The organism is Pseudomonas sp. CBS, assembly GCF_024734645.1.
Lineage (GTDB): Bacteria > Pseudomonadota > Gammaproteobacteria > Pseudomonadales > Pseudomonadaceae > Aquipseudomonas.
In genome coordinates, this window is the sequence record NZ_CP102929.1 from 6,393,427 (window position 1) to 6,844,183 (window position 450,757).

The 450,757-nt window shown below is 60.6% G+C and carries 416 protein-coding genes, 10 tRNA genes and 8 pseudogenes (2 of these 434 running past the window's edge); 239 read left to right on the forward strand and 195 right to left on the reverse strand.

Translation table 11 applies throughout. The features are described 5' to 3' along the window. Positions 1-1,863: the 3' portion of a nucleoside-diphosphate sugar epimerase/dehydratase gene (locus NVB75_RS29145; RefSeq protein WP_258344492.1), read on the forward strand. 132 nt of this gene lie to the left of the window's left edge; only the last 1,863 of its 1,995 coding nucleotides appear in the window; the start codon falls outside the window, past its left edge; it ends in the stop codon at positions 1,861-1,863. Positions 1,864-1,910: 47 nt separating this feature from the next. Here the strand turns inward: NVB75_RS29145 and NVB75_RS33175 are convergent, their stop codons facing one another. After that, the gene (locus NVB75_RS33175; protein ID WP_275709198.1) at positions 1,911-2,531 is read right to left on the reverse strand and encodes a DapH/DapD/GlmU-related protein; all 621 of its coding nucleotides are present in this window, start codon (positions 2,529-2,531) and stop codon (positions 1,911-1,913) included. 462 nt (positions 2,532-2,993) lie between these two features. On the opposite strand from NVB75_RS33175, the gene NVB75_RS29155 reads away from it, so the two are divergent. Further along, positions 2,994-3,326: a helix-hairpin-helix domain-containing protein gene (locus tag NVB75_RS29155; RefSeq protein WP_258344493.1), complete on the forward strand. Its 333-nt coding sequence runs from the start codon at positions 2,994-2,996 to the stop codon at positions 3,324-3,326. 27 nt (positions 3,327-3,353) lie between these two features. Here NVB75_RS29155 and NVB75_RS29160 read toward each other — a convergent pair whose 3' ends face one another. The 3 genes from NVB75_RS29160 to eat all read right to left on the reverse strand — a co-directional run bounded on the left by NVB75_RS29160 (position 3,354) and on the right by eat (position 5,673). Next, on the reverse strand, positions 3,354-3,932 hold the full coding sequence (locus NVB75_RS29160; protein ID WP_258344495.1) for a TetR/AcrR family transcriptional regulator: 579 nt from the start codon (positions 3,930-3,932) through the stop codon (positions 3,354-3,356). 99 nt (positions 3,933-4,031) lie between these two features. Then, positions 4,032-4,199, reverse strand: a complete 168-nt coding sequence (locus NVB75_RS29165; RefSeq protein WP_008437727.1) for a DUF2897 family protein — start codon at positions 4,197-4,199, stop codon at positions 4,032-4,034. Between the two features lie 109 nt (positions 4,200-4,308). After that, positions 4,309-5,673, reverse strand: coding sequence for an ethanolamine permease (eat, locus tag NVB75_RS29170; RefSeq protein WP_003218757.1), 1,365 nt, complete (start codon positions 5,671-5,673; stop codon positions 4,309-4,311). 311 nt (positions 5,674-5,984) lie between these two features. On the opposite strand from eat, the gene kdpF reads away from it, so the two are divergent. From kdpF to NVB75_RS29200, 6 genes are all read left to right on the forward strand, one after another. Further along, positions 5,985-6,074 carry a K(+)-transporting ATPase subunit F gene (kdpF, locus tag NVB75_RS29175; RefSeq protein ID WP_003218754.1) on the forward strand — a complete coding sequence of 30 codons (90 nt, stop codon included), beginning with the start codon at positions 5,985-5,987 and terminating at the stop codon, positions 6,072-6,074. 9 nt (positions 6,075-6,083) lie between these two features. Beyond that, positions 6,084-7,781: a potassium-transporting ATPase subunit KdpA gene (gene kdpA / locus NVB75_RS29180; RefSeq protein ID WP_258344497.1), complete on the forward strand. Its 1,698-nt coding sequence runs from the start codon at positions 6,084-6,086 to the stop codon at positions 7,779-7,781. A 24-nt stretch (positions 7,782-7,805) separates the two neighbouring features. Continuing rightward, positions 7,806-9,863, forward strand: a complete 2,058-nt coding sequence (kdpB, locus tag NVB75_RS29185) for a potassium-transporting ATPase subunit KdpB (protein ID WP_258344498.1) — start codon at positions 7,806-7,808, stop codon at positions 9,861-9,863. A gap of 67 nt (positions 9,864-9,930) precedes the next feature. Next, a complete protein-coding gene (gene kdpC / locus NVB75_RS29190; RefSeq protein ID WP_258344499.1) occupies positions 9,931-10,476 on the forward strand; it encodes a potassium-transporting ATPase subunit KdpC in 546 nt (181 codons plus the stop codon). A 143-nt stretch (positions 10,477-10,619) separates the two neighbouring features. After that, on the forward strand, positions 10,620-13,271 hold the full coding sequence (locus NVB75_RS29195; protein ID WP_258344500.1) for a sensor histidine kinase KdpD: 2,652 nt from the start codon (positions 10,620-10,622) through the stop codon (positions 13,269-13,271). Positions 13,272-13,415: 144 nt separating this feature from the next. Next, positions 13,416-14,111: a response regulator gene (locus NVB75_RS29200; RefSeq protein ID WP_003218747.1), complete on the forward strand. Its 696-nt coding sequence runs from the start codon at positions 13,416-13,418 to the stop codon at positions 14,109-14,111. Between the two features lie 129 nt (positions 14,112-14,240). Here NVB75_RS29200 and NVB75_RS29205 read toward each other — a convergent pair whose 3' ends face one another. Beyond that, entirely contained in the window at positions 14,241-15,278 is a 1,038-nt protein-coding gene (locus NVB75_RS29205) for a patatin-like phospholipase family protein (protein ID WP_258344502.1), read from the reverse strand. Between the two features lie 217 nt (positions 15,279-15,495). On the opposite strand from NVB75_RS29205, the gene NVB75_RS29210 reads away from it, so the two are divergent. The 3 genes from NVB75_RS29210 to NVB75_RS29220 all read left to right on the forward strand — a co-directional run bounded on the left by NVB75_RS29210 (position 15,496) and on the right by NVB75_RS29220 (position 17,518). Continuing rightward, a complete protein-coding gene (locus NVB75_RS29210; protein WP_003218744.1) occupies positions 15,496-15,774 on the forward strand; it encodes a hypothetical protein in 279 nt (92 codons plus the stop codon). Positions 15,775-15,854: 80 nt separating this feature from the next. Continuing rightward, complete coding sequence (locus NVB75_RS29215; protein WP_258344505.1) at positions 15,855-16,619, forward strand: CHAD domain-containing protein; 765 nt, start codon at positions 15,855-15,857, stop codon at positions 16,617-16,619. Between the two features lie 101 nt (positions 16,620-16,720). After that, positions 16,721-17,518, forward strand: a complete 798-nt coding sequence (locus NVB75_RS29220; protein WP_258344507.1) for an acyl-CoA thioesterase II — start codon at positions 16,721-16,723, stop codon at positions 17,516-17,518. Between the two features lie 19 nt (positions 17,519-17,537). Here NVB75_RS29220 and NVB75_RS29225 read toward each other — a convergent pair. From NVB75_RS29225 to NVB75_RS29235, 3 genes and pseudogenes are all read right to left on the reverse strand, one after another. Next, positions 17,538-17,795: pseudogene (locus tag NVB75_RS29225) on the reverse strand (terminase); the annotation flags it as partial. A 107-nt stretch (positions 17,796-17,902) separates the two neighbouring features. Beyond that, positions 17,903-19,384, reverse strand: coding sequence for a methyl-accepting chemotaxis protein (locus tag NVB75_RS29230; RefSeq protein WP_258344510.1), 1,482 nt, complete (start codon positions 19,382-19,384; stop codon positions 17,903-17,905). A gap of 96 nt (positions 19,385-19,480) precedes the next feature. After that, positions 19,481-20,287, reverse strand: a complete 807-nt coding sequence (locus NVB75_RS29235; protein WP_258344511.1) for a TatD family hydrolase — start codon at positions 20,285-20,287, stop codon at positions 19,481-19,483. 238 nt (positions 20,288-20,525) lie between these two features. On the opposite strand from NVB75_RS29235, the gene NVB75_RS29240 reads away from it, so the two are divergent. The 3 genes from NVB75_RS29240 to NVB75_RS29250 all read left to right on the forward strand — a co-directional run bounded on the left by NVB75_RS29240 (position 20,526) and on the right by NVB75_RS29250 (position 23,047). Continuing rightward, positions 20,526-21,947 (forward strand): transglycosylase SLT domain-containing protein, encoded by a 1,422-nt coding sequence (locus NVB75_RS29240; protein ID WP_258344512.1) that lies wholly within the window; start codon positions 20,526-20,528, stop codon positions 21,945-21,947. A gap of 103 nt (positions 21,948-22,050) precedes the next feature. Then, positions 22,051-22,485: a DoxX family protein gene (locus NVB75_RS29245; protein WP_258344513.1), complete on the forward strand. Its 435-nt coding sequence runs from the start codon at positions 22,051-22,053 to the stop codon at positions 22,483-22,485. A gap of 253 nt (positions 22,486-22,738) precedes the next feature. Beyond that, the gene (locus tag NVB75_RS29250; protein WP_003218736.1) at positions 22,739-23,047 is read left to right on the forward strand and encodes a hypothetical protein; all 309 of its coding nucleotides are present in this window, start codon (positions 22,739-22,741) and stop codon (positions 23,045-23,047) included. Positions 23,048-23,051: 4 nt separating this feature from the next. On the opposite strand, the gene NVB75_RS29255 is transcribed toward NVB75_RS29250, so the two are convergent. The 3 genes from NVB75_RS29255 to NVB75_RS29265 are packed head-to-tail and all read right to left on the reverse strand — an operon-like array spanning position 23,052 to position 26,521. Continuing rightward, the gene (locus NVB75_RS29255) at positions 23,052-24,857 is read right to left on the reverse strand and encodes a Gldg family protein (protein WP_258344514.1); all 1,806 of its coding nucleotides are present in this window, start codon (positions 24,855-24,857) and stop codon (positions 23,052-23,054) included. Between the two features lie 15 nt (positions 24,858-24,872). Then, a complete protein-coding gene (locus NVB75_RS29260) occupies positions 24,873-25,598 on the reverse strand; it encodes an ABC transporter permease (RefSeq protein ID WP_258344515.1) in 726 nt (241 codons plus the stop codon). Further along, entirely contained in the window at positions 25,595-26,521 is a 927-nt protein-coding gene (locus tag NVB75_RS29265) for an ABC transporter ATP-binding protein (protein WP_258344516.1), read from the reverse strand. Before NVB75_RS29265 ends, NVB75_RS29260 begins: the two co-directional genes overlap by 4 nt. A 317-nt stretch (positions 26,522-26,838) precedes the next feature. On the opposite strand from NVB75_RS29265, the gene NVB75_RS29270 reads away from it, so the two are divergent. Together NVB75_RS29270 and greB are read left to right on the forward strand one after the other, a co-directional pair. Then, positions 26,839-28,050 carry a hypothetical protein gene (locus NVB75_RS29270; RefSeq protein WP_258344517.1) on the forward strand — a complete coding sequence of 404 codons (1,212 nt, stop codon included), beginning with the start codon at positions 26,839-26,841 and terminating at the stop codon, positions 28,048-28,050. Positions 28,051-28,199: 149 nt separating this feature from the next. Further along, positions 28,200-28,673 carry a transcription elongation factor GreB gene (gene greB, locus NVB75_RS29275; protein WP_008437752.1) on the forward strand — a complete coding sequence of 158 codons (474 nt, stop codon included), beginning with the start codon at positions 28,200-28,202 and terminating at the stop codon, positions 28,671-28,673. A gap of 46 nt (positions 28,674-28,719) precedes the next feature. Here the strand turns inward: greB and NVB75_RS29280 are convergent, their stop codons facing one another. Both NVB75_RS29280 and NVB75_RS29285 read right to left on the reverse strand, forming a co-directional pair. After that, the gene (locus tag NVB75_RS29280; RefSeq protein WP_258344518.1) at positions 28,720-31,230 is read right to left on the reverse strand and encodes an ABC transporter permease; all 2,511 of its coding nucleotides are present in this window, start codon (positions 31,228-31,230) and stop codon (positions 28,720-28,722) included. Continuing rightward, positions 31,230-31,913, reverse strand: coding sequence for an ABC transporter ATP-binding protein (locus NVB75_RS29285; protein WP_010176179.1), 684 nt, complete (start codon positions 31,911-31,913; stop codon positions 31,230-31,232). Before NVB75_RS29285 ends, NVB75_RS29280 begins: the two co-directional genes overlap by 1 nt. Positions 31,914-31,923: 10 nt before the next feature. Between NVB75_RS29285 and NVB75_RS29290 the strand changes: the two genes are divergently transcribed. The 3 genes from NVB75_RS29290 to NVB75_RS29300 all read left to right on the forward strand — a co-directional run bounded on the left by NVB75_RS29290 (position 31,924) and on the right by NVB75_RS29300 (position 33,922). Beyond that, entirely contained in the window at positions 31,924-32,529 is a 606-nt protein-coding gene (locus NVB75_RS29290) for an arylesterase (protein WP_258344519.1), read from the forward strand. A gap of 58 nt (positions 32,530-32,587) precedes the next feature. Next, positions 32,588-32,881, forward strand: coding sequence for a hypothetical protein (locus tag NVB75_RS29295; RefSeq protein ID WP_003218723.1), 294 nt, complete (start codon positions 32,588-32,590; stop codon positions 32,879-32,881). A 72-nt stretch (positions 32,882-32,953) separates the two neighbouring features. Next, entirely contained in the window at positions 32,954-33,922 is a 969-nt protein-coding gene (locus NVB75_RS29300) for a L,D-transpeptidase family protein (protein ID WP_258344520.1), read from the forward strand. 132 nt (positions 33,923-34,054) lie between these two features. On the opposite strand, the gene oprI is transcribed toward NVB75_RS29300, so the two are convergent. Continuing rightward, positions 34,055-34,306, reverse strand: coding sequence for an outer membrane lipoprotei OprI (gene oprI, locus NVB75_RS29305; RefSeq protein WP_003172710.1), 252 nt, complete (start codon positions 34,304-34,306; stop codon positions 34,055-34,057). A 626-nt stretch (positions 34,307-34,932) separates the two neighbouring features. On the opposite strand from oprI, the gene NVB75_RS29310 reads away from it, so the two are divergent. Continuing rightward, complete coding sequence (locus NVB75_RS29310; protein WP_003189869.1) at positions 34,933-35,214, forward strand: GNAT family N-acetyltransferase; 282 nt, start codon at positions 34,933-34,935, stop codon at positions 35,212-35,214. Positions 35,215-35,328: 114 nt separating this feature from the next. On the opposite strand, the gene NVB75_RS29315 is transcribed toward NVB75_RS29310, so the two are convergent. Further along, entirely contained in the window at positions 35,329-36,405 is a 1,077-nt protein-coding gene (locus NVB75_RS29315) for a 3-deoxy-7-phosphoheptulonate synthase (RefSeq protein WP_017477367.1), read from the reverse strand. Positions 36,406-36,538: 133 nt separating this feature from the next. Beyond that, entirely contained in the window at positions 36,539-36,973 is a 435-nt protein-coding gene (locus tag NVB75_RS29320) for a PilZ domain-containing protein (RefSeq protein WP_063032096.1), read from the reverse strand. On the opposite strand from NVB75_RS29320, the gene NVB75_RS29325 reads away from it, so the two are divergent. The 5 genes from NVB75_RS29325 to cysB all read left to right on the forward strand — a co-directional run bounded on the left by NVB75_RS29325 (position 36,972) and on the right by cysB (position 40,902). Then, on the forward strand, positions 36,972-37,364 hold the full coding sequence (locus NVB75_RS29325; protein WP_167662558.1) for a thioredoxin: 393 nt from the start codon (positions 36,972-36,974) through the stop codon (positions 37,362-37,364). The genes NVB75_RS29320 and NVB75_RS29325 overlap by 2 nt on opposite strands. Beyond that, positions 37,361-38,326 (forward strand): putative 2-dehydropantoate 2-reductase, encoded by a 966-nt coding sequence (locus NVB75_RS29330; RefSeq protein WP_258344522.1) that lies wholly within the window; start codon positions 37,361-37,363, stop codon positions 38,324-38,326. Before NVB75_RS29325 ends, NVB75_RS29330 begins: the two co-directional genes overlap by 4 nt. A gap of 14 nt (positions 38,327-38,340) precedes the next feature. Further along, on the forward strand, positions 38,341-39,258 hold the full coding sequence (locus NVB75_RS29335) for a 5'-nucleotidase (RefSeq protein ID WP_063032090.1): 918 nt from the start codon (positions 38,341-38,343) through the stop codon (positions 39,256-39,258). A gap of 63 nt (positions 39,259-39,321) precedes the next feature. After that, entirely contained in the window at positions 39,322-39,822 is a 501-nt protein-coding gene (locus NVB75_RS29340; RefSeq protein ID WP_017477371.1) for a universal stress protein, read from the forward strand. Between the two features lie 105 nt (positions 39,823-39,927). Next, complete coding sequence (cysB, locus tag NVB75_RS29345; RefSeq protein WP_003218707.1) at positions 39,928-40,902, forward strand: HTH-type transcriptional regulator CysB; 975 nt, start codon at positions 39,928-39,930, stop codon at positions 40,900-40,902. A 5-nt stretch (positions 40,903-40,907) separates the two neighbouring features. Here the strand turns inward: cysB and NVB75_RS29350 are convergent, their stop codons facing one another. Beyond that, positions 40,908-41,390 carry a GreA/GreB family elongation factor gene (locus tag NVB75_RS29350; protein WP_177026766.1) on the reverse strand — a complete coding sequence of 161 codons (483 nt, stop codon included), beginning with the start codon at positions 41,388-41,390 and terminating at the stop codon, positions 40,908-40,910. Between the two features lie 15 nt (positions 41,391-41,405). Further along, positions 41,406-41,774 carry a hypothetical protein gene (locus tag NVB75_RS29355; protein ID WP_017477373.1) on the reverse strand — a complete coding sequence of 123 codons (369 nt, stop codon included), beginning with the start codon at positions 41,772-41,774 and terminating at the stop codon, positions 41,406-41,408. 131 nt (positions 41,775-41,905) lie between these two features. Between NVB75_RS29355 and earP the strand changes: the two genes are divergently transcribed. Together earP and NVB75_RS29365 are read left to right on the forward strand one after the other, a co-directional pair. Next, positions 41,906-43,039: an elongation factor P maturation arginine rhamnosyltransferase EarP gene (gene earP, locus NVB75_RS29360; protein WP_258344523.1), complete on the forward strand. Its 1,134-nt coding sequence runs from the start codon at positions 41,906-41,908 to the stop codon at positions 43,037-43,039. 49 nt (positions 43,040-43,088) lie between these two features. After that, entirely contained in the window at positions 43,089-43,661 is a 573-nt protein-coding gene (locus NVB75_RS29365; protein ID WP_003218698.1) for an elongation factor P, read from the forward strand. Between the two features lie 67 nt (positions 43,662-43,728). Here the strand turns inward: NVB75_RS29365 and NVB75_RS29370 are convergent, their stop codons facing one another. The 4 genes from NVB75_RS29370 to NVB75_RS29385 form a co-directional block, all read right to left on the reverse strand. Continuing rightward, a complete protein-coding gene (locus tag NVB75_RS29370) occupies positions 43,729-44,745 on the reverse strand; it encodes an alpha/beta hydrolase (RefSeq protein ID WP_258344524.1) in 1,017 nt (338 codons plus the stop codon). A 26-nt stretch (positions 44,746-44,771) separates the two neighbouring features. Then, positions 44,772-45,191 carry an organic hydroperoxide resistance protein gene (locus NVB75_RS29375; RefSeq protein ID WP_258344525.1) on the reverse strand — a complete coding sequence of 140 codons (420 nt, stop codon included), beginning with the start codon at positions 45,189-45,191 and terminating at the stop codon, positions 44,772-44,774. A 253-nt stretch (positions 45,192-45,444) separates the two neighbouring features. After that, on the reverse strand, positions 45,445-45,897 hold the full coding sequence (locus NVB75_RS29380) for a MarR family winged helix-turn-helix transcriptional regulator (RefSeq protein ID WP_258344526.1): 453 nt from the start codon (positions 45,895-45,897) through the stop codon (positions 45,445-45,447). A 77-nt stretch (positions 45,898-45,974) separates the two neighbouring features. Beyond that, positions 45,975-46,925: a LysR family transcriptional regulator gene (locus NVB75_RS29385; protein ID WP_076017344.1), complete on the reverse strand. Its 951-nt coding sequence runs from the start codon at positions 46,923-46,925 to the stop codon at positions 45,975-45,977. Positions 46,926-47,033: 108 nt separating this feature from the next. On the opposite strand from NVB75_RS29385, the gene NVB75_RS29390 reads away from it, so the two are divergent. Beyond that, the gene (locus NVB75_RS29390; protein WP_076017415.1) at positions 47,034-47,783 is read left to right on the forward strand and encodes a sulfite exporter TauE/SafE family protein; all 750 of its coding nucleotides are present in this window, start codon (positions 47,034-47,036) and stop codon (positions 47,781-47,783) included. Here NVB75_RS29390 and NVB75_RS29395 read toward each other — a convergent pair. Continuing rightward, entirely contained in the window at positions 47,773-48,654 is an 882-nt protein-coding gene (locus NVB75_RS29395) for a LysR family transcriptional regulator (protein WP_017477379.1), read from the reverse strand. The two genes, NVB75_RS29390 and NVB75_RS29395, sit on opposite strands and share 11 nt — an antisense overlap. Before the next feature lie 70 nt (positions 48,655-48,724). Between NVB75_RS29395 and NVB75_RS29400 the strand changes: the two genes are divergently transcribed. Both NVB75_RS29400 and NVB75_RS29405 read left to right on the forward strand, forming a co-directional pair. Then, positions 48,725-48,931 (forward strand): DUF1127 domain-containing protein, encoded by a 207-nt coding sequence (locus tag NVB75_RS29400; RefSeq protein WP_173860412.1) that lies wholly within the window; start codon positions 48,725-48,727, stop codon positions 48,929-48,931. A 45-nt stretch (positions 48,932-48,976) separates the two neighbouring features. Next, positions 48,977-50,206 (forward strand): winged helix-turn-helix domain-containing protein, encoded by a 1,230-nt coding sequence (locus NVB75_RS29405; RefSeq protein WP_258344527.1) that lies wholly within the window; start codon positions 48,977-48,979, stop codon positions 50,204-50,206. On the opposite strand, the gene NVB75_RS29410 is transcribed toward NVB75_RS29405, so the two are convergent. Next, positions 50,186-51,532, reverse strand: a complete 1,347-nt coding sequence (locus NVB75_RS29410) for a class II 3-deoxy-7-phosphoheptulonate synthase (protein WP_258344528.1) — start codon at positions 51,530-51,532, stop codon at positions 50,186-50,188. The two genes, NVB75_RS29405 and NVB75_RS29410, sit on opposite strands and share 21 nt — an antisense overlap. Positions 51,533-51,650: 118 nt before the next feature. Here NVB75_RS29410 and NVB75_RS29415 point away from each other — a divergent pair, with 118 nt between their 5' ends. Next, positions 51,651-52,406, forward strand: a complete 756-nt coding sequence (locus NVB75_RS29415; protein WP_063032076.1) for a spermidine synthase — start codon at positions 51,651-51,653, stop codon at positions 52,404-52,406. 841 nt (positions 52,407-53,247) lie between these two features. Here NVB75_RS29415 and NVB75_RS29420 read toward each other — a convergent pair. After that, on the reverse strand, positions 53,248-54,039 hold the full coding sequence (locus tag NVB75_RS29420; protein ID WP_017479951.1) for a crotonase/enoyl-CoA hydratase family protein: 792 nt from the start codon (positions 54,037-54,039) through the stop codon (positions 53,248-53,250). Positions 54,040-54,462: 423 nt separating this feature from the next. Here NVB75_RS29420 and NVB75_RS29425 point away from each other — a divergent pair, with 423 nt between their 5' ends. Beyond that, positions 54,463-56,136 carry a DEAD/DEAH box helicase gene (locus tag NVB75_RS29425; protein WP_003209050.1) on the forward strand — a complete coding sequence of 558 codons (1,674 nt, stop codon included), beginning with the start codon at positions 54,463-54,465 and terminating at the stop codon, positions 56,134-56,136. A 69-nt stretch (positions 56,137-56,205) separates the two neighbouring features. On the opposite strand, the gene NVB75_RS29430 is transcribed toward NVB75_RS29425, so the two are convergent. Then, the gene (locus NVB75_RS29430) at positions 56,206-56,973 is read right to left on the reverse strand and encodes a class III extradiol ring-cleavage dioxygenase (RefSeq protein WP_258344529.1); all 768 of its coding nucleotides are present in this window, start codon (positions 56,971-56,973) and stop codon (positions 56,206-56,208) included. A gap of 101 nt (positions 56,974-57,074) precedes the next feature. Between NVB75_RS29430 and NVB75_RS29435 the strand changes: the two genes are divergently transcribed. Beyond that, on the forward strand, positions 57,075-57,731 hold the full coding sequence (locus NVB75_RS29435) for a thiopurine S-methyltransferase (protein ID WP_258344530.1): 657 nt from the start codon (positions 57,075-57,077) through the stop codon (positions 57,729-57,731). 51 nt (positions 57,732-57,782) lie between these two features. Here the strand turns inward: NVB75_RS29435 and htpX are convergent, their stop codons facing one another. Then, complete coding sequence (htpX, locus tag NVB75_RS29440; RefSeq protein ID WP_076017354.1) at positions 57,783-58,670, reverse strand: protease HtpX; 888 nt, start codon at positions 58,668-58,670, stop codon at positions 57,783-57,785. Positions 58,671-58,983: 313 nt separating this feature from the next. Then, complete coding sequence (locus NVB75_RS29445) at positions 58,984-60,195, reverse strand: pyridoxal phosphate-dependent aminotransferase (protein ID WP_063032067.1); 1,212 nt, start codon at positions 60,193-60,195, stop codon at positions 58,984-58,986. Between the two features lie 202 nt (positions 60,196-60,397). On the opposite strand from NVB75_RS29445, the gene msrB reads away from it, so the two are divergent. The 3 genes from msrB (at position 60,398) to NVB75_RS29460 (ending at position 61,857) form a co-directional block, all read left to right on the forward strand. Beyond that, the gene (gene msrB / locus NVB75_RS29450; RefSeq protein ID WP_258344531.1) at positions 60,398-60,790 is read left to right on the forward strand and encodes a peptide-methionine (R)-S-oxide reductase MsrB; all 393 of its coding nucleotides are present in this window, start codon (positions 60,398-60,400) and stop codon (positions 60,788-60,790) included. Between the two features lie 132 nt (positions 60,791-60,922). Further along, positions 60,923-61,408, forward strand: a complete 486-nt coding sequence (locus tag NVB75_RS29455) for a glutathione peroxidase (RefSeq protein ID WP_258344532.1) — start codon at positions 60,923-60,925, stop codon at positions 61,406-61,408. Next, on the forward strand, positions 61,405-61,857 hold the full coding sequence (locus tag NVB75_RS29460) for a MarR family winged helix-turn-helix transcriptional regulator (protein WP_258344533.1): 453 nt from the start codon (positions 61,405-61,407) through the stop codon (positions 61,855-61,857). Before NVB75_RS29455 ends, NVB75_RS29460 begins: the two co-directional genes overlap by 4 nt. Here the strand turns inward: NVB75_RS29460 and NVB75_RS29465 are convergent. Further along, on the reverse strand, positions 61,841-64,150 hold the full coding sequence (locus tag NVB75_RS29465) for a response regulator (RefSeq protein ID WP_258344534.1): 2,310 nt from the start codon (positions 64,148-64,150) through the stop codon (positions 61,841-61,843). The genes NVB75_RS29460 and NVB75_RS29465 overlap by 17 nt on opposite strands. A gap of 167 nt (positions 64,151-64,317) precedes the next feature. Between NVB75_RS29465 and NVB75_RS29470 the strand changes: the two genes are divergently transcribed. After that, on the forward strand, positions 64,318-65,208 hold the full coding sequence (locus NVB75_RS29470; RefSeq protein WP_258344535.1) for an ATP-binding protein: 891 nt from the start codon (positions 64,318-64,320) through the stop codon (positions 65,206-65,208). Next, the gene (locus tag NVB75_RS29475) at positions 65,205-65,687 is read left to right on the forward strand and encodes a GAF domain-containing protein (RefSeq protein WP_258344537.1); all 483 of its coding nucleotides are present in this window, start codon (positions 65,205-65,207) and stop codon (positions 65,685-65,687) included. Before NVB75_RS29470 ends, NVB75_RS29475 begins: the two co-directional genes overlap by 4 nt. A 116-nt stretch (positions 65,688-65,803) precedes the next feature. Here the strand turns inward: NVB75_RS29475 and NVB75_RS29480 are convergent, their stop codons facing one another. The 8 genes from NVB75_RS29480 to NVB75_RS29515 form a co-directional block, all read right to left on the reverse strand. Next, on the reverse strand, positions 65,804-69,436 hold the full coding sequence (locus tag NVB75_RS29480) for a transporter substrate-binding domain-containing protein (protein ID WP_258344538.1): 3,633 nt from the start codon (positions 69,434-69,436) through the stop codon (positions 65,804-65,806). 8 nt (positions 69,437-69,444) lie between these two features. Beyond that, a complete protein-coding gene (locus tag NVB75_RS29485) occupies positions 69,445-70,071 on the reverse strand; it encodes a response regulator transcription factor (RefSeq protein ID WP_017479961.1) in 627 nt (208 codons plus the stop codon). 241 nt (positions 70,072-70,312) lie between these two features. Next, the gene (locus NVB75_RS29490; protein ID WP_258344539.1) at positions 70,313-70,729 is read right to left on the reverse strand and encodes a response regulator; all 417 of its coding nucleotides are present in this window, start codon (positions 70,727-70,729) and stop codon (positions 70,313-70,315) included. 225 nt (positions 70,730-70,954) lie between these two features. Continuing rightward, positions 70,955-72,286, reverse strand: a complete 1,332-nt coding sequence (locus tag NVB75_RS29495) for a deoxyguanosinetriphosphate triphosphohydrolase (protein ID WP_258344540.1) — start codon at positions 72,284-72,286, stop codon at positions 70,955-70,957. A gap of 72 nt (positions 72,287-72,358) precedes the next feature. Beyond that, positions 72,359-73,522, reverse strand: coding sequence for an EAL domain-containing protein (locus NVB75_RS29500; RefSeq protein WP_258344541.1), 1,164 nt, complete (start codon positions 73,520-73,522; stop codon positions 72,359-72,361). A gap of 92 nt (positions 73,523-73,614) precedes the next feature. Further along, positions 73,615-73,956: a hypothetical protein gene (locus NVB75_RS29505; RefSeq protein WP_258344542.1), complete on the reverse strand. Its 342-nt coding sequence runs from the start codon at positions 73,954-73,956 to the stop codon at positions 73,615-73,617. Further along, positions 73,953-74,339, reverse strand: a complete 387-nt coding sequence (locus NVB75_RS29510; protein WP_063032049.1) for a phage holin family protein — start codon at positions 74,337-74,339, stop codon at positions 73,953-73,955. The genes NVB75_RS29505 and NVB75_RS29510 overlap by 4 nt, the downstream gene beginning before the upstream one ends. A gap of 2 nt (positions 74,340-74,341) precedes the next feature. Next, on the reverse strand, positions 74,342-74,656 hold the full coding sequence (locus NVB75_RS29515; protein ID WP_026078283.1) for a YqjD family protein: 315 nt from the start codon (positions 74,654-74,656) through the stop codon (positions 74,342-74,344). A gap of 348 nt (positions 74,657-75,004) precedes the next feature. Here NVB75_RS29515 and NVB75_RS29520 point away from each other — a divergent pair, with 348 nt between their 5' ends. Next, entirely contained in the window at positions 75,005-76,213 is a 1,209-nt protein-coding gene (locus NVB75_RS29520; RefSeq protein ID WP_258344543.1) for an ammonium transporter, read from the forward strand. Here the strand turns inward: NVB75_RS29520 and NVB75_RS29525 are convergent. Further along, positions 76,200-77,921: a monovalent cation:proton antiporter-2 (CPA2) family protein gene (locus NVB75_RS29525; protein WP_258344544.1), complete on the reverse strand. Its 1,722-nt coding sequence runs from the start codon at positions 77,919-77,921 to the stop codon at positions 76,200-76,202. The two genes, NVB75_RS29520 and NVB75_RS29525, sit on opposite strands and share 14 nt — an antisense overlap. A gap of 141 nt (positions 77,922-78,062) precedes the next feature. Here NVB75_RS29525 and NVB75_RS29530 point away from each other — a divergent pair, with 141 nt between their 5' ends. The 3 genes from NVB75_RS29530 to NVB75_RS29540 all read left to right on the forward strand — a co-directional run bounded on the left by NVB75_RS29530 (position 78,063) and on the right by NVB75_RS29540 (position 79,665). Continuing rightward, the gene (locus tag NVB75_RS29530) at positions 78,063-78,299 is read left to right on the forward strand and encodes a glutaredoxin family protein (protein ID WP_258344545.1); all 237 of its coding nucleotides are present in this window, start codon (positions 78,063-78,065) and stop codon (positions 78,297-78,299) included. A 74-nt stretch (positions 78,300-78,373) separates the two neighbouring features. Next, the gene (locus NVB75_RS29535) at positions 78,374-78,709 is read left to right on the forward strand and encodes a hypothetical protein (protein ID WP_003209087.1); all 336 of its coding nucleotides are present in this window, start codon (positions 78,374-78,376) and stop codon (positions 78,707-78,709) included. 65 nt (positions 78,710-78,774) lie between these two features. After that, the gene (locus tag NVB75_RS29540) at positions 78,775-79,665 is read left to right on the forward strand and encodes a pseudouridine synthase (protein ID WP_258348776.1); all 891 of its coding nucleotides are present in this window, start codon (positions 78,775-78,777) and stop codon (positions 79,663-79,665) included. A gap of 57 nt (positions 79,666-79,722) precedes the next feature. On the opposite strand, the gene NVB75_RS29545 is transcribed toward NVB75_RS29540, so the two are convergent. Together NVB75_RS29545 and mobA are read right to left on the reverse strand one after the other, a co-directional pair. Next, positions 79,723-79,944 carry a YgdI/YgdR family lipoprotein gene (locus tag NVB75_RS29545; protein WP_258344546.1) on the reverse strand — a complete coding sequence of 74 codons (222 nt, stop codon included), beginning with the start codon at positions 79,942-79,944 and terminating at the stop codon, positions 79,723-79,725. 80 nt (positions 79,945-80,024) lie between these two features. Continuing rightward, complete coding sequence (gene mobA, locus NVB75_RS29550) at positions 80,025-80,627, reverse strand: molybdenum cofactor guanylyltransferase MobA (protein WP_258344547.1); 603 nt, start codon at positions 80,625-80,627, stop codon at positions 80,025-80,027. Between the two features lie 75 nt (positions 80,628-80,702). On the opposite strand from mobA, the gene moaB reads away from it, so the two are divergent. Together moaB and glp are read left to right on the forward strand one after the other, a co-directional pair. Then, positions 80,703-81,242 (forward strand): molybdenum cofactor biosynthesis protein B, encoded by a 540-nt coding sequence (moaB, locus tag NVB75_RS29555; RefSeq protein ID WP_076017373.1) that lies wholly within the window; start codon positions 80,703-80,705, stop codon positions 81,240-81,242. Next, positions 81,226-82,452, forward strand: a complete 1,227-nt coding sequence (gene glp, locus NVB75_RS29560; RefSeq protein WP_258344548.1) for a gephyrin-like molybdotransferase Glp — start codon at positions 81,226-81,228, stop codon at positions 82,450-82,452. Before moaB ends, glp begins: the two co-directional genes overlap by 17 nt. Before the next feature lie 143 nt (positions 82,453-82,595). Here glp and NVB75_RS29565 read toward each other — a convergent pair whose 3' ends face one another. The 5 genes from NVB75_RS29565 to minC form a co-directional block, all read right to left on the reverse strand. Further along, complete coding sequence (locus tag NVB75_RS29565; protein WP_087694780.1) at positions 82,596-83,885, reverse strand: M18 family aminopeptidase; 1,290 nt, start codon at positions 83,883-83,885, stop codon at positions 82,596-82,598. A 171-nt stretch (positions 83,886-84,056) separates the two neighbouring features. Further along, positions 84,057-84,692 carry an RluA family pseudouridine synthase gene (locus tag NVB75_RS29570; RefSeq protein WP_008432172.1) on the reverse strand — a complete coding sequence of 212 codons (636 nt, stop codon included), beginning with the start codon at positions 84,690-84,692 and terminating at the stop codon, positions 84,057-84,059. A gap of 191 nt (positions 84,693-84,883) precedes the next feature. Next, positions 84,884-85,138 (reverse strand): cell division topological specificity factor MinE, encoded by a 255-nt coding sequence (gene minE / locus NVB75_RS29575; RefSeq protein ID WP_003175252.1) that lies wholly within the window; start codon positions 85,136-85,138, stop codon positions 84,884-84,886. Positions 85,139-85,141: 3 nt separating this feature from the next. Next, complete coding sequence (gene minD / locus NVB75_RS29580) at positions 85,142-85,954, reverse strand: septum site-determining protein MinD (RefSeq protein ID WP_003209098.1); 813 nt, start codon at positions 85,952-85,954, stop codon at positions 85,142-85,144. A gap of 200 nt (positions 85,955-86,154) precedes the next feature. After that, positions 86,155-86,892 carry a septum site-determining protein MinC gene (minC, locus tag NVB75_RS29585; RefSeq protein ID WP_017479977.1) on the reverse strand — a complete coding sequence of 246 codons (738 nt, stop codon included), beginning with the start codon at positions 86,890-86,892 and terminating at the stop codon, positions 86,155-86,157. A 118-nt stretch (positions 86,893-87,010) separates the two neighbouring features. On the opposite strand from minC, the gene NVB75_RS29590 reads away from it, so the two are divergent. Both NVB75_RS29590 and NVB75_RS29595 read left to right on the forward strand, forming a co-directional pair. Next, positions 87,011-87,946: a lipid A biosynthesis lauroyl acyltransferase gene (locus NVB75_RS29590; protein WP_258344549.1), complete on the forward strand. Its 936-nt coding sequence runs from the start codon at positions 87,011-87,013 to the stop codon at positions 87,944-87,946. A 32-nt stretch (positions 87,947-87,978) separates the two neighbouring features. Then, positions 87,979-89,124 (forward strand): patatin-like phospholipase family protein, encoded by a 1,146-nt coding sequence (locus tag NVB75_RS29595; protein WP_258344550.1) that lies wholly within the window; start codon positions 87,979-87,981, stop codon positions 89,122-89,124. 113 nt (positions 89,125-89,237) lie between these two features. On the opposite strand, the gene NVB75_RS29600 is transcribed toward NVB75_RS29595, so the two are convergent. The 8 genes from NVB75_RS29600 to puuE form a co-directional block, all read right to left on the reverse strand. Then, the gene (locus NVB75_RS29600) at positions 89,238-90,023 is read right to left on the reverse strand and encodes an outer membrane protein OmpK (RefSeq protein ID WP_258344551.1); all 786 of its coding nucleotides are present in this window, start codon (positions 90,021-90,023) and stop codon (positions 89,238-89,240) included. After that, complete coding sequence (locus tag NVB75_RS29605) at positions 90,020-90,415, reverse strand: hypothetical protein (protein ID WP_258344552.1); 396 nt, start codon at positions 90,413-90,415, stop codon at positions 90,020-90,022. Before NVB75_RS29605 ends, NVB75_RS29600 begins: the two co-directional genes overlap by 4 nt. Positions 90,416-90,458: 43 nt before the next feature. Further along, positions 90,459-91,811: a nucleobase:cation symporter-2 family protein gene (locus NVB75_RS29610; RefSeq protein WP_258344553.1), complete on the reverse strand. Its 1,353-nt coding sequence runs from the start codon at positions 91,809-91,811 to the stop codon at positions 90,459-90,461. 191 nt (positions 91,812-92,002) lie between these two features. After that, the gene (locus NVB75_RS29615; protein WP_008432185.1) at positions 92,003-93,304 is read right to left on the reverse strand and encodes a urate hydroxylase PuuD; all 1,302 of its coding nucleotides are present in this window, start codon (positions 93,302-93,304) and stop codon (positions 92,003-92,005) included. Positions 93,305-93,354: 50 nt separating this feature from the next. After that, complete coding sequence (locus NVB75_RS29620) at positions 93,355-93,858, reverse strand: ureidoglycolate lyase (protein ID WP_017479983.1); 504 nt, start codon at positions 93,856-93,858, stop codon at positions 93,355-93,357. A gap of 137 nt (positions 93,859-93,995) precedes the next feature. Further along, positions 93,996-94,991: an allantoicase gene (gene alc, locus NVB75_RS29625; protein WP_063032007.1), complete on the reverse strand. Its 996-nt coding sequence runs from the start codon at positions 94,989-94,991 to the stop codon at positions 93,996-93,998. A gap of 80 nt (positions 94,992-95,071) precedes the next feature. Next, positions 95,072-95,587 (reverse strand): 2-oxo-4-hydroxy-4-carboxy-5-ureidoimidazoline decarboxylase, encoded by a 516-nt coding sequence (gene uraD / locus NVB75_RS29630; RefSeq protein WP_258344554.1) that lies wholly within the window; start codon positions 95,585-95,587, stop codon positions 95,072-95,074. Next, entirely contained in the window at positions 95,584-96,510 is a 927-nt protein-coding gene (gene puuE / locus NVB75_RS29635) for an allantoinase PuuE (protein WP_093200029.1), read from the reverse strand. Before puuE ends, uraD begins: the two co-directional genes overlap by 4 nt. 459 nt (positions 96,511-96,969) lie before the next feature. On the opposite strand from puuE, the gene uraH reads away from it, so the two are divergent. Beyond that, positions 96,970-97,323 carry a hydroxyisourate hydrolase gene (uraH, locus tag NVB75_RS29640; protein ID WP_010176091.1) on the forward strand — a complete coding sequence of 118 codons (354 nt, stop codon included), beginning with the start codon at positions 96,970-96,972 and terminating at the stop codon, positions 97,321-97,323. Positions 97,324-97,451: 128 nt separating this feature from the next. On the opposite strand, the gene NVB75_RS29645 is transcribed toward uraH, so the two are convergent. The 3 genes from NVB75_RS29645 to NVB75_RS29655 all read right to left on the reverse strand — a co-directional run bounded on the left by NVB75_RS29645 (position 97,452) and on the right by NVB75_RS29655 (position 100,128). Next, positions 97,452-98,078 carry a LysE family translocator gene (locus NVB75_RS29645; protein ID WP_258344555.1) on the reverse strand — a complete coding sequence of 209 codons (627 nt, stop codon included), beginning with the start codon at positions 98,076-98,078 and terminating at the stop codon, positions 97,452-97,454. A gap of 63 nt (positions 98,079-98,141) precedes the next feature. Further along, positions 98,142-99,428, reverse strand: a complete 1,287-nt coding sequence (locus tag NVB75_RS29650; RefSeq protein WP_258348777.1) for an NCS2 family permease — start codon at positions 99,426-99,428, stop codon at positions 98,142-98,144. Between the two features lie 265 nt (positions 99,429-99,693). Further along, positions 99,694-100,128, reverse strand: coding sequence for a MarR family winged helix-turn-helix transcriptional regulator (locus tag NVB75_RS29655; protein WP_258344556.1), 435 nt, complete (start codon positions 100,126-100,128; stop codon positions 99,694-99,696). A gap of 82 nt (positions 100,129-100,210) precedes the next feature. Between NVB75_RS29655 and NVB75_RS29660 the strand changes: the two genes are divergently transcribed. Both NVB75_RS29660 and NVB75_RS29665 read left to right on the forward strand, forming a co-directional pair. Further along, the gene (locus tag NVB75_RS29660) at positions 100,211-101,377 is read left to right on the forward strand and encodes a PLP-dependent aminotransferase family protein (RefSeq protein ID WP_258344557.1); all 1,167 of its coding nucleotides are present in this window, start codon (positions 100,211-100,213) and stop codon (positions 101,375-101,377) included. A gap of 10 nt (positions 101,378-101,387) precedes the next feature. After that, on the forward strand, positions 101,388-101,990 hold the full coding sequence (locus tag NVB75_RS29665) for a glutathione S-transferase family protein (RefSeq protein WP_258344558.1): 603 nt from the start codon (positions 101,388-101,390) through the stop codon (positions 101,988-101,990). 82 nt (positions 101,991-102,072) lie between these two features. Here NVB75_RS29665 and NVB75_RS29670 read toward each other — a convergent pair whose 3' ends face one another. Next, positions 102,073-102,966, reverse strand: coding sequence for a LysR family transcriptional regulator (locus NVB75_RS29670; protein ID WP_258344559.1), 894 nt, complete (start codon positions 102,964-102,966; stop codon positions 102,073-102,075). A 131-nt stretch (positions 102,967-103,097) separates the two neighbouring features. On the opposite strand from NVB75_RS29670, the gene NVB75_RS29675 reads away from it, so the two are divergent. The 3 genes from NVB75_RS29675 to NVB75_RS29685 are packed head-to-tail and all read left to right on the forward strand — an operon-like array spanning position 103,098 to position 106,037. Continuing rightward, positions 103,098-104,390 (forward strand): CitMHS family transporter, encoded by a 1,293-nt coding sequence (locus tag NVB75_RS29675; RefSeq protein WP_218264036.1) that lies wholly within the window; start codon positions 103,098-103,100, stop codon positions 104,388-104,390. A gap of 1 nt (position 104,391) precedes the next feature. Next, positions 104,392-105,723 carry an acyclic terpene utilization AtuA family protein gene (locus NVB75_RS29680; RefSeq protein WP_258344560.1) on the forward strand — a complete coding sequence of 444 codons (1,332 nt, stop codon included), beginning with the start codon at positions 104,392-104,394 and terminating at the stop codon, positions 105,721-105,723. Continuing rightward, positions 105,720-106,037, forward strand: coding sequence for a hypothetical protein (locus tag NVB75_RS29685; RefSeq protein ID WP_258344561.1), 318 nt, complete (start codon positions 105,720-105,722; stop codon positions 106,035-106,037). Before NVB75_RS29680 ends, NVB75_RS29685 begins: the two co-directional genes overlap by 4 nt. A gap of 114 nt (positions 106,038-106,151) precedes the next feature. Here the strand turns inward: NVB75_RS29685 and NVB75_RS29690 are convergent, their stop codons facing one another. From NVB75_RS29690 to NVB75_RS29710, 5 genes are all read right to left on the reverse strand, one after another. After that, positions 106,152-106,523, reverse strand: a complete 372-nt coding sequence (locus NVB75_RS29690) for a glutathione S-transferase N-terminal domain-containing protein (protein ID WP_063031984.1) — start codon at positions 106,521-106,523, stop codon at positions 106,152-106,154. 103 nt (positions 106,524-106,626) lie between these two features. After that, positions 106,627-107,172, reverse strand: a complete 546-nt coding sequence (gene folE / locus NVB75_RS29695; protein ID WP_003204506.1) for a GTP cyclohydrolase I FolE — start codon at positions 107,170-107,172, stop codon at positions 106,627-106,629. A gap of 79 nt (positions 107,173-107,251) precedes the next feature. Continuing rightward, a complete protein-coding gene (locus tag NVB75_RS29700; protein WP_226477215.1) occupies positions 107,252-107,809 on the reverse strand; it encodes a Smr/MutS family protein in 558 nt (185 codons plus the stop codon). Between the two features lie 75 nt (positions 107,810-107,884). Continuing rightward, a complete protein-coding gene (locus NVB75_RS29705) occupies positions 107,885-108,205 on the reverse strand; it encodes a hypothetical protein (protein WP_003213133.1) in 321 nt (106 codons plus the stop codon). Positions 108,206-108,335: 130 nt separating this feature from the next. After that, positions 108,336-108,926, reverse strand: coding sequence for a cysteine hydrolase family protein (locus tag NVB75_RS29710; protein WP_008433198.1), 591 nt, complete (start codon positions 108,924-108,926; stop codon positions 108,336-108,338). 240 nt (positions 108,927-109,166) lie between these two features. On the opposite strand from NVB75_RS29710, the gene prmB reads away from it, so the two are divergent. Further along, complete coding sequence (gene prmB / locus NVB75_RS29715; protein WP_258344562.1) at positions 109,167-110,075, forward strand: 50S ribosomal protein L3 N(5)-glutamine methyltransferase; 909 nt, start codon at positions 109,167-109,169, stop codon at positions 110,073-110,075. Positions 110,076-110,222: 147 nt separating this feature from the next. Here the strand turns inward: prmB and NVB75_RS29720 are convergent, their stop codons facing one another. Together NVB75_RS29720 and NVB75_RS29725 are read right to left on the reverse strand one after the other, a co-directional pair. After that, the gene (locus tag NVB75_RS29720) at positions 110,223-111,026 is read right to left on the reverse strand and encodes a hypothetical protein (RefSeq protein WP_258344563.1); all 804 of its coding nucleotides are present in this window, start codon (positions 111,024-111,026) and stop codon (positions 110,223-110,225) included. Positions 111,027-111,126: 100 nt separating this feature from the next. After that, the gene (locus NVB75_RS29725) at positions 111,127-112,089 is read right to left on the reverse strand and encodes an alpha/beta hydrolase (protein ID WP_017480001.1); all 963 of its coding nucleotides are present in this window, start codon (positions 112,087-112,089) and stop codon (positions 111,127-111,129) included. A 143-nt stretch (positions 112,090-112,232) separates the two neighbouring features. Between NVB75_RS29725 and aroC the strand changes: the two genes are divergently transcribed. From aroC to NVB75_RS29745, 4 genes are all read left to right on the forward strand, one after another. Beyond that, positions 112,233-113,324, forward strand: coding sequence for a chorismate synthase (gene aroC / locus NVB75_RS29730; protein WP_093200005.1), 1,092 nt, complete (start codon positions 112,233-112,235; stop codon positions 113,322-113,324). Positions 113,325-113,472: 148 nt separating this feature from the next. Then, complete coding sequence (locus NVB75_RS29735; RefSeq protein ID WP_258348779.1) at positions 113,473-114,624, forward strand: MFS transporter; 1,152 nt, start codon at positions 113,473-113,475, stop codon at positions 114,622-114,624. Between the two features lie 28 nt (positions 114,625-114,652). Next, the gene (locus NVB75_RS29740) at positions 114,653-115,198 is read left to right on the forward strand and encodes an acireductone dioxygenase (RefSeq protein WP_258344565.1); all 546 of its coding nucleotides are present in this window, start codon (positions 114,653-114,655) and stop codon (positions 115,196-115,198) included. Positions 115,199-115,432: 234 nt separating this feature from the next. Then, positions 115,433-115,717, forward strand: coding sequence for a response regulator transcription factor (locus tag NVB75_RS29745; RefSeq protein ID WP_258344566.1), 285 nt, complete (start codon positions 115,433-115,435; stop codon positions 115,715-115,717). Positions 115,718-115,771: 54 nt separating this feature from the next. Here the strand turns inward: NVB75_RS29745 and NVB75_RS29750 are convergent, their stop codons facing one another. After that, the gene (locus NVB75_RS29750) at positions 115,772-116,050 is read right to left on the reverse strand and encodes a DUF3509 domain-containing protein (RefSeq protein WP_003216777.1); all 279 of its coding nucleotides are present in this window, start codon (positions 116,048-116,050) and stop codon (positions 115,772-115,774) included. A 397-nt stretch (positions 116,051-116,447) separates the two neighbouring features. On the opposite strand from NVB75_RS29750, the pseudogene NVB75_RS29755 reads away from it, so the two are divergent. From NVB75_RS29755 to NVB75_RS29770, 4 genes and pseudogenes are all read left to right on the forward strand, one after another. Further along, positions 116,448-118,320 (forward strand): annotated as a pseudogene (locus NVB75_RS29755) (long-chain-acyl-CoA synthetase). A gap of 96 nt (positions 118,321-118,416) precedes the next feature. After that, positions 118,417-118,932 (forward strand): ankyrin repeat domain-containing protein, encoded by a 516-nt coding sequence (locus tag NVB75_RS29760; protein ID WP_010176046.1) that lies wholly within the window; start codon positions 118,417-118,419, stop codon positions 118,930-118,932. A 41-nt stretch (positions 118,933-118,973) separates the two neighbouring features. Next, the gene (locus NVB75_RS29765) at positions 118,974-119,504 is read left to right on the forward strand and encodes a hypothetical protein (RefSeq protein ID WP_258344567.1); all 531 of its coding nucleotides are present in this window, start codon (positions 118,974-118,976) and stop codon (positions 119,502-119,504) included. Between the two features lie 68 nt (positions 119,505-119,572). Then, positions 119,573-119,764: a PLDc N-terminal domain-containing protein gene (locus NVB75_RS29770; protein WP_003172956.1), complete on the forward strand. Its 192-nt coding sequence runs from the start codon at positions 119,573-119,575 to the stop codon at positions 119,762-119,764. A 117-nt stretch (positions 119,765-119,881) separates the two neighbouring features. On the opposite strand, the gene NVB75_RS29775 is transcribed toward NVB75_RS29770, so the two are convergent. Then, positions 119,882-120,352, reverse strand: a complete 471-nt coding sequence (locus NVB75_RS29775) for a methylated-DNA--[protein]-cysteine S-methyltransferase (RefSeq protein WP_275712523.1) — start codon at positions 120,350-120,352, stop codon at positions 119,882-119,884. A 322-nt stretch (positions 120,353-120,674) separates the two neighbouring features. Between NVB75_RS29775 and NVB75_RS29780 the strand changes: the two genes are divergently transcribed. Continuing rightward, positions 120,675-122,762, forward strand: a complete 2,088-nt coding sequence (locus tag NVB75_RS29780) for an LTA synthase family protein (protein WP_258344569.1) — start codon at positions 120,675-120,677, stop codon at positions 122,760-122,762. 60 nt (positions 122,763-122,822) lie between these two features. Here the strand turns inward: NVB75_RS29780 and NVB75_RS29785 are convergent, their stop codons facing one another. Further along, positions 122,823-122,975, reverse strand: a complete 153-nt coding sequence (locus NVB75_RS29785) for a DUF3309 family protein (protein ID WP_003216767.1) — start codon at positions 122,973-122,975, stop codon at positions 122,823-122,825. Positions 122,976-123,304: 329 nt separating this feature from the next. Here NVB75_RS29785 and NVB75_RS29790 point away from each other — a divergent pair, with 329 nt between their 5' ends. Next, positions 123,305-124,126 carry an SDR family oxidoreductase gene (locus NVB75_RS29790; RefSeq protein ID WP_258344570.1) on the forward strand — a complete coding sequence of 274 codons (822 nt, stop codon included), beginning with the start codon at positions 123,305-123,307 and terminating at the stop codon, positions 124,124-124,126. Positions 124,127-124,496: 370 nt separating this feature from the next. Next, complete coding sequence (gene csrA / locus NVB75_RS29795; RefSeq protein WP_258344571.1) at positions 124,497-124,706, forward strand: carbon storage regulator CsrA; 210 nt, start codon at positions 124,497-124,499, stop codon at positions 124,704-124,706. A 3-nt stretch (positions 124,707-124,709) separates the two neighbouring features. On the opposite strand, the gene NVB75_RS29800 is transcribed toward csrA (NVB75_RS29795), so the two are convergent. The 5 genes from NVB75_RS29800 to mnmC form a co-directional block, all read right to left on the reverse strand. After that, complete coding sequence (locus tag NVB75_RS29800) at positions 124,710-124,937, reverse strand: YheU family protein (protein ID WP_003192759.1); 228 nt, start codon at positions 124,935-124,937, stop codon at positions 124,710-124,712. A gap of 59 nt (positions 124,938-124,996) precedes the next feature. Continuing rightward, complete coding sequence (locus NVB75_RS29805; protein WP_003216760.1) at positions 124,997-126,181, reverse strand: osmoprotectant NAGGN system M42 family peptidase; 1,185 nt, start codon at positions 126,179-126,181, stop codon at positions 124,997-124,999. A 133-nt stretch (positions 126,182-126,314) separates the two neighbouring features. Then, positions 126,315-128,060, reverse strand: coding sequence for an N-acetylglutaminylglutamine synthetase (gene ngg / locus NVB75_RS29810; RefSeq protein ID WP_258344572.1), 1,746 nt, complete (start codon positions 128,058-128,060; stop codon positions 126,315-126,317). 3 nt (positions 128,061-128,063) lie between these two features. Beyond that, positions 128,064-129,836, reverse strand: coding sequence for an N-acetylglutaminylglutamine amidotransferase (locus NVB75_RS29815; protein ID WP_258344573.1), 1,773 nt, complete (start codon positions 129,834-129,836; stop codon positions 128,064-128,066). Between the two features lie 154 nt (positions 129,837-129,990). Further along, positions 129,991-131,979: a bifunctional tRNA (5-methylaminomethyl-2-thiouridine)(34)-methyltransferase MnmD/FAD-dependent 5-carboxymethylaminomethyl-2-thiouridine(34) oxidoreductase MnmC gene (gene mnmC / locus NVB75_RS29820; protein WP_258344574.1), complete on the reverse strand. Its 1,989-nt coding sequence runs from the start codon at positions 131,977-131,979 to the stop codon at positions 129,991-129,993. Between the two features lie 154 nt (positions 131,980-132,133). On the opposite strand from mnmC, the gene pap reads away from it, so the two are divergent. Then, positions 132,134-133,651: a polyphosphate:AMP phosphotransferase gene (gene pap, locus NVB75_RS29825; RefSeq protein WP_258344575.1), complete on the forward strand. Its 1,518-nt coding sequence runs from the start codon at positions 132,134-132,136 to the stop codon at positions 133,649-133,651. A 102-nt stretch (positions 133,652-133,753) separates the two neighbouring features. After that, positions 133,754-134,938 (forward strand): thiolase family protein, encoded by a 1,185-nt coding sequence (locus NVB75_RS29830; RefSeq protein WP_258344576.1) that lies wholly within the window; start codon positions 133,754-133,756, stop codon positions 134,936-134,938. A gap of 102 nt (positions 134,939-135,040) precedes the next feature. On the opposite strand, the gene NVB75_RS29835 is transcribed toward NVB75_RS29830, so the two are convergent. Next, on the reverse strand, positions 135,041-136,348 hold the full coding sequence (locus NVB75_RS29835) for an IS4 family transposase (RefSeq protein ID WP_258348781.1): 1,308 nt from the start codon (positions 136,346-136,348) through the stop codon (positions 135,041-135,043). Positions 136,349-137,292: 944 nt separating this feature from the next. Here NVB75_RS29835 and NVB75_RS29840 point away from each other — a divergent pair. Continuing rightward, positions 137,293-138,249 (forward strand): DMT family transporter, encoded by a 957-nt coding sequence (locus NVB75_RS29840; protein WP_258344577.1) that lies wholly within the window; start codon positions 137,293-137,295, stop codon positions 138,247-138,249. Here the strand turns inward: NVB75_RS29840 and NVB75_RS29845 are convergent. Then, positions 138,246-139,634, reverse strand: coding sequence for a class II fumarate hydratase (locus tag NVB75_RS29845; protein ID WP_258344578.1), 1,389 nt, complete (start codon positions 139,632-139,634; stop codon positions 138,246-138,248). The two genes, NVB75_RS29840 and NVB75_RS29845, sit on opposite strands and share 4 nt — an antisense overlap. A gap of 192 nt (positions 139,635-139,826) precedes the next feature. Here NVB75_RS29845 and NVB75_RS29850 point away from each other — a divergent pair, with 192 nt between their 5' ends. The 7 genes from NVB75_RS29850 (at position 139,827) to NVB75_RS29885 (ending at position 147,648) form a co-directional block, all read left to right on the forward strand. Beyond that, positions 139,827-140,345 (forward strand): DUF2059 domain-containing protein, encoded by a 519-nt coding sequence (locus tag NVB75_RS29850; protein ID WP_017476194.1) that lies wholly within the window; start codon positions 139,827-139,829, stop codon positions 140,343-140,345. A 6-nt stretch (positions 140,346-140,351) separates the two neighbouring features. Next, positions 140,352-140,645, forward strand: coding sequence for a BolA family transcriptional regulator (locus tag NVB75_RS29855; RefSeq protein WP_003216739.1), 294 nt, complete (start codon positions 140,352-140,354; stop codon positions 140,643-140,645). A gap of 227 nt (positions 140,646-140,872) precedes the next feature. Then, a complete protein-coding gene (locus NVB75_RS29865) occupies positions 140,873-141,817 on the forward strand; it encodes a rhodanese-related sulfurtransferase (protein ID WP_258344579.1) in 945 nt (314 codons plus the stop codon). Positions 141,818-141,820: 3 nt separating this feature from the next. Beyond that, entirely contained in the window at positions 141,821-142,456 is a 636-nt protein-coding gene (locus NVB75_RS29870; protein WP_076014457.1) for a DsbA family protein, read from the forward strand. Next, on the forward strand, positions 142,449-144,269 hold the full coding sequence (locus NVB75_RS29875; protein WP_017476197.1) for an ABC transporter ATP-binding protein: 1,821 nt from the start codon (positions 142,449-142,451) through the stop codon (positions 144,267-144,269). Before NVB75_RS29870 ends, NVB75_RS29875 begins: the two co-directional genes overlap by 8 nt. Before the next feature lie 75 nt (positions 144,270-144,344). Further along, on the forward strand, positions 144,345-146,807 hold the full coding sequence (locus NVB75_RS29880) for an EAL domain-containing protein (RefSeq protein ID WP_258344580.1): 2,463 nt from the start codon (positions 144,345-144,347) through the stop codon (positions 146,805-146,807). 79 nt (positions 146,808-146,886) lie between these two features. Beyond that, positions 146,887-147,648 carry a TenA family transcriptional regulator gene (locus tag NVB75_RS29885; RefSeq protein WP_371916619.1) on the forward strand — a complete coding sequence of 254 codons (762 nt, stop codon included), beginning with the start codon at positions 146,887-146,889 and terminating at the stop codon, positions 147,646-147,648. Positions 147,649-147,684: 36 nt separating this feature from the next. Here NVB75_RS29885 and NVB75_RS29890 read toward each other — a convergent pair whose 3' ends face one another. From NVB75_RS29890 to NVB75_RS29905, 4 genes are all read right to left on the reverse strand, one after another. Beyond that, positions 147,685-148,611, reverse strand: a complete 927-nt coding sequence (locus NVB75_RS29890) for a GGDEF domain-containing protein (RefSeq protein ID WP_258344582.1) — start codon at positions 148,609-148,611, stop codon at positions 147,685-147,687. Between the two features lie 169 nt (positions 148,612-148,780). Beyond that, positions 148,781-150,055 carry an MFS transporter gene (locus NVB75_RS29895; RefSeq protein WP_258344584.1) on the reverse strand — a complete coding sequence of 425 codons (1,275 nt, stop codon included), beginning with the start codon at positions 150,053-150,055 and terminating at the stop codon, positions 148,781-148,783. Positions 150,056-150,242: 187 nt separating this feature from the next. Further along, positions 150,243-151,397, reverse strand: coding sequence for an acyl-CoA dehydrogenase family protein (locus NVB75_RS29900; RefSeq protein ID WP_258344585.1), 1,155 nt, complete (start codon positions 151,395-151,397; stop codon positions 150,243-150,245). A 69-nt stretch (positions 151,398-151,466) separates the two neighbouring features. Beyond that, the gene (locus tag NVB75_RS29905; RefSeq protein ID WP_258344586.1) at positions 151,467-152,324 is read right to left on the reverse strand and encodes an IclR family transcriptional regulator; all 858 of its coding nucleotides are present in this window, start codon (positions 152,322-152,324) and stop codon (positions 151,467-151,469) included. Between the two features lie 263 nt (positions 152,325-152,587). Between NVB75_RS29905 and NVB75_RS29910 the strand changes: the two genes are divergently transcribed. Genes NVB75_RS29910 through NVB75_RS29920 form a run of 3 tightly spaced genes read left to right on the forward strand, consistent with a single transcriptional unit; the run spans position 152,588 to position 156,164 of the window. After that, positions 152,588-153,373 (forward strand): enoyl-CoA hydratase, encoded by a 786-nt coding sequence (locus NVB75_RS29910; protein WP_226477195.1) that lies wholly within the window; start codon positions 152,588-152,590, stop codon positions 153,371-153,373. Between the two features lie 2 nt (positions 153,374-153,375). Then, positions 153,376-154,905 carry a 3-hydroxyacyl-CoA dehydrogenase gene (locus tag NVB75_RS29915; protein ID WP_258344587.1) on the forward strand — a complete coding sequence of 510 codons (1,530 nt, stop codon included), beginning with the start codon at positions 153,376-153,378 and terminating at the stop codon, positions 154,903-154,905. A 26-nt stretch (positions 154,906-154,931) separates the two neighbouring features. Then, complete coding sequence (locus NVB75_RS29920) at positions 154,932-156,164, forward strand: CaiB/BaiF CoA-transferase family protein (RefSeq protein WP_258344588.1); 1,233 nt, start codon at positions 154,932-154,934, stop codon at positions 156,162-156,164. Between the two features lie 43 nt (positions 156,165-156,207). Here the strand turns inward: NVB75_RS29920 and NVB75_RS29925 are convergent, their stop codons facing one another. After that, entirely contained in the window at positions 156,208-156,603 is a 396-nt protein-coding gene (locus tag NVB75_RS29925) for an aldo/keto reductase (protein WP_258344589.1), read from the reverse strand. Positions 156,604-156,610: 7 nt separating this feature from the next. Beyond that, positions 156,611-157,558 (reverse strand): LysR substrate-binding domain-containing protein, encoded by a 948-nt coding sequence (locus NVB75_RS29930; protein ID WP_258344590.1) that lies wholly within the window; start codon positions 157,556-157,558, stop codon positions 156,611-156,613. Positions 157,559-157,722: 164 nt separating this feature from the next. On the opposite strand from NVB75_RS29930, the pseudogene NVB75_RS29935 reads away from it, so the two are divergent. From NVB75_RS29935 to NVB75_RS29945, 3 genes and pseudogenes are all read left to right on the forward strand, one after another. Beyond that, a pseudogene (locus NVB75_RS29935) lies at positions 157,723-158,411 on the forward strand (SDR family oxidoreductase). Positions 158,412-158,596: 185 nt separating this feature from the next. Beyond that, on the forward strand, positions 158,597-158,917 hold the full coding sequence (locus tag NVB75_RS29940; RefSeq protein ID WP_258344591.1) for an aldo/keto reductase: 321 nt from the start codon (positions 158,597-158,599) through the stop codon (positions 158,915-158,917). Positions 158,918-159,014: 97 nt separating this feature from the next. Further along, a tRNA-Asn gene (locus tag NVB75_RS29945) sits at positions 159,015-159,090 on the forward strand. A gap of 145 nt (positions 159,091-159,235) precedes the next feature. Here NVB75_RS29945 and NVB75_RS29950 read toward each other — a convergent pair. The 3 genes and pseudogenes from NVB75_RS29950 to NVB75_RS29960 all read right to left on the reverse strand — a co-directional run bounded on the left by NVB75_RS29950 (position 159,236) and on the right by NVB75_RS29960 (position 161,009). Then, positions 159,236-159,636: pseudogene (locus NVB75_RS29950) on the reverse strand (DoxX family protein). Between the two features lie 17 nt (positions 159,637-159,653). Continuing rightward, positions 159,654-160,103, reverse strand: a pseudogene (locus NVB75_RS29955) (alpha/beta hydrolase); the annotation flags it as partial. Between the two features lie 6 nt (positions 160,104-160,109). Beyond that, on the reverse strand, positions 160,110-161,009 hold the full coding sequence (locus NVB75_RS29960; RefSeq protein ID WP_258344592.1) for a LysR family transcriptional regulator: 900 nt from the start codon (positions 161,007-161,009) through the stop codon (positions 160,110-160,112). 140 nt (positions 161,010-161,149) lie between these two features. Here NVB75_RS29960 and salA point away from each other — a divergent pair, with 140 nt between their 5' ends. Next, a complete protein-coding gene (salA, locus tag NVB75_RS29965) occupies positions 161,150-162,433 on the forward strand; it encodes a salicylate 1-monooxygenase (RefSeq protein WP_258344593.1) in 1,284 nt (427 codons plus the stop codon). Positions 162,434-162,442: 9 nt separating this feature from the next. On the opposite strand, the gene NVB75_RS29970 is transcribed toward salA, so the two are convergent. After that, entirely contained in the window at positions 162,443-163,693 is a 1,251-nt protein-coding gene (locus NVB75_RS29970) for a benzoate/H(+) symporter BenE family transporter (protein WP_258344595.1), read from the reverse strand. A 153-nt stretch (positions 163,694-163,846) separates the two neighbouring features. Here NVB75_RS29970 and NVB75_RS29975 point away from each other — a divergent pair, with 153 nt between their 5' ends. From NVB75_RS29975 to NVB75_RS29985, 3 genes are all read left to right on the forward strand, one after another. After that, positions 163,847-165,343 (forward strand): PLP-dependent aminotransferase family protein, encoded by a 1,497-nt coding sequence (locus NVB75_RS29975; RefSeq protein ID WP_258344596.1) that lies wholly within the window; start codon positions 163,847-163,849, stop codon positions 165,341-165,343. A 208-nt stretch (positions 165,344-165,551) separates the two neighbouring features. Then, positions 165,552-167,603 carry a TonB-dependent siderophore receptor gene (locus NVB75_RS29980; protein WP_258344597.1) on the forward strand — a complete coding sequence of 684 codons (2,052 nt, stop codon included), beginning with the start codon at positions 165,552-165,554 and terminating at the stop codon, positions 167,601-167,603. A 327-nt stretch (positions 167,604-167,930) separates the two neighbouring features. After that, positions 167,931-169,976, forward strand: coding sequence for a prolyl oligopeptidase family protein (locus NVB75_RS29985; protein ID WP_258344598.1), 2,046 nt, complete (start codon positions 167,931-167,933; stop codon positions 169,974-169,976). Here the strand turns inward: NVB75_RS29985 and mug are convergent. Next, positions 169,963-170,478 carry a G/U mismatch-specific DNA glycosylase gene (gene mug / locus NVB75_RS29990; protein WP_258344599.1) on the reverse strand — a complete coding sequence of 172 codons (516 nt, stop codon included), beginning with the start codon at positions 170,476-170,478 and terminating at the stop codon, positions 169,963-169,965. The genes NVB75_RS29985 and mug overlap by 14 nt on opposite strands. Positions 170,479-170,790: 312 nt before the next feature. Beyond that, on the reverse strand, positions 170,791-171,177 hold the full coding sequence (locus tag NVB75_RS29995) for a MarR family winged helix-turn-helix transcriptional regulator (RefSeq protein ID WP_258344600.1): 387 nt from the start codon (positions 171,175-171,177) through the stop codon (positions 170,791-170,793). Between the two features lie 309 nt (positions 171,178-171,486). On the opposite strand from NVB75_RS29995, the gene NVB75_RS30000 reads away from it, so the two are divergent. From NVB75_RS30000 to yghU, 4 genes are all read left to right on the forward strand, one after another. After that, positions 171,487-174,675 carry an efflux RND transporter permease subunit gene (locus tag NVB75_RS30000; protein ID WP_258344601.1) on the forward strand — a complete coding sequence of 1,063 codons (3,189 nt, stop codon included), beginning with the start codon at positions 171,487-171,489 and terminating at the stop codon, positions 174,673-174,675. A 1-nt stretch (position 174,676) separates the two neighbouring features. After that, complete coding sequence (locus NVB75_RS30005) at positions 174,677-175,858, forward strand: efflux RND transporter periplasmic adaptor subunit (protein WP_258344602.1); 1,182 nt, start codon at positions 174,677-174,679, stop codon at positions 175,856-175,858. Then, positions 175,851-177,278, forward strand: coding sequence for an efflux transporter outer membrane subunit (locus tag NVB75_RS30010; RefSeq protein WP_258344603.1), 1,428 nt, complete (start codon positions 175,851-175,853; stop codon positions 177,276-177,278). The genes NVB75_RS30005 and NVB75_RS30010 overlap by 8 nt, the downstream gene beginning before the upstream one ends. Before the next feature lie 141 nt (positions 177,279-177,419). After that, positions 177,420-178,253 carry a glutathione-dependent disulfide-bond oxidoreductase gene (yghU, locus tag NVB75_RS30015; RefSeq protein ID WP_258344604.1) on the forward strand — a complete coding sequence of 278 codons (834 nt, stop codon included), beginning with the start codon at positions 177,420-177,422 and terminating at the stop codon, positions 178,251-178,253. A 96-nt stretch (positions 178,254-178,349) separates the two neighbouring features. On the opposite strand, the gene NVB75_RS30020 is transcribed toward yghU, so the two are convergent. From NVB75_RS30020 to NVB75_RS30030, 3 genes are all read right to left on the reverse strand, one after another. After that, the gene (locus NVB75_RS30020; protein ID WP_258344605.1) at positions 178,350-179,645 is read right to left on the reverse strand and encodes a cation:dicarboxylate symporter family transporter; all 1,296 of its coding nucleotides are present in this window, start codon (positions 179,643-179,645) and stop codon (positions 178,350-178,352) included. Between the two features lie 91 nt (positions 179,646-179,736). Then, a complete protein-coding gene (locus tag NVB75_RS30025; RefSeq protein ID WP_258344606.1) occupies positions 179,737-180,945 on the reverse strand; it encodes a pyridoxal phosphate-dependent aminotransferase in 1,209 nt (402 codons plus the stop codon). 11 nt (positions 180,946-180,956) lie between these two features. Further along, positions 180,957-181,622, reverse strand: a complete 666-nt coding sequence (locus tag NVB75_RS30030; RefSeq protein WP_258344607.1) for an RraA family protein — start codon at positions 181,620-181,622, stop codon at positions 180,957-180,959. Positions 181,623-181,739: 117 nt separating this feature from the next. On the opposite strand from NVB75_RS30030, the gene NVB75_RS30035 reads away from it, so the two are divergent. Further along, complete coding sequence (locus NVB75_RS30035) at positions 181,740-182,636, forward strand: LysR family transcriptional regulator (RefSeq protein WP_063031899.1); 897 nt, start codon at positions 181,740-181,742, stop codon at positions 182,634-182,636. A gap of 822 nt (positions 182,637-183,458) precedes the next feature. On the opposite strand, the gene NVB75_RS30040 is transcribed toward NVB75_RS30035, so the two are convergent. Then, positions 183,459-183,812 carry a hypothetical protein gene (locus tag NVB75_RS30040; RefSeq protein ID WP_375378892.1) on the reverse strand — a complete coding sequence of 118 codons (354 nt, stop codon included), beginning with the start codon at positions 183,810-183,812 and terminating at the stop codon, positions 183,459-183,461. Between the two features lie 143 nt (positions 183,813-183,955). Here NVB75_RS30040 and NVB75_RS30045 point away from each other — a divergent pair, with 143 nt between their 5' ends. Further along, positions 183,956-184,879: a LysR family transcriptional regulator gene (locus tag NVB75_RS30045; RefSeq protein WP_258344609.1), complete on the forward strand. Its 924-nt coding sequence runs from the start codon at positions 183,956-183,958 to the stop codon at positions 184,877-184,879. Here the strand turns inward: NVB75_RS30045 and NVB75_RS30050 are convergent. Beyond that, positions 184,782-185,486: a TetR/AcrR family transcriptional regulator gene (locus tag NVB75_RS30050; protein ID WP_258344610.1), complete on the reverse strand. Its 705-nt coding sequence runs from the start codon at positions 185,484-185,486 to the stop codon at positions 184,782-184,784. The two genes, NVB75_RS30045 and NVB75_RS30050, sit on opposite strands and share 98 nt — an antisense overlap. 124 nt (positions 185,487-185,610) lie before the next feature. On the opposite strand from NVB75_RS30050, the gene NVB75_RS30055 reads away from it, so the two are divergent. Together NVB75_RS30055 and NVB75_RS30060 are read left to right on the forward strand one after the other, a co-directional pair. Then, a complete protein-coding gene (locus NVB75_RS30055; protein ID WP_258344611.1) occupies positions 185,611-186,834 on the forward strand; it encodes an MFS transporter in 1,224 nt (407 codons plus the stop codon). A gap of 111 nt (positions 186,835-186,945) precedes the next feature. Beyond that, a complete protein-coding gene (locus tag NVB75_RS30060; protein ID WP_258344612.1) occupies positions 186,946-187,326 on the forward strand; it encodes a type 1 fimbrial protein in 381 nt (126 codons plus the stop codon). 16 nt (positions 187,327-187,342) lie between these two features. Here NVB75_RS30060 and NVB75_RS30065 read toward each other — a convergent pair whose 3' ends face one another. The 6 genes from NVB75_RS30065 to NVB75_RS30090 form a co-directional block, all read right to left on the reverse strand. After that, on the reverse strand, positions 187,343-187,642 hold the full coding sequence (locus NVB75_RS30065; RefSeq protein WP_258344613.1) for a DUF3144 domain-containing protein: 300 nt from the start codon (positions 187,640-187,642) through the stop codon (positions 187,343-187,345). A gap of 82 nt (positions 187,643-187,724) precedes the next feature. Continuing rightward, on the reverse strand, positions 187,725-189,017 hold the full coding sequence (locus tag NVB75_RS30070) for a sorbosone dehydrogenase family protein (protein ID WP_258344614.1): 1,293 nt from the start codon (positions 189,015-189,017) through the stop codon (positions 187,725-187,727). Continuing rightward, positions 189,014-189,442, reverse strand: a complete 429-nt coding sequence (locus NVB75_RS30075) for a DUF2231 domain-containing protein (RefSeq protein WP_258344615.1) — start codon at positions 189,440-189,442, stop codon at positions 189,014-189,016. Before NVB75_RS30075 ends, NVB75_RS30070 begins: the two co-directional genes overlap by 4 nt. Before the next feature lie 123 nt (positions 189,443-189,565). Beyond that, positions 189,566-191,068 carry a glycine betaine/L-proline transporter ProP gene (gene proP, locus NVB75_RS30080; RefSeq protein ID WP_258344616.1) on the reverse strand — a complete coding sequence of 501 codons (1,503 nt, stop codon included), beginning with the start codon at positions 191,066-191,068 and terminating at the stop codon, positions 189,566-189,568. Between the two features lie 127 nt (positions 191,069-191,195). Then, a complete protein-coding gene (locus NVB75_RS30085; protein ID WP_258344617.1) occupies positions 191,196-192,086 on the reverse strand; it encodes a bestrophin family protein in 891 nt (296 codons plus the stop codon). A gap of 86 nt (positions 192,087-192,172) precedes the next feature. Beyond that, positions 192,173-192,679: a GNAT family N-acetyltransferase gene (locus tag NVB75_RS30090; protein ID WP_258344618.1), complete on the reverse strand. Its 507-nt coding sequence runs from the start codon at positions 192,677-192,679 to the stop codon at positions 192,173-192,175. 93 nt (positions 192,680-192,772) lie between these two features. Here NVB75_RS30090 and NVB75_RS30095 point away from each other — a divergent pair, with 93 nt between their 5' ends. Together NVB75_RS30095 and NVB75_RS30100 are read left to right on the forward strand one after the other, a co-directional pair. Beyond that, positions 192,773-193,492: a tRNA (adenine(22)-N(1))-methyltransferase TrmK gene (locus NVB75_RS30095; protein WP_309149012.1), complete on the forward strand. Its 720-nt coding sequence runs from the start codon at positions 192,773-192,775 to the stop codon at positions 193,490-193,492. A gap of 155 nt (positions 193,493-193,647) precedes the next feature. Continuing rightward, the gene (locus NVB75_RS30100; protein ID WP_258344619.1) at positions 193,648-194,520 is read left to right on the forward strand and encodes a DNA/RNA non-specific endonuclease; all 873 of its coding nucleotides are present in this window, start codon (positions 193,648-193,650) and stop codon (positions 194,518-194,520) included. Positions 194,521-194,529: 9 nt separating this feature from the next. Here the strand turns inward: NVB75_RS30100 and NVB75_RS30105 are convergent, their stop codons facing one another. Together NVB75_RS30105 and NVB75_RS30110 are read right to left on the reverse strand one after the other, a co-directional pair. Next, on the reverse strand, positions 194,530-194,898 hold the full coding sequence (locus tag NVB75_RS30105; protein ID WP_258344621.1) for a hypothetical protein: 369 nt from the start codon (positions 194,896-194,898) through the stop codon (positions 194,530-194,532). A 1,577-nt stretch (positions 194,899-196,475) separates the two neighbouring features. Further along, complete coding sequence (locus NVB75_RS30110; protein ID WP_258344623.1) at positions 196,476-197,471, reverse strand: AraC family transcriptional regulator; 996 nt, start codon at positions 197,469-197,471, stop codon at positions 196,476-196,478. A gap of 64 nt (positions 197,472-197,535) precedes the next feature. On the opposite strand from NVB75_RS30110, the gene NVB75_RS30115 reads away from it, so the two are divergent. Further along, complete coding sequence (locus tag NVB75_RS30115; RefSeq protein ID WP_258344625.1) at positions 197,536-198,768, forward strand: MFS transporter; 1,233 nt, start codon at positions 197,536-197,538, stop codon at positions 198,766-198,768. A 77-nt stretch (positions 198,769-198,845) separates the two neighbouring features. On the opposite strand, the gene NVB75_RS30120 is transcribed toward NVB75_RS30115, so the two are convergent. Next, complete coding sequence (locus tag NVB75_RS30120; protein WP_258344627.1) at positions 198,846-200,516, reverse strand: M24 family metallopeptidase; 1,671 nt, start codon at positions 200,514-200,516, stop codon at positions 198,846-198,848. Positions 200,517-200,593: 77 nt separating this feature from the next. Between NVB75_RS30120 and NVB75_RS30125 the strand changes: the two genes are divergently transcribed. Then, the gene (locus NVB75_RS30125; RefSeq protein ID WP_258344628.1) at positions 200,594-202,093 is read left to right on the forward strand and encodes a PLP-dependent aminotransferase family protein; all 1,500 of its coding nucleotides are present in this window, start codon (positions 200,594-200,596) and stop codon (positions 202,091-202,093) included. A gap of 190 nt (positions 202,094-202,283) precedes the next feature. Continuing rightward, complete coding sequence (locus NVB75_RS30130; RefSeq protein WP_258348839.1) at positions 202,284-202,466, forward strand: hypothetical protein; 183 nt, start codon at positions 202,284-202,286, stop codon at positions 202,464-202,466. Here the strand turns inward: NVB75_RS30130 and NVB75_RS30135 are convergent. From NVB75_RS30135 to NVB75_RS30150, 4 genes are all read right to left on the reverse strand, one after another. Further along, positions 202,434-203,432 (reverse strand): NADP-dependent oxidoreductase, encoded by a 999-nt coding sequence (locus tag NVB75_RS30135; RefSeq protein WP_258344629.1) that lies wholly within the window; start codon positions 203,430-203,432, stop codon positions 202,434-202,436. The two genes, NVB75_RS30130 and NVB75_RS30135, sit on opposite strands and share 33 nt — an antisense overlap. A 41-nt stretch (positions 203,433-203,473) precedes the next feature. After that, positions 203,474-204,343, reverse strand: coding sequence for an alpha/beta fold hydrolase (locus NVB75_RS30140; protein WP_258344630.1), 870 nt, complete (start codon positions 204,341-204,343; stop codon positions 203,474-203,476). An 84-nt stretch (positions 204,344-204,427) separates the two neighbouring features. Next, positions 204,428-205,216, reverse strand: a complete 789-nt coding sequence (locus tag NVB75_RS30145) for an SDR family oxidoreductase (RefSeq protein ID WP_258344631.1) — start codon at positions 205,214-205,216, stop codon at positions 204,428-204,430. Positions 205,217-205,288: 72 nt separating this feature from the next. After that, positions 205,289-206,389, reverse strand: a complete 1,101-nt coding sequence (locus NVB75_RS30150; protein WP_258344632.1) for an alkene reductase — start codon at positions 206,387-206,389, stop codon at positions 205,289-205,291. 167 nt (positions 206,390-206,556) lie between these two features. Here NVB75_RS30150 and NVB75_RS30155 point away from each other — a divergent pair, with 167 nt between their 5' ends. Then, the gene (locus NVB75_RS30155; RefSeq protein WP_258344633.1) at positions 206,557-207,144 is read left to right on the forward strand and encodes a TetR/AcrR family transcriptional regulator; all 588 of its coding nucleotides are present in this window, start codon (positions 206,557-206,559) and stop codon (positions 207,142-207,144) included. On the opposite strand, the gene NVB75_RS30160 is transcribed toward NVB75_RS30155, so the two are convergent. Beyond that, a complete protein-coding gene (locus NVB75_RS30160) occupies positions 207,141-208,055 on the reverse strand; it encodes a LysR family transcriptional regulator (RefSeq protein WP_258344634.1) in 915 nt (304 codons plus the stop codon). The genes NVB75_RS30155 and NVB75_RS30160 overlap by 4 nt on opposite strands. Before the next feature lie 171 nt (positions 208,056-208,226). Between NVB75_RS30160 and NVB75_RS30165 the strand changes: the two genes are divergently transcribed. Next, positions 208,227-209,237 carry an NAD(P)-dependent alcohol dehydrogenase gene (locus NVB75_RS30165; RefSeq protein ID WP_258344635.1) on the forward strand — a complete coding sequence of 337 codons (1,011 nt, stop codon included), beginning with the start codon at positions 208,227-208,229 and terminating at the stop codon, positions 209,235-209,237. Positions 209,238-209,429: 192 nt separating this feature from the next. Further along, positions 209,430-210,230, forward strand: coding sequence for a GNAT family N-acetyltransferase (locus NVB75_RS30170; protein ID WP_258344636.1), 801 nt, complete (start codon positions 209,430-209,432; stop codon positions 210,228-210,230). Between the two features lie 47 nt (positions 210,231-210,277). On the opposite strand, the gene NVB75_RS30175 is transcribed toward NVB75_RS30170, so the two are convergent. Beyond that, positions 210,278-210,832, reverse strand: a complete 555-nt coding sequence (locus NVB75_RS30175; protein WP_375378893.1) for a GNAT family N-acetyltransferase — start codon at positions 210,830-210,832, stop codon at positions 210,278-210,280. A gap of 120 nt (positions 210,833-210,952) precedes the next feature. Between NVB75_RS30175 and NVB75_RS30180 the strand changes: the two genes are divergently transcribed. The 3 genes from NVB75_RS30180 to NVB75_RS30190 are packed head-to-tail and all read left to right on the forward strand — an operon-like array spanning position 210,953 to position 212,938. Beyond that, a complete protein-coding gene (locus NVB75_RS30180; RefSeq protein ID WP_258344637.1) occupies positions 210,953-212,080 on the forward strand; it encodes a saccharopine dehydrogenase family protein in 1,128 nt (375 codons plus the stop codon). A 3-nt stretch (positions 212,081-212,083) separates the two neighbouring features. Next, on the forward strand, positions 212,084-212,575 hold the full coding sequence (locus NVB75_RS30185; protein ID WP_258344638.1) for a DUF2269 domain-containing protein: 492 nt from the start codon (positions 212,084-212,086) through the stop codon (positions 212,573-212,575). 15 nt (positions 212,576-212,590) lie between these two features. Beyond that, a complete protein-coding gene (locus NVB75_RS30190; RefSeq protein ID WP_258344639.1) occupies positions 212,591-212,938 on the forward strand; it encodes a hypothetical protein in 348 nt (115 codons plus the stop codon). An 8-nt stretch (positions 212,939-212,946) separates the two neighbouring features. Here the strand turns inward: NVB75_RS30190 and NVB75_RS30195 are convergent, their stop codons facing one another. From NVB75_RS30195 to NVB75_RS30205, 3 genes are all read right to left on the reverse strand, one after another. Continuing rightward, the gene (locus tag NVB75_RS30195; protein WP_258344640.1) at positions 212,947-213,315 is read right to left on the reverse strand and encodes a DoxX-like family protein; all 369 of its coding nucleotides are present in this window, start codon (positions 213,313-213,315) and stop codon (positions 212,947-212,949) included. Further along, positions 213,312-213,764 (reverse strand): thiol-disulfide oxidoreductase DCC family protein, encoded by a 453-nt coding sequence (locus NVB75_RS30200; protein ID WP_258344642.1) that lies wholly within the window; start codon positions 213,762-213,764, stop codon positions 213,312-213,314. Before NVB75_RS30200 ends, NVB75_RS30195 begins: the two co-directional genes overlap by 4 nt. Positions 213,765-213,997: 233 nt before the next feature. Further along, the gene (locus NVB75_RS30205) at positions 213,998-215,335 is read right to left on the reverse strand and encodes an MFS transporter (RefSeq protein WP_258344643.1); all 1,338 of its coding nucleotides are present in this window, start codon (positions 215,333-215,335) and stop codon (positions 213,998-214,000) included. Between the two features lie 243 nt (positions 215,336-215,578). Between NVB75_RS30205 and msrA the strand changes: the two genes are divergently transcribed. Then, positions 215,579-216,085 (forward strand): peptide-methionine (S)-S-oxide reductase MsrA, encoded by a 507-nt coding sequence (msrA, locus tag NVB75_RS30210; protein WP_063031796.1) that lies wholly within the window; start codon positions 215,579-215,581, stop codon positions 216,083-216,085. 156 nt (positions 216,086-216,241) lie between these two features. Here the strand turns inward: msrA and NVB75_RS30215 are convergent, their stop codons facing one another. The 3 genes from NVB75_RS30215 to NVB75_RS30225 are packed head-to-tail and all read right to left on the reverse strand — an operon-like array spanning position 216,242 to position 220,307. Beyond that, positions 216,242-217,585, reverse strand: a complete 1,344-nt coding sequence (locus NVB75_RS30215; RefSeq protein ID WP_258344644.1) for a cytochrome c — start codon at positions 217,583-217,585, stop codon at positions 216,242-216,244. A 17-nt stretch (positions 217,586-217,602) separates the two neighbouring features. Then, entirely contained in the window at positions 217,603-219,855 is a 2,253-nt protein-coding gene (locus NVB75_RS30220) for a molybdopterin cofactor-binding domain-containing protein (RefSeq protein WP_258344645.1), read from the reverse strand. After that, complete coding sequence (locus tag NVB75_RS30225; protein WP_258344646.1) at positions 219,855-220,307, reverse strand: (2Fe-2S)-binding protein; 453 nt, start codon at positions 220,305-220,307, stop codon at positions 219,855-219,857. Before NVB75_RS30225 ends, NVB75_RS30220 begins: the two co-directional genes overlap by 1 nt. A gap of 420 nt (positions 220,308-220,727) precedes the next feature. On the opposite strand from NVB75_RS30225, the gene NVB75_RS30230 reads away from it, so the two are divergent. The 4 genes from NVB75_RS30230 to NVB75_RS30245 all read left to right on the forward strand — a co-directional run bounded on the left by NVB75_RS30230 (position 220,728) and on the right by NVB75_RS30245 (position 223,592). After that, positions 220,728-221,228, forward strand: a complete 501-nt coding sequence (locus NVB75_RS30230) for a hypothetical protein (RefSeq protein ID WP_258344647.1) — start codon at positions 220,728-220,730, stop codon at positions 221,226-221,228. Further along, positions 221,225-222,637 (forward strand): PAAR domain-containing protein, encoded by a 1,413-nt coding sequence (locus NVB75_RS30235; RefSeq protein ID WP_258344648.1) that lies wholly within the window; start codon positions 221,225-221,227, stop codon positions 222,635-222,637. Before NVB75_RS30230 ends, NVB75_RS30235 begins: the two co-directional genes overlap by 4 nt. Beyond that, positions 222,634-223,023 carry a hypothetical protein gene (locus tag NVB75_RS30240; RefSeq protein WP_258344649.1) on the forward strand — a complete coding sequence of 130 codons (390 nt, stop codon included), beginning with the start codon at positions 222,634-222,636 and terminating at the stop codon, positions 223,021-223,023. Before NVB75_RS30235 ends, NVB75_RS30240 begins: the two co-directional genes overlap by 4 nt. A gap of 122 nt (positions 223,024-223,145) precedes the next feature. After that, entirely contained in the window at positions 223,146-223,592 is a 447-nt protein-coding gene (locus tag NVB75_RS30245) for a hypothetical protein (protein ID WP_258344650.1), read from the forward strand. Positions 223,593-224,120: 528 nt separating this feature from the next. On the opposite strand, the gene NVB75_RS30250 is transcribed toward NVB75_RS30245, so the two are convergent. Continuing rightward, positions 224,121-224,753, reverse strand: coding sequence for a hypothetical protein (locus tag NVB75_RS30250; protein WP_258344651.1), 633 nt, complete (start codon positions 224,751-224,753; stop codon positions 224,121-224,123). A 242-nt stretch (positions 224,754-224,995) separates the two neighbouring features. On the opposite strand from NVB75_RS30250, the gene NVB75_RS30255 reads away from it, so the two are divergent. From NVB75_RS30255 to NVB75_RS30265, 3 genes are read left to right on the forward strand one after another with little or no spacing between them, the layout of a single operon-like run. Continuing rightward, positions 224,996-225,496, forward strand: a complete 501-nt coding sequence (locus NVB75_RS30255; protein WP_258344652.1) for a GNAT family N-acetyltransferase — start codon at positions 224,996-224,998, stop codon at positions 225,494-225,496. Positions 225,497-225,551: 55 nt separating this feature from the next. Continuing rightward, positions 225,552-226,031: a hypothetical protein gene (locus NVB75_RS30260; protein WP_258344654.1), complete on the forward strand. Its 480-nt coding sequence runs from the start codon at positions 225,552-225,554 to the stop codon at positions 226,029-226,031. 12 nt (positions 226,032-226,043) lie between these two features. Further along, positions 226,044-226,286 carry a hypothetical protein gene (locus NVB75_RS30265; protein ID WP_177027225.1) on the forward strand — a complete coding sequence of 81 codons (243 nt, stop codon included), beginning with the start codon at positions 226,044-226,046 and terminating at the stop codon, positions 226,284-226,286. A 103-nt stretch (positions 226,287-226,389) separates the two neighbouring features. Here the strand turns inward: NVB75_RS30265 and NVB75_RS30270 are convergent, their stop codons facing one another. Together NVB75_RS30270 and NVB75_RS30275 are read right to left on the reverse strand one after the other, a co-directional pair. Further along, positions 226,390-227,334 carry an EamA family transporter gene (locus NVB75_RS30270; protein WP_258344655.1) on the reverse strand — a complete coding sequence of 315 codons (945 nt, stop codon included), beginning with the start codon at positions 227,332-227,334 and terminating at the stop codon, positions 226,390-226,392. A gap of 607 nt (positions 227,335-227,941) precedes the next feature. Beyond that, positions 227,942-228,871, reverse strand: a complete 930-nt coding sequence (locus NVB75_RS30275; protein ID WP_258344656.1) for a hypothetical protein — start codon at positions 228,869-228,871, stop codon at positions 227,942-227,944. Positions 228,872-229,095: 224 nt separating this feature from the next. Here NVB75_RS30275 and NVB75_RS30280 point away from each other — a divergent pair, with 224 nt between their 5' ends. After that, positions 229,096-229,611, forward strand: coding sequence for a hypothetical protein (locus tag NVB75_RS30280; protein ID WP_093199476.1), 516 nt, complete (start codon positions 229,096-229,098; stop codon positions 229,609-229,611). Between the two features lie 589 nt (positions 229,612-230,200). On the opposite strand, the gene NVB75_RS30285 is transcribed toward NVB75_RS30280, so the two are convergent. Beyond that, the gene (locus NVB75_RS30285; protein WP_258344657.1) at positions 230,201-232,912 is read right to left on the reverse strand and encodes a tetratricopeptide repeat protein; all 2,712 of its coding nucleotides are present in this window, start codon (positions 232,910-232,912) and stop codon (positions 230,201-230,203) included. A 44-nt stretch (positions 232,913-232,956) separates the two neighbouring features. Further along, entirely contained in the window at positions 232,957-233,589 is a 633-nt protein-coding gene (gene tmk, locus NVB75_RS30290) for a dTMP kinase (protein WP_258344658.1), read from the reverse strand. A gap of 41 nt (positions 233,590-233,630) precedes the next feature. On the opposite strand from tmk, the gene NVB75_RS30295 reads away from it, so the two are divergent. Then, positions 233,631-235,007, forward strand: a complete 1,377-nt coding sequence (locus NVB75_RS30295) for a radical SAM protein (RefSeq protein WP_258344659.1) — start codon at positions 233,631-233,633, stop codon at positions 235,005-235,007. Between the two features lie 185 nt (positions 235,008-235,192). On the opposite strand, the gene NVB75_RS30300 is transcribed toward NVB75_RS30295, so the two are convergent. From NVB75_RS30300 to NVB75_RS30315, 4 genes are all read right to left on the reverse strand, one after another. Next, complete coding sequence (locus tag NVB75_RS30300; RefSeq protein ID WP_258344660.1) at positions 235,193-236,131, reverse strand: hypothetical protein; 939 nt, start codon at positions 236,129-236,131, stop codon at positions 235,193-235,195. A gap of 483 nt (positions 236,132-236,614) precedes the next feature. Further along, the gene (locus NVB75_RS30305; protein ID WP_258344661.1) at positions 236,615-237,478 is read right to left on the reverse strand and encodes a hypothetical protein; all 864 of its coding nucleotides are present in this window, start codon (positions 237,476-237,478) and stop codon (positions 236,615-236,617) included. A gap of 245 nt (positions 237,479-237,723) precedes the next feature. Next, positions 237,724-238,110 carry a hypothetical protein gene (locus NVB75_RS30310; protein ID WP_258344662.1) on the reverse strand — a complete coding sequence of 129 codons (387 nt, stop codon included), beginning with the start codon at positions 238,108-238,110 and terminating at the stop codon, positions 237,724-237,726. A gap of 786 nt (positions 238,111-238,896) precedes the next feature. Then, positions 238,897-240,279, reverse strand: a complete 1,383-nt coding sequence (locus NVB75_RS30315; protein WP_258344663.1) for an SIR2 family protein — start codon at positions 240,277-240,279, stop codon at positions 238,897-238,899. 291 nt (positions 240,280-240,570) lie between these two features. On the opposite strand from NVB75_RS30315, the gene NVB75_RS30320 reads away from it, so the two are divergent. After that, positions 240,571-240,804, forward strand: coding sequence for a hypothetical protein (locus NVB75_RS30320; protein WP_003214497.1), 234 nt, complete (start codon positions 240,571-240,573; stop codon positions 240,802-240,804). 22 nt (positions 240,805-240,826) lie between these two features. Here NVB75_RS30320 and NVB75_RS30325 read toward each other — a convergent pair whose 3' ends face one another. Further along, complete coding sequence (locus NVB75_RS30325) at positions 240,827-241,159, reverse strand: DUF6124 family protein (protein WP_258344666.1); 333 nt, start codon at positions 241,157-241,159, stop codon at positions 240,827-240,829. 325 nt (positions 241,160-241,484) lie between these two features. Next, the gene (locus tag NVB75_RS30330; RefSeq protein WP_258344667.1) at positions 241,485-241,757 is read right to left on the reverse strand and encodes a DUF3630 family protein; all 273 of its coding nucleotides are present in this window, start codon (positions 241,755-241,757) and stop codon (positions 241,485-241,487) included. A 150-nt stretch (positions 241,758-241,907) separates the two neighbouring features. On the opposite strand from NVB75_RS30330, the gene NVB75_RS30335 reads away from it, so the two are divergent. From NVB75_RS30335 to NVB75_RS30360, 6 genes are all read left to right on the forward strand, one after another. Then, the gene (locus NVB75_RS30335) at positions 241,908-242,375 is read left to right on the forward strand and encodes a hypothetical protein (RefSeq protein ID WP_258344668.1); all 468 of its coding nucleotides are present in this window, start codon (positions 241,908-241,910) and stop codon (positions 242,373-242,375) included. Beyond that, entirely contained in the window at positions 242,338-243,114 is a 777-nt protein-coding gene (locus tag NVB75_RS30340; RefSeq protein ID WP_258344669.1) for a hypothetical protein, read from the forward strand. The genes NVB75_RS30335 and NVB75_RS30340 overlap by 38 nt, the downstream gene beginning before the upstream one ends. Before the next feature lie 35 nt (positions 243,115-243,149). Continuing rightward, complete coding sequence (locus tag NVB75_RS30345) at positions 243,150-243,542, forward strand: hypothetical protein (RefSeq protein ID WP_258344670.1); 393 nt, start codon at positions 243,150-243,152, stop codon at positions 243,540-243,542. Positions 243,543-243,666: 124 nt separating this feature from the next. Further along, complete coding sequence (locus tag NVB75_RS30350) at positions 243,667-244,107, forward strand: TspO/MBR family protein (RefSeq protein ID WP_026078147.1); 441 nt, start codon at positions 243,667-243,669, stop codon at positions 244,105-244,107. 147 nt (positions 244,108-244,254) lie between these two features. Continuing rightward, positions 244,255-245,154, forward strand: coding sequence for an alpha/beta hydrolase (locus tag NVB75_RS30355; RefSeq protein ID WP_258348791.1), 900 nt, complete (start codon positions 244,255-244,257; stop codon positions 245,152-245,154). 33 nt (positions 245,155-245,187) lie between these two features. Continuing rightward, the gene (locus tag NVB75_RS30360) at positions 245,188-245,571 is read left to right on the forward strand and encodes a cytochrome c (RefSeq protein WP_258344671.1); all 384 of its coding nucleotides are present in this window, start codon (positions 245,188-245,190) and stop codon (positions 245,569-245,571) included. A gap of 302 nt (positions 245,572-245,873) precedes the next feature. Here the strand turns inward: NVB75_RS30360 and NVB75_RS30365 are convergent, their stop codons facing one another. Together NVB75_RS30365 and NVB75_RS30370 are read right to left on the reverse strand one after the other, a co-directional pair. Then, positions 245,874-247,085 carry a YeeE/YedE family protein gene (locus NVB75_RS30365; protein ID WP_258344672.1) on the reverse strand — a complete coding sequence of 404 codons (1,212 nt, stop codon included), beginning with the start codon at positions 247,083-247,085 and terminating at the stop codon, positions 245,874-245,876. 98 nt (positions 247,086-247,183) lie between these two features. Next, positions 247,184-247,840, reverse strand: coding sequence for an O-methyltransferase (locus NVB75_RS30370; protein ID WP_258344673.1), 657 nt, complete (start codon positions 247,838-247,840; stop codon positions 247,184-247,186). Positions 247,841-247,969: 129 nt separating this feature from the next. Here NVB75_RS30370 and NVB75_RS30375 point away from each other — a divergent pair, with 129 nt between their 5' ends. Further along, entirely contained in the window at positions 247,970-248,608 is a 639-nt protein-coding gene (locus NVB75_RS30375) for a TetR family transcriptional regulator (protein WP_258344674.1), read from the forward strand. Positions 248,609-248,642: 34 nt separating this feature from the next. Here the strand turns inward: NVB75_RS30375 and NVB75_RS30380 are convergent, their stop codons facing one another. Continuing rightward, the gene (locus tag NVB75_RS30380; protein ID WP_258344675.1) at positions 248,643-250,034 is read right to left on the reverse strand and encodes an aldehyde dehydrogenase family protein; all 1,392 of its coding nucleotides are present in this window, start codon (positions 250,032-250,034) and stop codon (positions 248,643-248,645) included. 104 nt (positions 250,035-250,138) lie between these two features. Here NVB75_RS30380 and NVB75_RS30385 point away from each other — a divergent pair, with 104 nt between their 5' ends. Next, the gene (locus tag NVB75_RS30385; RefSeq protein WP_063031754.1) at positions 250,139-251,014 is read left to right on the forward strand and encodes a LysR family transcriptional regulator; all 876 of its coding nucleotides are present in this window, start codon (positions 250,139-250,141) and stop codon (positions 251,012-251,014) included. 1,154 nt (positions 251,015-252,168) lie between these two features. Here NVB75_RS30385 and NVB75_RS30390 read toward each other — a convergent pair. Together NVB75_RS30390 and NVB75_RS30395 are read right to left on the reverse strand one after the other, a co-directional pair. After that, positions 252,169-252,378: a hypothetical protein gene (locus tag NVB75_RS30390; RefSeq protein WP_093199424.1), complete on the reverse strand. Its 210-nt coding sequence runs from the start codon at positions 252,376-252,378 to the stop codon at positions 252,169-252,171. 309 nt (positions 252,379-252,687) lie between these two features. Continuing rightward, positions 252,688-253,884 (reverse strand): amino acid aminotransferase, encoded by a 1,197-nt coding sequence (locus tag NVB75_RS30395; protein WP_003214471.1) that lies wholly within the window; start codon positions 253,882-253,884, stop codon positions 252,688-252,690. Between the two features lie 343 nt (positions 253,885-254,227). Here NVB75_RS30395 and uvrB point away from each other — a divergent pair, with 343 nt between their 5' ends. Then, complete coding sequence (uvrB, locus tag NVB75_RS30400; RefSeq protein WP_008438773.1) at positions 254,228-256,243, forward strand: excinuclease ABC subunit UvrB; 2,016 nt, start codon at positions 254,228-254,230, stop codon at positions 256,241-256,243. Between the two features lie 221 nt (positions 256,244-256,464). On the opposite strand, the gene NVB75_RS30405 is transcribed toward uvrB, so the two are convergent. Beyond that, on the reverse strand, positions 256,465-258,015 hold the full coding sequence (locus NVB75_RS30405; protein WP_218264093.1) for an MDR family MFS transporter: 1,551 nt from the start codon (positions 258,013-258,015) through the stop codon (positions 256,465-256,467). Then, entirely contained in the window at positions 258,005-259,051 is a 1,047-nt protein-coding gene (locus NVB75_RS30410) for an HlyD family secretion protein (RefSeq protein ID WP_093199419.1), read from the reverse strand. Before NVB75_RS30410 ends, NVB75_RS30405 begins: the two co-directional genes overlap by 11 nt. Before the next feature lie 195 nt (positions 259,052-259,246). Between NVB75_RS30410 and gltX the strand changes: the two genes are divergently transcribed. From gltX to NVB75_RS30470, 12 genes are all read left to right on the forward strand, one after another. Then, on the forward strand, positions 259,247-260,728 hold the full coding sequence (gene gltX, locus NVB75_RS30415) for a glutamate--tRNA ligase (RefSeq protein WP_093199413.1): 1,482 nt from the start codon (positions 259,247-259,249) through the stop codon (positions 260,726-260,728). 147 nt (positions 260,729-260,875) lie between these two features. Further along, positions 260,876-260,951: transfer RNA gene (locus NVB75_RS30420), tRNA-Ala, on the forward strand. 79 nt (positions 260,952-261,030) lie between these two features. Continuing rightward, positions 261,031-261,106: transfer RNA gene (locus tag NVB75_RS30425), tRNA-Glu, on the forward strand. A 50-nt stretch (positions 261,107-261,156) separates the two neighbouring features. Next, positions 261,157-261,232 (forward strand) — tRNA-Ala (locus NVB75_RS30430). Between the two features lie 80 nt (positions 261,233-261,312). Then, positions 261,313-261,388, forward strand: a tRNA-Glu gene (locus NVB75_RS30435). A gap of 183 nt (positions 261,389-261,571) precedes the next feature. Further along, complete coding sequence (locus NVB75_RS30440; RefSeq protein WP_017478788.1) at positions 261,572-262,111, forward strand: TetR/AcrR family transcriptional regulator; 540 nt, start codon at positions 261,572-261,574, stop codon at positions 262,109-262,111. Between the two features lie 28 nt (positions 262,112-262,139). Further along, a complete protein-coding gene (locus NVB75_RS30445; RefSeq protein WP_093199405.1) occupies positions 262,140-262,973 on the forward strand; it encodes an alpha/beta hydrolase in 834 nt (277 codons plus the stop codon). A 50-nt stretch (positions 262,974-263,023) separates the two neighbouring features. Then, on the forward strand, positions 263,024-263,473 hold the full coding sequence (locus NVB75_RS30450; protein ID WP_093199400.1) for a thioesterase family protein: 450 nt from the start codon (positions 263,024-263,026) through the stop codon (positions 263,471-263,473). Positions 263,474-263,513: 40 nt separating this feature from the next. Beyond that, positions 263,514-264,479 (forward strand): tRNA-dihydrouridine synthase, encoded by a 966-nt coding sequence (locus tag NVB75_RS30455; RefSeq protein WP_258344681.1) that lies wholly within the window; start codon positions 263,514-263,516, stop codon positions 264,477-264,479. Between the two features lie 542 nt (positions 264,480-265,021). After that, a complete protein-coding gene (locus tag NVB75_RS30460; RefSeq protein ID WP_258344682.1) occupies positions 265,022-266,467 on the forward strand; it encodes an adhesin in 1,446 nt (481 codons plus the stop codon). A gap of 81 nt (positions 266,468-266,548) precedes the next feature. After that, the gene (locus NVB75_RS30465; RefSeq protein WP_275713017.1) at positions 266,549-267,496 is read left to right on the forward strand and encodes a hypothetical protein; all 948 of its coding nucleotides are present in this window, start codon (positions 266,549-266,551) and stop codon (positions 267,494-267,496) included. A 53-nt stretch (positions 267,497-267,549) separates the two neighbouring features. Next, positions 267,550-269,454: a hypothetical protein gene (locus NVB75_RS30470; protein ID WP_375378894.1), complete on the forward strand. Its 1,905-nt coding sequence runs from the start codon at positions 267,550-267,552 to the stop codon at positions 269,452-269,454. On the opposite strand, the gene NVB75_RS30475 is transcribed toward NVB75_RS30470, so the two are convergent. Next, positions 269,440-272,748: a bifunctional diguanylate cyclase/phosphodiesterase gene (locus NVB75_RS30475; protein ID WP_258344685.1), complete on the reverse strand. Its 3,309-nt coding sequence runs from the start codon at positions 272,746-272,748 to the stop codon at positions 269,440-269,442. The genes NVB75_RS30470 and NVB75_RS30475 overlap by 15 nt on opposite strands. A 63-nt stretch (positions 272,749-272,811) precedes the next feature. Next, entirely contained in the window at positions 272,812-273,702 is an 891-nt protein-coding gene (locus tag NVB75_RS30480) for a LysR family transcriptional regulator (RefSeq protein WP_017478796.1), read from the reverse strand. Between the two features lie 145 nt (positions 273,703-273,847). On the opposite strand from NVB75_RS30480, the gene leuC reads away from it, so the two are divergent. Together leuC and leuD are read left to right on the forward strand one after the other, a co-directional pair. Beyond that, entirely contained in the window at positions 273,848-275,266 is a 1,419-nt protein-coding gene (gene leuC, locus NVB75_RS30485) for a 3-isopropylmalate dehydratase large subunit (RefSeq protein WP_003212658.1), read from the forward strand. A 10-nt stretch (positions 275,267-275,276) separates the two neighbouring features. Then, the gene (gene leuD, locus NVB75_RS30490) at positions 275,277-275,921 is read left to right on the forward strand and encodes a 3-isopropylmalate dehydratase small subunit (protein ID WP_003192559.1); all 645 of its coding nucleotides are present in this window, start codon (positions 275,277-275,279) and stop codon (positions 275,919-275,921) included. 5 nt (positions 275,922-275,926) lie between these two features. On the opposite strand, the pseudogene NVB75_RS30495 reads toward leuD, so the two are convergent. Continuing rightward, positions 275,927-276,034 (reverse strand): annotated as a pseudogene (locus NVB75_RS30495) (outer membrane lipoprotein carrier protein LolA); the annotation flags it as partial. An 18-nt stretch (positions 276,035-276,052) separates the two neighbouring features. Here NVB75_RS30495 and NVB75_RS30500 point away from each other — a divergent pair. The 17 genes from NVB75_RS30500 (at position 276,053) to NVB75_RS30580 (ending at position 292,977) form a co-directional block, all read left to right on the forward strand. Next, the gene (locus NVB75_RS30500) at positions 276,053-276,817 is read left to right on the forward strand and encodes a class I SAM-dependent methyltransferase (RefSeq protein WP_258344686.1); all 765 of its coding nucleotides are present in this window, start codon (positions 276,053-276,055) and stop codon (positions 276,815-276,817) included. A 53-nt stretch (positions 276,818-276,870) separates the two neighbouring features. Beyond that, a complete protein-coding gene (gene leuB / locus NVB75_RS30505; RefSeq protein ID WP_076014703.1) occupies positions 276,871-277,953 on the forward strand; it encodes a 3-isopropylmalate dehydrogenase in 1,083 nt (360 codons plus the stop codon). A 65-nt stretch (positions 277,954-278,018) separates the two neighbouring features. Next, a complete protein-coding gene (gene asd / locus NVB75_RS30510; protein WP_010175747.1) occupies positions 278,019-279,131 on the forward strand; it encodes an aspartate-semialdehyde dehydrogenase in 1,113 nt (370 codons plus the stop codon). Between the two features lie 248 nt (positions 279,132-279,379). Beyond that, entirely contained in the window at positions 279,380-280,390 is a 1,011-nt protein-coding gene (locus NVB75_RS30515; protein WP_258344687.1) for an aspartate-semialdehyde dehydrogenase, read from the forward strand. A 160-nt stretch (positions 280,391-280,550) separates the two neighbouring features. Then, entirely contained in the window at positions 280,551-283,094 is a 2,544-nt protein-coding gene (locus NVB75_RS30520; protein ID WP_258344688.1) for a FimV/HubP family polar landmark protein, read from the forward strand. Positions 283,095-283,303: 209 nt separating this feature from the next. Continuing rightward, on the forward strand, positions 283,304-284,128 hold the full coding sequence (gene truA, locus NVB75_RS30525) for a tRNA pseudouridine(38-40) synthase TruA (RefSeq protein ID WP_017478802.1): 825 nt from the start codon (positions 283,304-283,306) through the stop codon (positions 284,126-284,128). Between the two features lie 63 nt (positions 284,129-284,191). Continuing rightward, a complete protein-coding gene (locus NVB75_RS30530) occupies positions 284,192-284,824 on the forward strand; it encodes a phosphoribosylanthranilate isomerase (RefSeq protein ID WP_258344689.1) in 633 nt (210 codons plus the stop codon). Positions 284,825-285,067: 243 nt separating this feature from the next. Then, positions 285,068-285,988 carry an acetyl-CoA carboxylase, carboxyltransferase subunit beta gene (gene accD, locus NVB75_RS30535; RefSeq protein WP_003212675.1) on the forward strand — a complete coding sequence of 307 codons (921 nt, stop codon included), beginning with the start codon at positions 285,068-285,070 and terminating at the stop codon, positions 285,986-285,988. Further along, on the forward strand, positions 285,985-287,292 hold the full coding sequence (folC, locus tag NVB75_RS30540) for a bifunctional tetrahydrofolate synthase/dihydrofolate synthase (RefSeq protein WP_258344690.1): 1,308 nt from the start codon (positions 285,985-285,987) through the stop codon (positions 287,290-287,292). The genes accD and folC overlap by 4 nt, the downstream gene beginning before the upstream one ends. After that, positions 287,276-287,941, forward strand: a complete 666-nt coding sequence (locus NVB75_RS30545) for an SPOR domain-containing protein (RefSeq protein WP_258344691.1) — start codon at positions 287,276-287,278, stop codon at positions 287,939-287,941. The genes folC and NVB75_RS30545 overlap by 17 nt, the downstream gene beginning before the upstream one ends. 260 nt (positions 287,942-288,201) lie before the next feature. Further along, a complete protein-coding gene (locus tag NVB75_RS30550) occupies positions 288,202-288,759 on the forward strand; it encodes a CvpA family protein (protein ID WP_003212681.1) in 558 nt (185 codons plus the stop codon). Positions 288,760-288,800: 41 nt separating this feature from the next. Continuing rightward, the gene (gene purF / locus NVB75_RS30555) at positions 288,801-290,306 is read left to right on the forward strand and encodes an amidophosphoribosyltransferase (protein WP_017478807.1); all 1,506 of its coding nucleotides are present in this window, start codon (positions 288,801-288,803) and stop codon (positions 290,304-290,306) included. A 186-nt stretch (positions 290,307-290,492) separates the two neighbouring features. Then, positions 290,493-291,704, forward strand: a complete 1,212-nt coding sequence (locus tag NVB75_RS30560) for an O-succinylhomoserine sulfhydrylase (RefSeq protein WP_258344692.1) — start codon at positions 290,493-290,495, stop codon at positions 291,702-291,704. A gap of 11 nt (positions 291,705-291,715) precedes the next feature. Continuing rightward, positions 291,716-292,480, forward strand: a complete 765-nt coding sequence (locus NVB75_RS30565; RefSeq protein ID WP_083676665.1) for an SDR family oxidoreductase — start codon at positions 291,716-291,718, stop codon at positions 292,478-292,480. Positions 292,481-292,587: 107 nt separating this feature from the next. Continuing rightward, a tRNA-Val gene (locus tag NVB75_RS30570) sits at positions 292,588-292,663 on the forward strand. Positions 292,664-292,718: 55 nt separating this feature from the next. Continuing rightward, positions 292,719-292,795 (forward strand) — tRNA-Asp (locus tag NVB75_RS30575). A 105-nt stretch (positions 292,796-292,900) separates the two neighbouring features. Then, positions 292,901-292,977, forward strand: a tRNA-Asp gene (locus NVB75_RS30580). A gap of 162 nt (positions 292,978-293,139) precedes the next feature. Here NVB75_RS30580 and NVB75_RS30585 read toward each other — a convergent pair. Further along, positions 293,140-294,423 (reverse strand): FAD-binding oxidoreductase, encoded by a 1,284-nt coding sequence (locus NVB75_RS30585; RefSeq protein ID WP_017478810.1) that lies wholly within the window; start codon positions 294,421-294,423, stop codon positions 293,140-293,142. Positions 294,424-294,607: 184 nt separating this feature from the next. Between NVB75_RS30585 and NVB75_RS30590 the strand changes: the two genes are divergently transcribed. Beyond that, positions 294,608-294,684, forward strand: a tRNA-Val gene (locus tag NVB75_RS30590). Between the two features lie 106 nt (positions 294,685-294,790). On the opposite strand, the gene NVB75_RS30595 is transcribed toward NVB75_RS30590, so the two are convergent. From NVB75_RS30595 to NVB75_RS30605, 3 genes are all read right to left on the reverse strand, one after another. After that, a complete protein-coding gene (locus NVB75_RS30595) occupies positions 294,791-295,333 on the reverse strand; it encodes a GNAT family N-acetyltransferase (protein WP_258344693.1) in 543 nt (180 codons plus the stop codon). 199 nt (positions 295,334-295,532) lie between these two features. After that, a complete protein-coding gene (locus tag NVB75_RS30600) occupies positions 295,533-296,636 on the reverse strand; it encodes a carboxylesterase (RefSeq protein ID WP_258348792.1) in 1,104 nt (367 codons plus the stop codon). A 244-nt stretch (positions 296,637-296,880) separates the two neighbouring features. After that, positions 296,881-297,216: a helix-turn-helix transcriptional regulator gene (locus NVB75_RS30605; protein ID WP_258348794.1), complete on the reverse strand. Its 336-nt coding sequence runs from the start codon at positions 297,214-297,216 to the stop codon at positions 296,881-296,883. Positions 297,217-297,274: 58 nt separating this feature from the next. Between NVB75_RS30605 and NVB75_RS30610 the strand changes: the two genes are divergently transcribed. Further along, on the forward strand, positions 297,275-298,366 hold the full coding sequence (locus NVB75_RS30610) for an NADH:flavin oxidoreductase/NADH oxidase (RefSeq protein WP_258344694.1): 1,092 nt from the start codon (positions 297,275-297,277) through the stop codon (positions 298,364-298,366). Between the two features lie 45 nt (positions 298,367-298,411). On the opposite strand, the gene NVB75_RS30615 is transcribed toward NVB75_RS30610, so the two are convergent. The 5 genes from NVB75_RS30615 to NVB75_RS30635 form a co-directional block, all read right to left on the reverse strand. Next, on the reverse strand, positions 298,412-299,671 hold the full coding sequence (locus tag NVB75_RS30615; RefSeq protein WP_258344695.1) for an FAD-binding oxidoreductase: 1,260 nt from the start codon (positions 299,669-299,671) through the stop codon (positions 298,412-298,414). A 3-nt stretch (positions 299,672-299,674) separates the two neighbouring features. Further along, positions 299,675-301,246: an aldehyde dehydrogenase (NADP(+)) gene (locus tag NVB75_RS30620; protein ID WP_258344696.1), complete on the reverse strand. Its 1,572-nt coding sequence runs from the start codon at positions 301,244-301,246 to the stop codon at positions 299,675-299,677. Between the two features lie 178 nt (positions 301,247-301,424). Beyond that, complete coding sequence (locus NVB75_RS30625) at positions 301,425-302,372, reverse strand: dihydrodipicolinate synthase family protein (RefSeq protein WP_258344697.1); 948 nt, start codon at positions 302,370-302,372, stop codon at positions 301,425-301,427. A 38-nt stretch (positions 302,373-302,410) separates the two neighbouring features. Beyond that, positions 302,411-303,337, reverse strand: coding sequence for a 4-hydroxyproline epimerase (locus tag NVB75_RS30630; RefSeq protein ID WP_258344698.1), 927 nt, complete (start codon positions 303,335-303,337; stop codon positions 302,411-302,413). Positions 303,338-303,367: 30 nt separating this feature from the next. Next, positions 303,368-304,984: an APC family permease gene (locus tag NVB75_RS30635; RefSeq protein ID WP_258344699.1), complete on the reverse strand. Its 1,617-nt coding sequence runs from the start codon at positions 304,982-304,984 to the stop codon at positions 303,368-303,370. Positions 304,985-305,195: 211 nt separating this feature from the next. Between NVB75_RS30635 and NVB75_RS30640 the strand changes: the two genes are divergently transcribed. Together NVB75_RS30640 and NVB75_RS30645 are read left to right on the forward strand one after the other, a co-directional pair. Continuing rightward, on the forward strand, positions 305,196-305,972 hold the full coding sequence (locus NVB75_RS30640) for an AraC family transcriptional regulator (RefSeq protein ID WP_258344700.1): 777 nt from the start codon (positions 305,196-305,198) through the stop codon (positions 305,970-305,972). A gap of 184 nt (positions 305,973-306,156) precedes the next feature. Beyond that, positions 306,157-306,582: a GNAT family N-acetyltransferase gene (locus tag NVB75_RS30645; RefSeq protein WP_258344701.1), complete on the forward strand. Its 426-nt coding sequence runs from the start codon at positions 306,157-306,159 to the stop codon at positions 306,580-306,582. 3 nt (positions 306,583-306,585) lie between these two features. On the opposite strand, the gene NVB75_RS30650 is transcribed toward NVB75_RS30645, so the two are convergent. Then, complete coding sequence (locus NVB75_RS30650) at positions 306,586-306,813, reverse strand: SPOR domain-containing protein (RefSeq protein ID WP_258344702.1); 228 nt, start codon at positions 306,811-306,813, stop codon at positions 306,586-306,588. Positions 306,814-307,041: 228 nt separating this feature from the next. Between NVB75_RS30650 and NVB75_RS30655 the strand changes: the two genes are divergently transcribed. From NVB75_RS30655 to pcp, 3 genes are read left to right on the forward strand one after another with little or no spacing between them, the layout of a single operon-like run. Beyond that, positions 307,042-307,755, forward strand: a complete 714-nt coding sequence (locus NVB75_RS30655) for a DUF969 domain-containing protein (protein ID WP_177071439.1) — start codon at positions 307,042-307,044, stop codon at positions 307,753-307,755. Continuing rightward, complete coding sequence (locus NVB75_RS30660; protein ID WP_063031687.1) at positions 307,752-308,702, forward strand: DUF979 domain-containing protein; 951 nt, start codon at positions 307,752-307,754, stop codon at positions 308,700-308,702. Before NVB75_RS30655 ends, NVB75_RS30660 begins: the two co-directional genes overlap by 4 nt. 7 nt (positions 308,703-308,709) lie before the next feature. Further along, on the forward strand, positions 308,710-309,357 hold the full coding sequence (gene pcp, locus NVB75_RS30665) for a pyroglutamyl-peptidase I (protein ID WP_258344704.1): 648 nt from the start codon (positions 308,710-308,712) through the stop codon (positions 309,355-309,357). On the opposite strand, the gene NVB75_RS30670 is transcribed toward pcp, so the two are convergent. From NVB75_RS30670 to NVB75_RS30690, 5 genes are all read right to left on the reverse strand, one after another. Continuing rightward, positions 309,350-310,762 carry a heavy metal sensor histidine kinase gene (locus tag NVB75_RS30670; protein ID WP_258344705.1) on the reverse strand — a complete coding sequence of 471 codons (1,413 nt, stop codon included), beginning with the start codon at positions 310,760-310,762 and terminating at the stop codon, positions 309,350-309,352. The genes pcp and NVB75_RS30670 overlap by 8 nt on opposite strands. Next, positions 310,759-311,430: a heavy metal response regulator transcription factor gene (locus NVB75_RS30675; protein ID WP_063031680.1), complete on the reverse strand. Its 672-nt coding sequence runs from the start codon at positions 311,428-311,430 to the stop codon at positions 310,759-310,761. Before NVB75_RS30675 ends, NVB75_RS30670 begins: the two co-directional genes overlap by 4 nt. A gap of 51 nt (positions 311,431-311,481) precedes the next feature. Then, positions 311,482-311,730, reverse strand: a complete 249-nt coding sequence (locus NVB75_RS30680; RefSeq protein WP_258344706.1) for a DUF2790 domain-containing protein — start codon at positions 311,728-311,730, stop codon at positions 311,482-311,484. A gap of 111 nt (positions 311,731-311,841) precedes the next feature. Continuing rightward, positions 311,842-312,612 carry an alpha/beta fold hydrolase gene (locus tag NVB75_RS30685; RefSeq protein WP_258344707.1) on the reverse strand — a complete coding sequence of 257 codons (771 nt, stop codon included), beginning with the start codon at positions 312,610-312,612 and terminating at the stop codon, positions 311,842-311,844. Positions 312,613-312,773: 161 nt separating this feature from the next. Then, on the reverse strand, positions 312,774-312,986 hold the full coding sequence (locus NVB75_RS30690; RefSeq protein WP_258344708.1) for a phage infection protein: 213 nt from the start codon (positions 312,984-312,986) through the stop codon (positions 312,774-312,776). Positions 312,987-313,229: 243 nt separating this feature from the next. On the opposite strand from NVB75_RS30690, the gene NVB75_RS30695 reads away from it, so the two are divergent. After that, positions 313,230-313,904 (forward strand): HAD-IA family hydrolase, encoded by a 675-nt coding sequence (locus NVB75_RS30695; protein WP_258344709.1) that lies wholly within the window; start codon positions 313,230-313,232, stop codon positions 313,902-313,904. A 60-nt stretch (positions 313,905-313,964) separates the two neighbouring features. Here NVB75_RS30695 and NVB75_RS30700 read toward each other — a convergent pair whose 3' ends face one another. After that, the gene (locus NVB75_RS30700; RefSeq protein WP_258344710.1) at positions 313,965-314,225 is read right to left on the reverse strand and encodes a hypothetical protein; all 261 of its coding nucleotides are present in this window, start codon (positions 314,223-314,225) and stop codon (positions 313,965-313,967) included. Between the two features lie 169 nt (positions 314,226-314,394). On the opposite strand from NVB75_RS30700, the gene NVB75_RS30705 reads away from it, so the two are divergent. After that, entirely contained in the window at positions 314,395-314,853 is a 459-nt protein-coding gene (locus NVB75_RS30705; protein ID WP_258344711.1) for a DUF2214 family protein, read from the forward strand. A 120-nt stretch (positions 314,854-314,973) separates the two neighbouring features. Here the strand turns inward: NVB75_RS30705 and csrA (NVB75_RS30710) are convergent, their stop codons facing one another. Beyond that, the gene (gene csrA, locus NVB75_RS30710) at positions 314,974-315,168 is read right to left on the reverse strand and encodes a carbon storage regulator CsrA (RefSeq protein WP_003192511.1); all 195 of its coding nucleotides are present in this window, start codon (positions 315,166-315,168) and stop codon (positions 314,974-314,976) included. A 263-nt stretch (positions 315,169-315,431) separates the two neighbouring features. On the opposite strand from csrA (NVB75_RS30710), the gene NVB75_RS30715 reads away from it, so the two are divergent. Next, the gene (locus tag NVB75_RS30715) at positions 315,432-315,809 is read left to right on the forward strand and encodes an SPOR domain-containing protein (protein ID WP_226477700.1); all 378 of its coding nucleotides are present in this window, start codon (positions 315,432-315,434) and stop codon (positions 315,807-315,809) included. Between the two features lie 43 nt (positions 315,810-315,852). Here NVB75_RS30715 and NVB75_RS30720 read toward each other — a convergent pair whose 3' ends face one another. The 3 genes from NVB75_RS30720 to NVB75_RS30730 all read right to left on the reverse strand — a co-directional run bounded on the left by NVB75_RS30720 (position 315,853) and on the right by NVB75_RS30730 (position 318,116). Next, a complete protein-coding gene (locus tag NVB75_RS30720) occupies positions 315,853-316,542 on the reverse strand; it encodes an endonuclease I family protein (protein WP_258344712.1) in 690 nt (229 codons plus the stop codon). Between the two features lie 4 nt (positions 316,543-316,546). Further along, positions 316,547-316,798, reverse strand: a complete 252-nt coding sequence (locus NVB75_RS30725) for a DUF1654 domain-containing protein (protein ID WP_258344714.1) — start codon at positions 316,796-316,798, stop codon at positions 316,547-316,549. Positions 316,799-317,027: 229 nt separating this feature from the next. Next, the gene (locus NVB75_RS30730) at positions 317,028-318,116 is read right to left on the reverse strand and encodes an asparaginase (protein WP_076014615.1); all 1,089 of its coding nucleotides are present in this window, start codon (positions 318,114-318,116) and stop codon (positions 317,028-317,030) included. Positions 318,117-318,682: 566 nt separating this feature from the next. On the opposite strand from NVB75_RS30730, the gene NVB75_RS30735 reads away from it, so the two are divergent. From NVB75_RS30735 to NVB75_RS30765, 7 genes and pseudogenes are all read left to right on the forward strand, one after another. Then, on the forward strand, positions 318,683-319,642 hold the full coding sequence (locus NVB75_RS30735) for a sugar ABC transporter substrate-binding protein (RefSeq protein ID WP_258344716.1): 960 nt from the start codon (positions 318,683-318,685) through the stop codon (positions 319,640-319,642). A gap of 58 nt (positions 319,643-319,700) precedes the next feature. Further along, complete coding sequence (locus tag NVB75_RS30740; protein WP_258344717.1) at positions 319,701-321,254, forward strand: sugar ABC transporter ATP-binding protein; 1,554 nt, start codon at positions 319,701-319,703, stop codon at positions 321,252-321,254. Beyond that, a complete protein-coding gene (locus NVB75_RS30745; protein WP_063031658.1) occupies positions 321,251-322,228 on the forward strand; it encodes an ABC transporter permease in 978 nt (325 codons plus the stop codon). The genes NVB75_RS30740 and NVB75_RS30745 overlap by 4 nt, the downstream gene beginning before the upstream one ends. Before the next feature lie 3 nt (positions 322,229-322,231). Beyond that, positions 322,232-323,255 (forward strand): annotated as a pseudogene (locus NVB75_RS30750) (LacI family DNA-binding transcriptional regulator). Positions 323,256-323,278: 23 nt separating this feature from the next. Then, positions 323,279-324,196, forward strand: coding sequence for a ribokinase (gene rbsK, locus NVB75_RS30755; RefSeq protein WP_258344719.1), 918 nt, complete (start codon positions 323,279-323,281; stop codon positions 324,194-324,196). Continuing rightward, on the forward strand, positions 324,193-324,597 hold the full coding sequence (gene rbsD / locus NVB75_RS30760) for a D-ribose pyranase (protein WP_258344720.1): 405 nt from the start codon (positions 324,193-324,195) through the stop codon (positions 324,595-324,597). Before rbsK ends, rbsD begins: the two co-directional genes overlap by 4 nt. A gap of 25 nt (positions 324,598-324,622) precedes the next feature. Then, complete coding sequence (locus NVB75_RS30765; protein ID WP_258344721.1) at positions 324,623-325,651, forward strand: nucleoside hydrolase; 1,029 nt, start codon at positions 324,623-324,625, stop codon at positions 325,649-325,651. 33 nt (positions 325,652-325,684) lie between these two features. Here NVB75_RS30765 and NVB75_RS30770 read toward each other — a convergent pair whose 3' ends face one another. Continuing rightward, complete coding sequence (locus NVB75_RS30770) at positions 325,685-325,897, reverse strand: hypothetical protein (RefSeq protein ID WP_076014608.1); 213 nt, start codon at positions 325,895-325,897, stop codon at positions 325,685-325,687. Between the two features lie 143 nt (positions 325,898-326,040). Here NVB75_RS30770 and NVB75_RS30775 point away from each other — a divergent pair, with 143 nt between their 5' ends. Both NVB75_RS30775 and NVB75_RS30780 read left to right on the forward strand, forming a co-directional pair. Further along, on the forward strand, positions 326,041-326,346 hold the full coding sequence (locus tag NVB75_RS30775) for a hypothetical protein (RefSeq protein WP_258344722.1): 306 nt from the start codon (positions 326,041-326,043) through the stop codon (positions 326,344-326,346). Between the two features lie 147 nt (positions 326,347-326,493). Then, positions 326,494-326,814, forward strand: coding sequence for an I78 family peptidase inhibitor (locus NVB75_RS30780; RefSeq protein WP_017478844.1), 321 nt, complete (start codon positions 326,494-326,496; stop codon positions 326,812-326,814). A gap of 73 nt (positions 326,815-326,887) precedes the next feature. Here the strand turns inward: NVB75_RS30780 and NVB75_RS30785 are convergent, their stop codons facing one another. Both NVB75_RS30785 and NVB75_RS30790 read right to left on the reverse strand, forming a co-directional pair. Further along, on the reverse strand, positions 326,888-327,100 hold the full coding sequence (locus NVB75_RS30785) for a cold-shock protein (RefSeq protein WP_003179963.1): 213 nt from the start codon (positions 327,098-327,100) through the stop codon (positions 326,888-326,890). A gap of 289 nt (positions 327,101-327,389) precedes the next feature. After that, on the reverse strand, positions 327,390-327,704 hold the full coding sequence (locus NVB75_RS30790; protein WP_258348801.1) for a hypothetical protein: 315 nt from the start codon (positions 327,702-327,704) through the stop codon (positions 327,390-327,392). 364 nt (positions 327,705-328,068) lie between these two features. On the opposite strand from NVB75_RS30790, the gene thrS reads away from it, so the two are divergent. The 9 genes from thrS (at position 328,069) to NVB75_RS30835 (ending at position 335,522) form a co-directional block, all read left to right on the forward strand. Continuing rightward, positions 328,069-329,991 carry a threonine--tRNA ligase gene (thrS, locus tag NVB75_RS30795; RefSeq protein WP_048719014.1) on the forward strand — a complete coding sequence of 641 codons (1,923 nt, stop codon included), beginning with the start codon at positions 328,069-328,071 and terminating at the stop codon, positions 329,989-329,991. Continuing rightward, positions 329,991-330,542 (forward strand): translation initiation factor IF-3, encoded by a 552-nt coding sequence (gene infC, locus NVB75_RS30800; protein ID WP_169875357.1) that lies wholly within the window; start codon positions 329,991-329,993, stop codon positions 330,540-330,542. The genes thrS and infC overlap by 1 nt, the downstream gene beginning before the upstream one ends. A gap of 59 nt (positions 330,543-330,601) precedes the next feature. Beyond that, complete coding sequence (gene rpmI, locus NVB75_RS30805) at positions 330,602-330,796, forward strand: 50S ribosomal protein L35 (protein ID WP_002553160.1); 195 nt, start codon at positions 330,602-330,604, stop codon at positions 330,794-330,796. A 28-nt stretch (positions 330,797-330,824) separates the two neighbouring features. Beyond that, a complete protein-coding gene (rplT, locus tag NVB75_RS30810; RefSeq protein WP_003219940.1) occupies positions 330,825-331,181 on the forward strand; it encodes a 50S ribosomal protein L20 in 357 nt (118 codons plus the stop codon). A gap of 109 nt (positions 331,182-331,290) precedes the next feature. After that, positions 331,291-332,307 carry a phenylalanine--tRNA ligase subunit alpha gene (gene pheS / locus NVB75_RS30815; RefSeq protein ID WP_063031643.1) on the forward strand — a complete coding sequence of 339 codons (1,017 nt, stop codon included), beginning with the start codon at positions 331,291-331,293 and terminating at the stop codon, positions 332,305-332,307. A 26-nt stretch (positions 332,308-332,333) separates the two neighbouring features. After that, complete coding sequence (gene pheT, locus NVB75_RS30820) at positions 332,334-334,712, forward strand: phenylalanine--tRNA ligase subunit beta (protein WP_258344723.1); 2,379 nt, start codon at positions 332,334-332,336, stop codon at positions 334,710-334,712. Positions 334,713-334,715: 3 nt separating this feature from the next. After that, on the forward strand, positions 334,716-335,018 hold the full coding sequence (gene ihfA, locus NVB75_RS30825) for an integration host factor subunit alpha (protein WP_002553164.1): 303 nt from the start codon (positions 334,716-334,718) through the stop codon (positions 335,016-335,018). Further along, the gene (locus NVB75_RS30830) at positions 334,999-335,355 is read left to right on the forward strand and encodes a MerR family transcriptional regulator (RefSeq protein ID WP_003219935.1); all 357 of its coding nucleotides are present in this window, start codon (positions 334,999-335,001) and stop codon (positions 335,353-335,355) included. The genes ihfA and NVB75_RS30830 overlap by 20 nt, the downstream gene beginning before the upstream one ends. A gap of 90 nt (positions 335,356-335,445) precedes the next feature. Continuing rightward, positions 335,446-335,522, forward strand: a tRNA-Pro gene (locus NVB75_RS30835). An 83-nt stretch (positions 335,523-335,605) separates the two neighbouring features. Here NVB75_RS30835 and NVB75_RS30840 read toward each other — a convergent pair. The 4 genes from NVB75_RS30840 to NVB75_RS30855 all read right to left on the reverse strand — a co-directional run bounded on the left by NVB75_RS30840 (position 335,606) and on the right by NVB75_RS30855 (position 340,350). Then, the gene (locus tag NVB75_RS30840) at positions 335,606-337,051 is read right to left on the reverse strand and encodes an aldehyde dehydrogenase family protein (RefSeq protein WP_258344724.1); all 1,446 of its coding nucleotides are present in this window, start codon (positions 337,049-337,051) and stop codon (positions 335,606-335,608) included. A gap of 146 nt (positions 337,052-337,197) precedes the next feature. Continuing rightward, positions 337,198-338,043, reverse strand: coding sequence for a GNAT family N-acetyltransferase (locus tag NVB75_RS30845; RefSeq protein WP_258344725.1), 846 nt, complete (start codon positions 338,041-338,043; stop codon positions 337,198-337,200). Next, on the reverse strand, positions 338,040-339,224 hold the full coding sequence (locus NVB75_RS30850) for an FAD-binding oxidoreductase (RefSeq protein ID WP_258344727.1): 1,185 nt from the start codon (positions 339,222-339,224) through the stop codon (positions 338,040-338,042). The genes NVB75_RS30845 and NVB75_RS30850 overlap by 4 nt, the downstream gene beginning before the upstream one ends. Beyond that, the gene (locus NVB75_RS30855) at positions 339,214-340,350 is read right to left on the reverse strand and encodes a DSD1 family PLP-dependent enzyme (protein WP_258344729.1); all 1,137 of its coding nucleotides are present in this window, start codon (positions 340,348-340,350) and stop codon (positions 339,214-339,216) included. The genes NVB75_RS30850 and NVB75_RS30855 overlap by 11 nt, the downstream gene beginning before the upstream one ends. A 95-nt stretch (positions 340,351-340,445) precedes the next feature. Between NVB75_RS30855 and NVB75_RS30860 the strand changes: the two genes are divergently transcribed. Further along, positions 340,446-341,330, forward strand: coding sequence for a LysR family transcriptional regulator (locus NVB75_RS30860; RefSeq protein WP_017478853.1), 885 nt, complete (start codon positions 340,446-340,448; stop codon positions 341,328-341,330). 8 nt (positions 341,331-341,338) lie between these two features. On the opposite strand, the gene NVB75_RS30865 is transcribed toward NVB75_RS30860, so the two are convergent. Together NVB75_RS30865 and NVB75_RS30870 are read right to left on the reverse strand one after the other, a co-directional pair. Then, on the reverse strand, positions 341,339-342,052 hold the full coding sequence (locus NVB75_RS30865) for a cupin domain-containing protein (RefSeq protein ID WP_258344731.1): 714 nt from the start codon (positions 342,050-342,052) through the stop codon (positions 341,339-341,341). 21 nt (positions 342,053-342,073) lie between these two features. Continuing rightward, entirely contained in the window at positions 342,074-342,925 is an 852-nt protein-coding gene (locus NVB75_RS30870) for a GNAT family N-acetyltransferase (RefSeq protein ID WP_258344733.1), read from the reverse strand. Between the two features lie 499 nt (positions 342,926-343,424). On the opposite strand from NVB75_RS30870, the gene NVB75_RS30875 reads away from it, so the two are divergent. The 12 genes from NVB75_RS30875 (at position 343,425) to NVB75_RS30930 (ending at position 357,462) form a co-directional block, all read left to right on the forward strand. Further along, positions 343,425-344,093: a haloacid dehalogenase type II gene (locus NVB75_RS30875; RefSeq protein ID WP_258344735.1), complete on the forward strand. Its 669-nt coding sequence runs from the start codon at positions 343,425-343,427 to the stop codon at positions 344,091-344,093. 21 nt (positions 344,094-344,114) lie between these two features. After that, positions 344,115-345,389 carry an FAD-binding oxidoreductase gene (locus NVB75_RS30880; protein ID WP_258344736.1) on the forward strand — a complete coding sequence of 425 codons (1,275 nt, stop codon included), beginning with the start codon at positions 344,115-344,117 and terminating at the stop codon, positions 345,387-345,389. Positions 345,390-345,484: 95 nt separating this feature from the next. Next, a complete protein-coding gene (locus tag NVB75_RS30885) occupies positions 345,485-347,122 on the forward strand; it encodes an ABC transporter substrate-binding protein (protein WP_258344738.1) in 1,638 nt (545 codons plus the stop codon). Positions 347,123-347,135: 13 nt separating this feature from the next. Continuing rightward, a complete protein-coding gene (locus NVB75_RS30890; RefSeq protein WP_017478859.1) occupies positions 347,136-348,092 on the forward strand; it encodes an ABC transporter permease in 957 nt (318 codons plus the stop codon). Beyond that, positions 348,089-348,964, forward strand: coding sequence for an ABC transporter permease (locus tag NVB75_RS30895; protein WP_258344740.1), 876 nt, complete (start codon positions 348,089-348,091; stop codon positions 348,962-348,964). Before NVB75_RS30890 ends, NVB75_RS30895 begins: the two co-directional genes overlap by 4 nt. Position 348,965: 1 nt before the next feature. After that, positions 348,966-350,807 carry an ABC transporter ATP-binding protein gene (locus tag NVB75_RS30900; protein ID WP_258344741.1) on the forward strand — a complete coding sequence of 614 codons (1,842 nt, stop codon included), beginning with the start codon at positions 348,966-348,968 and terminating at the stop codon, positions 350,805-350,807. Continuing rightward, positions 350,804-351,112, forward strand: coding sequence for a (2Fe-2S)-binding protein (locus NVB75_RS30905; RefSeq protein WP_076014590.1), 309 nt, complete (start codon positions 350,804-350,806; stop codon positions 351,110-351,112). The genes NVB75_RS30900 and NVB75_RS30905 overlap by 4 nt, the downstream gene beginning before the upstream one ends. Continuing rightward, positions 351,094-352,473, forward strand: coding sequence for an NAD(P)/FAD-dependent oxidoreductase (locus NVB75_RS30910; RefSeq protein WP_258344743.1), 1,380 nt, complete (start codon positions 351,094-351,096; stop codon positions 352,471-352,473). Before NVB75_RS30905 ends, NVB75_RS30910 begins: the two co-directional genes overlap by 19 nt. Next, entirely contained in the window at positions 352,470-353,624 is a 1,155-nt protein-coding gene (locus NVB75_RS30915) for an FAD-binding oxidoreductase (RefSeq protein ID WP_258344744.1), read from the forward strand. The genes NVB75_RS30910 and NVB75_RS30915 overlap by 4 nt, the downstream gene beginning before the upstream one ends. Beyond that, positions 353,621-354,778, forward strand: a complete 1,158-nt coding sequence (gene argE, locus NVB75_RS30920) for an acetylornithine deacetylase (protein ID WP_258344745.1) — start codon at positions 353,621-353,623, stop codon at positions 354,776-354,778. Before NVB75_RS30915 ends, argE begins: the two co-directional genes overlap by 4 nt. A gap of 117 nt (positions 354,779-354,895) precedes the next feature. After that, positions 354,896-356,356 carry an NAD-dependent succinate-semialdehyde dehydrogenase gene (locus NVB75_RS30925; RefSeq protein WP_258344746.1) on the forward strand — a complete coding sequence of 487 codons (1,461 nt, stop codon included), beginning with the start codon at positions 354,896-354,898 and terminating at the stop codon, positions 356,354-356,356. 20 nt (positions 356,357-356,376) lie between these two features. Then, positions 356,377-357,462 (forward strand): tartrate dehydrogenase, encoded by a 1,086-nt coding sequence (locus NVB75_RS30930; RefSeq protein WP_258344747.1) that lies wholly within the window; start codon positions 356,377-356,379, stop codon positions 357,460-357,462. Between the two features lie 1,943 nt (positions 357,463-359,405). Here the strand turns inward: NVB75_RS30930 and NVB75_RS30935 are convergent. After that, positions 359,406-360,332: a glyoxylate/hydroxypyruvate reductase A gene (locus tag NVB75_RS30935; protein ID WP_258344748.1), complete on the reverse strand. Its 927-nt coding sequence runs from the start codon at positions 360,330-360,332 to the stop codon at positions 359,406-359,408. 193 nt (positions 360,333-360,525) lie between these two features. Between NVB75_RS30935 and gabT the strand changes: the two genes are divergently transcribed. From gabT to NVB75_RS30950, 3 genes are read left to right on the forward strand one after another with little or no spacing between them, the layout of a single operon-like run. Continuing rightward, entirely contained in the window at positions 360,526-361,818 is a 1,293-nt protein-coding gene (gabT, locus tag NVB75_RS30940; RefSeq protein ID WP_258344749.1) for a 4-aminobutyrate--2-oxoglutarate transaminase, read from the forward strand. Positions 361,819-361,866: 48 nt separating this feature from the next. Continuing rightward, complete coding sequence (locus NVB75_RS30945) at positions 361,867-362,511, forward strand: 2-haloalkanoic acid dehalogenase (RefSeq protein WP_258344750.1); 645 nt, start codon at positions 361,867-361,869, stop codon at positions 362,509-362,511. Positions 362,512-362,556: 45 nt separating this feature from the next. After that, positions 362,557-363,045 (forward strand): Lrp/AsnC family transcriptional regulator, encoded by a 489-nt coding sequence (locus NVB75_RS30950; RefSeq protein WP_010449292.1) that lies wholly within the window; start codon positions 362,557-362,559, stop codon positions 363,043-363,045. 43 nt (positions 363,046-363,088) lie between these two features. Here the strand turns inward: NVB75_RS30950 and NVB75_RS30955 are convergent, their stop codons facing one another. Both NVB75_RS30955 and NVB75_RS30960 read right to left on the reverse strand, forming a co-directional pair. Next, a complete protein-coding gene (locus NVB75_RS30955; protein ID WP_258344752.1) occupies positions 363,089-364,141 on the reverse strand; it encodes a hypothetical protein in 1,053 nt (350 codons plus the stop codon). Between the two features lie 166 nt (positions 364,142-364,307). Further along, on the reverse strand, positions 364,308-365,348 hold the full coding sequence (locus NVB75_RS30960) for a zinc-dependent alcohol dehydrogenase family protein (RefSeq protein WP_258344753.1): 1,041 nt from the start codon (positions 365,346-365,348) through the stop codon (positions 364,308-364,310). A 184-nt stretch (positions 365,349-365,532) separates the two neighbouring features. On the opposite strand from NVB75_RS30960, the gene NVB75_RS30965 reads away from it, so the two are divergent. Next, on the forward strand, positions 365,533-366,015 hold the full coding sequence (locus NVB75_RS30965) for an Lrp/AsnC family transcriptional regulator (protein WP_258344755.1): 483 nt from the start codon (positions 365,533-365,535) through the stop codon (positions 366,013-366,015). An 84-nt stretch (positions 366,016-366,099) separates the two neighbouring features. Here NVB75_RS30965 and NVB75_RS30970 read toward each other — a convergent pair whose 3' ends face one another. After that, entirely contained in the window at positions 366,100-368,250 is a 2,151-nt protein-coding gene (locus tag NVB75_RS30970) for a TonB-dependent receptor (protein ID WP_258344757.1), read from the reverse strand. A gap of 433 nt (positions 368,251-368,683) precedes the next feature. On the opposite strand from NVB75_RS30970, the gene NVB75_RS30975 reads away from it, so the two are divergent. From NVB75_RS30975 to NVB75_RS31045, 15 genes are all read left to right on the forward strand, one after another. Further along, positions 368,684-370,387 (forward strand): ABC transporter substrate-binding protein, encoded by a 1,704-nt coding sequence (locus NVB75_RS30975; protein ID WP_258344759.1) that lies wholly within the window; start codon positions 368,684-368,686, stop codon positions 370,385-370,387. Continuing rightward, a complete protein-coding gene (locus NVB75_RS30980) occupies positions 370,384-371,316 on the forward strand; it encodes an ABC transporter permease (RefSeq protein ID WP_258344761.1) in 933 nt (310 codons plus the stop codon). Before NVB75_RS30975 ends, NVB75_RS30980 begins: the two co-directional genes overlap by 4 nt. Positions 371,317-371,339: 23 nt before the next feature. Continuing rightward, positions 371,340-372,593, forward strand: a complete 1,254-nt coding sequence (locus NVB75_RS30985) for an acyl-CoA dehydrogenase family protein (protein WP_258344763.1) — start codon at positions 371,340-371,342, stop codon at positions 372,591-372,593. Between the two features lie 32 nt (positions 372,594-372,625). Then, positions 372,626-373,678 carry an NADP(H)-dependent aldo-keto reductase gene (locus tag NVB75_RS30990; protein WP_258344764.1) on the forward strand — a complete coding sequence of 351 codons (1,053 nt, stop codon included), beginning with the start codon at positions 372,626-372,628 and terminating at the stop codon, positions 373,676-373,678. 15 nt (positions 373,679-373,693) lie between these two features. Continuing rightward, positions 373,694-374,557, forward strand: a complete 864-nt coding sequence (locus tag NVB75_RS30995; RefSeq protein WP_258344765.1) for an ABC transporter permease — start codon at positions 373,694-373,696, stop codon at positions 374,555-374,557. After that, positions 374,554-376,212, forward strand: coding sequence for an ABC transporter ATP-binding protein (locus NVB75_RS31000; protein WP_258344766.1), 1,659 nt, complete (start codon positions 374,554-374,556; stop codon positions 376,210-376,212). Before NVB75_RS30995 ends, NVB75_RS31000 begins: the two co-directional genes overlap by 4 nt. Positions 376,213-376,249: 37 nt before the next feature. Next, positions 376,250-377,650 carry an LLM class flavin-dependent oxidoreductase gene (locus tag NVB75_RS31005; RefSeq protein WP_258344767.1) on the forward strand — a complete coding sequence of 467 codons (1,401 nt, stop codon included), beginning with the start codon at positions 376,250-376,252 and terminating at the stop codon, positions 377,648-377,650. 987 nt (positions 377,651-378,637) lie between these two features. After that, positions 378,638-380,299 (forward strand): ABC transporter substrate-binding protein, encoded by a 1,662-nt coding sequence (locus NVB75_RS31010; RefSeq protein WP_258344768.1) that lies wholly within the window; start codon positions 378,638-378,640, stop codon positions 380,297-380,299. Next, complete coding sequence (locus tag NVB75_RS31015; RefSeq protein WP_258344769.1) at positions 380,296-381,276, forward strand: ABC transporter permease; 981 nt, start codon at positions 380,296-380,298, stop codon at positions 381,274-381,276. The genes NVB75_RS31010 and NVB75_RS31015 overlap by 4 nt, the downstream gene beginning before the upstream one ends. Then, positions 381,273-382,136 carry an ABC transporter permease gene (locus NVB75_RS31020; protein ID WP_076016009.1) on the forward strand — a complete coding sequence of 288 codons (864 nt, stop codon included), beginning with the start codon at positions 381,273-381,275 and terminating at the stop codon, positions 382,134-382,136. Before NVB75_RS31015 ends, NVB75_RS31020 begins: the two co-directional genes overlap by 4 nt. Further along, a complete protein-coding gene (locus tag NVB75_RS31025; RefSeq protein WP_258344770.1) occupies positions 382,133-383,848 on the forward strand; it encodes an ABC transporter ATP-binding protein in 1,716 nt (571 codons plus the stop codon). Before NVB75_RS31020 ends, NVB75_RS31025 begins: the two co-directional genes overlap by 4 nt. A 20-nt stretch (positions 383,849-383,868) precedes the next feature. Continuing rightward, a complete protein-coding gene (locus NVB75_RS31030; RefSeq protein WP_258344771.1) occupies positions 383,869-385,077 on the forward strand; it encodes an acyl-CoA dehydrogenase family protein in 1,209 nt (402 codons plus the stop codon). Then, the gene (locus NVB75_RS31035) at positions 385,074-386,516 is read left to right on the forward strand and encodes an MFS transporter (protein WP_258344772.1); all 1,443 of its coding nucleotides are present in this window, start codon (positions 385,074-385,076) and stop codon (positions 386,514-386,516) included. The genes NVB75_RS31030 and NVB75_RS31035 overlap by 4 nt, the downstream gene beginning before the upstream one ends. After that, positions 386,513-387,025, forward strand: coding sequence for a GNAT family N-acetyltransferase (locus NVB75_RS31040; protein WP_258344773.1), 513 nt, complete (start codon positions 386,513-386,515; stop codon positions 387,023-387,025). Before NVB75_RS31035 ends, NVB75_RS31040 begins: the two co-directional genes overlap by 4 nt. A gap of 299 nt (positions 387,026-387,324) precedes the next feature. Beyond that, positions 387,325-389,130 carry an ABC transporter ATP-binding protein gene (locus tag NVB75_RS31045; RefSeq protein WP_258344775.1) on the forward strand — a complete coding sequence of 602 codons (1,806 nt, stop codon included), beginning with the start codon at positions 387,325-387,327 and terminating at the stop codon, positions 389,128-389,130. A gap of 35 nt (positions 389,131-389,165) precedes the next feature. Here NVB75_RS31045 and NVB75_RS31050 read toward each other — a convergent pair whose 3' ends face one another. Together NVB75_RS31050 and NVB75_RS31055 are read right to left on the reverse strand one after the other, a co-directional pair. Continuing rightward, positions 389,166-390,254, reverse strand: coding sequence for a sigma-54-dependent Fis family transcriptional regulator (locus NVB75_RS31050; RefSeq protein WP_258344777.1), 1,089 nt, complete (start codon positions 390,252-390,254; stop codon positions 389,166-389,168). Positions 390,255-390,262: 8 nt separating this feature from the next. Next, entirely contained in the window at positions 390,263-391,450 is a 1,188-nt protein-coding gene (locus tag NVB75_RS31055; protein ID WP_258344778.1) for an acyl-CoA dehydrogenase family protein, read from the reverse strand. Between the two features lie 433 nt (positions 391,451-391,883). Between NVB75_RS31055 and NVB75_RS31060 the strand changes: the two genes are divergently transcribed. Continuing rightward, positions 391,884-393,989: a TonB-dependent receptor domain-containing protein gene (locus NVB75_RS31060; RefSeq protein ID WP_258344780.1), complete on the forward strand. Its 2,106-nt coding sequence runs from the start codon at positions 391,884-391,886 to the stop codon at positions 393,987-393,989. Positions 393,990-394,148: 159 nt separating this feature from the next. Here NVB75_RS31060 and NVB75_RS31065 read toward each other — a convergent pair whose 3' ends face one another. Beyond that, the gene (locus NVB75_RS31065; protein WP_258344782.1) at positions 394,149-394,613 is read right to left on the reverse strand and encodes a hypothetical protein; all 465 of its coding nucleotides are present in this window, start codon (positions 394,611-394,613) and stop codon (positions 394,149-394,151) included. Positions 394,614-394,746: 133 nt separating this feature from the next. On the opposite strand from NVB75_RS31065, the gene NVB75_RS31070 reads away from it, so the two are divergent. Beyond that, a complete protein-coding gene (locus NVB75_RS31070) occupies positions 394,747-396,027 on the forward strand; it encodes an MFS transporter (RefSeq protein ID WP_258344784.1) in 1,281 nt (426 codons plus the stop codon). Here NVB75_RS31070 and NVB75_RS31075 read toward each other — a convergent pair. From NVB75_RS31075 to NVB75_RS31090, 4 genes are all read right to left on the reverse strand, one after another. Then, entirely contained in the window at positions 396,019-397,560 is a 1,542-nt protein-coding gene (locus NVB75_RS31075; RefSeq protein WP_258344786.1) for a cryptochrome/photolyase family protein, read from the reverse strand. The genes NVB75_RS31070 and NVB75_RS31075 overlap by 9 nt on opposite strands. Next, positions 397,557-397,862, reverse strand: coding sequence for a DUF6482 family protein (locus NVB75_RS31080; protein ID WP_258344787.1), 306 nt, complete (start codon positions 397,860-397,862; stop codon positions 397,557-397,559). Before NVB75_RS31080 ends, NVB75_RS31075 begins: the two co-directional genes overlap by 4 nt. Positions 397,863-397,879: 17 nt before the next feature. Continuing rightward, positions 397,880-398,416 carry a DUF3833 domain-containing protein gene (locus NVB75_RS31085; protein ID WP_258344789.1) on the reverse strand — a complete coding sequence of 179 codons (537 nt, stop codon included), beginning with the start codon at positions 398,414-398,416 and terminating at the stop codon, positions 397,880-397,882. Between the two features lie 812 nt (positions 398,417-399,228). Beyond that, the gene (locus NVB75_RS31090; RefSeq protein ID WP_258344790.1) at positions 399,229-400,716 is read right to left on the reverse strand and encodes an aldehyde dehydrogenase family protein; all 1,488 of its coding nucleotides are present in this window, start codon (positions 400,714-400,716) and stop codon (positions 399,229-399,231) included. A 228-nt stretch (positions 400,717-400,944) separates the two neighbouring features. Here NVB75_RS31090 and NVB75_RS31095 point away from each other — a divergent pair, with 228 nt between their 5' ends. Both NVB75_RS31095 and NVB75_RS31100 read left to right on the forward strand, forming a co-directional pair. Beyond that, positions 400,945-402,114, forward strand: a complete 1,170-nt coding sequence (locus NVB75_RS31095) for a p-hydroxyphenylacetate 3-hydroxylase oxygenase component (protein ID WP_258344791.1) — start codon at positions 400,945-400,947, stop codon at positions 402,112-402,114. Between the two features lie 156 nt (positions 402,115-402,270). Then, a pseudogene (locus tag NVB75_RS31100) lies at positions 402,271-402,756 on the forward strand (flavin reductase family protein); the annotation flags it as partial. Between the two features lie 173 nt (positions 402,757-402,929). On the opposite strand, the gene NVB75_RS31105 reads toward NVB75_RS31100, so the two are convergent. Then, positions 402,930-404,258, reverse strand: coding sequence for an alginate export family protein (locus NVB75_RS31105; RefSeq protein WP_258344792.1), 1,329 nt, complete (start codon positions 404,256-404,258; stop codon positions 402,930-402,932). Positions 404,259-404,475: 217 nt separating this feature from the next. Here NVB75_RS31105 and NVB75_RS31110 point away from each other — a divergent pair, with 217 nt between their 5' ends. The 3 genes from NVB75_RS31110 (at position 404,476) to feaR (ending at position 407,611) form a co-directional block, all read left to right on the forward strand. Next, positions 404,476-405,975: an APC family permease gene (locus tag NVB75_RS31110; RefSeq protein ID WP_258344793.1), complete on the forward strand. Its 1,500-nt coding sequence runs from the start codon at positions 404,476-404,478 to the stop codon at positions 405,973-405,975. Further along, positions 405,956-406,540, forward strand: a complete 585-nt coding sequence (locus tag NVB75_RS31115) for a DUF3156 family protein (protein WP_258348805.1) — start codon at positions 405,956-405,958, stop codon at positions 406,538-406,540. The genes NVB75_RS31110 and NVB75_RS31115 overlap by 20 nt, the downstream gene beginning before the upstream one ends. A 117-nt stretch (positions 406,541-406,657) precedes the next feature. Then, the gene (gene feaR / locus NVB75_RS31120) at positions 406,658-407,611 is read left to right on the forward strand and encodes a transcriptional regulator FeaR (protein WP_258344794.1); all 954 of its coding nucleotides are present in this window, start codon (positions 406,658-406,660) and stop codon (positions 407,609-407,611) included. Positions 407,612-407,705: 94 nt separating this feature from the next. On the opposite strand, the gene NVB75_RS31125 is transcribed toward feaR, so the two are convergent. The 8 genes from NVB75_RS31125 to NVB75_RS31160 form a co-directional block, all read right to left on the reverse strand. Next, positions 407,706-408,065, reverse strand: coding sequence for a hypothetical protein (locus NVB75_RS31125; protein WP_258344795.1), 360 nt, complete (start codon positions 408,063-408,065; stop codon positions 407,706-407,708). A gap of 2 nt (positions 408,066-408,067) precedes the next feature. Beyond that, positions 408,068-412,852 carry an RHS repeat-associated core domain-containing protein gene (locus NVB75_RS31130; RefSeq protein WP_258348806.1) on the reverse strand — a complete coding sequence of 1,595 codons (4,785 nt, stop codon included), beginning with the start codon at positions 412,850-412,852 and terminating at the stop codon, positions 408,068-408,070. A gap of 174 nt (positions 412,853-413,026) precedes the next feature. Continuing rightward, entirely contained in the window at positions 413,027-413,788 is a 762-nt protein-coding gene (locus NVB75_RS31135; RefSeq protein ID WP_258344796.1) for an SDR family oxidoreductase, read from the reverse strand. Continuing rightward, positions 413,781-414,581, reverse strand: coding sequence for an SDR family NAD(P)-dependent oxidoreductase (locus NVB75_RS31140; protein WP_258344797.1), 801 nt, complete (start codon positions 414,579-414,581; stop codon positions 413,781-413,783). Before NVB75_RS31140 ends, NVB75_RS31135 begins: the two co-directional genes overlap by 8 nt. Continuing rightward, entirely contained in the window at positions 414,574-415,395 is an 822-nt protein-coding gene (locus NVB75_RS31145) for a molybdenum cofactor biosynthesis F family protein (protein ID WP_258344798.1), read from the reverse strand. Before NVB75_RS31145 ends, NVB75_RS31140 begins: the two co-directional genes overlap by 8 nt. 86 nt (positions 415,396-415,481) lie before the next feature. Continuing rightward, positions 415,482-416,141, reverse strand: a complete 660-nt coding sequence (locus NVB75_RS31150; RefSeq protein WP_258344799.1) for a LuxR C-terminal-related transcriptional regulator — start codon at positions 416,139-416,141, stop codon at positions 415,482-415,484. Positions 416,142-416,192: 51 nt separating this feature from the next. Continuing rightward, on the reverse strand, positions 416,193-416,558 hold the full coding sequence (locus NVB75_RS31155; protein ID WP_076016036.1) for a cupin domain-containing protein: 366 nt from the start codon (positions 416,556-416,558) through the stop codon (positions 416,193-416,195). A 188-nt stretch (positions 416,559-416,746) separates the two neighbouring features. After that, positions 416,747-418,045, reverse strand: a complete 1,299-nt coding sequence (locus NVB75_RS31160) for an FAD-binding oxidoreductase (RefSeq protein ID WP_063031561.1) — start codon at positions 418,043-418,045, stop codon at positions 416,747-416,749. Between the two features lie 195 nt (positions 418,046-418,240). Here NVB75_RS31160 and hpaR (NVB75_RS31165) point away from each other — a divergent pair, with 195 nt between their 5' ends. Further along, entirely contained in the window at positions 418,241-418,663 is a 423-nt protein-coding gene (gene hpaR, locus NVB75_RS31165) for a homoprotocatechuate degradation operon regulator HpaR (RefSeq protein WP_003209875.1), read from the forward strand. A gap of 119 nt (positions 418,664-418,782) precedes the next feature. Here the strand turns inward: hpaR (NVB75_RS31165) and hpaI are convergent, their stop codons facing one another. The 8 genes from hpaI to NVB75_RS31205 form a co-directional block, all read right to left on the reverse strand. Beyond that, positions 418,783-419,583: a 4-hydroxy-2-oxoheptanedioate aldolase gene (hpaI, locus tag NVB75_RS31170; RefSeq protein ID WP_258344800.1), complete on the reverse strand. Its 801-nt coding sequence runs from the start codon at positions 419,581-419,583 to the stop codon at positions 418,783-418,785. Between the two features lie 18 nt (positions 419,584-419,601). Then, positions 419,602-420,405: a 2-oxo-hept-4-ene-1,7-dioate hydratase gene (hpaH, locus tag NVB75_RS31175; RefSeq protein WP_258344801.1), complete on the reverse strand. Its 804-nt coding sequence runs from the start codon at positions 420,403-420,405 to the stop codon at positions 419,602-419,604. Between the two features lie 10 nt (positions 420,406-420,415). Further along, positions 420,416-421,720, reverse strand: a complete 1,305-nt coding sequence (locus NVB75_RS31180; protein ID WP_063031555.1) for an MFS transporter — start codon at positions 421,718-421,720, stop codon at positions 420,416-420,418. 50 nt (positions 421,721-421,770) lie between these two features. Continuing rightward, complete coding sequence (locus NVB75_RS31185; protein WP_008437184.1) at positions 421,771-422,163, reverse strand: 5-carboxymethyl-2-hydroxymuconate Delta-isomerase; 393 nt, start codon at positions 422,161-422,163, stop codon at positions 421,771-421,773. Between the two features lie 14 nt (positions 422,164-422,177). Continuing rightward, on the reverse strand, positions 422,178-423,035 hold the full coding sequence (hpaD, locus tag NVB75_RS31190) for a 3,4-dihydroxyphenylacetate 2,3-dioxygenase (protein ID WP_003209884.1): 858 nt from the start codon (positions 423,033-423,035) through the stop codon (positions 422,178-422,180). 148 nt (positions 423,036-423,183) lie between these two features. Next, positions 423,184-424,644: a 5-carboxymethyl-2-hydroxymuconate semialdehyde dehydrogenase gene (hpaE, locus tag NVB75_RS31195; RefSeq protein WP_201139891.1), complete on the reverse strand. Its 1,461-nt coding sequence runs from the start codon at positions 424,642-424,644 to the stop codon at positions 423,184-423,186. 5 nt (positions 424,645-424,649) lie between these two features. Beyond that, positions 424,650-425,420, reverse strand: coding sequence for a fumarylacetoacetate hydrolase family protein (locus tag NVB75_RS31200; protein WP_258344803.1), 771 nt, complete (start codon positions 425,418-425,420; stop codon positions 424,650-424,652). Beyond that, positions 425,417-426,082 carry a fumarylacetoacetate hydrolase family protein gene (locus NVB75_RS31205; protein WP_063031552.1) on the reverse strand — a complete coding sequence of 222 codons (666 nt, stop codon included), beginning with the start codon at positions 426,080-426,082 and terminating at the stop codon, positions 425,417-425,419. Before NVB75_RS31205 ends, NVB75_RS31200 begins: the two co-directional genes overlap by 4 nt. 143 nt (positions 426,083-426,225) lie before the next feature. Here NVB75_RS31205 and hpaA point away from each other — a divergent pair, with 143 nt between their 5' ends. Then, on the forward strand, positions 426,226-427,128 hold the full coding sequence (gene hpaA, locus NVB75_RS31210; RefSeq protein WP_258344804.1) for a 4-hydroxyphenylacetate catabolism regulatory protein HpaA: 903 nt from the start codon (positions 426,226-426,228) through the stop codon (positions 427,126-427,128). Between the two features lie 11 nt (positions 427,129-427,139). Here hpaA and NVB75_RS31215 read toward each other — a convergent pair whose 3' ends face one another. After that, positions 427,140-428,396, reverse strand: a complete 1,257-nt coding sequence (locus NVB75_RS31215; RefSeq protein WP_258344805.1) for an OprD family porin — start codon at positions 428,394-428,396, stop codon at positions 427,140-427,142. A 212-nt stretch (positions 428,397-428,608) separates the two neighbouring features. On the opposite strand from NVB75_RS31215, the gene hpaR (NVB75_RS31220) reads away from it, so the two are divergent. Both hpaR (NVB75_RS31220) and NVB75_RS31225 read left to right on the forward strand, forming a co-directional pair. Next, entirely contained in the window at positions 428,609-429,031 is a 423-nt protein-coding gene (gene hpaR, locus NVB75_RS31220) for a homoprotocatechuate degradation operon regulator HpaR (RefSeq protein ID WP_010175430.1), read from the forward strand. An 87-nt stretch (positions 429,032-429,118) separates the two neighbouring features. Then, entirely contained in the window at positions 429,119-431,509 is a 2,391-nt protein-coding gene (locus tag NVB75_RS31225; protein WP_258344806.1) for a TonB-dependent receptor, read from the forward strand. On the opposite strand, the gene NVB75_RS31230 is transcribed toward NVB75_RS31225, so the two are convergent. The 3 genes from NVB75_RS31230 to NVB75_RS31240 are packed head-to-tail and all read right to left on the reverse strand — an operon-like array spanning position 431,479 to position 436,003. Beyond that, positions 431,479-432,432 (reverse strand): sulfonate ABC transporter substrate-binding protein, encoded by a 954-nt coding sequence (locus NVB75_RS31230; protein WP_258344807.1) that lies wholly within the window; start codon positions 432,430-432,432, stop codon positions 431,479-431,481. The genes NVB75_RS31225 and NVB75_RS31230 overlap by 31 nt on opposite strands. Further along, positions 432,429-433,760: an LLM class flavin-dependent oxidoreductase gene (locus tag NVB75_RS31235; protein ID WP_258344808.1), complete on the reverse strand. Its 1,332-nt coding sequence runs from the start codon at positions 433,758-433,760 to the stop codon at positions 432,429-432,431. Before NVB75_RS31235 ends, NVB75_RS31230 begins: the two co-directional genes overlap by 4 nt. Before the next feature lie 2 nt (positions 433,761-433,762). Further along, positions 433,763-436,003 (reverse strand): TonB-dependent receptor, encoded by a 2,241-nt coding sequence (locus NVB75_RS31240; RefSeq protein WP_258344809.1) that lies wholly within the window; start codon positions 436,001-436,003, stop codon positions 433,763-433,765. Positions 436,004-436,208: 205 nt separating this feature from the next. Here NVB75_RS31240 and NVB75_RS31245 point away from each other — a divergent pair, with 205 nt between their 5' ends. Together NVB75_RS31245 and NVB75_RS31250 are read left to right on the forward strand one after the other, a co-directional pair. Beyond that, a complete protein-coding gene (locus tag NVB75_RS31245; RefSeq protein WP_258344810.1) occupies positions 436,209-437,249 on the forward strand; it encodes a LacI family DNA-binding transcriptional regulator in 1,041 nt (346 codons plus the stop codon). Positions 437,250-437,310: 61 nt separating this feature from the next. Continuing rightward, the gene (locus NVB75_RS31250) at positions 437,311-437,937 is read left to right on the forward strand and encodes a TetR/AcrR family transcriptional regulator (RefSeq protein WP_017478961.1); all 627 of its coding nucleotides are present in this window, start codon (positions 437,311-437,313) and stop codon (positions 437,935-437,937) included. A gap of 109 nt (positions 437,938-438,046) precedes the next feature. Here the strand turns inward: NVB75_RS31250 and NVB75_RS31255 are convergent, their stop codons facing one another. Next, positions 438,047-440,800, reverse strand: coding sequence for a glycoside hydrolase family 3 protein (locus NVB75_RS31255; RefSeq protein ID WP_258344811.1), 2,754 nt, complete (start codon positions 440,798-440,800; stop codon positions 438,047-438,049). Positions 440,801-441,308: 508 nt separating this feature from the next. Here NVB75_RS31255 and NVB75_RS31260 point away from each other — a divergent pair. From NVB75_RS31260 to gspD, 12 genes are all read left to right on the forward strand, one after another. Then, the gene (locus tag NVB75_RS31260; RefSeq protein ID WP_017478963.1) at positions 441,309-441,536 is read left to right on the forward strand and encodes a hypothetical protein; all 228 of its coding nucleotides are present in this window, start codon (positions 441,309-441,311) and stop codon (positions 441,534-441,536) included. A gap of 95 nt (positions 441,537-441,631) precedes the next feature. Further along, entirely contained in the window at positions 441,632-443,356 is a 1,725-nt protein-coding gene (gene gspE, locus NVB75_RS31265; protein WP_258348808.1) for a type II secretion system ATPase GspE, read from the forward strand. Next, positions 443,353-444,555, forward strand: a complete 1,203-nt coding sequence (gene gspF / locus NVB75_RS31270) for a type II secretion system inner membrane protein GspF (protein WP_258344812.1) — start codon at positions 443,353-443,355, stop codon at positions 444,553-444,555. Before gspE ends, gspF begins: the two co-directional genes overlap by 4 nt. Before the next feature lie 20 nt (positions 444,556-444,575). Continuing rightward, the gene (gspG, locus tag NVB75_RS31275; RefSeq protein WP_017478966.1) at positions 444,576-445,001 is read left to right on the forward strand and encodes a type II secretion system major pseudopilin GspG; all 426 of its coding nucleotides are present in this window, start codon (positions 444,576-444,578) and stop codon (positions 444,999-445,001) included. Next, on the forward strand, positions 445,001-445,432 hold the full coding sequence (locus NVB75_RS31280; protein ID WP_258344813.1) for a GspH/FimT family pseudopilin: 432 nt from the start codon (positions 445,001-445,003) through the stop codon (positions 445,430-445,432). Before gspG ends, NVB75_RS31280 begins: the two co-directional genes overlap by 1 nt. After that, complete coding sequence (locus tag NVB75_RS31285) at positions 445,429-445,797, forward strand: prepilin-type N-terminal cleavage/methylation domain-containing protein (protein ID WP_258344814.1); 369 nt, start codon at positions 445,429-445,431, stop codon at positions 445,795-445,797. Before NVB75_RS31280 ends, NVB75_RS31285 begins: the two co-directional genes overlap by 4 nt. Then, positions 445,794-446,411: a prepilin-type N-terminal cleavage/methylation domain-containing protein gene (locus tag NVB75_RS31290; RefSeq protein ID WP_258344815.1), complete on the forward strand. Its 618-nt coding sequence runs from the start codon at positions 445,794-445,796 to the stop codon at positions 446,409-446,411. The genes NVB75_RS31285 and NVB75_RS31290 overlap by 4 nt, the downstream gene beginning before the upstream one ends. Continuing rightward, positions 446,408-447,130 (forward strand): general secretion pathway protein GspK, encoded by a 723-nt coding sequence (locus NVB75_RS31295; protein WP_214499039.1) that lies wholly within the window; start codon positions 446,408-446,410, stop codon positions 447,128-447,130. The genes NVB75_RS31290 and NVB75_RS31295 overlap by 4 nt, the downstream gene beginning before the upstream one ends. Continuing rightward, entirely contained in the window at positions 447,127-448,167 is a 1,041-nt protein-coding gene (locus NVB75_RS31300; RefSeq protein WP_177027103.1) for a PilN domain-containing protein, read from the forward strand. Before NVB75_RS31295 ends, NVB75_RS31300 begins: the two co-directional genes overlap by 4 nt. Beyond that, positions 448,142-448,753, forward strand: coding sequence for a type II secretion system protein GspM (gene gspM, locus NVB75_RS31305; RefSeq protein WP_258344817.1), 612 nt, complete (start codon positions 448,142-448,144; stop codon positions 448,751-448,753). The genes NVB75_RS31300 and gspM overlap by 26 nt, the downstream gene beginning before the upstream one ends. Next, entirely contained in the window at positions 448,750-449,274 is a 525-nt protein-coding gene (locus NVB75_RS31310) for a DUF2531 family protein (RefSeq protein ID WP_258344818.1), read from the forward strand. The genes gspM and NVB75_RS31310 overlap by 4 nt, the downstream gene beginning before the upstream one ends. Then, positions 449,271-450,757: the 5' portion of a type II secretion system secretin GspD gene (gspD, locus tag NVB75_RS31315; RefSeq protein WP_258344819.1), read on the forward strand. It continues 727 nt past the right edge of the window; only the first 1,487 of its 2,214 coding nucleotides appear in the window; the start codon lies at positions 449,271-449,273; the stop codon falls past the right edge of the window. The genes NVB75_RS31310 and gspD overlap by 4 nt, the downstream gene beginning before the upstream one ends.

Here is a 450,757-nt window from a genome sequence, read left to right on the forward strand (position 1 = left end):
ATGATCAACCCGGTCAAAATGCATTTCTGGCTATTCATTTGTGCGCCGGTTGTTGCTATTCCCTTGTTTATACGCTTTGGCATGTATCGTGCTGTAATGCGATATTTTGGTAACGATGCATTAATTGCTATCGTCAAAGCAGTCAGCCTTTCGTCATTGATTCTGGCGTTTGTCGTGTACTGGTACAGCAACCATGAGAATGTTGTACCCCGGTCGATCATCTTCAACTATTGGTGGTTGAGTTTGATAATGATTGGTGGGATGCGTCTCGGGATGCGTCAATATTTCCTAGGCGACTGGTTTGCCGCCGTACAGCATGTGCCTTTCACCAATAGGCATGATGGATTGTCTAAAGTTGCCATTTATGGCGCTGGGGCTGCTGGTAATCAATTGGTCGCTGCCTTGAGAATGGGTCGAGTAATGCGGCCTGTGGCTTTTATTGATGATGACAGCAGTATTGCTGACCGCGTCATTTCAGGTTTGCAGGTGTTTAAGCCCAAACACATTCAGCAGATGATTGATGTGACGGGGGCTCAAGAAGTTCTCCTCGCGATACCTTCGTCCTCCAGGGGCCGCCGCCGTGAAATCCTTGGTCTGCTCGAAGGCTTTCCTCTGCACGTTCGAAGCGTTCCAGGCTTCATGGATCTGGCAAGCGGTCGGGTTAAGGTTGATGATATCCAGGAAGTGGATATCGGTGATTTACTCGGCCGTGACACCGTACCGGCTCAAGCGGAACTGCTGGAGCGCTGTATCAAGGAACAGAGCGTGTTGGTCACCGGGGCGGGTGGGTCCATCGGCTCCGAATTGTGCCGGCAAATCCTTGAATTACGCCCCACGGTTCTTCTGCTGTTCGAGCATAGTGAATTTAATCTCTACAGCATTATGTCAGAACTCGAGCTTCGAATTAATCGTGAGTCGCTGCCGGTTCGTTTGCTTCCTATTCTGGGTTCGGTACGCAACCAGGATAAGTTGCTTGATATCATGAAAACCTGGCATGTCAATACCGTGTATCACGCGGCCGCCTACAAGCATGTGCCCATGGTGGAACACAATATTGCCGAGGGTGTATTAAATAACGTTATTGGTACCCTCAACACTGCCCAGGCAGCGTTGCAGGCGGGTGTTCAGAACTTCGTATTGATTTCCACGGATAAGGCGGTACGGCCTACCAATGTAATGGGTAGCACTAAGCGGTTGGCCGAGTTGACGTTGCAAGCACTAAGTCGCGAGTCGGCTCCTGTATTGTTCAACGATAAGTTTAATGTTTCTCATGTCAATAAAACACGCTTCACAATGGTTCGCTTCGGGAATGTGCTTGGCTCTTCAGGATCAGTCATTCCGCTGTTTCATAAACAGATCAAGTCAGGCGGGCCATTGACTGTTACCCATCCGAAGATCACTCGTTACTTTATGACTATTCCTGAAGCTGCTCAGTTGGTCATACAGGCGGGGTCAATGGGGTTGGGAGGAGATGTATTCGTATTGGATATGGGAGAACCTGTCAGAATCGTCGAGTTGGCCGAGAAAATGATTCACCTGTCCGGCTTGAGTGTTCGATCTGAAAAAAATCCCCATGGTGACATCGCTATAGAGTTTACCGGGCTCCGACCGGGTGAAAAGCTATACGAAGAATTGTTGATAGGCGACAATGTGGTTGCGACGCAGCACCCGATGATCATGAGTGCTAATGAAGACTTTATATCTTGGGATACGCTCAGGTTGAAGTTGACCGATCTCCTGTCTGCTGTTGATGAAGATGATTACGGTCGAGTTCGTCAACTGCTGCGAGATACGGTTAGCGGTTATGCACCGGATGGTGAGATTGTTGATTGGATTTATCAGCAACGTCGTCTTGAACCTTGATCTGATAATTCATACAAAGGCCACGTAGTGACTGGCCTTTGTATAATTTACGTAGTGTTAATACTACGTTGATCAAGCGTATGTGGTGTTGTCAGAACTATACTCTGATCAAAGAGTTTTAATAACTCTTGCAGGAATGCCAGCTGCGACAGAGTAGGGGGGATGTCTTTTGTTACGACAGCCCCGGCACCTATGACAGAGCCTTTCCCGATAGTTACGCCTTTCAGTATCGCCACTTTTTCCCCAATCCAGACATCATCTTCGATGACGACGGGTGCATATACAAGTTTTCTTTGGTTGGGGTGTTTAAGAAGTTCTTCTTTGGTTATTTCCCCATGGTCATGATCAGTTATATAGACTTGGCTGGCTATTAATACATTGTGACCAATGTTTATCGAGTAGAGTGCTGCAATATGGCAGGCGTCGTTGATTTCTACGTGATTGCCGATGGTCAGCGTTATTTTACCCTCATTATGATTGGCTGCTTCTATCCGGCAATACTGCCCGGTTGTAAATCCGACTCCAATTGACATGTTTCCCCAACCTCTTATTCGGGTGGGTTGCCTGATAATTCGTGCAGGGCGATAGAATATTTTTGTTGTTGTAAAAGACCAGGCTAGCCTGAAGAAATCAAGCATTGAATACTTTGATTTCATGCTGGGTTCCATGGAACTCTCCATTTCCAATTTTTTATGGGTTTTATGTCGTGTAGGTGGGCCGCGCGATTATACCTAAAGAAAGGCACGAGAGAAAGGGGGGAGGAACTGCTGGTTCTTCAATAAGATATTTGGGAGCGGTTAATAAGTTCTAAAATGGTGCTCTAACGTTTTTATTTGATATTTATTCGGTGTGCATGTTTTTGATAATAGCGGTAGCTGAAGAAAAGTAAAATTCGTAACTCGAATTGCCTGCATTTTTCATTTCTATAAATGATGTTTTTTATTGCTTCTAATGAGTGTTAGAAGGGTTTGGCACTCACGACTCCACCCGGATACTGGCGAAACAATGCCGCTTTCGTAGCTTACACTCTGTAACGTAGCCATTTTTGACTAACCCGAGATATTACCTAAGTTTGAGTTGCAGCTTCGGAAAAGCTGCTTTTCCCTTATCGATCTCATGGAGCGTCACCAATGCATAAAGCGTATTTCTCATCCCTCATCTTCGCCTTCCTCACCAGCCTCTCGCTAGCCACCACAGCCGCACCCGCCACCAAGCCCGAGACCCCAACCGCCATCGCGACCCAAATGACCAAGGTCGAGCAATCCACCAAAGTCAGCCTCAACTCCGCCGACGCTGAAACCCTGCGCCGCGACCTCTTCGGCATCGGCGCCGCCAAAGCGAAGGCCATCATCGCCTACCGTGAAACCAATGGCCCCTTCACGGCGATAGATGAGTTACTGGAAGTAAAGGGTATCGGCAAGGCGCTTCTGGAAAAGAACCGCGACAGGCTTGAGGTGAAATAAGAACCTGAAAACAGGCGAGGAGGCCGGTCATCGACCGGCTTTCTTTTGCTCAACAACTTCCGCCTTCAAGCTTCCCCGCACTCCATCAAGAATTCGCGTCGCCAACTCGGCGCTCTCCACACTTCTCGACAACACCAACGCCCCCACCAGCGTCGACATCAGCACCAGGCTCTGCTCCCTGGCATTCGGGCAGCCAAGAGCCGCTTCAACCTGCTTGAGCCGCGCATTAAGTACTTCATCCGTCGTGCGGCTGTGCTGCCCGCGCAACCCCATCTCCGAAGACATCGTTGTCAGCGGGCACCCTTCATGCGGCGAGGTCTGATGCCACTCCGAGAGATAGCTGTCGATAAACGCTTCCAGCGGCCGTTCCTGGCTGAATAGCATTGCGCAATGCGCATCCAGCTCTGCCGCCGCCGCCTGTAACGCCTTCTCCACCAACTCATCCTTGGACTTGAAGTGCGCATAAAACCCGCCATGCGTCAGGTTCAGCGCTTTCATCAGTGGCTGCAAACCGGTCGCACCAATGCCGTCACGGCGAAACCGTACCGAGGCTTCCTTGATGATGCGCCGGTGGGTTTGAGCTTTGTGGTCTTGTGAATAGCGCATGGGAAGGCCTCCGAAACATCAGGCCATATTAACCAAGCTTGGCGGGGCATAGGCGGGTGTTTACAAAATTGTGCGGCTCAACGGGGAGCCGCTTCAGCCTCAACGATCCTGCGCATCCTTGGCATCCGCTTGGGCATTTCGCTCTGCCACGCGCTTGCGTTGTTCATCGGTCAATTCAACCTTGTTGGCGCTGTCTCGCAGCATCAGCAAACCACCGACGATCGAACCGATCGCGACCACTAATATCAACCAGGCATACCACGGCATAGGGCTCTCCTTGAGGCAGCAAACCGTGGGGATTTCCCCACGGTAATAGCTGCTTTGAGTTACGGGCTTTCTTAGTAGTTCATTGTAGGCCCGTTCTGCCCCGGTAACCTTAAAGCCCGGTCAACATCGCATCTGCCGGCGCATCGGCGCGGTCTTGCGCGGTCAGTTGAAAGTACACGAACCCCACCACCATGAAGCCCAGGAAGATCAGGCCGATCAGCGCGTTGAACCACGCCATCGCCACCAGGCACACCACGGCCAGTACCAGCGCGATCCCCGGTACGATGGGATAACCCGGTGCGCGGAAGGTGCGTTCCAGCAGCGGTTCGGTCTTACGCAGTTTGAACAGGCTGAGCATGCTCATGATGTACATGACGATGGCGCCGAACACGGCCATGGTGATCATTGCTGCGGTCAGGGTCATGCCACCCAGGTTGATCAGTCCATCGCTGTAGATGGCGGCGATGCCGACGATGCCGCCAGCGATGATTGCTCGGTGCGGCGTCTGAAAGCGCGACAGTTTGGCCAGGAAAGAGGGCAGGTAGCCCGCGCGGGCCAGGGCGAAGAATTGGCGGGAGTAACCGAGGATGATCCCGTGGAAGCTGGCCACCAGGCCGAACAGGCCGATCCACACGAGCATGTGCAGCCAGCCCGAGCTGTCGCCGACTACGGTTTTCATCGCTTGAGGTAGCGGGTCGTTGATGTTGGACAGGGTGCGCCAGTCGCCGACGCCGCCGGCAAAGAACATCACGCCCATCGCCAGGATTACCAAGGTGAGGATGCCGCTGATGTAGGCCTTTGGAATGGTGCGCTTGGGATCTTTCGCTTCTTCGGCGGCCATGGCGGCGCCTTCGATGGCGAGGAAGAACCAGATGGCAAATGGAATCGCCGCAAACATTCCGGCAATCGCCGGCGCGCCGAAGGTGTCGGAGCCGGCCCAGCCATTCAGGGCGAAGTTGCTGAAGCTGAAAGCGGGAGCGACTACACCCATGAACACCAGCAACTCGGCGACGGCAAGCACGCATACCACCAGTTCAAAGGTCGCCGCCAGCTTCACGCCGAGGATGTTCAGGCCCATGAATACAATGTAGGCGCCGACGGCCGCGTGTTTCGGATCAAGGGCCGGGAACTGCACATTCAAGTAGGCGCCGATGGCCAGGGCGATAGCGGGCGGGGCGAACACGAATTCAATCAGCGTCGCCAACCCGGCAATTAATCCGCCTTTCTCACCAAATGCCCGGCGGCTGTAGGCAAACGGGCCGCCAGCGTGGGGAATTGCAGTGGTCAGTTCGGTGAAACTGAATATAAAGCAGGTGTACATGGCGGCGACCATCAATGAGGTCACCAGGAAGCCCAGTGTTCCTGCCACGCCCCAGCCGTAGCTCCAGCCGAAATATTCCCCGGAAATCACCAGCCCGACGGCGATGCCCCACAAATGCAGGGTGCCCAAGGTAGGTTTGAGTTGTGTGTTCATCGTGTAGCACTCCCTGAACGGTTTGGAATGTTTCAGGGCATTGCAGCGGACATGCCATTCATCAATGCCATGTCGTAAAGGCGCCGAACTGTCGCCGAGGGGACGGTTTGGCGTTTGAATGTTCCCTCGGCCTGCACCAGATAGGGGCGCGGCCTCCAGCAAACGCTCACAAATCCCCCCGTAAACCCCGCATAAACCCACTCTTTACGCCGTCTTTACGCCCCACCCATACCGTCGCTCTCGTTCCTTTACGCCACTCCTGCGGACAATCCTCCTACACGCGGCAGTCGCCGCACGACGGAGAAACTTCCATGAGCGTTCTGGACGGGGTGTCACTGCTGTTGGCTGTGGCGCTGTTCATTTATCTGCTGGTTGCGCTGTTACGCGCGGATCGGAACTAGGAGCAGGCTATGCACAGTTATGACTATTGGCTGATCATCGCCTTCTTTGCCTTGGTGCTGATTCCGGCACCGGCCCTGGGGCGGTTCTACTACAAGGTAATGGAAGGGCAGCGAACCTGGCTCACGCCGGTGTTCGGTCCGGTCGAGCGCGTTTGCTATCGCCTCTCGGGTGTCGATGCAGACCAGGAACAGAGCTGGCAGAAATACGCGCTGGCCTTGCTGGCGTTCAACCTTGCTGGCTTCGTGCTGCTGTTCGGCATCCTTGTGTTCCAGGACTATCTGCCGCTGAACCCGCAGAAATTGCCGGGTCAGGAATGGACCCTGGCGTTCAACACCGCCATCAGTTTCATGACCAACACCAACTGGCAGTCCTACAGCGGTGAAGCGTCCCTGAGCTACCTCAGTCAGATGGCCGGCCTCACCGTGCAGAACTTTGTCAGTGCGGCCACCGGTCTCGCCGTCCTGGTCGCGTTGTGCCGTGGGATCGGTCGCAAATCCACCAAGACCCTGGGCAACTTCTGGGTCGACATGACTCGCGCCACCCTCTACGGCCTGTTGCCGTTGTGCCTGGTGCTCGCGTTGTTCCTGGTGTGGCAGGGTGTGCCACAAACCTTCGCTCATTACGTGAACGCTGTGACCCTGCAGGGCGTTGACCAGGTGATCCCACTGGGCCCGGCCGCCAGCCAGATTGCGATCAAGCAATTGGGCACCAACGGCGGTGGTTTCTTCGGGGTCAACTCGGCGCATCCATTTGAAGACCCGACCGCCTGGGCCAACCTGTTCGAGCTCGGCGCAATCATCCTGATCCCGGTGGCGCTGGTGTTCACCTTCGGTCACTACGTGAAAGACCTGCGTCAGAGCCGGGCGATCCTCGGTTGCATGCTGGCCTTGTTCATCATCGGTGGCGCTACCGCGATGTGGGCTGAGTACCAGCCCAACCCGGCGCTGAACAACCCGGCGGTTGAACAGGCTGCGCCGCAGGAAGGTAAAGAAGCGCGCTTCGGCACCACCGGTACCGTGTTGTGGTCGGTGGCCACCACCGCCGCGTCTAACGGTTCGGTCAACGGCATGCAAGACAGCCTCAATCCTCTGAGCGGGATGATCTCGCTGGTCAACATGATGGTCGGCGAAGTGATCTTCGGCGGCGTCGGTGCCGGCATGTACGGCATGTTGCTTAACGTGTTAATCGCGGTTTTCCTCGCCGGCTTGATGATTGGTCGTACACCGGAATACCTCGGCAAAAAACTCCAGGCCAAGGAAGTGCAGTTGCTGGTCGTGACCTTGCTGGTGATGCCGGTCGGCACCCTGGTGCTGGGCGCCATCGCCGCCAGCCTGCCTGGCCCGGCCGGTGCCATCAGTAACCCTGGCCCCCACGGTTTCAGCCAGTTGCTGTACGCCTACACCTCGGCCAGTGCCAACAACGGTTCGGCGTTCGGCGGCTTCAGTGCCAACACCCCGTTCCACAACCTGATGTTGAGCCTGTCGATGTTGCTGGGTCGCTTCGGTTACATCCTCCCGGTACTGGCCCTGGCCGGCAGCCTGGCGATGAAGAAGACCGCACCGATTGGCCAGAACAGCTTCCCGACCCACGGCCCGCTGTTCGTAACCCTGTTGACCGTGACCATTTTGCTGGTGGGCGGCCTGACCTTCCTGCCGACGCTGGCACTTGGGCCTATCGCTGAACATTTGAGCATGGCTGCTTTTTAAATGAAGAGCCTAGGGGATATGAAAATGAACTTGCCTGCAAAAAACGCGGCTCCCGTGAAAACCCAGGAGCCGGCCAAAACCGCAATGTCGGCCCTGTGGCGCCCGGCGCTGGTTCAGGCCTTCGTCAAGCTCGACCCGCGCCAGCTGCAACGTTCGCCGGTGATGCTGGTGGTCGAACTGACCGCGATCCTCACCACCATCCTGTGCTTCGTGCCGGATGTTGCCGTACCGACCTACGTCGCCGTGCAAATCGCTGTATGGCTGTGGTTCACCGTGCTGTTCGCCAACTTCGCCGAAGCCTTGGCTGAAGGTCGCGGCAAGGCCCGTGCCGACAGCCTCAAGGCGGGCAGCGAGGGCCTCAGCGCCCGTCGCAAGGAAACCGACGGCAGCTTCAAAGTCGTGCCGGCCACCAGCCTGCGCAAAGGTGATGTGGTGCGTGTGGTCGCCGGGGAAATGATCCCGGGTGACGGCGAAGTCATCGAAGGGATTGCTGCGGTCAATGAAGCGGCGATCACCGGCGAGTCCGCTCCGGTTATCCGTGAGTCCGGCGGCGACCGCTCGGCCGTCACCGGCAACACCCGCCTGGTTTCGGACTGGTTGATGATCCGCATCACCGCCAACCCGGGCGAGTCGACCCTGGACCGCATGATCGCCCTGGTGGAAGGCGCCAAACGCCAGAAAACCCCCAACGAAGTCGCGCTGGATATCCTGCTGATCGGCCTGACGCTGATCTTCCTGCTGGTGGTGGTGACTCTGCAGCCGTTCGCCCACTTCGCCAATGGCAACCTGCCGCTGGTGTTCCTGGTGGCGCTGTTGGTCACGCTGATTCCGACCACCATCGGCGGCCTGTTGTCGGCCATCGGTATTGCCGGTATGGACCGCCTGGTGCGCCTCAACGTGATCGCCAAATCCGGTCGCGCAGTGGAAGCGGCGGGGGACGTGCATGTGCTGTTACTGGACAAGACCGGCACCATCACCTTCGGTAACCGCCGCTGCACCAACGTGATCGCCGCGCCCGGTGTCAGCGGCAAGGAGCTGGCCGAAGGCGCACTGCTGGCGTCCCTGGCGGACGATACGGCCGAAGGTAAATCCATCGTCGAGTACCTGCGTGGCCAGCACCCGCAAGCCGAGCCATCGACCGATGAGTTGACCTCCGTCCCGTTCAGCGCGGAAACCCGCCTGTCCGGCGTCGACTACCAAGGCCGTGTGTTCCGCAAAGGCGCCGTGGATTCGCTGCTGGCCTTTATCGGCCTGCAACGCCGCGACCTGCAACCGGCGCTCTCCCGGGAAATCGACAAGATCGCCCAGAGCGGCGGCACGCCTTTGCTGGTGTGTGCCGACGGCAAATTGCTCGGCGCCATTCACCTCAAGGACGTGGTCAAGCCTGGCATTCGTGAACGTTTCGCCGAGTTGCGCAAGCTGGGGATCCGCACCGTGATGGTGACTGGCGATAACCCGCTGACCGCCGCCGCGATTGCCGCTGAAGCCGGCGTGGATGACGTGCTCGCCGAAGCGACTCCAGAGAAAAAGCTGGCGCGCATTCGTCACGAACAGAACGACGGCCGCCTGGTTGCGATGTGCGGCGACGGCGCCAACGACGCCCCGGCGCTGGCCCAGGCTGACGTCGGCATGGCAATGAACGACGGCACCCAGGCCGCCCGTGAAGCGGCCAACATGGTCGACCTCGACAGCGACCCGACCAAGCTGCTGGACGTGGTGCAGATCGGCAAGGAATTGCTGGTGACCCGCGGTGCGCTGACGACGTTCTCTATCGCCAACGACGTGGCCAAGTACTTCGCGATCCTGCCGGCGCTGTTCGCCTCGATCTACCCGCAACTGGGCGTGCTCAACGTGATGCACCTGCAAAGCCCGCAGAGCGCGATCCTCTCGGCCATCGTGTTCAACGCCCTGATCATCGTGGTGTTGATCCCGTTGGCGCTGCGCGGTGTGCGCGTACAGGCGGCGAGTGCGGCGGCGTTGCTGCGTCGCAACCTGCTGATCTACGGCCTGGGCGGGATTCTGGTGCCGTTCGTGGGCATCAAGGCGATCGACATGCTGTTGACCGCGCTGCACCTGGTTTGACCCGATGCCTGCAGGCGCCGGCAAACCGGTGCCTGCAGGTTGCAATAACCGAATCGAGGAATTTGAAATGTCCAACATAATCCGCCCGGCCCTGAGCCTGCTGGTGTTGATGACCCTGATCACCGGCGTGGCCTATCCCCTGGTTGTCACTGGCGTGGCGCAAGTCGCGTTCCCTGACCAGGCCAACGGCAGCCTGGTACACGATGCCAGCGGCAAGGTTCGCGGTTCGAGCCTGATCGCCCAGGATTTCACCGGTGACGGCTGGTTCCACCCACGGCCATCTGCCGGTGCGTTTGCGACGGTTTCCAGCAGCGCCAGCAACCTCAGCCCAAGCAACCCGGCCTTGGCTACCCGCGTATTCGACGACGCCAACAAGCTGCTGGTACCCGGTCAGGGGCCGGTACCGATAGCAATGCTGACTACCTCCGGCAGCGGTCTTGATCCACACTTGCCACCACAGGCGATTGCCTATCAACTGGCCCGGGTGGCTGCCGCACGTAATCTGCCGGTGGCGACCCTGGAGCGTTTGATGGACGAGCACATCGAAAGCCCGTTGGTGGGGCCGCCGGTGGTGAACGTGCTGGCGTTGAATATGGCCCTGGAAAAACTGTAAACCGTGGCGCCGCTTTCGCGAGCAAGCCCGCTCCCACATTCGACTGAGTTTCACCTTTGGAATGCGGTCAAATGTGGGAGCGGGCTTGCTCGCGAAGGCGGACTCAAGAAACCCACATCAACACCTGAAGGAAGACCGCCCGCATGAGCGACTCCGGCCGCGCCGATGCCCTGTTAGCCGATCTACCCCGGGACGGCCGTGGCCGGCTCAAAGTCTTCCTCGGCGCCGCGCCCGGCGTGGGCAAGACCTACGCCATGCTCCAGGCCGCCCACACCCAGCTGCGCCAGGGCGTGCGGCTGATTGCCGGCGTGGTGGAAACCCACGGCCGCGCCGAGACCGAAGCCTTGCTCAGCGGCTTGCCACAACAGCCGCTGCTGCGTTCCGAATACCGCGGCGTGATGCTGGAGGAAATGGACCTCGACGGCCTGCTCGCCGCCAAGCCCAAACTGGTGCTGGTGGACGAACTCGCCCACAGCAACGCCCCCGGCAGCCGTCACGAAAAACGCTGGCAAGACATTCAGGAGTTGCTCGCCGCCGGCATCAACGTTTTTACCACGGTCAACGTCCAGCACCTGGAAAGCCTCAACGACCAGGTGCGCGGCATCACCGGCGTGCAAGTGCGCGAGACCTTGCCCGACTGGGTCTTGCAGGAAGCCGACGAACTGCTGCTGATCGACCTGCCATCCCGCGAGCTGCTGGAGCGCCTGCGGGACGGCAAAGTCTACGTGCCGGAACAGGCTCGCGCCGCCATCGATGCATTCTTCACCCAGACCAACCTCATGGCCCTGCGCGAGCTGGCGATGCAAACCGCTGCGGCCCATGTCGACGATGACTTGGCCCAGGGTTATCGCCAATTGGGCCAAGCCGCGCCCGCCGTGCGTGGCCGGTTGTTGGTGGGCGTGGATGGCGATGCCCAGGCCGAACGCCTGGTGCGTCATGCCAGCCGCGTAGCCCAGCGTCGGCATTTGCCGTGGAGTCTGGTGCATGTGGATAACGGCCGGGTACGGGATGAACAATCGCGCCTGCGCTTGCAAAACGCCCAGCAACTGGCCGAGCGTCTTGGCGGTGAAGTGGTGTTGCTGCGAGCGGGGGAGGTGGCCAAGACCCTGATCCAGCACGCCGCCGAGCGTCGCGCCAGCTTGATTCTGGTGGGGCAGTCCCGGCCGCGCTGGCGGCGCAATCTGTTTGGTGGCGGCTTGGCGGCACGCCTGCTGCGCAATGCCCGGGGCCTGGAAATCAACGTCCTCGACAGCGACGAAGTTCCGGCCCCTCCGCGCCTGCCGGATGTGCGTGGGCTGGTGTGGTTTGACTATGCCCTGGCGGTGGTGGCGACCGTGATCGCGGCCGCAGTCGCATGGGGTGTCGCCAGTGCTTTGCCGTTGCCGAATATCTCGCTGGTGTTCCTCGCCGCCGTATTGCTGGTAGCGGTACGTAGCAGCTTGGGCCCGGCGTTGGCGTGTGCGGCGCTGTCATTCCTGAGCTACGACTTTCTGTTTATCCCGCCGAATTTCTCCTTCGCTATCCAGCGTGAAGAGGACGTGCTGACGCTGTTGTTCTTCCTGCTGATGGCCGCGCTCACCGGCAACCTGGCCGCCCGCCAGCGTCGGCAGTTGCAGGCGTTGCGCGACACCCAGGAAGAAACCACCGAGCTGCTCGACTTGTCCCGCAAGCTCACCGCTGCCACCGATCGCCAGGCGGTGATCAGTGCAGCCGCGCATCACCTGGAAGGCTGGAGCGACCTGCAACTGTGCCTGCTCAACCGCGACGGCCAGGGCGACTGGAAGGTCGAGACCGGCGGCCCGATCACTTTCACCGAAGCCGAGCGCGCCGCCGCCGATTGGGCCTGGCAGCACGATCAGCCGGCCGGCATGGGCACCGGCACCTTGCCGTTCGGGCGCTGGTGGTGGTGGCCGTTGTCCAGCGAAGAAGGTCCGTTGGGCCTGCTCGGTGTCAGCCCTAAAGCCGGGCTTGAACTGAGTGGCCAACGCCGTCGCCTGCTCACGGCCTTGAGTCAGCCATTGGCTCAAGCCCTGGCCCGTGCGCAGCTCGGCCAGGAACTGGAAGCGGCACGCCTGCACGGTGAAACCGAGCAATTGCGCAGTGCCTTGCTGGCCTCCGTGTCTCACGATTTGCGCACACCGCTGACGTCCATGCGAGGCAGCATCGACAGCCTGCTGGCCCTCGGCGAGGCGATTCCCCTGGAAGATCGCCGGGAGTTGCTGGAAGGCACCCGCGATGAGGCTGAGCGCCTGGATCGCTACATCCAGAACCTGCTGGACATGACTCGCCTGGGCCACGGTGCGCTGAAGCTGGCGCGGGACTGGGTCTCACCCGGCGATATCGTCGGCAGTTCCCTTGGCCGTTTGCGTGCGGTGCTGGCGCCGCTGCAAGTGACCACCGACGTGCCGCCCGAACTGCCGTTGCTGTATGTGCATGCGGCCTTGATCGAGCAGGCGCTGGTCAACGTACTGGAAAACGCTGCACGCTTCTCACCGCCACAAGGCCGCCTGCAACTCAGTGCCGGCGTGCAGGATAATCAATTGTTCTTTGCGGTCGCCGATGAAGGCCCGGGTATTCCCGAGGAGGAGCGGGCGAAGATTTTCGACATGTTCTACACCGCCGCCAGAGGTGATCGTGGCGGGCAGGGCACCGGGCTCGGCCTGGCGATCTGTCAGGGCATGGTCGGTGCGCACGGCGGGCATATCAGCGTGGCCGACGGCATCGACGGTCGCGGTACCTGCATCACTTTATTCCTGCCATTGCAGACGCAGCCTGGGCTGGAAAGCGAACTGTAGGATCGATGGGCGCGTTTGGCTCTTGCTCGCGAAGATTGTTAACGATGATGATGGTGTTCTGAGTTAACGCGCAGCCCTTGGGTTTTTCGCGAGCAAGCTCGCTCCTACAATGAAATGTTTCTTCACGGATTTTGATTGGACACCATGAGCCAGACTGCGACGATTTTGGTCATTGACGACGAACCGCAGATCCGCAAGTTTTTGCGTATCAGCCTGGCCTCCCAGGGCTATAAAGTGATCGAGGCCGGTACCGGCAACGAAGGCCTGGCCCAGGCTGCCTTGAGTAAGCCGGACCTGCTGGTGCTCGACCTCGGCCTGCCGGACATGGACGGCCAGCAAGTGCTGCGCGAGTTTCGCGAGTGGTCCACGGTGCCGGTGCTGGTGCTGTCGGTGCGGGCCAGCGAAGTGCAAAAGGTCGAGGCGCTGGACAACGGCGCCAACGACTACGTGACCAAGCCGTTTGGCATCCAGGAGTTTCTCGCGCGGGTGCGGGCGTTGCTGCGCCAGGCGCCGGCGGGGGAGGCCCAGGAAGCGGCATTGCGGTTTGGCCCGCTGACGGTAGACCTGGCTTATCGGCGGGTGCTGCTGGACGGTGTCGAAGTGGCGCTGACCCGCAAGGAATACGCGGTGCTGGCGCAACTGGCGCGGCATCCCGGGCGGGTGATCACCCAGCAGCAACTTCTCAAGGATATTTGGGGCCCGACCCATACCGAAGACAGCCATTACCTGCGGATTGTGGTGGGGCATCTGCGCCAGAAACTGGCGGATGATCCGACTCAGCCACGGTTTATCGTGACTGAGGCTGGGGTGGGCTATCGGTTGTTGAACACCGAGGCCTGAAGCGTTAGCTCAACCTGTGGCGAGGGAGCTTGCTCCCGCTGGGCTGCGCAGCAGCCCCAAAATCCTGGGAGCGCTTCGCACTCCAACGGGAGCAAGCTCCCTCGCCACAAACGCTCGGTTCATAAATACTCAGTGTTGCTCGCTCTCGTAACGATCCAGCGTATCGCTGGCGATCTCCCTGCCCAGCGCGATCAACTCCGGCGCTTTGTAAAATTCGAAAAACCGGCACACCCGCTTCGGCACGTTGATCAGAATATCCGGCGGGTAACCGGCGATCTTGTACTGCGCCAATGACGTCTGCATCACCTCGAAGCTCTGGTTGATCAGATCCAGCAGCGACGCGGGCCCCACGTTATCGATGATGAACGAGCCGGTCGCCGACTTGGGCGCCCCGGCCTTTTCCGGTGCCGCCGCCGGTTGTTGCGCCTCGGGTTCGGCAGAGTCCAGCCACGGGTTGATATCGGCAGCCTGGGCCAGCAGCGCTTCCTGTTCCAGCATCAACAACTGCTCGGCCTGCTTGCGCCGAAACGGCAAGTGCGAACCCAGTGAACGCACCAGGTTATCGAAGCGGCTCCTGAACGCCGGCGGACGCTGGATCACCGGAAGCTTGTAGTGCTTCTGGTTGGTGGAGTTGAGGTTGACCGCAATGATCAGGTCGCAATGGCTCGACACCACCGGCACGATCGGCAACGGGTTGAGCAGGCCGCCGTCTACCAGCATGCGGTTGCCCTGCATCACCGGGGTGAACAGGCTGGGAATCGCCGCCGAAGCACGCATGGCCTGGTGCAGGCAGCCTTCCTGGAACCAGATTTCCTGCTGGTTGGTCAGGTCGGTGGCCACGGCGGTGTAGGGAATGCGCAGGTCTTCGATATTGATCTCGCCGACGATCTTGCGGATCTGCCCAAAGACCTTTTCGCCACGAATCGCCCCCAGGCGAAAGCTCACATCGACCAGGCGCAGCACGTCCAGGTAGTCGAGGCTTTCGATCCAGTTTCGATACGCTTCCAGCTTGCCCGCGGCATAGATCCCACCCACCACCGCACCCATGGAACAGCCGGCAATGCAGGCGATGTCATAGCCGCGTTTTTCGATTTCCTCGATCACGCCGATATGGGCGTAGCCCCGGGCGCCACCGGAGCCCAGCACCAATGCAACACGTTTGTTCATGACCTGATCCTTCGCAAAACAGGTGCCCACAATGCACCCATCGAGGGGCGCGCTTCAATCATCACCGCCACAACCGATTATTTTCGCGAGCGGGCGACCCTGCTCGGGTATGCTCTGGCAATCGGAGCTGCGGATTCAGGCAGTCGGATAAGGCACTTTTCTGTGTAGGCAACGTCTACAGCTGTGACTGTTTTTTCTTTTCTTGAGGTGTCATTTGATGAAAGCCTGGATGTGTGTGCCTGTGATCGTGTTGGCCCTGGCCGGTTGTGCCGGGAAAACCGCTTATCGCGACAGCTGCGGCACGCAACTGGACGCGGCGTGGCACGAGCTGGATCTGGCCAAGGCCGAAGGTTTTGCCGGCACCGTGAGTTACTCCAAGGCTCTGTCGTTGTTGACTGGCGCCAAGACCCAGCAGCAGTTCGAAGCCTTTGAAGGCTGCTCGACCAAGGCCGAGAAGGCCCGCTTCTACATTCGTGAGTCCCGTGCAGGGCGCTAACCCCGCGTAGCAGCTGTCGAGTGCAACGAGGCTGCGTCGGCGGCCTCAAGCCCGAAGGTTTAATCATTGAGGAGGAAAGGATGTCAGCCTTGGTCGATCAGCTAGTCGCTCAGGTCATTGGCCTGGAAGTAGGGTTACTGAACTGCCAGGCGCGCCTTGCCGCCGTCACGGACGACGAGGCCCTGCATGATCTGCGCACCACGGTGCGGCGCTTGCGCAGCCTGTTGCGACCATTGCGCGGGTTGCCCGGTGTCGAGCAACTCGAGGCGGCCGCCAGTGCCGTCGGCCAACTGACCACACCGTTTCGCGACCGTGAAGTGTTGGCGGCCTACCTCCACCAGCACGGCCATCACGAGGCCGCTGAGCGGCGTATGCGGCAGCAGCCGGTCACCTACCGCTCGGTTGCACAAGGGCCGGAGCTGGCGCAATTGTTGCTGATCCTCGATGCATTCCCGCGTTTTATCCGCGCTTCCCAACGGCAGAAATTGCTCAAGGGCCTGAGCACGCGCATTGAAAAACGCCTGGCCAAGCAATGGAAAAACCTCGGCGAGGCGCTGCGCGATCCCAACCATGACCGTCATCGCCTGCGCCTGTTGATCAAGCGTGTGCGTTATGCCGCCGAGGCTTATCCCGCGCTGAACAAGCTGCCGCCTAAAGCTGTGTCCCGTCTCAAGGCAGCCCAAGGCGCCCTTGGCGATTGGCACGACTGCTGGCAATGGCTGGCGCAAGCCGGGCACGAGCCTGATTTGCAGCCGTGCGTGACCGGCTGGCACCGCACCATGGCCGAGGCCGAAGGGCAAGCGGACCGAGTGCTGGACAAGTTGAGCGCTGACTGCTTCGCGTGATGGCGCGGCCTTTCTGTCCGGACTTTTGGCTGGAATAGGTGCTGTGCGGCGCAGGCCGGGTGGTTAAGATCCCTCAATCCTTCCTTCAAGTTGAGATCGCCATGCGCTTTAGTGATTTGCTCGACGCTGCCCGCAGCCACCCGCTGGACGTCTCGGTCCCGGCCGAATGGGCCCAGGGCCGCGCCACCTTTGGCGGGTTGGTCGTGGCGTTGGCGTACGAAGCCCTGCGTGCGCAGGTCCCGGCGGATCGCCCGCTGCGTTCGCTGGCGATTACCTTTGTCGGCCCGGTGGCGCCGGATGTGCCTGCCCGCTACGAAGTCGAAGTGCTGCGCGAAGGCAAGGCCGTAAGCCAACTGCTGGGCCGTGTGGTGCAGAACGGTGAGACGATGACCCTGGTGCAGGCCAGCTTCGGCGCGTCGCGGCCCTCGCAGATCGACGTCGCCGCTGAACCGGCGCCCACCTTCAAACACTGGGATGAGTGCCAGGAGCTGCCCTACGTCAAAGGGGTGACACCGGAATTCATGCGGCACCTGGCGATGCGCTGGAGCGTCGGCGGTCTACCATTCACCGGCAATAAATCCCGTGAGATGGGCGGCTGGGTGCGCTTGCGTGGCGATGTGAAAGAAGAACCGCTGACCGAGGCGCATATCCTCGCGCTGGTGGATGCGTGGCCACCTGCGGTGCTGCCGCACCTGACCCAACCCGCACCGGGCAGCACCCTGACCTGGACCATCGAATTCGTCCAGCCATTGCAAACCCTCAGCACCCTGGACTGGTGCCAATACCGGGTCCACATCGAGCATGCCCGCGACGGCTACGGCCATGCGGCTGCGCAGCTGTGGAGCCCAGACGGGCAGTTGATTGCTATCAGTCGTCAGTCGGTGGTGGTGTTCGCCTGAGCCCTCAGACCAACAGGTGTTGATCGTTGGAGGCATCGCTGGTGCGTGTCTCCAGGCTGCGACCGTGATGCTGCAATGCCAGCGCGGCCACAATACCGACAACCCCGATAGCGACGCTCGCCAGGTTCTCGCTGAACACCCCGGAGACCATCAACAGAAAGCCGATCACCAACAGTGGCAGCGCAAGCAGCTGCAGCACTTGATTGGTTGCATGCTGATTATTCTGCGGGTGGGTGCGCCATTGCCAGGCGGGGAGATTTGGATGACGTTTGCCCATGATCGTGATTCCTCTGTCCGTTGAAACATCTTGAACAGAGTGTAGGACGGGCAGGGCGGGGCGGCGAATCAAGGATGGCTATGGAGGCCATAGCCATTCCTTCGGGTTTACAGCTTCAATTGTCCGATGGCCTTGCTCAGTTCGCCGGCCAGGGTCGCCAGCTCATTGCTGGTGGTGGCCGAGTCCACGGTTTGTTGCACGGTGTTCTCGGTGACGTCACGAATGCTCACCACGGCCCGATTCATTTCCTCGGCCACATGGCTTTGCTGCTCGGCCGCCACGGCAATCTGCGTATTGCTCTCGCGCATCTGCGCCACGGCCCCGGTGATTTCAGCGAGGGCGATCCCGGCCTCTTGCGCCTGTTGCACGCAGTCGTCGGCCTTGAACGAGCTTTCCTGCATAAAGTCCACCGCGTCCCGGGTGCCGGCTTGCAGGGCGGACACCATACGGGTGATTTCATCAGTGGAACTCTGCACCCGCTTGGCCAGGTTGCGCACTTCGTCGGCGACCACGGCAAACCCTCGACCCATTTCACCGGCACGCGCCGCTTCGATGGCGGCGTTGAGAGCCAGCAGGTTGGTCTGTTCGGCGATGCTGTGAATCACCCCGACTACGCTGTTGATTTTCTGGCTGTCCTCGGCCAGCTTCTGGATCATTTCGGCGGTCTGCTGCACGCCGGTAGACAGCCCGGCAATCGAGCGTTGCACCCGGCTGACCACTTCCTGGCCGCTGCCGGCGAGGGTGTCGGCAGTCTGGGACAGGTCGCGGGTGGCGCCGGCGTGCTGGGCGATATGGTAGACGGTGGCGGTCATTTCGTTGATCGCGGTGGCGGCCTGGTCGGTTTCGCTTTGCTGGCCGAGCATGCCGTGTTGCACCTCGTTCATGCTGCTGGCCAGGCGTGCGGCACCGTCGTCCAGTTGCTTGGCGGTGCGCGCGACGGTGTTGACCACTCGCTGATAACCCGCCTGCATCGCGTTAAAGGCACTGGCCATCTGCCCGACCTCGTCCTTGCAGGCCAAGGGAACGCGGGCCGAAAGGTCGCCGGTTTTTTCGACGTGCAGCATCACGTCTTTCAAGGTGTTGAGCTGGCTGAGCAGAAAGCGGATCAGCAGCTGTGAGGCGCCGAGCATGGCCAGCATCAGAATCATCACCGCCACGGCGTAGTTGGCGAAACGGTCTTCGAACACTTGGCTCAAGCTGGGTCCGTAGGCCAGGACGGCGACCTCCTGGCCGTCGGCGCGGCTGATCACTTCGGCGCCTATCAGCGGGTTGTCGCCGAACAACGGCATGTGATTGAAGTCCACCCAGCCACTGGCGGTGGCCAGGGCTGACAGGTCCTCGTCGCCCAGTTGTGGGGCTTTGCCCTTGGCATAGGTCAGCCAGTGCTCGCCCTTGGGCAGCGGTTGGCCGGCGGGCCAGGCACTGAGCAAGCGCGCCTGGGCTTGCGCCGACGCCTGGGAGGCTTGGCTGCGGGCCTGTTGTTCGAGCTGCACGGCGTACAGCACCAGCAGCAGGGTGGTGATGAAGGCGACCGCGTTCACGGCCCAGAATTTGTACTTCAGTGAGATGTTGCTAAGCCAGGCACCCATGGAAGGTTTTCTCTGATAGCGGAAACAGCATTGGCAAGGTGCCATTATTGTGCCGCTATCGAGGCGCCGGGTTTTGATATGGGTCAATGAGCCGCGTCAATCCGGCACAGGCAATCCAAAAAAGGCCCGGGCGCAGGCGGTGCTGTGTTGCGCCAGGTCTTCCACGGATTCTTCGCGGTGCAAGGCGACTTCCCGCAGGACTTCCGGCAAATAGGCGGGTTCGTTGCGCCCGTTTTTCGGCTTGGGTCGCAAGGTGCGTGGCAGCAGGTAGGGCGCATCGCTTTCCAGCATCAGACGGCCCCGGGGAATTTCCCTGACCAGCGGATGCAGGTGCGTCCCACGGCGCTCGTCGCAGATCCAGCCGGTAATGCCGATGTGCAGGTCCAGGTCGAGGTAGCTGAACAACGCACGCTGCTCGCCGGTGAAGCAGTGCACCACGGCAGCCGACAGGTGATCGCGGTAGTCCCGCAGGATTTCCAGCAGGCGTTGATTGGCATCACGCTCATGAAGAAAAACCGGGAGTTTCAGTTCCACGGCCAGGGCCAGGTGTTCTTCGAGGACTTTTTCCTGCTGGGGGCGCGGGGAGAAATCCCGGTTGAAGTCGAGCCCGCATTCACCCACCGCACGCACACGGCTTTCCTTGAGCAGACCGCGCAGGCGCTTGGCGCTTTCGGCATTCCAGTCACTGGCCGAGTGGGGGTGGATACCGGCGGTGGCGAACAGGCGTTGGCCGCTTTCGTCCAGTTGCTCGCACAGTTCCAGGGCCTGTTCACTGCCGTCGACACTGGTGCCGGTGAGTACCAATTGGCTCACCCCGGCGGCGTAGGCGCGGTCGAGAACGGCCTGGTGCTTTTCGTCGAAACTTGGGTTGGTCAGGTTGACGCCGATATCAATGAGTTGCATGGTGCTACCTCCGCCTGCGGTCGGAAAGCATATCAGAGCTGTAGATTTATAAGAAAAACCAAGAACTACAACGAGTTAAAGCTGTCTTTGAAAGTCGCAAGTAACACCGTGTTTGGTTTGTCGCCATCTGCCGTGCCACCCTTGCGCCCAAAGCCTGCGCTCATGGCGCTCTGTTTCTGTCCCCCAACGCCTCGTTTTGCGCGAAGCAATGGGCAGTATTCTTTCTTCCGGAGAGCGGATGATCCGACCCTCGGCGTTGCTTGTGTTGTGCCTGACGTTACTGCTGCCCATGGCGGCGGTTGCGCGTCTGGACGGGCCGCTGGAAGTCACCAAGCCCGGCAAGGTCCGGGACCTCGCGCAGATCCGCAGCAGCCGCACCTTGCGGGTGTTGGTCAACCAGAGTCGCAACAGTTCCGGTGAAGTCCAGGGCCAGGCCATCGGTGTTGAATACCACCGCCTGCGCGCTTTCGAGCAATACCTCAACGGTCACGCTCGTGACGGTGAAGAGATCAACCTCAAGATTATTCCCAAAGCCAAGGATCAACTGATTGGCGCATTGGCCCGTGGCGAGGGCGACCTGGTGGCCCCCGGCGAATTGCTTGATGTGAAGGCTGCCCACAAGATTGCCGCCAGCGACCCGATTGCCAGCGATGTGCCGTTGTGGCTGGTAGGGCTCAAGGGTGAGCGGCGGTTTACCAAGCTTGAGCAATTGTCCGGGCGCACCCTCGCCTTGACCACCGGCAGTGCCGCGTCGGACGCGATCAATCAGGTCAACCAGAAGCTCGCCCTGCACAAGCTGCCGCCGGTGAAGGTGGAATGGGTCGACCCCAGCCTGGCGGTGGAAGACGTGCTGGAGATGGTCCAGGCCGGGATTTTCCACCTGACCATTGTCGAGCGACCGATTGCCGAGCGCTGGGCGAAGATCCTGCCCAAGCTGCGGTTTGACCGGCAAGTAGCCATCAGCGAGCCGGGCGAAGAGTATTGGTTTGTACGCCAGGATGCTTCGATGCTGCGGGCCAGCATTGATCGTTTCCTCAAGACCTACCACACCCCGTCCGATCAGGACGTAGCCTTTCAGCGTATCTACCGCCGCCTGTATCAAGTGCGTTATCCACTGGCCCGTGCCGACCGTCAGCGCCTGGAAAAACTGCGCCCGGTGCTGCAAAAGCATGCCCGTGAGCAGGGCATGGATTGGCTGAACCTGGCCGCGCTGGCGTTCAAGGAGTCTGCCCTCGACCCCGGCGCCAGAAGCAGCGGCGGGCCTACGGGGCTGATGCAGATCACGCCATCGGCGGCGCAGCGGGTTGGGGTCAATAACATCGAGAGCCTGGACAGCAATGTGCAGGCGGGCGCGCGGTACCTGGCGATGATCCGGCGCAAGTTTTTCTCAAGCCCCAAGCTCAACGAACGCGAGCGCATGGCGTTTGTGCTGGCGGCCTACAACATGGGCCCGGAGCGGGTGCAGGGCATGCGCGCCGAAGCGCGGCGGCGCGGGCTTAACCCAAACCAATGGTTTTTCCAAGTGGAGCGCATTGCCATGGAGCAGGTGGGAATGGGTGGCGTCAGCTATGTTAATAGCGTGAACAAGTATTACCTGGCGTTCGATCGGGAACGGGAGTCGTTGGAGCCGGCAGCGCCACGAGTTGCGTCACGGAAATAATCTATTAAGTCGATGGTTATTAGCCGTTTTATCGGCTTTTATCATTGCCTAAACTGATTAATATAGCGGCCAACCAACCCCTACATCGAAAAGGATTATCAGCATGAGCCCATTGATCACCCGCATCCTCTCCACCCGCGCCGGCTACGGCCTGACGATCCTGCGGATTTTTGTCGGGATCATCTTCGCCGCCCACGGTTCGCAGAAACTCTTTGGCTGGTTTGGCGGGGGTGGCCTGGCGGGCACTGCCCAGTGGATGGAAAGCATCGGCCTGGCACCGGGTACCTTGATGGCGCTGTTGTCGGGTGGTACCGAGTTCTTCGCCGGGCTGGCGCTGATCATTGGCCTGCTGGCGCGACCTGCGGCGTTGGGCTTGTCGATCATTTCCCTGGTGGCGATTTTCTCGGTGCATATCCATAACGGTTTGTTCATGGCTAACAACGGTTACGAGTTCGCCCTGGCGTTGCTGGGCGGTACGCTGGCGGTCTTGTCGGAAGGTGCTGGCAAATTGTCTGCCGACCGCGCCATCACTCACTGATACCGCGTAAACCCGTTTAAAGGCCCGCCCCGTGCGGGCCTTTTCATTGCTCGGGATTCTTGACACCGCCCTACAGGCTTCTCTAGGATGTTGCTTGCGCCGATTTAAACAGCTAATTGCGGGGCGCCACCGGTGACTGATCACAGTCCCGACAGAAGCCAGAGCCCTGGGCCAGCTTCGAAATTCCGCTAAAGCGCTGGTTCGGTGTTGCCTCTCACCTGCCCGCAGACTTTTGAGGCAGAGACACGACACGATGAATGCATTACGCCCCCTTATACGCCTGGCCCCGATCACCGCGGACCTTACCCAACGCAATCCGAAAATCCTCTTGGGCGGCAAGCACCAACCGACGCTACTGCGTTATCTGGATGGTTGGCCACGTCGCACGGGGCGGCCTTCGGCCTTTTTGATCCAGTTTGTCGAAGACGGCGATTCCCTTGCGCGCTTTGCGTCCAACAGCTTTGACCTGGCCGTTATTCAAGCCCCCAGTGCCAGCGACGCGGGCGAAGTGATACGCCAGTTGACCCGGATAGCCCGGCAAGGGCTGATAGCCCGGCGCTGAGCCCTCAGTGAAACGCCGTAGGAGACAGATGCAGGCGACGGCGGCGCAGCAGGAAAATACCCCACGCAATCAGGCACAGTATCAGCGGCACAGGCAGGATATTGAGCAGTTTCACTTTGCGCTCCAGGGCGTGAACCTCGGCGTATGACTGAACCTTCAGCGCTTGAATTTCCATGGGTAGTCGCAAGCGTTCCCTGTTGAGCGCTTGCAGCAATGCGTTGGAAGTTACGACTTGGGCGCCCGGCGAGGCCGTCCGGGGGTTCAGCAATTGCCATTCCTTTTCCGTTTGCTCCAGGCGTTGCGTTCGTTCGGCGGACTTTTCCTGGAAGGCCCGTGCCGCGTCTTCGCGCATTGCCTGTAACACCTGCAGCGATCGACCGCCACCTGTGCGGGGGCGAACATTCATCAGGGTGTCAGGCCCGGTCAGGTTATCCAGGGTGTTCAAGACAAACATCGCGTTATCTGACGAGGGGCCACTCGGCGCGTGGTTGTCGTGGAGCATTCCAGCCACACGATCGCTGAGCAGATCAGTGTCCGCGACTATCACGACATGGATGTGCACAGCCTTTTGCAAGCCGGCTTTACGCCCGCTGATCCCATCAGGAAAGACAGAGTAGGCAGGCCCCTCAATGCGGGCGGCGATGACCTGTTGCTGACCACGGGCGGCAGCCTCGGAAATCAGCGAATCGAACTGAGCCGGCAGGGCAAAGCGCTCAGCATCAAACAAGGCCGCTTGCCCGGAGCTTTGCAGCAGCGGGGTGAAGGTCATGCGGCTCTTCTTGGCGGGGGCCAGCGCTCCGCTGCTCAAGACATTGACGCTGTGGAGCTTCCAGCTGCTGATGTCATCCTGTGCCATCGCATAGCGCGGCAAGGTCAGCGCAGCGGGATGGCGCACCGCAGGCTGGCCTGTGGTCATGATCACTGAAGTGGCGTGGTCATGATCGGCGATTACCTTATTCGCGTGCATCTGGACGCCCCAGGCAGTCAGCAATGCGTCCAGTCTGGCGTTTTCCGGGGCTGCGACGCTGGTATCCAGCCCGGCAAGCGGGTCGATAAACATCATCAACTTGCCTGCACCCAATACGAACTGATCGATTGCGTACAGGGTAGGATCAGGCAGTTTGCCGGGATGGACCACCATCAAGGTTTTGATGTGTTCGGGAATTTTCTCGATGCCTGGCTCCAGGCTCACGAGGTTGAATTGGCGGCGCAGCGCCTGCAATGACTGCCAGGGAGGCGTATTCACGCCGCTCTGCTCATCCCGTTCGCCGTCCATTGGCAGCGTGGATATCAGGCCTATCACCGGTTGCTCCGGGTGGATCACTTTATGAAGCAGATGGCTGATCTCATATTCCAGCAGCGACTCCCGGTCCAGGCTGAATGCCTGGATGCTATGTGGCGCATGACCCGTGCTGGTACCGACAAGGCCGAAGAATCCTTGTTGGTCGTCAAGCCCCAGTAACCTGGCTTTGTAGTCGTCTTCCGAAAAAGGCTTGGGATCGATGAGGTGCAGGTTGATTTTGCCTTTTGCCGCTTTTTCATACTCCTTGAGCAACCACTCGACCCGCTTGGCGTAGCTTTTCACGGCATTGGATTTTTTTGGATGTTTGCTTGAGTTGAAAAAGTACAGGTCAACCGGTCGCTCCAGTGAGGCGAGCAGTGTCCGTACAGGTTCGGATAATGTATGGATTTTATGTTCTGAAAAATCCAGTCGTATAGTTGGGAGTTTCAGTGCCCACACCAGGTTAAAAGCAAGAAAGAGTAACAGTAGGGTGATGATTGTGATGCTGGCGCTTAACGGCGTTCTCATCGCGGCGTGTCCTTCTCAACGGTTTCTGACGTTCAGGGCAATAGTCGTCATGGCGAGAAAGGTGACGATGATGCTGATGAAGTACAAACTGTCTTGAAGCGCCAGTACCCCTTGGTCCATGGCGTCAAAGCGGGTTGAAGGACTGAGGGACGTAACGCGGTCGATGAGCCAGATCGGCGCTTGATGTTCAATGGCATCAAGAATGGAAGACAATCCGCTCGCGACCAGCAGTAAACACAGGGTGACCGTAAATATGATGAGGCGATGGTGTGTCAGTGTGCAAATAAAACTGCCCGCCGATAGATAACTTCCGGCGAGTAGCCAACTTCCAAAGTATTGGGAGGCAATGACGCTATTGTCAGGGTTTCCAAAGTAATTAACCGTGATAACAATGGGAAAGGTCAACATCAAGGCAATGCCAGAAACAATCCAGGCCGCCAAAAACTTCCCGACGACCCTTTCGAAACCCGTGACGGGCAGGGTGCTCAGGAAGTCCATGGAGCCCGCAGTGTGTTCATCCGCCCAAAGTTGTGTGGAAAGCACAGGGGTCAACAGCAAATAAAGCCATGGGTGCAGTTGGAAGAAGCCATGCAAGTCAACGCTGTTTTGTTCCAGTAGCTGACTTGTATGGAAGCCACATACAGCGGCGGCGATCAGGAAAACAGCAGTGCTCAGGTAAGTGATGGGCGCGGAAAAGTAACTGGCCAGTTGACGCTTGATGATGACCGGTAGAAGTTTCAAACCGAAGCCTCCTGGCTCATGTGATGGATAACGTCATCCAGGCGTCCGGGCTCCAGGGTCAGGGTATTGATTTTCCAGCGGCGCTGGGTGATCAGTGCGTTGATATGGGGGTAAATGGTTTGCCCCGGCATGGCGAGTACGGTCACTGTGCCGGGCGTCTCGCGGTCTTCCTCGATGCCGGCAACCCCGGGTAATACCGCCAGGGCCAACAGGTCCAGCGGCGTGTCGGCTGCAAGGGTGACTGCCTGGTAATGCCGGGAACCGCGCTGCAGTTCGGACAAGGAAGTGTCTGCCACTAATTGACCGTCGGCGATGATCAGTGCCCGATTACAAATGCCGGTCAACGCTTCGGGCGTGCGGGACGCGACAATGATCGTCATTTCGTCGGTCAGCGACTTGATGAGCATTCTGACTTTGTGTTTCTGGTCGGCATTCAGACCTTCCGTTGGCTCATCGAGCAACAGCAGGCTGGGCTCATGCAGGATTGCCTGAGCGATGGCTACTTTACGTTTCAACCCTGCCGGGAGGGTTTCGATGGGGTATTTGAGTATCCGGCAAAGTTCAAGCCGTGCGGCTGCGCGGTCAATCATCTTGCGTTTTTCCGCGCCGCGGAATCCGCGCATGTCGGCAATAAAGCTGAGGAAGCCCTTTACGCTCATTACGCTATGGCTCAGGCATCGTTCTGGCTGGTAGCCGGTGATTTTCTTCGCCTGGAGTGTATTGAGGACAATATCGTAACCGAATACTTTTACATGGCCTGAAGAGGGGGGAATCGAGCCTGCTATCATTTTGACGATAGTTGTTTTTCCCGCACCATCATTTCCAAACAATCCCAGGCATTCCTGAGGTTGGGCATTGAATGAAAAGTCGTGGATGATGTTTTTCCCGCCCATCCTTTTTGTCAGGCTCGTTATCTCGATCATTATGCTTTTCTACTGAATGTTTATGGCAAGGCTCGGTTAAGTCGAGACCTCGAATAACCTGCATGAGCGGCAGGTTGTGAATGTTCGAAAAGTCAAAAGTTGAAATATTTTGTTATGCGCGTGTCCAGGGTCGTATTGTTAAAAAATGGTACGTTCAATAGGCAGTCTTGGAAACGTTGAAGCGCCTGAATAAGATAAGTCCTACGTGTCAAGCGATGGCTCGCTGAAACAATTGTTAGGCTTTTGATGTTTTAATTACTGTCGTTGTTTATTTGGCGTGTATTTGTTCTGCCAATTTGAAATGGAGCCTGAACGTCATGCTGCTTCTACGTACCCTTGTTCTTGAACAATCCGGGCATGATGCACCGGTCAACGGCGCACTGCTGTGTGGTTTTGCAGTGGCTCAGATCGCTTCGAACTTTCTTGCCTATAGTCTGGATGAAGAGACAGAACCCGGTAGTTCACGGGTATACATCGCAGCGTTGCGAAAAAAGTCCGATCGGTACTTTCTGGGCGCGATAGATTCCAAGGAAGACCTGCAAACAGCGACCCATGTCTTCAAGCAAATACTGACGCTTGCCGCAGCATCCGGTACCAAGTCCGCAAACACCGGCGAAGCTCAGATTCCTTATCATTTTGTTGACCTGAAAGGCTGCAAGCTGCCTCCCGCCAGGCCTGAAGATCATCACTCGTTGACGATCAAGAAATCCCTGGTGATGAAGGTCATTACCCTGGGAACCTCGACGCCCGGTTTGCCCGCCATCGAAAGCAACTCGTTGATTGTCCCTTCGATTCGTTTCTCCTCAAGGATGATTTCTCCTACGAGGGCCGCGGACCCTTCCGAGCCCCCGCCGCCGTTGCCCGAACCGGTGTCACAGGCACCCGTGGATATGTTCGAGATAACCGAGCCACTGATCGAGCCGCCCATCGAGGCGCCGGTAGTCGTCGTGCCTCCGCAGGCACCGGTAGCGCCACAGCCTGAACCCACCCACCAGGCGCCGCTGGCTGCCCGGCAGGACACGGCCTCCCTGTTCGAGGTGGACGATACGCTGGCCAATCTTTCCCGAGTGGCGCAAGAGTTGACGCAGCAAAAGCTCAGCGTGCTCAAGCAGGAGGAAGCACTTGAGCAACGACGCCTCGAACTGCGCCAGGAAAAGCTCGAGCTTGAGCAGGAGATTCAACGGAGTGCCGAGAAAGTTGCCGAAAAAGAAACTTCCCTGGAACAGTTGGCCCGCACGCTGACTACCCGGGAGGAGCATCTGGCGGGGTGCTCGGTGTTAAACCAGGCAGAGCAGCGTCGAATGGACGAGCGTGCACGCTACCTGGAGAGCGAGGAAGCTCAGGTGCAGAACCGTGAACGGGTGGTCAGTCACAAGGAGGAACAACTGACGGCTGCACTGGTTCAGTTGCCTGTCCTGCGGGAAAACCTGAGGGTCGCGCTTCAAACCCTGGACGAGTCGCTTGCACGGCTGGCTGAGACCGGACGCAGCCAGCCTGAAAGCCGGCTGCTTGGGCAAGATGCAGATTGACGCTGAGGGGCAGAATCCATCGGTAGGTCTGGCTACTTTCCTCTGTTCATTTATCATCGACCTCCACCGCTGGCATCGGGCGTTAAATGCGTTGTGCCGGATGCAGCAGCGGGTCTGAACATTGGAAACTTCCAGGGGATGTAGAGCTTTTGAGCACCAAGCTGATTACCAAAGAAGGTCATGAAGCCCTGAAAAAGGAGCTTGATTACCTGTGGCGAGAAAAGCGTCCTGATACCACCCGTAAAGTCACGTGGGCCGCTTCCCTGGGAGATCGGAGCGAAAACGCCGACTACCAGTACAACAAGAAGCTGCTGCGGGAGATTGATCGCCGGGTGCGCTATTTGCGCAAGCGTCTGGAAGACATGCGCGTGGTGGAGTACATGCCGGAGCAGGAAGGCAAGGTGTTCTTCGGCGCCTGGGTGGAGATCGAAAACGAACAGGGCGAGACCAAGCGCTTTCGTATCGTAGGTTACGATGAGATCTATGAACGCATGGACTACATCTCCATCGATTCACCCATGGCGCGTGCGTTGCTGCGCAAAGAGGTGGATGACGAGGCGCTCGTGCAGACCCCGAGCGGCGAAGTGTGCTGGTGGATCACCGCCATCGAATATGTGAAGTAACAACGGATGGCCCGCCCTCTTGATAGAGTGCGGGCCATTTGCGTTTTCAGCCCTCGCGCAGCACCGTCAACGGGCTGGCATTCAGCGCGCGACGAGTGCCAAACACACCGGCACCGCCGATCAGTACCGCACCGATCACCGGCAGCAGCAATAGCCACGGATGGGGGTGCCAGACCAGGTCGAACGCGTAGCGATACAGCACCAGTGTCACCAGTTCCGTGCCCAACGCCGCCAGAAGGCCGCTGACCGCGCCCAACAGCCCGAACTCGATACGCCGCGCCTTGACCAGCAACTTGCGCTCTGCTCCCAGCGCCCGCAGCAGGGCACCTTGGCGAATCCGCTCATCGAGGGTTGCCTGGAGCCCGGAGAACAACACAGCCATCCCCGCAGCCAGGACAAACAACAGCACATACTCCACCGCCAGGGTGACCTGGGCGAGGATGCTGCGCAGCTGTTCAAGCAGCGCCTCCACTTGCAGGATGGTCACCGCCGGGAAGGCCCTGGACAGGTCGACGATCTGCTGGTCATGACCGGGTGCCAAGTAGAAGCTGGTCAGGTAGGTGGTAGGCAGGTCCTTCAAGGTGCCTGGCTGGAAGATCATGAAGAAGTTCGGCTGGAAGTTATCCCAGTTGATCTCCCGCAGGCTGGTAACCCGCGCTTCACGGTTTTCTCCGCCGACGGTGAAGACCAGGTGATCGTTGAGCTTGAGTTTCAGGCTGTCAGCGACCTTGGCCTCCACCGAGACGCCGGGAATCTCGTCGGTGGGTTGCGCCGTCCACCACGAACCCGCCGTCAGCGTGTTGCCTGGCGGCAGGTCGGCGGCCCAGGTCAGGCTCAGGTCGCGCTGTACCGCACGATCGCCGCTGGAGTCCTTGCTGACGATTTCCTGCACCGGGGCGCCATTGATGCTGATCAATCGGCCCGGCACTACCGGATACAGCGGTGCAGACTGTGCCTGCAATTCCAGCAGGCGTGCGCCGAAGGTGTCTTTGTCGGCGGGCAGAATGTTCAGCGCGAAATAGTTGGGGGCGTCCTTGGGCAACTGGTTTTGCCAGGTGTCGAGCAATTCGCCACGCAGCAGCGCGATCAAGCCCATGGACAACAGGATCAGCCCGAATGCCAGGGACTGGCCCGCCGCCGCCAAGGGATGACGCAGCAACTGGCCCAACCCCAGGCGCCAGGGCAGGGACGCACGGGCCAGCAGGCGTCGCAGGCTTTGCAACAGCAGCAGGAGCAGACCGCCGAGAACCAGTGCGGCAATCACACCACCGCCCAGCAGGGCGAAGGTCAGTACCAGGTCGAGGCTCAAGCGCCACATGATCAGGCCAAGTGCGAACAGCGCGGCACCGTAGACCATCCAGGTGCTGGAAGGGATCGGCAGCAGGTCGCGCCGCAATACCCGCAACGGTGGCACGCGCCCCAGCGCGGCCAATGGCGGCAGGGCGAAACCGGCGAGGGCGACCAGCCCGGTACCAATCCCGGCAATCGCCGGCAACAGCCCGCCGGGTGGAACGTCCGCCGGCAGCAAGTCATGCAACAGCGCAAACAACCCCAATTGTGCGAGCCAGCCGAGCAGGGCGCCGGTCAGGCTGGCCAGCAGGCCCAGCACGGTCAATTGCAGGCTGAACAGCAGCATGGTCTCGCGCCGGGACAGCCCGAGGCAGCGCAATAAGGCACTGGCATCAAAGCGTCGGCTGGCGAAGCGGTTCGCCGACAACGCCACCGCCACGCCCGAGAGCAGCACCGCCACCAGACTGGCCATGTTCAAGTAACGTTCGGCCTTGCCCAGGGCACCGCCGATCTGCTGGTTGCCGTCCCGCGCATCCTGCAGCCGCTGGTTGGCAGCCAGGCCGGGCTTGATCAGGTCGCGATAGGTTTGCAGTACGGTGCCGCCTTGGGGCGCGCGCCACAGGTCGCGATAGCTGACACGGCTCCCCGGTTGCACCACGCCGGTGGCGTCGAGGTCGGCCAGGTTGATCATCACCCTGGGCGTCAGGCTATAGAAGTTGCCGGCGCGGTCCGGCTCGTAGGTCAGCACGCGGGCCAGGCGCAGGGTCTTCATGCCGACGTCGATGCTGTCACCGATTTTCAGGTTCAGTGCCGTCAGCAATCGCGCTTCCACCCAGGCTTCACCGGGCTTGGGACCACCCCCGGCGGTTTCCTCGGCGAAGGGTTCTGCGGCGCTCTTCAGCTCGCCGCGCAACGGGTACTCGTCGTTGACCGCCTTGATGCTGGAGAGCTGGATGCCGTTGTCGGTGGCAATAACACTGGAGAACTCCACGACCCTGGCATGCTGCAATCCCAGCTCGGTGCCACTCTGGATTTGCTCGGTACGGGCGGGTGAGCTGCCTTCCAGCACCAGGTCGGCCGCGAGGAATTCCGTGGCACGCAACATCATGGCGCCGTTCAGGCGCGCACCGAAGTAGCCAATGGCGGTGCTGGCGGCGACGGCCACCAGCAGGGCGAAAAACAGCACACGCAGTTCGCCGGCGCGGGCATCGCGCAGCAACTGGCGAAGGGCAAGGCTGAACAGGCGCAACAAGGGCAAGCGTGCCATCAAGGCTCCAGGGGCGCGACCATCAGGCCGGCTTCAAGACGGATCAGGCGGCGGCAGCGGTGGGCCAGGCGCTCATCATGGGTCACCAGCACCAGGGTCGTGCCGCTCTCTTTGTTGAGTTCGAACAACAGGTCGCTGATACGCTCGCCAGTGTGGCTGTCGAGGTTGCCGGTGGGTTCGTCGGCAAACAGCACGTCCGGTTCGGCGGCAAACGCCCGGGCAATCGCTACCCGTTGCTGTTCGCCGCCCGAGAGTTGGCGCGGCGAGTGAGTAAGGCGCTGGCCCAGGCCGACGCGCTCCAGCAGGTGCCTGGCACGTTCGCGGGCGTCCTTGCGGCCGTCCAGTTCCAGGGGCAGCATCACGTTTTCCAGCGCATTGAGGCTGTCGAGCAACTGGAAGGACTGGAACACAAACCCCACGTGCTCGGCGCGGATGCGCGCACGCTGGTCTTCGTCGAGGGTACTCAGGGCTTGGCCGGCGAGGGTGACTTCGCCACTGCTCGGCAGGTCGAGGCCGGCCAGCAGGCCGAGGAGGGTGGATTTGCCGGAACCGGAGGCGCCGACGATAGCCAGGCTATCGCCCTTGTTCAGTTCCAGGCTCAGTTCGTGCAGGATAGTCAGTTCACCTTCCGCGCTGGGAACCACTTTGCTAAGGTTTCGCGCGGTGAGAATGCTTGCGCCCATGGAGAATCCAATGCGAATGTGGTTTTTGAGTGCTGGCCTGGCCTTGATGTGCATGGCCCAGAACGCAGCGGCGGGTACAGTCCTGATCGTTGGCGATAGTATCAGTGCCGGTTTCGGACTGGATACCAGCAAAGGGTGGGTAGCGTTGTTGGGACAACGGCTCAAGAGCGAAGGTTTCGACGATAAAGTGGTCAACGCCTCCATCAGCGGTGACACCAGTGCCGGAGGCCTGGCGCGGCTGCCGGTGGCGCTTGCAGAGCATAAGCCGGACCTGGTGATCATTGAGCTGGGCGGTAATGACGGCTTGCGTGGGCAGCCACCTGCGCAATTGAAACAAAATCTTGCATCGATGATTGACCAGTCCAAGGCCAGCGGTGCCAAGGTGCTGCTGTTAGGCATGCAGTTGCCGCCTAATTACGGACCGAAATACACCACCGCATTTGCGCAGGTCTACGGGGACCTGGCTCAGGAAAAAAGTGTCCCGCTGGTGCCGTTTTTCCTTGAAGGCGTCGGTGGTCATCCGGAGCTGATGCAGGCTGACCAATTGCACCCGGCGGTTGGCGCGCAGGGCAAGTTGCTGGAAAATGTCTGGCCAACGCTAAAACCACTGCTATGACGCTTTTCTAGCAGCGGTCTTTCGGCTAAGGTGGCGCCCCCCCGATTTGGAGCCCCCGATGTCGCGTCCTGCCTGGTCCCTGTTTGCCTACCAACTGATCGAGCCTGACGAACAGCTGGATCTGTTCGCCTGCCAGGAAGTCCGGGTGCATCTGGTGACGCGTCAATTGGAGTTGGGTGGGTCGATCGACCGCACCCTCTGCGGTACGTTATTGCCTGCCCAGCCGCGTTGGTCGTCGGTGGATCGCTCGATCTTCCAGGACCAGCGTTTGTGCCCCCTGTGCCGGGCGATCCTCGAGTCGCAAAAGCGCGGCACACCGCCGATCTGGCCAGAGCTGCGCTTCGAACTTTGAATATGGGTGCCCGCCGGGCAGCCGTGTACAATCCATTTTTTACTACCCGTCGATCTGCGAAGGAATTCCCGGATGTTGTCGCGCCTTTCCGCCGTCACCTGCTGCCTGTCTCTTGCTGCGCTCTGCGCGGCCGGTTCTGCTGCAGCGTTGCAGTTGCCTTTGCCGCCACCGGGTGAAGATATCGTTGGCCAGGTCCAGGTGATCAAGGCCAAGTACGAAGATACCTTCGCTGACCTGGGCACCACCTACGACCTGGGTTATTCGGAGATGGTCGCGGCCAACCCGGGCGTCGATGCCTGGTTGCCGGGGGCGGGTACCGAGATCGTGTTGCCGACGCGCTTCATCCTGCCACCCGGCCCCCGTGAAGGCATCGTGATCAACCTGGCGGAATACCGGCTCTATTACTACCCCAAGGGCCAGAACGTGGTGTACACGTTCCCGTTGGGGATTGGCCGTGAAGGCTGGGGTTCACCGGTGGCCCACACCACGATCACGGGCAAGATCCCGAACCCGACCTGGACCCCGCCAGCCTCGATCAAGGCCGAACACGCCGCCAATGGCGACCCGTTGCCCAACGTGGTGCCGGCTGGCCCGGACAACCCGTTGGGGCCGTTCAAGTTCACCCTGGGCACGCCCGGCTACCTGATCCACGGCTCCAACATGAAATTCGGCATCGGTACCCGTACCAGCCACGGTTGCTTCCGCATGTTCAACAACAACGTGCTGGAAATGGCCGACATGGTGCCGGTGGGTACCTCGGTGCGGATTATCAACGACGCCTACAAGTTCGGCGCAGCCGGTGGCAAGGTTTACCTGGAGGCGCATACGCCGTTGAACGACGATGGCACGCCATCGGTAGTCGACAAGCACACCGCGGTGATCAACGCTTTGCTCAAGCGTGAAGACCTGTCCAACAACCTGCGGGTCAACTGGGACCAGGTGCGTGATGTGGTTGCCGCCGAAGACGGTTTGCCGACGGAAATCGGTGTACCGGGCGGGGCGCCAATGGTGTCGAGTACGCCGGTCGATCTGCAGCAATAAGCCTGCACGATCCATAACCCGTTATCGCCTCGCGCGGTGACGGGTTTTTTATTGTCTGGAATCCTGTCAAATTGCGGGCAAAAAAAAGCCGATCCAAGAATGGACCGGCTTGATAACAATCCCGAAGGATTATTACTTGCGGCTTGCTTTTTCAAGCATGCGCAGAGCGCGCTCGTTAGCTTCGTCAGCAGTCTGTTGTGCTTTTTGAGCAGCAGCCAGAGCTTCATCAGCTTTACGATAGGCTTCGTCTGCACGAGCCTGGGAGCGAGCTGCTGCGTCTTCAGTTGCAGTCAGACGAGCTTCGGTTTCTTTGGAGACGCTGCTGCAACCGGTAGCCAGAACTGCGGCCAGAGCCAGAGCAGAGAATTTCAGAACGTTGTTCATCGTGTTCCCCTTCAAGGACTTTCTATTAAATGACTACTCTCTCAGAGTGAGCTAATAGCCGGCGTACATACTACCCATTACTTGTAGTAAGTAAACTGACGTAGCGCAAGAAGCAAAAAAAATTCTCGCGGCCAATCTATTTTGGCTAATCTTTTGAGAGTCTGTATAAAAAATATCCAGATTCTTGCACTCGGCCGAGGATTGGATCCAGCCTGAAAGGGCCGGCCGGCATGTGTTAAGCCATGTAAAGATAAGTCATTTTATATATCGTCCCTGACACTATTGTTCAGATTGTCTTTTCGGTCTTCGGTATCTTTTGTGCATGTTGAGGTGACTTTAAGAGCGCGTGTTCGTCTCAAGCTTCAACTGCCGGCAATGTTCAGGCCATCGACCTAAGGATGCTCGATTGGCCCTTTCTATGTCCGCCAGCGCAACGGAAGACGAGCGCGTCTTGAGCAATTGTGCGATTGGCGCCTACTATTTCCCTGTGTTGGTTGTGAGCGCTAGTGCGAGGCACTGGTGGCTTTTCTCGTTGTCGAAACCGGCACCGGGTGGCGTAGATGTTCCTTCGCCGGAAAAACATCGGTAAGGTAGGGGTCAGAAACCAAGACCCGCGAGGAGTAGTGATGAGCGAGGCGTTGTCCATCCACCATGACCAGGCTGGTCATCAGTTCGAGACCAATGTGGACGGTCATCGTGCCTATCTGACCTATATGGACCTTGGGAAGCAGACCCTGGATATCTATCGCACCTTCGTGCCCAACGCATTGCGAGGCCGTGGCATTGCTGCCGCGCTCACCGAGGAAGCGTTGAAGTTCGCCGAAGAGGCAGGTTATACGGTGATCCCGTCCTGCTCCTACGTGGAGCGCTATATGGAGCGCCACCAGCGCCATGCCGCAAAGCTTTGAGCATTGAGTAGGGCGGGACGCAGAGCATCCCAGGATGCATTCCCACGCAGAGCGGGGGAACGATCAAAAAAAACGCCGGGTTTAGCCCGGCGTTTTTGTGTCCGCAGTCTTTGCTCAGCCGCGTTGGCGCTTGGGCAAGACGTCCTTGAGCTTGGCATGCATGCTGCGCAAGGTGGTCTCGGTGGCAGCCCAGTCGATGCAGGCATCGGTGATCGACACGCCGTATTGCAGGTCGGCCAGATCCTTTGGAATCGCCTGGCAGCCCCAGTTCAGGTGGCTTTCGACCATCAGGCCGATGATCGACTGGTTGCCTTCCAGAATCTGGTTGGCCACGTTCTCCATCACCAGCGGTTGCAGGGCCGGGTCCTTGTTGGAGTTGGCGTGGCTGCAATCGACCATGATGTTCGGCTTGATCTTCGCCTTGTTCAGCGCCTGTTCGCACAGGGCCACGCTGACCGAATCATAGTTGGGCTTGCCGTTGCCGCCACGCAGTACCACGTGACCGTAGGCGTTGCCCTTGGTGGTGACGATGGACACGCCACCTTCCTGGTTGATACCCAGGAAACGGTGCGGGCTGGACACCGACTGCAGGGCGTTGATCGCCACCGTCAGGCCGCCGTCGGTGCCGTTCTTGAAGCCCACAGCCGAGGACAGGCCGGAAGCCATTTCCCGGTGAGTCTGGGATTCGGTGGTACGTGCACCAATCGCCGACCAGCTGATCAGGTCTTGCAGGTACTGCGGGGAAATCGGGTCCAGGGCTTCGGTTGCCGTCGGCAGGCCCATTTCCGCGAGGTCCAGCAGCAGTTGACGACCGATGTGCAGGCCATCCTGGATCTTGAAGGAGTCGTCCAGGTACGGGTCGTTGATCAAGCCTTTCCAGCCGACGGTGGTACGCGGCTTCTCGAAATAGACGCGCATCACCAGGTACAAGGTGTCGGACACTTCTGCCGCCAGCACCTTCAGGCGCTCGGCGTATTCGTGGGCAGCCTTGAGGTCATGGATCGAGCACGGCCCGATGACCACGAACAGGCGGTGGTCGGTGCCGTCGAGAATCTCACGGATGACTTCGCGGCCCTTGGTGACGGTCTGCAGGGCAGCGTCGCTCAGGGGGATTTCGCGCTTGAGCTGATCGGGCGTGATCAGGGTCTCGTTGGATTCGACGTTAAGGTCGTTGATCGGTAAATCAGCCATCGTGTTACTCGTCAGGGTCACGGGTGCCGGCCGCCAGCGAACCCCGTGCGGCGGAGCACAGCATGATTTAAGTGCAGCGGGGAGCCGAACCTTAGCGCGTTACAAGGCTGCGAGACAATGGGCAAAGGCCGCTTTAATCCAGCGCTGGCTGCACAAAAGCCTCATGGGAGAACTCGCCGGCATGGCGGGTGACCCATTCCCGGGCCAGGGCTTCGCTCTGCCGGGGGGTTGGCCTGGCGCCTTCGTGGAGTCGGCAGTAACGTTGGATCTGGCACACTTGCTCGCCCATCCGTGCCCCGAACAAGGCTTGCTCGTCGGTAAAGGTGATGCCGACGCGGTAGCCGTTTTCAGCCTTGCGGCACCACGCTACATAGCCCGGGTAGCGGGCCGTGAAGCCCAATGAAGGGATGCGCATCTCGATGGCGGTGCCCTGGCGCCAGGCGCGCGGGTAATTGCATGCGACGCCGCCCAGGCCGATAGTGTGCAGCCGTTGGCGGGAAATGCCGGAAATGGGACGTTGGGTTAATTCGACAGCGACATCATCAGGGTGAGGAAAGAAACGACCCATGCACACGGACTCCGAGCACCGTCCAGTTGACGGCGGTGGCAGCAGTATAGTGAAAGAACTGCACCTTACCGATCTGGATATCGACCAGCAATTATTGGGGCTTCCCGGCACCTCGCTGGTGGTGTTCACCGGTGACGGATGCTCGCGCTGCCGCTTCCTGCACCAGCAACTACCCGGTTGGGATTTGCCCGTGGACCGGGTCTGTTGGGTGGACGCAGGCCACAATGGCGGCGCGGTAGAGCGCTACGAAATCTTTCATCTGCCGGCGTTGTTTGTGGTGTGCGACGGGAAATTCCATGGAATATTAGCGTCACTGACGCGTCTGACCGCCGGCGACCTGACTCAGGGTGTGCAGCAGGCGCTCAAACGAATACCAGAGGAATTGCCATGACCGAAGTTGCAAGAACACATTCGCCCCGGATCGGGATTATCGGCACCGGGGCCATTGGTGGCTTCTACGGTGTGATGCTCGCGCGTGCCGGTTTCGATGTGCATTTCCTGCTGCGCAGCGAGTACGCGGCGGTCAGCGAGCGCGGCCTGCAACTCAACAGCACCCTCCACGGAACCCTGCACCTGCACCCGGTGCAGGCCTATGCCCGCGCCGCCGACATGCCGCCGTGCGACTGGCTGCTGGTGGGCACCAAGTCCACGGGGAATGTCGAACTGGCCCCGACCATCGCCCAGATTGCCGCCCCGGACGCCAAAGTCGTGCTGCTGCAAAACGGCCTCGATGTCGAAGACAGCCTGCGTGAACACCTGCCGCCGTCGCTGCACCTGCTGGGTGGCCTGTGTTACATCGGCGTGCACCGTTCCGGTCCCGGGATTGTCGAGCATCAGGCGCTGGGTCGGGTCAACCTGGGTTACCACAGTGGCCCCGCGGTCAACGATGACACTCATCGGCAGGCCATTGTCGAAGAAGGTGCCGCGCTGTTTCACCAGGCCGGTATCGACTCCCAGGCCATGGCCAATGTGCATCAGGCACGCTGGCATAAACTGGTGTGGAACGTACCTTACAACGGTCTCTCCGTCGTGTTCGGCACCGGCACCACGGCGATGATGGCGGATGAATCCAGCCGCGAACTGATCCAGGCGCTGATGGCCGAAGTGGTGCAGGGCGCCCACGCCTGCGGGCATGAAATCCCCGCCAGTTACGCCGGGCAGATGTTCACCATGACTGAAAGCATGGATGACTACCTGCCCAGCATGTATCACGATTACGTGCACAAGCGCCCGCTGGAACTGGCGGCGATTTACGCACGCCCCCTGGCGGCGGCGAAGGCGGCGGGTTGTGAATTGCCAAGAATGCAGGCGCTGTACCAGACCTTGAGTTTTATGGATCGGCATAACCGCTGATTGGGGGGAACACCATGGCAAAGGGATTGGGCGACAAACTGGTGCTGGCGATTTCCTCGCGGGCGCTGTTCGACCTGAGCGAAAGCCACAAGGTCTACCTGGCCCAAGGGGTCGAGACCTATCGCAAGTACCAGATCGACCACGAGGATGAAATCCTCGAGCCCGGCGACGCCTTCCCGCTGGTGAAGAAACTCCTGAGCCTCAACGCCAGCCTCGGCCGTGCCCGGGTCGAGGTGGTGCTGGTGTCGCGCAACAGTGCCGACACCGGCCTGCGGGTGTTCAATTCGATCCAGCATTACGGGCTGGATATCTCCCGCGCCGCGTTTGTCGGCGGGCGCAGTCCTTATCCTTATCTGGCGGCGTTTGGTTGCCACCTCTTTCTGTCCACCCATGCCGAGGATGTGCGCAGCGCCCTGGATGCCGGGTTTGCCGCAGCGACGATTCTGTCGGGCGGTGCACGTCGGGCCTCCAGCGCCGAGTTGCGGATTGCCTTTGATGGCGACGCGGTGCTGTTTTCCGACGAGTCCGAGCGCGTCTATCAGTCGGGAGGTCTTGAAGCCTTCCAGGCCAGCGAGCGGGAGTCGGCCCGCGAGCCGTTACGCGGCGGACCGTTCAAGGGCTTCCTGGCGGCGCTCAACTTGTTGCAGCGCGAGTTCCCGGACGAGTCCTGCCCGATCCGCACCGCGCTGGTCACCGCCCGTTCGGCGCCGTCCCACGAGCGGGTGATTCGCACGCTGCGGGAATGGGATATCCGTCTCGACGAGTCGCTGTTTCTCGGTGGCCTGGAGAAGTCGGCGTTCCTTGAGGCCTTTGCCGCCGATGTGTTTTTCGATGACCAGGAAGGGCATTGCGAGAAGGCCCGGGAGTTCGTGGCCACCGGGCACGTCCCCCACGGCATCAGTAACGAGTTGAAAATTCAGACCGAGGGCTGAGCACTGCCAAAGGCGCTGCTAAGCTGAATCAATCCCCGCCATCCTGGCTACCCAGGAGGTTCTATGATTCGTTCGATGCTGTACGCCACTGACCTCGGTCTATATGCACCTTATGTGATGCAACATGCCCTGGCGCTGGCGCGAACGTTCAAGGCCGATCTGTATGTGATTCACGTGGTCGAGCCCATCGGGCTGTTCGCCGAATCCGTGTTGCAGAGCTACCTTGATGAGAAGGCCTTGAGTGAATGGCAAAGCCAGGGTCTGACGACAGTGATGGCGACCATCGAGCAACGGGTGCTCGACAGTTTTCGCGAGGAACTGGGGGAAGGGGAGCAGGACCTCAAGTTGATCCGTTCAGTGCGGGTGATCCAGGGCGACCCCTGTGAAGTGATTCTCGACCAGTCGCAGAAACTCTCTGTGGATTTGTTGATCGTAGGTAGTCACAGCCAGGCGGTCGGTGTGGCGACCCCCCTGGGAAGAACCGCTGCACGGGTGCTGCAGCTGTCTCAGGTGCCGGTGTACCTGGTGCCACTTTTACAGCGCCGCCGCAGTGATGATGTGTGATGGGTAGAAAAACGATAAAAAGTTCTAGATTTATAAGTCTAACCTTTAATATAGTTATATACCGTCGCTGATACCCGTGGCGTCTATCCGCTTTGAGGGACACATATGAAGCTTCAACAACTGCGCTACATCTGGGAAGTGGCGCACCACGACCTCAACGTTTCCGCTACTGCTCAAAGCCTTTACACCTCGCAACCCGGTATCAGCAAGCAGATCCGCCTGCTCGAAGATGAGTTGGGCGTTGAAGTGTTCGCACGCAGCGGCAAGCACCTGACCCGCGTCACCCCGGCCGGTGAGCGCATCATCACCACCGCCGGCGAGATCCTGCGCAAGGTCGAAAGCATCAAGCAGATCGCCCAGGAATTCTCCAACGAGAAGAAAGGCACCCTGTCGATCGCCACCACCCACACCCAGGCACGTTATGCGCTGCCGCCGGTGATCAGCAGCTTTATCAAGCAGTACCCGGACGTGGCCTTGCACATGCACCAGGGTTCGCCGATGCAGATCGCCGAGATGGCCGCTGACGGCACCGTCGATTTCGCGATTGCCACCGAAGCCCTGGAGTTGTTCGGCGACCTGGTGATGATGCCGTGCTACCGCTGGAACCGCTGCGTGGTAGTGCCTCAAGGTCACCCATTGGCCAAGCTGCCTAAGCTGACCCTGGAAGCCCTGGCTGAGTACCCGATCGTGACTTACGTGTTCGGTTTTACCGGCCGTTCAAAACTCGACGAAGCCTTCAGCCATCGTGGCCTGACGCCGAAAGTGGTGTTCACCGCGGCCGACGCCGACGTCATCAAGACTTATGTGCGCCTGGGCCTGGGCGTCGGTATCGTCGCCAAGATGGCGGTCGACACCAAGCTCGACAACGACCTGGTGGTGCTCGATGCCAGCGAACTGTTCGAGTCCAGCGTGACCAAGATCGGTTTCCGTCGCGGCACCTTCCTGCGGGGTTTTATGTGCGACTTCATCGAGAAGTTCGCGCCGCACCTGACGCGCGAAGTGATGGCCAAGGCCATCCAGTGCCACAACAAGCAGGAACTGGAAGAGCTGTTCGACGGCGTTGAACTGCCGGTTCACTGATCGGCTTACTTGACCTCGGTAACAGCAAACTGTTGCCGAGCGCCCCCCACCAGGATCTCCACCTCATCCCCTTCGAACTTGCCCAGCAGGCTTTTGCCCAGGGGCGAGCGTGGGGTGATGACGGTCACCGGTTGCCCCACCACATCGACCTTCAACCCTGCGCCGTCCGGTGCCAGGAATAGCCACTGCTGGCGATCGTTTTCATCCACCAGGCCCAGCAATGCGCCCACCTCGATCCCGCGCTGATCATCGTAGGCACGCAGTTGCATGTTCTGGCAGAGCGTCAGCGCCTGCTTGATCTCCTCGACGCGCCGGGCCTGGCCGGCGGCCAGGTAGGACGCCTCCAGCCCCAGGGTGTCGTACTTGTTCTCGGCGATGTTTTCTTCGTGGGTCGCGGTTTCATACGCGGTTTGCGCGGCGCGCTGGGCGATATCGAGATCGACCGCGAGCTTGTCCAGGACCAGTTGGTGAACGGCGTGCTTATTCATGGGCGGCTTTCGTGATCAATCGCAAAATTGCAGGACGTTGGCCCGGCTCTTGTCGTTGGGCGCGTTCTGGTCCTGTTGCAGCCAGAACTGGCATTTGGGGTTGGACAGGTTGCGCGGGTTGTTGCGAGCCTGGTCCAGGGTCTGCTGTTGCTCCTGCTTGCGCAGGTTCTCCTGGTACTGCTCGAACATCCGGTTCGGCGGCTCCGGTGCAACCACTTCCGGCTTGCCCAGTTGCTGCACCACTCGGGCCACTGGGGCTACGGTTTGCTCAGGCAGGTAGCGGGACGCCAGCCACAGGCTCAGCACAATGGCGATAAACCCCAGCCACAGGCCGAAGGCCACAGCGATACTGAGTTTGAACAGCGAGAACGAACGATCAGACATGATGGCCTCCTGGCGGGCACGTGCGGCATGGCGCCGATTGTCCCACAGCCAAGCGCAGAATAATCGCGATCAACCCTTCGCAATCGAGGCATTTATACGGACAATCGAGCCTTTGAGCGTTGGAGCCCGGAATGAAAGCCCGCTGGGATATTTTTTGCAGCGTCGTCGATAACTACGGCGACATCGGCGTGACCTGGCGCCTGGCCCGGCAATTGGTGGAGGAACACGGTTGTGCGGTGCGCCTGTGGGTTGATGACCTGCGGGCGTTCGAACGCATGTGCCCCGAGATTGACGTGCAGGTGAACCAGCAGTGGCGAGAGGGCGTGGACGTGCGCTACTGGCCTTCCGACTGGCCGGCGACCGAGGCGGCAGACGTGGTGATCGCTGCATTCGCCTGTCAACTGCCGCCGGACTATATGGAAGCGATGGCCGCGCGCGAACGCACGCCGCTGTGGATGAACCTGGATTACCTGAGCGCCGAGGACTGGGTGGTCGGCTGTCACGGTCTGCCATCGGTGAAATTCAAAGGCGTGCAAAAGTACTTCTTCTTTCCGGGGTTCCGTCCCGGTACCGGCGGTTTGCTGCGCGAGGACGGGCTGCTGGAACAGCGCGATGCCTTCCAGCAAGATGCCATCGCCCGGCAACACTTTTTGCAGGCGCTCGGGGTTTTCCCGGCAGCCGGTGCGCGCCTGATGTCGTTGTTCGCCTATGAAAACGCCGGGCTGGCCAGTTGGCTCGACGTGCTGGCGGCCGATGGACGCACCACTCATCTGCTGGTGCCCGAAGGGCGAATTCTCGGTGACGTGCAGCGCTGGCTGGGTGTCGAGTCGTTGAGCGTCGGCGATGTGCTCCAGCGCGAAGCCCTGACGGTGCAAGTGCTGCCATTCGTGCGCCAGGAGCAATACGACCGCCTGTTGTGGTGTTGCGATTTCAATGCCGTACGCGGTGAAGACTCGTTTGTGCGGGCGCAATGGGCGGGTCGGCCGTTGTTGTGGCACATCTATCGCCAGGACGAAGACATTCACCTGGACAAACTCGATGCCTTCCTCGAGCTGTATACCAATGGCCTGTCACCCGCCGCGAAAACCGCGTTGGTCAGCCTTTGGCAAGCCTGGAACGCTGATGGCGATATGGCACATAGCTGGAAAATGCTGCTGGAACACTGGCCGGAAGTGACCGCGAATGCCGAGGAATGGGCTCTGGAACAAGGCTCGCGGACCGATCTTGCGACGGCGCTGGTACAGTTTTATGTAAATTGGATATGATACGCGACCTTGATTTTTGTAAATCCCATCCAAATTTCGGATATTCGCAATGAAAACTGGTAAAGAACTGAAACCCGGTACAGTGATCCGTCTCGAAAACGACCCTTGGCTGGTTCAGAAAGCTGAGTTCACCAAGTCTGGTCGTAACAGCGCAATCATGAAGACCAAGCTGAAGAACCTGCTGACCGGTTACAAGACCGAGATCGTCTACAGCGCCGATGACAAACTGGACGACGTGATCCTCGACCGCAAAGAAGCGACCCTGTCCTTCATCAGCGGCGACACCTACACGTTCATGGACACCACCGACTACACCATGTACGAGCTGAACGCTGAAGACATCGAAGCCGTTCTGCCGTTCGTGGAAGAAGGCATGGAAGACGTCTGCGAAGCTATATTCTTCGAAGACCGTCTGGTTTCCGTAGAGCTGCCGACCACTATCGTGCGTAAGGTTGCCTACACCGAAGGTTCCGCTCGCGGCGACACTTCGGGCAAGGTGATGAAGCCTGCCAAGCTGGCTAACGGTACCGAACTGCAAGTAGCCGATTTCATCGAAATCGACGACCTGATCGAGATCGACACCCGTGAAGGTGGTTCGTACAAAGGTCGCGCCAAGAAGTAATTCTTGCGCCACCGGTACGATAAAAAAAGCCCGACCATGCGTCGGGCTTTTTTGTGGGTGCCAGTTTTTACTTCAGGTGTTGCTTCAGTTCCTCGGACGCCTGCAGCAGCGCCGAACGAACCTCCGGTACTTGGCTGACGACGTTCAGCAAACCGTAGTCATGGATCATGCCGTTGTAGCGCACGGCGGTCACCGGTACACCGGCTTCATCCAGCTTGCGGGCATAGGCTTCGCCTTCGTCACGCAGCACGTCCGAGCCTGCGGTCTGAATCAACGCAGGTGGCAAACCCTTGAGCTGTGCAGTGGTGGCCCGCAGTGGCGACGCATAGATCTCGGCGCGCTGGCTGGCATCGGTGGTGTAGTTGTCCCAGAACCACTTCATCATGTTTCGGGTCAGGAAGTGGCCTTCGGCAAACTGGTTGTAGGAGCCTGTGTCGAAGTTTGCATCGGTCACCGGCCACAACAGCAGTTGGAACTTGATCTTCGGTGTGCCTTTGTCTTTGGACATCAGGCTGACGACTGCCGCCATGTTGCCGCCGACGCTGTTGCCGGCGACGGCCAGGCGATTGCCATCGACGTTGATCTCGCTGCCGTGTTCGGCCACCCACTTCGTTGCGCCGTACGCCTGGTTGATCGCCACCGGGTAGTGGGCTTCAGGGGATGGCGTGTAGTTGACGAATACCGCCGCCGCTCCCGACCCCACCACCAGGTCACGCACCAGCCGCTCGTGGGTCGGGAAATCCCCGAGCACCCAGCCACCGCCGTGGAAGAACATGAACACCGGCAATGTGCCCTCGACCCCGGCCGGACGCACGATGGTCAGGCTCAGCGGCTGGCCATCGACCTGAATGGTCTTCTGGCTGACGTCGGCCTTGGGCAGCGTCAGTTTTACTCCCGACTGGGCACCTGTCAGCACGGCGCGCGCTTCTTTGGGCGTCAGTTGCTCCATCGGTTTGCCGGTGCCGGCGTTCAGTGCATCCAGGAACGCCTGGGTGTTGTGCTCCACGTCACCGCCGGCCGCAAAGGCATTGGTGATCGAGAAAGCGAGCAGGGTGCCGGTGAGTACTTTGCCAAATGTGTTCATATTCTTCTCCAAAAAACCGCGTGGGGTTAGACGGTCACGTGCAGGCGCACATCGACGTTGTCACGGGTGGCGTTGGAGTACGGGCAGACCTGGTGGGCCGCGTCGACCAGGCTTTGTGCTTCGTCCTGGGCCAGGCCGGGCAGGCTGACGTGCAGGTCGATGTCCAGGCCGAAACCGCCGGGGATTTGGCCGATGCCGACGTGGGCAGTGATCGAAGCGTCATCCGGGATTTTGCGTTTGGTCTGGCTGGCGACGAATTTCAGTGCCCCGATAAAGCAGGCGGAGTAGCCGGCGGCGAACAGTTGTTCCGGGTTGGTGGCCTGGCCACCCGCGCCGCCCAGCTCTTTTGGCGTGGAGAGTTTTACATCGAGGATGTTGTCGCTGGAAACAGCGCGACCATCACGCCCGCCGGTGGCGGTGGCTACTGCGGTATAGAGAGTTTGCATGGTGATTTCCTCGTAAGTATTTGCGCTAATTATTTGCGCGCTAAGTAAGTGGCGAAGTGAATGTATCGCGCTAATAGTTAGTGCGCAATATAAATTTATAAAATATTTTGCCTGGCTCGATGGCGGGGCACAGCACAAGCAAATGTGGGAGCGGGCTTGCTCGCGAATGCAGTGGATCAGTCAATGCATCTAGTGACTGTCGCACCGCATTCGCGAGCAAGCCCGCTCCCACATTTTTTGATGCGTGGTGCCGTTAGAGGGAGACTTGCAGGTTTTTTCGCAGCACCAGCAAATCGCCCTGCAGCTTGCGCAGTTGTTCGATGTCCAGCCCGCTGGCGCCCAGAATGCACTGTGGTATATCCATCGCCTTGTCTCGCAGGGCACGCCCGGCATCGGTCAACTCAACCACCACCACACGCTCGTCTTCACGGCTGCGGGTGCGACTGAGCAGGCCTTCGGCTTCCAGGCGCTTGAGCAGCGGGGTCAGGGAGCCGGGATCCGTCAGCAGGCGATTGCTGATTTCGCCTACGGTCAATCCATCCTCTTCCCAGAGCACCATCATGGCCAGGTACTGCGGATAGGTCAGGCCGAGGGCTTGCAGCAGGGGTTTGTAGACCTTGGTCATCAACAACGAGGTGGAATGCAGGGCAAAACACAGTTGGTTGTCGAGCAGCAAGGATTCGCAGGTATCGAGGGGCTTGGTCATGGCAGTGCCTTAAAACGTGTCTGGTTTCGAATCTAGCGGGCAAATCTTTAACGCGCCAGACAATTCTGTCCGCTCGGTCAGCCGAAGGCGCTTTGCAGCGCAAGATCCCACGGCGGCACCGGGCTGAAGCGCGCCTTGAGGTACTCCAGCAATAACCGGCTGCGGGCGTTGGCGTGTTGCTCCAGGCGCAGGGCGTAGATTCCGGCGGTTTCAGGTGTCGGCAAGCCGTTCTCGCAGAACAGTGGCACCAGTTCGCCGCGCACCAGGTATTCGCTGGCGAGCCAGGTGGGCAGGTGCGCAATGCCCAACCCCGCCAGGGCGCCTGAAAGCAGGGCTTCGGCGTTGTTGGCGCTCATGCGAATGCGTTGCGGGCGGTAGGTGGCCTTGCGCCCGTCCAACTCAAAACGCCAGGCGAACATCGGTGCCAGGCCTTCCCAGTCCAGGCCGTCGTGTTCGTTCAATTGGCTGGGATGAGTCGGTGTGCCACGGCTTTTGAGGTAGGCCGGGCTGGCGCAGGCGATGCGCACGATGCTGGCCAGGGGCGTGGCGATCAGCCGGGTGTCGACGATATGCCCGGCCCGCAGCACCAGGTCGACCTTGCCCAAATGCTCGCCCTGCATGTCGACAAAGCTGTCGATCAAGTGCAGGTGCACGTCCAGGCCTGGATAAACGTTGAGAAAGTCGGCGATGGCAGGTGCCAGGTGCCGCCGACCGAAGGCGGCCGGCGCGTCCACGCGGATCAACCCTTCAGGCGCATGGCTCAGCGACACCGCTTCGGCCCGCGCCAGTTGCAGCTCGCTGACGATCCGGCGGGCGCGCTCGGCAAACGCCAGGCCGGCGGGTGTTGGCACCACCGCATGGGTGCTGCGTTGGAACAGCCGGCTGCCCACCGAGCTTTCCAGGCTGTCGATACGCCGCGCCACCGCCGAGGGCGTGAGCGGATGACGACGTGCGGCTGCGGAAAAGCTGCCCGCTTCCAGTACATCCAGAAACAGGCTCAGTTGGTCGGTCAGCGTATTAGGGTTCATCAGCGGCTGCTTATGCGAAGTTGGCACAGCCATTGTGCGTTGCTGTGCGTTTCCGCGCCAGGGCGGACTGCGTAGCATGCAAGGTTCGGGAATGGCGGGAGCGAAGTGGTGGCAGATTTAGCCTTGTATTTGGCACTGGGTGTCGCGTTGGGCACTGTCGGCGGCTTGTTTGGCATCGGCGGTGGGCTGATTGCGATTCCAGTGTTGGGCGTGTTCTTCGGCCTGGACCAACAGATCGCTCAAGGCACGGCCCTGGTGATGGTGGTGCCGAATGTGATGCTCGCGTTGTGGCGTTATCACCAGCGCAACCGGATCGAACTGCGCCATGCATTGCCGCTGGGCGTGATGGGATTTTCCTTCGCCTGGCTGGGTTCGATCTGGGCGGTGGGGATCGATGCTGACGTGATGCGTGTGGGGTTTATCGCCTTTCTGCTGGTATTGGCGTCCTACAACTTGCTGCGAATGTTTACCCACAACGCACCGCCTTCGGCGCAGATGCGCTATTCCTGGCCATGGCTGGGGGTATTGGGTGCAGCATCCGGGTCCATGGGCGGCTTATTCGGCGTGGGCGGCGCGGTGGTGGCCACGCCTGTGCTGACCAGCATTTTCGGCACCAGCCAGGTGGTCGCTCAAGGGCTGTCGCTGGCCCTGGCCTTGCCGAGTACCAGCGTGACCTTGGTGACCTACGCCTGGCACCATGAAGTGGACTGGGTCATCGGTGTACCACTGGCCGTCGGCGGCCTGCTCAGCATCAGTTGGGGCGTGAAAGTTGCCCACGCCATGCCGGAGCGTATGTTGCGCGGGCTGTTCTGCGGGTTCCTGGCCGTTTGCGCGGTGATGCTGACCTTTAAAGTTTGAAGCCTTCGAGGATGTATTCGGCGAGGCATTCGGTAATCGGCGACGTCATCCCGGGATTGCGCAACAGCCGCAGATTGACCGACGGCAGCGGTGGGAAACCTTCTTCACTGCCCAGCACCCGCAAGTCTTCGGTCACCAGGCTCTCCATGCTGACGGTGACCGCCAGGCCCGCGCCGACCACTGCCTGGATCGCCGCGCCGTTGGAGCTGTGGTACGCCAGGCGATAATCACGGCCAATGGCATCAAGTGCAGCGCGGGTCCATTGGGTGCAGAAGCTGTCCATGCCGGAAATCGCCAAGGGCAGGGCGCTGTGATCGTCCAGGCAGAAACACGGGGCGGCCACCCAGACCATCCGCTCATTACGCAGCAGCTCGCCCATCTCATTTCCGGGTTCGCGACTGATGACCGTCAGGGCCAGGTCCCGGCGCTGCATCAATATCGGCGACGACTCGCAGTGCATTTCAATCTGGATCAGCGGGTAAGCCTTGGAGAAGCGCTTGAGAATCCCCGGCAAGTAGCGCATCACGTAATCGTCGGGTGTGCCGATGCGCACCAGCCCGACCATGTGCGGCTCGCGCAGGGTGTTGAACACCTCGCTGTGCAACTTCAGGATCCTGCGGGCATAGCCCAATAGCACCTGGCCTTCCGGCGTCAGCCGTACCTGGCGGCCATCGCGCTCGAACAACTTGCGCTGCAACACATCTTCTTCCAGGCGTTTCATCTGCATGCTCACCGCCGACTGTGTGCGGTTGACCTGCTCGCCGGCGCGGGTGAAACCACCCTGATCGGCGATGGCGACGAAGGTGCGCAGCACTTCAGTGTCGATACTCGGGTAGCTGGACAATCGATCAATCTCCGAGATGTATTGCATAAGAAACATTCGTTGGATTGATCATAGCCCCAGGCACAGACTTCAGTCATCCCCACTGGAGGGCGAGATGATGAAAGGTCAAAGAGGCTTTGTTCTGATGGCGAAGCGGCCGTTTTCCGGGCTGCTTCAACTGGGTTCCCGGTGGCTGGCCGTGCACCGTGAGCGCCAACTGTTGATGGGCATGAGCGATGATGCGCTCAAGGATATCGGGCTCAACCGTGGCGATGTCGAGCAGGAAAGCCGCCGGCACTTTTGGGAAGATCCGCTGCGAAAATGACGCGTGATGCAGTAGGGTGGTTCGCGAGCACACAAGGAGAGTCACATGCCCGCAGAGTTATCCTTTTCCCTCAAGCAGGCGCGACGCCTGGCGCTGGCTGCCCAAGGTTTTTCCGGGCGCCAGCCGCCGGCATTGATCAAGGCCGCACAGGTCAATCGCCTGGTTGAGCGTTTGGGCGTGTTGCAGATTGATTCGGTGAATGCGGTGGTGCGCTCGCACTACCTGCCGCTGTTTTCCCGGCTGGGTAACTACGCTCCATTGATTCTTGAACAGGCCGCCTGGAGTTCGGGGCGGCGCCGTTCGCTGTTCGAGTATTGGGGGCATGAGGCTTCTTTGTTGCCGATGGCGCTGTACCCGCTGATGCGCTGGCGCATGGCGCGGGCGGCCCAGGGGCAGGGCATCTATCAGCAAATGGCGCGGTTTGGTCGCGAGCAGCAGGCCACCATCGCGCGGGTGCTGAGCATCGTTGAGCAGCAAGGCGCCTTGGGTGCGGGCAGTTTGTCGACCCGCGAGGAACGCGCCGGCCCCTGGTGGGACTGGAGCGATGAAAAGCATGCGCTGGAATGGCTGTTCGCCGCCGGCCAGGTGACCGTCGCCGGGCGGCGTGGTTTTGAGCGTTTGTATGACTTGCCGGAGCGTGTGATCCCGGCCGACATCCTCCAGCAAACCCCGTTGGACGAGGCTGAAGCGCAGCGCGGCTTGCTGCTGCACAGCGCCACGGCGTTGGGTGTGGGCACCGAAAAAGACCTGCGGGACTACTTCCGCCTCGACCCGGCCGACAGCCGTGGGCGTCTGGCGGAACTGGTCGAGGACGGGCAACTGATCGCGTGCGAGGTCCAGGGCTGGAAACAGCCGGCTTATTGCCTGCCCGAGCCAAAAGTCCCGCGTAAGGTGCCCGCCAGCGCATTGTTATCGCCGTTCGATTCACTGATCTGGGAGCGCAGCCGTACCGAGCGGTTGTTCGATTTTCGCTATCGGCTGGAGATCTACACGCCTCAGGACAAGCGGGTGTTTGGCTATTACGTGTTGCCGTTCCTGCACAACGAGCGGATCGCCGCGCGGGTGGATCTACGCGCGGAGCGGGCGGCCGGACGCCTGGCGGTGCATGCAGTTCACGAGGAAGAGCCGGGGCTGGACGAGGAGGGCATGCAGGCGCTGGCCCTGAATCTGCGGCAGATGGCCGACTGGCTCGGGCTTGAGCAGATCCAGCTCAATTGCCAGCGGGCCAGTGCGGCACGGTTGCGGGTGGCGCTCTTAGCGCTTGACCTGTTTTAGCGTCTCGGCGATCAGGAACGCCAATTCCAGCGACTGATCGGCATTCATCCGTGGGTCGCAGTGGGTGTGATAGCGGTCCGACAGCCCGTCTTCGGTAATCGGCCGCGCGCCGCCAATGCACTCGGTGACATTCTGCCCGGTCATCTCGATATGAATCCCGCCGGCATACGTGCCTTCGGCTTCATGCACCTGGAAAAACTCCTTCACTTCGCTGAGGATCTGCGCGAAGTCCCGGGTCTTGTAGCCGCTGCTGGCCTTGATGGTGTTGCCGTGCATCGGGTCGGAACTCCACAGCACCTGCTTGCCTTCGCGCTGCACGGCGCGGATCAGGTTCGGCAGATGGTCACCGACCTTGTTCGCACCCATGCGCACAATCAGGTTCAGGCGGCCCGGGTCATTGTCCGGGTTGAGGATGTCGATCAAGCGGATCAGGTCATCGGGATTCATGCTCGGGCCGACCTTGACCCCGATCGGGTTGTTCACCCCGCGCAGGAATTCGACGTGGGCACCGTCCAGCTGGCGGGTGCGATCACCGATCCACAGCATGTGGGCCGAGCAGTCGTAATAGTCGTTGGTCAGGCTGTCGCGGCGCACGAAGGCTTGTTCGTAGTTGAGCAGCAGCGCCTCGTGGGCGGTGAAGAAACTGGTCTCGCGCAGTTGCGGCGAGCTGTCCATGCCACAGGCACGCATGAACGCCAGGGTTTCATCGATGCGGTCGGCCAGTTGGCTGTACTTCTCGGCCAGGGCGGAGTTGGCAATGAAGTCCAGGTTCCACTTGTGCACCTGGTGCAGGTCGGCAAACCCGCCCTGGGCAAAGGCCCGCAGCAGGTTCAAGGTGGCGGTGGACTGGTGGTAGGACTGCAGCAGGCGGTCCGGGTCCGGCACGCGGCTTTTTTCGTCGAAACCGATGCCGTTGACGATATCGCCGCGGTAGGCGGGCAGGGTGATGCCGTCGATGGTTTCATCGTTGGAAGAGCGCGGCTTGGCGAACTGGCCAGCCATGCGTCCGACCTTGACCACCGGGCAACCGGCGGCGAAGGTCATCACAATCGCCATCTGCAGCAGCACCTTGAAGGTGTCGCGAATTTTTGCCGCCGAAAACTCGGCAAAACTCTCGGCGCAATCGCCGCCTTGCAACAGGAAGGCACGCCCCTGGGTTACCTCGGCAAACTGACGGCGCAATTCACGGGCCTCACCGGCAAACACCAGCGGCGGATAACTCGCCAGGTTCTGCTCGACCTGCGACAGGTGCGCAGCGTCAGGGTACTGGGGTTGTTGCTGGATCGGCAGGGCGCGCCAGCTGTCGGGGCTCCAGGGTTGGCTCATCATGAACTCGAGTGATTTGCGGTCGGGCCGTCATGTTATCAGCAATTAGTACGTGACCTGCTGCTGCCGGTTCGCCCACAATCCCGCCTTTCCTGTTGGCCCTGCGTTAGGAGTTGCAATGTCTGAGGAGCGCGTCGAGCGCCTGCTGGCCGAGGTCCATGATGACTTCGGCATGATCCGCGTGCTGGAAGTGGCCGATTACCGCTTTCTCGAATTCGGCGATGCCATCGAGCAGAGTTGCGTGTTTACCGCTGACCCGAGTTGGTTGGAATACGATTACACCCGGGCGATGCTGATTGGTGCGTTGTGTCATGAGCAGCCGGAGAGTGCGTTGTTCCTGGGCTTGGGCGCTGGGACGTTGACCCAGGCTTGTCTGAAGTTTTTGCCTTTGGAAGATGTTGAGGCCATCGAGTTGCGGCCTGATGTGCCGCGTCTGGCCATTGAGTACTTGGGGCTGGATGATGATCCTCGGCTGTATATCCGCGTTGGGGATGCTTTGGAATTGCTGCCTTCCGCTGAGTCGGCGGATCTGATTTTTGTCGACCTGTATACGGATGTTGGCCCGGGTGTTGGGCATCTGGCTTGGACGTTTTTGGAGAACTGCCAGAAGAAGCTGAATCCGGGTGGGTGGTTGGTGATTAATCAGTGGGCTACGGATGACGGCAAGCCGTTGGGGGCGGCGTTGTTGCGTGGGTTGTATCACCGGCATTATTGGGAGCTGCCGGTGAAGGAGGGGAATGTGATTCTTTTGGTGCCGGCGGACCTGGATCAGGAGCTTGATCTGGCTGCGGTGTCTGCGCGGGCTGAGGGGTTGGCGTCGCGGTTGGGGTATTCGTTGCAGTCGCTGATTAAGGCGATTCGGCCGGCTACGTAAGGGGGGTGTACATATCCGTTGCTGCGGTAACGGCTACTTATGGTTCCGCTCTTACAGCGGGTCACTTTTGGCAAACGCCCCAAAAGTAACCAAAAGGTCTTTGCCCCACCACTCGGTGCCTCGCCTAGGCTCGGCATGCCCGCACTCCGGCCCGGTTCCGCGGGCCGCCGCGACGGGCCATCCATGGCCCGGCGCGGCTAAATCGGCATCCCTGCCGATTTACCCGCTCCACCGTGCCTGCTTGCGGCCATCGTGGTTAACGGGGCCCGCAGATCAAGATCAAAAGCAGATCAAGATCAAAGGCACGCAGCCTCGCTGGCGCTCGACAGCTGCTACGGTCGGGGTGGCTCTGCTCTTCTGTGGGAGCGGGCTTGCTCGCGAAAAACCTGAGAGCGCCGCGTTCATCCAGAATGCCCGCGTCATCGTTAACGACCTTCGCGAGCAAGCCCGCTCCCACATTTTTTGGACCGTGTACGCTTTAGCTTTTGATTTTGCTTTTAACACTCAAGCCGGCCGGGAGGCCGCTGTGCTTTTGATCTGCTTTTGATCTTGATCTTAGGCGCCCCGTTAAACCACGCTGGCCGAACGCAGGCTTTGGAGCGTGGGTAACCCGGCAGGACGCCGGGTTAGCCGCGCTGGGCCAAGGATGGCCCATCGCGGCGGCCCACGGTCCAAAGCCGGAGTGAGGGCACACCGAGCCTAGGCGAGGTGCCGAGTGGTGGGGCAAGAGCGTTTTGCTTACTTTTGCGCTCTTCAAAAGTGAGCCGCTGTAAGAGCGGAACCCATAGTGGCCGTTACCTAAATAACGGATATGTACCCCGCCCCAAGCCCCCCCAAAAAATCAACAGCCTTTAAAAACCCCAGGCCGCTTCTCGACCATCGCCCGTACACCTTCCTTGGCATCCTCACTATTCAGCAATTTCTCCACCAAAACGGGCAACCCGGCCGCCGCCGCGGTCTCCCCCTCGATCCGTGCCTGGCGCGCTGACATCAGCGTGGCCTGCACCCCCAGCGGCGCCTGCTGGGCTATGCGGTTCGCCAGCACCACCGCCCGAGGCAACAAATCCTCGCTGGCCATCACCTCCTGCACCAACCCCAACCGCAGCGCTTCATGAGCATCAAACTCATCCCCGGTGAGCAACCAGCGCATAGCATTCCCCCACCCAGCGATCTGATGAAAACGTAACGTCGCCCCTCCAAAAGGAAAGATCCCACGCTGCACCTCCATCTGCGCAAAGCGGGTATTGCTGGCACACAGATTGATATCCGCCGCCAGCATCAACTCGATACCAATGGTCAGGCAGTACCCCTGAGCCGCAACAATCACCGGCTTACTCACCCGGGGCCCCGCGAAAACTCCCCAGGGATCACAACCACCCAGAGGCGGTTGCCAGCCTTGTGCCATCGTTGGACCGACATTGGCCAGGTCCAACCCGGCGGTAAAATGATCGCCATGCCCGAAGACAATGGCCACCCGCGCCTCCTCATTGCGATCAAATTCGCCATACGCCAGGCTCAGCTCATTGAGCAATTCCAGGTCGAACGCATTGCGCTTGGCCACGCGATCCAGACCCAACAACAGGATATGGCCCTGCTGTTCACGGCTGACGCGGCTGCTGCTGGCTTGGTTCATGGGGTGTGCCCTCGGGCGCAAAGGGAGGTTTCGGACCGAAGGGCCCGCTGTTAAAGGTGAACCGTTTAAGCGTCATGACCAACAGGGCCGGGCCTTTGAAAAATAGACCCGCTCACCGCAATGCGCAAAGCCTTTGATGCAGAGCCGTTCACCTGTGGTTTCCGATAAAAAAAGCTCCCTTTTTCAGCGATTTCCGGTATAGTGCGCGCCGGCCTTTAACCGGGCCGCGTTTAGGTAGCGCAATTCCCCGAAGTCAGCTTCGGCTGCACGTCCGCACAGCGGACTCTTCCTTGACGAATCTTTTTCATTCATTCGTTTTCGCAAATCCCCGCCGACAAAGCAGCCAGGGCGACTCTTGAGTCTCAACACGGCATGCGCAGCTTTGGAGCATGGGTCTTTGCGGATGCACTTAGAGGCAGACCCATGACCCAGGAAACCGGCGGCTTCGCCGCTTTTAATCTTAACCCGAATATTCTTGCTGCCGTCATCGCGACTGGCTACGAAGAACCTTCGGCTATTCAGCAGCAATCGATCCCGATCATCATGGCCGGCCAAGACATGATTGGCCAAGCGCAAACCGGTACCGGTAAAACCGCCGCGTTCGCCCTGCCAATCCTGCACTGCATCGATCCTGCCAAGCGCGAGCCGCAAGCCCTGATCCTGGCGCCAACCCGTGAGTTGGCGCTGCAAGTAGCAACCGCTTTCGAAACCTACGCCAAGCAAATGCCGGGCGTTACCGTTGTGGCCGTTTACGGCGGCGCGCCTATGGGCCCACAACTGAAAGCAATCCGTAACGGCGCACAGATCGTTGTCGCCACTCCGGGCCGTCTGTGCGACCACCTGCGTCGCGACGAAAAAGTACTGTCGACCGTGAACCACCTGGTTCTGGACGAAGCTGACGAAATGCTCAAGCTGGGCTTCATGGACGACCTGGAAGTCATCTTCAAGGCGCTGCCAGCCACCCGTCAGACCGTACTGTTCTCGGCCACCCTGCCACAGTCGATCCGTGCCATTGCCGAACGCCACCTGCGCGATCCGCAACACGTGAAGATCCAGACCAAGACTCAGACCGTTACCGCGATCGAACAGGCTCACCTGTTGGTTCACGCTGACCAGAAGACCTCGGCTGTATTGAGCCTGCTGGAAGTCGAAGACTTCGACGCTCTGATCATGTTCGTGCGCACCAAGCAAGCCACCCTGGACCTGGCCAGTGCCCTGGAAGCCAAAGGCTACAAAGCCGCTGCGCTGAACGGTGACATTGCCCAGAACCAACGTGAGCGCGTCATCGACTCCCTCAAGGATGGCCGTCTGGACATCGTTGTGGCGACCGACGTTGCCGCTCGTGGCCTCGACGTTCCACGTATCACTCACGTGTTCAACGTTGACATGCCTTACGATCCAGAGTCCTACGTTCACCGTATCGGCCGTACCGGCCGTGCCGGTCGCGAAGGTCGTGCATTGCTGCTGGTGACTCCACGTGAGCGCCGCATGCTGCAAGTGATCGAGCGTGTAACCGGTCAGAAAGTTGCCGAAGTCCGCCTGCCGGATGCCCAGGCCGTTCTCGATGCCCGCATCAAGAAACTGACCAACAGCCTGTCGCCGCTGGTGGCTGACGCTGAATCGACCCACGGCGACCTGCTGGACCGCCTGACTGCCGATATCGGTTGCACCCCGCGTGCCCTGGCTGCAGCCCTGCTGCGCAAGGCTACCAACGGTCAGGCCCTGACCCTGGCGGCCATCGAGAAAGAACGTCCACTGGTGCCGAACAACGCTCCGCGCGGTGATCGTCCAGAACGTACTGGCGACCGTCCAGACCGTGGTGATCGCGAGCGTCGTGCTCCGGTTCCATTGGCTGAAGGCCGTGCTCGCTGCCGTACCGCGCTGGGCGCGCGTGATGGCATCGCTGCCAAGAACCTGCTGGGCGCTATCCTCAACGAGGGTGGCCTGGCACGTGAAGCGATCGGTCGCATCCAGGTGCGTGACAGCTTCTCCCTGGTGGAGCTGCCGGAAGATGGTCTGGAGAAACTCCTGACCAAGCTGAAGGACACTCGCGTTGCCGGTAAGCAGTTGAAGCTGCGTCGCTACCGCGAAGATTGATCCGCCCTTGGGCTGATTGATCGAACATAAAAAATCCCCGACTGGTTCGGGGATTTTTTATGCCTGCGATTAAGCGAAACGATAAATATCCATGCCCAGCGCGCCCATGGTGAAGCCTTGGTGGGCTGCGCTGAATTCACCGCCGGCGCCCCGGGCGAAATACAGCGGCAGCAAATGCTCATCGCTGGGGTGGCTGCGCACGGCATGGGGTGCCTGACGGCGATAGTCGTGCAGGGCGGCTTCATCGTTGGCCGCCAGCTTGCTGACCACCCAATCGCGAAAATCCCGCGCCCAGGGCTCGATGCTCTCCGGCCCGGCATGCCAGTCCAGTTCACCGAGGTTATGGGTAATGCTGCCGGAGCCGATCAGCAGCACGCCTTGTTCCCGCAGGCTCGCCAGTGCATGACCGACACGGGTTTGCAGGGCAGGGCCCATGCGGCTTGGCAGCGATACCTGCACCACCGGAATATCGGCAGCCGGGTACATCAGCGACAGGGGTACCCAGGTGCCGTGGTCGAAGGGGCGCTGGTCATCAATGTGCGCCTCCAGGCCGTCAGCCTTGAGCAATTGGACAATCTCGGCGGCCAATGCCGGGTCGCCGGGCGCCGGGTACTGTACGGCGAACAATTCCCGCGGGAAGCCGCCGAAGTCGTGCCAGGTCTCGGGCGCGGCGCTGCCGGTCACCAGCAGGCCCTGGCTTTCCCAGTGTGCCGAGACCACCACAATGGCCTTGGGCCGTGGCAACTCGGCGGCCAGGCGCTTGAGTGCCGGGCCGCTGGCACCGGGTTGCAGGGCAAGCATCGGTGAACCGTGGGAGATAAACAGGCTGGGGAGCATGATCGGGTCCTGAGGGTTAAGATGGGACCATCTTCAATCAGATCATTGATCTAAATCTAATATAAGTTTTAGCGCTATTTGATCAAGTTTTAGGGTGAATTATGGAGCCTGGATTTTGGCATGAGCGTTGGGCACGCAATCAGACGGGCTTCCATCTGCCCGAGGTGAATCCTTACCTGCTGCGCCACTGGCCCGGCCTGGGTGTGGCGAGCGGGGCGCAGGTGCTGGTGCCGTTGTGTGGCAAGAGCCTGGACCTGGTGTGGCTGGCGAGCGTTGGGCATCGGGTGATGGGGGTCGAGCTGTCGGAAAAGGCCGTTGAGGAGTTTTTCAGCGAGCAGGAACTGACGCCGCAGATCAGTCAGCGCGGTGCCTTCAAGGTCTACCAGGCGGGTGCCATTGAGCTGTGGTGCGGGGATTTCTTCGCCCTGGATGCAGGCGCAGTGGCTGATTGCCGGGCGCTTTACGACCGGGCAGCGTTGATTGCCCTGCCTCCGTTGATGCGGGAGCAGTATGCCGCGCACTTGAACGGGCTCCTGGCGCAAGGCAGCCGCGGCCTGTTGATCACCCTCGACTATGAACAGGCGCAGAAGGCAGGCCCGCCGTTTGCGGTGAGCGATGAAGAAGTGCAACTGCTGCTTGGCGCGCAGTGGAGCCCCGAGGTACTGGAGCAGCAGGACATTCTGGGGCAGAGCTGGAAGTTTGTTCAGGACGGCGTCACACGCCTGGAAGAGCGGGCGTACCGGTTAGCCAGGCGCTGAATCGCGCCCACAAAAAAGGGGCGATCAAATCGCCCCTTCTTGTTTTTGCTGTCAGCCGCGACGACGCAGTGCGTCAATCCGCTCTTCCAGCGGCGGGTGGCTCATGAACATGCGAGCCATGCCTTGCTTGATGCCACCGTTGATGCCAAAGGCAGTCAGGGTGTTCGGCATATGCACCGGCAAGCCTTGTTCGGAGCGCAGGTGTTGCAGGGCGCTGATCATTGCGCCGGTACCGGCCAGGCGTGCGCCGGCTTCGTCTGCACGGAATTCCCGTTTGCGCGAGAACCACATCACGATCGAGCTGGCGAGGAAGCCCAGTACCAGTTCGGCGAAAATGGTCGCCACGTAGTAGGCCATGCCCTGGCCCTGTTCGTTCTTGAAGATCACCTTGTCGACGAAGTTGCCGATGATCCGCGCAAAGAACATGACAAAGGTGTTCACCACGCCCTGAACCAGCGCCAGGGTGACCATGTCACCGTTGGCCACGTGGCCGATCTCGTGGGCCAGCACCGCCTTGATTTCGTCGGGCGAGAAACGCTCCAGCAAACCCTGGCTGACGGCCACAAGAGCGTCGTTCTTGTTCCAGCCGGTGGCAAAGGCGTTGGCTTCATAGGCCGGGAAGATCCCGACTTCAGGCATCTTGATCCCGGCTTCGCGGGACAGTTGCTCGACGGTTTGCAGCAACCATTGCTCATGCCGGGTGCGTGGCTGAGTAATGATCTGGGTGCTGGTGCTCATCTTCGCCATCCACTTGGAGATGAACAGCGAGAATATCGAGCCGGCAAAACCAAAGACCGCACAGAAGATCAGCAGCTGATTGAGGTTCAGATCAACCCCGTTGGCCGCCATGATCCCATTGAAGCCAAAAAGGCTCAGCGTGATGCTGGCAATCAGCACGACCGCCAGGTTAGTGGCCAAGAACAGCAGAATGCGCATCATGGTTGTAGAATTCTCCTCATGCTAAATATGTCGCGTACTGCGGGGTATATAAGGTGCAGCATGGGGCTATTCAACCGAGGGACTATTTCAAACTGTGTCCTACAGCCTGAATGTAGAGCCTTGAAGGGAATTTCCGAGGTCCGGGGTAGCTCGGCAGTCTCGCTCCATTACCTTGCAGCCCTGTAATTATAGGGTGATGCTCGACCGAGGGGGTAACCGGTGCGTGTGAACGGCGAGGGGCCTGCACAAGGCAGAGAAGTGTTGCCAGATAATCGCTGTACGACCATGGGCGGGTCGTACAGCGCAATGTCCATTACTGGCGATAGGACTTCAGGAAGTTGCCGATACGACCGATGGCCATCTCCAGGTCATCCACCCGCGGCAAGGTGACCACCCGGAAGTGATCCGGCCACGGCCAGTTGAACGCTGTGCCCTGGACCACCAGCAGCTTTTCCGACAGCAGCAGGTCGAGCACGAACTTCTCGTCATTGAGGATCGGGCACACTTTCGGGTCGATCCGCGGGAAGGCATACAGCGCGCCCATGGGCTTGACGCAGCTGACACCCGGAATCGCGTTCAGCAGCTCCCAGGTGCGGTTGCGCTGCTCCAGCAGGCGGCCTTGTGGCAGCACCAGGTCGTTGATGCTCTGGTAGCCGCCCAATGCGGTCTGGATCGCGTGCTGGCTCGGCACGTTGGCACACAGGCGCATGTTGGCCAGCATGTCGATGCCTTCGATGTAGCTCTGGGCATTGTGCTTGGGACCGGAAATCGCGATCCAGCCGGAACGGAAACCCGCCACCCGGTAGGATTTCGACAGGCCATTGAAGGTCAGGCACAGCAGGTCCGGGGCCAGGGACGCGGTGCAGATGTGCACGGCGTCGTCGTACAGAATCTTGTCGTAGATCTCGTCGGAGAACACCACCAGGTTATGCTGGCGCGCCAGTTCGAGCATGCCCAGCAGCACTTCCTTGGAGTAGACGGCGCCGGTGGGGTTGTTCGGGTTGATGATCACCAGGGCCTTGGTATTCGGGGTGATCTTGGCCTTGATGTCAGCCAGGTCCGGGAACCAGTCCGCGCCCTCGTCACACAGGTAATGCACCGGATGGCCACCGGCCAGGGTGACGGCGGCGGTCCACAGCGGGTAGTCGGGAGCCGGCACCAGCACTTCGTCGCCATTGTTGAGCAGGGCCTGCATGGACATGACGATCAGCTCGGACACGCCGTTGCCCAGGTAGATGTCCTCGATGCCGACACCTTCAACCTGCTTCTGCTGGTAGTACTGCATGACGGCCTTGCGCGCGCTGAACAGGCCCTTGGAGTCGCTGTAGCCCTGGGCGGTGGGCAGGTTGCGGATCACGTCCTGGAGGATTTCGTCCGGCGCTTCGAAACCAAAGGGTGCCGGGTTGCCAATATTCAGCTTGAGGATGCGATGGCCTTCCTCTTCCAGGCGTTTGGCGTGCTTGAGCACTGGGCCGCGAATGTCGTAGCAGACGTTGGCGAGCTTGTTCGATTTGCTGACCTGCATGGCGATGTGATCCTGAAAATGAACGATCCAGACGGTGTGAGGACTACCGTGCTGAGAATCCTGCGTTGGCCTGACCCATAAATACGTTTGAATGCCGGTAACGCGGGTGCCAGACTGGCGCTTTGAAGAGGCGCAATCATACGTGCCGCCTGATCCATGGAAAAGACACAGATCAGGCTTTTTCAGTTGCCGAGGTGTACCGATGGAAAAGTTGCAGAAAACCGTTGAAGAATGGAAAGCCATGCTCGACCCGGAGCAGTACAACGTGTGCCGCCTCAAAGGCACCGAGCGACCGTTCAGCGGCAAGTACAACGGCACCAAGACCGACGGCGTTTACCACTGCATCTGCTGCAATGAACCGCTGTTCGATTCCAAGGCCAAGTTCGACTCCGGCTGCGGCTGGCCCAGCTTCTACGAGCCGATTGCAAAGCAGGCAATGGTCGAGATTCGCGATGTCAGCCACGGCATGATCCGTACCGAGGTCACCTGCGCCAAGTGCGATGCGCACCTGGGCCACGTGTTCCCGGATGGTCCGCCGCCGACCGGGTTGCGTTACTGCATCAATTCGGTGTGCCTGGACCTGGTGCCGCGCTAAACCGGCTATCTCCTGCGGGCCTTCGTGCCCGCAAGAGCCGTTATACCAAGGCATAAGCCCGGGCAATTAAATTGCACACAATTGAATTGCCTACTATCTTTCAGTTCTTCTTATTTCTTTCGAGGCACTGCCATGAGCGACAACCTGCTGAGCATCCCTTGCACCACCATCAAGGGTGAGCAAAAGACCTTGGCCGATTTCGCCGGCAAGGCGATTCTTGTGGTCAATACCGCCAGCAAGTGCGGCTTCACCCCGCAGTACAAGGGGCTTGAAGCACTCTGGCAGCAGTACAAGGACCAGGGCTTGGTGGTGCTGGGCTTTCCCTGCAACCAGTTCGGCAAGCAGGAGCCGGGCAACGAAGGTGCCATCTCCGAGTTTTGCGAGCTGAACTTCGGTGTCAGCTTCCCGCTGTTCAAGAAGATCGACGTCAATGGCAGCGACGCTCATCCCTTGTTCGTGCAGCTTAAAAAACAGGCTCCCGGTTTGCTGGGCTCCAAGGGCATCAAGTGGAACTTCACCAAGTTCCTGATCGGTCGCGACGGCCAGGTGGTCAAGCGTTTCGCCCCGACCACCAAGCCCCAGGACCTGACCCAAGAGATTGAAGCCCTGCTCAAATGACCGACCTGTCCCTGTCCCTTGACGACCAACTGTGCTTCAAGCTCTACGCCGCCTCCCGCGCGGTCACCCGGGCCTACAAGCCGATGCTCGATCAGTTGGGGCTGACCTACCCGCAATACCTGGTGATGCTGGTGTTGTGGGAATGGCAGGCTGCAGCCATGCCACAGCCGACGGTCAAGGCCTTGGGCGAGCGCTTGATGCTGGATTCCGGCACGTTGACGCCGTTGCTCAAGCGCCTGGAGCAGCTTGCTCTGGTACGGCGTCAGCGCAGTGCGCAGGATGAGCGTGAAGTGCACCTGAGCCTGACCGATGAAGGTCGACACTTGCGTGACCAGGTGCAGCCGCTGAAGGCCCGCCTGTTGTGTGACAGCGGGGTTGACCTGAACCAGGCCGATGCCTTGCGTGACGGTCTGGATGAGCTGTTGCGACAGATCAAAGACTTGTCGTAGTCGGTACCCACAGGTCGAGCAAGGCCTTGAGTTCTTCCCGGCGAAACGGCTTGGCCAGGTAGTCATTCATGCCTGCCGCCCGGCAGCGCTCGCGTTCCTCGGACATGGCGTTGGCCGTCAGCGCGACAATCGGCAAGTCCGGCCAGCGACCGCTGCGACGGATCTGCCGGCTGGCCTCATAGCCATCCATCACCGGCATATTGCAGTCCATCAGCACCATGTCGAAGCTTTGTTCTTCCAACAGCTTGAGGGCTTCGCCACCGTGGGCGGCGACGATCACCTCGCAGCCGAGCTTGGTGAGCATGCCCTTGGCCACCAGTTGATTCACCGGGTTGTCTTCCACCAGCAGGACGCGTGCCCGGTGAGCGAGGGGGCCGGTTTCCAGCTGGATCAGGTCAAGCACCACGTCCGGATCGATGCGCAAGTTGCGTTGCAGAATCTGGTACAGCGCCGTGCGGCTCAGGGGCCGGGCTTGTTGTTGCAGCGGCGCCAGGGCCGCGACTTCTTCGCTGGGCATGAAGTTGCCGTAGGCGGTCACCACCAGGATCGGGGCGGTGATCGACGGGCGCAGGCGAAACAGGCATTCGGGGCAGTCGGTGATCAGCAGGTCAGGATTCTGCCCGCTCAAGTCATCGTCAATGGAGTAGCAGCGCGGCGTCAGCCCCCAACTCGGCAGCAGGCTGTTGAGCAGTTCCGCCAGGCCGCTACTGCTGCTGGTGATCGCGATGACGTCGCCTGCCAGCGGCGCCAGGCGCATCGCCGGTAAATGCGTCGGCAGTGGCAGGTCGGCGCAGAACTGGCTGCCAAAGCCGGCCTCGGAGCTGATGCTCAGGCGGCCCTTCATGGCCTCGCACAGGTTGTGGGTCAGCGCCAGGCCCAGCCCGGTGCCGCCAAACTGGCGAGTGATGCCCGCACCGGCTTGGGTGAACGGCTGGAAGATCTTGACCTGAGCATCCTGCGCAATCCCGATGCCGGTGTCGCACACCTCGATTCTGACCCGGTCGGCCTGGGCACTGAGGCGCACGTCCACCCGGCCAAAACGCGTGAACTTCAGGGCGTTGGACAGCAAATTGCTGACAATCTGCCGTACCCGCGTCGGGTCGCCCAGCACCTGGGCGGGAAACTGCGGGTCGATCAGGCACGTCAACTCCACGCTGGGCGCGGCGTTTTGCGAGAGCAGGTTGGCGGTGTCCTCCACCAGTGCGCCCAGGTCGAACGGGATGCTTTCCAGCTCCAACTGGCCGGCGTCGAACTTGGACAGGTCGAGGATATCGTTGAGCAACTCCACCAGCACTTTGCCCGAGTCATGGGCGATCGACAGTTGCTGGCGTTGCTCGGCATTCAGCGGGCTGTCGAGGGAGAGGGCGATCATCCCGAGCAGACCGTTGAGCGGCGTACGGATTTCATGGCTCATGTTGGCCAGGAACGCCGCGCGTGCCTGGGCCATGGCCAGGGCCGTCATCTTCGCCGCTTCCAGTTCGTCGTTCGACAGCGTCAGTCGATGATTGATGGCCTTGAGCTCGGTGGTGCGCGCAGAAACGATGTCTTCTAGTTGGCCGAGGTATTCAGTCAGGCGGTTTTCGGCGTGGCGGCGTTGCTGGATTTCGGTCTCCATGTTTTCAAACTGCTGGTTGGCAACGTTGACCAGTACGCCGATCTCGTCGTGCTCGTGCCCCTGCGGGCAGTCCAGGCGCTCGTGCTTGCGTGAGCTCAGTTCGCGAATAATGCGCACCAGCGGCTTGGTCAGCATCACGTAGAACAGCGCCAGCAGAATGCCAGTTAGGATCAGGCTGCGGGCAAAGCCGTTGAACAGCGTGATCTCGGCGCGGCGCAGGAAGCGGCTGCCGAATGCGTAGGTGTCGACGTCCAGGCGCAATACGCCAAGGGCGTCATTGGGCATGTGGGTGAGGTACAGCCGGTCTTCGAATTGGCGGTTGGCGCCAAACAGGAAGTCGCTGATGGGACGGTAGCTGCTTTCCTTGCGCGGGCGCTGGACATCGGCCAGGACCAAACCGTTGTTGTCGACCAGTTGTGCCCGAGTGATGGCAGGGGAGTGCAGCAGGCCCAGGGTCAGTTCCTGGGCCAGTTCGGCGTCGATGTTGTAGGCGATGCGTGAAGCCGGGTTATGACTGATTTCAATCAGCGCGCGTATTTCCCGGTTGATGGACGCGTCTTCACTGGCATAATCAATCCCGATCTGTAGCAGGCTGAGCAGGGTTCCCAAGACGAATCCGACCAGCACTGTCAGTCTGGCTTGTTTATAAGACAAGCGGTGGGCGAACTTGATATCCATCGGGTGCTGTACCACTTTACGTTTCCTTTCGCCCGGCAAGCATAGCTGAACATCCACAGGCTCAAACTTGCCCGGCATGAATCGATTTTATTCGGTGCAGCCCTGCACGGTCTGCCTCAGGGTTGCCAATACGCCATCTTTTACAAGAACTTGCCAGAGGAATAGTCGTGGATTCTCGATTGAATGCCTTTCTTGAGCGTGCCGACGCGGTACTGGCTCGCCTGGAGCCCTTGTTGCCCGCCCCACGCGAGGCCATTGACTGGAACCATTGCCTGGCTGCCCGCTGGCAGCGCGAAGGTCGCAGCGGCTTTTTATTGCCGCTGGAAGTCAGCCTGGATATGCGCCTGTCCGACTTGATCGGCGTGGACAAACAACGCGAACAATTGGCCCGCAACACCCAGCAGTTTCTCGACGGCTTGCCGGCCAACCACGCGTTGCTCTGGGGCTCGCGCGGTACCGGGAAATCGTCCATGGTGCGTGCCTTGCTGGCCCAGCATGCCAAGGCCGGGTTGCGCCTGATCGAGATCGAGCGCGATCACCTGGCGGACCTGCCGCGGGTGGTCGAGCAACTGATCAAGTTGCCACAGCGCTTCGTGTTGTTCTGCGATGACCTGTCCTTCGAAGCCGGCGAGAGCGATTACCGAGTGCTCAAGAGTGTACTCGACGGTTCCCTGGAGCAGGCGCCGGAAAACGTCCTGTTGTATGCCACCTCCAACCGTCGTCACCTGGTGCCCGAGAACCAGAGCGATAACGAAAACTGGAAAACGATAGACGGTGAGCTGCATCCCAACGAAGCGGTGGAGGACAAGATTGCCCTGTCTGACCGTTTCGGTTTGTGGCTGTCGTTTTACCCGTTCAATCAAGAGCACTTCCTGGATGTGGTCGAGCACTGGATTGGTGAGCTGGCGAACAAGGCTGGTTTGCAGTGGCAGCGCGATGAGGAGCTGGACATCCTCGCCGTGCGTTGGGCAACCGGGCGCGGCAATCGCAACGGCCGTTGTGCCTATCAGTTCGCCCGCTATTGGGTGGGCCTCAAGTTGTTGGAGCGTCAACCATGATCGATTTGCAACAGTCCGGAGCCGGCCTTGATGGCTACGCCATGCTGCATGCGCAGCTGGAATCGCTGTTGGCGGATGAGCGGGATTTCATCGCCAATGCGGCGCAGTTTTCGGCGTTTCTGTTCAACCAGCTGGATGATTTGAACTGGGCGGGTTTCTACCTCAACCGTAATGAAGAGCTGGTGCTTGGGCCTTTCCAGGGGCAGATCGCCTGTGTGCGTATTCCGTTTGGTCGTGGGGTGTGCGGCGCGGCAGCGGCCTCGCGGCAAACCCAGCGGGTGGAAGACGTGCATGAGTTTCCGGGGCATATCGCCTGCGACAGCGCGTCCAACAGTGAGCTGGTGGTTCCGCTGGTCAAGGACGGGCGCCTGATTGGTGTGCTGGACCTGGACAGCCCATCGCTGTCGCGATTTACCCCGCAGGATCAGGCCGGCATCGAGCAGTTGGCGGCGATTTTCCTGCGGTTGACCGATTGCTGATGGACTGAGCCTCCTGTAGGAGCGAGCTTGCTTGCGAAAAACCAGATAACGCCGCGTGCATCCAGAATGACCGCGTTATCGCTGACGATTTTCGCGAGCAAGCTCGCTCCTGCAAATTATCGATGGTCCAGTACGTCCAGTTGCATTTGCAGCATCCTTTCCAGCTCAAGCATGGATTTCTCCATCGCCTTGATACCCACCTCGACAACGTGCTGATTCTCGCCCTGGCCACAGGCCTGCTCCAGCGCCTCGCATTGTCCAGCCAGGATGTCCGCCTGGATGATCCGTGCGGCGCCCTTGATCTTGTGAGCCTGCTCGATCAGGTCCTGGGGGGCGGCGTGTTGCGCCAGCAGGGCCATCAGCTCGGCTCGATCATGCCGGCTGCTGCTGAGTAACTCTTCAAGCAGGCGCCGGCTCAATTGAGGGTCGCCGCCTGTCATCGCGTCCAGGCTTTGAAGGGTGAACACGTTGCGCATGGGCAGCGGGCAGACTTGTGCCAGTTGCTGTTCCAGCGCGGTGAGGCTGATGGGTTTGAACAGGCAGTCATTCATGCCCGCGTCGAAGCAACGTTGTTTCTCCTCGGGTTGGGCGTTGGCGGTAAAACCGAGTATCACACAGGGCGTTTTTTGCTCACGCTGCTCATACTCGCGGATGGAATGGCTCAACTCGTAGCCGTTCATGATCGGCATATTGCAATCGGCGATGACCAGGTCGAAGTGTTCCTCGCGCCAGGCCTGGAACCCCGCAGCGCCATGATGGGCCGCGGTGAACTGATGCCCCAGGAAGCCCAGTTGCTGGCACATGAGCAAGCGGTTGGCCGGATGGTCATCCACCACCAGCACATTGAGTACCGGTGCCGGTGTGGTCGCGGCAGGCTCCAGTTTATCTACCGCCTTGACCGGCTGCAGGCTGGTCATCTTCAGGCTGACGTGCACCTGGGTGCCCACCATGGGCACGCTGCTCAGGCTCAATTGCCCGCCCATCATGGCGCACAGGCTGCGACAGATCACCAGGCCCAGGCCGGCGCCGCTCCTGGCCAGGTGCCCGGAGTTGTCGGCTTGGGCAAAAGGTTCGAACAGGCGTAACTGGTCTTCGCGATTGATCCCGATGCCGGTGTCCTCCACCACCAGTTTCATCTCGATCTGTTGAGGTTGCCCGGTCGCCTTCAGTTGCACCTTGATCTTCACCTGGCCGCGTTCAGTGAACTTGATCGCATTACTCACCAGGTTCGACAGCACCTGCTTGAACCGCAACGGATCGATCAGCACGTCGGTGTCGCCGGCATCGGGGGTGAATTCCAGCACCAGGCTCAGGGTTTTCTGGCGCGCCAGACCGTCGAATACACGGACCACCGACTCGATCACCTCGCGCAGGTTGACCCGCTCCGGCGCCAGGCTCAGGCGGCCGGATTCGATGCGTGCGATGTCCAGAATGTCGCCGATGAGCTCCAGCAGGTCCTTGGCCGAGTTGTAGGCGACCTCGATGGCGGGGCGATCCAGGTGCCCCTGGTCGGCGCGCTTGAGTGTCAACTCGAGCATGCCGATGACGGCGTTCATCGGTGTGCGGATTTCGTGGCTCATGGTGGCCAGGAACGTACTTTTCGCACGGTTGGCTTCGTCGGCACGCTCCTTGGCGGCGCGAAGTTCATCAAACAACTGGCGCCGTTCGCTGATATCGATCCAGCCGCCAATGATGCCCTGGACTTCGCCCATGGAGTCGCGGTACGGGAGAATCCAGTGGTAGATCGTGAGTTTTTTCCCATGCACATGCAGGGTGCGATCAAGGATCAGCGGTTTGCCTTCGGCCACTACCCGCTGATAGTCGGCATGGTATTGGGCCGACTCCGTTTCCAGCGCCATGCTCATCTGGGTGATGCTCTTGCCGATGACATCTTCACGCTTGACGTCGAACGTCTGCAGGTAGCTGTCGTTGCAGGTTTGCAGAAAACCGTTGTGGTCGCGTACGTAGATCGGATGGGGCGTTTCATTGACCAGTGCCCGCATGAACTCGAACTGGTCGTTCAGGGCACGCTCGGCCAGTTTTCGATGCTTGATCTGACGCTGCAGGTAGCCGTTCCAGGCCAGGGAAATCAACAGCAGCAGCCCGGTGCCGATGATGATCTGGGCGATCAGGCGGTGGTAATTGCGCCAGTAGCCATCGGACGCCGCGTTGTAGCCGCGCCAGCGGCTGTTGATCGCCGCCATCTCATCCGGGGCGATACTCAGCAGCGCCTTGTCCAGAATCGAACTCAGCTCCGTGGCATCACGGGACGTCGCCAGGGCAAAGGTCGCGGGCAACGTGCCGATGCTGGAGCTGATCTGCAATTTGTCCTGGAATGCCGGAGAAGAAAGCAGATAGTTGGCGATCACCAAGGGGTTCACCGCGCCGTCCACTTGCCCTTGTGCCAACAATTCCGATGCTTTGAAGGTATCCCCGGTTTCCACCAGGTTTATCTGTGCAAACGCCTGCTGCAGGAATTTTTCCAGCTGATTGCCCTGGGTAATCGCCAGGCGCTTGCCGGCCATTTGTTCAAGGCTCATGGGCGCGCCCGGCTCTTTGCGGGTCAGCAATACATAGGAGTTTTCCAGGTAGGGGCGGCTGAAGTTCAGCCGGGACTCGCGGCCGGTGCTGGGGGTAATTGCGCCGATGATGTCGGCAGCGCCGGTTTGCACCAGTTCGATCATGTTGGCGACGTTACGCTCGTGTTGAATCTTGAAGCGCAGGCCGGTTCGCAGGCGGATCAGCTCCAGCAGATCGGCGGTGACACCCCGAAAGTTGCCGTCAGTGTCAAAGAATGTCAGGGGCGCCAGGGTTTCATTGACCACCACCTTCACCACCGGGTGGTCCTTGAGCCAGCGCTGTTCACGCAGGGTCAGTTGCAGCTTGCGGTCGGTCAGGAGAATGTCGCTGCCCGCACTCCAGCGCTTGGCGATGCTGTCGCGTTCATAGGTGGATATGCCATCGAGCACTGAGTCGATGATGCTCAGGAGAATGGGTTGATCCTTGCGCAAGGCGAAGCTGAATCCGTGGGCCTCGTGCTTGCCGAAGTTGGCCATGCGGATATTTTTCAGGTAGCCCTTGTTGATCATGTAATGAGTGGAAATGGTATCGCCCAGGAATACATCAGCCTGGTCGAATGCCACCGCGTTCAAGGCATTTTGATAGGACGGGTAGGCGTGGATGGTCGCCTTCGGATACAGCGCCTGCACTTCATCCATGGGCAGGTAGTGGTAGACAAGGCTCAGGCGCAAGCCCGCCAGGCCGTCGCCAAGATTACGGTTTTCACCTTCACGGGTGACCAGTACCGGCTGATCCACCGCGTAGGGCAATGACAGGGCGATGTCGGGATTCGCCGCCTCAAAGCCATTGGCGGAGCCCAGAAAGTCGATATCACCGTTTTCCAGCGCCTGGATCGCGGCTTCCCGGGTGGAGTAGCGCAATACCTTCAGCGGTATTGCCAGCGTCCTGGCCACCAGGCCGGCGTAATCGGCGGTCAACCCTTCATAATCCCGCCCGCTGGAGGTGATGTCGAAGGGCGGGTAGTCTGGCGCAGACGTGCCCAGTATCAGTTCCCGTTTGTTCTGCAGCCACTGGCGTTGTGTCTTGTTCAGTGGTGTGTCCAGTTGAGCGGCACCGGCGCGCCCCAGCAGTGCGTATTGCTCGGGAGCCGTTTGTTCGGCAGGCACGGCAGTGCTGAGGCACACCCCGATACTCAATATGATTAGATAGTCCTTTAAACGCCTGGGCATCCGATTTCTCACACTAGCGCGTTACGTTTTGCCATCTCGATAAGTTCTACCAAGGATTTGGCTTTTAGTTTTTGCATGAGCCTTTTTTTGTAGGTGCTGACAGTCTTGTTGCTGAGGAACATGCCCTTGGCTATTTCCTTGTTTGTCCGGCCTTGTGCAAAAAGTTGCAATACCATGAGTTCGCGATCATTGACGACTTTGAAAAGTTCGAGTTCTTCATTGCAATCTGTTTCGTTAGTGCTGCCATTAAGGGCCTGGCTCGGAAAGTAGTTGTAACCTGACAAGACCGCCCTGATGGCACTCAGTAGCTCACTCAAGTCACCTTCCTTGCAGACATATCCGTCGGCACCGGAGCGCATGCACCGTGTGGCGAACAGCTTCGGGGTCTGGGCGGTGAGTATCAACGTCTTGGTCGGCGTGCTCATTGAGTTGAATCGACACAACACTTCCAGGCCGTCGAGTTTAGGAATCCCGATATCAAGGATGATCAGGTCCGGCTGGCACTCCTTGACCATCTGTATTGCGTCACAACCGTTGTCGGCTTCTCCAACTACTTTATAACCTTCATGTTCCAACAACATTCGAATGGCAAGTCGTATAACGGGGTGGTCGTCGATAATAAAAACTGAGTTCATGATCATATTCCATACAAGCGCAAATAAAGTCGGCACATTAGCTCACATGGCAATGCAGGAGGATGAGCCTGATGTGGAACAAACGTAAAACAAGAATATTCCTACATCAAAAAAAGCAAGGGATTACGCTCTGTCGGGTATTTGTTGTTCGGGTGTAAGAATTTTGCGTGAGTGGAATTTAAAAATAAGTACCCGTGGGGGAACAGCGTTATAACGAAGAATTTTCCAAGTGGGCGGGCGTTTAACTTCCTACTTTTTTGTTGAGCGGGGAGGGGCGCGATTGGCGTATGAGTTCGCTCAGCCCAAGGTGGTTCAGCGGCTTCGACAAGTAGCCAAGTAACGGAAAGTTGCGCTCGTGTGCCTGGGCCTCAAGGTTCTGCAGTTCGTTGACGGGCAGGCCGCTGAGCAATATCGCGGATTTTATAAAGCCTCTGCGGTTGGCGATTTCAATCAACTCCAGCCCGGGCAGGTCCGGCAAACATTGATCACACAGCAGAATATCGAATGGTGTGTCGGTTTCTGTCATCAGGCGCATTGCCTGCTCGGCGTTCTCAGCCAGGGCCAGGTTGTGGTAGCCGTAGTTTCGCAACAGGCACTGGGTGGCCAGCAATTGAAAGGGGTGATCCTCCACCAACAGGATACGAAGTTGTTCGAGCATGGGTTTTTCCATGAAATGGCCAAGTGCCCTGAAGACGCTCCGCCAGGGCGTGTAGTTAGAAGTTAATGGGCCCGCCAGCGATGGGGCGCAGAAATGTGTCGAAAGACTGCGGTCTGGGCGCGCGATTATTCATCGCGGCGGGGAAGAGCTTCGATCAGGCCGCTCTGTTCCGTGCGTAGGGCGATTCTTTGAAAAGCAGCCCTGGCCATAAGCCAGGGCGCTGCTTCATTGCGGGCTGGAGCGCCCGGTCATTTCTCGGGCCATCTCACTGGCGTAGCTGTCGGTCATGCCGGCGATGAAATCGATCATGCGCAGGAACGAGGCGTGCAATGACCACGACGGGTCCGGGGCGCTGTTGCCCAGCAGGTCGAGGATGCGCCGGTTCTTGAACGACGGGGTGCGACCGCCATGTTGTTCCAGGGCCGCGCCGCAGAAGGCATTCAAGAGGATTTCCAGGGTGGTGTAGGCGCCGATTTCATGCAGGGTCTTGCGCTTGTCCTGGAAGATCTTCTTGCGCGCCATGTCCTTGGCATCCAGTACGCAGCGTTTGGCGGGGCCGTGCATATGTTCAACCAGGTCCCCCGGCAGGGTACCGGCCAGCAACGCGTCCTGTTGTTCGACGAACGCCCGGGCGGCGGCGTTGGTCAGGTGCTCGATGGCCTTGCCCCGCAGGATCGCCAGCTTGCGTCGCCGGGAATCCTGCGGGCCGAGTTGCCGGTAGGTTTGCGGTAAATCGTCGCCCACCAGGTCCAGCAGCAGGGACTCGACCTCGGCATATTCCAGCAGCTCCATTTCCAGTCCGTCTTCGAGGTCGATCAACGCGTAGCAGATATCGTCGGCCGCCTCCATCAGGTACACCAACGGATGCCGGGCCCAGCGCTGTTCTTCCAGTTGCGGCAAGCCGAGCTTCTGGGCGATCTGCTCGAGAATCGGCAGCTCGCTCTGGTAGCAGCCGAACTTGTGTTTCTTGTAGCCCAGCGAGTCGGCGTGGCGCGCGGTCCAGGGGTATTTCAGGTAGGTGCCCAAGGTGGCGTAGGTCAGCCGGGTGCCGCCGTCGAACTGGTGATATTCCAGCTGCGTGAGTACCCGGAAGCCCTGGGCATTGCCTTCGAAATTCAGGAAGTCATTGCGCTCGGCGCTGGTCATGTCATCCAGCCAGCCACGTCCTGACGCCTGCTGGAACCAGTGCCGGATCGCGTCTTCACCGGAATGACCAAACGGCGGATTGCCGATGTCGTGGGCCAGGCAGGCCGATTGCACCACCATGCCCAGGTCGCTCGGGTCACACCAGTCAGGCAGGGCGCTGCGGAGGGTCTCGCCCACGCGCATGCCCAGGGACCGTCCCACGCAGCTGACTTCCAGGGAATGGGTCAGCCGCGTATGGATATGATCGTTGCTGGTCACCGGATGCACTTGAGTCTTGCGGCCCAGGCGGCGAAATGCGCCGGAAAAGATGATGCGATCATGGTCTTTGTGAAACGGGCTGCGCCCCAGTTCTTCCGGGCTGTGCAGCGGTTTTCCAAGACGTTCGCGGGTAAGCAGGGTGGGCCAATCCAAGGCGGTTACTCTCCGTGCGGTGAATGACGCCTCCCAGCTTCCCGGTTCAGCCGGGCCTTCGCAAGCGAAAAACTACAAGCCGACGGCGTCGATATCGATTAACAGCAGGCGCCGACCATTATCAAAGAATTGTCCGGCAGTGAGGCAGTACTGGTTGGTCGTGGCATCGCGGTAGGTCGAGGACAGGGTCAGCCGCCGCTCCTCCCAACCTTCGGCCAGCAGGTGATAAAAATACGGGCGCCAAGACCAGTTATGGCCGAGATAGCGCGCGTCGGCCTGCCACGCGCCCTGGTGCCATTCGAAATTGGGCGTCAGTTGCGTGCCATGCCGGTCGCACTGGTAGAAACGCAGCAGCCAGGGAAATGCCGGCAATTGCGGCAGTTGGCTCAGCGGTGCCTGGGCCTGCGCCCAGGTTTGCAGGATCTGCATCAGTTCCGCCAGTTGCTGGCGCAACTGCATGATCCGACCACGCTCGGCCAGCTTCTGTTGAACATAGCCGTTGCGCAGTTGGGCGAAGCGCGGCACGAACGCGTCCGTGGCGAACCAGTCCAGCTGGGCCTGGGCGAACAGGTAGCCCTGGACATAACGCGAACCACATTCCAGGGCGAAATAAAGCTGGGCTTCGGTCTCGACGCCTTCGGCAATGATCCAGCAGCCGGTTTTTTCCGCCATTTGTGCCAGCGCCCGCACCACGTCCCCGCTGGGGCCGCCCCGGGCAGCAGCCTGGAACAGACGCATGTCCAGCTTGAGAATGTCCGGTTGCAACGCCAGCACCCGGTCCAGTTGCGAATAGCCGGCGCCGAAATCATCAATGGCAATCCGCGCCCCGGCCTCGCGGTAGCGCTCGACCACGTCGGCCAGGCGCTGGATATCGCCGCCCAATTCCGTGATCTCGAATACGATGCGGCGCGGGTCGACGTTATGCACCTGCAATTGCCTAAGGCTCGGCAAGGCTTGCCCCGGGCGCAGCCGGGTAATCCAGCGTGGCGAGATGTTCAGACTGAGGAACCACTCTTGCGGGGCTTCATGCAGGCGGCTCAGGGCATTGTCGCGGATCTGTCGGTCCAGGCGGCGCAAGGCCACGGAGGGGGTGCGCGGGTCGGCAAACAACGGACCCACCGAGCGCAGTTCACCGTTCGCCTGGCGCAGTCGCCCCAAGGCTTCTACGCCGGCGATGCGGCCGGTAGCGGTGTCGATGAATGGCTGGAAGCAGGCGAGCGGTTGCCCGTCGATCACGGGGCCTCCTTAAAAGACCGGAATAAAAAAGGCCCGGCCCTCGAGGGTGAGGGCCGGGCCTGATCTGTTTGCAAGAATGCAGCCAGCGCGGCTTAACTTTTGCGCGAAGCACCTTGCATGGCCAATTTGATCAACGGGATCAGACCGGCGCCAAGCCGCACCAGGCGGGTCATGGTGCCGATTCCGCTGCCCTTGGCGCCTTTACCGGTAAGAAAGCCCAACAGTGTCACCACGCCCACGCCCCACAGCGGCGCGTGCTTGATGCCAAAACCGTCCTGCCAACTCTGGCCCATGTTGCGGACCTTTTGCAGCGGCAGCATCAGTTGCTGGGACTCGTGACGGATTTCCTGGCGGTGCATTTCCATGCGCAGGCGGATCAACGCCTTGCGCATTTCTCGCCGGGAAGTGTTGTGCGGCAATTCAGTCATGCTCATGGCAGCAGGCGCTCCCGGTCGTTGGCCAGCTCTTCGAGGGTGGCGTGGAACGGCGTGGACTCATCGAACACCGCCGCCTTCAGGCGCAACCCGCAGAATGCTGCGGCCAGTATGTAGAACACACACAGGCTGATGATCCCGGTCAGGCGGTAGGTATCCCACACCAGAATCATCACCAGCGCCGACAAGCCCACCAGCAACAGAAGGGCAAACACCAGCGCCAAGCCGGCGAACAGCAACAGGCTGACGGTGCGGGCTTTCTGCTCCTGCAACTCGATGCCAAACAGCTCGACGTGGCTGTGCAGCAAACCCAGGACAGCCGCGCCCAGGCGCCGCGATGTAGAACTTGGGCCCGTGGTCGAGCCGGATTCGCCGATAGACATGATTAGCGCCTTGTAGCCAGCAGGCCGATCAAAAAGCCTACGCCGGCTGCAATGCCGACGGACTGCCATGGGTTGGCCTGGACATAATCCTCAGTGGCCGTGACCGCCGCCTGGCCGCGTTCGCGCAGCGAGTCTTCGGTCAATTGCAGGGTTTCACGGGCCTTGAGCAGGCTGTCGTGAATCTTGCTGCGCAGCTCGTCTGCCTGGTCACCGGCGAGAATCGCCGTGTCGTCCAGCAGCTTCTCGGTATCGCTGACCAGGGTTTGAAAATCCGCCATCAGTATTTCTTGAGCAGTCTTTGCCGTTTTTCTGGCCATGGTTATCTCCGTGAGTAGCTGGTCTGTTTACTTTTGGTTTCGAGTCACCGGCATCGGTGAAGGTTCACTGCAATTGTCTGGTACAGCTTTTGCTTTGCCTTGGTGCGCAGGCCTGGGGCCTTGCGCTGAATCCGGGCGGTTGGGGCTCAAACCCTGAAAAACCTTACCCTAAATAACTAAAACTCGCGGAAAAACCCTGTCGGATTCTGCCTTTCTCAATGATCGCTGCGCTAAACCGGTTCACGGCCTCAAAAGAAGGTCGAGCCCTGGGTGCCAATTTAGTGCGCGTCATGAAGGTCATGAACTGCTTTGGTGCTTTTTCCTGCATGTGCAGGCCTGCCATCCTCCATGGAAAATTTGCAAAGCGCGGTGGACACCCTCGTCCACAGTTCCAACACGCTGTTCATTCTGATTGGTGCGGTCATGGTCCTGGCCATGCATGCCGGCTTTGCCTTCCTGGAAGTCGGCACCGTGCGCCAGAAGAACCAGGTCAATGCCCTGTCGAAAATCCTCAGTGACTTCGCCATCTCCACACTGGCCTATTTCTTTATAGGCTATTGGATCTCCTACGGCGTGACCTTCATGCAACCGGCGGCGGTGATCAGTGCCGACCACGGCTACGGCCTGGTGAAATTCTTCTTCCTGCTGACCTTCGCCGCAGCGATCCCGGCGATCATTTCCGGGGGGATTGCCGAGCGTGCACGTTTTGCGCCGCAACTGTGCGCCACCGCGTTGATCGTAGCCTTCATCTACCCGTTTTTCGAAGGCATGGTGTGGAATGGCAATTACGGGCTGCAAGCTTGGTTGCTGGCCAGCTTCGGCGCGAGCTTCCATGACTTTGCCGGCAGCGTGGTGGTGCACGCCATGGGCGGTTGGCTGGCACTGGCGGCGGTGTTGCTGCTCGGCCCACGCCAGGGACGTTATCGGGAAGGGCGCCTGGTGGCGTTCGCGCCGTCGAGCATTCCATTCCTCGCGTTGGGCTCGTGGATCTTGATTGTCGGCTGGTTCGGCTTCAACGTCATGAGTGCGCAAACCCTGTCGGGGGTCAGCGGGCTGGTGGCGGTCAACTCGTTGATGGCGATGGTCGGCGGCACCGTGGCGGCATTGGTCATCGGGCGTAACGACCCAGGCTTCTTGCACAACGGTCCGCTGGCCGGGTTGGTCGCGATCTGTGCCGGCTCCGACCTGATGCACCCGGTGGGCGCACTGGTGACTGGCGCGGTGGCGGGCGGCTTGTTCGTCTGGTTCTTTATCGCGGCCCAGGACCGCTGGAAGATCGATGATGTGCTGGGTGTATGGCCGCTGCACGGGCTGTGCGGCGTGTGGGGCGGGATTGCCTGCGGGATCTTCGGCCAGACCGCCCTGGGTGGTTTGGGCGGCGTGAGCCTGATCAGCCAGTTGATCGGCACCGCGCTGGGTGTGGTGGTAGCCCTGGCCGGCGGCTTCCTGGTGTATGGGGTGATCAAGCGCGTTTACGGCCTTCGCTTAAGCCAGGAAGAGGAGTATTACGGCGCGGACTTGTCGATCCACAAGATTGGGGCGGTCAGTCAGGATTGAGGGGCGTGTCACCTCCGCTATGGTTGAAGCCCTGTAGCAGCTGATAGCGGCTCTGGCGCACCTCATCCACGCGGTCCTTCACCTGCTGGTCCGACAACCCCAGCAGGATCAGCGCGTGGGAGGCGAGCATCAGGCTCGACTCCAGCAACTCGGGGACCACTTCCGTGGCGCCGGCGGCTTTCAGTTCGGCCAGTTGACTGTCGTCACGGGTGCGCACCAGGATCGGCACGTTCGGGTTGATCCGCCGTGCTTCGTTGAGCACGGTCAGGGCGACGTCGCTGTTGTCCACCGCGATCACCACCAGGCGCGCACGCTCCAGGCCGACGGCGCTGAGCAGGGCGCCACGGCGGCAGTCGCCGTAGTGCACGGCGCGGTCTTCGGTGGAGGCCTCCTGGACCCGCTCCGGGTCGTCATCCAGGGCGATGAAGGCTTGCTGTTCGCGGTGCAGGAAGCGTCCGATGGACTGGCCAACCCGGCCATAACCGCAGATCACCGCATGGCCTCGCAGCTCGGCGTTGAGGGCGGTGATCTCTTCAAGCTGCACTTGCTGATTGGGCTTGCGGTGCAAGCGCAGGGCAATCGCGGGTGCCGCCCTGAGCAGCAGTGGCGTCAGCAGCATCGAGCAGAACGTGGCGGCCAGCAGCAGGCTGCTGATGTCAGCTGGCATCAGGCGGCTTTGCTGCATTTGCGCCATCAAGGCGAAACAAAACTCACCGCCCTGGGCCAACGCCAAGCCACTGCGCCAGGCGGTTTCGCCGTCGCTGCCGCGCAGTTGCACCAGCAGCGCGACGACGCAGCCTTTGATCAGCATCAGGGTGAGGGTCAGGCCGAGAATCAACAGGCTGTGGCTGATAAACAATTGCAGGTCGATCAGCATGCCGATGCTGACAAAAAACAGTCCCAGCAGGATGTCGCGAAACGGTCGGATATCGGCTTCGATCTGATGGCGGTAATGGCTTTCTCCCAGCAGCATGCCAGCGAGAAAAGCGCCAAGGGCCGGGGACAGGCCCAGCAGGTGCGTCAGCCAGGCGGTGAGCAGCACAATCACCAGTGCCAGCAGCACGAACAACTCGGCCGAATGGGACGCTGCCACCTCACGGAACAAACGCGGCAGTAACCAGCGGCTGGCCAGCAGCAGGCCGAGGAACAGCACCACGGTTTTGCCCAGGGTCAGTGGCAATGCCCAGTACCAGGCTTGCTCGCTGTTACCGGCGAACACTGGCACCAGGGTCAGCAGCAATACGGCCACTACATCCTGGAACAGCAATACCCCAATCGCATTCTGGCCATGGCTGCTGAAGATTTCGCCAAGGCTGGTCAGCTCCTTGCTGACGATGGCGGTAGACGACAACGCCAGTCCAGCACCGAGCAACAGCGCGGTCGTCGGCGACAGGCCGAACAGTGCCAGCAAACCGCCCAGCAGCAACCCGCAGCACAGTACCTGCAGGCTGCCCAAGCCAAACACCACCCGGCGCAGGCTGAGCATTTTGCTCAGGGAAAACTCCAGGCCCAGGGAAAACAGTAGGAACACCACACCCAGTTCGGCAAGGTCTGGCAACTCTTCGCTGTCATTGACCCAATCGAGCGCGGTGGGGCCTACGGCCAGGCCCACACACAGATAGCCCAGTACCGGTGGCAGTTGCAGGCGACGAAACAACGCAATCACCACCAGGGAGGAGGCCAGGATAATCAGCAGGTTGGCAAACACGTGCAGCTCCATTGCAGGTATTACGGGAAAAAAGTCGCGAGAGTCGCTGAATCAGTTATACGCCATGCTGATCTGGGTCAGGCTTTTGCAGTGCCCCGACGCTGTTAGAATAGGCACCTGATTCTTCTCGGACCCTTTGCCATGCTTCCTGAATGTCAGTTGTTCGGCACCTTGGGCTGCCATCTTTGCGAGATTGCCGAAGCGGAAATCATGCCGTTGGTCGAACACGGCCTGCTGGTGGAGTTGGTGGATATCGCCGATTCCGAGTCCCTGTCTGAAGCCTACGGCCTGCGGATTCCGGTGCTGCGCCGGGTGGACACAGGCGCTGAGCTGAACTGGCCGTTCGATGAAGCGCAGGTGGTGAGCTTTCTCCTCTAGCACTCGGCGATGGCGAGTTCCCGATTATTCAGTTACTGTATGTTTGTACAGCGATTGAATAAGAGGGAACGCCCGTGGTGAATGTTGAACAACTGAAAAGCAGCGTCAATCGCATGTCTGCCGATGTCGTGCGCGACGCGGTGAACGAGCTGCGCCTCGATGGCCTGGTCACGGAAGGCAAGACGCCCTTTAACAAAGTGCACTTCAATACCTGCTTTGCCGAGATCGAGGCGCTGTTCCAGCGTGCCGGTTATCACAAGCAGTTGGATGTGGTGGGCTATCAGGGCTTGCTGTATGCGCTTTACGATCCGGGCCGCTGGGAAGCGGTGGATGTGCTGCGCTGGCTCAAGGAATTCACCGAGGCGGCCAGTGCGTCGCCAGTGCTGCGCGCGGAATTGGCCAAGGCTTGAATCTGTGCTGGGCCTGATCCGGCCGCATGCGGGATAATGCCCGCCTGTATGTCCATGCGTTGAGCCTGCCCATGTCCGTTTTTTCCGCTGCCCAGCATCAAGCCAGCACCTTGTACCTGCCGCCGGGCGCCTGGGCCACCGTGCTGGATTGCCTGTGTGAGCACTTTCCGGCCATCAGTCGCGAACAATGGCTGGATCGCGTCGCCAGGGGGCGGGTGCTGGACATCAATGGCGCTCCCATCAGTCTGGATCTCGCCTACCGCGAAGGCCTGTGCATCTACTACTTTCGCGAAGTGCCGAACGAGAAAGTGATCCCGGTGCAGGAGACCATCCTCTACGCCGATGAACACCTGGTGGTGGCCGACAAGCCGCACTTCCTGCCGGTCACGCCTGCCGGTGAATACGTCGAGCAGACCCTGTTGCGGCGTTTGATCCGTCGCCTGGACAACCCGGCCCTGGTGCCGCTGCATCGCATCGATCGGCATACCGCGGGGCTGGTGCTGTTTTCGGCAAACCCGCAGACGCGCTCGGCGTATCAACAGCTGTTTCCCACGCGCAAGATCGACAAGTTCTACGAAGCCATTGCTCCGGCATTACCTGGGTTGGTCTTTCCGCTGGTGCACAAAAGCCGGCTGGTGGATGGTGAGCCGTTCTTTCGCATGCAGGAAGGCGAAGGGGCGAGCAATACCGAGACAGCCGTAGAGGTGCGGGAAAAGAATGGCGACCTGTGGCGCTATGGGCTGTTTCCGGTGACCGGCAAGAAACATCAGTTGCGGGTGCACATGACGGCGTTGGGCGCGAGTATCTGCAACGATCCGTTCTACCCTGACGTCATCAAGGATGCGCAGGACGACTACGCCAACCCACTCAAGCTGCTGGCCCAAGGCGTGCGTTTCATCGACCCGGTCACCGGTCTGGAGCGAAACTTTCGCAGCGAGATCAGCCTGGACTGGTAAACCCCAGATACGAAAAAGCCCGCATTACGCGGGCTTTTTCGTATCTGGCGTTAAGACTTACAGGTCTTTAACAGTGCGAACCTGATCCTTGTTGATCCGGGTTTGCTTACCATCCAGCTGTTGAAATTCATAGAAGCCGGTGGCTTTGTCGAAACTTGGAGTGTCGACGGCCTGGATTTCGCGACCGTCATTCAGGGTGATCACTGTAGGCGAGGCGCAACCGGCAAGGGTAGCGAGGCCCAGTGCAAGCATGAGAGCGGCGATGGTCCGTTGAGTCATGAGTTTGTCTCCGAGAGAATGCTTTGTTGAGTACTGACCTTGTGACGTGTGCAACGTCGGCAAAGTTCCTTGTTCGACGTTCATTCTGACACGCTGGGCGGGCGGTGCAACAACTCCGGTGTATTGAGGTTGGCCAGGCGTGGGTCGTCGGCGGGGCAATCCAGGGCCAGGGCCCCCAGCGCCTGCATGATCCGGCGCGGGCTGCGCTCGCCGGCGGCCCAGGCCTCATCGAACCGCTCGCGCAGCCGCGTCGGTATGACGCAGAGCAATGGCTCCCAGAAATCGCCGTGGCGCACCATCACCGGCAACAACGGATGTTGCTGCGCCGTGCTGCGCAGGCCGGCGAGCAATCGCGCGTCGATCTGCGGCACATCGCACGGCAATACCAGCAGATGCCCATGCTGCGCCACCGCCAGTCCTGCGCGGATGCCGGCCAGTGGCCCGGGGAAATCCGGGCTGTCATCGCCAACCAATTGATCGGCGTAGGCCGTGTACTGCGGCTGGTTGCGATTGCAGGAGATGATCAGGTCGTCGGTCAAAGGCCGCACCAGATGGTGCAGGTGCGCAATCAACGGCTGGCCGTGCCAGTCGAGCAGGCCCTTGTCGAGGCCGCCCATGCGCTGGCCACGGCCGCCGGCCAGCAACAGCACGGAGCAGGGCAGAGGGGAAGAATGGCTTGGCATGACGGCTCCTGCGGGCAGTGAAACGGGGGGCTGTGATATAACATCGGGCTGTTCCTTCGACAACCGGACCGAGCCATGAAAGCCAAGGCTGATGCGCCCTTTGTACCCCTGAATATTGCTGTATTGACGGTCAGTGACACCCGCACCCTGGAAACCGACACCTCGGGCCAGGTCTTCGTCGACCGCCTGACCGCCGCCGGCCACCTGCTGGCCGAGCGGGTTCTGCTTAAAGATGATCTGTACAAAATCCGTGCGCAAGTGGCGCACTGGATTGCCGAAGACGTGGTGCAAGTGGTGTTGATCACCGGCGGCACTGGCTTCACCGGCCGCGACAGCACCCCGGAAGCGGTGAGCTGCCTGCTGGATAAACAGGTGGATGGTTTCGGCGAACTGTTCCGGCAAATCTCCGTGGCCGATATCGGCACTTCCACCGTGCAGTCCCGCGCCCTGGCCGGCCTGGCCAATGGCACCCTGGTGTGCTGCCTGCCGGGCTCCACCAACGCGGTGCGCACCGGTTGGGACGGGATTCTCGCCGAGCAACTGGATAACCGTCACCGCCCGTGCAACTTCGTCGCGCATTTGAAGCAGGCCGAGCCCTGTGAATCCCGTGGGTAAGCCGGGCAAGACCGGTGCGTTGATGCCGGTAGAAGACGCCCTCGAACAACTGCTGGCGATGGCCGAGGCTGCGCCGATTCGTGAGCAGGAAACGTTGCCGTTGGCGGAGTGTGACGGGCGGGTGTTGGCGCAGGCGTTGATCTCGACCCTGGACTTGCCGCCCTGGCCCAACAGCGCCATGGACGGTTACGCCCTGCGCCTGGCGGACTGGACCGGCGAGCCATTGGTGGTCAGCCAGCGCATTTTCGCAGGCACGGCACCGGAGCCTTTGGCCGCCGGCACCTGTGCGCGAATCTTCACCGGTGCCCCGGTACCGGAAGGCGCGGACTGCGTTGAGATGCAGGAAAACGCCGTGGTCCACCCCGATCAGCGGGTGAGCTTCACCGAAGCGTTGCAGGTGGATCAAAACATCCGTCCCCAAGGCCAGGAAACCACGGTCGGCGAACTGGTATTGCCCGCCGGCACACGTCTTGGCCCGATCGAGTTGGGCCTGGCGGCTTCGCTGGGTCGTGATCGGCTGGAGGTGGTGCGACGCGCCCGCGTGGCCGTGCTGTCCACCGGCGACGAGTTGATTGAACCGGGCCTGCCGCTGGGGCCCGGGCAGATCTACAACAGTAATCGCCGGGTGCTGTGCAGCTGGCTGGAGCGCCTGGGCTGCGAAGTGGTGGACGCCGGGATCCTGCCGGATGACCTGGAACAAACCCGCGAACGCCTGGGCGCGCTGGGCTCGGTGGACCTGATTCTGTCCACCGGCGGTGTGTCGGTGGGCGAGGCGGATTTTCTCGGGATTGCACTGCGGGAAGAGGGCGAGCTGGCGCTGTGGAAGCTGGCGATCAAGCCGGGCAAGCCGCTGACGTTCGGGCATTTCCGTGGTGTACCGGTGATCGGTTTGCCGGGCAATCCGGCATCGACCCTGGTGACCTTTGCCTTGCTGGCACGGCCTTACCTGTTGCGCCGCCAGGGCGTGGAAGACGTGCAGCCGTTGCGCATAGAGGTGCCGGTGGGGTTTGTCTGGGCCAAGCCGGGGAATCGCCGTGAGTATCTGCGCGGGCGGCTGGAGCAGGGCAAGGCGATCATCTACCGCAACCAGAGCTCGGGTGTGCTGCGCAGTGCGGCGTGGGCTGAAGGTTTGGTAGAGGTGCTGGAAGGGACGACGCTGGAGATCGGTGATCGGGTCAACTTCATTCCGTTGAGTGAAGTCTTGAACTGAGCCCGATCTATCAAACAATGAACATCAAAATGTGGGAGCGGGCTTGCTCGCGAATGCGGTGTGTCAGTCGCCGAATGAGCTAACTGATCCACTGCATTCGCGAGCAAGCCCGCTCCCACATTTGATTTGTGTTCATCCTGCAATCAAGGCAAATCACGACTCGCGTAAAACGCACTCAACACCTTCACCAGGTGCGCCAGGTCGTGGCTGCCGCACAGCTCGCGAATCGAGTGCATGGCAAACGTTGGCAAGCCGATATCCACGGTGCGCACGCCCAGGTGGCTGGCGGTGATCGGGCCGATGGTCGAGCCGCAACCCATGTCGCTGCGAACCACAAAGCTCTGCACCGGCACTTCTTCGGCCATGCACAGGTGGCGGAAGAACCCGGCGGTTTCGCTGTTGGTGGCGTAGCGCTGGTTGCTGTTGACCTTGATGACCGGGCCGGCATTGAGTTTCGGGCCGTGGTTGGCGTCGTGCTTCTCGGCGTAGTTGGGGTGCACGCCGTGGGCGTTGTCGGCAGACACCAGCAGCGACTTCTGGATAGTGCGTACGAATTCATCACCTTCTGGCAGCAGGCGGCGCAGGGTCTGCTCCAGCATCGGGCCGTCGGCACCGCAGGCGGAGCACGAGCCGACTTCTTCGTGGTCGTTGCACACCAGCACGCAGGTTTCGTCGGTTTCGGCGGTGAGCAGGGCTTGCAGGCCGGCGTAGCACGACAGCAGGTTGTCGAGGCGGGCGCCGGCGATAAAGTCGCCGTTGAGGCCAATCACCGCGGCGCTCTGGGTGTCGTAGAAGCTCAGCTCATAGTCGAGCACCACGTCGGCGTTCAAACCGTGTTCACGAGCCAGTTGCTCGGTCAGCACTGCGCGGAAGTCCACGCGCTCGTCACCGGCGAACTGCGCAAGGATCGGCGGCAGTTCGGTCTGGGCATTGATCGCCCAACCCTGGTTGGCTTCTCGGTTCAGGTGAATGGCCAGGTTGGGGATGATCGCGATGGGCAGCTTGAAGTCGATCAACTGGCTTTCTACCTTGCCGTCACGGCGGAAGGTCACGCGGCCGGCCAGGGACAGATCGCGGTCGAACCAAGGCGCCAGCAGCGCGCCGCCGTACACTTCCACACCCAGTTGCCAGAAGCCCTGGCGTTGCAGTTCAGGCTGTGGCTTGACCCGCAGGCACGGGCTGTCGGTGTGGGCACCGACCAGGCGAATACCGCCTTGCAGGGGCGAGTGGCGGCCGAGTTTGAAGGCGATGATCGAGGAGTCGTTGCGGGTGACGTAGTAGCGACCGTTGGCCTCGGTGGCCCAGGTCTCGCGCTCGTCGAGACGCTGGAAACCGGCTGCTTCCAGGCGCTGTGCAAGGGCGGCGGTGGCATGGAATGGGGTAGGGGAGGCCTTGAGGAAGTCGATCAGGCCTTGGTTCAACTCTTCGCGCATAAGTAGCTCCAGACAGCAATGGCGCGAGTTTACCGTCCGACGGGATAAGTGCACAGAACAAATGTGGGAGCGGGCTTGCTCGCGAATGCGGTGGACCAGTTAGCTCATTCAGCGACTGACACACCGCATTCGCGAGCAAGCCCGCTCCCACATTTTAATTGCGTTTACAGGTTAAAACGGCGCGGGGCACTCGAAGCGCAGGCGCTCGCCGCTCTGGGGATGGGTGAAGCTCAACATGCTGGCATGCAGGCACAGGCGCGGCCAGGCCGCCAAGGCCTGCTCATGGGCGTACAAACCATCGCCCAACAACGGATGCCCGATGGACAGCATGTGCACACGCAGTTGATGTGAACGGCCGGTGATCGGCGTCAGCTCAACCCGGCACCAGTCGCCGCATCGTTCCAGGACTTTCCAGAAGGTCAGCGCGTTCTTGCCGAACTCGTGATCCACCACATGCCGTGGCTTGGTCGGCGGGTCGTAGCGCAATGGCAAGTCGATGCTGCCGCTGTCCAGTTCCGGTTGGCCCCAGCAGAGTGCGGTGTAGGCTTTTTCGGTTTCCCGGTCATGAAACTGGCGCGACAGTTCACGGTGGGTGTCGGCGTCGCGGGCCAGCAGGATGATGCCCGACGTTTCCCAGTCCAGGCGATGGACGATGCGGGCTTCGGGGTAGCCGTTTTCCTGCAGGCGGGTGATCAGGCAGTCCTTGTTGTCGTCGGCGCGACCGGGCACCGAGAGCAGCAGGGTAGGCTTGTTCACCACCAGGACAGCAGCGTCCTGATGAAGGATGTGGACATTGGACAACGGCATTAAAACAGCCTCGTAACAAACGCCAACGGCGGCTGGGTTGCCGAAGTTCCTGTAGGAGCGAGCTTGCTCGCGAAAGACTCAAGAACAACACGCTCATTCAGGATGAGCGCGTTATCGTTAACGTCCTTCGCGAGCAAGCTCGCTGCTACAGAAGCCCAGTAACCGAGCCGCCGTGGAGACCGCCTTTTCGATCAACGATCAGGCAGGGTGATATTGAGTTCCAGAATCGAGCAGCTGCCGTCATTTTCCAGGGCGACATGCACGTCATCGTTACCGATATTGACGTACTTGCGGATCACCTCCACCAGTTCCTTCTGCAAGGCTGGCAGGTAATCCGGGGTGCTGCGTTGGCCGCGTTCGTGCGCCACGATGATCTGTAGACGCTCTTTCGCTACCGACGCGGTACTTGGCTTTTTGTTGGCGCGAAAGAAGTCGAGAAATTTCATTGTTTAGTTGCCTCCAAAGATACGCTCGAAGAATCCCTTCTTCTTAACATCGAGGAAGCGATGTTCCACGGTCTTGCCCAGCAAGCGATCAACTGCATCGCTGTACGCCTGGCCGGCGTCGCTCTGGTCGTCAAGAATCACCGGCACACCTTGGTTGGATGCCTTCAGGACGGCCTGGGATTCCGGGATCACACCCAGCAGGGTCACGGCGAGGATTTCCTTGACGTCTTCAACACCGAGCATTTCGCCGTTGCTGACGCGCTCAGGGTTGTAGCGGGTCAGCAGCAGGTGTTCCTTGATCGGGTCTTCACCTTTCTCGGCGCGCTGGGACTTGCTGGCCAGCAGGCCGAGCATGCGGTCCGAGTCACGTACCGACGACACTTCCGGGTTGGTCACGACGATGGCTTCGTCGGCGAAGTACATCGCCAGGTGAGCGCCGGTTTCGATACCCGCCGGGGAGTCGCACACTACGTATTCGAAGGTTTCCTTCAGTTCGGCGAGGACTTTGCCTACGCCTTCCTTGGTCAACGCATCTTTGTCGCGGGTCTGGCTGGCGGCCAGCACGTAAAGGTTCTCAAGGCGCTTGTCCTTGATCAGGGCCTGTTGCAGGTTGGCTTCGCCGTTGACCACGTTGACGAAGTCGTACACCACGCGGCGTTCGCATCCCATGATCAGGTCGAGGTTACGCAAGCCGACGTCGAAGTCGACGATGACTGTCTTGTGGCCGCGCAGAGCGAGGCCGGTACCGATAGCGGCGCTGGTGGTGGTCTTACCCACACCACCCTTGCCGGATGTAACCACGAGAATCTTGGCCAAGGTGTTTCACCCCTAAGGAAAAAGGACGTTCAGTCCCTGAAAAACATCTCTTGATACTCGCTGCAGGCGGACAGCCTTTGTAGGAAAAAGATGTGGTTTCCGTAGGGGAAACGCCAGCTTTCAATTATTCCTACACAAGTATTGCCGGTTTCGCTGTGCTATCAGAGTCTAGAGATGCTTGGAAAATGCGGCAGTATCCGTTAAAGACGGATGATGTTCAACACATCGCCCGACAGGCTGACTTGTACCCCGGCCCCCCACAGCGGATCGCGGCGCAAATCTTCCGAAACCTTGTACTGGCCTGCGATGGACACTAGCTCAGCGGTCAACTGCTGGCAAAAAATACGGGCCTTGGTGTCACCCTTTATGCCGGCCAGTGCACGACCGCGCATGGGGCCGTATACATGGATGTTTCCGTCGGCAAGAAGTTCCGCCCCCGGGCTTACCGGGGCGATGACCACAAGGTCGCCACCCTGGGCGTAAATCTGCTGCCCGCCCCGGACGGGAGAGGTGATGATCTTTGTCGGCTTGACCGTCGGCTCCGGCGGTTTCTCGGGTTTTTTCTTCTCTTCGCCGACCAACGGGTCGAGCGGACGCTCGCGAGCACCCGACGGCGGCAGTACTGGCAGTTCAATAGCGATCGCCGCGGCAATGTCTTCGATGCGGCTGGCACGAATCGCCAGGGTGCGCAGGCCATGCTGGCGGCACACACGCATCAACCCGGGCAGGTCGACAGCGCCCTGGCCGGCCGGGAGTTTGTCCAGGGCCAGTACCAGCGGCGCATTGTTGAAGAAGTTCGGCGCCAGGGCGACCTTGGCGGCGAGCTGGCGGTCCAGGGCGTCAAGGTCATTGCGGGCCAGTTCCAGCACGGTAATGGCGAGCATGCTGCCTTTCAACTGGAACACGGGATCTTGGTCTAGCGGTTCGGTTTGGCTCATGGTCGGCAAAGCGGCTTGTCACGAAAAGTGTCGAGACTTATAACGAGAACATCCGCTAGCCGCAAGCCGGGTCGAACCGTTGTAGAATGCGCGGCCGTTGTCTTTACCGGAATCTTTAATGGATCGCCCGCGTTTTCGAGCTGTATTTTTTCACCCGCGTTTCTGGCTGCTATGGCTGGGGCTCGGTTTGCTGTGGCTGGTTGTGCAGTTGCCGTACCGGGCTTTACTGGGGATTGGCCGTGTCTTGGGTGCGGGAATGTACCGGGTGGCCGGTGAACGTCGACGCATTGCCGCGCGAAACCTGGAACTGTGCTTCCCGGAAAAATCCGCCAAAGAACGTAAACATTTGCTCAAGGAAAACTTTGCCTCCACCGGCATCGCTTTTTTCGAGATGGCCATGAGCTGGTGGTGGACCCAGCCGCGCCTCGCGCGCCTGGCCCATGTCGAAGGGCTGGAGCACCTCAAGCAGGCGCAGTTGGAAGGCAAGGGCGTGATCCTCATGGCCCTGCATTTCACCACCCTGGAAATCGGCGCCGCCTTGCTCGGGCAGAAGCACACCATCGACGGCATGTACCGCGAACATGGCAACCCATTGTTCGATTTCGTCCAGCGCCGTGGCCGCGAGCGGCACAACCTTGATTCCCTGGCCGTAGAGCGTGAAGACGTGCGCGGCATGCTCAAGCTGCTGCGGGCCGGCCGTGCAATCTGGTACGCACCGGACCAGGACTACGGCGCCAAGCAAAGTATCTTTGTGCCGCTGTTCGGTATTCAGGCTGCTACCGTCACTGCCACCAGCAAGTTCGCACGCCTGGGCAAGGCGCTGGTAGTGCCGTTCACCCAGGAGCGCCTGGCCGACGGCAGCGGTTATCGCCTGGTGATCCATCCGCCGCTGACCGACTTCCCGGGTGAATCCGACGAGATCGATTGCCTGCGCATCAACCAGTGGGTCGAGGCTTCCGTGCGCGAATGCCCCGAGCAATACCTGTGGACCCACCGCCGCTTCAAGAGCCGGCCACCGGGTGAGCCTAAGCTGTACGAAAAACGCCGTCGTTGATCTGAAGTCCCCAAGCACCCTGGAGTGATGCAATGCGCCCAGCTGAACCGGTCACAGGCTTGATTCTTTCCGGCGGCGGGGCGCGGGCCGCCTATCAGGTGGGGGTATTGGCGGCGATTGCCGAGCTGTTGCCGCCGGGGGCCGCCAATCCGTTTCCGGTGATTGTCGGCACCTCGGCCGGGGCGATCAATGCGGTGAGCCTGGCCAGTGGCGCCATGGACTTTACCGCCGCCATCCAGCGCCTGACCGCCTTCTGGCAAGGCTTTCGCAGCCACCTGGTGCTGCGCAGTGACTGGCCCGGAGTGATCAGCCAGGCCAGTCGTTTCCTTATCCACAGCTTGCTGGGGGTTGGTGCGCAGGTGCCAGTGGCGCTGCTCAACAGTTCGCCGCTGCGGGATCTGTTGCGTGACAAGCTGCACCTGGAAGGTATCAACGAGGCGATCCGCCACAAACACCTGCATGCGGTGGCCGTCACCGCTTTCGGATACGAGTCCGGGCAAGCCGTGACCTTTTATCAGGGCGGCGGCACCATCGACGCCTGGCTGCGCCATCGGCGTATCGGCATTCCCACCCAACTGACCGTTGAACACCTGCTGGCCAGCTCGGCGATTCCGTTGCTGTTTGCGCCGGTCAAACTCGATCAGGAATATTTTGGCGACGGTGCAGTACGGCAATCGGCACCGATCAGTCCCGCGCTGCACCTGGGAGCCAGCCGGGTGCTGGTAGTGGGCGTCAGTGGCAACCCGCGCGGCAACGACCCTTCGAACCCGGCACGGACCTTCACCGGCCAGGAACCGACCTTGGCGCAGATCGGTGGGCACATGCTCAACAGCACGTTCATCGACAGCCTGGAAAGCGATATCGAATTGCTTGAGCGCCTGAACCAGTTCAGTCATGTATTGCCTGCCGATGCGGCGATACAGGGTTTGGCGCCGGTAGAGGTGCTGGTGATCGCACCCAGCCAGCCAATCGACGAAATCGCGGCGCGTCATCGTCAGGAATTGCCGGCGGCATTGCGCCTGTTTCTGCGTGGGCCGGGGGCGACCAAAACGAGCGGGGCGGGCGTGCTCAGTTACCTGCTGTTCGAGGCGGGGTATTGCAGCGAATTGATCGAACTGGGAAGGCGGGATGCGCTGGCCAAGCGCGAAGAGCTAAAGCGGTTTCTAGGCCTGACCTGATTCCCTGTAGGAGCGAGCTTGCTCGCGAAGAACCTGAGAGCGGCGCGTTTATTCAGAATAGGCGCGGTGTTCTTGCGGTCTTCGCGAGCAAGCTCGCTCCTACAGGAGAAACATCAGAAGTGGTACTTCACCAACAAACTCGCCGTGTCCTGATTGGTCTCGAACGCGCCGCTGTCCTGGATCCCGTACTTGTTCTTCCAGTAGTCGTATTCGATACCGACATACAGCTGCTTATCGCCCCAATGCAGCGCCTTGCCCAGGTCATATTTGATCTGTGGGTTGAAGTGCAGGTTGGCGTGGTAAGTGCCACGGGCGTTCTTGTCGTTATCCACGACCCAGTCCATAAAGCCGTCGATCAGCACATTGGAGTTGCCCACCGGGATTGTGTACGACCACACCGGTGTGATCTGCCACACACCATCACCCGGGCGATTGCCTTCGGTCTGGCGCTGGTAGAAGTTCAGCTGGAAGTAGTCGAAGCCAGGGATTGCCAGGTCGAAGCCCGGGCCGAGCAAGTACGACTCGTTGTCGCCTTCGCCGAACTCGTAAGTGAACGCCAGCAACACGTCCTTGATCGGGCCGAACGACAAGTCTTTGTCGAAGATCTTGCCGAACGACAAGCGTGGGCTGAACTCGCCGTAGTAAGTACTTGGGCCGACATTGCCGTCTTCCTTGCCGTTGTAAAAGATGCGGTCGAGGAAGAAGAAGTTGTCGCCGTACTTCCACGCATCGGCGTGTTCGAAGGTCACGGTTTGCTGGATCTGCGGGTTAACGGTGAAGTTCTTGCCCCACAGATAAGTCAGGCTGTTGTTCTGCCACTGCAGCAGATCACCGGCCATGGCCTGGCCCCCGGCCAGCAGGGATCCCGCCAGCATCAGGCTGTTCACAGTACGTTTCATTCGGTTGCTCCCGAGGTAAAGGTTTCTGGTTTTTTTTCTAAGCGGACGCTCTGGTGTGGCGTCTTTTTGCTTGCCGCAAAAATCGTCTGTTCGGTCAGCTTTAATGCTTTTAGCAAGAGCTGCGCCAAGGTGTTTAAAAAGCCAAAAAATCCCCGTCGGCTGTGATGAACACAGTCGAATTCGGAGAGTTTTTGCACACATTGGCTGCGGACTTGGGGCCCGGATAAGTTGGCCTTGCAGTCAGCTTTTACATTCGCTGTTTTTTTTTGAGTCGATTTGAGCGGGCGCCGAGAATACTGACTCCGAGGCCGGTGCTCAAGTGCGCCGTTACAGCGCGCGCGGGGCGAGAATGGGGCACGGCGCGTGGCCGGCCCCGGGTGAATGGCGTGCATGGTGTATTCCCTGATCGTTATTGTTTTTGTTGTGACGCAGGAATCAATGTGGGTGTGCGTGAGCGCTTGCGGCCGCGCGTTCGGCGCCGCCCAGAATGTTGAACAAGAGGTTCAGCGACAGCGCGCTGAGGGTGGCCATGGCGATACCGCTGTGAGTGATCGGGCTCATCCACAGCGGCAACTGTGCAAAGAACTCGGGACGTACGACCGGGATCAAACCCATGCCGATACTCACCGCCACCAGCAACTGGTTACGGCGGTCGGCGATGTCGGCTTCCTGGAGGATCTTGATCCCGGTGGCCGCCACCATGCCGAACATGGCAATCGCCGCGCCGCCCAGCACTGCGGGCGGAATCGACGCTACCAAGTACGCGGCCTTGGGCAGCAGGCTCAGCACAATCAGAAACGCCCCGGCCATGATCGTTACCGAACGGCAGCGCACACCGGTCATCTGCACCAGGCCGATGTTTTGCGCGAACGAGGAGTGGGTAAAAGTGTTGAAGAAGCCGGCAAAAAACGACGCGCCGGCATCACACAACAGGCCACGACGCAGCATCTTCGGCGTGACTTCCTGGCCGGTGATCTTGCCCAGGGCGAGGAACATCCCGGTGGACTCGACGAAGATAATCACCACCACCAGGCACATCGACAGAATCGGCGCCAACTCGAACTTCGGCATGCCGAAATGCAGCGGCGTCACCACTTGCACCCACGGTGCCTGGGCCAGGCCGCTGAGGTCGACCATGCCGATCATCCCGCACAACCCATAGCCGAGGGCCATGCCGATCAACACCGAGATATTCACCCAGAAGCCGCGCATGAAACGGTTGATCAGCAGGATGGTGGCCAGCACCAGCGCGGCAATCGCCAGGTAAATCGGTGAGCCGAACGTGGACGCCGCCGCACCACCGCCGGCCCAATTGACCGCGACGGGAAACAGCGAAAGACCAATGGCGGTGATCACGGTACCGGTCACCAGCGGTGGAAAGAAGCGCACGACCCTGGACATGAACGGCGCGATCAGCATGCCGAAAAAGCCGGCGGCGATGGTCGCGCCGAAGATCCCTTGCAGGCCGATGCCGGGCATGCCCGCCATGGCGACCATGCTGCCGACTGCGGCGAAACTGGCGCCCATCATCACCGGCATGCGAATGCCCACCGGGCCGATGCCGAATGACTGAACCATGGTTGCGATGCCCGCCACCAGCAGGTCGGCGTTGATCAGGAAGGCGATTTCTTCACGGCTCAAGCCTGCGGCCTGGCCGATGATCAAAGGCACGGCGACGGCGCCGCCGTACATCAGCAAGACGTGTTGCAGGCCTACCAGAATCAGTTGCAAGAGGGGCAGCCGCACCATGGCGGGCGCGGCAAGAGTCTGCGGTTCTAGCTGGGACATGCAACACCTCGGATCTTTTTTATTTTTGTTGTTTCAGCAATCTGTGTGGCAAAAGCGCTTGTTGTGGCGAGGGAGCTTGCTGTGGCGAGGGAGCTTGCTCCCGCTGGGCTGCGAAGCGGCCCCAAAAGAATGGGAGCGCTGCGCACTCCAGCGGGAGCAAGCTCCCTCGCCACATGGGATCTCATCCCGACTTAATTGGTACGCGCCCCCTGAGTGATCCAGGTGCCAATCAAGTCCCGTTCCTGCTGGGTCATCTGGGTGATATTGCCCAGGGGCATGATCTGGCTGGCCACGGCCTGTGCCTGGATGCGCGGGGCCATTTGCTGGATCTGCTGCGGCGTGTCAAACATCACCCCGGCCGGTGCGGTGCTGAAAAGCGGGCTTGTCGGCTTGGCCGAATGGCACACCGCGCAGCGCTCCTGGATCACCCCGTGGACCTTGTCAAAATCAATCGAGGCCTGGGCCGGTGCTGCTTCGGCAGGTGCCGGTGCAGGTGCCGCTGGAGCAGCCGGTTTAAGCCCGCCACCCAGCGCCGTTTCTGGCAGTGGCTGGTACTCGATGGCCGCTGGTGCCTTGGCCACTTCCGGTGCAGTCGCCACCGGTTTTGGGCCGGTCACGTAGGCCAGGCAAATCATCGCCAGTGCGCCCACCGGCAAGGTCCAGGCATATTTCTGGCTGTTGTGACGGGTGTTGAAGTAGTGACGCACCAACACCGCCGCCACCGCGATACCTGCGAGGATCAGCCAGTTGTATTGGCTGCCGTAGGTGCTCGGGAAGTGGTTGCTGATCATGATGAACAGCACCGGCAAGGTGAAGTAGTTGTTATGACGCGAACGCAGCAAACCCTTGGCCGGCAGTGCCGGGTCGGGTGTGCGGTTTTCGGCGATGGCCGCCACCAGCGCACGCTGGGCCGGCATGATGATGCGGAACACGTTGCCCACCATGATGGTGCCGATCACGGCGCCCACGTGCAGGTACGCACCACGGCCGCTGAACACTTTGCTGAAGCCGTACGCAGCGGCAATCAACAGTACGAACAGGATCAGGCCGAGCAGGGCAGGGCGCTTGCCCAGTGCCGAGTCGCAGAGAAAGGAGTAAATGAACCAGCCGGCCAGCAGCGAGCCGAGGCCCAGCAACACACCTTCCGGACCGCTGAGGCTGCTGCCCGGGGCCAGCAGGTACAAGGTCGGGTTGGCGTAGAACACCACGCACAGCAGCGCGATGCCGGACATCCAGGTGAAGTAGGCTTCCCATTTGAACCAGTGCAGGTTGTCCGGCATGGTCGGCGGGGCCAGTTTGTATTTTTCCAGGTGGTAGATACCGCCACCGTGGATCGCCCACAAGTCACCGGCGAGGCCGTCCTTGGGGTTGACGCGGTTGAGGTTGTTTTCCAGCCAGACGAAGTAGAACGAAGCGCCGATCCAGGCGACGCCAGTGATCATGTGAACCCAGCGCACGCTCAGGTTCAGCCATTCCATCAAATGTGCTTCCACAGTCTTTACCTCTCGCCTGTCACTCTGTCGTCGAGTGATCAGACCTTCTCTTATTGGTGGGGGGCGAGGATCAACCGCTCATCCTCTTTAAAAAAATGCTCATCGCAGTTATTGCCTGTGCCACTGCGATCAACCACCAGGAAGTCATCCCGCTTTTCGATCGTCAGCACCGGGTGGTGCCAGACGCCGCGATGGTAATTAATGCCCTGCCTGCCGTTGGTAACGAAGGCGCGGACCAAGCCCGATACAGGTTCATCGCCAAGTGGCGCGACCACGATCAGAAAGGGATTGCCGAGCAGCGGGATGAAAGCCTGGCTGCCCAGCGGGTGTCGTTCCAGCATGCACACGGTCAGCGGCATGTCCTGCGCGTCGGCGCGGAAGATGCTGATGATCGCGTTATCTTCTGGCGTGGCGGTTTGCACCGTCGCCAGTTTATGAAAGCGCATGGTCGACCCGTTGTTGATCATGAAGTGATCGCTGCCATCGGTTTCGATAACGTCTCCGAAAGGGGCGAAGGCTTCTTTGGTCAGGGGTTCGATCATCAGTGTGCGCATGGCTGTCTTCTTAATCTTGTGTATGGATCGTTCCCACGCTCTGCGTGGGAACGCCGCCCTGGACGCTCTGCGTCCGCTCTTGTGACGCAGAGCGTCACGGTATGCATTCCCACGCAGAGCGTGGGAACGATCGGGTGTTACTTCGAGACCTTACCGAGAACCCGCAGGCGGCTCACACCACCATCCGGGAATACATTCAGACGAATGTGGGTGATCGGGCCCAGTGCCTTGATCTGCTCGGCAAACGTGTGTTCAGCGTGCATTTCCAGTTTCTGCGCCGGCAGCAGTTCGCGCCAGAACAGCGACTGGGTTTCGATCTGGCTGTCGGTGCCGCCCTTCACGAATGCGCCCTGGATCGAGCAGGTGTCCGGGTAGTTGCCCTTGAAGTGCAGGGTGTCGACCACGATCTTCTCGATCTCGCCCGGGTGGCCCAGTGCGACGATGACCCAGTCATTGCCCGGCGTACGACGACGTGCGGTTTCCCAGCCGTCGCCCATGTTGATGCCACGGCCCGGGTTGAGGATGTTGCTCATGCGCCCGAAGTGTTCATCGGAGCAGGCCAGTGCGCGGCCGCCGTTCAATGCAGCAGCCAGGTCCACCTGTTCGTTGTCGCCCACCGCCGACCAGTCGCGGAACGGAATGCCGTACACACGCAGACGGGCCACGCCACCATCCGGGTAGATGTTGAAACGCAGGTGGCTGAAGGCCTGGTCGTTGTTGATCTCGTGGAAGTGATGGCTGTTGCCTTGCAGCTCCACCGCCGACAGCACTTCAACCCATTGGGTGTTGTCATCCGGCTCGCCGGACGCCAGGAAGCAGGCCTCCAGGGACGCCGATGGCGGGAAGTTGCCGGTGAAGAATGAAGTGTCGATGTCCACGCCTTTGATCGAACCCGGTACGCCCAGGCGGATCACCGCGCTGTCGTAGCCTTCGAAGCGCTTGCGGCGCGACTCCCAGCCGTCCATCCACTTGCCGTTGTCATCGAAAACGCCCTCCTTCCACACGGCCGGGGTCGGCTGGAACAGGCGGTTGGCGTCGGCGAACCAGTCATCGGTGACAGAGATGATCTTGGTGCCCAGGCGGGCGTCGGCCAGGTTGACGAACTTCTCGAAAGGTACGGCGTAAGCTTTCATTCTTCTTGTCTGCCTTAAAGTAAGTGGCTTGGGATGCTCGCCAGGCCCTGGGCGTTCATGAATCGCTCGGGCCAGGTCTGCTAAAGGGTCAGTAATCGGAACAACGCGATTTTATTGATCTCGGCCAGCGCGCATTTGAACTCGGCTTCCACCGAGTGGTGAATGCGCGTTTCAAACGCGGCGAGGATCTGATGCCGGTTGCTGCCTTTTACCGCCATGATGAAGGGAAACTTGAACTTGGCCTTGTAGGCGTCGTTCAGCTCGGTGAAGCGAGAAAACTCTTCGGCCGTGCATTGGTGAATACCGGCGCCAGCCTGTTCATTAGTGCTGGCTTCGGTCAACTGGCCCTGGACGGCCGCTTTGCCCGCCAGGTCCGGGTGAGCGTTGATCAGGGCCAGTTGGCTTGCGTGATCGGCGCTCAACAGGATGTCGCTCATGCGCTGGTGCAGGGTTTCGATCTCGTCGATCGATGGGTCCTGGCTCAGGTCGAAGGCCTTTTCGGCCACCCATGGCGAATGTTCGTAGATGTCGGCGAAGGCTGCGACGAATTCGTTGCGGCTCAGGGTCGAGGGTTTCAAGGTCTGGAACGCTGTCATTTGGCGGCTCCCTGGAAAGGGTGTACGTCATGCCAGTGACGGGCGATGTCGACGCGGCGGGTAAACCACACCTGATCATGGCCCTTGGCGTATTCGATAAAACGCTTGAGGGCGGCCAGGCGCGCCGGGCGGCCAATCAGGCGGCAGTGCAAGCCGATGGAGAGCATCTTCGGTGCTTCCGCGCCTTCGGCATACAGCACATCGAACGCGTCTTTCAGGTATTCGAAAAAGTCGTCGCCCTTGTTGAAACCCTGGACCTGGGTGAAGCGCATGTCGTTGGTGTCCAGGGTGTAGGGGATCACCAGGTGCGGCTTGCCGGTCGGGTTGTTGGGTTCCCAGTAGGGCAGGTCATCGTCGTAGGTGTCACAGTCGTAGAGGAAACCGCCTTCCTCCATCACCAGCCGCCGGGTGTTGGGACCGGTGCGCCCGGTGTACCAGCCCAGTGGGCGTTCACCGGTGAGTTCGGTGAGGATGCGGATCGCTTCGAGCATGTGCTCGCGCTCCTGGGCCTCGTCCATGTATTGGTAGTCGATCCAGCGGTAGCCGTGGCTGCAGATCTCGTGGCCGGCGGCGACCATCGCGCGGATCACGTCCGGGTGGCGCTGGGCGGCCATGGCCACGGCGAAGATAGTCAGCGGGATATCGAATTCTTTAAACAACTTGAGGATGCGCCACACGCCGGCCCGGCTGCCGTATTCGTACAGCGATTCCATGCTCATGTTGCGCTCGCCTTGCAGCGGTTGCGCCGAGACCATTTCGGACAGGAAGGCTTCCGACTCTTTGTCGCCGTGCAAGATGTTGCGCTCACCACCTTCTTCGTAGTTGAGTACGAACGACAGGGCGATACGGGCCTTGCCTGGCCAGTGTGGGTGAGGAGGGTTACTGCCGTAACCGATCAGGTCGCGTGGGTAGTCAGCGCTCACTGCAGTCTTCCTTCTTGTTCGTGGTAGCGGTGTGTGTGGCGGCCGGGCAGCGGAAAGACTGGGTGGCGTCACAACGATGACTGATTGTATACAACTTAGTGCGCACTTTGTAAGCCTGTATTTCTGCATTTTTTCCGCAGGGTCTTTGCAGAATAGCACTGCAAGAAACCTGCCTGAGTGGTCAGCTAAATTGAAAAAAACCTCCTTCACTGTAGGAGCGAGCTTGCTCGCGAAAAACCTGAGAACGCCTCGGTAACCCTGAAGCGCTGCGTTATCGTTGAAGATCTTCGCGAGCAAGCTCGCTCCTACAGTATCGGCGTCAGCAACGGAACGCGGGCTTGTTGAATTTATTGTGTACAATTTTTTTGAAAAGTGTCTTAATCAGCCATCGCCGGCTTTTTCAGTGACCTGAAAAGGTGCGGTCTTTCACTTACTGACTTCGGGAGGCGCGCAGACGCTATGGGACGTTTGACCACACACGTATTGGACGCCGCGCATGGCTGCCCCGGCAGCGCGATCAAGGTTGAGTTGTACCGTGTCGAGGGCACACAGCTTGAGCTGGTGGCCAGCACCCTGACCAACAACGACGGCCGCTGCGATGCACCTCTGCTGCAGGGCGATGACTACCGCAGCGGTGTCTATCAGTTGCAGTTCAGCGCCGGTGATTACTACCGCGCCCGCGGTGTGCAGCTGCCCGAACCCGCGTTTCTCGATGTGGTAGTGCTGCGCTTCGGCATCAGTGCCGAACAGGATCACTACCACGTGCCTTTGCTGATTTCGCCTTACAGCTACTCCACCTATCGCGGTAGCTGAGTCGTCACCGCGCTTCATACCCCCAAAGCTCTTCGTTGGTTTTCGCCCGCTCACACTGCGGGCTTTTTTTCGCCTGCTGATTGCACGATGAGGCAGCCCCGATTGCCAGTGCGATCGGGGCTGGATCTTCAGTGGCTCAGTAGCGATGCAGCGCCGGCGCCTGTGAACAAGCCCGCGCTGATCCGGTTGAACCAGCTCTGGCCCTTGCCGCTGCGCAGGTAGCGCGCAGCACCATGGGCGCCCAGGCCGTAGGCCAGTTTGCAGAGCAGGTCGAGCACGGTCCAGGTGGCGATCATGATCAGCAACTGCGGTAAAAAGGCCTGCTGGGCACTGAGAAACTGCGGCAGGAAGGCGGCGAAAAACAGGATGTCTTTCGGGTTGCTGGCGCCCAGCACAAAGGCCCGGCCAAACAGCGCACGAAAACGCGGGGTGGCGGCCACTTGCGGTACGTCGGCAGCGTGGGACGGTTGCCGCGATTGCTGCCAGCTCTGCCAGGCGAGGTAGAACAGGTACAGCGCGCCGACGATCTTCAGGGCGCTGAACAGCTGTTCCGAGGCCAACAACAACGCCCCCAAACCCAGCGCCGAGGCGCTCAGCAGGCAGATCGAAGCAATCACCCCGCCGAGAAACGCCGGGTACGAACGGCGCAGGCCGTAGTTCAGGCTGTTGCTGATCATCAGCAAGGACAGGGGGCCGGGGATCAGGATCACCACCAGCGCAGCGCCGCTGAACAGCAGCCAGGTTTCCAGACTCATTGCATTCCTCCATTCGTACAAAAGCCCCACCCGACGGGGTGAGGCAGGGTCAAGCAGGTTGGCCTACAGGAACGCGAACTTGGCGATGAAGATCGCGCAAAGCACCCACAGGCTGATGGAAATTTCCTTGTGCTTACCGGTGCCGGCCTTCAGCGCCACGTAGGTGATAAAACCCAATGCGATGCCATCGGCGACGGAAAAGGTCAGCGGCATCATGATCGCCGTGACGATCGCCGGAATGCTGTCAGTAGCGTCGTCCCAATTGATATGGGCCATGCCGCTCATCATCAGCATCGCCACATAAATCAACGCGCCTGCGGTGGCATAGGCCGGAATCATGCCAGCCAGCGGAGCAAAAAACATCGCGGCGATAAACAACACGCCAACCGTAACCGCCGTCAGCCCGGTGCGGCCACCAGCGGCAACCCCGGCGGCGCTTTCCACGTAACTGGTCACTGGCGGCACGCCGACCATGGCGCCGAACACGCTGGAAGCACTGTCGGCTTTCAGGGCGCGGGAGAGGTTTTCGATCTTGCCGTCGGCATTTACCAGGCCTGCACGCTGGGCCACGCCCATCAGGGTGCCGGCGGTGTCGAACATGTGCACAAACAGGAAGGCGAACACCACGCTGATCATGCTGACGTTGAACACGCCCATCACGTCCATGGCCATCCAGGTCGGCGCCAGGCTTGGCGGGGTGGCCAGGATGCCGTGGTACTCCACCAGGCCCAGGCCCCAACCGGCGAGGGTCACGGCGATGATGCTGATCAGGATCGCGCCGAATACCCGGTGGTAGCTGAGGACCGCAATCAACAGGAAGCAGATGGCCGCCAGCAATGGGGCGGGTTCATGCAGGGAGCCGAGCTTGATCAGGGTGGCCGGGCTTTGCACGATGATGCCGGCGGTTTTCAGGCCGATCACCCCGAGAAACAATCCGACGCCGGCGCCCATTGCATGGCGCAGGCTCACCGGAATGCTGTTGAGCAGCCACTCGCGAATGCGTGAGAGCGTCAGGATCATGAACAACACACCGGAGATAAATACCGCACCCAGTGCCGTTTCCCAGTTGTAGCCCATGGTCCCGACCACGGTGTAGGTGAAAAACGCGTTCAGGCCCATGCCCGGCGCCAGGCCTACTGGCCAGTTGGCGTACAGGCCCATCAACAGGCAACCCAGCGCGGCGGCGATGCAGGTGGCGACAAACGCCGCGCCGTGATCGATGCCGGCGTCGGCCATGATGTTGGGGTTGACGAAGATGATGTAGGCCATGGTGATAAAGGTCGTGAGGCCAGCGATCAGCTCGGTCTTCACTGTGGTGCCATGCAAGCGGAGTTTGAACAGGCGTTCCAGCCAACCATGCTTCGTGGGGGAGAGCGGGGTTGGCGAGAGGTCGAGCGTAGGGGCTTCGGATTTGCGGCTTTCCACAGCAAGTACTCCTCAAGAGTTTTATTGTTATTTCCAGCGCCGGACACATGAGTGGGCAGCAGCGCTTTGAGGTACCAGCGGGTTTTGTTGACCAGTAGGTCAGGAACTCGCACGAAGCGAATTATGCTTTTGTATACAAATAAAGCAAATAATGTTTTCTATTTTGTGTGCGAAAAGGATGAAAGGCAATTCAGGATTGGCCACCGAGTGCCTTGTTCACTGCCAGCCAGCCCTCGACTGCCGTCTCGCCAGCCTCGGCAAACGCCCGTTGCAGCAGCTTCACTTGCTCGCGTCGCAAGGATTGTTCGAAACGCTGACCTTCGTCGGTCAACTCCAGCAGGCGCTTACGCTTGTCGGTCTCGGACGCCACGCTGTTTACCAAGTGCATTTCCTGCAATTGGCGCAGCGGCATGTTCAACGCCTGTTTGCTCACCCCGAGCAATTCCAGCAATTCCTTGACGCTCAAGGCCGGGTAGCGCGCGATAAAAAACACGATGCGCTGATGCACTCGGCTCAGGCCGCGACGCTCGAGCATTTCATCGGCCTTGGCGGTGAACGCCTGGTAGCCGAAGAAGAAGGCTTCCATGGCGGTTTGTTGGCTGGTCTGGTTTTTAAGGTCAAGCATATTGACGTATCTGCCCAAGTCGTCGTAATTTCGGTCAATCAGTTTGACGTATTTCCCTCAGGCTTCGCTACCGGTGACCCTTATGGCCTTTTCAGAACGTGTTTCGCGCCTTAAAAGCTCCTTGATCCGTGAAATCCTCGCGGCGGCGCAAAAACCGCAGGTGATGTCCTTCGCCGGTGGCCTGCCGGCCGAAGTGATGCTGCCCAAGCTGGATTGGACCGACATGCCGCTGAACATCGGCCAGTACGGTATGAGCGACGGCGAGCCGCAGTTGCGTGAGTTGCTGGCGGCCGAGGCGCGGGGGCTGGGTATTCCGTGCCAGGCCAGCCAGGTCATGGTGGTCAGCGGCTCCCAGCAAACCCTGGATTTGGCGGCCAAGTTGTATATCGACAAGGGCACCAAAATCCTGCTGGAAGGCCCGACCTATCTCGCGGCGTTGCAGATATTCCAGCTGTTCGGCGCCGAGTGCCTGACCGTGCAGCTTGAAGCGGACGGTCCGGACCTGAAGGCGCTGCGCAGCAGCCTTGAGCAGCAGCGTCCGTCCTTCGTCTACTTGATCCCGACGTTCCAGAACCCGTCGGCGGTGCGCTACAGCGAGGCCAAACGCGAGGCCGTCGCCGCGCTGTTGGACGAGTTCGGCGTGACCCTGATCGAAGACGAGCCCTACCGCGAACTGACCTTCGACGGCGGCAGCGCGCAACCCATCGTCAGCCGGCTGAAAAAGGCCAGCTGGATCTACACCGGCACCGTATCCAAGACCCTGTTGCCCGGCCTGCGGGTCGGCTACCTGATCGCCAGTCCCGATCTGTTCCCGCACCTGCTCAAGCTCAAGCAGTCGGCGGACCTGCACACCAACCGCGTTGGCCAGTGGCAGGCGATGCAGTGGATCGGCACCGAGCAATACCAGCACCACCTGGTGGAGCTGCGCGGTTTCTATCGAGGCCGCCGCGACGCATTCCAGGCTGCACTGCAGCGGCATTTCAGCGACCTGGCCGACTGGCAAATACCCCAGGGCGGATTATTCTTCTGGCTGACCTTGAAACAGCCGCTCGATACCCGCACCTTGTTGGCACCTGCGCTCGACCAGGACATCGCGTTCATGCCCGGTGAGCCGTTCTTTTCCGAGCCGGATAACCATCACGGTCACCTGCGGCTCAATTTCAGCCATATCGACCCGGCGCGTTTGGACGAAGGTCTCAAGCGTCTCGCTGCGGTGGTCCGTCAAGCACAGCACGCGCAAGCGGCATAGGGGAGCCTCCATGTACAAGGTTTACGGCGATTACAAATCGGGCAACTGCTACAAGGTCAAACTCATGCTCAGCCTGTTGGGCATCGACTACGAGTGGATCGATGTCGACATCCTGAAGGGCGACACCCAGACCGCCGAGTTCCTGGCCAAGAACCCCAACGGCAAGATCCCGGTGCTGGAGCTCGAAGACGGCACCTGCCTGTGGGAATCCAATGCGATCCTCAACTTCCTCGCCGACGGCAGTGAGTTCTTGCCGACCGAACCGCGCCTGCGCACCCAAGTGCTGCAGTGGCAGTTTTTCGAGCAGTACAGCCACGAGCCGTACATCGCGGTGGCGCGGTTTATCCAGTTTTACCTCGGGCTGCCGGAAGATCGGCTGGAGGAATACAAGAAGCTGCACAAGGGCGGTTATAAAGCCCTGAAGGTGATGGAGCGCCAGTTGCAGTTGACGCCGTATCTGGTGGGCGACCAGTTCTCGATTGCCGATGTGGCGCTGTATGCCTACACCCATGTGGCGGATGAGGGTGGTTTTGACCTTGGCGCCTATCCAGGTGTGCAAGCCTGGTTGAAGCGCGTGGCCAGCCATCCAAAGCATGTGCCGATGCTGGGCTGATCACCGGTCTTCCACTGTAGGAGCGAGCTTGCTCGCGAAAAACGCAAGAATACCGCGGGGTATCAGGTGCCCCGCGTTATCGTTAACGTTCTTCGCGAGCAAGCTCGCTCCTACAGAGTTCGAAGCACCTTTCTGCCGCCGGGCTCAACGGCTGCCCACTGCGACTGATCAACCCGATCTCCCGGTTCACCCCCGGATGATCAATCGTAATCCGCTTCAACCCTTCCAGACTGTCCGCCGCCGATTCCGGCAACACACTGATCCCCAAGCCTTGCCTCACCAACGCCAGCACGGTCGACATGTAGTTGGCCTCCATCCCCGCGACCATCGTCAGGCGCGTCTCGTCGAACAACGCGTCCACCTGTTCCCGCACGCTGCTGTCGCGGCCGGTGAGGATGATCGGCTGCTCGGCCAGTTGCTCCAGGCTCAACTTTTCAAAACGAGTCAGCGGATGATCCAGCGGCACAAACGCACACAACCGATCATTCAGCACCGGCACAAACGCCAACCCATGGCTCAGTCTCGCCCGCACACCAATACCGAAATCCACTTCGCCGGAACGCACTTGTGCATGAATGCGGTGAGCAACCAAGTCATGCAAGCGCACCTCGATCCCGGCAAAACGTTCGCGAAACAGCCGCAGGGCAGGCGGCAATGCGCCGGCGCACACGGAGGGCAGGGCGGCGATGGTCACCACGCCTCGGCGCAAGGCTGCGAGGTCACGGGAGCCGGTGACGATGTTGTCCAGGTCCAACAACAGCTTCTCCATCGGCCCGCGTGCATCCAGGCCGGCGGCGGTGATGCTGACGTGGCGCGGGCTGCGGTCGAGCAGGGCAACCCCTAGCCACTCTTCCAGTTGCTGCACCTGCACGGTCAGCGCCGAGGGCGACAAGTGCAGCTCATTGGCCGCCTTGGTAAAGCTGCCCGTACGGGCAACGGCGAGAAACGCCTGGATATGCTGGATCGAATTTTTCATTTTTATTTTGCTCGAGCGTTTTGTTTTTTCGAATGTGCAGTGCCGAATATTCCAATTTACAAAGCCTAACGCGATTCCAATACTCCAGGGAAAACAATAACCGGCCGAAAACGCCGTTCTGGAGCTACCCCATGCTCGCTACCCTGGGTGTCATCACCATCCTTTGCCTGCTCACTGCCGTCATGAGCAAACGCCTGTCGCCACTGGTGGCCCTGATCGCCTTGCCGATCATCGCCGCGCTGCTCGGCGGTTTCGGCCTGCAAACCAGCGCCTTCATCATCACCGGCATCAAGAACGTCGCCCCCGTGGTGGGCATGTTTGTGTTCGCGATCCTGTTTTTCGGGATCATGACCGATGCCGGCATGCTGGATCCAATCATTGATCGCATCTTGCGCACGGTAGGGACGCGTCCTACAAGGATTGTCGTCGGTACCGCGACCCTGGCACTGCTGGTGCACCTGGACGGCTCCGGCGCGGTGACCTTTCTGGTGACGGTGCCGGCGATGCTGCCGCTGTACACGCGGCTGGGGATTGATAAACGCATCCTCGCGTGTGTGGCGGCGATGGCGGCCGGGGTCAACTTCCTGCCGTGGACCGGCCCGGTACTGCGCTCCTCGGCGGCGCTGCATGTGCCGGTGGCGGACTTGTTCCAGCCGCTGATCCCGGTGCAGATCGTCGGCCTGGTCTTTGTATTCGCCTGCGCCTGGTGGCTGGGCCACCGCGAAGAAAAACGCCTGGGCCTGGGCGCTGGTTCCAGCGTGGACGCCGTGCCGCAACGGGTGCTCAGCGAGGATGACATCGCCCTGCGTCGCCCGCGCTTGTTCTGGGTCAACCTGATCCTGACGGTACTGGTGATGGTGGTGATGATCGCCGGTTGGGTCGACCCGGTGGTGATGTTCATGCTCGGCACCGTGGTGGCGCTGTGCATCAACTACCCGAACGTCGACGCCCAGCGCGCGCGGATCGATGCCCACGCAAAAACCGCCCTGACCATGGCCAGCATCCTGCTCGCCGCCGGTGTGTTCACCGGCATCATGCAAGGCACCGGCATGCTCAAGGCCATCGCCGAAGTGGCGGTGGCACAGATTCCGGCGGGCCACGGCAAGTTGATCCCGGCGGTGGTGGGCTTCCTGTCGATGCCGTTAAGCATGCTGTTTGACCCTGATTCCTACTATTTCGGCGTGATGCCGGTGATCGCCGAAGTCGGCAAAGCCCTGGGCGTCGACCCGCTGCAAGTGGCCCAGGCCTCATTGCTGGGCGTGCACACCACCGGCTTCCCGGTCAGCCCGCTGACGCCCGCGACCTTCCTGTTGGTGGGCCTGTGCAAGATCGAACTGGCCGATCACCAGCGCTTCACCATCCCCTTTCTGTTTGCCGCGTCGGTGTTGATGACCCTGACGGCTTTGCTCCTGGGAGTGATTTGACATGAAAACCTTGCGCATCGGTTCCGGCGCCGGCTACTCCGGCGACCGTGTCGAACCTGCGGTGGAATTGGCCGAACAGGGTGACCTGGATTACCTGGTCTTCGAATGCCTGGCTGAACGCACCATCGCCCTGGCGCAACACGCGCGGATCAGCGATCCACAAGGCGGTTACGACCCGCTGTTGAGTGAGCGCATGCGCCGCGTGCTGCCCTTTGTCGGCCGGCCCGACGGGCGCCGGCGCTTGCGGGTGATCACCAATATGGGCGCGGCCAACCCGGTGGCGGCGGCGGTGGAAGTGCGCCGGATTGCCACTGAACTGGGGCTGAACCTCAAGGTGCTGGCGGTGATTGGCGATGACGTACTCGAGACGTTGCGGGGCCAGCCGGAGCAATTGCTCGACAACGGCCAGACCCTTGGCTCATTGGGCGACCGGCTGATTTCCGCGAACGCCTATTTGGGCACCGACGGCATTATCGACGCGTTGCGCGCCGATGCCGACGTGGTGATTACCGGCCGGGTGGCAGACCCTTCGTTGTTCCTGGCGCCGCAGATGTTCGAATTCGGCTGGGCTGCGGATGATTGGCAACGGCTTGGACGCGGCACGTTGGTGGGGCATTTGCTGGAATGTGCCGGGCAGGTCAGCGGTGGCTATTTTGCCGATCCGGGCTTCAAGGATGTGAACGATCTGGCACGCCTTGGCTTTCCGTTGGCCGAGATTGACGCAGACGGCGAGGCCTTGATCACCAAGGTCGCAGGTTCCGGTGGGCGGGTCAGCCGTGCCACGTGCACCGAACAATTGATCTACGAAGTGCACGACCCGGCGGCCTACCTCACACCAGACGTGTGCGCGGATTTTTCCCAAGTAGCGTTTACCGAAGAAGCCGTGGACCGAGTGCGTGCCCACGGCGCGAGCGGACGGCCTCGTCCCGAAGCGTTGAAAGTCAGCGTCGGTTATCTGGACGGCTGGATAGGTGAGGGGCAGATTTCCTACGGCGGCCCGGGCGCGGTCGCTCGTGCGCAACTGGCTCGCGATGTGGTCCTGAAACGCTTGGAATTGACCGGCGTGCGCATGCAGGACGTGCGTGCCGAACTGATCGGCATCGACTCGTTGCATGGCCCGCGCAGCACGGTTGAACCGTGGGAAGTGCGCCTGCGCATTGCCGCCCGCTGCGAAGAACGCGGCGAGGCGGTGCGCGTCGGCAATGAAGTGGAAACCCTCTACACCAATGGCCCGTCCGGCGGCGGTGGTGCCAGCAAGAGCCTGCGCCAGGTGGTGGCGGTGGCGTCGTTGCTGTTGCCCCGTAACGCGGTCAACCCGAGGATCGAGTCATGAAACTGCACACCCTGGCCCACTCCCGTACCGGCGATAAGGGCGACACCTCGAACATCTCGATCATTGCGTATCGGGCCGAGGATTATTCGCTGCTCTGCGAGCAATTGACGGCTGAGGTGGTGGCGGCATTTTTTGCGCCGTTACTGGAGGCGGGCGCTGCACCGGTGCGGCGTTATGAGTTGCCCAATGTGCAGGCACTGAACTTCGTGTTGCCGGGCATCTTGCGGGGCGGGGTGACGCGGTCGCTGGCGCTGGATGCCCATGGCAAGTGCCTGGGCTCAGCGTTACTGGATCTTGATTTACGCCCCCTGTAGGAGCGAGCTTGCTCGCGAAAAACCTGAGAACCCCGCTGGGTGCCAGGCTTCCCGCGTTATCGTTTGCGACCTTCGCGAGCAAGCTCGCTCCTACAGGGGAAGCGTGGCCGGGCTTCAGACCGCCGCAAACCGCTTGTCCAGGTAATCGATGATCACCTTGGAGTCGTACATCCAGGTGGTCTGGCCGTTCTCTTCAATGCGCAGGCATGGCACCTTGATCTTGCCGCCTTGCTCCAGCAAGGTCTGGCGATCCTGTTCGTTGTTCTTCGCGTCCTTCAAGGCCACCGGCACGTTCAGGCGGTGCAGGGTGCGGCGGGTCTTCACGCAGAACGGGCAGGCGTGGAATTGATACAGGGTCAGGTCCTTGGCCGCTGCGTTCACCTGCGCCTGTTGTTCGGCAGGGCGCTGCTTTTTGCGCGGACGGGTCAGGAAGTCGCCGGCGATGATGACGTGGCCGAGGCCCACTCGAAGTGCTTTGACGAACATGGCTGAAACCTCTTGCCCTAGACTTAAGGGGCCGCAGCTTACCTGATTTTTCACAGGCGAAAAAAAACCGGCGATGAACGCCGGTTTTTCCAGGTGCTGCGTATTACTTGATCAGGCTGAGAAACTCGCTGCGGGTCGCCGCGTTTTCGCGGAACTCACCCAGCATCACCGACGTGATCATCGACGAATTCTGCTTCTCCACACCGCGCATCATCATGCACATGTGCTTGGCCTCGATCACCACTGCAACGCCGAGGGCGCCGGTGACCTGCTGGACCGCATCGGCGATCTGGCGGCTGAGGTTTTCCTGGATCTGCAGGCGGCGGGCATACATATCGACGATACGCGCGACCTTCGACAGGCCCAGCACTTTGCCGCTCGGGATATACGCGACGTGAGCCTTGCCGATAAACGGCAGCAGGTGGTGTTCGCACAGCGAGTACAACTCGATGTCCTTGACCAGCACCATTTCGCTGTTGTCAGAGCTGAACAAGGCACCGTTGGTGACTTCTTCGAGGGTCTGTTCATAACCGCGGCAGAGATACTGCATGGCCTTGGCGGCACGTTTTGGCGTGTCGAGCAGGCCCTCGCGGGAAACGTCCTCGCCGAGTTGGCCGAGAATCGCGGTGTAATTCTGTTCCAGGGACATGAAACTACCTAGTGGGATTTTCGCAAAGGGCAAGGGTACGGCGGCCAACACATCGCTGCAAGCCTGACGATGGCACTTGTTACTCGTCGCGGCCTTCCATCATGGTGCGCTTGAGCATCACATACACCGCGCCAGCGCCGCCGTGACGTGGCTGGCATGAGGTAAAACCCAGCACCTGGGAGTGCTGGCGCAACCAGGTGTTGACGTGGCTTTTGATCATCGGCCGCTTGCCGTCCAGGCGCACGGCCTTGCCGTGGGTGACGCGCACGCAGCGGATTTCGAATTGGGTGGCTTCGGCGAGGAACGCCCAGAGGGTCTCGCGGGCTTTTTCGACAGTCATGCCGTGCAGGTCGAGGCTGCCTTCGAACGGGATCTGGCCGACCTTGAGCTTGCGCATCTGGCTTTCCTGCACGCCGTCGCGGGCCCACATCAGCTCGTCTTCGGGGCCTACGTCGATAACGAACTGATCCGACAGACCGTCCACCGTGGTGGCGTCCGTGCGCACGGTCGCCGCCTGGCGCAGCTTGGCGATCTGGGCGCGGTCGGTCTTGGGTTTGCCGGTGTCGGCGCGATCATGCTTGATCGGCTTGACGCCGCGCAGTTCGTTCTTGAATAGGGAAAAATCGTCGTCTTGCATGTCAGCCTCCGCGAAGGGCGGGCAGTTTACCTAATCGCGGCGGCTTGATGCGCAACAAACGCTATCGGCATGCCATCAGTCGTGCTTTTTCATCAGGTGCGAGGCGATGTTCAGTGACAGGGGCTGGCGCATGCGCCGACGGCAACGGCGCCACAGCCAGACGCCGAACCACAGCACCAACAGGCCGATGACCAACAGTATTGCAGAACCGCCAGGGCTGGCGTTCAGTTCGCCCAAGGCCGGTGAATGTCCAACCAAACCAGCGCCGCCGGCAATTGCCAGTAGTACGCCACCTATCGCCAGCAGCGCGGCAAAGCCGGCGCCGATGCGCAGACGCCAGTTGCTCGGGCCCTTGGGGCGCAAGCGACGTGCATCAAAACCATCGGATATCTTCATTCCGACCTTTCCTCCAGGGTATCGGCCCTTCGACCGGAAGATACACAGGTTGTTCCGGGTACAGAGGCAATTGCAGCAAATGACAGGTATTTGCGGATGAGCGGGCGGCTACCCGCTCATCTGAGGTCGATCAGATCAGATCTTTGGTCAAGGCGAGGGTGGCGAAGTTGTCGGCCATGATGGCCATTTCAGTCTGCTGCACATGGTCGGCGCTGAGGATGCCGCCCTTGTACGGCAGGTCGCGGGTGGCGCAGGCGTCTTCTACCAGGGTGCAGCGAAAGCCCAGGTTCTTGGCCGCGCGCACGGTGGTGCTGACGCTGGAGTGGCTCATGAAGCCGCAGACGATCAGGTCCAGGGAACCGAGGTCTTGCAGGTGCTTCTCCAGGCCAGTGCCGTGGAAGGCGCTGGGCAGCAGCTTGCCGATGATGGTCTCGTCGGCCTGGGGCTCGAGGCCTGGAATGAATTCACCGCGCTCGCCCTGGGGATCAAACAGCCCGCCGACTGTGCCCAGGTGGCGCACATGCACGATGGGGCGTCCGGCGTTGCGCGCGGCAGCGGCCAGTTGCTTGATATTTTCCACAGCCGCGTCCATGCCCGAGAGGGCGAGGGGACCGCTGAGGTATTCCTTCTGGGCGTCGATGATCACGAGGGTCGCATGGTTCAGGTTCGCCGCTGCGTAACCACGACCGCTGAGTTGAAACATCGTCTTTGGAACGGACATTCTGGGGCTCCTGTGAGTGGGGCTTTTGTGACATTGTCCTCTGGCTGAGCGCTTCTGTGAATCGCTACCATCGTAAGGTACGCCGTTGTTGGCGTGCAGCGATGTCAATAGGTCACTACGTTTAGGCAAAAACCGCGTTTAAGATGAAATCCGACGTGCGGCAAAGGGTTTTTTCGTACATCGTCGGTACAGCTTAAGGCTGTTAGAATCGCCGGTCGTTTTTTCCAGGAGCTTGCCCCCGTGATCACTTCTCGCCTGCGCACCTTGCGCGACCACATCCGATGGGCCGTCAGCCGTTTCCATGGAGAAGACCTGTTTTTTGGCCATGGCACCGACAACGCCTGGGACGAAGCCCGGCAACTGGTGCTCGGTGCCCTGCATCTGCCGTGGGAAATTGCCGACAGCTACCTGGATTGCAACCTGGAAGAAGAGGAAATCTCCCACGTGCAACGCCTGTTGCACCGCCGTATCCACGAGCGCGTGCCTACTGCGTACCTGTTGAAGGAAGCCTGGTTCTGCGGCATGTCGTTTATCGTTGATGAGCGTGTGCTGATTCCACGTTCACCGATTGGCGAACTGATCGAAAACCGCTTCGAACCGTGGCTTGGCGCGCCGCCAGCACGCATTCTGGACCTGTGCACCGGTTCCGGTTGCATCGGTATTGCCTGCGCCTACGAGTTTCAGGACGCCGAAGTAGTGCTGGGTGACCTGTCCTTTGAAGCCTTGGAAGTGGCCAACCAGAACATCGAGCGCCATGGCGTCGACGAGCGCGTCTACACCGTTCAGGGCGATGGCTTTGATGGTTTGCCGGGCCAGCGTTTTGACCTGATCGTGTCCAACCCGCCGTATGTCGATGCCGAAGACTTTGCCGACATGCCGGATGAATACCAGCATGAGCCGGAACTGGGCCTGGCTTGCGGGGATGACGGTTTGAACCTGGTTCGGCGGATGCTGGCCGAGGCGGCAGATCACTTGACCGAGAAAGGCTTGCTGATTGTCGAGGTAGGCAATAGCCAGGTTCACGTCGAGGCGCTGTACCCGGAAGTGGACTTTGCCTGGCTGGAGTTCCAGCGCGGTGGGCATGGCGTGTTCATGTTGACGGCTGAGCAGTGCCGGGCGCATCAGGCGGTGTTTGCCGCGAGGGTTTAACCGCTTCCAAGTGGGTAACGCGGTCAGTGTGGGAGCGGGCTTGCTCGCGAATGCGGTGGCTCAGTCAAGATATCCGGTGACTGACACACCGCATTCGCGAGCAAGCCCGCTCCCACATTTTGATCCGGTTTCAATTGATAAACCGGATTACCGATGTGTCGCAATCCAGATCAACAACCCCGCCTGAAACACGGTAAACGCCACCAAACACGTAATCGTAAAGCGCAACCCGCTGTCTTCGCGCTTGAACTTGGTGACCTTTTCCTCCTCCTTGCGCAACTTCACTTCCTGTTCCGCCAGGTTCTGCTCGGCCTGTTGCAGCATCTGCGCCGCTTCCAGAATCTCCACGAACTGCAGCTTCTCCGTGTTCCAGCTGTCCAGCACATTGCTGACCTTGCCCGGTTGCACGTTGCCCTTCAAATGCTGGACATCGGCATACGCCACATCAAAGCCCTGGATTCGCAGGAAGTGATCCCGGCGCAGGCGCGTGGCTTCGTTCAGTGCGTCCTTGTTGGCCAGGTCAACGCCGTCGACGCGGTAGTGCGACCACTTCTTTTTCGCCCAGGCTGCGCCCTGGGCCACCAGGAAGCGGCCGATGCCGCGGTTCGCCGGTTCGATCTCCAGGCTGTTGCCCGGGCCAAAATGCACGCGGTGGGTAGCGTGATCAACCCAGATATCCAGGTGATTCTGTTCCCGACGCACCCGCTGGCCAGGCAATTGGATGACCATGCGCAGCAGGCTGTGATCCTTGTTGTTGCGTTCGGCCCAGCCGAACTGCACAAAGCGCAGGGGCCGCACGCCGGTGGCGCGGTCGGTGGCCAAAGGGGCCAGGCGCAGCATCTTGAAATGTTCGGCCTGTACCTCCGCCCACGGTAACGCGGCCGATGCGGCGGCCTCGGTGTCAGCTGCGGCGTCGGCGGTAGGTTCGGGTGTTGCTTCGGTGTTCGTCATTCGGCGCGATCCTGTCCAAGCTCTGCGGGCCGACAGGCTTTTTGCTGTCGACCCAGGGCTTATCGGCCGTTTTACTCAGGACTGGAGGGGGAATACTCGCTTAACTGGCGCGAAGTCCGTCGATAAAGCGAACCAGGCGTGTGCCCAGTTCTGCAGCCAGCGGCAACTGTGGGTCGTTGTAGGACTCCAATTGCTGCTTAACGTCATTGGGCACGATCCGCATCACGTGGTTCATGCCCTCGATCACCGTCAGCTCGGCGTCGGGCTTGGCCTTCTGCAATTGTTGCGCATCGGCCACGCCGACCTGCAGGTCATTGGTGCCCTGGACGATCAGGGCCGGCATCTTCAGTTTGGCAAATGCTGCCGAAGGATCGGCGCGGAACAGGCTGATCAGATAAGGCTGCACGCTGGGTCGGAAGATGCCCTCAAGCGGTGTAGGCACATCGGCGTCCACCTGGCCGGCCTTGAGGTGATCGAGAATCTGGTTGCTGCGTAGTAATAGCGCGGGAGGCATGTGGTCGGCCAGTTGCTGGCGGATAACCTGGTCCACCGGGCGTGCACTGCCCGACAGGGAAATCACCCCGGCCGGATTCAACTGCGGGGCGGCGAGGGCGGCTACCAGCGCGCCTTCACTGTGGCCCAGCACAATCAACGGACCCATGCGCGGATCGGCCTTGAGCAACTTGCCCCAGGCCACGGCGTCGGACACGTAGGCGTCAAGAGTCAGGTTGCGTTCATCGGGGGTGGCGGCAAGGCTGGCGGCTACACCGCGCTTGTCGTAGCGCACGCTGGCGATGTTGTGCCTGGCCAGCACCCAGGCCAGGCGCTTGAGGCTGTCGTTGCGTGCGCCGTCGGCGCTGTTGCCGTTGCGGTCGGTGGGCCCGGAGCCGGCGATGATCAGCACCACCGGCACTGGCTTGTCGGATTTGGGTAACAACAACGAGCCAAACAACTCGCCACTGCCGGTGTCCAGGCTGATAGGCCGTTGCAGCACGACAGGGGAGGCGGCGAAGCCAAGGCTGGAAAACAGGGTGAGGGTCAAAAGCAGAACTCGCAGCATCATCGCGCCATCATGAGGAAGGTGCCGGTTGGACCAACGTCTACCGGTAAGGTTTCGAGGATGAACTAGTCGGTTAGCCTGCGTATACTGGCCGCCTTAAGTTATTACGGTTGACTTGATTCAACTGATTTCACGGAGCGCCCTGCATGTCCGGCAATACCTACGGCAAGCTGTTCACTGTTACCACCGCGGGCGAAAGCCATGGCCCGGCGTTGGTCGCCATTGTCGACGGCTGCCCACCGGGCCTCGAGTTGTCTCTGGAAGACCTGCAGCGTGACCTCGACCGCCGCAAGCCCGGTACCAGCCGCCATACCACCCAGCGCCAGGAAGCCGACGAAGTCGAAATCCTCTCCGGCGTGTTCGAAGGCCGCACCACCGGCTGTGCCATTGGCCTGCTGATCCGCAACACCGACCAGAAGTCCAAGGACTACTCGGCGATCAAAGACCTGTTCCGCCCGGCCCACGCCGACTACACCTACCACCACAAATACGGCGAGCGCGACTACCGTGGCGGTGGCCGCAGTTCGGCGCGGGAAACCGCGATGCGCGTGGCGGCCGGGGCGATCGCGAAGAAATTCCTGGCGACCCAGGGCATCGTGATCCGCGGCTACATGAGCCAGCTGGGCCCGATCGAAATCCCGTTCAAGACCTGGGACAGCGTCGAAGACAACGCTTTCTTCTGCCCAGACCCGGACAAAGTGCCGGAGCTGGAAGCCTATATGGACCAGTTGCGCCGTGACCAGGATTCCGTCGGCGCCAAGATCACCGTGGTCGCCGAAGGCGTGATGCCGGGCCTGGGCGAGCCGATTTTCGACCGCCTCGACGCCGAGCTGGCCCATGCGCTGATGAGCATCAACGCGGTCAAGGGCGTGGAAATCGGCGCCGGGTTCGATTGTGTGGCCCAGCGTGGCACCGAGCACCGTGACGAGATGACCCCGGAAGGTTTCCTCAGCAACAACGCCGGCGGCATTCTCGGCGGCATCTCCTCCGGCCAGCCGATTGTTGCGCACCTGGCCCTCAAGCCGACGTCCAGCATCACCACGCCGGGCCGCTCGATTGATGTGCACGGCAACCCGGTGGACGTGATCACCAAGGGTCGTCACGACCCGTGCGTCGGCATCCGTGCCACGCCGATTGCCGAAGCGATGATGGCGATTGTGTTGATGGACCACCTGCTGCGTCATCGTGGGCAAAACGCCGACGTAAAAGTCAGTACTCCGGTATTGGGCCAGCTGTGACCGTGTGTGGCGAGCGAGCTTGCTCGCGCTGGGCTGCGCAGCGGCCCCAAAGCCTGCAACCCGGTAGGACCTGGAGAACTGCGGCGCTTCTAGTGGGGGCGCTTCGCGCCCTAGCGCGAGCAGGCTCGCTCGCCACAAGTCACTTATGCTGACGCAAGGCCTTCCATACTGGCGACTCTCCAGCTTCTACCTGTTCTATTTCGCCCTGCTGGGGGCGACGGCGCCGTTCCTCGCGCTGTACTTCGATCACCTGGGGTTCTCCAGCGCACGCATTGGCGAGCTGGTGGCCATCCCCATGTTGATGCGCTGCGTGGCCCCCAACCTGTGGGGCTGGCTGGGGGATTACACCGGCCGGCGCCTGGCCATCGTGCGCTTTGGCGCGGTGTGCACCCTGGTGAGTTTCTCGCTGATCTTTGTCAGCAAGACCTACGCCTGGCTGGCGCTGGTCATGGCCTTGCACGCGTTCTTCTGGCATGCGGTGCTGCCGCAGTTTGAAGTCATCACCCTCGCGCACCTGCAAGGCCAGACCTCGCGCTACAGCCAGGTACGGTTGTGGGGCTCCATCGGTTTTATCCTCACCGTGGTGATCATGGGCCGCCTGTTCGACTGGCTGAGCCTGGACATCTACCCGGTGGTGATCGTGGTGATCATGGCCGGCATCATCGGCGCGAGTCTCTGGGTGCCGAATGCGCAGCCGCCGGCCCAGGGCAACCGCCTGGCCGGTGACGGCTTTTTGCGGCAACTGCGCAGCCCCGGCGTCCTCGCGTTTTATGCCTGCGTGGCGCTGATGCAAATGAGCCACGGCCCGTACTACACCTTCCTCACCCTGCACCTTGAACACCTCGGTTACAGCCGAGGCGTGATCGGCATGTTGTGGGCGCTGGGCGTGGTGGCGGAAGTCTTGATGTTCCTGGCCATGAGCCGGATTCTCTCGCGCTTTTCGGTACGCCGGGTGCTGATGGCGAGTTTCCTGCTGGCGGCGCTGCGCTGGTTGCTGCTGGGCTCGTTCGCCGAATTCTTCTGGGTGCTGTTGTTGGCGCAGGTGATGCACGCGGCGACCTTTGGCAGTTTTCACGCGGCGGCCATCCAGTTCGTGCAACGCAGCTTTGGTGCTCGCCAGCAAGGGCAGGGCCAGGCACTGTATGCGGCACTGGCCGGTACCGGCGGTGCGCTGGGCGCACTCTATTCAGGTTATAGCTGGAACCTGCTGGGGCCGACCCTGACCTTCAGCATTGCCAGCGTTGCGGCCCTGGCCGCCGCCCTAATCATTGGCATTCGATTGCAAGAGGAGCGGCCATGAGCGGCTCCCGTGACAGAGGAAGAGTTTGATGAGCTATCTCGCGGTTTACCACGTCTCCACCCCCGACACCCCGAACAAGGTCCTGACTCACCAGGACGATATTGCCTCGACCCTGGCCGAGCTGGGCGTGGGGTTTGACCGCTGGCAGGCCGCTACCCGGCTTGAGGCGGACGCCAGCGAGGTTGAGATCATCGCGGCCTATCAAGCGCCCATCGACACGCTGATGACCGAGCGCGGCTACACCACCGTTGATGTGATCCGCGTCAGCAACGATCACCCGCAAAAAGCCGAATTGCGCGCCGAGCGGCTGGACGAACACCGCATGGCCCAAGACCACGTACGCTTCTTCGTCGCGGGCCGTGGGCTGTTTACCTTGCACATCGAAGACTATGTGTACGCGGTGTTCTGCGAGAAAAACGACCTGATCTCGGTGCCTGCCGGCATCAAACACTGGTTTGACATGGGCGAGACCCCGCACTTTGTAGCGATACGCCTGTTCAGTGATCCTGAAGGGTTGGCGGTCAACCTGACCGGCGACGCGATCGCCGAGGGCTTTCCCCGGCTTGAGGACTAAGTGCGCCCGCCAATGCCTCCTGAATAGGGGGCATTTTTTTAGTTCAATTCCTGCAGATTGGAAATCACTGTAGGAACAAACTTTAAAGTTTGTGGGCAACAGCTGTTTATCCCTGGCCTTACTTAATATTTCCTCTCTTTGTGTAACTCTCTCTAGTCGAAATATTTACTCGCCTGTCAATAGGAGGAATCCGACTTCGGGCGTTACACGACCTATATGAAGAGAGAGGCCTGCATGAGCGGTACAGAGCCACAGGAGCAACCGTCCACGCACACTGATAACGCGCCGGTTGCCAGCCGCAAGACGCGTGCGATGTTGTCGGGTAAGCCCCTGACCCCAAAGGAACGGGAAATCCTGCATTGGGCGGTCGAGGGCAAGACGGTGTGGGAAATCAGCAGGATTCGCTCAATCTCACAGGCCACGGTGAAGTTTCACCTGCGCAACATCTACGGCAAGTTGCAGGTGACTAACCGCGTCCAGGCGGTCAATGAGGCGGTGAAGCAGGGATTGTGCAAATAAAAAAAGGCCGTGGTGCGCAACGGCACCACGACCTGTTCAAGTCCTGCATGTCAATCAAGCCGAATGGTAAGTCGGCAGGGCAAAGCGGTTCTGGCTCTGCAGCATCGAAATCTGTGGCAGGTCGCTGGCTTGTTCAGCCAGGTCGCGGCGAATGGCGCTGATGACCCACGTCAGTTGGTCGGCCGTGTGCAGTTGCTGATAAGAGATCGAACGTTTGATCTGCTTGCCTTCGCTGTTACGCAAGGTCAGCAGGATGCCGCCATCAGGACGGGCCTGGGTGGTGACGTCGAAATTGGAGAACACAGAAGAAAATTTATCTTGGATCAGGCTCATATCTATCAGCTCCGTTTGCTCATGTTTTGCAGCGTGGAGTGATAGGTGCAGTGATTGTGCCAGTATTGAGCGTCTTAAAAAAACGTTATAAATCAGCGACTTATAAATTTTTTAGATTTTCAGTTTCGTGCAATTTGCATGAATGGCCATCGTGCATCCTGCATTTTGCGGGGTTTTGCCAAGTGTTTCGCCGCGAGTGGGCGAGGCAGGTCTTCCATAGTGACCGCATTACCGGCCGGTAAATTCCTTTTCCTTTTGGGATACAAAACTTTTCAAATCCTGCGTGTACAGCCGAAGAATGGCTGGCGTATTTTCCTGCAAGGCATTCGGCGCCGGTCTTACGGTGCGAAGGGTGCCTGAAGGTCATACGAACAATAAGAAAAAGGACGTTCCCGCCATGAGCCACCCGCCGAGTGACATGATCACCTGGGGAAAGATGCTGCGTAAGGTGCCCACCATTGTGCGTGCCCTGCCGCGCCTGGTCCGCGGCATGCGCGCCGCCAACGTCACAGACCCTGCGCAACCGTGCGGCTGGGTGGGGCGCCGCCAACGTCACAGACCCTGCGCAACCGTGCGGCCTGGGTTGGACGTTCGAACAAGCCACTCAACGCAACCCCGATGGCGCCGCGCTGCTGTATGGCGACAGCGTGCTCAGTTACCGCCAGGCCAACCAGCAAGCCAACCGCATGGCCCATTACCTGCAACAGCAGGGCATCGGCAAGGGCGACGTGGTGGCCTTGTTTATCGAGAACCGCCCCGAGTTGTTGCTCAGCGTGCTGGCCGTGGCCAAGGTGGGCGGCATTTGCGCGATGCTCAATACCTCCCAAACCCAGTCCGCGCTGGTACACAGCCTGAACCTGGTGACGCCGGTGGCGATTGTCGTGGGGGCCGAGTTGGCAGGGGCCTACGAGGCCGTGCGCAGCCAGGTGACAATTGCGGCCGATAGAAGCTGGTTTATCGCCGATCAGCAGCACACCCACATGCCGCCGAATTACATAGACCTGATGGCGGCCAGCGCCGATTGCCCGGTGGAAAACCCCGCCAGCACCCAGCAGATCTACTTCAACGACCCTTGCTTCTATATCTACACCTCCGGCACCACCGGCTTACCCAAGGCCGGTATTTTCAAGCACGGCCGCTGGATGAGGACCTCGGCCAGTTTCGGCACCATCGCCCTGGATATGGGCCCTGAAGATGTCGTCTATTGCACCTTGCCGCTGTATCACGCCACCGGGTTGTGCGTGTGCTGGGGTTCGGCAATTGCCGGGGCGTCGGGGTTTGCGATTCGCCGCAAGTTCAGCGCCAGCCAGTTCTGGGACGATGCGCGCCGGTTCAACGCGACCACCCTCGGTTACGTCGGCGAACTGTGCCGCTACCTGATCGACCAGCCCGTCAGCGAGCAGGACCGGGAGCACCGGGTGACGAAGATGATCGGCAACGGCTTGCGCCCTGGCGTCTGGGCTGAATTCAAGCAGCGCTTTGGCGTCGATCACATCTGCGAGCTGTACGCCGCCAGTGACGGCAATATCGGCTTCACCAACGTGCTGAATTTCGACAACACCATCGGCTTTTCCCTGATGCACTGGGCACTGGTGGACTACGCCCATGACAGCTGTGAGCCGATTCGCGGCACTGATGGTTTCATGCGCGAAGTGCCCAAGGGCGGTCAGGGCCTGCTATTGGCCCGGATTGATGACAAGGCACCGTTCGACGGCTACACCGACCCCGAGAAAAATCGCAAGGTGGTGCTCAGCGATGTGTTCGAGAAGGGCGACCGCTATTTCAACACCGGCGACCTGTTGCGCAACATCGGCTTCGGTCATGCCCAATTCGTTGACCGGCTGGGAGACACCTATCGCTGGAAAGGTGAAAACGTCTCCACCACCGAAGTCGAAAACATCTTCCTGCAGCACCCGCAGATCTCCGAGGTGGTGGCCTACGGGGTTGAGATTGAAAACACCAATGGCCGCGCCGGCATGGCCGCCATCACACCCGCCGAATCCCTGGCCTCCCTGGACATGCGCGAGCTGCTGACGTTTGCCCATGGGCAACTGCCCACGTATGCGGTGCCGTTGTTCCTGCGGATCAAAGTGAAGATGGAAACCACCGGCACCTTCAAATACCAGAAGGTGAAACTCAAGGAGGAGGCGTTCGACCCGGAAAAGGCCGGCGATGATCCGATCTTCGCCTGGCTGCCGGGATCGGACAGCTACGTGCCGGTCACGGGCCAACTGCTGGCGGAAATCCGGGCGGGCAAGTTCCGTTATTGATTCTGCCTATCGCCGCTTTTGGGAAAAAAGGCATGACAGTGGGGAACTCCATCGCGAGACTGGGCGCCTTATGAAACACCAGACAAGGAGCCCCACATGTCAGACCAAGCCAAACAAATGACCGAAGACGAAGCCGCCGAATTTGCCGAGCAAGTGTTCGATGTAGCGCGCAAGGGCGATGCCGCGATGCTGGCTGCGCTGCTGGCCAAGGGCTTGCCGCCAAACCTGCGTAACCACAACGGCGATACGCTGTTGATGCTGTCTGCCTACCACGGCCATGTAGACGCGGTGAAAGTGCTGCTGGAATTCAAGGCCGATCCCCAGATTGCCAATGACAAGAACCAACTGCCGATTGCCGGCGCGGCGTTCAAGGGCAACCTGCCGGTGGTCAAGGCGTTGATCGAAGGCGGTGCGTTGGTGGAAGGCGCCTCTTCTGATGGTCGTACCGCGTTGATGATGGCGGCGATGTTCAACCGTACCGAGATGGTGGATTACCTGATCAGCCAGGGCGCCAACCCCAAGGCCACCGACGCCCAGGGCGTGACCGCGCTGGCCGCCGCGCAGACCATGGGCGCAGTGGATACGGCGGCGCAGTTGCAAAAACTGGTGTAGGCTTTGCGCCCTCAAAATCAGCCCCGCCACAGGACCACCCCATGAAAACCGCACTCGTCGAACTCATCAGTAAAATCAGCTCCGGCTGCATGAGCGAACCCGAGATTGCCAAGGTGGCGGACGAAGCGGCCCAGGCCTACGCCGATCCTGAAGCCTTCCTGGCCGCCAACCCCGACATCAACTACGACGACACTTTCCCGATTCCCCTGGGCGAGTGGATCGTTGTCGGCAGCCTGCCCGACACCGTGCTGTTCCAGGCCGACACCTACCTGGATCTGTTCGCCCAGATCGTCGCCTCGTTCGGCCCGGGCGTGGCGTTCAACCTCAAGCCCAAGCAACTGGCCAAAACCGAAGCCCTGACCGCGCTGAACCGCATCCAGATCCAGATGAGCGCGCTTAATCCGGAAAACGGCGGCTACGTGCTGGTCAACTTTAGCCAGTTGCTGGACGACGACATCCAGGCGGTGCTGGTCTACGGCAATGACGTGCCACGGGTGCTGGAGTTGTGTGCCGAAGTCGGGATCAAGGGCGAACCGTCCCTGGAAGCCCTGCGGGTTGCGGTACACGTCTGAAATAAAACGGAACCCCTGGCCACGGCTGACTATCCTAAGCAGGCAAGCCCTCACTTAGGAGCGACACCATGGGTTCCACTTTTAATGGTCTGATCGGGTTGATCATCCTCGCGCTGGATATCTGGGCGATCATCAACGTGTTCAAAAGCGGCGCGAGTACCGGCGCCAAAGTGCTGTGGATCCTGCTGATCCTGCTGCTGCCGGTGTTGGGTTTGATCATCTGGGCGATCGCCGGGCCGCGCGGTAACGTGCGCATCTGAAGATCTGCAACGTAGACGTAGACGTAGCAGCTGTCGAGCCCGAGCGAGGCTGCGTCTGCGGTGTGTCAGGCACACCGCGAACGCAGCCTCGCTCGGGCTCGACAGCTGCTACGGTTACTAGATCAACCAGCTGCCTTCCAGCTCCAGCAACTTCACCTTGTTTTCAATCCCGCCGCCAAACCCCACCAGTGTTCCATCGCTGCCCACCACACGGTGGCAGGGGATGATGATGGAAATCGGGTTGGCGCCATTGGCCGTGCCCACCGCGCGAATCGCCTTGGGATTTTTCAGGTACTGGGCCTGTTCGCCATAAGTCCAGGTGTGCCCATAGGGAATTCGCAACAACGCCTGCCACACTTGCTGCTGAAAGGGCGTGCCCACCGGCGCCAGTGTCAGATCAAACACTTCGCGCTTGCGTGCAAAATACTCATCCAGTTGCCGTCTTGCTTCATCCAACTCGTTAGTTGCCAGTGCCCAATCTGCCTGCACCGGGCATTGATGCACGTCCATATATAACAGGCGCAGACCGTGTTCATCGGCCGCGAGTAACAGCGGCCCGAGGGGGCTTGGGTGGTAGCAATAAAACATCATGGGCAATCCAAAAGGGCAGAGGGCCAAGATACGGCCCCAAGTTGCTCGCTACAATCCCGGCTGTTTTTTGTGTGTCAAGATATTCGCTGTACAAAATTTTCACATTCCATCCAAGACAATTCGCCGGCTATTTTCCCTGCCAGGATGCTCTAAGACGAGTCTCGAACCCTGGCCGGTATGAGTAATCAATGGCGTTGCCGGCGTTGATCGGGCACCATTTGCGCCATTGCGTTAACTGCCTGCCCCAGCTTGCCTGGGCGAGGGCGGGGCGCCGCTGTATTCATTCGCAACTTAAACTTCCAATGGGTCCTAAAACGACATGGCAAACCCGGACGCCCTGAATCAGCAGCGAGCTTCTAATCGCTTGCTGCAACCGACCGTCAAATCCCATCTGGCGTACACGCTGCTTTGTGCCTTGATCATGATGGTGATGTTCTCCCTGCTGCGCCTGGCGCTGCTGGTCTACAACCGCGAGATGATCCTCGACACGCCGGCCTCGACCTTCCTTGAAGCGTTCGGCAATGGCCTGCGCCTGGATATCCGCCTGGTGATGTACCTGCTGGTGCCGCTGCTGCTGGCCTTGTTCAGCGTGCGGGCCATGGCGGCGCGCGGGTTTTTCCGCTTGTGGCTGACGGTCGCGTCCAGCATCGCCCTGTTCCTGGGCCTGATGGAAATGGACTTCTACCGCGAATTCCACCAGCGCCTCAACGGCCTGGTCTTCCAGTATGTGAAAGAAGACCCGAAAACCGTGATGAGCATGCTCTGGTACGGTTTCCCGGTGGTGCGCTACCTGCTGGCCTGGGCCGTGGGTACGCTGATCCTGAGCATCGCCTTTAAAGGCGCCGACCGTGCAACGCGCCCACGTGGCCCGTTCAGCGGCGGCACCATTGGTACCCGCCAAGTGGCGCCGTGGTACACCCGCATCGCGGTGTTCGTGGTTTGCCTGCTGGTCGCCGTGGTCGCCATTCGTGGCACCCTGCGCCAGGGCCCGCCGCTGCGTTGGGGCGACGTGTACACCACCGACTCGAACTTCGCCAACCAGCTGGGCCTTAACGGTACCTTGTCGCTGATTGCGGCGGCGAAGTCGCGCTTCTCCGAAGAACGCTCGAACATCTGGAAAGCCACGCTGGAGCAGCCGTTGGCCACCCAGACCGTGCGCGACATGCTGGTGTTGCCAAGTGAAAAACTGGTAGACCCCGACACCGCTGCCGTGCGCCGTGACTTCACGCCGCCGGCCGAGAAGACCCTGCCGATCAAGAACGTCGTAGTGATCCTGATGGAAAGCTTCGCCGGTCACTCGGTGGGCGCCCTGGGCCGCCCGGGCAACATCACGCCGTACTTCGACAAACTGTCCAAGGAAGGCCTGCTGTTCGACCGCTTCTTCTCCAACGGCACCCACACCCACCAGGGTATGTTTGCCACCATGGCGTGCTTCCCGAACCTGCCGGGCTTCGAATACCTGATGCAGACCCCGGAAGGCAGCCACAAGTTGTCGGGCCTGCCGCAGTTGCTCAGCCATCGCGATTTCGATGACGTGTACGTCTACAACGGTGACTTCGCCTGGGATAACCAGTCGGGCTTCTTCAGCAACCAAGGCATGACCAACTTCATCGGCCGTAATGACTTCGTCAACCCGGTGTTCTCGGACCCGACCTGGGGCGTGTCCGACCAGGACATGTTCAACCGTGGCCTGGAAGAGTTGAAGGCCCGTGAAGGCGGCAAGCCGTTCTATGCGCTGCTGCAAACCCTGTCCAACCACACGCCGTACGCATTGCCGACGCCATTGCCGGTTGAGAAGGTCACCGACCGTGGCAGCCTCAACGAGCATCTGACGGCCATGCGCTACTCCGACTGGGCCCTGGGCCAGTTCTTTGAAAAGGCCCGCAAGGAGCCGTACTTCAAGGAAACCCTGTTCGTGATCGTGGGCGACCATGGCTTCGGCAACGAGCAGCAGATCACCGAAATGGACCTGGGCCGTTTCAACGTGCCGATGCTGATGATTGCGCCGGGCATGCAAGAGAAGTTCGGCGAGCGTGACCACACCGTGGGCACTCAGATCGACATCGTGCCGACCATCATGGGCCGCCTGGGCGGTGACACCCTGCACCAGTGCTGGGGCCGTGACCTGCTCAACCTGCCTGAAGGCGACAAGGGCTTTGGCGTGATCAAGCCGTCGGGCAGCGACCAGACCGTCGCCTTGCTCACCGGTGACCGCGTATTGGTACTGCCCAAGGAAATGCCACCTAAGTTGTGGGAATACGAACTGGGCGCCAACCCGACCGGGAAGGTGATTCCAGAATCGCCGGACGAGGCTGCGCTGAAGCAGAAGCTCGAGTCGTTCCTGCAGACGGCTACCAAGAGCCTGCTGGACAACACCGCCGGTGTAGTGGACGGTAAGCCGGACTAAACACCCGCGCATAAAAAAAGAGGCCTTTTAAGGCCTCTTTTTTTTGCACGCTGGAACGCGTTATATCTTGCCGAGCAACAACAGAATCAACAGCACTACCAACACAGTACCGAGAATACCCGATGGCCCGTAGCCCCAGTTACGTGAGTGAGGGAACACTGGAAGACCGCCGACCAGCAGGAGGATCAGAATAATGATAAGAATGAGGCTCATGTTTTGTTTTCCTTATTGTCTTCTGAAAAGACCTGTTATTTAACGGATAGGCCCGACAGCTGATACGGACGCCTTAATAACTCCGACCCCTGTGTTTGGCAGAAAATTCCGTGTTTTTTTAAAGCTTTTCGCTAACTAGCTTATTTCCTTTAACCGCATTGCAAATAACTGTCCTTAGTTCAAATAAATGGAACTTGGCGGGTTTCCCGCTATCCGACCCGGCCCACGGTTTGCCCGGGGCATTCAGCAATCTGATGGTGCGTGGGTGCGGGAAAAACCTTCGCTACACTGCGGCTCACTTCTTCCGTGAACCACAAGGCTACTTTCCTATGCAAAATCGCATGATGATCACCGGCGCCGGTTCTGGCCTGGGTCGCGAAATCGCTCTGCGCTGGGCCCGCGAGGGTTGGCAGTTGGCCTTGTCGGACGTCAGCGAAGCAGGCCTGCAAGAAACCCTAAAGCTTGTACGCCAGGCCGGCGGTGACGGTTTCACCCAGCGTTGCGACGTGCGCGATTACAGCCAGCTCACCGCCTTCGCACAGGCCTGTGAGGAAAAGCTCGGCGGCATCGACGTGATCGTCAATAACGCCGGTGTGGCGTCGGGCGGGTTCTTCAGCGAACTGTCCCTGGAAGACTGGGACTGGCAGATCGCAATCAACCTGATGGGCGTGGTCAAGGGCTGCAAGGCCTTCCTGCCACTGCTGGAACAGAGCAAGGGCCGCATCATCAACATCGCCTCGATGGCCGCCCTGATGCAGGGCCCGGCCATGAGCAACTACAACGTGGCCAAGGCCGGCGTCGTGGCGCTTTCGGAAAGCCTGCTGGTGGAGCTCAAGCAGCAGGAGGTCGGGGTGCATGTGGTGTGCCCATCCTTCTTCCAGACCAACCTGCTGGATTCGTTCCGCGGGCCGACGCCGGCGATGAAGGCCCAGGTGGGCAAGCTGCTGGAAAGCTCGCCGATCACCGCCGCACAGATCGCCGACTACATCTATCAGCAGGTGGCTGAAGGGCAATTCATGATCCTGCCCCACGAACAGGGGCGCATGGCCTGGGCACTGAAACAGAAGAATCCGCAGTTGCTGTATGACGAGATGACCGTGATGGCGGACAAGATGCGGGCCAAGGCTCAGTCGCAGGCGGTAAAAAGTTGAATTTCAGGTGAGTACCTGATGTGGCGAGGGAGCTTGCTCCCGCTGGGGGGCGAAGCAGCCCCAAAACCAGCCGCCCAAGTCTTCCTGAAAGAATGCATTGACCTTATTGGGGGCTGCTTCGCACCCCAGCGGGAGCAAGCTCCCTCGCCACAGCAAGCTCCTCGCCACAGCAAGCTCTCTAGCCACAGAGAGCGTCTGCAAATATGAACATATTGTTTGGTTCTTGGGTGTAATTCGAGATTATTCACTGCCTGTCTGTAGGGTAATTTACCCTGATGTGTAAGGCATGCCTGTTTAACCTGAAGGCCATTGATGGTGATGGGCGGGGGGCGCATGGTCGGGGTTCGGTAACTTAAAAAGGACGAACCCCATGCTGGTATTAAGCCGCGCGGTAGGTGAAATAATTTCGGTGGGTGACCAGATCACTTTGCGCATTCTGGAAGTGAATGGCACTCAGGTGAAGCTGGGTGTGGAAGCGCCGGTGGGGGTCAATGTGCACCGGGCGGAGGTCTACCAGAAGATCCTCCGTCGCCAGGGGCAACAGGCCAACACCCATCCGGTGCCGGTGCCCAATCCTTGAGTGTCAGTCGAACAGATGCTTGGGCACGTCGTGTTTGAGCATCAACTGGCACTGCTCGCTCTCGGGGTCGAAGACAATCAGCGCCTGGCCTTTGGTCAGTGCCTGGCGTACCCGCAGCACCCGGGTTTCCAGTGGCGTGTCGTCACCATTGTCGGTGCCGTCGCGGGTCACGAAGTCTTCGATGAGGCGGGTCAGGGTATCGACTTCAAGTGCATCGTAGGGAATCAGCATACAAGCCTCGGCTAAGGAATCCCGGCGATGCTACTGCGCCGGGATCCCAGTTGCCAGTCTCAGGTTTTTTGACCCACCAGGCTGTCCACCGACGGCACGCGGGTATCGCTCTCCATTTGCGTGTCGTGTTCGATCTGGTGACTGAACCGGTCGAGGGAGCCTTTGGCCGGTTGTGCATCGCTGGCGAACACTGGCGGGCTGAGGATGTACGCGCCCAGCAGGCGACTCAGTGCGGCGAGGCTGTCGATGTGCGTGCGCTCATAGCCGTGGGTGGCATCGCAACCAAACGCCAGCAGCGCGGTGCGAATGTCATGGCCAGCGGTTACCGCCGAATGCGCGTCACTGAAGTAGTAGCGAAACAGGTCGCGGCGCACCGGCAACTCATTCTCCGCCGCCAGGCGCAGCAGGTGGCGGGACAGGTGATAGTCATACGGCCCGCCGGAGTCCTGCATCGCCACACTCACCGCGTGTTCGCTGGAGTGCTGCTCGTGGGCTACCGGAGCGATATCGATCCCGACGAATTCACTCACATCCCACGGCAATGCCGCAGCTGCACCACTGCCGGTTTCTTCGGTGATGGTGAACAGCGGGTGGCAGTCGATCAGCAGCGGTTGACCGCTGTCGACAATCGCCTTGAGCGCCGCCAGCAGTGCGGCAACCCCGGCTTTATCGTCCAGGTGACGGGCGCTGATATGCCCGCTCTCGGTGAACTCCGGCAGCGGGTCGAAGGCGACGAAATCGCCGACGCTGATACCCAGGGAATCGCAATCGGCACGGGTGGCGCAGTAGGCGTCCAGGCGCAGCTCGATGTGGTCCCAACTGATGGGCATTTCATCCACGGCGGTATTGAACGCGTGACCGGAGGCCATCAACGGCAACACGCTGCCACGGATTACGCCGTTGTCGGTAAACAGGCTGACGCGGCTGCCCTCGGCAAAGCGGCTGGACCAGCAGCCCACTGGCGCCAGGGTCAGGCGGCCATTGTCCTTGATTGCCCGCACGGCGGCGCCGATGGTGTCCAAGTGCGCGGAGACAGCGCGGTCAGGGCTGTTTTTCTGGCCCTTGAGGGTGGCGCGGATGGTGCCGCGCCGGGTCATTTCAAACGGAATGCCCAGCTCTTCGAGGCGCTCGGCAACATAGCGCACGATGGTGTCGGTAAACCCGGTGGGGCTGGGAATGGCGAGCATTTCCAGCAGCACTTTTTGCAGGTAAGCGAGATCCGGTTCGGGGATGGTTCGGGTCATAAAGACTCCTGATGAGTTGAGGATGATCGTTCCCACGCTCTGCGTGGGAATGCCTCATGGGACGCTCTGCGTCCGCTCTTGTGACGCGGAGCGTCACGGGCTGCGTTCCCACGCAGAGCGTGGGAACGATCATTCACGCCGTCGGTTGGCTATGGGGAAACAGCAGGTCCACGAACTTTTCAGCCGTCGGCTGCGGTTCATGGTTGGCCAGCCCGGCCCGTTCGTTGGCTTCGATAAAGACGTAGTCCGGTTGGTCGGCGGCCGGCACCATCAGGTCCAGGCCCACCATGGGGATGTCCAGGGCCCGGGCGGCGCGCACGGCGGCTTCCACCAGGGTCGGGTGGAGGATGGCCGTCACGTCTTCCAGGCAGCCACCGGTGTGCAGGTTGGCGGTACGCCGCACGGCCAGGCGTTCGCCTCGCGGCAGGATGCTGCTGTAGTCGTAGCCGGCGGCCTTCAGGGTGCGCTGGGTTTCAGCGTCCAGGGGGATTTTGCTTTCGCCATCGGTGGCGGCCTGGCGCCGGCGGCTCTGGGCCTCGATCAACGCGCCAATGGAGTGCTGGCCATCGCCGGTGACTTCCGCCGGGCGGCGAATCGCGGCGGCGACCACTTCGAAACCGATCACCAGAATCCGCAGGTCGAGGCCTTCGTGGAAGCTTTCCAGCAGTACGCGCGAGTCGAACTGGCGGGCCGCTTCAATGGCTTTTTGCACGTCTTCAATGGTCTGCAAATCCACCGCCACGCCCTGGCCTTGTTCACCATCCAGCGGCTTGACCACGATGCGCTGGTGTTCGTCGAGAAACTCCAGATTGTCATCGGCACTGCCGGCCAACTGCTGCTCCGGCAGCCTCAAGCCTGCAGCCTTCAGCGCTTTATGGGTCAGGCTCTTGTCCTGGCACAACGTCATGCTGATGGCGCTGGTCAGGTCGCTGAGGGATTCACGGCAGCGCACCCGGCGGCCACCGTGGCTCAAGGTGAACAGCCCGGCTTCGGCGTCGTCCACCTGCACGTCGATCCCGCGCCGATGAGCTTCCTCGACGATGATCCGCGCATAGGGATTGAACTCCGCTTGCGGGCCGGGGCCGAGGAACAGCGGCTGGTTGATGCCGTTCTTGCGCTTGATGGCGAAGGTGGTCAGCGCGCGAAAGCCGAGCTTGGCGTAGAGACTTTTCGCCTGGCGGTTGTCGTGCAGCACCGACAGGTCGAGGTAGCTCAGGCCACGGCTCATGAAGTGTTCGATCAAGTGACGCACCAGCACTTCACCCACGCCGGGGCGGGTGCATTGCGGGTCCACCGCCAGGCACCAGAGGCTGCAGCCGTTCTCCGGGTCGTTGAAGGCTTTGTGGTGGTTAAGGCCCATCACGCTGCCGATCACCGCGCCGCTGTCTTCATCCTCGGCGAGCCAATACACCGGGCCGCCTTGATGACGTGGCGTCAGCAGTGCCGGGTCTACCGGCAACATGCCGCGCCCCTGGTACAGCTGGTTCACCGCTTGCCAGTCTGCCTCGCTCTGCACCCGGCGAATCCGAAACCCGCGAAACACCCGGGTTGCCGGGCGATAGTCGGTGAACCACAGGCGCAAGGTGTCGGACGGGTCGAGAAACAACTGCTGTGGATCAATCCCGAGGATCTGCTGTGGCGCTGCCACATACAACGCGATATCCCGTTCGCCGGGTTGCTCGTTGAGCAACTCCAGGGCCAGGCTCGCCGGGTCCGGGAACGTGTGGCCGATCAGCAGCCGGCCCCAACCGCAATGCACGGCAATCGGCGTGGGGTCCAGTGCGCTGCCGTCTTCGGCTAAGCGGGCTTGCAGACGCTCGTAGGAGGGCGCCTGGCCCCGCAGCAAGCGTTGGCTGTAAGCCGTGGCATGAGGTTTCATGAATCAGATTCCTTGTTCGCTGAGCCACAGGTTCAGCGCCGCCAGTTGCCACAGCTTGGAGCCGCGCAACGGGGTCAATTGGCCTTGGGGATCGGTGAGCAGGCGGTCGAGCATCGCCGGGTTGAACAGGCCGCGATCCTGGCTCGGGTCCAGCAACAGGTCGCGCACCCAGTTCAAGGTGTCACCCTGCAAATGCTTGAGGCCGGGCACCGGGAAATAGCCTTTCTTGCGGTCGATGACTTCGCTCGGGATCACCCGGCGCGCCGCTTCCTTGAGCACTTGCTTGCCGCCGTCCGGCAGTTTGAATTTGCCGGGCACGCGGGCCGACAGTTCCACCAGGCGATAGTCGAGAAACGGTGTGCGCGCTTCCAGGCCCCAGGCCATGGTCATGTTGTCGACGCGCTTGACCGGGTCATCAACCAGCATCACGGTGCTGTCCAGGCGCAAGGCTTTGTCCACTGCGGCATCGGCGCCGGGCTGGGCGAAATGCTCGCGCACGAAGTCACCGGCGGCGTCATTCGCAGTCAGCCATTTCGGCGCGACAGTGGCGGCGTAGTCGTCGTAGCTGCGGTCGAAGAACGCATCGCGGTAGGCGGCATACGGGTCGCTGGCGCCGTCCACTTGTGGGTACCAGTGGTAACCGGCGAACAGTTCATCGGCGCCCTGGCCGCTCTGCACCACTTTGCAGTGCTTGGCCACTTCCCGCGACAGCAGATAAAAGGCGATGCAGTCATGGCTGACCATCGGCTCGCTCATGGCGCGGAACGCCGCCGGCAATTGTTCGATGATTTCGCTTTCGGCGATGCGCAGTTGGTGGTGCCGGGTGCCGTAATGCTTGGCGATCAAGTCCGAATACTGGAACTCATCGCCGCGTTCGCCACCGGCGTCTTCAAAACCGATGGAGAAGGTCGACAGGTCCTGCACGCCGACTTCGCGCAACAGGCCCACCAGCATGCTGGAGTCGACACCGCCGGAAAGCAGCACGCCTACGTCCACTGCCGCCCGCTGACGAATCGCCACGGCTTCGCGGGTGCTGTCGAGCACGCGGTCGGTCCAGTCTTCGAGGGTCAGGTTGGCTTCATCGGCGTGAGGGCCGTAGGGCAGGGTCCACCAGGTTTTCTGTTCAGTCTTGCCATCGGCGTCGATGCGCATCCAAGACGCGGGCGGCAGTTTTTCAATGCCCGCCAGCAAGGTGCGCGGCGCAGGCACCACGGCGTGGAAATTCAGGTAGTGATTGAGGGCCACCGGATCGAGGATCGGGTTGATATCGCCGCCCTTGAGCAGCGCCGGCAAGGCCGAAGCAAAACGCAGGCGCTGGCCGGTGCGCGACAGGTACAGCGGCTTCACGCCGAGGCGGTCACGGGCGATAAACAAGCGCTTAGCATCGCGCTCCCAGATGGCGAAGGCGAACATCCCGTTGAGCTTGGGCAACAAGGCTTCGCCCCAGGCGTGGTAGCCCTTGAGCAACACTTCGGTGTCACCACCGGAATAGAAGGCGTAGCCCAGGGCTTCCAGCTCTTCACGCAATTCCGGGAAGTTATAGATCGCGCCATTGAACGCTAGGGACAGGCCCAGTTGGGCGTCGACCATCGGTTGGGCAGAGCCGTCCGACAGGTCCATGATTTTCAGGCGTCGATGGCCCAGGGCAATCGGCCCTTGGGCATGGAAGCCCCACGCGTCAGGACCGCGTGGCGCCAGGTGATGGGTGATTCGCTCCACCGCTGCCAGGTCGGCAGGTTGGTGATCGAAACGTAACTCTCCAGCTAATCCGCACATAAATTCCTTACCGGTTTTTCCGTTGGGGAGGGATAGAAATGCAGCCGCCAAAAATAGCGGGTACCCAGAGACTGACCCGGGTAAATTGTGGGAGTTTTAGAACAATACGTTATAAGGCAATGAGCCTTGACGGGCTGTGGGCCCGTCTTGGCCTTCAGGATTTGCCTGGGTTGCCGCGAATCAGGGCCCGCAGTGCGAAGCGATTTGGGTGGCAGGCTTCGCTGACACTGCGCGGCAGCGGCAGCGGCTCGTCGTCGAGCCAGGCGGCTAAAAGCTCGGCGCAGAGTGGCGCAGTGACCAGTCCGCGTGAGCCATGGCCACTGTTGATATAGAGGCCGTGCAGCCACGGGCAGGGCGCGTCGGGGATATGCCGGGCGTCTTTGCTGAGGGCGGCGTAGGTGTGATCAAACGTCTCGCGTTGCGCCAGCGGCCCGACGATCGGCAAGTAGTCCGGGCTGGTGCAGCGGAACGCGGCGCGGCCTTCGAGCTGTTCGGGTGCCAGGCTGTCGGCGCCCAGGCGTTGCAGCAGGTCGAGGGAGATTTCCCGCAGCATCTCGAGGTTGCCCACGTGCTCGGCCACCGTGGGCGTAAGGTCATCGCTCTTGAAGTCAAAGCTGGCGCCGAGGGTATGCTCGCCCAGACGTGGCGGGGCGACGTAACCCTCGGCGCACACCACCGTGGCCAACGCCTGGCTTTGCGCCGTTTGCGGCAGCCGGGTGATTTGCCCGCGGATGCGTTTGAGAGGGAGGTCAGCGCTGAAGGAAAACCGCTTGATCTCGCCGGCACCGGCCAGCACTACCACGCTGGCCTGCGCCAGAACCGTATCGCCCTGCAGCGCCTGCCACTCACCTTCGACCTGTTTGAGCTCAAGGGCGTCGTGGTGCTGGAGCACCTCGATCAGCGGATGCCTAGCTTGCCACTGGCACAGCGCGGGCGGGTGGACCCAGCCGCCCTCGGGGAAGAACAAGCCCCCTTGCTCCAGGGTTATCCCGGCTCGCGCCTGGGCCTGCTCGTTATCCAGCAGGTGCAACAGGTCTGGAGCAAAAGCGCTGGCCAGCTGTGCCTGGCGCTCGGCTTCCTTGGCATTGAAGGCCAGTTGCAGCACGCCGCAGCCATCCCAGTCCACGCCACGTTGCAGATGCTCCAGCAGGCGCCGCGTATGGCCGAACCCGCTGAGAATCAACTGCGACAGTGCCGTGCCATGGGCTGAAAGCTTGAGGTACAACACCCCTTGCGGGTTGCCGGAGGCTTCCTGGGCGAGCGCTGCGTGACGTTCCAGCAAGCTGACCCGCCAGCCCCGTGCCGCCAGGCTGGCCGCCGTGGCGCAACCGGCCAGGCCACCGCCGATGACGAGGGCATGGCGTTCACCGGAAACGGCAGGCGGGCGCGCAAACCAGGGTTTTACCGCGGCAGGCGCGGGCGTTTCAGCGGGCCAGCCGAGAAACTCACCCCGCAGGATTTCCCACTTGTGGCCGATGCCCGGGGTGCGCTTCATCTTGAATCCGGCTGCATTGATCAACCGGCGCACCCAGCCGGTGCTGGTAAAGGTGCTGATGGTCGAGCCCGGCGCCGCCAGCCGCGCCAGTTCGGCGAACAGCTCGGCGGTCCACATATCGGGGTTTTTGGCCGGGGCAAAACCGTCGAGTAACCAGGCGTCGACCTGGGCGTCCAGCTGGGGCAATTGCTCCAGGGCATCGCCGATCAACAGCGTCAGGCTGACGCGACCGTTATCCAGCACCAGCCGCTGGAAGCCCTGATGGATCGCGATGTATTGCGCCAATAGTTGCTCGGCGAACGCTGCAAGTTCCGGCCAGAGGGCGAGGGCGCGTCGCAGGTCGGCGTGGCTCAGCGGGTACTTTTCCACGCTGACAAAGTGCAGGCGCGCGCCCGGCACCGCATGTTGTTCGAACAGTTGCCAGGCGCACAAAAAATTCAACCCGGTGCCGAAGCCGGTCTCTCCAATCACCAACCGCCCGCCCACCGGCAGCGCAGCAAAACGTTCCTGCAAACGGTTCTGCTCGAGGAACACATAGCGGGTTTCTTCAAGGCCCGACTTGTCGGAGAAGTACACGTCGTCGAACACCCGCGAGTGCGGGCGACCTTGGTCATCCCAGTCGAGCTGGGCGTGGGATACGGGGTTCATGGGCGGCTCATAAAATACGGCAGGCAAAGGCAAGGCGGCCATTCTAGCTGATCAACAGGGGTGTCATTGATCCATGACAACCGGGTGTGGAATTTCCTCCGGCGCTGCACCGTCCAATCCGCTAGTCTTGCCTCATTCTGGAACGGAGCCGCCCATGTTCGAATCTGCCGAAATCGGTCACGCCATCGACAAAGACACCTACGACGCCGAAGTGCCGGCCTTGCGCGAAGCGCTGCTGGAAGTGCAGTACGAACTGCACCAGCAGAAGCGCTTCCCGGTGATCATCCTGATCAATGGCATCGAAGGCGCCGGCAAGGGCGAAACCGTCAAATTGCTGAATGAATGGATGGACCCGCGCCTGATCGAAGTACGCACCTTCGACCAGCAGACCGACGAAGAGCTGGCCCGCCCGCCGGCCTGGCGCTACTGGCGCCAGCTGCCGGCGAAAGGTCGCATGGGGGTCTTTTTTGGTAACTGGTACAGCCAGATGCTGCAGAGTCGCGTCCATGGCGAGATCAAGGATGCGCGGCTCGACCAGGCCATCGCCGGTGCCGAGCGCCTGGAAAAGATGCTGTGTGACGAAGGCGCGCTGATCTTCAAGTTCTGGTTTCACCTCTCCAAGAAGCAAATGAAATCCCGGCTCAAGGCCTTGCAGGACGACCCGCTGCACAGCTGGCGCATCAGCCCGCTGGACTGGCAGCAGTCAAAGACCTACGACAAGTTTGTGCATTTCGGTGAGCGGATCCTGCGCCGCACCAGCCGTGACTATGCGCCCTGGTACGTGATCGAAGGTGTCGATGCGCATTACCGTGGGCTGACCGTTGGCAAGATCCTGCTGGAAGGCCTGCAAAATGCGTTGAAAGTGTCCAAGGCTAAACCCAGCGGCATGAACCCGGCGCCGCTGCCGTCGGCGGTTGACCAGATGAGCTTGCTGAACAGCCTGGACATGAGCCTGAGCCTTGAAAAGGACGATTACGAAGAACAACTGATTACCGAGCAGGCGCGGTTCTCCGGGCTGATGCGTGACAAGCGCATGCGCAAGCACGCGTTGGTGACGGTATTCGAGGGCAACGACGCGGCGGGCAAGGGCGGCGCGATCCGCCGCGTGGCGGCCGCCCTCGACCCCCGGCAGTACCACATTGTGCCGATTGCCGCGCCCAGCGAAGACGAACGCGCCCAGCCTTACCTGTGGCGGTTCTGGCAGAAAATTCCGGCGCGGGGCATGTTCACCGTGTTCGACCGCTCCTGGTACGGCCGGGTGCTGGTGGAGCGCATCGAAGGCTTCTGCACGCCGACGGACTGGATGCGCGCCTATGGCGAGATCAACGACTTCGAAGAGCAACTGCGCGACGCCGGGGTGATCGTGGTCAAGTTCTGGCTGGCGATCGACAAGCAGACGCAGCTGGAGCGGTTCCAGGCCCGCGAGGAAATCCCGTTCAAACGCTTCAAGATCACCGAGGACGACTGGCGTAACCGCGAGAAGTGGGACGACTACCGGGCGGCGGTGGGTGACATGGTGGACCGCACCAGCACCGAGATTGCGCCGTGGACGCTGGTTGAAGCCAACGACAAGCGCTGGGCGCGGGTGAAGGTGTTGCGCACCATCAACCGGGCGCTAGAGGAGGCGTTCGACAAGACAGACAAGCATGACAAGAAGGGCAAGAAGAAGTAACGCCATGCTTTTGCATACGCGGGATGAATGATTGTCGCGGTTGAAGAGGGCGGGATCTATGCTCGATCCATCTCTCAACAACCCCAACAATAGAGGTAGCCCATGCGTGAAGTAGTGATCGTCGACAGCGTGCGAACCGGCCTGGCCAAGTCCTTTCGCGGCAAGTTCAACCAGACCCGCCCCGATGACATGGCTGCCCATTGCGTCAACGCGCTGCTGACCCGCAACGGCATCGACCCGGCCACAGTCGAGGATTGCATCGTCGGTGCCGGCTCCAACGAAGGTGCCCAGGGCTACAACATTGGCCGCAATGTGGCGGTGTTGTCGCAACTGGGCACCGGTACGGCGGGCATGACCCTTAACCGTTTCTGTTCCTCGGGCTTGCAGGCAATCGCCATTGCGGCCAACCAGATTGCTTCCGGTTGCAGCGACATCATCGTGGCCGGCGGGGTTGAATCCATCAGCTTGACCATGAAAAGTGTGAACACCGATAACCTGATCAATCCGTTGCTCAAGGAGCAGGTGCCGGGTATTTATTTCCCTATGGGGCAGACCGCGGAAATTGTTGCGCGGCGGTATCACGTGAGTCGTGAAGAGCAGGATCTGTATGCGCTGCAAAGCCAGCAGCGTACGGCTCAGGCCCAGGCTGACGGGTTGTTTGATGATGAAATCGTGCCGATGGCGGTGAAGTATAAGGTTGAGGACAAGAACACCGGCGCGGTGCAGGTGTTGGATGGGGTGGTGGACCGTGATGACTGCAATCGTCCGGATACGACCTTGGCCAGTCTTGCGGGGTTGAAGCCGGTGTTTGCCGAGGATGGGTCGGTGACGGCGGGGAATTCGTCGCAGTTGTCTGATGGGGCTTCCATGACACTGGTGATGAGCCTGGAGAAAGCGCTGGAACTGGGGCTGAAGCCTAAGGCGTTTTTTCGCGGGTTTACGGTGGCGGGGTGTGAGCCGGATGAGATGGGGATTGGGCCGGTGTTTTCGGTGCCCAAGTTGCTCAAGGCTCGCGGGCTGGCGGTAGCGGATATTGATTTGTGGGAACTGAATGAGGCGTTTGCTTCGCAGTGTCTGTATGCGCGTAATCGGCTGGAAATTGATAGCGCCAAGTACAACGTCAACGGTGGGTCGATTTCCATCGGGCACCCGTTTGGGATGACGGGGTCGCGGCAGGTGGGGCATCTGGTGCGTGAGTTGCAGCGGCGTCAGTTGCGTTACGGCATTGTCACTATGTGCGTTGGGGGGGGGATGGGGGCTACTGGGTTGTTTGAGGCGGTGCGGTAGGTTGGGGGGCATATCCGTTATTTAGGTAACGGCGGCTTATGGTTTCGCTCTTACAGCCATCCCTTTCAAGGTCTGCGTTTAAAAGCCCGTTTAAGGCCGTGTTTAAGTACGTTTATCCAACTTAGCCGCCTTAAGCACCCTAGCTGTTGAGACATGCGCCCGTGCCGCCTTACCTTCCAGCCACTCCTTGGGCTTGGCTACTTTGGGGCCACGAGGGCTTTTTGCTACGGACTTAGGTTTGATCATCCTTGCCAGGGCCAGCAATCGCTCTGCCAGCCCTTGCGGAGTCTTTTCAAGAGGGAAATTTTCCGCAGGCAATGCGATCTGCAAGCCTTGATAATCACTGCGAACATGCACCGCCAAATGGAAAATCGAAACCTCCCAACCCTCTGGCTGCGTTTCGCGGTGCGCCTGCTCAACGCTACGCTTGAGAACCGACAAAACGTTGTAAGCCAGGACCGCCGAGGCAAAGCCCAATAGCGCGGCTTTCGGGCTGCCAAGGCCTGTAATTTCACTGTCCAGTACCGACTCAAGGCGCTGAAACATTCCCTCGATACTCCAGCGATGACGGTATAAATCGGCTATCTGCCGGGCACCGATGGTGTCGGGCAAATTGCTCCAGAACCACATCACCAAATCACCTGAGTCATTCGCCGTTTGCAGGCTCAACTCAACACGTCGCCAGCGGCGGCCACCCTTCACTTCGATGATTTGTTCGCGAACGGTTCCGCTATCGACCGTCCCTGAGTCTTGCCACTCACTTTCCTGGACCAGGCGTGGATGCTTGCTGGGTTGGCGAACGATGAACGAAGCCCCCGTGTCCTCGCAGGCTTGCAGGACGGGCAGCGTGCAATAGAGCCGGTCAGCCATCCACAACTGGCCCGCGCATGCGCGGGCCAGCAGCGGTAAAACACTGACTCGCTCACTGGCGTAGGCATCTTCCCACGGCTGAAGATCAACGACTAAATCCAGGTCCGGATCGTAGGCAACTACTGAAAATCCTGGGCGCGCTGCGCCGCGCTCATTGCGCAGAGCGCCTAGACGTTTTTCAGTGGCCGGCAAGTGGTTGCCATCCACAATACGCAACTGCCAGCCAGGCAGGATCGATGAATGGCCGAGCGTTTCGACGGTCGGTATCAAACGCTCGGCACTGCCCGAAATGAGGGCGCGAAGCAGCTCGGGTTCGGTTCGCTTGATCTTGTCATAGAGTGCCGAAACACTGACCGAAAGGCCCTCCATCTTGCGCGCCGCCGCGTGTAACGACGGCCTCAAGCCCAATGAAACAAGGGACATCAGCTCAACAACGGTTGAAAACAAAAGCTCACGTGAGTACTGCCGTTGGCGGTGATCATCGAACACCTTGTCAACCCAAGCGGCATCTACTGCCTGCTCTAATATCAACTTGGTCATGACGCTGGCCGGCGCCTGTTTTTCAAACCGTTCTAAAACCTTTTCCCACATAGTTTCGTCGTCCTGACTGGATTGGTTAGGGGATTTTAAACCAAGACCTTGAAAGGGATGGCTCTTACAGCGGCTCACTTTGGAAAAGCCCCAAAGTAAGCAAAGGGCTCTGCCCCGCCTGTCGGCGCCTCGCTGTGGCTCGGCGTTCCCTCACTCCGGCGTTCCCTCACTCCGGCATTGCTCCGCGGGCCGCCGCGACGGGCCATCCATGGCCCGGCGCGGCTAAACCGGCGTCCTGCCGGTTTACCCGCTCCGCAATACCTGCGTTCGGCCTCGGGCTTATTGGGGCAGTCAGATCAAGATCAAAAGCACAGCGGCCTCCCGGCCGGCTTGAGTGTTAAAAGCCAGATCAAAAGCCAGAGCGAAAACAGATCTGCTTTTCTGTGGGAGCGGGCTTGCTCGCGAAAAACCTGAGACCGCCGCGTTCATCCAGAATGCCAGCGTCATCGTTAACGACCTTCGCGAGCAAGCCCGCTCCCACATTTGGACCGTGCCCGCTTTAGCTTTTGATTTGGTTTCTAAACACTCAAGCCGGCCGGTAGGCCGCTGTGCTTTTGCTTTTGATCTTGATCTTAGGCGCCCCGTTAAACCACGCTGGCCGAGCGCAGGCTTTGGAGCGTGGGTAACCCGGCAGGACGCCGGGTTAGCCGCGCTGGGCCAAGGATGGCCCATCGCGGCGGCCCACGGTCCAAAGCCGGAGTGAGGGCACACCGAGCCCAGGCGAGGTGCCGAGTGGTGGGGCAAGAGCCTTTTGGTTACTTTTGGGCTCCTTTCAAAAGTGACCCGCTGTAAGAGCGGAACCCATACAAGCCATCACCCAAAAAACGGATATACACCCACCCCCCGCGTCCCCCTAGAATGCACCTCCTCCACCTCAGGCATTCGGGGCATTCATGCACATCTCATCAGGCCGTTGGGTCTACGGTTTATCCCTGGCCCTGCTGACCGCGCTGCTCTGGGGCATTCTGCCGATCAAACTCAAACAGGTCTTGCAGGTGATGGACCCCGTCACCGTCACCTGGTTTCGCCTGGTGGTCTCCGGCAGTTGCCTGTTCGTCTACCTCGCGGCAGTCAGACGCCTGCCCAGTTGGCGCTCCCTTGGCTCCAAAGGCGGCTGGCTGGTAGCAATCGCCGTGTGCGGCCTGATGGGCAACTACGTGCTCTACCTCGTCGGCCTGAAACTGCTAAGCCCCGGCACCGCGCAACTGGTGGTGCAGGTGGGCCCGATCTTCCTGATGATCGCCAGCGTCTTCGTGTTCAAGGAACGTTTCAGCCTCGGCCAGGGCGTGGGCCTGCTGGTACTGATCATCGGCTTCGGCCTGTTCTTCAACCAGCGCCTGACCGAACTGCTGACCTCCCTGGGCAGCTACACCGCCGGCGTACTGACGATCCTCCTGGCCACCACCATCTGGACCTTCTACGCCCTGGGCCAGAAGCAGTTGTTGACCGTGTGGAATTCGTTGCAGGTGATGATGGTGATCTACCTGTGCTGTGCGCTCTTGCTGACGCCCTGGGCGCACCCGATGGAAGCGCTGCAACTGAGCCCGCTGCAAGGCTGGCTGCTGCTGGCCTGCTGTTTCAATACCCTGATTGCCTACGGCGCATTCGCCGAAGCCCTGGCCCACTGGGAAGCCTCGCGCGTCAGCGCCACCCTGGCGCTGACGCCATTGGTGACCTTCGTCGCGGTGGCCGTGGCGGCGTGGATGTGGCCCGACTACGTGCACGCCGAAGACATCAATGCCCTCGGCTACGGCGGGGCCGTGCTGGTGGTGCTGGGTTCCGCAACGGTGGCGCTGGCGCCATCGTTGTTCGCCGGGCTCAAGGCCCGGCGTACGCGGTTGGCGTCTTAATGACCGGCTTCCAGCATGTTTTCCGGGCGCACCCACTGGTCGAACTCTTCATCCGTGAGATAGCCCAGCTCGAGCGCCGCTTCCCGTAAGGTCAGCCCTTCGGCATAAGCCTTCTTGGCAATCTCGGCGGACTTGTCGTAGCCGATGTGCGGGTTCAGCGCAGTCACCAGCATCAGGCCACGCTCAAGGTGCGCGGCCATTTGTCCGGCGTCGGGTTCGAGGCCGGCGATGCAGTGCTCCTGGAAGTTGCTGCAACCGTCAGCCAGCAGGCGGATCGACTCCAGCAGGTTGTGGATGATCACCGGCTTGTACACGTTCAGCTGCAAATGGCCCTGGCTGGCGGCGAAACCGATGGTCACGTCGTTGCCCAGCACCTGGCAGGCCAGCATCGACAGGGCTTCGCACTGGGTCGGGTTGACCTTGCCGGGCATGATCGAACTGCCCGGTTCATTCGCCGGCAACTTGACTTCCGCCAGCCCGGCACGCGGGCCGGAGCCCAGCAGGCGCAGGTCGTTGGCGATTTTCATCAGGGCCACGGCCAGGGTTTTCAGGGCGCCGTGCAAGGTGGTCAACGGCTCATGGCCGGACAGCGCGGCGAATTTGTTCGGTGCGGTGACAAACGGCAGGCCCGACAGTGCGGCCAATTCCGCGGCAATCGCTTCGCCAAAACCGTGAGGCGAGTTGAGCCCGGTGCCGACGGCGGTGCCGCCCTGGGCCAGTTCGCAGACGGCGGGCAGGGCGCTGCGGATCGCGCGTTCGGCGTAATCCAGTTGCGCTATAAAGGCTGAAACTTCCTGGCCGAAGGTAATCGGCGTGGCGTCCATCATGTGGGTGCGGCCGGTTTTCACCAGCTTCATGTGGCGCGCCGACAACTCTGCCAGGCCGCCGGACAGTTCACGGATGGCCGGTAACAGCTTCTCGGTGACCGCCTGCACAGCAGCGATGCTCATGGCGGTGGGGAAGCAGTCGTTGGAGCTCTGGGAGCGGTTCACGTGATCATTGGGGTGAACCGGGCTCTTGCCGCCACGGGGCTTGCCCGCCAGCTCGTTGGCGCGACCGGCGATCACTTCGTTGGCGTTCATGTTGCTCTGGGTGCCGCTGCCGGTCTGCCACACCACCAGGGGGAACTGGTCATCGTGTTCGCCAGCGAGCACTTCGTCAGCGGCTTGTTCGATCAGCCGGGCGATGTCGGCGGGCAGGTCGCCATTGCGGTCGTTGACCCGGGCCGCAGCCTTCTTGATCAGGGCCAGGGCGTGCAGCACAGCCAGGGGCATGCGCTGGTCGCCGATGGCGAAGTTCACCAGCGAGCGTTGGGTCTGCGCACCCCAGTAAGCGTCATCCGGGACTTGCACTTCTCCCAGGCTGTCGGTTTCGATACGGCTCATCGGGCACACTCCTTCAGGTTCGTTTGCGCAGTTTAGGCCGTGATGGACCTTGAGGGTTCCATTAAAGACTTTTCATCGGATTATGTACCGCAAAACCAGGCCCCATAAGGCGTGGGGTTGAGCCGCGGCGTTTTTTAGGCGCAGAATGGGCGCCCTTGGGGTCTTACCTCGCCTGCTAGAAAAGGAAACTCGATGACTCGTCTTCGTGCCATCTGTACCGCGGTTGCTCTGGTATGTGCCAGCGGCCAGGTTTTTGCCGATACCGCCAGCCACAACGCCAGTGCCGAAGCCTTCCTTACCCTGGCCCATGCCGACAAGCTGGGTACCCCGGTGTACATGCAAGTGCAACAAATGTTCGCTCAGCGTTTCGAGCAGACCAAGGCGCCTGCTTCCAAGCAAACCGTTCTGGACACCTACCAGGCCAAGGCCAACACTGCCCTGGACCAGGCCATTGGTTGGAACAAGCTCAAGCCGGACATGATCAAGCTGTACACCAGTAACTTCAGCGAATCCGAGCTCAAGGACCTGGTTGCGTTCTACCAGTCGCCATTGGGTAAGAAAGTCCTGGAAAAAATGCCTCAGCTGACCCAGCAATCGGCCCAGATGACCCAGGCCAAGCTGGAAAGCGCGGTACCTGTGGTGAACAAGCTGCTGGAAGACATGACCAACGAGCTGACGCCAAAAGCCCCAGCCCCGGCCAAGAAGAAGTAAACAGGAATGACCATGCAACAGCGTATCGAATCGGCACTCGTCGCCCTGAGCCCGGAACACTTGAGCGTGCTGGATGAAAGCCATATGCACAGCCGTGGGTTGCAGACCCACTTCAAGGCCGTGCTGGTCAGCCAGCAGTTCGAGGGGCTCAACCGCGTCAAGCGCCACCAGAAGGTCTATGCCACCCTGGGTGACCTGATGAGCGAATTCCATGCGTTGGCGCTGCATACCTACACGCCTGAAGAATGGGCGAAAATCGACGCAGCCCCGGCCTCGCCGACCTGCGCCGGCGGACATTGATGGGTATCGACTGAACTCCCCTGTAGGAGCGAGCTCGCTCGCGAAAAACCTGAGAGCGCCGTTGGGTTTCAGGTGTTCCGCGTCACCGTTGACGTCCTTCGCGAGCAAGCTCGCTCCTACAGTTAACGGTTTATCCCTGATAGAATCCGCAACGCGCCGCTTAGTCGGCGCGTTTTTTTTGCATCCGGTTCACCCTTTACGAGGGTAGCCACCTGGAGAGAACACCCATGACTCAACCGATTGTCGTGGCGGCACTGTATAAGTTCGTCACCCTCGAAGATTACGTCGCCCTGCGCGAGCCACTGCTGCAGGCGATGGTCGACAACGGCATCAAAGGCACCCTGCTGATCGCCGAAGAAGGCATCAACGGCACCGTTTCCGGTAGCCGCGAAGGCATCGATGGCTTGATGGCCTGGCTCAAGAACGACCCACGCATGGACGACATCGACCACAAAGAGTCGTACTGCGACGAGCAGCCGTTCTACCGCACCAAGGTCAAGCTCAAGAAAGAGATCGTGACCCTGGGCGTCGAAGGCGTCGACCCGAACAAAAAAGTCGGCACCTACGTCAATCCGCAAGACTGGAATGCACTGATCAGCGACCCGGAAGTGCTGCTGATCGATACCCGCAACGACTACGAAGTGTCCATCGGCACCTTTGAAGGCGCGATCGACCCGAAAACCACCAGCTTTCGCGAATTTCCCGACTACATCAAAGCCAACTTCGACCCGGCCAAGCACAAGAAAGTCGCCATGTTCTGCACCGGCGGCATTCGTTGCGAAAAAGCCTCGAGCTATATGCTCAGCGAAGGGTTTGACGAGGTGTACCACCTCAAGGGCGGCATCCTGAAGTACCTTGAAGAGGTGCCGCAGGAAGAAACCAAATGGCAGGGCGACTGCTTTGTGTTCGACAATCGTGTGACCGTGCGCCACGACTTGAGCGAAGGCGACTACGATCAATGTCATGCCTGCCGCACACCCGTCAGCGTCGAAGACCGTGCATCCGAACACTATGTGGCCGGCATCAGTTGCCCGCATTGCTGGGATAAGCTTTCCGAGAAGACCCGTCGCAGCGCGATCGACCGGCAGAAGCAGATTGAACTGGCCAAGGCCCGCAACCTGCCGCACCCGATTGGCTACAACTACAAGCAATCCCCATCCTCCGAGGCCTGAGCCATGTCTGCACGCCTGCTCTATGTAATGGATCCGATGTGTTCATGGTGCTGGGGGTTCGCTCCAGTGGCCAAGGCGCTGGTTGAGCAGGCCCAGGCCGCAGGCGTGGAGCTGCACCTGGTGGTGGGCGGTCTGCGCACCGGCAGTGGCGCAGCGCTGGAGCCGACCACCCGGCGCTACATTCTTGAGCACTGGCAGGCGGTCACCGACGCCACCGGCCAGCCGTTCAAGCGGGAGGGCGCGTTGCCTGACGGATTTGTCTACGACACCGAGCCGGCTTGCCGCGCGGTGGTCACGGCCCGCAGCCTGGCGCCGGATTGCGCGTGGAAACTGCTGGGCCTGATCCAGCAGGCGTTTTACGTCGAAGGGCGCGACGTGACCCGCGCCGATGTGCTGGTGGAGTTGGCCGAGACGGCCGGCGTGCCGCGTATCGAATTCGCCGAAGCCTTCGACCGGGCCGATCAGCACGCGGCCACCGCGGCGGATTTCACCTGGGTTCAGGATTTGGGCATCGCCGGGTTCCCGACTTTGCTGGCGGAGCGTAATGGGCAGTTGGCGCTGCTGACCAACGGCTATCAGCCGCTGTCCGAGTTGTCGCCGCTGCTGAGTCGCTGGCTGGAGCGAGCTGCCTGTGCATGATCAGCCCGATCCCGTTGAACAACCCAAGCGCGTCGACCGGCTGACCTGGGCGGAAGTCCGCCGCCTGGCCCTGCATCACAAAAAATCCCTGTGGATCGCCAATGGCGTCGCCGTGCTGGCGACCCTGTGCAGCGTGCCGATCCCGTTGCTGTTGCCGTTGCTGGTGGACGAAGTACTGCTGGGCCACGGCGATGCGGCACTGAAAGTGATGAACCACGCGCTGCCCCTGGGTTGGCAGAAGGCCGCCGGCTATATCGGCCTGATGCTGCTGGTGACCTTGCTGTTGCGTTGCGGCGCCCTGGTGTTCAACGTGTTGCAGGCGCGGTTGTTTGCGCGGCTGGCCAAGGACATTGTCTATCGCATTCGCGTACGGCTGATCGAGCGCCTCAAGCGCATTTCCCTCAGCGAATACGAAAGCCTGGGTAGCGGCACGGTGACCACGCACCTGGTCACCGACCTGGACACGGTGGACAAATTCGTCGGCGAGACCCTCAGCCGATTCCTGGTGGCGATGCTCACGCTGGTGGGCACCTCCGGGATCCTGATGTGGATGCACTGGAAGCTGGCGCTGTTGATCCTGCTGTTCAACCCGCTGGTGATCTACGCCACGGTGCAGTTGGGCAAACGGGTCAAGCACCTGAAGAAGCTGGAAAACGACAGCACCTCGCGGTTCACCCAGGCCCTCACCGAAACCCTTGATGCGATCCAGGAAGTGCGCGCCGGCAACCGCCAGGGCTTTTTCCTTGGGCGCCTGGGCCAGCGCGCCCAGGAAGTGCGGGACTTTGCCGTCAATTCCCAGTGGAAAAGCGACGCCTCCAGCCGCGCCAGTGGCTTGCTGTTCCAGTTCGGTATCGACATCTTCCGCGCGGCGGCGATGCTGACGGTGCTGTTTTCCGACCTGTCCATCGGCCAGATGCTCGCGGTGTTCAGTTACCTGTGGTTCATGATCAGCCCGGTGGAGCAGCTGTTGAACCTGCAATACGCCTACTACGCGGCGGGCGGGGCGCTGACGCGGATCAACGAACTGCTGGCTCGCGCCGACGAACCGCAATACGCGGGCGGTGCCGATCCGTTTACCGGGCGTGAGACCGTCGGCATCGAGGTGCGTGGCCTGAATTTCGGCTACGGCGAAGAACTGGTGCTCGACCAGTTGAACCTGAACATTGCCCCGGGTGAAAAAGTCGCGATTGTCGGCGCCAGCGGCGGCGGCAAAAGTACCCTGGTGCAACTGTTGCTCGGGCTATATACGCCGCAGGCGGGCAGCATCCGTTTTGGTGGCTTGACCCAGCAGGAAATCGGCCTGGAGACGATTCGCGAGAATGTCTCCGTGGTGCTGCAACACCCGGCGCTGTTCAATGACACGGTGCGCGCCAACCTGACCATGGGCCGCGAACGCAGTGACCAGGCCTGCTGGCAGGCGCTGGAAATTGCCCAGCTGGATGCGACTGTCAGAGCGCTGCCGTTGGGCCTGGACAGCGTGGTCGGGCGCTCTGGCGTACGCTTCTCCGGCGGCCAGCGTCAGCGCCTGGCCATTGCACGCATGGTGCTGGCGGAGCCAAAAGTGGTAATACTCGACGAAGCCACCTCGGCCCTGGATGCGGCAACCGAATACAACCTGCACCAAGCGCTGGCGCGGTTTCTCAGTGGCCGTACCACCTTGATCATCGCCCACAGGCTGTCGGCGGTGAAACAGGCGGATCGGGTATTGGTGTTTGATGGCGGGCATATTGCCGAAGATGGCGACCATCAGCAGTTGATTGCTGACGGTGGCCTGTACGCCAAACTTTACGGACACTTGCAACAAGTGCGGTGATTTAGCCTACGCTGAGCTATCAGGAGCGGTTTTCACTCGCGTGCGTATTTTAGTTGTGCATGTGCAAGGGACCTCATGAAGCATAAGCAGACTCTCGGAACCCCTCGGTTATTGGGCATTGTGTGGCCTTTTATCGCTGTCGTGCTGTTCCAGGCATTGTTAGGCTGCGTCAGTCTCTACGTACTCTCGGCGGTGCGCGGCTATGTGGCAGGCGAAAGCCTGTGGTCCAAGGGCCAGAAAGACGCGATCTTCTACCTGACGCTGTACGCCGACAACCGCAACGAAGCCACCTTCCTCAAATACCAGAACGCGATTGCCGTGCCTCAGGGCGGGCATGAACTGCGGGTGGCCCTCGACCGCCCGACCCCGGACCTGAACGCTGCGCGCTCGGGCATCCTCAAGGGCGGCAACCACCGTGACGACGTTTCCAGCCTGATCTGGCTATACCTCAACTTTCGCCATTTCAGTTACCTGGAAAAGGCCATCGAGCTGTGGACGGTGGGTGATGGCTATCTGTTGCAACTGGACGACCTGGCGCAGGAGATGCATCGGGCGATCCTGGCCGATCAGGTCAGCAGCGCCGATGTGCACGCCTGGAAGGAACGGATTTTCGCCATCAACGACGGCGTGACCCCGGCCGCCAAAGCCTTCAGTGACGCCCTGGGCGAAGGCTCGCGGATGATTCTGCGCCTGCTGCTGGTGACCAACCTGGCCACGGCGCTGGGCTTGATCGTGCTGGCGCTGTTGCGCACCCACAAGCTGCTGGCCCAGCGGCACGCGTTTGCCGACGCGCTGCAGTTAGAGAAGGAGCGGGCGCAGATAACCCTGGAGTCGATTGGCGACGGGGTGATCACCACCGATGTCGACGGCGCCATTGCGTATATGAACCCGGCCGCCGAAGCCCTGACCCACTGGAAAGGCGCTCAGGCCCAGGGGTTGCCGCTGGCGGCGCTGTTCAACCTGCTGGATGAAAATGCCCAGGCCGACGGCTTTACCTTGATCGAACGCATTTTGGGCGGCCAGCTCGGCGGGGGCAGCGAGCACTCCAAGCTGATTCAGCGCGTGGACGGCAGCACCGTGTCCGTCACCCTGGTGGGGGCGCCGATCCGCAGTGCCGGTAAAGTCGTCGGCGCGGTGCTGGTGTTGCACGACATGACTCAGGAGCGGCAGTACATCGCCAACCTGTCCTGGCAGGCGACTCACGACGCCTTGACCGGCCTGGCCAATCGGCGCGAGTTTGAGTTCCGCCTGGAGCAGGTGCTGCACAACGTCGGGCGCCAGCAAAGCGGGCGCCATGCCTTGATGTTCCTTGACCTGGACCAGTTCAAGCTGGTCAACGACACCTGCGGGCATGCCGCAGGGGATGAGCTGTTGCGGCATATCTGCGCGCTGCTGCAGTCGGACCTGCGCGAAGGCGACACCCTGGCCCGGCTGGGGGGCGACGAGTTCGGCATCCTGTTGGAGAACTGCCCGGCGCAGGTGGCGGAAAAAATCGCCGAAAGCCTGCGTCATACCGTGCAGAGCCTGCATTTTGTATGGAAGGGCAGGCCGTTTCTCACCACCGTGAGTATCGGCCTGGTGCACATCACCCAAGCCCCGACCACCTTGGAAACGTCTCTGCGGGCCGCAGACATGGCGTGCTACATGGCCAAGGAAAAAGGCCGCAACCGGGTGCAGGTGTATCACGCCGATGACTCGGAATTGTCCCTGCGCTTTGGCGAAATGGCTTGGGTGCAGCGCCTGCATATGGCCCTGGAAGAGAACCGCTTTTGCCTGTACGCCCAGGAAATTGCGCCGCTGGGGCACACCGAGCACGGCAATGGGCATATCGAAATCCTGCTGCGGCTGCATGACGAGGCGGGGCGGATCATCCTGCCGAACAGTTTTATCCCGGCGGCCGAGCGTTACGGTTTGATGACCTCCCTGGACCGCTGGGTGGTGGAGAACGTGTTCAAGATCGTCGCAGGCTGCATGCGCGAGCGCCCGGGCCGGCCCATGGCCATGTGTGCGATCAATCTGTCAGGCATTACCATCGGCGATGAGGACTTTCTCGGGTTCCTGCGTGAGAAATTCAGCGCGTATGGCATTCCGCCAGAAATGATTTGTTTTGAAATTACAGAAACCAGCGCTATCGCGAATTTGGGTAGTGCAATTCGTTTTATCAACGAACTCAAAGAGTTAGGGTGCCATTTCTCCCTCGATGACTTCTGCGCCGGGATGTCCTCGTTCGCATATCTTAAACATTTACCTGTAGACTTCTTGAAGATCGATGGAAGTTTCGTAAAGGATATGCTGGACGACCCGATTAACCGCGCTATGGTCGAAGTGATCAATCACATCGGTCATGTCATGGGTAAGCGCACAATTGCCGAATTTGTCGAGACACCCCAGATCGAACAAGCCTTGCTTGAGATCGGGGTTGACTACGCTCAGGGATACCTGATCGAGCGACCGCAGTTGTTTACCTTTGATAGTTTGCAGTGTCGACCTGTGCGACCGCAGCCTCTGTTATTCAAGGCGCCTGGCACGTTCCGATGAAACATTTGCTGGTCTGTACATATCACAAATCAAAAGGAGCCCGACAGTGATCGACACATTCAACAGAACCGGCCCGCTTATGGAAGCCTCGAGTTACCCCGCCTGGGCACAGCAGTTGATCCAGGCCTGTAGCGAGAGCAAGCGCCGCGTTGTCGAACACGAACTGTACCAGCGCATGCGCGATAACAAGCTCAGCGCCAAAACCATGCGCCACTACCTCATTGGTGGCTGGCCAGTGGTTGAACAGTTTGCGTTGTACATGGCACAGAACCTCACCAAGACCAAATTTGCCCGCCATCCTGGGGAGGACATGGCGCGCCGCTGGCTGATGCGCAATATTCGCGTGGAACTCAACCATGCCGATTATTGGGTGCATTGGGCCCGCGCTCATGGCGTGAGCCTGGAAGAGTTGCAGGCACAGGAAGTGCCGCCGGAGCTGCACGCACTCAGCCATTGGTGCTGGCACACCAGCTCGGCCGATTCGCTGATTGTCGCGATTGCCGCCACCAATTACGCCATCGAGGGGGCCACTGGGGAGTGGTCCGCCGTGGTGTGTTCCACCGGCGTCTATGCTGCGGCTTTCCCTGAGGAAGACCGCAAACGCGCCATGAAGTGGCTGAAGATGCATGCCCAGTACGACGATGCTCACCCGTGGGAAGCGCTGGAAATCATCTGCACCCTGGCCGGCATGAACCCGACCCAGGAACTGCAGGTAGAGCTGCGTCAGGCGGTGTGCAAGAGCTACGACTACATGTACCTGTTCCTGGAACGCTGCATGCAGTTGGAAAAATCGGCGACTGCCACCCGTAAGCAACCGACTCTGGTTGCCAGCGAAGCATAAGTCGCGTGAGGGCGGGGTTACTCTGAAGTCAAGCGGTTACCCCGCCATTGCCAGGCGATTGCGGCCTTCGCGCTTGGCCACATACAAGGCGTTGTCCGCCCGGCGCAATACGCTCTCGGCGGACTCGCCTGCCAGCAAGGTCGAGCAACCCAGGCTCACGGTCAATTCGATACGTTCTTCATCCGCCCAGTAATCCTGGGCCTGTGCCGCGTGGCGCAGGCGCTCACCGACCATCGACGCCGCATCCCGGCCGGTGTTGGACAGCAGGATCAGAAACTCTTCCCCGCCAAACCGAAACACCATGTCCACATTGCGCAACTGGCTCTTGATCGAGGCGGCAACCGCCTTGAGCACTTTGTCACCCGTGGCATGGCCGTGGGTGTCATTGATGTGTTTGAAATGGTCGATGTCCAGCATCAGCAAGGACAGCGGCTGCAGGTGCCGGCGGGCCATGTCGATTTCCCGTTGCAGGGTCTGGTCCATGGCGATGCGGTTACCGGTTTCGGTCAGCGGGTCGCGCAGGGCGCTGCGGGTCGCGGCGCGGTAGAGCAGGGCGTTGCGCATCGGGTAGAGCAGGGTGGCCAGCAGTGATTCCAGGTTGGCCAACTCGTCTTCCATGAAGTGTTGGTTGCGCCGAAACACCAGTTCGCCGAGGTGCTCGCCTTCGTGGCTGAGGGCATAGCTCACCGAATGATGGCCGCGGTGGCCGTACTCCAGGCGCAGGTCGCTGGCTTCGTGACGGTATTGCAGGGCGTCCAGTGGCACCAGGCGTTGGATCTCGCGGAAGAACAGCGCAAGGATGTGCTCCGGCTCCAGGCTGGTTTGCAATTGCATGCCCAGTTGCTGGCGAAGTTGCGCAACGGTGGCGGGGCGGCGTGTAAGAAGAGAAGGCTGACCAAAGCCCAGGCGTTGCAATTTGGCGCTGTCGAAGTCAATTGCGTTGGTCTGGGTCGGTGTTTTCATAAGTGTATGAGCCCCTAAGCACAAAACTGTCTTACAGGCTGGGTGAGAGCGTCGTACTGTTCCTTCAGTTCCGTAGGACTGACGTATAGTCTAGCCCGGTTTGCCGAAGGGTATAACTGCCGCACGTCTTATAGCCGGGGCCGCGTTGCCGCTGGCCCCGGCGTGGGGCTTATTGTTTTTGCGGATCAAACTGCTTGTCGCGGATAAACAGCGCCGGGATCACGCCGCAGATAAAGTAGGCGCCGCCCATTACCAAAAATCCAACGCCGATCGAGCCATGGGACGCCAGGAACCCAATGGCGGCCGGTGCCACCGCTGCGCCAATTCGGCCAATGTTGTAGGCCCCGCCCACTGCCGAGCCGCGAAATTTCGCTTCGAAGCTTTCGGTCATGTAGGTCGCATTCACGCCGTAGGGAATGCCGTACAGGAAGCCGAACACAATCAGCATCCACAGGATGTTGTCCGGGCTCTGGAACAGCACGATCACCGGCAGGAAAATCGCCGTGCCCAACGCGCCGACGGCGAATACCAGGCGCCGGCCCAGGCGGTCTGCCGCGAGCCCGGCGAGGATCTTGCCGAAAATCATCGCCGCGTAGGTGCCGACCATGTAGCTGGTCATCGACTTGAAGTTCATCCCCAGTTCACCTTCCAGGTACGACGGCATCCAGTTATTGACGCCGTAGTAGCCGAACTGCAGGAAGCCTGCGGTCAGCGCCCAGAGGATAAACATGCGGCTGGCTTTCGGGTCGCTGAAGATCAGCTTGAACATGCCGTCGGGTTTCTTCGCCGACACGCGCTTGATGCCCTCGGCCTTTTCCCGGGCACGTTCGGCCTGGGCCTTGAGCCAGGCTTGCGGCTCCGGCACCAGGCGTTGCATCAGCACGGCGAGGATCACCGGGATGATCGCCACGTAGAACAGCCAGCGCCAGCCGTGGTTCGGCAGGATCCAGCCCGCGAGCAAGGTGGCGACGATGTAACCCACCGACCAGCCGGCCTGCAGGGTGCCGAGCACGGTGGTGCGATAACGGGTCGGCACGTACTCGGCCATCAGCGTATTGCACGCGACATACAGCGCGCCCAACCCAAGGGAGGCGAAGAAGCGCGTGCTCGCGAACTGCCAATAGCTGTGGGTCATGCCCAGGATCGCCGTGCCGGCGGAGAACAGCACGATGCTCCAGACCACGGTTTTCACCCGGCCAAAACGGTCACAGGCCCAGCCGCCGTAAATCCCGCCGATGGCCATCCCGGCCAGGGTGAAGCTGCCCAGGCTGCCGGCTTCGACGCTGGTCAGGCCGAACTCGGCCTTGAGGCTGCTGAGGCTGTAGGACAGCAGCATCAAGTCGGCACCGTCGATCAGCAGGCCGAGGAAGCAGAAGATGAATACGATGATCCACAGGTTGTTTTTCGCGGGCGACAACGCACCCGCCGAAGCGGCGACTTCCATAGCGATACCTTGTTGTAGTTGTTAGGGCACAAGTTATGGGTGTTGCGGTAATGCGGTTGGAACACGGTCAAAATGTGGGAGCGGGCTTGCTCGCGAATGCGGTGTGTCAGTTAATGCATTCGGTGGCTGATGTACCGCATTCGCGAGCAAGCCCGCTCCCACAGTGGTTCTGTGTTGTTCCGAGGGTTTAGTGTTTGGCCTCGCGAATCATGTTGCGGGCGATCACCAATTGCTGGATCTGCGTGGTGCCTTCATACAGCCGGAACAGACGCACATCGCGATAGAACCGCTCGATGGCGTACTCGCTCACATACCCGGCACCGCCATGAATCTGCACGCAACGGTCGGCCACCCGGCCACACATTTCCGTGGCGAACATCTTCGAGCAGGACGCTTCGGTGCCGATGTTCAGGCCTTCGTCACGCTTGCGCGCAGCGTCCACCACCATGCAGCGGGCGGCGTAGATCTCGGCCTTGCTGTCGGCGAGCATCGCCTGGATCAGTTGGAACTCGGCAATCGGCTGGCCGAACTGTTTGCGTTCCAGGGCGTAATGCAGGGCATCGTTGAGCATGCGTTCGGCAGCCCCGACGCTCACCGCGGCAATGTGCAGGCGGCCCTTGTCGAGCACCTTCATCGCGGTCTTGAACCCGACGCCCTCGACGCCGCCGATCAACTGGTCGGCCGGCACGCGCACGTTGTCGAAAATCACGTCGCAGGTGTGGGCGCCTTTCTGGCCCATCTTGTGGTCGCGCTTGCCCAGGGACAGGCCCGGTGTGTTGCGCTCGACGATAAACGCACTGATGCCGCCCGAGCCCTTGATGTCCGGGTTGGTGCGGGCCATCACGGTGTAGATCCCGGCGTGGGGGGCGTTGGTGATAAAGCGCTTGGTGCCGTTGATGAGGTAGTGATCACCGTCGCGCACTGCTGTGGTTTTCAGCGAGGCGGCGTCGGAGCCGGAGTCCGGTTCGGTCAGGCAGAACGAGCTGAGCAACTCGCCGCTGGCCAGTTTCGGCAAGTAGTGCTGTTTCTGCGCCTCGGTGCCGTCCAGCAGGATGCCGATGGAGCCGATGCCGTTGTTGGTACCGAAGTAGGAGCGGAATGCCGGCGAGGTGCGCCCCAGTTCAAAGGCCACGTTGACCTCTTCTTCCATGGTCAGCCCGAGGCCGCCGTAGGCTTCGGGCAGGGTCAGGCCGAACAGGCCCAACTCGCGGAACTGGCTGACGATATCCGCCGGGACGTCATCGGCCTCGGCCAGTTCGTTTTCCCGTGGGATCAGCGCTTCGTTGACGAACTGCTGGAGGGTTTCCAGCAACAGATGAAGCGTTTCGGGGTCTCGGATCATGTGCATTCCTCAGCGGCCCGTTCGGCGGGCCTGTTGTCGTCAATCTGCCGAGGCCTTGCACCGATCTGTCTAGCGGGCGGCGGCCTCGATGTTGTTCACCATGTGCTTGAGACGGGGCCCGATGTCGTCCTCGAGTTTCTCCCGGGAAAGGTGAAAACTCGGTCCGCCACAGTTGAACGTCAGCAGCCCATGTTGTGCATGCAGCAGCGGCACGGCGATGGCGTTTACATCGCGGTGCCACTCACCGATCGACATGCAGTAGCCGAAATCGGTGTAATCCCGGAAGGCCCGTTCCAGGCCCTTCCTGATGCCCGGCCAATCCTCCAGATGACGCTGGCGGATATGGTCGAGGATAAATTCCTGCTCGTTTTCCGGCATCGCGGCCAGGCAGGCGCGGCCTGCGGAACTCAAGTGCAACGGTAACCGTGTACCGACCTGGCGGCGCATGGTCATGTTGGCTTCGCCCTGGACCACGTCCAGGTACACCATGTCCAAACGGTCGCGGGTCGCCATGGCCACCGCGGCCTGGGCGTACTTGGCCATCGTCTCCATCAGCGGATGGGCCACGGCCCGCACCGACAGGTTTGAAAGCATTGCGTAACCGAACGCCATTACCCCTACATCCAGCTGATACCGGCCTGACTGCGGCAGGTGCTTGAGATACCCCAAGCGGGTCAGCGTGTGAGTCATCCGCGTAATCGTCGGCTTTGGCAGCCCGGTCTTGCGCGCCAGCTCCTGGTTACCCAGCACGCTTTCGCTGGGGGTAAAACAACGCAGCAATTCCAGGCCGCGTGCCAGGGCGGTAACGAACTGGCGGTCCTTGTCTTCTTCCTCGTCGGCATTCATCGGATCGATCAGCAAGTGCTCGAATGCGTGGTTGCCGGCAGGTGCTTCAGGTGTATTCGGGTCCAGGTTTCGACGGCGCATGTTAGTCCCCCTTTTTTTAGAAAATCAACAAAACAAAATTGTATTCCGCACAGCGAAACTAAGCAACTTCACGGTTGGTTGTTTTTTTGTTTAATAAAACCCGTCTAAACAAAGAGTTATAGCCCGATTTTCTGGCGGATCAGGTTTTTACGTTTACATCGCGACGAGTCGGTCCTTATGATTATCGCTAAATACGGAATATTGTTTCGCATAGCGAAACTTGCGGCATCCGAACTAACAAGAACATTGCAGCAGGAGAACTTGTGGCCAGTCTCGACCCACCCGTAGTGCACCTCGACGTCCAGGACAATGGCGTCGCCGTGGTACGCATCCACCGTCCCGACGTGAAAAACGCCTTGAACGCCCAGGTTCGCGAAGCGCTGGCCGAGCACTTTCGTGCCCTGGCCAAGCGCCGTGATGTGCGGGCCATCGTGCTCACCGGCGGCGACCAGTTCTTCGTGGCCGGTGCCGACATCAAGGAATTCGCCAGCGCCACGCCGATCGAGATGTACCGCCGGCACACCGAGTATTTGTGGGAAGCCATCAGCCGCTGCCCGAAGCCGGTGATCGCTGCGGTGAATGGTTTTGCCCTGGGCGGCGGTTGTGAGCTGGCCATGCATTGCGACCTGATCGTCGCCGGAGAGTCGGCGCGGTTTGCCCAGCCCGAGGTCAAGCTGGGCCTGATGCCAGGCGCCGGTGGCACCCAGCGCCTGGTGCGCGCCGTGGGTAAGTTCCAGGCCATGCGCATCGCCTTGACTGGCTGCATGGTCAAGGCGCCGGAAGCCCTGGCCATGGGCATGCTCAGCGAAGTGGTGGCGGATGACCAAACCATTCCCCGCGCCCTGGAATTGGCTGCGCAGATCGCCGCCTTGCCGCCACTGGCGGTGGAGCAGATCAAGGAAGTGATGCTCGCCGGCGCCGACCTGCCGCTGGAAAGCGCGCTGGTGCTGGAGCGCAAAGCCTTTCAACTGCTGTTCGATTCCGCAGACCAGAAGGAGGGCGCCGCGGCGTTCTTCGAAAAACGCACCGCGAACTACCTGGGGGAATGAACATGACCGATTCGATCAAGATCATGGGCCTGGCAGGCACCGGCGTGATGGGCGCCGGGATTGCACAGATTGCTGCCCAGGCCGGCGTGTTGGTGCGCTTGTTCGATGCCCGCGAAAGCGCCGCGCAAACCGCTCGGGATAATCTCGGCGCCACACTCTCGAAGCTGGCAGCCAAGGGCAAGATCACCCAGGCAGCGGTGGACGCAACGCTTGCGAACCTGCAAGTCGCCGCCACCATCGAGGCGTTGCACGATTGCGATCTGGTGGTGGAGGCCATCGTCGAAAACCTCGACGCCAAGCGCGGCCTGTTGCAGCAACTGGAAGGCGTGGTCAGCGCGGGCTGTATCCTTGCCACCAACACCTCGTCGCTGTCGGTCACGGCCATCGCCACCGGCTGCCAACACCCTGAGCGGGTCGCCGGTCTGCACTTCTTCAACCCGGTGCCGTTGATGCGCGTTGTCGAAGTGATCGACGGCCTGGCCACTGCGCCGAAGGTCGGCGACGACCTGCTGGCCTTCGTGGCCCGCACCGGCCATCGCGGCGTGCGCGCCAAGGACACCCCGGGCTTTATCGTCAACCACGCCGGCCGTGCCTACGGTACCGAAGCCTTGAAGATGCTCGATGAAGGCATTGCCGAGCGCGGCGATATCGACCGTATCCTGCGTGAGGGCGCAGGCTTTCGCATGGGCCCGCTGGAACTGCTGGACCTGACCGGGCTCGACGTTTCCCACCCGGTGATGGAGTCGATCTACAACCAGTTCTATCAAGAAGCGCGCTACAAACCGTCGCCCCTGACCCGCCAGATGCTGGTGGGCGGACGACTGGGACGCAAGAGCGGGCAGGGCTTCTACCGTTATGAAAATGGCCAGGTGGTGGACGGCCCGCAGCCGCAGCCGGTGCCTTCGGTGAAGCAGTTGCCGCCAGTGTGGATCGCCACCGAAAACGCTGACGACTACGAGCGCCTGAGCGCCTTGGTGATCGAGTTGGGCGCGCACCTTGAAAGCGCGGCGCAGCCTTCGCCTGAAGCGCTGTGCCTGCTGGCGCCTTACGGCCTTGATGCCACCTCGGCCAGCGAGCGCTTCCACACCGACCCGGCGCGCACCCTGTGCATCGACCTGCTCACGGACCTGTCACGCCATCGCACCCTGATGCAAAACCCGCTGACGTCCACCGCCACCCGCGACGCCGCCCACGCGCTGCTCGCCAGTGACGGGGTGGGCGTGACGGTGATCGGCGACAGCGTCGGCTTCGTCGCCCAGCGCACCTTGGCGATGGTGGTCAACCTGGCCTGCGATATCGCCCAGCAACGCATCGCCAGCGTCGACGACATCGACCAGGCCGTACACCTCGGCCTGGGTTACCCGCAGGGTCCGCTGGCCTGGGGCGATGCCCTTGGGCCACGGCGCATCCTCACGATTTTGCAGCGCATGAGCGAGCTCACCCACGACCCACGTTATCGCCCCAGCCCCTGGCTGCGGCGGCGTGCAGTGCTGGGGATTTCCCTGCGTCATGAAGAGCCGGCAGTCGGCTGATTTCGATTCATCACAGGACAAGAATAATGGGTGCATTGACTGGTTTGCGGGTATTGGATTTAAGCCGGGTATTGGCCGGGCCCTGGTGTGGCCAGGTGTTGGCGGACCTTGGCGCGGAAGTGATCAAGATCGAACGGCCACAAAGCGGTGACGACACCCGTGGTTGGGGCCCGCCGTGGATGAAGACCGACACCGGCGAGTCGTCCGGGCAAGCGTCTTATTACCAGTCCACCAACCGCGGCAAATTATCCGTGGCCATCGACCTCGCCACCCCTGAAGGCCAGGAACTGGTGCGAGCCCTGGCGGCCAGCTCCGACGTACTGATCGAAAACTACAAGGCCGGCTCCCTGACGCGTTATGGCCTGGATTACGCGACCCTGGCCGAGGTCAATCCACGGCTGGTGTACTGCTCCATCACCGGCTTCGGCCAGACCGGTCCGCGTGCCGAGGAACCCGGCTACGACTTCATCATCCAGGGCATCGGCGGCCTGATGAGCATCACCGGCGAACGCGACGACCTGCCCGGTGGCGGTCCGCAAAAAGTCGGCGTGGCGTTTTCCGACCTGATGACCGGCCTGTATTCCACCGTCGCCATCCAGGCCGCACTGCTCAGCCGCGAACGCACCGGCGTTGGCCAACACATCGACATGGCGCTGCTGGACGTACAAGTGGCAACCCTGGCCAACCAGAGCATGAACTACCTGGCCTCGGGCAAGGTGCCGGAACGGTACGGCAACGCCCACGCCAACATCGTGCCGTACCAGGTGTTCCGTGCGGCAGACCGCGACTTCATTATTGCCTGCGGCAACGACAGCCAGTTTGTTGCGCTGTGCCACAGCATTGGCTTGCCGCACCTGCCGGACGACCCGCGCTTTCGGCGCAATGCCGATCGGGTCGCGCATCGGGCGGAGATTGTCGAGCTGTTGTCGGCGCACTTTCTGGGGCGTACGGCGGACGAGTGGGTGGCGAGCATTCACGCGTCGAAGGTGCCGGTGGGGGCGATCAACAACATCGCGCAATCGCTGGAAGAACCGCAGGTGATTGCCCGGGGCTTGATGGTGAAGATCCCGCATCCCAAGAATCCGGAGTTCGCCATGGTCGGCAGCCCGATCAAGATGTCGGGCACGCCGGTGGAGTATGTGAGGCCGGCGCCGATGTTGGGGCAGCATACCGATGAGGTACTCGGCGAGCGCCTGGGGTTGTCGGCGGAGCAGTTGGGGCAGCTCAAGGCGGGCGGGGTGATCGAGCAGTTGAGTTGAGGGTCGCGGGCACCCAGCCAAAGGCTGGTGCCCGCTGAGGTCATCAATCGCGGGTGGGTAAACGCTCATCCGCCTGGCGCTCGAGCATCCAGCCAGGGTACTCGGGGTGTGGCTGGCTGACTTCGTCCAGCGTGGCGATATCCTTGTCTGTCAAACGCACTTGGCTGGCACGAAGGTTGTCGTCCAATTGCTCCAGCGTCTTGGCGCCGACGATGACGCTCATCACGCCTTTGCGGTGCAATAACCAGGCGAGCGCGATCGCTGAAATCGAAACGCCGTGTGCCTGGGCAATGGGGGTCATCACGTCAACGAGGTCATAAACCCGCTCCCGGTCTACGGGAGGAAAGTCGAATGCTGAGCGGCGTGCGCCCTCGGGGCTCTGCGTCGACCGGGTGAATTTCCCGGACAGCAGCCCGCCGGCCAGCGGGCTCCATACCATTACACCTTCAAACGCGTGATGGCTTGCTCTGCGCGGGAGTATCGAGACCGGCCCCCTCCGGGCGCTGGTGTTGCATGACAAAGTCGATGAATGCACGAAGCGCAGGCGCCATCTGACGTTGACTGGGGTAGTACAGGTAAAACCCGGGAAAGGTCGGTGTCCACTCTTTGAGAATGTGGATCAACTTGCCTGCCTCGATCAGTTCAGCCACCTGGTTTCTGAACAGGTACGCGATGCCGACACCATCGAGCGCGATGCGGGTCAGCATCTCGGGTTCAGTTACGACCAGTGGGCCCTTGACTTCGATTTCCAGCGACTCGCCATTGCGCTCGAATTCCCAGCGATACAAGCTGCCATCCGTAGGCCAGCGATAAGTCAGGCATTGATGATTGGCCAGCTCCTGCGGAGCTTTTGGGGTGCCGTTGCGCTTGAGGTAGTCTGCCGACGCAACCACCATCATCTCCAGGTGATCGCCCAGCTCTTGGGCCACCATGTCCTTGTCCAGTTTTTTGCCCAGCCTGACACCGGCATCGAACCCACCGGCAACGATATCCACCAAGCGTTCATCGGTAACGATGTCGAATTGAATGCCCGGATATGCTTTTAGAAACGGGCCTATCAACGGAGCGAGATAATGGATGGCGGCCAGTCGACTGGTATTGATGCGCAGGAGCCCGCACGGGCCATCATTGGACTCCCTCAATCTGGCTAATGCCGTGTCCAGTGACGTCAGGGCCGGCAGCAGGTCCGCGAGGAGCCTGGCGCCGATCTCTGTTGGAGAGACACTGCGGGTCGTGCGGTTGACCAGGCGAACGTCCAGGCGTTCTTCCATAGTGCGGATTGTCTGGCTCAGGGCGGAGGCGGACATTCCCAGGTGTGCGGCGGCGCGGACAAAACTTCCCTGTTGAATGACCGCAGCAAACGCTTGCAGTTGGGCGTATTCGTTGCCTCGCATTGTGTCCACTTCCTTAATGGGTCATGCGGATAATAACGCATTATCAAATGGATCCAATTACGCAATACTCAGCCCGGCTTCGAGCTTTTTACGTCAACAATGGAGGTAGACCTGTGGGCAGATTCTCTGGCAAACGCATTTTGATAACCGGGGGCACGAGCGGCATGGGGTTGGCAGGTGCCAAGCGTATTGCTGACGAAGGCGGCCGAGTGGCTGTTACGGGCTTCAGTCGTGAGCATCTCGAAGAAGCCGCAGCGACACTTCCTGCTGATGCGTTGGTGTTCAGAAATGACGTATCGGATCCTGACGCCGTAGCGCAATTGGTGGACGAGGTCAGGAAGTTGGGGGGCTCGATGGCTTATGGCTGAACGCGGGTTATGCTCAAGTGGGCTCAATCGAAGACACAGATGCGCAGTTTTTCGACCGGATGATGAGCGCCAACGCGCGAGCGCCGCTACTTCAACTTGCCCAACTGACCGACCTGCTTTCTCCCGGTGCCTCCATTGTGTTGACGTCTTCGACCTCAGCCTATGAGTCGGCCCCCATGGCCAGCGTCTACGCGGCAACCAAAGGCGCAATGATTTCTATGGCGCGTTGCTGTGCTGCGGCGTTAGGGCCGCGAGGCATCAGGGTTAACGTACTGGTGCCGGGCCCGATTGATACCAACTTTCGCAACTTCATGCCTGATGACGTCCGTCGACAGTTCGAAAATGGGTTGGTCAATCAATTGCCGTTGCGGCGCGTCGGTACGGCAGCCGAAGCGGCGGCTGTCGCCTTGTTTTTACTGTCGGATGATTCTTCCTACGTCACCGGCAGCCAATACGCAGTGGATGGCGGCTTGACGATGCGTTAATAGCGAACTCACCGGGTTCTTTACGCGATGTGTTGTGCCCAATAAGCAGTCAATGAGTCAGAAGTATAAAGTTTTAGTTGCGGTGTTTCGTCAAGTGCACATTTTTCAGGCAGTCAGCCGTAGCAGTATAGAGTTGAAACTCTTATATGAGTGGCTGCTTACTCGCTAAAAACTATGTGTAAGGGATGACTGATGGGCAACAGCAACAATCATTGCGGACGCAGACGGACAAGGTGCAATCCTGGCTCTATGAATCGGCGGTGGAAAGCGACACAAGGATCATCGAGGTGGTTACCTCAATTGCCAGGGAGCGAGGCGTCACCAATGCTCAGGTCGCACTGGCCTGGTTGCTTGGGCAGCCGGCTGTTGCATCGCCGATTATCGGCGTGACCCGTCTGGAGCAGCTTGATGAGCTGGTGGGTTCACTTAGCATTGAGCTTGAAACCGAGGAGCTCTCACGACTCTCTGCGCCTTACACGCCCCATGCCGCACCCGAATACGTTTAGTCTTGCGCCGGCTGGCCCATGAATTGATTCGGTCGGTGTTGGGCTGGAAGTATTCAGTGCTTGACTTCTCCTTTTCAATCAGTAACATACGGCGCATTCCGCGATAGCTCAGTTGGTAGAGCAAATGACTGTTAATCATTGGGTCCCTGGTTCGAGTCCAGGTCGTGGAGCCAGATAGTGAAAAAGCCTGCAGAGATGCAGGCTTTTTTTTGCCTGGGATTTGACCTGGCGAAACCTGGTGAGGGGTGATCTTGATCTGCACTCCGCCTGCATGGGGCCACGCTCGTCACTTTGCTCAAGCGCGGCCTGTCGCCTCGATCAGGCTTTGCCGGAAGACTTTGTCGCAAACGCACCATCGCTCAGCAGCGCAACGACCAGCGCGGTGACGCACAGGTAGATCGGATATTCCCAGCCGCCGTTGGCGTTGGTGAAGCTCCAGCCATTGCCGAAGTGCACAGTCGCCGCAACGAACAGTTGAACCACCGCCAGGGCAGCGATCCAGCGCGAGTAGACGCCCAACACCAACAGCAGGCCGCCGATCACTTCAAAGGCCATCACCGGATAAGCCAGAAAGCCCGGAAAGCCGATGGATTCGAAAAAGCCGGCGGTGACCGCAGGGGTGAACACCAGCACTTTGGTCAGGCCATGGGCAAGGAACATGATGCCCAGGGCAGGCGCAAAACGAAGGCGGCGTAGGGAGCGGTGCGTGTGTCGATCATGGTGAAGATCCTTTTGTTCAGTGAGAAAGCGGCAAGGTTTGAGTCAGCCATTGAGAAAAATCAGCCAGTTCCTGCGCGACGATCTCGTGGCCCATGGTGTAGAAATGCGTTTCATGGACGACGCCAAGACGGTCCAGCCAGGCATCCGCCTCTTGCGCCCAGGCGATAGGCAGAACGTTGTCCTGATGACCATGCGCGATAAACGCGCGTACGGATTTGAGTCGCCCTGCGGACGCTACATGTGGATCAAGCTCGCGCAACATGCGTCCGCTCAACAGGGCAAAACCGACCACCTGTTCAGGCTCGGTCAGCCCCACGCTGGCGCTCATGATGCCGCCCTGGCTGAAGCCTGCGATCACGGTCGGCATCGCTGGCAGCGCATCAATAAATCGGCTCGACAGTTGTCGGCTGGATTCAGCCTGCTCTTGGTTGAAGGAAGGGCCGTTGCTGGTGAAGTTCACCTGGTGATGAGGCTAATCGCTGAACAGTTCAAACATCAATTGTCGGAACCATTTATTGGCCGGGTCCCGATTGTATTTGCCGTGCCAGAACAGGTTGATTGCAATCTCGGGCAAGGGCATAGGCAACGGCAGGCTCGTCAGGCCAAAAGGGCCGGCGCAACTGTCGGCGAAACGCTCGGGGACGGTGGCGATCAGGTCAGTGTTCTGCAGGATATGGCCCACCGCAACAAAGTGCGGCACCTCTAACCGAATCTCACGTTGCAGGCCTGCGCGCTGCATGTGTGTGTCAATTTCCCCATGACCGGTGCTGGCGGCCACGATCCTCACATGCCCAAACTCACAGAATCGTTCCCGGGTCATCGGCAGTTCAGTCAGCGGGTGGTCTTTTCGGCACAGGCACACATAGCGGTGATGAAACAGGCGGCGCTGGTAGAAGCCTGCCTGCAGGTCCGGCAGGAGCCCGACCGCCAGATCCACCTCACCATTGGCCAGGCTTTCGGAGAGATCGGCATGGCTGCGCAGGGTGCTCACCGAAACGCCCGGCGCTTGCTTCAGCAGCGCCTCGATCAAGCGCGGCACAAAGTAAATTTCGCCGATGTCAGTCATCGCCACCACGAACCTTTTCTGGCTGGTGGCCGGGTCGAATTCATCGTGGCGGTTGATCGCGCCGTGCAACAGGCCGATTGCCTGGGAGACGGGTTCCGCCAGTTGCGCGGCATAGGGTGTGGGCTGCATGCCCTTGGGCGTCCGTACAAACAGTTCATCGTTGAACGTGGTCCGCAGCCGCTTCAGCGCGTTACTGACAGCGGGTTGAGTCAGCCCGAGGCTCTCGGCTGCTGCTGACACGCTTCGGTCCAGCAGTATCTGGTTGAAGATCACCAAAAGGTTCAGGTCCAGCTCGCGCAGGTTCATCTTGGCTTATCGCTCTGTGGACTTCAGAAAGGTTATGAATATTCAGGATGGTGATAGTTTGTATGGGGGCGAGGGCATTTATCAATGATTTGTGAATAGTCATGATCGGACTATTCCAAAAACAAACATAAGGTTTACCCATGACTAGCCCTCAATCTGTCTTGCAACTGGGCATTGTCGGCGGCGGCATCGCTGGCGTGGCCCTGGCACTCGATCTGTGCCGTCACAAGCACCTGGAAGTGACATTGTTCGAAGCAGCTCCCGCCTTTGGTGAGGTGGGCGCCGGTGTGTCGTTTGGTGCGAACGCTGTTCGCGCCATCGAAGGACTGGGCATTGGCAAACCCTACGAACGGATCGCTGACCGAACCCCGCAACCGTGGCAAGACATCTGGTTTGAATGGCGTCGCGGTGCAGACGCCGGCTATCTCGGTGCCAGCGTCGCCCATGGCGTGGGCCAGTCCTCCGTGCACCGTGCAGATTTTCTTGATGCCTTGGCCAAACAACTGCCGGACGGCATCGCGCGCTTCGATAAGCGTGCGGTCAGCGCGCAAGAGACGGGCGACAGGGTCAGCGTCCAGTTCACCGACGGCACAGACTATGAGTGCGACCTGCTGATCGTCGCAGACGGAATCAAGTCCAATCTTCGCGACTATGTACTCCAGGGGCTCGGCCAGCCTTTGGTCGCACCGCGTTTCAGCGGCACCTGCGCCTACCGCGGCATGATCGACAGCGAGCAACTGCGCACGGCCTATCGCGCTGCTGGTATCGACGAGCATTTGATTAACGTCCCGCAAATGTACCTGGGCCTCGACGCCCACATCCTCACATTCCCCGTCAAGCAAGGCCGGCTGATCAACGTGGTGGCGTTTGTTTCTGACCGCAGCGACCCGAACCCGGTATGGCCACCAGGCACACCCTGGGTGAAAAGCACCAGCCAGGCCCAGATGCTGGAGGCGTTCGCCGAATGGGGCGATGCCGTACGCGTTCTGCTCGAATGCATTCCCGACCCGACCCTGTGGGCCCTTCATGAACTCGGCGAACTTGCAGGCTATACCCATGGCCGGGTCGGACTGATCGGTGACGCTGCTCACGCCATGCTCCCACACCAAGGTGCCGGGGCAGGGCAAGGGCTGGAAGATGCCTGGCTGCTCGCCCGCCTGCTGGGAGACCCACGAGTGTTGGAGAGTAACGCCCAAGACGTACTTCAGGCGTATGACGCGATTCGGCGACCACGCGCCTGCCGCGTGCAGCGCACCTCTTGGGAGGCCGGCGAGCTCTATGAGTTTCGGGATCTCCAGGTCGAGGATCGAGAAGCCCTCCTGTCCACCACCCTGGCCAGTCGATTCGACTGGTTATGGAACCACGACATGCAGTCGGACCTTGCGGATGCACGCGCTCGGCTTGGGTGGGCTGAAGCCGTTTGATCGCGTATCTCAGTTGGCAGCGCCTTTACGGGTCACAGGCTCGGCAGCAGGATTGAGGGAAACCGGCTCGCGACGCGGCAAACGGCCGTTGAGGACGGCGTACGCCACCAGACCCATCAGCAGCCCCCAGAATGCTCCACCGATGCCGAACAAAGTGATGTTGGCGGCAGCAGCCAAAAAGGTAATCAGCGAGGCTTCGCGGGATTTGGCGTCGGCCATGGCACTGGCCAGGCTGCCGCCGATGGTGCCCAGCAGGGCGAGCCCGGCCAGCGTCGTGATGAAGGCTGCCGGGAAGGCCATGAACACCGCCGCGAGGGTCACACCGAAGATCCCTACGAGGATGTAGAAGACGCCAGCAGCCAGGCCGGCGATCCAGCGTTTGGAGGGTTCTTCATGGGCCTCCTTGCCGGTGCAGATGGCTGCTGTAATCGCCGCGATGTTGAACGCGTGAGAACCAAAGGGCGCCATGAGCAAAGAACCCAACCCGGTGAGGGTCACGATCGGATTGGCACTGGTGCTGAACCCATCGTTGCGCAGTACCAGCATGCCAGGCATGTACTGACCGGTCAGGGTGATCAGAAACAGCGGCAGCGCGACACTGAGCAAAGCATTGAGCGAGAACTCAGGCTGGGTGAACACGGGTGCCGCGAGTTGCAGCCCCAGCCCCGACAAATCCAGGCGTCCCTGAATCAGCAGGAAGGCCAACCCCACTGCCAGAATGCCCACCACCGCGTAGCGCGCGGTAAAACGTTTGAGCAGGATGTAGGCACCGATCAGCAACCCGACCAGCATCGGATCAATGCTCATGCCGCCAAAAGCCCCGATGCCAAACTGCAGCAGGATGCCGGCCAGCAGTCCTGCGGCCACACCCGGCGGGATCAGTCGGATGACTTTTTCGAAGTAGCCGGACAAGCCCAGTAGCACGAAGGCAGCGGCCGAGATCATGTACGCTCCCACCGCCTCGGCATAGGGCGTGGTGGCCAGGGCGACCACCAGAAATGCCGCTGCGGGTGTCGACCACGCAGTGATGATCGGCTCGCGAGAAACCCAACTGAGGACCAGCCCGGTAACGCCCACGCCAATCGACACGGACCACACCCACGAAGCTGTCAACTCAGGGCTCAGCCCAGCGACCTTGGCTGCCTGGAAGACCAGAATGAACGTACCGCCATAGTTGACGATGACCGAGATCAGGCCGGCGACAATCGGATGAATGAGATCGCCGAGGCGAATAGATGACTTGGTTGTTGAAGAAGGCATGGCTTTAATTTTGCTCCTTGCAAAGAGAGGTACTTGGCCTCGACTGGAAAGTGATTTATAACGCTGAACTGGCCTGTTTAGCCCGTACACTTTTGCGTATGCAACCAGACCACTTTTCTTTGCAGGCCAACTTATTTATCCAGGGCAGACCGCATGGCAAAAACCTTCGAGCTCGAAACGCTGAAGATGCGGCTCACCGACCCCGAGTTTCAGTTGCTGGATCTGCACCAGCGGATTCAGCGCGCCCTGCGTGCACTGATCCTCGACGGAGCCCTTGACGCAGGCCTGAAGCTGCCGGCAACCCGGGTTCTGGCCAAGACGCTCGGCGTTGCCCGCGACACGGTCGAGAACGCCTACGTGCAATTGCAGCGTGATGGCTTCATCGTGCGGCGCGAGGGTTCGGGCAGCTATGTATCCGAGACGGTTGGCACCGAATTACGCGGGGCGGCGCGTCGGCGCATGAAGCTGCAAGACACCCCACGCAGCGAGGTGGTGCCAGGACCGGGCTTGAGCCGACGCGGTCGGATGATTTTCGACAGTGGTGGAGTTAACGATCAACAGGTGATCAAGGCCTTTGCCACAGGTCTGCCGGAAACCCGCACCTTCCCCACCGATGTCTGGGAACGCCTGCAACGCCAGGTCATGAAGGACCACCGCGGCAATGTTCTGCTGCACGGAGACCCGCAAGGCGCGGAGCCTCTGCGCAAGGCCATAGCCACCTACTTGAACCTCGAGCGCGGGGCCACATGCTCCCCCGATCAGATTCTGGTGTTGAGCAGTACTCGCCAGGCGCTTTTTCTGTGTGCGCAGTTGTTGGTGGATGTCGGCAAACCGATCCTGCTGGAAAACCCGGGCTACTACGGCGCCAGGAAGGCCTTTGAAACCGCCGAGACCAAGGTCGTGCCCATTGACGTCGATGCCCAAGGCATACGCACAGACCTGCTGTACGCCGACCGTAGCGGCGCCAATTGCGTCTATGTCACGCCGTCTCATCAATACCCCACCGGCGCAACCTTGTCGCTGGAGCGTCGTCTTGAGCTGATCAACTGGGCAGCGGAGAAGGGCAAGTGGGTCATCGAAGATGACTACGACAGCGAGTTTCACTACGACGGACAGCCCACTGCCTGCGTTCAGGGCCTGGACAAGTACCAGCGTACGCTCTACATCGGCACCTTCAGCAAGACCCTCTACCCTGGGTTGCGAATGGGCTACATGGCACTGCCCCACGAGTTGATCAAAGCCTTCACCTACGCGCGCAGCATCATCGACGGTCACACGCCACAAATCCTGCAACTGACCCTGGCGCGCTTTATGGAGGACGGCCATTACAACGCCCATGTCCGGGCCATGCGCAAGCTATATGCCGGGCGCCGTTCCATCATGCTCGATGCGATCAGCAAGCACCTGGACGGCATCGTTACCGCTTTGCGTCCACCCGGCGGGCTACAAATTCCCTGCCTGCTGCACGATGGTTGGTCGGAGGAAAAGACCCTCCGCCAAGCTGCCAGCGCGGGCGTGCAACTGCCCGGCCTCAGTCGGCTGTACGCTGGCGAGGAGAAGAAACACGGTTGGCTATTGGGGTATTCGTCCTTGACCGCCTATGAAATCGAAGCAGCGATGCTGCGCCTGGCCAATGCGCTGAGTAAGTAATAGGCCTGCAAAGCCCCAGCTCTCTTGGCCCCCATAAGGGGGGAGCATTTCAAAACGGGTACAAAATATTTTGAAATAATTTCAGTTAATGAGTTAGATTCCTATTAGCGTTATCAGCAACGATCGTCCTTGATCATCTTGTCGTAGGAATTTTTCTTTGAAACATCGCTTTCCAGCCACTCTGTTGCTTGCCGGTGCATGCAGCGCCATGCCTCTTGCCCACGCTGTAGAAGATTTGACGCTGCCGGCGACCCAGATCGATGGAAGCAGTGAACGCGCTGACGGGCCGAGCGACGGCTACCAGGGCAGTCCGGCATCCAGCACGACCCGCCTGGGTCTGACGGACAAGGAGACACCGCAGGCCGTGACCACCATCACTCGGCAAGCACTCGACGACTTCAAGATTACGGGTATCAAGGACGCGCTGCGCTCCGCGCCCTCAGTGACCGTGGAGCAAACCGAAACCGATCGTACGGAGTTCACTTCCCGCGGTTTCGACATCAACAACTTTGAATACGACGGTGTGGGCATGCCGTTCGTGGGCACCACACTGATCGGTGAGCAGGACTTGGCCGAGTTCGAACAAATCGACATCTTGCATGGCGCCAACGGCTTGATGAGCGGTGCCGGTAACCCGTCGGCCACGGTCAATTTCGTGCGCAAACGCCCGACCGACACGTTCCAGGCGCAAGTCGATACCAGCGTCAGTTCCTGGGACGGCCGTCGCGTAGACGTGGACGTTGCCGGGCCATTGACGGACTCCGGCAACGTCCGTGGCCGCTTCATCTATTCCCACGACAAGGGCAATTCCTGGATGGATCGCTACAGCCACGAGCGTAATGTCGCCGCTGGCCTGCTGGCCTTCGATCTGTCTGATGCCGACACGGTGACGGTGGGTTTTTCCCAGCATGACAGCAACTCCAACGCCAGCACCTGGGGCAACCTGCCGCTGGTGGATAACAACGGCAACGCCATCCACTATGGCAGCCGCAGCTCCAGCATCGGCCAGCCCTGGACCTATTGGAACCTGCGTACCCAGCGCATGTTTACTGAGCTCAAGCATGACTTTGGCAATGGCTGGAACGCCACGGTCACGGCGACGGGGATCGTCGAGAAGCAAGACACCAACATGCTGTACGTCGCCGGGGTTTCAGGTGATGACGCCTCGGTGTTTGCCGCCAACACCACCAGCGAGGACCATCAGTTGCTGGGCGAGGCGCAGGTCTCTGGACCGTTCAGCCTGTTTGGTCGCGAGCATGAACTGACCGTCGGTGCCGCCTATGGCCGCACCCACCAGAAGGCTCGAGAGTACGATGCGGCCGAATCCGGTTATTACGATGCATCGTTCTCGCAGGTGTTGGCGGGGAACCTGGCGCATCCGTCGTTCGTATTTACCAGTGACGGCAACACTCAGAATTTCACCGACACCCAGAAAAGCGTTTACGCCGGTGCGCGGTTCAGCCTGGCGGATAACCTGCACTGGATCGCTGGCGCACGGATGATCAGCCTGGATGCTTCCGGCGACAGTTATGGCGCCGACTACTACACCCGCGCGCACGGCAAGGTCACGCCCTATACCGGCCTGGTCTACGACCTGAGCAATCAGTGGAGCGTGTATGGCAGCTGGACGAAAATCTACAGCGCGCAATACAACCTGGGTGTCGACGGGAAATTGCTTGCACCTCTGGAAGGCAAAAGCATGGAGGCGGGTGTGAAGGGCAGTCTGTTGGATAACCGCCTCAACGTGACCGCGGCTGCGTTCAAGACCCAGCAGCAGAATGTCGCGGAGTACGCCGGTTTGGTCGAGGGCCGGCAGGTCTACAACCCGATGGATTACAAGAGCCACGGCATCGAGCTGCAAGCCTCCGGCGAAGCGCTGCCTGGCCTGGATCTGCTCGCCGGTTATACGTACGTGCGCATCGACAATGACGACGGAGAGAAGGCGCGCAAATATGTGCCGACCCACAGCGTGCGGGGCATGCTCACTTATCGTCTGCCGGGTATGCCCAAGGCCAAAGTCGGCACGCGGGTCAGTTGGCAGGGCGCGGTGGAAAACGACACCAACAGTGCTATCCGTCAAAACGCCTATGCGTTGCTCGACTTCATGGCCAGCTATGACATTGACAGCAATTGGAGTACGTCCGTAAATCTGAACAACGTTACCGACCGCAAATATTTGTTATCGCTGTACAACAGTGCGTCTACAGCCAGCTACGGGGCACCGCGCAACGTCGTGGCCTCCGTGACCTGGAAATACTGATGCCGCCTGAAGGCTCAGAGTGATCGAGCCTTCGCACAATCCCCAGGCTCCCGCGACTGTATTTCAACTACGACTAGGTCATAGCCCGCACAGCCGGGTGATCGTGGTTCAGCCTGAGCGTTCCGCCAGGGCGGTTCAAGTCTTGATGGCGCTCCACCTTATGCCCCGGCTTCGCCCAACTGAAAAAGACGTTCAAACTTTTCCCCTCGTGCTTTGGCTGTTTGTCGAAGGGTGAGATGCCTGCCCCCCGGCTCGCCCAACTGAAAAAGACGTTCAAACTTTTCCCCCTACGTGCTATCCATGGCTGTTTGTCGACAGGAGTCGAGCATGACCACACTTCCCGCAATCACCCCTGATCTTTTCCAATGGCTTGAAGACGTCGACGGCGAGCAATCGATGCACTGGGTACAGGCCCAGAACCTCAAGACCGAAGACCGACTCGCCCGCTCCGATAGCTTTCGGCAAATCAAAGCCGATGTACTGGAGATGCTGGACTCGGACAGCAATATCCCCTACGTCGACAAGGTCGGCGCCTATTACTATAACTTCTGGATGGACGCCGCTCACCCGCGGGGCCTGTGGCGTCGCACCACGCTTGAGGAGTACCGCAAGCCTCAGCCCGCCTGGGAAACGCTGCTGGACCTTGATGCACTGAACGCCGCCGAAGGCGAAAACTGGGTATGGCACGGTGCTGACTATTTGCACCCGGACTACCAGCGCTGCCTGCTGGCGTTGTCCCGAGGCGGGGCGGATGCGAGTGTCACCCGGGAGTTTGATCTGGCCAGCAAGACCTGGGTCGAAGACGGTTTCCAGTTGCCTGAGTCCAAGGGTGGCCTGGGCTGGATCGACCGTGACAACGTCTATGTCTTCACCGATTTTGGTGAAGGGACGATGACCCGCTCCGGTTACCCGCGCATCGTCAAACAGTGGCAGCGTGGTACGCCGATGAGTGCCGCCCGTATTGTCTACGAAGGCACGCTGGATGATATGTACATCGCGGCGATGCACGATGATACGCCGGGCTATGAGCGTGACTTCGTCAGCCGCACGCTGGCGTTCTACAACAACGAGCTGTACCTGCGGGGCAACGGCGGCCAGTTAAGTAAAATCGACGCGCCAAACTCGGCGGAAAAGTCGGTGTACAAAGACTGGCTGCTGCTGGAACTGCGGGAGGACTGGGCGCTTGATGAGGTGTTTGTGGCCGGCTCGTTGCTGGCGATCCGGTTTGATCGCTTCATGGCAGGCCAGCGGGATTTCGACGTGCTGTTCGCTCCTACGGACAGCACCTCGCTGGCGGGGTTTTTCTGGACGCTGAATTATCTGGTGCTGAACGTCCTTGACCACGTCAAGAACCGCCTCAGCGTCCTCACCCCCGGCGCGAGCGGCTGGCAGCACCGCCCGTTCACCGGGGCGCCGAGCATGGGGACGGTGGATGCCAGCGCAGTGGACAGCGACGACAGTGATGCCGTCTGGCTGGTGACCACTGACTACCTGACGCCGACCACCTTATCGCTGGCCGAGATCGGTCATCCGCCCGAGGTGCTGAAAACCCTGCCGGCCTTTTTCGATTCCAGCCAGCACGTGATCGAACAGCACTTCGCGGTCTCCAGGGATGGCACTCGTGTGCCGTATTTCCTGGTGCTCGGCAAAGACCTGCCGCGCAACGGCACGGCGCCGACCTTGCTCTATGGCTACGGCGGCTTTGAATACTCCCTGACCCCGTATTACTCCGGTAAGGCAGGCCGCGCCTGGCTCTCGAAGGGCGGGGTGTACGTGGTTGCCAACATTCGCGGTGGCGGTGAATACGGCCCTCGCTGGCACCAGGCAGCACTCAAGCAGAACCGTCCGCGCGCCTATGAAGATTTTGCCGCAGTGGCCCAAGACTTGATCGATCGCGGGATTACTTCACCCCGACACCTGGGCGCGGAGGGTGGCAGCAACGGTGGTCTGTTGGTCGGCAATATGCTGACCCAATACCCTGAACTGTTCGGTGCAATCGTCTCCCAGGTGCCCCTGCTCGACATGCAGCGCTACCACCTCTTGTTGGCCGGAGCGTCGTGGATGGGGGAATACGGTAATCCGGACGAGCCTGAAGAGTGGGCGTATATCCAGACGTTTTCGCCGTACCACTTGTTCGATCCGGCGAAGGCCTACCCACCGGTGTTTTTCCTGACCTCTACCCGCGATGACCGGGTGCATCCAGCCCACGCCCGCAAGCTGGCGGCGAAGATGATCGACGCCGGCAAGGACGTGACGTACTACGAAAATATCGAGGGTGGGCACGGCGGAGCGGCGGACAATGCACAGGCTGCGCATATGAGTGCGCTGGTCTACAGCTTTTTGTGGGAGAAGCTGAGTCCTAATCGGGACTGAGTGTTGCCCGCCTTAATTGTTGGTATGCCTGCACCAACTGGTCGAGCGTAAACCCAAGGTTTCTGCCGCTGGGGTTGGGCAGAACCCACACAGCCGCATGCCCCAGGGTGTGCGGTTGAAGCCCCCAGGCAATCTGCTTCTGCCCGCTCAACGCGCTATAGGCTGCCTTTCCCAGAAACGCCACATACCGTGGCGCATAACGTGCGATCTTGCGTTCAAAACTCACCGCTGCTGCCCTGAATTCATCCGCTGACAACTGATCCGCCCGGGCCGTAGGCCGCTCCACCACCGTGGTCAGCCCGCATTGGTACTGCAGAATCGTGCGGTCGTTTTCCGGCTGCACTTCATGGGGCGTAAACCCGGCCAGGTGCAGCGTGCGCCAGAACCGGTTGCTCCTGCCCATGAAGTGATGCCCGGTGGCGGCGGCCTTCAGGCCAGGGTTTATGCCGCAGAAAATCACGGCCAGGTCTTTGGTCAGAATGTCTTCGAGTGTTTCGTTCATGCTGAGTCTCAGGCAAGTGTCTTTCATGACTTTTGGAAAAACACAGGGGGCGGTCAAGCGTATCAATCGTGGTTAACGGGGCCCGCAGATCAACAGCAGAGCTGCTTTATGTGGGAGCGGGCTTGCTCGCGAAAAACCTGAGAACGCCGCGTTGAATCAGGATGCCAGCGTCATCGTTGACGACCTTCGCGAGCAAGCCCGCTCCCACATTTGACTGTGCCCGCTCTTGATTTTGATCTTAGGCGGCCCGCGGAGTAATGCCGGCAAGAGCGGAACCCATATCAGCCATTACCTAAATAACCGATATGCCCCCTAACCCAACAACGCCCGAGCAAACTCATCCGACGCAATAAAGTCCATGGCCTTGCGCAACTCGCAAGCCGCCTCAGCCCCAAACACCTCATCAAACCGCACCGCCATCTGCCTGGACACCACCCGCGCGTCCTCGTACTTACGCTGCCCCGCGTCGGTCAACAGCACCCGCCGGCTGCGGCGGTCCAACTCATCCACCTGCAACACCACCAACCCATCCCGCACCAGCGGCTTGAGCGTGTGCCCGAGGGCCGACAAATCCATCACCAACGATTGCGCCAAATCACGCATTTTCGGCGCGTCCCCATTGGCAATGTGGTTCATCAACGAATACTGAGTGGCCTTCAGCCCAAACGGCAAAAACGCCTCATCATAGATTTGCGCCATCCGCCGGGACGCACGACGCACGGCGCCGTTAGAGCAGGTACTGGGACTATTCAGGCCGGGTGGTGCGCATTTCACAGGCTGATCACTCGCTACAGATCAAGGGTTAACCGAACGTTAATCCGGCAAGATGAATATTGACACATGTAGCAACAAATTAGTTGCGTATGCCTCTAAACGCTATATCGTGGCATATGCCTCTATTTTGACCGGATGTCAGCGCAGTTGGCCCGGATCACAGACGGGCGAGGCAGGAGGGAAGCACTGTTCAGTGCCTCCTTCAGTGTTCAACTTCCTGTCTGGATCACACCTATGCTCAGCCTTGTGCGCATCGCATTGCGGCGCCCCTATACCTTCCTGGTATTGGCTATTTTCATTCTGATTGTGGGCCCGCTCGCGGCCGGGCGTACCCCGACCGACATCTTCCCCGAAATTCGCATCCCCGTGATTGCCGTGATCTGGCAGTACACCGGCTTGCCTCCGGATCAGATGGCCGGCCGGATCACCTCGCCGTTCGAGCGGGTGCTGACCACCACGGTCAACGACATCCGCCATATCGAGGCGGAGTCGTTGAACGGCTTCGGCATCGTCAAGGTGTACTTCCAGCCAGGCGTCAATATCAGTACCGCCAACGCGCAAATGACTTCGGTGTCCCAGGCCATCCTGCGTCAATTGCCACCGGGCACCACGCCGCCGCTGATTCTCAACTACAGCGCCTCGACCGTGCCGATCGTGCAATTGGCGTTGTCCGGCAAAGGCCTCAGCGAACAGAAACTCGGTGACCTGGGCCTCAACACCGTGCGCTTGATGCTGACCACGGTGCCCGGTGCGGCACTCCCATACCCGTTTGGCGGCAAGACCCGCCAGGTGCAGATCGACCTCGACTCGGCGCAGATGCAGGCCCGCGGGCTGTCGGCGCAAGACGTGGCCACCGCCCTGGCCACGCAGAACCTGATCACCCCGATAGGCACACAAAAGATCGGCAGCTACGAGTTCAACCTGCAACTGAACAACTCGCCGACGGATTTCCACGACCTGGAAAACCTGCCGATCAAGACCGCCGACGGCACTACCGTGTTGATTCGTGACGTGGCCACCGTACGCGACGGCAACCCGCCGCAGACCAACATCGTGCACGTCAACGGCAACCGTTCCGTGTTGCTGCCGGTGCTCAAGACCGGTTCGGCCTCGACCCTCGGGGTGATCGCCGGCATCAAGGACAAACTGGCCGACAACAAAGGCGCGTTGCCGCCCAACCTGAACATCGACCTGATCGGCGACCAGTCGCTGTTCGTGCGTTCGGCCATCAGCGGTGTGGCCCGTGAAGGGGTGATTGCAGCGGCGCTGACCAGCCTGATGATCCTGTTGTTCCTCGGCAGTTGGCGCTCCACGGTGATCATTGCCACCTCGATTCCGCTGGCCATCCTGTCGTCGATTGCCACGCTGTCGGCGCTCGGTGAAACCCTCAACATCATGACCCTCGGCGGCCTGGCATTGGCCGTGGGGATTCTGGTGGACGACGCCACGGTGACCATCGAGAACATCAATTGGCACCTGGAGCAGGGCAAGCCGGTGGAGACGGCGATCCTCGACGGTGCGGCGCAGATCGTCACGCCGGCGTTCGTGTCGCTGCTGTGTATCTGCATCGTGTTCGTGCCGATGTTTTTCCTGGAAGGCGTGGCGCGCTTTCTGTTTGTGCCGATGGCGGAAGCGGTGATCTTCGCGATGATCGCTTCGTTCATCCTCTCGCGAACCCTGGTGCCGACCCTCGCCAATTACCTGCTCAAGCCTCACGAACATCATGCGGACGGCACGCCGGTGGTTGCGCCGTCGAGCAACCCGCTGGTGAAATTCCAGCGCGGGTTCGAGCGCCAGTTTGAAGCGTTTCGCGGGGTTTACCACGGGGCACTGGAGAGTGCCTTGCATCACCGCCGTATCGTGGTGATCGCGCTACTGGCGTTTGTTGCCGTGTCGTTTGCACTGGTGCCGTTTCTCGGCCGCAACTTCTTCCCCGAGGTCGACTCCGGGCAGATCCTGCTGCATGTGCGTGCACCGATCGGCACACGTGTCGAGAGCAATGCGCGGCTGGTGTCGCAGATCGAAAACACCATTCATAAAGTGATCGAGCCCCAGGAACTGGCGGCCATCGTCGACAACATCGGCCTGGCCATCAGCGGGATCAACGTGGCCTACAACAACACCGGCACCGTCGGCTCCCAGGACAGCGATATCCAGATCAGCCTGAAAGAGGGCCATCGCCCCACCGCCGAATACATGCGCGAACTGCGGGAACGACTGCCCCGTGAATTCCCGAATGCGGTGTTCTCGTTCCCGGCGTCGGATATCGTCGGGCAGATCCTCAACTTCGGGTCTTCCGCGCCGGTGGATGTGCAAGTCAGCGGCAATAACCTGCCAGCCAACTTCACCTATGCCAGCACGTTGCTGCGGGAAATCCGGCGGGTGCCGGGTGTGGTGGATGCGCGTATCCAGCAGTCGCGGCAACTGCCGACCTTCAATATCAATGTGGACCGTACCCAAGCCCAACTGGTGGGCCTGAACGAGCGCGACGTGACCAACAGCCTGGTGGTTAACCTCGCCGGTTCCAGCCAGGTGGCGCCGACGTTCTGGCTCAACCCGGCCAACGGCGTGTCCTACCCGATTGTGATGCAAACCCCGCAATACGGCCTCGACACCCTGGCCGCCTTGCATAACCTGCCGTTGAGCGGCAGTGCCGGTGTGGCAGCGGACCAGACCCTCGGCGGCCTGGCCTCCATCGACCGCAGCCACAGCAACTCGGTAGTGACCCAATCGGATATCCAGCCGGTGGTGGAGGTGTTGACCGCGGTCCAGGGCCGCGACCTCGGCGCCGTCGCCGCCGACATCCAGAAGATCATCGCCGCCCACGCCAGCGAGGTGCCCACCGGTTCCAAAGTGCTGTTGCAGGGCCAGGTGCAAACCATGAACGCGGCCTTCAGCGGCTTGCTGTTTGGCCTGCTCGGCGCGGTGGTGCTGATCTACCTGTTGATCGTGGTCAACTTCCAGTCCTGGGCTGACCCGTTCGTGATCATCACCGCCTTGCCGGCGGCGCTCGCGGGCATTGTGTGGATGCTGTTTATCACCCACACGCCGCTGTCGGTACCGGCCTTGACCGGGGCGATCATGTGCATGGGGGTGGCCACCGCCAACGCGATCCTCGTGGTGAGCTTCTGCCGTGAACGCCTGGCGGTGCACGGGGATGCGGTGCAGGCGGCGCTTGAAGCCGGCTTTACCCGTCTGCGTCCGGTATTGATGACCGCGATTTCGATGATCATCGGTATGGCGCCGATGGCCCTGAGCCTGGGGGAGGGCGGCGAACAGAACGCCCCGCTGGGCCGTGCGGTCATCGGCGGGTTGGCCTTCGCCACCATTGCCACGTTGTTCCTGGTTCCGCTGATTTTCAGTCTTGTGCACGGGCGGCGTCAGCACGCCACGCTTGCGACCACCGCCACTCAAGGGGTTTGACATGTCCACTTCCGTTTCCCATCCGGGTTCGCCCCGCCGTAAATCCCGTGGTCTGCTCTGGCTGATGCTGGGGCTGGTAGTGCTGGTCGCCGTGGTGGTGTTCGGCATCGGCGTGCGCGCCAGCGAATCCCGCGACCTGAAAACCTGGACCGATGCCCAGGCCTTGCCCAGCGTGATCCTGATCACCCCAAGCGTGCAGCCCCAAGGGCCGATCCTGAACCTGCCGGGGCGCCTTGAGGCGTATTCACGGGCGTCGATCTTTGCCCGGGTCAATGGCTACCTCAAGACCTGGAACGTCGACATCGGCGACCACGTAAAGGCCGGGCAACTGCTGGCCGAAATCGACACGCCGGAGCTCGATCAGCAACTGCTGCAAGCCAAGGCTGTACTGGCTTCCGCCCAGGCCGACGAGTCGCTGGCACAGACCACCGCCAAGCGCTGGCAGGCGATGCTGGCCTCGGATTCGGTGTCGCGCCAGGACGTGGATGAGCGCACCGGCGACCTCACCGCCAAGCAGGCCAAAGTGGTCGCGGCCAAGGCCAATGTGGACCAGTTGATTGCCACCAAGGGCTTCCAGCGGTTGACTGCGCCGTTCGCTGGCGTGGTCACCGCGCGCTCCACCGATGTGGGTGCGTTGATCAGTGCCGGTGGTGCCACTGGCAAAGAGCTGTTCGCGGTCTCCGATGTCAGCCGCCTGCGGGTGTATGTTCAGGTGCCGCAGTCGTCGGCGCCGCAGATCAAGGTCGGCACCGTGGCGCGTCTGAGCGTGCCGGAATATCGCGGTGAAACCTTCACCGCCAAGGTGATCGCCACTGCCGATGCGGTGAATGCCGCGTCCGGCAGCACCCTGGTGCAATTGCTGGTGGACAACCCCGGCAGCCGCCTATTGCCGGGCGGCTACACCAGCGTGCAGTTCACCTTGCCGGTGCAGACCGACGTGCTGCGCCTGCCTGCCAGCGCCCTGGTGTTCGATGACAAAGGCATGCGTGTGGCGACCCTCGATGCGAACAATCACGTGCACTTCAAGACCGTGACCATCGCTCGGGACTTTGGTGACAGCGTGGAAATCGGCAGTGGCCTCGTCGCCACCGACCGGGTGATCGACACCCCGCCCGACGGCCTGGCCGACGACGATTCGGTGCAGCTGGCCGCCAACACTTCAGAGGTCAAACCCCATGGCTAAGCGCATTTGCCTGGTATTGGTCGCGACCCTGGGTCTGGGCGCCTGCCACCTGGCGCCGCCGCTGGACGTGCCGGAGGTCCCCGTGGCCGCGCAGTTCCATACCCGGGGCCCGTGGACCGTCGGCACGCCGAACGACCAAGCGAGTCGCGACGGTTGGTGGCACATCTACAAGGACCCGCAACTGGATGGGATGGAGCAGCAGTTGCTGCAAAACAACCCGGACTTGAGCGCGGCACTGGCTCACTATTCCCAGGCCCAGGCGTTTTTGGCTCAGGCGCAATCCGGGCTGTTTCCGAAGCTGATCGGTTCCAGCAATGCTCAGCGCATTCGCCAGTCGGACACCCGTCCACTGCGCTCGGCCAGCCCGCCGAATGTCTATGACTCCGGCACCGTGGGCGTGGAACTGGACTATGAAGTCGACCTCTGGGGCCGCGTGCGTGACACCGTTGCCGCCGGCACCAGCGATGCCCAGGCCGCCAAGGCGGACCTGGCTTCGGTGCGCTTGAGTTTGCAGGCACAGTTGGCCGACAGCTATATCCGCCTGCGCGGCATCGACCGGCAAGACCAGTTGCTGCAGGAAACCAGCGATGCCTATGCCAAGGCCCTGAGCCTGACCGAAGGCTTGCACGGCGGCGGTATCGTTTCCGGCCTGGACGTGGCGCGGGCGCGTACCCAACTGTCGACGGTCAAATCGCAACTGAGCCAGAACCGGGTGCAGCGTGCAGTGCTCGAACACTCGATAGCGGCGATGCTGGGTGAGTCCGCATCGACCTACGCGATTGCCCCCAGCGTTGCGGACATCGCCTTGCCCGGCGTGCCCACCGGTGTGCCGTCTACGCTGTTGCAGCGCCGGCCGGATATCGCCGCTGCCGAGCGCCGGATTGCCTCGGCCAACGCACGCATAGGCGTCGCGAAAGCCGCGTGGTTCCCGGCCCTCACCCTGAGTGCCCAAGGCGGTTTCCAGAGTGATGAGTTCGCGCATTTGTTGAGTGCGCCCAACATCTTCTGGGCCATTGGCCCGTCGCTGGTGGGGACGATTTTTGATGGCGGCGCGCGCCAGGCCGGCGTCGACAGTGCCAAGGCGGCAACTGATGAAGCCGCGGCCAAGTATCGTGGTGTAGTGTTGACCGCGTTCGAGCAGGTGGAGAACAACCTGTCGATTATCTCCGGGCTCGACACCGCCCTGGTTGACCAGCGCGATGCCGCCGCTGCCGCGCAGTACGCCGAGGACTTGTCCCTGGCGCGCTATCGCCAGGGCGGCGCCGCCTACCTGGATGTGGTGACGGCGCAGGTAGCGTCGTTGCAGGCACAGCGAACTGTACTGGATCTACAGACTCAACAGTTAAGCGCCAACGTAGGGCTGATCAAGGCCTTGGGTGGCGGCTGGAATATGGCCCAACTGGCCCAAAAGAACCTGTAGGAGCGAGCTTGCTCGCGAAGGTCGTTAACGATTATGCGTATTTATAGGTTAAACGCGGCGCTCTCGAGTTTTTCGCGAGCAAGCTCGCTCCTACAGTCAGTTAGTTAGTTGTTGTGAACATTGAATCCAAGGAGTAGTGGCATGACTGATTACGTACCGCCAAAAGTCTGGACCTGGAAAACCCAAAACGGCGGCACCTTCGCCAGCATCAACCGGCCCATTGCCGGCGCGACCCACGACAAGGAATTGCCGGTAGGCCGTCATCCGTTGCAGCTGTATTCGTTGGCAACGCCCAATGGCCAGAAGGTCACGATCCTGCTGGAAGAGCTGCTGGCCCTGGGGCACAAGGGCGCGGAATACGATGCGTGGTTGATCAAGATCGGTGACGGCGACCAGTTCGGCAGCGGCTTCGTCGGCGTGAACCCGAACTCGAAGATTCCCGCGCTGCTGGACCGCAGCGGGCCCAAGCCGATTCGGGTGTTCGAGTCCGGAGCGATCCTGCAGTACCTGGCCGAGAAGTTCGGTGCGTTCCTGCCCACCGAACCGGCGGCCCGCGCCGAGTGCCTGTCGTGGTTGTTCTGGCAGATGGGCAGCGCGCCGTACCTGGGCGGTGGTTTCGGGCATTTCTATGCCTACGCGCCGACCAAGATCGAATACGCCATCGACCGTTTCGCCATGGAAACCAAACGCCAACTGGACGTGCTGGACAAGCAACTGGCCGAGCACGAATACATCGCCGGGGATGAGTACACCATCGCCGACATGGCGATCTGGCCGTGGTATGGCGGCCTGGTGAAAGGCCGCTTGTATGAGGCGGGGGAGTTTCTCTCGGTGCAGGATTACACGCACGTGCTGCGCTGGGCCGATGCCATCGAAGCGCGGCCGGCGGTGCAGCGTGGGCGCCGGGTCAACCGCGTGTCGGGCGAGCCGTCAGAGCAACTGCGCGAGCGGCATGAGGCGTCGGACCTAGACTGACCCATCCGCCCTTGTGGCGAGGGAGCTTGCTCCCGCTGGGCTGCGCAGCAGCCCCAAAACCTGCGCCCACGTTCTGCCTGAAAGAATGCGGGATGCTTATTGGGGCCGCTTCGCAGCCCAGCGGGAGCAAGCTCCCTCGCCACGGGTTTCTGCGGTGCCTTCACGGCGCTCCCACTTGGCGATCACCAGCGGTGCCAGGGCATTGCCCAGCACATTCAATGCGGTGGTCGGCATTTCCATCAGGCGATACACCCCGGCGATGAAGGCGATGCCCTCCAACGGCAAGCCCGCACTCGCCAGGGTCGCCGACAGGATCACGAACATGAACCCCGGCACCCCGGCGGCGCCCTTGGACGTCAGCACCATGGTCACCACCAGCAGGGCCTGGTCGCCCAGGCTCAGGTCGATGCCATACAACTGCGCTACGAACAGCGTGCCGATCCCAAGGAACAGCGACGCACCGTCCAGGTTGAACGAATACCCCACCGGCACCACAAAGCTCACCAGCGAAGGCGGTACGCCGTAGGTTTCGAGCTTCTTCATCAGTTGCGGCATTACCGCCGCCGAGCTGGCGGTGGAGAACGCCAGGATCAGCTCATCCTTGATATGCCGCATCAACGCAAACAGGTTGATCCCGCACAGCCGCGCCACCAGGTTGAGTACCACCAGCACGAAGAACGCAATCGACACGTAGCTGACCATGATCAACTTGGCCAACGGCAGCAGCGAACTGAACCCGAAGTTGGCCACGGTGACTGCGATCATCCCGAACACGCCGATAGGCGAGTAGGCCATGATCATCGACGTCACCTTGAACATCGCTTCCGACACCCCGCGCAGCAAGGCAATCACCGGGTCTTTGCGCTCGGCCGGCAAGCGCGAAACCCCGAGGCCAAACATCACCGCGAAGAACAGCACCGACAGCAAGCTGCCCTGGGCCATGGCGTTGATCACGTTGTCCGGAATGATCCCGACAATGATCTGCCCCAGGCTGTGGCCGCCACCGGTGCTGCTGGTGGGCAAGGTCACGGCGCTGGCTTTCAGGCTGGCCAGTTCGGTGCCGGCACCCGGCTGGAGCAGGTTGCCCATCACCAGCCCGACGATGATCGCCAACGTGGTGATGCAGAAGAAATAGCCCAGGGACTTGGCCCCGATGCGTCCCAGGGATTTACCGTCACCGTGCCCGGCAATGCCCACCACCATGCAGGCAAACACGATGGGCACGACGATCATCTTCATCAGCTTGATAAAGATATCGCCCGCCGGTTGCAGCAGGTTGTCCACCAGCCACGGCCGGGATTCGGGAAAACGGTGCAGCAGGGCACCGATGGCGATGCCGGCGAGCAGGCCGATCAGGATTTGCCAGACCAGCGCGATGCGGGGCTTGTGCATGGGAGTGCCTCATTTATATCAATGATTATGAGTGTTGTTCTAGGCAGTCAATGAGCGGCCGTCCGTGGCCGCCGGGTGGGGCGGGTATCCGTCAGCGCAATCGATGGCACGCTTCATTCAGGCGACGGCAACCTTCTTCAATCACTTCAAGCGAGCTGGCGAACGACAGCCGGATATACGGCGACATGCCGTACGCCGCACCACTCACGGTGGCCAGGCCGTGTTCCCGCAGCAGGTACTCGGCCAGTTGTGTGTCGCTGTCGATCCGCTCGCCGTGCGGGGTGGTCTTGCCGATCAATCCGGCGACGTTGGCGAACACGTAGAACGCGCCATCCGGCGGGGTGAAGCTCACGCCGGGGATGTCTTCGAGCAGGCCCAGCATGCGTTCACGGCGTTGCTGGTACACCTCGCGCATCCCGGCGATGGGCGCCTGGTCGCCGGCGAAGGCGGCAACCGCCGCGGCCTGGCTGAGAGAGCTGGGGCAGGTGGTGGTTTGCGAAAGCAGCTTGGCAATGGCCGCGATCAACCACGCCGGGCCAGCCCCGAAACCCAGGCGCCAACCGGTCATGGCATAGCCCTTGGAGGCGCCGTTGACGATCAGCGTGCGCGGTTTCAGGTCCGGTGCGAGTCGGGTCAGAGACACGTGGCGGGCAGCGTCGTAGACAAAGTGCTCGTAGATCTCGTCGGCCATGATCAGCACGTGGGGATGACGCCGCAGCACCTCGGCCAGGGCCAACAGCTCGGCTTCGTTATACACCGCGCCACTGGGGTTGTTCGGGCTGTTGAGGATCACCCATTTGCTGCGCGGGGTGATCGCCTGTTCCAGGGCTTGCGGCGACAGCTTGAACCCCAGTGACTCATCGCCGGGAATGATCACCGGCGTCGCGTCATTCAGCCGTGCGATGTCCGGGTACGACACCCAATACGGCGTGTGCACGATGACTTCGTCGCCGCGATTCAGGGTCGCCGCCAGGGCGTGATAGATGATGTGCTTGCCACCGCAGCCGGCAATCACTTCGTCCAGCCCATAGTCCAGCTGGTTATCACGCTTGAGCTTGAGGCAGATCGCCTGGCGCAGGGCGAGGGTGCCGCTGGTGGCGGTGTAGTGGGTGTCGCCACTGCGCATCGCGGCGCTGGCTGCTTCGAGGATATGCGCGGGCGTATCGAAATCCGGTTCGCCCACGGTGAAGTTGACGATGTCCCGGCCCTGGGCGCGCAGTTCGCTGACCAGTGCGTTGGCGGCGATGCTCGGGGAGGGCGCAATGCCCAGCACCCGATCGGAGAGAAATGCAGTGCTCATGATGTTCCCCTTCAACCTGCCAGGCCGGCCTGCTGCAGCACCTTGTCAATCCAGCTCTGGTGCACCGCACCGCTGGAGATTTCGGCTTTGACTTCCTCTTCGTGGGCCGCGTGTTGAGCCGCCTTGCGCAGTACTTCGGCGGCGTCGGCCTGGGAGAAGGCGACCAGGCCGTCTTCGTCACCCACCAGCACATCCCCCGGGTTGATCAGCATGCCGCCGATGGACACCGGCACATTCACTTCCCCCGGGCCGGTCTTGTAGGGCCCGCAATGCACCACGCTGCGGGCGTAGCAGGGCGTGTCCTCGAAGCTCGCGACATCCCGGATCGCCCCGTCAATCACAAACCCCACGCAGCCGCGTTGCTGGGCGTAGAGCTTGACCAACTCGCCGATCACCGCGTTGTTGGTGTCGCCCTGGGCGTCCACCACCAGCACGTGGCCGGGCTCCAGCATGCTCAATGCCTTGTAGATCAGCAGATTGTCGCCAGGGCGGGTTTTCACCGTGAGCGCGGTGCCCACCAGCTTGCCGGTTCGGTTGTAGCGGTTCAGCCCGCGGGCGCCGATGTGCCGGCCGAGGTTGTCGCTGATGTGCGGGGTGACCACGTGAGTGAAGGCTTCAAGCACTTCGGCAGAAGCCAGCGGTGGGTTGGGGAGGATGCGGAAACCGGGCAAGGACATGGCTGTAACTCCGATTGATCTTATGGGTCTGTGGCTAGATCTTAGGAGTGATGAACATACAGTTTTAGCGATATTTTATTATCTGATAGGATCGCTTTTTCTCATGGGAGGTGGCCGATGATCACGTTCAAGCAAATCGACGCGTTGTACTGGATTGCCGAGCTGGGCAGTTTCGAGGCCGCGGCGAACAAGCTGAACATGTCGCAGTCGGCGATTTCCAAGCGCATCCAGGAGTTGGAAGAAACCTTCGATGTCGAGATTTTCGACCGCAGCAAACGCAATGCCCGGCTGACCGAAAAAGGCGCCGAGTTGCTCGACTACGCCAAGGACCTGCTGGAGCGTCGCGACTACTTGCTGGAGCGGGTGAGTACCCGTGAAGTGCTGGTGCGCAGGTTTCGCCTGGGGGTGACGGAATTGACGGCTTTCACCTGGTTGCCGGCGCTGGTGGAAGCGTTGCGTGAGGCGTATCCCAAAGTGCAGATCGAGCCGTCGGTGGAGTTGAGCAGCGAGCTGTTTCGCAAGCTGGAGAGTGATGAACTGGACCTGGTGATCGTGCCCGATGCCTACAGTGATTCGCGGTTTCTGAGCACGCCGTTGGGCAGTGTGGAAAACGCCTGGATGTGCGCCCCGTGGTTGGTCAGTGAGCCTGATCCGGTAGGGCTTGAGGCGTTGGCGGGGTACACGGTGCTGACCCAGGGTTCGCACTCCGGGACGGGCCTGCTTTATGAGCGCTGGCTGGCGGCGCATGCTGTGCAGATGCCGCGTAAGCTGACCAGCCATAACTTGCTGGTGCAGGTCGGGCTCGCGCTGTCGGGGGTGGGGGTGAGTTACTTGCCCAAGGCGTGCTTGTCGCATTTGATCGAGCGCGGAGAATTACGCGCATTGGAGACGGAACCGGCGCTGCCCAAGGTTGGGTATGTGGCGTTGCATCGTGGAGATCGGCAGTTTGGCTTGAACCAGAATGTGGCGCAGTTGGCGGTGCAGTGTTGTGATTTTTCGCGGTTGTTGTTTTGAGTGTATATCCGTTATTTAGGTAACGGCTACTTAGGGTTCCGCTCTTACAGCGGGTCACTTTTGAAAAGCGCAAAAGTAACCAAAACGCTCTGCCCCGCCTGTCGGCACCTCGCCTAGGCTCGGTGTTCCCTCACTCCGGCACCACTCCGCGGGCCGCCGCGACGGGCCATCCATGGCCCGGCGCGGCTAAACCGGCGTCCTGCCGGTTTACCCGCTCCGCACTGCCTGCGTTCGGCCTCGGGCTGAATGGGGCAGTCAGATCAAAAGCAAAAGCACAGCGGCCTCCCGGCCGGCTTGAGTGTGGTGAAGCAGAGGCAAGATCCAGAGCGAAAGCAGGGCTGCTTTTCTGTGGGAGCGGGCTTGCTCGCGAAAAACCTGAGAACGCCGCGTTCATCCAGAATGCCCGCGTCATCGTTAACGACCTTCGCGAGCAAGCCCGCTCCCACATTTGGACCGTGCCCGCTTTAGCTTCTGATTTTGCTGTTGCCCTTTGCTTCACCACACTCAAGCCGGCCTGTAGGCCGCTGTGCCCTTGATCTGCTTTTGATCTTGATCTTAGGCGCCCCGTTAAACCACGCTGGCCGAACGTAGGCAGTACGGAGCGGGTAAACCGGCAGGACGCCGGTTTAGCCGCGACGGGGCAGGGACGCCCCGTCGCGGCGGCCCGCTTCGTGCTGCCGGAGCTGAGGGCACACCGAGCCCAAGCGAGGTGCCGAGTGGTGGGGCAAGAGCGTTTTGCTTACTTTTGCGCTTTTCAAAAGTGAGCCGCTGTAAGAGCGGAACCAATAGTAGCCGTAACAAAACCAACGGATATGCCCCCAATCACCGCCCCCAACGCCATATGCCTGACGCCCCGAACCGCTGAGTGAGCCGTTGTTGGCCTACCAGCGGTGAGTCACCGAACTCGTACTGTTTGCCTTCGGTGGGCACAAACACTTGCCCGGCCTTGCTCACACCCGCTACCGGGAAGAACGATTCGCTGTAGCTCAGGTACGGTGCCAGGCCGTTGTCAGCCTTGTACACCAACCCTGCGCGCGAGGTGGTGGCCTCGTCGAACTTGATCTGGTCCTGGAAATACACGCCTTTTTGCAGGGAGTCGATCTGCGAACCACGGTCGGTATTCGGTGATCGGTTGACCACGACCGGCTGGTTGTTGATGGAGTTCGCAAGGTGCAACGACGGAGCATTGCCACGGAAGTTGTGGGCGGTGTGCGTGGAGTGAAAGCAAGCACGGGCCAGGTAGGACCCCTATATTTATGCGGCCCTTGCTGATAAATAGAGCGGGTGAGCCCCCAAGCAGATACCCGGTGTAATCCATCATGAAGCGCCATTTCGAAGATTTGCAGCTGGGCAGCATCGAGCTGTTCTGCCTGGCTGCCGAGGCCAGCAGCTTTACTGCCGCCGCCCAGGTGGCGGGCGTGACGCCGGCGGCGGTGAGCCGCAGCATCTCGCGGCTGGAAGAGCGCCTGGGTTCCCGGTTGTTTGTACGCACCACCCGCAGCATCCGCCTGACCGATGGCGGCCGGACGTTTTTTGAGCAATGCCGCCAGGCCCTCACGCAACTGGTGGAAGCCCAGCAGGAAATGATGGGCGCCCAATCGGTGCCGTCCGGGCTGTTGCGCATCAGCATCCCGACCACCTACGGCCATCACCGGATCCTGCCGCTGCTGCCGAAATTCCGTGCGCTGTACCCGCAAGTCACCGTGGATATCCACATCAGCAACCGCAACATCGATTTCGTCGCCGAAGGCTATGACCTGGCCATCCGCGTGCGTGCCCAGCCGGACTCGACGCTGATTGCGCGGTTGCTGGAAGACGCCAAGCTGGTGGTGGTCGCGACGCCGGCGTACCTGAAGCGTGCCGGCACGCCCCAAACCCTGGAGGACTTGCCGGACCATGAGTGCATCCAGTACGAATTGCCGAGCAACGGGCGGCGCATTTCCTGGCTGTTCCAGGTCGATGGCAAGGAGCGGGAGTTTGCCGGGGAAGCAGGCTACAGCTGCTCTGACGACGTGCTGGGTGGCGTAACCCTGGCCAAGCACGGTGCAGGGTTGTTCCAGACCTACAAATTCATCGTCGAGGACGAGTTGGCCAACGGCAGCCTGGTGGAGGTATTACAGCCTTACGGCGGGCGTTCGCGGCCGTTTACCTTGCTGTATCCCCACGGCCGCTATGTGCCCCATCGGGTGCGGGCGTTTGTGGATTTTCTGCTGGAGCATCGCGCCGAATGGGCGGCGCTGTAGCGGCGGATAAATCCCAGGTCAGCATCAGTTGGCCGATGGCCGTATCGATGGCATCAGCGTCGACGCCATCCCGGGCCAGGATCGACACGCCTTGCAGGAAGCTGTCGTAGACCGTAGCCATCGCACGGGCGTTGGTCTCGGCGGGTAACTGGCCTGCGCGAATGCCACGCTCGACGCAATGCACGATGCCCGCCCTTGTACGCTCCCGCGACTGAGTCAGCGCATGGGTCACTCGCGCGTTTTCGGGGGAGGGCGCGCTCATCACGCCCAGGGCCACCATGCAGCCTTTGGGGTGCCCCTCTTCACACTGCATGCGCGCCGATTGGCGCAACGCGGTCTCGATGGCCTGGCGCGGTGGCAGGCTGTCATCCCACAGGCATTCGGTGACCTGGGCGAACGTCGCCAGATAACGCTGCACGCACTCCTGGAACAGCGCGTCCTTGGAGCTGAACGCCGCGTAGAAACTCGGCGCGGAGATGCCGCCACCCAGTCCGCTTTTCAACTGGCTCAGGGATGTCGCGTCGTAACCATGCTCCCAGAACAGGTGCATGGCCTGTTCCACGGCCTGGTCGCGGTCGAAAGTGCGGGGGCGGCCCATCTGCGCCATGGGGGAATCCTCTCGGGTGATGAGATAAATACTAGTCGATACATAAGTCGTTGACAACGCCGGGTGGTGCGCCCAACATTTATATCGATCGGTATTTAAGTCCTCTTGTTCAAGGAGTTTCCCTGTGACCCCCTCTACCACCTTATCGGCAGACGCCGTTCCCGACCGCTTGCCCATCGGCGCCTTGCTCGCCCTGGCCATGACCGGTTTTATCTGCATCGTCACTGAAACCCTGCCGGCAGGCCTGTTGCCGCTGATCAGTGACGGCCTCGCTATTTCACCGTCCATGGCCGGGCAGATGGTTACCGCCTATGCGTTGGGTTCAGTGCTGGCGGTGATCCCGTTGACCATCGCCACCCGCGGCTGGCGCAGACGCAATGTGCTGCTGCTGACCATCGTCGGTTTTCTGCTGTTCAATTCGATCACCGCGCTGTCGTCCCACTACGGGCTGACACTGCTGGCGCGGTTCCTTGCGGGGATGGCAGCGGGGCTGGCCTGGAGTTTGTTGGCCGGCTATGCGCGGCGCATGGTTGAACCGCATCAACAGGGCAAGGCGTTGGCGCTGGCCATGGTAGGAACGCCGATTGCCCTGTCACTCGGCGTGCCGCTGGGCACCTGGCTGGGTGGGCTGGTGGGCTGGCGCACCACGTTCGGGATCATGTCGGCGCTGACCCTGGTGTTGATTGTCTGGGTGCTGGTGAAAGTGCCGGACTATCCCGGCCAGGCGGCCCATCAGCGTATGCCGCTGCGTAAAGTGCTGACCACGCCGGGTGTGCGGCCAGTGCTGGCGGTGGTGATTGCGTGGATGCTCGCCCACAACATTCTCTACACGTACATCGCACCCTTCGTGGCCCCGGCGGGCTTGGTCGATCGGGTGGATCTGGTGCTGCTGGTGTTTGGTGTGGCGGCGCTGCTCGGGATTTGGGTAACCGCCCGGTTGGTGGATGTGGCGTTGCGCAAGACGGTGCTGGTCAGCCTGGCGGGCTTTGCGGCGACGTGCCTGGCGTTCGGTTTTCTCGCGCAAGTGCCGGGCGTTATTTACCTCGGCGTGGCGGTCTGGGGTTTGAGTTTTGGTGGCGCTGCAACGCTGTTGCAAACCGCGTTGGCGGACGCAGCCGGGGAGGGTGCGGACGTGGCGCTGTCGCTGAATGTGGTGGCCTGGAACAGCGCGATTGCCGGGAGTGGCGTGGTGGGTGGCGTGTTGCTGGATACCTGGGGCGTGGCTTCTTTCCCCTGGGCAATGTTGGTGTTGCTGGCGGTGGGGTTTGCGATTACGTGGGCTGCTCGCAACCATGGCTTCAAACCGGGGCGCCGGGTCCACGGCCAGCCTGCGGTTGGCGGGCACTGATATTTCCAAAGTCTTTGGAAAAACAGCTTCTAACATCAGACAAATCTTAAAATAACCTGCTGCTCGGCCGATATCCCGGGGCATAGGCTTTATCACCCCCGGAGTATCGGCATGCGCATCAAGAGAATGTCTGCAATCCATGTTGGCCTGTTGTTCAGCCTGTCCGGTGCCTGCATGGCCGCGAGCCCGGTGGGGCAGGGAGTCATTAACTTTCACGGCAGCATTGTCGAGGCGTCTTGCACGCCGCTGACCATGGCGGACGGATTAAAACTCAGCAATTGTCCGAGCCTGGCACGCGGCAGCGCCATCAGCGTCCGTAACGTGGAACCTGTGAGCTCGGTCACTGCCCTTGATCACAGCGCCGTCAGCGTGAAACTGGTCGCCGACAGCGGGCGGTCGGGGCCTTATTACCAGCAGCAATACACATTGGTGGATGGCCAAGGGAAGCCTGTGAATTCAGGAAAGTACCTGGTGACATTGACCTCTCCTTAAGCGGAAAAAAACCGGCTTATTCAGGTGCCTTGATCAGCATGTACTTGCTGAAATTGTTGATGTGATCATCAATATTATCTTCAAGCATCATCCGGTACTGATCACAGAAATACTTCAGCATCGCCTCACGGGCCTGGGCCATTTCTTCGCCGGATTTAAAACTGCGTGCGCTGACCCAGGCATTGAAGCGTGTGGTGCCGAACATCATCGAGGCGCTGACTTTGCCCAGGTCGGCGAACGCCCTGAACTGCTCGTTGGACAGCTCGATGTGCGCGTCCGCGCGATCGTAGAAGCCGTTGTCGGTGGTGTCTGGCATTGCGGTTACCTTCCTGTTCGTGAGTGCGGCGAAGGTACCGCCGCGCTCCCCGGGAAGGCAACCACGTTGGCCGCTTCAGGCCTTATTTATTGCGCGTCACCCGCCACACGGTGTTGGCCAGGTCATCGGCAATGATCAGCGCACCCTTCGGATCAACCGTGACCCCCACCGGCCGCCCGCGAGTCTTGCCATCGTCCCCACGGAAACCCGTGGCGAAGTCCAGGGGCTCACCGGCAGGCCGGCCATTGCTGAACGGCACGAAGATCACCTTGTAGCCCACCGGATTATCCCGGTTCCAGCTGCCGTGCTCGCCGACGAAGACGCCGTCGGCGTATTTCTCGCCCATGGCCGGGATGGAGAAGTCGACGCCCAGTGCGGCAACGTGGGAACCCAGGCTGTAATCCGGCTTGATCGCGGCGGCGACCTTGGCCGGGTTCTGCGGTTGGGCGCGGGTGTCGACGTTCTGGCCCCAATAGCTGTAGGGCCAGCCGTAGAACTCGCCTTCGCGCACCGAGGTCAGGTAATCCGGCACCAGGTCCGGGCCCAGTTCATCCCGTTCGTTGACCACCGCCCACACCTGCCCGGAGTCCGGTTGAATGGTCAATGCCGTCGGGTTGCGCAAGCCGGTTGCATAAGGCTTGTGGGCACCGGTGGCGGCGTCGATCTGCCAGACCATCGCCCGGTCGATCTCGACCTCCATGCCGCGTTCGGTGATGTTGCTGTTGGACCCAATGCCGACATACAGCGAGCGGCCATCGGGGCTGATCGCCAGGGATTTGGTCCAGTGATGATTGATCGCGGCGGGCAGCTCGGTGACGGTGGTGGGCGGGCCGCCGGCTTTGGTCTGGCCGTCTTCGTAGTCGAAGCGCACCAGCGCATCCTGATTGGCCACGTACAGCTTGCCGTCGGCAAAGGCCAGGCCGTAGGGCGCGTTGAGGTTTTCGGCGAACACGGTTTTCAACTCGTAGGTGCCGTCACCGTCGGCATCCCGCAGCAGGGTCAGGCGATTGCCGCCCTTGACCTTGGTGTTGCCCTCGGCCTTGATCACGCTGGCGATCACATCCTTGGGCTTGAGTTTCGCTGCGCTGCCGCCCCGGCCTTCGGCAACGAGGATGTCGCCGTTGGGCAGCACCAGGGTCTGGCGCGGGATCCGCAGGTCGGTGGCGATGGCCGTGATGCTGAAACCCTCGGGCACGGTGGGTTTCTGCTCACCCCAGGCCACCGGTTCGGCGATCTTCATGCTGGGCAACAGGCCGCGTTGGGGTTCCGGCAGTTTGGGGTCGGGGCCGCGAGCCTGAGTGCTGTCGGCTTCGCCCCCACATGCGCTCAACAACATCGCCATGCTTAAAACGGTCAGCGTGCTGGAAGGCTTCATTGGGCACCTCCGGAACGCAGGTTGGTCAGCCCGACCCACGTGGTCACGCAGGCCAGCAGGGTCACGACGGCAGACAGCACCAGGCCCGAAGGCATCACGGCCCAGGCATCTTTCGCATGTTCAAAGGCATTCACCAGGCCCAGTGCCCAGGTCACCAGCAACAGCAGGAAGTACACCGTGGGGCGACCGGCCTTGCGGTCGGCACGCAGCAGGTTGACCAGTGCAAACAACCCCGCCAGCCCACAGAACAGCAGGCCGCCGGCGATCAGCCAGGCGGCGAAGTTGCTCCATTGGATCTGGTAGGTCTGGTAGTAGGCAATGTCACTCAGCAGGGCGCCGAGAAACAGCGGAACGGTACCGGCAAGCAAGGTCGCGTGAAGCGGGCCAGGCGTGCAGCGGTAGGTGAGGGCGGTGGTGACGGTCACGGGCGGCTCCTTATCGTTGAGCGGCCCTGATGAGGCTCATCAGGGCCGCGCTGACTGCGCTTAAGGAAGGAGCCTGCTGCTTGCGCGTTAGTTCACCGTCTATTCGTTTCTAAATATGTTGCGTCAGTTGATGCGTGGATGCTGCTGCACCAGATTTTCGCGCTTGGCTTCCAGCTCGGCGATTTGCGCGTCGATGTCTTCGATCTTCTGCTCGATATTGTCTTCGTGCTCCTGCAGCAGCTCCTTGGCTTCCTCGATATCCGACGCCGCCGGCGCCGCGCCGCGCAGGGGTTTGTTGGCGGTTTCCTTCATGGTCAGGGCGGTGAAAAGCCCCAGTACGGCGAACACCATGAGGTAGTAGGCCGGCATGTACAGGTTGTTGGTGGTCTCCACCAGCCAGGCCATGGCGGTCGGCGTGAGGCCGGCAATCAGGATCGAGATGTTAAAGGCACTGGCCAACGCGCTGTAGCGGATGTGGGTAGGGAACATCGCCGGCAGGGTGGACGCCATCACCCCGATAAAGAAGTTGAGCACCACCGCAATGATCAGCAGCCCCGAGAAAATCAGCCCGAGCTTGCCGCTGTTGATCAGCATGAACGCCGGAATGGCGAGGAAGAACAGTGCAATGCTGCCGACGAGAATGAAGGGTTTGCGCCCGATCTTGTCGCTGACGAAACCAATCAGCGGTTGCACGAACAACATGCCGACCATGATCGCGATGATGATCAACACGCCGTGGTTTTCGCTGTAGTGCAGGTTGTGGGACAGGTAGCTCGGCATGTAGGTGAGCAGCATGTAGTACGTGACGTTGGTCACCACCACCACGCCGACGCAGGTCATCAGGCTGCGCCAGTGCTTGGTGGCGACTTCCTTGAACGACACTTTCGGGCCACCGGCCAGGCCTTCGCGATCGCCTTGTTCGAGTTGTTCCACATGCTGTTGGAAGGCGGGTGTCTCTTCCAGGGCGTGACGCAAGTAAAGCCCGATCATGCCCAGCGGCAGCGCGAGGAAGAACGGCAGGCGCCAGCCCCAGGACTGGAACGCCTCTTCGCCGATCACCGCCGAAATCAACACCACCACCCCGGCGCCGAGAACGAAACCGGCGATGGAGCCGAAGTCCAGCCAACTGCCGAGGAAGCCGCGCTTGCGGTCGGGTGCGTACTCGGCGACGAAGATCGACGCGCCGGTGTACTCACCGCCTACCGAGAAGCCCTGGGCCATCTTGGCCAGCAGCAACAGGATCGGCGCCCAGATGCCGATCGAGTCGTAGGAGGGAATCAGCCCGATGGCGAAGGTGCTCAGGGACATGATCACAATGGTCGCCGCCAGGACCTTTTGCCTGCCGTATTTGTCCCCCAGCCGGCCGAAGAACAGGCCGCCCAACGGGCGAATCAGGAACGGCACCGAGAACGTCGCCAGGGCGGCGATCATCTGGACGCTGGGGGATGCCTCGGGGAAGAACACCTTGCCGAGTACATAGGCGACAAAGCCGTATACGCCGAAGTCGAACCATTCCATGGCGTTGCCCAGCGCAGCGGCGGTGATCGCCTTGCGCATCTTGGCGTCGTCGACGATGGTGATGTCATCCAATCCAATGGGATTGACGGTTTTCTTGCGTGATTTCATGGGAATTACTCAGCCCTGGTCCATTTCATTGCCATTGTTTTAATGGCACGTGCTCTTTGGTCAGATACATGCGGACACTGAATAATTCACCGTTGGCTGGATTTTTTTGTTAATGGCCCGGCAAGGCTCAACGGATCCGCTCACCCCCCAGTGAGTCACGCTGCATCGACTGCAGGTTTTTCTCGATGGTTTCGCAGAGGGCTTCCATCTGGATCTGATGCTCGCTGTCGCGAAACGGGCTTTGCAGATCGGTGCCGATGCGCTCGATGGCCAGCAGCATAAAGCCCACCACCGTGGAGGCCAGCGGGGTGAACCAGCCCAGGGATTCCACCAGGCCCACCGGCACGATCAGGCAGAACAGCGAGATGAACAGCCGTGGGAAATACACATAAGGGTAGGGCAGCGGCGTATTGGCGATGCGCTCCATGCCGCCCTGGCTGTTGGACAAGTCCACCAGGGTCGATTCCAGTCGCGCCAGGCGAATGCTGTCCAGGCGCCCGGCCTTGTATTCCTGGGCCAGCAGGGCAGCGGAGCCGTTGAGGATGTCGTTGGAAAAGTTATTGGTACTGGTGCTGCGGGCGAATTCGTCGGCCGGCAGAAACGCGCGGATTTCCTCCGGGCAAGGCTGGCCTCGCAAGTGTGCCGCCAGGCAGTTCACATACGCCACGTGACGGCGCAGCAACGTCGACTTTATCGGGTTGACCTCATTGTTCGGGTCATCCAGCAGCGTCAGTACTTGCCGCGCAAAGCTGCGGGAATTGTTGACCATCGCGCCCCACAAGGTGCGTGCTTCCCACCAGCGGTTGTAGGCGCTGCTGTTGCGGAAACTGATCAATACCACCAGCGCCGAGCCGAGCAACGTCAGTGGCATCAGCGGCAGGTTGATCTTGCTGTTGAGGAACAGCATGAAGTCCACGGTGACGGCGATATCCCAGAGCAACAGCCAGAACAGTGCCCAGCCTACATAGCCCATGGTCTTGATGATCAGGCGGTATTTTTTGATGATGGCAGCTTTCAAACGGAAACCTCGCGGCGAGCGGTAAGCATCAATGCCCTAGCTCGGACGGTGTTTACCGGGTAAAGGTTCGCCGGGGGGCTGCGTGTTCAGGCTTGAAGCGACAGAACGAAGCGGTTTTCGCTGTGGGGCATGCCGTCCGGTGCGGACTGTTCAGGCACGAAACCGCAGCGGGTCAGGACTTTTTGTGAGCCCACATTCTCCGGGTACACGTAGGCCACCAGTTGCTTGAGTGCCCAACGCGCCTGTGCCTCGTGGATCAGATGCTTCAACGCCAGGGTTGCCAGCCCTTGCCCGCACGAACGCTCGCCGACGCGGTAACCGACTTCGGCAGAGCCCTTCGGTGAGTCGATGCTTTTCAGATTGGCGCGACCGACGATTTCGCCGCTGGCGTCTTCGATCACGAACGGGTGCCAGGCACCGGTGGCGAGGCCAGATAAATAGCCTTCAATATGCTCGGCGACGCCCTGCGTTGAGTAAAACGAAGGGTCGCGCGCCTCGATATGCGACTCGAACCACTCACGGTTACGAGTTTCGAAGGCCAGCAATGCTTCAGTGTCCGTACTGCTCAGCTCGCGAACGCGAAATGACGTCATTGCTCACCTCTTCCTGGCAATTGTGCGGTGAGCAAGCATACCCCATCAGTTATCCTGAACCGACCAGCTCATTCGTGGCAAAAGGAACGGCAGTTGAACGAACACACATTGTCCATGCGCCTGGAGCGCGTGGCAGCCCATATACCCGCCGGAGCGCGCCTGGCGGATATCGGCTCTGATCACGGCTACCTGCCGGTGGCGTTGATGCGTCGCGGCGCTATTGTGGCGGCGGTGGCGGGCGAAGTGGCCTTGACGCCGTTCCGCGCAGCCGAGCGTACGGTGCGCGAGAATGAGCTGGAGCAACACATCACCGTTCGCCTGGCCAGTGGCCTGGCGGCAATCGAGACGGCAGACGGGATCACCGCGATCAGCATCTGCGGCATGGGCGGCGAGACGATCCGCGACATCCTCGACAGTGACAAGGCACGCCTCAACGGCCAGGAGCGCTTGGTGCTGCAGCCCAACGGCGGCGAGCAACCGTTGCGCCAATGGCTGATGGAAAACGGCTACCGCATCGTGTGCGAAGAGCTGCTGCGGGAGAATCGCTTCTTCTACGAAATCATCGTTGCCGAGCGCGCGGAGCCGGTGAGCTACACCGCTGAAGAGCTGTTCTTCGGCCCGCTGCAAATGCAGGCGCGCCGCCCGGAATTCCTGCTCAAGTGGCAGCGCATCCTGCGGCACAAACAGCAGACCCTCAGCGACTTTGCCCAGGCACGGCAGGCGGTGTCCGAGGACAAGGTGCGAGAGGTCGCCCAGCAGGCGCGTTGGATTACCGAGCTGCTCAGCACTAATGTGAATAGTGATGGTCAATAAGCCCCGCACGGAGCCGGCCGGCTCCGCGTTAGTATTTTTGATCAAGGACAATGACAGAATGCTCGCCGCAAAGTGATCGCCACTGCCTCCATCTGATCCCCGTAAATCGGGCCTCGCCTTACGTTTTTCCTTCCTACCATTTGAAGATTTAACCCATGCACCTACGCAAAATTGCAGTTGGGCTGTCGGCCCTTGTTTTGCTCTCCACCGGGGCAGAAGCTCGTGGTCTGCTGGACCTCATCAAGCTGCCTGCCGAGCATCAGCAGCACACCTCCCGCTCGGGTTCCATCAGCCAGAGTGCCGCTCTAAATCTCTATTCAAACAAACAGCAGCGGGCTTCCTTCGACGGCTGCGCCGATCTGTTCCCGTCTGCGCAACCGATCAACACGGCCACGGTGCCGGCCACCCTGAAACCCCTGGCGCTGTGCTCGGATAATTTTGCGGTGCTGTACTCGCAAACCAGCAAGACCCCGTTGGTAGTGGTCGAACGCCTGAATGCCCGCCAGTTGCAGGACGCCAAAGGCGAAGAACGCACCAACCAGTTCTACCCCGACCCGCGCATTCCCAAGGGCGCGCGTGCCGAGTTGAGCGACTACCGTGGCCAACACCCGGCCGTGGACCGCGGCCATCAATCCCCTGCCGCCGATGCGCCGAGCACCAACGCTATGGCGCAATCCTTCGCACTGTCGAACATGGTGCCCCAGGACCCCACCAACAACCGCAAGATCTGGAGCAAGGTCGAGGCGGACGTGCGCAAGTTTGCCAAGCGCGCCGACGGCAATGTGTACGTGTTCACCGGTCCGTTGTTTGACCCGGGCTACAGCACCATTGGCGCCAACAAGGTCTGGGTGCCGACCCGCTTGTTCAAGCTGGTCTACGATGTGTCGTCCAAGCGTGCCTGGGCGTATGTACTGCCCAACGCTGAAACCCGTATCCAGAAACCGATGGACTACGAAACGTTTGTGAAGACTACCGGGCTCAAGCTGTTGGGGAATTTACCGGTTAGCGGTTCGGTGGGCCGTACTTGATGGCTTGAGCTATTGCACAGCGGCCAGTTTGGCCAGGCGCAGACGCCAATTGCCGCCATGCTGGAGGTGACATTCTTCCTCGGAGTCGAAGCGCACGTAGCGGTCCGAAGAGGGGCGATCCACGCCGGCATCTTCCAGCGCAATGGCCGTCAGCTCGCGCATGCGTTGGTCCTGTCCGCTTGAAAGAGCCAGTTCCTTGTTGGCACGTGTGTCGAATACCCAGATGACGACCAGACTTTGTGCGAAGGCCTGGTAGTCGACTTCGTGGGTCAGCCAATCGAAGCCGGTGATTTCGGCTTTGGCAATTTCACAGGCTTCGGTCAGGGTCGCAACGAGGCGGCGTTCGATGCGGGCGCTGTCGCGTTTGGTTGAAGACATGGGGAGTCCCTTATGAGCGAGGAGGGTGATGATACGCGAGAGATCAACTGTGGGAGCTGTCGAGCTTTAGCGAGGCTGCGATGGGGGGCTTGCAGGTGGCATCTTTATCGCCTGACAGGGCCTCTTCGCAGCCTCGCTGAAGCTCGACAGCTCCTACGCAGGATTTTGTCGGCTCGAGATGATCGTTCCCACGCTCTGCGTGGGAATGCCGCCTCGGACGCTCTGCGTCCAGCTGGCGATGCAAGGTTCAAGTCCTGCGCAGTGGTGACGCGGAGCGTCACAGGATGCATTCCCACGCAGAGCGTGGGAACGATCAGATGTGCAAGCCTGCGAAGATCAACTGTGGGAGCTGTCGAGCTTTAGCGAGGCTGCGATGGCGGACTGGCAGGCGACATATTTATTGCCTGACAGGACCTCTTCGCAGCCTCGCTGAAGCTCGACAGCGCCTACGCAGGATTTTGTCGGCTCGAGATGATCGTTCCCACGCTCTGCGTGGGAATGCCACCTCGGACGCTCTGCGTCCAGCTGACGATGCAAGGTTCAAGTCCTGCGCAGTGGTGACGCGGGAGCGTCACAGGATGTATTCCCACGCAGAGCGTAGGAACGATCAGATGTGCAAGCCTGCGAAGATCAACTGTGGGAGCTGTCGAGCTTCAGCGAGGCTGCGATGGCGGACTGGCAGGCGATATATTTATTACCTGACAGGGCCTCTTCGCAGCCTCGCTAAAGCTCGACAGCTCCTACGCAGGATTTTGTCGGATCGAGATGATCGTTCCCACGCTCTGCGTGGGAATGCCGCCTCGGACGCTCTGCGTCCAGCTGACGATGCAAGGTTCAAGTTCTGCGCAGTGGTGACGCGGAGCGTCACAGGATGTATTCCCACGCAGAGCGTGGGAACGATCAGAACACAATATTCAAGCCTGGGAAGATCAACTGTGGGAGCTGTCGAGCTTCAGCGAGGCTGCGATGGCGGACTGGCAGGCGACATATTCATTGCCTGACAGGGCCTCTTCGCAGCCTCGCTGAAGCTCGACAGCTCCTACGCAGGATTTTGTCGGATCGAGATGATCGTTCCCACGCTCTGCGTGGGAATGCCGCTTCGGACGCTCTGCGTCCAGCTGGCGATGCAAGGTTCAAGTCCTGCGCAGTGGTGACGCGGAGCGTCACAGGATGTATTCCCACGCAGAGCGTGGGAACGATCAGATGTGCAAGCCTGCGAAGAGCAACTGTGGGAGCTGTCGAGCTTCAGCGAGGCTGCGATGGCGGACTGGCAGGCGACATCTTTATTGCCTGAAAGGGCCTCTTCGCAGCCTCGCTGAAGCTCGACAGCTCCTACGCAGGATTTTGTCGGCTCGAGATGATCGTTCCCACGCTCTGCGTGGGAATGCCGCCTCGGACGCTCTGCGTCCAGCTGGCGATGCAAGGTTCAAGTCCTGCGCAGTGGTGACGCGGAGCGTCACAGGATGCATTCCCACGCAGAGCGTGGGAATGATCGAGAGGTGATGGCCCTGCTATGCCCTCGAACGGGTAGGGAGGGCCAAAAGTCGGCGAGGCGCTCCAGCCACTTCACCGCTCCCTTAAATCGCCTGTCGCCGGCTGGCCCCCGGCGGCTGTCCGGTAACGCGCTTGAACGCCCGGCTGAACGCCGCCTGGGAGTTATAGCCAAGGCGCTGCGCCACGGTTTCGATCGGCAGTCGCTCCAGCGTCAGCCACTGGCTGGCCAGGCGCATCCGCAGTTCGGTGGCGTAGCGCAGCGGTGGTGTGCCGATGGTGGTTTGAAAGTGCTGGGCAAACACCGAGCGTGAGGTATGACATTGCGCTGCCAACTCCTCCACCGTCCAATCGCGCCCGGGCTGCTGGTGCAACGCCAGCAGGGCCTTGGCCAGGCGTGGGTCACGCAGCGCCGCCACCAGGCCGGACGCGTTCCCGCACGCACATTCAACCCAACCCCGAACCACCATGGCCGCCACCACCTCTGCGAGGCGCGCCAGAATGCCGGCGAAGCCAATGCGGGCGCTGCTGACTTCACGCTCCATGGCCGCCAGGATCGGCATCAGCCCCGGATAACGCTGGCCCTTGGCGTCGATCAGCATCAGGTCCGGCATCAGGCGGCCAAGGCCGTGCAAGCTCCCCAGTTCAAACTCCATGCAGCCGCTGAAGAACAGGGCGCTTTGCGTCACGCCCACATCGGCCCGGGCATCCACGGCACACACCGCATCACCGAGGGCTGCCGTGTTGAAGCGGTCGATGTCCTGCACCGGCACGTCCGGGCTGGAGAGCAACTCATGGGCACCGCCATGGGAGATGAACACCGCATTGCCTGGCGTCAGTTCATACAGGGTGCCGTCCTCGGTGCGCAGGGTGACGCAGCCGGCAGCGATAAGGTGGAAATAGGCGTGCCCGGGCTTGGACGGGAAGCCCAGGCCAAACGCCGGCCCAGTCTGGATGCGCCGGTACTCGACACCCCGCAGGCGCATGCCGCGCAGCAGCTCGTTGATAAGGTCAGAGGACTGGTCGAACGGATCGATGGGCATCATTTCCGGGGTTTCGGTAAAGGATTCGAGATTTTGCATCATAGATCATCCCAATCGTCACACCTAGACTGCCGGTCGCAATAACTTTTGAAGGATGACCGTGATGAGCAGTTGTGTGTGTGACGCCGTAACCGGTGCAGATGTAGCGCCCGCGACGCCGGCCTGGATGGCGGTGTTTTCGTTGGCGATGGGGGTGTTCGGATTGCTGACGGCGGAGTATCTGCCGGCCAGCCTGCTGACGCCGATGGCAGCCGAGCTGGGGGTTTCGGAAGCCTTGGCAGGGCAGGCGGTGACGGTCACGGCGGTAGTCGCCTTGTTCGCCGGGCTGCTGGTGCCAGGCCTGACCCGAGGGATCGACCGCCGTGTGGTGTTGCTGTGCTTCAGCGTATTGATGATCTGCTCCAACCTGCTGGTGGCGGTCTCGTCGAGCCTCACGGTGTTGCTGCTGATGCGTATCCTGTTGGGCATCGCCCTGGGTGGCTTCTGGAGCATGGCGGCGGCGGTGGCGATGCGGCTCGTACCGGCGGCGTTGCTGCCGCGTGCCTTGTCGATCATCTTCAGCGGCATCGCAGTGGGCACTGTCGTGGCGGTACCGCTGGGGAGCTTTTTAGGTGGGCTGTACGGCTGGCGCAGCGCGTTTCTCGCAGCCGCCGCAGTGGGCGGCGTGACCCTGATTTTCCAGCTGTTCACCCTGCCGCCGCTTGCACCCCGCAGGACGGCACGCTTGAGAACCGTGCTGGAAGTACTGTTGCGTCCGGGCATTGCCGTGGGCATGTTGGGATGTGTGCTGGTGCATACCGGGCACTTTGCGTTGTTCACCTACATCCGGCCATTCCTGGAAAGCACCACTGGCGTCGGCGCCCAAGGGCTGGCGCTGATGTTGCTGGGCTTCGGCGTTGCAAACTTCACTGGCACGCTGCTGGCCGGTTGGCTGCTGGTGCGTCTGCCACGGGGCACCCTGGTGCTGATGCCGGCCCTGGTCGGCGTGGCAGCACTCGCCCTGGCGCTGTTGCCGGCGACCGTGACGGGCCAGGTGTGGTTGTTGATGCTCTGGGGCCTGGCGTTTGGCGGCGTACCGGTGGCCTGGTCAAACTGGGTAGCCCGGGCAGTGCCCGATCAGGCGGAAAGCGCCGGCGGCATGGTGGTGGCTTCGGTGCAGTCTGCGATTGCAGCGGGTGCGGCGGCGGGCGGTGCGATGTTCAGCTTCAGTGGTATCGACGGTGTGTTTGTCGCGGCAGGTATCTTGATGCTGCTGGCGGCAGTGTTGATTGCGCTGAAGGTGAAGGTAGAAGCGCCTCCACAAGGTGCAGAGGCGGGGCCAGCGTTTCATCTTTGAAAAGGCGTCGTACTGGCAAAGTTTGGTGTGAAGCGCATCGGTGGGTTCTCTGGCACCCGGCGCGTAGGGGGGGCCAGCTAGCCCCCCTTGGCCTCGCCAATCAGAATATCCTCGAAAAACGCCCCGATCGGTTGTGTGGGATGGCACAGCTGAATCTCCAAAACCCACACCATCTCGCTCGGTACGATCTCGACCTCAGCCAGCTTGTCTTGCCCGAACAAAGCATGTGGGAAGTCAGCGATGCGGTGCCCGGCCAGGTTGCGCTCAAGGCGCCAGCCTTTGGCGTGGGCACTTTGCTCGGCAAAGTCATACAGCTCGCGTCCGGTCAGCCCTTGGTGCCAGGCGTCGCGGGTTTCGTCGAACACTTCATGCAGTGCCTTCACACAGGCGTCGTGCAACCGGTGCTCGCCGAAGACGAAGGTGTCGCCATAATCGCCTTCATAGCCATCCCACACCGGGCCAAGGTCGACCACGGCGATGTCGGTGGCGCGCAGCTTGCGTTGCGGGTCGATGCCTTGGCGCGGTGTGCGGATGGTGTCGTCGCCAAAGCGGATATAGGTGGGGTGCCAGGTGTGGGACGCGCCCATGGCCTGCAAGGTTTGACTGGCCATGTCGAGGGCTTGCGCGGTGGTCATGCCGACTTTCAATTGGTCGGCGATGGCGGCCAGGGCCCTGACCGTCTGCTCGCGGGCAGCGAGCATGCCGTCCAGCGAGTAGCGCGGGCCGACTTTTTCCAGCACCGGGTGCCGCGTGTTGAGCGACTCCGCTGGCGTCCATGCACCGCTGGGGACGAAGGCTTCGGCGACAAAACGGTGAGCCTGGGCGCCCGCTGCCAGGCAGGTTTCGCGGACTTGGCTGATCATCTTGCTGTTGCCGCAGGCATAGATCTGGCTCTCGGCCCAGTGGTGGGGCTGTGTCAGCGCAACCTGTTGCACGCGGGCGTCTACCGACTGCACTCGATGCCAGTGAAAGCGTGGATGTGCCTGGCTGGCGCGCTCGAGAAACTCAGCGTCGTAGAAGTCCGCCGGCGACGAGTTCCCCCAATACAGGGTGACTTCGGCCTGGCGGGCCAGGGCCGTCAGCAACAAGGGCTTGATGCCGGCATAACCGGTCCCGGTGGCGAACAGCACCACAGGGCGCTCATCGTCGTGTTGCCAGGTGCAGGCGCCTACGGGACCTTCGAGCTTTACCGCATCGCCCACTTGCAGGGTCGGCAGGATGCGTTCGGAAAACAGGCCGCCGCTGACCTGGCGAATATGAAACACCAACCGGCCTTGATCCTGTGCGGGCAGATTGGCCACGGAGAAACAGCGGCTGTCGCCATCGTCGAGGCGAAACCTGAGGTATTGGCCGGCCCGGACGTCGAGTGGCTGGGCGGTCAGCAACACCAGCTCGACGATGTCGGCGCTCAACCCGCGCTTGCTGATCACCTGTGCGCTGACTTCCAGCGTTGGCGTGTCCAGCGACCAGCCGGGAATTTCCAGGCGCATATCGCTGCAGGCATGGCTCTGGCACAGCAACATCTCGTCAGCCGCGAGTGGGTAGGAGGGCGCCGGGGTGTCGGGTGTAAGCACCTTTTCGCGGAACTCGCCCGACACCACCTTGACCTTGCACGACCCGCAAGCGCCGCGCCGGCAGGAGAAGGGGACGGCAAGACCGCTGGCCAGCATGGCGTCGAGCAGCAATTGGTCGGCGGCTTCGAAGGATTTGCCCGAGGGCAACAATTCAACGACATGGCGGTTGTGCATAAACACCTCGGGGCAATTGAGGTTTGATTGTTGCGTTAGACTAGGACCAGAAGAACCTCCAGTTTTGGATAATTCACATGGTCCAGCTTCGCAAATGGCGCCCGCTGCTCAAACTCGATGGGGCGCAGCCTCAGGCGTCGTACAGAAAGATCATCGAAGGATTGGTAAGCGCGATTGCCGAGGGCCGCCTGCGCCCCGGAACGCTGTTGCCCGGCACGCGGGAAATGGCGCAGCTGCTGGACGTGAACCGCAAGACGGTAATCCTTGCCTACGAGGAGGCGGTGACCAAAGGCTGGCTGGTCAGCATTCAACGTCGCGGCACTTTCGTCAGTACGCAACTGGCGACAGGAGCGGCGACTGCCGCCAGTGCGCCGAAGTCGTTTGCCCCGGCGTTGCGGGACGTGCCTGCGGCTGCCTATTTCAACCCGGGCGAGCAGGTGACAAAACTGCAACACCGGCCGGGCGCGCTGTTTTTCGATAATGGCGCCTGTGACCATCGTTTGCTGCCCCGGGCCGTCCTGCACCGCTACTACCGCAACGCCTTGCGCAACAGCTTTACCACCAACACCGTGCGCCATGGCACCGAAGGCAGCGGCCAGTACCTGCGCGACGCCCTGGCCGAAATGTTGCGCCACAATCGCGGCCTGAATGTCGACGCGCAGCAGATTTGCCTGACCCAAGGCGTGCAGATGTCGCTGTACCTGACCGCCAGCGCGCTGCTCAAACTCGGTGATGTGGTGGTGGTCGAACGCCTGAGTTATCCACCGGCCTGGGAGATTTTTCGCCAGTTGGGCGCGCAATTGGTCACTGTCGACCTGGACGACGAAGGTTGCCGGGTCGACCAGCTCGATGAACTGTGCCGCCTGCACAACGTGCGGATGATGTATGTCACCCCCCATCACCAGTTTCCTACTACCGTCAGCCTGCGTGCCGGACGTCGTCAGCAACTCCTGGAATTGGCCCGGCTGCATGATTTCTGCATCATCGAGGAAGATTACGACCACGAGTACCACTTTGCCGGACGGCCCTATTTGCCCCTGGCCAGTGACAGCACGCAGCGTCACGTGATCTACATCGGCTCACTGTCCAAGTCCCTGGGCAGTACCTTCCGTTGCAGCTATATCGTTGCCCCGTCGAACCTCATCGAAGTGCTCGAGCGCACGGCGGCGGTGAGCCTGGGCCAGGGCGATGCCGTCATGCAGCGGATGCTGGCGGACCTGATCAACGATGGCGAGTTGAAGAAGCACCTGCGTCGGGTATCCAAGGAATACCGTCGGCGTCGGGAGACACTGCTCAGTTGTTTGCTGGAGGCGTTTGGCGAGCAGATAGCCGTGCAGGAACCGGAAGGCGGGCTGGCGTTGTGGGTCAGGTTCTGCGACTCAATCGACGTCAATCAACTGGCTGAAAAAGCCCTAGAGCTGGACCTGGTGGTGCGCAGCGGTCGCCTGTTTTCACCCTTTGATCATCCCGAGAATGCCTTGCGCCTGGGCTTCGCCTCGCTCAACCCGGAGGAAATCCGCGCCGCCACGCAGCGCCTGGCTCAGGCGGCGCGGGCGATTGGGGAAGCGGCTAAATAATGATGCTGGCTGAAAGGTGAATGTGTAAGGATATGTTGCTCAGCTTTTGATACTGCCCATTACAGGAACCGACTCTGATGCTCGCTGCCTTCAGACACTACCCGTTTTCGGTCAATCTGCTGCTGTCGTCTGCGTTGTTCCTGACACTGGGGCGCGCCATTACCCTGCCGTATATGGTGATTTCAGCTCGGTGGTGGCCGTTAATGCGACGGTGGTGATCTGCCTGCAGTACATCGTGGGCAAGCGCATTACCAATGAGTACTTCCCGGCCGAGTACATGTTCATCGACCGCATCGCGCCGGACCACTTGCGCGTCTACCTGCCCTCTAAAAAACGCGGGCTATTTGACCTTAATGATGACCTTGCCCTTTGATCTTCCTTGCGCGACATAGCTCAAGGCGTCGGCTGTCGACTCGAAAGAAAACGTTCGGTCGATCACCGGTTTTATAACGTTGGACTCAATCAGCGCAGTTACCTTGTCCAGTTGGGCGCCACTGGCACGCATAAATACAAACCCATAGCTGATGTTCTTTTTGCGCGCTCTCCTGCGGATACCGCTGCTCAACATACGCATAACAAGGCCGAGTACCCAGGGCAGCTTTTGCTCTTGAGCAAACTGTGGAGTCGGTGGCCCTGAGATGGATATCAGCTGCCCCCCGGGCTTCAGAATGGTGAGGGACTTTTTCAGCTCATCAGCGCCCAGGCTATTGAGTACGACGTCATAATCCTGCAGAACCTTTTCAAAGTTTTGTTTCTTGTAGTCGATGACGACGTCTGCTCCCAGTGCCTTGACCCAATCCACATTACTCGTGCTTGTGGTTGTCGCGACGAACGCACCCAGAAGCTTGGCAAGCTGGATGGCAAAGGTGCCTACGCCACCGGAACCTGCGTGGATAAACACCTTTTGGCCGCGTTTCAGCTTGGCGGTTTCAACCAGCACTTGCCAGGCCGTCAGTGCGACCAGCGGGAGGGAGGCAGCCTCTTCCATGCTGATGTTTTTCGGTTTCAACGCGAGCGCATTTTCATCTACCGCAATCAGTTCGGCGAATGTGCCTATGCGCTCCTGAGGAGGACGTGCGTAAACGTCATCACCCGGTTTGAAGCGTCGCACCGAGGACCCTACGCTAAGGACCACTCCCGCCAGATCATTCCCCAGTATCAACGGGAACGAATACGGCAGGATCAGTTTGAATTCGCCTGTACTGATCTTCGAGTCGAGTAGGTTGACGCTGGTGGCATGCACCTGAACAAGAACGTCATAGGCACCCACTTCTGGGGTGGGTACCTCGCCGATACGTCCATTCTCTTTACCGTAACGGTCGATTGAAAATGCTTTCATGGTGATTCAACTCTCATGGCGTTGAATGAAACTTGGCCGCTTCAGTTATTCAGGAATGCCGTTACTTTCACCACGAAATCCGCATGGTGTTGGAAGATGCTGCCGTGCCCTGCGTCTGCGTAAACAACCAGCTGTGAGTCTGGAATCCGGCGTGCCAAATCAATGGTGTTCACCGTTGGAACCATGATGTCGGTATCACCGTTGGCAACCAGAGTCGGTACGCGTATGCGGCTGAGGTTTTGCGCAGGCTGTCTGCCCCAGTCGTGGATGGCTTTCAACTGCCGCATGAACGCGGTGGGTGTAGGACTTTTAACTCGATCCTTACTGCGCTCTTTCAAACGCTTCAAATAGTCCTTGGCGGCTTGCCGTCCATTGGCTGTCGAGGTGAAGAACAGGTAGGTCTTGGGATCGCGCAACGTCAGCAAGCCTTTGAGCATCAACGGCCAGGACACTGACCAGACTTTATCAATGCGGTGACCACCGGCAGGCCCCGTGCCAGTCAATATCAGTCTGCGCACAACGTCAGGGGCGTTCAGCACGATTTCCTGGGCCACGAATCCACCAAGGGAAAAGCCCAGCAGGTCGACTTTTTCGAAGCCCAGCGCGCGTATCACGGCGACAGTATCGTTTGCCATTTCGCTGACCGTTGTCGGGGCAATACCGCCTGAAGCGCCGATTCCCCGATAGTCGATGGCGATGACGCGCCTGCTGCTTGCCAGCCCATCCACGAGCCTTGGATCGAAGTTGTCCAGCACGGCGCCCCAATGATTCAGCAGCACCAGCGGCAATCCGCCGTTGGGACCTATGTCGCGGTAAGCGAACGCCGTTCCGTTGACGTTGATCCATTGATTCGCTGCATTGACGAATCGCGAGGGCGAGCCGCTTTGAGGTGTCGTGTCTGAGAGGGTCATGTTCGCCCCAAGGTGCGGGTTGAAAAGCTGCACGTGAGCTGGGCCGGAGCAGGCGCTCCGGTGCCAGCGCTTCTTTGCGATGTTTTACGTTTTGGCTTTGTAGCGCTCGGCGACTTCGGATTGCCGAATCTGCGACAGTAAGCCTTGGCGCGCAGCCTGCAAGGCATCCCAGCGATCGGCGTCCTGTAAGGGCGGAATAGTCACGGGCTCGCGACGATCAAAACCAACCAGCGCCGCATCGACCAGATCTCCGACGTCCATGACATCAGTCAGGGTATTGATGTCGATACCTGCCCGCTCCCAGATTTCAGTACGCGTAGCGGCTGGCAAGACGGCTTGCACATAGACGCCTTTGGGCGTCAATTCCAGGCTCATACCTTGTGACAGAAACAGCACAAACGCCTTGGTAGCACCGTAGACCGTCATGCCGAACTCTGGTGCAAGGCCAACCACGGAACCTATGTTGATAATTGCGCCGTCCCCCGCGTGTGCCAGGCGTGGGGCGATGGCGCTGGCAAGCCGTACCAGTGCCGTCGTGTTGAGCGTCACCAACTGAGCAACGCTGTCGGTGGACTGTTCGATAAAGTTGCCGGATTGCGCGGCGCCAGCGTTGTTCACCAGGATGCCAATGCTGGCGTCATCGCGCAGGCGTGTCTCGACGGTCGCCAAGTCGCTGCTTTGGGTCAGGTCAGCCTGAAGGACATCAATCGCGACATTGTGTTTTTCACGCAGTTTCGCTGCGAGTGCGTCCAGTCGGTTCTTGTCGCGGGCCACCAGTACGAGGTCGTGGCCACGTTGTGCGAAGCGCTCGGCATAGGTGGCGCCAATGCCCGTGGAGGCGCCTGTGATCAGAACGGTATTAGGGATGCTCATGGCTTTCTCTCTGGTGTGTGGGTGTCGATTGGCGGTTCATGTGTATCGCTGGAAAGCACGCAACGGTGATCTTCAGTGGTGACGCTGGGCGCCTTCAGTAAGCGTCGGGTAGTCGGTGTAGCCAGCTGCGCCGCCGCCATACAAAGTGGTTGGGTCCAATGCAGATAAAGCGGCATCGGTCTTGAAGCGCTCTACCAAATCAGGGTTAGCAATGAACGGACGTCCGAAGGCGATGAGGTCGGCCTTGTCTTCGATCAGTGTCGTGGTAGCCAGATTCAGGTCGTAGCCGTTGTTGGCGATGTAGGTGTTATTGAAGCGTTGACGCAGGGCGCTGAAGTCGAAGGGCGCGACCTCGCGCGGCCCGCCAGTGGCGCCTTCGACCACATGCAGGTAAACCAGGCCCAGGGCGTTGAGTTGTTCGACGAGGTAGTCGAATTGCGCTTGCGGCGCGGTGCTGGAAACACCATTGGCGGGGGACACTGGAGAGAGACGGATACCGGTTCGCTCAGCACCGACTTCACTCACGACTGCCGATGTGACCTCCAGCAGAAGTCGGGCGCGGTTCTCAACCGAGCCACCGTAGGCATCCGTGCGCACGTTCGCACCGTCCTTGAGGAACTGGTCAAGCAGGTAGCCGTTCGCGCCATGGATTTCCACGCCATCAAAACCTGCAGCCATCGCGTTTGATGCCGCTTGGCGAAAGTCGTTGACGATTCCAGCTAGTTCGCCGATTTCGAGAGCTCGAGGTTCCGAAACATCTACGAAACTATTGTTGACGAAAACCTTTGTCGCCGGGCGAATCGCAGAGGGGGCCACCGGTGCTGCGCCATTGGCCTGAAGGTCGGTGTGGGACACGCGCCCGACATGCCACAGCTGCAAGAAAATATGTCCGCCCTTGGTGTGAACGGCTTCTGTGACCTTACGCCAGCCATCTATCTGCGCTTGGGTGTAAATCCCGGGCGTATCTTGATAGCCCTGTCCTTGTTGTGAGATCTGCGTGGCCTCTGAAATCAGCAGGCCTGCGGATGCTCTTTGGCTGTAATAGGTCGCCGCGAGCTCGCTCGGAACAAAGCCGGCCCCGGCACGGTTTCGCGTCAATGGCGCCATTACCATTCGGTTGGAAAGCGTCAGTGAGCCGAGCGTGTAGGTTTCAAACAAAGTCTTGTCGTTCATATCGGATTCCATACTCGTCGATCAATGACGGGAAATTGCGCCGTGGCGGCTAAGGCATGCGGCAGTGGTTTTATGATGTCGATCATAATCAAAGCTGTCAACAACTTTGATTATGATCGACATCAGAGTATAGTCAGGCCATTGTTCAAGAGGCCTGGAGGCGAGAAATGAAGATCACCAAGACACAGTCACTCGCCAACCGAGCGCACATTGTGGAAACGGCTTCGGAGCTTTTTCGCGAACGTGGTTACGATGGTGTGGGGGTGGCGGAGCTGATGGCCACTGCCGGTTTTACCCAGGGAGGGTTTTACAAACACTTCGGTTCCAAGGCGGATTTGATGGCCGAGGCAGCTGAAAAAAGCCTCGCGCAATCCGTAGCCAGCACCTGCGACCTTGATGTTGCCGGGTTCATAAATCTGTACGTGTCGCGAGATCACAGAGACGGCCGGGGCGCGGGATGCACGATGGCCGCGCTGTGTGGTGACGCTGCCCGCCAGTCCGATGAGTTAAAGGCGACCTTTGCCAGCGGGGTAGAAAGCACGCTGGCAGCACTCGAGGAAAAATACCAGCCGCGTGAGGGTGCGACGAAGCAAGACGTTCGAGCAAAAATGATCGACCTGCTGGCGCATGCAATCGGTGCCGTCATGTTGTCGCGGGCGTGCCCGGATGACTCTCCTCTCGCGGATGAAATACTCGATGTTTGCCGTGCTGAGTTGGTGGCGTCATTGCCGTTGGCGCCACAAAAGGATCGCTAGGGTTCCAACCAGTCAGAATAAAGCGGCGGAAAACGCGCTTGCAGCCACTCAATGAAAACTTGAACCTGTGGCGCCAGATGCGTCCGGCTTGGGTACAGCAACGACACAGGGCGCGGGGCTGGCCGATAGGGTTTCAGGATCTCCACCAACCCGCGACTGTCCAGATGCTCGGCCACGGTGATCCCGGGCGCCTGGATTATTCCGAAGCCCGACACGCCGCACTGAACGTAGGCATTCGACTCGGTGACTGTGATGCCGGCGTTGCTCACAAACGTTCGATCCTGACCTTTTACCGAGAAGTGCCAAGGCAATGTTCTGTTGCTCTGGCCGGACAAGAAGTTGACGCCTCGGTGGGAGGCCAGATTGTCGAGGGTCTCGGGTACGCCATGCTCATGCAGATACTCGGGCGCGGCACACGTCACCATCGTCGCCATCGCGATGGGGCGAGCGATCAAGGTCGAATCCGGTAGGTCGCCGATACGCAACGCACAGTCGATGCCTTCACCGATCAAGTCGACGGCCCGGTCAGTCACGCCCAGGACCATGTTGATACCCGGGTAGGCGTCGGTGAATCCCTTAAGGCCTTTGATGAATTCCATCTGCGCGAACGCGGTCGGGATATCCACGCGAAGTCGACCTGTGAGCGTTGCTCCGGAGCGGTCGAACATGGAAGTCGCAGCAGAAATACCCGCCAAAATTTCTTGCACCCGCTCGTAGAACCTCTCGCCCTCGGCGGTGAGGGCCACCTTTCTTGTGGTGCGCTGGAACAGGCGCACGCCCAATGACGTCTCCAGCTCCTGGATATACCGAGTGACCTGGGGGCGCCCTATGTCCAGCGATTCGGCGGCTTTGGTAAAGCTGCCGAGTTCGGCAAGCCTGGCGAACAGTCGCATCGATTGAAGCAGTTCCATAACGCTTTCCTATGAACCCCGCCTACACGAAGTTGAAACTGATTGTTGCCCAAGGATAGAACAATCATGTCTTTTTTCACGCATTTATTGCCCACCGTCAAAAGCGAAAAATATCCCCAAGGCCGAACCGGTTCTGGTTCGAGGCCATTGATATGAATATGGAGAGGCGCAATGAAAGCGTGGTTATTGAAAGATTTCGGACTCGACAACCTGCACTTGGGAGAGGTAGCGACCCCGCAACCAAAGGCTGGCGAGTTGCTGGTGAAGGTCGGTGCTGTCTCGCTCAACTTTCGCGACAAAGCGATCGTCGACGGCATTTATGAGCCGCACAGCGTGCCCAAGCTACTGATCCCGGTGAGCGATGCAGCCGGCACGGTGGTAGCGGTCGGAGACAACGTCTCGCGGTTTAAAGTCGGTGATCGCGTCAACTCGCATCTTTACTCACGTTGGCTGGATGGCGAGCCGGGGCCGAACGAACCCGATTACTGCTTCGGCTCGCCGTTGCCCGGCGGTTTGGCCGAATACATGATCATCCATGAGGACAGCGCCGTCGGTGCACCCGACAACATGAGCGATGCAGAGGCGGCAACACTGCCTATTGCTGCACTCACGGCCTGGTATTCGCTGGTGGACTACGGACAAATCCAGCCGGGCCAGACCGTATTGGTTCAAGGCACTGGAGGTGTGTCGATATTTGCCGTGCAGATCGCTACGGCCCTTGGCGCGAAGGTCATCGCAACGTCGAGTAGCGACCAGAATCTGCAAGCCGTGAAGGCGCTGGGGGCTGTGGCGGGCATCAACTACAGAACGACGCCGAAATGGGCAGATGAAGTGCTGAAGCTGACCGACGGCAAGGGCGTGGATCTGCTGCTCGATGTGGCCGGTGGCAGTGGCATCAATCAATCGGTCGCCGCCACCAAGGCGTCGGGGCGTATTGCGCAGATCGGCTTTCTGACAGGGCAAACCGTTGAACTCAATCTGATGCCCCTCATTTTCCGCCAGACGACCCTTCGTGGTATTGCCGTGGCGCCGCGTTCATCATTCGACCGGATGAATGCGTTTCTCAACGAACGCAAGATTCGTCCCGTGATCGATCAGGTATACCCGTTTGAGAAAGCACGAGAAGCTTACGAACATCTCGCGAAGGGCGCATTTGGAAAGGTTGTGATTAAAATCGCTTAACAACGAAAAGGCGCCCTTTGGCGTCTTTTTGCTGCTCGGCTGGGCCGGTAGGTCTGAAATGGCTAAGTCGATGTCTTGGCTTGATTGCCATCGTTAGCCATTTGCGCCGTACATTAGCAGGTGTCTTTGCAGGTGCGTTGTGATTGATTTACCGCTACCTTCCCTGGAAATCCCGCAATAAGGACGACGCACATGGATGTTGGAATGGCTCATGCGATCGAGACCGCAGAAAGCGAGTATTTGTGTTCCCGCGTTGAGAGTTTGTCTCGGATAAGTGGAAACCCCTTTGGTGCTCATGTGTTTTTCAACGAAGCGTTTCCATGCTTTCAAGTAAAGGCATCGCCCAGCCCAATGTTCAATCGTATCTACGGCGACAGCTCCAGCAAGCCCCAGGCACTGTTGAGCCTGCTCAAGGAATCAGCAGAGTACTCGACCGTCACGCCTCTTATCGGCAAGGCCTCGACGTTGGAACAGCACGCTTATGTGGGGGAGGGACGACTGGAGCGCTTGAGGGGTTGGACGCACCAGCAACTCGCGTGCTCCATCGAGGATGTGGCCTTGAATCACCACGCATTCGAAATCGAAGAAGCCACCTTACACACGCTGCCTGAGTTCGCTGCCATTCATGCGAGTGGCTTTCATACCAAGCCAGAGCATCGTCAGATGAGCCAGGCTTCGTTTGCAGGACTGATGGCAAATGACCGTCTGAAAATTTACGTCCTTAAGGCTGACGGACAGGTGGTTGCAGGCGCGTTGATGTACCTGGCCAGCAACGGAGTTGCCTACCTGGGGACCGCAGCCACCCGAAAAGATGCACGAGGCTTGGGTTATCACGCAGGCCTGATATCTCACCGGATAGCGCAAGCAAAGAAGCACGGCAGTCTTTTGATCGCTGCAACAGCGCTTCCCAGCTCGCAAAGTCGCCGTAATTTGCAGCGCGCAGGGCTTACGGCATCTCACGCTCAGGCGCTGTATCGTTTGGTGGGTAGTTGAGGTGTGTCAGCGTGGGAGCGCCTGCTTTTGGCCGATCGCTGCCTATCCTAAAGAATCGCCACCGCCTCATTACTCAGATCCCCAGCCATCCGATGCCGGTAGATCAGGTCATCAAAAAACTGCCCGTTAATTTGATAAGCATCGCCCTCACGTTGCTCAAACACGAAACCGCACTTCTCCAGCAGGCGGCAAGAAGCGGCATTACCCTCGGTCACAACAGCTTTCAGCACCTTCAACCCAAGTATGTCGTGGGCGTAATCCATAACCCGTTGCAGCGATTCAACACCGTAACCCTTCCCGTGTTGCCCGCTGAGGAACAAGTAGCCGACTTCTGCCGTCGCGTCTTCATCGGGCTCCAGCTTCAATCCCGTGACCCCAACGGCACAACCACTTTGCCGGTCGAACACGACCAGGCACAACCAATGCCTGGAGCCTGGCAACCAGTGCGGTAACCGGGATTCAAATCTCTCGCGGGTTTCGGTTTCGGACGGCGCGTCGCAAACGTACTGGATCACCGTCGGGTCGGTGTGCAACGCGAGGAATAAATCCCAGTCGCCGGCTTCCAGTTGCCGCAGGTAAAGCCGCTCGGTGTATAGCTCCATGATTTGACGCCCCCTGTTGATCCTGGCTCAAGCGGTTAAACAAATCGGGTATCTTTAGCCGCCTCAGCCGCCAGTCTGCCTCAGGCTCAGCGCATGATCGATAGTTCAGGGAAAAATGGAATGACACTCAGGGTGATGGTGGTCGGTGGCTACGGCAATTTCGGTAGCATCGTTTGCCGGCATTTGGCGGTAGCGCCTGGCATTGAACTGGTGATCTCGGGCCGCGACCCACACAAGTTGCAGCGCAAAGTGGATGAGCTGAAAAGCCCGTCGGGCGCCGGCTGCGAAGGCTGGTGCGGCGATGCCATGGGGGCGGGGTTCGCGTCCGTGTTGCGGTCGATGAACATCCAACTGGTGATCCATACCGGCGGGCCGTTCCAAGGGCAATCCTATGCGGTCGCCCAGAATTGCATCGACGCGGGCGTGAACTACTGCGACCTGTCCGACTGCCGCACCTTCGTCAACGGCGTGAGCGTGCTGGATGCACAAGCCCGGCAGGCAGGCGTGGCGATCCTCAGTGGTTGCAGCTCCGTGCCGACGCTCTCGTCCGCCATCATCGATCAGTACCGCTACCGCTTCACCCGCATCGACGCGATCGAACACGGTATTTCCTCTTCGGCCAAGATGCCGGGCCTGTCCACCGTCGAAGGCGTGCTGGCTTACGCAGGCAAACCGATCAAGCAGCTCCGGCATGGCCAGGTGCATGAAGTGCTGGGCTGGCAGGACCTGACGCTGCGCAAGATGCCCGGGCTTGGCACGCGGGTGTTGGCGAATGTGGACGTGCCCGACATGGACATCTTCGCCAGCCGTTACGGCGCCCACACCCTGAGCTTCAAGGCTGGCGCGGGGCTCAAGCTGGGTGGTGTCGCCAACTACCTGTTGGCCCAGGCGCTGCGCACCGGAATCGTGCGAGACCATGTCGCCTGGGCCGCACGCCTGCATCGGCTGGGCACCTGGTTCGAGCGCTTTGGCGATGGCAAAAGCGCGATGTACATCGACGTGCAAGGCCTCGGCACCGAAGGGCAACCGCTGTCCCTGGCGGTGCAACTGACGGCCCTGAATGACAAAGGCCCGGAAATTCCCAGCTGCGCCGCCGTTGCCCTGGCCCTCAAAATCGCCCAAGGCTACGTGCCTGAACCCGGTGCGCGGCCGTGCGTTGGCGAAATCACCGTCGACGAATACATGGATGCCATCAACGACCCGGCGAACCTCAGCCTGGCCGTGCAATTCTCTGACGGGCAGGGCTGACCCATGCTCTATCTGGGCCTGAAGTACCTTCACATCATCGCGGCGATTTTCCTGTTCGGCTTCGGCATGGGCTCCTACCTGTACCTGATCGCCGCTAGCCGTACGGCCAACCCGCAAGTGATCGCCCAGGTGGCGCGGATGGTGGTGCAGTTTGATACCTGGATTACCACGCCGGCTGGCTTTATCCAGATCAGCACCGGCTTCCTGCTGATCAAGCTGGCCGGGCTGCCGCTGACCACCGAATGGGTGCTGACGTCGCTGGTCATCTTCCTGTGCGTGGGCGCGCTTTGGCTACCGGTGCTGGTGCTGCAGAAGCGGTTGCAGCAGATGGCGCTCAGTGCGGTCGAGACGGGCAGCGCGCTGGATGAGGGATACCGTAGCGTTTACCGGAAATGGTTCTGGATGGGCGTTTTCGGGTTTTCGGGGATGTTTGTGATCGTGCTGATCATGGTGACGAAGATCACGCCGTGGCAGTTGATTGGGCTGTGTTGCTGATAAAAGGAACTGCCAATGAGTGAAACCGAAATCCAATCCACCTCACCGGATGATCACTACCGGGTCGAGGTGACGCCTTGGGAGGCGCGGAATACGCAGTGGGTGTGTTCACCGCGGATTGTGGATACGGGGCAGGGGAGCTGTGTTTTTCAGTTTGAGGACGTTCGTTGGTCGGCGGATCAGTCGGTGTGGCTAAACCCGACCACAGTGGAGCTCAAGTTGCGCAAGTTCCCGGGAGATAAAACAGGGCGGGGCGTGTCCGTGGTGATTGATTGTGCAGGGCTTGTTGCGCGCTTGGGCGATGGCAGCGTGGTTGAGTTATCAGTGCTGGAAGCTGCGCTTGATGCCATTGAGCTGAAATAAAGACCCGTTCAGGGCTTGGTATTCCAAGCCACTGCACACAACGCCAACCCCGCCACATTCAGCGACACCGGATTAAACGCCTCCCTGAGCATCGCCGGGCTGAACACCGCCACATCCACCAGCAGCCCCGCCAGCGCCGCCGCAGCCACTGCAATCGGCCAGGCGCTGCGTGGTGAAAGCAGTATCCATAGCGCCAGGACAATTTCCCCAACCCCCGCCAGCGTGGCGAACACCTGAACTTGCTCGATCCCGTGAGCCTGGATCATCGTCCGCTCGCCCTGGCTCAACCACAGCAGCTTCGGCACCAGCCCATGGTAGGCAAACATGAACGCCAGGCCGCCTCGGGCGATCCAGTTGATGCGCACCAAGGTATTCATGGCTGTTCCTTCAAAAAGCGCTGCTCATGATCCGGATCGGGCAACAGGCAGGTGTCGTATTTCCCGAAGAGCCGATAGCGATTGCGTGCGATGCGGTCGTAAGCCCAATCCCGAATGACGCGCGGGATGGCGCGCAGCACCAGCAATGGGCGCCAGCGGGCAGGCAGTTGCGCAATGATTTCGAACACCGCTTCCGAACGCTCCCAGTAGTGCCTGTCGCGGATCACTGCGATGGTGTCGAACTGATCCAGCGGCAACCCGGCCCAGGCCAATAGCGCCTGACCTTCGGGCGACTGAACGGCCGCCAACCGCACACGCCGGTCGCGGTCGTGGCGAATCAGGAACCTTGCCCAGCCGTTGCACAGCTTGCACACGCCGTCGAACAGCACCACGGTTTCGCCGGGCTTGAGGAGCGGTGCGGGAGTAGGGCGGGTGTGGGCGGCGGGCATGTGTGTGGGTCCAGTCGGGCCGGTTTAGCCTGGATCATACCCGCGTTCACCCACATTGTTCAGTTCGGAAGTGGAAATCTAACAAGCGAAGAAAGTCCAATGTGGGAGCGGGCTTGCTCGCGAATGCAGTGGGTCAGTCAGCACATTTTTCGCTGACAGACCGCATTCGCGAGCAAGCCCGCTCCCACAGTTGATCTTTGTTGGATTGGGCATTGTGTTCACAACAGTCGAACCTAGCGCGACAACACCGCCGCCGCGCCTTTTTCCTCCGCGCCCACCTCATGCAGCGAAATCCGCGAGGTCTCCGGCAACGCCAACCCACCCGCCAGCGCCAGCAACGCCACCGCAATCAGATAAAACGCCGGCGACAGATTGCTGCCCGTGGTGCTGATCAACCATGTCGCCATCAAGGGTGCCGTACCCCCAAAGATCGTATAAGCCATGTTGTAAGTAATCGCCGAAGCGGTATACCGCGTGCGGGTCGGAAAGGTCTCCGACAGCAGCGCCGCCGTCACCACCCCACACAACACCGCGCCCACCGCCAGCAGCATCACCCCGACGACCGACGCCGCGAACGAGCCGGAACTGGCCATCAGGAACGACGGGTACACCACCACCATCAACAACACACACGCCGTCATCACCGTGACCCGACGTCCCACCCGGTCCGAATACAACCCCGCCAGCGGGCAAATCGCCGCCGCGAAAATCAGAGCAATCAGCGACACCAGCAACGCCATCGCCCGGCTCAGCCCACCCGCCACCTGCAGATACGTCGCGAAGTAGGTGGTGAACATATAAAACGACAGCGCCGTGAGCGACACAAAAGCGCCCAGGCAGCAGATTGCCGCACCATGGTTGCGCAGGGTTTCCTTGAGCGGGGAGTGGGCGACCGCGTGTTCCTGCTTCACCGCCTGGAACGCCGGCGTCTCATCCAGCTTCCAGCGCAGGTAAAGCCCCACCAGACCCAGCGGCGCGGCGATCAGGAACGGCAGGCGCCAGCCCCAACTGCCCATCGCCTCGGCGGACAACGAGGCTTCAAGTGCATAAGCCACCACCGCTGCGGCGGCGAACGCGGAAAAGGTCGACACCGGCACAAAGCTGCCATACCAGGCGCGTTTGTCACGCGGCGCGTGCTCCATCAGATAGGCACAGGCGCCGGCGTATTCACCCCCGGCGGAGAAGCCCTGGGCGCAGCGGATCAGCGACAACAGAATCGGCGCCGCTACACCAATGGCGGCGTAGGTGGGCAGCAGGCCGATCAGCGTGGTGGCGCCGGCCATCAGCAAAATCGTCATGGCCAGCGTGCGTTTGCGGCCGATCCGGTCGCCGAGCATGCCGAAGAAAATCCCGCCCAGGGGCCGAAACGCGAACGCCACGGCAAATACCGCGAAGGTCTTGAGCAGCGCCGCGCTGGCGTCGCCGCTGGGGAAGAATTGTTGGGCGATGGTGGTGGCAAGGAAGCCGTAGACGGCGAAGTCGAACCACTCGACGAAGTTACCGATGCCGGCGGCGATGATCACTCTTCGCAGGGTTTGCGGGCTGACCTGTTCGGTGGAGGGGCTCGTCATGGGGGAAGGCCTCGGCGGTGGTAGGGGGATGCTTGATTATCGGGGGCGGCCGTTGGGCGGCGGGGCTCAAAAGAGTCGTCCGCGTAGTCAGTAGCGACTTGATGGGGCTGGAGCACGCAGGATTTGGGCCAGGTGAGACGAGGGTCTATCGACGGGCGGGGCTGGTAACGCGCTGTTCAACCTTGGTATTACTCAACCCGGCCCCATAACTAGGGCTGTATCCATCCAGGGGAAGAACACGCCATGAGCAACCAAACTGAAACCGCCATCCTCGCCGGCGGCTGCTTCTGGGGCATGCAAGACCTGTTGCGACGCTACCCCGGCGTGCTGCAAACGCGCGTCGGCTACACCGGCGGCGATGTGCCGAACGCCACCTACCGCAACCACGGTAACCATGCTGAAGCCATCGAGATTGTTTTCGACCCGAGCGTGATCACCTACCGGCAGATCCTCGAGTTCTTTTTCCAGATCCACGACCCGAGCACGCCCAACCGCCAGGGCAATGACCTTGGCCCCAGCTATCGTTCGGCGATTTACTACCTCAGCGAACAGCAACGCGACGAGGCTGAAGACACCGCCGCGGATGTGGATGCCTCGGGGTTATGGCCAGGCCGTGTCGTGACGGAAATCGAACCGGCGGGGCCGTTCTGGGAAGCGGAGCCGGAGCATCAGGATTACCTGGAGCGGATTCCGAACGGCTACACCTGCCACTTCATCCGCCCCAACTGGAAACTGCCGAAACGCGGTTAAAAATGTGGGAGCGGGCTTGCTCGCGAATGCGGTGGGTCAATGAAGAATTTGCTGACTGACACACCGCTTTCGCGAGCAAGCCCGCTCCCACATAAAGCAGCTCCCACATGAAGCAGCTCCTGCATAAAGCGCCTCGCTCGCAGGGCGCCTTTCCCCTCAGCGCATCTGCAGAATGATCGGGCTACTGCTCGCCGGGCCCGTGTGCTCACGCAACTTGCCCACCGCCTTCGCATCCACCGCACCGCCCTGATTGCCCCAAGTACCGCGCACAAACGTCAGCACTTCAGCAATCTCCTGGTCCGACAACTGCTCCCGAAACGCCGGCATGCGATAAGCATCCGCCACATTCGCTGCCACCACCCGCTGTGAGCCATTCAAGGTGATGTTGATCGCCGAAGCATTCTCCTTGGCCAACGCCGAAGTCGCACCCGCCAGCGGCGGCATCCAGTCCGGTTGCCCTTTGCCTTCCAACCCATGGCAAGAAGCACAACGGGTCACATAGGTATGGGCGCCCGGCGCATCCAGGCGTTCCGCAGCCGACACTGCCTGATACTGCCAGGCCTTACCATCACGCTGCTCGTCACCCGGCAACGACCTGAGATAGCGCGCAATCGCCGCCAGGTCATCGTCGGTCATGAACTGCGTGGAGTTGTTGAACGCCTCGGTCATCGACCCATAAACCACCGCATGCTTATTGCGACCGGTCTTCAGGAACTGCACCACCTCCGGCTCGCTCCAGCGACCCAGGCCCGTGTTGTGATCGTCCCGCAGGCTCGGTGCGTACCAGCCATCCAGCAAACCCCCGGCCAGATACGGCTTGCCGCTTTCATCCAGCGCCTTCTCGTTAAAGGCCAGGCCCCGTGGCGTGTGGCAACTGCCGCAATGCCCCGGCCCTTGCACGATGTAGGCGCCGCGGTTCCACAGTTCATCCTTCCCAGCCTTCGCTACGTACGGCTTGCTGTCGGTAAACACACCATTCCACAGCGCAATCGGCCAACGCATATTCAATGGCCACGGGATCGAGCTCTTGATATTCGCCTGCCGCACCGGCGCCACGCCCTTCATGAAGAACGCGTACAAGGCGCGCACATCATCGTCGCTGAGCTTGGCATAGGACGGATACGGCATCGCTGGATACAGGCGACGCCCACCCGGCGCGACACCCTGGCGCACCGCGCGGTCGAAGTCGGCGAGGCTGTAGTGGCCGATACCCGTTTCCGGGTCCGGCGTGACGTTAGTGGCATGGATCGCCCCCAGCGGCGTGGCCATTTCCAGCCCACCGGCAAAAGGCGCGCCGTTGGGCACGCTATGGCACGCCACACAATCGCTGAGCCGGGCGACGTACTCGCCTCGGGCGATCAGCGCGGGCTCTGCGGCGACAGGCTCGGCGCCCAGCGGCGAAACCGGCTCACGGGTGACATACCAAGCCAACAGGCCTGCCGCGACCAGGCACGGCAGCGCCAGCCAGCCAACGGTTCTTGCGAATCGACGGTTGTTCATAAGTGCTCAGGCCCCGGTCAGGTGAAGGAGTAGCGGCTTAACGGCATGCTGCGAATGCGCTGCCCCGTCAAGGTCGCCACGGCGTTGGCCACGGCGGGTGCCACGGCTGGCAGCGGCGGTTCGCCAATGCCACCCATTTTTTCCCCGCTCTCGATCACGCGCACATGCACCCGCGCCATCCGCGAAGGCGGCAGCACCGGATACAAATCGTAGTTACGCGCCCGAGGCAAGCCGTCCACATACACCGCCTCTTCCAACAACACCTGGGACAAGCCCAAGGACACCGCCCCATTCACCTGCGCCTCGACAATCGCCGGGTTGACGATGCTGCCCGGGTCGATTGCCTGCCAGATGTCATGCACCTTGACCTGCCCGTTCTCGATCGACACCTCGGCAATCACCGCCGTCTGCGTGCCGAACGGCGACGCCATCGCCACCCCACGGGCGCGCTTGCTGCCGTCTTCGGCGACAAACGGGCCACGTTTCCAGCCTCCCGACAACTCGCCCACGGCCTTCAGCAGCGTGGTCAGCCGCGGGTTGTCCCGCAACAGATGCAGGCGCAACTCGAACGGGTCTTTGCCGCCCTTGTCAGCCAGTTCATCCAGAAAGGCTTCATAGAAAAAGTCATTCAGCGAGTTACCCACCGAGCGCCAGTAACCCAGCATCACCGGGCCCTTCACATAAATCTGCGCGATGCGCTTGTTGGGAATCGCATACGACTTCCCGGACAACCCCTCCAGCGCCGTCGGGTCGAGCTTCTCGCCCTGTTTGCCGGCCAGAGCCTCGGTCGGCCCCTCCGTGGCACTCACGGCTTCAATCGCCACCGGCCAGCCATCGCTGTCCAGCGCCCCACGGAAATTCACCGCCGCGACAGGACGCAGTACATCCCGCAGAAACTCTTCTTCACGGCTCCAGATCAACTTCACCGGGCGCCCGACCGCCTTGGCCAACTCAATGGCCTGCGGGTAAGGGCTGGCCGAGTCATACAGAAAATGCCGGCCGAAAAACCCACCCAACAGCGGCGAATGCAGGGTAATCCGCTCCGGAGCCAGACCGGTGCGCTTGGCGATATCGGCCAGGAACATATCCTGCGCCTGATTCGGCAACCAGATCTCCAGCGAACCATCAGCATTGAAACGCGCCAGCGCCGAAGGCGGCTCCAGCTGCGCATGGTGCAGATACTGGTTGTGGTAAGTGGCCTCGATCTTGGTCTTGGCGTTGGCCAGCGTACCGGCCACATCACCCTCGTTCTCATCATCCCGGGCCGGGCCGGTTTCAGCGGCCAGGCGCTTGAAATGCTCGTCGCTGGAAAAGTCCTTCGGCATCCCGCGCACTTTCGAATCCGCCGTCGGCTCCAGCCAATCGACCTGAATCGACTCCACCGCACGCTTGGCATGCCACCACCGCTCAGCCACCACCGCCACCGCACCCGGCAGGCGATGCACCGAATGCACCCCCGGCATGGCCTTGACCTGGTCCTCATTGCGCAGGCTACCCACCGTCATGCCCAAGCGGGGCGCATGCTGCACCGCCGCGTGGAGCATGCCGTCCACCTTCATATCAATACTGTACAGCGCCTTGCCGGTGGACTTGTCATACGCATCCAGACGCTTCACCGGCTTGCCGATCCAACGGAACTGGCTCGGATCCCGCAGCTTCACACTGGCCACATCCGGCACCGGCAGGTCCATCGCCCGCCCGGCCAACTCGCCATAGGTAAGGGAACGCCCGGACGCCGCATGTACCACCTTGCCCGGCTCGGTCGACAACTCACCCACCGGCACCTTCAACGCCTGTGCCCCGGCCTCCAGCAACATCGCCCGGGCCAGCGCACCCAGCCGGCGCATCGTCGGGTAACTCATGCGCACCGACATACTGCCGCCGGTGATACGCATGCCATTTTCCATCACCACAAAGGCTTCGCCGGGCGGGGCGCACTCCACCAGGAACGTGGCCGGGTCGGCGTCCAACTCCTCGCCGACAATCTGCGCCATCGCCGTGAACGTGCCCTGGCCGCCTTCGATAAAGGGGCTGAGCAAGCGAATCGTGTTATCTGGACGAATCTCCAGGAACGCCGGCACCTGCGTACCGCGCTCACCAGCCGCCGCCGCAGTGGCCGCCTGCACCCGGCCAGAACCCAACGGCAGACCAAAACCAATCACCAACGCACCCACGGCCGTACTGGCCAGGAAACGACGGCGGGACAGATTCACCGGGTCATTCAACGCCGCGACCAAAGGCAGGGCAGCGGGATCAATGCGAACGTTCATCAGACCTCTCCCTTCGCAAGGTCATGCACCGCCGCATGAATCGCGTTATAGGTGCCACAGCGGCAGAGATTGACCATCGCGGCTTCGATCTGTGCATCGCTCGGCTTGGGCGTTTGCTTGAGCAGCGCCGTCGCCGCCATCACCTGGCCGGACTGGCAATAGCCGCACTGAGCGACCTGATACTCGACCCAGGTCGCGACCACGCGCTTGCCGACATCATCGGACTCGATCGCCTCGATGGTCGTGATCTCCCGACCGACCACACCGGAGACCGGCGTGACGCAGGAACGCACCACATTGCCGTCCACAAGCACAGAGCACGTACCACACTGCGCCAGACCGCAGCCATATTTGGTGCCGGTCATGCCCAGGTTGTCGCGGATGACCCAGAGCAGAGGCGTGTCGGGTTCTGCATCGACTTGGTGGGTCTGCTGGTTAATTCGTAATTCCATGGCTCACCCGCTGATCATCGGTTGGTTTTGCATTTTTTTAGTATTTTTGGGCGGTGAAGTGGGGCTTCGCCGCAGGGCATCGTTGGCCCGTTATGGTTCACGCGCGCGTGGTTTGAGTAGTTTAGCGGGCGTTTGGATTGACTCTAGACCGTAGGTCAGGGGGGCGCTATGGGGAGGGTGAAAGGTCGGAGGATTAGGCAAGTATTCGACAGGATTGCGATAGGGAAGAGGCCGCCGGGTGACTTTCCCACAGGCAATTCCGGGTGGCGCGTCTGACGATTCGTTTTTTGCAAGAACTAGCCGAACGGTTAGTTGTTTGGTTTTGGGCGGTCCAGCAGCATCTCAGGCGCAATTCCAACCCAATGAAGCAACACCCTTGCGGTGTTCGGACCCGCTTGGACGGCAGAAAAGGACAGCAAAATGGAACATGCAGCGCCTCAGTTATATACCAATGAAGTGTCCCCTGAATTTCTCCGGATCCTGGACAAATCGCCCTTCACGGAGCAGCAACTTGCCGATTTCGACGAAGCCGCCTTGGCGGTAGTGAATCAACGGCAGGCGTACGCCAAAGCTCACCCCCCTATTGGTATTTACCGAGTGGCAACCGAGGGCAGCCAAACCCGTAACGGTGGGGTGATTCAACACGCGACTACACATAGGGAATTCAAGTTGGATAACGGCCAGCACGTACGCGCCGCGCAGAAAGGCGATTACGCGGTGTATGCCGATGGCAGCAAGGCCCAAATCGTTACTGCAGCAGGAGAGGGCAATAGCCAGGTTGCGCTGGTCGGAAGCCGTCTGAGCAATGGCGACGAAATTATCAATACGCCCCAAGGCAGCTGCGTGTTCATAGCGCGTGAAGGTGTGCCGCTGGCCGAGGACTTTCTGCCCGCTATCGAGCACCTGGAGAAACATCAATGAACGAAGGATTTTTCATTGGCAAAGGTGACAAAACCACCTGCGGCGGGGAGGTTCTGGAGGGTGATCCCAGAATCAACATAATGGGCGTGCTTCATGCTTGTGCAGGTGATCGGGTTACGTGTGGGGTGGACGGGGAAACCTATCGGATTGTCGGTGGCATTTCGCATATGCACAGCCATGGCAGGCTGATGGCTGGCACGCTGGACAGCCGCAGTGATTGCCCCTGTAACGCACGGCTGATTCCCTCGGAGTTCACCACCAGATACCGGAACGAAAGCGCTGCACCGCAAGTGGCCAGGCGAGCGACAGAACCTGCCCATTCAACGGCAACCAGCCCCTCCGTAGCGCCGCGTGAATCTGCGTTCGCGCCTTCAGGCAATCCAGTCCCACCGGTATTCAACCGATTGGAGCCTCAGGAACCGGGTTTCTATGTGGCGCCCAAAAGCATGACTCGCGAAGCACTGGAGACTACGCTTTTTCCCACGGCCAACCCGGCCGTGATGAGCAAGTTCAGGGCGCTCAACCCTAACCTGGGCGAGGTCAAAGCAGGCTCTCTGATCGTATTGAGCGATCCGACAAACACTTCCTGTACCTACCAGGAGGCACAGCTGATGCAGGCGGCTCAGCAGGTCAAGGCGTCCCTGGATCCTCTAACGCCGGACGAGGCCGATTTCGCGTTTCTTCACGCTGCTGAAATTGCCGGTTATATGGGTACCACCTCAACCTGGCTTGGCGTCAGCGCGGTGGTAATGGAAACGCACCTGACCCGACTGCGGGACACGCTTCAGGCCATGGAGCGGCTGCATCAGGAAAGCTATCGTCAGCATGGGCATCTTAAATCGCTACAGTTTTTTGCTGAACGCAAGCGGCTGATGGCCCAGTTGGATGCGCATTTGCTTAACTCCACTCGACTACGTGGCCAAACAACCATGGGCGATCATCCGAAGCTGAAAACAGCTCTGGGTATTTCGAGCCGAAGCTTGGTGCATCACTGGGACAAGGCCGGTGGGCCGGGGCAGATTCCTGGGTATGCGACGCATGTGGAGACGACGAGTCGGGCAGCCAAGTATATGAAGGCGGGTGGGTATATCGGGATTGGTATTGGTGGGGTGTCCTCGCTTCTGGCTATTCAGGAGGTGTGTAGCGGGGATTCTGGATCCGCTTGCGAGAAGGTTAGGTTTACTGAGGGTGGGAAGTTTGGATTGTCCACCGCTGGTGGTGGCGTGCTAGGAGGAATAGCAGGTTCTGTCGGTGGTTCGGTCTGCACTGCACTTGGCTTTGCTACAGGTATCGGTGGTGTTGTCTGCGTTGCAGCCATAGTAGGGACCGGCGCATGGGTGGGTACGAAGTACGGAGGTATGGGGGGCGAATACATGGGGGAGAAAATTTACGAAGCTACACAACCATGACGAGTATCGACCATTGGAATCCATGGGTTGCGATATTTGCCATTGGCGGCCCATTTCTACTCGCGATTGTAAGTTTGACCTACAGCGTTTACCTGAGCCGTTGTCATCTGGACGCGATAAAAAATGCCTTGAAAAACAGCCGTTATATTTATCTTTGGGGGCCGAGTCTGGGGAGGAGAGGTTTGATTTGGTCCCACTATGAGATGTCAAAAATCTCAGGGATGGTGGCGTGGCCGAAGACGTATATCCGCATGGGCGATTTAAACCCTGTGGACGTTGAAAACTTCCCCCCTCACCTGAAGCGTCGTTTGCTCATCAATCTAACGATGATGGGTATTTCCTCCGCCGGGATATTAGCTGCAGGCCTGCTAGTACAGTTCAGATAGTGGGACGAAGTACTAACTCGGATAACGCGGGCGAATGCAGGTGGGAAAGAATTCACGAGGCTACGCAACCATGACCCTTATTGACTCCTGGTGTCCCTGGTTTACTAGGAATGTTTCAAGAAATGAAGTCTAAAGCTAAAGCATGCAAAAGTTGTCAAGTAATAAGTGGTGCGCCATTATTTAGAGTGAAAAATGGACGCTGCTATACGTGCAGAAAAAAATCTCATGAGAAAATCGCCGATAAGGAAATATCATTTTTAGCGCCCGTAATTCTCGGTACTATTTCTTTATATTTTTTGATGGTGTCCATCAGCTCGGTTTATTTCCAGTACACCACGGTTTCCTATAGGGGGCGGGGTTATAGCTCATCATATGAATTCACAGGCATGGCAATTATCGTTCCGACATTGTCATTTATAATGTTTTTTATTGGTTTTTTAACATTGGCCTTAGCTTGCTTTGATAAGCGTCATGGAAAAACAACATCCACTACAGTAATGGTGGGAAGTCTTTTTTCTGGTTTTGTTTTTCATGTTGCTGCTGTTTTTTTTGGCGAAAAAATACATTAATGATATGAAAAAACGTATCCCTGAATCTAGTTGTAGCGCCATAAGAATGGTTTAAAGCCAGGATTTTCGGAGGCTTTGGACTATGTGAGGGACTATAAGGAAGCTTTACTTGGAGGACTGATTTTTGATCGAGGGGCAGATGTATTGACGGCGGATGATGCGTGGCAGGGGTGGAAAAAAGTTGAGTGATGTTTTGTTTTATCTAGGATATGCGTTCTTTACTATGCTGGCTTATCTCCCTTCGCTTTATGCGAGATATTCATGGTCGGGAACTGGGTTTTTAAAGAGAAAATTTTTCGCTATGTTGATTTACAATATTTTATGCGTCTATGTGCACATGAAGTACGTTAAATATAGCTGTCTTCCTGTTGTTGGTGAAAAAGAGGATCCGATCTTAGGTTGGATTTCCTTTAGTATGATATTTGTCTATATGTTCTCGATGCCTGTAACTTGGAGTCGTAGGGTCTGACCCCAATTTTCTTTTCCCATTCACCTAGGCTTGCAGGTAGTTGATCTGTTCAGAACCGGCTAGCGGCTCACTTTGCCCGAGCGCACGTCGAGGTATAGTCGATTGGCTATGGTCATGCCGCCGCAGTACATGAAATACATACCTTGACCTCGGGCAGGGGATGCCATCCATCCGCCGATTTCTTCGAAGTCACTGGCGGTGCAGGTGCCGTTGTCTATGAGCTCACGCGCTGCTTTGGTGAACTGGGCGCGGTAGCGACGGTAATCGTCCGAGTCTTTGACCAGCATGTCGTCACCGGTCGCTCCCTCCCCGGGGTCGGCAGGCCTGTCTTTGGTAAGCGACTTTGTAGACAGCCACTCTGCGAACATCCCGTTATTAATGCCGTTGCTGGCGACGCACGCGGAGTTACCACTCTTCACGTACTCACTGATGCCACCTGAGCAAGAGGCTGAGTAGGGCTTGGTAATGCGGACCCAAGCGCCTTTCGTCTCCAAAACCTCGACGCCTTCGCGGAACATTAATTGGCCCGCAACCCCACATTTAACGGACGGACAGGTGTGGCGCGCCACTCGGTCGGCAGACACCCAGAGATTCGGTTCTGCAACAGCGACGTTAGTCGACATCAATAAGGTCAGGGCAGTGAGGAAGGCGGGAGGGGCCAGATAACGCTGCATTTTGGTTGCGATGTCCATGTAGTCATTCCTTTGTTTTCGCGGACGCGAAAATGGGCGTCCTCCTACTGCCCAAGCCCCGCTTTTGAGGGCAGGGCTTGGGGCATTCCTGGGCGGTAAAACTGGAACCTCGCTGACTGTCTGCTGCTGGCTGAGGCTGTGTAAGAAAAAAGGGTGTCAGACCACGATAGCAAATCGTGGAGTGTGATCTGATCCGATCTTCCTATACTGGCCATCCCAGCATGCCAGGCGAAGCGCAACCTATGCCTATCGAACCCAATCAAAACTCCCCAGTGATGTTAGTCCGCGTTCAACAAAGCGACCTGGACGATCTTGTCGCCATCCGAATCGAGGCCATGCGCGAAAGCCTGGAGCGCCTCGGGCGATTTGATCCAGTACGGGCGCGCGAGCGGTTTGTTAGCGGTTTTGAAGCCCACAACACACATCACATTGAGGTGTCTGGAGAGCGGGTTGGCTTCGTAGTGGTCAAGCATCAACCCAATGCACTCGTGCTCGACCACTTATACGTGAGGCCGAGCGCGCAAGGATCAGGGATCGGCTCTGCTGTGCTCACTCAGATTTTCAAAGTAGCGGATGCAGCTGCACTCCCGATTAAAGTAGGTGCCCTCAAAGACAGCGCCTCGAATCGTTTTTACACCCGCCACGGCTTCCAGTTCATCGAAAGCACCGAATTCGACAATTATTATGTCCGTCAGCACCTTACGGCGGGCAACACACCTTGCCAGCCAGGTGAAATGATTTGAATCCGGCGCGTTCCTTCTAGACAATCCCCGCCTTTGGCTCGAAAGGATGCGTGCGATGAAGTTCGAAGGGACTTTCCAATACATGGGCAATCACGGGATCGTGTTCAACGTCTCGCAGATCACCCTCACCGACAGCGAACGCGGACGTCTGAGCGAGCTGCATTTTGGCGAAGCGAAAAGCGCCCACTACGAGGTCAACCGCAAAGTCGTCGAGGTGTACGACAAGATGCTGGCCAAAAACCTGCCATGCCTGATGATGGTCGGCATCTCCAAACCGCTGACCCGGCAACAGGGCGACGTGCTCAACGCCCAACGCACCAAAATCGCCAACCTTGCGGCCTCGGCCTTCGCTGGCGCCACCTCATACATAGCGTCTCCTTACGTGGGCGCCCCTGTCGGCGCCGGAGTGCGCATGTATGTGAATGACACCCTGCCCACCTATCATGCAGGCGACATACTGGTCAGCATCGAAGCGCAGGTGAACGGCGGCATCGGCCCGCAACGCAGTGCCTCGACACTGATCATCAAGACCTGACGGGAGAAACACATGTCTGACATTACCCAACTGGTCGTTGCCCTGGTGCTGTTCTTTCTGCTTGATCGGTTTATCAAGTCGTACCCGCTTCGCAAATGGCTAGGGGTGCTGTTGGTTGCGATGGGGGCGGTCGGCTGCGTGGCTGTGAGCCAAATCCGCTTGTTTGGGTTTGACCTGGGGCTGCTGTCGATCTTTGCCGTTGCACTGGGGGTGGGGTTGTTCCTGAAGCGGCGGCGGTTCGAGCCGATGGGCTGAAGGAGGGCAGGAATTTCCGCTATAAGCGCCCCCACGCCCGGCAGTAAGAAGGGACGGACTCATTTGAAAATAGATCCGTCCCTTTTCCTTTTCGCCTCTCGACCTACGCAGCCTGAGCCTTGACGACCGGCTGGGGCGACTTGCTATACGTCAGCAGCACAATCCCCGTCACCACAATCACCCCGCCCACCACCTGCCCGGTGCTGAGCATCTGGTCGAGCACGATCCAGCCCATCAACAACGTCGCCAGCGGCTCAATGTTCATCACCGGCGCATTACGCGGCATATCCAGGCGCGGCACCGAAATGAACAGCACGATAAACCCCGTGCCATACAGCACCACCAACGTGGCCAGTGCGAGCCAACCGGTACTGGTGGCCGGCAGGTTCAGGCCATCGACAAGCGCACCGCTCAAGCCGGCGAGGTTGACGCTGCTGAACACAATGAAAATCGTCAGCAGACTGCGCACCGAACCGCGTACCTGAGACAACTTGTGGTCGGTGATCCACAGCGCGCAGGCGAATACGAACGCGGCGCAAAAGGCCAGGGAGACGCCGACCAGCCATTCCGGGCCGAGGGTGGTGTTGGCGGAGAGACGGCCGGGTACGTCCAGCACGAACACCAGGCCCACCAGAATCAGGCTCATCAGCAAGGCCGTGCGTGCAGTGGGGCGTGGGCCGCCGAGTGCCCAGGTGAGCAGGGCTAGCAGGATGGGGAAGACGTTAGCGACCAGTAAGGCCAGCGCTACCGGGACGCGGGCGACGGCGGAGTAGAGACAGAGGCTTTGGGTGGCGATGAGCAGGCCCAGGAGGACTTGCCAGCGCCATGCGCCGGGAGGGAGGCGGAGGTTTTGGCGTTGGTAAAGGACCAGTATTGCCAGAACCAACAGGGTGCCGCCGGAGCGCATGAGGATTGCGAGGAGGACTCCGGCGCCGTCGTCGAAGGCTACGCGCGCGGCGATGTGGTTGCCGGCGAAGGCGCAGCCCATGCAGAGGAGGATTAGGACGGCGATGTGGCGGGGGAATTGGGTGGGGGCAGGGGGAATCATGGTTGGGCTCGGGAATTGGGCGCCATCGTCGGGGATGGGATTTATTTTTAGGTTATCGTACAACTTGGTGGTGGGATTTGTAGCGTGTTTGGTACGAGGGGGCAAGGGGTTGTTTTAGTTTGGTTGGCTAAGAGTGCCTACTCAAGCAGCTTCCACCGAAATTCGTAGGGGGAGCCGGGCCTGGGACGGATAGCTCTAACTCAGCTGGTCGTTAGATAGAGATCGTATGAGTCGTTTGGCGGGAGCGTCCCAGCGTGTTTTCGGCAACTAGGTTGGAAAGGGGCGGATTTATTGATTTGGAATAGATCGCTTTTGTCCCAACAATATGGAGATAAGTTGAATAATTCGTGATGGTCGAGAACGGCTGTTCGCGAAAGACCGCTTTCGGCCAGAAGCGGTCACTACCCAAACCACAGTCTCAATGCTCCGCCAAATAGCGATTTGGCGCGTCGCATTTAAGGAGCAAGTCAAACACCCACTGCCCGCAAGAATTGCAGCGCCAATTGCTGCCTGAAAACGCCAGCCCCGCCTGTATTCGCGCCGCACATAGGTTCTGAGACCTTGGGTTGAATTTTGCGCACGAGGTAACCTCGTAACTGTGGTCTGGTTAACTAGCCCCAGTGGCAACCATCTGGTAGTAGCTAAGGTAAATTTGCCCGGTCTGCGCAGCATGTCTTTTTTTCCGGAGCAGCAACCTTACGAAGTCGATCCGCTCTTCCAAGATGGCCATCAAGTCCCCCCCATCAACCAGCAATATCGAGGCTCCTCCGGCCTGATGTGCGGCAACGCCTTCTGAAGAGAAGCCGTTGATGGAGAGGAAGATCCCCAAGGTGTTTTCCAGCTTGGTTCTCACCTTATCGGTGAAGATGGCCAGGTCAGCCTTGTTGACTGGTTCCTTTTGCCACTTGGCTTCGAACAGATACTCGGTTCCCTCCAAGGAAAAGGCCCCGTCGATCTGTTCACCGAGATTCTTAAACGAAGCTTTAGGGTCAAGGTCGAAAAGTTCGAACACCTCATACATGACGCGCTCCAGTTCGAAGCCACGGGCCTGTGCACTATCAGAGCCAATCAGAGCCAGATAACGGGTGTTGATCGCTTGGAGCTTCTGCCGTACGGCAGCGTTTTCGCGAAGCTTCTTCGCGGCGTCTTCCTGCCTGCGCCTGATTTCATCTTGCTCTTTTTTGACGTCTTGGTGCGGCTCAACTAACGATTTGAGCTGGTTGACGGCACTTTTGGCTTTCACCACCTTTTGGGCACCATCTTCCAAGCGCTGGAGGTGTGAAAAGTCAGTCAATTTGCAAAGCTCGTAACAAATTTTTGTCAAATCACCGAGATGGGTGTCGGGATTCGCACACAAAAAATCGACAACGTCGGAGGCGATTTGGCGTTTGTAATTTTCCCAGTTAAAACGGGGGAGGATGGCTGGAGTGGAGAGACAAAGCTGTAGAAAACCGCGCAGCTCAGATTTATACCAGTACACCGAGCACAGGGCTTCTTTGAGCGCCATGACTCCTGCGGGGGAAAGCTGCTTGGCCATGTAATTCACCAGATATGTGGGTCATATGCGCCTCCCACGGCGGCGGTAGCCCGTGTGATGCATCTACCATGCGTAGCTGAACGCGGTTCGTTATAGCAGTTAATGCAGATAACCGCCCTACCACTACCGCGCTCGGAACAAGCCTATGACATAGTATGCTCACAACGTCTGACTTAAGTGTGCTAGTTCGAATCCACGGCCCGCACACGACAGGAAATTGAACCATGGATGATTTTGAAAAAAGTGCAAGTGAACGGTGGCTATATGCGAATGCACCGGGGTTTAGGGAGCTACCTGATCAAGATCGCCGGGCCATTTTCGACTTCTCCTTTCTCTGGAGCCTTTTCGAAGCGCAGGTCATGGACAACTTTGCCCAGGCACGAACCATCTCAGATCGGGTCAACGGCTGGGTCGCTGAAAACAGGATTTACCCTGAGGTGTATGAAGAAGCACTAGCCTACTTCAGGAACCGTTACTCCCTGAATGGTGAAACAACTGATCACTATGATTACCTAAACCTTCGTAGAACGGACTACCCCGAGTTGGTAAGCCGCGTCATCAATGGCAAAAGTGACGACCCCGGCGAAAGCATGTTATGCATCCTGATGATCGTCTGGCGGCTTAGAAATAACCTTTTTCACGGATCAAAGTGGGCATACCAAATTCGTGGTCAGCTAGAAAACTTCACGCACGCCAATGCTGTACTGATGAAAATACTGGAGCGGTACGGAAGGGGCTGACAACACCAGCCCACAGGCTAGGTTCATGGCTTTGCCTCGGTCAAATAGTCCAAGGCATGTGAGAGTGCTCACTGTAGGTGTTGCATACTACAGGCCGCTTGGGTCGACTACTGAATCGCCCATGGTTTCGTGGATATTTCCTACTGGCTGCTTATGGCCGATTTCTGCCCATTGCGAGAGGCAGAAAACGGCCAAGAGCGGTCATCGAGTATTTTCCTATATAGGGCCAGTTCACATGTGTCTTCTGAGCCTCACAGTGATTACACTAGGCTTATCAGCCAGGAGCCGTTAACTATGAAAACATGTACCGTTTTTGGGAATATGCAATCTGACAGCACCTCCGAACAATATCCCACCGTCAACCTATGTAATGACTGCATCGAGCAGGATGCTCAGGCTGACGAAGACCAACAAATAGTGTGTCAAGGCGCCTATGATGAATACTTAGGTGACAGGTGTGAGTGGTGCGGAGCTTCAATTGAAGAGGAGGAGGGCAGGAGCAACTCTTAGTTTACTGAAGCTGAGTAGAGGAGACCGTCCTGTTCATACAGCCTCCACATCAACGGAGCTAAAATCGTCTTCTTGAATACTATGCGCTGCTAGTTTCGAATGAGGAAAACTGACTTAGAAGTCCTGTATTTGTTGTATGGCACCGACCCTCGGCTACGTCACAAGAGGGATCTTGACCAAGCGCGACCTTAACTTTAACGCGCTGCAGAAGGAAACTGCTACGGTACCTCTCGTTGGCGCCATTTGCCCCTTCAACAGACTCGTTGACGAGGTCAAGGGCCTCATCTAACTTGCCTAGCTCAAGTTTCACCTGCGAGAGGTTATGAGCCAGCCATATCCGACCGCTCCCAGCTTCGATGGACTCTAAAATAGCTTCTGCCTCTGTATGGCGGCCCAGTTTATAAAGCGACTCTCCCCACTTGCGCTTTTGATAGGGATCTGGCGATTTCAGCGTCTCGAAAGCATCTAGGACCAGGTTCAGGTCAGCAGCATTGACGTCCGATGCGAGCAGCATGATTTCTGCATAGCCACCGCGGCTTTGGTCATCGTCCAACATCAGAGGGGTTGGCTCGGGTAGTTGCTCCAATAGGATTTTAACCCGTTCTGGTGCATGCCAGGTCAAAGCGCGAACGAAGCTTGCGACGGAGTGATAGCCTTGCGGTATCCCGATGGCGGCACTGTATAATGCTTCCCCTAAAAATAGCTCCTCATGTTGCTTGAGGAGTTCGCCTGCCCATGTCTGCCTCGCCCCATTTAGGGCGTCGCCCAGTGCCATTAGCAGCGAAGGGGACACGCTGTCGTTATTCAGTTTTGCATCGATTATCTCTGAAGCATATCGCTGAGCAGTTTCATAGCCCTGAGGCTGGCGACCAAAAGATCTCAACAGTTGAAGTTTGGCTTCATTCAGCGGGTAACTGGCAACCACCTCCAAGAATAAGCGTTGCGCATCCCCATATCTCCTCAAACTATGGAGAGTTTTCGCATGGTGATACTTGATTTCAGCAGCTAGGCGAATACCAAGGCCGGCCATAGCGGCCAGATCGTCATATGCTTCCAGGTTTGTTTCAAGCCATGCTCTGGCCGTCGACTCTCCTTTTGTTTGACGTAAATAGCGTTCTTTTGCTTCGATGGTCTCGAGAACCACTAAAATCGCTACCTCGTTTTGGGATGCGTCTAGCTGTTTGAGTCGACTTGCATCCTCAAGCGGATCAGGCAGTAATTCATGTTGAATTTCAGTGCCCCTCCAGACCATAGCTAAGGTGTAAAGGAAGGCTGGGCGCCGATCACCATTTTTGACATTGCTAGCGATCTTGCCTTTAAGTTGAGATGCGATCAGCTGTAGCGCATGCCCATTCGCCCGAATTTGCCGGAGAATGAACGCTTCAAGTTTGTTATCAATTACTCTCGCTTTTTCCTCGGTTAGCCAATTTAACGAGTTCAAGGCGGTAAAAACTATATCGTGAACACGGATTGATGCTTTACTCTCAGGTGCAGTTAAACCATGGCGCTCGAACGGTTTCAAACGCAGTGATCCGATAACATACTTGAAAAATTCACGATCGCAGTGACTTTGACCTGCCCACTGGAACATGCACAACTCTTCTTCCAGAACTGGTTTCAGCCGCCCGACAATACAGTCGGCAAGCCTTGCACCGTCATGTTCCATATTAGCGACATTAGCGCAATCCTCGGCGAGCTCGTTCCACGGCACCTCTTCGTGGGCGGCGGCATTTAGCATAACTAGACTTAAAGGATGTCCGCCAACAGCGCTCCAGATCGTTTGAAACTCTTCCTCAGATGGGTGGGTCCTGAGGTCTTTGCCAAGCAATTCACGAGCTTGCATCTCCTCCATGGGTGGCATGGGGAATGCTCCTTTTGAGGGGTTCTGCCGAGTGATCAAAATCCGAGAGCCTGGCCCGCAGAGAGCGGCTAATTGCTCAACTTTCAGATTTGGGCGTGCATCATCTACGACTAAGAAGGTGCGATTCTTCTTCAATAATCCGCTAACATTTCGCTCAGCGCCGCCTCGCTTGACTGGGACTGAAGAGAGCCGCTCAATAGTGTCGATATCCCGGCCACTGACCCAGAATCGGTATTCAAAGCGGTGTGCACTCCGCAATAGGCATGCAGCAGCGGCTTGTGACTTACCAATACCCCCAATACCACTGATCTCAACACAGGCTGATGCTTTTAGCCGTTGATCGAGTTCTGCATCAACCGCTTCATTCCTAACATAAATCTCGCTCAGCAGAGGCACTTTCAATGACGCTGGGTGATCGTCTCGGATCTCGGCAAGGACGGGCAGATATTCCGCTAGGTCGTCGATCGCATCGTCACAGAGCATCAGTGTGTCAATGATAGCCTCCGCGATGGCGCGGCTGTCCATCAGATGGAGGTGCCGCCCAGCCATGCGACTCTGTTGCAAAGCTGAATTTACCATTGCTTCTATAGCGCCTGTTTCCGCGCGCTGCGAGCTCATCAAATAGATATTTTCGGCAAATGGCGCAAGCGAGAGAGTATGGTCGAGATCGTCCCGGGGCTTTTTCATCGCGCCTGAAAAGTATCCTTTCTGTATCGATGCCTCAACCACGATCCGACCATCTTCGGAGACAGCGTCCAAAGCGCCCCCAACTGGACTACCGTTGACTGAAGAGCCACGTTGAACCAGTGTGACACCACACATCCGCTGAATCAGGATGACTCCGAAACGCTCGAAAGTGGAACCGGGTGCCAGCATGCCCAGCGAATCAATCACACGCTGAATGAGTAGGTTACGAGTTTGCGGATTCATTGAATACTCTGGGTGTCAAATTGGGCGCGACGGGCTTTGGTTGCTCATTGGGTTGCCGGAGAGTCTCGCAGTACTCGCTCGACTATTCGCCAGATGTCGCGTGCAACCTCGCCAGGTTGCTGGTCCGCGTCGATGATATGACAACGCTCCGGATTCTTGATCGCCACCTCTAATAGCCCGTCCCGGATGGCCGCGAAATCCCGCGTCGCTTCCGCCGGGTCGTTGATGCCGTCATGGCGCTGGTCCCTCCGGGCTCTTGCGACCTCTAGCGGAAGGTCGAGGATGAATGTGAAGTTGGGGAGCGTAGTTCCCACGACAACGTCGGCGACTGAGCGGAACAGCTGATGCAGATCGACATCGGACACTGCGACTTGAAATGCATATGTCGAATCAACGAAGCGATCGGAGATGACCCACTCGCCGCTCGCTAATGCAGGCCGAATGACATTTTTCACGTGGTCATAACGTGCAGCGCTGACTAGCAACAATTGCTCTGCTGGGGCGAGGTCTCGATCGGAGTGCGTTAAGATCGCCCGAACCTCGCTACCCAAATGCCCTCCATCCGGTTCTTTTGTCTGTAGCACCAAGTGTCCAAGAGCTCTAAGATGTTCAACAAGTCGTTTAACTTGTTCGCTCTTCCCGCTACCGTCAATGCCCTCGATGCTTATAAATGGCATGCTCATCCTTTCGCTGTAAAGTCAAGAGAAGTTGGTGTTTAATGAAGCGCACTAATACAGTGATATTCGTATCCGCTGGTATGTTATCGCCCAAAAAACGCGACCATATGCTTGCTCGCCGGCAGCTCTATCTTAATTATGGTGCATTATCGCTGGCAACAACCCTAGATACCATGGGGACTTCGACCCTTTTAGTGCATGGCGAGCACCGCGAACCCGCCGAGGTTATAAGTGCGCTGCTGGAAGAAGGGGTATTTCCGTCCAATTTTCCGATAATGCTATCCATCCCAAGCTACTACGCCCTACCTTGGTCTCAGATTTTTTGTAGGCTGGTGCGTCGCTCAGACCCGGGGGCCAAGATTATTGTTGGTGGGCGTTGGGTAGTTGGACCTGATCCTGACTGGCTGCATGCGAAGCTGCCGGAAGCGGACCTGTTGGTCCCAGGCCTAGCAGAGCCGCGAATAGCTAGCCTTCTCACTGACGCGCCTGACTTGCGCATCCTTTCCGCTCCGAAACCAGATTTCGCCCTAAACCACACCTTGGTATCAGGCTTTGAGCGCTATCAACCGAGCATTGAAGCATCTCGTGGCTGTGGCATGGGGTGCGCCTTTTGCGAGGAACGAGATATTCCTCTGGAAAAATTAGGTGGTGTGGGGAACATGGCTAAAGCGTTAGTAGCTGTTTCTGGCCAATATGGGGGGGGTGAGATCCGCCCCTATTTTCAATCATCAATGTTCGTCCCCAATGTGAAATGGGGCACTGGCCTTGCGAAGGCTTTGAAGGCTAGCGGCCTCAACGTCTCGTGGCGGACAGAAAGCCGTGTTGATGTGCTAACGCCTGAAACGATTGCTTGTCTCGCCGAGGCAGGTATGAAAGTGCTCGATCTAGGACTCGAAACGGCCTCACCAACGCAGATCCTAAACATGCGTAAATCGAGGGATCCCGAGCGCTATATTCGTCGAGCATCTGTTTTACTTGAGGCCTGCAAGGATTACGGCATCTTCGCGAAGGTAAATGTCTTACTTTATGCCGGGGAAACGGCCAAAACGCTTGACGAAACGCGCTCGTTTCTTGACAACCATAAAGACTCGATTGCGGGGGTTTCAGTCGGTCCTGTTATAGCATATGGACCACCGATCGCTGCGAATGTCCTCTTGCGTGAATGGTCTGAGCTTGGTGCGAGAGTGGTTGACTCAACTAGTGCGCATGAAAGCGGTATATCGACGATCCATCTAAGTCATGATTTTGATGCAAGTTCAGCTGAGGCTGCAAGCCTAGAACTATCCCGGCGCTACATGGACATGGATGCATACTTTAGGCTAAAAAGTTTCTCCTATTACCCTCGTGATTACGCGCGCGCTGATTTTGATCGCGATGTTGCAGCGAGTGATGTATCTAAATTACCTTTTCGTGTCTGAAAAAATCAATGTTAGCCAGGAGGGAGCCAGCAAGGCATGCAATTGTTTTGTTGGTAGCAATATCTCAGGGGGGGCGTCTCAGTTATCCAATGACTGCTCCTGGCCGAAAGCAGCCTTTAGTAATGGGCAGCTTGGGGCCAGAAGCCGCCGTTCGCGATCAGGCAGCATTCCCCATCGAGACCTGTTCAACTTCGCCTGAAGAAAAGATTCTGCAGGGCCGTGTTTGATAAGGTGCATGATTCGATTTCCGATACCTTGATCATATGAGGGGCCGAAAGACTCAATGCCCCGAGGGAGAAGATGTAACACGCGAGCATGGAGAAATAGTAACTCTCATATCGCTCCAATGAAGACTTGCTCGTTTTAAATGGGCTCAATGCTGATCCATGGGCTCGCTCATTTCGCATGGTGAATAACCATATCGACAGCAAGAACTCTATCCTGCTGGCATCGGACGGAACATTATTGGGTTTTGTGAGATCAAGTGCTGGAGCAATATTTCGTCTTTTCTTCGTGCCGACTGCGCCCGAGAGATAAAGCCGCATGAAACTGGACGCCGACTGAAGGAGTTCGCCAGACGGGATTGGCGTAATATTTTTAGATTTATCAATACTAAATTTTTTAATGAACTCGTCGTAAAATTGTTTTCCAGTGCAGTCAACCACTCTCCCGTAAAACTGCTTCCCTGCATCGTTTTGCGGCACATACGATTCACACATGCGCTTAACAATGTACATCAATGTCGAGGCGGGCAAATTATGGCAAAGACTGTTCGTAATGACCTTCCAGTGCGCAGGAGCCGATTTAACTAATTCCTTGCCCAGACTTTGCGCTACGCCTTTCAAACCTTTTTTTGGATAGCGTATCTGTGAGGAGCTATCAATAACCCTAAAACAATGATCAAACATATAATCTGGACGGCGTGGGAGTGCCTCAAGACCGTCCAAATAGTGACCAATATAAATGCTTTGATTATTATCTGAAGGCCTGCCTAGTCTCGTAACTTCGAAAGGAACCTTGTTATCATTGCGCTCAAGACACGAATCAAATTTTTGTTCGGCTTTAAACTTTGTGCTTTGAGGCCATTGATGATAGGCATTTAATCGCGCATCCTTAAAATCCACTATGAACTCCCTTTCCACAAAAAATTTTGAATTGAAGGTTTGTAATACGATTTTGAAACTATCAGTGTGCAAGTTCACGCCCAAGACTGGCTTTATGATATCACACTACGCTGCTCACTGGTGAACGTCTACGGGGACTCGAAGTAGGTTCGATTTGGTGCCGGCTTTGGTAGTCGGCAGGCTTCATGTTTTTCCCCCAGCATTGCAGTGCGCAGCCCTGAATGTGTAGACACAGGATGAAGACCGCTTTGGCCAAAGGGGCCCGTCACAAACGGCCTCTCAGGAAGAGGTGCCAGCGACAGCCCGTGGCGACTGGCAGAAGTCGGCTAATAGCGGTCACTTGCAAATGGCCGTTATCGCCCATAAGCGACACTGGCGAGTGACCGAAAATAGGTGATGGCCTTTAGCATCGTAATGATGTTATCGGCGAACAATTACCAAGCTTCTGAGAATCTGATGACGAAACACTCTAGGTTTGACGCTTTAGATTTTTGCCATGCGGTATTCGACTTCAACAATAAATTTTGTGGCAGCAGCAATTATAATTGCATCTTTCATAGTGATGCTTGGTGCTCGAATGCTGCCATGGCCAGACAAGGGCATTGTATTTCTAAGTCCGTATATTTTACCCACAACACTCTTTATGTCTTCAGGTAGCGATGAATCCTTCTCGTATTTCTCGATGAAGCTCCCTAACGTTTGATTGTTTATGCTTTCGCTTTTTATGATGTCTTTTGCTGTTGTTTCGAGTATGTTAGCTGCGGCATGTAGAACCCCCGCAGGGTCATTTTTTTCAATACATTGCTCCATCCGCCCTATGAGAACTACAACATTGGAGTGGGCAAGTCTTTCAAAATTACCGACCCCTTTTAAGTTAAAGCTATCAACCTGATTATAGACGACGCATTCCAAATAGTGGCACTCCGATAGAAACCCCCATTCGTATCTCCAATCGCCAGGGATACTTTCCCTTTCTGCAACCCTATGCCCACAATCCTTATCAATTTCATCCACGTATCTGCCTAAATAGCTTGCATAGAGGCGGAAGTAAGTGAAAGCCACTTCAGGGCAAAAATTCGAAAGCGAGGTTATCCTTTCATCGGTTCCACTTATGCCAGTGTCTTCCTCCTCAATAACTGGCAACAATCCTGACTCATTCCAGAAGGTATCCAAAGCCTCTACTTTACTTGTACTCATAGAGGTGATCGCTCTAGCTTTACCAAGCATGTATATACTTGCATAATACCTTGGGCACTTGTGCACATTCGCATAGGGGCATGATGATGGGGCACCTCTTTCGGAGCTCTTACTTTGATACCAAGAAAAATCAGGGACGATGATAGGCATTATTAATACTCTTTAAACTTTTGATTGGTATTTATGGTCGCGTAATCTCGGGTAACATAGCATCTAATGCACCTGCTCATCCTGGTAATTGCTGTCTGGCTTTGTGGCGTTGCCGATGGAAGTGCTGTCATTATTGTGGTTAGCTTAATCTTTATGTATCTATGAACCTAAGTCAGGATGTTATGCATTTGCCAGCATTGCAACCGTTATTAAAGCGTCACTAACTGGAGTTGGGTCAACAAAAATTAAAAAGCACCTGGCCATTTCCGAGCTGAATCTTCCATAATTTCGCATGCATCAACATATTGTTTGGATTTTTCAAAGCGTCGTGTGAAAACCCACAACGACTCTGCTCCCCCTATAAATGACACTGGTGCAATTGAAAACAGGTCGTCACACTCCTCTGGGTATATGTGTGCAACGACGCCCTGCATGTAAAATCTGTAATAAAGCGCCTTCCTAATGCCGCCCTCAAAAGGGAAATCGATTTCTTGAACTGTAGGCGTGTGATTATGAGTTATCCCCCGACTATCCATCTGATTGAGAATAATAGGGTGGTAGCTGGCAGGGGTGCGCGCCTTAGTTGCGATAGCCTCACCAAGTGTACGTAAGTTAACGCCTATGTTTTCCAAGTGCGAAAACTCCTTGATCTTTGTAGATAGTGACCTCCACAGCAAGCTAAGGAAAAACAGTCTTAGCTTATGGCTATCGAGATTTTCAATTAGGCGAATACCGAGACCGGTTTCTATATCGGGCTGTACACTATAATCATCGGTATTCAGTTTTATATCCTTACCCCACCCGCTCCAAACCAATTTATGCTTTCTAAGTTCTGCTATGCCATGTGTATCGATTTCGCTAAGTATCTGTTCACCTTTTCGAGTTACAAGTTGGTGATCATACCAACTTGTAAATCTTCGAGTGGGCCTGAATCCTCTAGCGGTTTCAATGACCCGCTCTCCAGGTACTTCTGTTCCGGTTAGGGCCTAGGGGATTAAATGAGACTTTGCAAAAGGACCTTCCTCCCCCAAGAGGGCACATACTCCAACCTTAGGAGGTTTTACTTTTAGCTTATTCTTCTTGCGATCCTTGCCTGTCATGATTTCGCCTAAAGTCCAACTGATACGTTATTTCAGTTTATTATAAGTGGGTTTTGAGTTTTTACGACTCATCGAATCGATTTTGAAGCCCACTCCAGCTGTAAAAACCGCCAAGGCAGATCGTACCGTTTGACTGCTTTAGGGCGAAAGCAGTCGGTCGCGAGTGACGGTTTCTGGACAATTTTAGCCATCGTAAAAGACCGGAAGCGACCCATAGTGACCTTTCTTGGAGGGTTGTTGACTGCCAAAGGAGTTTATTAGGAACTGACCTAGTGAGTACCAGAACCTGCCCAATGACAGGTTCCTTGTTGAGGACGCTCAATTACGATGGCCCTTGGCCTCCGCCTCCTTCTCCACGTCTTGGATGTACTCTTCTCCCGATCGCACTTTTTCCAAGATATCTTTACAAGCTTCCGAATAACGGTGTGACTGAACTTCTGCCCCGTTCATGATCGCGCAGTGATACTTATTGTCGAATCTCTTGAGATCGATTCCAGTGGTTTCAGCAATCGTCCTCAGCAAGCGATCGCAAGCATGCCAGGCCTGGTATCCCATCGCCTGACCCAGAGTGGTTAATGTATATGGAAAATTAAGGTTGAATGCTAGGCCGTCGGCGCCGTCGGCAATTCCGTATAGTTTAGCCAGTTCCCCATCGGCCTCCGTCACGTTGGCCAGCACTTTGTAATCGACCTGAATAGGGTTTCTGGGAATGTCAGTCCGCACAAGCTGGTAGGTACGGGCGAGCAAAGCCCTTAGTAATCTAGGGTTCACATTCTTTAGCGCTTCATTTGCTCCGAAAGCTGAATAGACCCAACTGAAATCATTGGCGACGACACTTTTTATGATCACACTGCGATGATCAGAAACTGGAATAAGCCTCTCACGACGAGGGTACTCTTCAGAGAGGTCACGATTCTCCCACTCTAGAATATAAATATTTGGAATAAGCTTGCCGTCCTCCGAAAGAATTTCGTCAATATCCGCAAGAATTGCTTTAATGTTCGGGTCTTCAGCTCTGTAGCCAATGAACACTAACGGGTGTTCAGCAAAAAAAGCTAAAAGCTTGGCGGAGAGGTATTTCTTACGCTTGACGAACTCCTCATAGTCAGTTCGCGTTAGTACGATGCTTTCGGGTTGAGAGACGCATCCATGGATCTTGAAAATCTCCCCTATACTCGAATGGTTAGCGTAAAGGATCCTTTGCCCCACGATCGCTTCATAATCGGGGAAAATGCCCTCCAGTAGCTCATCGTAATTGGTGGTAATTACAGAGTGTGGCCGAATCTTCTTCAGCAGTTCGATCTCATCCGGTAGGCAAGGCTTTTCCGTTGCCAGAAGCTCTTTGAGAATTTTTGTCACCGTGTATTTGATGTAAACCTGCGGCGAGCTCGTTTCTTCATATAGCTCCTTTGGAAACTGCTCTTGGCCCGCCCCCCACGCCCAATCGTTGTATCTGTCGGAAAACTCAGAGCCAATGTCCACAAAGTCGGGGTAGCGTTGTTTGTAGTAGGCAAACGGTCGTGCGATCTCTGGACAGCGCGCCGCTATCTCTTTCAATAGTTCCTCCCAGTTAGGGCCCTTCAGGTAGCGCTTCGTGAAGCCTGACCCAACGAACAATATGGGCTGGCAGGCCATATCTCCTATGCAGATCTTGATGTCCTCTGTTACATCTTCAACGTATTTCGCGTAGTCCCTAGGCATTCCGCTTCCCTCTCTTGGCAGTAATGGCAAAACGTCATATCGCATTTCTTGGATTGTCTTTCAAGTGGTAAGGCTTGCGAGCTCATGTACAACTGGGACACGGAGCCGATAGCTATTGTTGCCATTCGTGGAAGACAGCTTCTGGCCGAAACCGGCCCTTTAATTCCCATACCGGTCTACCATGGCCCCCCCGGCAGTGGTTCCATGCGCTACCGACCTCAATCTCAAGGTATCGCCCATGACCTCTTCACCACGCACCATCCCATCCCGCACCTCATCCGAGGCATCCCAATGAGCATCGACCAAATCAGTCTCCCAAAAGGCGTAGGCCCTCAGGCCATCAAGCTCCTCGACGCCATCACCGGTGCTGACACCAAAGAAGACCTGAACCGCGCAGGCGGCAAGGCCGAAGGTTTTGTATTGGGTCTGGAAAGCGCCAAAGCCATCAAAAGCCAAATCGCCGAGTCGCTGTATGTGGCATACGACGACGCGGCGAGTAATCGGTTGGGTGAGTTGAAGGGCTAGTCCCGCAGGACCGCGTTGGGCTTCACGCCCGAGGTGTTTCGCGGTCCATCAGTTTGCCGATCAGCAGTACGCTCAATTCGCTCAGTTGGTGTATGGCCAATGCCACGTCGCGGTCTTTGCCGGTCAGTTCGTCGGACAGGTCGAGCAGCAGGGCGCTGACGGAGGAAACGGTTTCGTAGCTGTTGGCGATCAGGATTTCGCTGCTGACGCCGGAGGTGACGCTGAAGAGTGCGGTTGTCTCTGGGATTGTCTCGGCATCAGTGCCGGGATTAAGGTAGTGATCAATGGCGCGCTGGGCAGCCTGGTGGAGTTTTAGATCCGGTTTCTTCGGAGGATTCGGCGTTACTTTGAACATGGTGCAATTCCTGAATGGGGCCGACACCCTTTCGCTACTACACAAGAAGGGTGGCAGCTGTACGCAGGTTAGTAGACCGGGGAATTACACAAAGCCGGCGCACCCGAAGGCGCCCTACGCACAGCCACCATCAAGCACAGACAGGAACGTCTGATAGATGCAGCTCATGCACTATGTGTAATTGACCCTAGGGCTACTAAACCCGATCACTGAGTTTTCAGCGACCGAGCAACCTTAGAGATGGCCACCCAGGTGCACAAGCCGGCGGATTCTGACGCAAGCGTAGGCAAAGGAGCAAGGTGCTACGGCTTACGCAAAGTCTCCTTTATCCCGCAAATGGAAGCACCAGCCGGTACGCCCTCAACCCCAAATCACTCAACCCCTCCAGGCTCTCGCCTTGGCCAGGCATGAGCAGGCTGATCCCCAGATAATGCTCAAGGTGCAGGGTGAGGGTCTGGCCTTCGACGCACAAATCCCAATAGCGCTGATCCAGCCCGTCGGCCTTTACGGTCCATTCGCCGTTCAAACCGTGCTCCAGCGTTTCGGCGATGGCCGCGAACAATTGCCAGTCGGACGTTTCCGAAATCTGTATTTCCATAAGGGATCATCGATAGGGTGAAAGGGCGTGTTTCGCCGTGAGATGCTTGTCATAGAATGTGACAGAACCTGCGCAGCTTTCAAAGGAATGAGCCCGTGACAACGAGCACTACCATCACCCGTCCGCTCGGCATGAATGAAGGACTTCTTCATGTTTGATAAAAACAACTTTGACCAGATTCCCCGTGAGCAATTGCTTCACTACGGATCGGGTCGTCCCTACCCAGGTATCTATTTCGTCACCTATCGACAAGACGCCTTTAGAACTCCCGACGGGGAGGAGTGCATCAGGGTCACTCGCGCCCCCAACCCGAAAAACGACAACGGATTACGCTTCTGGCTATACGCAGAGCTCCAGAATGATTGGTGTAGAAGGTTGGAATACTTCGCGGGCTACGTCTCCGATTCCCAGTTCGAGAGCATCTCGGAAGCAGAATTCAACCAATTGGTTGCCGACCAGGCGAATGAATTGGTCGCGCCGCTCAAACTGCCACTGCATGAGCCAACGGGCTTTATCGGTGCGCTGATGATGTACTCCATGAAGACCGAGTTCATCGTTTCGTTGGTCGCGGAGTACGAAGATGAGTTCATCCATTTCTATTGGGATACCACCGCTTGAGCGGCATCTGAATCCTTTGTCGCACGGAAGCCTGTTTATGAATGTTCACCGCTTTATTAGCCTCTTCCTGGGCTGCCTATTGCCGCAACTGTGCACGGCCAACACCCCGCACATCGACCCGCACGCCGAGAGCCTCTATCAGCAGGCTGTGCCGTACCTAAAACAAGCAGATGCCAAGCTGGAAGCGGTGCCTGCGAACTTTCCCACCGCCAGCGCAGACGAGAAAAAGCGTACCCAAGTGCTGGTGGAGGAGGCAGGCGAGTTGCTCAAGCCGGCGATCAAGCTGCTTGAACAAGCTGCCGCGCTGGACCACCCGGTGGCCCAGCATCGCCTCGCGATGATCTACGTGATGTTCTACCCGGTCGACGAGATCAAGGAAAAGGCCTGCCCGTTGTTCCAAAGCAGCTTCCTACAAGGCTTTGCACCACCGGCGCTGCAGCTTTCATCCTTTTGCTTTGAATTTACGGACACGCCGGAATTCCAGACAACGCTGAAGGCCATTGCGACCGGCGCGCCCGCGTATGAGCAATATTTTCCGCAGCCTGCGGTGAAGCTTGAATGCAGGGCCGAGATGCCTCAGGGCATGGCGTTGCAGTGGGGTAGCAGTCGGGATTATCAGGCTGAAATGTATCGGCTGCTGGGGGACAGTAACCGTGCGCAGCGTACGGAGTATTACCAGCAGGCGATCGCGATCAATGATTGCTACAAGGCGAAAAAGCGCCTGGGGTTAAGTCAGTAACCGGGCGGGTATGAATAACAGTTAAGGAGAAGGGCATGGCGGGTGGCGAGATTGGGTGTGGTTCGTTTCAGGGCAGCGACAAGTCGGGATCGGCCTTTGAGGCGGTGTTGGACGCGCTTCCGTTGCAGGCGCGGGACTGGGTTGAGGCGGCCAGGCAGCAATTGGATTCGGCTGATTTTGTGCTGTTGGAGGTTGATCATGCGCAGGGCTTGCTTCCCTTTTTCAAGGACTACCAAACACGCCTGATCGCCGAGATCGGGCACGATGATTGGGAGCGGGCGGCGCGGGATGAAGCGGCGTCGCTTGATGATGTGGCTGCCAAGTGGGGCGCGGGCAAGGGCTGGCGGCTTTATTGCGTGGGGGATCTGGTGCGTGCTTGTGAGCAGTCGGCGGTGGAGCAGCAGCCTGTTTACATCGCGTTCAGCTAGGGCATCTGTGGCGGGGCACGGAGGAAAGAAAAATACACTTTTTGCTGCGCGGGGCGTCCAACCCTGAAACCGCCGTCAAGGCTTTCATCTCCAGGCAGCTGCTCTCAGCTAAGGACCGATTATGGTGACGTTGTTTATTTTTCTTCTGGCCTGCGGTGCTGCGGCGAGCACCGGCATTATCTTCAAACCGGGCGACTGGTACGCCTCCCTGGTCAAACCCAGCTTCACGCCACCCAACTGGCTGTTCCCGGTCGCCTGGACCATCATCTACCTGCTGCTGGCTTGGGCCGGCTACCGCCTGACCCTGATCCCCGGCAGCGAAATCGTGCTGGCTCTATGGGCTGCGCAGATCGCACTCAACACCCTGTGGACGCCGGTGTTCTTCGGCGCCCACCGCATTCTCGCCGGGATGGTGATCATCACGCTGCTGTGGCTGGTGGTCGCCGCCATGGTGTTGCTGACGGTGCGGCTGGATTTGATCACCGGGCTGATCCTGTTCCCGTACCTGGTGTGGCTAAGCGTTGCGGCAGCGTTGAATTTCTCCATCCTGCGCAATAACCGCTGAGCCTGGCGGCGTGGGCAGAGGGCGGAAACATCATTGCCATGATGCCCACGCACACTGGCCAAGGTGAACAGCTCTTTTAGAGATAGAGGGAATATCGAATTGGGAACTCACACGCTGTGGCCTGCTGAAGAACATGAACTGGCGCAAATGCAGCGCTTTAACCAGAAGCTCGCCTGGATGCCGCGTTTTCGCATCCGCAACCGCGTGACGCCCCGGGTGATCCAGGCGCTGTTGCGCTCCGGCCAGATGGTGGCCGGCAACAAGTTGCTCAAGCATGGCCTTCAGGCAGAAAGCCGGCGGGTGGGCTCGGTGCCGCTGCGCATCATCCGGCCGAAGGGCAAGGCCAAGGGCGTGGTGCTGGATATCCATGGCGGCGGCTGGGTGATCGGCAATGCGCAAATGAATGACGACCTCAACGTGGCCATGGTCAACGCGTGCGACGTGGCGGTGGTGTCGGTGGATTACCGGCTGGCGGTGAACACGCCGGTGGAAGGGATTCTGGAAGACTGCCTGGCTGCGGCGCGCTGGTTGCTCGCGGACTGTGAGGAGTTCGCCGACCTGCCGGTGATCGTTGTCGGCGAATCTGCCGGTGGGCATCTGGCGGCGGCGACGTTGCTGGCGCTGAAGCAATGGCCCGAGTTGCTGGCGCGGGTGAGGGGGGCGGTGCTGTATTACGGCGTCTACGATTTGACCGGCACACCGAGTGTGCGAATGGCGGGGCGGGAAACGCTGTTGCTGGACGGGCCGGGCATGGTGGAGGCGCTGCGCTTGCTGACGCCGGGCCTGAGTGATGAGCAGCGTCGGCAGCCGTCGTTGTCACCGTTGTATGGCGACCTTGCGGGGCTGCCGCCGGCGCTGATGTTTGTGGGGGATCTGGATCCGTTGTTGGACGACACGCTGCAGATGGCGGAGCGGTGGGCGGGGTCTGAGGTGTTTTTGTTACCGCAGGCGGCTCATGGGTTTATTCATTTTCCGACGGCGATGTCGGGCAGGGTGCTGGCTTACAGCCGCGAGTGGATCACGGGTCGTTTACGCTCGGTTAGTTGATATCGGATTTTTACAACAAGGCCACATGGAAAGATGAGCATAAGAAAAACATTCATCGCGTCGCTGGGGATTTTATCGCTGGTTCAAACGTCACTGTCCTTTGCGGACAACGCTAACGGGAAAAACATTTATCTGCAGCGATGCGCCATGTGCCACGGCGCGGATATCAAAGGCACGGGACCCTTGGCGAATAAAAGCAATCCGCCTACGCCTGACCTGACAACGGCTACTTTCAAAAAACGCTTGAGTGATTATCCGGGCGTTATCGTGTCGTCCGTCATTCTTCGTCCAAATGGCGACCTGATTCCCAGAACGTTGCGGGAGAACGGTGTGAAGCTGTCGCCGTTCACCTGGAAAGTTCAGGACTTCCGCGACTTGAATCAGTACATGAGTGGTGTGATTTCAAAAAGCCGATGATGCTGCTCGTTCCCACGCTCCGCGTGGGAATGCATCTCGTGACGCTCCGCGTCACCAACAGCGGGACGCAGAGCGTCCCCGGCGGCATTCCCACGCGGAGCGTGGGAACGATCAGTCAGCAACCGCTCAATGCCACTTGCGGGCGCTCACCTGCAAAGAAGAACGGCCGCAACCGCACGCCCACGATGTGTGATCGTTCCCACGCCCTGCGTGGGAATGCATACCGTGACGCTCCGCGTCACCAACAGCGGGACGCAGAGCGTCCCAGGCGGCATTCCCACGCGGAGCGTGGGAACGATCAGTCAGCAACCGCTCAATGCCACTTGCGGGCGCTCACCTGCAAAGAAGAACGGCCGCAACCGCACGCCCACGCTGTTGCCGATAAACGCCGCCACCAACCACACCCAGCCATGCAGGCTGCCCGACGCAATCCCGCTGAAGTACGCGCCGATATTGCAGCCGTACGCCAGTCGCGAGCCGTAACCCAGCAGCAACCCACCGATCACCGCGGCGAACAGCGAGCGTGCCGGAATCCTCAGGCTTGGAGCAAAACGCCCGGCCAATCCCGCAGCCAAAAGCGCACCAAGGATGATGCCGATGTCCATCACGCTGGTAATGTCTTCCCACACCGGCGCTGCCAGGGCCTTGGCGTTGCCCGGCATTTGCCAGAACACCCAGCTGCCCACGTCCACGCCCAACCCGCTGGCGACCTTGGCGCCCCACAGCGCGAACGCGGAAGTGATGCCCCACGGCCGCCCGGCCAGTGCCAGGGTGGCGTAGTTGAGCAGGGCCAAGCCAATTGCGCCCCACACCAATGGCCACGGCCCGCGCAGGAATCGGCGCAGGCCCTGGTGTTCGCTGGTGACGCCGGCTTCGAGCTGCCCGTGACGGCTTTTTTCCAGGCGCACGGTGACTGCCGCGATGATGCCGAATACGGCCAGGCTCAGCAGCAACGCCGGCACGACGCCGAAGCTTTTGACGATGGAAACCGCCGGGAACGAAGGCAGCGAGAACCACCAGTCGACGTGGTGAGTCGCGATCAACGAACCGCAGATAAAGAAGAACAAGGTCACCAGCATGCGCGCGTTACCGCCGCCCACGGTGAACAGGGTGCCGGACGCACAGCCGCCGCCCAGTTGCATGCCGATACCGAAGATAAATGCCCCGAACACCACCGACACCCCGGCCGGCGCCACCAGCCCGACCACGGGTTGGCCGAACAAGGTGCCGGCTCCCAGCGCGGGGAAGAACAGCACCACGGCAATCGCCAGCATCACCATCTGCGCACGCAAGCCCGCGCCGCGCCGGTCGGTGATGAACACCCGCCAGGCCGAGGTGAAGCCGAAAGCGGCGTGGTACAGCGTCAGGCCCAGTGCCGCGCCGACCACCAGCAACAGCACTTGGCGCGAGCCGACGCTGTGTTGCAGGAAGATGGCGCCGAACAGCAGGATGACAAACGCCAGCAGGGGCGCGAGCGGCTTGCGCGCAGGGGTTGTAGAGAGGGAAAGGCTCATCGGGTATCTCGGTTCGTAGGCCGTGGGTTAAAGGCGAGGGTGCCGAGTATAAACCGCGCACCCTTCCACTGGCGTCTCGAATCCCCCAATGAGGGTGATTAGCCGAGGCGAACTGACAGCTCGACGTCGTCACCGATCGGCACCGACAGGTAGCCATTTGCAGGCGAGCGCACCCGGGCCAGGTAGTCGGGGCAGTAGTTGGTGTTGTCGGCGATGATCAACGCGCCGGGCTTGAGGCGGCTTTCCACCAGGTTCAGTACATCGCCATACAAGGCTTTGGCGCCGTCGAGCAGCAGCAGGTCGACGCTGTCGGGCAGGCCGGTGGCCAGGGTGACCAGGGCATCACCTTGGCGGATCTCCACGAGGTCGCTCACGCCGCCTTGCTCCAGGTGTTGTCGCGCGAGGGCGATCTTCGAGGGCTCGAACTCGCTGCTGATCAGCGTGCCGCCGCCGTTGTCCCGCAGGGCGGCCGCCAGGTGCAGGGTGGACAGGCCGAACGAGGTGCCGAACTCGACAATGGCCCGGGCTTTGCTGCTGCGGGCCAGCATGTACAGCAGGGTGCCGGTGTCGCGGGAGACGGGCAGCCACAGGTCTTTCAGCATCCCGTAGAGTTCCAGGTAGTCGGTTTTGCTGCGCATCAGGCGATCACGTTCTTCAGGTGTCACGTTGTTGAGGACGGGGCTTGTGACGGCATCGGCCTGTGTGTACAGCCGTTCAATCAGAGCCGCCATCGGGGCTGAGGTAAGCGTATTCATGGGGAGGTCCTGTTGCAGGTTGAGCGCCGTGAGGCGCCGGGCTAGTATGCGAATGATTCGTCGCATTTAAAGTATGCGAACAATTCGTCACATTCGCTATTCGCATTCAAACCGCAGCAGGCACGCCCCATGACCGATCGCCAGACCTCGCAGATTTCCTCACGCAAAGAACCCAAGCAGGCGCGATCCACCGAGTTGGTGTCGGCCATTCTCGAAGCGGCTATTCAGGTTTTGGTCAAGGAAGGTGCCAGCCGTTTCACCACCGCCCGGGTTGCGGAGAAGGCGGGCGTGAGTGTGGGCTCGGTGTACCAATACTTCCCTAACAAGGCGGCGATCCTGTTCCGGTTGCAGACCGATGAATGGCAGCAAACCTCGCAAATGCTCAGCCGGATTCTGGAAGACGTCAGCCAGCCGCCCCTTGAGCGGCTGCGGGCGTTGGTGCATGCGTTTATTCGTTCGGAGTGTGAGGAGGCGCAGATGCGGGTCGCCTTGAGCGACGCGGCACCGCTTTATCGAGATGCGCCCGAAGCCCATGAGGTGCGGGCGGGAGGGCAACAGGTCTTCCAGACGTTCATGCTGGAACTGCTGCCGCAGGTGCCTGAGGCGACCCGCGACCTGGCGTGCGATTTGATCGTCACCACCTTCAGTTCGGTGGGCAAGGAATTCTCGGGAAGCCCGCGCACCGAAGCGCAAATTACTGCCTACGCGGATGCGATGGCGGATATGTTCGGTGCGTATGTGACGGTGCTTAACCAGGCAGCACGATGACCCGCAGGGCGGGCCATCGTTTGCAGCGCTTGCCTTAGCGGCGGTTCAGCCACACGGTTTGCGCATTGCAGAATTCCCGCACACCAAAGTGCGACAACTCCCGCCCGAAACCACTCTTCTTCACACCCCCAAACGAGACCCGAGGATCGGACACGCTGTAGGCGTTGATAAAGATCCCGCCGGTTTCCAACTGGTTGGCGATGTGGCGCGCCTTTTCCGGGTCGGTGGTGAACACGCTGGCGGTCAGGCCGAATTCACTGTCGTTGGCCAGGGCCACGGCGTGGTCGGCATCCCGGGCAGTGATGATGGAGGCGACCGGCCCGAACAGTTCCTGTTTGAACGAGGTCATCTGGTCGGTGACGTTGGCCAGCACGGTGGGTGCGTAGAAGTTGCCTGCGCCTTCGACTTTATGGCCGCCCAGCAGCAAGGTGGCGCCTTCGGCCAGGGTGGCCTGGACCTGGCCGTCGAGTTCGTCCCGCAGGTCGAAGCGGGCCATCGGGCCGATGTAGGTTTCGCTGGCGGTCGGGTCGCCCATCACCAGGTTGCGGCTGGCTTCGAGGAATTTGGCGGTGAAGGCTTCTACTACGCCTTCCTCGATGATCAGGCGCTTGGCGGCGGCGCACACCTGGCCGGAGTTCTGGAAGCGGCCGATCAGGGCGGCTTGCACGGCTTCGTCGAGGTTGGCGTCGTTGAGCACGATGAACGGGTCGGAGCCGCCCAGCTCCAGTACGCATTTCTTCAGCGCGGCACCGGCCTGGGAGCCGATGGCCATGCCGGCGCGCACGCTGCCGGTGAGGGTCACGGCGGCGATGCGCGGGTCGGCGATGGCTTTGGACACACCGTCCTGGGTGACGTTGATCACTTCGAACAGGCCATCGGCGAAGCCGGCGCGCTGGAAGGCTTGCTTCATCAGGTAGGCGCTGCCCATCACGTTAGGCGCGTGTTTGAGCACGTAGGTGTTGCCGCTGAGCATGGTCGGCACGGCGCCGCGCAGCACTTGCCACACCGGGAAGTTCCACGGCATCACGGCGAGGATCGGGCCCAGCGGGCGGTATTCGATCTGGGCGGTACCGTTGTCCACCAGGGTGGCTTCCGGGGCGAGCATGGCCGGGCCGTGGGCGGCGTACCACTCGGCCAACTGGGCGCATTTCTCGATTTCGCCACGGGCCTGGGCGATGGGTTTGCCCATTTCCAGGGTGATCATCTGGGCCATTTCTTCGGCTTGGTCCCGCAGGGTGCTGGCCAGGGCCAGCAGCAACTCGGCGCGCTGGGCGACGGGGGTAGTGCGGCCGCTGCGGAAGGCGTTGATCGAGCGGGTGAGGGCGGCATCCAGCTGCGCCTCGGTTTCGTATGGGTAGCTGGCGACCGTTTCACCGTTGGCGGGGTTGATCGACAAGGCGTTGGTCTGGGAAGAAATGGAGTTCATGGCACCGTCCTGCGCAGTGAATGGGATGGAGGCCAGCGTACGGGGCTGTATCTTTTTCGGAAACTGAATAATATTAAGCAATACGTTCACGTTTGGAGAATGACTTGGATCTGGTCCAGCTGGAAATTTTCAAAGCCGTTGCCGAGCAAGGCAGCATCAGCGCCGCCGCGCAGTTGATCCATCGCGTGCCGTCGAACCTGACCACGCGGATCAAGCAGTTGGAGCAGGACCTGGGCGTGGATTTGTTTATTCGCGAGAAGAGCCGATTGCGGTTGTCGCCGGCCGGGTGGAATTTCCTCGGGTATGCGCGGCGGATTCTTGACCTGGTGCAGGAAGCCCGGGCGACGGTGGCGGGGGAGGAGCCTCAGGGTGCGTTTGCCCTGGGTTCGCTGGAGAGCACGGCGGCGGTGCGCATCCCTGCGGTGCTGGCGGCGTATAACCAGAAGCACGCCAAGGTTGAGCTGGACCTGACCACCGGGCCGTCCGGGGCGATGATCGAGGGCGTGTTGTCGGGGCGGTTGGCGGCGGCGTTTGTCGATGGGCCGGTGTTGCACGCGACCCTGGAAGGCGTGGCGGTATTTGAGGAGGAAATGGTGGTGATTGCGCCGCTGCACCACGCGCCGATCACCCGGGGGCAGGATGTGAGCGGGGAGAGCATCTACACATTTCGCTCGAACTGTTCGTACCGGCACCACTTTGAGCGCTGGTTTTCCCAGGATGGCGCGGTGCCGGGGAAGATCTTTGAGATGGAGTCGTATCACGGGATGCTGGCGTGCGTGAGCGCCGGTGCGGGGTTGGCACTGATGCCGAGGAGCATGCTGGAGAGCATGCCGGGGTTCAGGACGGTGAGTGTGTGGCCGTTGACGGATACGTTCCGGATCCTGAATACCTGGCTGATCTGGCGCCGGGGTACGGTGTCACAGAGTTTGAACAGTTTTGTGCGGTTGCTGGAAGAGCGCGGCCTGGCCCTGGCATCGTAGCCGTAGCAGCTGTCGAGCCCCAGCGAGGCTGCGTTGGCCGCGCTGCCGCTATTGAGTCATACACTCAAACCGAGTCGCGCCTGACGCAGCCTCGCTGGGGCTCGACAGCTGCTACGGGAAGTTCAACTCAGGGAATTAATCGCCAAATTGCGGGGTGTCTGCTTGCACCGAGTTGCACCGGCCACAAGAGAGCGGCCTGAAGGCGCATTAGATCCCCTGTGGGAGCTGTCGAGCTTCAGCGAGGCTGCGATGGCGTCGGCACAGTCGACATTCATAGTGCCTGACCCACCGCTATCGCGGCCTCGCTGAAGCTCGACGGCTCCCACATTGGGTCTTGGTTAGCCGCCGAACTGCAGGGTGCCCATGGCCGATTTGGCGATCAGAGCGGCTGTACCCAGTTGCATCAGTCACACAGGTCCTCTGTGGGAGCTGTCGAGCTTTAGCGAGGCTGCGATGACGTCGGCACAGTCGACATTGATGGTGTCTGACCCACCGCTATCGCGGCCTCGCTGAAGCTCGACGGCTCCCACATTTGGTCTAGGTTAGCCGCCGAACTGCAGGGTGCCCATGGCCGATTAGGCGATCAGGGCGCCGGTACCCAGTTGCATCAGTCACACAGGTCCTCTGTGGGAGCTGTCGAGCTTTAGCGAGGCTGCGATGGCGTCGGCGCAGTCGACATTGATGGTGCCTGACCCACCGCAATCGCGGCCTCGCTGAAGCTCGACGGCTCCCGCATTGGGTCTTGGTCAGCCGCCGAACTGCAGGGTGCCCATGGCCGATTTGGCGATCAGGGCGCCGGTACCCAGTTGCATCAGTCACACAGGCCACCTGTGGGAGCTGTCGAGCTTTAGCGAGGCTGCGATGGCGTTGGCACAGTCGACATTGATAGTGCCTGACCCACCGCTATCGCGGCCTCGCTGAAGCTCGACGGCTCCCGCATTGGGTCTTGGTCAGCCGCCGAACTGCAGGGTGCCCATGGCCGATTTGGCGATCAGGGCGCCGGTATCCAGTTGCATCAGTCACACAGGCCACCCGTGGGAGCTGTCGAGCTTCAGCGAGGCTGCGATGGCGTCGGCACAGTCGACATTGATGGTGCCTGACCCACCGCTATCGCGGCCTCGCTGAAGCTCGACGGCTCCCACATTGGGTCTTGGTCAGCCGCCGAACTGGAAAGTGCCCATGGCCAGCTTGGCCATGAGGGCGCCGGCGCCCAGTTGCACCAGCCACAAGGCCAAACCGCCGAGGAATACGCCGAGGGCGATTTGCAGTACCAGGCTTTTCTGGCGCTTGACGGGGGGTGGGCGCGGGGTGAAGTGGTCCAGTTCGTCGCGGTCGGCACGCAGGTCCAGGTCGTCGTTTCTCATAGGCTACTCAAGGGAAGGGACTGTCTTGCTGTCAGTCTAGGGGTAGCGGACTGAAAGCAGCGAATTTTTAGGGGGGATGCACTCATCTATTGAAGCAATCTGCTCACCCTGTGGCGAGGGAGCTTGCTCCCGCTGGGGCGCGAAGCGGCCCCCATTCAGGCACCGCATTCATTCAGAAAGTTCACGGTGGCAGGTTTTTGGGGCCGCTGCGCAGCCCAGCGGGAGCAAGCTCCCTCGCCACGTTGGGCGCGTTCGCAGAATGAAAAAGGGGAAGCCATCGGCTTCCCCTTTTTTTGCATCACAACAGGCTTACAGCACCTGAACGATGGCCTTGGTTACAGCATCGATGTTCTTCTGGTTCAACGCCGCCACACAGATACGACCGGTATCCAGCGCGTAGATGCCAAACTCGCTGCGCAGGCGCGTCACTTGCTCAACGCTCAGGCCGGAGTAGGAGAACATCCCGCGTTGGCGACCGACGAAGCTGAAGTCGTGGCCCGGTGCAGCCTTGGCCAGGTCAGCCACCATCTGCTCGCGCATGCCGCGAATGCGCAGGCGCATTTCGGCCAGTTCGGCTTCCCACTGGGCGCGCAGTTCAGGGTTGTTCAGCACCGCCGCCACAATCGCCGCGCCGTGGGTCGGCGGGTTGGAGTAGTTGGTGCGGATCACACGCTTGACCTGGGACAGGATGCGCGCGCTTTCTTCCTTGGAATCGGTGACGATGGACAGGGCGCCCACGCGCTCGCCGTACAGCGAGAACGACTTGGAGAACGAGCTGGACACAAAGAAGGTCAGGCCCGACTCGGCAAACAGGCGCACCGCAGCGGCGTCTTCGTCGATGCCGTCGCCAAAGCCCTGGTAGGCCATGTCGAGGAACGGTACGAGGTTTTTCGCCTTGACCACGTCCAGCACTTGTTGCCAGTCGGCCGGGCTCAGGTCGACGCCGGTCGGGTTGTGGCAGCAGGCGTGCAGCACGACGATGGACTGGGGCGGCAGGGCGTTGAGGTCTTCCAGCAGGCCGGCGCGGTTGACGTCATGGGTGGCGGCGTCGTAGTAGCGATAGGTCTGGACCGGGAAGCCGGCTTTTTCGAACAGCGCCTGGTGGTTTTCCCAGCTCGGGTCGCTGATGGCGACGACGGCGTTGGGCAGCAGTTGCTTGAGGAAGTCTGCGCCGATTTTCAGGGCGCCAGTGCCGCCGACCGCTTGGGCGGTGATGACGCGGCCGGAGCTGATCAGTGGCGATTGGGCGCCGAACAGCAGCTTTTGCACGGCCTGGTCGTAGGCGACAATACCGTCGATCGGCAAGTAGCCCCGGGCGGCGTGTTGCGCCACGCGAATGGCTTCCGCTTCGGCAACGGCACGCAAGAGTGGAATCTTCCCCTCCTCGTTGCAGTAAACGCCCACGCCAAGGTTCACCTTGGTGGTTCGGGTATCGGCGTTGAATGCTTCGTTGAGGCCCAGGATTGGATCGCGTGGTGCCATTTCGACAGCGGAGAACAGGCTCATTTTTGCGGCAGCTCTATAGAGAGTGGAGGGACGTGTCGCGCTCCAGCCGAATGCACTAGAGCGGTGCACAAACGGGGAGCTAGTATAGAGGCCATCACGGCTCACGGCGACAGCCGAAACGGCTTTTCGGCCAAGTTTTTCGGTTTATTTACCGACCGTTAGTCTTATTGCAACATGGGTGGCCAACGGCATGTAGGACGATTGCCTTGAAACCCGTCACATTTGCCTCCACTTCTACAGCTATCATGGTTTTTTCCTGCAATCTGCGCCGAACAGTCGCGGGTCGCGGTCTTTTTCGTCCCCGTTGCTTTTTCCGGCCTCGGGGTGACTCAAGAGGTACGTTATGTCGGATTTCCAGCTAGTCACCCGCTTCGAGCCTGCCGGCGATCAACCGGAAGCCATCCGCCTGATGGTCGAAGGCATCGAAGCCGGCCTGGCACACCAGACCTTGCTCGGGGTGACCGGCTCCGGCAAGACCTTCAGCATCGCCAACGTGATCGCCCAGGTGAACCGCCCGACCCTGGTGCTGGCGCCGAACAAGACCCTGGCCGCTCAGTTGTATGGCGAGTTCAAGGCGTTCTTCCCGAACAACGCGGTGGAGTACTTCGTTTCCTACTACGACTACTACCAGCCCGAAGCCTATGTGCCGTCGTCCGACACCTTTATCGAGAAAGACGCCTCGATCAACGACCACATCGAGCAGATGCGACTCTCGGCGACCAAGGCGCTGCTGGAACGTAAAGACGCGATCATCGTCACCACGGTGTCGTGCATCTACGGCCTGGGTAGCCCGGAAACCTATTTGAAGATGGTGCTGCACGTCGACCGCGGCGACAAACTCGACCAGCGCGAACTGTTGCGTCGCCTGACGAGCCTGCAATACACCCGCAACGACATAGACTTCGCCCGGGCGAGCTTCCGCGTGCGCGGCGATGTGATCGACATCTACCCGGCGGAATCCGACCTGGAAGCGATCCGCATCGAGCTGTTCGACGATGAAGTCGAGAGCCTGTCGGCCTTCGACCCGTTGACCGGCGAGGTGATCCGCAAGCTGCCGCGCTTCACCTTCTACCCGAAAAGCCACTACGTGACCCCGCGCGAAACGCTGATGGGCGCCATCGAGGGCATCAAGGCTGAGCTGGTGGAGCGCCTGGAATACCTGCGTTCCAACAACAAGCTGGTGGAAGCCCAGCGCCTGGAACAGCGCACCCGCTTCGACCTGGAGATGATTCTCGAACTGGGCTACTGCAACGGCATCGAAAACTACTCGCGCTACCTCTCGGGGCGTGAATCCGGGCAGGCGCCACCAACCCTGTTTGACTACCTGCCGGACGACGCCTTGCTGGTGATCGACGAATCCCACGTCAGCGTGCCGCAGGTGGGCGCGATGTACAAAGGTGACCGTTCGCGTAAAGAGACCTTGGTGGAATACGGCTTCCGCCTGCCGTCCGCGCTGGATAACCGGCCGATGCGTTTTGACGAGTTCGAAGGCATCAGCCCGCAGACGATTTTTGTCTCGGCCACGCCGGGTAACTACGAGGCCGAACACGCCGGGCGCGTGATTGAGCAACTGGTGCGCCCGACGGGCCTGGTAGACCCGCAAATCGAAATCCGCCCGGCGCTGACCCAGGTGGATGACTTGCTCTCGGAAATCACCAAGCGCGTGGCCCTGGAAGAGCGGGTGCTGGTCACCACGCTGACCAAGCGCATGTCCGAAGACTTGACCGATTACCTGGCCGACCACGGCGTGCGCGTGCGCTATTTGCACTCGGACATCGACACCGTGGAGCGCGTGGAAATCATCCGCGACTTGCGCCTCGGGGCGTTCGATGTGCTGGTGGGGATCAACCTGCTGCGTGAAGGTCTGGACATGCCGGAAGTGTCCCTGGTGGCGATTCTCGATGCCGACAAGGAAGGTTTCCTGCGGTCCGAGCGCTCGTTGATCCAGACCATTGGCCGGGCGGCGCGGAACCTGAATGGCCGGGCGATTCTGTATGCGGACCGGATTACCGGTTCCATGGAGCGCGCGATTGGCGAGACCGAGCGGCGTCGCGACAAGCAGATTGCCTACAACCTGGAACATGGCATCACGCCGAAGGGCGTGTTCAAGGATGTGGCCGACATCATGGAAGGCGCCACCGTGCCGGGCTCGCGCAGCAAGAAGCGCAAGGGCATGGCCAAGGCGGCGGAGGAGAACGCGAAGTACGAAGCGGAATTGCGTTCGCCGAGCGAGATCACCAAGCGTATTCGTCAGTTGGAAGAGAAGATGTACCAGCTGGCGCGGGATCTGGAGTTTGAAGCAGCGGCGCAGATGCGCGATGAGATTGGTAAGTTGCGGGAGCGGTTGCTGGCTGTCTGATTTGTAGCGACTGCCAAGGCCTCTTCGCGAGCAAGCCCGCTCCCACATTTTGACCGCGTTGATCGTTCCCACGCAGAGCGTGGGAACGATCTTCAAGCTCTTTGTGGCGAGGGAGCTTGCTCCCGCTGGGCTGCGAAGCGGCCCCAAAATTCTGGGAGCGCTCCGCACTCCAGCGGGAGCAAGCTCCCTCGCCACAACAAGCTCCCTCGCCACAGGTTATTTCAGTGGGATTCCCCAGCCTTGAGCCCCGCCGGCAACGCCTTGGTCAACAAGATCGCCACCATACTGATCCCCAACGCCAACCCCACAAAGTGAAACGCATCGTTGTAGGCCATGATCTGCGCCTGCTGATGGGCAATTTCACTCAACTTGCCCAACGCCGCCGTCTCACTGCCAAACGTCTCCGTCAGCCTGGCCATGCGCTCCGCCACCTGCGGATTGGTCGGCACAATCGCCTCACGCAGGTAATCAAAGTAGGTCTTGGTGCGCGCATCCAGCAGCGTCGCCAGCAACGCAATCCCGATCGCCCCACCCAGGTTTCGCAAAATATTGAACAGGCTCGACGCCGACCCCGCGTCTTTTTGCATGATGTACGCCGTTGCAATCAACGAAATTGTCACCATGATCAGCGGCTGCCCCAGCGCGCGGATGATCTGGATCCGGTTGAACTGGTCGCCGGCGAAGTCCGGGTTCAGCACTCCCGATGAAAAGCTCGCCAACCCAAACAACCCGAACCCCAGCGTACACAGCCATTTGGGCGACACGTATTTCATCAGCTTGGGCACCAGCGGAATCAGGAACAGCTGCGGAACCCCCATCCACATGATCACTTCGCCGATTTGCAGGGCGTTGTAGTTCTGGATCTGCGCCAGGTACAGCGGCAACAGATAGATCGACCCATACAGCCCCACGCCCATCCCCAGGCTGGAGATGCTCGACAGCCCGAAATTGCGATTGCCGAGGATGCGCAGGTTGATCAGCGGGTTGGGCTTGGACATTTGCACGATCACGAAGGTGATCAGACTCAACAGGGCGACGGTGCCCAGGCTGACAATCAGGCTGGATTCCAGCCAGTCCTTGCGATGGCCTTCCTCAAGAAACACCTGCAAACACCCAAGGCCCACGGCCATGGTGACGATACCGAGGTAGTCGGTGCTTTTGAGCAGGTCCCAGTTGGAGTCCTTTTTCTCCAGGCCGTACAGCAGCCCGGCGATCATGATCAGGCCCGGCGGGATGTTGATGTAGAAGATGTATTCCCAGCCCCAGTTCTCCGTGAGCCAGCCGCCAATGGTCGGGCCGATGGAGGGGGCGAAGGTGGCGGTCATGGCGAACATGGCCATGCCTTTGGCGCGGTGGTGTTCGGGCAGCTTGATCAGGGTGAGGGTGAACGCCAGCGGGATCAGCGCGCCGCCGGTAAAGCCCTGCAAGGCGCGGAACACGATCATGCTTTCCAGGCTCCAGGCCATGGAGCACATCAACGAGGCGATCAGAAACCCGCCCGAGACCCACACCGCCAGGCGACGCGCCGACAACAGCTGCACCAGCCAGGCGGTGAGGGGGATCATGATGATTTCGGCTACAAGGTAGGAGGTGGAAATCCACGAGCCTTCTTCCAGGGTGGCCGACAGTGCACCTTGAATGTCCTTGAGGGACGAGTTGGTGATCTGGATGTCGAGCACTGCCATGAAGGCGCCGAGCATCACGCTCATGACCGCGATCCAGTCGCGCCGGGTCGGTTCGCCGACCGGCGGCAGCAGTTGATCACCGGCCATCGTGCGGGTCTTGGATATTCACTTTGACCGTCACCGACATGCCCGGGCGGATTTTGCCTTGCAGCGGGTTGTCGGCGGCGAAGGTCAGTTTGACCGGAATCCGTTGTACGACTTTGGTGAAGTTGCCCGTGGCATTGTCCGGTGGCAGCAGGCTGAACTGCGCGCCGGAAGCGCCGAACAGGTTGGCCACGCGGCCTTCGATTGGAGTATCGCTGTAGGCGTCGAACGTCAGCTCGGCTTTTTGCCCGGGCTGCATGTGGCCGATCTGGGTTTCCTTGAAGTTGGCCTGCACCCAGATGTCCTGGTCCGGGACGATCGACAGCAGGTAGGCACCGGCTTGCACATATTGACCGTTGCGCGCGGCACGCTGGCCGATCAGGCCGCTGATGGGCGCGTGGATTTCGCTGCGGGTCAGGTTCAGTTCGGCCTGGGCCAGGTCGGTCTTGGCGTTGGCGATCATCGCGTCGAGGCGTTTGATCTCGGCGTTCAGGGCGTTGACCTGTTGGCGCTGGCCCTGCAGGTCGGCCTGGGCCATGGTCACCTGGGAGCGGGCGATATGGTTGTCGGCGTCGAGGGTGGTGACGCGTTCTTCGGAGACATAACCGGGTTTGCGCAGGGTTTGTGCGCGGTTCAGGTCGATCTGCGAGCGGCCGAGGGTGGCCTGGCTGGAAGAAACCTTGGCTGCCCCGGCGGCGATCAGGCTGGCTTGCTGGGTGAGTTTGCTCTGGGCCTGCACGCGCTCGGCTTCGCGCATGGCCAGGGCGGCGTTGGCGCGGTCGACGGCGAGGTGGAAGTCGTCACCTTCGAGCTTGACCAGCAGTTGGCCTTTTTCCACGTGTTCATTATCGCCCACCAGCACCTCGACGATGCGCGCGCCAAGCTGGCTGGAGACGCGGGTGATCTCGCCCTGGACGTAGGCGTTATCGGTGCTTTCATAAAAGCGGCCCTTGAAGAACCACTGGGCGAAAAAGCCCGCGGCAATCAGGACCACGATCAACAGGAAGATAAACAGGCGGCGTTTGAGCGGGGCAGGCATGGCGATCATGTCGGTAACAAAAGGTAATGGAATATAGCCAGCGAACCGTCTGGCAAATAGCCATGTCGAGTCTTGAGACCGGAGCTTGTCTCATATGCCCTTTGTTCGCCTCCCCACGCTGGAGCCCAAGGGCTTGGGGCTGTTACCATTCGCCCTTGTTTCATTTTCAGTTTTATCGCCAATTCGAGACCCGCCATGACCACCGTCCGCACGCGCATCGCGCCATCGCCTACTGGGGATCCCCACGTAGGTACTGCTTACATCGCCTTGTTCAACTACTGCTTTGCCAAGCAGCATGGCGGTGAATTCATCCTGCGGATCGAAGACACCGATCAACTGCGCTCCACCCGTGAGTCGGAACAGCAGATTTTCGATGCCCTGCGCTGGTTGGGCATTACCTGGGCTGAAGGCCCGGATGTCGGCGGCCCACACGGCCCGTATCGCCAGAGCGAGCGCAGCGACATCTACAAAAAATACACCCAGCAGTTGGTCGACATGGGCCACGCCTTCCCGTGCTTCTGCACTGCCGAAGAGCTGGACCAGATGCGCGCCGAGCAACAGGCCCGTGGCGAAACCCCGCGCTATGACGGTCGCGCGCTGCTGCTGTCGAAGGAAGAAGTGGCCCAGCGCCTGGCCGCCGGCGAGCCGCACGTTATCCGCATGAAGGTGCCGAGCGAAGGCGTGTGCGTGGTGCCGGACATGCTGCGCGGCGACGTCGAGATCCCGTGGGACCGCATGGACATGCAAGTGCTGATGAAGACCGACGGCCTGCCGACGTACTTCCTGGCCAACGTGGTCGATGACCACCTGATGGGCATCACCCACGTACTGCGTGGTGAGGAGTGGCTGCCATCGGCGCCGAAACTGATCCTGCTCTACGAGTACTTCGGCTGGGAACAACCGCAGCTGTGCTACATGCCGCTGCTGCGTAACCCGGACAAGAGCAAGCTGTCCAAGCGCAAGAACCCGACTTCGGTGACCTTCTACGAGCGCATGGGCTTTATGCCTGAAGCGATGCTCAACTACCTGGGCCGCATGGGCTGGTCGATGCCGGACGAGCGCGAGAAGTTCTCATTGCAGGAAATGGTCGATAACTTCGACCTGTCCCGCGTGTCCCTGGGCGGGCCGATCTTCGACATCGAGAAGCTGTCGTGGCTCAACGGCCAGTGGCTGCGTGACCTGCCGGTGGAAGAGTTCGCCAGCCGCGTGCAGCAGTGGGCGTTGAACCCCGAGTACATGATGAAGATCGCGCCGCTGGTGCAGGGCAGGGTGGAGACGTTCAGCCAGGTCGCACCGTTGGCGAGCTTCTTCTTTGCCGGTGGCGTGAACCCGGACGTGAAGCTGTTTGAGTCGAAGAAGCTCTCGGCTGATCAGGTTCGCCAGTTGATGCAGTTGATCCTGTGGAAGCTCGAAAGCCTGCGCCAGTGGGAGAAGGATGCAATCACCGCGACTATCCAGGCGGTGGTTGAATCCCTGGAATTGAAACTGCGCGATGCGATGCCGTTGATGTTTGCTGCGATCACCGGGCAGGCGAGTTCGGTGTCGGTACTCGATGCGATGGAAATTCTGGGCCCGGACCTGACCCGTTTCCGTCTGCGCCAAGCCCTTGATTTGCTTGGTGGTGTGTCGAAGAAAGAAAACAAGGAATGGGAAAAGCTGCTGGGCGCTATCGCTTAAGCCCGCTGTTGTAATGGCCAAACCCCGGTTTTCCGGGGTTTGCTCGGTAAGTGATTGTTATCTCGGCAAAAAATTTTGAAAATTGTTGAAAATAAATTTGACACGTTTCGAATACGCCATTAAGATTCGCCCCGTCCTCACCGACGAGGGGCTATAGCTCAGCTGGGAGAGCGCTTGCATGGCATGCAAGAGGTCAACGGTTCGATCCCGTTTAGCTCCACCAATTTACAGGTTCAAGGTCTGGCCACACCGTCCTTGAATTCGATCAGACTCAGCCTGATCACGTTGTATAGAAGGTTTGTGTCCCCTTCGTCTAGTGGCCTAGGACACCGCCCTTTCACGGCGGTAACAGGGGTTCGAGTCCCCTAGGGGACGCCAGTTTCAACAAGCAGTTCGAAAGGTCTGCTGCGCCGCGAGGCGAAAAATCCGGGGCTATAGCTCAGCTGGGAGAGCGCTTGCATGGCATGCAAGAGGTCAACGGTTCGATCCCGTTTAGCTCCACCAATTTACAGGTTCAAGGTCTGGCCACACCGTCCTTGAATTCGATCAGGTCTCAGCGCTGATCAGTTGTACAGAAGGTTTGTGTCCCCTTCGTCTAGTGGCCTAGGACACCGCCCTTTCACGGCGGTAACAGGGGTTCGAGTCCCCTAGGGGACGCCACGATTACCCGCTCTGCGGGATTTTTAAGGGTCATTCAATTATTGAATGGCCCTTTTGTTTGTCTGGCGTTTGGCCAATCTTCCTTCCTCTTCCTTGAATGTTCTTCTGACCAATGGTCATGCCGGTGGCTTGCGAAATATTATTATGGTAATAATATTCGAAGCATGAGATTCGGAGGCAACGATGAACGATAAAAAAGCGCAAACCCGCGAACGTATTCTGCAAGCTGCCAGCGCCGCCCTGGTGCAGCGTGGCCCGGCCGAGCCGAGTGTGGGCGAAGTGATGGGCGCGGCGGGGCTCACCGTCGGTGGTTTTTACGCGCATTTTGAAAGCAAGGATGCGCTGATGCTGGAGGCCTTCACCGCATTGTTGGCCCGGCGTCGCGCGTCCATCGACGACATGGACTCGACCTTGACCGGTGAAGAGCGCCGCGCCCTGGTGGCAGCGTTCTACCTGTCGCGCAAGCACCGTGACTCTACCGCCCAGGCGTGCCCGATCCCGGCCACCGTGGGCGAGATGAGCCGCCTGCCGGACGAATTTCGCCAGGCCTTGAACGAACACTGCGAGCTGATGGCCGCACAGCTGGCCGCCAGCCCGGAAGACACCGACAAGGCCCTGGCCGACATGGCGTTGATGATCGGCGGCTTGTCGCTGGCTCGCGCCCTGGGCCCAGGTGAGTTGTCGGACCGTGTGTTGCGTGCGGCCAAGTCCGCAGTGCGTTAAAAACGGCTTCTGGCCTGAGGAATAAGCGATGGGCACGTTGAAATGGATTCGTGGCGTCAATGGCACCTTGGGCCGGCTGGCGCCGCACACCGTTGCCAGCAAGATGCGTCGAGTGTTCATGACGCCTCGCGATTTGCCACCCCGTGACTGGGAGCTGCCGCTGCTGGCGCAATCCGAGCGCATCACTTTGCGTTTCGGCCTGTCGGCGCTGAAGTGGGGCCAAGGCCCTGCAGTGTTGTTGATGCATGGCTGGGAAGGGCGCCCGACGCAGTTCGCCAGCCTGATCACGGCACTGGTGGAGGCGGGCTATTCGGTGGTTGCGCTGGATGGTCCGGCCCACGGGCGTTCGCCGGGGCGCGAAGCCCATGTGCTGCTGTTCGCCCGCGCCATGCTGGAAGCCGCGGCCGAGCTGCCACCGCTGCATGCGGTCGTCGGTCACTCCATGGGCGGCGCCAGTGCGATGCTGGCGGTGCAGTTGGGCTTGCGCACCGAGGCGTTGGTCAGCATCGCGGCACCCTCGCGGTTTCTCGACGTATTGCGCGGCTTTGCCGGCATGGTCGGTCTGCCAGCGCGAGCGCGGTCGGCGTTTATCCAGGAGGTGGAACTGACGATGGGCATGCCCCTCAAGCACCTCGACGTGGCCCACTATCAAATGAATATCCCGGGGCTGATCGTGCATGCCGAAGACGATACCTTCGTCTCGGTCAAAGCCTGCCAGGTGATCCACGACGCCTGGTTCGACAGCCGCCTGCTGCGCCTTGAGCAAGGCGGGCACCAGAAGGTGCTGGCAGATCCGCGCGTGATCGAAGGCGTCCTGGCGCTGCTCGCCGGCCGCCACGTGCCGGAGCGCCAAACCGCCTGAACCATGGGTTACACTGCTCGCCGCCGACACTAATCGACCGGGAGCACTGCATGGGCTGGGATTTGGCAACGCCGTTTATCATCGATCTTCAGGTCGGTGCCGAAGACATCGACGGCCTGGGGCACGCCAACAACGCGGTCTATGTGTCCTGGCTGGAACGCTGCGCCTGGCGCCATTCCCAGCGCCTGGGGCTGGACCTTACCGAGTACCGCCGACTGGACCGCGCCATGGCCGTGGTGCGCCATGAGATCGATTACCTCGCCGCCGGCTACGAAGGCGACGAGTTGCAGTTGGCGACGTGGATCGTCGACTGGGACCAGCGCCTGAAAATGACCCGACGCTTCCAACTGGTACGTCCCCGTGACGGCGCCACCTTGCTGCGGGCGCAAACCACCTTTGTCTGCATCGAGTTGTCCAGCGGCAAGCCCAAGCGCATGCCGTCGGAATTTATTGAAGGTTACGGCCCGGCGCTGCAAGGCGAGTTACCCTCCGGCGCCTGAAACCCGTAAACTGCGCCACGTTTTTCGTTGAGTGTTTTCCATGCAAATTGCTTTGGCGCCCATGGAGGGGTTGGTCGACAACATCCTGCGGGACGTGCTGACCCGGGTCGGCGGTATTGATTGGTGCGTGACCGAGTTCATCCGGGTCAACGACCGCCTGCTGACGCCTGCCTATTTCCACAAACTCGCCCCTGAGTTGCTGCACGGTGCCAAGACCGCTGCCGGCGTGCCTCTGCGTGTGCAGTTACTCGGTTCAGACCCGGTGTGCCTGGCGGAAAACGCGGCCCTGGCGTGTGAGCTGGGCTCGCAGGTGGTTGACCTGAACTTCGGTTGCCCGGCCAAGACCGTCAACAAGTCCCGTGGCGGAGCGGTATTGCTCAAGGAGCCGGAACTGCTCAACCAGATCGTCGAGCACGTAAGGCGTGCGGTGCCGGCGCATATTCCGGTCACCGCCAAGATGCGCCTGGGCTTCGACAGCCCGGACGGTGCCCTGGTGTGCGCCACGGCACTGGCCGAAGGCGGCGCGGCGCATATCGTCGTGCACGCACGCACCAAAGTTGACGGCTACAAACCTCCGGCGCACTGGGAGTGGATCCCGCGCGTGCAGGAGGTGGTGAAGGTGCCGGTGTTCGCCAACGGTGATATCTGGAGCGTTGAAGACTGGCGACGTTGCCGGGAAATCAGCGGTGTGGAAGACATCATGCTCGGCCGCGGCCTGGTGGCCCGCCCCGACCTGGCTCGGCAGATTGCTGCCGCGCGGGCAGGGGAAGAGGTGGTGGAGATGACTTGGGCCCAGATGCAGCCCATGCTTCATGAGTTCTGGCGGCAATCCGTCGAGCAATTGACCGAGCGCCAGGCGCCGGGACGCTTGAAGCAATGGCTGGCCATGTTGACCCGTAACTATCCCGAAGCGGTCGAACTATTTACGCAGATGCGTCGGGAAACCGACCTGGAGCAGGTAGGACGATTGTTGGGGGTACCGGATTCGGTGGCGCTGCAAAATTAAGTTCATATATATAAACGTTTCAATCCAGTCATCGAGGGCGCCATGGGCGCCCTTTTTTTGCGTGTAATAAAGCGTTGTGCGGTGAGGAGAAAGGTCGCTGTTGGGTCGCCGTGTCGATTTTTAGTTGCTTTATATATGTGTGCAGGCTTCTTGTTTGCTACAGAGTCTTGCTTGGTTGAATGGCGATATTTTGAATTTTTATTAGTTTGGGTATTAGAGCGCGCGCAATAACACAGGCTAGATCGGTTTGTGTGAGCGAGTAATTTCAGCAATTTGCCTTAATCCCTGACTGTTGCCTGATATATCTGTTTTGCCCACTGCGAAGACCGGTAAAGCACGATGTATTCCGGAAAGTCCATAGGATAACGTCTCGATTTTCATTTGATTTCCTTATGTGAAGGCTGAATTTCGGAACCCGATGCCCGCAACACCCACGAAAGTAGCGAGTGTGCAGCACTTGGTTTTGTTTCCAGTCCAGAACCCGGACGGTTTGTTCCAGGCCGCTGACGGCGTTTTGGCAATCACTGAATAAGGAATTATTTATGTCTCATTTTTCGGTCAATAACTTCTCTCGCTTGAATAATGACTTCAATCAGCAGAGTACGGAGTTGCCAGGGTCAGTCGATAAGAGCTCGGGTGAAAAGCCGGCACCTGCAGCCGGTACATTATTGAAAAACAATCCCGCCGTTGGGTCGGACGGAACAGTTACCTTAAATAAAGATGCACTCGAGAAGTTGTTCGAGATGTTTGAGTATGCCTTTAAGGCTATACGGAACATGCTGTCCGGTCAGGGTGGGATGCCCAGGTTGATACCCGATGCAGGTCCACAGCCTAAACCTGAGAGAGAGGGCGATGCCCAGCTCAAGGATAAGGCTGGCAGTCATGCCTCTGTGCTGAATACGGTACTCAAGGACAAGGCAGGAACTCAACCGGAAGTGCTGAACACGGCACTCAAGGACAAGGCCGGGACTCAACCGGAAGTACTGAACACGACGCTCAAGGACAAGGCCGGGACTCAACCAGAAGTGCTGAAGACGGTACTCAAGGACAAGACCGAGACTCAATCGGAAGTGTTGAAGACGGTACTCAAGGACAACACCGAGACTCAATCGGAAGTGCTGAAGACGGCACTCAAGGACAAGGCCGGGACTCAATCGGAAGTGCTGAAGACGGTACTCAAGGACAAGGCCGGGACTAATCCTGAGGTGTCTACGCAGAAAGACACACCTGCAAACGATCCAGCGGCCCCTAATTCCACGCTCACCGTAACGCCAAAGCCCCAGACGTTGACGGAATTCCGCTTGCGGGAACCCACGTTGCCCAAAGACGTGCAAGTGAACAACAGGAGCAATTCCGATGTAAACGTCACGGTCCAAGTGATGAACTGCCATTGCCCTCACCCGGATGTACCGAATCCACGCGCCCCCGTCCCGCCGAAGCCCAATGCACCGACGGTACTCGTCTCGCCGAATCCAGACGCGCCGGTCCCACCGAAGCCAGGCACGCCGGTCTCACCGAATCCAGAAGCGCCGGTCTCACCGAAGCCAGGCGCGCCGGTCTCGCCGAATCCAGAAGCGCCGGTCTCACCGAATCCAGAAGCGCCGGTCCCACCGAAGCCAGGCGCGCCGGTCTCGCCGAATCCAGAAGCGCCGGTCTCACCGAATCCAGAAGCGCCGGTCCCACCGAAGCCAGGCGCGCCGGTCTCGCCGAATCCAGAAGCGCCGGTCCCACCGAAGCCAGGCGCGCCGGTCTCGCCGAATCCAGACGCGCCGGTCTCACCGAATCCAGAAGCGCCGGTCTCGCCGAAGCCAGGCGCGCCCGTCCCACCGAACCCGGGCGCGCCAATCCTGCCGAAGCCAGGCACACCGACGCCGGACATTACCGCACCCGGGCCGGCCGAGGATGACTTTGTGTTGGAAACCACAGGCCGGCGCTGGGCTTATGACAACGACTGGCGTTCCAATCCTGATCGCCGAGTGAACAGGTAAGTCAGCAACTTCCTCTGGTCTTTTCAATAGAGCGCTTCCCGGTCAATAACCGCCGGGAAGCCCTTGGTGAAGGATGGTTATATGTCGTGTTCAGAAATTAATAATGCGGGAAAGCTCGGCAACTATTATCAACACTTGGAAACTTGCACACCACGGCGATCGGTTCCGGTTGAGCAAGTAAGCGTCGATTGGCAACTCCCCTCATCACTCGGTAATACAGGCCAAGGTAGCGTTGGTAATACAGTCAGCGACGCCCCGGTATTAGCGAAGCTCCTTGAACTGTTCACCCAGTTTTTCATGCAGTTGCAAAATCTGCTCACAGGCAAGGAGCAGACAAACATCGTTCCGACTCAGGTAACGCCTGCGCCCCAAACCACTGTGGTACCCAAGCCGCACGTCCCACTACCGGATCCAACGCCACAGCGACTTCCGGCGCTTTCCAATAAGCGCAATGGCGCCAAGCCCGACAATATATGGAATGGCTTTCGCCAAGGCCCCGACGGCAATTGCGTGACCGTTTCGGCGATCAAGGCGGCGATGATGAGGTTCGGGCAGAGCCCGACCGATATTTTCAAGTCTGTTCAAGCCACAGGTAATGGCTATCACGTAGTCATGCGGGACGGATACACGCTGGACCTGAGCAAGGATGAACTGGACAGGGCAATCAGGGGCTCAAGGTTTGTCCCGATGCGTGATCCCGGCATGCTCAAGGACGCGTACTTTCTGTTTGCCGTCAGTGCCAAGCGGGCGATGTTGGAAAACAATGATGGCACCGCCAAGTGGGGATTTGAAGCCGCCATACACAGCCTCAACAATGGTGAAGATGAGGACTGGTCGGGGGAAGGCCTCCTGCGACTGGGCTTGCGCAACCACATGAAGAGAGTATCGGTAAGCGCCTTTCAGGATAAGTCGTTGATAGGCATGGTCAACAGGGATGCTCACTCGGTGGCTGTGGTCGATGGATGCGAGGAGTACTACGGCAGGAAAGGAGGACCGCCGCGTTTCGGGGATGCCATCGCATTGGTCTGACGTTCTCCCGGGGCTAACAACAGGCCCGGCGTGTGGTGGTTTTTTAGAGGGTCATGACCATGACTGTTTTGAACGCTGGTTTTGCGATGAATGTCGGGTTCAACGTGTTCCCGGGTGAGCAGGAAGCTGAAAAAAGGCCCGCCGATAGTGTCAGTGCCTTCAGTTCTACCGAGGGAAGGTTCGCTGAGCACTTTGATACCAGCAGCCATTCGGCGGTCATCAAGATGATGATGGTCACGTTCGGCCCACGCCCCGTGGATATGTTCAGCGAGGTCAGGCGCGTCGGCGATGGTTACGTTGTCACTCTGAAAGATGGCTACACGTTGCATCTTTCCGGGCATGAGTTACGCCGTACAACAGCGGCGTCGAGATTTGTCGGCAGTGATTCAGGCACGATGGAGAATGCGAATTTTGCGTTGGCGGTCTTTATCAAACGCAAACAATTGTCCAGCGCGGACAGCAGTATCAACAGCCACTTTGATGCGGCGTTGTCGGCGTCTCTCCAGGGCGAGACTGCTTTTAATCTGCTCAAAGGCATGGGGATGAAGCGGTTTATGCGGCGGCTCCCTTCGCACCAGCTTGTCGGCAAGGACGCCGTTGGCGTGATGGAAGCTCACGACTTTGGCGCCTCGTTGATCTGTAATGGGGTCGCGCATCGGTTTGACCGTCAATACCGCCCCGACCGGCCTTACGTCTACGTGCTGGACAGCGCCGGGCAGACGAGGCACCAGGCCGAGAAACCCGCGGGGATCCTGAATGGTTTTAATGCGGTTGAACCCAGGTTTGGCGAGTCGTTTGATGTCAGCAGCCATGCCGCCGTGATCAAGATGATCATGCTGAGGTTTGGCCAAAGCCTCACGGACATGCTTGAGAGCGTCACCCCGGCAGGCGGTGGCTATGACATCACGATGAAGGATGGTTTCGCGATTCACCTTTCTCAGCAGGAATTGGCGCAGGCGAGCGAAGCGTCCCGGTTCGCCGGGCCTGACCGGGAGGCAGTGAGCCAGGCCAACTTCATGTGGGCGGCCTATGTAAAACGCAGGCAACTGACGCGCTTTGATCCTGCCCCGGATAACTCCTTTGAACGGTCTTTATCAAGCGCGCTAAAAGGCGATACGCCCTACAGGGTCTTGAAGGATCTTGGGATGATCGGCTTTTTGCGCTTGGTTCCCGCCGATAAGATGCAGGCGCGGGGTGCTGCCGGGGTGATCAATACCTTTGGCTATTCGAGCGCCTTTGTCCTGGAGGGCGTACAGCACAGCGCTGGAAGTAAAGCCCCTGTCGCCAGGTCGTATGGCTACATGCTCGCCGGTGAGATACCTGCCGGATTACCGATTGATTCAAGCGCCGTCGTTTCGCCAACCTCCGATGTGCCGGCGGGCATCAAGCCTGCCGATATCTGGGGCGGATTTTATCAAGGGGTCGAGGGGAATTGCGTCACGGTGTCCGCGATCAAGGCGGCGATGATGAAGTACGGTCAAAATCCCCGAGGCATCTATAAAAGCATCACCCCGACACGGGACGGTTTTACCGTGACCCTGCGCGACGGCTGTACGCTGCACCTGACCCATGACGAGCTGAACAAGGCCCGGGAAGGCTCACATTTCAAGGGCCCAGACAGCGGACTGCTCAAGGATGCGAATTTCCTGTACGCCGTCAGTGCCAAGCGGGCGCAAATAGAGAATCACGAGTTTCGCGCCGCTGCGAGTTTTGAGGCGGCCATGGGCACGCTCAATGATGGCGAGAGCCCGGGTGATGCGCTGCGGCGTCTGGGGTTGTACGCCTTTACGCGTCAGAGCAGCGTGCAGGAGTTGGCCGGTGGTGTGATCGGGACGCTGGCGAACTTTCGGCACTCCGTGGTCGTGGTTGATGGCGCGTTAGATGATTACGGGTCCCCAACCCGACTGCGGACATCGGGCTGGATGCGTGAAGATGGCACCGCGCTAAAGTTGGTTTAGAGACCGCGGCCCGGCCTGGACCAGCAACTGCTGAAACCCCTCCACCGGCAACGGTCGGCTATGCAAATACCCCTGGTACAAATGACACCCCAGCCCCTGCAGGAACGCCAGTTGTTCGGTGGTTTCCACACCCTCGGCAATCACCTCCAGATTCAAACTGCGGGCCATGGCCACAATCGCGCGGATGATTTCCGCGTCGTTGGGGTCATGGGTCGCATCGCGCACAAACGACTGGTCGATTTTCAACGCATCCACGGGCAAGCGCTTGAGGTAGGTCAGTGACGAATAGCCAGTGCCGAAATCATCCATCGCAAAACTCACGCCGAGCTTTTTCAGGCGGCGCATTTTGCTGATAGTGTCGTCCAGGTTTTGAATCACGATGCCTTCGGTGATTTCCAGTTTCAACAGCGTAAAAGGCAGTTGGTGGGTGCGCAGGCTGCGCTCCACCCGCTCGACGAAATCGTTCTGGCGAAATTGCCGGGGGCTGATGTTCACGCACAGGCTGAAATTCAGCGGGTCCACCAAGCCCTCGGCGATCAGTTGCGCGAAGGTCCCGCAGGCTTCATCGAGGATCCAGGTGCCGACTTCCAGAATCAGCCCGCTGTCTTCCAGCACCTTGATGAATTCCGCCGGCGATTGCGCGCCCAACTGCGGGTGCTGCCAGCGCACCAGGGCTTCGGCGCCGACGATCCGGTTGCCCCGGGCATCCACTTGCGGTTGGTAGTGCACGCTGAATTCACCGCGGGACAGGGCCAGGCGCAGGTCGGTTTCCATACGCAGCCGCTCGCTGGCGGTCTTCTGCATGCTGTTGTGGAACATCTGGATCGTGTTGCGTCCCGAGTCCTTGGCCCGGTACAGCGCGATATCGGCGCGCTTGAGCAAGTCTGCCGGGGTCGAGCCGTGATCAGGGATCAGCGCCACGCCGATGCTCGGCGTGACTTGCAGGCGCTGGCCATCCAGGAACATCGGTTCGGACAACAGTTCGCGCAGGGTATCGGCCAACTCCGAAACCTGGGCGCTGACTTGCGAGCGCGAGCCTTCCAGGCCACTGAGCAGCACCACAAATTCATCGCCCCCCAGGCGCGCCACGGTGTCTTCCATGCGCACGCTGGCTTCGAGGCGTGCGGTGACGATTTTCAGCACGGTGTCGCCCACCGGGTGACCGAGGGAATCGTTGATGTGCTTGAAGTGGTCCAGGTCGAGGAACAGCAGGGCACCCCGCAGGTTATGGCGCTTGAGCAAGGCGATCTGCTGGCTCAGGCGGTCCATCAGCAGGGCGCGGTTGGGCAGGTTGGTCAGCGGGTCGTGATAGGCCAGGTGGCGAATCTGCGCCTGGGCGTTTTTCAGCAGGCTCACGTCCCGGGCGGTCAGCAGCAGGCACGGGGTTTCATTGAGGGTGATGGGTTCCACCGACACTTCAACCGCCAGCACTTCGCCGCGCTTGTTGTGCCAGAGCATTTCCAGGTGATGAATGCGGCCCTTGATCTGCAGCTCGGCCAATAACGCAGAGCGCTGGTTTTCGTCGGCCCAGATGCCGATCTGGTACAGCGTCAGGCCGATCGCCTCTTCGGCGCGGTAGCCGGTCAAGCGGCAGAAACCGTCGTTGACCTCGACATAGCGCCCGGTATCGCGTTCGGTGATCGACACCGCGTCGGGGCTGGAATGAAAAGCTTTGGCGAACTTCTCTTCGCTGGCCTTGAGCGCCGCTTCCGAGCGTTGCTGCTGGGTGATGTCCCGCAAGGTGGTGACGATGCAGGGTTGGTCACTGACCTGGATCAGGCGGCTGGAGATCACGCAGTTAAGGGCTTGGCCGTTCTTGTGATGAACGGTGATTGCCACGTTGCTCAGGGATTGTTCGCGAATCACCTGCTCGATGCGTTGCAGGCGCTTGCTGGGCTCATCCCACAAGCCGATCTGTTCGGCGTTGTTGTTGAGCACCTCGGCGGCGGTCCAGCCGAAGGTCTGAGTGAACGCCGGGTTGATCTCGATAAACTGGCCGGTCTCCAGGCGTGTCACGCAGATCGGGTCGGGGCTGGCGAGAAACAGGCTGGCGAACTTTTCTTCCGACGCGGTCAGGCGTTGTTCACGCTCGACCTGGTCGGTGATGTCGAGCAGCGTGCCGGCCATGCGCAGGGGCACGCCCAGTTCATCGCGATACAGGCGGGCGCGGCTTTCCAGGTAGCGCGAACTGCCATCTTCCATTTGCACGCGATAGGTCAGTTGGTAGTTGCCCGCCGGGCCTTCGCGCAGGGTCCGGTAGGCATTGCGCATGCTCTCACGCTCTTCCCGGGGCATGCCTTCAAAAAAAGCGTCGAAGGATTCGTGGAACGGCTGGGGTTCCAGCCCGTGCAGCTGGGCGGCGCGGGCCGAGCCGTAGAGCATGCCGCTGGGGATGTGCCAGTCCCAGGTGCCCAGTTGTGCGGAGTCCAGGGCCAAGTCCAGGCGTTCCTGGCTGTCCTTGAGGGCTTGCTCGGCGTTCTTGCGGTCGGTGGTGTCGAGGAAGGTGCTGATCAGGTAGTCCTCGCCGTCCAGCTCGACTTTCTGGGCGCTGAGGGTGCCATCGTGGATCTGCCCGTTGCTGGCGCGAAACTGCACTTCCATGGTGATGGGGGCGCCTTTGCGCTGGGTGGCCTTGACCAGGTGCGCGCGTTGTTCGGGGTGTACCCAGAGGCCCAGCTCCAATGTGCTGCGGCCAATGGCATCGGCCAACGGCCAGCCGAACAGGCTCTCGAAATACTGGTTGGCTTCGCTGATCAGGCCGTCCGTCTGGCGGGTCAGCAGGACCATCAGCGGGCACAAGTGAAACAGGGTGGCGAAACGCTTTTCCGAATGGCTGAGGGCGTGTTCGCGCTCGCGCTGGTGGGTGATTTCGCGGATCACCCCGATCATTCGCCGACGCCCGGCCTTGTCCGGTAGCAGGCTGCCGTTGATTTCCAGCCAGTGCAGGCTGCCATCGGGCCATTGGATACGGTGGTGCATGGCCTGGACAGCGGGTTCGCCGGCCAGCACCGCATGAAAGGCCCGGACCACCTTGGCGCGGTCCTCGGGGGCCAGCAGGTCCAGGTACTCCAGGTCTTCAGGCAGCGGCTGGCGCGGGTCGAAGCCGAACAGGGCCTGAGTGCCTCGGGACCAGCTGATCCGGCCGGTATCGATTTCCCAGCTCCAGGCGCCCAGCCGGGCTGCATTGAGGGCCGCCAGCAGTTGCGGCGCGCTGTCCCAGCTCTGTTCCGCTTCCTGTGGGTCCAGGGCGTAGATGCGGGGCAGGGGTGGCACGGTATCGACGGGGTTGCGCATTATCAAAGGGCCTTGGCTCAATGGGCGTTCGGCGCGGTTTCACGGTCTACGGGCCACAGCGATTCATGCCTGATTCCCTGGCAGATCGACCTGTGCATCCAATAGGCTCATGAAAGCCCGCGCAGCGTTCGACAGCGTCCTTTCGGTGTGCACGATATAGCCTAGCTGGCGACTGAGCTGTATGCCCGGCAAAGCGATGCGTGCCACCTGATCATCGAGCATCGTGCGCGGCAATACGCTCCAGGCCAGGCCAATGGAGACCATCATCTTGATGGTTTCCAGGTAGTTGGTGCTCATGGCGATGTTCGGCGTGAGGCCCTGGGCCTCGAACAGTCGCTGCACGATATGGTGGGTAAAGGTGTTGCCGCCGGGAAACACCGCCGGGTGCCGGGCGATGTCCGCCAGGTTGACGCTGCCGTTGCTGATCAGGCTGTGTTCGGGCGCCACCACGAAATCCAGCGGGTCGTCCCACACCGGGGTGGCGCGCACCAGTGTGTGGGGCTCCGGCGCGAGGGTGATCACGGCCACTTCGGCGCGGCCATGGAGGATTTCTTCGTAGGCCACTTCCGAATCGAGAAACTGAATATCCAGGGCGACGTTCGGGTATTCCCGGGTAAACGTGCGCAGTACGGGCGGCAGGCGATGCAGGCCAATGTGATGGCTGGTGGCCAGCGTCAGGCGCCCGCTGACTTCGCCGGTGAGGTTGGTCAGGGCGCGGCGGGTGTCGTCCAGCACGTTGAGAATCTGATAAGCCCGAGGCAATAACGCGCGGCCGGCTTCGGTGAGGCCGACTTCACGCCCCAGCCGGTCGAACAGTCGCACCTTTAATTGCTGCTCCAGGCCAGCGATGCGCTTGCTGATGGCGGGTTGGGTCAGGTGCAGGCGTTCGCCGGCACCGGAGAAGCTGCCCGTCTCGGCGATGGCAATAAAGGCATTGAGGTTGGCCAGGTCCATTGTGCTATTCCAGTTGGTAATCCAAAGCATAAAAAATATGAATTTGAGTTATTTAATGTAGCGCCATACCATCAGCCTCACAAGCCAAAGGGTTATTGAATCGTTCAAGGCCCGGGGCATAGAAACACCTGATGAGGACCGCGTGATGGCCGGCAAAACGCTTTACGACAAACTTTGGGATTCCCATGAAGTGAAACGGCGCGATGATGGGTCGTCGCTGATCTACATCGACCGTCACATCATCCATGAAGTGACCTCGCCTCAAGCGTTCGAAGGCCTGCGACTGGCCGGGCGCAAGCCTTGGCGCGTCGATTCGATCATCGCCACCCCGGACCACAACGTGCCGACCACCCCGGAGCGTAAAGGCGGGATCGACGCCATCGTCGACACCGTGTCGCGCCTCCAGGTGCAGACCCTCGATGATTACTGCGACGAATATGGCATCACCGAATTCAAGATGAATGACGTGCGTCAAGGCATCGTTCACGTGATCGGCCCGGAGCAGGGCGCCACCTTGCCCGGCATGACCGTGGTCTGCGGCGACTCCCACACCTCCACCCACGGGGCGTTTGGCGCGTTGGCGCACGGCATCGGCACTTCCGAGGTGGAGCATGTATTCGCCACCCAGTGCCTCGTTGCCAAGAAAATGAAGAACATGCTGGTGTCGGTGGAAGGTGAGTTGCCTTTCGGCGTCACCGCCAAAGACATCGTCCTGGCGGTGATCGGCAAGATCGGCACCGCCGGCGGTAACGGCCATGCCATCGAATTTGCCGGTAGCGCGATTCGCGACCTGTCCATCGAAGGCCGCATGACCATCTGCAACATGTCCATCGAAGCCGGTGCCCGTGTGGGCATGGTAGCGGCGGACGAAAAGACCATTGCCTACGTCAAGGGTCGCCCATTCGCACCGAGCGGCGCCGATTGGGACGCGGCTGTCGAAGCCTGGAAAGACCTGGTGTCCGACGCCGACGCGGTGTTCGACACCGTGGTCACCCTCGACGCCGCCCAGATCAAGCCGCAAGTCAGCTGGGGCACTTCGCCGGAAATGGTGTTGGCCGTTGATCAGAACGTGCCGGACCCGGCCAAGGAAACCGACCTGGTCAAGCGCGGCTCCATCGAGCGCGCCTTGAAGTACATGGGCCTGAAAGCCAACCAGGCGATCACCGACATTCAGTTGGATCGCGTGTTTATCGGCTCTTGCACCAACTCGCGGATTGAAGACTTGCGCGCTGCGGCGGTGATCGCCAAGGGCCGCAAAGTTGCCTCGACTATCAAGCAGGCGATCGTGGTGCCAGGTTCGGGTCTGGTTAAAGCCCAGGCTGAAGCCGAAGGCCTCGACAAGATCTTCCTCGAAGCCGGTTTTGAATGGCGCGAGCCGGGCTGCTCGATGTGCCTGGCAATGAACCCGGACCGTTTGGAGTCGGGCGAGCATTGCGCGTCCACCTCCAACCGTAACTTCGAAGGGCGTCAGGGCGCCGGTGGCCGTACCCACCTCGTCAGCCCGGCCATGGCTGCTGCGGCTGCCGTCAACGGTCGTTTCATCGACGTTCGCGAATTGATCTGAGGAATACCCGATGAGAGCTTTTACCCAACACACCGGTTTAGTCGCGCCGTTGGACCGTGCCAACGTGGACACTGACCAGATCATTCCCAAGCAGTTCTTGAAGTCGATCAAGCGCACCGGTTTTGGCCCGAATCTGTTCGACGAGTGGCGCTACCTGGACGTGGGCTACGCCTACCAGGACAACTCCAAGCGTCCGTTGAACAAGGATTTCGTGCTCAACGCCGAACGTTACCAAGGCGCCAGTGTGTTGCTGGCGCGGGAAAACTTCGGTTGCGGCTCCAGCCGCGAACACGCGCCGTGGGCCCTGGAAGAGTATGGCTTTCGCAGCATCATCGCGCCGAGCTACGCCGACATCTTCTTCAACAACAGCTTCAAGAACGGCTTGCTGCCGATCATCTTGAGCGATGCCGAAGTGGATGAGTTGTTCCAGCAAGTGGAAGCCAATGTGGGCTACCAGTTGACCGTCGACCTGGCGGCGCAGACCGTGACCCGTCCGGACGGCAAGGTGTATCACTTTGAAGTGGACGCCTTCCGCAAACACTGCCTGATCAATGGCCTGGACGACATCGGCCTGACCTTGCAGGACGGTGATGCGATTGCCGCGTTTGAGGCCAAGCACCGGGCGAGTCAGCCTTGGTTGTTTCGCGACGCGTAACCCGCTGTAGGAGCGAGCTTGCTCGCGAAAAACCTGAGATCGCCACGGGGTGTCAGATGCCCAGCGTCATCGTTGGCGACCTTCGCGAGCAAGCTCGCTCCTACAAAAAGCACAACAACGAGGAGCTTCCCATGACCAGCACCGCCCACACCCAAGTCGTGCAAAAACAATTCGGCGAACAGGCCTCGGCCTACCTGAGCAGCGCAGTACATGCTCAAGGCACCGAATTCGCGCTACTCCAGGCCGAACTGGCCGGGCAGGGCGCTGCACGACTGCTGGACCTGGGTTGCGGCGCCGGTCACGTGAGTTTCAACGTTGCACCGCTGGTTAAAGAAGTGGTGGCATACGACCTGTCCCAGCCAATGCTCGACGTGGTCGCCGCCGCTGCCGTGGACCGTGGCCTGGGCAACATCCGCACTGTGCACGGCGCCGCCGAGCGCCTGCCGTTTGCCGATGGCGAGTTCGACTTCGTGTTCAGCCGCTACTCGGCCCACCACTGGAGCGACCTCGGCCTGGCCCTGCGTGAAGTACGCCGGGTGCTCAAGCCGGGCGGCGTGGCCGCGTTTGTGGACGTCTTGTCACCGGGCAGCCCGCTGTTGGACACTTACCTGCAAACCGTCGAAGTGCTGCGCGACACCAGCCACGTGCGCGACTATTCCGCCGGCGAGTGGATGCACCAGCTCAGCGAAGCCGGTATGCATGTACGCAACAGCAGCCGCCAGCGCCTGCGCCTGGAATACGCCTCGTGGGTGGAGCGCATGCGCACCCCAGAGGTATTGCGTGCCGCGATCCTGGAGTTGCAAAAGGCGATGGGCCAGGAAGTGCGCGATTATTTCGAGATTCAAGCCGATGGCACCTTCAGCACCGACGTGCTGGTGGTCTGGGCCGAACGCTGATTAATTTTTCCCGACCTGCCCGCGGGCGGGTCGCTTGATGAAATGAGGAACCCATGAGCAAGCAGATTCTGATTCTTCCTGGCGACGGCATTGGTCCGGAAATCATGGCCGAAGCGGTCAAAGTCCTGGAAGTGGCCAACACCAAGTACAGCCTGGGCTTCGAACTGAGCCACGACGTGATCGGCGGCGCGGCCATCGACAAACACGGCGTGCCCCTGGCCGACGAGACCCTGGACCGTGCGCGTGCAGCCGACGCCGTGTTGCTGGGCGCCGTGGGTGGCCCGAAATGGGACAAGATCGAACGTGACATCCGCCCTGAGCGCGGCCTGCTGAAAATCCGTGCGCAACTGGGCCTGTTCGGCAACCTGCGCCCGGCGATCCTTTACCCGCAGCTGGCGGACGCTTCCAGCCTGAAGCCGGAAATCGTCGCGGGCCTGGACATCCTGATCGTCCGCGAACTGACCGGCGGTATCTACTTTGGCTCGCCACGGGGCGTGCGCGAGTTGGAGAATGGCGAGCGTCAGGCCTACGACACCCTGCCGTACAGTGAGAGTGAAATCCGCCGTATCGCCCGTGTCGGCTTCGACATGGCCCGCGTACGTGGCAAGAAGGTCTGCTCGGTGGACAAGGCCAACGTATTGGCGTCCAGCCAGCTGTGGCGTGAAATCGTCGAGGAAGTCGCCAAGGACTACCCGGACGTCGAGCTGAGCCACATGTACGTCGACAACGCCGCCATGCAACTGGTGCGTGCACCCAAGCAATTCGACGTGATCGTCACCGACAACCTGTTTGGCGACATCCTGTCCGACCAGGCCTCGATGCTCACAGGTTCCATTGGCATGCTGCCGTCGGCGTCCCTGGATGCCAACAATAAGGGCATGTACGAGCCGTGCCACGGTTCGGCGCCGGACATCGCCGGGCAGGGCATTGCCAACCCGTTGGCGACCATTTTGTCGGTGTCGATGATGCTGCGTTACAGCTTCAACCTGACTGACGCGGCGGATGCCATCGAGAAGGCTGTGAGCCTGGTGCTGGACCAAGGCCTGCGCACCGGCGACATCTGGTCCCAGGGTTGCACCAAGGTCGGTACGCAAGAAATGGGCGACGCAGTAGTCGCCGCGCTGCGGAATCTGTAATCTCTCGGGCCCGCTTGCAGATGTTGCTGCAAGGCGGCCCCACTTTTGAACAAGGTGTAGTTGCGATGAAACGTGTAGGTCTGATCGGTTGGCGCGGTATGGTCGGTTCCGTGCTCATGCAGCGGATGCTGGAAGAGCAGGATTTTGATCTTATTGAGCCGGTGTTTTTCACCACCTCCAATGTAGGTGGTCAAGGGCCGTCCGTGGGCAAGGACATTGCTCCGCTCAAGGACGCCTACAACATTGAAGAACTGAAGACCCTCGACGTCATTCTGACCTGCCAGGGCGGCGACTACACCAGCGAAGTCTTCCCCAAGCTGCGTGAAGCCGGCTGGCAGGGCTACTGGATCGACGCCGCTTCCAGCCTGCGCATGCAGGATGACGCGGTCATCGTCCTGGACCCGGTCAACCGCAAGGTGATCGACCAGCAACTGGACGCGGGCACCAAGAATTACATCGGTGGCAACTGCACCGTCAGCCTGATGCTGATGGGCCTGGGCGGCTTGTTCGAAGCCGGCCTGGTGGAGTGGATGAGCGCCATGACCTATCAGGCGGCCTCCGGTGCCGGCGCGCAGAACATGCGTGAACTGATCAAGCAAATGGGCGCGACCCACGCGGCAGTCGCCGATCAACTGGCTGACCCGGCCAGCGCGATCCTCGACATCGACCGCCGTGTGGCCGAAGCCATGCGCAGCGAAGCCTACCCGACCGAGAACTTCGGCGTGCCACTGGCCGGTAGCCTGATCCCGTGGATCGACAAGGAACTGCCTAACGGCCAGAGCCGTGAAGAGTGGAAGGCCCAGGCCGAGACCAACAAGATCCTTGGTCGCTTCAAGAGCCCGATCCCGGTGGACGGCATCTGCGTGCGCATCGGCGCCATGCGTTGCCACAGCCAGGCGCTGACCATCAAGCTGAACAAAGACGTACCGATCGCCGATATCGAAGGGCTGATCAGCCAGCACAACCCTTGGGTCAAGCTGGTGCCGAACAACCGCGATATCAGCATCCAGGAACTGAGCCCGAACAAGGTGACCGGTACCCTGAATGTGCCGGTTGGCCGTCTGCGCAAGCTGAACATGGGGACGCAGTACCTGGGCGCGTTCACCGTCGGCGACCAATTGCTGTGGGGCGCGGCTGAGCCGTTGCGTCGCATGCTGCGGATCTTGCTGGAGCGGTAATCGCTGCTTGTAATAAGAAACCCGCGTTCTGGTGACAGGCGCGGGTTTTTTATTGCTCTCTCGGGCCCTTTCGCGAGCAAGCCCGCTCCCACATTTGATCGCATTTCAACTGAAGAAACTCGGTCGAATGTGGGAGCGGGCTTGCTCGCGAAGAGGCCATCAGCCACACCACAACCCCCAGGTTAATTGCCTCACCCCCAACCACCCGGTAAAGTGCCGCTCCCCCCGCAATGCCCGAGGCAGCCCCCATGACCCAGACCTTTGATATTGCCGTGATCGGCGCTACCGGCACCGTTGGCGAAACCCTGGTGCAGATCCTCGAAGAGCAGGACTTCCCGGTAGGCAACCTGCACCTGCTGGCCAGCAGCGAGTCGGCCGGGCATTCGGTGCCGTTTCGTGGCAAGAACGTGCGGGTACGGGAAGTCGACGAATTTGATTTCAGCAAAGTCCAGCTGGTGTTCTTCGCCGCCGGCCCTGCGGTCACCTTGAGTTTCGCTCCACGCGCCACCGCCGCCGGCTGCACGCTGATCGACCTGTCCGGCGCCTTGCCGGCCGATCAAGCACCGCAAGTGGTGCCGGAAGCCAATGCCCACGTCCTGGATGGCCTGAAAAAGCCGTATCAGGTCAGCAGCCCAAGCCCATCGGCCACCGCCCTGGCCGTGGTGCTGGCGCCACTGCGTGGCGTGCTGGATATCCAGCGTGTCAGCGTCACGGCCAATCTCGCCGTTTCCGCCCAAGGCCGTGAAGCGGTCAGCGAACTCGCCCGGCAGACCGCCGAGTTGCTGAACGTGCGCCCGTTGGAGCCAAAATTCTTCGATCGGCAGATGGCCTTCAACCTGCTGGCCCAGGTCGGCACGCCTGACGCCCAAGGCCACACCGCGCTGGAAAAGCGCCTGGTGCAAGAATTGCGCGCCGTACTGGAAATGCCTTTGCTAAAGATTTCCGCAACCTGCGTTCAAGCCCCGGTGTTTTTTGGCGATAGCCTGACTGTGTCACTGCAATTGGGGGCAGCGGTCGATCTTGCCGCCGTTAACCTTGCCCTGGACTCGGCGCCGGGTGTCGAGCGGGTGGAAGAGGGCGATTACCCCACAGCGGTTGGCGATGCGGTCGGTCAGGACGTGGTTTACGTGGGTCGGGTGCGTGCCGGTGTTGATGACCCGGCGGAACTAAATATGTGGCTGACGTCAGATAACGTACGCAAAGGTGCCGCACTGAACGCCGTACAGCTGGCGCAGTTGTTGATAAAAGGCCTTGTGTAAAAGATACTTGGCGGCAATTTGTAGATTGATTCTAGCAAAGCGCTATGCTTGGCCCCAAGCTGGAAAGATTGCGCGTCGGTGACCTATCGGCTCGCCATGCCTTATGGCAGCGGTTACCACCCTTCTCGCAGGCCGGGGAGTGTTCAAAAAGGATGAGGCTATGGTTCAAGTTCGCAAACTGGTGTTAGCAATAGCGGCCGCCTCGGCGCTGTCCTCCGGTATGGCGCAAGCACTGCAACTTGGGGAGATGACTCTCAAGTCGAAGCTGAACCAGCCGCTGTCGGTGGAGATCGAGTTGCTCGACGTCGGCGGCCTGACCGCCTCCGAGATCACCCCCAGCCTTGCTTCGTCCCAGGCCTTTGTGGATGCGGGCGTTGATCGCCAGGCCTTCCTGAATGACCTGACGTTTACCCCGGTGGTCAACCCGAACGGCCGCAGTGTGGTGCGTGTCACCTCCAGCCAGCCGTTGCCTGATTCCTATGTGCGCTTCCTGCTGCAGGTGCAATGGCCCAACGGTCGCCTGATGCGCGACTACAGCGTATTGTTGGACCCGGCCAAGTTCGACCAGTCGACCCCGGCCGCCAGTGCACCCGCGCCCGCGCCACGTCTGAACGCGCCTGCGACGGCTCCGGCTATCAGCAAGCCCAAGGAACACATCACAACTCCCCATGACACCTTGTGGGAAATCGCCGCGAAGAACCGTAATGGCGCCTCGGTGCAGCAAACCATGCTGGCCATTCAGGCACTGAACCCTGACGCGTTTGTCGGCGGCAACATCAACCGCATGAAAACCGGCCACGTCCTGCGTCTGCCGGATACGGGGCAGAGCACCAGCCTGCCGCAGCCTCAGGCGGTTGCTGAAGTGACTGCGCAAAACGCGGCGTGGCGTGAGGGGCGTCGCGGCGCCAATCAGCCCGCCGGCAAGGCGCAACTCGACGCCACCAAGCGTACCCAGGCCGGTAATGCGCCTGCGCAGACCAATGCCAAGGACAACTTGAGCCTGGTCTCGGCCGAAGCCGCCAAGAAAGGCGTGAAGGGCGGGGCTGGCGACAGTCAGGCCTTGAACAACAAGCTGGCGGTGACCCAGGAAAGCCTGGATTCGACCCGTCGCGAGAATGAAGAACTGAAAAGCCGCATGGCTGACCTGCAAAGTCAGCTGGACAAGCTGCAGCGGCTGATCGAGCTCAAGAACAATCAATTGGCCAAGTTGCAGACCCCAGGTGGTGCTGCGGCGCAGCCTGCTGCCACGGCCGCGATGCCGGCTGAAGTGGTTGCACAACCGGCGGCGCCGGCTGCGCAAACCCCGGCGGCAACTCCCGTGGCGGTGCCGGTCGAGACGCCGGTCAAGGCTGACGCGGTGCCTGCTACCACCGAGGGTAAATTCAACGACCTGCTGACCAACCCGATCGTGCTCGGCGTGATCGGCGGCGCGGCGGGGTTGCTGGTGCTGTTGCTTCTGCTGCTGTGGGCGCGTCATCGCAATGCGCGCCTTGAAGAAGAAAAGCACCTGCGCATGGCGCGGGCTCTGGCTGAAGAGCCGGAATTTGCGCCGAACATTGATCACGATCTGCCATCCGACAGTTTCGAAGGCCTTGATGTACCGCCGCCGAACGTCAAGCTGGCTCCAGCTCCAGCAGCAGTTGCTCCGGTGATCGCGCCGGTTGTCGCGCCTGTTGCTGCAGAGCGCCCGGCCAACGCCTTGGCTCAAGCCCAGTCGCACATCGACCGAGGCCACCTGAACCAGGCCGCTGAAGTACTGGAAGATGCGATCAAGCAAGAGCCAGCCCGCAGCGACCTGCGCCTCAAGCTGATGGAAGTCCACGGTCTGCAGGGCAACAAAGAGGGGTTTGTCACCCAGGAGCGCCAACTGGTCGCCAATGGCGACAACCATGCCCAGGTTGAACAGCTGAAAAGTCGCTTCCCGGCCATGGCCGTGCTCGCGGCTGGCGTCAGCGCTGCCGTTGCTGCCGCCGCCCTCGACGCCCAATACGTCAAGGATCTGCTCAAGGACGAACCTGCGCCGCCTGCTCCTGCTCCTGCGCCGGAACCTGACGCGTTTGACACCGACTTCGACCTGAGCCTGGATGATCTGGAAGCCGCTTCGCCCGCAGTGGTCAAGCCTGCGTCGGACGACCTGAGCTTTGAATCGGTGCTGCAACAGCAGACCGAGGCCAAGGCCAGTGAGGACGATCTCTCGGATTTCGACCTGGACCTGCAGCTCGACCCGCCATTGTCGACCCAGTCCGACGACGAGTTCCTCTCCGGTCTCGAAGACCAAATGAAGGACCTGCCGCCGGTAGAGCCACCGACCCTGACGCCCGCCGACCTGGACGACCTCGACCTGCCGGAAGATTTCGACCTGTCCCTGGCCGACGAGCCCGAGGCGCCTGCATCGACCAAGCCCGATGCATTCGCTTCGGAGCTTGACGACGTCAATGCCGAGCTGGATCGCCTGTCGCAAAGCCTGGAGCATCCGCCGATCGAGCCGTCCTTCACCGCTGAAGACGCGGCATTGGGTGGCGATGAGCCAGAGTTCGACTTCCTCTCCGGCACTGATGAAGTGGCAACCAAGCTCGACCTGGCCCAGGCCTACATCGACATGGGCGATGCCGACGGCGCGCGCGATATCCTCGCCGAAGTGCTCAAGGAGGGCGATGACGGTCAAAAAGGCGAAGCCAAGGAAATGCTCAGCCGGCTGGCTTGATCCCTCCCCCTTGTAGGAGCGAGCTTGCTCGCGAAGAACTCCCAGGCACCGCGTTCATCCAGGATGGGCGCGTTATCGTTAACGGCCTTCGCGAGCAAGCTCGCTCCTACAAAAAGCCCCAAGCTCGGCGCACGGCCTTATAATGGCCGCCTTTGCGCAACTCATCAGGCTCTCAGTTCTTGGCAAATATAGATAACGCGGCCGCCGAAATGGCGGCCGCAGGCTTTTTCAGAATCGCCCTGGGCGTGGAATACAAAGGCTCACGCTATCGCGGCTGGCAGCGCCAGGCCTCCGGCGTGCCGACGGTGCAGGAAACCCTGGAGAAGGCCCTGTCGAAAGTCGCCGACTCACCGGTGTCGCTGATGTGCGCCGGGCGGACCGACGCCGGCGTGCATGCCTGCGGGCAAGTGGTGCACTTCGATACCCAGGCCGAGCGCTCGATGAAGGCGTGGGTGATGGGCGCCAATATCAACTTGCCCCACGACGTCAGCGTCAGTTGGGCCAAGGTGATGCCGGCGGATTTTCATGCGCGCTTCAAGGCCATTGCCCGGCGTTACCGCTATGTGATCTACAACGATCAGATCCGCCCGGCCCATCTCAACGAAGAAATCACCTGGAACCACCGCCCGCTGGATGCCGAGCGCATGGCGGAGGCCGCCCAGCATCTGGTGGGTATCCATGATTTCAGCGCGTTTCGTGCCGGCCAGTGCCAGGCCAAGTCGCCGATCAAGGAAGTCCATCACCTGCGGGTGACGCGCCACGGCAAGATGATCGTGCTGGATATTCGCGCCGGCGCCTTCCTGCACCATATGGTGCGCAATATCGCCGGGGTGCTGATGACCATCGGGACCGGCGAGCGTCCGGTGGAGTGGGCCAAGGAAGTCCTGGAAAGCCGGATTCGTCGCACCGGCGGCGTCACGGCGCATCCGTTCGGCCTGTACCTGGTGGATGTGGAGTACCGCGACGAGTTCGAATTGCCGCAGCGCTTCATCGGGCCACACTTCCTCACAGGTTTTAGCGAACTTGGCGGCTGACGCCCTCAAAAGCATTTGTTACCATCCGGGACTTTCTCGGACACGCCCTGAGGTTTCATCGACATGTCTGCCGTTCGCAGCAAGATTTGCGGGATTACCCGCATAGAAGACGCGTTGGCGGCGGTCGAGGCGGGCGCTGATGCCATCGGTTTCGTGTTTTACGCCAAAAGCCCGCGGGCGGTGAATGTGTTGCAGGCGCGGGCGATCATTGCCGCGCTACCGCCGTTCGTGACCACCGTCGGGTTATTCGTCAACGCCAGCCGTTGCGAACTCAATGAAACCCTCGATGCCGTGCAACTGGACATGCTGCAGTTTCACGGCGATGAAAGCCCTGATGAGTGCGAAAGCTACCAGCGTCCGTATATCAAGGCGCTGCGGGTCAAGGCCGGCGACGATATCGCGGTGGCATGCGCGGCTTATACCGGCGCCCGGGGGATTCTTCTCGACACTTACGTCGAAGGCGTTCCCGGTGGCACCGGCGAAGCGTTTGACTGGTCGTTGATTCCTGACGGCCTGAGCAAACCGATCATCCTGGCGGGCGGCCTGAATCCGGGCAACGTGGCCGGCGCCATCCAGCAGGTGCGGCCGTACGCCGTGGACGTCAGCGGTGGGGTAGAGCAGGCCAAGGGCATCAAGGATCACGCAAAGATTCGCGCATTCATGCAGGCCGTGCGCGACAGCAGTGGGACGATGTGACGGCTGGCAGTCTGCCGCCGTCCATAACTACCACTGTGTAAAACAGCCCGGTGCCGCCTGCGGGAGGCCCGGAAATGAAGTGGCAACCCTGCACGGCAGGTTGTCTGGAAGGCTGAGGGCACAGGCAGGAAATGGCAGGTCGAACGTCTGACCCCGTCCAGTGTGTGTCATCGCCACATATGAATTTAGCTCAAGGGCATACGCGGGGCTGTGTTCAAGCCACCGGTACTGGAGAAAGAAAGCATGAGCAACTGGTTAGTAGACAAACTGATCCCCTCGATCATGCGTTCCGAGGTGAAGAAAAGCTCGGTTCCTGAAGGTCTTTGGCACAAGTGCCCATCCTGCGACGCGGTGTTGTACCGCCCGGAGCTGGAAAAGACCCTGGACGTTTGCCCCAAGTGCAACCACCACATGCGTATCGGCGCCCGCGCCCGCATTGATATCTTCCTCGACGCTGATGGTCGCTCCGAACTGGGCGCTGACCTGGAGCCGGTTGACCGTCTGAAGTTCCGCGACGGCAAGAAGTACAAGGACCGCCTGACCGCTGCGCAGAAGCAGACCGGTGAGAAGGACGCGCTGATTTCCGTCAGCGGCAAGCTGCTGGGCATGCCAGTAGTGGTTTCCGCCTTCGAATTCTCCTTCATGGGTGGTTCCATGGGCGCCATCGTCGGTGAGCGTTTTGTACGTGCCGCCAACTACGCCCTGGAAAACCGCTGCCCGATGATCTGCTTCGCAGCCTCCGGCGGCGCGCGCATGCAGGAAGCGCTGATCTCCCTGATGCAAATGGCCAAGACCTCCGCGGTATTGGCGCGTCTGCGCGAAGAGGGTATTCCGTTCATCTCCGTGTTGACCGACCCGGTCTACGGCGGCGTTTCCGCCAGCCTGGCGATGTTGGGTGACGTGATCGTCGGTGAGCCTAAGGCGCTGATCGGTTTCGCCGGCCCGCGTGTTATCGAGCAAACCGTTCGCGAAAAGCTGCCGGAAGGTTTCCAGCGCAGCGAGTTCCTGCTGGAACACGGCGCGATCGACCTGATCATTCCCCGTGGCGAACTGCGCCCACGCCTGGGTAGCCTGCTGGCCCAGATGATGGGCCTGCCGACACCTGTGTACGTCGCCCCTAAAATTGAGCCGATCGTCGTGCCGCCGGTGCCTGCAAACATATGACCCAACGTACCCTGGGCGAATGGCTCGCCTACCTTGAGCAGTTGCATCCGTCAGCCATCGACATGGGCCTGGAGCGCTCGCAACAGGTAGCGGCCCGCCTCGGGTTGGGTCGGCCGGCGCCGCGCGTGATCACGGTGACCGGTACCAACGGCAAGGGTTCTACCTGCGCTTTTGTCGCGGCCTTGCTGCAAGCCCAGGGCCTGAAGGTCGGCGTGTACAGCTCGCCGCACCTGCTGCGCTACAACGAGCGGGTGCAACTCAATGGCGTCGAAGCCACTGATGAGCAGCTCTGCGAAGCCTTCGCCGCACTCGATACCGGGCGTGGCGAGATTTCCCTGACTTATTTCGAGATGGGCACCCTGGCGGCGTTCTGGCTGTTCGAGCGTGCGCAACTCGATGTGGTGGTGCTGGAAGTCGGCCTGGGCGGGCGCCTGGACACGGTCAACGTGGTAGATGCCGACCTGGCGCTGATCACCAGTATTGGTGTCGACCATGTGGACTATCTGGGTAGCACCCGTGAGTCCGTGGCCTATGAAAAGGCCGGGATTTTCCGCCAGGGCAAGCCTGCACTGTGCGGCGACCTGGATCCGCCGCATACCTTGCTGGACAAGGTGCGCGAGCTGGATTGCCCATTCTTCCTGCGTGGGCGTGATTTCAATCTCGAGATTGGCGACCTGCATTGGCAATGGCGCGGGCTCGATGCGCGCGGGCAAACTGTTGAATTGCACGACCTGCCGCTGCTGAACCTGCCGATGGAAAACGCCGCGCTCGCACTGCAAGCCTATTTGTTGCTGGATCTGCCCTGGCATGCCGAGCAGATTGCCGCTACGTTGCAGGCGACTCGCGTGGTGGGGCGCCTTGATCGACGCAGCTTCAATTGGAAGGGCAAACGCCTGAACCTGCTGCTGGATGTGGGGCATAACCCTCACGCCGCCGAGTATCTGGCCAAGCGCCTGGCACGCACGCCGCCCGTCGGTCGCCGCCTCGCGGTGTTCGGGTTGCTGTCCGACAAGGACCTGGACGGTGTGGTTGCGCCATTGCTGGGCGACGTCCAGGCTTGGGCGGTTGCACCGCTGGATACGTCCCGCAGTCGTCCCGCTGTCGAGTTGCAGGTTGCGTTGCAGAACCTTGGCGCGTCGGTGACGTCCCATGCAAGCGTGACGGCCGCCCTGGAAGCCCAGTGCGCGGTTGCGACGCCTGAGGATGAGATTCTGTTGTTCGGATCATTTTATTGTGTTGCCGAGGCACTCGAGTGGTTGGCCCGGCGCTCCACGGAGGAAGCTGCACATGGCATTACTGGATAGCGCATACAAGCAGCGAATGGTTGGGGCCCTGGTTCTGGTGGCGTTGGCGGTGATTTTTCTGCCGATGCTGTTTTCCCGTCAGGACGAGCAACGCCAGGTGACCGTCGAGGCCCCGGCTGCGCCCCAGGCGCCCGCGGTGCCTCAGGTTCAGGTTGAGCCGGTGGTGGTTCCCGAGCCGCAGGCGCTGCCGGAAGAAGAGCCGGTGCCGACCGATGACGAAGTGGCTGCACAGCAGCAAGCGCCGTCGATGCCGATTCAGCCGAGCGTGCCGGTGGTGAAGCCTGCACCTGCTGCTCCGGCAGTCGCGGCCAAGCCTGCTGCGCCAGCGCCGGCGCCAAAACCTGTGGTGCCGCAACCGGCTGCACCGGGCAAACCGGACGTGGGTCAAAGCCGCATTGATCCGAATGGCTTGCCGATCAGCTGGTCGATCCAGCTGGCCAGCCTGGCCAATCGCGAAAGCGCCGAAGCCTTGCAGAAAACCCTGCGCAGCCAGGGTTACAACGCCTACATCCGCAGTGCCGACGGCAAGAACCGGGTATTTGTCGGACCGCTGATCGAGCGCGCCGAGGCGGATCGCCTGCGTGACTCGCTGGATCGCCAGCAAAAACTCAAGGGTTTTGTGGTTCGCTTCCAGCCCGAAAAAGGCTAAGGCTGCAAGCATTCAAGCTGGAATGCGGTCAATGTGGGAGCGGGCTTGCTCGCGAAGGCGGTGTATCAGTCAGCAGATTTATTGGCTGGCCCACCGCCTTCGCGAGCAAGCCCGCTCCCACAGGTGTTTTGGGTGTGCCGCGACAGGCCGGTTTCCATTCCCCTATAACTCATTGATTTCAAATGCACAGCCAATCACAGCTTACCGATAGCCCGACGCTCTGCTAAAATGCGCCGCCTCATATGTCTGTAGGCTGAACTGTGCCATTTACCTGGGTTGATTGGGCGATCGTTGCAATCGTCGCCATCTCCGCTTTGATCAGTCTGAGCCGCGGCTTCGTTAAAGAAGCATTGTCGCTGCTGACATGGATCATCGCAGGGGTTGTAGCCTGGATGTTCGGCGGTTCATTGTCCGTCTACCTGGCCGGATACATCGAAACACCTTCGGCTCGCGTCATCGCGGGCTGCGCCATCATGTTCATCGCCACATTGTTGGTGGGGGCAATGGTCAATTATCTTATCGGCGAATTGATACGCGTCACCGGCCTCTCCGGGACCGATCGATTTCTCGGCATGGCCTTCGGCGCCGCGCGTGGCGGCTTGCTGGTGGTCGTGGCGGTCGGGCTGTTGAGCCTGGGGCCGGTACAGCAGGATTCGTGGTGGCAGGAGTCTGTACTCGTGCCAAAATTTCTATTGGTTGCAGATTGGTCCAAAAACCTGATTTTGGGGTGGAGCAGTCAGTGGCTGGCCAGCGGGATCAGCGTACCCGCTGATCTTCCGTTCAAGGAACACCTCTTGCCGGCCAAAACGCCTCAGTAAGTTGTGTTCAGTCAAGATTCATTAAGTAGGGGTTGCGTCGCATGTGTGGCATCGTCGGTATCGTCGGTAAGTCGAACGTGAATCAGGCGCTGTATGACGCGCTAACCGTCCTCCAGCACCGCGGCCAGGATGCTGCCGGTATTGTGACCAGCCACGACGGCCGGTTATTTCTGCGCAAGGACAATGGTCTGGTGCGCGACGTGTTCCATCAGCGCCACATGCAGCGCCTGGTCGGGCACATGGGCATTGGCCACGTGCGCTACCCGACAGCGGGCAGCTCGACCTCGGCCGAAGCCCAGCCGTTCTACGTCAACTCGCCGTATGGCATCACCCTGGCGCACAACGGCAACCTGACCAACGTTGAACAACTGGCCAAGGAGATTTACGAATCTGACCTGCGCCACGTCAACACCAACTCGGACTCCGAAGTCCTGCTGAACGTGTTCGCCCACGAGCTGGCCCAGCGCGGCAAGCTGCAGCCGACCGAAGAGGACGTGTTCGCTGCCGTGACTGACGTGCACAACCGTTGCGTCGGTGGTTATGCCGTCGTAGCGATGGTGACCGGCTACGGCATCGTCGGTTTCCGCGACCCCCACGGCATCCGTCCGATCGTGTTCGGCCAGCGTCACACCGACGAAGGCGTCGAGTACATGATCGCTTCCGAAAGCGTGTCCCTGGACGTGCTGGGCTTCACCCTGATCCGCGACCTGGCGCCAGGCGAAGCGGTCTACATCACTGAAGACGGCAAGCTGCACACCCGTCAGTGCGCACTGAACCCGAAACTCACCCCGTGCATCTTCGAACACGTCTACCTGGCGCGTCCGGATTCGATCATCGACGGTGTTTCGGTGTACAAGGCGCGTCTGCGCATGGGTGAGAAGCTGGCAGACAAGATCCTGCGCGAGCGTCCTGACCATGACATCGACGTGGTTATCCCGATTCCGGACACCAGCCGCACCGCAGCGCTGGAGCTGGCGAATCACCTGGGCGTGAAATTCCGCGAAGGCTTCGTCAAGAACCGTTACATCGGTCGTACCTTCATCATGCCCGGCCAGGCCGCTCGCAAGAAGTCGGTGCGTCAGAAGCTCAACGCGATCGAGCTGGAATTCCGCGGCAAGAACGTAATGCTGGTGGATGACTCCATCGTACGCGGCACCACCTGCAAGCAGATCATCCAGATGGCTCGCGAAGCCGGGGCGAAGAACGTTTACTTCTGTTCCGCCGCGCCTGCCGTGCGTTACCCGAACGTGTACGGCATCGACATGCCTAGCGCCCACGAACTGATCGCCCACAACCGTTCGACCCAGGACGTTGCGGACCTGATCGGCGCCGACTGGCTGATCTACCAGGACCTGCCGGACCTGATCGAAGCTGTTGGTGGTGGCAAGATCAAGATCGATGAGTTCGATTGCGCAGTGTTCGACGGCAAGTACGTCACCGGCGATGTCGACGAGGCCTACCTGAACAAGATCGAGCAGGCGCGCAATGACTCCTCGAAGATCAAGACCCAGGCGGTCAGCGCGATCATCGACCTGTACAACAACTGAGTAGACACCGGCCCTGATAAGGGTGGCTGACAATGTAGGAGCGAGCTTGCTCACGAAGGTCGTCAACGATAACGCGGGCATGCTGAATGAGCGCGTTATCCTTGATCTCTTCGCGAGCAAGCTCGCTCCTACGGGTTATCCCTGGGGCGTTTGAATCGTTAAAGCATTCGAGTTGAGGAGTAGAGCATGAGTCAGGAATGGGATGCCGGTCGCTTGGACAGCGACCTCGATGGCGTAGCTTTCGATACCCTGGCTGTGCGCGCCGGCCAGCACCGCACCCCGGAAGGTGAGCACGGTGACCCGATGTTCTTTACCTCCAGCTACGTGTTCCGCACCGCCGCCGACGCCGCTGCGCGTTTTGCCGGCGAAGTGCCGGGCAACGTGTATTCGCGCTACACCAACCCGACCGTGCGTGCGTTCGAAGAGCGTATCGCCGCGCTGGAAGGTGCCGAACAAGCCGTTGCCACCGCCACTGGCATGGCCGCGATTCTCGCGGTGGTCATGAGCCTGTGCAGCGCCGGCGACCACGTCCTGGTGTCGCGCAGCGTATTTGGTTCGACCATTAGTCTGTTCGAGAAGTACTTCAAGCGCTTTGGCATTGAAGTCGACTACGTGCCGCTGGCGGACTTGTCCGGCTGGGACGCGGCCATCAAGGCCAACACCAAATTGCTGTTTGTCGAGTCGCCGTCCAATCCGTTGGCCGAGCTGGTAGACATCGCCGCATTGTCCGAAGTGGCCCACGCCAAGGGCGCGATGCTGATCGTCGACAACTGCTTCTGCACCCCGGCGCTGCAACAGCCGCTGAAGCTGGGCGCGGACATTGTCGTGCATTCGGCTACCAAGTTCATCGACGGCCAGGGTCGTTGCATGGGCGGTGTGGTTGCCGGCCGTAGCGAGCAGATGAAGGAAGTGGTGGGCTTCTTGCGCACCGCCGGGCCGACCCTGAGTCCGTTCAATGCCTGGATCTTCCTCAAAGGCCTGGAAACCCTCAGCCTGCGGATGAAGGCCCATTGCGCCAACGCTCAGGCCCTGGCCGAGTGGCTGGAGCAGCAGGACGGCATCGAGAAAGTCCACTACACCGGCCTCAAGAGCCACCCGCAACACGCGTTGGCCCAGCGCCAGCAGCGAGGTTTTGGCGCGGTGGTGAGTTTCGAAGTCAAGGGCGGCAAAGAGGGCGCGTGGCGCTTTATCGATGCAACCCGCCTGATTTCCATCACCGCCAACCTCGGTGACAGCAAGACCACCATCACGCACCCAAGCACCACCTCCCACGGGCGTCTGGCGCCGCAGGAGCGAGAAGCGGCCGGGATCCGCGACAGCCTGATCCGCATTGCCGTGGGCCTGGAAGACGTTGCTGACTTGCAGGCCGACCTGGCCCGTGGGTTGGCTGCCCTGTGATCGAGTGGTCCATGGAAGCGGCGGGCGCCAGTAACGGGCGCGTCGCATTGGTGACCGGCGCGGCGCGGGGCATCGGCCTGGGCATTGCCGCCTGGCTGATCAGTGAAGGCTGGCAGGTGGTGCTCACGGATCTTGATCGTGAGCGCGGTTCCAAGGTGTCCAAGGTGCTGGGCGACAACGCCTGGTTCATCACCATGGACGTGGCGGATGAGCGACAGGTCGCCCTGGGCGTGGCCGAGGTGCTTGGCCAGTTCGGGCGCCTGGATGCGCTGGTGTGCAATGCGGCGGTGGCAGATCCACGCAACATCACCCTGGAAAGTCTCGACCTGGCTTACTGGAACCGCGTAATGGCGGTGAACCTCAGTGGGCCGATGCTGTTGGCCAAGCACTGTGCGCCGTACCTGCGAGCCCACGGTGGTGCCATCGTTAACCTGGCGTCGACCCGGGCCCGTCAGTCGGAGCCGGATACTGAGGCTTACGCGGCGAGCAAGGGCGGTTTGCTGGCCCTGACCCATGCGCTGGCCATGAGCCTTGGGCCGGAAGTGCGGGTCAATGCCGTCAGCCCGGGCTGGATCGATGCCCGGGACCCGGCTGCACGCCGTGCCGAGCCGCTGACGGATGCCGATCACGCCCAGCACCCGGCGGGCAGGGTGGGTACGGTGGAAGACGTGGCGGCCATGGTGGCGTGGTTGCTGTCGCGCAATGCCGGGTTTGTGACCGGGCAAGAGTTCGTGGTCGACGGTGGCATGAGCAAGAAGATGATTTACAGCGAGTAGGGCGGGTCGCGGTCCTGAAGCAATTTTGTCTTTTTCAGAAAAACTTCAAGCAGGCTATTGACTTAGGTCCGCTACCTGCGTAAATTTCGCGGCCTCAACGAAGCAAAGGGTGATTAGCTCAGCTGGGAGAGCATCTGCCTTACAAGCAGAGGGTCGGCGGTTCGATCCCGTCATCACCCACCACTTCTTGAGAGTTTTGCCTTCGGGCAAGACGCAACGTTAAAGGTTGCACCGACGCGCAGCGGTAGTTCAGTCGGTTAGAATACCGGCCTGTCACGCCGGGGGTCGCGGGTTCGAGTCCCGTCCGCTGCGCCATATTTTCCAGGTCTGATGTTTCAGATTTGAGATTGAACAGCCAAGGCTGATCAGTCAGATGTTTGAAGACGGTTGAAGGTGACACTTCAGCAGTCTGAGCGATACGCAGCGGTAGTTCAGTCGGTTAGAATACCGGCCTGTCACGCCGGGGGTCGCGGGTTCGAGTCCCGTCCGCTGCGCCATATCTGTTCCAGGGCCCACTGAACGCCCTGAGACGCCAAAGCAAGCCGCTGGCTTGGTTGGATCGATAGCAAAGCCCCTGGTCGAAAGACCGGGGTTTTTTGTGTCTGCGATTTGGCTCGGTGCTTGATGCGGGGCCGGCAAGCCAGCCCCGTGATCCGGGATCAGAACCCCAGCTTGTCCCGCAGCCCGTAGTACCAGGCCCCCAGCGCCGCAAACGGCGTGCGCAACAGTTGCCCGCCTGGGAACGGGTAGTGCGGCAAGTCGGCAAACGCATCAAAACGCTCAGCCTGGCCTCTCAGTGCTTCCGCCAGCACCTTGCCCGCCAAGTGGGTGTACGTCACGCCATGTCCGCTGCAGCCCTGGGAATAGTAGATGTTGTCCCCCAGACGGCCGACCTGCGGCAGGCGCGACAGGGTCAGCAGGAAATTGCCGGTCCAGGCGTAGTCGATCTTCACGTCCTTGAGCTGCGGGAACGCCTTGAGCATCTTCGGCCGGATGATCGCTTCGATATTCGCCGGGTCTCGCGCGCCATATACCACGCCGCCGCCGAAGATCAGGCGCTTGTCGCTGGTCAGCCGGTAGTAATCCAGCAAATAGTTGCAGTCCTCGACGCAGTAATCCTGTGGCAACAGCGTTTTCGCCAGCTCGTCGCCCAGTGGCGCGGTCGTGATGACTTGCGTACCACACGGCATCGACTTGGCTGCCAGCTCCGGCACCAGGTTTCCGAGATACGCATTGCCCGCGACAATAATGAACTTGGCCCTGACCTTGCCGTGGGCCGTATGCACCACCGGATTGGCACCGCGCTCAATGCGGATCGCCGCCGACTGCTCGTAGATTGTGCCGCCGAGGGACTCCACCGCCGCCGCTTCGCCCAGCGCCAGGTTCAGCGGGTGAATGTGCCCGCCGCTCATGTCCAGCAGGCCGCCTACATAGTTGTCACAGGCGACCACTTCGCGAATGCGCCGCTCATCCAGCAACTCCAGCTGAGTGTGCCCGTAGCGCTCCCACAGGCGCTTCTGCGACTCTAGGTGGCCCATGTGCTTGCTGTTCAGGGCGGCGAACACGCCGCCATCCTTCAAGTCGCACTGGATCTGATACTTGGCCACACGCTCCCGAATGATCTTGCCGCCTTCAAACGCCATCGCGCCCAGCAACTGCGCCTGCTTGGGGCCGACGCTGCGCTCGATCACATCGATATCACGGCTATAACTGTTGACGATCTGCCCACCGTTGCGGCCCGACGCGCCAAACCCCACCTTGGCGGCTTCCAGCACCGTTACGCGAAAACCGTTCTCCAGCAGGAACAACGCGCTGGAAAGCCCGGTATAGCCGGCACCAATCACGCACACATCGGTTTCGACTTCACCTTGCAACTCAGGGCGAGGAGGTACCGCATTCGCAGACGCGGCGTAATACGACTGGGGGTAGGGGGTGTTCGCCATCCTGGAACCTCTGTTTTATATTTTTTACGAGTGCGCCGATCCTACCTGAGTTGAAAATCCGCTGCCAGCCACCGGAAAAATACCGTCGTGCCGCGCACAAATAAAAAATTCGCATATTCATAGGCTTAGCTGCAAAAAAGGTGTTGACACCCCTCGGGAATTCCGTAGAATGCCGCCTCACAGCAGGCACGTAGCTCAGTTGGTTAGAGCACCACCTTGACATGGTGGGGGTCGTTGGTTCGAGTCCAATCGCGCCTACCAAACAAAATCCGCTCTGCTGGGCGGTCTAGAAGGGCTCACCGAAAGGTGGGCCCTTTTTTGTTGTCTGGTGTTTGGGTGTGTCTCTAGGAAAAGCCAGGCAAACCTCTCAGGTTCGGTCGGTATCCAGCAGGGCGTACATCTCAAAGTCCCCGGGGCTGCCACGCACCATACGGAATGACCTCAGCGTTCCTTCGTATTGATATCCGCTTTTTTTCAGGACGTTGGCCGAGCGAGGGTTCGTCACGAGAACGGTGCCTTGTACCCGGACAAAACCATATTCCAGGAATGCCCACTGAGTTATCGCAGCGCACACTGCGCTCGCAATGCCTTTGTCCCAGTAAGCAGGTGAGAGGTCATAGGCTATCTCCGCGCTTCGGTTTTTGTCGGAGATCGTGTGGAAACCGATTGTGCCGATGAGTTCGCGGTTTGCCCCATGAATGATAGCCAGGCGCCTGTTTGAAGAAAGGCGGGTCGAGTCCAGCTCGTCAAATAACGGCAAAAGGTCATTCTCGTTTTTCAGGTCCCAGCTTGTATGTTGAATGACTTCTCTTTGTGAAAGGTAGGCATACCACGCAGGTATATCTGATCGCTCCAGTTGTCGCAGGGAGATATCCAGATGGTCCACGGCAGGAGGTTTTTGAATTCGCATGTTGGCGCTGATCCTTAGCCTGAGCGGAAAGCAGTCAGGGTAACGCCGTTGCATGCCATTTATGAAGACGTACCGCCTCGGCGCTGCCTGGCTGGAATCACAGGCAAAGAAAAGCCCGCGATGGGGGCGCGGGCTTTAGAGTTTCACCAGGAGCAGGCAAACCATAGGTGTTCATCTGTGAAAGAAATGTGAAAGGGTTTCAGCGCCCAACGCTCTCACTCGCCAGAGCCAGGTTACCCAGCACCTCATCAATCAGCCCAAGCTGCCAGTTGAAGTACGGATTGAATGTCAACCGCGCGTGCATCTTGCCCGGCTCGCGATAACCCCAGTCCGAATACCACACCTCTGACCCTTGCTCGCAGGCTCGAGTGGCGTCTTCCGTCTGGCCGTTCCAGCAAAACCGCAGGCTGCCCTGTTCGCCGTAGAGCGCGTTGTCGGGTGAGAACAGCAACCCCATGTGCGAGAACTGGCTGATCCGCAGCTCCGGCAGGTAGTCGGTGCGCGCTTTTATCCGCTGTGTGTCCCAGGCGCTCTCCGGCAGTGTTCCGTACCAGGCCAAGCGGCTGTGGGGATTACTGAAGCGTTGCTGGAAGGTCTCCAGCACATAGTTCGTATCGAGCACTGAGTCGTGGGCTGCGACGGCAATGAACACCGGTTTGTCGTAGGGACGACGCTCCAGGTCCTGGCGGGCCACTCGGCTGCTGCGGTAGAACTGGGCGAAGCCATTGGTGGGGACGGTCATGTAGCGCACCAGGCTTTGTTGTGGCCGGCTTGCGTCTGGCGCCAGCAGCCACGGGCGTGCCCAGCTGATCAGCGGCGTCAGCCAGTCGTAGGTCATGCTGGACTGGAAAGCGGGGGAGAACAGCAGTAGCCCGGCGACGTCGTCGTGTTTGTAGGCGTAGTCGAGGACCAGGTTGGCACCGGTGGAGAAGCCACCGAGGTAAATCTCGCCCACTTCTGCGCGAAGTATCGCGGACTGTTCGTCCACCACCCGGCGCCAGTCTTCCATACGTACTTGCAGCATGTCGGCCGGTTGTGTGCCGTGGCCGGGAAGCAACACAGTCCTCACCAGGAAGCCGCGGGCAGCCAGTGCGCTGCCGATATCGTGGAACGACCACGGAGAGTCGCCCAGGCCGTGCACCAGAATGATCCCGCGTTTGGCTGTTCCAGCCGGGCGCCATTCCTGTGGCGCGTTCCAGTTGAGTTCGGCTTCCCTGTCGGTGCCCTGGAAGTCGCGATGCTCCCGCAGCCATTGCAAGGTATCGAGGCGATACGACTCGAACGATTTCTGGCCCAAAGGCATGGCCGATTCGGCGATGGCGCTATTGGCAAATAGAAGGGCAATGATCGCAAACGCGGCGCTTCGCAGCACCGTGTGTATGGAAAAGAAGTGGGTGTTGTTCAAGGCGGGTTCCCGGCGTCGCGTAACCGTAAAGTCATGCACGATAATCACCGGTCTGCCGCTGCTGGTAGTGCAAAACCGTCGCAAGACATTTCGCCTGAAGCGCTGGCCGGCGCAGGAAAAGGCGCCACCGCAGCGGGCCTGCTCACTGCTGGGAAAGGATCGCCTGGACCAGCCCTGGAAACCGGCTGTCCATTACATCAGTGCGCAACGAGTTCATATGGGTCGTGCCAACACTGCGGGTGTGTACAAGCCCCGCATCCCTTAACACCCGGAAGTGATGGGAGACGCTGGATTTCGGCCGTCCGCCGTCCAGCTCGCCGCAAGTGGCCTCGGTAACTCCCGCCAGGCAGCGAACGATTTCCAGTCGAACAGGGTCACTTAACGCGTAGAGCACGCGTTCGAGAATCAGGTCTTCGGCATTGGGGTGTTTGAAGGCTCGCATGGGGCGAATGATAACAGGGCTATCGCTTAACACCATAGTTCGATTAACATCGAACAATCGAAAGCTAACCTACCTTCGCTTCAGGAGACTTTTCATGGCTGCATTGTTCGAACCCTACAAGCTGAAAGACGTGACGTTGCGCAACCGGATCGCTATCCCGCCGATGTGCCAGTACATGGCTGACGACGGCATGGTCAACGACTGGCACCACGTGCACCTCGCCAGTATGGCCCGTGGCGGTGCGGGTCTGCTGGTGGTCGAGGCGACCGCTGTAGCGCCTGAAGGGCGCATCACACCTGGCTGCGCGGGGATCTGGAGCGACGCGCATGCGCAAGCCTTCGTGCCCATGGTCAACGCCATCAAGGCCGCAGGTTCGGTCCCTGGCATCCAGATTGGTCACGCCGGTCGTAAGGCCAGTTCCAATCGTCCGTGGGAAGGGGATGACCATATCCCGGCTTCCGATGCCCGGTCCTGGCAGACCATTGCACCCTCGGCCATCCCTTTTGGCGCACACCTGCCGAATGTCCCCCGCGCCATGACCCTGGAAGACATCGCACGGGTTCGCCAGGACTTCGTCGACGCTGCTCGCCGTGCCCGTGACGCCGGTTTTGAATGGATCGAACTGCATTTCGCCCACGGTTACCTGGGCCAGAGCTTTTTCTCCGAGCATTCCAACCAACGCACCGATGCCTACGGTGGCAGCTTCGATAACCGCAGCCGCTTCCTGTTGGAAACCCTTGCCGCAGTACGTGAGGTCTGGCCAGAAAACCTGCCACTGACCGCACGTTTTGGCGTGATCGAATATGACGGTCGCGACGAGCAGACCCTGACGGAATCCATCGAGCTTGCCCGGCGTTTCAAGGCCGGTGGCCTGGACTTGCTGAGCGTCAGCGTCGGTTTCTCCACGCCCGATGCCAACATTCCGTGGGGCCCGGCATTTATGGGGCCGATCGCCGAGCGTGTGCGTCGCGAGGCCGGTTTGCCGGTGACTTCTGCCTGGGGCTTTGGTACGCCGCAACTGGCTGAAGGCGCATTGCAGGCCGGGCAACTCGACCTGGTGTCGGTAGGGCGCGCCCATTTGGCCGACCCACATTGGGCCTACTTTGCGGCCAAGGAACTGGGGGTCGATAAGTCATCCTGGACCTTGCCTGCGCCTTACGCGCACTGGCTGGAACGTTATCGCTAAGTAGCGGCAACAGACGAGCGGCACCGAATTTGGGTGCCGCTCCTTTCAAAAACGACTCAGCCGATAGGGTTCCAGCGCCGGCAAGCCGTGGCTGAAAAAAACCGGCGACACCAGTTGGCCAATCAACTCCGCCGTCACCGCCGCCTGCGTCAGCCCCAGATGCTGATGCCCAAACGCAAGCAAGACTTTGCCATCGCACACCTTGTCGATAATCGGCAGCGAGTCCGGCAGGGAAGGGCGAAACCCCATCCACGGCGTCGCATCTTCAGCACTCAAATCACGACGAAACAGCCCCTGACTCAGCCGGTGCAACTGCCACGCGCGCTCCATGTTCGGCGGGCGATCGAGGCCTGCAAACTCCACGGTGCCTGCCAGGCGCAATCCTCCATCCATGGGCGTCATGATGAACTTGCGCTCCAGTGACGTGACGGCGAACGGTAGCCGCCCATGCTCATTGGGCAGCATCAAGTGATAACCGCGCTCTGTATCCAGCGGGACCTTTTTGCCGGTCAGTTCGGCGGTCAATTTGGCCGAATGCGCACCGCAGGCGATCAACACCTGACGCGCCGCGACCACGCCTTGGTCAGTCCTCAATGAAACACCGTGCTCGCCCAGCTTCCCACCCAAAATCGGTTGCTTGAGAAATTGCACCCCACAGGCTTTGGCCGCTTCCACCAGTTCGCAAACCACCCGGTAAGGATCGAGAAAATGCCCGGTGCGGGGAAAGAACAACCCGCCCTGAATCCCTTCGCTGAGTTGCGGCGCCACCTCCTGTACCGCACTGGCCTGCCAGTAATCCACCGGGACTGCTTGCTGGCGCATGCGTGCCTGCAAGGCGTCGATGGCCTGACGGGAGTCGGGGCGCTCGAAGATCAGCAATGAGCCGTCTTCGCGCATCAGTGCGGTACGGTCGATACTCTCCAGCAGACGGTGCCACGCCCCCAGGCTGCTTTCATTCAGCGCACGGATCCCGGCGACGGTGCGCTGGAATGGCGCCGGGCGCAGATTCAACAGCAGCCGGGTAAACCAGGGCAGGGCGCGCGGCAGGTATTTCCAGTCCAGGCGCAGCGGGCCCATCGGGTCCAGAAGCATGGCCGGCAAGCGGCTGAGGATCGACGCATCCGCGATGGGAAACACTTGCTCGGTCGCCAGGTGACCGGCGTTGCCGAACGAGGCCCCGTGGCCAGGTTGCTGTGGGTCGATGACCACCACTCGCCGCCCCTGGCGTGCCAGTTGCAGCGCGCAGGCGACGCCGATGATTCCGGCCCCGACCACGGCGATATCTGGAATGACGTTCTCGCTCATGGCCTAGGCTTCTCTCTGACCGTCGAGCAGGCGCCGCAGCAGCAATGGATTGCCGTGTTGCAGCGCCGTCGGCAGCAGGCCATCCGGGAAGTCCTGGTAGCACACCGGCCGCAGGAATCGCAGGATCGCGGCCGTGCCCACCGAGGTGGTGCGCGAGTCTGACGTTGCCGGGAAAGGCCCGCCATGCACCATCGCATCACAGACTTCCACGCCGGTCGGCCAGCCGTTGACGAGCAGGCGACCGGCCTTGCGTTCCAAAGTCGGCAGCAGCGCGCGGGCGGTTTCCAGATCGTCGCCATCCAGATGCAAGGTGGCGGTCAACTGGCCTTCCAGGTGTTCACTGACTTGGCGGACTTCATCGGCATTGGCACATTGCACGATCAAGGAGGCGGCGCCGAATATCTCGGCCTGCAAGCTGTGGTTGGCGAGAAAATCTTGTGCGTGGGTCGCGAACAGGTGGGCCTGGCCCTGGTTCGGGCCTTGCGCCGCCAACCCTTTACCCGCGACATGAGCATGCTTGGCCAGGGCGCTGACGCCGTCGTCATAAGCCTTGAAGATTCCCGGTGTAAGCATGACCTGGGCCGCGCTGCGCTGAAGCAGATTGGCAGCGTTGTCGATGAAGTGGTCCAGCGCCTGCCCTGCAACGGCAATCACCAGCCCGGGATTGGTGCAGAACTGGCCGGCGCCTTGGGTCAGGGACGCGACAAACCCCTGGGCCAAAGCTTCACCGCGCGCTTTCAATGCGGCGGGAAACAGGTAGACCGGATTGATCGAACTCATCTCCGCATACACCGGAATTGGCTCGGGACGTGCCTGGGCCGCCTGGCACAAGGCGATGCCGCCGCTGCGCGAACCGGTGAAACCCACGGCCTTGATGCGTGGATCGCGCACCAGGGCGATGCCCACTTCGCGGCCCGAGCCGTACAACAGCGAAAACACACCGTCAGGCAGCCCACATTGCTGAACGGCCTTGGCCACCGCTCGGCCCACCAGTTCGCTGGTACCAGGATGCGCACTGTGTGCCTTCACGATCACCGGGCAACCGGCCGCCAGTGCCGAAGCGGTATCACCGCCGGCCACTGAGAATGCCAGGGGAAAATTACTCGCTCCAAAAACCGCCACTGGCCCCAGCGGCACCTGGCGTTGACGCAGGTCCGAGCGGGGCAGGGGCTGGCGATCCGGCTGAGCGGAATCAACCCGCACATCCAGCCATTCACCCGCGCGCACCGTGCGGGCAAAGGTGCGCAGTTGGTGACAGGTGCGGCCGCGCTCGCCCTGGATACGTGGGCGGGGCAGGCCGGTTTCGGCCATCGCCCGTTCAATCAACTCATCGCCCAGGGCTTCGATTTCGTTGGCGATGCTTTCAAGGAATTCGGCGCGAGCGGCCAATGGCGTTTCGCGGTAGGAATCGAAGGCGCTCCATGCCAGCGCACAGGCGTGTTCGACATGCTCGGCGGTGCCGCCGGCATAGGCAGGTTCCAGCGCAATATCGGTGGCAGGATTGATCGCCCGGATTGCCTCGCGGCTGCCTGGAATGGAGTGCTGACCAATCAGCATGGTGCCCGTCAGAGTCATGGCGTAATCCTGAGAAAGTAAAGAGAGGCAGACAAACAGAATCTCTGTAGGAGCTGTCGAGCCAGAGCGAGGCTGCGATGCAGGCACTGCGCTCTGGCAGGTACACCGCGGTGATCCCATCGCAGCCTCGCCGGGGCTCGACAGCTCCTACATTTTATTTTTGTGGCATTGAATAGTGTTAAGCGACGTTCTGCTCCGCCGACCAGTTGGCGTACCACTGGCGGAACAGCGCGTACTGGTGCTCGGCATACCGACGCTGGGCATCGCTGAGAGCATCGGTCTCGTTGAAGTGCAGGGTGTATTCCTTGTCGCCGTTGAGCACCATCAGATGCTTGTAGAACAGCACCAGGTCGCAGCCTTCGTCAAAGGACGACAACACCGCCAGTGCCGACTCCAATTCCCGCGCCTGGCGGCGTGCGGTGGCATCGCCCTTGGCGGCTTTCTTGCTCAGGGCCACCAGTTGCAAAACTTCCCGTGGCAGCGCGTTGCCGATGCCGGTGATCGCGCCGGTGGCGTTGCAGTTGACGAAACCGTGGACCACCTGGGTATCCACGCCCACCATCAGGGTCACGTCATCGTCCTTGGACGTGATGTGTTCGGCCGCGTAGCGCAGGTCTGCCGCGCCGCCGAATTCCTTGAAGCCGATCAGGTTCGGGTACTCGCGACGCAGCTCAAAGAACAGGTCGGCGCGGGTGGCGAAGCCGTAGTAAGGGCTGTTGTAGATCACCGCCGGCAGGTTCGGCGCGGCCTTGAGGATGGCCGCAAAGTGATCCTTCTGCGCCGTCGCCGAGGCGCCACGGGACAGCACACGCGGGATGACCATCAAGCCATGGGCGCCTACTTTCGCCGCATGCGCCGCGTGGGCCACCGCTTCACGGCTGTTGACCGCGCCGGTGCCGACGATGGTCGGTACGCCGGCAGCCACCAGGCGCGCCACGCCTTCCTGGCGCTCGGCTTCCGTCAGCAACGGCCAGTCGCCCATGGAGCCGCAGTACACCACCGCGCTCATGCCGATATCGATCAGCTCGCGGCCCTTGGCGACCAGGGCGTCGAAGTCCGGTTTGCGCTCGGCGGTGCACGGGGTCATCAGGGCGGGGATGCAGCCGGTGAAGATGTTGGTATTCATGGTTTCAGCTCCAGTTTGATTGAAGGGGCGGGGGCGTTTCAAATGCCCCACGCGAAGGGATCCTGTTCGTCGATCAGCAAGGTGCTGTCGGCGGTCATGTAGGCGCGGCCGGTGATGGAAGGGCGTACACGCTCGCCTTCCCATTCGTAGCTGCCTTCGAATTGGCTGCCGGTGATGCTGGCCTGCACCCACGGCTCACCGGCGGCGAGTTTGCCGTCGGCCGCCAGGCACGCCAGCTTGGCGCTGGTGCCGGTGCCGCAGGGCGAGCGGTCGTAGGCTTTGCCCGGGCACATGACGAAGTTGCGGCTGTCGGCCTGGTCGTCGTCGGCGAACAGTTCGATATGGTCGATCAGCGCGCCGTCTTCACCGTGGATGCCCTGGGCCTCCAAGGCCTTGAGCATCGCCCAGGTGTAATCGGTCAGGGCTTCGACGTTGTCCATTTGCAGCGCTTGCCCGTGCTCGGAAACCAGGAAGAACCAGTTGCCGCCCCAGGCGATATCGCCGTAGACCCGGCCATGTCCAGGCACCTCCACCGGTACCTGTTGGCGATAGCGGTAGGCGGGCACATTGCGCAATGTCACCGCGCCGTCAGCATGCAATGTGGCGCTGACCGGGCCGACCGGCGTGTCGATCTTGTGCACCCCCGGTGCGATCCGCCCCAGGTGATGCAGCGAGGCAACCAGGCCGATGGTGCCGTGGCCGCACATGCCGAGGTAGCCGGCGTTGTTGAAGAAAATCACGCCGCAGGTGGCATCGGCCGAGACCGGCGCGCAATACAGCGCGCCCACCAGTACATCGTTGCCACGGGGCTCCAGCAGGCACGCCCTGCGCCATTGGTCATGCTGAGTGCGCAGGTCGTCGAGCTTGTCGGCAATGGTCTCGCCGGCCAACTCGGGAAAACCTGTCATCACCAGGCGCGTGGGTTCGCCGCCGGTGTGGGAATCGATGATGTGAACTCGTTTCATAACAGTGTCCATTCAGGGGTTGGCTGAGGCTCAGGAAGCCAGCTGCACGCGGCCGATGTCGGGCTCAGGGGCTTCACTTTCGTCATCTTCGGTTTCCAGGCGAACCAGATGCGCCGGCACGCCAGTGGCCGCGCCCCAGTAATAAATACCCAGCGCGCAAGCGGCCACGACCACGGTGTCGAACGGATGGCTGAGGATGCCCAGGCCACCAAAGCTGCCGAGTTTCGACAGGATGATGGTCACGGCGTAGAAGCCGATCAGCCACGCAGAGGAGCGAACCTGGCGACCGAGGCTCAGGTGCAGGGTCGGCACAAAACGCCCGCACAGCAGGTACACCACGAACATCAGGATTTGCAGGCCGAGCAGCCACGACACGGTGCTCCAGCCCGACCAGTAGACGATCAACGCGGCGATGATGAACGACAGTGGGCCGAGCACACCCATCCACTTGACCCGGAACGGGCGCGGCAGGTCAGGCGCATTGCGGCGCAGTGCGGCAACCGACACCGGCGCCACGGCGTAGCTCAACACCAGTGCGGCGGACACCACGTTGATCAGCGCTTCCCACGACGGGAAGGGCAGGGTCCAGAACACCGACAAGCCAAAGGTCAGCCACAGCGCCGGGCGCGGGATACCGGACTTTTCGTCGATGCGCGTGAAGATTTTGAAGAAGGTCCCGGTTTGCGCCCAGCCGTAAATCACCCGCGGCGTGGCGTTCATGTAGATGTTGCCGCAACCGCTGGGGGAGATCACCGCGTCGGCCACCACCAGGTAAGCCAGCCAGCCCACACCCAGGGCGAGGGCGATATCGCGGTACGGCAGGGCCAGTTCCTTGGCGACGCCAGCCCAGCCGTTGGCGAGCATTTCGGTGGGAATGCCGCCGAGGAATGCGGTCTGCAACAGCACGTAGATCGCGGTGGAAAGCAGCACCGACAGGATCAGTGCAATGGGAATGGTGCGTTGCGGGTTTTTCACTTCGCTGGCCACCGAGATGATCGGCGTCAGGCCCAGGTACGCGAAAATCACCCCGCCGGCGGACACTGCCATTTCAATGCCCGACAGGCCGAACGGCGCGAAGCCCTGGGCGTGGAAATTTTCCGGTTTGAAGAAGGTGAACAGCACGCCGATCACCAGCAACGGCACGATGAACTTGAACACGCTGACCAGGTTATTGGCCATGGCGAAGGTCTTCACGCTGCGGTAATTGAGGGCGAAAAACAGCGAGAGCAGCGCAAACTGCACGAACCAGCCGAGGACGGTGGGGTTGCTGGAACCCGCCTGCGTCAACTCGGGAAACCAGGCCGCTGCGTATTGGCGCGAGGCGACCACTTCGATTGCCACCAGGCTTGAAAACGCGATCAGCGTGATAAAGCCCATCAGGTAGCCCAGCAGCGGGCCGTGGGAGTAAACCGGGTAGCGCACCACGCCACCGGCGCGGGGCAATGCCGCCCCCAGTTCGCAGTACACAATGCCCAGCAGCAACACGGCGAACCCGCCCAGCAACCAGGAAAAAATCCCCGCCGGCCCGGCGATGGCAGAGACGTGACTGGCCGCGAACAGCCAGCCCGAACCGAAGATCGCTCCCAGTCCGATAAAGGTGAGGTCGATCAATGAAAGCTGTTTCTTGAACTTGCCTTGGGCTGACATGGCGGCGCCTTCTTGTGGGTTATTGGATAGGCATGCAGTGGCCATACAGTGAACCCATCACCGGCGCCGCGATTGATGTTTTGCGCAGGCTGATATGACGAAATCAGCACAGTTTCGAGCGCTCGACATGCTGGCGCCCATGGGGCAATCTGCTCGCCAGGCACCGCCCGCCGGGCGCCTGGCCTGTCCGCTGAATGCAGGAGAAAGCGTCATGATGCAGAGCGCGTTCGCGACCCTTTGCCAAGGGAGCGAGACCAGCCGCCCGCACACCATCGAAGAATTACTGGCCGGCGTGGGGCTGTTGTTGCCGATGCTGGACGTGATTCCCAATGCTGCGATCTTTATCAAGGACGTGCAGGCGCGCTACGTATTGGCCAACCGCACCCTGGTGCAACGGTGCGGGTTGAAGCACTTGCAACCGCTGCTGGGGAAAACCAGCGCCGAGGTCTTTCCCGCGCAGTTGGGGCCCGGCTATACCGAACAGGATCGACGGGTGCTGGAGCAGGGATTTGTCCTGGAAGACCAGTTGGAGTTGCACCTCTACGGCACCCGCGAGCCGGGTTGGTGCCTGACCCACAAATGGCCGCTGTACAGCCGCGACGGTGCGATCATCGGCCTGGCGGGCATCTCGGTCGACCTGCAAACCGCCAGTGAAACCCACCCGGCCTATCAACGGCTGGCGGCGGTGGACGAGCACATCCGGGCGCATTTCAATCGGCGTGTCACCCTGGGTGAATTGACGCGGATTGCCGGGATTTCAGTGGCGCAACTGGAGCGCTACTGCAAGCGCGTGTTCCACCTCACGCCGCGTCAGATGATCCAGAAGGTGCGCCTTGAGCATGCGCACCGACTGCTGCATACCGAGCTGCCGATCACTGAGGTCGCGTTGCAGTGTGGGTATACCGACCACAGCGCGTTTACCCGGCAGTTCAAGGCGTTGACCGGGTTTACGCCGCGCCAGTATCGTCAGGCGACCAGTGTGCGGTGATGTCTAATTGGATCTACGTGAATGTCATGAGCAGCGGTGGTGCCAACAAGGAGGGCGCCAACGCTCTTCGCAGTTGCGCAAACCTGGTCAGTTTCATCGCTGCCGTTGGTGTGACTTATCAAGTCATCCAGTCCGTGCCCGTCTTCAACCATAGCCGTCTTCAAACTGTCAGGAGTTCAACGAGATGGAATCGAGGATAGAGTTATCTTTCGAGGTTACCGAGCAAGAGCGCCAGGCCATTCTCCAGCCGCTGCGGGAATACAACATCAGCCAATGCGGCGAGAACCCGTTCGAAACCTTCGGGTTGTTGTTGTGCGATCCCGCCAGCCAGGAAGTGGTAGGCGGCCTCTACGGGAAAATCTCCTATGGCTGGATGTTCGTTGAGCTGTTGAGCGTGCCTGAGTCAATGCGCACTCAAGGCATGGGCTCGCGGCTGATGCACGCGGCTGAGGAGCTGGCACGGGAGAAAGGCTGTGCGGGGATCTGGCTGGACACCTTCAGCTTCCAGGCGCCCGGATTCTATCGGAAGCTGGGTTTCAGCGAGTTCGGGCAGATTGCCGACTACCCGCCAGGACACACGCGGCACTTTTTCCAGAAGCATCTGGGCTGAGGGCTAGCGGGTCACCGACCGCCACGTGACCAAGCCGTCCAGGCCATGATCGGACTTCAAGTACCTGAGCACGTTCTGCGCCTGGGCCTTCTCTTCAAACGGGCCGACAAAGGCGTGAGGCGGCTCATCGAGCACGGTGGGCACATCGAGCGCACGCAGTTGCGCAACCCGTTTGCCAAACGCTATGTCGGTATCGGCGGTAAGGCGCGCCACCCAGCCGCTGCGATACAAATGCCCTCTGACGCTTCAAACACCCACAAACTTTATTGGATTGCAGCAACAATTTTTCTTGTTGGACACCTCCCTCCCCAAGCAGCAAAGATGCCGCCACTGACGCTCGACCTTCCAGGTCAACAATAAAAAATCGAGCCGGGCTGCACGCCGTTTTCTTGCAGTGAACCCCTTTGTTCACTACCTGCTTTACTGGCGCCGCAGCGCGCACTTAAGGACCTCACCACCATGCAAACTGTTGTGAACCTATGGCCGCTGATTGGCGTACTCGTCATCGTGGTCGGCTTTGTGTTGCGCTTCAATCCGCTGCTGGTCGTCACGGCGGCAGCGATTGCCACCGGGTTTGCCGCCCACTTCCCGCTGGAAAAGATCCTCGCCACCATGGGCGACGGCTTCCTCCAGACCCGCGCCTTGCAATTGATCCTGTTGTTGCCCCTGGCCGTCATCGGTTTGCTGGAGCGCCATGGCTTGCGCCTGCATGCGCAAAACTGGATCGCGCGTTTTGAGCGGGCCACGGTCGGGCGCTTGCTGATCATCTACCTGTTTGTGCGTGAATCCACAGCGGCCATGGGCCTGACCAGCCTGGGCGGGCACCCGCAGATGGTGCGCCCGTTGCTGGCGCCGATGGCGGAAGGCGCGGCGGAAAAACGCTATGGCAAACTTCCCGACAAGCTTCGCCACAAGGTCCTGGCCATGTGTGCCGCGACCGACAACGTCGGGCTGTTTTTTGGCGAGGATATCTTCGTCGCCTTTGGTGCGATTGCGTTGATGCACACCTTCCTGCTGGGTTCGGGGATTGATGTCGAGCCTCTGCACATTGCGGTCTGGGGCATCCCGACGGCGATCTGCGCCTTCATTATTCACGCCATCCGCTTGCACCGCTTTGACCGAATGCTGACCCGAGAGCTGTTACCGGCCAAGCAAGCGGAGGCGGCGCAATGATCATTTCCATTGAATACCTGTACTGGCTGGCCGGCATTCTGCTGGTGATCACCTCCGGGATGATCCTGATGGATCGCACCCACCCCAAGCGCTGGTCGAGTTCGTTGTTCTGGCTGCTGTTTGCCATTCCGTTCCTGGTGGGGGAGCGTCTGCCTTCGGTGGTGGTCGGCGTGGGCGTGGTGGTGATGGCGCTCATTGCGGGCCTGGGCGGCGTAGGCCGCGGCGCGCACGCTCAGTTGCATGACAAGGCCGCACGGGCCAGCGCTGGTCGCCTGGGGCATAAATTGTTTATCCCGGCATTGGCCATTCCGTTGACCACGGTGATCGGCTCGGTGCTGCTCAAGCACACCGAGATCGGCGGCGTGCCGCTGCTGGACCCGAAGAACACCACCTTTGTTTCCCTGGGCATCGGCTGTCTGATTGCACTGGCGCTGGCCTGCTGGCTGACGCGGGACACCCCGGTGCAAGCCCTTCGCGAATCCCGGCGCCTCACCGAAGCGCTGGGCTGGGCGATGGTGCTGCCGCAGATGCTGGCGATGCTCGGGCTTTTGTTCAACGAAGCGGGCGTGGGCACGGCGGTTGCGCACATCACCACCACCTACATCAACCTGGATTACAAGCTGGTAGCGGTGATGGTGTATGTGTTGGGCATGGCGCTGTTTACCGTGATCATGGGCAATGGCTTTGCGGCCTTCCCGGTGATGACCGGCGGCGTGGGTGTGCCGGTGCTGGTGGGTATCTACGGCGGTAACCCGGCGGTGATGGCCGCCATTGGCATGTTCTCCGGTTACTGCGGTACGTTGATGACACCCATGGCAGCCAACTTCAATATTGTCCCGGCGGCGTTGCTGGAGCTGCCGGATAAAAACGCGGTGATCAAGGCGCAGATGCCGACGGCGTTGATGATGCTGGTGGTCAATATTGTCCTGCTCTACCTGCTGATGTGAGGCTGTAATGCGCACTGTATTGCTGACGGGTTTCGAACCGTTTGACCAAGACCTTATCAACCCGTCCTGGGAGGCGGTACGCCTGTTGGAGGGTGTGCCGTTGGGCGCTGATGTGCGGATTGTCGCGCGGCAGTTACCCTGCGCCTTTGCCACGGCGGGCGAGCGCCTGGCTCAGCTGTTGGCCGAACATCGTCCGCAGATGGTCATTGCGGTCGGGCTGGGCCCCGGGCGCAGTGATATTTCCATCGAGCGGGTCGCGATCAACCTCAACGACGCGCGGATCCCGGACAACCTGGGTGAGCAGCCTATCGACACGGAAGTGGTGCCCGGCGGCCCTGCGGCCTACTTCGGTACCTTGCCGAGCAAAGCCATGGTGAGGGCCGTGCGCGAGGCCGGCATTGGGGCCAGCGTGTCGCAAACCGCCGGCACTTTCGTGTGCAATCAGGTGTTCTACCTCTTGCAGCACGCGCTCGCCGGGTCTGGGGTGCGCAGCGGTTTCATCCATGTGCCGTGGCTGCCCGAACAGGTGGCGGGCCGCGTACCCGAGCCGCCCTCGATGGCGTTGCCGATGCAGGTTGAAGGGTTGCGGATTGCACTGCTGACGGCCTGGAATACCCAGGTGGATATCACTGAAGCGGGTGGGCAAGTCAGCTGAGGTTTTCGGCTTCGCGTCCCGGGAAAAACAACGCGAAGCACGTCACGCCGTCCTCGCTGCTGACGCTGTAGCGGCCGTTGTGCAACTGCATGATGGTCGCGACGATGGACAGCCCCAGCCCATTGGAATGCGCCGAGCGTTCCCGGGATTCATCCACCCGATAAAACCGCTCGAACAACCTCGGCAAGTGCTCCGCCGGGATGGTCGCCCCATGGTTGGTCACCGTCAGGCTGATGCCTTCGGCGCCGGGTGTGGCCTGGATCAGCAGTTCAGAACCTGGCGCACCATATTTGATGGCGTTGGCGCACAGGTTGGCCAGGGCACGGCGCAACAGCATCGGTTCGGCCCAGATCACACCGGTGCCTCGGGCGAGGATACTGATGTCGACATCGCCCGCCGGCCCTTCGAAATAGTCGGCCATGCGTTCCACTTCATCGGCCGCATCCAGTTCCTGGCGTTGGCGCAAGGCGCTGGCGGGGTCGGTGCGAGCCAGGAACAGCATGTTGTCGAGCATGCGCGCCAGGCGTTCAAGTTCTTCGACGTTGGAGGCCAGCAGTTGTTGGTAGGCCTCGACGCTGCGGTGTTGTTGCAACGCCACCTGGGTTTCCCCCAGCAAGTTGTTGATGGGCGTGCGCAGTTCGTGGGCCATGTCGGTGGAGACCTGCCCCAATTGCACAAAGCCCTTGGCCAGGCGTTCGAGCATGGTGTTGAACGAATCAATCATCGGCAGCAATTCTTTGGGGGCGCCCTGGCTGTCGAGGCGCGCGGCAAGGTTGCCGACGCCGATGCCCTGGGCATGCACCGCCAGACGCCGCAACGGCAGCAAGCCACGATGCACCATCAGGTAACCGACCACCGCCAGTACCAACGCAGCGATGCTGGCGAGGATATAGACACTCAGCCGGTAGCTGGCGAGCACAGCGGTGCGCTCGGTCATCAGGCGCCCGGTGGTGACTTGCAGGCTGCCCTGGTCGCCGGAATCGATGGTGGCGGCCAGCATGGAGAAGGGCACTCCGTTGACGCCAGGCAAATGCTGCACATCGGCGAAGTCCAGGGCATGGTTTCTGGGCACCGGTGTCACGGCGGGCATATCGATGTTGCCGGGGTTCACCTCCAGCAACGGCTTCTGCCCCGGTGCGGTGATGCTCAGCACCGATTCGCGGTTGCCCAGCATGTTTTGGAACAGCTCCGGCTTGGTCTTGATCAGGTCCAGAGTGTTGCTGTCGTTCAGCAGGTTGCGCAGTTGGTCGACGCGGTAAATCAGCGCGGCATCGTCCCGGTGGATCAACTCGCGCTCAAGGTCGCGGTACAGCGCCACGCCGAGGGTCGCCAGCAGGGCGAACGCCAGTAAGGCAAAGATCAGTGCCAGGCGCAGTGTCAGGGAATAATGCCGAGGCTTGCTCATGGCTGCGTATCGAAGCGGTAGCCGATGCCGCGCACGCTGTGGATCAGCTTGAGCTGGAACGGGTCGTCGATTTTCAGGCGCAAGCGGCGCACGGCCACGTCGACCACATTGGTGTCGCTGTCGAAATTCATGTCCCACACCCGCGAGGCGATCAACGAGCGCGACAGCACCTGGTCCTGGTGGGTGGCGAACAAGTGCAACAAGGCGAACTCCTTGTTGGTCAGGGTGATGCGCACACCGCCGCGGGTAACGCGGCGCTTGAGCACGTCGATCTGCAGGTCGGCGATCTGCAGTTGTTCTTCTTCACGGCTTGGCCCGCGCCGGGTCAGGGTGCGCAGGCGCGCCACCAGTTCGGCGAAGGAAAACGGCTTGATCAGGTAATCGTCGGCGCCCAGTTCCAGGCCCTTGATGCGGTCGGCAATGTCGTCCCGGGCGGTGAGGAACAGCACCGGCGTATCGGCTTCCTTGCGCAGGCGACGCAGCACTTCCCAACCGTCCATCTTCGGCATCATCACGTCCAGCACGATCACGTCGAACGGGGTTTCCAGGGCCTGGTGCAAACCGTCCACACCGTCGCGGGCGAGGCTCACGGAGTAACCCAGTTCCTGCAGGCCGTTAAGCAGGTAGTTACCCGCCTTGGGCTCGTCTTCGACTACGAGGATATTCATGGGAGTTGCCCTGGTGATGTGCCGGTGTTTCGTGGCGCAAGTGTAGCCCGATCAATTGTCATTGGGGCAGCCGATGCCCTGTACTTGATAGTCCAGCACGTGTTCGCGGCCCTGGCTGTCGAGGTAGTCGAGGCGGGCGGGGACAATGCCGCACTGGCCGTAGGTGTCGGTGCTCGACAGCACTTTGGCCACGTCCATGTGCATGAAGAAGCCGGGCGTGTCATGGATGACCGAAGTGGTATCGGCAAGCGCCGAGCCGGTGGCGAGGAGGGCAGCAAAGCCGAGGATAAACAGTTTCATGGCGGTATCTCTCTTTAAGGGTTGGCTGCCGGTATCCGGCAGTGAGTTCACAGTAACCAGGCGACACAAACAGCCAACCAACAGGATGATGACAAGATCGTAATGAAGGGATCAGGGCTGGCGGCCGGAGGCTTCGAGGATCAGGTCGGTGATTTCCTTGGTGTGGGAAACCAGCGACAAGTGGCTCGACGGCACTTCGATGGTGGTGGCGTTCATGCGCTTGGCGAGGAAGCGTTCCAAGTCCGGGTTGATGGTCTGGTCGTTGCTGGACACCGCATACCAGGAGGGTTTGGTGTGCCAGGCGGCGTTGACGGTGCGGCCGCTGAACAGGGTTTTGGCGATCGGTTGTTGTACGGCGTACAGCTCCATGGCCTTGGCGTGGGGCACGTCGGCGGCGAAGTACTTGAGGAAGGCGTCCTGGTTCAGGGTCAGGTAGCCGTCATGCTCCACCACACCGGCACGTACGGGTGTGCTCGGGTACTTGGCGGACAGGGCGACGAAGTCTTCGTTGGCGTCCGGGGCGCGAGCGGCGACGTATACCAGAGAGCTGACCTTCGGATTGACCCCGGCATCGCTGACCACGGTACCGGCGTAGGAATGGCCGACCAGCACGGTAGGACCGTCCTGCTGATCGAGTACGCGATTGGTGGCGGCAACGTCATCCGCCACCGAGGTCAGCGGGTTTTGCACGGCGGTCACATGCAAGCCGGCGGCCTGCAGGCGGGTGATCACTTCGGACCAACTGGAACCGTCAGCCCATGAGCCGTGTACCAGTACCACGTTGTTGGCTTTCACCGGTGCAATCGGGCCGGCCATGGCGGTGCCGGTGCCCAGCATCAACAGGCTGGCGGCGATCAGGCAGAGTTTGCTTGCAGGTTTCATCGGGCGGGCTCGCTTCTTTATCAGTGGGAAGTGGGGTCACCGGCTGTGGGTGACTGACGACTTCACTGTATGAAGTGAGGGTGCTGGCAACACTGACAGCTTGATGACAAGTTTGTAATGCAATGGGCAGCCTGGAGCTGCCCTTGTTGGGCGCAGATTCATCAGACAGTACGGGCTGCCTGCAGGCGTTCAGCGCCACCTTCCGCCAGGCCGCGTTCGTGCAGGCGATCGGCGCCGCCCTCGGCGAGCAGATGGGATGGCTGGGCTTTGGCTGCGGCGGCGTGGGTGCTGGCCGACGCCATGGATGACAGCCCGAGGCCTGCGACGACAGCCAGGCCGAATACCAGGGACGAAGCTTTCGAGAGATTGAACATGATGAGGCTCCTACGCGTGAGTCAGCCGGATTGGCTGGTGGTCGTAGTTAATCCCCGGGGTGTATCCGCCATGTGTGCCCGGGCGTGGCGAAATGCAGGTTCGCGTATCCAGGCAGGCTTTCCATACAGTCCGATACAAACTACGGGAAGGTTTACAGCGTTTGGGGCGATCCGTAGATTGCATCGGGCAAGTGGTTCGTCAGTACCCAAGACCGGGTGACGAAAACATGAGGAAGCCGAGCAGTGTCCACCCGCGATTCAGCTGTATTCGCCAACCGTTACCGCGCCTTCCTGTTCGATATGGATGGCACCCTCCTGAATTCCATTGCCGCCGCCGAACGGGTATGGGCGACCTGGGCTGGGCGCCATGGGTTGGATGTTGCGGCCTTTCTGAAGACCATTCATGGCGCCCGCGCCATCGATACCATCACCCGTCAGGCATTGCCCGGGGTTGACGCGCAGGCGGAGGCGCAATGGATCACCGAGGCTGAACTGGAGGATGTAGAAGGGGTGGTGGCGATTGCCGGCGCGGTGGAATTTCTCAACACGCTGCCCGGCGATCAATGGGCGCTGGTCACGTCCGCACCCAAGGCATTGGCTCTGCGCCGTATGCGGGCGGCCGGGATCAATCCACCGGCGGTGTTGGTCACCGCGGAGGATGTCGCCAGTGGCAAGCCGGATCCGGCCTGTTATGTGCTCGGTGCGCAACGGCTGGGAGTGCCGGTGCAGGACTGCCTGGTGTTTGAAGATGCCAGCGTCGGGATTCGTGCCGGCGAGGCGGCGGGGGCCGATGTGATGGTGGTGACGGCAACGCACCACACACCTATGGTCACGGAACACTCCTCGATTGCCGGGTACGAGCATTTACAGGTTTTGCGGGACGATGCCGGGCTGTTGCACCTGCAGCGCTTGACATAAAGAAGGCCGATCCGGTTAACCGGATCGGCCTTCTTTGTAAACGGACGGTTTTACAGACGCTCAGGACGAGGCTTTCCGGCGATCACTGCGAGGGGCTCGTCGACACAATTTTCGATGAATGGCAGCCTGGAGAGGCTGGAGACAGAAGACAAACAAGTACGCCCCCAGGAACAGCGCCAGGTCCAGCCAGGAGTAGGCATTATCGGAGATGCCCTCCATTTCGTACCGCACTGCATACTCCAGCCCGAAAAAGACCACGGCGATCAACCCGGCGATCGTCCAGGACTTGGATAAAGAAGGCTGTTTATCAGGACGCCTCATCAACGTGCTCCTTGGCGCGCTGCAGACTGTAAAAGATTTGTCACGAGATTCGGCTCTGGAAAACTCAACAAGTTCCATTTGTATGCAAGCTGTTTCATGCGTAAAGGGCACCCAGCGGCTATTACTGTGAAGGGTTCCTGCCTTCCGTCATGCAAAGGGAGTACGCCTTATGTTCGTTCAGTGGTTTCTTGCAGCCGTCCATTTACTGGCATTCGCTATGGCGCTATCGGCCGTGCTAGCTCGAGGCAAGGCTTTGCGCAACCTGGTAGAGAGTGAACCATCCACCGTGCGCCGTGTATTGATCACGGACAATATCTGGGGAGTCAGTGCCCTGATATTGTTGGTAACCGGTGGCATGCGGGCCTTTGGCGGCTATGAAAAAGGCGGTGATTATTACCTGCACCAGCCGTTGTTTCACGTGAAGATGTCGCTGCTGGTATTAATTTTGTTACTGGAGCTCGCGCCGATGATCCGCTTTATCAAGTGGCGCATCGCTTTGGCGCGCGGCGCGCATCTCGATTTGCATCAGGCAGGTCTTTTTGCGCGCATCAGCCACCTGCAGGCGTTGCTGGTGGTGCTGATGATGATTGCAGCGACGGGAATGGCACGTGGCGTAGGCCTGGGGTAACAGTGGGCTGGCGCTGGAATAAGGGAATAGGGCGCGCTGGCCACGGGAAGCCGCGAGCAGGCTAAAGGAGGTTTTCGCCAGCCGTTACAGTGAACGAAAGGGCTGGCTACTGGAGGCGCTTCAAGGTGTCTGGTTTTTATCCGGAGCCGTCAGGCCCGCCTGGATACGTTGGTAGATCTCCTCGCGATGCACGGCAACGTCCTTTGGAGCATTGATGCCGATTCTTACTTGCTGGCCGCTAACGCCCAGGATGGTGATAGTAATGTCATCACCGATGTTTATGCTTTCACCGACTTTGCGGGTGAGTATCAGCATGGACTTCTCCTTGATTGCTTTGAAGGACACATGTTTCAGACAGGGCAGATGTCGGATGTGTGTAGCTTACTGCGAAGCGCTTCCCTGTGGCTGCCTCTTTTAGGACGCATAGAGGCGGCATTAATTCCCATGCCGCCATCATACAGGTCTGCGATACATGATTCGCATTGTTTAAGCCAACGTTTATGACGGCCAGAATAGACAGTGAATGATAAAGTCGCCTCTTTGATCCTCTAAGGAGCAGGGTAGTGCGTAAAGTAGCGATGGCAATTGCGGTGTTGGCATTGGCCGGTTGCGGTGAAGGTAAAAGTGTCGATGCCCCCAAGGCCAGGCCCGCCGTTGCCGAGGCGCCCGCTCAGGCCCAACCAGCGGTCGGTGCGATCGCCGCTCAAGAATGGGATGTATGGGTGGGGCCGCCGGATCACAAGCTGCAAGCGATAACTGACCTGACCGCGTGGCTGCTGGAACACGGTTTCAGTTTCTATCTGACGAAGGAAGACGGTAAGGATCAGGTACTGCTGGGTCCGTTCAGCACCAAGGCCGAGGCCGAGGCCAAGCAGGTGCAGTTGACCGAGAAACTGGCCACTGCGAAGAAAAATGACACCGTGTCCGAGGTCATCGAACACAAGGTTGCACAGTAAAGGACCGACAAGCGGGAGCTCATGGCGCTCCCGCTTTTTACGTTCAGCCGCAGGCTTTCAAGTTCACCGGGCCGACAAATTCATTGCCGCGCCCCATCACGCACGCCACGGTTTGATTGCGCTGGCGCTCCCAGGCTTGTACCGGGTAGGTCTTGTTCCAGGCTTCGTAGAGTTGGCGGTCCTGCTTCGACAGGCGCAGGCCATACTGCTTGCTCATATAGAAGTACGTACGGGCAATCATCCCGCGAATGGACGGGCGGGGCATGACCTTCTTGGCCTTGAAATCCACCTGGGTCAGGCATGATCCATATTGCCCGCTTTGTACCGGCAGCCAGCCAAAACTGAAGTTGTTCCGGTCGCCATTGACCTCGCCGATACTCGGCACCAGGTTGTGCAGGTCGGCCTCAGCGCGCTTGTACACCGCATCCTTGCGGGTGCAGTTCTTGCGTCCGCCGTCTTGCCAGCACTGGCGCTGATGGCCGATTTGCCAGGCCGGAACGATGTGTTCCCATTCAATACGCGCCGCCCGGTTGGCGTTCTTGCGCGGGACATAGCCGCAGGCTTTCAGGTCCACCCGGTTACCGTTGTATTTGCAGCCGCAATAGAACTCCGTGGATTGCGGTTCATACAGTTTCCAGGCGATTTTCTTGGCTTCGCTGAACGTCTTGGGGGCTTGGGCGTGAGCGGTGACAGCAAAAAACACACACAACAGACTGATAAAACGGACACTCATTGACTCAATCTTCCTTCGGTACAACCCAGAAAATCTGCACGCCACCGTCATCGCGATAGGCGAGGGTGACGTTGTCGTTTTCTGCGATTTCCTCCAGTAGTCGTGCCCACTCGTCTTCCGGTTCCTCGGGCAAACGGAAGATCAACGCCGCCTTGTTCTTTTGGGCGTTGGTGGAATTGATGATTTTTTGCACGCGAATGGCCAGGCGTTGATAGGCGTCAGGCGCTGCTGCTGCTGCGGAAGAGGGCTTTGCCACGGAGTATTCCTTATTAGGCTGTACGTGCATACAGTATTTAACTGTAAGCAATTTCGCAACTGCTTAAAATCCAGGAAGTTCTTCTGACAGTGGTTTTGCCGATTTGGTGTAGGAGGGCTTTGTTTTTCAAGGGTTTATTGCGCGGGGGGTAAAGCGGGGGTATTTGGACCCGCTCGCGGTGCGCCACGAGCGGGATGGCCCAACCGTTACCGGCCAGGCCTGGGAGCGATCAATATTCCCAGAACATCCGTTGCAGTTCCTTGCTGTCCTGAGTCTTGGTCAGGGCGACCATGGCCAGGATGCGGGCTTTCTGCGGGTTCAGGTCATGGGCAACCACCCAGTCGTATTTGTCGTCAGGCTGTTCGGCGTTACGCAGAACGAAACCGCCGGCATTCACGTGGGAAGAACGAATGATCTGCACGCCTTGCTTGCGCAGTTCCTGCAGGGCCGGTACTACCTTGGAAGACACCGATCCATTGCCGGTACCGGCGTGGATGATGGCTTTCGCACCGGCCTGGGCCAGGGCCTTGTAGGCGGTGTCGCTTACGTTGCCGTAGGAGTAGGCGATTTCGACGTCCGGCAGACTTTTGATGGTCTTGATGTCGAATTCCGAGTTCATGGTGTGGCGCTTGGCTGGCAGGCGGAACCAGTAGGATTTGCCTTCAACCACCATGCCCAGCGGGCCCCACGCGCTCTTGAACGCTTCAGTCTTGATGTTGATCATCTTGCTGACGTCGCGACCCGATTGGATCTCGTCGTTCATGGTCACCAGCACGCCTTTGCCGCGGGCGTCTTTACTGCCGGCGACGGCAACGGCGTTGTACAGGTTGAGCATGCCGTCAGCCGACATGGCGGTGCCTGGGCGCATCGAGCCGACCACGACAATTGGCTTGTCGGTCTTTTCCACCAGGTTGAGGAAGTAGGCAGTCTCTTCCAGGGTGTCGGTACCGTGGGTGATTACAATGCCATCGACGTCCTTGCTGTCGGCCAGCTCGGCGACGCGGCGACCCAGTTGCAGGAGGTTTTCGTTGGTGATGCTTTCGGAGGCAATTTGCAACACTTGCTCGCCGCGTACATTGGCGATCTGACTAAGCTCAGGAACGCCGGCGATCAATTGTTCGATGCCGACTTTGGCGGCCTGGTAGGTCGCGCTGTTGGCCGCGCTGGCGCCAGCGCCGGCGATGGTGCCGCCGGTGGCAAGGATCACCACGTTGGACAGTTTTTGCTGGGTTTCAGCTTCTTTTGCCTGAGCGGCAACAGGGAACAGCAGCAGGAGGGCTAACGCGCCCGGAACGAAGGTTTTCAACGCAGATTTCATTATTCTTCTCTCTAGTTTTTGATGAGTGCTGGTGCAAGTTCATCTAGAAACACCCGGGCGGTTCTGAACGCCGCGAGGTGCTGAGTAAGAGCAGGATTTGTACCAGCGGTATTTTGTTTGGGAATAGAATTTAACCTATTGATTTATATCTATATTTATTTGATTTTTAAGCAAAGGGCTTCGTCTTTTGTCCGGCTTTCCGAACAAAACGGCGTGCGAATGTTCGGTTGTCCGAAAAGGATGACGGAAAAGTTTGGGTTTAAACGCAGAAGGCACATCGCGACCAGTCGTTTCAGAGAACGATCAAGCCGCATCGATGTTTAGGGAGGACAGCCAATGGGGAAGGGGCGGGGCTTAGAGCGGATTCATCAAAAGGCTGTTTTCTTCCGTTGACAAATCTCGACAAGCTTCTCATAGTTTGACCTAACGCAAACGTTTGCGAGATGTTTCACGGGGTGCTCCCTGAGTGTCGTGAAAGCTCGTATCAGCCGCCCGGGTGGGATGGCTGCCGAAGCGTTCTTCGGTGCAAGCGTTGCTCACAATAATCATAAGATCGGAGTGAACCCATGAAGCTGCCATTCGCTGGACGTCTTCTTGCTGTCGCTGTGCTTGCTGCCGCATCCGCTGCCCTGCCTCTTTCCTCTGCATTTGCTGACGAGACCGCCGCCAAACCCAAGGTCGGCCTGGTCATGAAATCCCTCGCCAACGAATTCTTCGTCACCATGCAGGACGGCGCCAAGTCCTACCAGAAAGAACACGCCGCCGATTTCGACATGATCACCAACGGGATCAAGAACGAAACCGATACCAGTGCCCAGATCGATATCGTCAACCAGATGATCCTCGCCAAAGTAAACGCCATCGTGATCGCGCCTGCGGACTCCAAGGCGTTGGTCACTGTGCTGAAGAAAGCCTCCGATGCAGGCATCAAGGTCGTCAACATCGACAACCGCCTTGATCCGCAAGTGCTGAAAAGCAAAAACCTCGATATCCCGTTTGTAGGCCCGGATAACCGCAAAGGGTCCAAGCTGGTGGGCGACTATCTGGCCAAGCAACTGGCTGCGGGTGACAAGGTCGGCATCATTGAAGGTGTGCCGACCACCACCAACGCCCAACAGCGTACCGCAGGCTACAAAGATGCGATGGACGCTGCCGGCATGAAGATCGTCTCCACCCAGTCGGGTAACTGGGAAATCGACCAGGGTCAGAAAGTCGCTTCCGCCATGCTGAGCGAATACCCGGACCTCAAGGCATTGTTGGCCGGTAACGACAACATGGCCCTGGGCGCTGTCTCTGCCGTACGTGCGGCAGGCAAGGCCGGCAAGGTTCTGGTCGTGGGCTACGACAACATCGAAGCCATTAAACCCATGCTGCAGGACGGCCGCGTATTGGCGACCGCCGACCAGGCGGCTGCCCAGCAAGCGGTGTTCGGTATCCAGAACGCGCTCAAGCTGGTCAAGGGTGAAAAAGTCGATGCCAAAGACGGCGTAATCGAAACCCCGGTCGAACTCGTCCTCAAGAAGTAATTCCCCGGCAGCACCAAACAGCGTCCGCTCACTCGAGCGGACGCCTGGAGACGTTTCTATGTCATCTTCCGCACCGAACGCTGTCCTCTCGGTCAGCGGTATCGGCAAGACCTATGCCCAACCGGTTCTGTCCGACATCACCCTGACGCTCAATCGTGGGGAAGTGTTGGCGCTTACCGGTGAAAATGGCGCGGGGAAAAGTACCCTGTCGAAAATCATCGGCGGGCTGGTCACGCCGACCGACGGCCAGATGCAGTTCAATGGCCAGGCCTACACGCCGGGCAGCCGGACCCAGGCTGAAGAGCAGGGCATCCGCATGGTCATGCAGGAACTCAACCTGCTGCCGACCCTGACGGTCGCCGAAAACCTGTTCCTCGATAACCTGCCCAGCCACGGCGGCTGGATCAGCCGCAAGCAACTGCGCAAGGCCGCGATTGAAGCCATGGCCCAGGTTGGCCTGGACGCCATCGACCCGGACACCCTGGTCGGCAGCCTCGGCATCGGCCACCAACAGATGGTCGAAATTGCCCGCAACCTGATCGGCGATTGCCACGTATTGATCCTCGACGAACCCACGGCGATGTTGACCGCCCGTGAAGTCGAGATGCTGTTCGAACAAATCACCCGCCTGCAGGCCCGGGGCGTGGCGATTATCTATATTTCCCACCGGCTCGAAGAACTCGCCCGTGTCGCCCAGCGCATTGCGGTACTGCGTGACGGCAAGCTGGTGTGTGTCGAGCCGATGGCCAACTACAACAGTGAGCAACTGGTCACGCTGATGGTGGGCCGCGAACTGGGCGAGAAAATCGACCTGGGCCCGCGCACCATCGGCGCGCCGCTGTTGACGGTAAAAGGCCTGACCCGCTCGGACAAGGTCCGCGATGTGTCGTTTGAAGTGCGTGCCGGTGAAATCTATGGCATCTCCGGCCTGATCGGTGCTGGCCGTACAGAGTTGCTGCGCCTGATCTTCGGTGCCGATATCGCCGACAGCGGCACCGTGGCCCTGGGCACCCCCGCGCAAGTCGTCAGCATTCGTTCGCCTGCCGACGCGGTGGGTCATGGCATCGCCCTGATCACCGAGGACCGTAAGGGCGAGGGCCTGCTGCTGACTCAATCCATCGGCGCCAATATTGCCTTGGGCAACATGCCGAAGGTCTCCAGCGGTGGCCTGGTGAATAGTCGTGACGAAACCGCCTTGGCCAAGCGCCAGGTTGACGCCATGCGCATCCGCAGTTCCAGCCCGGCGCAATTGGTGTCGGAGCTGTCGGGCGGTAACCAGCAGAAGGTGGTGATTGGCCGCTGGCTGGAGCGCGACTGCGAAGTGATGTTGTTCGATGAGCCGACCCGGGGCATCGACGTTGGCGCCAAATTCGATATTTATGCGCTGCTCGGCGACCTGACCCGCCAGGGCAAGGCGCTGGTGGTGGTGTCCAGCGACCTGCGTGAGTTGATGCTGATCTGCGACCGCATCGGCGTGCTTTCCGCCGGGCGCCTGATCGAGACTTTCGAGCGCGACAGCTGGACCCAGGACGAATTGCTTGCCGCTGCTTTTGCCGGCTATCAGAAACGTGATGCGCTGCTCAATGACGCAGCGCCTAGGAATACCCCATGAAAACCATTTCCTCCCCTGCAAAACGTGGCGGCAACTTTTACGGCCTGGGCACTTACCTGGGTCTGGCCGGTGCTTTGCTGGCGATGATCGCGTTGTTCTCGTTCCTGAGTGACCACTTCCTCTCGTACGACACCTTCAGCACTCTGGCCAACCAGATTCCCGACCTGATGGTATTGGCGGTGGGCATGACCTTCGTGCTGATCATCGGCGGCATCGACCTGTCGGTGGGTTCTGTGTTGGCCCTGGCCGCATCGGCTGTCAGCGTGGCAATTCTCGGCTGGGGCTGGAGTGTGTTGCCGGCAGCCATACTGGGCATGGGCTGCGCCGCGTTGGCCGGTACCATTACCGGTTCCATCACCGTGGCCTGGCGCATCCCGTCGTTCATCGTGTCCCTCGGCGTGCTGGAAATGGCCCGCGGCGTGGCGTACCAGATGACCGGCTCGCGCACCGCATACATCGGTGATTCGTTTGCCTGGTTGTCCAACCCGGTGGCCTTCGGGATTTCGCCTTCGTTCATTATCGCGTTGCTGGTGATCATCGCCGCGCAGCTTGTGCTGACGCGTACCGTGTTCGGTCGCTACCTGATCGGCATCGGCACCAACGAAGAGGCTGTGCGCCTGGCCGGTATCAATCCAAAACCCTACAAGATCCTGGTGTTCAGCCTGATGGGCCTGCTGGCCGGCGTGGCGGCACTGTTCCAGATTTCGCGCCTGGAGGCGGCGGATCCAAACGCCGGTTCTGGCCTGGAGCTGCAAGTGATTGCTGCCGTGGTCATCGGCGGCACCAGCCTGATGGGCGGGCGTGGCTCGGTGATCAGTACCTTCTTCGGCGTGCTGATTATCTCGGTCCTCGCGGCAGGGCTGGCGCAGATTGGCGCCACTGAGCCGACCAAACGTATCATCACCGGTGCCGTGATCGTGATCGCGGTGGTGCTGGATACTTACCGCAGCCAGCGCGCCAGTCGGCGAGCCTGAGCCATGGCAACGATCAAGGATGTGGCGGCGCTTGCGGGAATTTCCTACACCACGGTGTCCCATGTGGTGAACAAGACGCGCCCGGTCAGCGAGCCGGTACGGATCAAGGTCGAAGCGGCCATCAAGCAGCTCGACTATGTGCCCAGTGCTGTCGCGCGGTCGCTGAAAGCCAAGACCACCGCGACCATCGGCCTGTTGGTGCCCAACAGCCTCAACCCGTATTTTGCGGAGCTGGCCCGGGGCATCGAGGATTACTGCGAGCGGAATGGCTATTGCGTGATCCTCTGCAACTCCGACGATAATGCTGAAAAGCAGCGCAGCTACTTGAGGGTGCTGTTGGAGAAACGCATCGACGGCTTGATCGTGACCTCGGTAGGCGGTGATGACAGCGGCCTGGCGACGGGCCTGAAAGCGGTGCGTACGCCGATGGTCATCGTCGACCGTGCACTCGACGGGATCGATGTTGACCTGGTGCGCATCGACCACGAACAGGGCGCCTACCTGGCGACCCGTCATCTGTTGGATTTGGGGCACCGCGACATTGCCTGTATTGGTGGCCCGAGCCATACCCGCGTGGCGCAGATGCGTATGGCGGGCTACTACCGCGCCCTGGCCGAGGCCGGGCTTGAAGTGCCGGCCGGCCGTGTGCTGGAGAGTGATTTCACCAGCACCGGTGGTTACGCGGCGGCGGCGCAATTGCTGGCGGATAATCCCCCCAGTGCGATTTTTGCCGGCAACGACATGATCGGCTTCGGCGTATTGCGCGCGGCGGCCGAGCGTAATATCCGCGTGCCCGGTGAGCTGTCGGTGATCGGGTTCGATGATATTCAAATGAGCCAGTACGTGTACCCGGCGCTGACCACGGTTGGCCAGTCCATCCTGCAACTGGGAGAGATGGCCGCCGAGTATTTTACTGCGACGAATTGCTACACCCCAATTGCCGATCGATCAACGCATCGTGACGCCGAGTATTGTTCTGCGCGAGTCAACGGCGCCGTTGGCCGGTGTGTTTGCCCAATACCGCTGAACCGAATTGATGAGTACTGATGTATGCCAGCAAAAGTAGTGGTAATAGGCAGCCTGAACATGGACCTGGTCACCCGGGCCAGCCGGCTGCCCCGCGCCGGTGAAACCCTGATCGGCCAATCGTTTTCCACCGTTCCCGGCGGCAAGGGCGCAAACCAGGCGGTCGCTTCGGCGCGTCTTGGGGCCGAAGTCGCGATGGTCGGTTGCGTGGGCACCGATGCCTATGGCGCGCAATTGCGCGACGCACTGTTGGTGGAAGGTATCGATTGCCAGGCCGTCAGCACCGTCGACGGGTCCAGCGGTGTGGCGCTGATCGTGGTGGATGACAGCAGTCAGAATGCGATCGTTATCGTCGCCGGTAGCAATGGCGAGCTGACCCCGGCCAAATTACAGACCTTCGACAGCGTGCTGCAGGCTGCCGACGTGATTGTTTGCCAGCTTGAGACGCCGATGGACACTGTCGGCCATGCCCTCAAGCGCGGCCGCGAACTGGGCAAAACGGTGATCCTCAATCCGGCGCCGGCCAGTGGTCCGCTGCCTGAGGATTGGTACGCCGCCATCGATTACCTGATTCCCAACGAAAGCGAAGCCTCGGCATTGAGTGGCGTGGTGGTGGATTCGCTGGACAGCGCCAAGGTCGCCGCCACGCACCTGATCAAGGCCGGCGCCGGCAAAGTCATCATTACCCTTGGCGCCGAGGGCGCATTGTTTGCCGATGGCCAGGGCTTTGAGCACTTGGTGGCGCCCAAGGTCAAGGCGGTCGATACCACCGCTGCCGGTGACACCTTCGTCGGTGGTTTTGCGGCGGCACTGGCTAACGGTAAAAGCGAGGCCGAGGCCATTCGTTTTGGCCAGGCGGCGGCTGCGCTGTCGGTCACCCGTGCCGGTGCGCAACCGTCCATTCCTACATTGCATGACGTCCAAGGTTTAGTGTCCTCATGAAAAAGACTCCCTTGCTTAATATCGCGCTGTCGCGGGTGATCGCATCCCTTGGCCACGGCGACATTCTGGTGATCGGTGATGCCGGCCTGCCGGTGCCGCCTGGCGTTGAGCTGATCGACCTGGCGCTGACCAAAGGCATCCCGGATTTCGTCAGCACCTTGCGCATTGTTCTCAGCGAAATGCAGGTGGAAAGCCACGTGCTGGCGGAAGAAATCCTGCTCAAGCAACCGCCGGCCCTGACGGATCTCAATACCCTGACCGAACAGGCCGCCCTCGGCGAGCGCCGCCTGCTCAGCCATGAAGAGTTCAAGCAGCTCAGCCGCAAGGCGAGGGCGGTGGTGCGCACCGGTGAGTGCCAGCCTTACTGCAATATCGCGCTGGTCTCCGGCGTAACGTTCTAGAATTCCCAACGACAAGGAGTGCGTCATGCAACGTGGTACCCAAACCCTGCGACACCTTTTCCGGAGTGTGCTGCTTTTGTCCTTCCTAACTGCTGCAAGCGCCCACGGGGCGGAAAAAATCGACCTGATCATCGATACCGACCCCGGTGCGGACGACGTGGTGGCCTTGTTATTCGCCATGGCTTCGCCCGATGAGCTGAACATCCGCGCGCTGACCACCGTTGCCGGTAACGTGCGCCTGGACAAGACCTCCCGCAATGCGCGCCTGGCTCGCGAGTGGGCAGGGCGCGAGGAAATCCCGGTATACGCCGGTGCACCAAAACCGATGCTGCGCACGCCGATCTATGCCGAAAACATCCACGGCAAGGAAGGCATCTCCGGCGTCACCGTGCATGAGCCGAAGAAAGGCCTGGCCGAAGGCAACGCCGTTGATTACCTGATCAAGACCCTGAGCACCGCCAAGCCCCACAGCATCACCATCGCCATGCTTGGCCCGCAGACCAACCTGGCGCTGGCATTGACCCAGGCGCCGGAGATCACTCAAGGCATCAAGGAAGTGGTCGTGATGGGTGGCGCGCACTTCAACGGTGGCAATATCACGCCGGTGGCCGAGTTCAACCTGTTCGCGGATCCGATCGCGGCCGAAATCGTGCTCAAAAGCGGCGTCAAGCTGACTTACCTGCCGTTGGACGTGACCCACAAAGTCCTGACCAGTGACGCACGCCTGAAGCAAATCGCTGCGTTGAACAACAACGCGAGCAAGGTGGTGGGCGATATTCTCAATGAATACGTCAAAGGCGACATGGAGCACTACGGCATCCCGGGTGGCCCGGTGCATGACGCTACCGTCATTGCCTACCTGCTCAAGCCTTCGCTGTTCAGCGGCCGTGAAGTCAATGTGGTGGTGGATAGCCGTGAAGGCCCGACCTTCGGCCAGACCATCGTCGATTGGTACGACGGCCTGAAACAACCGAAGAACGCGTTCTGGGTTGAAAACGGCGATGCCCAAGGCTTCTTCGATCTGCTGACCGAGCGTCTTGGTCGCCTGAAGTAAGCGGTTTACCGGTCGGCGTTCGTCGGCCGGGTCTTATTCGCGCTCGGGGTCTGGTGCTCCCATGTGATCGGCCGGGTATTTCTCGAATACCTGGCCGATAAATGCCTGCGCGGCCTGAGTCCCCAGTTCCTTGACCAGCAGGTCGATACCGATGATTGCCAACTCCTCGGGGCTGCCCGGGCTATAGGAGCTTTGCCCTTGGGGCCACTTGGCTTTGATGTCGGCGTGGATCGTGACGATGGTCATGGGTGTCTCGCGAGGCTGGAAGGCGGTTGGTGCTGTCTTGCGAGTGGAGTTAACCATTTTGCGCAGCGTTTGGCACTGCTACTTAGGCATGAGGGGAGGGCTGTGCGACACTGTTCGCCTGTTTAATTGCCAGGGCAAACCGCGTGCAGATCGATTTGAACAACCCCGAGAGCCTGACGCTGGAGGCTGTGAAACAGTTGCTGGCCTCCGCCAGTGACAACGTCCACACCCAATTGCGCGTCACCAAAGCCGGCATTGCCTACATCTCTTCGGGTGTGGTGGGCGGTGTTGATATCGACGGCCTGCTGTTTCGTCTCGAAACCTGGGCGGCGGGTTCCGGTTATGTCGGCAACGTCGCAGCCAGTGACGAGGTGTGGGTGATGCAGATTTTCAACGCGCTCAAGCAGAACTGGCCGACGCCGCCGTTTGATTACATCGACATCTACTGAGCGCGTTCATATCTGGTGACGATTGATTCGCAGGCCCCCAGCGTCGACTCAGGCAGACTGGCCCATGGCCAATTGTGACAATTCGGAAACCAATCGGCCAAACCGCGGTCGCACGGTCTCTGCCCATTTTTTCTTAAAGGAGGCTTCATGCCTTGGAAGCTCGCATCATTCGGTACTTTGTTGGCTGCGCTTGTCTTGACGGGTTGCAGCACCCCGGGTACCTCTGAGCCAGCCAAAGACACTGCCGTGACCGATGCTGGTCATAGCCGCTGTGAGGCGAAGGCTGCCGAGTTCGCAATCGGCCAGAAGGCTTCGCCGCAATTGCTGGAACAGGCCCGTAGCCGCGCAGGTGCGCAGAACGCACGCATTCTCAAGCCAGACGACATGGTCACCCTGGAATACCGCTCCGATCGCCTGAACCTCAATACCGATGACAACCTGGTGATTAATCGCGTCAATTGCGGCTGATTGCTTCGGCGCTTTTCTCCAGGCCATAAAAAACCCCGTCACATGGACGGGGTTTTTTTAGTTCGGCGCAGAATTACTCTGGGCGAACCTGTGCAGCTTGCATACCCTTTTGGCCTTTCTCAGCCACGAAGGAAACGGTTTGGCCTTCTTTCAGGCTTTTGAAACCGTCGCTTTCGATAGCTTTGAAGTGTACGAACAGGTCGTCACCGCCACCTTGAGGAGTGATGAAGCCGAAGCCTTTTTCATCGTTGAACCATTTAACGGTGCCGGTTTGGCGATTAGACATGGTGTATCTCCAAGAAACATATATTTTCAGTAGTGCTGTGCTGCTCAGGCCAACTGGGCACACCGAGCTATCATAGTCGAAATGTTCGACTTGGGAGCCCCCCCAAGGCATTGTTTGCTAATCAATCGTGTTGTGTTTCATGCCTTGGTTGGCTAAAAGCCCCGAACTACGGGGCTTTTAGGCGAAATATCAGTTGTTAAAAAAAGCCGTAAAAGCTGCGTAATTTGTGAGAAATGGCAGTTTTCAGGGCGATTTTTGGTCCTTTAGCCGGTCTGCCGGGGTGTGAAAATTACTTTTTCTTCACGACTTTGCAGGACGAAATCGCCGCGACAGCTTTGTTTTTCAGCTCGGGGCTCGCGTTCTGGTTGGTCATGAGTTCTTTGATCTCGGCAGTGCTCAATTCGGCATTGATCTTGTCCGCGCCACATTCGCAATGGTCTTTGGCGGTTTTGGCATCAACGCTTTGCTGGGCGGCTGTACTGCAATCCTTGATGAAGCCTTCCCGTGCACCGGCGGGCCAGTTCGACGGGGCTGCGGCGTGCGCACCCAGGGACATGAGGGTCAGGGATGCGGCAAGGGCGAAAGTCGAGGTAAAACGCATAATGAAATGCTCCTGGAGTCATGGACGAACAGTGATTCTCGGTGTGTTTGAGGGCCGCCGTACAGTTCAAGTTCACTTTTGCCCCTAAAAGCCGGGAATTTGCGTTTCGTTAATCGGCGCCGGCACCATGACCGTTCATCTGTGCTAGCATCTTCCGCTTGGCTATTTTCCGGCGCGCCCTATGCCGCCTCGCCAAGGTCTTTTTTGTTTAACTCCAGTCACTCTGGTTCGATTACCGGTTGGCCGAAAGGCTCCTGCCGCTGTAAGGCAGGCGTTCATCATTGAACGGCCTGGTGTTGGATCTTGTACTGGCTCATCCCAACCCACGTGACCTTTGGTAGGGGTCACCACTAGGAGAGGAGGCGCCATGCCAACTATTACTCTTCCCGACGGCAGTCAACGTTCATTCGATCATTCGGTTTCCGTAGCCGAGGTCGCCGCATCCATTGGTGCTGGCCTGGCCAAGGCCACCGTGGCCGGCAAGGTCGACGGCAAGCTGGTTGACGCCAGCGACCTGATCACCAGCGATGCCAGCCTGCAAATCATTACGCCCAAGGATCAAGAGGGGCTGGAGATCATTCGCCACTCTTGCGCGCATCTGATTGGCCACGCGGTCAAACAGCTGTACCCAACCGCGAAGATGGTCATCGGCCCGGTCATCGACGAAGGCTTCTATTACGACATCGCCTACGAGCGTCCTTTCACTCCGGACGACCTGGCGGCCATCGAGCAGCGCATGCACGCGCTGATCGAAAAAGATTACGACGTCATCAAGAAAGTCACTCCGCGCGCCGAAGTGATCGACGTGTTCACTGCCCGCGGCGAAGACTACAAGCTGCGCCTGGTGGAAGACATGCCGGACGAGCAGGCCATGGGCCTGTATTACCACGAAGAATACGTCGACATGTGCCGTGGCCCGCACGTGCCGAACACGCGCTTCCTCAAGTCGTTCAAGCTGACCAAGCTGTCCGGTGCCTACTGGCGCGGTGACGCTAAGAATGAACAACTGCAGCGGATCTACGGCACTGCCTGGGCTGACAAGAAGCAGCTGGCGGCCTACATCCAGCGCATCGAAGAAGCCGAAAAACGCGACCACCGCAAGATCGGCAAGCGCCTGAACCTGTTCCACCTCCAGGAAGAAGCGCCGGGCATGGTGTTCTGGCATCCGAACGGCTGGACCCTGTACCAGGTGCTTGAGCAGTACATGCGCAAGGTTCAGCGCGACAACGGCTACCTTGAGATCAAGACGCCGCAAGTCGTTGACCGCAGCCTGTGGGAGAAATCCGGGCACTGGGCCAACTACGCCGACAACATGTTCACCACCCAGTCGGAAAACCGCGACTACGCCATCAAGCCGATGAACTGCCCGTGCCACGTACAGGTGTTCAACCAAGGCCTGAAGAGCTACCGCGAGTTGCCGATGCGCCTGGCCGAGTTCGGTGCCTGCCACCGTAACGAGCCATCGGGTGCACTGCACGGCATTATGCGTGTACGTGGCTTCACTCAGGATGACGCCCACATCTTCTGCACTGAAGAGCAGATGCAGGCCGAGTCCGCTGCGTTCATCAAACTGACCATGGACGTTTATCGCGATTTTGGCTTCACCGAAGTCGAAATGAAGCTGTCCACTCGTCCGGAAAAACGCGTGGGTTCCGACGAACTGTGGGATCGCGCAGAAGCTGCACTGGCCGCAGCGCTCGACAGTGCGGGGCTTGCATACGACCTGCAGCCGGGTGAGGGCGCGTTTTACGGTCCGAAGATCGAGTTCTCGCTGAAAGATTGCCTTGGTCGCGTCTGGCAGTGTGGTACCCTGCAGCTCGATTTTAACCTGCCGATCCGTCTGGGAGCCGAATACGTCTCCGAAGACAACAGCCGTAAACACCCGGTTATGCTGCACCGGGCGATCCTCGGCTCGTTCGAACGGTTCGTCGGGATCCTGATCGAGCACTACGAGGGTGCATTCCCTGCGTGGCTGGCTCCGACCCAGGCAGTGATCATGAATATCACTGATAAACAGGCAGATTTTGCCGCTGAAGTTGAAAAAACTCTCAATGAAAGCGGATTTCGTGCCAAGTCCGACTTGAGAAATGAAAAGATCGGCTTTAAAATCCGCGAGCATACTTTGCTCAAGGTTCCCTATCTTTTGGTTATCGGAGATCGGGAAGTCGAGATGCAGACTGTCGCTGTGCGTACTCGTGAAGGTGCTGACCTGGGCTCGATGCCCGTCGCCCAGTTCGCTGAGTTCCTCGCGCAAGCGGTTTCCCGGCGTGGTCGCCCAGATTCGGAGTAATTATTATTAAGCGTGAAATGAGACAAGATAAACGAGCTGCACCGAAAGCCCCGATCAACGAGAATATCTCGGCACGCGAGGTTCGGTTAATTGGCGCTGACGGCGAGCAGATTGGCATCGTCTCGATTGATGAAGCGCTTCGTATTGCTGAAGAGTCCAAATTGGACCTGGTGGAAATCTCCGCCGATGCAATCCCACCCGTTTGCCGGGTGATGGACTACGGCAAGTCGATCTTCGAGAAGAAGAAGCAGATTGCCGCGGCGAAGAAGAACCAGAAGCAGATTCAAGTAAAAGAAATCAAGTTTCGTCCAGGGACGGAGGAAGGGGATTACCAGGTAAAACTGCGCAACCTGGTACGTTTCCTGAGTGATGGGGACAGGGCCAAGGTATCCTTGCGATTCCGCGGCCGTGAGATGGCCCACCAGGAGCTGGGGATGGAACTCCTCAAGCGGGTTGAAGCTGACCTGCTCGAGTACGGTTCGGTCGAACAGCATCCTAAGATGGAAGGACGCCAGCTTATTATGGTCATCGCCCCGAAAAAGAAGAAGTAATCAATAGGGCACGGCAGGCCTTCTGATTATGTTTATCAACTGAATGCGGAGTACCGAACATGCCAAAGATGAAAACTAAAAGTGGTGCTGCTAAGCGGTTTCTGAAAACTGCTAACGGTATCAAGCACAAGCACGCTTTCAAGAGCCACATCCTGACTAAAATGTCGACCAAGCGTAAGCGTCAACTGCGCGGTAGCAGCTTGCTGCATCCGTCTGACGTCGCAAAAGTCGAGCGCATGCTGCGCCTTCGTTAATTTTAGTCAAGAATAGAGGAAGTAACTCATGGCTCGTGTAAAGCGTGGCGTCATGGCGCGTAAGCGCCACAAGAAAATTCTGAAACTTGCTAAAGGCTACTACGGCGCGCGTTCACGCGTATTCCGTGTTGCCAAGCAAGCGGTTATCAAGGCTGGCCAATACGCCTACCGTGACCGTCGTCAGAAAAAACGTCAGTTCCGCGCTCTGTGGATCGCTCGTATCAATGCTGGTGCACGTGTTAACGGTCTGTCCTACAGCCGTTTCATCGCTGGCCTGAAAAAAGCGTCCATCGAGATCGACCGTAAGGTTCTGGCTGATCTGGCAGTGAACGAAAAAGCGGCGTTTGCTGCGATTGTCGAGAAAGCTAAAGCCACCTTGGCTTAAGTACCCCCGACAGTCACCCTGGGTCGCTTCCGCGGCCCAAGGTGTTAAACGTCTTAAATAGGGGAAGAGCCTTCAAGCTCTTCCCCTATTTTGTATCTGGAGTCTGTACATGGAAAACCTGGATGCGCTGGTCTCTCAAGCACTAGAGGCTGTGCAACGCGCAGAAGATATCAATGCCCTGGAGCAAATCCGGGTTCACTACCTTGGCAAAAAGGGTGAATTGACTCAGGTGATGAAGACCCTGGGGAATTTGCCGGCTGAAGAGCGTCCGCAAGTCGGTGCGCTGATCAACGTGGCCAAGGAGCGTGTTACAGAGGTTCTCAATGCGCGCAAGGCGTCGCTCGAGGAGGCCGATCTTGCGGCCAAGCTCGCCGCCGAGTCCATTGACGTAACCCTGCCTGGCCGTGGCCAGACCTCGGGCGGCCTGCATCCGATTACCCGGACTCTGGAACGTATCGAGCAGTTCTTCACCCACATCGGCTACGGCATTGCCGAAGGCCCTGAGGTCGAAGACGACTATCACAACTTCGAGGCGCTCAACATCCCAGGCCACCACCCGGCCCGGTCGATGCATGACACCTTCTATTTCAACGCGAACATGCTGCTGCGCACCCATACCTCGCCGGTACAGGTCCGCACCATGGAATCGCAGAAGCCGCCGATCCGCATCGTCTGCCCAGGCCGTGTGTACCGCAGCGACTCCGATATCACCCATTCGCCGATGTTCCACCAGGTCGAAGGCCTGCTGGTTGATCGCGACATCAACTTCGCCGACCTCAAAGGCACCATCGAAGAGTTCCTGCGGGTGTTCTTCGAGAAGGAGCTGGCGGTGCGTTTCCGTCCCTCATTCTTCCCGTTCACCGAGCCATCCGCTGAAGTCGATATGGAATGCGTGATGTGCAGCGGTAAAGGCTGCCGCGTCTGCAAACAGACCGGCTGGCTGGAAGTGATGGGTTGCGGCATGGTTCACCCCAACGTGCTGCGCATGTCCGGGATCGACCCGGAAGAGTTCTCGGGCTTTGCCTTCGGCATGGGCGTTGAGCGTCTGGCCATGCTGCGTTACGGCGTGAACGACTTGCGTCTGTTCTTCGACAACGACTTGCGGTTCCTCGCGCAATTTCGCTAGTCGTAACGGATCTTTAGGAGAGCAGGATGAAATTCAGTGAACAATGGCTGCGTGGCTGGGTAAGCCCGCAGGTAAGTCGCGACGAGCTGGTTGCTCGTCTGTCGATGGCCGGCCTTGAGGTCGATAGTGTGACGCCGGCTGCCGGTGTTTTCAGTGGCGTGGTAGTGGGCGAGGTGCTGAGCACCGAGCAACACCCGGACGCTGACAAATTGCGTGTGTGCCAGGTCAGCAACGGCGCGGAAACCTTCCAGGTCGTGTGCGGAGCGCCAAACGTGCGTCCGGGCCTGAAAATCCCGTTCGCCATGATCGGGGCCGAACTGCCAGGCGACTTCAAGATCAAGAAGGCCAAGCTGCGTGGCGTTGAGTCCAACGGCATGCTGTGCTCCCAGGCGGAGCTGCAGGTCGGTGAAGGCAATGATGGCCTGATGGAGCTGCCGGCCGATGCGCCAGTGGGTCAGGACATCCGTGTTTACCTGGAACTGGAAGACGCCAGCATCGAGGTCGACCTGACCCCGAACCGCGGCGACTGCCTGTCCCTGGCGGGCCTGGCGCGTGAAGTCGGTGCGCTGTACGCCGCGACCGTGACCCGTCCTGTGGTTGCAGCGGTACCTGCAGTGCACGACGAAGTGCGTTCGGTCGAAGTGCTGGCTCCCAACGCGTGCCCGCGTTACCTGGGTCGTGTGATCCGTAACGTCGACCTGTCCAAGCCAACCCCGCTGTGGATGGTTGAGCGCCTGCGTCGTTCCGAAGTACGCAGCATCGATGCTGCCGTCGACATCACCAACTACGTGATGCTGGAACTGGGGCAACCGCTGCACGCTTTCGATCTCGCTGAAATCAATGGCGGCATCCGCGTGCGCATGGCCGAGGAAGGCGAGAAGCTGGTACTGCTCGACGGCCAGGAAGTCAGCCTGCGTGCCGACACCCTGGTGATTGCTGACCATTCCCGCGCTCTGGCGATTGCCGGCGTGATGGGTGGCGAGCACAGCGGTGTGTCCGCAACCACTCGCGACATCTTTCTCGAAAGCGCCTTCTTTGATCAGATCGCCATCGCTGGCAAGGCCCGTTCCTACGGCCTGCACACCGACGCCTCGCACCGCTACGAGCGTGGCGTGGACTGGCAACTGGCCCGTGAAGCCATGGAGCGCGCCACTGGCCTGCTGCTGGAAATCACTGGTGGCGAAGCGGGCCCGATCATCGAAACCGTCAGCGAGCAGCACCTGCCGTCGGTTGCACCGATCGTCCTGCGTGCCAAGGCCGTTGAGCAAATGCTCGGCCTGGTGATCGACCCGGTTGAAATCGAGCGCCTGCTGTCGGCACTCGGCCTCGGCATCTCTGCAGGTGAAGCAGGGCAGTGGCACGTAGAAGTGCCAAGCCATCGCTTCGATATCAGCCTGGAAGTCGACCTGATCGAAGAGCTGGCCCGCCTGTACGGCTACAACCGCCTGCCGGTTCGTTACCCGCAAGCGCGCCTGGCGCCGCAGCCGAAAGCTGAAGCCCGAGCACACCTGCCGGAACTGCGTCGCCTGCTGGTTGCCCGTGGTTATCAGGAAGCGGTGACCTACAGCTTCATCGATCCGAAGCAATTCGAACTGTTCAACCCGGGTGTCGAGCCGCTGTTGCTGGCTAACCCGATCTCCAACGACATGGCTGCCATGCGCTCGTCGCTGTGGCCTGGCTTGGTGAAAGCGCTTTCCCACAACCTGAACCGTCAACAAGACCGTGTGCGCCTGTTCGAAAGCGGCCTGCGTTTTGTCGGTCAGTTGGACGGTCTGAAGCAAGAGCCGATGCTGGCTGGCGTCGTCTGCGGCAGCCGCCTGCCGGAAGGCTGGGCACAAGGTCGCGAGACCGTCGACTTCTTCGACGTCAAGGCGGATGTGGAAGCGGTGCTGGGCTTTGCCGGTGCGCTGGATGCCTTCACTTTCACCCCTGGCAAACACCCGGCGTTGCACCCGGGCCAGACCGCGCGTATCGAACGTGAAGGTCGCCTGGTGGGCTTCGTTGGCGCGATTCACCCCGAACTGTCGAAAACCTTGGGGCTGGACCGTCCAGTCTTCGTTTTTGAGCTAGTCTTGGCTGAAGTGGCCTCGGGCAAAATGCCTGAATTCAGCGAGTTGTCGCGTTTCCCTGAAGTACGACGTGATCTGGCGCTGATTGCCGATCAAGGTGTTGCGGCCAGTGCTGTTCTGGACGTAATCCGTGAAAATGCAGGGGAATGGCTGACAGACCTCAGGCTATTTGACGTCTATCAGGGTAAAGGCATTGATCCGCATAGAAAAAGCCTTGCAGTTGGCTTGACCTGGCAGCATCCATCGCGCACTCTTAATGACGATGAGGTGAATACGACGACACAAAATATCCTCACCTCGCTCGAACAAAGGTTAAACGCCACGTTAAGGAAGTGACGTATGGGGGCTTTGACGAAAGCTGAGATGGCGGAACGTCTGTATGAAGAGCTGGGCCTGAACAAGCGCGAGGCCAAGGAATTGGTCGAGCTGTTCTTTGAAGAAATCAGGCACGCTCTTGAAGACAACGAACAGGTCAAATTGTCCGGTTTTGGCAATTTTGACCTGCGGGACAAACGCCAGCGGCCTGGCCGCAATCCAAAAACGGGAGAAGAAATCCCGATCACGGCTCGCCGTGTGGTCACCTTTCGTCCAGGGCAGAAGTTGAAGGCCCGAGTTGAGGCTTATGCTGGAACCAAGTCATAACGACGAACTGCCCGTCATCCCAGGCAAACGCTACTTCACCATCGGTGAAGTCAGCGAGCTCTGTGCGGTAAAACCGCACGTGCTGCGCTATTGGGAGCAGGAGTTTCCTCAACTCAACCCCGTCAAACGCACCGGGAACCGTCGGTATTATCAGCGCCAGGATGTGCTGATGATCCGACAGATCCGCGCGTTGCTGTACGACCAGGGGTTCACCATCAGCGGCGCGCGCCAGCGTATGTCCGGTGATGAAGCCAAAGACGACACCACCCAATACAAGCAAATGATCCGCCAGATGATCTCCGAACTGGAAGATGTGCTGGTGGTTTTGAAGAAATAATTCCGGCTTTTAAAATACTTCCACATTTCAAAAGCTTGCGGTATATTCCTGATCGCTTCGTTGCGAAGCGAACCCAGTAACACGCCTAGTCGGGGCGTAGCGCAGTCCGGTAGCGCACTAGCATGGGGTGCTAGGGGTCGAGTGTTCGAATCACTCCGTCCCGACCATATAATTCAATGACTTAGCCCAAGCGGTAACGCTTGGGCTTTTTCATGCCTGCAAAATTAAGCCCTTGCCACAGGCCCATGCCTCACTCACCAAATCCAATAATAGCCTTGGTTTCCAGATACTCCTCAAACCCCTGCACGCCATACTCCCGACCATTCCCTGAGCGCTTGTAGCCACCAAACGGCGCCATCGGATTCCACGCCGGGTAGTTCAGGTGCACTTGCCCTGCACGAATACGCGACGCCACGGCACGTGCCTGCGTCAAGTCGTGGCCCTGAACGTGGGCGCCCAGGCCGTATACCGTGTCGTTGGCGATGGCGACGGCTTCATCCACCGTCTCATACGCAATGATGCACAGCACCGGGCCGAAGATTTCTTCCTGGGCAATGCGCATGGCGCTGTTCACTTCGGAGAAAACCGTGGGGCGGGTATAGAACCCCTTGTCAAAACCCAGCACACGCCCAGGCCCACCGCACACCAGTTTCGCACCCTCGTCGAGGCCTGCCTGGATCATCGCCTGGACGCGGTTGAACTGGGCTTCGTTGGCGATGGGCCCCAACTGCGTGTCTTCCGATTGCGGGTCGCCAACGATGAGTGCATTTGCGGTCGCCGCCGCCAGGGCTTCGACCTCGGCCAAGCGGTTTATTGGCACGATCATGCGGGTCGGCGCGCTGCACGATTGCCCGACGTTGCGAAACGCGGACATCACCCCCAGCGGGACGGCCTTGGCGAAGTCGGCATCGGGCAGCAGCACATTCGGCGACTTGCCCCCCAGTTCCTGGGTGACACGTTTCACCGTCGGGGCTGCCGCTTGGGCAACCAGCGCGCCTGCGCGGTTGGAGCCGGTGATCGAGATCATGTCGATATCCGGATGTGCCGCCATGGCTGCGCCAACCTGGGCACCGCTTCCATTGACCAGGTTGAACACCCCAGGCGGCAGGCCTGCGTCATGCACCAGTTGTGCAAACAGCAGGGCGCTCAGCGGCGACAGTTCGCTGGGTTTCAAGACCACGGTGCAACCGGCAGCGATGGCCGGGGCGACTTTGGCGGTGATCTGATACAACGGCCAGTTCCACGGCGTGATAAGACCGCAGACGCCTATGGGTTCGCGCTGGATGGCGGTACCGCCTTCCACCGTCTGGAAGCAATAGCTGGACAGCAAGTCACGAGCGACCCGAACGTGTTCGGCCGCCAACGGCACTTGCATCGCCCGAGCGAAGCCGATGGCGGCGCCCATTTCCAGGGAGAGCGCCTGTGCAAGCTGCTCTTTGCGCTCAAGGATAAGCGCGTGGATTTTCCCAAGCACCAACGCCCTGGACGCCGCGGGCGTTGCAGACCAACCGGCAAACGCCGCACGTGCTGCCGCAACGGCACGATCCACATCCTCGGCAGACCCGCTTGCGACCTGTGCAACCACCTCCTCACTGGCCGGGTTGACCACCGGCAAACTGGCGGCAATGGTCGGGGAAACCCAGCTGCCGTCGATGTAAAGCTGCTGAGACGTTTGGTTCGAAACGTGTATGGTCATCCAACTGGCTCCCTGGAGCGGCAATAGGCGCTGCGAACAGCAAGGCCCGGTGTCTCGCTAAGCTAGCAAAAGGTCCCAGCCCGAAGATGCCGTTATTCAACGTTGCAAGGGATAATCTGCTGAATCTGGCAGGCTGACGTTGCGACCTAGCCGATTGCTTGCGTCACCAGCGCAAACTGGTTGATGCCGCCGCTTGATTGCGGGGGCACACCCAAGACCATTCGCGGCGCTTTGTCGACGCATGGCAGCCCCAGGCTTTCCAGCCAGTCGGCCAACCCGCAGGCGGTGGGAATGTCGAAGCGCACGAACTGACCCGGAATCAACCGCAGCAGGTGAGTGATCAACTGTCGGGCCTGTTCCTGATTGTGTGCAACGACGGGACCAATGATATGGCCCCGACCAAATCGGCGGAGCAGGGCGCAACCGTTGAGTTGCCCTTCGACCTCGATGCCAACCACATGCTCGGCAGTGGGCAGCAGGTCGTTGAGTACCTCGGTGCGGTCCAGGCCGCTGCCGGCATTGGCCAGTTCGATCACCGTGGGGTAATCAGCCAGGCTCAATACGCGACAGTGGGCATGCCGGGTCAACGGCATGGGTGCCGGAGCTTGCGGTACGCCCTGATGTTGCTGAATGTGCGCAAAGTCGACGAAGCCCAGGCTGGTGTACAACGGCGCCCCTGACTCGGTTGCGTTGAGGATCGGCGTACGTGGGGCCGTAGCGTCCAGGCACAGGTTCATCAGCTGGCGCCCGATGCCTTTGCCCTGGTGTTGCTCGCTCACAATCACCAGGCCGATGGAGGAATAAGCCCCCTGATGGCAGGCGAATGCCACGCCCACTAATTTGCCGTCATGTTCAGCGATAAAGCCTTCGGACGTGCGTTGCACCATCGCCCAATCTTCCTCGCGGTGAGGCCATTTCAGGTGCACGGACAGCGCGTGGGCGGCGGGCATGTCGGCGGCGGTGACTGTGCGATAAACGTAGGCGTGGCTCATATCAGTTTTCCTGTAGTGGGGGCGTTTGCAGGCACCGCAGAGGGTTGGGTAAACCGTCGGATATCGAAGGGGCTGATCAAGGTGCTGGTGCTGCCGGTGCTGATCAGCTCGGCCATGACATCCCCCACGCCGGGGCCAAGCTGGAAGCCGTGGCCACAGAAACCGAAGGCATAAAACAACCCGTCCACGCTGCCGCTCGGGCCCATCACCGGTAGGGAGTCCGGGGTGTAGCTCTCGATACCGCTCCACACGCGGATGATGTTCAGCTTCTCGGCCCCCGGTAACAGTCGCCGCATTTGGCGCATCTGGTTGAGCAGGCTTTCGGGTTTGAAAAACGCCCGTCGGTTGATCATGTCCGGCGTACAGCGGTTGCCGCCGCCGATGATGATGTTGCCGCGCGGGATCTGGCGGAAGTAGATCACCTCTTCCTTGATTTTGGTGAACACACCGATCACGGTCGGCAAGGCGTAGGGCACCGGTTCCGTGACCGACATCTGCGGGCCGTTGGGCTCCAGCGGCACCGGCTCACTAAAGCGCTCGGACAAGCGGGCAGCCCAGGCGCCGGCGGTAATCAACAGCTGCTCGGCGACGAACAACTGCCCATCGGTGGTGGTGACCTGGAACAAACCGTTGACCTTTTCCACGTCGGCGACTTCGGTCTTTTCTTCGATTCGTGCCCCGAGACGCCGGGCTGCACGGGCAAACGCCGGCGCGGCGAGGCGCGGGTTGGCGTGACCATCGTGAGGCGCATAGGAGCCGCCTTTCACCTCCGGGCCGAGGAAACCAAAGCGCCGGTGCAGCTCGGCGCCGCGATAGATTTTCAAGTCCAGTTGCGCGGCTTCCGGCGCGGCGGCGTAGGCCTCAAGTTCAGCGATTTCATCTTCGCGATAGCACACGCGCATGTGGCCACTGGGGATGAACTCCAGGTCGTCATCGATCAGCTCGGGCAGGCGTTTCCACAGCGCCCAAGAACGATTGGCCAGCTCCAGTTGACCCAGGTAGCGGCCCTGGCGGCGCACGTTGCCGAAGTTCACACCGCTGGCGTACTGACCGATCTGGTCGCGTTCCAGCAGCGTGACCGAGCAGCCGCGCCGGCGCAGGAAAAACGCCGACGAGGCGCCCATGATGCCGCCCCCGATAATCAGCACCTGGCTTTTCGAACCTGGTTGATTACCAGCCATGGAGGCGGCTCCAGGTGTGCACGTCGCCTTTGGCGTCCACGGCGTGATAGTCCGGGAATTGCGCGCCGGTGGCGCAGGCATGGTTAGGGATAATGCGCAGCCGGCTACCGATGGGGAAGCGTGTAACAACGTCGCCACTGGCGGCGGTGCCCAGGGTGACGATGCCATGTTCCTGATTGGCGCCCGTGACCAGCCCACCGTCGATCCAGTCGCCGGCTTCGGTACACACTTGGCCATAACCGAAGTCCTGGCGCTGGCGCTGTGTGCCACGGTCACGGCTCATGGCCATCCAGCCGGCATCGGTGATGATCCAGCCTTTGTCCGGCTGATGGCCTATCACCGTGGTCAGTACGCTGAGTGCCAGCTCGTCGGCCTGACACACGCCAATGTTGCGCATCACCAGGTCAAAGAACACATACACGCCCGCCCGCACTTCGGTGACGCCGTCCAGGTTCAGGGCCGAGAGGGCGGTGGGGGTTGAGCCGATACTGACCTCGGCGCACGCCAGCCCGGTTTCGCGGAGGGTGTGGGCGGCGCGTACACAGAGGGCACGTTCCTGTTCGGCCAGTGCTTGCAGGGCTTCAAGGGTTTCCAGCTCGTAACTGGAGCCCGCGTGGGTCATCACCCCCCGCAGGCGCATACCGCCGTCGTTGAGGAGGTGCGCCACCTCAATCAGCACAGGGTCTTGCGGGGCCAGGCCTGAGCGATGGCCGTCGCAATCGATCTCGATCCAGACGTCGAAGCGCTCGTCATGTTGCTGCGCGAACGCGACGATGGCGCGGGCGCCTGAGACGCTGTCGGTGAGCAGGCTCAAGTTGCAGCCTTTGCGCCGCAGGGCCAGGGCCTGAGGCAGCTTGCCCGGTGCGATGGCAACGGCGTAGAACACGTCGCTGATGCCTGCGGCGAAACAATGCTCGGCCTCTTTGAGGGTGGAAACCGTGACGCCGCTGGCGCCTGCGTCAATTTGTGCCTGGATCACCGGCAAGCACTTGCTGGTTTTGATGTGCGGGCGCAAACGTACGCCAAGGGTGCCCATGCGCTGTTGCATACGCTGGATGTTGTGCTGCATTCGCGTAAGGTCGATGAGTGCGACAGGCGTGTCTAGGGAGGCAATCTGCAGGGACATGGCGGGACTCAAGTGGCTGGGTACACCCTGAACTCTACTCAGCTTTCCTTAAGTTGTGGTTCAATCATGGCTAATCAATCATTAAGTAAAATTGAATGATTTCCATCGAAGACCTGCGGCTGGCCGTCACCCTTGCGCGCTCTGAATCACTGAGCGCTGCGGCCAGAGCCCTGAACGTCACCCCGCCGGCGCTCTCCATGCGCCTGCGTAAACTGGAGACCTTCCTGGGGCTGACCCTGGCCAATCGTGATGCCCGACGCCTCAGCCTTACGGCAGATGGCGAGCGGTTCTCGCGAGAAAGTGCGCTGCTGCTGGAGCAGCTCGAAGCGCTGCCGGAATCGTTCAGGCAAAAGGATGAAACGCTGGTGGGCACCTTGAGGTTGGCGGCGCCATTTGGCTATGGTCGGCAGCGAATCGCACCGCTGTTGGCGCGTTTTGCCAGGATGCACCCCCAGCTGTGCCTGCACCTGGATTTGCGCGAGACCCCCTGGCCTGATCGTCATGACAGCGATGCGGTGATTCACATCGGCCATCTCAATGACAGCCTGTGGACGGCGCGGTCGCTCACGCCCAACGAGCGCTGGTTATGCGCGAGCCCAGCCTACCTGCAAGCCCACGGTGTGCCGTCATCACCGGATGAACTGGCGTCCCATCGCTGCATTTGCATTCGTGAAAATGATGAGGACGTCACGCTGTGGCACCTGCGCAAGGGGCAGGGCCGCAAGACGCTGCGCGTGGAGCCGGCGTTGCTGAGCAACGATGGCAGCGTTGCCCGGCGATGGGCCGAGCAAGGCTTGGGGTTGGTGCTGCGTTCGCAGTGGGATGTCAGCGACGCCGTTGCCAGCGGCAGCCTGGTGCGCGTGTTGGCAGACTGGAGTTTTGACAGTGCGCCGATCATCCTCCTGGTGCCGTCGCGCAAGCTTCGCAGCCCGCGCGTCCAGGCATTGGTGGCGTTTATGGAAGAGGCGCTGAAAGCCTGATCTGCGCCTTATTTCACGGCGTAGACCTTGCGTACATACACCGTGCTGTTCCAGGCACACGGCGCACCTTTGGCCACGAATACCGTGTCGCCACGGTTGACCGTCACCGCAACCCCCTCGTCGTCTTGCAGCGTGACGCTGCCTTCGAGCAGGTGCATCAATTCATGCAGTTTGTGCGGGCGGCCGTGGCGGGCGTAGGGCGTCGAGTCCCAGATGCCGATGCGCAACTCAGTGACCTCATCATCGAACAGGTTGCACGCGCGACACTGCGGGGTAGGGCCGATCAGGATCTGTGGCTCGGGCGCGGCGGAGGGATTGAGCAGGGTATGCCGGGCGAGCAAGGTCAGGCCCGGGCGCGCCGGAGCATCGGCTTGGTCGACCGCGCAGAACGCCCATTGGCTGCCTGCGCTCGCCTGCACCGTGAGGCGTGTACCACGACCGATCACGGCGCTGCTGCCGATCCCCAGTTCCAATGTCTGTTCTGCACTGCCGAGCACCACATGGCCTGCGTGCACCACCAGTGTTTCGCTGTGGGGGAAGTCTTCGATCACGGCTTCGCCGCTAAAGGTCACCAGCCCTGCGGACACGCCATCGTCGCCCAGCCAGGCGAGTTGGCGGGTGTCGCCGAAGGGGTCCAGCGTGCTCAAGGCGCCGGTATTGAAAGACGTGGCAACTCGGCTGCCGTCGGCGCGAGCCAACAGCAGGATACGGGGAGAGGACATGGGAATGCTCCGGGAGGAAAGTCAGCCGATCGCCTGGGTGATCAGGGCAAAAGGGAGTACGCCGTGGCTGGCCCGGGGCGGCGTGCCCAGTGCCATCTGCGCGACGGTGTCGATGTTCTTCAGGCCGGCGCTTTCGAGCCAGTCGCTGAGGCCGCAGGCGACGGGAATGTCGATGCGGACAAAGGCATCCGGCACCTGGGCCAGCAGTACCGCGATCAAGTGCTTGGCCTGATCGATGTTTTCGGCAACCACCGGGCCAATGCAGCGCCCACGACCAAACGGCCGCAGCAGGGCGAAGCCGCGTAGCTGGCCATCGCGCTCGATGCCCACCGCGTGTTCCACCTGCAGGTCACGCAGTACTTCGCGGCGGTCCAGGCCACTGGCGGCTTTGGCCAGCGCGAGCAGGCTGGTGTGGTCGTCGGCGTGCAGGGCGCGGCAGGTTTCGCCATCGGCCAGTCCCGGCAGGGCGGGCACCAACGCCTGGCCCTGATGTTGCTGCACTCGCCCAAACTCGACAAACCCCTGGCTGGTATACAGCGGGGCGCCGGCGAGGGTGGCGTTGAGGACCGGCGTGCGTGCATCGCACGCGGCGAGGGCTTTTTCCATCAAGCGACGGCCGATGCCCTGGCCCTGGTAGTCATTGCTGACGATCACCAGGCCGATGGTGGCGTAGTCGCCCTGGGGGCAGGTGAAGGCGCTGCCGATCAGACGCTCGCCATCCATCACCACGAAACCATCGCTGACACGTTGCAACATGGCCCAGTCTTCCAGGCGGTGAGGCCATTTGAGTTGCACCGACAAGGCATGGGCGGCCGGCAAATCGGCCGTGGTCATCGGGCGGTATACATAAGCAGGGTGTGGCAGGGCGGACATGGCGAGCCTCCATAGAGCGTTTTGTGCAGCACGAGGCTGCTTGTATCCCACCTGTTTTAGAGGCTGGCAAGTGGGTCGGGAATATTCGGCAGATTCCTTGGGCTGTGTGTTGCGCGGCCACAGTTACTACTTAATTGGGGTAGGGGGGCAGCAGCAAATGCCAAGGGTGTTTTCCGAGTACATCTCCATCGCGCGGTCACGGCCATGCAAGCAATCCCGGCCAGCCACACTTTCTGCCGCCTGCACCCCCGTCCTTAAGCCTTTCTGCCCCCAAAAGCCCCCTAAAAGCGCACAAACACAGGCCCTGCCCAAGCCTGGCGCGCACCGCAAAGTCTGCTGAGCCCGGCCACCAAAACGGTGGTTTGTATTGAGCGAAGGTCTTTTTAGACGGCATATGCTGATTTCACAGTGGTGTAATGAACCTGTGCTGCAACGAGGCGGAGCCGCCGCCAGGGCAGTGAACGCTTGTCACACTCAACGAACTTCAGGACCGCACTCCATGAGCTTTCTTCGTCCCAAATTCATTACGTTCGACTGCTACGGTACGCTGACCAACTTTCATATGGGCACCATGACCCGCGAGCTCTTCGCCGATCGCATCACCTCTGAGCAGATGGACCAATTCGTCAAGGACTTCTCCGCCTACCGCCTCGACCAGGTCATGGGCGACTGGCGCCCTTACGACGAAATTCTCAAGACCGCTCTGGCCCGTACCTGCAAGCGCTGGGGTATCGAGTATCGCGAGGAAGGCCAGCTGTATTACGACGCTGTGCCGACCTGGGGCCCCCACGCGGACGTGCCGGCCGGCCTGTCGAAGATTGCCGACAAGATTCCCCTGGTGATCTTCTCCAACGCCAGCGACAGTCAGATCATGTCCAACGTCGACAAGCTCGGCGCGCCGTTCCACAAAGTATTCACTGCCGAACAGGCCCAGGCCTACAAGCCGCGCCTGGCCGCCTTCGAATTCATGCTCGATAACCTGGGTTGCGGTCCGGACGACATCTTGCATGTGTCTTCCAGCTTCCGTTATGACCTGATGCCGGCCCATGACATGAAGATCAAAAACAAGGCGTTCGTTGCCCGTGGCCACGAAGTGCCAGGCAACGCGTTTTACGGTTACCAGCAGATCACCGATATCGGTGGGCTGCCAGCGTTGGTCGGTCTGTAACAGCACACCAAGGGGTAAAGCATGGGCAGTGAATCCTATTGGCTCGACACCGCACCGGCGTTCACCGGTGCCCAACTGGGCAGCTTGCCCGGGCAGGTCGATGTGGCGGTGGTCGGTGGTGGCTTCACTGGCCTGGCGGCGGCGCGTGCGTTGGCGAGCAAAGGGGCGAGTGTGGTGGTGCTCGACGCCGGCCGCGTGATCGGTGAGGCCTCGGGGCGCAACGGTGGCCAATGCAACACCGGCGTGGCCCAGGATTATGCCGGGCTGCACGCCAGCCTCGGTGCCGCCAAGGCGCGCGCCTATTACCAGGCCTATGAAAGCGCGGTGCAGACCGTCGTTTCGTTGGTCGAGCAGGAAGGGATTGCCTGCGACCTGGTGCGCAACGGCAAGCTCAAGCTGGCGGCCAAGCCCCTGCATTACGAAGGCCTGGCCCGCACCTGTGAGCTGATCCGCCAGGAGGTGGATGCCGATGTCGCGTTGCTCAGCGCCGAACAGACCCGTGCCGAAGTCAACTCGACCCAGTTCCACGGCGGCTTGCTGCAGCGCAATGGTGTGCAGATGCATGTCGGTCGCTTCGGAATTGGCCTGGCCGAGGCGGCCGCGCGGCGTGGCGCGATGATCTACGAGCACACTCCCGTCAAGGATTGGAAGGCCCAGGCCGGCGGTTATCAGGTCAACACCGCCAAAGGCTCGCTGCACGCCGGGCAAGTGCTGCTGGCCACCGGCGCCTGCCAGCATGGCGACCTCGGCTGGTACCGCCGGCGCATTGTGCCGGTGGGCAGTTTTGTCATCGCCACCGAAGTCTTGCCCCAAGCGTTGATCGATCAGTTGCTGCCGCTGCGTCGCGCCTATGTGACCAGCCGCATGATCGGCAACTATTTTCGCCTGACCCCGGACAACCGCCTGCTGTTTGGCGGGCGTGCCCGGTTTGCCATGTCTGACAGCGTCTCCGACGCCAAGAGCGGCAAGGTGCTGCAAGCGGCGATGCTGAACATGTTCCCGCAGTTGGCGCACGTGAAGATCGACTACTGCTGGGGCGGCCTGGTGGACATGACGTCCGACCGCCTGCCCCGCGCCGGCCAGCATGGCGGCGTGTTCCATTCCATGGGCTACAGCGGCCATGGCGTGCAGATGTCGGTGCACATGGGCCAGGTCATGGCCGACGTCATGGCGGGCAACACGGCAGCCAACCCGTGGGGTGAACTGGAATGGCCGGCGATCCCCGGGCATTTCGGCAAACCCTGGTTCCTGCCGTTCGTGGGCGCCTATTACCGTTTCCAGGACTATTTGCACTGAGTTGCCGTTGTTGCGTGACCGTCGTTTGCGTTTCCAGGACGCTCCGGACATCCGTGAGCACTCGATTCTTCCGATTATCGACAGGTAGCCTTGCTATGACTGACAACAAAAACACACCCGAGCTCATCTCCGGCCAGGAAAGCCTGCGGGTGTTCGAAAGTCTCAACCGTGGCATGTCGCGCCGCAATGCCCTGCAAATGCTAGGCGTTGCGGGGGTCGCCGCCGCTGGCGCGGGCAGCCTGTTCGGCGCCGCCGGCAAATTGTTCGCCGATGAAGCGGCCACCGAGGGCAAAGGCAAGCCGGGCGGCAAGATCCGCGTGGCCGGCATGTCCAGCTCCACCGCCGACACCCTCGACCCGGCCAAGGGCGCGCTGTCCACCGACTATGCACGCCACTACATGTTCTACAACGGCCTGACCCGTTTCGATAAGCACCTGGTGCCGCAACTGGAACTGGCTGAGCGCATCGACAATACCGACGCCACGGTGTGGACCATCACCCTGCGCAAAGACGTGACCTTTCACAATGGCAAGGCCCTGACGGCCGCCGACGTGGTGTTCTCCCTGAACCGCCACAAAGACCCGCTGACCGGCTCCAAAGTCATGCCGCTGATGGAGCAGTTCGCCGAGATCAAGGCCAGCGGGCCGAACGAGGTGCAAATTCGCCTTAGCGCGCCCAACGCCGAGTTGCCGTCGATCCTCGCCGTGTCGCATTTGTTGATCGTTCCCGAGGGCACCACCGACTTCAACAAAGGCATTGGCACCGGCCCGTTCACTGTCGGTGAGTTCAAGCCGGGTGTGCGCTCGATTGCCGTGCGCAACAAGAACTACTGGAAACCGGGTTTGCCGTACCTCGACGAGATCGAGTTCATTGCCATCGCCGACGAGCCATCGCGGGTCAACGCGTTGCTGTCGGGCGACGTGCACATGATCAACGAGGTCAACCCGCGTTCCACCACGCGCATTGCCGCGAGTACCAAGCACCGGGTCGTGGATGCGCCGTCGGGCAACTACACTGACTTGATCATTCGCCAGGACCAGTTACCCGGCAAAAGCCCGGAATTCACCCAGGCCATGAAGCTGCTGCTCGACCGTGAGCAGGTCAAGTCTGCGGTGTTCCGTGGGTTTGCCGTGGTGGGCAACGACCACCCGATCGCGCCGGGTTCACGTTACTTCAACGCCGACTTGCCGCAGACGGTCTACGACCCGGAAAAAGCCAGGTTCCTGCTGAAGAAAGCCGGCATGGAAAGCATCACTATGCCGGTCATGGCATCGCCAGCCGCCACCGGTTCGGTGGACATCGCCGTGCTGTTGCAGCAATCGGCGAAACAGGCCGGGCTCAAGCTGGACGTGAACCGCCTGCCGAGCGACGGCTACTGGTCCAACCACTGGATGAAGCACCCGTTGAGCTTCGGCAACATCAACCCTCGGCCGAATGCCGACGTGATGTTCTCGCAGTTCTTCCAGTCGAAGGCGCCGTGGAACGAATCCGGCTGGCAGAACGATCAGTTCGACCAGCTGTTGATGCTGGCCCGTGGCGAAACCGATGACGCCAAGCGCGCCAAAATGTATGGCGACATGCAGACCCTGGTGCACGACCACTGCGGTATCGGTGTACCGGTATTTATCAGCAACATCGACGGTGTCGACCAGCGCATCAAAGGCTACGGCACCAACCCGCTGGGCGGTTTCATGGGCTACATGTTTGCCGAGCAGGTGTGGTTGGACGCGTGAGGAGGGCAGTGCGATGAATGGCAATACACTGTGGTTGATCGCCCGGCGTTTCGGCGCCGGGGCCGTGACCTTGTTGATCGTGTCCATGGTCGTGTTCGCGATCACGGCGGTGCTGCCGGGGGACGCGGCGCAGCAATCCCTCGGCCAGTTCGCGACCCCTGAGCAGGTGGCGGCACTGCGCCTGAAGCTGGGGCTGGACCAGCCCGGTGTGTTGCGTTACCTGCACTGGTTGATGAGCCTGCTCACCGGCGATCTGGGTGTGTCGGTGTCCAACGCCATGCCGGTGGGTGAACTGATGGCGGGCCGGGTGCCCAACACCCTGATGCTGGCGGGCGCCACGGCGCTGGTCTCGGTGCCGGTGGCACTGGTACTGGGTATTGGCTCGGCGATGGGCCGGGGCGGGCGCATCGACAGCTGCCTGAGCTTTATTACCCTGGCGATGGTCGCGGTGCCGGAATTTCTGGTGGCAACCCTGGCGGTGCTGATTTTCGCGGTCAACCTCGGCTGGTTGTCGGCGCTGTCTTACGCCAGCGACATCACCTCACCGCTGCAATTCATGCGTACCTATGCCTTGCCGGTGATGACGCTGTGCTGCGTGATCGTCGCGCAAATGGCACGCATGACCCGCGCCGCCGTGATCGACCAGCTCGACAGCCCCTACGTGGAAATGGCCCGACTCAAAGGCGTCAGCCCCATTCGCATTGTGCTGCGCCATGCCCTGCCCAATGCCATCGGGCCGATTGCCAATGCTATCGCCCTGAGCCTGTCCTACCTGTTGGGCGGGGTGGTGATCGTCGAAACCATCTTCAATTATCCCGGCATTGCCAGCTTGATGGTCGATGCCGTGACCAACCGTGACATGGCGCTGGTGCAGGCGTGCACCATGTTGTTCTGCGCGGCCTACCTGGGGTTGGTGCTGATCGCCGACCTGTGCGCAATCCTGTCCAACCCGAGGCTGAGAAACCAATGAACCCGCTCATTGCGAAATCCAAGCCTGTGTCCTCCGCGCTGGCCCTCGCCAAGGTTTCCAGCGGCCCGTCCTGGCTGGGGCTGGTGGGCGCCGTAGTGTGCGTCGCCTGGTTGCTGGTGGCGCTGTTCGGCCCCTGGCTGGCGCCACACCCGGTGGGTGAAGTGGTGTCCGATAACATCTTCGAAGGCTTCAGCCTCACTCATCCGTTCGGCACCGACTACCTGGGGCGCGACATGCTCAGCCGGGTATTGGTGGGCGCGCGATTCACCGTCGGGCTGGCGCTGGTGGCGGCGTTGTTGGCCAGCACCTTTGGCACCGGGTGTGCGCTGCTCTCCGTGGTCTCGCCCAAGTGGCTGGACGAGATCATCAGCCGCATCATGGATGCCTTTATCTCGATCCCAAGCAAAATGCTTGCGCTGATCATGGTCTCGGCGTTTGGCTCGTCAGTGACGCTGCTGATCTGCACGGCGGTAATCAGTTACATCCCGGGCTCGTTCCGCGTTGCCCGCAGCATGGCGGTCAATATCGAGGCCCTGGAGTACGTGCAGGTTGCGCGCACTCGCGGCGAAGGCCGGTTGTACGTGGCGTGCATGGAAATCCTGCCGAATATGCTCAACCCGGTATTGACCGACCTGGGCCTGCGTTTCGGCTACATCGTGCTGTTGCTCAGCGGCATGAGTTTTCTCGGCCTCGGCGTGCAACCGCCAGACGCCGACCTCGGCTCGCTGGTGCGCGAAAACATCGGCGGCCTCAATCAGGGCGCGCTGGCCATCATCATTCCGGCGCTGGCCATTGGCACACTGACCATTGGTGTGAATCTGCTGATCGACTACCTGTCATCACGCCGTAGTCGACGCACGGGAGGCCATTGAAATGACCCAATTGATTCGCGTCGAAGACCTGCGTGTCGTTGCTGGAGACGAGCGCGGCGAAGTGGAAATCGTCAAAGGCGTGAGCTTTTCCCTTGAAAAAGGTGAAGTGCTGGCACTGATTGGCGAGTCCGGCTCGGGCAAGACCACCATTGCCCTGGCGTTGCTCGGCTATGCACGGCGTGGCTGTCGCCTGTCCGGCGGGGTGGTACAGGTCGGTGAACACGACATGCTCGCCTTGAGCGAAAAACAGCTGCAGGGCCTGCGCGGCAATCGCGTGTCCTATATCGCCCAAAGCGCCGCAGCGGCTTTCAACCCGGCCAAGAAACTCATTGACCAAGTGGTGGAAGGCGCGTTGATTCATGGCCTGGGCACCCGGGTCGAGCTCGAAGCCAAGGCCATCGGCTTGTTTCGCGACCTGGCCTTGCCCAATCCCGAGCGCATTGGCCGGCGCTACCCGCACCAGGTCTCCGGCGGGCAACTGCAACGGGTGATGGCGGCGATGGCGCTGATCAGCGACCCGGTGCTGGTCGTGCTCGACGAGCCGACCACGGCGCTGGACGTGACCACCCAGATCGACGTGCTGCGCGCCTTCAAACGGGTGGTGCGTGAGCGCGGCGCCACGGCCGTTTACGTGTCCCATGACTTGGCGGTGGTCGCGCAAATGGCCGACCAGATCGTGGTGCTCAATGGCGGGCAGATTCTCGAGCAAAGCGCCACGGCGCCGCTGCTCAAGGCGCCGGCCCACGAGTACACCCGCAGCCTGCTGGCTGCTGCGCGGCCAGACACCACCATTCGCCCGCCCAGCGGAATTGCCGAAGACGTGCCACTGCTGACCATCAGCGGCCTCACCGCCGGTTACGGCAACAAAAACATGCACGGCATGCCGTCAATTCGGGTGCTCGAAGACATCGATCTCACGGTGCGCCGTGGCCAGGCCATCGGCGTGATCGGCGAGTCGGGCTCCGGGAAGTCCACGTTGGCGCGGGTGGTGGCCGGGCTGTTGACCCCGGCCCTCGGCGGCCTGACCTTCGACGGACAACCCTTGGGCGGCAGCCTCGCCGAGCGTAGCCCGGAGCAGTTTCGCCGTATCCAGATGGTGTTCCAGAACGCCGACACCGCGCTCAACCCGATGCACAGCGTGGCGGCCATCCTCAGCCGCCCGCTGAAGATGTATTTCGGCCTCAAGGGCGCTGCCTTGAAGGCGCGCGTCGGTGAGTTGCTGGACCTGGTGCGCCTGCCGCGCACCTTGGCTGAACGTCGTCCCAACGAGCTGTCCGGCGGGCAAAAGCAGCGGGTCAACCTGGCCCGTGCGCTGGCGGCCAAGCCCGACCTGATCCTGTGTGATGAAGTGACCTCGGCCCTCGACACGGTGGTGGGCGCGGCGATCCTCGAACTGCTGCGCGACCTGCGCCAGCAACTGGGGGTGTCGTACCTGTTTATCAGCCATGACATCTCCACCGTGCGTGCGTTGTGCGATGACATTGTGGTGATGTACAGCGGCCACAAGGTGCAGGCCGGCAACCGCCAGTCGTTTGCCGAGCCACCGTTCCACCCCTACACCGACCTGCTGATTCACTCGGTGCCCGAGTTGCGCCAGGGCTGGCTGGAAACCTGCGGCACCACGTGCGAAACGCTGCCAGCGATTGGCGAGCGGGCCAACGTGCCGGAACTGTGCACCTTCCTCAATCGCTGCCCGGTACGCGTCGACGGCCTGTGCAACCGCACTGCGCCAAGTCGCCGCGCCCTCGACAACGGCGGTGAAATCCTTTGCCACCACGACAGCGCCCAGTTGCTGAATACCCAGCGGGGCGTCACCACCACCAGCTTGGGAGCCTATGCATGAAGGGGCGTTTTGTGAGGTTGGCCGAACAGGGCCGGCCGACGGTCAGCCTGACCGTGGATGGTGCAGCCATCGAGGCCTTGCAGGGCGACACCCTGATGGTGGCGCTGCTGACCCAGGGCAATGCGTTGCGCCAGTCGGAATTCGACAGCGGGCGCCGCGCCGGTTTCTGCCTGATGGGCGCGTGCCAGGACTGCTGGGTATGGACCCGCAGCGGTGAACGCCTGCGTGCCTGCTCCAATGAAGTTCGTGACGGGCTGGACATCGTTACCACACAACCGGAGGCGACATGGCCACTGCACGGGTAGTTATTGTGGGCGCCGGACCTGCCGGGGTGCGCTGCGCCGAAACCCTGTTGGCGGCGGGTATCAAGCCGATCCTGATTGATGAAAATCGCCGTGACGGTGGCCAGATCTACCGCCGCCAGCCCGACGGGTTCACCCGCGACTACACCACCCTGTACGGCAGCGAGGCCGCCAAGGCCCAGGACCTGCACCAGAGTTTCGATCGCCTGCGCGGTGCCATTGATTACCGCCCCGACACCCTGGTGTGGAACCTGACGCCGGGGCAACTGTGCTGCGTGAGCCAGGGCCGCCATACCACCGTGGAGTATGACGCGCTGATCCTGTGCACCGGCGCCACTGACCGCTTGATGCCCGTCGAGGGTTGGCAATTGGCGGGCACCTATAGCTTGGGCGGGGCGCAGATCGCCTTGAAAAACCAGGCCGTGTCCATCGGCCATCGCGTGGTGTTCATGGGCAGCGGGCCGTTGCTGTACCTGGTTGCCAGCCAGTACGTGAAGGCGGGCGCCGAGGTGGCGGCCGTGCTCGATACCTCGCCACTGAGCCTGCGCCTGAAGGCCATGCCCAAACTATTGGCGCGGCCTGGCCTGCTGTTCACCGGGATCAAGCTGCTGGCGCAACTGTACCGCGCCAAGGTGGCGGTGCACCTGGGGATCAAGCCGCTGCAAGTCATGGGCGACGCCGCCAAGGGTGTGATGGGCGTGCGGTTCGCCACGGGCAGTGGGCGGGAGGTCACGGTGCAGGCCGATGCCGTTGCGCTGGGTTATCACCTGCGCCCCGAGACGCAATTGGGCGATCTGGCCGGGTGCGCCATGGCGTTTGATCAGGCCTCCAGCCAATGGTGGCTGGCCACCGACGACGCCGGACGCACCTCGGTGAAGGGCGTGTACGCGGCCGGTGACGGTTCGAAGATTCGCGGCGCGGATGCCGCCGAACACGCCGGGCGCCTGGTGGCGTTGGCGCTGCTGGAAGACCTGCAGCAACCGGTGGACACCGGCTTGCGTGATGAACAACAACAGGCCTTGGCGGTGATGGACCAGTTCCGCCTCGGCCTGGCCCAGGCGTTTCCTTGGCCCAGTGAACAGGCCGGGGCCTTGCCAGACAGCGCCATCGTGTGCCGCTGCGAGATGATCAGCGCCGGCGAGTTGCGCCGCACGGTGAAGGAGAAGGGCGCCTGCGAGGTCAATCGCGCCAAGGCGTTCAGCCGCGTGGGCATGGGCCGTTGCCAGGGGCGTTATTGCTCCCAGGCAGGGGCTGAAGTGATCGCCGCCGCTGCCGGCGTGCAGGTCCAGGAGGTGGGTCGCCAGCGCGGCCAGGCGCCGGTCAAACCCTTGTCGATGCTGATCACCGAGGAGGTGCCTTCATGAGTGTACAAAAAGCCGATGTAGTGATTGTCGGTGGCGGCGTGATGGGCTCGGCGACCGCGTTTTTTCTACGGCGTCGCGGGCTGTCGGTGATCCTGCTGGAGCGCGACCAGATCGGCCAGTACGCCAGTGGCGTCAACTTCGGCAACGTGCGCCGGCAAGGACGCTTCCTTGGTCAACTGGCCCTGGCCAACCGCTCCTGGGCGTTGTGGAAGCGCCTGCCGGAACTGATCGATGATGACCTGGAGTTCATTCCCAGTGGCCACATGCGCGTGTGTTACCGCGAAGACGAAATCGCCGAGCTGGAAGCTTATGCAGCCGCGCCGGAAGCTGAACAGCTGGACCTGAAAATTTATCGCGGTGCCGAGCTGCATCGACGTTTCGGCTTCCTCGGTCCCGACGTCAAGGGCGGCTCCTATGCGCCTCACGATGGCCACGCCAACCCGCGCCTGGCTGCGCCGGCGTTTGCTCGCGCCGCACGACGCCTGGGGGCGCAGATTGAAGAACGCACTGAAGTCGCCGAGGTGCAGAAGGTCGGCGCCGACTTTCATATCACCACCACCGACGGCCGCCAGTTCCACGCCGCGCAACTGTTGATCACCGCCGGCGCCTGGGGCCAGAAACTCTCGGCGCAGTTTGGCGAACCGGTACCGCTGGACACCCACGGCCCGCAAATGGCGGTGACCGAGCCGGTGCCCTATGCATTGCCGACGGTGATCGGCGTCTACACCAAGATCCCGGAAGAAGTGATCTACTTCCGCCAGATTCCCCGGGGCAATATCGTCATCGGCGGCGGTTACCGCAGCAAGCCCGACATGCTCAACCGCCGCGCCTATGTGGAACCGCGCAGCATCCTCAACCAGGTCAGCCAGATGCGCCGCCTGCTGCCGGGCGTGGGTAACCTGAATATCATCCGCGTGTGGAGCGGCATCGAAGGCTACCTGCCGGACTCGCTGCCGGTGATGGGCGCCAGCGGCACCGTCGACGGCCTGTTTTATGCGTTCGGTTTTTGCGGCCACGGCTTCCAGCTCGGCCCGGGCGTCGGTGATGTCATGGCCGAACTGCTTGGCACCGGAAGCACCAGTACCCCGATCGAACCGTTCTCCATCACCCGGTTCGCCCCACCTGCCGAGCAACGGAGCCAAGCCTCATGAAACCCCGGGTTCTCGAGATTCTCAAACAGTTGATGGCTTTCGACACCGTGTCGTCGGAGTCGAACATGGCCTTGATTGAATATGTGCGCGACCTGCTGCTGAGCAAGGGCATCGAGTCGCTGATCGTCAAAGACCAGAGCGGCAAGAAGGCCAACCTGTTCGCCAGCACCGGGCCCAAGGAGCAGCCAGGGGTGTTGCTCTCCGGGCACACCGACGTGGTGCCGGCGGCGGGGCAGGCCTGGACTTTTCCCGCCTTCGCCGCCACCGTGCAGGACGGGCGTATCTATGGACGCGGCAGTTGCGACATGAAGGGCTTTATCGCCCTGGCCATCGACACGATGCTGGATGCCGCCGACCACCGCCTGAACCGCCCGCTGCAACTGGCGCTGTCCCATGACGAAGAGATCGGTTGCGTCGGTGTGCGACGTTTGCTCGACGTGCTGCACCTGGCGCCGGTGCGGCCGTTTCTGTGCGTGATCGGAGAGCCGACCAATATGCAGTTCGTGCTGGGCCACAAGGGCAAGGGCTCTTACCGCACGTATTGCCGGGGCCAGGAGGCCCATTCGTCCCTGGCGCCACGTTCGGTCAATGCGATTCATGTGGCGTGCGACTTTATCGCTGCCCTGCGCGATAGCCAGCAGCAACTGCAACACCACGGCGCACAGGACAGTGACTACGACGTGCCCTACAGCACCGTGCATGTGGGGCAGATCGTCGGCGGCAAGGCGCTGAATATCGTGCCTAACCTGTGCACCCTGGATTTTGAAGTACGCAACCTGCCTGCCGACGATCTGGACCCATTCCTGGAGCAGATGCGCGAGCGCGCTGAAGTGATCGTGCGCGAGGCACAGAAGTTGTCCAGCGTGGCGGCCATCGAAATCGAAACCGTCAATGTGTATCCCGGTCTCGACACCCACCCCAGCGTCGAAGCCGTGCGTTTTCTCAAGCAATTCGCCGCGCCAGGCACCGGCACTTCCAAGGTCTCGTTCGGTACCGAGGGCGGTCTGTTCAAGCAGCGCCTGGATGTGCCGGTGGTGGTGTGCGGGCCGGGTTCGATCGAGCAGGCGCACAAGCCCGACGAGTTTATCGAGATCAGTCAGATGGACGCCGGCGAGCGCTTTTTGCAAGGTTTGCTGGGTTCGCTTACGGCCTAGCAGAGCCTGCCGTCCTGGGGGCAATTTCAGCACGGGACGCTGCTTAAGCTGCGCTTTCGGCATCCTGATCCGCGGCACCTCCCTAGACTGGAGCGTGTCTCGGATCAGGACTCGACCATGCTCAAGAATCGCTTGCAAGACCCCAGCCTCCTGGCTGAACTCGCCTATGTGGATGGCCAGTGGATCGCTGCCGACAGCGGCGCCACCCTGGACATCCGCGACCCCGCCACCGGCCATTTGCTCGCTCAAGTTCCGGCCATGGACGGGGTGGATACCCGTCGTGCCATTGAAGCCGCCGAACGTGCCTGGCCCGCCTGGCGTGCACGCCCGGCCGCCGAGCGTGCGGCGCTGCTGGAGCGCTGGTACCAGGCGATGATCGACAACCTTGATGACCTGGCGCTGATCATGACTTGCGAGCAGGGCAAGCCGCTGAGCGAAGCCCGCGGCGAAGTGCGCTACGGGGCCGGTTTCGTCAAATGGTTCGCCGAGGAAGCGCGCCGGGTCTACGGCGAAACCATGCCCGCGCCCAGTGGCGACCGCCGCCTGCTGACCCTCAAGCAACCCGTGGGCGTGTGCGCCGCCATTACCCCGTGGAATTTCCCCAACGCGATGATCACCCGCAAATGTGCGCCTGCGCTGGCCGCCGGGTGCCCGATCATCGTCAAACCGTCGGACCTCACGCCAATGTCGGCCCTGGCCCTGGCGGTGCTGGCCGAGCGCGTCGGCATTCCGGCCGGGGTGTTCAATGTGATCACCGGCTTGCCCGCCGGTATTGGTGAGGAGCTGACCGGCAATCCGGCGGTGCGCAAGATTTCCTTCACCGGCTCCACGGCTGTCGGGCGCCTGTTGATGCGCCAGAGCGCCGAGCACATCAAACGCCTGAGCCTGGAGCTGGGGGGCAATGCGCCCTTTATCGTGTTCGACGACGCCGACCTGGAACAGGCCGTGGCCGGGGTGATGCTCAGCAAGTTCCGCAATGCCGGGCAAACCTGCGTATGCGCCAACCGCATCCTGGTACAGGCCGGTATCTACGCGCGTTTCGCCGCACGGCTGGTGGAAGAGGTAGGCAAGCTCAAGGTCGGTAACGGTCTGGAGGAGGGCGTGACCATCGGCCCGCTGATCAACCCGGCGGCGGTGAACAAGGTCGCACGGCATATCGACGATGCTTTGAGCCAGGGCGCGAACCTGTTGTGTGGCGCGATCCCCTCGGGTGACAGCCAGTTCGTGCAACCCACGGTGCTGGGCGACACCCACGCCGGCATGTTGCTGGCCAATGAAGAAACCTTCGGCCCGGTGGCACCGCTGATGCGCTTTACGGATGAAGCCGAGGCGCTGGCCCTGGCCAATGCCACGCCGTATGGCCTGGGCGCCTACTATTTCACCCAGGACCTGCAGCGCTCGTGGCGTTTTGGCGAAGCGTTGGAGTTCGGCATGGTCGGGCTCAACACCGGGATCATCTCCATGGAAGTGGCGCCGTTTGGCGGTATCAAACAATCGGGCCTGGGGCGCGAGGGCAGCAAGTACGGCCTGGACGAATACCTTGAAGTCAAAGCCTTCCATATCGGCGGCTTGAACTGAATTTTTGCGAGGCACGCACCATGAGCAAGGCATTCAGAATCGCCGCGATTGCCGGCGATGGTATCGGCAAGGAAGTGTTGCCCGAAGGGCTGCGGGTACTGCAACAGGCCGCCAGGATCTGGGACCTGAACCTGAGCATCGAAGTGCTCGACTGGGCCCACTGCGATTACTACCTGGAACACGGGCAGATGATGCCCGAGGACTGGTTTGAGCAGCTCAAGGGGTTTGATGCGATCTACTTTGGCGCCGTGGGGTGGCCGGACAAAGTCCCGGACCATGTTTCCCTGTGGGGTTCGTTGCTCAAGTTCCGCCGCGACTTCGACCAGTACGTGAACATCCGCCCGGTGCGGCTGTTTCCCGGGGTGCCGTGCCCCTTGGCCGGGCGCGAGCCGGGGGACATCGATTTTGTGGTGATCCGCGAAAACACCGAGGGCGAATATTCCTCGGTGGGCGGCAAGATGTTCGAGGGCACCGAGCATGAATTCGTGCTGCAGGAGTCGGTATTCACCCGGCGAGGTGTCGACCGCATCCTCAAGTTCGCCTTCGACCTGGCCCAGTCCCGCCCGCGCAAGAAGCTCACGGCGGCGACCAAATCCAACGGCATTTCCATCAGCATGCCTTACTGGGATGAGCGCACCGCATTGATGGCCGCCAACTACCCCGAAGTGAGTTGGGACAAGCAGCACATCGACATATTGTGCGCGCGGTTTGTGCTGCAACCGGACCGGTTTGATGTGGTGGTGGCGTCGAACCTGTTCGGCGACATCCTCTCCGACCTCGGGCCGGCGTGTGCCGGGACGATCGGTATTGCGCCGTCGGCCAACCTCGACCCCGAGCGGCGCTTTCCGTCGTTGTTCGAGCCGGTGCACGGCTCGGCGCCGGATATTTACGGGCAGAACATTGCGAATCCGATAGCGATGATCTGGTCGGGGGCGTTGATGCTGGATTTCCTTGGCAATGGGGATGAGCGGTATCGGGCGGCCCATGACGGAATCTTGCAGGCGATTGAGTCGGTGATTGCCGAGGGCGTGGTGACGCCGGATCTGGGCGGGAAGGGCTCTACTCAGGATGTCGGGCTGGCGATTGCCCAAAGGCTCCCGATCTAAAGCGCGCATGGTCAAAAAAAGTGGGGGCGGGCTTGCTCGCGAATGCAGGGGTTCAGTTGAAATATCTTTGTCTGACACCCCGCACTCGGCTGATCTGACACGGGGCACGGTGTCGCAGAGTTTGAACAGTTTTGTGCGGTGGCTGGAGGAGCACGGCCTTGCACTAACACCGTAGCAGCTGCCGAGCCCCAGCGAGGCTGCGATGACGTCGGCACAGTCGACATTGATGGTGCCTGACCCACCGCCATCGCGGCCTAGCTAAGGCTCGACGGCTCCCACATTGGGTCTTTGTCAGCCGCCAAATTGCGGGGGCCAGCTTGGCCATCAGCGCGTCGGAGGCTAATTGCATCAGTTACGCAGATTTTCTGTGGGAGCTGTCGAGCTTTAGCGAGGCTGCGATGGCGTCGGCACAGTCGACATTGATGGTGCCTGACCCACCGCCATCGCGGCCTCGCTAAGGCTCGACGGCTCCCACATTGGGTCTTGGTCAGTCGCCAAATTGCGGGGTGCCAGCTTGGCCATCTGCGCGCCGGAGGCTAATTGCATCAGTTACGCAGGTTTTTTGTGGGAGCTGTCGAGCTTTAGCGAGGCTGCGATGACGTCGGTACAGTTGACATTGATGGTGCCTGACCCACCGCTATCGCGGCCTCGCTAAGGCTCGACGGCTCCCACATTGGGTCTTGGTCAGTCGCCAAATTGCGGGGTGCCAGCTTGGCCATCTGCGCGCCGGCGCCTAATTGCATCAGTTACACAGGTTTTCTGTGGGAGCTGTCGAGCTTTAGCGAGGCTGCGATGACGTCGGTACAGTTGACATTGATGGTGCCTGACCCACCGCTATCGCGGCCTCGCTAAAGCTCGACGGCTCCCACATGGGGTCTTGGTCAGCCGCCAAATTGCAGGGTGTCAGCTTGGCCATCTGCGCGTCGGCGCCTAATTGCATCGGTTACACAGGTTTTCTGTGGGAGCTGTCGAGCTTTAGCGAGGCTGCGATGACGTCGGCACAGGCGGCATTGATGGTGCCTGACCCACCGCCATCGCGGCCTCGCTAAGGCTCGACGGCTCCCACATTGGGTCTTTGTCAGCCGCCAAATTGCAGGGTGCCAGCTTGGTCATCTGCACGCCGGCGCCTAATTCCATCAGTTACACAGGTTTTCTGTGGGAGCTGTCGAGCTTTAGCGAGGCTGCGATGACGCCGGCACAGTCGACATTGATGGTGCCTGACCCACCGCCATCGCGGCCTCGCTAAGGCTCGACGGCTCCCACATTGGGTCTTTGTCAGCCGCCAAACTGCAGGGTGCCAGCTTGGCCATCTGCGCGTCGGCGCCTCATTGCATCAGTTACACAGGTTTTTTGTGGGAGCTGTCGAGCTTTAGCGAGGCTGCGATGTGGTCGGCACAGTCGACATTGATGGTGCCTGACCCACCGCCATCGCGGCCTCGCTAAGGCTCGACGGCTCCCACATTGGGTCTTGGTCAGTCGCCAAATTGCGGGGTGCCAGCTTGGCCATCTGTGCGCCGGCACCTAATTGCATCAGTTACATAGGTTTTCTGTGGGAGCTGTCGAGCTTTAGCGAGGCTGCGATGTGGTCGGCACAGTCGACATTGATGGTGCCTGACCCACCGCCATCGCGGCCTCGCTGAAGCTCGACAGCTCCCACATTGGGTCTTGGTCAGCCTCCAAACTGCAGGGTGTCAGCTTGGCCATCTGTGCGCCGGCACCTAATTGCATCAGTTACGCAGGTTTTTTGTGGGAGCTGTCGAGCTTTCAGCGATCGTTCCCACGTTCAACGTGGGAATGCATCCTGTGACGCTCCGCGTCACCACTGCGCAAGACTTGAACCGTGTGCTGCTCGTTGGACGCAGAGCGTCCGGGGCTGCATTCCCACGCAGAGCGTGGGAACGATCACGTCAAGACAGGTGCTCCCGCATTTGGATCTCCACGCGTCAATAACCCTTGCGCCGATCCACTTCACCCACCATCTGTTCCCCACGTTCATACCGCCGGATATTCTCCAGCAACACCCCAAACGCACTCGTCGGTTGGGTCATCGCTGCGATATGGGGCGTCAGCACAATCTGCGGGTGATCCCAGAATGGATGATTCGCCGGCGCAGGTTCCTCTTGCAGCACATCCAGCACTGCGCCGCTCAGTTGCCCACTGCCCAATGCCTCCAGCAAGTCTTCCTCCACCAGGTGCCCGCCACGCCCCATGTTGATCAGCGCCGCTCCACGCGGTAACTGCGCAAACAGCTGGCGGTCGAGAATGCCTTGGGTCTGCTCGGTCAACGGCAGCACACACAACAGAATGTCGCACTGGCTGAGAAACGTCGGCAGTTGGTGTTCACCGGCGTAGCAGTCCACACCTGGCAACTGATGAGCACTGCGCGCCCAGCCCGACAGCGCAAACCCCAACGGCGCCAACGTTGCCAGAATCTGCTGGGCCTGGGTGCCCAGGCCCATCACGCCGACCCTGCGATTCACGGCCGGCTGCAACAGGTGTGCCTGCCAGCAACGCGCTGCTTGCTGCTGGCGATAGCGCAACATATCGCGGTGCAGGCTGAGCACCGCCCAACTGGCGTACTCGCACATGCCGCGGGTGATGCCGGGGTCGAGCAGGCGCACCACGGGCAGGTCGGGCGGCAGGCGGGAGAGGTCCAGTTGGTCGACCCCAGCCGACAAGGCAAACAGCACTTTCAGGTTGGGCAGTACTTGCTTGAGGTTGTCGGGCGCCTGCCAGGCGGCCAGGTAGTCCACCTCTTCGGCATTACCGATGTCGGGCCAGGCGCGCCATTCGATCTGCGGCGCGTGTTCGGCGAACAGTGCCTGCCAATGTTGGCCGCGCACCGGGTCAGCTTTGTATAGCAAGGCCATGGGCATTTCCTGCAGGGTTCGGGTAGCCCTCATCATCCCCCAAGCCCGGCGCAGGATCTGTTGAAAGGTGGGGGCAAAACAGTCGATCCGAATTTCTCACGGGCCAAGTTCGGCGTAGTTGGTTGCCCGCAAGCCTTACTCTGAACCGCATCGCAACCACTTTCCGGTTGCTGCATTCACGATGGGAACTGCCATGAATAGCAAGGTCGACGAAACCCCTCATTTGCTGCGTCAGCGCGATCAATTCGTTCCCCGTGGCCTGGTGACCGCTCACCCGTTGGTGATCGACCGTGCCCAGGGCGCCGAGTTGTGGGACGTGGATGGCAAGCGTTACCTGGACTTCGTCGGCGGGATCGGCGTGCTGAACATCGGGCATAACCATCCCAAGGTGGTGGCTGCGGTGCAGGCCCAGTTGCAGAAGGTCTCCCACGCCTGCTTCCAGGTGGTGGCCTACCAGCCTTACCTCGACCTGGCACAGCGGCTGTGCGAAATGGTCGGCGGGCAGGAAGCCTATAAGGCCGCGTTTTTCACCTCCGGCGCCGAAGCCGTGGAAAATGCGGTGAAGATTGCCCGCGCCCACACCAATCGTTCGGCGGTGATCGCCTTTCGGGGCGGCTTCCATGGTCGAACCTTGCTTGGCACCACGCTCACCGGTATGAGCCAACCCTACAAACAGAACTTCGGGCCGTTTGCACCGGAGGTGTTCCACACGCCGTATCCGAATGCGTATCGCGGGGTGACCAGCGAGCTGGCACTCAAAGCCCTGGATGAACTGCTGGCGACCCAAGTGGCGCCGGAGAGGATCGCGGCAATCATCATCGAGCCGGTGCAGGGCGACGGCGGTTTCCTTGCCGCGCCTGCGGAGTTTCTCCAGGCACTGCGTGCGTTGGCGGACAAGCATGGCATCGTGTTGATCCTGGATGAGATCCAGACCGGTTTCGGCCGTACCGGGACCTGGTTCGGGTACCAGCATGCGGGCATCCAGCCTGACCTGGTCACCGTGGCCAAGAGCCTGGCCGGCGGCTTGCCATTGTCCGGTGTGGTCGGCAAGGCGCACATCATGGATGCGCCGTTGCCCGGCGGCCTGGGCGGCACCTACGGCGGCAATGCGTTGGCGTGCGCGGCGGCGCTGGCGGTGATCAGCGCGTTCGAGCAGGAGCAATTGCTCGAACGCGGCCAACGGCTGGGCGAACGCCTGCGCCAGGGCCTGCTCGGTTTGCAGGCGCGCTACCCGCGTATCGGCGATGTGCGCGGCACCGGCTTCATGTTGGCGATCGAACTGATTCAGGATGACCCGGCGCGCACGCCGGACGCCGACCTCAACCAACGGCTGATCGATGAAGCCCGCGCCCGCGGGTTGCTGGTGATCAAATGCGGCGTGCATCGCAACGTGCTGCGCTTTCTCGCGCCGCTGGTGGCGACCGAGGCCCAGGTCGACGAAGCCTTGCAGATACTCGACGGCGCCTTGGCACGGGTCTTGAACTGAGCCTGTGCTTGTTCAGGGTGGACTGCATCATTGGAGACTTGACCCCACATGGGACTGACAGATTATCGAGCGTTGCTGATCGATTGCGATGAAGTGCTGGTGGACCGCGACTCGGGTGTGTTGGCCGCCTTGCAGCCGCTGCTCGACAGTCGTGGCGGGCAACCGCCCAGGGAGCAGGTACTGGCCGAGTACAACACGGTGGTCGCGAATCTCTACCCGCGCTTCGCCGAGTTGGGCTTCAGTGGCCTGCTGTGTTTCGCCCACCGCCAACTCGCCGAACGCTGGGGGCTCCACGCCAGTTGGGAGGAGGGCATGAGCTTTGCCCGCAGCGCCGGCAGTTGGGCGCTGTTCGAGGATGCGCCGGGGGCTATGCTGTATTTGCGCAAGTTCTATCGGCTACTGGTGCGTGGCGACCGTGACGCAGAGGATCGTGGCGTGTTGTGTGAGCGACTGGGTATTGCACCGGAAGATTTCATTTCCCTGGCCGATGACCTGCAATGGCTCAGCGCGCAAGCGGAGGATGTGCAACCGGTGCTGCATGTGACACGACCGTCGGTCGCGGCGCACGGGGTGCTGGACCGCTGTTTGATCGGCCGCCAGCGGCCCCGGCAGCCTTCGCCGTGCGCAGCGGAGTACTGCATCAGCAGCATGGCGGATCTGGTGGCTCAGCATCAGCTGTCTTTACGGCGCTGATTTTGCTAGAAGATTGTCTTACAAACGGCAGTCAAGAGGTACGTAATGGAAGGGCAAGTGAAGCTGGACCGGATCGATATCAGTATTCTGGTTGAACTGCAAAAGGACGGCCGGATGACCAATGTCAGTCTCGCCGACGCCGTGGGCTTGTCTGCCAGCCCGTGTTTGCAACGGGTCAAGCGGTTGGAGTCAGCGGGGTATATCTCCAGCTACAAGGCGCACTTGAACCTGGCCAAGATTACCGATTCGGTCACGGTGTTCACCGAGATCACCCTCAGCGACCATAAGCGCGAAGACTTCGCCAAGTTCGAATCCAATATCCGCCTGGTAGACGAAGTGCTCGAATGCCACCTGATCAGTGGTGGTTACGACTACCTGGTGCGCTTCATGACCCGCAGCATCCAGCATTACCAGGAAGTGGTGGAGAGCCTGCTGGACAAGAACATTGGTATCTCCAAGTACTTCAGCTATATCGTCATCAAGTCGCCGGTGCTCAAGGACGGCGTGCCCCTGCGTAAACTGCTGCGCCATTGAAGTCGCCTGCCGCGTGCAGGTCGACTACAGAGACCTGTCGGTATTAGCTCGGCAACTGAGTTCCGAACAGCCATACGGATCCTGCACATAGCAGCGTCATGAGGCAGAAACCTGCGATCAACCAGCGTCGCTCAATAATAAAGGCACGCTGGTCCGATAGAAGCTCGTCGCGCGCCTTCGTCATTGTCTTTAGCTCATTGGCAGCATTGTTAAGCGCGACGGCGTGCGCATCGCGTTGCCTGGTCACTTCGAGCAATTTCGTTGCTGTATCTGCAGTGCTTTGCTGGGCTTGACCCAGGGCAGCTTCAGCGGTGCTCACCTTCTGATCGAGGTGGATATTTTGCTGTTTGAGTGCTTCCATTCTTTTGAACTGTTCCTGGATCATCGACTCCAGAAATGCCTTCGAACTCGGGTTGCTCAGCACGACGCCCTGCAAGTAGCCGTTCGGACTTTCCAGTATCTTCTTGATGCGTTGACGGTGTGCATCTTCGCGTTCATCGGTCGTGTCCTCTTCCGGGGTCATGTACTCGAAAAGCTTGGGAATACTGACCTCCACTAGCGGAATATCCAGCGCTCTCAGCTCGCTCTGCTTGATGGCGTCCACCGCGTGAGTGTTATGGATCTCCAGGTACAGTTTGCCGTCCCACTTGGTGCCCAGCCAATGCTCTGCCTGGAACTCCAGATAGATATCCACATAGCGATTTCCATTGGCGGTAACCACTAACTTTTCCGGCTCGATATGGCTGATGGTGATCGGGATTTGATGGACTTTCTTTGCCTTGCCGCTTGTGGGGAAAGCGAGGTTCAAGGTCATTGTGGTGACGGTGAGTAGTGCCTCTTTGAACAAGAGGTGATTCAGCGACTCCCCCTCGCCATGGCCGCCGGTACCGTCGCCGATATAGGAGAAGTAGCAGTTGTTTCCCTTCATGACGTGTTTGACCGGAACGCGCTTCCCGGGCCGATGATTGCTGAAGTAACGATCAGGTGTAGGTTGTCCATTGAACCGTGTCAGGCGCTGATGGGCGACTTGTCTTGCGGTGACCATGTGCTCGAGGCCGGCTTCATGGGGTGAGGTGAACGCGCGAGTTTTTGCCATAAATTGTCAGTCCTTCCATGGGTGCTCGTACTGCCGCATGATTCACAATATTTTACTGTTGAACACTTCGAGAGGTTCATCAATAAAATAAGGTCTTTGGATGTACGGATTTTGCAGCACGCTCCAGTCTGCCGCCACCGGTATCTGGATTAAATCAGTCCATTCTCTAGTCCAGTGTCACGACGGTTACGCCGGCTGTCTCGAAGCGATCCATGTTCATCAACGCATCGATGGACTGCTCCAGGCTGATGGTTTTACCCACGAGTTTTTCCGGGGCCAGTTTTCCGCTGGTGATCATCTGGATCATCGCGTCATAACGATGGGCTTGCATGCCGTGGCTACCGTAGATCTCAAGCTCGTGCGCGATGACCTTGCTCATGGGGATTGCCGGCGTGGCGTGGTCGGCGAGCATCAGCCCCACCTGGACGTGTTTGCCTCGACGGCGCAGGTTGTTGATGGAGTTGAAGCACGTGGTGGGATGGCCCAATGCATCCAGCGATACGTGGGCGCCACCCTGGGTGATTTCCAGCACGGCTTCGGTGACGTCCGCAACGTCTTGTGCGTTCACGGTTGCAACGGCACCGAGCGCGCGCGCCAGCTCGAGCTTTTCCTGCGAGATATCAATGGCGATGACGTTCGCGCCGAGGGCCTGGGCGATCATCACGGCGGACAGGCCCACGCCTCCGCAGCCATGCACCGCGACCCACTGTCCGGCGCTGACTTTGCCTTGGTCAACAACCGCGCGGAATGACGTGGCGAAGCGGCAGCCCAGGCTCGCAGCGGTAGCGAAGTCCATGCTCTGCGGGAGTTCGACGAGGTTCAGGTCGGCCTGGTGGATACCGACGTACTCGGCAAACGAACCCCAATGAGTGAAGCCCGGTTGAAACTGGGTGGTGCAGACTTGCTGGTTACCGCTGTTGCACTCGGGACACGCGCCACACCCGCCCACAAAAGGCACCGTCACACGGTCGCCGACCTTCCACCGGGTGACGTCCCTGCCAACCTCCGCCACGATGCCGGCAAGCTCATGCCCGGGAACATGGGGCAGCTGGATGTCCGGATCATGCCCCTTCCAACCGTGCCAGTCGCTGCGGCAAACGCCCGTGCCGCGCACCTGTATGACCACGCCGTGACGCTCCGGCGTCGGGTCTTCGATGTTCATCAGGCGCGGCGGTTGGGAAAAGGCTTCGTAGACAACTGCTTTCATGAAAGTCACCTCTACTTGGATAGACACTGCGCTGTATTCGATTGATCTCGTGGGCGGGGCGGCTCGAATCAGTGCTGATCCATTATGTGCAAATGCGTTGAAATTGCTTTTCATATTGCGGTTGATAGTGTGCGGGCAATGAAATTAATCTCCATGAGACGGCCCATAATTGAAAGGATCAACCATGCTCGAGCGTTTGGATAAGGTGGACATTGCAATATCAGAGCGGCTGCAGCGAGATGGGCGACTGTCGAATGTCAAATTGGCGGAGCAACTTTCCCTCAGCGAAGCGTCCTGTTGGCGCAAGCAAAAGCGCCTTGAGGAGTGCGGGGTGATTGAGGGGTATCAAGCCATTCTGAATCGTAGAAAGCTGGGCCTGGGGGTGATGGCTTTTGTTCAGATTTCCTGTAGTGACCACAGTGAAGAAGCCACGGAAAGGTTTGAAAAAATCATCGCGTCAGCGCCTCAGGTACTCAGTTGTCACAATACAACGGGCGAGGCGGATTTTTTACTTCAGGTCGTCGCCAGAGACCTGGACAGCTACAGCAGATTCGTTGAAAAGGTGCTGAGAAAGCTTCCGGGTGTATTGAGCATCCGCTCGAACCTGTCGCTTCGGGAAATGAAGACCACGCATCGTTTTCCGGTGGCCGAGCTGCTGAGTATCTGAGGGCCTGCAACGCGCGCTTCGGTGATGGGCTCGGCGGCCGAGGTTACGACTAACCCCAGCCGCCGATGCTTGGTCAGTGCGGACCTAGTAGCGCATTTCAACCGCCACATAAGCCCCAATCCCATCCCCCGGATACAACGACGCCGTATCCTGCCCCTTCGCGTCATACAACGGCTGCACCGCCGTCACGTACTTCTGATTGGTCAGGTTCTTCACATCCAGCGACACCTTCCAGTCCTTGCTCGGCGTTTCATACCCCACGTTCGCCCCGAAGATTGTGTAGGAGGGCGCATAGAAGCTGTTGGCATAGTCCACCGCCGTACGCGAAGCCGATTGCACGTTCACCCCGGTATAGAAGCCCGCCGGGTGCTGATACTGCACCTCGCCCTGATAGATATGCTTCGGAATTCCCGGCAATTGGTTGTCGCCGAAGGTCGGGTCGTGCCGGTAGTAGAAGTCGTTATAGGTATACACCTGGCGCAGGGTGATTTTTTCACCCGAGGTGTTTTCCCACAGGCGCGTATTCAAGCCGGCCTCGATCCCTTGGTGGATCGTCGGTGTGGCGTTGAATGCGCCGGTGATCGCCGCTGCGGTGGAGGTGGCCGGAATGATCTGCACGTTGAGCAATTCATTTTTCACCCACGAGCGGTAGAGCGCCAGGCTGCCGTCGAAGATGCCCGATGAACCCTTGATCCCGACTTCCACGGTATTGGCTTTCTGTTCCACCAGCGGCCGTACGTACGGCGAGGTCGGCCCGGAGCCGGAGTATTCCCACGACGCCGGTGGGTCGACGGAGCGGCTGACGTTGGCGAAGACTTGCAGTTGCGGGGTGAACTCGTAACGCACGCCGATTCGCGGTGCCAGGCTCCAGTTGTCGTAGGTCACATCGCTCGGGTACGTGGTGGTGTTGGCCACCAGGGCTTCCTTGACGTCGGCATGGCGCCGTACGTTGATCGCCGAGACGCCGCTGGTCAGCCACAGGCCGTCCACCAGTTCCAGGTCGTTGCCCACGGAGAACACGTGATCGAACGATGAGCTGTAGTCGACGAACTTGCGGGTCTGTTTGTTGGCGAAGGTGGAGTCGACCTGACCCTTGAGGTGTTCGGTGGAAGTGAAGGCCAGGCTGGAGCGGCTTTCGTGGCCGAACAGGGTGTCGCGGCGGTCGTAGTTGATCACCGCGCTCAGGTCATGCCAGTCCCAGTAGCTGGGGTTGCTCGGGCTGTTCGGGCTGTTGTTGTGGGCGTACTGGTAGTAGACGAAACCCACCGACAGGGTGGCGTCGTCCTCAAAGGTGTAGGTGGTCTTGCTGCCCAGCCATACGCTGCCGGGGCGACGGCTACCGGCGCCGCTGCTTTCGGCGGTGGCACTGGCGCGGTCGGAGTGGTGCTTCACCGCATCCAGGGTGGTGGCGCTCGGGTCGTTGTGGAACTCGTCGCGGTAACGCAGCATCACCCGGGTTTCGAGTTGCGGGCTGAAGCGGTAGCCAACGTTCGCCACCACGCCCTGGCTTTTCGACAGGCTGTAATCGCGGTAGCCATCGCTGCGGTAGTTGTCGGCATTCAGGTAGTAATCGAACGCGCCCTCGACGCCGCCGACGCTCAGGCTTTGCTTGTTATAACCGTAGCTCCCGGTTTCCGCGCGCACCCGCAGCCCGGGCGCGGTGTAGCCGGTCTGGTTGACGAAGTTGATGGCGCCGCCAAGGCTCAGTGCGCCGTATTGGAAGGCGTTGGCTCCCCGCAGGATTTCGGTGTAGTTCACCCCCGAGCCGTTGAGGAATTCGTAGGGTGTGCCGCCCGGGCCGGTGATCGGCAGGCCGTCGAACAGGAACTTGATGCCCTCGCGGAAATACCCCGGCGAGGTGTTGGCCCCCGAGCCCCGAATCGAGATCTTGGCCGCGTCGTTACCACCGGTGGACTGCACGAACACACCCGGCTGGTAGGCGAGGGTGTCCTGCAAGGTGGCGGTGCGCCCCTTGGCCACCTGTTCGCTGTCCACCACGCTGGTGCCGCCGGGTACCTCGGACAACTGACTCTTTGCCGCCTCAACGGGCGTGATTTTTTGTGCCTCCACCGTCACGGTCTTTAGCCGTGTACCGGTTGTCGGTGTGACCTCATCCTCTGCCTGTGCGCTGGCTGAAAACATCAGGGCCGAGCCCAGTCCCAGCATCGCCAGCCAAGTGGCTTGCCGCACGGCAAGTGTCAACTTTTGCAACTCTCCCCGAAAGATCGGATCCATTAAGCGTGTTCCTTGTGAATAGATAAAGATAGCCCCAGCTTTCTATTCGAATAGTCATGCCTGTTTCGCTCTGAGCAGTTTTTATGCCAACGCTATTTGCCAAGGATTACGGGCGCTTAGTGGGAGGTAAGTGTTCTGCGGGATACTTTGTTTTGAATCAGTGTTTAATTTTCAACAGTCAACTTATTGGCCGGATTTACTTCAACTGTCGCAAACGCAACAGTTGATAAGCAGTGTGTAAGGCTGCCAACAACTCAAGGTCGTATAACGGGTATAACCATATAAGTGTTTGGCAGGATTACGCTCGTTTTGTAAGGGGTTCGCGCTTGTTTTGTGGACGGGATGGCGTTTCTGAAAGACTGGCATGCTCACTGCATTACCGACTGTAGTTGCAAACTTTCAGTGTTTATCGAGTTCCTCTAAGGAAGCGTCATTGACAACCATTTTGAAACTGTCGGCAGTTATATCACTGTCCCTGGCGATCAATGCCTGTTCACCGCCTGCGGCACCACAACATGAAACTTCGGCGGCCGATGGCGTCGTCACTAACGGTGTGGTGACTTATTCGGCGGCGGACTTTTATGAGCCGTCACCGGGTCGCAGCGGTGGAACTTTGCGAGTGTCCGCCGCCTCCGACGCCGGCAGTTTCGATGTTCACGCCTTATCCAACGGCAACATCCAATGGATGGGCCGAATTCTCTACGATTGCCTGGTGTATCAGGACGAGCAGGGCAATATCAGCCCATGGCTGGCCCGCTCCTGGGACATCTCCGAGGACGGCAAGACCTACACCTTTCACCTGCGCGATGACGTGACCTTCAGCGACGGCGAGAAATTCAACGCCCAGGCGCTGCAAACCAACCTGGAGCACATGCGCGATCCGGCGACCAAGTCCCCGCTGGCTGCGGCCTATATCGCGCCGTACCTGGGCGGCAAGGTCATCGATGACTACACCTTCGAAGCCCACTTGCGCGAACCCTACACCCCCTTCCTCGACGTGCTGGCGCAGTCCTGGCTGAGCATGATCTCGCCAAAACAGATCCGCGAAGCGCCCAAGACCATCGCTGAACATCCCATCGGCAGCGGCCCGTTCCTGTTGCAGAGCTACACCCGTGACCAGGGTGCGGTGTTCATCAAGCGGCCCGGCTACAACTGGGCGCCACCGGTGACGCGGCACAAGGGTGAGGCCTACCTGGACCGCATCGAGTTGAGCTACGTCCCCGAAGCCATGATCCGCTTCACGGCGCTGGAGTCCGGCCAGTCGGATTTCGCCCTCGACGCGCCGGCCCAGAACGCCGCCGCCATTCGTGCCAACCCGAACCTGGTGATGCGCAGCCGGATCCGCAAAGGCAACCCGAGCCGCAGCATGACCTTCAACGTTGAACAGCCACCGTTTGACGACGTACGTGTGCGCCGCGCAGTCGCCAAGGCCATTGACCGCGAAGGGCTGGCATGGATTTCAGGCTTCGGCGAATACATCGCCAAGGCGGATTTCCTGGCGGCCAACACCCGGTTTTATCAACCCAACAACGACGCCCTGGCCTACGACGTCAAAGCCGCCAATGCGCTGCTGGACGACGCCGGCTGGACCGGGCGCGATGCCCAGGGCTATCGAACCAAGGACGGTCAGCGCCTCAAGGCAACGATGCTGTCCTATGACAACCCGGCGTTTCCCGCCAGCGTTTCGGTGGCCATCCAGGCCGACCTGAAAAAAGTCGGCTTCGAAATGCCCATCGAAATGCTGCCGCTGACCCGGGTGACCGAGAAACGCTACGCCGGGAAATTCCAGGCGCTGGCCGGCGGTTACTGGCACACCAACACGCCCGATGGCCTGTTCGTGCTCTATCACAGCCAGGCCATCAGCACCGACAAGATCATCGGCCAGAACGTCGGACGCTTCCGCGATGCCGAGCTGGATCGGGTCCTCAGCGCCGCTCGCCAATCCCGCGACCCGGTTGAATTGCAGGCGCTCTACGGCGAAGCGCAAAAGCGCTTGACCGAAACCGTCCCGGCGGTGCCTTCGGTGGAAAGCCAGGTGCTCACCGCGTATGGCCGGCAAGTCCAGGGCGTGATTTTTGATACCTCCCACAACGTACCGTTCTTCACCAGCATCTGGCTGGACCGGGGGCAACCATGAGCCTGTTCAAATCCATCGCCTGGCGCCTGCTGGCGGGCATCGGTGTGCTGTGGGGCGCGGCGACGCTGACCTTTCTCGCGGTTAATTTCAGCGGCGGAGATACGGCGCTGGCGATCCTCGGCGGCCCGGATTCGATGCCCACGCCGGAGCTGCTGGCCCGGGTGCGTGCCGAATACGGCCTGGACCAGCCCCTGATCGTGCAATACGGCCAATACCTGGTACGCCTGGCCCATGGCGACCTGGGCGAATCCTACCGCTTGCGTATCCCGGTGCAGCAGGCGATTGCCGAGCAGATCGGCGCAACCATTCAACTGTCCCTGAGCGCGGCGCTGCTGGCGGTGGTGTTGGCCCTGGTGTGCGCGATCCTCACCGCCAACCGTTCGCGCTGGGTGCGCTCAGTCGTCTCCGGCAGTGAACTGGTGCTGTCGTCGGCGCCTTCGTTTGTGATCGGCATGCTGCTGTTGCTGGTGTTTTCGTTTCATTGGCACTGGTTGCCGCCGTCCGGTTCCGTGGGCTGGCGTTCGTTGATCCTGCCCTCGGTCGCGCTGGCCTTGCCGGTAGCCGCGGTGCTGACCCAACTGCTGCGTCAGTCCCTGGAAGACACCCTCGAACAACCCTTTATCGCCATGGCCCGCGCACGCGGCCTGTCCGAAACCGCTGTGCGCCTGCGCCATGCGTTGCGTCACGCGCTGGTGCCGTTGGTGACCCTGGCCGGGTTCGTGTTCGCGAGCCTGCTGGGGGGCGCGGTGGTGGTGGAATTGCTGTTTGCACGCCAGGGCATCGGGCGCTTGATGCTCGATGCCACCAGCAACAACGACGTGCCGATGGTGCTGGGGGTGACCCTGCTCGCGGCCACGGTGTACGTGCTGGTGAACCTGGCCGTCGATTTGATCAACCGCTGGATTGACCCCCGGGCCCATCAAGCGTGAGTGTCTTTGAAGAAGGAAAAACCATGAGTGCTTCGATCCCCGCTGCGGTGAGTTATGCCGACTTGCACCAGCGTTTCGCCGACGTATTTGCACGGATAGCCGACACCGCCGTCGCCCGCGAGCAGCGACGCGAGCTGGCCCATGATGCGGTGGCGTGGCTGCGGGAGGCCGGCTTTGGCGCCCTGCGTGTGCCGCAGGCATTGGGCGGCCTGGGTGCGAGCCTGCCGCAGTTGTTTCGCCTGTTGATTGAACTGGGGGAGGCGGATTCAAACCTGCCGCAGATTGTGCGCGCGCATTTCGGGTTTGTTGAAGGCCGGATTTCCAGCCGTGACAGCGAGTCCCAAAATTACTGGTTCGCCAAAGTCGTCGACGGCGAGCTGTGGGGCGCGGCCATGGCCGAACGCACCGACACCACCCGCAACTCGGTGACCCTCAGCGCCGTCGATTCCGGCTGGCAGCTGGACGGCGAGAAGTACTACTGCACCGGCACGCTGTACGCCAATTGGATCGCCGCCGTTGCCCTGGATGGTGAGGATTTTGTCAGCCTCGCGGTGCGTACCGACGCGCCGGGTGTCACCGTCGAGGATGACTGGGACGGCTTTGGCCAGCGCCTCACCGGCAGCGGCACCACGCGCTTCAAGGCGGTCGACGTACCGGCGCAGCACATCGTGCGGCGCTTCAAGAAAGACGAACTGCGCGCCGAGTCCTACCTGAGCGCGTTCTACCAGCTGTTCCACCTGGCGACCCTGGCCGGCATCGCCAACGCCGTGCTGCGCGACGCCACCGAATTCGTCAAAGGCCGCACCCGCGCGTTTGGCGTGCCGGGGCAATCGAGCCCCAAGGACGATCCGCTGGTGCAGCGGGTGATCGGTCGCCTGTCGAGCCTGGCCTATGCCGCCCGCACCCAGGTGCTGGCCGTTGCCGAGGTCCTTCAGGAGGTGCACGAAGCAGAGCAGGGCGGCTACGCCAACGAAGAGCATTACACCGAGGCGGAGATCCGCGCCTTTCAGGCGCAACAGATCGTGCTGGAACAAGTACTGGAAGCCACCACGCTGCTGTTCGAAGTCGGCGGCGCCTCCGCCACCAGCGAGTCGCGTCGCTTCGACCGGCATTGGCGCAACGCGCGCACCCTGGCCTCCCATAACCCGGCGATCTTTCGCGAACGGGCTCTGGGCAATTACTACCTCAACGATGTCACCCCCAACGCCGCCTGGCGCAGCTTGCAAGCCGCCGACGCCGAGCAGCAGGCCGCCCGCGACGAAGCGAGTGCGGTATGAGCCTTCAACCCTTGAATAAAAAAGGATCACCCATGCGTTACCGCCAACTGGGCAACAGCGATATCCAAGTCAGCGTGCTGGGCCTGGGCACCATGACCTGGGGCCACCAGAACACCGAAACCGATGCCCATCAGCAGATTGATTTGGCGCTGGCCGAAGGCATCAACTTCATCGACACCGCCGAGATGTACCCCACGCCCACCAAGGCTGAAACCTGGCGCACCACCGAGCGCTACATCGGCAGTTGGCTGGCGGCCAGTGGTCGCCGGGACGAGGTGATCCTGGCGAGCAAAATCGCCGGCCCGGCCCGTGATCCCAGCAGCCAGCAACACATCCGCGACGGCCTCAGCCACCACGACCGGCGCAACATCGTCGAAGCCCTGGACGGCAGCCTCAAACGCCTGAACACCGACTACCTCGACCTCTACCAACTGCACTGGCCGGACCGCACCACCAACATCTTCGGCCAGCGCGAATACCCGTATCGGGAAGACACCCAAAGCGTCGCCATCGAGGAAACCCTGGCGGTGCTGGCCGATCAGGTAAAGGCCGGCAAGGTGCGCCACATCGGCGTTTCCAACGAAACCCCGTGGGGCGTCGCCGAGTTTCTCAAGCAAAGCGAACGCCTCGGCCTGCCGCGGATTGCCAGCGTGCAAAACCCCTACAGCCTGCTGAATCGCCTGTACGAGGGCGGCCTCTCGGAGTTCACCCACCGCGAAGGCGTCGGCCTGCTGGCGTACTCGCCGCTGGCCTTCGGTGCGCTCACCGGCAAATACCTGGGCGGCGCACGTCCCGAGGGTTCGCGGCTGTCGGCGGTGTACCGCACCTTCAACCGCTATGACAGTGCCTCGGCCCTGGAGGCCATCACCGGCTACGTGGAAATTGCCCGGCAGCACGGCCTGACGCCGGCCCAGTTGGCCCTGGCCTTCATCATCGACAAACCCTTCGTCACCAGCGCGCTCACCGGGCAAACCAGCCTGGCGCAATTGCGCGACAACCTCGGCGCGCTGGACGTGAGCCTCAGCGACGAGATCAAGGCGCAGGTCCAGGCCATCCACCAGCGCATTCCCAACCCTGCGCCCTAGAACGAGGAGCCTGGCATGACGCAGACCATTGATACGTTGAGCGGCATTCGCCCGTTGCGTCTTGTCGGGCTGACCCGGCTGCGGCCGGGCCTATTGCTCGCCGGGGTGTTTGTTGCCCTGCTGCTGTTGGCCGCCGTTGTTCCGCAATGGCTGGCGCCCTATGACCCGCTGGAGGCGTCGGCGCGCCTGGCGTTCCAGGCGCCGAGCAACCTGTATTGGCTGGGCACCGATGAGAACGGCCGCGACGTGCTCAGCCGGTTGATTTATGGCGTGCGCTCGTCGCTGTTCATGGGCCTCGCTGCCACCGCGCTGGGACTGGCCTGGGGCACCGTGCTCGGGTTGATCGCCGGCCTTGGTCCGCGTTGGCTGGATGGCGCCCTGATGCGCGGGATCGACGTGCTGCTGTCGTTTCCCGACCTGTTGCTGGCGCTGGTGATCATCACGTTTTTCGGCCAGGGCACGGCCAACCTGATACTCGCGATTGGCATCGCCGGCGTGCCGCGTTATGCGCGGCTGGTGCGGGCGCAAACCCTGAATGTGCGCAACGCCGGCTACGTTGAATCCGCTGTCACCCTCGGCCAATCCCATCTGGCGGTGGTGCTGCGGCACATCCTGCCGAATGCCTTCAAGCCGGTGCTAATCCTCGCCACCATCGGCGTCGGCGGCGCGATCACCGCCGGCGCCGCCTTGAGCTTCCTCGGCTTCGGCGCACCGCCGCCCGCGCCGGAGTGGGGCGGGATGATGTCCATCGGGCGCAGCTTCCTGGCCAATGCGCCGTGGCTGGTGGCCTGGCCCGCCCTGATCATCACCCTGACCGTTGTCTCCATCAGTGCCATCGGCCGCGAACTGTTGCGCCGCAGCGAAGGAAAGCCCCTATGACGATGAACATCCATACCCTCGGCCCGCTGGTCGATATCCGCGACCTGACGGTCTGTTTCGGCCAGGCCGAGCCGGTGTTGCACGGCGTCAGCCTGCAGTTGCATCGCGGTGAATGCCTGGCGCTGGTGGGGGAGTCGGGCTCCGGCAAAAGCGTCACCGCCCGCACCCTGGCCGGCCTCACCGGCAAGGACGCCCACGTCCAGGCCGCCAAGCTGGCCTTCCAGGGCGTCGACCTGCGCCAGCTCAATGAGCGGGCCTGGCAGCAACTGCGCGGCGCGAGCATCGGCTTTGTGATGCAGGACGCCCTCGGCGCGCTGGACCCGCTGCGCCGCGTCGGTGCCGAGATCGAAGAACCGTTGCACCTGCACACCGCATTGGGCCTGGAAGCGCGCCGCCTGCGGGTGCTGGAACTGCTGCGGGATGTCGGCGTGCCGGAACCAGAGCTGCGCGCCAGCCAATACCCCTGGCAACTTTCCGGCGGTTTGCGCCAGCGTGCGTTGATCGCCTCGGCCATCGCCTGCAACCCACGGCTGATCATTGCCGATGAACCCACCACGGCACTGGACGCCACGGTGCAGGCCCAAGTTATCGCGCTGCTGGAAAGCCTGCGGGGTGAAGACAACGCGCTGCTGATGGTCAGCCATGACCTGTCGGTGGTCTCGCGCCTGGCCGATCGCGTGGCCGTGATGCGCCACGGCGTGATCGTGGAGGAGGGCAGCACCGAGCAGGTCCTGCAAGACCCGCGTCATCCGTATACGCAACTGCTGCTGCGGGCGGCCAAGGCCGTGCACTTCCAGCCCACACGCCGGTTGCTTACGGCAGTTGAACCGGAGCCTGCTCCCGAAGGCGAGGTGCTGCTCGAAGCGCGTGATCTCTCCAAAACCTTTGTTGGTCCCGACGGCAAAACCCGCACGGTGTTGAACCAGGTGTCGTTGCAGCTGCGTCGCGGCGAAACCCTGGGGGTAGTGGGCGAATCGGGCTGCGGCAAGACCACCTTGACCCGCCTGATACTCGGCCTGGAAACCGCCGATGCCGGCGAGGTATGGATCAAGGGCCAGCGCTGGTCCGACCTCGACACCCGGCAAAAACGCGAAGCCCGGCGTGCGGTGCAAGTGGTGTTCCAGGACCCCCTCAGCTCCTTCGACCCGCGCTACACGGTGCAGCGTGTGCTGTTCGAAGCGCTGGTGGTGGCCGGCGTACCGCGTCACGCACGGCGCGACCGCGCACTGGAACTGCTGGAACTGGTGCGCCTCGATGCCAGCGCCTTGTCCCGCCGACCCATCGAACTCTCCGGCGGCCAACGCCAGCGCATCGCGATTGCCCGAGCGTTGGCTTCCGAGCCCCAAATCCTTATCTGCGATGAACCGGTCTCGGCGCTGGACGTGTCGGTACAGGCACAGATTCTGGAGCTGCTCGACGACCTCAAGCGCCGCCTCGGCCTGGCCTGTCTGTTCATCTCCCACGACCTGGGGGTGATCAACCACGTCAGTGAACGCGTGCTGGTGATGAAGGCCGGCGAAGTGGTGGAGTCCGGCTCGGTACGCGCCGTGTTCGACCGTCCGGCCCACGCCTATACCCGCGCGCTGATCGACGCGATCCCGAACCTTGAAACCGAACACACGCCAGTCCCGTTCTACCTGAACGTCGCGATCTGACGTATTGGAAAACGTATCTACGAAAGGAGTGCTCCAGGTGCCCAAGCAACTGCACGTGAATTTGTTTGAGATGAACTGCGTCAGTCACATCGTCCATGGTTTGTGGGTGCACCCGGACAACAACCGACACCGCTTCAACGACCTCGACTACTGGACCGAGCTGGCGCAATTGCTGGAATACGGCACCTTTGACGGTGTGTTCCTGGCCGACGTGATTGGCACCTACGACCGTTTTCGTGATGGCCCTGAAACCTCGTTGCGTGAAGGCATGCAGATCCCCAGCAACGACCCGCTGCTGGTGATTCCGGCGATGGCCGGGGTGACTAAAAACCTTGGCTTCGGCGCGACCTTTTCCACCACCTACGAACCGCCGTTCGCGTTTGCGCGGCGCATGAGTACCCTCGATCACCTGACCAAGGGGCGGGTGGGTTGGAACATCGTCACCTCATATTTGCCGAATGCGGCGCGCAACTTCGGGCACGACACTGAGGTGGTCCATGATCACCGCTACGAGATCGCCGATGAATATCTGGACGTGTTGTACAAACTTTGGGAAGGCTCGTGGGACGACGACGCGGTAATCGTCGACCGCGAGCGCCGGATCTATACCGATCCGGACAAGGTGCGCTATATCAACCATGTGGGGGAGCACTTCAAGGTTGCCGGTCCGCACTTGTGCCAGCCTTCGCGGCAACGTACGCCGGTGTTATTTCAGGCCACCGGGTCACCGGCGGGCATCGAGTTTGCCGGGCGGCATGCTGAAGTGGTGTTTACCGGGGGTAATGATGCGCCGGCGGTGCGGGCGAATATCCAGGCGATGCGGCAGAAGGCTGTTGAGCATGATCGTGATCCGGCGGGGTTGAAGTTTATTGTGATGGCGGGGGTGATCGTCGGGCGTACCGATGAGGAGGTGAGTGCCAAGCTCGACAGTTATCGCAAGCTGGTGAGTGTTGAGGCGTCGTTGGCTCATGGGCAGTCGGCGATTGATTTGACGGCGTATCCGCGGGATACCTTGATCAGTGATCTGGTGGGTCGGCAGGTCAAGGGGTGGGAGAGTTTGAGCCGGTATAAACCGGATTCCACGGTGGGCGCGGTTCTGGCCCAGCTTGGTGGCTTCAATCGTGAGCGTTTTTTTGTTGCCGGTACACCTACGGTGGTGGCGGATGCGATTGAGAAATGGCTGGATGAGGATGGGATCGACGGGATTAACCTGAGGCAGTATCTGTCGTTCGAAACGGCGCGGGATTTTATTGAATTGGTGGTGCCGGAGTTGCGTCGTCGTGGGCGGTTTCGTGAGCGGTACAACGAGGGGGAGACGTTGCGGGAGCGGTTGTTTGGGGCTGGGCGGGCGCGGTTGCCGGGGGACCATTTTGGCGCGCGTTATCGGGATCCGGAGGCGTTGCTGAAGCCGGCGTTGCCGTTGCGGTTTCCCGCGTGAGTTGAGAGTACATATCCGTTTCTTCGGTAACGGCCACTTAGGGTTCCGCTCTTACAGCGGGTCACTTTTGAAAAGCGCAAAAGTAACCAAAACGCTCTGCCCCGCCTGTCGGCGCCTCGCTGTGGCTCGGCGTTCCCTCACTCCGGCATTGCTCCGCGGGCCGCCGCGACGGGCCATCCATGGCCCGGCGCGGCTAAACCGGCGTCCTGCCGGTTTACCCGCTCCTCAATACCTGCGTTCGGCCTCGGGCTGAATGGGGCAGTCAGATCAAGATCAACAGCAGATCAACAGCAAGAGCACAGCGGCCTACCGGCCGGCTTGAGTGTTGAAGAGCAAAAGCAAAAACCAGAGCGAAAACAGAGCTGCTTTTCTGTGGGAGCGGGCTTGCTCGCGAAAAACCTGAGAGCGCCGCGTTCATCCAGAATGCCCGCGTCATCGTTAACGACCTTCGCGAGCAAGCCCGCTCCCACATTTTTTGGACCGTGCCCGCTTTAGCTTTTGATTTTGCTCTTCAACACTCAAGCCGGCCGGGAGGCCGCTGTGCTTTTGATCTGCTTTTGATCTTGATCTTAGGCGCCCCGTTAAACCACGCTGGCCGAACGCAGGCTTTGGAGCGTGGGTAACCTGGCAGGACGCCAGGTTAGCCGTCCTGGGCCAGGGATGGCCCATGACGGCGGCCCACGGTCCAAAGCCGGAGTGAGGGCACACCGAGCCTAGGCGAGGTGCCGAGTGGTGGGGCAAGAGCGTTTTGCTTACTTTTGCGCTCTTCAAAAGTGAGCCGCTGTAAGAGCGGAACCAATAGCGGCCGTTACCGCAGCAACGGATATGTACTCCCCCCCAAGGCCAGCTGTTGCCTGACCAACACCTCCCACACACATTGTCGTTTTCACCAATCCCCCCAACCCCCAACACCCCCTGTTTACAGGCCCAAAAACCCGGCATGCCTTGTGCAATAACCCAGTTCCCGGACTTTAGGCCTCAGTCATCATGCAAGAACCCGCCCCTTACCCGCGACGATCCACCTCGTTGCTGCTCATCGGCACCGCCACACTCTGCAGCCTGCTGCTCGGCTGCGGCCAAAGCAGCTCCACCGTCACCCGCAGTGACCAACCAGTAAAGGGCGGCACCCTGATCTACGCCACCGACCGCGAACCCACCTGCCTCGACCCCCACGTGGCCGGCGACATGCCCCAGGTGTTCGTCGCCCAGCAATACCTCGACTCCCTGGTCTCAATGGACTCCGACGGCCGCATCGGCCCTTGGCTCGCCAAGACCTGGGAAGTCTCCCCCGACGGCCTGACCTACACCTTCCACCTGCGCAACGACGTGCACTTCACCGACGGCACCCCGTTCAACGCCGCCGCCGTCAAGGCCAACCTCGACCACATGGCCAACCCCAAGACCCAATCCAGCACCGCAGGCGGCTACATCCGCCAATACCGCAGCACCGACGTGCTCGACGAATACACCGCAGTGGTGCACCTCGCCACGCCTTACGCCGCGTTCCTGGAAGTGTTGGCCCAAGGCTTCCTCGGCATCGAGTCCCCCACCGCACTGCTGCGCTCCCGCGACGAGAACTGCGAAAGCCCGGTCGGCAGCGGACCGTTCAAGGTCGTGCGCTGGGACCGCCAAAGCCAGGTCGAACTGGTGCGCAACCCCGACTACAACTGGGCCCCACCCACCGCCAAACACCAAGGCCCGGCCTGGCTCGACCGGATCGTCTGGAAGTTCATCCAGGAACCGTCCGTACGCTTCGCCTCGTTGCAGGCCGGCGAGGTCGACGTGATCGAAGCCTTGCCTCCCGAATCCCACGAGGCCGCGCGACGCAATCCGGACCTGACCCTGGTAATCGCCCAACGCCCCGGCAACCCCACCAACGGCACGCTGAACATCACCCGTGCGCCGTTCGATGACCTGCGGGTGCGCGAAGCCTTCGTGCGCAGTTCCGACATCGAGGGCGCGTTGAAGAGCGTGTACTTCAACGAATTCCCCCGCGCCGGTGGGCCGTTGAGCCCGGCCACGCGCTTCTACAGCCCGGAATTCCAGCACGCCCAGGATTACGACCCGGCCCGTGCCGCGCAGTTGCTCGACCAGGCCGGCTGGACCCAGCGCGACAGCGAGGGCTACCGCACCAAGGACGGTAAGCGTCTGCAAGTTCACGTGGTGATGGGCAACCGCACGCCACCGTCGGAATACACCTTGTGGGAACAGGTGCAGGCCACCACCCGGCAGGTCGGCTTCGAGCTGATCGTCGACCAGATGAGTGATGTGCAGGCCACCAAACGCCAGGCCGACTGGGACTACGACATTCGCCTCGGCTACTGGAACACCAACACCGCCGACGTGCTGCGGATCATCTTTGGCAGCGAGTTCATCCGTCCGGCAGGCGTCGGGGGTTACCACCAGAACACCGCCGGCTTCAGTGATCCAGCCTTCGACACGTTGATCCAGCAGGCCCTCACCACCCAGGACAGCGAGCAGCGCCGGGCCTTGTATTACCAGGCGCAGAAAATCGCTTCCAGCCAGTACCTGCAACTGACCACCTACCCGCAAAGCACGCGGCTGGGTATCTACAAGACCACCCAGGGCGTGCGGCTGGAGCCGTCGCTGGCGGTGACGTATCTCTATGACGCATGGGTGAACAAATGAGCAGTCCATCACTTGCCAACCCTCGCCACGAGCGCCTGGCCCGGCTCGGCAAACGTGCGCTGTGGCGCCTTGCCGGCGGCGTGCTGGTGCTCTGGGCGGTGGCCACGCTGACTTTCTTTGCCTTGCGCCTGATGCCCGGCGATCCGGTGCTGGCGATCCTCGGCGGCCCGAGTGGCAACCCCACCGCTGAGACCATCGCTGAATCCACCCGCGAATACGGCCTCGACAAGCCTCTGGCGGTGCAATACGCGCTGTACCTCGGGCGCCTGGTGCAGGGTGACCTGGGGGTTTCCTATTCCCAGCACCTGCCAGTGACCCGCGTCCTCGCGGAGCAATCCTGGCCGACCCTGGAACTGACCCTGACGTCCCTCGCACTCGCCTGGGTCTTGGTGCTGGCGCTGACGGTGCTGACGGCGGGGCGCCGGCGCTGGGTTGCCAGCCTGGCCTCGTTGGCCGAAACCCTGGCCGCCGCGTTGCCGCATTTCTGGCTGGGGATTCTATTGCTGGCGGTGTTTGCGTTCGGCCTGCGGCTGTTCCCGCCGGCGGGCAGCGATGGCTGGCGCACCCTGGTGTTGCCGTCGTTCGCCCTGGCGATTCCGCTGGCCGGGTTTATTGCCCAGGTCACCCGCGAATCCCTGGACCTGACCCTCGACCAACCCTTCATCCTGACCGCCCGCACCCGTGGCCTGAGTGACTTCAACGTGCGCTTCAAGCACGCGTTGCGCCACGCCGTGTTGCCGGGCATCTCGCTGTCGGGTTGGGCCATCGGCGCGCTGATCAGCGGCGCCGTGGTGATCGAAGTGATCTTTTCCCGCAAGGGCCTCGGCCGCCAGCTGTACCAGGCGGTGCAGGCACAGGACCTGCCGCTGACCATCGGCATCAGCCTGGTGGTCGCCGCCGGTTACGTGCTCGCCAATATTCTGGTCGGCCTGCTGTACCTGTGGGTCGACCCTCGCCAACAGGAGCTTCCAGCATGAGCGGCCTGACCCTGGAAACACCGCTGCCCGCGCTGCGGATTCAGCGCACCACTCGCACCCTGCGCCTCGGCCCGCTGTTGGCGATTACCTTTTTGCTGCTGGTGATTGTCGCGGCGCTGGTGCCGCAGTTGTTCGCCTACAGCGACCCGCTGGCTATCGTGCCCCGCGATGCGTTTCATTCGCCGAGCCTGGCCCACTGGTTCGGCACCGATCAGTCGGGGCGGGATATTTTTTCACGGGTGATCTACGGCACCCGCCAGTCGTTGTTTATCGGCCTGGCGGCCACGGCGATTGCCATGAGCATCGCCATCGTTCTCGGCCTGCTGGGCGGCCTTGGCGGTGCGCGGGTGGACCGTGGCGTGGGTTGGTTGCTGGAAGTGCTGTTTGCGTTTCCGAGCCTGATCCTGGCGCTGCTGTTCGTGGCGATCTTTGGCAGCGGCATCGGCCCTCTGATTGTCGCCACCGGGCTGGGCAGTGCGCCGGGTTACGCAAGGATGGTTCGTGGCCAGGTGCTGGCGGTGCGTAACGCGGGCTATATCGAAGCTGCCAGGGCCCTCGGGCATCCGCCATTGCGCATCATCCTGCGCCAGTTGCTGCCGAACGCCATGCGCCCGTTGATCGTGACCCTGACCATGGGCGTGGGCCAGGCGATTGTCTGGGCCTCGGCTCTGAGCTTTCTCGGCCTGGGCGCCCGCCCGCCGGCGCCGGAGTGGGGGACCATGTTGTCCATGGGCCGCGACTTTATCGCCAACGCCTGGTGGCTGACGTTCTTCCCCGGCCTGTTCATCGTCCTCACCACCCTGTCGACCACGGTCACTGGCCGTTACCTGCAACAACGCCTGGAGGGCCGTCTTTCATGAGCGACCAGAAACGCTTGATCGTTGAAGGGCTGTCCATCGAGTTTGCCGGGCAGTCTGTCGTACGCAATTTGTCTTTCACCCTGGAGCCGGGCAAGACCCTGGCGCTGGTGGGGGAGTCCGGTTCCGGCAAAAGCGTCACCGCCCGCAGCCTGATCGGCCTCGCAGGTGCCGGTGCCAAGGTTACCGCACGTACCTTGAGCTATGACGGGGTGGATTTGCTCAGCCTGTCGGAGCGGGGCTGGCGCCGCTTGCGGGGCAATGGCATCGGCTTTGTATTGCAGGACGCACTGGTGTCCCTCGACCCGTTGCGGCCGGTGGGCAAGGAGATTCTCGAGGTGCTGGAGACCCATCGCTGGGGCGACCGTCGCAGCCGTGGCGAACGCGTCATCGAACTGCTGGACCTGGTGGGCGTACCCGAACCGCAACTGCGTGCCCGCCAGCGTCCCGATCAACTCTCCGGCGGCCTGCGCCAGCGTGCGCTGATAGCCAGTGCACTCGCATTGAACCCCGGCCTGGTGATCGCCGATGAACCGACCACCGCGCTGGATGCCACGGTGCAGGCGCAGATTCTGCAGGTGTTGCAGCAGATCAAGGCCCGTGGCGATTCGCTGCTGATCATCAGCCATGACCTGGCGGTGGTTGCGCAATTGGCGGATGAGGTGCTGGTGCTGCGCCACGGCGAAGTGGTGGAGCAGGGGCCGATGGATCAGGTGCTGCTCAATCCTCGCCATGCCTACACACGCTCGCTGCTGGATGCGGTGCCCGCCGAACATGCCCGTGGCACACGCTTGTCGCCGGAGCGCAGCAACGCGGTCGCGCAACCACGGCCGGGCGCGGATTCGCTGGTGTTGCTCAAGGCCTCCGGGCTGGGCAAACGGTATGTCGGCCCCGATCAACAATCGCGCCAGGTGGTGGATGACGTCAGCTTCGAGCTGCGCGCCGGTCGTACCCTGGGCATCGTCGGTGAATCCGGCTCGGGCAAAACCACGGTGGCGCGTATCGCCCTCGGGCTGCTGCAACCGGATGCCGGCGAGGTGCGTTTTCTCGGCCAGCCATGGGCAGCAGCGGGCGCGGAAAGGGTCGAGGAAAAGACCCGACGTTTGCATCGCCGGGATATCAGCGTGATCTATCAGGACCCGCTGAGTTCGTTCGACCCGCGCTGGACAGTCGGGCAGATTCTCAGTGATGCGCTGGACGTTGCCGGTATCGCCTTCGAGCAACAGGCGGCGCGAGTGGCGCAGTTGCTCGACCAGGTACGCCTGGCGCCGCAGCTGGCCGAGCGCCGGCCGCTGCAGCTGTCGGGCGGGCAACGCCAGCGCGTGGCGATTGCCCGGGCGATTGCCAGCAATCCCAAGGTGATTATCTGTGACGAGCCGGTGTCGGCGCTGGACGTGTCGGTGCAGGCCCAGGTCCTGGATTTGCTGGCTGACCTGCAAGCCTCGCTGGGCCTGGCCTACCTGTTTATTTCCCACGACCTCGGGGTGATCCGCCACGTCAGCGACGAGGTGCTGGTGATGCGCCACGGCCAGGTAGTGGAAAGCGCCAGCGTCGAGACGTTGTTTGAATCCCCTCAACACGAATACACCCAACGCTTGTTGGGCGCAGTGCCGCGCCTGCCCGGCAGCGGTACGCAGCTGGTGGTGCCGGCCCTGGAGCCGGAAAACCCCGGCTGGCTGTTTGATGAATCGCGCCTGTGGAAAATCGCCATCTAGACCTGAATCAAGGAAGTGCCATGAGCAAGTTGTCTGCTGTACCCACGCCGCCGGTTGTGACGGTGGCCGAACTGAACGCTCGAGCCGACCGCATCCTGCCGCAGATTGCCGCCGGCGCTGCGCAGCGTGAGCGTGACCGCCAACTGCCGTATGAGGCCGTGGCGCAGATCGCCAAGGCCGGGTTGTTTACCGTGCGGATTCCCAAGCGGTTTGGCGGTGCCGGTGGTTCGGTCAAGGACGTGATCGCCTTGCTGATTCGCATCGCTTCGGCCGACTCCAACGTGGCCCAGGCCCTGCGCCCCGGTTTCGGGTTTGTCGAAGGCCTGCTGGCGTCCCGCGCTGAGGGGGCAGAGGAGGAGCGCGAGCGTTGGTTCGGGCGCTACCTGCAAGGCGCCGTGATTGGCAATGCCGGCTGGGAAGTCGGCGGTGCCAACGGTTCGATCAGTGCGCGCATCGTGGGTGACGGCGAGCACTTTCGCGCTTCCGGCAGCAAGTACTACAGCACCGGTTCGTTGTATGCCGATTGGGTCAGCGCCGTGGCCCTGGACGAGAATGACCAGCCCGTATCGTTCATCCTGCCCCGCGACCGCCAGGGCCTGGAGTTGCTGGATGATTTCGACGCCATGGGCCAGCGCCTGACCGCCAGTGGCACCACCCACCTGCATGATGTGCAGGTGTTGGCCAGTGAGATACGCACCCGCACCGTCGAGGAGGGCAAGCGCACGATTGTCACGCCGTTCCTGCAAGTGTTCCTCGCGGCGGTGCAGGCCGGTATTGCGCGCAATGCGCTGAACGATGCGGTGAGCTTTGCCAAGGAACATGCACGGCCGATCAAGCACAGCAGCGCCACGCGCTCGGTGGATGATCCATATGTAGAACTGAGCGTGGGCGACGTTTCGGCCCGGGCCTTTACCGCCGAAGCGGTGGTGCTGCACGCGGCGGATTCCATCGACCGCGCCTGGGCTGCCGATCTTGATGCGGTGGCCGTCGACCAGGCGGCAGTGGATGTGGCCCAGGCGCAATACATCGCAGCGGAATCGGCACTCAAGGCCGCCGAGCTGGTGTTCGACGTCGGTGGCGCCTCCACCACTGGCCGCGCGCATAACCTGGATCGGCACTGGCGCAACGCGCGCACCGTGGCCAACCACAATCCCCGGCACTGGAAAGCCGCGGCCGTGGGCGCCTGGCAACTCAAGGGCACGCCGCCACCGACCTCGGGGCTGTTTTGAACAAAGCCCTCGACCTTTCACACCCCTTGGGCGAGGTGGGCACCGGGCACGCGCGCCGGGTGCCGATGATCATCGGCTGTGCGCTGTTCATGGAACTGATCGACGCGACGGCGGTGCTCACGGCGCTGCCGCAGATGGCCCAGGATTTCGGCGAGCCCAGTGTGCGCATGAACCTGGTGGTGTCGCTGTACCTGCTGGCGGTGGCGCTGTTCGTGCCGGTGAGCGGTTGGACAGCCGACCGGTTCGGGCCGCGCCGGGTGTTTATCAGCGCCATCGTGCTGTTCACCCTGGCGTCGGTGGCCTGTGCCAGCTCGGGCTCGTTGCTGCAGTTGTCCCTGGCGCGTTTGGCCCAGGGGGCTTCGGGCGCGATGATGGTGCCGGTGGGGCAGGTGATCCTGCTGCGCTGGTCGGCGCGGGAAAACCTGCTGCGTGCCATGTCGTACCTGACAGTCGCGGCGCTGGTGGGGCCGTTGCTGGGGCCGCCGTTGGGCGGGCTGCTGGTGACGGTGCTGTCGTGGCACTGGATCTTCCTGATCAACCTGCCGATCGGCGTGCTCGGGGTGATCCTGGTGCTGCGCTACATCCCGGACTATTCCGGGACGCCCGGCCAGCCATTGGACGTTCCCGGCCTGTTGCTCAGCGGTGTGGCATTGGGCGGGTTGGTGTTCGGCTTCGAGGTACTGGGCCACGGCCTGTTGCCGCGCCAGTGGGCGTTGCTGCTGATTGGCGGCGGGTTGTTGAGCGCCTGGTTGTATGTCCGGCATGCGCGGCGGACGGCGCACCCGCTGATCGATTTTTCATTGTTGAAAATACCGACCTTCGCCGTGAGCTTCTGGGGCGGCAACCTGATGCGCATCGGCAGCGCGTCACAGCCGTTTTTGCTGGTGCTGCTGTTTCAGCTGTGTTTCGGGCTTAACCCGTTGCAGGCCGGGCTGCTGAGCGTGGCCGGTGGTGTGGGCGCGTTCCTGATGAAAATGCTGGCGGTGCGGATTGTCAGCCGCTTCGGCTTCCGCCGCACCTTGATCAGCAATGCCGTGCTCACCGGTGCAACCCTCCTGGCGTGCAGCCTGTTCGAGGTATCAACGCCTTACTGGCTTGTAATACTGGTGTTATTTGGCAGCGGGATCATTCGCTCGCTGCAATTCAGCACCCTCGGGGCGTTGACCTATGCCGACGTGCCGCCGGAGCAATCCAGCCGTGCCAGCAGCCTGTCGGCGATGACCATTCAACTGACCTTGAGTTTGTCGGTGGGCATCGCGGCGGGACTGCTCGGCTTGATCATGGCCATGCGCGGGCATGCCACGGTCGAGCAGAGTGATATCGCCTGGATCATGGTGGGGGCCGGATTGCTGTGTGCCTTATCGGGGCTGGTTTATCGCAGGCTGTCGCCGCAGGCGGGCTCGGCGATTTATGCAAAACGCGCAGAGGGAATTGGATGATTCGGGCAGCACGTATCGAGGACGCAGGTGACATTGCCTGGGTGCATATTCGCAGTTGGCAGCAGGCTTATCGTGAACTGATGCCGGCGGATTACCTGACTTCGCTGGAGGCGACGCAGCCCAGGCGCGAAGCCTTTTGGCGGCAGTCGATTGAGCAGGGGAGCGAAGCTGTGTTTGTCGCGCAGGTCGAGGGGCGTGTGGTGGGCTGGATTGTTGTCAGCTCGAGCCGTGATGAGGATGCTGATCCAGGCGTAACCGGTGAAGTGCAGGCGGTGTATGTGCTGGCCGAGCACTGGGGAACCGGAGTGGGCAGGGCGCTGTGGCTCAGGGGGCTGGAACATCTCGCGAGCCTGGGTCTGGAGACGGCGACGTTGTGGGTGCTGGCTGAAAACCGGCGGGCAGTGTGCTTTTACCAAAATGCAGGATGGATAGCGCAGCCCGAATCAAGCCGCATCCTTACCCGGGGCGGTCGTGAGCTGGAGGAAATCCGCTACCAATCCCAAAAGTGACGCTGAACCTGTGGCGAGGGAGCTTGCTCCCGCTGGGCTGCGCAGCGGCCCCAAAATCCTGGGAGCGCTTCGCACTCCAGCGGGAGCAAGCTCCCTCGCCACAGGGGAATGTTTGTCTGTTGAGATCGTTCCCACGCTCTGCGTGGGAATGCCGCTCTGGACGCTCTGCGTCCGCTCTTGAAATCGTGACGCAGAGCGTCACCGGATGCATTCCCACGCAGAGCGTGGGAACGATCACACTCACTATTTTTGCCTGAAAGCTGCGCGGCCACAGGCGTCATTCAGGAATGTCATTGGCCATGAGCTCGTCTTTTTCATTGTTTCGCACCTGGAATGTCCAACACTTGCCGTCGACCCCGGCGGCGTTTGTGCGGCATTTCATCGGTCATTTCAAAGGGTGGTACCTGGCGATCCTGCTGCTGCAGATTGCCGCCGTGGTGTGTTCGATTCTGACGCCCTGGGGGCTGGGGCAGATCACCCGCACCGTCAGCAACGGCTTAGAGGCTGAGCGTGCCTTTGAAGTGCTGCAATGGCCACTCACACTGCTAAGCGCGCTACTGGTGTGCCAGGTACTGTTTACCCGTGCATCCGCAGGCTGCCATATCCACGTCTTGCCGTTGCAGCGGCGCACGGTGACGCATGTGGTGTTCGCTTATCTGCAACAGCATTCCCATCGTTTCATCAGCAATGAGTTCGCCGGGGCGCTGGCGCATCGGGTGGCGGAAATTACCCTGGGGGTGAATCAGACCCTGAGCATCTTGCTGTTCGACCTGATCCCGCTGCTGGTGACGCTGAGCCTGGCCACGGCCTTGCTATGGACCGCATCGCCGTTGTTGGCGTTGTTCATGGCGGGTTGGTCGGTGGCGTTCATCGCCATCTGTTACGTGCTCGCGCGCCGCAGCCATCCGCTGGCCCAACAATATTCGGCAGCGCGCAGCACCAGCACCGGCAAGGTGGTGGATGCGGTCTCCAACCTGGCCAATATCCGCCTGTTTGCGCGCCATGCGTTCGAGCACAGTTACCTCGGCACTTTCCTCGACAAGGAGGTGGCGGCTGCCTACCGATCCCTGGGGTATATGGAAAAAATTCGCTGGTTCCAGGCTTCCTGTGGCGTAGTGCTTAAGCTCGGCTTGTTATTGCTGGCGCTCTACCTGTGGCGCAGCCACCGTATCGACATTGCTGCGTTTGTCATGTCCACCAGCCTTTCGTTGTTGATCATCAGCGATGTGGAAAACCTGTCGCGACGCTTTCTCGAATTCTTCGAAGCCACCGGCAACATTGCCAACGGCGTGCGCACCTTGATTCGCCCCCATGAAGTCATCGACCAACCCGGTGCCAAGGCGCTACAGGTCAAGCGCGGCGATATCGAGTTTCGTGACGTGGGCTTCAGCTACGGCGCTGGCCGGCCGATTTTCGAACACCTGAATATCGTGATTCCCGCCGGCCAGAAAGTCGGCCTGGTGGGCGCTTCGGGTTCCGGCAAGTCGTCGCTGCTGAGCCTGCTGCTACGTCTTTACGACGTGCAGCAAGGCCAGGTGCTGGTGGACGGCAAGGACGTGCGCGACGTCACCCAGCATTCACTGCACCAGCAAATCGGCCTGATTCCCCAGGAGCCCGGCCTGTTCCACCGCAGCATTCGCGAAAATATTCATTACGGCCGCCTGGATGCCTCGATGGATGAAGTCGCCGAGGCGATCCACCGCGCCGGCGCCAGTGAGTTTATCGACAGCATGGAACACGGCTACGAATCGTTGGTGGGCGAGCGTGGGGTCAAGTTGTCCGGCGGCCAGCGTCAGCGCATTGCGATTGCCCGGGTGTTGCTGAAAAACGCGCCTATCCTGGTGATGGACGAAGCCACCTCCAGCCTGGACTCGATCACCGAGCGCTTTATCCAGGACAAGCTCGACGAAATCATGGAAGACAAGACCGTGCTGGTGGTGGCGCATCGGCTGTCCACTGTGGCCCATCTGGACCGAATCCTGGTGTTCGACAATGGCCGGGTGATCGAGGACGGCAGCCACGAACAGTTGCTGCGCCTGGGCGGGCACTATGCGCGTTTGTGGAGTCGCCAGTTCAGTGATGCGCTGGATGAAGTCGCGCTGTGATCAGGCGGCGTACCGGGCACGCCGCGCAGTGCAGGTCAGATCGACAGGTGCAGCACTCGCTCGTCTTTGGCACCGGCCAGCGGGCGGCGCTTGTTGACCTTCAGCTCACCCAGGTTGATCAGCAAGGTGCGGGTCACGTTGCGGCTCAGCCCCAGCAACTCGGCGGTGTGCACCTGGTTGTGATGGCACAGCCGGTAAGCGGCAGTGAGCAGGCTGCGCTCGACCTGTTCGTGGAGGTTGTCGACCTGTTCCTCGAACAGGCGCTGGAAGGCCAGGTCAAGCAGGTCATGGGCCGTGGTGCTGTCTTCCTGGCGTTCGATACGCAGGTTGGACATGCGCAGGTCATCGGCCTGGATCACGCCGTCCCGGCAGATCAGCAGGGTGTGGTGGATGACGTTTTCCAGTTCGCGAATATTTCCCGGCCAACTGTAGGTGGCCAGCCGTTGCTCGGCGTCCTTGCTCAGGATCACCTCGCCATACCCCAGGCGGCGGGTGTAGGTGTCGATGAAATACTGCACCAGCGGCAGGATATCGCCGGGGCGGTCCCGCAGCGGGCTGAGTTCCAGGTTGACCACGTTGAGGCGGTAGAACAGGTCCTCGCGAAAATGCCCGGCGTTGATGGCTTTTTCCAGCTGCACGTTGGTCGCCGCCAGCACCCGTACATTGATCGGAGTGCTTTTGCGCGACCCCAGGCGCACCACTTCACGTTCCTGTAATACCCGCAGCAGCTTGACCTGGATCGACATCGGCAGGTCACCGATTTCATCGAGGAACAGCGTGCCGCCGTTGGCTTCTTCAAACCAGCCGGCCTTGGCGCTGAGGGCGCCGGTGAACGCGCCTTTCTCGTGGCCGAACAGCTCGGCTTCCACCAAAGACTCGGAGAACGCACCGCAGTTCACCGCCACGAACGGCTGTGCCTTGCGGCCACTGAGGTTGTGGATATGCCGAGCCACCAGCTCTTTGCCGGTGCCGGTTTCGCCGATGATCAGCACGCTGGCTTCGCTCGGCGCGACTTGTTGCACATGCTTGAGCAAGGCTTTGGACCGGGGGTCTTCAAATACCTGGGCGGTGGCGCGGATGGAAGTGGCAAGGGCGGGCGAGGGCGGTAGGGTCAGCAGTTGCATGGCAATCTCTACGAATAGAACGTCGGGATGGGCGGGGTACCGTTCAGTGCCCATTCGCCCAGTTCATGAAGCTTGTAGTCCAGCGGGTCATGCAGGCTCTGGGTGCGCAAGTTGCGCCAGTGCCTGTCGAGGGCCACCGAGGCGTTGGTCGCCCGCGCGCCGGTGACCTCGAAGACCTTGCTACACAACTCCAGGCCGTTGCGGCTGGCGGCGACTTTGGCGGTGGCAATGGCAATCGCCGCTGTGCCGCGTTCCTCGCTGGTCAGGGCCGAGCCCTTGGCCCATGCCGCGTCCAATACCTCACCTGCGCGCTCCACCAACAGGCGGGTGCTTTGCAGCGCCACCCAGAAGTCGCCGTAGTGGCTGAGGATGTAGGGATCCTGGGTGGTGTGGCTGGCGCTGGAGCGGAACCACGGGCGGGCTTCTTCCAGGGTGTATTGGCGCGCCTCTTCGAATGCGCCCTCGGCGATGCCGAGGAAGATATTCGCAAAATGCAGTTGCGCAATCAGCGGGCGCAGGCAGGCGAACGGCGTGCTCAACGGCCCCGGGTCCAGCAACAGGTCGGATTCCTCCACACGCACGCGCTTGAAGGTCACGCTGCCGCTGTCGGTCTGGCGCTGGCCCATGTTGTTCCAGTCGTTGTGCAGGATGATCCCGCTGCGGGCGCTGGGAATCGCCGCGATCAGCAACTTGCCGCCGGCGCTTTCATCGATGGCCGAGGCGATCAGCATCTCCGAGTCGTTGGCCCCGGAGCAGAAGTTCTTCTGCCCCGAGAATTCCCGCCAACCCGTGTGGCGCTTGACCACCGTGCGGGTGTCCAGCGGGTTCAGGGTGTTGCCCCAGAACCAGTTGTTGCTGGCCGTCAGGCTGAACCAGGTGTGCCACTGCGCGGGCGTGGCGAACAACCGGACGGTGGCGAGCATCAGGTGATGAAAGCCGAATACGTGGGCGATGGAGCTGTCGACCCGGGCGAATTCACGCACCACTTCGAAGGTTTCCGACCAGTTGGCATCCAGCCCGCCGAATTGCCCGGGAATGCTAAGGGACAACAGGCCGCTGCTGCGCAGCTTGTCGCGTTCGGCTTTGGGCGTGCCGCCGCTGGCATCGCGGTCGACGGCGGTGCGGGCAAATTCGCTCGCCAGGTCACGGGCAATCTCCAGCGGCGTCCTGCGGGTGCAGAGTAAGTTGGCCGTCACGCGTGAATACCTCGTTGCTTAATAGTCGAGCGTGGTTGAGTGAGTTTATTCAACAGTTGCTGGAGCAAGAGCCATACCAAGTAACAGGATGCTGGAAACTTGCAGGTTTTTGTTCGCAGACGGCGCCGACTATTATCAAAAGCACAACTTTTGTTGCACAGGTGTTGGGATTCGGACAGTTGTGCCAAGGCCTGTGTGGCCTGGTGCCGGTTATGCTTTTATCGGTTAAGCATATAAGTAATTTATCTTTTTAGCGGTTGTTGGGAATCGAACATTCCGCCAGCAAAGTGTTGCGCCTGTGCCGATTAAATACGGTTGTGGTCCCGTATTCGTTGATGTTTTGGCGTGGCACGAACCCTGCAAAGTTGGATTCAGAGCGCGACTATACAAATAGATGCTCCAACTAATTAGAGACCCCAGGAGTATTTAATCCATGCGGCAACTGTTTGAACCACGCGCTCGTCGTTTTGAGTCACTGGCTACGGCGTCCAGCCTTGGCGTGCTGTTGATGCTGATACACGGTGCGGCCGTTGCGGCCCAGACCGACCCGACCCTGGCCACAGTGGTAGTCACCGGTGCCGAAGCCACCGAAGCGCAAAAAGCCGAAAGGCAGCTGGCCAAGGTGCCCGGCAAAACCGCAGTGATCGATAACCGCAAGATCGAGCAGGGCCGGGCGGCGAATGCCGAGGACGTGCTGGCGTTGCAACCGGGAGTCTTCGCCCAGGCCACCAGCGGCTCGGGTGCCAACAAGATTTCGATCCGTGGCTCGGGCCTCAACACCTTCTATCAAGGCTATGTGCTGGGGATCAAATTCCTCTACGACGGCCTGCCGTTGACCGGCCCGGGGGGCACCCAGGAAGACATGCTGGACATGGCCTCCGTGGACCACACCGAAGTGCTCTACGGCGCCAACGCGTTCCGTTATTCGGCGTTGTCTCTGGGCGGTGCGATCAACTTCGTGAGCAAGACCGGCCGCACCGATCCGGGCAACTACGCACGCTTCGAAGCCGGCAGCTTCGGCTACCGCAAGCAGCAACTGAGCACCGGTGGTGTAGAGGGCGACAACGACTACTACGTCAGCATCCAGCACAACGAGCGGGATGGTTATCAGGACAACACGCCGAACAAGGGACAGGGGATCGTCGCCAACTTCGGCCACGTGTTCAGCCCGCAACTGGAGACGCGCTTCTACATTCGCTACAAGGAAGAGACGCTGAGCCAGGGCAATACCCTGACCAAATACCAGCTCAAGCACGACCCTACGAGCAACCTCGTGCCCATCGGGCGCAAGAAGGACGGCTCGACCCTGCTGGGCAGCACCACCACCTACACCTTCGACGACGATGCCAAGCTCGAAGTCGGCCTGGGCTACAACGACTACCCGCTGGACAACGGCTGGCGTTACTCGCCAACACCCCAGGAATGGCGCTCCCAGGACGTCAACCTGACCCTGCGCTACCTGCGCACCGCCGACACTTTCTTCGGCCTGCGCAGCGACAGCAGCGTGACCTTCAGCAACACCCTGGCGTACCTCGCCGATGTGAAATCCCACAGCAAGGCCACCGGCATCACCCAGCAGAAAACCAACTACACCGGCTCCCGGGACACGGTGTTTTCCCTTGGCAACGAACTGCAACTGAATGACCGGACGTGGCTGTCCACCGGGTTGTCGCTGATTGATATCAAGCGCAAGGCGCAGATCGAATACAGCACCGGCACCAATACCAGCGCGTTCCCCAGTGGCGTCGAGTACGACGAGACCGACGTCGCCCCGCGCATCGGCCTGCGCTACCAGCTGACCCCGGAGTTCGAAGTGTTCGGCAACGTCAGCCGCTCCGTAGATCCACCGGTCACCTGGCAGTTGGGCAGCACCGGCACGCCCTACATCCGTGATGTGCGGCCGCAAAAAGCCAACACCGTGGAGTTCGGTATTCGTGGCGGCCATGGCATCTTCGACGGCAGCCTGACGGTCTACCGTTCATGGGTGCAGAAAGAACTGTTGTCGGTGGTGGTGCGCCAGGCAACCGCTACCCAGGACCAGTTGGTGGCCACTTCCAACGGCAGCGCGACCATTCACCAGGGCATCGAAGCCGGCTTGAATGCGCAACTGTGGGACGGCGGCAACGGCGACAGCGTGACCTTGCGCCAGGCCTACACCTTCAACGACTTCCACTACCGCAATGATGGGGTGTTCGGCGACAACCAGTTGCCGGGCTTGCCGCGCCAGGTCTACCAGGCGGAGCTGGAGTATCGCCAGGGCAGCGGTTTCTACGCGCAGCTCAATGCCCGGGCGTCGTCCAGCTACTACGTGGATTTTGCCAACTCCTTGAGTGCGCCGTCCTACACCTTGTGGGGGGCCAAGGTGGGCTACGAGGCCCCGAGCAAGAAGTGGGAAGTGTTTGTCGATGCACGCAACCTGACCAACAAGCGCTACGCCACGGCCACCAACACCGCGTACGACGCCAAGGGCCAGGACTCGGCCAACTTCTATGTAGGGGATGCGTTCAACGTGACCACGGGGGTGGCGTTTCACTTTTGATGGCAGCACAACGACCTGACAGGTAAAGCAAATCCAGTGTGGGAGCTGTCGAGCTTTAGCGAGGCTGCGATGGCATCACCTCGGTGTACCTGACGTACCGAGGTGCCTGCATCGCAGGCAAGCCAGCTCCCACACTGGATTTTTGTAGTGGCTGGAGATTCAGTTCTGCGGCCGCTGCTTGGTCGAATCCAGCTCGGCCTTTTTACCGGTGCTGATCTCGGTGATCTGCGCCGACTTGGCGATTGCAAAGTCAAAGGTGTCCTGCATCTTGGCGATCGCATCGGTCGCCGTGCCGTTCAGGCCACCGTTGGCCGCCCAGTCGAAGTTCCACACCCCGGACAGGTTATCGGCACCCGCCACGTCATGGGTTTCGATGGCGGTGAACACGTCGGGGTGGCGTTCCATGTACTGGGCCGCAGCGCTCACATCGGCGGGCACGTTGCCCGAGGCATTGCTGGCCAACTGTGAAAGCTCTTGCTTGGTAATCGCCGACTTGCCCGACTGGCGCATGTAATCGGCGATCACCTTGCTCGACTTGGAAATATTCAACTTGTCGTCGAATACCGACGTCGAGGCTTTTTGAGTGGTCGGTCCGCCACCGGCGGGTGTTACGGTAGTAGACATCGGCGCTGCTCCCTCAATGAATTGGATGACATCGAAGCCGACGTTAGCATGGGCAATTGGCCATTTATCGTCGGCTTCACAACAATTCGCAGCGGCCGGAAAATTTCACAGCGTTTCGCACAGGGAAGGGATGGTGTTCAGGACGAATCAAGGGCAAAGCCGGTTTGCCGGTTTTTTCATCAGCCGCAATTTTTCACTTTTATGGCTGGGCCAGGCGCTCTCGTCCTTCGGCGAGTTCGTGCTGGAGAGCACGATCATCGTCTGGCTGGTGACCGATCTGTTCCACGACAGCGCCTTTCTACCCAGCGCCGTGGGCCTGGCGGTGGCGGCCTCGGCGATCCCGCGGGTGCTGGTGGCGCCATTGGCGGGTGCCTGGGTCGACCGGCTGCCTGCGCTCTACGTGATGGTCACGGCTGATGCTATCCGGGTGATCAACTTCCTGATCTTTATCCTGATCTATTCGCTGTCCGGCCTCGATCAGCTGCAAGTGTTCGACGGCGTGCTGCTGTTGCTGGTGATGAACAGCAGCGCCGCGCAGTTCTTCAACCCGTCCCGGCAGGCGGTCATGCAAGTGATCATTCCCGCTGAGCGGCGGGTGGAAGCGTCGGCCAAGACGATGTTTTCCCTCACGGGCATTTCGGTGCTTTCCGCCTCCGTGGGCCCGGCGCTGTTTGTGTGGGTTGGGCCGATCTGGGCGTTGCTGATCAATGTGCTGGCGTTCAGCTGTTCAGCGCTATGTATCCTGGCCACCCGAGGGCTGGGTACAGCGTTGCCGGTAGAGCGCAGTTCATTTTGGCGTGGATTGTTCGACGGGCTGCGGTTTTCCTGGGGGCATCCGGCAATTCGCACCCTGCTGACCGGCGTGGCGTTGTACGGGGTTTCCCTCGGCATCAATAATGTCGTTTTATCGTTGTATGCCTTCAAGACCCTGGGCCTGAGCCCGCGTGAATATGGCCTGGTGCTCGCCGCATTCCCGGTCGGCGGGCTGGTGGCGGCCTTTCTCGTTCGGCCGCTGTTGAAGGTCTTGAGCATTCGACGCGCGTTCACCGTGGCGCTGTTGTGCCTGGGGCTGAGCTACCTGGGCTATGCGTTGCATCCGCCGTTTTACCTGGCCTGGGTGCTGATGTTCTGCTGCGGGCTGTGCTTTTCGGTGTTTGCCATGGTGCAGGGGCCGATGCTGCAAGAGGCCGTGCCGGCAGGCTATATGGGCCGAGTCTCCGCGACCGTGACGCCGGTGCTGGCCATTGCCTCGCTGACCGGCACCCTGGTGTGTTCCCAGACGCTCAACCTCGTGCAAGGTGTGGATGTGTACGGCGGCTATATCGTTATCGCGGCGGGTTTTCTGCTGACGGGAGGTGGGTTGATGCTGCTCGGTCAGCGTGCCGGCAAACACCAAGTCGCCCGCTCAAAGTGACTCGCCCGCATCCAGCTTCGCCAGCAGCCTCTGGCCCCGTTCCCACAGCGCGTCCTGCTTGGATTCAGGCATCCGGTCGAGGTTCTTGTAGAGCATGGCCATGCGCTGATTGCCCCGCAGCAGGTCGCCATGGCGCATCAGAAAGTGCCAGTAAAGCGCATTGAACGGGCAGGCATTGTCAGCGGTACTTTCAGTGACTTTGTACGCACAGTCGCGGCAGTAGTCCGACATGCGCTTTATGTATTGGCCGCTCGCGCAATAAGGTTTGGAACCCAGGTAACCACCATCCGCATGCATGACCATGCCCAGGGTGTTGGGCAGCTCGACCCAGTCGAAAGCGTCCATGTAGATCGCCAGGTACCACTCGCATATCTGGCTGGGCACGATGCCGGCCAGCAGGGCGAAATTGCCGGTGACCATCAGCCGCTGGATGTGATGGGCGTAGGCATGTTTCAGGCTTTGGCCGATCGCCTGGCGCATGCAGTTCATTTGCGTCTCGCCCGTCCAGTAGAACTCCGGCAGCGGGCGGCTGTTGCCGAATGCATTGCCGGCGGCGTAGTCCGGCATCTTCAGCCAGTACACGCCGCGTACGTATTCACGCCAGCCAATCAGTTGGCGGATAAACCCTTCGGCGGCATTCAGCCCGATGCCGCCCGACCAATAGGCGGCCTCCACGTCGCTGCACAGTTGGCGCAGGTCCAGCAGGCCGATGTTCAGCGCCGCGCTGATGCGGGCATGAAACAGGAAGGGCTCGTCGCTGGCCATGGCGTCCTGGTAGTCGCCGAACCCGGCCAGGCCGTAATCCAGAAAGTAGTCCCACAATGCCTGGGCATCGGTGTGGGTTACCGGGTAATCGAAGGTGTCCAGTTCGCCGTAGTGGCTGCTGAAGTGTTGACCCACCAGCGCCAGCACGTCCTGGGTGATGGCGTCTGAACTGAAGCGCGCCGGGTAGGGCGCCTTGGTTCCCTTGGGCAGCGCCTTGCGGTTGTCTGCATCAAAGTTCCAGGCGCCGCCGACTGGCGTGCCGTCACCGTTGAGCAATAGCCCGCTCTTGCGGCGCATCTCCCGGTAGAAGAACTCCATGCGCAGCTGTTTTTTGCCGCTGGCCCAAGTAGCGAACTCGTCACGGCTGCACAGGAAACGGCTGTCGGCATGCCACTGGATCGGCAAGCCGCAGTCTTTCAGGGATTGTTCCAGGCGCCAGTCGCCGCATTCGGTCAGGTGCAGTGCCTGTGGCTGCATCAGCGATTGCCAGCGCCCTAGCTCGCCGGGTACCGAGCCGGTGTTTTGCGGGTCGTCCAGGGCGACGTACTGCACGCGGATACCACGCTGCTGCAACGCCTGGGCAAAGTGGCGCATGGCGCTGAAGACCAGGGCGATTTTTTGCGGATGGTGGGGCACATGGCTGGCTTCCTCCATCACCTCGACCATCAAGACGGCATCGTGCTGGCTGTCCAGCCCGTCCAGTGAGGCCAGGTCAAACGACAACTGATCGCCCAGCACCAGGCACAGGTTTCTGACGGCCTTGGTCACCAGGGCGCTTCCAGGGAAAATGGCGTCCGCAGTGCCTCAATGGGCCCTTCACGCCGGCCGCACATTTCATCGTGGACGCACTGATGGACCAGGGTGCAGGGGAACGCCGGGACTGACTGCAACACATCACGCAGGTGGTTGACGGAACGAAAGTGCAGGGGCTTTGCGGCCGCGTCCAGCAACGTGAACAGGCCGTGGTCCAGCCGGACGCGCGCCAGATAGAATCCACCCTCCAGGGAGAGCAGTTCCATTTCACGCACGTCGCCTTGGGTGGCCAATTGGGTCAGGGTTTGCAGGTTCATGATTCACTCCTTGCCGGTCAGGGTTGCGAAGACTGGCGACGGAAGAACAGCGTCACCTGGCCCACTTCGACGCCCAGCTTGGACATGCTGGAGCGATTGATCAGCGTGTCTTCGTCCATCAGGTACATCCAGTCGTCGAGGCTCACTTCGTACACGGAGCCGTCCACCGGCAGGCTCAGGATGTAGCGCCAGCGCAACGCGTTGCCGGCCACTTCGCCCTTGGCTTCACCGACCACATCGTCGGCGCGGCCGCGCCAGTGGTTCGGGCCATCGGGGGTCAGGGTCCAGATACGCCGCTGGCGAGTACCGTCGCTGTAGAGAAATCGTTCGTCGAGAATCAGGTTTTCACCCTCGCGGCGGCTGGCGATATTCACTTCGAAACGCTTGGCGACTTCACCTGAGCGCTTTTCGAATATGCCCCAGGCCTTGACGGGCTTGCTGAAGAAGCGCACCAGGTCCAGTTGGGGTTGCTGGTCGGCATAGTGTTTTACATCCACGCTGCCACAACTGCTCAGGCCCAGCACCAGGGCCAGCGAAACCAATAGACGGGTCATTGCGGTTCTCCCTGAGAGGGCTTGATACAGATGAAGCCTCGATAGCTGATACTTGTACAAAATAATAAATTTGTACAGGTATTTAGAAGGGTATCCGAATGTTGTTGCCTACTTATGGGACCGAGCCCCGGGCGGATTCGCATATTGCGGTGTGGTAGGCGAAGGTGATCGTTCCCACGCTCTGCGTGGGAATGCCGCCTCGGACGCTCCGCGTCCCGCTGGCACCGCCGGACTGATGCCCCGCGCAAGGGTGACGCGGAGCGTCACGGTATGCATTCCCACGCAGAGCGTGGGAACGATCAATCTGCTTTTCTGTGGGAGCGGGCTTGCTCGCGAAAAAACCTGAGGGCGCCGCGTTGAATCAGGATGCCCGCGTTATCGTTAACGACCTTCGCGAGCAAGCCCGCTCCCACATTTGGAGCGTTGCGCTGTTCAAAAGTGAGCCGCTGTAAGAGCGGAACCAATCTCAGCCATCACCCAAGTAACGGATAGGTGATCGTTCCCACGCTCTGCGTGGAAATGCCGCCTCGGACGCTCTGCGTCCCGCTGGCACCGCCGGATTGACGCCTCGCGCAAGGGTGACGCGGAGCGTCACGGTATGCATTCCCACGCAGAGCGTGGGAACGATCAATCTGCTTTTCTGTGGGAGCGGGCTTGCTCGCGAAAAACCTGAGGGCGCCGCGTTGAATCAGGATGCCCGCGTTATCGTTAACGACCTTCGCGAGCAAGCCCGCTCCCACATTTGGACCGTGGCCGCTTTAGCTTTTGATTTTGCTTTTAACACTCAAGCCGGGCGGCACTCCGCATGCCGGTCAGTAGCGAATCATCACCGACTTGAGCTCGGTGTAATCTTCGATGAACGCCCCGCCAAACTCCCGCCCCACCCCCGAAGACTTGTTGCCGCCGAACGGCACCGCCGGGTCGAGCATCGTGTGCATGTTCACCCACACCGTCCCCGCGTTGATCGCCGACACCATGCGCAGGGCCTTGCTCAAATCGTTGGTCCAGAGGCTGGCGCTCAGGCCGTACGGTGTGTTGTTCATCAGCTCCAGCAGCTCTTCCTCAGTGTCGTAGGGGAAAAACGTCGCGATGGGACCGAAGGTTTCTTCGTTGAGCAGGGTGTCGTTGATCGTGTTGGCGAGAATCACCGTCGGCTCCACGTAGCAACCCGGCCCGTCGATCCGCTTGCCGCCGTGGACAATCGTATTGTTCTCGGCCCGTGCTGTGGCGAAAAAACCTTCGAGTTTCTGTTGGTGCTGACGGTTGGTCACCGGTCCGAATTCGGTGCGCTCATCCAGGGGCGAGCCGATGTTCAAGCGGCCCAGGCGTTGCGCCAGCTTGTCCATGATCGCCTCGATCTGCGAGCGGTGGACGAAGAAGCGTTCAGCGGCCGCGCAGATTTGCCCGGAGTGCAGGAACCCGGCTTCGATGATCCCGTTGACCGCCTTGTCGAGGTCCACATCCCGCAGAAAACCGGCCGAGTTTTTACCACCCAGTTCCAGGGTCGCCCGGGTCAATCCGGCGCCCATGGCGCTGCGGCCTACCGCAATGCCGGTGGGCACCGAGCCGGTGAACGAAACCTTGTCGGTGTCCGGATGCTCCACCAAGCCTTTGCCCACAAGGCCGCCACCGGTCAACACGTTCAGCACGCCTGCCGGCAGGCCGGCGTCGATGGCCAGTTCGGCGATGCGCAGGATAGTCAGCGGGGTGAACTCGCTGGGCTTGATGATGATGCTGCAACCGGTCACCAGCGCCGAGGCGAGTTTCCAGATGGCGATCATGGTCGAGAAATTCCACGGCACGATGCCCACCACCACGCCCACCGGTTCCCGCAGGGTGAACGCGGTGTAGCGTTCGCCAGCGAAGAAGGGCAGTGACGGGGTGATGGTCTGGCCGCTGATCTTGGTGGCCCAACCGGCGTAGTAACGCAGGAAGTGCGCGGCCTGGTCCACCTCAAAGGCCCGGGAAATCTGGATGATCTTGCCCGACTGGCAGGTTTCGATCTGCGCCAGTTCTTCGCGGTGTTGCTCCAGCAGGTCGGCGAGTTTCAGCAGCACATTGCCGCGCATGGCTGGCGCGACCTGGGACCATTGTCGGAAGCCGCGCCGGGACGATTCCACGGCCGCGTCGATATCGGCAAGGTCGGCATCGGCGACGTGGGCGATCACTTCGCCGGTGGCCGGGTTGATCACCTCCAGGGTCTGGCTGGAGTGGCTCTGGACGTAGCCGCCGTCGATAAACAAGGCATGGTTTCGACGGAGGAAGGCCTGGACTTCAGGCAGCAGCGCAATATCGCTCATGGGAATTTCCTGCTCGCAAAAGCCCGAGGTTAACCAGCGCCGCCGGGCCAGGCTTGTCTGTGCCTGCCGGGCGATATGTCTGTGGCTGCCAGGCCTGTGGAAAGTGCAATCTTGGCTGTGGAAGGTGCATTTTCCGGGGTGATCGCCGGCTCCATACTGGCCCCACATCCAGCGTCGTTCGTTGCTTTGGAACGCCAGCCGGACATCCAATAATAAGCAGGGCCGTCCATGAAAAAGCCAAACCCGCTCCTCGAAGACCTCAAGGCGATTCTGCCGACCATCGCTGCCAATGCCTTCCAGGCCGAGCAGGACCGCAAGGTTCCCGATGAGAACATTGCGCTGCTCAAGAGCATCGGCATGCACCGTGCCTTTCAACCCAAACCCTTTGGCGGCATGGAAATCTCCCTGCCGCAGTTTGCCGACTGCATCGCCTTGCTGGCCGGCGCCTGTGCCAGCACCGCCTGGGCCATGAGCCTGTTGTGCACCCACAGCCATCAACTGGCGCTGTTTTCCGCGAAGCTGCAGCAGGAAGTCTGGGGCGACAACCCGAACGCCACGGCCAGTAGCAGCATCGCGCCGTTTGGCCGCACTGAAGAGGTTGAAGGGGGTGTGCTGTTCAGCGGTGAAATGGGCTGGAGCAGCGGTTGCGATCACGCCGAGTGGGCGATTGTCGGTTTTCGTCGTAAAAACGCCGAAGGCACTCAGGATTACTGCTTCGCGGTGCTGCCGCGCAGCGATTATCAGATTCGTGATGACTGGTTCGCCGCCGGCATGAAGGGCAGCGGCACCAAGACCCTGATCATCGACAACGTGCGGGTGCCCGAACATCGCATCCAGAAAGCCAAGGACATGATGGAAGGCAAGTCCGCCGGCTTCGGTTTGTACCCCGACAGCAAGATTTTCTACTCGCCGTACCGGCCGTATTTCGCCAGCGGTTTCTCCACCGTCAGCCTGGGCGTGGCCGAGCGCATGCTGGAGGTGTTCCGCGAGAAAACCAAGACCCGCGTACGTGCCTACACCGGCGCGGCGGTGGGGGCCGCGACTCCGGCGTTGATGCGCCTGGCCGAGTCGACGCATCAGGTGGCCGCTGCCCGGGCGTTCCTGGAAAAGACCTGGCAGGAACACGCCGAACACAGCGAACAGCACCGTTACCCGAGCCGCGAGACCCTGGCGTTCTGGCGTACCAACCAGGCGTATGCCACCAAGATGTGCATTCAGGCGGTGGACCGTTTGTTCGAGGCAGCGGGTGGCAATGCGTGGTTTGAGCACAACGAAATGCAGCGCCTGTTCCGCGATTCCCATATGACTGGCGCCCATGCGTACACCGATTACGACGTGTGCGCGCAGATTCTGGGGCGTGAGCTGATGGGGCTTGAGCCTGATCCGAGCATGATTTGAAACCTCGTGGCGGCCCCTCTGCAGGAGCGAGCTTGCTCGCGAAAAACCCGAGAGCGCCGCGCCCATCCAGGCAACCCACGTCATCGTTAACGACCTTCGCGAGCAAGCTCGCTCCTACAGGGAGCAGCTCGATAATAAGTAATCCGGGAGTCTTGTATGTCTGAGCACAGCGCTACGATCTTCGATCCACGGGCCTTTCGCCGGGCCCTGGGCAACTTTGCCACTGGTGTCACGGTGGTCACCGCCGCTGATGCCAGCGGGCGCAAAGTGGGTGTCACCGCCAACAGCTTCAACTCGGTGTCCCTGGACCCGCCGCTGGTGCTGTGGAGCATCGACAAGCGCTCCAACAGCCACGAGGTGTTCGAGCAGGCCAGCCATTTTGCGGTCAACGTGCTGGCGGCTGACCAGATCCACCTGTCGAACAATTTTGCCCGGCCCAAGGATGATCGTTTTGCCGAAATCGAATTTGAGCCGGGCGAGGGCGGCTCACCGGTCTTCGCCGATTGCTCGGCGCGGTTTCACTGCGAGAAGTACCAGCAGGTGGACGGTGGTGATCATTGGATCATGATCGGCAAGGTGGTGGCGTTTGATGATTTTGGGCGTTCGCCGTTGCTCTATCACCAGGGTGCGTATGCGCGGATTGAGGAACGGCAACCGTAGGGCGAACACCTCTCTCGAAGGTTGAAGCAGGTTCAATGTGGGAGCGGGCTTGCTCGCGAATGCGGAGTGTCAGCCAATACATCTGGCGACTGACACACCGCTTTCGCGAGCAAGCCCGCTCCCACATGTGATCTCGGTAGCTCATTGCATCTGTGTTAGAACGGAACGGCCACGGTGATTTGGCTATAGAGATTGGTGCCATTGCCACCCACCTGGTTGCCACCATTGCTCTCATCCTTGTTGGGCTTGTACAGGCCCAACAGCGGCGTGACGATCAGGTGTTCGTTCACCGCCCACTCCGCGTACAGGTCCAGTTCGCGCCCATCGAGGTTGAGCATGCCGCCCTTGCTCAACGTCTTGTAATCGAAGAACAGCGCGCCGACGGTCACGCTGTCCAGCGGCTTGACCTTCAACGCCACGTGCTGCACCTCAGTATTGGTATTGAACGGCCCCGAGTAATTGCCGGCCACTTCGCCCTGCACCCAAGTGCCGTAGCCACGGTTGAAGCCCGCGAACATCGCGTCCCAGTTTTTCGAATAGCGGCTGTAGCGGTAGGTCAGGTCCGGCGACCACGGCAGCGCGGCGAAGGTATAACCGGCCTCGGTGTACCAGGCCTTTTCCGGGCCGGCGTCCTTGTCCTGCCAGGCGTATTCAAAGGAAAAGTGCGCGTTCTCGATCCCGGCATTGCCGGCGCCCCGCAGGCTGTAGAGGTTCATCCCGGCGCGCTGTTTTTGCAGGTCATTGGCGTAACGGTCGTCGACGCTGATGCCATGGATATAGGTCAAACCCACGGTGCCCGGCGCGGCGGTGTAATCCAGGGTGCCGGCGGCCATTTCGGTGTTGGCCTGGGCGCGGTTGTCGGACTTGATCCACATCACGCTGCCATGCACGCCGTCCTTGCCCCCCAGGCGTAACACGGCGGTTTGATCGAAGGCATGGCGCGCGGCAATGTAGTAGGCGCCGCCCCGGTTGAACTGGCCGTCATCCACGCCCTTGCCCAGGTTCGGGCCGTCGTCATTGATGATGAAGCCGTCGCCGAGCATGATGATCTGGCGGCCGAACGACAGGTCCACACCATCCTTGCCCAGCGCCGGAAACAGCTCCCCCGAGCGCCAACCGGCGAAGGCTTCGTCGAACTGGGTGGTGCGCTCGCTGCCGGTGGTCACGCCGGACGCGTCGCCATCGCCCCAGGTGCCGGAGCTGACCAGGTTGGCCGTGCCATACACGCTGCCCAGGGCGCCAAAACGCTGGTCCACGCTCAAGCCATATTTGATGAAACCTTCACGCCAGGTGGAACCGCCGGTGGTGCCGTCATAGTTTTTGCGGCTGTTGAACATCCCGTACACCGCAAGGAAGTTGCCGGTGACCTTGGTGTCGTCATCGGCATACAGCTCAAACGCCTGGGCCGATGACTCGATGATCATCAGCGCAATGCCCAGGCTCACGGCCTTGTACAGCCGACGGGTTTTTTGTATGTGCTCCATTGTTATAGTCCCCAGCAGGTTGAATTGAGGGCGCATTAGTGCGAGCGGGGGCGGGCCAAGTCTTTCCTCTGCGTGCCAGGTAATTGACCCTGGCCGCCAGCGGCGGGACAGTGGCAGGCAGCAACAAAACCGGCGGCAGCCAGGAGCAAGACGATCAGCCAGGGCGGGGCGCAGAGTGCCAATACTTCTAAAAATCCGCTTCTTGAGGATCTGCACCATGTCGATCAACGACCGGCTCACCGAACACTTGAAACGCGGCACGGTGGGCTTTCCCACGGCGCTGGCGAGCACCATTGGCCTGATCATGGCCAGCCCGGTGATCCTCACCGCAACCATGGGGTTTGGCATCGGCGGCAGTGCCTTCGCGGTGGCCATGTTGATCGCGGTGGTGATGATGCTGGCCCAGGCGACCACCTTCGCCGAAGCCGCCTCGATCCTGCCCACCACCGGTTCGGTCTACGACTACATCAACTGCGGCATGGGCCGGTTCTTTGCGATCACCGGCACCTTGTCGGCGTACTTGATCGTGCATGTGTTTGCCGGCACCGCCGAGACGATCCTGTCCGGGGTGATGGCGCTGGTGAACTTCGAGCACCTCAACACCCTGGCGGAATCCGCCGGCGGTTCGTGGTTGCTCGGGGTGGGCTTCGTGATTGTGTTCGGGGTGCTGAATGCGTTTGGTGTCAGCGCGTTCGGCCGGGCCGAGATCATCCTCACCTTTGGCATGTGGACCACCCTGATGGTGTTTGGCGTGCTGGGCCTGATCGCAGCCCCGGCGGTGCAACTGGATGGCTGGTTCGGTGAATCCCTGGTGGGCACCGACCTGATCACCATCCTGTCGCTGGTGGGCATGGCGATGTTCATGTTTGTCGGTTGCGAGTTCGTCACGCCGCTGGCGCCGGACCTGCGCAACTCGGCCAAGGTGATGCCCAAGGCCATGGTGCTGGGGTTGCTGGGGGTGGCCACCTGCATGTTCATCTACGGCGCCGCCATGAAGCGCCAGGTGGAAAACGTATTGATCGACGCGGCGGGCGGCGTGCACCTGCTGGATACGCCGATGGCCATCCCGAAATTCGCCGAGCAGGTGATGGGCAGCATTGGCCCGATGTGGCTGGGCATCGGCTTTCTGTTTGCCGGGGCTGCGACCATCAACACCCTGATGGCCGGGGTGCCACGGATCCTGTACGGCATGGCGGTCGACGGCGCGTTGCCCAAGGTCTTCACCTACCTGCACCCGCGCTTCAAGACACCGCTGCTGTGCATCCTGGTGGCGATGCTGATTCCGTGCCTGCACGCGCTGTACCTGGGGGGCAACACCGACAACATCATGCACCTGGTATTGGCCGCCGTGTGCGCCTGGAGTTTTGCTTATCTGCTGGTGACGTTGTCGGTGGTGATCCTGCGGATTCGCCGGCCTGATCTGCCTCGTGCCTACCGTTCGCCGTTCTTTCCGCTGCCGCAGATTCTGTCGAGCATCGGCATCCTGCTGGGCATGTGGTTTATCACGCCGCCGGGGATTAACCCTGCTGACATCTACATTCCCTTCGGCGTGATGCTCGGTTGCACGGCGGCGTACGCGCTGTTCTGGACCCTGGTGGTGCAGAAGGTCAATCCATTCAAGCCCGCCTCGGTGGAAGAGGTGTTAGCCAAGGAGTTCGCCCATGAGCCAGGTCAGCCGCACAACGGGTATATCAGCCATGCTGCAAAAACTGTCTGAGCTGTTCAGCGCCCGGCGCGCGCCTGCCGGTTATCGTCCCGGCGTTACGCTGGAACACCTGCGGCGCAACCTTGGCCTCGCCGGTTATGCGGTGTGCGGACCGACGACGGCCCAGGTGGCCCTGGACGAGCTCGGGTTGCAACTGGAGATCGTCGAGCGCACCGAATCGCAACTGTTGATGCACCTGGTCATGACCGAATTCGTACTGCGCATTCCTGCCTCGCAGCAGGGCACGGCGAGCTTCGAACTGCACCACACCGGGGCCGTCCGACGCACTGGAATCCGCTGTCGGCAGCGCTCGGGAGACAGGGAAGTGTTAGGCGTTCTGCAAGCCGCGTTGCAGGAGGGCAGTACGTTGCATCGCGCCTTGATGCCGCTGGACTTCAAGTGCCTGCGCATCGACCTGGTGGATCACCAATGGTGCGTGCGGCTTGAGCATATGGGCGGCAGCGAGGTGGTCAATCGCATGCCGGCGTTCCGGCGCTATATCGCCTTGAGCAGCGATCAACGTGCCTGGCTGCTGGACGCCTTGAGCGGTTTCCAGCGCGCATTACAAGCCCACTGACTGCAGGATCTGGCATCAATAGTGCAACCGCCTTGGCAGACACGTACTTGTTGCGCGCATATAGATAACATGTTAACTATTGCCCGACAAAAACAAAAAGCCAAGGTGGAAACTACCATGAGCATGCAACAGATTGGGCAAGACGGGCTGGACCGCTGGACCCGGGATCTGCGCGCGGTTTGCGGTCACTTCGACACAGAACTGGCCTTCAACCGCTCGCTGTTCATCGGCAGCATCAGCACCTTTTCCCGCGGCGGTTTGCCCTTGGCGAACCTGCGCACCAACGCCGGCCTGATCAAACGCCCCAAAGCCCGCGCCGACCACGATGACGACCAGAACTGTTTCCTCGTCAGCCAGCGCAGCGGCTACTGCCAGATCACCCAAAACGGCCAGAGCGTGCAACTCGCCCCCGGCGAATTACTTTTGATGGACTCGGTGGGCTCCATCGACATCACCCCGTTCGGGCTGATCGAACATGCCTCACTGTCCTTGTCCCGCGCAGAGGTGTGCAAACAGTTCGGCAACCAGCCCAAGACCTTCGGCAAAATCTCCTCAAGCAAAGCCTGCGGGCGCATGTTGCATGTGTTGATGGACCAGTTGTGCAAAGACGCATTGAACGGCGAAGGCGCGGTCGGCGAGGGGCAGGCGTTGCAGTCGGCGTTTATCTCGTTGCTGGGGTCGGCGTTTGAGCAGGAAGATGATGAGCGGGACGATTGTGGCGGGTTGCAGGGCAGCAATCTGCGCAGCTATGTGCAGAAGGTGATTGATGAGTCGTTAACCCAGCCAGGGTTGAGCCCGGTTGGGTTGGCGAGTCGGTTGAACATCTCGGTAAGGCATTTGTATCGGTTGTTTGAGGAACAGGATGACAGTGTGTGCCGGTATATCCAGCGGGCGCGGTTGAAGCGGAGTGCGGATGATCTGACCAACCCGTTTTTGCGCAGTGAGTCGATTACGTCGATTGCGTATAAGTGGGGGTTTACGGATTCGGCGCACTTTAGTCGGTCGTTCAAGAAACAGTTTGAAGTGTCGCCGAAGGATTTTCGGGCTGGGCGGTTGCAGCAAGTGGGGTGAAGTTTTTGGGAAACGGACAGTACAAGGGAAGCGGGGAGTACTTCATGAAAGTCAATCCCCTTTGCTGTTAGCCGCGTAACGGTTTCTGATTACCTCAATCCTTCTCCGTGGCTTCTGCCTGATATCTTGTCAAACATTCGAGTAAAATTTTCATAAATTGACGTTGGTCGGAAATTTCGTCATCGAAGTACGTATCGAATAAGTAGAAGACGGAGTCGAAAGTTTCGTCAGTGTTCAGGTAGTGATTGAGTGTGTCTATATACCATTGCCGCTCTTCATTGTCGTATGACATGTATTCAGGTTTGGTTAGCTCGTCAAATAGCTCCGCGAGTTGTTTGTCGTCATTGACGTCTTTGGAAACTATCACCTCTTCTCGCTCGAGATCTTTAGTGTTTTCGATGTTGTAGGTGAATAGCAGGCTTCGGATGATCGAAAGTTTAGGTTTTAATTTCATTTTTAAAAGTCCGCGTAAGCAGTTTTAGGGTTCCCATTTGCATCTAATATAACGACGGCTTTCCTTTGTTGGCCGTATTCAAGGCGATCCCTCTTGTATCCTTCTCCGATAATTTTCCCCATGTCCATTGGTTCGCGAGATGTACCTATGTTTGTATGCTTGAGTATAAGTTGCGCTCGATAAATAGCATTTAATTGATCTCGATGGCTAAGGAAATGAGTGGCGGCGGAAGGCGGTCTCGGTTGTCCTGCTCTCCTTCCTCTATCGTGGACTTCAACTATCCCGGTAGTAGGATTTTTAGCGGTCATTACCCTTTCGAGTTGAGACGCCAGCGTAGTCTGTGCTCCATGCTTTTCCAGAAAGTGTGCTCCCGGCGTTGCTTGTTCAAGTTCATCAAGACGGCGGTAAGCGTTCGCTTCCCCAAGCTCATCAATTCGTGCGCGTCGTTCAGCCTGTGTCAGACGAGGTACAGCAGGCTGACCTTCATTGACCGTGGCGTTTTCGGTCGGATCTCCAACCTCGATATCCGGTTTACAACCGTTCGCACCTGGACAGGTATTCAACCCAAGCGGGTCAACCCACCCCGTCGGGTTGGGCACGTACTGGTATCCGTTCAGCCCGCCCGCCAGTTTCACCGGATCGGGCGTCAGGTAGCGGCCAATGTCCGGATTGTAGTAGCGATGACGGTTGTAGTGCAGCCCGCTTTCCGGGTCGAAGTATTGGCCCTGGAAGCGCAGCGGGTTGGTAACGGTGTTGACGTCCAGCTTCGCGATTTGGCCGTAGGCGCGGTAGTGCGCTGACCAGACGATTTCGCCATCGGGCGCGGTGAGTTCTTGTGGCGTGCCCAGGTGGTCGAGTTGGTAGTGGAAGGGCTTTACGTCTTCCGGGCCGTAGCCTTTGAGCAGCGCTAGCGGGCGGAAGCTGTTGGGTTCGTAGAGGTAACTTTGGTGGTGATCGGCGCTGTGTTCGGCGATCAGCGTGTCGCCTTGCCAGAAAAACTCGGTGGTCTGGCCTTTTAAGGTTTTCGCGATCCGTCGTCCAAAGGGGTCGTAGCGATATGCGGCCTCGATACCGTCCGGCTGGGTGACGCTGATCAGGCGGTGCCGGCAGTCGTAGCGGTATTCGGTGACCAACTGCTGAGCCCGGCCCCGGCGTTCGCGCAGGAGGTTGCCGAAGGCGTCGTAGTCGTAATGACGGTCGCCTTGCATCAACAGGCGGTTGCCTTTGACGATGCTAGGGCCGACGCGGTCTTGCATCAGCAGGTTGCCCGCCGGGTCGTGGACGAAGCGTTCCTGCAGGTCGTGCGAGTGGTTGGCGCGGGTCAGGCGGTCGAGTGGGTCGTAGTGGTAGTCGTGCTGGCCTTTACGGGTGTCGAGGATGCGGGTCAGGTTGCCGCGTTTGTCGTAGTCGTATTGGCGGCGCTGGTGGCGTTGTTCCTGTTGGGTGATGGCGTGGGCGTGCAGGCGGCCCTGGTCGTCGTAGTGGTAGTGGCTGAGAAGTTGGCCTTGCTGGCGCTGGTGTTCACGGCCGGATTTGAACAGGTGCGAAGTGAGCAGGTTACCGTTGAGTTCGATGGTGCCGAGGTCGCCACCTTTGTCGCGGTGGAAGGCGAGGCGGTTGTTGTCGGGCAGGCGCAGGTAGTTGAGTTGGCCGCATTCGTCGTAGCCATAGCGCAAGGTGCCCCAGCCCTGGTGCTCGGCAGTGAGGCGGTTTTGCAGGTCGTATTCGTAGTGGAGCGGCCAATTACCGTCGTCGACGCTGAGGAGATTGCCGAGGCGGTCGTAGGTGTAATTGACGCTGCTGCCGTCAGGCAGGGTTTTTCTTACGAGACGACCGGCCGCATCGCGCGCATAACCGGTAACCAGCTGACTGCCGTCATCGCCGTATTCGGTCTTTTCCAGCAGGCGCCCGGCGAGATCATAGACATAGGCGGTGCGGCGCCCATCAAATCCGGTCTCCTGCTGGATCAGGCCGTTGGCGTGGTACTCAAGCCGGTAGGTTTCCCCAACCTCATTTTCGATCTCGGTGAGTAACAACCGAACATTGTCGTAGCGGTATTTGAGCTGCGTGCCGTCCGGATTAATCCGACGGCTGATCAGGTGCAGGCCGTCGGCATACTCATAGCGAGTAACCCGACCCAGCTCGTCGCGCTCTGCAGTGATTTTTCCGTACGGGTTGTAGCTGAATTCGCGAGTGGCGCCGCCCGGCTGAATCACTTTCAGCAAGCGCCCCACGGCGTCCCACTGATACTGGGTCAGCGCGCCATGCTCATCCTCGCAAGCCACCTGTCGCCCCAGGTCGTCGTAGCGATAACGCCGCACCCCGCCATTCGCCAGCTTCTCTTCGGTGAGCTGGCCACGCTCGTCCCAAGTCAGCCGCTGACTGCTGTTATCCGGATACCAGACGCCGCTGAGCTTTCCGTGTTGGGTGTAGGTGTATTCGGTGTAATTACCGTCCGGATCAGTCTTGCGGGTGATATCGCCTTGATCGTTACGCTGGTATTTCCACACCGCGTCACCACGGCGTACAACCCGCACGAACCCGTTGTCATGCTCGTAGGACGTGGGTGCATCGTCACCGGGAAACAGCGCAATCAACCGACCGGCTTCGTCGTACTGATAGGCCGTCACCGCTCCCAGCGGGTCCTGCTCGACCGTCAGGCGGCCTTTTTCATCGTAGGATTTGAAATGCTGCGCGCCGTCCGGATCGATCCGCTGCACCAGCCGAGCGCGCTGGTCGTGGACGTAGACTTCCTGGCTGCCATCGGCGTTGTGTACGGTGACAGTGCCGTTGTCGTCCCACACATACCGTGTGTCCATCTGCGAAAAGCTGGCCCAGTGCCGGACGCAACGCGCCGCCTTGCCAGACCGTTCCCACTCCCAGAAGAAACTCGCCCCACCGGCCAGTTCCCGCTCCAGGATCACCTGTTGATTGTCGTAGCGATAACGTTCGCTTTCGCCGACAGCGTTGGTCGCCTCAACCAACCGCCACGCATCGTCGTACGTGTAGGCAACAACGTTCTGCTCGGTAACCCAGCCGAGTTCCCGCTGCACCTGATAGTCGACCGCAACGATGTGTCCACGGTCATACCGCAGCAGCAATCCTTGGCCGACGTGGTTATCGATCCGCTGGATCCGCCCGGAATAGTCTCGGGAAATGCGCAGTCGGTTGTCGTACGCGTCGCTGATCGACGTCAGCACACCGTCACGGAAGTGGTAGAAAAGCGACGCCTGGGCCAGCACCAGTTCATCGGGCAACGAGCCCAGATAAATCGCCGCTTCCGCCAGGCTATTGGTGATGGCTGGCCGCGCAGCAGAGGGCAGGGGAAAGGTAGTGCTGCGGTTTTCGTGATCGGTCCACACTACCGATTCACCGCTCACCACCAACCGCTGCGCCAGCGCATGACTCCAGCCAAACCCCAACCCGCAATCCAACTCCACGGCACTGCTGCGATACAACCGCGTCCAGGCAAACGGCAGCACACCCTCCAACGAGCCGTCAGTGAGGGTCAGCAGTTCCTCACCGGTAACCATCGACACCGGGCAGCCGTTTTTACAGGTATCTACTGCACAAGCCGAAGCATCCCCATTGGGGTTTTTCGCCGAAGCAGGCACGTCATCCACAGGCTCCTGCTTCACCAGCGCTGTTCGCGCCGTTTTGGGCTCCCGCACCATCGGTGCCGGGTTCGAAATTTCCTCCGCGCCAGCCTTCAACGGCACCGCCGCAGCCTTCACCGGCACTGCATGACTCTGAAGCGATAACGGCTTAAGCACCTCCGCGTGCCTATCCAGCGGGGCTGTACCACCCAGCTTGGCAATCTGCTCCAACCACTCCCGTGCCTGCCCGGACTTGACCTTGCCCAGCACCTGCGCACCCAGGCGCACCGCCACACCCATGCCACCGGTAGCCCACAGCAACAGCAGGTTGAGCAGCACCTCGGTGGTGATTTCCCCGAGCAACTCAAGCATGTAATGCGGTGGCAGCATGCGCATCCAACTGACCATTGCGGACAGGTAGATGAACAGCAGTGGCTCATCGCTGAGGATCAACAACCCTTTGGCAATCGCCTCATTACTGAGCTTCAGCAGCGCTTCAAGCTCGGCCTGGGAGAGGTACTGCAGCAGCTTTTCGCTGTTGGGCCTGATATCTGCCAGCCACTGGTAGAGTTGCGCAATACCGTCCCACAGACCGTAAAGCACGTTGCCAAATCCTTGCGCGTACGCCTGTTGCAGCGAGGTGTAGCGATCGACAAAGCCGGCCTTGGAATAGCTCTCCCATATCGGCTTGAACGTGCTCGTCCACTCGCCACGCAAGCGGCCTTCCAGCGAGCTGATCTCGGACTGATAGGAGGCATACAGCGCCTTGACGTGGTCCCTGGAAACGTTGGGGTAAAAGCTGACCCGGTACTGCCGGTCGACGGTGCACTCGGTGACTTCGAGAATGCCGCTGGGGCCGATGGTCTTATGTATGGGGTCGCCGAGGGGGCCACCGTCTTGCGCGACTTCCTGCAGCATCACCGGCGTATTACCGATGGGCACGAACCGCGCGCTCTGGAACATATGCACCAGCTTCAACGACGCGTTGGCTTTGCAGGTCGCGACGGTGCTGCTGGGATAAAGAGACCGGGTGATGGGCGCAACCAGCGCAACTTCATCCCCCACCTTGAACACCTGCTCGACATCCAGCGCCGAGAAGCTCCAGAAGCTTTCGGCCCAGGCGTCGTAGGTGTTCAGGCAATGTGTGAAGTCGTTGAGAACCCCATCGACGTCGCGTGTCTTCGGGTCCATCGCCGCCACGACCAGAAAGCCCATGGCGGGAATCAAGAGACAGCCCCATCGGGCAGGGCATTCATCGGAAAAGACATCGGCGTTCCCTCGCACTGTGTGATCAGGCGAGGGACTTTGCAGCGGTTCTCAAGGCGTGGGAGTAGAGGTTATCTGGCCGTTCGGTAGGACGTTTCGTTAAACCTCCGGCAAGGTCGAGCCGCCGTCCACCACCAGCGTTTGTCCGGTGATGTAACCCGCCAGGTCCGATGCCAGGAAGAGCATCGCCCCGGCAATATCCGCTGGCGCACCCAACCGTCCCAGCGGCACCCGGCTGGCGATCTGTGCGTTCACCTGGTCATCCCCCAGGTTGCCCATGGCCGGCGTGGCGATCATGCCAGGCTCCACCCCGTTGACTCGCACATTCAGAGCGGCCAGTTCCAGCGCCGCATTGCGAATGAACCCGTTGACCCCGGCCTTCGACGCCGCATAGTGACTCAGCCCAGGAAATGCGACCCTGGGCCCGGTGACAGAAGACGTCACCAGCACGCAGCCCCGACCCTGGCGGCGGAACATCGGCAACGCCGCCTGGGTCAGCCAGAACAACGCCGAGAGATTGACCGCCAAGGTGCGGTCGAGCATCGCCGGAGTGATTTCGGCAAAGGGCGTCAGCGGAAAATACCCGGCGTTATGCACCAGAATATCCAACTGCCCCCACCGTTGTTCCAGCCCTGCAATCAGCTCGAAAACCGCAGCCGCATCCGCCAGATCCACCGTCACCGCTTCCACCTGGCAGCCGCGCCCGCACAGCGCCAGCGCGAGTGTCTGGGCCAATTGCAGGTCGGCGATCATCACCCGTGCACCTCGCAGCGCAAAGGCTTCGACGATGGCCCGACCAATCCCTTGGGCGCCACCCGTTACCAATACGTGGCGGCCAGTGAAGTCCAGGTCCTCATTCATGACGCTGCTCCAGATGCGTATAGGCCAACGTCGGCACATCGACGATGCTCGAACCACCGTCGGCCACCAGCGCCGCACCCGTAATGATCGACGCTTCACTGGATGCCAGGAAGCGGCACACCTTGGCGATTTCTTCAGCGCTGGCGGGGCGTCGCAACGGCACATCGGTGCACACCCGGTCATAGGCGTGCTGCAGCGTCTCGCCATGAAAATCCATCAACGGCTGCATCTCCTCATCCGCCATCGGCGTGCGCACCCAGCCGGGGCATACCGCGTTCACCCGCACCCCGCGCGGGCCGTAATCCCGGGCCAGCGAACGGTTGAGCCCAAGCAACGCATGTTTGGCCGTGGTGTAGCCGCACACTTCGGGCCCGGCAGCCAGTGAGGCAATTGAACCCATCAGCACGATGTTCCCGCCACTTTCCAGCAGCAGCGGCAGACACGCCCGCGCGCTGTAGAAGGCGCTGTCGAGGTTGCTGCGCAGCGCCGCTTCCCAGGTCTGCGGGCTGGTGTCGGTGGCGCTGCCCAGGCCATGGCCGCCCGCGCAGGCCAGCAGCACATCGATCCGCCCGAAGCGCTGGCGAATCTGCTCCACAAAGCCCGTCCATGTGTCAGGGCAGGCTGCATCACCCACCAGCACCAACCCCCCGGTTTCCCCCGCGACCTGCTCCAGCGGCTCGCGACGACGGCCGATCAGCACCACATGCGCACTCTCGGCGGCGTACAGCCGGGCGCACGCGGCACCGATCCCTGTGCCGGCCCCGGTGATCACAATCGTGCGCGGCTCAGTCATCGGAATGCTCCGTGCGATTGAGCACCTGGCAGTAGGAGCTGATGGGGAAGTTCGACAGCTCATCGAACGACGCCCCGGCATAGCCGAAGATCTTGCCGTCGCTACGGTGCTGTTGCAGGTCGATCAGCACCAGGCCGAGGGTGGGGATGATTTTTTCGCGCCAGACGAACAGGTACAGCTGGTCGGCGATCTTGTAGTAATGGCAGCGGTCGGTGTCGCACAGGCCTTGCTCGACGCCCTTGAGGCATTGCCAGGCGTAGAACTGGTGGTTGAGGTAGATGTGCTCGTAGACCTCGCTCGGGCTGTAGCGGTACTGGTTGCGCAGGCCGGTCAGTTCGGTGGTGGGCGCGTGGGGGCACTGGCCGGCTTGCCAGGGGCGGTCGAGGCTGCCGTGGAGGAATTCCACTTCCACCGACGTCAGCGGCTTGCCGGCCAGGGCGCGGCTGTAGAGGCCTTCGCGGGTTTGTTCCTGGGTGGGCAGCCGCCCAAGTACGGCGGTGAACGAGGCGCTGGCGGTGTCGAGCACCAGGCTGACCGACCAGGCTTGGGCACCTTCGCGCTTGATGAAATCCACCAGGTACAAGCCGGGGCGCACCGAGGTCGCGCGGTAGGTTGCGCTGCCGCTGGAGTGACCGTCGGCCGCGACCCAGGACAGACTGTCGCGCTCGAAACGGTGCTCGATCTGCCAGCCATTGGCGAAGTGCAGCGTGAAGGTCTTGCCGCTCAGGTCGGCCAGGTTCGGCAGGATAAATGCCTCTGGGGCGAAGCCGTCGGCCAGGGCGCCCACGGTGATCCAGTCAGAAGGTGTGGTCATTTGCGATGCTCCGGTTGGGTGGATGAACACCTCGGATCATCGCGCCCGGGAGCATGGCTGACCATCAACCGGATGGTTGAGGCGGGCTACAGAAACAGGCTGCCCACCAGTTCGGTGCGGCTGCTGACGCCGGTCTTGCGAAACAGGTTGATCAGGTGGGTCTTGATGGTGGGCAGGCCGACGTCCAACTCTCGGGCGAGCTGTTTGTTGCTGGCGCCCTGGCGCAAAAGCAGGGCGATCTGACGCTCCTTGGGCGTGAGGTTGGCCAGTGCATCTTCAGCGGGTTGCATATTGGCCACGGCCAGTTGCAGCAAGGTTTGCAGGGCGTTCAGTTGGGCCAGTTGCTCGCCGGTGAAGGCACCCTGGTCGGCGGTGCGCAGCAACGAAATCGCCGCCTGGGGTTGCCCGCCACGCTGAGCGAGGATTTCCACCACATCCACCACGCCATACCGCCGCAGGAAATCCCCATAACGACGAGTATCCCGCACCGGCTGGCGGGCCATGGCAAAACCCAGCGGCACCACCACCAAGCCAATGGACAGGCAGTTGCGCGGTTGCAGCGGGTCGAACTGGTGGTAGTTGTCCAGGTAGTCGCGGTGCATCTCGCCGCTCATTCCGTGCAACTGGAAATCCCGGGCTTGCAGATGGCGGTCGACACAATAGAACGCGGCCTGGCTGACCGGAATCAAGCGGGTGAAAGCCTGCAGGCACTGGCCGGCGACTTCGTGGGCGGGGAGAGCGTGCATGGGGGATACCTGCGCCAAAAGGCTGCCGACGGGGGCCGGCAGCCGGGGCCATCACACCACGGCGAAGTAGTGTTTGACGAAACTTTCGCTGACCACTTCCCACAGCACCGGGGTGCCCTTGGTCACGAACCAGCTGTCGCCGGCCTGGTAGCGGGTGCTCTGGCCGGTGGATTCGTCGGTGAGCACCACCTCGCCGGTGACCACGGTGGCTTGTTCGGCAAACGGGTAGACCATGCGGAACTTGCCCTGGGTGGTGCCGAAATAGGCGCTGCTGACCGGGTCGGTGGGGGCACCGAAGGTCATTTTGCCGAAGGCCCGGACTTCGCCTTCGAGGATGGTCGAACCGAGGTCGGCGACGGTGCCCCAGGCGTCGAGTTCGGATAGCTGGATGTCTTTCTTGAGGGTAACGAGGGTCATGGCAGTTGCTCCTGATGAGAAAAAATAGCGATTACTGTAGGAGCGAGCTTGCTCGCGAAGGTCGTCAACGATGACGTTGGCGTCCTGGATGAACGCGGTGCCCTCGGGTTTTTCGCGAGCAAGCTCGCTCCTACAGGTGTCAGGTGTCAGGTATTAGGTGTCAGGTGTTAGGTAACAGGTGTAGGGTTTTAGCGGCGGCCGTTCCAGTATCCTGAGAGCTGGTGCCAGGATTTGCCGGCGGTGAGCAGCAGCGGGCGGATGGCGTCTTTGCCGATGATGGTCGGGCGGTGGATCGAGCTGACCAGGTCATACCGCGCCGAGCCTTCGCTCATGCCTTCGGCCAGCACTTTGCAAATGATGTGGCTCGGGGTGACGCCGAAGCCTGAATAGCCCTGCACATAGAACGCGTTGCTGCGCCCGGGCAGGGTGCCGATCTGCGGGAACAGGTTCGGGCTGCAAGCCATCGGGCCGCCCCAGGCCAGGTCGATCTTCACGTCCTTGAGGTACGGGAAGATCTTCAGCATCAGGTTGCGGTTCCAGGCTTTCAAATCGCCGGGAATGTGCTCCACCAACGGCGTGGCGGCGCCGAACAGCAGGCGGTTTTCGTGGGTGACGCGGTAGTAGTCGATCACCGGGCGAATGTCGCTGTAGGCCCCGCGAATCGGGCTGATGCGGTTGATCAGTTCTTCGGACAACGGCTCGGTCATCATCTGGAACGCGTAGGTGTTGATGGTCGAACGGTGCAGTTCCGGTTCCAGCTTGTTGAGGAAACTGTCGCAGGCCCACAGCAGCTTGCTGGCCTTGACCGAACCGCGGCCGGTGCGCACGGTGATGCGTTCGCCGTAGCTGACTTCCAGTGCCGGGCTGTTCTCGAAAATCTGCACGCCGTGGCCGGCCAGGGCCTTGGCCTCGCCCAGCAGCAGGTTCAACGAGTGCACATGCCCGCCGCCCATGTGCAGCAGGGCGCTGCTGTAGGCGTCGGAGCCGATGATCTGCTTCACGTCGGAACCGCCAAGGAAGCGAATCTCGTGTTGGGTGTTGATGGACTTGAAGTCCTTCTCCCAGGCGCGCAGGGTCTTTTCCTGGCGGGCGTTGAAGCCCATGTAGCCGTAGCCATGGCAGAAATCGGCATCGATGTCGTACTTGGCGATGCGATTCTTGATGATGTCGGCGCCCAGGTCGCTGATCTCGAAGATCTGACGCAGGCCGTCTTCACCCACGTCCTTCTTGATCTTCTCCAGGTCGTGGCCGATGCCGGCCATGATCTGCCCACCGTTGCGCCCGGTGCCGCCGAAACCCAGGTAACGCGCTTCCAGCACGACGATGTTGGTGATGCCTTTCTCGGCGAGTTCCAGGGCGGTGTTGATCCCGGAAAAGCCGCCACCGATGATCACCACGTCGGCTTCCACGTCCTGTTCCAGGGTGGGAAAGCTGAGGTTGTATTTCTTGGTCGCCGTGTAATAGGTCGGCGTTTCGATATTGATCATTGCGCTGCCTGACAGTGAAGAGCTAATGAGTGTATTAAGGCCGTTGGCGCGCTGGATGTCTTGATTCTGTGTGCCGGGCTTTTTGATCCTGCGCGCCAGAGCCTTCGCCGGCTTCACAAGTTATAGCGTGCGGCGGGGAGGAGAGTGTTAGAGTTTCGTTAAAACATTAACTAAATCTATCGTGACCCTGAGCCTATGTTGAAACCCAGACAATCCCTGACCTTGACCCTGTTGCAGGCCCGCGAAGCGGCCATGAGTTTTTTTCGGCCGTCGCTGAATGAGCATGGGCTGACCGAACAGCAATGGCGGGTTATTCGAATTCTCAGCCAGCATGACGAATTGGAGATTTACCAGTTGGCCGAACTGGCGTGCATTCTCAAACCGAGCATGACCGGCGTGCTGGTGCGCATGGAGGCGGCGGGGATGGTGCACCGACGCAAGGCCGAGCAGGATCAGCGGCGGGTGCTGGTGACGCTGGCGGAGAAGGGCAAGGCCAGTTTCGAGTCGATGAGCCAGTGTATGGAGGAGAATTATCAGCGGTTGCAGGAGCAGTTTGGGGAGGAGAAGTTGCAGGTGTTGCTGGGGTTGCTGGATGAGTTGAAAACCATCAAACGCTGACACACCGCTTCGGGTACACCGCGTAGCAGCTGTCGAGCCCCAGCGAGGCTGCGTTCGCGGTGTACCTGACACACCGCAGACGCAGCCTCGCTGGGGCTCGACAGCTGCTACGGAGGAAGTCAGTACACGCCGCCGGTTGTGGCAGGTGCCACAGTGTCTTTGAACTTGGCAGCCAACCCCTGCAACCCGCGCATCAACACCGTCGTATCCACCCCGACCGCCACAAACGCCGCCCCCAACTCGATATACCGCCGCGCCAATTTCTCATCCGCGCTCAAGATGCCCGCCGCCTTGCCAGCTTTCTGAATCCGCCCAATCGCGTCCTCAATCGCTGCCTGCACCTCGGGATGCCCGGGATTGCCCCGATGCCCCATGGCCGCACTCAAATCCGCCGGCCCGATAAACACCCCATCCACGCCATCAACCGCCGCAATCGCGTCCAGGTTGTCCAGGCCTTCACGGTTCTCGATCTGCACCAGCAGGCACATCTGCGCATCCGCTTCATCCAGATAACCCGGAATGCTGTTCCAGCGCGAAGCCCGTGCCAGCGCACTGCCAACGCCCCGTACGCCAAAGGGCGGATAACGCACGGCCCGCACTAACTGCTGAGCCTGTTCAGCCGTCTCCACCATCGGCACCAACAGCGTCTGCACGCCAATATCCAGCACCTGCTTGATCAACGCCGTATCGCCGATCACCGGGCGAATCACCGGCTGGCTGTCGTAGGCGGCGACAGCCTGCAACTGGCCTAGCATGCCGCGCAGTTCATTGGGCGCGTGCTCGCCGTCGATCAGCAGCCAGTCGAACCCGGCATTCGCCGCCAGTTCGGCGCAATAAGCGTCGGCCAAACCGAGCCACAGGCCGATCTGGGTTTCGCCACGTTGCAGGCGCTGCTTGAAGCGGTTGATGGGCATGTCCATGAAACGGTCCTCCAGTATTCAGACAAAGCGGCAGGAGATGGAACCGAGCATGTCGTAGTCGACATGGAAGGTATCGCCCGGATTCGCCGCCACCGGGCGGGTAAAGGAGCCGCCGAGGATGATCTGGCCCGGTTGCAAGGTGACGTCGTACGGCGCGAGTTTGTTCGCCAGCCACGCCACGCCCTTGGCCGGGTGGTTGAGCACGGCAGCCGACACCCCGGACTCTTCGATCACCCCGTTGCGGTACAACACCGCCGGCACCTTGCGCAGGTCGATCTCGGTGGGGCGCACGGCGCGGCCGCCCATCACCACGCCGGCGTTGGCGGCGTTGTCGGAAATGGTGTCGAACACCTTGCGCGTGACGTTGGTGTGCGGATCGATCTGTTGGATACGCGCGTCGATGATTTCCAGGGCCGGGATCACCCATTCAGTGGCGTCCAGCACATCGAAGATCGTGCAGTTCGGCCCCTTGAGCGGCTTGCCGAGGATGAACGCCAGCTCCACTTCCACCCTTGGCACGATGAAGCGCTCGAACGGGATGTCGGTGCCTTCGTCGAAGAACATGTCATCGAGCAGGGCGCCGTAATCCGGCTCGGTGATGTTCGACGACACCTGCATCGCCCGGGAGGTGAGGCCGATCTTGTGCCCGACCAGCTTGCGCCCGTCCTTGATTTTCTGGGCCACCCAGGCGCGCTGGATGGCATAGGCATCGTCAATCGTGATGTTCGGGTGTTCCAGGGAAAACTGGCGCACCTGTTCACGGGAACGCTCAGCCTGGTCGAGGCGGGCGGCGGCTTGCTGGATGTGGGCTTGATCAAGCATGACGAAATCTCTACTGGGGATTGACGATGGCAGCGTGGGTGCGTAGCACCAGCAGGCCGCCGAGGGCGATAAGCAGCGCCAGCACATACAGGGCCAGGCTTGCGCTTTGGGTGGTGTCGCGCATCCAGCCGATCAGGTACGGCGCGAGGAACGAGGCGATACTGCCGAACGAGCTGATCAGCGCGATGCCGGCCGCCTGGGTGCTGTTGGACAGGAACGCTGGTGGCAGTTGCCAGAACATCGGCAACGCGGCGCTGGCGCCCATGCCGGCCAGGATCAGGCCGCCCAGCACCAGGGTCGGGTTGGTGGGAGAGAGCCCGGCCACGGCGATGCCGATGGCCGACATCAGCAACGGTACGCACAGGTGCCAGCGGCGTTCGCGGTTGCGGTCGGATGAGCGCCCGCAGCCGATCATGAAGAAACACCCGGCCAGGTACGGCACGGCGCTCAGCAGGCCGACCTGACTGTCGCGGCCGATGCCGGCGCCGTGAATCAGGGTGGGCATCCAGAACGCCAGGGTATTCACCGCGAGCATTACCGCGAAGTACACCGCCACCAGCAGCCACACCTGAGGGTCACGCAGGATGCCGCCGAAGGAGGTGATGGATTTGCGCTGTTCTTCACTGCTCAGTTGCTCGCGCAGTTGTTGCTTTTGTGCGGGTTCCAGCCATTTCACGGTTTCGAAGCTGTCCGGCAGGTATTTCAGGACCACCAGACCGAGCAGCACCACCGGCGCGCCTTCGATCAGGAACATCCACTGCCAGCCGCGCAGCCCGCCGAAATCATGGAAGTGCTCCAGGATCGCACCGGACAACGGCCCGCCGACCACACCGGCCATGGGCACGGCAATCGCAAACAGTGCAGTGACTTGCGCCCGGCGCCGTGCCGGGTACCAGCGGTTGAGAAACACCAGGATCCCCGGGAAGAAGCCGGCTTCGGCCACCCCGAGCAAAAAGCGCAGCACGTAGAAGCCGGTGGAGCTTTCGATCCACAGCATGCTGGTGGACAGCACGCCCCACACCACCATCAGGCAGGCGATCCAGCGCCGTGGCCCGACCCGGTCCAGGGCCATGTTGCTCGGCACCCCGAACAGCGCGTAGGCGATGAAAAACAGGCCGGCACCGAGGCCGTACACCGTGTCGCTGAAGTGCAGGTCGGTGCTCATCTGCATCTTGGCGAAGCCGATGTTGATCCGGTCCAGGTGGGCAAACAGATAGCAGATCAGCAACAACGGCATCAGTCGCCAGGTGACGATGCTGTGGGTGCGCTGATGTTCGATCAGGGTGGTGCTGTCGGCGGTATTGGCTGTGCTCATGATGTTGTTCTTTTTTGTTTGAGTGCCATGGGCGGAAAGGTGGGCTGTGGTCAGCCCGCCTGGTTCTTCAGGAATGCGTGCACGTTGTTCTGCTTGAAATTCAGCTCGGGGTGCAGCTCGATCATCTCGAACGACAACGCCAGCAGCCGCTGGGATTGCAGCGCGGCGAAGTGTTCGGTGATGACCTTGAACAGGGCTTCGGCCACCGTTTTTCGGGTTTCCAGGTCGCGCCCGTGGCCGACCTTGAGGGTCATGTGGACGAAGGCGTAGTCATGCTTGCCGTCGGCCATGCGCCAGGTGTCCAGGCGCACCCCGCGACTGCGAATGCCCCCCAGGGGAAACACGCCGCTGTCCCCCAGCACGGCGTGAACCTGCTCGAACAGGGCCGGCAGGTTGGCTTGCTGCTCGATGTTGTCGGTGTATTCGGCGATGAAGTGCGGCATGTTCGGCTCCCGGATCAGAGGGGAAAAATGGCATTGATCTGCCCGGTGCCCGAGCTGCCGAACGGCTGGGTGATGATCTCGGCCGGCTGGTTGTAGTCCGGCCCGCCCAGCAGTCCCAGGAGCATCGCAGTGTCGTGCATCTTGCCTTCGCCGAAGCAGTGTTCGGCGTAGTCCGGGAGCATCGCGCAGAACTCCTTGAAGCGGCCTTGCTTCCACATCTCCACCACGTGCAGGTCCATCTGTTTGTCGAATTCACGGGTCCAGTTGTGGATATTGGCTTCGGCTTCGCGGTCGTCCGAGAAGCGATGGGAGAGGGAACCCGAGGCCAGCACCAGGACTTTGCGGTCGCTTTTCTCGATGGCTCGGCGCACGGCGGCGCCGAAGGCGAAGCTGTCTTCCAGCCGGTGCCAGGCGCACCAGGCGGCGATGGAGATCACGTCGAACTTCTGCGCGTCCGGCACGCCCATGTGCATGTAGCGCATCGGCACCAGGGTGCCGTATTCCAGCTCCAGGCTCGGGATGTTGTGGGCCATGGTGCGCACGCCAGCCAGGTTGGCCTCGGCGGCAATCAACTCGCCCAGCTCCGGGCAGCCCGGGTACTCGTACTCCATGTTCTTGATGAAGTGCGGCAGCTCGTTGCTGGTGTAGGTGCCCTTGAAATGCTCGCCGCAGTTGACGTGATAGCCGCTGTTGACCAGCCAGTGCACGTCGAACACCACGGCGGTGTCGGCCCCCAGTTCACGGGCGCGCCGCCCGATTTCCTTGTGCCCGGCGATGGCTGCTTCGCGGCAACCGTGGTGCTTGCCGGGCAGTTCCGACAGGTACATCGAGGGGACGTGGCAGATCTTTGCTGCCAGAACCACTTCGCCCATGATCATTCTCCTGAGTATTTATTCTTTTGTAGGAGCGAGCTTGCTCGCGAAAAACGTCAACGATAACGCAGCACTTCTGTTAGCCCGCGGCGCCTGCGGGTTCTTCGCGAGCAAGCTCGCTCCTACAGGTAGCGTTGTTATATCCGGGTTACACACCCCAGCGCGGGATGTGGTGACTGCCCATGGAAATGCACACGTTCTTGATCTCGGCAAACACTTCGAAACTGTACTGGCCGCCTTCACGGCCGGTGCCGGAACCTTTTACTCCACCGAATGGCTGGCGCAAGTCCCGCACGTTCTGGCTGTTGATGAACACCATGCCGGCTTCGATGCCGTAGGCCAGACGATGCGCCTTGCCGATGTCCTGGGTCCAGATATAGGACGCCAGGCCGTACTCGGTGTCGTTGGCCAGTTGCAGCGCTTCGGCTTCGTCCTTGAACGGGATCAGGCACACCACCGGGCCGAAGATCTCTTCCTGGGCGATGCGCATCTGGTTGTTCACATCGGCAAACACCGTGGGCTGGATAAACTGCCCGCGGCTCAAGTGCGCCGGCAGGTTGGCCGGGCGTTCCAGGCCGCCGGCCAGCAGGGTGGCGCCTTCCTCGAGGCCAATCTTGATGTAGCCGGTGACCTTGTCATAGTGAGCCTGGGTGATCATCGAGCCGACCTGGGTCTTCGGGTCCTGCGGGTCGCCGACGATCAGGCGCTTGGCGCGGGCGGCAAATTCGGCGACGAATTGCGGGTACACGCTCTCCTGAATGAAGATCCGGCTGCCGGCGGTGCAGCGTTCACCGTTGAGCGAGAAGATGGTGAACAGTGCCGCGTCGAGGGCGCGTTCCAGGTCGGCATCTTCAAAGATCAGCACCGGCGACTTGCCGCCCAGTTCCATGGAGTACTTTTTCAGGCCAGCGGTCTGCATGATTTTCTTGCCGGTGGCGGTACCGCCGGTGAAGGAAATCGCTCGCACGTCCGGGTGGCGCACCAGTGCATCACCGGCGGTGGCGCCGTAGCCCTGGATTACGTTCAGCACGCCGTTGGGAATCCCGGCTTCGACCGCCAGGCGTCCCAGTTCATTGGCCGTCAGCGGCGACAGCTCGGACATTTTCAGCACCGCAGTATTGCCCAGCGCCAGGCACGGCGCAGTCTTCCAGGTGGCGGTCATGAACGGCACGTTCCATGGCGACACCAATGCGCAGACACCCACCGGCTGGTACAGGGTGTAGTTGAGCATCTGGTCGTCCACCGGGTAACTGTGGCCGTCCATGCGGGTGCAGACTTCGGCGAAGAAATCGAAGTTGTGGGAGGCCCGTGGAATCAACACGTTCCTGGTCTGGTGGATCGGCAGGCCGGTGTCGAGGGTTTCCAGCTCGGCCAGGTGCGGCACGTTCTGTTCGATGAGTTCACCGAGCTTGCGCATCAAGCGGGCACGTTCTTTGGCCGGTGTGCCTGCCCACTTCGGAAAGGCTTCCTTGGCTGCTGCAACGGCCTGCGCCACTTCCTCGGCACCGCCGCTGGCCACTTCACCGATGGCTTCGCCGGTGGCTGGGTTGTAGTTGATGAAGGTGTCTTTGCTTTCGACCTCACGGCCGTTGATCCAGTGTTTGATCATGTTGCTCAAGCCTCTTTCCGGGCGGAGAAGAATTCCGCCTCGCTGACAATTCGATTGACCAGGCGGCCTACGCCTTCCACTTCCACGATCACTTCATCCCCCGGCACCACATCCGCCAGGCCTTCCGGGGTGCCGGTGGCGATCATGTCGCCGGGCTGCAGGGTCATGAAGCTGGACAGGTATTCGATCAAATACGGGATGTCGAAAATCATGTCTTTCGTGCTGCCTTCCTGGCGCAGTTCACCGTTGATCCAGGTGCGCAGCTTCAGGTTGCTTGGGTCTGGCACGTCGGCGACGTCGACTATCCATGGGCCCACAGGCGTGGTGGCGTCGCGGTTTTTCACCCGCAGGTTGGGGCGGTAGTAGTTTTCCAGGTAGTCGCGGATCGCGTAGTCGTTGCACACCGTGTAGCCGGCCAGATACTCCAGGGCGTTCTCGCGCTTGACGTTGCGCGCCGGCTTGCCGATGACCGCCACCAGCTCGCACTCGTAGTGCATGTAGGCGACGTTGTCCGGGCGCCAGGTCACCTGGTGGTGGCCGGTGTAGGTGCCGGGGGACTTGATGAACGCCAGCGGTTCGGTCGGCGGCTTGAAGGCCAGTTCGGCGGCGTGATCGGCGTAGTTCAGGCCCAGTGCAAACATGCTGCCGTTGGCCGGTGGCAGCCATTCGACCTGGTCTTCAGCCAGCAGGCGACCGTCGGCCAGGCGCACGGCGTTCTGTGCCTCTACCAGAACCTGGTGCACGGCACCTTCAAAGCGAATACGCGCGTGTTTCATGACAGCTCCTCTGCCTTGATGTGGTTGACCAAGCGGCCCAGGCCGCTGATCTCGACTTCAACCGTGTCGCCGGGTTGCACATCCACACGGCCTTCGGGCGTGCCGGTGATCAGCACATCGCCCTCGTGCAGGGTCATGAACTCGCTGATCTCGGCGATCAACTGCGGGAGGCTGCGCACGAAGTTGGCGGTGGAGTTTTGCTGGCGCAGTTCACCGTTGACGAACAACTTCACGCTCAATTGATGCGGATTGGCGACCTGGTCGCGGGCCACCAGTTCCGGACCCAAGGCGCAGAAACCGTCCCGGCACTTGGCTTTCACCGCAGGGCGGTAGTAGCTGTCTTCCGGCAGGCTGAACTCATTGATGATGGTGTAGCCCGCCACATGCTCCAGGGCATTTTCGACGCTGACACGGCTGGCGGTCTTGCCAATCACCACACCGAGGGCCGGGCCCGGTTGCAGGCGTTCACCCTGAGGGTGCAGCACTACGCCGTCGTGGCCGTTGCGGGTGTTGGGCGTCTTGATGAACAGCACCGGCTTCACCGGTGGTTTCTGGTAAGGCGCTTGTTCGAATTCGGCGAGACGTTGGTTCAGCAACCCCTGGTAGTTCAGCGCAACGCCGAACAGGGTGCCGTTCGCAACATCATGCAGGGCACGGCTCATGCTTTTCTCCTGGCAGTGGCGGGGCAGATTCGGGCCTGCTCCGTGGGATATTCGTTAACCTGTTAACGTTATAATTAAGATGTTAACTATCGTCAAGCGTGGCAATATTTCAGGGCACTCAAAACAACAAAGAGAATGCAGTGATGAGCGATCGTCAGCCGATCCCCAACATCAACATCGGGCAGCTCTACGACCAGCGTTACAGCGATGCCGAGGTGCATTACGACCGGCTCGGCAACCTGGCCGGATTTTTTGGCCGGAACATGCCGGTGCATCGCCATGACCGGTTTTTCCAGGTGCATTACGTCAAGACCGGAGCGGTGCGGGTCTATCTGGACGACCAGCAGTACCTCGAATCCGGGCCGATGTTTTTCCTCACGCCGCCGACGGTGGCGCATTCCTTCGTCACCGAAGCCGACGCCGACGGCCATGTGCTGACCGTGCGCCAGCAACTGGTGTGGGCCTTGATTGACGCCGACCCGAGCCTGGCCCCCGGCGCGCAATTGCCGGCGGCCTGTGTGGCGTTGGCGCGGCTGGCGCCGGAGTTTCAGCCCGAAGTGCGCCGCCTGGAATTCCTGTTTGATGAGCTGTGCAGCGAGATCAACGCCCAGGCCAGCGGGCGCAGTTCGGCGCTGGACAGCCTGACGCGCCTGATCATGATCAGCCTGCTGCGGCTCTGCGCCAATTCCCTGGAAGCCCGGCCGGCACGCCACGAAGACCTGCGGATCTTTCACCGCTTCAACGAACTGATCGAAGACCACTACCTGCAACACTGGCCGCTGTCGCGTTATGCCGACGGTATCGGCGTCACTGAAGCGCGGCTCAACGAGGTGTGTCGGCGGATCGCCGACCTGCCCTCGAAACGCCTGATCCTCGAACGGCTGATGCAGGAAGCCCGGCGCCTGTTGCTGTTCACCGGCAACTCGGCGAATGAAATCTGCTACCAGCTGGGGTTCAAGGACCCGGCGTATTTCAGCCGGTTCTTCCAGCGCTACGCGCAAATGACGCCGGGGGAATACCGCCAGCGTCAATCGGGGTTGCGTTGAGGGGCCCGGCGTTACCACAGGGCCACGGTGTAACCGATGATCACCCGGCTTTCGTCGATGTCGCTGGTCAGGCCGTTGCTTGAGCGCAGGGTGGCGTTGCGCAGCCGCACGTTGACGTTCTTCAGCGGGCCGCTTTGCACGGTGTAGACCAGGTCGGTGTCGCGCTCCCATTCCCGGCCGTTGCGCACCGTGGCGGTTTGCGCGTGGCTGCCGTCGACGTAGCGGGTCATGAAGGTCAGGCCCGGTAGGCCGAGGGCGGCGAAGTTGTAGTCGTAGCGTGCCTGCCACGCGTCGGTGTTGGCCTTGGTGAAGATATTGATGGTCACCAGGTTGACCGAGTACGGGTCTTGCCCCGGGAAGGCAAAGTCGCCGTCACCGGAAAGGCTCTGAAAGCCCAGGCCGAATTTGTGCGCGCCCACCGACAGGCTGAACATGCCGTTGAAAAAGCGGTTGTCGATCCGGCCGCCGTCCACGCGGGTAGGGCTGCGCAATAGCGTGCTGCCTTGCTCGCGGGTGTCGAAGTAGCGCAGGTCGGTACGCAGGTTGACGCCTTGGGCCAGCGGCAGGTCATGCACCAGGCCGATGAAATTCTGGCGGTAGATGTCCTGCATCTGCGCGTAGTAATAGGTCGCCGCCAGGTGCGGATTGATTGCGTAGGTGCCGCCGGCCAGGTCCAGGTGGCTGCTGGTGACGCCGCCGTAGCTCATGGATTCGTTGTTGGAGGAGTCCCGCAGGTTCTGCTTTTCCAGGCGGCCGACGTTCAACGTCAGGCCATCGATGTCCTGGGAGGTCACCAGTTCACCGTTGTAGGTCGACGGCAGCAGCCGGGTGTCGTTGTAGGCGGCCACCGGTAAAACCGGTTGCAGGGTGCCGAGCTTGAGCACGGTCTTCGACAGGCGCAGCTTGGCGGTCAGGCCGAGTTCGCTGTAGCTGTCGGCCGGCTCGCCGCTGGCGCCAGACGGCAATAACCCGGTGCCACGGCGGTCGCGGCTGGAATCGAGTTTCAAGCCCATTTCACCCAAGGCATCCACGCCAAAACCGACCACGCCTTCGGTGTAGCCCGACTCCAGGCGCAGCACAAAACCTTGCGCCCATTCGTCCGCTTTGTTCTGCGGCGCGTTGGCCTGGCGAAAGTCGCGGTTCATGTAGAAATTGCGCAGGTCCAGGCTGGCTTTGCTGTCCTGGATAAAGTCGGCGTGGGCGACCAGAGGGGTAAACGCGGCGCACAGGCCAGCGCTTGCCGCCGTGCGGAAGAGGCACGAATGCATGAGGGGCGTTCCTTTTGTTGTTTTTGTTGGTATGCGCCCTCTGCTAGGTCAGGGGCGGCATATTGTTAACATGTTATCTATAGGCTGAATAGCGGGATTGGCAGGTTTTTTAAAAATCGTTTACAGATTAATGATTTGTTCCCTGCCTCGGGTTGCGTGCACACGGTACCGACTCTAAGCTTCGACGCTTCGACCTCTACTGCGCGTGAACCATGCCCACCCCTAGACCGTCCCTTACGCTCACCTTGCTCCAGGCCCGCGAAGCGACCATGGCGTTCTTCCGGCCATTGCTCAATGAACATGACCTGACCGAACAGCAATGGCGGGTGATCCGCATCCTGCGTCAGCAGGGCGAACTCGAAAGCCATCAACTGGCGCACCTCGCGTGCATTCTCAAGCCGAGCATGACCGGCGTGCTGGGGCGGCTGGAGCGTGACGGCATCGTGCGCCGGCGCAAATCCGCCGAAGACCAGCGCCGGGTGTTCGTCGCCCTGACCGAACAGGGCCAGCAGTGTTTTGTCGACATGAGCGCCGGGATGGAAAGCAACTACCAGAAGATTCAGGAACAGTTCGGCGAGGAATCCCTGGAGCAATTGATGGAGTTGCTCCAAAAGCTGAAAGGCATCAAACCGTAATATTCAAAAAAATTGGCTGAAGCCTGTCCCTTTTTTTCACGTGGCTGGTCATTCCAGATAAGTGAACAAAATCGAGAGCTTCTTCCAATGCCCGCAATCCGCCCGCTGCTGAATTTCAGCCTGATGCTGAGCCTGAGTGCCAGCCCGTTGTTCGTCCCCATCAGCTATGCCGAAGACGGCGCGTCCCGGCGCAGCTATCAGGTGCCGGCCGGCAGCCTGAGCGCCGCGCTGACCCGTTTCGCCGGCCTGGCCGGGGTCAACCTCTCGGTAGACCCGGCGCTGGTCAGCGGCCGTAACAGCAGCGGGTTGTCCGGCGAATACGGCGTCGAAGAAGGGTTTGCCCGCTTGCTGCAAGGCTCGGGCCTGCAACTGCAACCCATGGGCGAGCAGGCCTACATGCTGACCCCGATTCCGGAAGGTGGCAGCCTGCAACTGGCGCCCACCTCGATTCTTGGCACCGTCGGCGATGCCGGCAGCGAGTCCTTCGCCGGTGGCCAGGTGGCACGCCGTGGCTCCCAGGGCCTGCTGGGCTCACGGGATTTCATGGAAACCCCGTTCAGCATGACCACCTACACCAGCGAGGCGGTCAAGAACCAGCAGGCGCGCACCCTCGGCGACCTGATCGCCAGCGACCCCTCGGTGCGTGCCACCAACCCGGCGGGCGGGCGCTATGAGCAATTCACCATTCGCGGCTTCAGCCTGTTTAACAGTGATGTCGCCTACAACGGTCTCTACGGCGTGCTGCCGACCTACACCATCGACATGGAGATGGCTGAGCGCGTCGACATCATCAAAGGCCCCAGCCAGTTGATCAACGGCATCTCGCCGCGGGGCAGCGTCGGCGGTGGGATCAACGTGGTGCCCAAGCGCGCTACCGACAAGCCCATCACCTCGTTTACCGGCAGTTGGGCCTCCGACAGCCAGGCGGGAGGGGCCGTGGACATAGGCCGGCGCTTTGGTGAAGACAACAAATTCGGCCTGCGTTTCAACGGCGTGAAGCAGTCCGGCGACACTGCCTGGGACGACCAGAGTGTCGACCGCGAAATGGCCGTGCTGGGCCTGGATTTTCGCGGTGAACGCCTGCGCCTCTCCACCGACATCGGCCGCACCGAGCGCGACACCGACGCCCCGCAAGAGCGCGTACAAGTTGGCCCCAACGCCAAGGTGCCGAGTGCCAACGACGTGCGCCACAACTACGCGCAGCCCTGGAGCAAGGCGAGCACCAATGACACCTTCGGCACGGTCAACGGAGAGTTCGACCTCAGCGACAACGTGATGCTCTACGGCGGCGTCGGCGCGCGTAAAAGTAACCACGACTTCCTGCGCCATGCCGTGTCGGTGACCAACAATGCCGGTGACTTCAGCGTGCAGCCCCGCGACTTCACCCGCGACGAAAACGTGCGCACCGCCACGGCGGGCGTGCGCAACTGGTTCCATACCGGCCCGGTGAGCCATGAGGTCAACCTGGCAGCCAGCTACTTCTACATGGACTTCGAAAACGGTGGCGCGCGCTATGCCGCAGCCCCGAGCAATCTCTACAACCCGGTGGAAACACCTACGCCGAGCCGGCCAACGCGATTGGACTCGAAGGTCTACACCGAAAACCGCTTCAGCGGCGTCGCGTTGTCCGACACCCTGGGCTTCTTCGATGACCGGTTGCTGCTGACCCTCGGCGCACGCTGGCAGCGGGTCAAGGTGGATGACTGGACCGATAACGTCAAAGGCGACACCGCCTACGACGAGGAAAAAATCTCACCGTCGGGCGGCATCCTGTTCAAGGCCACCGACAAGCTCTCGCTGTATGCCAACTACATGGAAGGTCTGAGCCAAGGCAAGATCGCGCCGTCGACCTCGATCAACGAGGATGAAATCTTCCCGCCCTTTATCAGCCGCCAGGTTGAAGTCGGGGCTAAGTACGACGCGGGGGCGTTCGCGGTCACCGCTGCGGTGTTCCGGATCAAGCAGCCAGCCTACGAGACCAACGCCACCACGCGGGTCTTCGGCCCCAACGGCAAGCGCCAGAACGACGGCGTCGAACTCAGCGTGTTCGGCGAACCGCTCAAGGGCTTCCGCCTGCTGGGCGGGGTGATGTACATCGACAGCGAATTGACCAACACCACCAACGGCACCTTCGACGGCAACCGCGCGCCGGCCACGCCCAAGTACAACGTCAACCTCGGCGCCGAGTGGGATGTGCCCACTGTTGAAGGCCTGACCCTGACCAGCCGCGGGATCTATTCCAGCTCGCAGTACCTGGACCAGTCCAACGTCAAGGAAATCGACGCCTGGACCCGTCTTGATGTTGGCGCACGCTACGCCTTCAAGGTCGACGACAAGCACATCACCCTGCGGGCCAACGTCGAGAACGTGGCCAACCGGCGCTACTGGAGTTCGGCCGGTGCCTCGGATGACAGCGAGCCGGGCTTGACCTTATCGACGCCGCGCACTTACTTGCTGTCGGCCACCGTCGACTTCTGAGGAGCCTGCCACATAGCCTTCTGTACATCGATGGGCTTGGGCAGCAGGCGGTTCTGGTAAAACAGGTCCGCCGTCTGCTGCTGCGCCTGAATGATGTGCACATCAATCGGCAGGATCGGCGATGGCGGCCGGTTATCGACATAACGTGCAATCACCCCGGCCGGCAGACCCATGAAGCGGGTCAGTACCTGCAGGCTGTCTTCACGCTGGCTGCGGGTCAGGGCTTCGGCGGCGCTCAGCTCATCGAGCAGGGCGTGGATGAAGGGACCATTGGCCTCGGCGTATGCACGGCGCGCGGTATAGATCGGCCCAGACAGGTTCAAGCCTTCGCCATTGGCGAGCACGCGGCTGGGGCTTTGGCTCAGGGCCAGTGACGAGTAGGGTTCCCAGATCGCCCAAGCGTCGACACTGCCTTTCTCGAAGGCGGCGCGGGCATCGGCCGGTGGCAGGTAAACCGGCTGGATGTCCTTGTAGCTCAGGCCGGCGTTGTTCAAAGCCCGCAGGATCAGGTTGTGAGAGCTGGAGCCTTTCTGGAAGGCGACTTTCTTGCCCTTGAGGTCGGCGATGCTGTGCAGTGGGCTGTCGGCCTGCACCAGGATGGTTTCCGCCGTCGGCTTGGGCGGTTCAGCGCCGATGTAGACAAGGTCGGCCCCCGCCGCCTGGGCGAACAGGGGCGGGATATCACCGGTGGATGCCACGTCCAGCGCGCCCACGTTCAAGGCTTCGAGCATCTGCGGGCCGGCGGGGAATTCGATCCATTGCACTTGGGTCTGGTCGAAGCGTTTTTCCAGCAGGCCATGCTCCTTGGCGAGTACCAGGGCGATCGAGCCTTTCTGGTAGCCGATCCTCAGGCTGGCCGGCTCGGCAGCCATCGCGGTTTGAGTCAGGGCCAACAGCGCAAACAACAATGCAGACATTCTCATGCCGATTGCTCCGCAAAGCGATTGGCCGGCCGTGCCAATCCCAGGTTTTCACGCAGGGTGGTGCCGGCGTATTCGCTGCGGAACAGCCCGCGCCGTTGCAGTTCCGGCACCACCCCTTGGGCGAAATCTTCCAGCCCGCCCGGCAGGTGCGGCACCAGTACATTGAAGCCATCGGCGGCGCCATTCTCGAACCAGTGCTGCAGTTCATCGGCGATCTGCGCGGGCGTGCCGATCAGGCTGTAGTGCCCGCGGCCACCGGCGATGCGTCGGCCCAGTTGCGCCAGGCTCAGCTGTTCGCGGCCTGCCAGTTCGGTCAGCAGTTGCTGGCGACTGCGCTGGCCGTTGTCGGTCAATGGCAGTTCCGGCAGCGGGCCGTCCAGCGGGTAGCCGGACAAGTCGAAATTACCCAGCATGCGCCCCAGCAATGCGACACCCACCTGCGGTTCGACCAACTGCTGGAAGGCCTCGAATTTGTCCCGGGCTTCAGTTTCTGTCTGCCCGACCACCACAAACACCCCCGGCATGATCTTCAGCGCATCCGGTTCCCGCCCGTATCGAGCCAGGCGACCCTTGAGGTCGGCATAGAACGCCTGGGCGTTGGCCAATGATGTCTGGGCGGTGAACACCACTTCGGCGGTTTGTGCCGCCAATTCACGGCCCGCCTCGGAAGAGCCGGCCTGGACAATCACCGGTTGGCCTTGAGGCGAACGCGCCACGTTCAGTGGGCCTTTCACACGAAAGTGTTCGCCTACATGCCCGAGTACATGCAGTTTCGCCGGGTCGTAGTAGCTGCCGCTGGCCTTGTCGCGCACAAAGGCATCGTCTTCCCAGCTGTCCCACAGCCCCGTCACCACCTGGTGAAACTCACGGGCACGGCTGTAGCGTTCGCCGTGGCCGAGGTGTTCGTCGCGGCCAAAATTCTGTGCTTCGGCGGCGTTGTCCGAGGTCACCAGGTTCCAGCCTGCACGCCCGCCGGACAGGTGATCCAGTGAGGCGAACTTGCGCGCCACATGGTACGGCTCGTTGTAGCTGGTGGTGGCCGTGGCGATCAGGCCGATGTGTTCAGTCACCGCGCTCAATGCCGACAGCAACGTCAGTGGCTCGAAATGGTCCGAGCGCGCCATGCGGCTGGCAATCTCCCCGGTGGCGGCGGCAATGCTGTCGGCCACGAACAAGGCGTCGAATTTTGCCGCCTCCGCAATCTGCGCCAGGCGCTTGTAGTGGGCGAAATCCAGCCCGGCATTGGCCGGCACATCGGGATGGCGCCAGGCGGCCACGTGGTGCCCGGTGGCCATCAGGAAAGCGCCGAGTTTCAGTTGACGGGGCATGCTTAGAAATCCTTGCGCAGTTGCACGCCGAAGTAACGTTCATCGTCACGGGGCACGGCGCGGTAAATGTAGCTGCCGCCACTGGCCAGCAGCGGTGAATAGGACTTGTCGGTGAGGTTCTTCGCCAGCAGGGCCACGCGCCAGCCGTTGCTGTAGTCGGCCAGGGCGACGCTGGCGTTCCAGATGCCGTAGGCGCCTTGCTTGGTGTCGACGTTCTGGCTGATGTCGTACTGCACTTCGCTCTGCCAGCTGTAGTCGGTACCCAGTTCGATATCCAGGCCGTTGTCCAGCGGGATGCTGTAGTCGGCGCGCACGTAGCTTTTCCAGTCCGGGCTGAAGGGCAGCGGCTTGCCGTTGACGTTGCAGGACGCCGCCGCGCCAGGCGGGCAGGCGAACTCATCGATGCGGGCCCGGGTGTAGGCCAGCGCGCCGGAAAGTTTGAGTTGTTGGGTGGCCTGCAGGGCGTAGTCGAGTTCGACGCCTTCGGTGCTGACGCTGCCGGCGTTGATCAGGCGCGTCACCACTTGCCCGGCGACGGTGTCGAAGAAGTTCGCCTGGTAGTTGTCGTAGTCGCTGTGGAAGATCGCCAGGTTGGTGGTCAGGCGATTGTTCCAGCTGGTGGCCTTGATCCCGACTTCCCAGGTGTTGGAGGTTTCCGGTTTCAGCGCGTCGGTGTCCCGTGGCTGCATGTTGAAGAACACATTGTAGGCCGGGCCCTTGTAGCCGCGGGAGTAGGTCAGGTAGCTGGTGACGGTGTCGCTCAGGTCGTATTGCACCCCCAGCCGGCCGGACCAGCCGTCTTCGTCCACCGAGCCCGAACTGCTGGTGGCCGGTTGAATGCCGCTGACCGTGGTGGCCGAGGTGGACACGCGGCGGTGATCGTATTCCAGGTCGTCGTGGGTATAGCGCAGGCCGGCGATGCCACGGAAAGCCGAGGTGAAATTCAGCGTGGTCTCGCCGAACACCGCGTAGCTGTCGCTGGTGGTGCCGTAGTCGGCGATGCCGCGGTCGGTGCGCGTGGTGGTGGTCAAGGTGCGCTGGTAGGTTTCCTGGTCCTTGCCGTGCATGTAGAACAGGCCGCCGACGTATTCCAGGAATTCACCTTTGGGCGAGGCCAGGCGCAGCTCCTGGGAGTATTGGTCGAACGCCAGTTGGCCTTTGTCGGCGGTGCCGGGGAATGCGGCGGTCACGGTGCCCAGGCGGTCGCCGTCCTGGTACTGGGTGTTGTCCCAACCGCGCCATGCGGTGATCGAGGTCAGGGTGTAGTCGCCGAGGTTCCAGTCCAGTTGGGCAGACAGGCCTTTGTTGGTGTCCTCCACATGGCTGCGGGTGTCGGTGTTGATGTCGCGGTTGTCGCTGGAGCCGCGCACCGGGTTCAGTGCGTTGGCGAACGCCGGGGTCAGGGATTGGCTCACCACGCCATTCGGCGCGTCGTCGTGGGACTGCATGTAGTCGGCAATCAGGGTCAGTTTCACGTCGTCGTTGGGGGTGAACTCCAGTTTGCCGCGCACGCCCTGATGGTTGTAGCCGTTTACTTCCTGGCCGTTGTGCTTGTTGTCGACGTTGCCGTCGTAACTGCCGAACAGCCCGCTGATGGAGCCCTTCAGCGTGCCGGGAATCAGGCTGCCGCCCAGGCCGAAGCGGGTGCGGCTTTCATTGCCGCTGAAGTAGGACTGGTCGATGTAGCCGTGGGTCTCGGTCGTCGGCGCCTTGCTGGTGATATTCAGCACGCCGGCCGAGGCGTTCTTGCCGAACAGCGTGCCTTGGGGGCCGCGCAGGACTTCGACGCGTTCCAGGTCCAGCAGGTCCAGGGTGGCCTGGCCGGGGCGGGCGTACACCACGCCGTCAATCACCGTCGCCACCGTGGGTTCAACCCCGGGCGAGGTGGAAATCGTGCCCACGCCCCGCACGAACAGCGACGTGTCCTTGTTCGACGCGCCGGTGCGGAAATTCAGCGAGGGTACTTGCTGCACGATACTGGCCACGCCGTTGCGATTGTCGCGCTCCAGTTGCTCGCCATCGAGTACCGAAACCGCCACCGGGACTTTTTGCAGCGACTCTTCGCGGCGGGTGGCGGTGACCGTCACCGGCTTTAGGGTGGGTTCCTGCTCGTCGGCGGCGAATGCAGCGGGAACGGGCAGGGCGGCGAGCCCGGCGAGTAACCAGCCCAGATGGGCGCGGCGCCCGGTGGCGGTGCGTATGGATTGCGAAAGTTTTTGAGGTTGCCCCGGCTGTGTGTGCATGCTCTGACCGCTCGAAATGTGCCCTGAACCGCTGCCGTTCTGCGACGACAGCGCCGTTGAATCTGTCTTGGGCATTCGCTCGAGCGAGTAGCAGACAAACCGCTTTGGTAGCGCTAACATCGGCATTATTGGTAGGTGTGACATAGAGCGTCAAATACTAAAAAATTAGTTTTATATTCTTTTAGGTTTTTAACAGGATCGTCCCTTGAGCGAAGACAAACCCCGGAAACGCCGTGGCGCCGGCCGCGTCACCTTGAACACCGTGGCACGCCAGGCCGGTGTTTCAGCGATTACCGTGTCGCGCTATTTCAACCAGCCGGAGCAGGTCTCGCCCGAACGCCGCGAACGCATCGCGGCAGTGGTCGCCGAGCTGGGATACGTGCCCAATCTGGTAGCGGGTGGGCTGGCGTCGGCACGAGGCCGGATCGTCGCCATGGTGATTCCGAACATCTCCGGGCCGATCTTCGCCAATACCATCCAGGGCTTCAGCGACACCCTCAGCCGCCACGGCTACCAACTGCTGCTGGCGTCCAGTTACTTCAGCGCCGAGCAGGAAGAAAATGCAGTGCGCGCGTTCCTCGGCTGGTCGCCAGCGGCATTGGTGCTCACCAGCCGCTTCCACAGCGCGGGCACCGAGAAGATGATCGCCGAGGCGGATATTCCGGTGGTTGAAACCTGGGATTACCAACCCGAGCGGGAGCCGTTGCAGATTGGCTTCTCCCATTACGAGGTGGGCGTGACGGCCGCGCGCTATCTGCATGGCAAGGGTTATCGGCGCATCGCGTTCGTACAGAACAGCGCGCCGGGGGACTTCAGTGCACTGGAACGTCGGGATGGCTGCAGCGCGACCCTGCTTGAGCTGGGCATGCAGCCCTGGGTGTTCGCCCCGGACGCCGACCGCGCACCGTTTGAGGCGGGCAAGCAAGCGATGCAGGCATTGATGAGTGCCGCCATTCCGCCGGACGCAATCATCTTCGCCAATGACAACCTCGCCGCCGGTGGCTTGCTGGCGGGGCAACGGGCAGGGCTGAAAATCCCCGAGGATTGTGCCGTGCTCGGCTTTGGTGATTACCCGTTTGCCGAAATGCTTCTGCCGAGTCTCAGCACCATCAAGCCGCCCGCCCTGGAGATTGGCGTGCTGGCGGCGACGCGGGTGCTCGAAAGCCTGGGCGTGTTGCCGGTTGAGGACGAGGTGCAGCGCTTGAACCTGCTGGAATGCCGCTTGATCGAGCGCGAGAGCGCCTGAGGTTTATTTGCGGCTCCGGGGCATTTTGGATACGGTGCAGGCCTGCCCAAAGGACCTGCCAATGACCGAACCACAACCCGCTGCCACGCCCAAATCCCGCCGTGCGCCCAAAGGTGAAAAACGCCGGGAAGAACTGTTGGACGCCGCGCTGCAGGTGTTTTCCCTCGAAGGCTACAGCGGCGCCTCGATGGCCCAGGTGGCGGCGATCGTCGGCATTTCGGTGGCCGGCCTGCTGCATCACTTTCCCAGCAAGATTTCGTTGTTGATGGGCGTGCTGCAACGCCGGGACGAGGTCAATCAGCGGATTGCCGATGAGGTTCGGGCCGAGAAGTCATTGTCCGGGTTGCTCGGCAGCCTGCGGGCGATCAACCGCTCCAACGCGACAGCGCCGGGGGTGGTGCGGGCTTTTACGATTCTGAATGCGGAAAGCCTGCTGGACACCCACCCGGCCTGGGGTTGGTTTCAGGAGCGCTATGCGGGCATTCATCGGCGCATGCACGGGCAGTTTGCAGACCTTGTGGCCATGGGCGAGGTGCGCGCCGATGTGGACATCGCCGGGCTGGTGGAAGAGATCCTGGCCATGATGGACGGCTTGCAGATCCAGTGGCTGCGCTTTCCCGATCAGGTGGACCTGGTGGCGCGTTTCGATACCTACATCGCGCGGGTCGATGCGGCCATACGCGCGTGAAGGTAGGAGCGAGCTTGCTCGCGAAGGACGTCAACGATAACGCGGGCATCCTGGATTAACGCGGTGTCTTTGCGTTTTTCGCGAGCAAGCTCGCTCCTACAGGTTTTTATCAGTTGCCGACAGCACTGCCCTGGCTGCTGTCATCCGAGGTGTCGTAGCCGTCACCGTCGCTGGTGTCGGACTCACCCTGGTTCTGATGCAGCACACCACCGGTCTTGACCGTTGGCAGCTCACGCAGCGTCGAGTTGAGCGCCGAGCGTGACAGCGGGTTGCTGGTGGTGGTCGACAGTTCCTGGCGGAACGGGTTGACCAGCTTGGCGTTCAGGCGAATGTCCTGGGACGAGGCACCGACTGACAGGTTGAAGCTGTCGGCGTCCACCACCCATTGCTTGCTCGCCACATCGAAGTACGCCAGTGACCGGTCGTTGAGTTCGATGGTCACGCGCTTGCTCTCGCCCGGCTTGAGAAACACCTTCTTGTAGCCCTTGAGTTCCTTCAGTGCCCGTTCGACTTTCGGGTGGTTCTGGCCCACATACAGCTCGGCGACTTCAGCACCCGCCACCTTGCCGGTGTTGCTCAGGTCGAACGATACCTTGATCGGCGCGCCCGCCACCGCGACACCGGGGGTCACGCTGATGTTGCTGTAGCCGAAGGTGGTGTACGACAGGCCATAGCCGAACGGGTAGAGCGGCTTGATGCCTTTCTTCTCGTAGCCGCGATAACCCAGGAACAGGTCGTCCTTGTAGCTCATCTGCGTGAGGGTTTCCTGATTGTCGAATTTCGGGAAAGTCGCGTAGATCGGGTTGTCTTCAATGTTGCGTTCGATGCTGATGGGCAGCTTGGCCGATGGGTTGACCTTGCCCAGCAGAATTTCCGCCAGGGCCTGGCCGCCGTTCTGGCCCGGGTAGAACGCATGCAGCGCCGCCGGCACCTGGTCGATCCAGTCGCTCATCTTCAGCCCGGTGCCTCCGTGCAGGGTGACCACGGTATTCGGGTTGACCTTGGCAATGCTCTGGATCAGCAGGTTCTGATACTCCGGCAAATCGAAGCTGTGGTCGAAGCCTTCACCTTCGTACTCATTGCTGTTGCCCGCGGCCACCAGTACGGCGTCGTACTGGGCCAGGTCCTTGGGTGCCACCAGCGAGGCCCAGCTCATTTGCACGCCCACCAGCCCGCCCATGGTCGAGAGGTAGCCTTTGCGGCGCGAGTACTCAAGCTTGATGTCCACGGCCTTGCCGGCTTCAAGATTGACCTTGGCGAACACCGGAATCGTCGGCGGGATGCTGTTGTTGGGCAGTGGGTTGCCGTCGCCGTTGTCGAGGACTTTCTGGCCGTTGACGTACAGGCGCACGGCACCGTCGGCGCGCACCTTGAACACCTGTTCGCCGCTGACGGTCGGGGTGATCTGGCCGCTGTAGCGGATCGAGGTGGCGGCAGTGTCGCCATTCACCGGCAGACTGTCGGTGGACCAGTCGAGGTCGACGTGGGTGTCGGTACGGGTGGCAGCCGGGTCACCGGACCAGTTGGCATTGCTGAAGAATTCAGTCTTCAAGCCCTTGACGCTATTGCCGTCGTTGTCGGTGTGTGTCCATTTGGACGTCGTCTGGTCCAGGGACAGCCCGTCGATGAACTCGACCTTGGCGTTCGGCGCCAGTTGCTGCAGGCCGCTCAGCTCACTGATGTAGTTGGCCGCCATCACGTTGGCGCTGCCGAACCCGGTAGGCGGTGCGTATTTGGCCAGGTTGCCGACCACGGCGATGCGCTTGACCTTCTTCGCATCCAGGGGGAGCAGGCTGTTCTGGTTTTTCAGCAGCACGATGCCTTCGCGGGCCGCATTCAGTGCCACGCGGTTGCTGGTGGCGCTGTTCATGTTGTGGCTGGTCAACGGTGCCTTGCTGTCGAATTTGTACAGGTAGATCTGCTTGAGGATGCGCCGCACCTTGTCATCGATGGTCGCGCTGGCGAGCTCGCCACTGTCCAGGAACGGTTTGAGCACGGTGCTGTTCATCTGGTAGCCCATCATGTCCAGGTCGGTGCCGGCCTGTGCCGCCGGCAACCCGTTGACCACGGCGTTGTAGTCACTCTGCACGAAGCCCGGATAGCCCCATTCGGTCTTCAGGATGTCGTGCATCAGATGCTTGTTCTCGCAGGCGAATTCACCGTTCACCTTCTGGAACGAACACATCATCATCGCCACTTTGCTGTTCTTCGAGGCGGACTCGAAGGGCGGCAGGGTCATCTCCCGCAGCACCCGTTCACTGATGGTTTCGTCGAGATGGAAGCGGTTGCTTTCCTGGTCGTTGGCGGCGAAATGCTTGGCGTTGGCCCACACCCCGCGCGACTGGATACCGTTGATCACCGCCGGCCCCAGGCTGGCGCCGAGGAACGGGTCTTCACCGGACAGGTACTCAAACGCCCGGCCGCTGTAGGGCATGCGGTACAGGTTCACCCCGGGCCCGGTGACGAATTGATAACCGCCGCTGGCGGTGTCGTAACCCAGGGCCCTGCCCAGGTCGATGGCGCGGCGCGGGTTCCAGCTGGCCGCCAGGTTCGGGCCGGAGGGGTACACCACGCCCTGGTCGTTGCCTTCGCTGGTGTAGCGCACGCCCACGCCACCGTCGGCGCCATGAATCTGCGGCACACCATACTGGGTCAGCGGCTTGACGTCCCAGCCACCGGTGCCGCCGATATAGGCGAGTTTTTCTTCCAGGGTCATCTTGGCCAGGGTCTTGTCCGCGGCCTTTTCGGCGCGGTTTACCCGGGCTTCATCCAAGGCAGGGCTGGTGGCCGCATGCACCTGGGACACGGCAAGTGCCAGCAGGGCGAACGCCGACTGCGCACCGATCATTTTGCGTTTACTCATGGGGCTCTCCGACAACTGATTATTGAAAGCTGGGCGGCGAGAAGTGCGTTTCGTTGTGCACGCTCGTCACTTTTTTACGGGCAATAGTTCACCTTTGTCGCAACTTTTGGCCGATGGCTAATTGCGATTACTGGGCGGATTCCGCTGTTTTAAAAGTGTAATAGTGGAACTAATTATTCTTGTGCGTAGTGTCTAGGCGATATCATGAGATGGCATTTTGAACCGCAAAAACGCCGTAATTAAGTCAATTCTTGCTATTAAATGTCAAACGAAAGCTAATTTTTGCGTCAAATAAGAAATATTTTCTTACGTCTTTGAACTAAGGCTAAACCTACCAGTCGATTGGTTTAAGAAAATATGCACGGTCATGGCTAACTAGTGGCGTTCGCCAGTAGTTCTAAATGGCCATGGTTTGAATGGGCTGTAATGCAAAGTGCTTTGGTGTAGGGTCTTGACCTTGTCAGGACAGCACCTGGGCGATTGATTGTTTTTAATCTGGAGAAAGTTGATGAAGATTTCCCTGTTGAGTGCCGGTGTTGTACTGGGCGTTGCACTAAGTGGTGCGGCCATGGCCGTCGAGTCGACGGACGCCGACGCCAAGTCCGGCGCCGCCGATTCCACCGTGATCACCCAGGCCCACGACGCCAAGGCGGCGAAGAAGCAGAAGGCCGAGACCACCAAGGGCGGCCGCCCGCTGGGCAACAGCCAGGCGACTGCACCAAAAACCTCCAACTAAGGGGGGATGCACCTGTTCCTGGGCGCCTCACCTCGCGGGCGCCACGGAACAGGTTTTTTAACTAGCCCCTCAGATTTGTGCCGATGCCCCAGCCCATGTTGTCCACGCCCATCGATGCTTGCCGAATGCAGATTCCGGATACCGAACAGGTGTGCGCGTGGCTGATGCAACAGGCCGGTTTGAAAACCGTCGACCTGGAACGCGCCCGGCGGTTGTCCCTGGAGTCCGACGACAACGGATTGCTCGGCCTGCTGACGCGCCTGGGACTGGTTTCCGAAGTGGAACTGGCGCGGGCCTGGGCCGATTTGCTCGGCGCACCGTTGCTGCTGGCGGACGCCGCACCGCCCGTGCTCGACCCACTGCCGGTGCTGACCGAACGCTTCATGCGCCATTACCAGGTGGTGCCGGTGGGCTGGAGCCACGGCGGGGTGCGAGTGCTGGCGGCCAACCCGGCGTTGCTGTATCCGTTCCAGGCCCTGGCGTATGCGTGCGGCGTGCCGGTGTGGTTGGCGGTCGGGCCGCGCAACGAAGTCGAAACCCTGATCGAGCGCTACTACGGCCAGGGCCGTTCGGCCATGGGCACCCTGATCGAAAACCTCGATGAACAAGGCGGCGCCCTGGAAGACATCGAACACCTCAAGGACATGGCCTCCGAGGCACCGGTGATTCGCCTGGTCAACCTGATCCTGCAGCGGGCTGTGGAGCACCGTGCTTCGGACATCCATATTGAACCCTTCGAAAACCAGCTCAAGGTGCGCTACCGCATCGACGGTGTGCTGCATGAAGCCGAAGCGCCGCCGTCGAGTTCTTCGGCGGCGGTGATTTCCCGGGTCAAGATCATGGCGCGCCTCGACATTGCCGAGCGCCGCCTGCCGCAGGACGGTCGGATCATGTTGCGCATTCAGGGCAAGGAACTGGACCTGCGGGTGTCCACGGTGCCCACCAGTTTTGGTGAGTCGGTGGTGATGCGCCTGCTGGACCGCCAGACCGTGCAGTTCGATTTCCAGAGCCTGGGTTTCGACGGCCAGCGCCTGGAAACCTTTCTTGAAGTGCTCGAGCGACCCCACGGCATCCTGCTGGTCACCGGCCCCACCGGCTCGGGTAAAACCACCACGCTCTATACCGCGCTTTCGCGGCTCAATACCGCCGAGCGCAAGATCATCACCGTCGAAGACCCAGTGGAATACCAACTGGAAGGCATCAACCAGATCCAGGTCAAACCGGCCATCGGGCTGGACTTCGCCGGCGCGCTGCGCTCCATCGTGCGCCAGGACCCGGACGTGATCATGATCGGTGAGATCCGCGACCTCGAAACCTGCCGCATCGCCATCCAGTCCTCCCTGACCGGCCACCTGGTGCTCTCGACCCTGCACACCAACAGTGCCGCAGCGAGTATCACGCGCCTGCTGGACATGGGGGTGGAGAGCTACCTGATCGCCTCGACCGTCAATGGCATCCTCGCCCAGCGCCTGGTGCGCCGCCTCGACCCGGCGACCCGTGAGGCGTTCGAAGCGCCGCCGGAGTTGATCGAGGAACACGGCCTCGACCGCTTCACCGACCAGCGCCCGATCCTGCTCTACCGGCCTCGCGCCAACGCCCCCGGCGGCGGTTACCACGGCCGCAGTGCAATCACCGAATTGCTGGTGATGAATGACGAACTGCGCAGCTTGTTGATGCGCCAGGCCGACGCCGCGACCCTTGAACAAGCCGCCCGCCGTGGTGGCTTGCGCACTCTGCATGAAGAAGGCCTGCGCCAGGCGGTGGCCGGTGTCACGTCCCTTGAAGAAGTGCTGCGCGTCACCCGTGGAGAGGGCGCGTGAGCCTGTTCAAATACCGCGCCCTGGACAGCCAGGGCGTCGTGCAGAACGGCACCCTCGAGGCCAGGGACCAGGCCGCCGCCGTCGCCGCGCTGCACAAGCGTGGCCTGCTGCTGTTGCACATCGATGCCGCCGGTGCCCAAGGGCTGCGCAATGCCCTCGGGCGCGGCCAGTTGAATGGCGCGGCGCTGGTCAGCTTTACCCAGCAACTGGCCACGCTGCTGGGAGCCGGCCAACCGCTGGAACGCTCCCTGGGCATCCTGCTCAAGCAACCCGGCCAACCGCAGACCCGTGCGCTGATCGAGCGTATTCGCGAGCACGTCAAGGCGGGCAAGCCATTGTCGGCAGCGCTGGAAGAGGAGGGCAGCCAGTTTTCGCCGCTGTACCTCAGCATGGTGCGTGCCGGTGAGGCGGGCGGCGCGCTGGAGAACACCCTGCGCCAACTCAGCGACTACCTGGAACGCAGCCAGTTGTTAAGAGGCGAGGTGATCAACGCGTTGATCTATCCCGCCTTCCTGGTGGTGGGCGTGCTCGGCTCCCTGGCGCTGTTGCTGGCGTACGTGGTGCCGCAGTTCGTGCCGATCTTCAACGATCTGGGTGTGCCGATCCCGTTGATCACCGAAGTGATTCTGGGCCTTGGCCAGTTCCTCGGTGCCTATGGCCTGGCGGTGCTCGCCGGGTTGATCGTGACGGTCTGGGCCCTGGCGGCACGCCTGCGCAACCCACGACACCGCGAACAGTACGACCGGCGTGTGCTGGGTATCCGCGTTATCGGCCCGCTGTTGCAGCGGGTCGAAGCCGCGCGCCTGGCCCGCACCCTCGGCACCTTGCTGAGCAACGGCGTGGCGCTGCTGCAAGCGCTGGTGATCGCCCGCCAGGTCTGCACCAACCGCGCCTTGCAGGCACAAGTGGCCCAGGCCGCCGAGTCGGTGAAAGGCGGCGGCACCCTGGCCAGTGCGTTTGGCAGCCAGCCGCTGCTGCCGGACCTGGCCCTGCAAATGATTGAAGTCGGCGAACAGGCCGGTGAACTGGACAGCATGCTGCTCAAGGTCGCCGACGTGTTCGACGTCGAAGCCAAGCGCGGCATCGACCGCCTGCTCGCCGCCCTGGTGCCGTCCCTGACCGTGGTCATGGCGGTGCTGGTGGCGGTGATCATGCTGGCGATCATGCTGCCGCTGATGAGCCTGACCAGCAACCTATGAAAACCCGAGGAAGCAAGCCGATGCGCCATACCCGTTTCAAACCCGCCCGCCGCCAAGGCGGTTTCACCTTGCTGGAAATGCTCGCGGTGATCGTGTTGCTGGGCATCGTCGCCACTATCGTGGTGCGCCAGGTAGGTGGCAACGTCGACAAGGGCAAATACGGCGCCGGCAAGGCGCAACTGGCCAGTCTGAGCATGAAGATCGAGAGCTACGGCCTGGACGTCGGCTCGCCCCCCAAGAGCCTCCAGCAATTGGTCGACAAGCCTGGCAACACCGCCGGCTGGGCCGGGCCTTACGCCAAGCCCTCAGACCTCAAGGACCCGTTCGGCCATGCCTTCGGCTATCGCTTCCCCGGTGAACATGGTGCCTTCGACCTGATCTTCTACGGTCAGGACGGCCAGCCCGGCGGCGAAGGCTACAGCGCCGACCTGGGCAACTGGGAATAATGCCGGCCCTCCAACGCGGCTTTACCCTGCTGGAGATGCTGGTGGTGATCGTGTTGATCAGCATCGCGGCCGGGTTGGTGGGATTTGGCCTGCAACAAGGCCTGCGGGTTGCCAAGGAGCGCCAGGTGGTCGGGCAGATGGTGGATGCCCTGCGCAGTACCCGGGCGCGGGCAATTGTCAGCGGCACATCGGCCAAGACCGTCTTCGACTTGGATCGGCTGAGCTTTCAGGCGCCGGGGCAACCCATCAAGCACTGGCCGGCCGACCTGCATGTGACCCTGCACACCGCCGAGCACGCCGGCGCTGCGGTGGAGTTTTACCCCGACGGCAGCTCCACCGGCGGCAACCTGTTGTTGGCCAATGGCACGCGGCGCTGGCGCATCGACGTCGGCTGGCTGACCGGCAGCGTGCAGTCCAAGGCATTGCCATGAAGCGTCAGTCGGGTTTCACCTTGCTGGAAATGCTCGCAGCGCTGACCCTCATGGCGATCTGCAGCACGGTGTTGCTGGTCGCGTTCGGCCAAAGCGCGCGCTCGTTGTTGCAGGTGGCCCACAGCGACCGCCTGACCCATACCGCCTTGAGCGTGATGGATCAGGAGGCGTCGGGGCCCCTGGCCAGTGGCGTGCGCCAGGGCGAGCTCGACGGCATTGCCTGGCAACTGCGCGTCGCCCAGCAGCCCACCCGCATCGGTCAGCCACATTTGTTTCGCCTCGATCTCAGCGTCAGCGAAGGCCCGCGCCACGCAAATTTCAGTACCTTGAAACTGCGCGCCAGCCGCGACGGGAGCTTCCAGTGAAGCAGCAGCGGGGCTTCACGTTGCTCGAAATCATGATCGTGCTCAGCCTGCTGGGCGTGTTGTTGACCCTGGTGGGCGGCGCGCTCTTGGGAGCCAATCGTGCAGTACTCAAAGCGCAGCGCTACACCGTCAGCCTGGATGAAAGTCGCGCCGCGCAACAGTTCCTGCGCACGTCCATCAGCGAGGCGCTGCCCCTGGACGTGACCGAGGACGACAGCCAGACCAACGGTTTTTTTGTCGGCGCTCCCCGGCGCCTGCAATTCGTCGCGACCTTGCCGGGCGTGCTCGGTGGCGGCATCCAGCGTTTCACCTTGCAGTTGCGCGAGGGCGAGTTGCAAGTGGCGTTCGCCCGGTTTGAGACCAGCGCCCAAGCCAGCGTGCCGGCTACCCGCAGCGAGCCGCAGGTGTTGTTGAAGAACGTCGACGACCTGCAATTCAGCTATCGCGGCCTGTCGCCCAAGGGTCAGGCCACCGGTTGGATCAGCGACTGGCCGTGGACCAAACGCCTGCCTTATGCGGTACGCATTGCAGCACAGGTCAACGGGCCGGTGCCGTGGGTCACCCAAGTGGTTGCCCTGCGGCTGAACCTCTCCGGCGGAGAATCAGGCGAATGAAGCGTCAGCGCGGCGTTGCGCTGCTGCTGGTGCTGTGGGTGCTGGCGTTGCTCAGCCTGCTGCTGGGCGGCCTGGCCGGGTGGGTACAGCTGGAAAGTCGCCAGGCCCTGTGGCATCGCCAGCATACCCAGGCGTTGCTGGCGGCGGAGGCGGGTGTGGCGTTGGCCATGCAGGCCTTGGCCGACCCGCTGCAACGCAAGCAATGGATCGCCGACGGCCGCGAAATGCCGCTGGTATTTGATGACGCACAGCTCCACGTAAGCCTGCACAGCGAGCGCGGCAAACTGTATTTGAACAGCGCCGAGACGGCCGACTTTGCCCGCCTGGCCCTGGCCTGCGGCGCCACCCAGGCCCAGGCCAGCCGGCTTGCCAGGGACCTGGAAGTGCGGCGCAACGCAGGCCTGGCGCCGTTCCGCGTGGTGGAGGAGGTGCGGCAATTGCCCGGCATGACCCAGGCGCTGTACAGCCGGCTGGCCCCGGAAATCAGTTTGTGGAGTGGCCTCGACCGGCCCGATCCCGCCTTCGCCAGCCCCTTGATGCGCCAGGCGCTGAACCTGCCCCGGCAGAGCGCGGTAGGGGCCGACCCCGGTGACGTGCTGGTGATCGACAGCCGCGCACAACGCCCCGGCGGTTACCACGCCCGGTTACGAACCACGGTTTTATTGAGCCCATCGGAGGGAAGCGCACAACCTTATCGGGTGCTGCGTTGGCAAGAATGAATCCATACTTTTCGGCGCCAGTGGCGCGCCTTCAACAGCTGGCCGAACCGCTCACCCGGCGCTGGCGCGGCAGCCTGCTGCAAGTGGGCTGGCGCCTGTGGCTCAAGGAGCTGCGTGGCTGCCTGCCGGCATGGCTGTCGGTCCGTGACATCCCCGAGCACCGCTACCACTGGCCGTTGACCGAGCCGGTGGCAAAACCTGCCGGCGAAGTGCGCCAGGTGCTGGTGCTCGCGCCCTCGGCGGTGCTGCTGCAAACCCTGCCACTGCCTTTGGCGGCCGCGCGCAACCTGTCGACGGTGGTAGGTTATGAACTGGACCGCTTTACCCCGTTCGAGGCTGAACAGTTGTACTTCGTGGCCCGTCAGGAGCGGCGCAGCGCCACGCATGTGCAAGTGACCCTGGTGGCGATTCTGCGGGAGCGGCTGGATCAAATCCTGGTGGACTGCGCTGCCCTCGGTTTGCAACCCCACGCGGTGGATGTAGAGGGTCCTATGGGCATCGATTTGCTGCCGGCGCCGTTGCGCCCACGCCAACGCCCGGCGGGGAAGGGTTTGCAACGCAGCCTGCCATGGCTGTGCGGTGCCTTGCTGATTGCCGCGATGCTGCTGTGGCTCAACGACCGCCAGCGGGTGCTCGACGTCATGCGGGAGCAGGTGCAGCAGCAAAAAGCCCAGGTCGCCGAGGTCCAGAGCCTGCGCCAGCAATTGCTCAATACCCGTGGCGCTGCGCAGTACCTGATTCGCCGCAAGTCGGCACAACCGCCGTTGGCGGCGTTGCTCAATGAACTGACCGCCTGCCTGCCCGCCGACACCTGGATCGACCAGTTGGAGGTCAACGACGGCGCCGACGTGTCCTTCTCCGGGCAGAGCGCCAAGGCGAGTGCCCTGATCACCCGGATCAAGGCCTGCCACAGCCTGGAAAACCCCCAGTTCGAAGGGGTGATCCAACCCGATGCGCAAACCGGCAAGGATCAGTTTTCCCTGCGCGCCCACTTGCACCAGGAGGCCGCCGATGCGCCGACCACTGACACCCCGTGAGCGTCGCGGCGCCGCCTTGCTGGTCCTGGCGCTGGTGCTGGGCGGCGGTTACTGGCTGCTGATCGACAGCTGGTTCGCCGGGCCGTTGCGCGCCATGGGCGAGCAGGCCGAACAGCTGCGCGAACAACAGCAACGCTATGCGGGCCTGCTGCACCAGGGCGCCGCTCTGCGTGAGCAACTGGAACAAGCCCGCCAGGACCCGGCCAGCAGCACCAGCCTGTTGCCGGGAGATGACCCCAGCGCCGTGGCGGCGGACCTGATGCAGCGCATCGCCGACCTGATCAACAGCCGCGCCGGCCTCGGCGGCGGCTGCAGCCTGACCCAGCGCATCCCCATCACCCCGGAGCAGGACGACACCGAACCCTATCGCCAGGTCAAAGTCAGCCTGACCCTCAACTGCGCCATCGAACCCCTGACTGCGATCCTGCATGAGCTGGAGTACCAGCGACCGTTCCTGTTCGTGGATGAAATGAGCGTCCGTCGCGGGCCGAATGCCCCCGCCAGCGGCGGTGCCGGAAAGCTGGTGGTGCACCTGTTGGTGCGCGGCTATCTGCAACCGGCAGCCGCCACGCAGGCCCGCCGATGATCAATTCATTGCGCCCCCTCGAGTGGGGATTGCTCGGTGTGGCCGGGCTGCTGGGCCTGCTGATGGTGGGCATCTTGAGCAGCATCGGCGATGCGCCGCAGTGGCTGGATGAGCCTGCCTCCGCCGCGCGCGCCAATGCTTCCGCCAAGGTTCGCGTGGCCCCGAGTGCGACCCTGGAAAGCCTCGCCGGCACCTGGCAGGCGCCGCTGTTCAGCCCCGACCGCAGCCCCGATGCCGCCGTGGGGCAGGCCGAGATTTCCAGCCTGTCGAGCCTGAAGCTGACCGGCGTGCTGCTCGATGGCGACCTGCGCGTCGCGTTGCTCAAGCCCGCGGAAGGCCTGCCACTCAAAGTCCATCAAGGCCAGACCCTGCCCAACGGCTGGCGCCTGGAACACCTGACACCGCTGCACGCCCGTTTTGTACTGGAGGGCCGCACGCAAACCCTGAGCCTCAGCGTTCCGCGTTTGCCGCCGCCGTCCACCACACCCCCGATTTCCCTTCCTCACGAGCCCGCCCCTTGATCGATACTTCCCCTCGCGCCTTGCGCACCACCGTGTTTTGCCTGGCCACCACCGTCGCCCTGGGCGGCTGTGGGTCATTCCCCGATCACCTCGACCCGGACGATGCCTTGCTTCACGAGGCGATGCAGGGCACCGGTTCGCAACGGCCGCCCGTGGACCCGGCCAGCGAGTCGCCTGCGGCCGACAGTCGCCAACCCCAGACGCCCACGCCGCCCCAGCGCCAGTTGATTCGCGGTAACCAGCAGTTCGTGCGCCAGCCCGCACCGGCGCCGGCGGTCAAGGATGAAGCCAGTGGCGACATCGTGTTCAACTTCGCCGACCAGCCGATTGAAGCGGTGATCAACAGCGTCATGGGCGACCTGTTGCACGAGAACTACAGCATCGCCCAGGGCGTGAAAGGCAACGTAAGCTTTTCCACCTCAAAGCCGGTGAACAAGAAACAGGCGCTGTCGATCCTTGAAACCCTGCTGTCCTGGACCGACAACGCGATGATCCGCCAGGGCCAGCGCTACGTGATTCTGCCCGCCAACCAGGCGGTGGCGGGCAAGCTGGTGCCGGAAATGAGCGTGTCGCAACCCTCCAGCGGGCTCTCGGCGCGGCTGTTTCCGTTGCGCTATATCTCGGCCACGGAAATGCAGAAACTGCTCAAGCCGTTTGCCCGGGAAAACGCGTTCCTGCTGGTGGACCCGGCGCGCAATGTGTTGAGCCTGGCCGGTACGCCGGATGAGCTGGCCAACTACCAGGACACCATCGACACCTTCGATGTCGACTGGCTCAAGGGCATGTCGGTGGGCGTATTCGGTTTGCAACGGGCTTCGGTCGCGGAGTTGATGCCCGAGCTGCAAAAAATGTTCGGCCCCGACAGCGGCATGCCTTTGGCGGGCATGGTGCGCTTCCTGCCCATTGAGCGGACCAATTCGGTGGTGGCGATCTCGTCCCAGCCGCAGTACCTCAGCGAAGTCGGCGACTGGATTCACACCATCGACGAAGGCGGCGGCAACGAGCCGCAGATGTACGTCTACGACGTGCGCAACATGAAGGCCACGGACCTCGCCAAATACCTGCGGCAGATCTACGGCACCGGCGCGATCAAGGACGACACGCCGGCCAAGGTGGCGCCGGGCCTGCGCACGGCGACCTTGTCGTCACTCAACACCAGCGGCGGCACCTCGGGTGGCCTGAACAACAGCGGCAATAACCCGCCCGTCAGCGACGACGAAGACCAGGCCCCGGCCGCCAGCGAAGACAGTGAAAGCACGGAGCAGGGCGCTGCCGAAGGCACGACCGGCAAAAGCCTCGACGCCGGCACCCGGATCACCGCGCAAAAAAGCAGTAACCAGTTGCTGGTACGCACCCGCCCGGTGCAGTGGAAGGAGATCGAATCGGCGATCAAACGCCTCGACAACCCGCCGCTGCAGGTGCAGATCGAGACGCGCATTCTCGAAGTCAAACTCACCGGCGAACTGGACCTCGGCGTGCAATG

What these genes read in the sequence shown, in the direction of transcription:
- NVB75_RS29740 (WP_258344565.1), top strand. Translation starts at nt 114,653, where the DNA reads ATGAGCTATCTCGCGGTTTACCACGTCTCCACCCCCGACACCCCGAAC.
- rpmI (WP_002553160.1), top strand. Translation starts at nt 330,602, where the DNA reads ATGCCAAAGATGAAAACTAAAAGTGGTGCTGCTAAGCGGTTTCTGAAA.
- hpaH (WP_258344801.1), bottom strand. Translation starts at nt 420,405, where the DNA reads ATGCTTGATCAAGCCCACATCCAGCAAGCCGCCGCCCGCCTCGACCAG.
- NVB75_RS30605 (WP_258348794.1), bottom strand. Translation starts at nt 297,216, where the DNA reads ATGGTGTTAAGCGATAGCCCTGTTATCATTCGCCCCATGCGAGCCTTC.
- NVB75_RS29445 (WP_063032067.1), bottom strand. Translation starts at nt 60,195, where the DNA reads ATGCAGGTCAGCAAATCGAACAAGCTCGCCAACGTCTGCTACGACATT.
- NVB75_RS30120 (WP_258344627.1), bottom strand. Translation starts at nt 200,516, where the DNA reads ATGCACAACCGCCATGTCGTTGAATTGTTGCCCTCGGGCAAATCCTTC.
- NVB75_RS29265 (WP_258344516.1), bottom strand. Translation starts at nt 26,521, where the DNA reads ATGATCGAGATAACGAGCCTGACAAAAAGGATGGGCGGGAAAAACATC.
- NVB75_RS30105 (WP_258344621.1), bottom strand. Translation starts at nt 194,898, where the DNA reads ATGTCTTCAACCAAACGCGACAGCGCCCGCATCGAACGCCGCCTCGTT.
- NVB75_RS31230 (WP_258344807.1), bottom strand. Translation starts at nt 432,432, where the DNA reads ATGAGAATGTCTGCATTGTTGTTTGCGCTGTTGGCCCTGACTCAAACC.
- NVB75_RS31130 (WP_258348806.1), bottom strand. Translation starts at nt 412,852, where the DNA reads ATGGACCCGAAGACACGCGACGTCGATGGGGTTCTCAACGACTTCACA.
- NVB75_RS29310 (WP_003189869.1), top strand. Translation starts at nt 34,933, where the DNA reads ATGAGCGAGGCGTTGTCCATCCACCATGACCAGGCTGGTCATCAGTTC.
- NVB75_RS29255 (WP_258344514.1), bottom strand. Translation starts at nt 24,857, where the DNA reads ATGAGAACGCCGTTAAGCGCCAGCATCACAATCATCACCCTACTGTTA.
- thrS (WP_048719014.1), top strand. Translation starts at nt 328,069, where the DNA reads ATGCCAACTATTACTCTTCCCGACGGCAGTCAACGTTCATTCGATCAT.
- alc (WP_063032007.1), bottom strand. Translation starts at nt 94,991, where the DNA reads ATGAAAGCTTACGCCGTACCTTTCGAGAAGTTCGTCAACCTGGCCGAC.
- NVB75_RS30205 (WP_258344643.1), bottom strand. Translation starts at nt 215,335, where the DNA reads ATGACGAGCCCCTCCACCGAACAGGTCAGCCCGCAAACCCTGCGAAGA.
- NVB75_RS30365 (WP_258344672.1), bottom strand. Translation starts at nt 247,085, where the DNA reads ATGAGCCTTTCCCTCTCTACAACCCCTGCGCGCAAGCCGCTCGCGCCC.
- NVB75_RS30165 (WP_258344635.1), top strand. Translation starts at nt 208,227, where the DNA reads ATGAAAGCGTGGTTATTGAAAGATTTCGGACTCGACAACCTGCACTTG.
- NVB75_RS29815 (WP_258344573.1), bottom strand. Translation starts at nt 129,836, where the DNA reads ATGTGCGGATTAGCTGGAGAGTTACGTTTCGATCACCAACCTGCCGAC.
- NVB75_RS29245 (WP_258344513.1), top strand. Translation starts at nt 22,051, where the DNA reads ATGAGCCCATTGATCACCCGCATCCTCTCCACCCGCGCCGGCTACGGC.
- NVB75_RS29355 (WP_017477373.1), bottom strand. Translation starts at nt 41,774, where the DNA reads ATGTCTGATCGTTCGTTCTCGCTGTTCAAACTCAGTATCGCTGTGGCC.
- ihfA (WP_002553164.1), top strand. Translation starts at nt 334,716, where the DNA reads ATGGGGGCTTTGACGAAAGCTGAGATGGCGGAACGTCTGTATGAAGAG.
- NVB75_RS30360 (WP_258344671.1), top strand. Translation starts at nt 245,188, where the DNA reads ATGAGCATAAGAAAAACATTCATCGCGTCGCTGGGGATTTTATCGCTG.
- NVB75_RS30850 (WP_258344727.1), bottom strand. Translation starts at nt 339,224, where the DNA reads ATGGCTGGTAATCAACCAGGTTCGAAAAGCCAGGTGCTGATTATCGGG.
- NVB75_RS30610 (WP_258344694.1), top strand. Translation starts at nt 297,275, where the DNA reads ATGGCTGCATTGTTCGAACCCTACAAGCTGAAAGACGTGACGTTGCGC.
- NVB75_RS29455 (WP_258344532.1), top strand. Translation starts at nt 60,923, where the DNA reads ATGAGCGACAACCTGCTGAGCATCCCTTGCACCACCATCAAGGGTGAG.
- NVB75_RS29660 (WP_258344557.1), top strand. Translation starts at nt 100,211, where the DNA reads ATGGCCTTTTCAGAACGTGTTTCGCGCCTTAAAAGCTCCTTGATCCGT.
- NVB75_RS30475 (WP_258344685.1), bottom strand. Translation starts at nt 272,748, where the DNA reads ATGCGCAACCCCGTCGATACCGTGCCACCCCTGCCCCGCATCTACGCC.
- NVB75_RS30460 (WP_258344682.1), top strand. Translation starts at nt 265,022, where the DNA reads ATGTCTCATTTTTCGGTCAATAACTTCTCTCGCTTGAATAATGACTTC.
- NVB75_RS29565 (WP_087694780.1), bottom strand. Translation starts at nt 83,885, where the DNA reads ATGCGCGAAGAGTTGAACCAAGGCCTGATCGACTTCCTCAAGGCCTCC.
- NVB75_RS29595 (WP_258344550.1), top strand. Translation starts at nt 87,979, where the DNA reads ATGCGCCCAGCTGAACCGGTCACAGGCTTGATTCTTTCCGGCGGCGGG.
- NVB75_RS29220 (WP_258344507.1), top strand. Translation starts at nt 16,721, where the DNA reads ATGCGCTTTAGTGATTTGCTCGACGCTGCCCGCAGCCACCCGCTGGAC.
- NVB75_RS30995 (WP_258344765.1), top strand. Translation starts at nt 373,694, where the DNA reads ATGACGCAGACCATTGATACGTTGAGCGGCATTCGCCCGTTGCGTCTT.
- NVB75_RS30100 (WP_258344619.1), top strand. Translation starts at nt 193,648, where the DNA reads ATGCACCTACGCAAAATTGCAGTTGGGCTGTCGGCCCTTGTTTTGCTC.
- proP (WP_258344616.1), bottom strand. Translation starts at nt 191,068, where the DNA reads ATGAAATCACGCAAGAAAACCGTCAATCCCATTGGATTGGATGACATC.
- NVB75_RS30145 (WP_258344631.1), bottom strand. Translation starts at nt 205,216, where the DNA reads ATGAGCATCCCTAATACCGTTCTGATCACAGGCGCCTCCACGGGCATT.
- mobA (WP_258344547.1), bottom strand. Translation starts at nt 80,627, where the DNA reads ATGCCAAGCCATTCTTCCCCTCTGCCCTGCTCCGTGCTGTTGCTGGCC.
- NVB75_RS29490 (WP_258344539.1), bottom strand. Translation starts at nt 70,729, where the DNA reads ATGCTCGAACAACTTCGTATCCTGTTGGTGGAGGATCACCCCTTTCAA.
- NVB75_RS30305 (WP_258344661.1), bottom strand. Translation starts at nt 237,478, where the DNA reads ATGCCTATCATCGTCCCTGATTTTTCTTGGTATCAAAGTAAGAGCTCC.
- NVB75_RS30545 (WP_258344691.1), top strand. Translation starts at nt 287,276, where the DNA reads ATGGCATTACTGGATAGCGCATACAAGCAGCGAATGGTTGGGGCCCTG.
- NVB75_RS29205 (WP_258344502.1), bottom strand. Translation starts at nt 15,278, where the DNA reads ATGAACAAACGTGTTGCATTGGTGCTGGGCTCCGGTGGCGCCCGGGGC.
- htpX (WP_076017354.1), bottom strand. Translation starts at nt 58,670, where the DNA reads ATGATGCGCATTCTGCTGTTCTTGGCCACTAACCTGGCGGTCGTGCTG.
- NVB75_RS29850 (WP_017476194.1), top strand. Translation starts at nt 139,827, where the DNA reads ATGACTCGTCTTCGTGCCATCTGTACCGCGGTTGCTCTGGTATGTGCC.
- NVB75_RS30115 (WP_258344625.1), top strand. Translation starts at nt 197,536, where the DNA reads ATGAGCAGTTGTGTGTGTGACGCCGTAACCGGTGCAGATGTAGCGCCC.
- NVB75_RS31155 (WP_076016036.1), bottom strand. Translation starts at nt 416,558, where the DNA reads ATGACCCTCGTTACCCTCAAGAAAGACATCCAGCTATCCGAACTCGAC.
- NVB75_RS30215 (WP_258344644.1), bottom strand. Translation starts at nt 217,585, where the DNA reads ATGAACAACCGTCGATTCGCAAGAACCGTTGGCTGGCTGGCGCTGCCG.
- NVB75_RS30980 (WP_258344761.1), top strand. Translation starts at nt 370,384, where the DNA reads ATGAGCCTGTTCAAATCCATCGCCTGGCGCCTGCTGGCGGGCATCGGT.
- NVB75_RS31150 (WP_258344799.1), bottom strand. Translation starts at nt 416,141, where the DNA reads ATGCACGCTCTCCCCGCCCACGAAGTCGCCGGCCAGTGCCTGCAGGCT.
- NVB75_RS29770 (WP_003172956.1), top strand. Translation starts at nt 119,573, where the DNA reads ATGGGTTCCACTTTTAATGGTCTGATCGGGTTGATCATCCTCGCGCTG.
- NVB75_RS30840 (WP_258344724.1), bottom strand. Translation starts at nt 337,051, where the DNA reads ATGACCATACACGTTTCGAACCAAACGTCTCAGCAGCTTTACATCGAC.
- NVB75_RS30455 (WP_258344681.1), top strand. Translation starts at nt 263,514, where the DNA reads ATGCAAATTGCTTTGGCGCCCATGGAGGGGTTGGTCGACAACATCCTG.
- NVB75_RS30405 (WP_218264093.1), bottom strand. Translation starts at nt 258,015, where the DNA reads ATGGCCGGTGATCAACTGCTGCCGCCGGTCGGCGAACCGACCCGGCGC.
- NVB75_RS30680 (WP_258344706.1), bottom strand. Translation starts at nt 311,730, where the DNA reads ATGAAACTGTTTATCCTCGGCTTTGCTGCCCTCCTCGCCACCGGCTCG.
- NVB75_RS29285 (WP_010176179.1), bottom strand. Translation starts at nt 31,913, where the DNA reads ATGGGCGCAAGCATTCTCACCGCGCGAAACCTTAGCAAAGTGGTTCCC.
- NVB75_RS30005 (WP_258344602.1), top strand. Translation starts at nt 174,677, where the DNA reads ATGTCCACTTCCGTTTCCCATCCGGGTTCGCCCCGCCGTAAATCCCGT.
- NVB75_RS30585 (WP_017478810.1), bottom strand. Translation starts at nt 294,423, where the DNA reads ATGGCGAACACCCCCTACCCCCAGTCGTATTACGCCGCGTCTGCGAAT.
- NVB75_RS30070 (WP_258344614.1), bottom strand. Translation starts at nt 189,017, where the DNA reads ATGAAGCCTTCCAGCACGCTGACCGTTTTAAGCATGGCGATGTTGTTG.
- kdpB (WP_258344498.1), top strand. Translation starts at nt 7,806, where the DNA reads ATGAACTTGCCTGCAAAAAACGCGGCTCCCGTGAAAACCCAGGAGCCG.
- NVB75_RS30950 (WP_010449292.1), top strand. Translation starts at nt 362,557, where the DNA reads ATGGAAGGGCAAGTGAAGCTGGACCGGATCGATATCAGTATTCTGGTT.
- NVB75_RS29985 (WP_258344598.1), top strand. Translation starts at nt 167,931, where the DNA reads ATGACCACACTTCCCGCAATCACCCCTGATCTTTTCCAATGGCTTGAA.
- NVB75_RS29365 (WP_003218698.1), top strand. Translation starts at nt 43,089, where the DNA reads ATGAAAACTGGTAAAGAACTGAAACCCGGTACAGTGATCCGTCTCGAA.
- NVB75_RS29200 (WP_003218747.1), top strand. Translation starts at nt 13,416, where the DNA reads ATGAGCCAGACTGCGACGATTTTGGTCATTGACGACGAACCGCAGATC.
- NVB75_RS31090 (WP_258344790.1), bottom strand. Translation starts at nt 400,716, where the DNA reads ATGAGCGATATTGCGCTGCTGCCTGAAGTCCAGGCCTTCCTCCGTCGA.
- NVB75_RS29855 (WP_003216739.1), top strand. Translation starts at nt 140,352, where the DNA reads ATGACCATGCAACAGCGTATCGAATCGGCACTCGTCGCCCTGAGCCCG.
- aroC (WP_093200005.1), top strand. Translation starts at nt 112,233, where the DNA reads ATGTCCGGCAATACCTACGGCAAGCTGTTCACTGTTACCACCGCGGGC.
- eat (WP_003218757.1), bottom strand. Translation starts at nt 5,673, where the DNA reads ATGAACACACAACTCAAACCTACCTTGGGCACCCTGCATTTGTGGGGC.
- pcp (WP_258344704.1), top strand. Translation starts at nt 308,710, where the DNA reads ATGCGCACTGTATTGCTGACGGGTTTCGAACCGTTTGACCAAGACCTT.
- NVB75_RS30270 (WP_258344655.1), bottom strand. Translation starts at nt 227,334, where the DNA reads ATGATTCCCCCTGCCCCCACCCAATTCCCCCGCCACATCGCCGTCCTA.
- kdpA (WP_258344497.1), top strand. Translation starts at nt 6,084, where the DNA reads ATGCACAGTTATGACTATTGGCTGATCATCGCCTTCTTTGCCTTGGTG.
- NVB75_RS30280 (WP_093199476.1), top strand. Translation starts at nt 229,096, where the DNA reads ATGGATGATTTTGAAAAAAGTGCAAGTGAACGGTGGCTATATGCGAAT.
- NVB75_RS30050 (WP_258344610.1), bottom strand. Translation starts at nt 185,486, where the DNA reads ATGGCGCAGATGGGCCGCCCCCGCACTTTCGACCGCGACCAGGCCGTG.
- NVB75_RS30110 (WP_258344623.1), bottom strand. Translation starts at nt 197,471, where the DNA reads ATGCAAAATCTCGAATCCTTTACCGAAACCCCGGAAATGATGCCCATC.
- NVB75_RS29400 (WP_173860412.1), top strand. Translation starts at nt 48,725, where the DNA reads ATGAAAGGTCAAAGAGGCTTTGTTCTGATGGCGAAGCGGCCGTTTTCC.
- NVB75_RS30250 (WP_258344651.1), bottom strand. Translation starts at nt 224,753, where the DNA reads ATGGACATCGCAACCAAAATGCAGCGTTATCTGGCCCCTCCCGCCTTC.
- NVB75_RS31185 (WP_008437184.1), bottom strand. Translation starts at nt 422,163, where the DNA reads ATGCCGCACTTCATCGCCGAATACACCGACAACATCGAGCAGCAAGCC.
- NVB75_RS30935 (WP_258344748.1), bottom strand. Translation starts at nt 360,332, where the DNA reads ATGGCCTTGCTATACAAAGCTGACCCGGTGCGCGGCCAACATTGGCAG.
- NVB75_RS29405 (WP_258344527.1), top strand. Translation starts at nt 48,977, where the DNA reads ATGCCCGCAGAGTTATCCTTTTCCCTCAAGCAGGCGCGACGCCTGGCG.
- NVB75_RS29760 (WP_010176046.1), top strand. Translation starts at nt 118,417, where the DNA reads ATGTCAGACCAAGCCAAACAAATGACCGAAGACGAAGCCGCCGAATTT.
- uvrB (WP_008438773.1), top strand. Translation starts at nt 254,228, where the DNA reads ATGTCGGATTTCCAGCTAGTCACCCGCTTCGAGCCTGCCGGCGATCAA.
- NVB75_RS31030 (WP_258344771.1), top strand. Translation starts at nt 383,869, where the DNA reads ATGAGCAAGTTGTCTGCTGTACCCACGCCGCCGGTTGTGACGGTGGCC.
- NVB75_RS30240 (WP_258344649.1), top strand. Translation starts at nt 222,634, where the DNA reads ATGACGAGTATCGACCATTGGAATCCATGGGTTGCGATATTTGCCATT.
- NVB75_RS30615 (WP_258344695.1), bottom strand. Translation starts at nt 299,671, where the DNA reads ATGAGCGAGAACGTCATTCCAGATATCGCCGTGGTCGGGGCCGGAATC.
- NVB75_RS30740 (WP_258344717.1), top strand. Translation starts at nt 319,701, where the DNA reads ATGTCATCTTCCGCACCGAACGCTGTCCTCTCGGTCAGCGGTATCGGC.
- NVB75_RS30955 (WP_258344752.1), bottom strand. Translation starts at nt 364,141, where the DNA reads ATGGCAAAAACTCGCGCGTTCACCTCACCCCATGAAGCCGGCCTCGAG.
- NVB75_RS30530 (WP_258344689.1), top strand. Translation starts at nt 284,192, where the DNA reads ATGTCTGCCGTTCGCAGCAAGATTTGCGGGATTACCCGCATAGAAGAC.
- NVB75_RS31300 (WP_177027103.1), top strand. Translation starts at nt 447,127, where the DNA reads ATGAATCCATACTTTTCGGCGCCAGTGGCGCGCCTTCAACAGCTGGCC.
- NVB75_RS30565 (WP_083676665.1), top strand. Translation starts at nt 291,716, where the DNA reads ATGGAAGCGGCGGGCGCCAGTAACGGGCGCGTCGCATTGGTGACCGGC.
- NVB75_RS29330 (WP_258344522.1), top strand. Translation starts at nt 37,361, where the DNA reads ATGACCGAAGTTGCAAGAACACATTCGCCCCGGATCGGGATTATCGGC.
- NVB75_RS30175 (WP_375378893.1), bottom strand. Translation starts at nt 210,832, where the DNA reads ATGGAGCTATACACCGAGCGGCTTTACCTGCGGCAACTGGAAGCCGGC.
- NVB75_RS30315 (WP_258344663.1), bottom strand. Translation starts at nt 240,279, where the DNA reads ATGCCTAGGGACTACGCGAAATACGTTGAAGATGTAACAGAGGACATC.
- NVB75_RS30295 (WP_258344659.1), top strand. Translation starts at nt 233,631, where the DNA reads ATGAAGCGCACTAATACAGTGATATTCGTATCCGCTGGTATGTTATCG.
- NVB75_RS29520 (WP_258344543.1), top strand. Translation starts at nt 75,005, where the DNA reads ATGGAAAATTTGCAAAGCGCGGTGGACACCCTCGTCCACAGTTCCAAC.
- NVB75_RS29670 (WP_258344559.1), bottom strand. Translation starts at nt 102,966, where the DNA reads ATGAAAAATTCGATCCAGCATATCCAGGCGTTTCTCGCCGTTGCCCGT.
- NVB75_RS31000 (WP_258344766.1), top strand. Translation starts at nt 374,554, where the DNA reads ATGACGATGAACATCCATACCCTCGGCCCGCTGGTCGATATCCGCGAC.
- NVB75_RS29995 (WP_258344600.1), bottom strand. Translation starts at nt 171,177, where the DNA reads ATGGCGCAAATCTATGATGAGGCGTTTTTGCCGTTTGGGCTGAAGGCC.
- NVB75_RS30450 (WP_093199400.1), top strand. Translation starts at nt 263,024, where the DNA reads ATGGGCTGGGATTTGGCAACGCCGTTTATCATCGATCTTCAGGTCGGT.
- rplT (WP_003219940.1), top strand. Translation starts at nt 330,825, where the DNA reads ATGGCTCGTGTAAAGCGTGGCGTCATGGCGCGTAAGCGCCACAAGAAA.
- NVB75_RS30905 (WP_076014590.1), top strand. Translation starts at nt 350,804, where the DNA reads ATGAAGGGGCGTTTTGTGAGGTTGGCCGAACAGGGCCGGCCGACGGTC.
- NVB75_RS29930 (WP_258344590.1), bottom strand. Translation starts at nt 157,558, where the DNA reads ATGCGAGGCAACGAATACGCCCAACTGCAAGCGTTTGCTGCGGTCATT.
- NVB75_RS30150 (WP_258344632.1), bottom strand. Translation starts at nt 206,389, where the DNA reads ATGAACGACAAGACTTTGTTTGAAACCTACACGCTCGGCTCACTGACG.
- NVB75_RS30515 (WP_258344687.1), top strand. Translation starts at nt 279,380, where the DNA reads ATGACCCAGACCTTTGATATTGCCGTGATCGGCGCTACCGGCACCGTT.
- NVB75_RS30220 (WP_258344645.1), bottom strand. Translation starts at nt 219,855, where the DNA reads ATGAACGTTCGCATTGATCCCGCTGCCCTGCCTTTGGTCGCGGCGTTG.
- NVB75_RS29840 (WP_258344577.1), top strand. Translation starts at nt 137,293, where the DNA reads ATGCACATCTCATCAGGCCGTTGGGTCTACGGTTTATCCCTGGCCCTG.
- NVB75_RS30970 (WP_258344757.1), bottom strand. Translation starts at nt 368,250, where the DNA reads ATGGATCCGATCTTTCGGGGAGAGTTGCAAAAGTTGACACTTGCCGTG.
- NVB75_RS30185 (WP_258344638.1), top strand. Translation starts at nt 212,084, where the DNA reads ATGCTCTATCTGGGCCTGAAGTACCTTCACATCATCGCGGCGATTTTC.
- NVB75_RS30480 (WP_017478796.1), bottom strand. Translation starts at nt 273,702, where the DNA reads ATGGACCTGGCCAACCTCAATGCCTTTATTGCCATCGCCGAGACGGGC.
- NVB75_RS31125 (WP_258344795.1), bottom strand. Translation starts at nt 408,065, where the DNA reads ATGAAATTAAAACCTAAACTTTCGATCATCCGAAGCCTGCTATTCACC.
- NVB75_RS31060 (WP_258344780.1), top strand. Translation starts at nt 391,884, where the DNA reads ATGCGGCAACTGTTTGAACCACGCGCTCGTCGTTTTGAGTCACTGGCT.
- NVB75_RS29830 (WP_258344576.1), top strand. Translation starts at nt 133,754, where the DNA reads ATGCGTGAAGTAGTGATCGTCGACAGCGTGCGAACCGGCCTGGCCAAG.
- folE (WP_003204506.1), bottom strand. Translation starts at nt 107,172, where the DNA reads ATGTCCCTGGAACAGAATTACACCGCGATTCTCGGCCAACTCGGCGAG.
- NVB75_RS29705 (WP_003213133.1), bottom strand. Translation starts at nt 108,205, where the DNA reads ATGAAGATATCCGATGGTTTTGATGCACGTCGCTTGCGCCCCAAGGGC.
- NVB75_RS30855 (WP_258344729.1), bottom strand. Translation starts at nt 340,350, where the DNA reads ATGTCCCTGCAGATTGCCTCCCTAGACACGCCTGTCGCACTCATCGAC.
- NVB75_RS30675 (WP_063031680.1), bottom strand. Translation starts at nt 311,430, where the DNA reads ATGAATATCCTCGTAGTCGAAGACGAGCCCAAGGCGGGTAACTACCTG.
- NVB75_RS30630 (WP_258344698.1), bottom strand. Translation starts at nt 303,337, where the DNA reads ATGAAACGAGTTCACATCATCGATTCCCACACCGGCGGCGAACCCACG.
- NVB75_RS30640 (WP_258344700.1), top strand. Translation starts at nt 305,196, where the DNA reads ATGATGCAGAGCGCGTTCGCGACCCTTTGCCAAGGGAGCGAGACCAGC.
- NVB75_RS31135 (WP_258344796.1), bottom strand. Translation starts at nt 413,788, where the DNA reads ATGAATGAGGACCTGGACTTCACTGGCCGCCACGTATTGGTAACGGGT.
- salA (WP_258344593.1), top strand. Translation starts at nt 161,150, where the DNA reads ATGACTAGCCCTCAATCTGTCTTGCAACTGGGCATTGTCGGCGGCGGC.
- NVB75_RS29835 (WP_258348781.1), bottom strand. Translation starts at nt 136,348, where the DNA reads ATGACCAAGTTGATATTAGAGCAGGCAGTAGATGCCGCTTGGGTTGAC.
- NVB75_RS31255 (WP_258344811.1), bottom strand. Translation starts at nt 440,800, where the DNA reads ATGAGTAAACGCAAAATGATCGGTGCGCAGTCGGCGTTCGCCCTGCTG.
- NVB75_RS30470 (WP_375378894.1), top strand. Translation starts at nt 267,550, where the DNA reads ATGACCATGACTGTTTTGAACGCTGGTTTTGCGATGAATGTCGGGTTC.
- NVB75_RS30255 (WP_258344652.1), top strand. Translation starts at nt 224,996, where the DNA reads ATGCCTATCGAACCCAATCAAAACTCCCCAGTGATGTTAGTCCGCGTT.
- NVB75_RS30125 (WP_258344628.1), top strand. Translation starts at nt 200,594, where the DNA reads ATGGTCCAGCTTCGCAAATGGCGCCCGCTGCTCAAACTCGATGGGGCG.
- NVB75_RS30830 (WP_003219935.1), top strand. Translation starts at nt 334,999, where the DNA reads ATGCTGGAACCAAGTCATAACGACGAACTGCCCGTCATCCCAGGCAAA.
- kdpF (WP_003218754.1), top strand. Translation starts at nt 5,985, where the DNA reads ATGAGCGTTCTGGACGGGGTGTCACTGCTGTTGGCTGTGGCGCTGTTC.
- NVB75_RS30140 (WP_258344630.1), bottom strand. Translation starts at nt 204,343, where the DNA reads ATGACCCTCTCAGACACGACACCTCAAAGCGGCTCGCCCTCGCGATTC.
- NVB75_RS31240 (WP_258344809.1), bottom strand. Translation starts at nt 436,003, where the DNA reads ATGCACACACAGCCGGGGCAACCTCAAAAACTTTCGCAATCCATACGC.
- NVB75_RS31015 (WP_258344769.1), top strand. Translation starts at nt 380,296, where the DNA reads ATGAGCAGTCCATCACTTGCCAACCCTCGCCACGAGCGCCTGGCCCGG.
- NVB75_RS31080 (WP_258344787.1), bottom strand. Translation starts at nt 397,862, where the DNA reads ATGAACCTGCAAACCCTGACCCAATTGGCCACCCAAGGCGACGTGCGT.
- NVB75_RS31200 (WP_258344803.1), bottom strand. Translation starts at nt 425,420, where the DNA reads ATGAAACACGCGCGTATTCGCTTTGAAGGTGCCGTGCACCAGGTTCTG.
- NVB75_RS30180 (WP_258344637.1), top strand. Translation starts at nt 210,953, where the DNA reads ATGACACTCAGGGTGATGGTGGTCGGTGGCTACGGCAATTTCGGTAGC.
- NVB75_RS29980 (WP_258344597.1), top strand. Translation starts at nt 165,552, where the DNA reads ATGCCTCTTGCCCACGCTGTAGAAGATTTGACGCTGCCGGCGACCCAG.
- NVB75_RS30865 (WP_258344731.1), bottom strand. Translation starts at nt 342,052, where the DNA reads ATGTCCTCTCCCCGTATCCTGCTGTTGGCTCGCGCCGACGGCAGCCGA.
- NVB75_RS29645 (WP_258344555.1), bottom strand. Translation starts at nt 98,078, where the DNA reads ATGAGTCTGGAAACCTGGCTGCTGTTCAGCGGCGCTGCGCTGGTGGTG.
- ngg (WP_258344572.1), bottom strand. Translation starts at nt 128,060, where the DNA reads ATGAAACCTCATGCCACGGCTTACAGCCAACGCTTGCTGCGGGGCCAG.
- NVB75_RS30390 (WP_093199424.1), bottom strand. Translation starts at nt 252,378, where the DNA reads ATGAGAAACGACGACCTGGACCTGCGTGCCGACCGCGACGAACTGGAC.
- NVB75_RS30765 (WP_258344721.1), top strand. Translation starts at nt 324,623, where the DNA reads ATGCAACGTGGTACCCAAACCCTGCGACACCTTTTCCGGAGTGTGCTG.
- NVB75_RS31235 (WP_258344808.1), bottom strand. Translation starts at nt 433,760, where the DNA reads ATGCCCCGTCAACTGAAACTCGGCGCTTTCCTGATGGCCACCGGGCAC.
- NVB75_RS30370 (WP_258344673.1), bottom strand. Translation starts at nt 247,840, where the DNA reads ATGAATACGCTTACCTCAGCCCCGATGGCGGCTCTGATTGAACGGCTG.
- NVB75_RS30135 (WP_258344629.1), bottom strand. Translation starts at nt 203,432, where the DNA reads ATGAAAGCATTTTCAATCGACCGTTACGGTAAAGAGAATGGACGTATC.
- asd (WP_010175747.1), top strand. Translation starts at nt 278,019, where the DNA reads ATGAAACGTGTAGGTCTGATCGGTTGGCGCGGTATGGTCGGTTCCGTG.
- NVB75_RS29620 (WP_017479983.1), bottom strand. Translation starts at nt 93,858, where the DNA reads ATGCGCACACTGATGATCGAACCCCTGACCAAAGAAGCCTTCGCCCCT.
- NVB75_RS29970 (WP_258344595.1), bottom strand. Translation starts at nt 163,693, where the DNA reads ATGCCTTCTTCAACAACCAAGTCATCTATTCGCCTCGGCGATCTCATT.
- NVB75_RS29165 (WP_008437727.1), bottom strand. Translation starts at nt 4,199, where the DNA reads ATGCCGTGGTATGCCTGGTTGATATTAGTGGTCGCGATCGGTTCGATC.
- NVB75_RS29155 (WP_258344493.1), top strand. Translation starts at nt 2,994, where the DNA reads ATGCATAAAGCGTATTTCTCATCCCTCATCTTCGCCTTCCTCACCAGC.
- NVB75_RS30735 (WP_258344716.1), top strand. Translation starts at nt 318,683, where the DNA reads ATGAAGCTGCCATTCGCTGGACGTCTTCTTGCTGTCGCTGTGCTTGCT.
- NVB75_RS30320 (WP_003214497.1), top strand. Translation starts at nt 240,571, where the DNA reads ATGAGCATCGACCAAATCAGTCTCCCAAAAGGCGTAGGCCCTCAGGCC.
- NVB75_RS29325 (WP_167662558.1), top strand. Translation starts at nt 36,972, where the DNA reads ATGCACACGGACTCCGAGCACCGTCCAGTTGACGGCGGTGGCAGCAGT.
- NVB75_RS29465 (WP_258344534.1), bottom strand. Translation starts at nt 64,150, where the DNA reads ATGGATATCAAGTTCGCCCACCGCTTGTCTTATAAACAAGCCAGACTG.
- NVB75_RS30200 (WP_258344642.1), bottom strand. Translation starts at nt 213,764, where the DNA reads ATGCCCGCCGCCCACACCCGCCCTACTCCCGCACCGCTCCTCAAGCCC.
- hpaD (WP_003209884.1), bottom strand. Translation starts at nt 423,035, where the DNA reads ATGGGCGAAGTGGTTCTGGCAGCAAAGATCTGCCACGTCCCCTCGATG.
- NVB75_RS29865 (WP_258344579.1), top strand. Translation starts at nt 140,873, where the DNA reads ATGACTCAACCGATTGTCGTGGCGGCACTGTATAAGTTCGTCACCCTC.
- tmk (WP_258344658.1), bottom strand. Translation starts at nt 233,589, where the DNA reads ATGCCATTTATAAGCATCGAGGGCATTGACGGTAGCGGGAAGAGCGAA.
- NVB75_RS29295 (WP_003218723.1), top strand. Translation starts at nt 32,588, where the DNA reads ATGTCGCGTCCTGCCTGGTCCCTGTTTGCCTACCAACTGATCGAGCCT.
- NVB75_RS30235 (WP_258344648.1), top strand. Translation starts at nt 221,225, where the DNA reads ATGAACGAAGGATTTTTCATTGGCAAAGGTGACAAAACCACCTGCGGC.
- NVB75_RS30325 (WP_258344666.1), bottom strand. Translation starts at nt 241,159, where the DNA reads ATGTTCAAAGTAACGCCGAATCCTCCGAAGAAACCGGATCTAAAACTC.
- pheS (WP_063031643.1), top strand. Translation starts at nt 331,291, where the DNA reads ATGGAAAACCTGGATGCGCTGGTCTCTCAAGCACTAGAGGCTGTGCAA.
- NVB75_RS30990 (WP_258344764.1), top strand. Translation starts at nt 372,626, where the DNA reads ATGCGTTACCGCCAACTGGGCAACAGCGATATCCAAGTCAGCGTGCTG.
- NVB75_RS29680 (WP_258344560.1), top strand. Translation starts at nt 104,392, where the DNA reads ATGAAAACCTTGCGCATCGGTTCCGGCGCCGGCTACTCCGGCGACCGT.
- NVB75_RS30690 (WP_258344708.1), bottom strand. Translation starts at nt 312,986, where the DNA reads ATGTTCAATCTCTCGAAAGCTTCGTCCCTGGTATTCGGCCTGGCTGTC.
- NVB75_RS29515 (WP_026078283.1), bottom strand. Translation starts at nt 74,656, where the DNA reads ATGGCCAGAAAAACGGCAAAGACTGCTCAAGAAATACTGATGGCGGAT.
- NVB75_RS31115 (WP_258348805.1), top strand. Translation starts at nt 405,956, where the DNA reads ATGCTGCAAAAACTGTCTGAGCTGTTCAGCGCCCGGCGCGCGCCTGCC.
- NVB75_RS29435 (WP_258344530.1), top strand. Translation starts at nt 57,075, where the DNA reads ATGGAGCCTGGATTTTGGCATGAGCGTTGGGCACGCAATCAGACGGGC.
- NVB75_RS30375 (WP_258344674.1), top strand. Translation starts at nt 247,970, where the DNA reads ATGACCGATCGCCAGACCTCGCAGATTTCCTCACGCAAAGAACCCAAG.
- NVB75_RS31065 (WP_258344782.1), bottom strand. Translation starts at nt 394,613, where the DNA reads ATGTCTACTACCGTAACACCCGCCGGTGGCGGACCGACCACTCAAAAA.
- NVB75_RS31225 (WP_258344806.1), top strand. Translation starts at nt 429,119, where the DNA reads ATGCCCGCAATCCGCCCGCTGCTGAATTTCAGCCTGATGCTGAGCCTG.
- NVB75_RS29530 (WP_258344545.1), top strand. Translation starts at nt 78,063, where the DNA reads ATGCTTCCTGAATGTCAGTTGTTCGGCACCTTGGGCTGCCATCTTTGC.
- yghU (WP_258344604.1), top strand. Translation starts at nt 177,420, where the DNA reads ATGACTGATTACGTACCGCCAAAAGTCTGGACCTGGAAAACCCAAAAC.
- NVB75_RS29750 (WP_003216777.1), bottom strand. Translation starts at nt 116,050, where the DNA reads ATGAGCCTGATCCAAGATAAATTTTCTTCTGTGTTCTCCAATTTCGAC.
- NVB75_RS30945 (WP_258344750.1), top strand. Translation starts at nt 361,867, where the DNA reads ATGGGACTGACAGATTATCGAGCGTTGCTGATCGATTGCGATGAAGTG.
- NVB75_RS30720 (WP_258344712.1), bottom strand. Translation starts at nt 316,542, where the DNA reads ATGAGTGTCCGTTTTATCAGTCTGTTGTGTGTGTTTTTTGCTGTCACC.
- NVB75_RS29725 (WP_017480001.1), bottom strand. Translation starts at nt 112,089, where the DNA reads ATGATGCTGCGAGTTCTGCTTTTGACCCTCACCCTGTTTTCCAGCCTT.
- leuD (WP_003192559.1), top strand. Translation starts at nt 275,277, where the DNA reads ATGAGAGCTTTTACCCAACACACCGGTTTAGTCGCGCCGTTGGACCGT.
- NVB75_RS30285 (WP_258344657.1), bottom strand. Translation starts at nt 232,912, where the DNA reads ATGAATCCGCAAACTCGTAACCTACTCATTCAGCGTGTGATTGATTCG.
- NVB75_RS29395 (WP_017477379.1), bottom strand. Translation starts at nt 48,654, where the DNA reads ATGCAATACATCTCGGAGATTGATCGATTGTCCAGCTACCCGAGTATC.
- NVB75_RS30275 (WP_258344656.1), bottom strand. Translation starts at nt 228,871, where the DNA reads ATGGCCAAGCAGCTTTCCCCCGCAGGAGTCATGGCGCTCAAAGAAGCC.
- NVB75_RS29315 (WP_017477367.1), bottom strand. Translation starts at nt 36,405, where the DNA reads ATGGCTGATTTACCGATCAACGACCTTAACGTCGAATCCAACGAGACC.
- NVB75_RS30065 (WP_258344613.1), bottom strand. Translation starts at nt 187,642, where the DNA reads ATGCCAGACACCACCGACAACGGCTTCTACGATCGCGCGGACGCGCAC.
- NVB75_RS30685 (WP_258344707.1), bottom strand. Translation starts at nt 312,612, where the DNA reads ATGAAACCTGCAAGCAAACTCTGCCTGATCGCCGCCAGCCTGTTGATG.
- NVB75_RS30000 (WP_258344601.1), top strand. Translation starts at nt 171,487, where the DNA reads ATGCTCAGCCTTGTGCGCATCGCATTGCGGCGCCCCTATACCTTCCTG.
- NVB75_RS30770 (WP_076014608.1), bottom strand. Translation starts at nt 325,897, where the DNA reads ATGACCATCGTCACGATCCACGCCGACATCAAAGCCAAGTGGCCCCAA.
- hpaE (WP_201139891.1), bottom strand. Translation starts at nt 424,644, where the DNA reads ATGATCAAACACTGGATCAACGGCCGTGAGGTCGAAAGCAAAGACACC.
- NVB75_RS31050 (WP_258344777.1), bottom strand. Translation starts at nt 390,254, where the DNA reads ATGCAACTGCTGACCCTACCGCCCTCGCCCGCCCTTGCCACTTCCATC.
- NVB75_RS31110 (WP_258344793.1), top strand. Translation starts at nt 404,476, where the DNA reads ATGTCGATCAACGACCGGCTCACCGAACACTTGAAACGCGGCACGGTG.
- NVB75_RS31010 (WP_258344768.1), top strand. Translation starts at nt 378,638, where the DNA reads ATGCAAGAACCCGCCCCTTACCCGCGACGATCCACCTCGTTGCTGCTC.
- NVB75_RS31145 (WP_258344798.1), bottom strand. Translation starts at nt 415,395, where the DNA reads ATGACCACACCTTCTGACTGGATCACCGTGGGCGCCCTGGCCGACGGC.
- NVB75_RS29665 (WP_258344558.1), top strand. Translation starts at nt 101,388, where the DNA reads ATGTACAAGGTTTACGGCGATTACAAATCGGGCAACTGCTACAAGGTC.
- NVB75_RS29590 (WP_258344549.1), top strand. Translation starts at nt 87,011, where the DNA reads ATGGATCGCCCGCGTTTTCGAGCTGTATTTTTTCACCCGCGTTTCTGG.
- NVB75_RS30025 (WP_258344606.1), bottom strand. Translation starts at nt 180,945, where the DNA reads ATGAGCACTGCATTTCTCTCCGATCGGGTGCTGGGCATTGCGCCCTCC.
- NVB75_RS30925 (WP_258344746.1), top strand. Translation starts at nt 354,896, where the DNA reads ATGCTCAAGAATCGCTTGCAAGACCCCAGCCTCCTGGCTGAACTCGCC.
- NVB75_RS29685 (WP_258344561.1), top strand. Translation starts at nt 105,720, where the DNA reads ATGAAACTGCACACCCTGGCCCACTCCCGTACCGGCGATAAGGGCGAC.
- NVB75_RS29675 (WP_218264036.1), top strand. Translation starts at nt 103,098, where the DNA reads ATGCTCGCTACCCTGGGTGTCATCACCATCCTTTGCCTGCTCACTGCC.
- NVB75_RS29270 (WP_258344517.1), top strand. Translation starts at nt 26,839, where the DNA reads ATGCTGCTTCTACGTACCCTTGTTCTTGAACAATCCGGGCATGATGCA.
- NVB75_RS30045 (WP_258344609.1), top strand. Translation starts at nt 183,956, where the DNA reads ATGAAGCGCCATTTCGAAGATTTGCAGCTGGGCAGCATCGAGCTGTTC.
- hpaA (WP_258344804.1), top strand. Translation starts at nt 426,226, where the DNA reads ATGAGCGATCGTCAGCCGATCCCCAACATCAACATCGGGCAGCTCTAC.
- NVB75_RS30635 (WP_258344699.1), bottom strand. Translation starts at nt 304,984, where the DNA reads ATGTCAGCCCAAGGCAAGTTCAAGAAACAGCTTTCATTGATCGACCTC.
- NVB75_RS29885 (WP_371916619.1), top strand. Translation starts at nt 146,887, where the DNA reads ATGGAAGCCTCGAGTTACCCCGCCTGGGCACAGCAGTTGATCCAGGCC.
- NVB75_RS29890 (WP_258344582.1), bottom strand. Translation starts at nt 148,611, where the DNA reads ATGAAAACACCGACCCAGACCAACGCAATTGACTTCGACAGCGCCAAA.
- NVB75_RS29780 (WP_258344569.1), top strand. Translation starts at nt 120,675, where the DNA reads ATGGCAAACCCGGACGCCCTGAATCAGCAGCGAGCTTCTAATCGCTTG.
- NVB75_RS31250 (WP_017478961.1), top strand. Translation starts at nt 437,311, where the DNA reads ATGACCGAACCACAACCCGCTGCCACGCCCAAATCCCGCCGTGCGCCC.
- NVB75_RS30860 (WP_017478853.1), top strand. Translation starts at nt 340,446, where the DNA reads ATGATTTCCATCGAAGACCTGCGGCTGGCCGTCACCCTTGCGCGCTCT.
- msrB (WP_258344531.1), top strand. Translation starts at nt 60,398, where the DNA reads ATGGAAAAGTTGCAGAAAACCGTTGAAGAATGGAAAGCCATGCTCGAC.
- NVB75_RS29340 (WP_017477371.1), top strand. Translation starts at nt 39,322, where the DNA reads ATGATTCGTTCGATGCTGTACGCCACTGACCTCGGTCTATATGCACCT.
- NVB75_RS31040 (WP_258344773.1), top strand. Translation starts at nt 386,513, where the DNA reads ATGATTCGGGCAGCACGTATCGAGGACGCAGGTGACATTGCCTGGGTG.
- folC (WP_258344690.1), top strand. Translation starts at nt 285,985, where the DNA reads ATGACCCAACGTACCCTGGGCGAATGGCTCGCCTACCTTGAGCAGTTG.
- NVB75_RS31020 (WP_076016009.1), top strand. Translation starts at nt 381,273, where the DNA reads ATGAGCGGCCTGACCCTGGAAACACCGCTGCCCGCGCTGCGGATTCAG.
- NVB75_RS29210 (WP_003218744.1), top strand. Translation starts at nt 15,496, where the DNA reads ATGAAAGCCTGGATGTGTGTGCCTGTGATCGTGTTGGCCCTGGCCGGT.
- NVB75_RS31280 (WP_258344813.1), top strand. Translation starts at nt 445,001, where the DNA reads ATGCCGGCCCTCCAACGCGGCTTTACCCTGCTGGAGATGCTGGTGGTG.
- NVB75_RS30445 (WP_093199405.1), top strand. Translation starts at nt 262,140, where the DNA reads ATGGGCACGTTGAAATGGATTCGTGGCGTCAATGGCACCTTGGGCCGG.
- NVB75_RS30410 (WP_093199419.1), bottom strand. Translation starts at nt 259,051, where the DNA reads ATGCCTGCCCCGCTCAAACGCCGCCTGTTTATCTTCCTGTTGATCGTG.
- NVB75_RS30190 (WP_258344639.1), top strand. Translation starts at nt 212,591, where the DNA reads ATGAGTGAAACCGAAATCCAATCCACCTCACCGGATGATCACTACCGG.
- NVB75_RS30670 (WP_258344705.1), bottom strand. Translation starts at nt 310,762, where the DNA reads ATGAGCAAGCCTCGGCATTATTCCCTGACACTGCGCCTGGCACTGATC.
- NVB75_RS29250 (WP_003218736.1), top strand. Translation starts at nt 22,739, where the DNA reads ATGAATGCATTACGCCCCCTTATACGCCTGGCCCCGATCACCGCGGAC.
- NVB75_RS29380 (WP_258344526.1), bottom strand. Translation starts at nt 45,897, where the DNA reads ATGACCAAGCCCCTCGATACCTGCGAATCCTTGCTGCTCGACAACCAA.
- NVB75_RS29975 (WP_258344596.1), top strand. Translation starts at nt 163,847, where the DNA reads ATGGCAAAAACCTTCGAGCTCGAAACGCTGAAGATGCGGCTCACCGAC.
- purF (WP_017478807.1), top strand. Translation starts at nt 288,801, where the DNA reads ATGTGTGGCATCGTCGGTATCGTCGGTAAGTCGAACGTGAATCAGGCG.
- minC (WP_017479977.1), bottom strand. Translation starts at nt 86,892, where the DNA reads ATGAGCCAAACCGAACCGCTAGACCAAGATCCCGTGTTCCAGTTGAAA.
- NVB75_RS30620 (WP_258344696.1), bottom strand. Translation starts at nt 301,246, where the DNA reads ATGACTCTGACGGGCACCATGCTGATTGGTCAGCACTCCATTCCAGGC.
- NVB75_RS30345 (WP_258344670.1), top strand. Translation starts at nt 243,150, where the DNA reads ATGGCGGGTGGCGAGATTGGGTGTGGTTCGTTTCAGGGCAGCGACAAG.
- NVB75_RS30155 (WP_258344633.1), top strand. Translation starts at nt 206,557, where the DNA reads ATGAAGATCACCAAGACACAGTCACTCGCCAACCGAGCGCACATTGTG.
- NVB75_RS29925 (WP_258344589.1), bottom strand. Translation starts at nt 156,603, where the DNA reads ATGGTATGGAGCCCGCTGGCCGGCGGGCTGCTGTCCGGGAAATTCACC.
- NVB75_RS29960 (WP_258344592.1), bottom strand. Translation starts at nt 161,009, where the DNA reads ATGAACCTGCGCGAGCTGGACCTGAACCTTTTGGTGATCTTCAACCAG.
- truA (WP_017478802.1), top strand. Translation starts at nt 283,304, where the DNA reads ATGGCGGCCGCAGGCTTTTTCAGAATCGCCCTGGGCGTGGAATACAAA.
- NVB75_RS30625 (WP_258344697.1), bottom strand. Translation starts at nt 302,372, where the DNA reads ATGAATACCAACATCTTCACCGGCTGCATCCCCGCCCTGATGACCCCG.
- NVB75_RS29745 (WP_258344566.1), top strand. Translation starts at nt 115,433, where the DNA reads ATGAGCGGTACAGAGCCACAGGAGCAACCGTCCACGCACACTGATAAC.
- NVB75_RS29900 (WP_258344585.1), bottom strand. Translation starts at nt 151,397, where the DNA reads ATGATCCGAGACCCCGAAACGCTTCATCTGTTGCTGGAAACCCTCCAG.
- NVB75_RS30500 (WP_258344686.1), top strand. Translation starts at nt 276,053, where the DNA reads ATGACCAGCACCGCCCACACCCAAGTCGTGCAAAAACAATTCGGCGAA.
- gltX (WP_093199413.1), top strand. Translation starts at nt 259,247, where the DNA reads ATGACCACCGTCCGCACGCGCATCGCGCCATCGCCTACTGGGGATCCC.
- NVB75_RS30890 (WP_017478859.1), top strand. Translation starts at nt 347,136, where the DNA reads ATGAATGGCAATACACTGTGGTTGATCGCCCGGCGTTTCGGCGCCGGG.
- NVB75_RS29870 (WP_076014457.1), top strand. Translation starts at nt 141,821, where the DNA reads ATGTCTGCACGCCTGCTCTATGTAATGGATCCGATGTGTTCATGGTGC.
- NVB75_RS29320 (WP_063032096.1), bottom strand. Translation starts at nt 36,973, where the DNA reads ATGGGTCGTTTCTTTCCTCACCCTGATGATGTCGCTGTCGAATTAACC.
- NVB75_RS29235 (WP_258344511.1), bottom strand. Translation starts at nt 20,287, where the DNA reads ATGCAACTCATTGATATCGGCGTCAACCTGACCAACCCAAGTTTCGAC.
- NVB75_RS29215 (WP_258344505.1), top strand. Translation starts at nt 15,855, where the DNA reads ATGTCAGCCTTGGTCGATCAGCTAGTCGCTCAGGTCATTGGCCTGGAA.
- NVB75_RS29690 (WP_063031984.1), bottom strand. Translation starts at nt 106,523, where the DNA reads ATGTTCGTCAAAGCACTTCGAGTGGGCCTCGGCCACGTCATCATCGCC.
- gspG (WP_017478966.1), top strand. Translation starts at nt 444,576, where the DNA reads ATGCGCCATACCCGTTTCAAACCCGCCCGCCGCCAAGGCGGTTTCACC.
- NVB75_RS30265 (WP_177027225.1), top strand. Translation starts at nt 226,044, where the DNA reads ATGTCTGACATTACCCAACTGGTCGTTGCCCTGGTGCTGTTCTTTCTG.
- rbsK (WP_258344719.1), top strand. Translation starts at nt 323,279, where the DNA reads ATGCCAGCAAAAGTAGTGGTAATAGGCAGCCTGAACATGGACCTGGTC.
- NVB75_RS31085 (WP_258344789.1), bottom strand. Translation starts at nt 398,416, where the DNA reads ATGACCCGTCTATTGGTTTCGCTGGCCCTGGTGCTGGGCCTGAGCAGT.
- NVB75_RS30930 (WP_258344747.1), top strand. Translation starts at nt 356,377, where the DNA reads ATGAGCAAGGCATTCAGAATCGCCGCGATTGCCGGCGATGGTATCGGC.
- NVB75_RS29195 (WP_258344500.1), top strand. Translation starts at nt 10,620, where the DNA reads ATGAGCGACTCCGGCCGCGCCGATGCCCTGTTAGCCGATCTACCCCGG.
- NVB75_RS30880 (WP_258344736.1), top strand. Translation starts at nt 344,115, where the DNA reads ATGGGCAGTGAATCCTATTGGCTCGACACCGCACCGGCGTTCACCGGT.
- NVB75_RS31045 (WP_258344775.1), top strand. Translation starts at nt 387,325, where the DNA reads ATGAGCTCGTCTTTTTCATTGTTTCGCACCTGGAATGTCCAACACTTG.
- NVB75_RS31180 (WP_063031555.1), bottom strand. Translation starts at nt 421,720, where the DNA reads ATGAGCACAGCCAATACCGCCGACAGCACCACCCTGATCGAACATCAG.
- NVB75_RS29600 (WP_258344551.1), bottom strand. Translation starts at nt 90,023, where the DNA reads ATGAAACGTACTGTGAACAGCCTGATGCTGGCGGGATCCCTGCTGGCC.
- NVB75_RS29905 (WP_258344586.1), bottom strand. Translation starts at nt 152,324, where the DNA reads ATGCGCCGTCGAAACCTGGACCCGAATACACCTGAAGCACCTGCCGGC.
- hpaR (WP_010175430.1), top strand. Translation starts at nt 428,609, where the DNA reads ATGCCCACCCCTAGACCGTCCCTTACGCTCACCTTGCTCCAGGCCCGC.
- NVB75_RS29280 (WP_258344518.1), bottom strand. Translation starts at nt 31,230, where the DNA reads ATGGCACGCTTGCCCTTGTTGCGCCTGTTCAGCCTTGCCCTTCGCCAG.
- NVB75_RS29775 (WP_275712523.1), bottom strand. Translation starts at nt 120,352, where the DNA reads ATGTTTTATTGCTACCACCCAAGCCCCCTCGGGCCGCTGTTACTCGCG.
- NVB75_RS29510 (WP_063032049.1), bottom strand. Translation starts at nt 74,339, where the DNA reads ATGTCTATCGGCGAATCCGGCTCGACCACGGGCCCAAGTTCTACATCG.
- NVB75_RS30915 (WP_258344744.1), top strand. Translation starts at nt 352,470, where the DNA reads ATGAGTGTACAAAAAGCCGATGTAGTGATTGTCGGTGGCGGCGTGATG.
- NVB75_RS30875 (WP_258344735.1), top strand. Translation starts at nt 343,425, where the DNA reads ATGAGCTTTCTTCGTCCCAAATTCATTACGTTCGACTGCTACGGTACG.
- NVB75_RS29300 (WP_258344520.1), top strand. Translation starts at nt 32,954, where the DNA reads ATGTTGTCGCGCCTTTCCGCCGTCACCTGCTGCCTGTCTCTTGCTGCG.
- gspE (WP_258348808.1), top strand. Translation starts at nt 441,632, where the DNA reads ATGTTGTCCACGCCCATCGATGCTTGCCGAATGCAGATTCCGGATACC.
- NVB75_RS31025 (WP_258344770.1), top strand. Translation starts at nt 382,133, where the DNA reads ATGAGCGACCAGAAACGCTTGATCGTTGAAGGGCTGTCCATCGAGTTT.
- NVB75_RS29240 (WP_258344512.1), top strand. Translation starts at nt 20,526, where the DNA reads ATGATCCGACCCTCGGCGTTGCTTGTGTTGTGCCTGACGTTACTGCTG.
- NVB75_RS29410 (WP_258344528.1), bottom strand. Translation starts at nt 51,532, where the DNA reads ATGAGCCAACCCTGGAGCCCCGACAGCTGGCGCGCCCTGCCGATCCAG.
- NVB75_RS30910 (WP_258344743.1), top strand. Translation starts at nt 351,094, where the DNA reads ATGGCCACTGCACGGGTAGTTATTGTGGGCGCCGGACCTGCCGGGGTG.
- cysB (WP_003218707.1), top strand. Translation starts at nt 39,928, where the DNA reads ATGAAGCTTCAACAACTGCGCTACATCTGGGAAGTGGCGCACCACGAC.
- NVB75_RS29475 (WP_258344537.1), top strand. Translation starts at nt 65,205, where the DNA reads ATGATCGATTTGCAACAGTCCGGAGCCGGCCTTGATGGCTACGCCATG.
- feaR (WP_258344794.1), top strand. Translation starts at nt 406,658, where the DNA reads ATGAGCATGCAACAGATTGGGCAAGACGGGCTGGACCGCTGGACCCGG.
- NVB75_RS30170 (WP_258344636.1), top strand. Translation starts at nt 209,430, where the DNA reads ATGGATGTTGGAATGGCTCATGCGATCGAGACCGCAGAAAGCGAGTAT.
- pap (WP_258344575.1), top strand. Translation starts at nt 132,134, where the DNA reads ATGTTCGAATCTGCCGAAATCGGTCACGCCATCGACAAAGACACCTAC.
- NVB75_RS29385 (WP_076017344.1), bottom strand. Translation starts at nt 46,925, where the DNA reads ATGAACCCTAATACGCTGACCGACCAACTGAGCCTGTTTCTGGATGTA.
- mug (WP_258344599.1), bottom strand. Translation starts at nt 170,478, where the DNA reads ATGAACGAAACACTCGAAGACATTCTGACCAAAGACCTGGCCGTGATT.
- NVB75_RS30715 (WP_226477700.1), top strand. Translation starts at nt 315,432, where the DNA reads ATGGCAATTGCGGTGTTGGCATTGGCCGGTTGCGGTGAAGGTAAAAGT.
- msrA (WP_063031796.1), top strand. Translation starts at nt 215,579, where the DNA reads ATGAGCAACCAAACTGAAACCGCCATCCTCGCCGGCGGCTGCTTCTGG.
- NVB75_RS29845 (WP_258344578.1), bottom strand. Translation starts at nt 139,634, where the DNA reads ATGAGCCGTATCGAAACCGACAGCCTGGGAGAAGTGCAAGTCCCGGAT.
- NVB75_RS29505 (WP_258344542.1), bottom strand. Translation starts at nt 73,956, where the DNA reads ATGAGCATGACTGAATTGCCGCACAACACTTCCCGGCGAGAAATGCGC.
- NVB75_RS30870 (WP_258344733.1), bottom strand. Translation starts at nt 342,925, where the DNA reads ATGTCCGCCCTGCCACACCCTGCTTATGTATACCGCCCGATGACCACG.
- leuB (WP_076014703.1), top strand. Translation starts at nt 276,871, where the DNA reads ATGAGCAAGCAGATTCTGATTCTTCCTGGCGACGGCATTGGTCCGGAA.
- NVB75_RS31105 (WP_258344792.1), bottom strand. Translation starts at nt 404,258, where the DNA reads ATGGAGCACATACAAAAAACCCGTCGGCTGTACAAGGCCGTGAGCCTG.
- NVB75_RS30380 (WP_258344675.1), bottom strand. Translation starts at nt 250,034, where the DNA reads ATGAACTCCATTTCTTCCCAGACCAACGCCTTGTCGATCAACCCCGCC.
- NVB75_RS29895 (WP_258344584.1), bottom strand. Translation starts at nt 150,055, where the DNA reads ATGGAAGTCGCCGCTTCGGCGGGTGCGTTGTCGCCCGCGAAAAACAAC.
- NVB75_RS30965 (WP_258344755.1), top strand. Translation starts at nt 365,533, where the DNA reads ATGCTCGAGCGTTTGGATAAGGTGGACATTGCAATATCAGAGCGGCTG.
- NVB75_RS30960 (WP_258344753.1), bottom strand. Translation starts at nt 365,348, where the DNA reads ATGAAAGCAGTTGTCTACGAAGCCTTTTCCCAACCGCCGCGCCTGATG.
- NVB75_RS29430 (WP_258344529.1), bottom strand. Translation starts at nt 56,973, where the DNA reads ATGCTCCCCAGCCTGTTTATCTCCCACGGTTCACCGATGCTTGCCCTG.
- NVB75_RS29375 (WP_258344525.1), bottom strand. Translation starts at nt 45,191, where the DNA reads ATGCAAACTCTCTATACCGCAGTAGCCACCGCCACCGGCGGGCGTGAT.
- csrA (WP_003192511.1), bottom strand. Translation starts at nt 315,168, where the DNA reads ATGCTGATACTCACCCGCAAAGTCGGTGAAAGCATAAACATCGGTGAT.
- NVB75_RS29805 (WP_003216760.1), bottom strand. Translation starts at nt 126,181, where the DNA reads ATGACCCGAACCATCCCCGAACCGGATCTCGCTTACCTGCAAAAAGTG.
- NVB75_RS30225 (WP_258344646.1), bottom strand. Translation starts at nt 220,307, where the DNA reads ATGGAATTACGAATTAACCAGCAGACCCACCAAGTCGATGCAGAACCC.
- NVB75_RS30730 (WP_076014615.1), bottom strand. Translation starts at nt 318,116, where the DNA reads ATGAAATCTGCGTTGAAAACCTTCGTTCCGGGCGCGTTAGCCCTCCTG.
- NVB75_RS30520 (WP_258344688.1), top strand. Translation starts at nt 280,551, where the DNA reads ATGGTTCAAGTTCGCAAACTGGTGTTAGCAATAGCGGCCGCCTCGGCG.
- NVB75_RS30560 (WP_258344692.1), top strand. Translation starts at nt 290,493, where the DNA reads ATGAGTCAGGAATGGGATGCCGGTCGCTTGGACAGCGACCTCGATGGC.
- NVB75_RS29570 (WP_008432172.1), bottom strand. Translation starts at nt 84,692, where the DNA reads ATGCCGTTGTCCAATGTCCACATCCTTCATCAGGACGCTGCTGTCCTG.
- NVB75_RS31285 (WP_258344814.1), top strand. Translation starts at nt 445,429, where the DNA reads ATGAAGCGTCAGTCGGGTTTCACCTTGCTGGAAATGCTCGCAGCGCTG.
- NVB75_RS30780 (WP_017478844.1), top strand. Translation starts at nt 326,494, where the DNA reads ATGCCTTGGAAGCTCGCATCATTCGGTACTTTGTTGGCTGCGCTTGTC.
- NVB75_RS30230 (WP_258344647.1), top strand. Translation starts at nt 220,728, where the DNA reads ATGGAACATGCAGCGCCTCAGTTATATACCAATGAAGTGTCCCCTGAA.
- moaB (WP_076017373.1), top strand. Translation starts at nt 80,703, where the DNA reads ATGAAAGCCAAGGCTGATGCGCCCTTTGTACCCCTGAATATTGCTGTA.
- pheT (WP_258344723.1), top strand. Translation starts at nt 332,334, where the DNA reads ATGAAATTCAGTGAACAATGGCTGCGTGGCTGGGTAAGCCCGCAGGTA.
- NVB75_RS29420 (WP_017479951.1), bottom strand. Translation starts at nt 54,039, where the DNA reads ATGAACCAAGCCAGCAGCAGCCGCGTCAGCCGTGAACAGCAGGGCCAT.
- NVB75_RS30245 (WP_258344650.1), top strand. Translation starts at nt 223,146, where the DNA reads ATGAAGTCTAAAGCTAAAGCATGCAAAAGTTGTCAAGTAATAAGTGGT.
- NVB75_RS29655 (WP_258344556.1), bottom strand. Translation starts at nt 100,128, where the DNA reads ATGCTTGACCTTAAAAACCAGACCAGCCAACAAACCGCCATGGAAGCC.
- NVB75_RS30195 (WP_258344640.1), bottom strand. Translation starts at nt 213,315, where the DNA reads ATGAATACCTTGGTGCGCATCAACTGGATCGCCCGAGGCGGCCTGGCG.
- NVB75_RS30060 (WP_258344612.1), top strand. Translation starts at nt 186,946, where the DNA reads ATGCGCATCAAGAGAATGTCTGCAATCCATGTTGGCCTGTTGTTCAGC.
- NVB75_RS29370 (WP_258344524.1), bottom strand. Translation starts at nt 44,745, where the DNA reads ATGAACACATTTGGCAAAGTACTCACCGGCACCCTGCTCGCTTTCTCG.
- oprI (WP_003172710.1), bottom strand. Translation starts at nt 34,306, where the DNA reads ATGAACAACGTTCTGAAATTCTCTGCTCTGGCTCTGGCCGCAGTTCTG.
- NVB75_RS29710 (WP_008433198.1), bottom strand. Translation starts at nt 108,926, where the DNA reads ATGTCCGTTCCAAAGACGATGTTTCAACTCAGCGGTCGTGGTTACGCA.
- NVB75_RS31260 (WP_017478963.1), top strand. Translation starts at nt 441,309, where the DNA reads ATGAAGATTTCCCTGTTGAGTGCCGGTGTTGTACTGGGCGTTGCACTA.
- uraH (WP_010176091.1), top strand. Translation starts at nt 96,970, where the DNA reads ATGGGACGTTTGACCACACACGTATTGGACGCCGCGCATGGCTGCCCC.
- NVB75_RS30260 (WP_258344654.1), top strand. Translation starts at nt 225,552, where the DNA reads ATGAAGTTCGAAGGGACTTTCCAATACATGGGCAATCACGGGATCGTG.
- NVB75_RS29480 (WP_258344538.1), bottom strand. Translation starts at nt 69,436, where the DNA reads ATGCCCAGGCGTTTAAAGGACTATCTAATCATATTGAGTATCGGGGTG.
- NVB75_RS29720 (WP_258344563.1), bottom strand. Translation starts at nt 111,026, where the DNA reads ATGACGAACACCGAAGCAACACCCGAACCTACCGCCGACGCCGCAGCT.
- NVB75_RS30355 (WP_258348791.1), top strand. Translation starts at nt 244,255, where the DNA reads ATGCAGCGCTTTAACCAGAAGCTCGCCTGGATGCCGCGTTTTCGCATC.
- NVB75_RS30595 (WP_258344693.1), bottom strand. Translation starts at nt 295,333, where the DNA reads ATGCGAATTCAAAAACCTCCTGCCGTGGACCATCTGGATATCTCCCTG.
- NVB75_RS30785 (WP_003179963.1), bottom strand. Translation starts at nt 327,100, where the DNA reads ATGTCTAATCGCCAAACCGGCACCGTTAAATGGTTCAACGATGAAAAA.
- NVB75_RS30340 (WP_258344669.1), top strand. Translation starts at nt 242,338, where the DNA reads ATGAGTTCATCCATTTCTATTGGGATACCACCGCTTGAGCGGCATCTG.
- kdpC (WP_258344499.1), top strand. Translation starts at nt 9,931, where the DNA reads ATGTCCAACATAATCCGCCCGGCCCTGAGCCTGCTGGTGTTGATGACC.
- NVB75_RS29765 (WP_258344567.1), top strand. Translation starts at nt 118,974, where the DNA reads ATGAAAACCGCACTCGTCGAACTCATCAGTAAAATCAGCTCCGGCTGC.
- minE (WP_003175252.1), bottom strand. Translation starts at nt 85,138, where the DNA reads ATGAAATTTCTCGACTTCTTTCGCGCCAACAAAAAGCCAAGTACCGCG.
- NVB75_RS29460 (WP_258344533.1), top strand. Translation starts at nt 61,405, where the DNA reads ATGACCGACCTGTCCCTGTCCCTTGACGACCAACTGTGCTTCAAGCTC.
- uraD (WP_258344554.1), bottom strand. Translation starts at nt 95,587, where the DNA reads ATGACAGCGTTCCAGACCTTGAAACCCTCGACCCTGAGCCGCAACGAA.
- leuC (WP_003212658.1), top strand. Translation starts at nt 273,848, where the DNA reads ATGGCCGGCAAAACGCTTTACGACAAACTTTGGGATTCCCATGAAGTG.
- NVB75_RS30655 (WP_177071439.1), top strand. Translation starts at nt 307,042, where the DNA reads ATGCAAACTGTTGTGAACCTATGGCCGCTGATTGGCGTACTCGTCATC.
- NVB75_RS29790 (WP_258344570.1), top strand. Translation starts at nt 123,305, where the DNA reads ATGCAAAATCGCATGATGATCACCGGCGCCGGTTCTGGCCTGGGTCGC.
- NVB75_RS30900 (WP_258344741.1), top strand. Translation starts at nt 348,966, where the DNA reads ATGACCCAATTGATTCGCGTCGAAGACCTGCGTGTCGTTGCTGGAGAC.
- NVB75_RS30745 (WP_063031658.1), top strand. Translation starts at nt 321,251, where the DNA reads ATGAAAACCATTTCCTCCCCTGCAAAACGTGGCGGCAACTTTTACGGC.
- NVB75_RS31295 (WP_214499039.1), top strand. Translation starts at nt 446,408, where the DNA reads ATGAAGCGTCAGCGCGGCGTTGCGCTGCTGCTGGTGCTGTGGGTGCTG.
- mnmC (WP_258344574.1), bottom strand. Translation starts at nt 131,979, where the DNA reads ATGAACCCCGTATCCCACGCCCAGCTCGACTGGGATGACCAAGGTCGC.
- NVB75_RS29610 (WP_258344553.1), bottom strand. Translation starts at nt 91,811, where the DNA reads ATGTCCCAGCTAGAACCGCAGACTCTTGCCGCGCCCGCCATGGTGCGG.
- NVB75_RS30645 (WP_258344701.1), top strand. Translation starts at nt 306,157, where the DNA reads ATGGAATCGAGGATAGAGTTATCTTTCGAGGTTACCGAGCAAGAGCGC.
- NVB75_RS29605 (WP_258344552.1), bottom strand. Translation starts at nt 90,415, where the DNA reads ATGCACGCCATTCACCCGGGGCCGGCCACGCGCCGTGCCCCATTCTCG.
- NVB75_RS29425 (WP_003209050.1), top strand. Translation starts at nt 54,463, where the DNA reads ATGACCCAGGAAACCGGCGGCTTCGCCGCTTTTAATCTTAACCCGAAT.
- NVB75_RS29230 (WP_258344510.1), bottom strand. Translation starts at nt 19,384, where the DNA reads ATGGGTGCCTGGCTTAGCAACATCTCACTGAAGTACAAATTCTGGGCC.
- NVB75_RS29335 (WP_063032090.1), top strand. Translation starts at nt 38,341, where the DNA reads ATGGCAAAGGGATTGGGCGACAAACTGGTGCTGGCGATTTCCTCGCGG.
- NVB75_RS30010 (WP_258344603.1), top strand. Translation starts at nt 175,851, where the DNA reads ATGGCTAAGCGCATTTGCCTGGTATTGGTCGCGACCCTGGGTCTGGGC.
- earP (WP_258344523.1), top strand. Translation starts at nt 41,906, where the DNA reads ATGAAAGCCCGCTGGGATATTTTTTGCAGCGTCGTCGATAACTACGGC.
- NVB75_RS30035 (WP_063031899.1), top strand. Translation starts at nt 181,740, where the DNA reads ATGATCACGTTCAAGCAAATCGACGCGTTGTACTGGATTGCCGAGCTG.
- gspM (WP_258344817.1), top strand. Translation starts at nt 448,142, where the DNA reads ATGCGCCGACCACTGACACCCCGTGAGCGTCGCGGCGCCGCCTTGCTG.
- gabT (WP_258344749.1), top strand. Translation starts at nt 360,526, where the DNA reads ATGAATAGCAAGGTCGACGAAACCCCTCATTTGCTGCGTCAGCGCGAT.
- NVB75_RS29940 (WP_258344591.1), top strand. Translation starts at nt 158,597, where the DNA reads ATGACTGATGGGCAACAGCAACAATCATTGCGGACGCAGACGGACAAG.
- NVB75_RS29920 (WP_258344588.1), top strand. Translation starts at nt 154,932, where the DNA reads ATGGGTGCATTGACTGGTTTGCGGGTATTGGATTTAAGCCGGGTATTG.
- NVB75_RS29160 (WP_258344495.1), bottom strand. Translation starts at nt 3,932, where the DNA reads ATGCGCTATTCACAAGACCACAAAGCTCAAACCCACCGGCGCATCATC.
- NVB75_RS29545 (WP_258344546.1), bottom strand. Translation starts at nt 79,944, where the DNA reads ATGACTCAACGGACCATCGCCGCTCTCATGCTTGCACTGGGCCTCGCT.
- NVB75_RS30660 (WP_063031687.1), top strand. Translation starts at nt 307,752, where the DNA reads ATGATCATTTCCATTGAATACCTGTACTGGCTGGCCGGCATTCTGCTG.
- argE (WP_258344745.1), top strand. Translation starts at nt 353,621, where the DNA reads ATGAAACCCCGGGTTCTCGAGATTCTCAAACAGTTGATGGCTTTCGAC.
- NVB75_RS30335 (WP_258344668.1), top strand. Translation starts at nt 241,908, where the DNA reads ATGTTTGATAAAAACAACTTTGACCAGATTCCCCGTGAGCAATTGCTT.
- NVB75_RS29880 (WP_258344580.1), top strand. Translation starts at nt 144,345, where the DNA reads ATGAAGCATAAGCAGACTCTCGGAACCCCTCGGTTATTGGGCATTGTG.
- csrA (WP_258344571.1), top strand. Translation starts at nt 124,497, where the DNA reads ATGCTGGTATTAAGCCGCGCGGTAGGTGAAATAATTTCGGTGGGTGAC.
- NVB75_RS30020 (WP_258344605.1), bottom strand. Translation starts at nt 179,645, where the DNA reads ATGCACAAGCCCCGCATCGCGCTGGTCTGGCAAATCCTGATCGGCCTG.
- NVB75_RS30160 (WP_258344634.1), bottom strand. Translation starts at nt 208,055, where the DNA reads ATGGAACTGCTTCAATCGATGCGACTGTTCGCCAGGCTTGCCGAACTC.
- hpaR (WP_003209875.1), top strand. Translation starts at nt 418,241, where the DNA reads ATGTTGAAACCCAGACAATCCCTGACCTTGACCCTGTTGCAGGCCCGC.
- NVB75_RS30395 (WP_003214471.1), bottom strand. Translation starts at nt 253,884, where the DNA reads ATGAGCCTGTTCTCCGCTGTCGAAATGGCACCACGCGATCCAATCCTG.
- NVB75_RS30885 (WP_258344738.1), top strand. Translation starts at nt 345,485, where the DNA reads ATGACTGACAACAAAAACACACCCGAGCTCATCTCCGGCCAGGAAAGC.
- NVB75_RS33175 (WP_275709198.1), bottom strand. Translation starts at nt 2,531, where the DNA reads ATGGAACCCAGCATGAAATCAAAGTATTCAATGCTTGATTTCTTCAGG.
- rbsD (WP_258344720.1), top strand. Translation starts at nt 324,193, where the DNA reads ATGAAAAAGACTCCCTTGCTTAATATCGCGCTGTCGCGGGTGATCGCA.
- NVB75_RS31310 (WP_258344818.1), top strand. Translation starts at nt 448,750, where the DNA reads ATGATCAATTCATTGCGCCCCCTCGAGTGGGGATTGCTCGGTGTGGCC.
- NVB75_RS29700 (WP_226477215.1), bottom strand. Translation starts at nt 107,809, where the DNA reads ATGCAAGACGACGATTTTTCCCTATTCAAGAACGAACTGCGCGGCGTC.
- NVB75_RS30330 (WP_258344667.1), bottom strand. Translation starts at nt 241,757, where the DNA reads ATGGAAATACAGATTTCGGAAACGTCCGACTGGCAATTGTTCGCGGCC.
- NVB75_RS30705 (WP_258344711.1), top strand. Translation starts at nt 314,395, where the DNA reads ATGTTCGTTCAGTGGTTTCTTGCAGCCGTCCATTTACTGGCATTCGCT.
- NVB75_RS30030 (WP_258344607.1), bottom strand. Translation starts at nt 181,622, where the DNA reads ATGTCCTTGCCCGGTTTCCGCATCCTCCCCAACCCACCGCTGGCTTCT.
- NVB75_RS31095 (WP_258344791.1), top strand. Translation starts at nt 400,945, where the DNA reads ATGAAAAAGCCAAACCCGCTCCTCGAAGACCTCAAGGCGATTCTGCCG.
- NVB75_RS29800 (WP_003192759.1), bottom strand. Translation starts at nt 124,937, where the DNA reads ATGCTGATTCCCTACGATGCACTTGAAGTCGATACCCTGACCCGCCTC.
- NVB75_RS30845 (WP_258344725.1), bottom strand. Translation starts at nt 338,043, where the DNA reads ATGAGCCACGCCTACGTTTATCGCACAGTCACCGCCGCCGACATGCCC.
- NVB75_RS29290 (WP_258344519.1), top strand. Translation starts at nt 31,924, where the DNA reads ATGCGAATGTGGTTTTTGAGTGCTGGCCTGGCCTTGATGTGCATGGCC.
- NVB75_RS30985 (WP_258344763.1), top strand. Translation starts at nt 371,340, where the DNA reads ATGAGTGCTTCGATCCCCGCTGCGGTGAGTTATGCCGACTTGCACCAG.
- NVB75_RS31140 (WP_258344797.1), bottom strand. Translation starts at nt 414,581, where the DNA reads ATGACTGAGCCGCGCACGATTGTGATCACCGGGGCCGGCACAGGGATC.
- NVB75_RS30465 (WP_275713017.1), top strand. Translation starts at nt 266,549, where the DNA reads ATGTCGTGTTCAGAAATTAATAATGCGGGAAAGCTCGGCAACTATTAT.
- NVB75_RS31205 (WP_063031552.1), bottom strand. Translation starts at nt 426,082, where the DNA reads ATGAGCCGTGCCCTGCATGATGTTGCGAACGGCACCCTGTTCGGCGTT.
- NVB75_RS29350 (WP_177026766.1), bottom strand. Translation starts at nt 41,390, where the DNA reads ATGAATAAGCACGCCGTTCACCAACTGGTCCTGGACAAGCTCGCGGTC.
- NVB75_RS30090 (WP_258344618.1), bottom strand. Translation starts at nt 192,679, where the DNA reads ATGACGTCATTTCGCGTTCGCGAGCTGAGCAGTACGGACACTGAAGCA.
- NVB75_RS30440 (WP_017478788.1), top strand. Translation starts at nt 261,572, where the DNA reads ATGAACGATAAAAAAGCGCAAACCCGCGAACGTATTCTGCAAGCTGCC.
- NVB75_RS30895 (WP_258344740.1), top strand. Translation starts at nt 348,089, where the DNA reads ATGAACCCGCTCATTGCGAAATCCAAGCCTGTGTCCTCCGCGCTGGCC.
- NVB75_RS31215 (WP_258344805.1), bottom strand. Translation starts at nt 428,396, where the DNA reads ATGCATTCGTGCCTCTTCCGCACGGCGGCAAGCGCTGGCCTGTGCGCC.
- NVB75_RS30700 (WP_258344710.1), bottom strand. Translation starts at nt 314,225, where the DNA reads ATGAGGCGTCCTGATAAACAGCCTTCTTTATCCAAGTCCTGGACGATC.
- accD (WP_003212675.1), top strand. Translation starts at nt 285,068, where the DNA reads ATGAGCAACTGGTTAGTAGACAAACTGATCCCCTCGATCATGCGTTCC.
- NVB75_RS29485 (WP_017479961.1), bottom strand. Translation starts at nt 70,071, where the DNA reads ATGAACTCAGTTTTTATTATCGACGACCACCCCGTTATACGACTTGCC.
- NVB75_RS30600 (WP_258348792.1), bottom strand. Translation starts at nt 296,636, where the DNA reads ATGCCTTTGGGCCAGAAATCGTTCGAGTCGTATCGCCTCGATACCTTG.
- NVB75_RS31160 (WP_063031561.1), bottom strand. Translation starts at nt 418,045, where the DNA reads ATGATCAATATCGAAACGCCGACCTATTACACGGCGACCAAGAAATAC.
- NVB75_RS29415 (WP_063032076.1), top strand. Translation starts at nt 51,651, where the DNA reads ATGTCTGAGGAGCGCGTCGAGCGCCTGCTGGCCGAGGTCCATGATGAC.
- NVB75_RS29915 (WP_258344587.1), top strand. Translation starts at nt 153,376, where the DNA reads ATGACCGATTCGATCAAGATCATGGGCCTGGCAGGCACCGGCGTGATG.
- NVB75_RS29785 (WP_003216767.1), bottom strand. Translation starts at nt 122,975, where the DNA reads ATGAGCCTCATTCTTATCATTATTCTGATCCTCCTGCTGGTCGGCGGT.
- hpaI (WP_258344800.1), bottom strand. Translation starts at nt 419,583, where the DNA reads ATGGACATGCCCATCAACCGCTTCAAGCAGCGCCTGCAACGTGGCGAA.